Below are 451287 nucleotides of genomic sequence, written 5' to 3'. Positions count from 1 at the left end.
GGCGTCTTCCATCGCGCCAAGCTGCACCGGTGCCCACGACGGCGCCACGAAGACATCGCGCGGCTCGAACTGGAACTGCGCATCGCCGATGCGAACCGTGCCGCGGCCTTCCACCACGCTGTAGACCGTGGCGTCGGTGCTGCGGTAGGTCTTGCCCTGGAAGCCGGCGGGCAGGTACTGCATGAAGGTGGCGATGGTCGGCATCGGCCAGCCGCCGGTGGCCGGGTTGACGTAGCGCAGCTTCACGCCGTCCCATGCGTCGAGTTCGCCGTTGCGGTAGAGCTTGTCGAGCGCTTCGCGCGAACGGTCGTACGGATAGCTGAAGACCGGCGAGGTCGGGTCGGTGACCTTGTGGCGCACCGGCACCATGTTCTGGCCGAAGCGCGCAAAGCTGTCGCCTTCGGCGCGCGTGACGGGCTGCTGGGACTCGGGGTAGTTCTCGGCAAAGCCAGCGTCGAACTGCTGTACCAGCGGAATGTCGAGGCCATCGAGCCACACTACGGGCTCGCCGCCGTCTTCCAGGCTCGGATTGCCGTGGTCGTGCCAGGTCCAGGACGGCGTGATGATGAAATCGCCCGGGTGCATGGTGGTGCGCTCGCCGTTCACGGCGGTCCAGGCGCCCTTGCCTTCGACGATGAAGCGCAGCGCGGACTGCGTATGCCGGTGGCTCGGCGCAATCTCGCCCGGCAGGATCAGCTGCAGGCCGGCGTAGAGCGTCGACGTGATGCTCGATTTGCCCGGCAGGCCCGGGTTCTCCAGGATCAGCACGCGGCGCACGGCCTCTTCGGCGCTGATGACCTCGCCGGCCTGCATGACCAGCGGGCGCAGCGCGTCGTACTTCCAGAGGGCGGGGACGATTTGCGGGCGCGGCTGCGGCGGCACCAGGCTGTGCAGCGATTCCCACAGCGGCGTCATATGGCTGCGGCCGATGTCCGCGTAATAGGCGGCGCGAGCGGGATCAGGCGAATGGTCGGACATGCTGTCTCCGTGGCTTTTTATGGTTTCCGACGGTATCGCCGGGCTGGTGTTTGGAGTTATACGTCCGGCGATATAAGATTTGAAATGAAAAATTCCTCTTGTCTATACGTTTCATCGTATAGCTGAACCTGACAATCCGACATGGACTGGACCCAGCGCCTGCGCCTGCGCAACCTGCAGATGCTCCTCAGCCTGGCCGAGACTGGCAACATGAGCCAGTCGGCAGCGCTGCTCAACACCACCCAGCCGGGGCTTTCCAAGTGGCTCAAGGACCTGGAGGACGACATTGGCCTGCCGTTGTTCGAGCGCCAGGCGCGCGGGCTGCAGCCGACGCCGTATGGCGAGTCGCTGATCGAGCACGCGCGCCGCATTGCCGCGCAGCTCGACACCGCGCGCGATGACCTGGCGGCGATGCGCGAAGGCGGCAGCGGCCTGGTGGTGGTCGGCACATCGGGGGCTTCGGCGGCCGATACGGTGCCGTTGGCTGTGCTGCGCCTGCTGCAGCGCATGCCGCGCGCGCAGGTGCGGGTCGTCGAGACCACCATGGACCGGCTGATGAACCAGCTTGCGCACAGCGAGCTGGATATCGTGGTCGGCCGGTCCGCGCCCGAGCTGCAGGATGCGCAGACGCTTGGCGAATCGCTCTACCTCGAGCCGATCCATTTCGTGGCGCGCCCGCGCCACCCGCTGGCCACGCAGGACGCCGTGACGTGGGAGGCGCTGCAGGGGTACCGCTGGGTCGTGTGGCCGCGCGGTACGCCGATCCGCAACGCGCTGGAGGCCGCACTCGCCAGCGCCGGCCGGCCGTTGCCGGCGGACAGCGTGGAATCGAATTCCACCGTGCTCAATCTCACGCTGCTGAACAACAGCGACATGATTGGGCTGGCGTCGCATCGCACTGCGCGCCGGCTCGAAGCGCTTGGCGCGTTGCGCATCGTGCCGCTGCGGCTGGCGGGTTTCGGTTCGGTGTCGATGTATTGGCGGGAGGACTCGATCAAGCGCTCGGCCGTCGCGGCCATGCTGGACTGCCTGCGGCGCGCGGCCGACCGCGAGGTGCCGGAAGCCGTCGATGCCACGCCTTGAGGGACCGGGTTCTGGCGCCTACATTGGATGCTCACGCCGATGCTGCGGCGTGCCGCACATCCACCATGGAGGCGCGACATGGAATTCCTGAATTCCGGCAAGGTCCTGCCCGCGGGACTGCCATTTTCCGAAGCCGTCCGCGTCGGGAGCATGCTTTACCTGTCTGGCCAGATGGGCATTGTCCCCGGCAGTACGCGGCTGGTTCCGGGCGGCATGCGCGAAGAAGCGAAACAGGCCCTGATGAACATACGCACCACGCTGGAAGCGCATGGTGCAACGATGCGCGATGTGGCCAAGTGCACCATCATGCTGGCGGACATCGGAGAGTGGCAGGTGTTCAACGACGTCTACAAGGAATTTTTCGAAGCCCCTTATCCTGTCCGCAGCGCGCTCGGCGCGAGCGGGCTCGCGTTGGGAGCCCGCGTCGAGGTCGAGTGTGTGGCCGTGGTTGGGGGTGGCTAGCCGCAAGATCATACCCGTACGAAATTCCCCGAACGCTTCGCGGCTCACCACTCGCGCGTTGCGAAGACTTCAATATTCGCCCGTTAGGGCAAGCGACGCGTTTTTGGTCACTTTTTGTCGCACGGACAAAAAGTGACCCGCAGGCTACGCCTGCGAAACAGCAGCGCATGCCAAGGACGATCCCGTCCCGCATCCCTTGCGCCCCATTCCGCACCACCCCAGAAACGGGTAAACCTCCCCTCCCAAAGAAGGGCCTAAACCTTCCCCGCATCCCGACCGTTAGCCGCCGGCATAACACGAAGTCAATGAACCAGGCCCACCGCGACCCGCTCCTCCAGGCGGCATCGCAAAAGCCCCAGCCGGAGCCCGCGATCGTCATCGCGGGTGACCGGCTACGCGAACGGGTGAAAGGCGTCGCACGCTGGCAGTTGGCCACCGTGCGAGCAGGATCGGCATGACTCAATCGCAGCGTCCGACGGACAAAAAGGGGAGGGGCAATCGTGAATTTCAGGGATCTTTCGATCAAGACCCGGCTGCTGGCCGGCTTTGGCACTTTGGCCTGCATCGTGCTGGTGGTATCCGGATATTCGCTTCATGCGCTTGGAGAAGCCACCGACGGTTTCACCCAGTACCTGCAAGGTCTCAATGCACGTTCGGAACTGGCCGCCGAGGTGCGCGCCGCGGTCGACCGCCGTGCCATTGCCGCGCGCAACATGGTCCTCGCGACGTCCCCGGCAGAGATCGACAAGGAAAAGGCCGAAGCCCTGCACGCGCATGACGATGTGCAGAGCCGCCTGGCCCGCCTGAACCAGATGGTGCAGGACAAGAGCGCAAGTGACGAAGCGCGTCAGCGCGTGGCGGACGTGGTCCGTATCGAAGCCCAGTATGGGCCGGTGGCGACGGCCATCGTCACGCTGGCCGCCCAGAAGAGCACCGAGGAAGCCATCGCCCGCATCAACACCCAATGCCGGCCGCTGCTCGCGTCGCTGCTGCATGCCGTCGACGCCTATGACGATCTCACGCATCACCGCCAGCGCGATATGGAAACGAAGCTTGCGGCCGACTATGTCGAGCGCCGCAACCTGCTGATCGCAATTGCGCTGGCGGCGGTGGCGCTGGCGTGGACCGGTGGCCTGTTGCTCACGCGCGCGATCACGCGGCCGATCGGCCAGGCGGTCGAAGTGGCTCGTACCGTAGCCAGCGGCAACCTCGGCGCACGCATCGACGTGACGAGCGACAACGAGACCGGGCGCCTGCTCGCGGCGCTGCGCGACATGAACGAACGGCTCACCGAAACCGTCACGCGCGTGCGCTCGGGCAGCGCCAGCATTGCCGGCGCCACGCGCGAAATCGCGCAAGGCAATGCCGACCTGAGCAGCCGCACGGAAGAGCAGGCCGCTTCGCTGGAGCAAACCGCGGCCAGCATGGAAGAACTCACCGAAGCCGTCCGCCAGAACACCGAGAACGCACGCCAGGCCACCGAACTGGCGCGCAATGCCGCCAACGTGGCGCAGCAGGGCAGCAGCACCGTCGGCCGCGTGGTGCAGACCATGCAGGGCATCAGCGCCAGCTCCACCAAGATCGCCGAGATCACGGGCATCATCGAGAGCATTGCGTTCCAGACCAATATCCTGGCGCTCAATGCCGCCGTGGAAGCGGCGCGCGCGGGCGAGCAGGGCCGCGGCTTTGCCGTCGTGGCCAGCGAAGTGCGGGCGCTGGCGCAGCGCTCGTCCGGCGCGGCCAAGGAGATCAAGGAACTGATCGAGACTTCCGGCAAGCAGGTCGCCAGCGGCGCGGAACTGGCCGGCGAGGCGGGCCAGACCATGGCGTCGGTCACGCAGGCCGTGGCGCAGGTCACGGCCATCGTCGAGGAGATCGCCACGGCGTCGTCGGAACAGGGGCGCGGCATCGAGCAGGTGAACCAGGCGGTCGTCCAGATCGACCAGGTGACCCAGCACAATGCCTCGCTCGTCAGCGAGGCGGCATCCGCGTCGCGTTCGCTGGAAGATCAGGGCCGCGAACTCATCGAGCTGGTGTCGTTCTTCAAGCTGCCGGGAGAGTCGCATGCCAGGTATGAGCCGGCGGGTATCGCGGCGCCGGCGCGGCAGCGCGCCATCATGGCCTGACCCATGGCACGCCGTGCGACGCACCGCTGCCCTCGCGTTGCAGCCCTGCGTCCTTCTCTCCTTGCTTCTGGTTGCTGCTCTGGTCATCTACGCGGCAGGCAGTGTGGCTATGCGCTTTAGCGAAGAACTTTTTTTGTCTCATCGCCGATACCCGGTAAAGGCCGGGTATCGGCCAGAAGCAGCGACTCCATCGCTTAATTGTGCTTGCAGGACGGCGGCTGTCGCAGAGCGCGAGCGGCAATCGGTGTCGACATCATGATTGACGTGCGAGTTTCACCGTACAGGTTGATCCGTTCAATCAGCCGTTCAAGATCGGCCAAACTTACCGCGACCACCCTGAGGACATAGGAATCCGCGCCTGTGACGTGTTGACATTCCACCGCTTCGGGGATGGACTCGAGCAACCTCAGGAACTTCGCCTTTGCAGGTTGCGGCACAGTAATGCCAATCAGGGCGCTTACCGCGTAGCCAGCCGCTACCGGGTTGATCTTGGCGGAGTAGCCTTCGATCACCCCTGTTTCTTCCAGGCGTTTGACGCGCTCCGTGACCGCTGGCACTGAGAGGTGGACCTGACGCCCCAGCTCGGTATAGCTCATGCGTCCGTTGTGCTGTAGCAAGGCAAGCAGCTTCCAATCCAGTTCGTCCATGATTCCGTAGGATTTAAGGTCAGACCTCGATTGTTCCTTAAAATCCATCTTCGCGCATAAACCCAGACGACCTACGATGCCACATCCACATTAACCAACTGGTCGACGGTCATGTTGTTCATTAAGTCTTTGGTGATCGGTTTTTGCATTGCCGCGCCTGTAGGCCCCGTCGGGATGTTATGCATCCAGCGCAGTTTCACGCGTGGCTTTCGTTCCGGCTTCGCAACCGGTGTCGGCGCAGCATGCGCGGATGGCATCTACGGGTTGCTGGGCGCGCTCGGGATCGCTGGCGTGGCCTTGGCGTTCCCGATGCTCAGCGTGGCGCTCAAAATCGGCGGTGGCCTGTTTCTCGTTTGGCTTGCTTGGGGCATGTGTAAGGAATCACCCGCTGCCCCAGTGCTTTCTCAACGTGCGCCGCATTCAACTGTTGCTCGCGATTTCCTGACTACGTTTGCCCTTACGCTGTCCAGTCCCATGACCGTTCTGTCGTTTATCGGGATCTTTGCCGCGCTCGGGCCACTAGCAGGCTCTCACGACGTCCCGGCTTGGGCTGGAGTAACGCGGATGGTCGGTGGGGTATTTGTCGGCTCCGCCGTCTGGTGGCTTTGCCTAAGCACTGCGGCGGCCACGTTACGAAAAGCGTTGTCTGCTTCGGTGATGCGCGGCTTCTCACGCATATCGGGCAGCGTGGTAGCCGTATTCGGTTGCGTCCAGATGGTCTCTGGCGTGTCTGGCCTGTTCTAGTCCGGGCTCGCTTCACGCGGTGCCCTAATCGGCAAGGCGGTGCCAAACGTTTGTCTGGTGGGACCCCCAACCGTACGAGCATCCCTACAAGCCGTTCAATCCCGTTACCACCTATGCGCTTGCCGCGGCCCGGCACATGCATGAGTACGGCACCACGCGCACGCAACTCGCCGAGGTCGCCGTGGCGGCGCGCAAATGGGCGCAGCTCGACCCCGATGCCTTTGCGTGCGTTTCTTCGCCGGAAACCGCACGCCTGAGCCCTTGGCGCAGAAGCCAAGGTCTTCCAGGAAAAGAATGGGATTGATCGTGAAGGCGTCGTGCAGCTCGACGACGTCGATGTCCTTCGGCGTCAACCCTGCCTGCGAGAACGGCTTCGCCCCGGAGTCGGATCGCCCTAGCGCGCGAACTGGGCCAGCACCGTGCTGATCGCCGCCAGTCCCGACTCGATCATGTGCTGCATATAGCTGCCCATCTGCGGCATCACCAGCGACAGCACCAGCAGGCCGCCGGAAAGCGTGACCGGAAAGCCCACCGCGAAGATCGACAGCTGCGGCGAGGCGCGGTTGAGAATGCCCATGGCCAGGTTCAGGGTCAGCAGCGCGGCAATCATCGGCAGCGCCAGCAGCAGCCCGGAGGAAAACACCATGCCACCGGCGCGCGCCACGGCGTGCCAGCCTTCGGCAGCCAGCGGCGTGGCGCCGATGGGCAATCCCTGGAAGCTGTCGACCAGCGTGCCCAGCATGAGCAGGTGCCCGTCCAGCGCCAGGAACAGCAGCATCGCGATGATGTTCAGGAAGCGCGACAGCACCATGGCCTGCCCCCCCGCGGCGCGATCGAAGAACGACGCGAAGCCCAGGCCCATCTGCAGCCCGATGATTTCACCGGCAACCTGCACCACGGCAAACACCAGCCGCATGGTGAAGCCCGTGGCCAGCCCGATGCCGACCTCGTTGAGGATGATGACCAGGCCTTCCCACGAATAGACCGGCACGACCGGCAGATTGGGCAGCGTTGGCGAGACCGCCATCGCGATGAGGGCGGCCAGGCCGATCTTGACGCGGCCGGGAATGGTGGATTCCCCGAACAGCGGCGCCGTGCCGATCAGCGCGAGCAGCCGGAACAGCGGCCACAGGAAGGCCGCGATCCAGCCATAGAGCTGCGCGTTGGTAACTTCGATCACGGCAGGACGCTGGTCGCGGCAGAGAGGAAGGGCGGGGGCGGCTGCGGGGTCAGTGCGCCAGGGCAGGAATGCCCTGGAGGACTTCGCGCATGTAATCGACCATGGTGTTGATCATCCACGGGCCGGCCAGGACCAGCGTGGCGAACAGCGCCACCAGCTTCGGGATGAAGGTCAGGGTCATTTCGTTGATCTGCGTGGCGGCCTGGAACAGGCTCACCACCAGCCCGGCGGCAAGCGCCACCAGCAGCGGCGGAGCCGCCAGCATCAGCGTCATCTTCATCGCGTGGGTCGCGATGGTCATTACGGTTTCCGGAGTCATGGCCAGGGGTCAGTCAATGCGGGGTCAGTTCATGAAGCTCTGTGCCAGCGAGCCCAGCAGCAGTTGCCAGCCGTCCACCAGCACGAACAGCATCAGCTTGAATGGCAGCGAGATGGTGGCCGGCGGCACCATCATCATGCCCATTGCCATCAGCACGCTGGCGACCACCAGGTCGATGATCAGGAACGGGATGAAGATGGTGAAGCCGATCTGGAACGCGGTCTTGAGTTCGCTGGTGACGAACGCCGGCACCAGGATGCTCATCGGCACCTCTTCGGGACCCTGCATTTCCGGCACCTTCGCCATCTGCGCGAACATGGCCAGGTCCTTCTCGCGGGTTTGCTTGAGCATGAAGCCCTTGAGCGGATCGGCCGCCCTGGCGATCGCGGTTTCCAGGCTGATCTTGTTCTCGGAGAGCGGCTTGTACGCGTCGTTGTAGACGCGGTCCAGCACCGGCCCCATCACGAAGAAGGTCAGGAACAGCGACAGGCCCACCAGCACCTGGTTGGGCGGCGACGATGCGGTGCCAAGCGCGTTGCGCAGCAACCCCAGCACGATGATGATGCGCGTGAAGCCCGTCATCATCAGCATGGCCGCCGGCAGGAAGCTCAGCGAAGTCAGCAGGACCAGGGTCTGGATCGACAGCGACCAGATCTGGCCGCCGCCGGGACCGGGCTTGCTGGTCACGCCGGGCAGCGCCTGTGCGAGCACGGGGGCCGGTATGGCGGCGAGCGCCAGCGCGGCCAGCAGCAGCGCGCCGCCCGCGGCCAGCGCGTGAGGATGCCGAACTTGCTGAAGTTTCGTCTTGCGTCGCAACGTGGCGGCGCGCTGGGTGTTCATGGCTTGAAGTTTTCCTGCATCGAGCGCAGCAGCTTTTCGGCAAAGCTGCCGCCGGAAATCTGGCCGCCGGGCCCGGACGTGGCCGATGGCGTGGCCTGTCCTGCCGGCATGCTGTGCAACGTGCGGATTTCGCCCGCGCTCACGCCGAGTACCAGCCAGGTGTCGCCGACCTCGACCAGCACCAGCCGCTGGCGGGCGCCGAGCATGGTGCTGCCGATCACCTTCATCATGCCCTGCGGTCCGTGGCGGACCAGGCCCGCGCGGCGCGCCGCCCAGGCCAGCCCGAGGATCAGCGCGATGACACCGAAGAGGCCGAGCCCGGCCTGCGCGAGGCTGCCGGCGCTGCTGATGGCGGGGGCACCGCCTTCGGCGGCGCTTGCCAGGCCAGGCACGCCGATCGCCGCAAGCGGCAGGACGGCGCGCCGCAGGCGGGCGACGGCGTTCATTTGTTGAGCTTGCGGATGCGTTCGGACGGCGTGATGATGTCCGTCAGGCGGATGCCGAACTTGTCGTTCACCACCACCACCTCGCCCTGCGCGATCAGGTAGCCGTTGACCAGCACGTCCATCGGCTCGCCGGCCAGCCCGTCCAGTTCCACCACCGAGCCCTGCGCAAGCTGCAGCAGGTTCTTGATGGGCACCTTGGTGCGGCCAAGCTCCACCGTGAGCTGCACCGGGATATCGAGGATCATCTCGATATCGTTGTGGAAGCCGCTCGGCGCTTCCTTGGCCAGCGGCTGGAAGACGGTGGCGGCGGCCGGGGTGGCGGCCGGGCTGGTGGCCGCTACGGGGGCTTCGGCCGCAGTGGCGCTGGTCTGTTCAGCCAGGGCGCTGGCCCAGTCGTCCATCGGATCGACCGGCTTGTCCTCGATGCCGTCAGTCATGATCGGTTTCCTTGTTGGAATCGCTGTCTTGGTGATTGATCATTCGCTCTACCCGCAGCGCGTACTGGCCATTCATCGTGCCGAAGCCGCATTGCATGACGGGCACGCCGTTCACCTTGCCGAACACGTGCTCCGGCAGGTCGATCGGCAGCACGTCGCCGGCGCGCAGCGCCAGGACTTCTGCCACGGTGCTCTGCACGTGGGTGAACTCGGCCACGACTTCCACATCGGCGGCGCGCAGTTGCGTTGACAACTGCGCCAGCCAGCTCTTGTCGACCTCCTTCTCGTCCTGCAGCGGATTCATCAGCAGGTCCTTGAGCGGCTCGATCATGGCGTAAGGCAGGCAGACGTGCAGCTGCCCGCCCACGGCACCGAGTTCGATGTGGAAGGCGGTGGTGATCACGGCCTCGTTGGCCGTGGCGACGTTTGCAAACTTGGTGTGCATTTCCGAGCGGACATATTCGGTCTCGATCGGATACACGGTGCGCCAGGCATTGCCGTAGCTGCTCAGCGTCATCTCCAGCATGCGCTGGATAATGCGTTGTTCGGTCTGGGTGAAGTCGCGGCCTTCCACGCGGGTGTGGAAGCGGCCGTCGCCGCCGAACAGGTTGTCGACCACCAGGAATACCAGGTTGGGGTCGTACACGAACAGGGCCGTGCCGCGCAGCGGCTTCATGTGGACCAGGTTCAGGTTGGTCGGCATCGGCAGGTTGCGCGCGAAATCGCCGAACTTCTCGATGCGCACGCTGCCCACGGTAATGTCCGCGCCGCGGCGGATGAAGTTGAACAGCGCGGTGCGCAGCGAGCGCGCAAAGCGCTCGTTGATGATCTCGAGCGTGTGCAGGCGTCCGCGGATGACGCGTTCCTGCGTGGCAAGGTTGTACGGCCGAACCCCGCCTTCGTCGGCGGCGACGGGCTCGCTGGCCTTGGGCGTGTCGGCTTCGCCGGAAACGCCCTTGAGCAGCTCGTCTACCTCGTCCTGCGAGAGGAACTTGTCATAGGCCATCTGGTTTCCTGCCCCTTATGCTGCGGTGTAAATCGAACGGTCCATGTCCGCCTCAGCCTGCATGGCGACCTGCCTGCAGGCGGGCGCGTGGCTGTGCTGGAATCCGGATGGCAGTCTCATATCGGGTTGGCGATTGGGGCAGGGCAAGCGCTTACTGCACCACGAACGAGGTGAACAACACGTCCAGCACGCGCTGCGGCGGCAGTCCGGCCGCGAACGGCTGGCTGATCGCATTGCGGATGTCGTCGGCCAGCTTGCGCTTGCCTTCCACGGTCGAGAGCTCTGCCGGCTGCCGTGCGGACAGCAGCAGCAGGATGCGGCTGCGGGCTTCGGGCAGGTACTGCGTCATGCGCGCCTGCGTGTCGGCATCGGCCACCTTCAGCGACAGGCCGGTATGCAGGAAGCGGTCGCCTTCTTCGCCCTTGAGGTTGACGGTGAAGGCGTCCAGCGGCACGAAGATGGGCGGCGGAATCACGGGCGCGGCCGGCGCGGCGGCTGCCGCCGGTTGCCGGTTGCCCAGGATGCTGCCCAGCACGAAGCCTCCGGCGCCCAGAACCAGGACCAGCACGCCGCCGCCAATCAGCAGCATGCGGCCGCGCTTGCTTGCGTTGCCGCCAATCTGGGAAGGAGAAGCCGTGTTCGCCATGAGAAGCCTGTATCGGAATGCCTGCCATTCTTGCGGAATCGCAGGCCAGCAAAGGGCCGAAAAAAAGGGGGAATCCCTTTCAGCTTGGCCGTTTGAGCGGAAAGGGAGCAGGCATGGCTGCGCCAGCGGGCGTGCGAAGCGCGCCTGCTGCCTGGTTAACGCGTGTTGGTTGCCGAACTTGAGTTGCCGCTGCGGGGAGGCGGCCTTGTCACTTGTCGCCGTTCCCGGGCGCCGGCGTCGCCGGACTGGCGCGATCGCCAATCCCTACTACACTAGTCGGGTAGTCACACATGCAGGCGTGTGCAGATCATTCATTCGTAACTCATTGTTGTAGAAGGATTTTTATATTTTCACTCTTATATAAGATATAAGACATTTGACCGAACGGATGCTTCAGACTACAATCGCGACGTCACAGAATTTCTACAACCAATTACTCAGCAGGTTCCCATGCTTGAAAACTATCGCGCCCATGTCGCCGAACGCGCTGCGCTCGGCATCCCCCCGCTGCCCCTGACCGCCAAGCAGACGGCCGAGCTGATCGAGCTGCTGAAGAACCCGCCCGCCGGTGAAGAGCAGACGCTGGTTGACCTGATTACGAACCGCGTGCCGGCCGGCGTGGATGACGCCGCCAAGGTCAAGGCCTCGTACCTGGCCGCCGTGGCGCTGGGCAAGGAACAGTGCGCCCTGATCAGCCGCGCCAAGGCGACCGAGTTGCTGGGCACGATGCTGGGCGGCTACAACATCTCGCCGCTGATCGAACTGCTGGACGACGCCGAAGTCGGCACCGTCGCGGCCGACGCGCTGAAGAAGACCCTGCTGATGTTCGACGCCTTCCATGACGTGAAGGAAAAGGCGGACAAGGGCAACGCCAATGCCAAGGCCGTGCTGCAAAGCTGGGCCGACGCCGAGTGGTTCACGAGCCGCCCGGAAGTGCCGCAAAGCCTGACCATCACCGTGTTCAAGGTGCCGGGCGAAACCAACACCGACGACCTGTCGCCGGCCCCGGATGCCACTACCCGCCCGGACATCCCGATGCACGCGCTGGCCATGCTGAAGAACAAGCGCGAAGGCGCTGCGTTCCAGCCGGAGGAAGACGGCAAGCGCGGCCCGGTCAAGTTCATCCAGTCGCTGGCCGAGAAGGGCCACCTGGTCGCCTACGTCGGCGACGTGGTGGGTACCGGTTCTTCGCGCAAGTCCGCCACCAACTCGGTGCTGTGGTTCACCGGTGAAGACATCCCCTTCATCCCGAACAAGCGCTTCGGTGGCGTATGCCTGGGCAGCAAGATTGCCCCGATCTTCTACAACACCATGGAAGATGCCGGCGCGCTGCCGATCGAGCTGGACGTGTCGAAGATGGAAATGGGCGACGTGGTCGAACTGCGCCCGTACGAAGGCAAGGCCCTGAAGAACGGCGAAGTGATCGCCGAGTTCAAGGTCAAGTCCGACGTGCTGTTCGACGAAGTGCGCGCCGGCGGCCGTATTCCGCTGATCGTCGGCCGTGGCCTGACCGCCAAGGCGCGTGAAGCGCTGGGCCTGGCCCCGTCGACGCTGTTCCGCCTGCCGCAGAACCCGGCCGACACTGGCAAGGGCTTCACGCTGGCCCAGAAGATGGTCGGCCGCGCCTGTGGCCTGCCGGAAGGCAAGGGCATCCGCCCGGGTACCTACTGCGAACCTAAGATGACCTCGGTGGGCTCGCAGGACACCACCGGCCCGATGACCCGCGACGAGCTGAAGGACCTGGCTTGCCTGGGCTTCTCGGCCGACCTGGTGATGCAGTCGTTCTGCCACACCGCCGCCTATCCGAAGCCGGTCGACGTGAAGACCCACCACACGCTGCCGGAATTCATCAGCACCCGTGGCGGCATTTCGCTGCGCCCGGGCGATGGCGTGATCCACTCGTGGCTGAACCGCATGCTGCTGCCCGACACCGTCGGCACCGGCGGCGACTCGCACACCCGCTTCCCGATCGGCATCAGCTTCCCGGCCGGTTCGGGCCTGGTCGCCTTTGCCGCCGCCACCGGCGTGATGCCGCTGGACATGCCGGAATCGGTGCTGGTCCGCTTCAAGGGCAAGATGCAGCCGGGCGTGACCCTGCGTGACCTGGTCAACGCGATTCCGCTGTACGCCATCAAGCAAGGCCTGCTGACGGTGGCCAAGCAAGGCAAGCAGAACATCTTCTCGGGCCGCGTGCTGGAAATCGAAGGCCTGCCCGACCTGAAGGTCGAGCAAGCGTTCGAGCTGTCGGATGCCTCCGCCGAGCGTTCGGCCGCCGGTTGCACGGTGCGCCTGAACAAGGAACCGATCATCGAATACATCAACAGCAACATCACGCTGCTGAAGTGGATGATCGCCCAGGGCTACCAGGATCCGCGCAGCCTGCAGCGCCGCATCGAAGCCATGCAAGCCTGGCTGGCCAAGCCGGAACTGCTGGCTCCGGATGCCGACGCGGAATACGCCGCCGTGATCGAGATCGACCTGGCCGACGTGCACGAGCCGATCGTGGCCTGCCCGAACGACCCGGACGACGTGAAGACGCTGTCGGAAGTTGCCGGCGCCAAGATCGACGAAGTGTTCATCGGTTCGTGCATGACCAACATCGGCCACTTCCGTGCGGCGTCCAAGCTGCTGGAAGGCAAGCGCGACATCCCGGTCAAGCTGTGGGTCGCTCCGCCGACCAAGATGGACCAGAAGCAGCTGACCGAGGAAGGCCACTACGGCGTGTTCGGCACGGCTGGCGCGCGTACCGAAATGCCGGGCTGCTCGCTGTGCATGGGCAACCAGGCACAGGTGCGCGAAGGCGCGACGGTGATGTCGACCTCGACCCGCAACTTCCCGAACCGCCTGGGCAAGAACACCAACGTGTACCTGGGCTCGGCAGAACTGGCCGCGATCTGCTCGCGTCTGGGCAAGATCCCGTCGAAGGAAGAGTACATGGCCGATATTGGCGTCATCAACCAGAATGGCGACAAGATCTACAAGTACATGAACTTCGACCAGATCGAGGACTTCAAGGAAGTTGCCGACGGCGTGAACCTGTAAGGTTCGGCCGCGCCGGTCACCGCGCATTGGTCCGTGGGATAGTTGACGTTTGATAGTTGCTGTGCGGAAGTTTGGTAAGTCCATGTTTATGAAGAGGTTATGCCGCTGAATAAGACGAGGGATTGAGCCGGATTACCGCCGCGGACCCGACCTCCAGGCGCCTAAATCACTGGTATGTGCGCAAAAAAGCCCCGAGTCTTCTCGGGGCTTTTTTCGTTCAGCGGGCGCTTTTTGGAATTCGAGTCGCGGCATGGGCGCGCCGAGCCTCGAAGCTGTACGAGCATAACTATGAAGCCGTCAGCGCGCTGATCGCCCTGGTGCTGTACACGGTGGCCTACATGGCCGAGGACATTCGCAGCGGCATCCGCTCGATTGCCAAGGAGCAGTTGGAAGCCAGCCGCGCGCTGGGCTTCAGCTTCCTGGCTGCGATGCGGCTGGTCGTGCTGCCGCAGTCCTTGCGCATTACCGTGCCGCCGCTGGTGAGCCAGACGCTGAATCTCTGGAAGAACTCGAGCATCGCCATGGTGATCGGCGTGGCGGAACTGATGTACCAGGCGCAGCAGGTCGAGAGTGCCACCTTCCGGGGCTTCGAATCGTTCGCGTTCGCCACGCTGGCGTACGTCACCATCTCCATGGCGATCACCTTGTTCTCTGCGTGGTACCAGCACCGGTATCCGGTCAGGAGCGCCTAACCATGCTTGATGTCATCCAGACGTTTGGCGTCTACTTTCTCGTCGGTCAGTATCCGAATGGTCCGCTTGGCGGCCTGGCGCTGACGTTGCTGCTGGCCTCGGCCGGACTGGTGCTGGCCTTGCCCGTTGGGATCGTGCTGGGGTTGTGCCGTGTGAGTCCGTTCGGCACCCTGCGCTGGCCTGCCACCGTCCTGGTCTACATCGTGCGGGGGACGCCTCTGCTGATGGTGGTGTTCTGGGCGTACTTCCTGCTGCCGGCAGTGACGGGGCATCGCACGGCCCAATTCACCACCATGCTGACCGCGCTGGTGATCTTCGATGGCGCCTATCTGGCCGAGATCGTGCGCGCGGGGATTCAGGGGCTGCCGCGGGGCCAGATGGAGAGTGCGCGCTCCCTCGGCTTGTCCTATATCCAGGCAATGACTCTGGTCATTCTTCCGCAGGCGTTGCGCAACATGCTGCCGTCGCTGGTGAACCAGCTCGTTTCGACGATCAAGGAGACGTCGCTGGGCTACATCATCAGCCTGCCGGAAGCCTCGTTCATTTCGGGGCAGATCAGTACGCAGATGCTCACCCACGCGGCCCAGGTCTACCTGCTGCTGGCCCTCAGCTACTTCGTCATGTGCTTTGGACTGACCCGTTTTGCCTATCTGCTCGAGCGCCGGCTCGCTTCGCGTGCCCCGATGAAGGTGTGAATCATGATTACCATTGAAAATGTCAGCAAGTGGTACGGCGACTATCAGGCGCTGGTGGATGTCAACGAAACGGTCGCGAAAGGCGAAGTCGTGGTCGTGTGCGGGCCTTCTGGCTCCGGCAAGTCGACGCTGATCCGCACGCTGAACCGTCTGGAAGCCATCCAGAAGGGGCGCATCGTCGTGAACGGCCATGACGTTCACGCACGCAAAGTGGACGTCAACGTGCTGCGCAGTGGCATCGGCTTCGTGTTCCAGCAGTTCAACCTGTTTCCGCACCTGACGGTGCTGGATAACTGTACGCTCGCACCGGTGCGGCTCAGGCAGATGCCGCGACAGGAGGCAAAGGAGTTCGCGATGAGTCTGCTGGAGCGAGTCGGGCTGCCGCACAAGGCGGACGCCTACCCGGGGCAGTTGTCGGGCGGCCAGCAGCAGCGCGTGGCGATCGCCCGGGCCCTCGCCATGAAGCCGCCTGTCATGCTGTTCGACGAACCGACCTCTGCACTGGACCCGGAGATGGTCAATGAAGTGCTGCAGGTGATGAAGGGGCTGGCACGCGATGGGATGACCATGGTTTGTGTCACGCATGAAATGGGATTCGCGCGCGAAGTGGCGGACCGCGTGATCTTCATGGACCAGGGCAAGGTGCTTGAACGCGCCAGGCCCGAGCGATTCTTCCACAAGCCGGAGCATCCGCGGGCGCAGCGCTTCCTGTCCGACATCCGTTCCCCCTGGGAGTCCGCTGTCGCCGCTTGACGGAGCGGATGCTGGTCCCTGCTCTTGAGCCGGGCAGGGAGAGTCGCCTGAGTCAGCTAGATATCCCGGCAGCTAGCCCGCAAGGAAGCTGTCACCTTGAAGGCACGGCGGGTGTCGCACCGGCGTTGGCATAAACGGGTGTCGTACTGTGCGAGCATGACGCAGCGCTGTAAGGCGGGACTCAATCCTAGAGACGTTCCCAAGTCGTCGAGCCCGCCCATGCCTATTCTCAGGCTTCAGCAGGTTGAGCCTGCACACTCGCGCAGCTCCGCTCACCTTCACTTGCGCGGTCGACTGTTCTCGAATCATTGAGATGTGTTGTGACCGCGCCCCAGAGTCGGCCGTGACTTCCGAGGTCTTCGTCGAAGTCGTTGGTCGTTCCGACGAATTTATATAGTCTGGGCTCATACTAGCCGGGAGTTGTCATGATTCGAATGGATTTACTGGATGACATCGACCGTCATTTGATTTCTTTGCTGCAGATGGACGCGCGTGCGCCCGTGTCGGAGATTTCACGCCGCCTTGATCTTGCGAGGACAACGGTAATTGCCAGAATCGAGCGGTTGGAAAAGAGCGGTGTAATTGCTGGCTACACCATCAAGCTTGGCCAGGATGTGGTCGACCCAAGCCTGCATGCCTATGTAGGAATCACGCTGCAACCAAAGGCTGGGCGCGATGTTGTGAAGCGATTCGCCCGTATGCCTGAAGTGCACATGCTGTGCGCAGTAAGTGGGGAGTTTGACTACGTCGCCTGGTTGCGCGTTACTACGCCAGATCAACTCGATCGCATCCTTGATGAAATAGGCGAGATGGATGGTGTCATCAAGACGACTACATCCATTGTTCTGGCCAGAAAGATCGATCGCGGAGACATGCCAGACGCGGCGTGAGTGCAGGCACGAAGATAATTAGAATATGGACGCTGCAAATTGACTTATTCGATCATCAAATTGTCCGCAATGGCGCTACTTTGTGACGAATTGCCAATTTATTCTGACTTGCAGTATCCCTAGAATGGACTCACTTCAGTTCATTCTTCAGGGAAGAAAAAATGCAGGCAGTTCTGTTGGGTTCGGGTCATATTGGTCAGACTATCGCGCGGCTCCTGTCGAACAGTGGCGACTACGCCGTGACGGTCGCGGATCGTGATGCATCTGCGCTGAAGTCGGTGGGGCACCTCAACGTTGAGCGCGTTGTCGTCGATTCCAACGATCAAGGTGCACTGGAGAAGCTGCTGGCGCCGGCGGATCTGGTGATCAATGCCCTTCCTTACCACATGGCGACAAAGGCGGCTCGCGCTGCCAGGAACGCCGAAACAAATTACTTCGATCTTACAGAAGATGTACAGGCCACCAAGGCCATCTCGCAACTTGCAGAAGGTGCAAACGTTGCATTCATGCCCCAATGCGGACTCGCTCCGGGGTTCATCGGAATCGCTGCGAACTCGCTGGCTCGATCGTTCGATGTCGTCCACGACGTGAAGATGAGGGTGGGTGCGCTGCCCGAGTTTCCGACGAACGAACTCAAGTACAACCTGACCTGGAGCGTCGACGGCCTCGTGAATGAGTACTGCCATCCCTGTGAGGCATTGCGCGAAGGGGAGCGAATCTCTGTCGAGCCCTTGGAGGGCATCGAGCATTTCTCGCTGGATGGCGTCGAGTACGAGGCTTTCAACACTTCGGGAGGCCTTGGCACGCTTTGCGAGACGCTCGAAGGCAAGATCCGCAATCTTGACTACAAATCGGTTCGCTATCCCGGTCACCAGCAGCGTATGAAGTTTTTGCTGCAAGACCTTGGGTTAAAGCGCGACCAGGAGTTGCTGAAGTCGATCCTGCGCAAGAGCGTTCCGACGACGATGCAGGACGTGGTGCTGGTTTTCGTGACGGTAAGCGGTCTGCGCGACGGCAAGCTTGTGCAGGAGGTCTTCTCGCGCAAGATCTTCGCAACCCACGAGAATGGTCTCTACGAGAGTGCGATCCAGAGTACAACCGCTTTGGGCGTTTGTACCGCAGTTGATCTCTTCCGTCAGGGGAAGCTCCCCGGCAAGGGCTTCATTCGCCAGGAAGCCATTAGCCTTCACGATTTCCTGGACAACCGGTTCGGTAAAGTCTACGCGTCGGCCGAGTGAAGGACGCACAAGGAGCTGAGGAGAGGCAGAATGAACATCGACGCTAAGCAGATTCTCAAGGACAACGGCCTGGAAGCCATCTCCAGGCAAAACGGCTCCATGAAGGTGCATTCCCCCATTGACGGCCGATTGCTGGCCGGCCTGGACGTTGCGACCGCAGGCGATGCCGATGCTGTGATCGCGGACAGCGTCCGGGCGTTCGAGGTGTGGCGCAAGGTTCCGGCGCCTCGGCGCGGGGAACTTGTCCGGCTGTTAGGTGAGGAATTGCGTGCACGCAAGGACGCGCTGGGTCGGCTGGTAAGCCTCGAGACAGGCAAGATCCTGCAGGAAGGGCTCGGGGAAGTACAGGAAATGATCGATATCTGCGACTTCGCCGTTGGATTGTCGCGGCAACTGTACGGCTTGACGATCGCTTCCGAACGACCGAGTCACCGGATGATGGAGACCTGGCATCCGGTGGGGCCCTGTCTCGTGGTGACGGCATTCAACTTTCCGGTTGCTGTATGGGCATGGAATGCCGCACTGGCACTTGTTTGCGGTAATGCTGTCATCTGGAAGCCATCGGAAAAGACGCCATTGTCTGCCGCTGCTGTCCAGGTGATCTTCGACAAAGTCTGTGCAAAGTTCGGGGCAGCGCCGACACACCTCAGCCAGTTGGTTCAAGGCGGACGCGAGCTTGGCGATCGGTTGGTCCGCGATCCGCGCATTCCGCTGATCAGTGCCACCGGCAGCACGCGCATGGGGCGGGAAATTGCCACGGTCGCTTCCGAGCGATTCGCGCGGACGATCCTGGAACTGGGTGGCAACAATGCCGGCATCGTCTGCCCGTCGGCGGATCTCAGCCTGGTCGTGCGAGCCGTCGCGTTCGCCGCCATGGGCACCGCCGGTCAGCGATGCACGACTTTGCGTCGGCTGATCGTGCATGCGTCGATTTATGACAAGGTAGTCGACGAAGTGAAGAAGGTCTATCGGCAGGTGCGTATTGGGAATCCGCTCGATTCTGCATCAATGATCGGACCGCTGATTGACAAGCAGGCATATTCTGCGATGAACAAGGCATTGGCTGCGGCAGTCGAGGATGGTGGAAAAGTCTTCGGCGGGGAGCGCGTCTTCGGCGAAATCACTGATGCGTACTACGTTCAGCCGACCATTGTCGAGATGCCCAGGCAAACCGACATTGTCCACCATGAGACTTTCGCACCGATCCTGTATGTGCTGCGGTATGAAACGCTCGATGAAGCGATCGCTCTGAACAACGCCGTGCCTCAAGGACTGTCGTCCAGCATTTTCACCTCGGACATGCGCGAGATGGAGGAGTTTCTCTCCGCCTCCGGCAGCGATTGCGGTATCGCGAATGTGAACATCGGCCCCAGCGGCGCGGAGATCGGTGGAGCGTTCGGTGGTGAGAAGGAGACAGGCGGCGGGCGAGAGTCCGGAAGTGATTCGTGGAAGGCCTATATGCGCCGTGCGACGAACACGATCAACTTTGGGAAGGATCTCCCGCTTGCCCAGGGCATTGAGTTCGGAATCTGACCTGGCAATACCCGGACGGTGTCAGGAACTTGCTCAGTCGTGGATGAACGCTACTCCCCCTAGATTGACCGAAACTGCTATTTCTCCGGCGAGACAGCGATGACAAAATGAGAGGGGATTCGCAGAAAATCATTTCCAATCTCGCGCGATTTTTGGAACGACATACTACGGCGCTGCGACTCGTCGGCCTATCTTGGAAGGATATTTTAGCGGGCCCCGCGTAGCATTTCCCGTCATTCTCAAGGAGGGCGGGATAAATGAGCGCGGACACTTTGCGGTACTTCGATTACGCCGCGACGACCCCGGCGGACCCAAGGGTCATCGATGCAATGTTTGGCTGCCTGGGGGCCGCCGGCGTGTTCGGAAACCCAGCGTCGAGCACTCATGCTGCCGGGCAGAAGGCAAGAGAGTTGGTCGAACAGGCTCGCGCCCAGGTTGCTGGTCTCATTGGCGCAGAGCCGTCCGAGATCATCTGGACGTCCGGCGCGACCGAGTCAAATAACCTGGCTCTCAAGGGCTTCTTCGACGGTGAGCAGAGGCGCCGTCATCTGGTAACCAGCAAGCTCGAGCACAAGGCCATTCTGGACACGGCATCGCACCTCGAGCGCCTGGGGGTCTCCGTTACGTACCTTTTGCCGGGGCAGTCTGGCGAGATTTCACCCTCCGCGGTCGACGCTGCTATGCGCCAGGACACCGGCATCGTTTCGTTGATGATGGTAAATAACGAGATTGGAACCCTCACCGACATCGCGGAGATCTCGCGCGTCGTGCACGCCGCCGGCGCTCTGCTCCACGTGGACGCAGCGCAGGCAGTGGGCAAAACCGATATCGACGTGAAAGCGATGGGAATTGACCTGTTGTCGATGTCGGCGCACAAGGTATATGGCCCCAAAGGCATCGGCGCACTCTATGTGAATCGCGAAGTGGCGCCTCGTATTGCTTGCCAGATGCACGGTGGCGGACATGAACAGGGTCTGCGTTCTGGCACCCTTGCAACCCACCAGATCGTTGGCATGGGGACGGCTTGTAAACTGGCGCGCGCTGAAATGGCGTCAGACAACCAGCGCATTGCACAATTGAGCGAGCGCCTGCTGGACGGCATCCGCGCGTTGCGCGTCGTCACGCAGAACGCCAGTGGGGCTAAGCGAATTCCGCACACACTCAGCCTGACCGTGGGATTGCCCAACTTCTTCACGTTCATGCTCACCGACAATCTTGCGATCTCTTCCACGTCTGCCTGCAATTCGGCTGCTGGCAACCCCTCTCACGTGCTGACTTCCATCGGCCTTGATGAGGAAGCTGCGGAACGCACGGTCCGAGTGAGCCTCGGTCGCTTCACGACTCAGGCCGATGTTGATTTCGCAATTGACTACTTCGGCAGCGCCATCGTGCGGTGTCAGGAAACGGGGACGGGCCTTCAGCGAATGCAGATAAGGCGTCTTTCCGATGACGTGAGCGTGGCGACGCAGTTGACTGGAGCCGACGTAATGGCGGCGCACACCAACGGATTCCGTTCCATCGTCTGCAACCGGCCCGATGGCGAGTCTGCCTGCCAGAGTCCGTTCGCGGAGATCGCCGAGGTCGCGTGCGCGCTGGGCATGGTCGCGCATTACCTGCCTGTGGAATCGGGTCGTGTAACTGACGAGCAGGCTGCAATTTTTGGCTCGTTGTTGGCAAGCTTGCCGAAGCCGGTACTCGCATACTGCCGGACGGGAACTCGGTCGGCGATGCTGTGGAACTCGGCACGCATCGATCAAAGCTGATAGTTCGTCGGAACTAACGCAATGCGTGACATGGCTCGGGTCCGAGCGGCCTTCCTGATGGCTGGCGCTGGTGTGCCGACGACTTCGCTTGGCCTGAAGGTGGCCCATCTGCTGCCGCAACGTGCGCTGCTGACGTGAAGGGAAACCAGTCTGCGCCTCTGTCGGCCATCACCACTGATGGTAATGGAGCGTATCCTTTTGTAACGGTATCGCTTCGCAAGGCCGGATGAAAATGCCTCGGCCCAAAGTTTCATGGACAAGCGGCCGGCGCGCGTTCTGTTTCATCCTTGATAACAGCGACGGGGGATATTGGAAGGCCGGTCCGCTTCTCAAGCTAATGTCCTGAGCCTTCTGCGCGAGGATTCCCTCTGTTGGAGACCTTTGATGTCAAACTGGTCCAGACTTCGATTGGTTTTTTGAATGCCACGAATCAATGCCTTGCCGTTGAAATGCGTTTCACTTTCTTAACAATATCAGTCTTCGGGAATCATTGAACTTACACGGCGTCCTACGGATATTTCGGATCACTCTAAATCTTAGTATCGATACGCCGAATTCGTCCGGCTAGAAGACGCTCGGGTCCGCTCGGGTGTTGTGATGACGGGCAGACGTCGGTGGGGGGCGGATGTCATGGTGTCAGCAGGTCTAGGCCGGCAAGCGCGACTACACCGCTTAACGCGATGCTGCTGGCTGATTCACCAAGGAGCAGAATGGCTCCGGAAAGCCAGCAGGCAAGTGTGAAACCAATGGCTTTTTTCATCGTATTACCTGTCCGGTGCGATCAAATATAGGAGCCGCTCCGGTTCGACGTAACGCAGCCCAATTTGGTTGAGCGTCGCACTAGAGCGGTGACCCCGGTCTCGACCGCCGCCTTGGCATCCGAGCGCTCGGAACATTGCTGTTCAGTCTCGGGATGACTTTGGCATAGGTCAGTGGTCGCCAGAGCAGATTGCGGGTTGGCTTAAGCACGTGTATGCGGTCAATAAGGACTATCAGGTGTCGCACGAGACCATCTTTCGGAGCCTCTACATACAGGCCACCGGCTGAACGATTAAACCGTTGCATCGACCGGTCGAATCCGCAATAGCTTTCGACGTTACCCAACATCCGGCTCGACGGAGCGACAGTCACGCACTGCGCAACTCGGTCGGCCCAACGTGGAGCGCTTTGCCGAGGACTCAATGGACATCTCCGCCCGACCATTCAGGGTGTAGTGACCAGCCAGACCCTGCTCAAGCCTGCTTCGGACAAGCGGTCGACGACCTTCGCCGCCTGAAGGGAGTCCTTGCCGCGCACCAGCACGGCAATATCGACGGGCGTGTCGTAGGCCACGTGGGTGGTCCACACCTGATTCACCGCCCGGTCGATGGCCGTTCGTCCGCAACAGCCCACGCGTACGGTGATGATGCGATCGTGCAAAGCCGACTCCGCGCTTTCGGCCTGGCGCTCGGTCGCATATAGACCGGCATGGGTCATCGCCTTCGGATTCGTTGGCACTGCCTTCGGATCGGCATTCAAGGGCTGGTCCTCGTTGTCCAGCAAGGGCGACACGATCTCCGAGGTCGGTGGCGCGGAAGGCTGTCTGCCATGCACAGCCGACGATGCGACAAGGGCTGCGCCGACGATCGCCGTCAGGCAGAGTCGGATGCGTGATGGATAGCAATATGGAAGAGTCATGATGCAGAACTCCTTGATACTTACACTCAGGCACTTGAGGCGCGCAAAGGCCCAGGATGTCGAGTCCCTCTAGTCCATGAAGACCTACATCACGAGGTAGGCGAGCCAAGCCGCGAGTGCCCATAGCACAAGTCCGACGCTGACGTGCGCCCTAATGAGCGTCCAGTAGAAAAGCCATCCGGCAAGGTAGCCAATCGAACCGCCGATTGCACCCAGGATAGCGACCACCACGAACGAGGGATGGCTCTCGAGTTGAAAGGCGCAAAGAACGCCAAGGGCAGCAACAAGAGTCGCGCCAGTCTTCGCCGCAGCCTTTGAGGCCTCCCGGCGCGAGGACCACGCAATGTTCATTCGCCCCAGGAGGTGCGACGCCAGTGACCGGGGGCGCATGATCACATAATTCACTGGCTCCGGCCCATCGGTTTGAATATTGACGAATGCGTTGCACGGCAGGATGTGCTGGGCACCTTCCGCCAGATTGACAAAATAGGGTGGCGCGGCGCCCGGCAGCCAGTCGAGTGACCCGTCCTGATATTCCACGCGCATGGGACCGTCCTTCACCACGAGAATACTTCCGCGCTGCAGGCTCAACGCGTGGATCTGTCCCCGATAACATCGCCCCTCGGTAGCGTTCATCGTCGGTTCTCTCGTTCTCCTTGCCCCTGCAGAACGTGCCATTTCGACTAGACTTTCGACTAGAGAGCGGGTGACCATTGCGGCTCCTTCGAGTAGATTGAGTGCAATCCGCCTTCGCGCTAGGCGCGTCACCCTGCAATACAATAGCGGCCTGAAACCATCGTAGATTGTTCGCTGACACCCTTAAATAACCTGGATAGGTGACCGCGTGAGCCCCGCCCAGCCAGTGCCGACGTCACCTCTCCCGTCCGCTTCTGACAGACTGCCTGACGACGCGATGTTCGCACTCTGGGATGAACTCGCGGACTTCGCGGTCGGCGACGGCGATGCCGCCATTGCGCACCTGCTGTCGCGGCTCTGTGCCATCTTCGGCGCGCAGAACGCCCTCTGGTCGGTGGTCGTTCGACTGCCGAGTCCTGATTCGAGGGACCCATTGAATGGCTGGCGTCCGCGCATCGTCAAGCTTCTCAATCCCCTCGCGCAGGTTGCCATATCCGTCCAAGAGCAATTCGACGCGTTGTGGTCGAAGTCCCTGGACATTTCACAGGTCCTCGCCATGGCCGGCGATGAGGCGTTCCGCATCAGGCTGCTCTTTGAGGCGCTTCCGGCCAAGTGGTTCGATGGCCCGCATTACCGGCGTCATTACCTGGCCGTCGGCCATGCAGACAGCATGTCAATGCGTTGCTCCCTTAACGAAGATGTCCGCGTGCACATTTTTCTCTTCCGCAGCCCGGAAGCGCCGCGATTCGCATCCACCGACAAGGTGCCTTTCGGCCTTGCCTTGCGTGGGCTCCGCTGGCTCTACCGACAACAGGTTCTCAGCCACGGACTGCTAATCGCAAAGGCACCGCTTACGGCGACGGAACGCAAGGTGCTGCTGGAGCTTCTGGACGGGAGAGCCGAAAAGGTCATTGCGGCACTCTTGGGACAGAGCCCAAATACAACGCATATCCACGTCAAATCGATCTATGCCAAGTTCGGGGTGCATAACAGGGCCGAACTGACATCCCTTTGGCTTGGGCGCTTGCCCGATTAGCCGATGCGCACCTGAACTTCCACGAGGGGCGCGCGACCCGGTTACTTCATGTTCGCAGCTATCTCGCCGGACAAAAAAGGGCCAACCCGTTTTGGGTCGGCCCTTTGCATGGGGGGTGACTGGTACCAGAACTGTTTCATGGCTTTATCCTTACCCGCCGCTTTCGGCCGCTGCCGCTCGCTGCCACCAGGGCCGTCCACAGATCGCGATCGTAAGTAACCGGAAGGCGATGGGCGTCGCCTCTTTTGCGTTTGATATGCCGGTTTGTTCATCCCCGTGCTCGATTAGTGGCTACTTGTGAACGCCTGCACATCGAAGGCCTTCTTGACGGGATTCGGTCTAGAGCCGCGCTACGAATCAACAACTGACACCCTCAATCCTGCGACTCGCATCGGTTGCTCTCGAGGGGCAGATGAGTGGGGACTTGGTCAACGCTGGCAGTGGGGGCACACGGGGCTTTTTCCCGCTGCCGATCCAGGCCGATGCGCTGTGTGCGGCGATGCATCGCGCGATGAGGGTGGTGGAGGCGGGCTGACCGCTGCCGAATCGGCTAAGCGCCCCGCACAAGGAGCGCTTTGCATGCTGGCGGCGTTGCACGCGCAACGCCGCAGCGGGCTGCGCTCAGGCCGTCACGTCGATGTTCTGGCCAAGGTGGGGAGGGTTGCTGGCCACCGGTGCTGCGCCGGTGGCGGCCTGCAGCAGGCCGGTGACGCTCTGGGCCTGCAGATCCAGCGATTTGCGCAGCATCAGCAGCGACACCGGATCTGTGCCCGGGTCCGCCGCGCTGGCAGCGCTGACGAGGGAGATACTCATGTTGGTCGGTTCCTGAAAAGGATTGAACGGATGCGGGCGGCCGGCATGCAAGGCTCCAGGATTCCCGCCTACTGGTTGTCGTCCGCAACCGTCCACGACTTGAGGACCGCGCATGCCGTGCGCCGGTTCCCGTCTGGACCGGCAACGCGCGTGGCGGCGAGACGGGCGGCGTCGGGGGCAATGAATTGGCATGGACATGGGTCTCGGACTCGTTCATGCGGATTCGGGTGACCACGAACCATATTGCTGGCCCACGGCGCCGCCGAGTCCGGTGGCTCGCGCTGCGCTATCATGCGGAGCTACCCGCGAGGGCGAATTCCAAGCATGCCCCATGCATCACGCTGCACCGCGCCTTGTCCTGGCGCTGACCTTTTTGGTCCTTTCCCATTCCGCCTTCGCCGCTGACGTCCAGGCCGGCAAGGAAGTGTTCTCGACCCGGTGCGCGTCCTGCCATAGCGTGGGCCCCTCCGCACGCGGCGGCTTTGGCCCGCAACTCAATGGGATCGTTGGCCGGCGCGCTGGAAGCACCGCTGACTATCGCTATTCGCCCGCCATGACCGCATCCGGCCTGGTGTGGACGGCCGACACCCTGCGCGCCTTCGTCAAATCGCCTGGTAAGGTCGTGCCGGGCACGCGCATGCGTTTCTGGGGCATGGGCAATGACCAGCAAATCGACGATCTGCTGGCCTATCTCCAGACCTATCGTTAGCCATCCGCCTGGCGCTACGGCGCTGACAACAGCGCTTCCGCCGTCATCCCCGGCAGGTTCTCCACGCGCAGCGTCTGCGGCATGGTCAGCGGAATGCCTGCGGCGCGCAGCCGCTTGAGGATCTCGAACAGCAGGTCGCTCTTGGTGCCGCCCGCAATGCGCGGGTTCGACACGTAGCCGGTCACGCTCAGCGTAATGCCGTTGGGCGCGAGCTGGCTGAACGTGACCGACGGCACGGGGTGGTCCAGGATGGATTCGTTGTCCAGGTAGGCATCCAGCAGCAGATCGCGCACCGCTTCCGGGTCGATGTTCAGCGGGAAGGTCAGCTGCAGCGTGGCCACGCCCTGCGTGCTGTTGCTCATTGTCACGTTGCGTACGTTCTGCGAGATCAGCTGCGAATTGGGCACGATCACGGTCGAGCGGTCGCCAAGCTGGATCTCGGTGGCGCGCACGTTGATGCGGCGGATGTCGCCTTCCACGCCGGCGATGCTGACCATGTCGCCGACCTTTACCGGGCGCTCGGTCAGCAGGATCAGGCCGGACACGAAGTTCTTGACGATCTCCTGCAGGCCGAAGCCGATCCCCACCGACAGCGCGCTGACGATCCACGCCAGGTTTTCCCACTTCACGCCGAGCAGCGACAACGTCAGCAGCACGATGAGCACGTAGCCGACGTTGCTGAACAGCGTGACCAGCGACGCGCGCAGGCCCGGCTCCATGACCATGCGCGGCAGCAGTTCCGCATCGAGCCAGCGCCGCACCGAGCGCAGCAGCCAGATGCCGACCGACAGCGCGATCACCGCATTGACGATGCGCTCGGGCATGATGTTGTAGCTGCGCAGCTTGTCGCCGCCGAGCACGGTCAGCAGGCTGTCGAGCAGTTCGGCCGGCGTGGTGCCGAAGCCGCCGGTCAGCAGCGCGATGACGGCAATGATCGTGAGCACGCTCGTGCCCAGGCCCGACAGCAGCGTCGACGTCTGTTCCAGCCGGCTGTCGTCCACGCCGAACAGTTGCCGGATCACGCGGCCGCTGGCGTGCTGCGGCGAAAGCAGGCTTTCGCAGGTATCGCGCGTGAGCTGCGTGAGCAGGTACAGCGTGCACAGCACGATGTCGAACCACACCAGCTCGTAGGTCACGAAGCGGGCAAAGCTGACGTAGCCTGCCAGCAGCGCGATGAGCGCGACAATGACCGCGAGCGTGACCCCGGCGTGGATCATGCCCGCCAGCGTGGCCCGCGCCTCGGCGCGCTCGCCGGCGGCGGCCAGGCCGCTGCGCACGCGGTTGGCGCGCAGCAGCGCGGCGCCGATCGTGAACACCACCACCAGCGACACCAGCCCGCGGCCCAGCAGCGTGAACGGCACGCTGGTGTCGGCGATATGGTTCAACAGCTCGAGCGTGCCGGCCACCAGCAACAGCCCGGCCAGCGCGCGCGGGAACGGCTTGAGCGCGAGCGCGACCGGGTCCGCCAGCGCCGGCAGCCGCCACGACGGGTGGCGCGTGCACAGCAGCGCGCGGCCGAGCCCCGCGATCAGCGCGCTGGTCAGCATGAGCCTGGCCAGCGCGTTGAGCAGGTCCTGCAGGTCCGGCGGCGGCTCGTAATGTTGCGTGAAAGCGATATAGACGCACTGGACCGCCAGCGCCGTCGTGGCCACGGTGGTGAGTGCCGTGGCCAGCGCCAGCGCGCTGCGCCGCAACCGGTTTTCTGGCAGGCAGTTCAGGCAGAACCACGCGGCGGCGCGTTCGGTCAGGCGCCGGCCCAGCGTCCAGATGGCGAGCGCCAGCACCAGCAGCAAGGCCGTGGCCGCGCGGTGCTCCGGTTCCCAGCCGGTCTGCAGCAGGGGCACGACTTCGTCCCGGAACGCCGCCATGCGCGCGCTGTCGTCGTCGGACGGCTTGAACAGCGGCGCCCAGAACTCGGGGTTCAGGATGCTGTCCGAGCGCAGCGCGAGCTGGTCCTTCATCCGGCCGCGCTGCAGCTTGGCGAGCTGGGCGTTCAGGTTCTCGATATTTTCCTTGCCCTCGGTCGCCTGCTTGAGCGCGTTGTCGAGCTGGACCTTGCGCGTATTCAGCTCGGCGCGCTGCCTGGCCACCGCAGTCGTCTCGGGCGTGGTGCCGGGCGCGGGCGGCGGCCCCAGCACGTCGAGTTGGGCCTGCAGCTGCGCGCGCTGCGGTGTCAGCGTGGCCGTGAGCTTGTCGACGTCAGCGGCGAGCTGGTGCAGCGACTCGTCCATATCGCCGAGCCGCGTATTGCCGTTGACGCTCGAGGCGGACTGCTTGATGCGGTCCTGCTCGGTCTGCAGCCGCTTGAGTTCGGCCATGGCTTCGGCGTGCGTCAGGGCCGGCGGCTGGTCCGCTTCGGGCACGGAGGCCGGCTCGGTGGCCATGGCCGCCGGCATCAGGTGGAACAGTGCTGTCAGCACAAGGCTCAGGGCGAGCCAGGATAGTCTGCGCATTGGCGAGTCACGTTGGGACGTGGCCGCCCGGAAGTCTCTGCGCAGGCTCGGGCAAGTCCCTGCTCGCCGAAATGATGCCGAAATGGCGGGGAACGAATGCCTGAGGATGCGGAAGGGTCCGGGGGCGCGGAAGATGAACACAGGAAGCAACGCCACATGATGGGCAAGCCGCTTCCACGAAATTGACCGGCGTAGCAGGGCAGACGCCGCATGGTTGCCGTCGGGCCTGTCTGGCGCGCGGCAAGCCGGCTGGAGCAGGGCGCCCAGCTGGCAGGAGATCTGGACGCCGAGCGGAGATTATACGAAAGCGTTCAGATCACACGGGCCCATATGCGCCGCCCGGTTGAGAGAATCATGTAATTGTCCGTTACGAGGGGAAGCGCCCGTTACAACGCTAACAACTGGAGGCCCTCGCCGAAACACCTGAGCGCGGGTTTCTTGTGCATGATGGCATCACGACATCAGTACCCGAACAGGAGTCAACCATGCGCCCCGCAATCCGTATCGCTTCCGCTGCCGCCGTGTCACTGGCCTTGCTGGCCGCCGGACCGGTGTCGGCGCATGACCGCTATCGCCATGGCGGCGGCTCGCAGGCCGGGGTGGCGCTGGCCGTTGGCGCGCTGGTCGGCCTGGCATTCGGTGCGGCGGTCGCGTCCGCGCCGGTCGTGGCCGCGCCGGTCGCCTATGCCCCCGCACCCGTCGCCTACGCGCCGGCACCGGTCGCCTATGCGCCGCCGGCCCGCTATGCCGCGCCGGCCGTGCCCCCGGGCTATTGCTATCGCGGCGACGTTGGCGACTACGTGCCGTGCGCCCCGCAAGCCCGCGGCTACTATGAGGCGCCGGTGAGCTATGGCTACTGACGTCACGCGATCGCGAAGCCCGTATCGAAGGTCGTGCGTGCATCGAGCCGCTGCCTGAGCAGGCCGGCCTTCAGGTAGAAATCGGCGGTGCGCTGCTGCTCGGCAATCAGTGCATCGTCGATCTTCTGCCACTGCGTGTGCCGGCGTTCGAACTGCAGGCGCGCGGCCTCCGGCGAAATACCGATGATGCGCGCCAGCGTCGCCGAGAATTCCGGCACATGCTGATAGGACCATGCCTGCGCGCGCACCACGCGTTGCAGGAAATCGGCAAGCACGGCCGCGACGGGCCGCCAGCGCGGCGTCGGTGGCGGCAAGGTAGCTCAGGCCCGACCAGAGCCCGCGCCCGCTGACTAGCACGCGCGCATGCCCGCTGGTCTCCGCCATGGCGGTATAGGGTTCCCAGGTGGCCCAGGCATCGACGGAACCGCTGGTCAGGGCGAGTTTGGCATCGGCTGGCGGCAGGAAGCGGATGCTGGCGTCTTCCGGCCGCAGCCCGGCGGATTCCAGCGCCCTGAGCGCGACGAAATGGCCGATCGAGCCACGGTTGGTGCCAATGCTCTTGCCCTTCAGGTCCGCCGCGCTTTTGAGCGGCGAACCGGGGCGCACCAGGATGGCCGTGCCATACGGGTCGGAGCGGTTGGCGCCGATCAGGCGGATGCGCGTGCCGGCGGCCAGCGCGAAGATTGCCGGCGCATCGCCGATCGGGCCGCAGTCCACCGCGCCCGCATTGAGCGCTTCCGCCAGCGGCGCGGCGGCAGGGAACTCGGTCCACTGGATCTCGTAGGACAGTCCGCGCAGCGCATCGGCGGATTCGAGCAGCGCGCGCAGGCCGCCTTTCTGGTCGCCGGCCTTCAGCAAAGGGCGGTCCTGGGCGCGGGCCGAGCCGGCGCCGTCGAATGCGGCAATGCGCAGGGTGGCGATGGCGGCGGTGGCGGCCGTGCCGTAGCGAAGCAATTGTCGTCGGGATGCAGTCATCGGTCTTGCGTGCCTTGAGGATCATCGGGCTGGAGCCAGCCCGTTCAGCACGCAACCGTAACCCGATCGCGCCTCTGCGCTAACGAATATCTGCGCGCTTCCTTATGCGGACGGTGTCCCGGCCGCGAGGCCCGTTGCGTTGTCCCGTACCTGCGCCCTAGGCGCTGAAGCCGCCGTCGATATTCAGGTTCGCCCCCGTGACGAAGCCTGCTTCCGGGCTGGCAACGTAAGCCACCATGCCCGCGATCTCGTCCGGATCGGCGTGACGCTGCAATGCCATCAGGCCATGCAGCGCGCCGGCGAAGTCGGTGTGCTCGGGGTTCATGTCGGTATTGGTCGGGCCGGGCTGCACGTTGTTCACGGTGATGCCCCGGGGGCCAAGATCACGCGCCATGCCCTGCACCAGGCCCTTCAGCGCGGCCTTGCTCATGGCATACGCGCTGCCCCCGGCGAACGGCATCCGGTCCGCATTGGTGCTGCCGATATTGATGATGCGGCCGCCTTCGCCCATGTGGGGCAGGGCTGCCCTGGCCGCCACGAACACCGCGCGCACGTTCACGGCGAGCGTCTTGTCGAAGTCCTCCAGGGAGAAGCCTTCGACCGGCCCCAGCAGCAGCACGCCGGCGTTGTTGACCAGGATATCGATCTTGCCGAAGTGGCTTGCCGCATCGTCGATCGCGCGCGACAGCGAGGCCGCGTCCGCTGCATCCGCATGGAAGGCCTTCGCGCGTCCGCCGGCCGCCTGGACCAATTCGGCCAGCGCTTGCGCGCCAGCGCCCGAGCTTTGGTAGGTGAAGGCCACGGCCGCGCCTTCGCGCGCCAGGCGGCGCACGACTGCGGCGCCAATGCCGCGTGCGCCGCCGGTAACGAATGCAACCTTGCCGGAAAGTGGGGTGCTCATGATGTTCGCTCCTGAAACGATGAAGGGGTTGGTGCAGCGAAGTATGGGCAGCGCATTCCCTTACCGGTAGGCGTGAATGGGGATCATGTTTTTCAACCACTGGTATAAGCTGGTTGGCATGGAAGCCCTCAACCTGCTTGAATCGTTTGTCCAGAGTGCGGAGACCGGCAGTTTTTCGGCTGCGGCCCGTCGGCTGGGGCTCACACCGGCCGCCGTCAGCAAGAACGTGGCGCGGCTGGAGCGGCACCTCGGGCTGCGCCTGTTCCACCGCAGCACGCGGCGGCTGACGCTGACCACCGGCGGCGAGCAGTTCTTCACGCAGGTGTCCGACCCCTACTCGGCGCTGCGCGATGCGTTTGCCGGCGCGGCAGAGGACGCCGGCAAGCCCGCTGGCGTGCTCAAGGTCAGCATGGCGCTGGCGTTCGGGCGCGAGTACCTGGTGCCGCTGCTCGGAGAATTCCTGGCGCTGTATCCCGCCATCGTGCCGGACTGGCACTTCGAGAACCGGCCGACCGACCTGATCCGCGACGGCTTCGATGCCGCCATTGGCGGCGGCATCGAGCTGACCGAGGGCGTGGTCGCGCGGGAACTGGCGAATACCCACGTGGTGGCGGTGGCATCGCCGGCGTACATGAAGGGGCGCGTGCTGCCGCGGCATCCGTCCGACCTGGCCGGGTTCGATGGCATCGTGCGGCGCTCGGGCGCCACCGGGCGGCTGCGCGCATGGACCTTGCGCAACCAGCTCGGCGAACAGGCGCCAGCCGGTCACCGCGCGCGGCTGATCTTCGATGATCCGGAGGCCATGGCCCACGCGGCGATGCATGGGCTGGGCATTGCGCTGCTGCCCATGCCGCACGCCGCGCCGCGTCTGGAAAGCGGCGCGCTGATGCGGCTGCTGCCCGGCTGGTATGCCGACAATGGGCCGATCTCGCTCTACTACCCGAGCCGCACGCTGCTGCCGCCCCGCACGCGGGTGTTCATCGAGTTCGTGGTGGACGCATTTCGCACCAAGGGCCTGGCGAGGCGCTTCGACGGGCGCTGAACGAAGACAGGCAGCGCGCACGCGCGTGCTACAGTCGCCGCGGAATGTTGCGAGCCTGAGCGTGCCCGAATGAAGACCCTGCTGATCGTCTACCACACCATGACCGGCGGCACCGGACAGATGGCCCGGGCCGCTGCGGATGCCGCCAGCCGGCAGGCGGGCGTCACGGTCGTCCTGCGGCGAGCCACCGATGCAGGACCGGACGATGTGCTGGCCGCCGACGGCTACCTGTTCGCGACGCCCGAGAACCTGGCCGCGATGTCCGGCCTGATGAAGGATTTCTTCGACCGCTGCTACTACGCCGCGCTCGACCGCATCAACGGCCGGCCTTACGCGGCCATGATCTGCGCGGGCAGCGACGGACAGAATGCCTTGCGCCAGCTTGAGCGCATCGCGACCGGCTGGCGCCTGAAGAGCGTGGCGCCGGGTTTGATCGTCTGCACGCATGCACAGACGCCCGAGCGCATCCTCGCGCCCAAGGCGATCGACGCCGACGCGCTGGAGCGCTGCGCCGAGATGGGCGCCGGCCTGGCGGCCGGTCTTGCGCTAGGGGTCTTCTGAGCGCCGGAGCGCGAGCCTGTTCGCGCGTTGCGATGGAGTAAGCTGGCGCAACTTTCACCCCCGGAGGCAACCATGCAGCTGTACGCGCACCCGTTTTCCTCGTACTGCCAGAAGGTCCTGATCGCGCTGTACGAGAACGACATTCCGTTCGAATGGCGCATGCTGTCGCCGGACCACGCCGACGTACTGGCCGAGCACGCCAGGCTCTGGCCGCTGCAGCGCATGCCCTTGCTGGTCGATGGCGGGCGCAGCGTGATGGAGTCGAGCATCATCATCGAATACCTCGACACCCATCATCGCGGTCCCGTGCGCTGGATTCCGCAGGATCCGGACGCCGCGCTCGACGTCCGCATGATGGACCGCTTCTTCGACTACTACGTGATGACGCCGATGCAGCGCATCGTGCTCGACTACATCCGCGCGCCGGCGCAGCGCAGTGCCGTGACGGTGGCCGATGCCAGGAAGCTGCTCGACTCCGCCTACACGTGGCTGGACAAGACACTCGATGGACGCGAATGGGCCGCGGCCGGCGCGTTCAGTCTGGCCGATTGCGCCGCGGCGCCGTCACTGTTCTATGCCGACTGGGTCCATCCGATCGACCCCGCACTGGCCAATGTGCGCGCCTACCGCAGCCGCTTGCTGGCACGCCCCGCATTTGCCCGCGCGGTGGACGAGGCGCGGCCTTACCGCAAGCTGTTTCCGCCGGGCGCGCCCGACCGGGACTGACGCGTGTCCGGATTGAGCGGCCCGCAATCGGCTTGACCACGCCGCGCGTCACGGTTGCGCAAAGCGGTCCGTGGCGCGGAGCAGCTGGTCCAGGATGCCGGGCTCGGTCCACGCATGCCCGGCGCCCTCGATCAGGTGGAAGTCGGCGTCCGGCCAGGCCTGATGCAGGGCAAAGGCATAGCGCGCGGGGCAGGGCATGTCGTAGCGCCCATGCACGATCACGCCGGGGATGCCCGCCAGGCGGTGCGCGTCGCGCAACAACTGGCCATCGTCCAGCCACGCGCGGTGCGTGAAGTAGTGGTTCTCGAGCCGCGCGAAGGCCAGCGCGAAATGCGCGTCGTCATGCTTGGCGCTGTTGCCGGAATCGGGCAGCAGCGTGATGGTCTCGCCTTCCCAGACGCTCCACGCGCGTGCCGCTTCCAGTTGCTTTTCCCGGTCGTCGCCGGTCAGCAGCTTGCGATAGGCCGCCATCATATTGCCGCGCTCCGCGCCGGGGACCGGGGCCTGGAAGCGCGCCCACTTTTCCGGAAACATCTCGGACACGCCAAACTGGTAGTACCAGTCCAGCTCGGCCTGCGACACGGTATAGACGCCGCGCAGCACCAGCTCGCTCACATGTTGCGGATGCTTCTGCGCGTAGGCGAGAGCCAACGTGGAACCCCAGGACCCGCCGAACACGAGCCAGCGCTCGACGCCCGCGAGTTCGCGCAGGCGTTCGATATCGTCGACGAGATGCCATGTGGTATTCGCTTCGAGTCCCGCATGCGGCGTTGAGCGGCCACATCCGCGCTGGTCGAACAGCAGGACATCGTAGCGGGCGGGGTCGAACAGCCGGCGATGGTCGGCGCTGATGCCGCCCCCGGGGCCCCCGTGCAGGAACACAGCAGGCTTGGCCCCGGGCGTGCCGACGCGCTCGTAGTAGATGACATGGCCGTCGCCGACGTCGAGCGTGCCAGTGGCATAGGGTTCGATGGGAGGATAAAGCGTGCGCAGGCTCGACATGATTGGACTCCGTATGCGTAGTGGCAGAGTGTAGCGCTGGACGGGGAAGCGCCAGCGCCAGCGGCGTCGAGCGTTCGAAGCGCGCCGTCGAGGGTCGGTGCCGGCCACGCACAACCAGCGCAGCAACAACCACCCGGCGCTTAGTACATCGGGAGATTAAAAAAATGCCGATGAACCCTTGACACCCTGCACGTCACCCGTTGTACAATCCGGCCTCCTCTCAACGAGGAAGCGTTGTTCCCCGATAGCTCAGTCGGTAGAGCGCCGGACTGTTAATCCGTAGGTCCCTGGTTCGAGCCCAGGTCGGGGAGCCAAGCAACGCGGGAGTAGCTCAGTTGGTAGAGCGCAACCTTGCCAAGGTTGAGGTCGCGAGTTCGAGACTCGTCTCCCGCTCCAGTGCCCAGCACCGGACGTCGCCCATGTGGCTCAGTGGTAGAGCACTCCCTTGGTAAGGGAGAGGTCGGCAGTTCGATCCTGCCCATGGGCACCACTCCGTTTTTCCGCCCTCTCGTTTCGCACGCCGCGTCGCCCTCTTTTCGGCCTTCTGCCGGATTCCCGTTTTCTTCCCCTGATTTTTCTCTAACGCTTCGGTGAAGTTGCCGACTGTGCCGGCGCGCATTTCCAGAGCGAGCGGGCCGGTATTGGTTATTGGTTATTGGTTATTGGTTATTGGTTATTGGTGTGGTTGCGCGACAGCTCGATCGGGTCGATGCGGCAGCTGGAATCCTGCTTCCTGTACGACGCCACCGCGCCAAGCTACGCGAGCGGCAGGGGCGGTTTATCATCGGGCTTTAAGCGCTGCCGCTATGCGGCGCCGCCCGTCGCCAGGAGATTACGTGTCCGATCTGTCCGCATTCCCCATCACCCGCAAATGGCCAGCGCAGCATCCTGACCGCATCCAGCTCTATTCGCTGCCCACGCCGAACGGCGTGAAAGTGTCGACCATGCTGGAGGAAAGCGGGCTGCCCTACGAGCCGCACCTGGTGCGCTTCGACCACAACGACCAGTTGTCGCCGGAGTTTCTTTCGCTCAATCCCAACAACAAGATTCCGGCCATCATCGATCCCGACGGGCCGGGCGGCAAGCCGTTGCCGTTGTGGGAATCGGGCGCCATCCTGCTGTACCTGGCCGACAAGTCCGGCAAGCTCATGCCAGCCGATGCCGCCGGCCGGTACGAGACCATCCAGTGGGTGATGTTCCAGATGGGCGGCATCGGCCCGATGTTCGGCCAGGTAGGCTTCTTCAACCGCTTTGCCGGCAAGGATTACGAGGACAAGCGCCCGCGCGACCGCTACGTGGCCGAAAGCCGCCGATTGCTCAACGTGCTGAACCAGCGGCTGGCCGACCGGCCCTGGATCATGGGCCAGGACTACACCATTGCCGATATCGCCACCTTCCCATGGGTGCGCAACCTGCTCGGTTTCTACGAGGCCGGCGACCTGGTCGGCATCGCGGATTTTCCGCACGTGACGCGCGCGCTCGAAGCCTTCGTGGCCCGCCCGGCCGTGATCAAGGGACTCGATACGCCGCATCGCGGTTGATGGCGCAGCCGATGCACGCGCTGCGGCCGCGCGCGTGTCGGGCAATCTCCTACAGCGCGCTTCGCCCGCACTGACAGAGATGGTCCTGGTGCGCACCTATAGTCAAGGCAAGGCCTGCTTTGTCCGGAGGTGCCATCATGCCGCAGCCGCGCCACCCCGTCTTGCATTCACGTGCGAGCGCCATTGCGGCGCTGGCGCTTGCCGTGGGCCTGGCCGGCTGCGGTGAATCGGCGAAGCTGCCTTCGGAAGCCGGCTTCGGTCCCACGCCGCAATTGCCGGCACCGGACAAGGCCCTGCTTCCGACCATCCATATCGCACCGCCGAAAGGCTGGGCCGATGGCGCCAGGCCGACGGCCGCCGAAGGCCTGTCCGTGGTGGCCTTCGCCGGCAAGCTCGACCACCCGCGCTGGGTCTACGTGCTGCCCAACGGCGACGTGCTGGTCGCCGAAACCAACGCACCGCCCAAGCCCGACGACTACAAGGGCATTCGCGGCTGGATCATGAAGAAGGTTCAGGCACGCGCGGGCGCGGGCACGCCAAGCGCCAACCGCATCACGCTGCTGCGCGACACCAACGGCGACGGCGTGGCCGACGTGCGTACGGTGTTCCTGAAGGACCTGCACTCGCCCTTCGGCATGGTGCTGGTGGGCAACGACTTCTACGTGGCCGATACCGATGCCGTGCTGCGCTTTCCGTACCAGCCGGGGCAGACCAGCATCACGGCGCCCGGGCAGAAGTTGCTGGACCTGCCCGACGGTCCGATCAACCATCACTGGACCAAGAACATCATTGCCAGCCCTGATGGCAGCAAGCTGTATGTGACCGTGGGTTCGAACAGCAACGCGGGCGAGAATGGCATCGACAAGGAAGCGGGACGCGCGGCCATCTGGGAGGTCGACCGCGCGAGCGGGCAGCATCGCGTGTTCGCGAGCGGCCTGCGCAATCCCAATGGCATGGCATGGGAGCCGACGACCGGCGCGCTCTGGACCTCGGTCAACGAGCGCGACGAGATCGGCAGTGACCTGGTGCCGGACTACATCACCTCGGTCCGCGACGGTGGCTTCTATGGCTGGCCCTACAGCTACTACGGCCAGCATGTCGATGCGCGCGTCAAGCCCGCGGCGCCGGACATGGTCGCCAAGGCCATCGTGCCGGACTACGCGGTAGGCGCCCACACGGCGTCGCTGGGCATGACCGCGGCGACCGGCAGCAGCCTGCCGGCGCGGTTCCAGCACGGCATGTTCGTGAGCCAGCACGGCTCGTGGAACCGCAAGCCGCTCGCCGGCTACAAGGTGATCTTCGTACCGTTCGACAACGGCCGTCCCAACGGCGCGCCGTTCGACGTGCTGAGCGGCTTCCTCGACGCGAGCGGCGATGCTCAGGGCCGCCCGGTCGGTGTCGCCATCGACAAGCGCGGCGGCCTGCTGGTTGCGGACGATGTCGGCAACACCGTGTGGCGCGTAAGTGGAGCGCACTGACGCTCCTTTCGGAAGCGCCATCGCCGCCGCTGTGGCCATCCCGCATGGGATGGCTTGCAAGCCCGGACTGGCCACCGCGCCCGTGGTGACTATACTTCGCTTGTCTGGCGACGACGCGCCCGGAGGGCACGCGTCGCCTGAACGGGCGGCAGTCCAGCGCCCCGCAGCGATTTTTCGCCAAGGGAGGGTGCAATGGATCACACGGGGGAGAGTTTCCGTGATTTCGAGCTGGCCGGCTGGGAAGATCCCGGCGTGGTCAGCCGCTACCACGAGCAGCTCACGGTCGTCACCACGCAATCGGTCGACGCATTGCTGGACAGTGCCCAGGTCGCCGGCGGGCAGCGCGTGCTGGACGTCGCCAGCGGCGCGGGCTACGTGGCGGCGGCGGCGTCGCGTCGCGGCGCCGACACGGTCGGCATTGATTTCTCGGCCGCCCAGGTGGAGCTGGCGCGCCAGACCCATCCGGGCCTGCATTTCGAGCAGGCCGATGCCCAGGACCTGCCGTTCGATGGCGGCAGCTTCGATGCCGTGGTCAATGGCTTCGGCATGTGCCACCTGACCGATCCCGACCAGGCCCTGCGCGAAGCCTTTCGCGTGCTGCGTCCCGGCGGGCGCATCGGCTTCACGGTGTGGGATACGCCGGAGCGCGCCATCGGCTTCGGCGCGGTGTACGCCGCGATCCGGGCCTATGGTTCGATGGACGTGGGCCTGCCGGCCGGTCCCAACTTCTTCCAGTTCAGCGATCCGTCGCAATGCATCGGTGCCTTGCAGGCCGCCGGCTTTACGGGCGCGGCGTGCCGCCAGGTGCCGCAGCAGTGGCGCTTCTCCACGCCGGACCAGCTTTTTGACGCCCTGGCGCAAGGCACGGTGCGCGCCGCGGCCACTTTGCGCGCGCAAAGCCCGAAGGCGCGCGACGAGATCCGCGCCGTGCTGCGCGGCACGGTGGCCACTTACATGAAAGGCAATGACTTTGTCGTGCCCATGCCAGCGGTGCTTGCCTGGGCGGTCAAGCCTGTGCAGGCCGGTGCGTAGCCCTTAGCGCGATCCCATACCGATGGTTGGCCTGCGGCCAACACCGCAAACGGCGCCTGTTGGCGCCGTTCGTTCTTTCGACTCAGGCAAGTGGCGCAATGCAGGCCGCGCGGGCGGTCCGGTGCGTGGCATGGTCATTGCGGATTGAGCGTCGAGCGCGGTCTCCGTGCTCGATGGCCCAACCGGAGCGATGGCTCCCCCCCTGGAGAACCGTGATGACGACCCCTTCCGAAGCCCGAGGCGAGCCGCCGGGCGCCCGTACCGTACTGCGCCGGGCAAGGCGCGCCATGATCCTGCTGCGCGTGCTGGGGCTTTGCGCCAACAGCGTGGCGCTGGCACAGGGCACGTTGCCCACGCCATCGGCCGTCACGCCGGAACAGAAGTTTCCGCAGGGGTACCTGGAGTCCGTGGCCACCGGCTACGACAACGGACAGGCCTTGCATCCGGTCGAAGGCATGTCGCCGGCGCGTCCGGCGCGCGCCGCCATGACGCGCGTCGAGGTGCCCGCGGCGGCGCCATCGCCATTGCCGATCGGTCAGGCGCGCGCGATGCCGGCGGCCATGCCTGCGCCTGCCTTGCCAACAAGGTAAGCGGCGCCCGGGACGCGCTGGGAGCATGGTAAGGTTGGCCACGCCGCGGAGCGGCGCATCCCCTTCCAACTGTCCGGCCCGCTTCGCTTCGCATGGATATCGAACTTGCCCGCACTTTCCTCCAGGTGGTAAGGACCGGCAGCCTGCTTGCGGCCGCCGACAAGCTGCACGTGACGCAGACCGCCGTCACTGCGCGCATCAAGAGCCTGGAATCGCAACTCAACAGCAGGCTGTTCGACCGCAACAAGGCCGGTGCCAGGCTGACCGCCGATGGCCAGCGCTTCCTGGGCTATGCCAGCCAGCTCGTGCAGACGTGGGAAGCGGCGTGCCGTGACCTGCCGCTGCCGGCCGGGCTGGGCAGCATGCTGACGTTCGGCGCGGAGATCAGCCTGGGCAATCCGCTGGTGCTGCTGTGGGCCACGCGCCTGCGGGAGCAGATGCCCGACCATGCGGTGCGCGCCGAAGTGGGCGATGGCATGGAACTGCAGCGCAAGCTGCAGTCGGGCACGCTGGACGCCGCGCTGGTCTACCAGCCCGAGTACGCCGCCGGCATGCACGTGGAACAGCTGATGGAGGAAAAGCTGATTTTGATCCGTTCCACGCAGCGCGCCGGATCCTATGTGTATGTCGACTGGGGGCCGGAATTCCGCCGGCAGCACGACAGCGCGCTGCCCGGCTACGCCAGGTCGTCGCTGTACTTCAACCTCGGTCCGCTGGCGCTGCAGTACATCCTGCAGGTCGGCGGCAGCGGGTACTTCCGGACGCGCGTCGTGCAGAGCTACCTGGACAACCGCTTGCTCGAACGCGTGGAGGACGCGTCGGAATTTTCGTACCCGGTGTTCCTGGTCCACGCCGAATCAGCGGGACACCAGGCCCTGGATGACGCGGTCCGGATCCTCCACGATATCGTGCGTGAAGAATCGGACTGGTCGCAGCGCTGGGATTTTCCTCTGTCTTGAAAGCGGCCGGAGCGCTCAGGCGCGCACCGGTGCCAGGCGTAGAGCAGGGTGTGCGGCCGGCAGGATGCGCAGCCGGCGCATCCGGCGCATCCGGCGGATACGTCGGCCACCACCCCGGCGCCCGTCTGTCGCCGCGCCGAGCCCGGCGTAGCGGCCATGCTGCTGGGCGCGTTCGAATACGGGTTCCGGCACGGCCATCCCGATCAGGTAGGTCACGGTTGCGCCAAGCGCCATCAGGGCGAGTGCCCCGGCAATCCACAAAGCCACTTCCATTTCCCGCTCCAGGTCGATGTTTTGTATGCATTCAGTATCGGCGTCGGCGACTGGATTGAGTAATGAAAGTTATCTCCGTTTCATATCAATAAGGTTGCATTGAATGCTGTTGTCTCATGGGCACGCGGCGCTGAACAAAAGGCGGGAATCCGGCGGTGCTCTCCGTGCGCTATGACCGGCGCGTGGTGATTGGCCTGTCCTCAGGCCTGGAACCGGCCTTCCCACCCGCGGCGGTGCAGGGCCTGGAGCATGCGCGGCCTGCCGATCTTGCCGATGCGCAGATCAGTCCTTCCGGCCTGGGCATCCATTTCCCGCGGCTCGATGCCGACCTGTACTTGCCGGCCCTGCTTGAGGGATTTCTTGGCTCGCGGCGGTGGATGGCGGCGGAAATGGGCCGGCGCGGCGGCGCCAGTGCCAGCGCCGAAAAGGCGGCCGCCGCCCGGCGCAATGGCCGGTTGGGCGGCCGTCCGCGCAAGGTGGCCGCGCAAGCCTAGCGGTCTTCGGCATCGGTCCGCGCCAGCGCCCCGGCGCTCGAAAAATCATCCTTTCCGACGAACCTGACGCCGGCCGCAAGGCCGACACTGGTTCGATTCCGTCAGCAGAAAATCGAGAAAGGAGACACCCCCATGCAACGCCTCATCTTCGACGCCGAACATGAGAGCTTCCGCGAGTCCGCGCGCCGTTTCTACCAGCGCGAAGTCGGTCCGCACGGCGAGCGCTGGCGCGAGCAGGGCTGCGTGGACCGCGACGTGTTCCGCAAGGCCGGCGAACAGGGCTACCTGCTGATGTGGGCGGACGAGCAATACGGTGGCGCGGGGGTGGAGGATTTCCGTTACGAGCAGATCCTGATCGAAGAGAACGCGCGCCATGGCGACACGGGCTTCTTCGGCACCCTGCATTCGCGGCTGGTGGCACCCTATGTCGGGCGCATCGGCAACGAGGAGCAGCGCCAGCGCTTCCTGCCGGGTGCAGCGCGCGGAGAGAAGATCTTCGCCATTGCCATGACCGAGCCCCAGACCGGGTCGGATCTGGCCGGCATCCGTACCCGTGCGGAGGACAAGGGCGACCACTGGCTGCTCAATGGCGCCAAGACCTATATCTCGAACGGCCAGCTTGCCGACTACGTTGTGGTGGTGGCGCGCACCGACCCGGAACGCAGTCACGGGCTGGGCCTGTTCATCGTCGAGCGCGACATGCCCGGCTTCGAGCGCGGGCGCAAGCTGCGCAAAATGGGTCTGCATTCGCAGGACACCTCCGAGCTGTTCTTCGACAACGTCAAGGTGCCGAAGGCCAACGTGCTGGGCGAGCCCGACAAGGGCTTCCGCTATCTCACACGCCACCTGGCCGAGGAGCGGCTGATCGGTGCCTGTGGCTACATGGCGTCGGCGCAGGTGGCGTTCGACATCACGCTGGATTACGTGAAGGAGCGCAAGGCGTTTGGCCGGGCCATCGGCACGTTCCAGGATTCGCGCTTCCGGCTGGCGACGCTGCGTGCCCAGCTCGACGCCCTGCAGACCTTTGTCGACCAGTGCGTGCTGCAGCACAATGCCGGAACGCTCACCGTCGAGACCGCGGCGTCGGCCAAACTGCTGACTTCCGAGTTGCAAGGGCGCGTCGTGGACGAGGGCGTGCAATTCCATGGCGGCGCCGGCTACATGGAGGAGTACCGTATCTGCCGCATGTACACCGACGCGCGCATCTCGCGGATCTATGCGGGCAGCAGCGAAATCATGAAGGAAATCATCGGCAGAAGCCTCGGCCTGGACGAGCGGGTCAAGGGATGAGGCATCACTGGAGTGAATGCACCCAAGTGGTGCATTCGCATGGGTAGTGGGGTTTTCCCTTTATTTGGTGTTTTCGCCGCAGTTAGTGCTTTTTTTCTCAGGATGAAAGCGCTTTGTAATCCGATTCGGGTTGAATGCGGGGCTGGGATCGTGTGCGGTACCGGAGACAGCGGAAAAACACGCTGCCGGGACGTGCCAGGTGACGAAATATCGTCAGTTCGGTGCACCAATTGGCGGGCACGGTCGTTTACCTTTGACTGTTGTCGAACGAGCCAGACCGAATCGTGCCTTTTCCTGTTTCAAGAGCTGCTGCCGCCGCCATCCTGGCGGCCGTGGCCGGCCTGACGGCCCCGCTGGCCCAGGCTGCCAGCCAGCCGCTTCCGCCCGACGGGCCCTGCATGCCGCCGCCGCCGAAGGCCAGCCTGACGCTGGCCCAGGCGCGCCAGGACGCGTTGCGATGCAATCGCGACATCATCGCGGCGCGCCGCGGCGAGGAAGCCAGCCAGGCGGACATCCAGATTGCGTCGCAGCGGCCGAATCCCGTGCTGAGCGTGGGCGTGCAGAATATCAACCCGCACGCCGGTGTCGGCTCGGGCAACCTGCGCAGCAAGACCGTCGATTCGACCTTCCGCATCGACCAGTTGGTCGAGACCGCCAACAAGGGTAACTTGCGCAAGGACGCCGCGCAGAAGGCCAGCGTGGCGGCCGGCGAGGCGCTGCAGGCCGTGGTCGCACAGCAGACCGGGGCGGTCGAGCAGGCGTTCTACGATGCCGTGGTCAGCCAGGAACGTGTCCAGGTGCTGACTGAGACGGTGGCGCTCTATACCCGCACGCAACAGGCCAATGAGACCCGGCTGAAAGCCGGTGATGTCTCGCGTGCCGACGTGACCAAGCTCCAGCTCGACAACCTGCGCGCGCAGAATGACATGCGGCAGGCCATGGCCGACCATATGCGCGACAAGGCGCTACTGGCCCAGGCCATGGGGGTGCCGGGCACGCTGGCCGATAACCGCCTGGTGCCGGACTGGCCATCGCTCGACGAGCCGACGCCGCCGGTCGATCCGGAAATCGCGCAGCGCCGCCCCGACGTGACCGCGGCCGAGGCACGGCTGGCCGCCGCCGCCTCGGCGCGCGACCTGGCCCGCGCCGGACGCGTGCCCGACGTGACCGTGGGCGCGCAATACGAGCACTACCCGATTTCCGAGACCAACACGAACGGCAGCGGCAACAGCTACGGCATCTTTGTCTCGATTCCGCTTTTCGTGCGCCACAGCAACGGTGGCGAGGCCCGCCGCGCCGAGGTTGACTACTACGCCGCGCTAGATGACCGCAACCGCGTGCTGCTCGAAGCGCAGAACGAGGTCGAGCGCCTGCGCAACCAGCTCGAAGCCTCGCGCCTGTCGCTCAGGCAGATGCGTGAATCGGTCGTGCCCGCCGCCGAATCGGTCGCGGGAAGCGCCGAGTTTGCCTATACCAAGGGCGCAACCGGCGTGCTCGACCTGCTCGATGCGCGCCGCGCGCTGCGCCAGACCAGGCTCGACGCCACCAATGCACAGGGCGACTACGCCAAGGCCTTGTCGGCATACCGCACGGCGTTGCAGTCCACCACCACTCCCGTCAGCTCCATCCCGAATTCCCAGGTCCGTACCGATGCGCCGCGTCCCTAATCTGCTGTCCGAAGTGTTTCGAGTTTCCCGCGCCGGCATGCCCGCGCGCGTGGCCGCCTTGTCCCTGTGCGCGCTGGCGCTTGCCGCCTGCGGCAAGGAAGAAGCGCCGAAGCCCGATGACGAGCCCAAGGTGAGCGGCGAGACCGTCCAGTTCCCCGCCGGCGTGAAGGCGCTGCCGGGCATCGCGGGCGAAGCCGCCCGCACCGGCGGCCAGCGCATGCTGACCCTGCCGGGCCGCCTGGTGTGGAACGAGGACAAGACCGTGCGCGTGTCGACGCCGTTTGCCGGCCGCGTGACGGAAATCCTGGTGCAGCCGGGTACCACGGTGAAGGCCGGCCAGCCGCTGGCCAACCTGACCTCGACGGACTTCGGCGTGGCGCAGGCCGATGCGCGCAAGGCCGCCGCCGACAATTCGGTTGCGGCCAAGGCGCTCGCGCGCCAGCGCGAACTGTATGACGCCGGCGTGATCGCCCAGAAGGACCTGGAACAGGCCCAGGGCGATGCCGCGCGCTCGGCCGCCGACCTGCAGCGCACCCAGGCCGCCTTGCGCCAGTACGGCGGCGGGGCCGGCGACGGTGCCAACCGCTTTGCCTTGCGCAGCCCGATCGACGGTCTGGTGGTGGAACGCAACATCAACCCCGGCATGGAGCTGCGTCCCGACCAGCCGCCTGCTGCGCCGCTGTTCCTGGTGACCGACCCGACCACGCTGTGGGCACAGGTCGATGCCGGCGAGGCCGACCTGGGCCTGTTCAAGCCCGGCGTGACCGTCCAGCTGCTCTCGGCCGCCTATCCGGGCGAGACGTTCCCGGGCACCGTGGTGAAGATTGCCGACTACGTGGACCCGACTTCGCGCAGCATCAAGGTGCGCCTGGCCGTGCCCAACGCCGACCGCCGTCTCAAGGCCGAGATGTTCGTGACGGCGCGGCTGCAGGCCGCTTCGTTCCAGGGCATCGCCGTGCCGTCCAAGGCCGTGTTCCTGGCCGATAACCATAACTATGTGTTCGTGCGCACGGCGCCCAACACCTTCGTGCGCCGCCCGGTGAAGCTGGGCGTGTCGCTGCCTGGCGTGACCGAGGTGACCGACGGCATCAAGGACGGCGAAACCGTGGTGACCGAGGGCAACCTGTACCTGCAGGACATCCTGCGCGACGCCACCGCCGTCAACAAGGCGCGCGCTGCGGCCAAGCAATAAGGACGGCCGCCAGATGATTTCGCGTATCGTCAATTTTGCCCTGCACCAGAAGCTGTTCGTCTGGCTGGGCCTGCTGATCTTCGTGGGCGGCGGCCTGGCCGCGTTCAAGAACCTGCCGATCGAGGCATTCCCGGATGTCTCCGACATCCAGGTCAATATCATCACGCTCTACCCGGGCCGCGCCGCGGAAGAAGTGGAGCGCCAGGTGACCATCCCGATCGAAACCGCCATGGCGGGCACGCCCAACTCGGTGCGCGTGTTCTCGCACACGCAGTTCGGCCTGTCGTTCATGATGGTGACCTTCAACGACAAGGCCACCGACGTGACCGCGCGCCAGCAGATCCTGGAGCGCCTGCGCGGCGTGGACCTGCCGGACGGCGTGCACCCCGACCTGGCGCCGCTGTCGACGGCGATCGGCGAGATCTACCGCTTCCGCCTCACCGGCAAGGGCTATACGGCGCAGGAACTGCGCACGCTGCAGGACTGGGTGGTCGAGAAGAACATGCGCCAGGTGCCCGGCGTGGCCGACGTGGTCACCATCGGCGGCACCACCAAGCAGTATGAGGTGAACCCGAACCTGGCGCGCATGCGCGACGCCAAGATCTCGCTGTCGCAGCTGTTTACGGCGCTGCAGCGCGCCAACTCCAACGCCGGCGGCGGTGCCGTGGCGCATGGCCGCCAGCAGTTCCTGCTGCGCTCGCTGGGCAGCTTCCGGACCTCGGCGGACATCGCCAACGTGGTGGTGGCCGAGAACAATGGCACGCCGATCCTGGTCAAGGACATCGCGGAAGTGAAGATCGGTTCGGCGCCCCCGCAGGGCCTGATGGGCCAGGACGACGAGAACGACATCGTCTCGGGCATCGTGGTGATGCGCAAGGGCGAGAACCCCTCGCTGGTGCTCGACGCGCTCAAGAAGAAGATCGACCTGCTCGACGACCAGATCCTGCCCAAGGGCGTGAAGATCGTGCCGTACTACGATCGCTCCACGCTGATCGACAAGACGCTGCACACGGTGTTCGGCAACCTGGTCGAGGGCGCGCTGCTGGTGATGGCGGTGCTCTACCTGTTCCTGGCCAACGTGCGCGCGGCCGCCATCGTGGCGCTGGTGATTCCGCTGGCGCTGCTGTCGACGTTCATCGGGCTGACCTGGGTCGGTATTCCGGCCAACCTGCTGTCTTTGGGCGCGATGGACTTCGGTATCATCGTCGACGGCGCGGTGATCGTGGTCGAGAACATCTTCAAGCGCCTGGGCGAGCTCAAGGAACAGCAGATCCAGGACAGCAAGGCGCGGCTCTACGCGATCCTGCAGGCCACCACCGAAGTGGGCCGGCCGACCGTGTTCTCGATGGTGATCATCATCGCCGCGCACATCCCGATCTTCACGCTGCAGCGGCACGAAGGGAAAATCTTCGCGCCGATGGCCTATACCGTGACGGGCGCGCTGATCGGCTCGCTGATCATCTCGCTCACGCTGGTGCCGCTGCTGTGCCACCTGCTGCTGAAGAAGAACATCGCGCACGACGACAACTTCGTGGTGCGCCATTGCAAACGGCTGTACGAGCCGATGCTGGCCTGGGCGCTCGACCACAAGAAGATGGTGATCGGCGTGGCGCTGGGCCTGCTGGTGGCGACCGTGGGCGTGGGCAAGTTCCTGGGCAGCGAATTCCTGCCCGAACTCGACGAAGGCTCGATGTGGGTCAGCTTCGACCTGCCGGCCTCGGTCTCGATCGACGAGGCCCGCGATCAGGCGCAGAAGCTGCGCAACGTGATCCGCAAGACGCCGGAAGTCAACACCACGATTTCCAAGGTCGGCCGCCCCGACGACGGCACCGATCCGAAGCTGATCAACACCGTGGAAATCCTGGTCGACCTGAAAAACGACAAGCAATGGCGCGCCGGCTACGACAAGCGCAAGATCATCGAGGAGATCAACCACAACCTGCGCCAGCTGCCCGGCATCGAGCCCAACTTCTCGCAGCCGGTGCGTGACAACATCCTGGAATCGATCTCGCAGATCAAGGGCCAGATCGTCATCAAGGTGCAGAGCGACAGCCTGGAGCACAACAAGCAGGTCGCCGACCAGATCCTGGCCAACGTGCAGTCGGTCAAGGGCGTGATGCGGGCCTTTATCGACCGTGACGGCGAGCTGCCGCAGTACGTGCTCGAGTTCGACCGCGCCCAGGCCGCGCGCTACGGCATCAACGTGGCCGATGTGCAGGACCTGATGGAAACCGCGCTGGCCGGCAAGGCCGCCACCGAGCTGTGGGAAGGTGAAAAGCACTTCAGCGTGGCCGTGCGCCTGAAGCCGTCCGAGCGCGAGCTGCCGAACCTGCCGAACATCTTCATGCAGACCGCCGATGGCGCGCAGGTGCCGCTGTCGCAACTGGTGACGTTCCGGGCCGCTTCGGGCGCCATGAACATCAGCCGCGAAAACGGCCAGCGCACGACCTCGATCGGCATCTTCATCCACGACCGCGACATGGGCAGCGTGGTGAAGGACATGCAGGCGCTGGTGGCGAAGAACGTGAAGGCGGACGACGTCAAGATCAGCTGGTCGGGCGAGTTCGAGAACCAGGAACGCGCCATGGCACGGCTGTCGATCGTGGTGCCGCTGTCGGTGCTGGTGATCTTCCTGCTGCTGTTCAATGCGTTCAAGTCGTTCAAGAGCGCCACGCTGATCATCTCGAACATCCCGTTCGCGCTGATCGGCGGCGTGTTCGCGCTGTTCCTGACGGGCATTCCGCTGTCGGTGTCGGCGGCCATCGGTTTCATCGCGCTGTTCGGGCAGGCCGTGCTGAATGGGGTGGTGATGGTGACGTACTTCAACCAGCTGCGCGATGAAGGCATGCCGGTGCGCCAGGCCGTGCTGACCGGCTCCATGGACCGGCTGCGCACGGTGCTGATGACGGCGCTGCTGGCCATGCTGGGCCTGTTCCCGATGGCGATCTCGCGCGCCATCGGCTCGGAAACCCAGCGCCCGCTCGCCATCGTCATCATCGGCGGCCTGATCACCGCCACCATGCTGACGCTGATCGTGCTGCCCACGCTGTACGAGTGGATGGTCGGCCGCAACTGGCCGGACGAGGAAGACGAGGAGCCGAACAACCGGCTGACCGATTCGCTGTCCTCCTGATGTCAGAAAGCCCGTCCTCCCAGGACGGGCTTTTTGCTTACAGGTCATGGCAATGCGATGCCGCGCCGCCGAAGTCCCTGTCCCGATCGCCTACAGCTCCCGCGCGCGGCCGTTCTCCTGTCGGAATCCTCTGACGTCCCTTTCGGAACTGCACTTCTGCAGGACCAGCGCCCCAAAACCTACGCTGAACACATGCAGCAGGTGGCCGGAGGTAAACGGCTGTCGGCTGCGACGGCAATCCCGCCAATCATTCACGTGGAAGGAGCCCGACATGATGAAGAAATGGCTGTCAGCTGCAGTGTGTTCGATGACGCTTGCCGTCCCGGCAGGCTATGTCCTGGCCCAGACCCATCCAGCCGGGTCGAAGGCCGACTACGACACGGCCGTCAAGCAGGCCGACGACAATTACAAGGCAGCCAAGGGCAAGTGCGACGGCATGAGCGGCAACGCCAAGGACGTGTGCAAGGCCGAGGCCAAGCGCGACCATGACGTGGCCAAGGCCGATGCCGAGGCCAGGCGCGACGGTACCGAAAAGGCCCATGTCAAAGCCATGAAGACCAAGGCCGACCGCGACTACGACGTTGCCAAGGAAATGTGCGACGACAAGTCCGGCAACGACAAGGACGTGTGCAAGAAGGACGCCAAGACCGCCCACGAGAAGGCCCTGGGTGAAGCCAAGGTAGACAAGGCCGCCGCGACCGGTACGCGTACCGACGTCGCCGAGGCCCGCCGCGATGCCCGCAAGGACACCACGGATGCCGCTTACAAGGCCGACAAGGAACGTTGCGACGCCATGACCGGTGACAGCAAGGACAAGTGCGTGGCCGATGTGAAGGCCAAGTACGGCCGCTGACCACCAAAGAAACATCGACGCCAGCACCCGCCGCCACCATCGCGGAATGACCACACAAGGAGCACCAGATGAACTGGGATCAGATCGAAGGCAAGTGGGACCAGGCCAAGGGCAAGATCAAGGAAAAGTGGGGTAAGCTCACGGATGACGACATCACGCAGATCAACGGCAAGCGCGACCAGCTAGCCGGCCGTATCCAGGAGCGCTATGGCTACACCAAGGAGCGTGCCGAAGAAGAGATGAAGAGCTGGGAAAACGACGCGCGCTGGTAGGCGTCGGCCCTTCTGACCGGTGCGGCGGCCGGATGCGAACGCGTCCGGCCGCCGCGCTGCATTTTGGGAACCCCCGGGTGGTAGGGGATGCGTTAAGCGCAAGTTAGCTCTGAATGCAATCAAATGATGCACGCCGCAAGCGTGCCCGACTTAACATGTCACGTTGCTTCGGGGACACCCCCTCATCGCGCCACGCATGTACGCCGTCCTGCCCGCCTTTGTCTCGTCCATCTTTCTCGGTTACGGCCTCTATGTGCTGGTGACCAAGGGCGTCACGCGCGTGTCGGCGTCGTTCTTCCTGTTGTGCGTGACCACCTTTGCCTGGCAGGGGACCTGGGTGTTCCTGTTCCAGGCCGAGCATCCCGACGTGGCCACGGTGCTCGCGCGGCTTGGCTACCTGTTCATCCTGTTCCTGCCGACCACCTATTACCACTTTATCGCCGAGGTGACGGAGCGGCGCCAGGAGCGGCCAATCCTGCTCGCGTCCTATGGCATGAGCCTGTTGCTGGCCATGCTGCTGCTGTCCAGCGACCAGGTGGTGGCGGGCTACTACACGTACTTCTTCGGTGATTACCCGAAGGCCGGGCCGCTGCATCCGCTGCATTTGGTGCAGACCGTAATGGTGGCGGTGCGCAGTGCCTGGATCCTGGTCGAAGCGCGTCGGAGCGCGACCGCGGAACGCCGCAAGCGCTACAACCTGTGCCTCGTGGCGGTGGTGCTCTACTCGCTGGCCGCCGTGGACTACGCAGCGAACTACGGCTATGCCTTCTATCCGCCTGGCGTGGTGTTCGTGGCGCTGAGCCTTGGCATTCTCGCAGTCAGCGTGGTGCGCTACGACCTGATGCATCCGTATTCGCTGGCCGCCACGGTGGCCCATGAAGTGCGAACGCCGCTCGCTTCCATCCGCATGCAGGCCCAGGAGATGGCGCGGACGTGGCCCGAGGTGCTGCAGGGCTACCGGCTCGCCGTGGAACACGGGCTGTGCGAAGACCGCATGCGTCCGGGGCAACTCGATCGGGTGTCCAGCCTGGTGGGCGCGATCACGCGCGAGGTGGATGGCACCAGCACGGTCATCGACATGGCACTGGCCTCGGTCACGCTCGAGCGCCTGGACCGCAGCACCTTCGCGCCCCACGGCATCGGCGACTGCGTGCGCGCCGCGCTCGAGCGCTATCCGTTCCAGGGCGAAGACCGCGCCTGCGTGCAGGTGCGCGGCATCGACGATGCCTGGCGCTTCGTGGGCTCGGACACGCTGCTGGTGTACGTCCTGTTCAACCTGCTGAAGAATGCGCTGCATGCCATCCGCGCGCGCGGCGACGGCCATATCGACATTGTCGGCTCCGCCGAAGGGCCCTTCCACGTGGTGCGCTTCCGCGACACCGGCTCCGGCATTCCGGCCAACGTCCTGCCGCGCATCTTCGATCCGTTCTTCTCCACCAAGGCGCATGGCAGCGGCGCCGGCCTGGGCCTGGCCTTCTGCCGTCGCGCGATCGAGTCGTTTGGCGGGCGCATCGAGTGCGAGTCAGTGGCCGGTTCGCACACCACCTTCACGCTGCGGCTGCCGCGCTTCACCCCCATGGCGGACGGGCGCCTGCGCGCCAGCGCCGCCGGCTGATCCCAACCGGCGGCGCCGGGCCCGCGTTGCAGCCATGGCCGTGCTGGCCGCGGCGGCAACGGATCCCTCAGCGGGTCTTAGCTGGCCAGTGCCGGCAGGACCAGTTCATATTCCTTGACGCGCTCGATGATGCCGTGCGGGAAGCGGCTGATCCGCTTGTCCTTGTCGGCAAATACGATCTGTTGGTACCCCAGTGAAACCGGCTTGCCGCCGACGCAGAAGCGGAACAGCAGGTAGGCCGAGCACTGCTTGACCTGGAACGTGTTCAGGTAGCAGTCCACGCGCTGGAACGGGAACGTCTCCTCGACATACTCCTGGTGCGCGCGCTTGGTTACGAAGACGCCGCCGGTGGCCAGCAGGTTGTCGTGGATGCATTCGTGGAACCAGCGTTCGCGGCAGATGCCCTGCCATTCGAAGTAGCGGGCGAAATACGTGTTCATGAAGGCATTGGAATCCTTGAGATAGATATCGATGGCATGGTGGAACGTCTTCTGCGGGGGTGTCTCCAGCAGGTCCTGCGTCAGCATGGCAGTACCGCGGTTCAGCACTTGGGGGATCACGTCTCGCATCAACATGGATTGACTCCGGAAATGACTGCAGAGCGGCAGTCGCGCCTGTCCCGGGGAAGGTCGGGGCATAACGCATTCTGGCCGCTTGCCGCATGGAGTTGGCGCGAGGATGTGGTGGCTTTTGCACTGGCACGACAACGGCCAGGTGCGAGGACGTGGCCGTCCGTTGGATGCGGGATCGATGGTGTGGTGCGCGCGGGAAGACCGTCCGCACGCACCTTCGAGATTTCCCGGGCTTAAGCCGGTGGCGCGCGCACGGGCAGCAGCGGAAGGACGTTGCGTCCTTCGCTCGTCACGCTAGCTGGGGAAAAGGATTGCGACGCCGACCTTGTGGGTCTCGGCCGGTCCCTGGACCGGGACTTCGGGCTGCAGGGCAGCCCCGGGAAATTGCTCCGCGATGATTGGCGGAATGCCCGGACCCTCGTTCTCCGCGTCCCAGACCAGGACGGCGCCGGCCTTCCTGAGGTCTTCCGGAGTGACCCACGGATTGAAGCGATAGCCGCCGTGCACGAACAGGGCCGTCGGGCGGTCGTCGGAATAGAACGCCGCATTGCCCGCGTACCAGGTGTCGCCAATCACATACCGGAGCGGTTTTCCCGTTTCGGCGAACCAGCGCTCGGTCACTTCGGCGCCGAGCTGCCGCCCGGGAAAATGCGTGCGGTTCTCCTTGCCGGCAAGGGCTGGCCGGCCGAGCTGATCCAGCGCGAACAGCAACGCGGGAAGCAGCAGGACCACGATCCAGGCGCGGCCAAAGGTACGCAGCTGCGCCGTGGTCAACACCGGGCGGATCGAGGTGGCAATCAGCAACCCCACGAAGCACAGCAGGGGGGCCGCCCACATGACGCGGGGCGGCCTTTGCGTGATGGCCGACAGGCTAATGGAAAAGAGGATCGGTCCCAGGGCCAGCGCGACAAGATAGGCCCGGTCGAACTGCTTCGCGTCCGATGGCGGGGTCGCCGGCGTGGCGTCCCTGGCCCGCCAGCGCCACAGCATCAGCGCAAGAAGCAGCATCGGGATGAGCGCCGCCAGTTGCGCGCCGATGAATGAAGCGAGCTTGACCAGGTAGGTGCCCGTGCCGACCTCCGGGGCTCGCCGGGCCACATACTCGATCGAGATGAAACCGCTATCGACGATCCAGGCCATGTGCGGAAGAAAGGTCAGCAGCGCGGTCAATACCAGCACCCAGGGACCTGGTTCGGCAAGGCGATGGCGGGCCTGCGGGTGCGCGAGCACAAACATCGCCATGGGGACGAGATACGCCCCCATCGAATAGCGTGCCCAGAGTCCCAGGCCAGCGACGAGCCCGCACAGGAACCAGTCGCGCAGGCGGTTATCGGTCAGGGCGCGATGCAATAGCCAGCCAAACAGGGCGCCGAACGGCATCTGCAGGACAATGTCGTTGAACTCCGGCGTCGGGAAGTTGAAGTAATAGACCCCTTCCAGCAACAGGACACCGACGAGCGCTTCGCGCTTGGTCGTGATGCGGCGCCCCAACTGCCACACGGCGACGAATACCGTTCCGACGCAGAGTTGCGCGGCAAGATAACAGGCCCACAGATTCTTGCCCGGCCAAACGCTCAGGGCTTCGGTGACCCACGGCCAGAGCGGGGGATCTTTCTCGTACCCGAGTTGCCATTCATGTCCCCACGCCAGCGCCTCGATGATGTCGAGTGACGCATTCTTCAGCAGCAGGCTCGGCAATAGTGTCCAGAGAACGACATGGCAAAGCACGGCCAGTGCGAGGACCCGGCTGGCGCCGAGTTCCTGCAAGGTTTGTGACCATGTCTGGAAAACACCGGAATAAACGGCGGGCTGCGCCGCAGCGGCTTCCGCGGTCGCATACGTTGAAAATTCTTCCACTTTGACTCGGGAATCCCGCGCGGAACGAGAAACGCAGGAAAATTAGAAACTCATGATTACTCGAAAAACCGGGTCGCGCAGCGCATTGGCTTGACGAACGGGATATCGACTATCGCCTGATCGGCCAGCGATTATCCCAAAGTATTACGGATGATTACAAAATATGAATGTGCGAGTTGACACATTAATGACCCACTGCTAGCCGGCAGAAAAATGATGCTTGAAAATCACAAATAAGCAGTGGCGCCGGATGATTGGTTGGACTGGTTGGCGGTAAACCCTAGTAGTCTAGGTTTATAGACCTTTATAGAGTTCGGCATGTTGTCCGGGACGCAGTGGTCCCCACGGACGGTCATTGAAACGGGCACGTCAGCCTGCCAGCCATGTCGGATAACCCATCGACCGAACTTCTTTCCCGTAGCCGCCAGCCGGTCTACCTGCAGCTCGCCACCATCTTTCGTCGCCAGATCGAAAGTGGGGCATGGGGGCCCGGCGCGCAGATCCCGTCGCTGGAGGCGCTGTGCCGCGAGTACGGCGTGGCGCGCATGACCATGCACCAGGCCCTGTCGATGCTCGATGAGGAAGGGCTGCTTGAGCGTTCTCGTGGCCGCGGCACCTTCGTCAAGGCGGGTCGGCGGCCACAGCGGCGTGTCTCGCTCTCCACCAGCTGGGACGAGGCCGTCGCGATCGGCGATGCCATCGATACCGAGGCGCTGGTGGAATCCGGCGGCAACGTGGCCCTGCCCGCCGACCTGGGCCTGCCCTGCAGTGGCAGGCATGCCGCCGAATACCATTTCCTGCGTCGCCTGCATCGCGTGGAAGGGCGGCCCTTTGCCGTCTGCCAGGTCTACATCGAGGCCGAGGTGTTTGCGCGCGAGCCGGAGGCGTTCCGGCAGGGCGCCTCGGTGCAGGTGCTGGACCGGTTTCCCGGCCTGCAGGTCAGCGCCGCGCGCCAGCGCCTGACCATCGTCGCGGCCGGGGCGGAATCCGCGGTCGCGCTGGACCTCGCCGTGGGCGCGCCGGTCGCAGAACTGCGCCGCTATGCCTGCGTCGATGACGTGGTCGTCTACTACGCCCGCATTGAATTCCCGACCGAATTCGTTTGCCTCGATTTCGACCTGCTGGCCGCTTCCGGGCGGCAGCCTGATGCTAACCCGTCCTGAATCACGGAACCCGATCCATGGAAACCTCCCAAGCAATGAACGGCGCTGAAAGCCTGGTCAAGACCCTGCTGGCCAGCGGCGTCGACACCTGCTTCGCCAACCCCGGCACGAGCGAGATGCACTTCGTGGCGGCGCTCGACCGGATTCCCGGCATGCGCTGCGTACTCGGATTGTTCGAAGGTGTCGTCACCGGTGCCGCCGACGGCTACGCACGCATGGCCGACAAACCGGCCGCCACGCTGCTGCATTGCGGGCCGGGGCTGGCCAATGGCCTGGCCAACCTGCACAACGCGCGCCGCGCGCAGACGCCGGTGGTCAACATCATCGGCGACCAGGCGACGTATCATCGGCCGCTCGATGCACCGCTCACCGCCGACACCGAGGGCTGGGCCCGTCCGGTTTCGGTGTGGACGCGCACGGCCACGCGCGCCGCGTCGGTCGGCGCTGATGCCGCGGCGGCGGTGCAGGCCGCATGCGCCGCGCCGGGCGGCGTCGCCAGCCTGATCCTCCCGTCTGACGTGTGCTGGGATGCCGGCGGAGAAGTGGCCGTACCGCTGCCGCCGTTGTCCGTGCCGAAGGTCGCGCCCGATGCCGTGCAGAACGCCGCGCGCGTGCTGCGTTCCGGGCAGCCGACGCTGATCGTGGTGGCGGGCAGCGCGCTGCGCGAGGCGCCGCTCGCCGACGCGCATCGCATTGCCGCGGCCACGCAGGCCCGGCTGATCACGCCCATGTCGAACGCGCGCGTGTCGCGCGGACGCGGGCGGCTGGCGGTGGATCGCATTCCCTATTCCGGCGACGTGGCCCGTGACCGGCTGGCCGGCATCCGCAACGTGATCCTGGTTGGTGCGCAGGCGCCCGTGACGTTCTTCGCCTATCCGGGCAAGTCGCCGCGTCCGTACCCGGAAGATGCGATCGTGCACGTGCTGGCACGGCCGGAAGAGGATCTCGCGGATGCGCTGGTCCGGCTTGCCGACGAGGTCGGCGCAAGGAACGCGGCGTTGCCGGAATCGATGCCCGTGGCGCCGACGGAGATTGCACGCGGCGCGGTCACGTCGGAAGCCGTGGCGAAGACGCTGACGGCGCTGCTGCCCGAGCAGGCCATCGTCGTGGAGGAGAGCGTCAGCTTCGGACGGGCCTTCTATCCGGGCACCGTGAATGCCGCGCCCCATGACTGGCTGCAGCTCACGGGCGGCGCCATCGGCGCGGGCTTGCCGCTTGCCACCGGCGCCGCCGTGGCCGCGCCGGGCCGCCGTGTCGTCGCCTTGCAGGCCGATGGCTCCGGCATGTACACGTTGCAGTCGCTGTGGACCATGGCACGCGAGCAGCTTGACGTCACGGTTGTGCTGCTGGCCAACCGCAAGTACGCGATCCTGCTCGGCGAACTGGCCGGTGTCGGTGCCAACCCGGGCAAGACCGCGCTCGACATGCTCGACATTGGCAACCCCGACCTGAACTGGGTGCAGATGGCCAACGGCATGGGCGTGGAGGGTGCGCGCGCGCACGACATGGAGACCTTCGCCGACCTGTTCCGCATGGCCAACCAGCGCAAGGGTCCGTTCCTGATCGAGCTGGTCATCTGAGCGCCGGCCTGCCGGACGGGGGGATTTCCGCATTCGGGAATCCTGCCTTTGGCAGATGCGAATTGCTGCACCGCGCATAGTGCGGCAATCTGGCAGCGGTGCCATGGAAGCCCCATGGCGGCATCATTTGTGAAGGAGACACCATGCCCCAACAAGGAGCGGCAGCGGGTCCGGACAAGGTCTACGCGGACATGCTCGCGGCCGGCCGATTCCGCATCCAGCACTGCCAGGACTGCAAGAAGCACGTATTTTTCCCGCGCAACATCTGCCCGCACTGCGGCGGTGACGCGCTTGACTGGAGCGATCCGAAAGGTACCGGCACGGTCTACTCCACCAGCGTGATCCGCCGCAAGCCTGAAGCCGGCGGCGACTACAACATCGTGCTGGTCGACCTGGACGAAGGCGTGCGCATGATGAGCCGGGTTGAGGGCATCGCCCCGACCTCGGTGCGCATCGGCATGCGCGTCAAGGCGCGCGTGGCGCCTGGCAAGGCAGAAGGCGAGCCCGCTCTCGTCGTGTTCGATCCGGTGGAGAGCTAAGCAAAATGAGTCTGTCTTCTCTGCGCGGCAGCGTCGCCATCGTCGGCGTCGGCCAGGCCGGCATGGGCGAAGCCCATGGCAAGACTGAAATGGAAATCCTGGTGGAAGCCGCCAAGGCAGCCGTGAAGGATGCCGGCATGTCGATGCGCGACATCGACGGCATCGCCACCGCCAGCGTCGGCGCCACCATGTGGGTGATGCCGGTGGCCGAGTACCTCGGCATCAAACCGAAGTTCCTCGACAGCACCATGATCGGCGGCTCGAGCTTTGTCTCGCACATGCTGCCCGCCATGATGGCGCTCGAAGCCGGCCTGTGCGATGCGGTGCTGGTCTGCTACGGCAGCAACCAGCGCACTTCGACCGTGGGCCGCGCCGGCATCGGCAAGGTGCGCGCGGTGCTCGATCCGCAGCCGTACGAAAACCCGTACCAGCCGCTGAGCCCGATCACGTCGTACGCACTGGCCGCTGCGCGCCACATGCATCAGTACGGCACCACGCGCGAACACCTTGCCGAAGTGGCCGTGGCCGCGCGCAAGTGGGCGCAGCTCAACCCGGAAGCGCAGATGCGCGATCCGCTCAGCATCGACGACGTGCTCAATGCGCGCATGGTGTCGGACCCGCTGTCGGTGCGCGATTGCTGCCTGGTGACGGATGGTGCCGGCGCCTACGTGATGGTCCGCGCCGACCGTGCCAAGGACATGGCCAAGCCGCCGGTCTACGTGCTCGGCAACGCCACCGCGACGTGGCACCGCCAGATCTCGTGCATGCCTGACGTCACCGTCACGGCGGCCAAGGAATCCGGCGAGCGCGCGTTCGCCATGGCCGGCCTCAAGCCGTCGGATGTCGACGTGGCCGAACTGTATGACGCGTTTACCATCAATACGCTGCTGTTCCTGGAAGACCTTGGCTTCTGCGCGAAGGGCGAGGGTGGTCAGTTCGTCAGCGGCGGCGGCATTGCGCCTGGCGGCCGCTTGCCGGTGAACACCAACGGTGGCGGTCTGTCATGCGTGCATCCGGGTATGTACGGCATGTTTATCACGATCGAAGCCGTGCGCCAGCTCCGTGGCGAATGCGGTGACCGCCAGGTCAAGAACGCCGAAGTCGCCGTGGTCCATGGCAACGGCGGTACGCTGTCCAGCCAGGCCACGGCGGTCCTGGGGACGGCTGCAACGGTGTAAAGCGATCTGGGTTTGAAGGGAAGTGGGGAGGCGGCGGTGGAACTGAGGGGTTGGTTCCACCGCCGTTTTCTTTTGGCGGGGGCTGGCGTGATTGGCAGGATGCTGTTGTGTCGCCGGCGTAGCCGATGGGGAGTCTGTGGTTATGACTGGGGTCGCTGCTCTTGGCAGGCGCTGCTGTTTCGCCGGCTACGCCGGCGAAACAGCAGCGCCTGCCAAGCACGATAACCCAGTCATCACCAAAGAACCTCGACGCCGGCAAAACCGAAGAGCAAACAGCCCTTAAGTTGCCAGCCCGGTCACGCTGCCCGTGGTCTCGGTCATGCCATAGGTCTGCACGAATCCGCAGCCGAACACTTCCATGCCTTCGCGCAGCAAGTGGGCCGGCATCGGCGCGGAGCCGTAGACCAGGTAGCGCAGGCGCGAGTAGTCCACCTGCCGCGCACGCGGGTCGCGCAACAGGATCTGGATCGCCGACGGCACCAGGAACAGCTTGCTGATGCGGTCGTTGGCGATAAAGTCCAGCACGCGGCGCGAATCGAAATCCGCACGACAATGCCTTTTGCGCCCGCCAGCAGTCCGCGCAATCCCCATCCGGTGCCGCCGATATGGGCGACCGGCATCGCCACGAGCGAAACATCGTCAGGGACCCAGCGCAGCCACGCAATGTTGTCTCGCTCGGCAATGATCGCGCTGACACTAAAGACGGCTGTTAAGCTTGTCAACACTGGAAAAACACGGACACACAGATTCCGGCCACGATGAAACAAGCCCTTACGCCCCTGGAAGGACAGGAAGGTTTTGCGGTGCCGCGCTACTCGCGCGGCAGGAAGACGACGGAACGGTTGCTCGAAGCCGGCCGCCGCCTGTTGCGCGACCGCACGCTGGAGCAGGTGCCGATCCAGGACATCTGTGGCCATGCCGGCGTGACCACGGGCGCGTTCTACAGCCGCTTCGATGGCAAGGAGAGTTACTTCCGCGCCTTGCAGACCTTGCTGGTCGCGCAGTTGCGCGAAGGGATGGAGCAGCGTGTCGCGTTGTTCGATGCCGGCCAGATGACGCTGCGCGAGGTGGTGGAATCGCTCGCGCGCAACAACCGCATGTGGGCGTACCGCAACGAGGGCGTGCTGCGCGCGTCGCTGATCGAGCGGGCCATTACCGGCGAAGACCCGCTCAAGCGCATGAACCAGGACTATGTGGAACTGGTGGTGCCGCGCCTGGCGCGGCTGCATCCCGCGGGCGCCTCGCCCGAACTCGAAACGCGCATCCGCTTTGCCTACCAGGCCATGGTGGGAACGCTGGTCTATACGCTGGTCAACCGGTCCGGTACGTACCGGTTGTCAGACCGCAGGCTCGAGGCGGAGATGGCGCGGGCGTTTTATCTCTACATCACGCAGGAGCTTGGGTAAATGCGTGGTCCCGAAAGAGCCAAGGAGAAATGCCATGAGTGATGTCACAGCGGACCGCAGCGTATCCCGGTCCAGCGATTGCCCGGCGTGCCCCGGCAACCCCGTGATGGAGCGCATCGCGACGCGCAAGGCAGAGGTCGGCGAACTGGCCATCCATCGCGCACTGCCCAGCCGCCAGCGCCGCATGGTCGGCGCCTGGTGTTTCCTCGACCATGCCGGCCCGATCGTGTTCGGGCCCGGCGATGGCCTGCGCGTGGGTCCGCATCCGCATATCGGCCTGCAGACATTCACGTGGATGATCGAAGGCGAGGTCATGCACCGGGACAGCCTGGGCTCCGAGCAGGTCATCCGGCCGGGTCAGGTCAACCTGATGACGGCCGCGCACGGCATCTCCCACGCAGAGGACTCCGTCACGCCGCAGGGCGGCGGCTTGCATGCGGCGCAGCTGTGGATTGCCCTGCCCGAAGACCGGCGCCATGGCAAGCCGGCGTTCAGGAACTATCCGGAACTGCCGGTTACCGCGCACGGCGGGTTCCGTGTCACGGTGCTGGTCGGGACGGCTTTCGGCGAAACATCGCCGGTCGAGGTGCATTCCCCGCTGACCGGGCTTGACCTCACGGCCGATGGGGCGGCCCAGGCATCGTTGCCGCTTGACGCAGGGTTCGAGCACGCCGTGCTCGTCCTGAGCGGGGAGGCGCGGATCGAAGGCGAGCCGCTGGCGGTCGATACGCTGCTCTACCTGGGCACCGGGCGGGCGCAGCTCGACGTGCAATGCTCGGGGCCGGTGCGCCTGCTGGTGATCGGCGGCGCGCCGTTCGCGGAGGACATCCTGGTGTGGTGGAACTTCGTCGCGCGCAACCAGGCGGAAATCGAAGCGGCCGCGCGGGACTGGAACAACGGTGATCCACGCTTCGGCAAGGTCACGGGAAGCCCGTCGCCGCGATTGGCGGCGCCGGACCTGACCGGCGTGCAGATCAGGCAGCCGGGGCGCTAGCGCGCGGGGTCCCGGCTGGGGGGGCTCACACCCCCCAGAGGATATCGGCGTGCTCGCGTTGCGCGACCCGCATCATGTCGAGCAGCGGGTAGGCGCGTTGCGACAGCATGATGCGCTTGCGGCCGTCCCGGTCGGCATGGCCGGCCGCGCCGTCGTCGGGGGCATGAAGCGCCTTGTCTTCCGAGATCGCAGCTTCGAGCCTGCAGATGGTCTCGGGCAGTTCCTCGGCCGCGATGACGCCGCGCTCGCCGATGCGCTTGCCCAGGATGCCGAGCAGGTATTGCGCCAGGTCGCGCAGCATCGAGATATCCGGCGCCGCCTTCGAATGAAGGGTCACTAGCATGTCAGTTCCTCCTTGATCAGATGCGATGCGGCGCTCGTTTCGCCGAGCCCCCATGTCATCCACAACGTCTCACCGCCCCGGTGCGTGGACACGCTGCCTGCAAGGTTCCGTACGCAGCGGCCGACGCGACGGCATCAGCCATCGCCGCCCTCCGGCTCGCCCTGGTCGATCGCCACCAGCACGCTGCAGGAAACCTTGTCCAGCAGCAGGCCGTTGCCATTGCCGGCCCACCATCGCTTGAGCGCGCCGCAGCGGCTGTGCCCCACCACGATCAGGTCGACGTGCAAGGTATTGGCCATGCGGGCGATCTGGTCGATCGGGATGCCGGTCGCAAAATGCCCGGTGGTCTCGATGCCGCATGCCCGCAGCCGGTCGACACCTTCGCGCAGGATTCTCCGGGCGGATTGTTCCTCGACCATCTGCGCGTCGCCTGCCAAGGCATCGAACCCCTGGATCCAGTAAGCGTGCTCGAGCACCGCCAGCAGGTGGGCCTCCGCGCCAAGCTGCCGCGCCAGATCGGCGCCGTAGCGAAGCGCCCGCCGGCCATCGCGTGATCCGTCATAGCAAAGCAGGATGCGTGAAAACAATGGCATCGCCGTTCCCCTTGATGGCCGTCAGCCTGCATGCCCCCCGCCACAGCGCCGACGCGTTCCTTCATGGTTGAATATATATCATGTTGTGATGTATTTTTCCGGCTGCGTTCGTGAAGCCTTGCAGGACGGAGATCGGTTCGGCAAAGCTGGACCGTAGTCACGACAGTATCCGGCAAGAACGGCGGCGGTGTCGGCGGCCGGGACTTGCCGCTGTCCTTTTCTTGATCATTTGCTGGCTGCTGAATGCAGCGCGAACCACTTTGCGGACACACGCGCCTCCAACACTGTCGGCAAACTCCTTATTCATCCAACTCATATATATGAGCTAGTTGACATGGACGAGAGCCTCTCCTAAGATGAATCCCACAAACCACCCCACAACCCAGGAGACAACAAAATGATTCATGTCGTGCTGCATGACGCCAAGGACACCGTCGCGGTGGCTGTGGTGGAAGGCATCCAGGCGGGTACCCGGCTGAATGCGTGGATCATGGATGAGGACAAGGTCGTCACGGTGACGGCGCTCCAGCCGATTCCCATCGGCCACAAGGTGGCGTTGTGCGACATGGCTCCCAACGACACCGTCTTCAAGTACGGCGTCGACATCGGCAAGGTGGTGGCCCCGATCAAGGCCGGCGAGCACGCCCACGTCCATAACATCAAGACCAAGCGCTGGTAAGCCGCCGCGCCGCCGTCCCGCATCCACCACTATCCATTCCAAATCCGAGGGCCACGCCATGTCCGTGATCGACCAAAACACCACCTTCTGGGGCTACCGCCGCGACAATGGTCGCGTGGGTGTGCGCAACCACGTCATCATCCTGCCGCTGGATGACCTCTCCAATGCCGCCGCCGAGGCCGTGGCCGTCGCAATCAAGGGCACCATGGCGATTCCGCACCCGTACGGCCGACTGCAGTTCGGGCCGGACCTGGACCTGCACTTCCGCACGCTGATCGGCGCGGGCAGCAACCCGAACGTCGCCGCGGTGGTGGTGATCGGCATCGAGGACGGCTGGACCAAGCGCGTGGTTGATGGCATCGCCAAGACCGGCAAGCCGGTGGTTGGCTTCGGCATCGAGGGGCACGGCGACCACGACACCATCATGCGTGCTTCCAAGGCAGCGAAGGAGTTCGTACAGTACGCCACCGCGCTGCATCGCGTGGAATGCCCGATCGGCGACCTGTGGGTGTCGACCAAGTGCGGCGAGTCGGATACCACGTCCGGCTGCGGCGCCAATCCGACCGTGGGCAATGCGTTCGACAAGCTGCATCCGCTGGGCACCACGCTGGTGTTCGGCGAGACCTCGGAGCTGACCGGCGGCGAACATATCGTCGCGGCGCGCTGCGCCAATGACGACGTGCGCCACCAGTTCATGGCGATGTTCGAGCGCTACCAGGGCATGATCGACCGCTGGAAGACCTCGGACCTGTCCGAGTCCCAGCCGACCAAGGGCAATATCGCCGGCGGCCTGACCACCATCGAAGAGAAGGCGCTCGGCAATATCCAGAAGATCGGCAAGAAATGCACGGTCGACGGCGTGCTCGACAAGGCCGAGGAGCCGACCCATCCGGGCCTGTGGTTTATGGATTCGTCGTCCGCGGCGGCCGAGATGGTGACGCTGTGCGCCGCCGCGGGATACGTCGTCCATTTCTTCCCGACGGGCCAGGGCAACGTGATCGGCAACCCGATTGTCCCGGTAATCAAGCTCTGCGCGAACCCGCGCACGGTGCGGCTGATGAGCGAGCACATGGACGTCGACTGCTCGGGCCTGCTGCAGCGCGAACAGACGCTGGACCAGACCGGCGACAAGCTGCTCGAATGCATGCTGGCAACCGTCAATGGCCGCTGGACGGCAGCCGAGGCGCTCGGCCACCGCGAGTTCGTGCTGACCCGCATCCACGAGTCCGCATGATGAGGCGCATCTGCATCAGCGAGTTCATGGACCCGGCCGCGGTGCAGGCGCTCACGCCCGGCTTCGACGTGCGCTACGAGCCGGGCTGGGTGGACCAGCGCGGCGCCTTGCTCGACGCGCTGTCCGGGGCCGATGCGCTGATCGTGCGCAACCGCACCCAGGTCGACGCGGCGCTGCTCGAGCGCGCGCCCGCGCTGCGCGTGGTCGGGCGGCTCGGCGTGGGGCTCGACAATATCGATGTCGCGGCGTGCCGCGACCGCGGCATCCGCGTGATTCCGGCCTCGGGCGCCAACGCGCGCTCCGTGGCCGAATACGTCGTGACCACGGCCGCGATGCTGCTGCGCGGCGCCTATGCCAGCAGCGCGGAACTGGCCGATGGCAGGTGGCCCCGTGCGCGCCTGTCGGAGGGGCGCGAAGCATTGGGCAAGACGCTGGGCCTGGTCGGCTTCGGCGATATCGGCCGGCAGGCCGCCGCGCTCGCGCAGGCGTTCGGCATGCAGGTGGTGGCGCATGATCCGATGCTGTCCGCTGACGATCCGGCCTGGTCCGCTACCGGCGTGGAAGGCGTTGCGCTGGATGTGCTGCTGGCGCGCTCCGATGCCGTGAGCCTGCATGTCCCGCTGGTGGCCGCAACGCGGCACCTGATGAATGCGCCGCGCATTGCCGCCATGAAGCCCGGGGCGGTGCTTATCAACACGGCGCGCGGCGGTGTCGTGGACGAGGCCGCACTGGCCCGCGCGCTGCGCGACGGACACCTGGGCGGTGCCGCGCTCGACGTGTTCGAAGCCGAGCCGCTGCCCGCGCAAAGCGTGCTGGCGGGCGTGCCCAGCCTGGTGCTGACCCCGCATATCGGCGGCGTCACGCGCGAGGCCAATGCGCGCGTGTCGATGATGATCGCCGCGCAGGTGCGGCAAACGCTGGAGACCCTGTCATGAGCCGAGTCCCGATGGGGCAGCTGGAAGCGCTGGCGCGGGCCGCCTTGCGCCGGGCTGGAGCGAGCGCCTTGCAGGCGCAGGCGACGGCGGCGGCGCTGGTGCGGGCCGATGCCATGGGCCTGGCCTCGCACGGCGTTTCGCGCGTGCCGATGTACGTCGGGCATCTGCGCCATGACCGTGTCGACGGGCAGGCGGTGCCAGTGGTGCGCAGTGTCCGTACCAGCGCGGCGCTGGTCGATGCCGGGAGCGGGTTTGCCTTTCCGGCCTGCGAGCTGGCGATCGCCGAGGCCATGCGCCGCGCGCGCGACACCGGCGTGGGCGTCGCCGCCGTCGCCAACAGCCATCACTTCGGCGCCGCCGGGTTGCCGCTCGATACCGTGGCCCGCGCCGGCATGGTGGGCATCGCCATGGGCAATTCGCCGGCGGCGATGCCGGCCTGGGGTGGCAAGCGAGCGCTGTTCGGCACCAATCCGATTGCGGCAGCGTTTCCGCGGCCGGGCCGGCAGCCGGTCCTGATCGACCTGTCGCTGTCCGAAGTCGCGCGCGGCAAGATCATGGTCGCGGCCAAGCAGGGCAAGCCGATTCCGCTCGGCTGGGCGCTCGACGAAGATGGGCAGCCGACCACCGATGCCCAGGCGGCGCTGCGCGGCTCGATGCTGCCTGCGGGCGGCGTCAAGGGCGCCATGCTGGCGCTGATGGTGGAGCTGCTGGTGACTACGCTCGCCGGCGCGCAGTTTGGCGCGGAAGCGGATTCGTTCTTCGCCGATGCCGGCAACCGGCCGCGCATCGGGCAACTGTTCCTCGTGCTTGATCCGGGCGCTTTCGCCGGCTCGGATGTCTATGGGGAACGGGTCGAGGCGCTGCTGCACGCGATGCTGGGCGATGAGGGCACGCGGTTGCCCGGCGCGCGGCGTTACACGCTGCAGTCGGAAGCGCAGGAACATGGCATTGAAATACCGGAAGCACAGCTTGCCGAACTGCTGTCGCTCGCCGGCGAGGAGGTGAAAGCGTAGGCCATTCCCCATCGACAACGGACCCGCCAGGAAGCGGGCCGGCGACCCCAAACGGAGACACACCATGCATCGAGGCTCGATTCGCCCGGCGTTCAGGCTGGCTGCCCGCGCGCTTGTAGCGTTGTCCGCAGTATCGACGTTCGCGTGGCTGGCGCCCTCGCCAGCGGCGGCACAGGGAAGCGTTTCGGTCCCATCCGCCAATGACTATCCGAACAAGCCGATTCGCTATGTGGTGCCGTTCTCGGCCGGCGGGCTGACGGACATCATGGCGCGGCTGGTTGGCCAGCAGTTGTCGGAGGAGTGGAAGAAGCCGATCGTGGTCGACAACAAGCCCGGCGGCAATGCCAATATCGGCGCCGACCAGGTCGCCAAGTCGCCGGCGGATGGCTACACCTGGCTGGCTGTCACGCTGACGCATGCTTCCAACGCGACCCTGTTCCCGAAGCTGCCGTTCAGCATGCAGAAGGACCTTGTGCCGGTGGTGCGCATTGCGTCGTCGCCGATGTTGGTGGTGGTGCCGGCGAATTCGCCGGTCAAGTCCATGAAGGACCTTGCCGCCGCCGCGCAGAAGGCCAGGCTCAATGCCGGTTCAAGCGGCAACGGCACGCCGCCGCACCTGACGCTGGCCTTGTTCGAAAGCCAGACCCGCTCCAGTTTTACCCATGTTCCGTACAAGGGCGGCGCGCCGTCGATGACCGACCTTATCGGTGGCCAGCTCGACGTGGTGTTTTCCAATTTCCCGGAATCCATCGCCTATGTGAAGGGCGGCAAGCTGCGCGCGCTGGCGGTCACGACGCGTGAGCGGCATCCGCAACTGCCCGATGTCCCGACCGTGGCCGAAGCCGGGTTCCCGGAACTCATCGTCGAGAACTGGACAGGGCTGATGATGCCGGCGGGCACCCCGCGGCCTATCGTCGAGAAGGTCGCCACTTCGGTCGGGCGCCTGCTGCAGACCGATGCCATGCGCGAGCGCATCGTGGCCGCGGGCTTCACGCCGGCGCCGCAGAGCCCGCCGTTCAACGAGTACTTCAATACCGAGGTCACGCGCTGGGCGAAGCTGATCGAGGAGAAGCAGATCCGGGTCGAATAGGCGCGGGCGGCGGCGCCGGGCAGCGGCTTGATATCATCCGGCCTTGTTCTATCGGAATTGCATGGCGCGGCCGTCCGGGCCGCCCGGCACGCTTATCTCAGGGGATCCTAACGTGGGCGCGAGATTTGACGCAGGCAGCGCCATCGGCGGTGTCCTGTACAAGGATGTGAAGCAGGCAATACTCGCCGCACTGGCGGAAGGCGAGTGGAAGCCGGGCGAGGTCATTCCGTCCGAACGCAAGCTGATCGAGCGCTTCGGCGTGTCGATCGGCACGCTGCGCAAGGCGATCGACGAACTGGTGGCCGAGAACATCATGATCCGCCACCAGGGCCGCGGGACCTTCGTGGCCACGCATCGGCAGGAAGACCATTTCTTCCGCTTCTTCCGCATCGTCCGGCAGGACGGGCATCGCGAATTTCCCACCGTCCAGCTCGCCAGGTTCCGCCGGGCCAAGGCGGACAAGGAAGAGGCCACCGCGCTCGGGCTGGCAGTCGGCGCAGCCGTGTTCCGCTTCACCAACGTGCTGTCGCTCGAAGGCGAGCCCGTCATGATCGACGCCATCACGGTGCCGGAAGAACGGTTCAAGACGCTGACGGAAAAGCAGCTGCGCGAGCGGCCGAACACGCTCTACAACTTCTACCAGGATGCCTTCGGCATCAACATCATCCGCACCGAGGAACGCATGCGTTCCGCGCTGGCGGATGAAGACGACGAGGCTTTGCTCGGCGTGCCGGTCGGTACTTCGCTGCTGAAGATCCTGAGGGTGGCCTCGTCGTATCACGACGAGCGCATCGAATATCGGGTTTCGCGCGTCGATACCAGCAGCCACGAGTTCGTGCTGTCGCAGCCCTGAAATGCCGCGCGGCGAACGCGCACCGGAATGTCCGGTACCCGTTCGCCGCGCGAGACGGTGCTCCTGGCGATTCGCAGGAGCGCCGCCGGTCAGGCGACGCTGGCCTCAGGCCGCGGTTTCCATCACTTCGCCGAAGCGCTGCAGGTGATAGTCGCTGTCGCCAAGCAGCTGGTCGAGCATGGTCAGGCGCTTGAAGTAATCGCCCACGGCCAGCTCGTCGGTCATGCCCATGCCGCCATGCAGCTGCACCGCTTGCTGGCCGACATAGCGGCCGGCACGCGCCAGCATGACCTTGGCCGCGGACAGCATGCGGCGGCGGCGGGCCGGATCGGTTTCGTCCATCGCCTGGACGGCCACATAGGCCATCGACAGGGCCAGCTCCTTCTGCACCAGCATGTCGGCCATGCGGTGCTGCAGCGCCTGGAACGCAGCCAGCGGCTTGCCGAACTGCTGGCGCGTGCCCAGGTACTCGCCGGTGATCTCGATCAGCTTTTCCATCGCGCCGGCGCCTTCGGCGCACAGCGCGGCCACGCCGTGCTCCATGCCGAGGCCCAAAGCTGCCAGGCCGTCGGCCGGCTGGCCCACCAGCGCATCGGCGCCCACGGTGACGTTCTGCAGCGACAGGTCGGCGGCGCGCAGGCCGTCAATGGTCGGGTAGCTGGTCACGGTGAGGCCGGCGCTGTCACGCGGCACCAGGAACAGGGCAACTTCGTTGCTGCCGGCAACGCGCGCGGTCAGCAGATAGGCGTCCGCCGAGGCGCCGTGCCAGACCAGGCTCTTGGTGCCGTTCAGCACGTAGCCGGCGCCGCTGCGTTCGGCGCTGGCGCGCGCGGTCTCGGGACGGTAGCGCGTGGTCGGCTCAAGATAGGCCAGCGTGACGATGCGCTCGCCGCTGGCGATGGCGGGCAGCCATGCTTGCTTCTGCTGCGGGCTGCCGTAGGCCGACAGGATCGCCGCCGACATCACGCCGCTCGGCGTGACCGGCTCCAGCACCAGGCCGCGGCCCAGTTCGCGCTGCACCATGAGCTGGCTCGCGGCGCCTTCGCCAAAGCCGCCGAAGTCGGCCGGCACGGTCAGGCCCAGCACGCCCATTTCGGCCAGCTTGTTCCACAGGTTGCGGTCCAGCGCCTCGCCGGCACGCGAGCTCTTGCGGCGCGCGTCGAAGGTGTATTCGGTATCGATGAAGCGGCGCAGGCTGTCCGCCAGCATCTGCTGCTCTTCGCTGTAGGTGAAGTCCATGTCTGCTATCCCTTCAGAAACCCAGGATCATCTTGGAGATGATGTTCTTCTGCACTTCGGTGGCGCCGCCGTAGATCGAGGTCTTGCGCATGTCGTAGTAGGTCGACGACGCCGAAGCGGCCCAGTCCGGAGCCGAGCCCGGCTGTTCGGCGCCCGGTTCGAGCCAGTCCGGCGAATACGGCCACGCATTGGGGCCGGCCACTTCCATCATCAGCATGGCCAGGTCCTGCTGGATTTCCGAGCCGCGGATCTTGACGATCGAGGCCTCGGGGCCGGGCTGGCCGCCCGATTGCGTGGCCACGCGCAGCAGCAGCATTTCCAGCGCCATGATGTCCATTTCGATGCGCGCGATCTTGTCGCGCATGCGCACGTCCTCGATCAGCGGGCGGCCGGCGCCGTCGGTGGCCTGGCTCGCGTAGTGCTTGAGCTGGCGCAGTTCGCGGTGGCAGTGGCCGATGCCGGCAATGCCGGTGCGCTCATGGCCGAGCAGGTACTTGGCGTAGGTCCAGGCCTTGTTCTCTTCGCCGAGCAGGTTTTCGACAGGCACTTCCACGTCTTCGAACCAGGTCTCGTTGACGTCGTGGCCGCCGTCGAGCGTCTTGATCGGACGCACCGTCACGCCGGGCGACTTCATGTCGATCAGCAGCATCGAGATGCCTTCCTGTGCCTTGGCTTCCGGGTCGGTGCGCACCAGGCAGAAGATCCAGTCGGCGAAGTGGGCCATGGTGGTCCACGTCTTCTGGCCGTTGACGATGTACTTGTCGCCCTTGCGCACGGCGCGGGTCTTGAGCGAGGCCAGGTCCGACCCGGAGCCCGGCTCCGAATAGCCCTGGCACCAGAAGTCATCGACGTTGGGGATGCGCGGCAGGAAGTATTCCTTGTGCGCCTGGCTGGCGTACTTCATCAGCACCGGGCCGATCATGGTCAGGCCGAACGGCAGCATGCGCGGGGCGCCGGCGCGCAGGGTCTCGATCTCGAAGATCAGGCGCTGCAGCGCGCTCCAGCCGGTGCCGCCCCATTCCTTGGGCCAGGTCGGCGCGCCCCATCCGTGCGCGTTCAGGATGCGGTGCCAGCGGACGTAGTCGTCCTTCTCGACGCGCTGGTGGTTCAGCACCTTGTTGCGGATGTCCTCCGGCAGATTGGCCTGGACGAACGCCCGGACTTCCTCGCGGAAGGCCTGTTCCTCAGCGGTAAAACGCAAATCCATCTGAATGTCCCCTGTGGTACGCGGGCCGCATGGCGTATGCGCAGCGGCCCTTCACTGTGCCGGCCGATTGTATGAGGGGCTTGCCATTCGGTTCTTCATCAATGGCAAAGGTGACCTTCGTACCGGCGGAACCGTTGTGGGCTGGGGGCGTCGCCGCGCCGAAGACGGCCTTAGCGAATTCCAAATGGTTTAGCCGGGATACATGGCGCAAACTTCCTCACCTGCAACAAGTGCGTTCCCGTGCATTCTTCGACGCATCCGCCGTATCCGCCGTAACCATCCCGACCGAGCAGCGAGCATCATGTCTTCCTTCCGCCCCGAGTTCATCCACGACCTTCCCCGCCACTGGGCCACGCAGACACCGCAGGCGCCGTGCCTGCACGAGAGCGGCAACGTCATCAGTTACGGCGACCTGTGGCGCCGCATCGAGAGCACGCGGGACTGGCTGGCCGCGCGGGGCGTGGGCGAGGGCGACCGCGTGATCGTGGTCGGCGAGAACTGCAACGAGATGATCGTCACGATGTTCGCCTGCAGCACGCTGCATGCGTGGCCGATCCAGATCAACGCACGACTGTCGGCGCGCGAGATCGACAATATCCGCGACCATGCGCAGCCGGTGCTGGTACTGTTCACGGGGCATGTGTCCGATGTCGCCGCCGCGCACGGCAGGCGGCTCGACGCCAGGGCGGCGGATTGCCCGGTGTTTGCCGACGGCATGACCGTGGTGAGCGCCGCGGCCACGCCGGAGCGCGTGCCGGCCGAACAGGCGCGCAAGGTGGCCACGCTGATCTATACCTCCGGTACCACCGGTGCGCCGAAGGGCGTGATGGTGCCGCACGAAGGCCTCACGCACTTCGCCCGCATTTCCGCGACCTCCCGCAACATGGGGCCGGCCGACGTCGCCTACGGCGCGCTGCCGATGTCGCACATCTTCGGCATTGCCACGGTGCTGCTGGCCACGCTCTATGGCGGCGCGAGCCTGTTCGTGCGCCCCCGCTTCGATGCGGACGAGGTCTTCGCGGCGCTCGACGCGCCGGGGATCACCATCCTGCAGGGCGTGCCCACCATGTTCACGCGCATCATGGCGGTGGCGCAGCAACGCGAGCGCAAGGCTTATCCGCGCCTGCGCTATCTCTACACCGGCGGCGCGCCGCTGGATCCGACCCTGAAGGGCGACGTCGAGGCGTACTTCGGCCAGCCGCTGCACCATGGCTACGGCATCACCGAATACGCCGGATCGCTCTTTATCACGCGCATGGAAGCGCCGCGCGCCGATTGCTCGGCCGGTTACATCGTCGAAGGCGTGGAGATCAACATCACCGATGGCGAAGGCAATGCGCTGCCGGCTGGCGAGCGCGGGCAGATCCGCGTGCGCGGCCCGGGCGTGATGCTTGGCTACTATCGCAATCCGGAGCAGTCGGCCGAGGCGCTGCTGCCCGGCGGCTGGCTCAATACGGGCGATCTCGGTTACCTCGACACTGACGGCGCGCTGTTCATCTCGGGCCGCTCCAAGGACCTGATCATCCGTTCGGGCTTCAACGTGTACCCGATCGAAGTGGAGTCCGTGATCAACGCGTTCCCGGGCGTGCGCCAGTCGGCCGTGGTCGGCCGCAACACCAGCGACGGCAATGAAGAGGTGGTGGCTTTCATCGAGATGCAGGACGGCGTCGAACCCGATCGCGCCAGGCTCGACGCCTACCTGCGCGACAGCCTGGCACCGTACAAGCGCCCCGCCGAAGTGCGCGTGATCGATGTGATTCCCACAACGGCCAGCGGCAAACTGCTCAAGCAACCGCTGCGCGCGCTGCTTGGCTGATTGCCGGCGCGTTTTCTACTCTCCGCTGGCCGCTCATGTCCGGCGGGGAACACAAAGCAAATCCTGGAGGAGACAAGATGAAACGTTGGATGACCGTTGCCGCGATGATGGCAACGCTGCTGCACGGTGCAGCCTGGGCGGCCGATGCCTATCCGTCGCGCCCGATCAAGCTGCTGGTCGGTTATGCGCCGGGTGGCCCCGTCGACACGGCCGCGCGCATCTATGCCGACCAGCTCGGCCGCGCGCTGCGCCAGCCGGTGGTGGTGGACAACCGCGCCGGCGCGAGTGGCGCCATTGCCGCCGACCTGACCGCCAAGTCGGCGCCGGACGGCTACACGCTCTACTTCGTCGCCAGCCCGACCATGACCATGACGCCGCTGATCCAGCGCTCGGTCAACTTCAATCCGCTCAAGGACTTCACCTACATCGGCCTGATCACGGACTACACCAATGTGCTGCTCGTGAACAAGGACTTCCCGGCGAAGAACGTCGGTGAACTGGTCGACTATGCGCGCAAGCATCCGGACGACGTGACGTTTGGCTCGGCTGGCGTTGGCGCGTCCAACCACCTGTCGGCGGAACTGCTTGCGCAGATGAGCCACGTGAAGATGCTGCATGTTCCGTACAAGGGCAACTCGCCGGCCATGGCCGACGTGATGAGCGGCAAGGTGACGTTCATGTTCGACATCACCGGTACGGCGATCGGCCATATCAACGGTGGCAAGGTGCGGGCCCTGGCGGTGACATCGAAGACGCGCAACCCGGCATTGCCGAACGTGCCGACGATGATCGAATCGGGCCTCAAGGACTATGACCTGACCGGCTGGTATGCGCTGATCGGCCCGCAGAAGCTGCCGGCCGATGTGGTGGACAAACTGATCAAGGCGCAGAAGGCGATCGGTGATGACCCGGCCTTCAGGCAGCGCATGATTGCCGGGGGGTATGACCTCAACATCTCCGGGCCCAAGCCGCTGGCGGATCGAATCCAGCGTGAGCTGACGCTGTGGGGTGGGGTGGTCAAGACGGCGAAGATCCAGGCCGACTGAGTACTACCGGAAGCGGATGCCGATCCGCTTATGACAGACTGCTGAAGCGCCGCCCGTTGGGCGGCGCTTTGCATTTCGGGCGCGGCGGTTGTTCTCCCTGCATCCGCAGACTCGCCAAGGAAAAACGGCAAGTCCGGAGACTTGCCGTTTTTCCTTGGCCATGGCGCATGCGCGCGAACAGGCCTCACGCCATCCTGCTGTCAACCTTCGATTTCCGCCCATCCCTGCATGGCCTGGCCGCCGGCATCATCACCAGTCCAGAGGATCAGCTTGCCGGCCTGTGCCGGATCCGCCGTGCCGCCAACGGTAATCATGTCCTGGTCGAACAGTGGCGCCAGCCCGCGAAAACCGAAGCGCCGCACGCGCGCCTGCGGCTGTTCGCGCGCCACCAGGTCCAGCATCAGCATGGCCTGCATGGGCCCGTGCACCACCAGGCCCGGATAGCCTTCGACTTCGCGCGTGTAGTCGCGATCGTAGTGGATCCGGTGGCCGTTGAACGTCAGCGCGGAATAACGGAACAGCATCACCGGGTCGGCGCGCAGCGTGCGCTGCCATTGCGCCGTGTGTTCCAGCCTGGGCCGAGGCGGCTGAGGTTTGCCGACTTCCGGCATGGCACGGTAGACGATGTCATGGCGTTCGCGCACCGCGACCTGGCCATTGACCGTCAGTTCGTGGTCGACCGCCACGAACCAAAGTTCTCCGGTGCGGCCGGATTTGTGCTGGACATCCTTGATGGCCGAGGTGCGCGTCACCGTATCGCCGACATGGATCGGACGCTCGAACGACAGCTCGCTGCCCGCCCACATGCGGCGTGGCAGCGGCACGGGCGGCATGAAGCCGCCGAGGGTCGGGTGGCCGTCGGCGCCGATATCGCGCTGCGGCGCGCGCGGCAGGAAATAGAGCCAGTGCCACAGCGGCGGCAGCGGCCCGCGCACCACGGCTTCCGGGTCCAGGTCAAAGGTGGCGGCAAGGCCGGTCACCGGTTCCGGCGTCAGCGTTTCGGTACGCGATTCGCTGCGGCCGATCCAGGTGCGCAGGTGCTCGAGTTGTGAGTTCTGGGTCATGACAAAGCCTTTGTGTTCAGAGCGCCGACGGTTGCGCCAGCGCGATCAGCCGGCGAGCCTGCTCGATGACGGGGCGATCCACCATCTTGCCATCAACCTGCACGGCATGGCTGCCGCTGGCGGTCGCTTCCAGCACGCGCCGCGCCCAGTCGAGCTGTTCGGGCGAGGGCAGGAAGCCCGCGCGGACCGCGCCGAGCTGGGCCGGGTGGATGCAAAGCTTGCCGCCAAAGCCGAGCGCGCGCGCATAGGCGACATCGTCGGCCAGTACGGACTCGTCCTTCAGCGCCGTGGTGACGCCGTCAACCGGAGGCGGCAGCCCTGCCACGCGCGACGCCAGCACGATGCGCGCACGCGCATGCGCCAGCGCGTCGCGCGTGTGGCTGCAGCCGAGATCGACGGCATAGTCGAGCGAGCCGAAAGCCAGCCGCGCGACACCGTTGGCCGTCGCCACGGCATCCAACTGATGCAGGCCCAGCGCGGTCTCGATGATGGCGATCAGTTCGGCTTCCGGGTTGATGCCGTGCAGGACTTCCATGATCGCCGCGAGGGCGGCCGGATCTTCCGCCTTGGGCACCATCAGCGCCGCCAGCGGGGTTCCTTTGGGCAGCGCGCGCAGCCATTCCATGTCGGCGGCAAAGCCGGGAGCGGCACTGTCGTTGATGCGCACGCAGGCATTGGTGGCGGGGCCTGTAGCCAGCCAGGCCGCGATGGCCTGGCGCGCCGCCGGCTTGGCGTCCGGATGCACGGCGTCCTCGAGATCGAGGACCATCACATCCGGCTTCGCCGCGGCGGCCTTGTCAAAGCGTTCGGGCCGGTCGCCCGGCACGAACAGGTAGGTCACGGCAGTGGACATGTTCGGAGCCTCAGCGCGCGGCAGGCAGCCAGTCGTTCACGTTCGGCGCGCTTTCCAGTGCCCAGACGCGTGCGATGATCGCACGCATCTCGGCCTCGGTCGCGCCATGGCGGAACGCACCGAGCTGCAGGGCCTTGGCTTCGAGTTCGGGGCGCGACAGCGTGTTGTCGGGATCGCCCTTGGGCACGTCGACGCGCGCGGCCAGCGTGCGGCCGTCGGTCGTGCGTACCGTCACGCGGCCGATCCACTGGCGCGGATAAGCGGCGTTGATTTCCTCGTCGAGCTCCATCTCCACCTTGCCGCGGAAGTCGGTCACCTTTGCGTCCTGCAGCGAGTAATCCTCGAACTCGGGCAGGCCCGCGTGTCCATGCACGGCAACCAGGCCCAGCACGGTGCCCATCGAGAACTTGGCCTGGTGGATGGTGGTCGGGTTGACCACGGGGCCGAGCACGTCGATGGCGCCCTGGTGCACGTGCGTGGTGACGCCGGCGATCTGGCCGGCGGCAACGCCTTCGCGCTGCATCAGCACCTTGAGCGCATCGGCGGCCGGATGCGTGTGGCGGCACGAGGCGAAGAACTTGAACGAGGTCTCGGCGGTGGCCCAGCGCGTGCCCAGGCCATCGGTCAGCCAGGCCGGGTTGGCGTCGCTCGACATGCCAGCGGCCATGCCCTGGGCGCCTTCGAGAATCTGCTTCGCACCGGTGAAGCCGGCGCGTGCCAGCCACGCGGACTGCAGCCCGTCGGCGGCGGCCTTCGCGGTGTGCAGCTGCTTGGAGTCGGCGGCGTCGCGCAGGAATTCCCACAGGCCGGCGGCTTGGGTGCCGGCCGAACCCAGCGCCTGGTTGATGCCTTCGGCGTCAAGGTTGTACAGCTTGGCGACTGCCGCGGCGGCAGCCAGCGTGCCGACCGTGCCGGTGGTGTGGAAGATCCGGTAGTGCGACCGGCCCATGAATTCGCCGATGCGGATGCCGGCTTCGTAACCGGCGATGGAGGCCAGCAGCACCTCGGCGCCGGTCTTGCCTTCGGCCTGCGCGGCGGCGACCACGGCCGGAAACACCACGGCGGCCGGGTGCAGCACCGAGCCGTTGTGCACGTCATCCTGCTCGACCACGTGCGACGAAGCGCCGTTGATCAGCGCGGCAAAGTACGGCGAGGTGCGGCGGCGGTCGACGAAGACTTCTGCGTCGCCCGTAGACGGGCCCATAGCCGCCGCGAATTCCTGGATCTTGCGCACGGCGGGGGCGTCCTTGCCGGCAATGGCCGAGGCGATCCAGTCCAGGAACAGGTCCTTGGTGCGCTCGATCACAGGTGCCGGCACGTCGGCCAGCGTGAAACGGGCCAGGAATTCGCAAAGCTGGCGGGTCGGATAGGAGTGGTCTGCGGGTTGGCTCATGCCGTCTCCGGAGATAGTTGGCTGCGCTCGGCCGCTTGCGGCCTTGCGGGGATCAGGGTCCTCTCCCGATGCGGGAGAGGACGGGGGGGGGAACGGACGTTGCTCGAACGTCCTCAGACAGTCTTCTTGCTCACCAGTGCGTCGATGTCGCCATCGCCATAGCCCAGTTCAGCCAGGATGCTGCGGCTGTGCGCACCCAGTGCCGGCACGTCGCCCATGACGGGCTCCACGCCGGACAGGTTGGCCGGCGGCAGCAGCGCGTCGATCGGGCCGGCCGGCGTGGCGACTTCGCGCCAGCGCTGTCGCGCCTGGAGCTGCGGATGGTTCCACACGCCTTCGATGTCGTTCATCGGGGCATTGGCGATCTGCGCCTGGTCCAGCAGCGCCTCGGCCTGCGCCACCGTCAGCGACGCAAAGCGTGCTTCAATGAGCGCGGTGAGTTCGGGGCGGTTGCTGACGCGGGCGGTATTGCTGGAAAAGCGTGCGTCCTGCGCGAGTTCACGGTTGCCGAGCACGATCTCGCAGAAATTGGCGAATTCGCGCTCGTTCTGCACGCTGAAAATCACGCTGCCATTGGCGGTGCGATGAATGCCATACGGCGCAATGGTCGGGTGCGACGCGCCAACGCGCGCCGGCGGCTTGCCGCCGTAGTGACCGAAATAGAGAACCTGGTTCATCCACTCGGCCATGGCCTCGAGCATGGTCACCTGCACGCGCAGTCCCTTGCCGGTGCGCCCGCGTTGCAGCAGCGCCGACAGGATGCCGCTGTAGGCGTACATGCCAGCTGAAATGTCGGCGATCGAAACACCGGCGCGCGACGGCTCGTCCGGGCCGCCGGTCAGGCCCACGAGGCCGGCGGCGGCCTGGATCAGCAGGTCATAGGCCTTCTTGTCGCGATAGGGGCCGGAGTCGCCATAGCCCGAGATGTCGCAGACGATCAGCTTCTCGTACTTGCCGTGCAGCGTGTCGAAATCCAGCCCCATGCGGGCGGCGGCGCCGGGCGCGAGGTTCTGCACCAGCACGTCGGCATCGGCCAGCAGGCGGTGCAGGATGGACTGCGCCTCTTCATCCTTCAGGTCCAGGGTCAGGCTTTCCTTGCCCCGGTTGAGCCAGACGAAGTACGAAGCCTGTCCGTGCACGGACTTGTCGTACCCGCGCGCGAAGTCGCCCACGCCGGGGCGTTCGATCTTGATGACGCGGGCCCCGAGGTCCGCGAGCTGGCGCGTGGCGAACGGCGCGGCCACCGCGTGTTCCAGCGACACCACGCGGATGCCGTCGAGCGGGCGAATGCCGTTGGGCGTAGATGCAGTCATGCGCGGCCTCAGAACGAACGCGGCAGTTCGAGCACGTGCTCGGCCACGTAGGACAGGATCAGGTTGGTGGAGATCGGCGCGACCTGGTACAGGCGTGTCTCGCGGAACTTGCGCTCGATGTCGTATTCCGCCGCGAAGCCGAAGCCGCCGTGCGTCTGCAGGCAGACGTTGGCGGCTTCCCACGACGCATCGGCAGCGAGCAGCTTGGACATATTGGCTTCCTTGCCGCACGGCTTGCCGGCGTCGAACAGCGCGGCGGCCTTGTAGCGCATCAGGCTGGCTGCCTCCACGTTGACGTAGGAGCGCGCGATCGGGAACTGGATGCCCTGGTTCTGGCCGATCGGACGGTCGAACACGACGCGCTCGCGTGCGTAGTTGCTGGCGCGCTCGACGAACCAGTAGCCGTCGCCGATGCACTCGGCCGCGATCAGGATACGCTCGGCGTTCATGCCGTCGAGGATGTACTTCAGGCCCTTGCCTTCCTCGCCGATCAGGTTCTCGGCCGGCACTTCCAGGTTGTCGAAGAACAGCTCGTTGGTCTCGTGGTTGACCATGTTGCGGATCGGGCGGACCGTCAGGCCCTTGCCGATGGCTTCGCGCAGGTCGACGACGAACACGGACAGCCCTTCGGACTTGCGCTTGACCTGGTCCAGCGGCGTGGTGCGTGCCAGCAGCAGCATCAGGTCCGAGTGCTGCACGCGCGAAATCCACACTTTCGAACCGTTGACGACGTACTTGTCGCCCTTGCGCACGGCGGTGGTCTTGAGCTTGGTGGTGTCGGTGCCGGTGGTCGGCTCGGTCACGGCCATCGACTGCATGCGCAGCTCGCCCGAGGCAATGCCCGGCAGCCAGCGCTTCTTCTGCTCTTCGGAGCCATGGCGCAGCAGGCAGCCCATCACATACATCTGGCCGTGGCAGGCGCCGGAATTGCCGCCGTTGCGGTTGATTTCTTCCATGATGACGGAGGCCGCCGTCAGCGACAGGCCGGAACCGCCATAGGCCTCGGGAATCAGGGCAGACAGCCAGCCCGCCTGGGTCAGCGCCTGGACGAATTCCTCGGGAAAGCCGTTCTGTTCTTCAACGCGCTGCCAGTAGGCCGAATCGAAACCCGCGCAAAGGCTGCGCACGGCTTCGCGGATTTCCGGGAAAAGCTGGTCTTGATCCTGATCTGCAAACATGGGGGTGGGCCCGGTCGATTTGAATGGGGCCATTATTCCCGAGGGCCCATGGGCACGAAATTCGGATTTGCGAAAGAGCGGCTTAGGTGCGGCTTAGGTGCGGCGCATCGGCGACACGCACGGGAAGCAAGACGCCCGGCGAACCGGGCGTCTTTTCAAGCGAGTAACAAAGTAACGGCGGGCAGCACATCAGTGCATGAACAGCCAGATCAGGATCAGCACGAGAGCCGGTACGCCGAGAAGCCAGGCAATGATATAGGGCATGTTGGTTCTCCTTCCTTTTTTCCACGCTTCCACGATAGAAGGAGCGGCGGCTGCGCCGTGTCCGGACCAATCCGTTTGCACTGTAGGACGGCGCCGCATCGCGCACGGGACAGGCGCGTTCGCCACGCCATCACCAATATTGATGATGATCCGGCACCGACGATCGGCCACAATGCACGAGCGGGCACATTGGCGACGACGAGCGTCACATGCGATCCGCGAAAAAGCAGGGGAAGCGAAAACGGACCACGTCCTCGCCCGGCGCAAGGGGCCGACCGATGTCGGCGAGACGGGACGATGTCCGCGAGGGGCGCAGACGGTGGCCCGGTGGCACTTGACGTGCCGCCGGGCAAGGCCGCTCGGAGGTGCACCCGTGATTGCCACCCAGATCGCGCTCCATCTGCGCGCCAGCGCACGCTTGGTGCGCCAGTTCAAGCCTATGCTCTGGCAGAGGTCCGTCGTCGGGACCCACTGCAGTCAGGGGGCAAGGCATGAAAGCCATCATCAGCGACGAAGCGGCGCTGGCCGTGTTCGTGGGACCGCGGTTCGCGTACTACCGCAACAAGTGGCAGCTCGCCGGGTCGCGCAACGGCATGTCGTGGAACTGGGCGGCGTTCGTCTTCGGACCGTTCTGGATGGCCTACCGTCGCATGTACTGGCAGGTCGGCGTCTACGCCATCGTCCTCTGCGCCGAACCAGTGCTGCATGCACTGTTCCAGATCCGCATGCCGGTCGTGCTGTCGCGGCCGCTGCTTTATGCCATGGCGCTGCTGCTCGGCTTCTATGGCAACCAGCTTTACCGCTGGCACGCGGAATCGACGGTTCAACGGCTGCGCGAATACCACTGGTCGCCGGAACTGGTCAACGACTCGCTGGCGCGTTGTGGCCGCACCAGCTGGTCCGGCGTGGCTATCATGGCCGTGCTGATCGCGGTCATGGTCATCTCGCTGCGGCCGCTCGCCGGGCTGGCGGCCTGACCCCGCGGGGAACGGCCATGTATTGCCACCCCTATACGGGCTCGCGGGCGGCGTCGACCAGGTACTGGATCAGGGTTTCGGCGAACTGCGGCAGTTCGCGCCCCGGGCGGCGGCACAGGCGCAATTCGCGGCGCGCCCACTCGTCCTCCAGCGAAATGAAGCGCAGCACCTTGCGGCTGGCGTAGCGGCGCGCGCAACTGTTGGGCACGATGGCGATACCGGCGCCGGCCTCGACCATGCGGCAGACGGCGTCGAAGCTGCCGACCTGGATGCGCAGGCTGATGCGCTTGCCCATGCCCCTGGCGATCCGGTCCAGGAACGACTGGATTGCGCTGAACTGGTTCAGGCCGACAAAGCGGCAGGTGTCGAGCAGGTCGGCGAAGTGCAGCCGCTTGAACTGCGGCAGCGGATGGTTGACCGGCGCAATCACGATCAGCTCATCGCTGCACAGGTGCATCACATCGAGGTCCTCGGTGGCGACTTCACCCGCCACGATGCCCAGGTCCGCCGCGCCGGCACTGACCGCGGAGACGATTTCCTGCGACAAGTGCTCTTCCAGCTCCACGTCTACGTCAGGGTTTTCACTTAGAAAACGCGACAAGCCGGTCGCCAGGAAGGAGTTGGTAGCGGTCGTATTGGCGAGCAGGCGAACCTTGCCCTTGACGCCCTTGGCATAGGGTCGCAGGTCGGAGTGCAGGCACTCCAGCTCGCGAAACACCTCGCGCGCATGGCGCAGCAGGGCATCGCCGGCGGGGGTCAGCCTGACGCCCTTTACCTGGCGAATCAGCAACTGGGTCTGGAACGCCTCTTCCAGCTGCTTGATACGCGTGCTGGCCGCCGGCAGGGAGAGGAAGCTGCGCTCGGCGGCGCGGGTCAGGTTCTCCGTTTCACCGACGTTGAGGAAAAGGCGCAGGTCGGTCAGGTCGTAATGCATGGGGTTCCGTCAGGCCAAAGGCCACTTTTGCAAATCGTGAATTCCAATGTTTCAGCCGACAATTTATCGTATCCGGCGTGGCAATAACATCTGGACATGATTGTCCGCGCCTTGGCATGGCCGTCGCGGACAAGCCGTTATTGTCGCCAGAAACGCGGTCCGGTGACCGGGAAAGTATTCAGAGGAGCAACGCAATGAGCGGTTTGATGGCAGGCAAGGTAGCGCTGGTAACGGGCGCAGGTGGTGGTATCGGGCGCGGGATCGCGCTGGCGATGGCAGCCGCCGGCGCCAAGGTCGTGGTCAACGACCTTGGGGTCTCGATGTCCGGCGAAGGCGGCGATGCCGGCCCCGCACAGCGCGTGGTGGATGAAATCCGTGCGGCCGGCGGCGAAGCCGTGGCCAATACCGACAGCGTATCGACCTGGAACGGCGCCAATGCCATCGTCCAGTGCGCACTCGACAATTTCGGCCGTATCGATGCCGTGGTCAACAACGCCGGTAACCTGCGCGACCGCATGTTCTTCAAGATGAACGAAGAGGAATGGCGTTCGGTGATCGACGTGCACCTGCACGGCACCTTCTTCGTGAGCCGCGCCGCGGCCAACTACTTCAAGGACCAGGAAGGCGGCGCATTCGTGCACATGACCTCGACCTCGGGCCTGATCGGCAACCTGGGCCAGGCCAACTACTCGGCGGCCAAGCTGGGCATCGCCGCGCTGTCGAAGTCGATCGCGCTCGACATGCAGCGTTTCAACGTGCGCTCGAACTGCATTGCGCCGTTTGCGTGGAGCCGCATGACCAGCTCGATCCCCGCCGAAACGCCGGAGGAAAAGGCCCGCGTGGCCAAGCTGCAGAAGATGGAAGCCGGCAAGATCGGCCCCGTCGCGGTCTACCTGGCCAGCCCCTCGGCGGCCGAGGTCAACGGCCAGATCTTCGCGGTGCGCGCCAACGAAATCATCCTGATGAGCCAGCCGCGCCCGGTGCGCTCGGTGCACATGAGCGAAGGCTGGACGCCGGAATCGATCGGCGAGATCGCCATGCCGGCCATGCGCAACAGCTTCTTCAAGCTCGAGCGCTCGCCCGACGTGATCAGCTGGGACCCGATCTGAGATGGCGGCCGCCATGCAGGGCGCGCTGGCCGGCGTCCGGGTGCTCGACCTGTCGCGCATCCTGGCAGGGCCGTGGTGCGCGCAGAACCTGGCGGACCTTGGCGCCGAAGTCATCAAGGTGGAACGTCCCCGGGTCGGCGACGACACGCGCTCGTGGGGCCCGCCGTGGCTGCCGGAGGCTGACGGACAGCCGTCGCGCGATGCCACCTACTTTGCCGGCGCCAATCGCGGCAAGCAGTCGCTGACGCTGGATATCGCCAGCCCGGAAGGGCAGGCGGTAGTGCGGGACCTGGCGGCCAAGTCGCAGATCGTCCTGGAGAACTACAAGGTCGGCGACCTGAAGCGCTACGGGCTCGACTACGAGAGCCTGAAGGCGATCAACCCGGCGCTGGTCTACTGCTCGATCACGGGCTATGGCCAGACCGGGCCGAGCGCGCACAAGCCTGGCTACGACTTCATCTTCCAGGGCATCGGCGGATTGATGAGCGTGACCGGCGAGCGCGACGACCTGCCTGGCGGCGGACCGCAGAAGGTCGGCGTGGCGGTGGTGGACATGCTGACCGGCATGTACGCGACCGTGGCCGTGCTGGCTGCGCTGCGGCATGCCGAGCGCACCGGCGAGGGCCAGCATATCGACATGGCGCTGCTCGATGCGGTGGTGGCGGTGGGCGCGACGCCGATCATCGCCCAGCGCATCACCGGCCAAGCCATGCCGCGCTACGGCAATGCCCACGCCAACATGGTGCCGTACCACGTGTTCGCCACGGCGGACGGCTACATGATCGTCGCGGCCGGCAATGACGGCCAGTGGCAGGCGTATTGCCGCGGCATCGAGCGTCCGGACCTGGCCGCCGACGAGCGCTTTGCCAGCGGCCCCGGACGCATCATCCACCGCGAGGTGCTGGTGCCGATGCTGGAGGACCATATGCGCACCCGCGCCACCGCGCACTGGGTGGAGGCACTGGAAGCGCAGGGCATTCCGTGCGGGCCGATCAACGACTATGCGCAGGTGCTGGAAGACCCGCAGGTCCGCCATCGCGAACTGCAGGTCGATCTGGTGCGCAAGGATGGCGCCATCTGCCCGACCGTCAAGAGCCCGCTGCGGCTTTCGGCGACGCCGGTGCGGTACGACGCGCCGCCGCCGCGCCTCGGCGAACATACCGAGCGGATCCTGGGCGAGGTGCTGGGCTTGTCGGCGCAGCGGATTGCCGCGCTGCGGGAGCAGGGCGTGGTCTGAGCACGCGCGGCAGGCGTCCCGCAGCAAAAGGCCGGCGATGACGTTGTCATCGCCGGCTTTTTTTCTACCCCGTTGTCAGGCTTCGGCGCTTGCCAGTTGCATGCCGCGCTGGCGGTATTCGCCCGGTGCCACGCCGGTCCATTTCTTGAAGGCGCGATGGAAGGTGCTCGGCTCCGAGAAGCCCAGCCGCAGCGCAACTTGCTGCAGCGTCAGGCCGGAACGCTCGAGCATGCCGATCGCCACATCGCGCCGCAGGCTGTCCTTGATGTTCTGGTAGCCGTGCCCTTCGTCGCGCAGGCGGCGGCGCAGGGTTTGCGGGGTCAGGCGCAGCATCTGCGCCATCTGCTCGAGCGAAGGCAGTTCGTCGTCCAGGTGCGAACGCAGGTGAAGCCGGATGCGTTCGGCCAGGCAGCTGTTGTCGCGGTAGCGCACCAGCAGTTTGTGCGGGGCTTCGCGCAGGAACTCGTCCAGGCCGGTGGTGTCCTGCATCACCGGCAGCCGCAGCCACGCCGCATCGAAGTGCAGCGCCGTGCAGGGCTGGCTGTATCGGACCGATGTATTGAAGACGCGCTCGGTGTCGGTCTGCCCGGTTGGGGGCCGCGCGCTCAGGTCGACGCGGGACAGTGGCACGCGCCGCGCCACCAGCCAGTTGATCAGGCCATAGGCGTGGAATACGAACGTCGACTCGGCAAATACCTGGCATGGCGATGCCGGCGCATGCGCGTGCAGGCGCACGGAAACCGTCTTGCCGTCGTCGGAGCGATGCAATCTGGGCGTGAAGTCGCCGATATGCAGCCGGTACTGGCGCAAGCCGGCCTGGATGGCCTCTTCCAGCGTTGTGCAATGGACCATCGCCTTGGCGGCCTGGGCGAAGACGCCTGGCGGCACGGGGCGGCTCAGCAGGCCCCACAGCTCGTCGCGCGTGATGCGGCGCAGCGAGCGGATCAGCGCGGCGTACTGGTCCTGGGTGACGCGCGCGGCGGGCGACGCCAGCAGGGCGGGCGAGATGGCCGCGCGGCGCAGCAGGGCCTCTATGTCGCAGCCGAGCCGGTGTGCGCCTAGCAGGATCTGCTGGACGTGGTGGATGGCGATGGTATGGCGGGCCGGCGCGGGCGCCGCGGCCGGTGCCGCCATGACGGCGCCGGTGACGCCGGCCAGCACCGGACCCGGCGCGGCGATGCTGCGCGGCATGCCCGGCACGGAATGCCGGTGAGCGGGCGTGGCAACGATGTGCATGAGTCTCCTCGTCGTTCTGGGGCGGTGCCCGACTTTGCCCACTGCTATGGCGGCATGTCGGCACGGGTCAGACCTTATCGCGGCCGGGTGGCGCCGCACAATCGGGATTTGCCAAAGCCTGCCTTCCATCTGAGCAGTTCGGCCAATCATTTTGGGTCGTCTGGTCATTGTCCGGACCACCCCTGATCGCGCACTCTTTCGCTGTGGAAAAGTCCGCGCCGAACGGACCGCCACCGGCACGCGGACAGGGCCGGATCGCCGGATGCAAGGCTGGCGACAAAAGAGGGGGGCAGCCCCCCTGACCCTGCAACAAAAAAATACACAGGAGACAACCACATGCAGGCAGATCGTCGTAGTGCATTGCAGCGTCTGGGCGCAGGGGCGCTGGCCCTGGGCGGGCTCGTCACCGGCTTGCTGGGTGCCGGCACGGCCATGGCGCAAGGCGCGTTCCCATCGAAAACCGTCCGACTAGTGGTGCCGTATCCGGCCGGTGGCGCGACCGACGTGCTGGCGCGCGCGATTGCAGACGGCCTGGGCAAGACCTGGAAGCGCCCGGTGGTCGTCGAGAACCGCCCCGGCGCCAGCAGCATGATCGGCTCCGAAGTGGTGGCCCGCGCCGAACCGGACGGCTATACCGCGCTGCTGACCATTACGACGCTCGTGCAGGCGCCGAGCCTCTATGCGAAGGCGCCGTTCGATCCCATCAAGGATTTTGTCGCGGTGTCCGAGCTGGGCACCACGAACCTGGTGTTCGCCATCAACAGCGCCGTGCCGGCCACGAGCCTGAAGGAGTTTGTCGCGCTGGTGCGCGCCAAGCCGAAGCAGTACTCCTACGGCTCGTACGGCACCGGCTCGAGCGGTCACCTTTACGGCGAGATCTTCAACGAGAGCGCCAGGCTCGACATGATCCACGTCTCCTACAAGGGCGAGGCGCCGGAACTGAACGACCTGCTCGGCGGCCAGGTGCCTTCGGCGGTGATCTCCGTGATGGGGGCCAAGCCGCACTCGGCTTCGGGGCGCCTGCGCGCGCTGGCCGTGACCGGTCCCTCGCGCGCGCCGCAGCTGCCTGACGTGCCCACGTTCAAGGAAGCCGGCATCGCCGGCATGGATTCGATGGGCTGGTTTGGCCTGCTGCTGCCGGCCGCCACGCCGCGCGCGATCGTGGAGAAGTTTTCCGCCGACGTCAACAAGGTGCTGGCCGATCCCGCCGTGCGTACCCGCATGAACGACATGGGCGTGATCCTGACCGGCAGCACCCCCGATGCCTTTGCCCAGACCGTGCAGACCGACTATGCGCGCTGGGGCAAGGTGATCCGTACCCACAACATTCGTCTTGACTGAGCATTGCCCGACATGAAGTCCGCCAGTACCACCCAGCCTTACCGTTCCCCCGCCTGGCCCGCCGGCTTGCCGGGCTCGCTGCACGTGCCGCGCACCAGCCTGTTCTACAACCTGGAAGTGGCCGCGCGCCGCTATCCCGACAAGACCGCGATCCAGTATTTCGGCACCGCGATTACCTACCCGGCGCTGCTGGACGAGGTCGAGCGCATGGCCGGCTACCTGCAGCACACCTGCGGCATCGCGCCCGGGGACCGGGTGGTGCTGTTCAGCCAGAACTGCCCGCAGTACATCGCGGCCTACTACGCCATCCTGCGCGCCGAGGCCGTGGTGGTGCCGGCCAACCCGATGTGGCTGGAAGCCGAGCTCGAACACGTGGTCAGCGACAGCGGCGCCGTGGCCGCCTTCTGCGGCAGCGAGCTGTACGACCGCGTCGCGCCGCTGCACGGCAAGGCGCTGCGCGACGTGATCGTCCATCACTACGCAGGCATGCTGCACGACGACGGTGGCCTGCTGGTCCCGGCCTGGCTGCGCGAGCCGGCGCCCGCGCTGCCAGCGGCACCGGGCGGCGCGATGCCGGTGGAATGGGATGCCGCGCGCAATGCCGGCCAGCGTCCGCGCCCGCACGAGGCCGGCTACGACACGCTTTGCATGCTGGCCTACACCTCGGGCACGACCGGCAATCCCAAGGGCTGCATGCATACCCACGGCACCATGATGACTTCCGCGGTGGGGTCGCAGGTGTGGCGCAGCAGCTCGCCGGAAGCCGTGGTGCTGGCCGTGGCGCCGATGTTCCACCTGCTCGGCATGCAGAACTGCATGCATTCGCCGATCTACCTGGGCGCGACCGTGGTGCTGATGCCGCGCTGGGACCGCGCCCTGGCGGCCGACCTGATCGAGCGCTATCGCGCCTCGGTATGGGGAGCGCCGCCGGCCATGCTGGTGGACTTCTTCGCGCAGCCGGGCGTGGAGCAGCGCGACCTGTCAAGCCTGGCGTTCCTGGGCGGCGGCGGGGCCGCCATGCCCGATGCGGTGGCCAACATGCTGCAGGAGCGCTTTGGCCTGCCGTACGTGGAAGCCTACGGCATGACCGAGACCGCGTCGTTCCTGCTGTCCAACCCGCGCCAGAAGCCCAAGCGCGAATGCCTGGGCATTGCCACCTTTGGCGTGGATGCCCGCGTGGTGGACCCCGACACGCTGGCCGAACTGCCGCAGGGCGAGATCGGCGAGATCGTCGCCCACGGCGCCCAGGTGATGCAGGGCTACTGGAACAACCCGCAGGCCAACGAAGAGTCGTTCATCGAGATCGACGGCAAGCGCTTCCTGCGCACGGGCGACCTGGGCTTCATGGATGAAGAGGGCTACTTCTTCATGCGCGACCGCCTCAAGCGCATGATCAACGCGTCCGGCTTCAAGGTCTGGCCGGCCGAGGTGGAGAACCTGCTCTACGGCCACCCGGCCATCCACGAGGCCTGCGTGATCGCGGCGCGCGACGACCATCGCGGCGAGACGGTCAAGGCCGTGGTGGCGCTGCGCCCCGAGTCGCGCGGCACGCCCGAGGCCGAGCCGGAACGCATCATGGGCTGGTGTCGGGAGCGCCTGGCGGCCTACAAGGTGCCGCGCATCGTCGAGTTCGTCGACGCGCTGCCCAAGTCGGCCACCGGCAAGATCCAGTGGCGCGCCTTGCAGGAAGACGCCATGCGGCCGGCGGACCCGGCGCAAGCCAGGGCGCAAAGCCGGTAAGGCCCGCGGACAGACAGAGTTTTGGAGAGAGACAGCATCATGCACAACAGCAGACGAACCTGGCTGGCGCAAGCCGGCACCCTGGCCGGCGCCGCCATGCTCGGCAGCGTGGGCCACGCACTGGCCCAGCCCAACTACCCGAGCAAGCCGATCCGCCTGGTCGTGCCGTATCCGGCCGGCGGCGGCACCGACACCGTGGGCCGCATGATCGGCCAGCGGCTGGCCGAGGCCTGGGGCCAGGCGGTCGTGGTCGACAACAAGCCGGGCGCCAGCGGCATGCTCGGCAACGATATCGTGGCCAAGGCCTCGCCCGATGGCTATACGGTGCTGCTGGCCATCACCGCGCTGATCCAGTCGCCGAGCCTCTACAAGCGCACGCCTTACGATGTGAGCAAGGACTTCACGCCGGTCTCGCTGATCGCCAAGTCGTCCGACCTGTTCGTGGTGCCCAACCGCGTGCCCGCCAACACGCTGCGTGAATTCATCGCGCTGGCCAAGGCCGGCAAGCTCAGCTATGGCTCGTACGGCAACGGCACCTCGTCGCACCTGCACGGGGAGCTGTTCAGCCAGCAGGCCGGCATCGACCTGACGCACATCCCGTACAAGGGCGCGGCGCCGCTGGTCAACGACCTGCTCGGCGGCCAGGTGGATTCGGCCTTCGTCGATGTGACTTCGGCGTATCCGTACCTCACCAGCGGCAAGTTCAAGATTCTGGGCATCACCGGCACCCAGCGCTTCAAGGCGATCCCCAGCGTGCCGACGTTTGCCGAACAGGGCTTGCATGGCTTCGAACCGAGCGGCTGGTTCGCGATCTTCCTGCCGGCCAACACGCCGAAGGAAGTGACCACGCGCCTGGCGACCGAAGTCGCGCGCATCGTCAAGCTGCCGGAAATCAGCCAGAAGCTGGCCGGCATGGGGCTGCAGCCGGTGGGTTCCGCCCCGCAGGAACTGGCGGGCGTGGTCTCGGGCGACATGCCGAAGTGGGCCAAGATCGTGCGCGACGCGCATATCCAGCTGGACTGATCGCCGCACAGGGCGCGGAACCGCAAGCCTTCCCAGGAGTCATCGATGGAAACGATTCGCTATGCCGTGGAAGACGGCATTGCCACCCTCACGCTGGACTACCCGGCCCGCAAGAATGCGCTTAACGGCGTCATGCGCCGGGAGATCGGGGATGTGATCCACCAGTTGCGCCAGGACACCAGCGTGCGCGCGCTGATCCTGACCGGTGCCGGCACCGACTTCTGCTCGGGCGGCGATATCAGCTCCATGCAGGGCGAGTTCACGGCCGCGCAGGGCCGCCAGCGGCTGAACAACATCCACCCGTGGCTCGAGGCGCTGATCCAGCTCGAGATCCCGGTGATCGCCGCGGTGGACGGGGCCGCCTTCGGCGCCGGCTTCAGCCTGGCGCTGGCCGCCGACATCATCCTCGCGACGCCCCGCGCGCGCTTCGCGCTGCCATTCCTGCGCCTGGGCCTGATTCCCGACTGTGGTGTGTTCTACACATTGCCGCGCATGATCGGACTCCAGCGCGCCAAGGCGCTGATGTTCTCGATGCGCGAACTCGATGCCGAGGCCGCGCAGGAGCAAGGCATCGTCATGGAGATCGTGCCGGCCGACAGCCTGCAGGAGCGCGCGCGGGCGATGGCCCGCGCGTTCACCGAGGCATCGCCGGTGGCCGTGGCGCTGACCAAGAAGGCGCTCAATGCCTCGCTGAACCAGGACCTGCACAGCATGCTGGCCATGGAAGCGGACGGACAGGGCATTGCGTTTGCGACGGAATACCGCCAGGAAGCCGCCAGCCGGTTCCTGTCCAAGCAGGCGCCGCGCTATCGCTGGCCTGACTGATCTCGGGCGCCCGGGCATGCTGCATTGCCGCATGCCCGGGCGCCTTCAACACGAATTACGCCTCTATCTATATAGGCATGGCAGCTGGCATGACCGGCTGTCTTTCTTCCTCCTCTGGCATTTCGAAGTCGATACACATCATGGGATCTCCCGAACTGAACGCCGCCGCCTCGTCCGAGGCACCCTGGATGACCGAAGACCTGGTCCTGTTCCGTGACACGGTGCGGCGCTTTGTCGAGCGCGAGCTGGCGCCGAACGAGGCGCGCTGGGCTGAACAGGGCTACATCGATCGCGACGTCTGGCGCCGCGCCGGCCAGATCGGCCTGCTGTGCGCGAGCATTCCCGAGGAATTCGGCGGCGGTGGCGGCAACTTCGCCCACGAGGCCGTCATCACGCAGGAAATGGCGCGTGGTATCTGCACCAGCCTGGGCAACAACGTGCACAGCGGCATCGTGGCGCACTACATCCTGAACTACGGCACCCAGGCGCAGAAGGAGAAATGGCTGCCGCAGATGGCCAGCGGCGAAATGGTGGCGGCCATCGCCATGTCGGAACCGGGCGCCGGCTCCGACCTGAAATCGATCCGCACCCGCGCGGTGCGCGAAAAGACAGCCAGCGGCGACTGCTATCGCATCAGCGGCGCCAAGACCTTTATTACCAACGGGTATCACGCCGACCTGGTGTGCCTGGTGGCCAAGACCGATCCGGAAGCCGGTTCGCGCGGGGTATCGCTGATCATGGTGGAAACCCGGGACCTGCCCGGCTTCCGCCGCGGCCGCATCCTGGAGAAGATCGGCCAGAAGGGCCAGGACACGGCCGAGCTGTTCTTCGACGACGTGCTGGTGCCGTGCGACAACCTGCTGGGCGCTCAGGAAGGCCAGGGCTTCTACCAGCTCATGCAGCAGTTGCCGCAGGAACGGATGATCATCGCCCTGGGCTCCGTGGCGAGCATGCAGCGCGCGATCGAGCTGACCACCGGTTACGTGCGCGAGCGCAAGGTGTTCGGGCAGCCACTGCTGGACCTGCAGAACACGCGCTTCAAGCTGGCCGAGTGCAAGACCAACGCGACCATTGCCGCGACCTTCGTCAACGACTGCATGGCGAAGCTGATGGAGGGCAAGCTCGACGCCGCGACCGCGGCCATGGCCAAGTGGTGGTGCACGCAGCGCAACTGCGAAATCATCGACGAGTGCCTGCAGTTGCACGGCGGCTACGGCTACATGCTGGAGTATCCGATCGCGCGAATGTATGCCAATGCGCGTGTCGGCAAGATCTATGGCGGCTCGAACGAAATCATGAAAGAACTGGTGGCCCGCACGCTCTGAGCGTTGTCATCAGCAGTCCGCGAGTGCTGATGCACGTCGCGGAAACCGCAACAGAAAGGCCGGCGAAAGCGCCGGCTTTTCTGTTTTATCGTTACAAAACCTGCTGTGCAGATTGGGGCGGAAAGGTGTAAGGTTTGTCACAGCATAGTCAATGGCCCGTCGCGCGCGGAGAGGGGCAGTGGTTCAAATGTGGTGTTTGCAGGGCGGAAACGCCGTTGCGCACAGGCAAGCGAATCGTCAACTCAAGCTCCACCATCGCCGTTATTTGACTATGATGAAGTAAAGACTTCGCAACATGACCACGTCGCCAAGCCGGGGTGGTGTATCGCGAAAGCTGGCGCGAAGCCTCAGGGGAGTAGCAGTGCTTTCGCCTCGGACGGGGACTCTGACGGGAGTGAGGTATGGACATTTTCGGCCATTACGCCACGCGTTTCGAAGCTCGCAAGGAAGAGGAATTCAGCATCCAGGAGTACCTGGATATCTGCAAGAAGGATCCGACCGCCTATGCGACTGCGGCTGAGCGCATGCTCGCCGCGATCGGTCAGCCGGAGTTGGTGGATACCCACCACGATCCGCGCCTGTCACGGCTGTTCTTCAACAAGGTGATCCGGATTTATCCGGCTTTCCGCGACTTCTACGGCATGGAGGACACGATCGAGCAGATCGTTGCCTTCTTCAAGCATGCCGCGCAAGGGCTGGAGGAGCGCAAGCAGATCCTGTATCTGCTCGGGCCTCCCGGTGGCGGCAAGTCCTCGCTGGCAGAGAAGCTGAAGGCGTTGATGGAGGAGGTGCCCATCTATGCGCTGAAGGGTTCGCCTATCCATGAATCTCCGCTCGGCCTGTTCTCGCCGGAGGAAGACGGCAAGATTCTGGAAGAGGACTATGGCATCCCGATCCGGTACCTGAACACCATTCCATCGCCCTGGGCGGTGAAGCGCCTGCACGAGTTCAATGGCGACATCACGCAGTTCCGCGTGGTCAAGCTGCGCCCGTCGGTGCTGTCCCAGATCGCGATCTCCAAGACGGAGCCTGGCGACGAAAACAACCAGGACATCTCCTCGCTCGTCGGCAAGGTGGATATCCGCAAGCTCGAGGATTTTCCGCAGGACGACCCGGATGCCTATTCGTATTCCGGCGGCCTGTGCCTGGCCAACCGCGGCCTGCTCGAGTTCGTCGAGATGTTCAAGGCGCCGATCAAGGTCCTGCACCCGATGCTGACCGCCACGCAGGAAGGCAACTACAAGGGCACGGAGGGCTTTGGCGCGATACCGTTCGACGGCGTGATCCTCGCGCACTCGAACGAGGCCGAATGGCAGACCTTCAAGCAGGACAAGAACAACGAGGCTTTCCTCGACCGGATCTATATCGTCAAGGTGCCGTACTGCCTGCGCGTGTCCGAAGAGGTGAAGATCTACGACAAGCTGCTGCGCAGCAGTTCGCTGTCGGCGGCGCCGAATGCGCCCAGCACGCTGAAGATGATGGCGCAGTTCGCGGTGCTCACGCGCATCAAGGAGCCCGAGAATTCCAACATCTTCTCGAAGATGCGCGTCTATGACGGCGAAAGCCTGAAGGACGTTGATCCGAAGGCGAAGTCGTACCAGGAATATCGCGACTACGCTGGCGTGGATGAAGGCATGAATGGCCTGTCGACGCGCTTCGCGTTCAAAGTACTGTCCAAGGTCTTCAATTTCGACAACACCGAGGTCGCGGCCAATCCGGTCCACTTGCTGTACGTGCTCGAACAGCAGATCGAGCGCGAACAGTTCCCGCCGGAACAGGAAGCGAAGCTGCTCTCCTATATCAAGGAGTACCTGACCACGCCGTATGTGGAGTTCATCGGCAAGGAGATCCAGACCGCGTACCTGGAGTCGTATTCCGAGTATGGCCAGAACATCTTCGACCGCTACGTGGTGTTCGCCGACCTGTGGATCCAGGACCAGGAGTACCGCGATCCGAATACCGGTGAAATCCTTGACCGCAACGCGCTGAACGACGAGCTCGAGAAGGTCGAGAAGCCCGCGGGCATCTCGAACCCGAAGGACTTCCGCAACGAGATCGTCAATTTCGTGCTGCGCGCCCGGGCCAACAACGGTGGCAAGAATCCGGTCTGGACCAGCTACGAGAAACTCAGGATGGTGATCGAGAAGCGCATGTTCTCGACCACCGAGGATCTCCTGCCGGTCATCTCGTTCAATGCCAAGTCTTCGCGCGAAGACCAGGACAAGCACGAGAATTTCGTCAACCGCATGACGGAGAAGGGGTATACGCCGAAACAAGTCCGACTTTTGGTGGAGTGGTATCTGCGCGTAAGAAAATCATCCTAACGGCGCCTGAACCAGGCCTCTCTTCGAGGGCAAATACATGGCCACGGTCATCGACAGGCGTGAGAACGGCGGCAACAAAAGTGCCGTCAACAAGCAGCGCTTTATCAAGCGCTACCGCGAGCAGATACGCCAGGCGGTTGCAAAGGCGGTGTCCGGCCGGAAGATCATGGACATCGAGCAGAGCGGGCAGGTGTCCATTCCGGTCAAGGACATCTCCGAGCCGATCTTTCACCACGGCCCGGGCGGGCGGCGCGAATGGATCCATCCCGGCAACAAGAAGTTCGTCCGGGGCGATTCATTCGACCGCCAGCAACAGGGCGGCGGCGGGACCGGCTCGCGCGCCAGCGACAGCGGCGAGGGCGAGGATGATTTCGTCTTCACGCTGTCGCGCGAGGATTTCCTGAATTTCTTCTTCGAGGACATGGCGCTGCCGGACCTGGCCAAGCGCCACCTCGCCAAGATCGCCGAGGTCCGCAAGGTGCGGGCCGGCTTCTCCATCGACGGCACCCCTTCCAACCTGTCGATCCTGCGCACCATGCGCAGCTCGCTCGGCCGGCGCATTGCGCTGTCCAGCCCATACCAGAAGCGCCTGCGCGAACTGGAGAAGGAATACAGCGAGGCGCTGGAGAAGGAAGGGCCCTACAGCGAAGCCGCGCTCGAAATGATGAAGGAGATGCGGCACCTGCGCGCCTGCATCGACCGCGTGCCGTTCATCGAGAAGCTCGATCTGCGCTACAACAACCGCGTGCTCAAGAAGCGGCCCCAGGCGCAGGCGGTGATGTTCTGCCTGATGGACGTGTCGGGGTCGATGGACGAGAGCAGGAAGGATCTCGCCAAGCGCTTCTTCATGCTGCTGTACCTGTTCCTGAAGCGCAATTACGAGCGCATCGATGTCGTGTTCATCCGCCATCACACCGTGGCCAAGGAAGTGGAAGAGGAGGATTTCTTCCATTCACGCGAGTCCGGTGGTACGGTGGTGTCCAGTGCGCTGAAGCTGATGGTCGAGGTGATCCACGACCGTTACCCGCCGAGCCAGTGGAACATCTACTGCGCGCAGGCGTCCGACGGCGACAACTGGGCCGGGGACTCCGAACTGTGCGGCCGGCTGCTACGCGAGGCGATCCTGCCGCTGGTGCAATATTTCGCCTACGTGGAAGTGGCGTCCGAAGAACCGCAGAATCTCTGGGAAGAGTACCTGACGGTCAAGAGCCAGTTCGAGCACTTCGCGATGCAGCGGATCATCAGCGCGGACGAGATCTACCCCGTGCTGCACGACCTGTTCCAGAAGCGCGCGGCCTGACGGGCGGTACGTTGGCGGTACGTTCGCGGCCCGCCGGTTCAGGCGGGCCGGCAGGACCTTTGCAACGCGGCGCGGCGGCGCCGTCCCGGCAGCATCTGCCGGCGCGGACGGCTGTGCCAGACGGAGGTGAAGATGGCTTATCTCTCAACGGGTTCGGACTGGACCTTCGAGCTGATCAACCGCTATGACCGCGAGATCGCGCGCATTGCCGGCGAGTTCGGACTGGACTCCTATCCCAACCAGATCGAGATCATCACGGCCGAGCAGATGCTGGATGCCTATGCGTCGGCAGGGCTGCCAGTGGGGTACAGCCACTGGTCATATGGCAAGCATTTCCTGGCCTCGGAGCGCAGCTACCAGCGCGGCCACATGGGCCTGGCCTATGAGATCGTCATCAACTCCAACCCTTGCATTGCCTACCTGATGGAGGAGAACACGCTGCCGATGCAGGCGCTCACCATCGCGCATGCCTGCTACGGGCACAACTCCTTCTTCAAGGGCAACTACCTGTTCCGCACCTGGACCAATGCGGACGCTATCATCGACTACCTGTTGTTCGCCAAGAACTACGTGCTGGAGTGCGAGCAGCGCTATGGCGAGCAGGAAGTGGAGATGCTGCTCGATTCCTGCCACGCGTTGCAGAACTACGGCGTGGACCGCTACAAGCGGCCCAAGAAACTGTCGATCAACGAAGAGCAGGCGCGTCAGACCGAGCGCGCGAACTACCTGCAGATGCAGGTCAATGACCTGTGGCGCACGCTGCCCAAGCATCGTCCCCACGCGCTCGCGGATGAAGATGCGGCGGAACCCGAATCCTCGTTCCCGCCCGAGCCGCAGGAGAACCTGCTGTACTTCATCGAGAAGAATGCGCCCAGGCTGGCGCCGTGGCAGCGCGAGATCGTGCGCATCGTGCGCAAGATCGCGCAGTACTTCTATCCGCAGCGACAGACCAAGGTGATGAACGAAGGCTGGGCCACGTTCTGGCACTACACCATCATCCACCAGCTCTACGAGGAAAAACTGGTCAACGACGCCTTCATGCTGGAACTGCTGCAGGCCCACACCAACGTGATCTACCAGCCGCCGTACAACAGCCCGTATTACAGCGGCCTGAACCCGTACACGCTGGGCTTCCTGATGTTCCAGGACCTGCGCCGCATGTGCGAGCACCCGGACGAAGAGGACCGCCGCTGGGCGCCGGAGATCGCCGGATCGGACTGGCGCACGACGCTGGACTTCGCCATGCGCAACTTCAAGGACGAAAGCTTCCTGCTGCAGTTCCTGTCGCCGCGCGTGATTCGCGAACTGAAGCTGTTCTCGGTGCTGGACGATGACCGCGAGAACAAGCTGCGCGTGACGGCCATCCATAACGACGAAGGCTACCGCATGATCCGGCAGCTGCTGGCGTCGCAGTACGACCTGTCCGGCATGGAGCCCAATATCCAGGTTACCAATGTCGATGTGGGCGGCGACCGCTCGCTCACGTTGCGCCACCAGCAGAGCGACCGCCGGCCGCTGTCGCATAACTTCGACGAAGTGATCCGCCACGTGACGCGCCTGTGGGGCTTCAATGTGCGGCTCGAAGTGGCGTATGAGGACGGGCGGCGCGAACTCAAGTACGAGTGCAAGCCGGAACGCCGTCACAAGAAGGTGCCGGGAGGCGGGCTGAGCCTGGCCGCCTGAGGCGGCGCTTTCACTGCGATGCGGCGGCCCCGGACCGGGCCGCCGTTTCATTTCCTGGCGTGCCTCAGGCCGTCGCCTCGTACCACTCGCGCGCCAACTCCACCGCGCCGCGCGATGGTTCCGCGCAGACCAGTTCGCCCAGCACGCGGCTCCACCATCGCTCCGATCCGTCGGCCACGCGCCATGCATGCAGGCGCCGCGTGTACAGCTGCAGGTCGAACTCCTCGGTAATGCCGATGGCGCCATGCACGGCGTGGGCGATGGCCGCGACCGGCGTGACCGCGTCGCTGGCGCGCAGCTTGCCGATGGCGGCGCGTACCGGGTCGGGACGGCTGCCGGTGCTGTCGCAGGCGATCTGCGCGGCCACGCGCGAGGCGGCGACATGCTCGGCCATCTCGCTGATCTGGTGCTGGATCGCCTGGAACTTGCCGATCGCGCGCCCGAACTGCAGGCGGTCGTTGGCGTACTGCAGCGTCATGTCCATGACCTGGGACAGCGCGCCGGCCATCTGCGCGGCATGCAGGCAGGCGCCGATGGTGCGCAGCATGCCGGCGGGCAGCGCGAAAGCCGTCTCTGCCTTGCCGTCGAAGCGCGGCAGCCGCATGGTCTGGTCGGCGTGAGCGCCAGTCGGCTCGGCGCCGGCAGCGGCGGCCGGCAGCAGCACGCAGCGGGTACCGGACTGCGCCAGGAACCAGCCTGCGTGACGCGCATCGGCCACCAGCGTGGCGAGGCTGCCATCGTCGAGGCTGGCCAGCGCGATCGGTTCGGCGGGCACGGTCACGCCATGGGCCTGCAGCAACCCTCGCGCAAACAGCGTCTGCGCGAGCGGCAAGGGCATGGCGTGGCGGCCCAGCACGTACAGCACGGGCGCCAGGTCGGACAGGGACAGGCCGGCACCGCCTGCCGATTCGGGCAGCAGGCAGTCGGCAAAGCCGCTGTCGAGCAGCGCCTGCCAGAGCGGCGCGGGGTCGGCGCCTTGTTCGATGGCGCGCACGGTCGCGGGCTGGCATTGATCGCGCAGCAGGTCGGCGAGCGCGTCGGAATAGGTGTTATGCATGGCGATGGATTCAGTGTTGGACGCGTGCGGGGCCTCGGCGCATCAGCGCAGCCCCAGGCCGCGCGCAATCATGCCGCGCAGGATTTCGCGGGTGCCGCCGCGCAGCGAATAGGACGGGGCGATCTGCGTGACGTAGACCAGCGTGCGGTACAGCGCGCCATCGGCGGCCAGCGCCGGTTCGTCGCCCAGCGCGGCTTCGACGAGCGCCGGGATCGATTGTTCGAAGGTCGTGCCCAGGTCCTTCACCAGCGCGGCTTCGACCACCGGGCTTTCCCCCGCGGCCAGGCGCGCGGTCACGGCCAGCGACATGGCACGCAGCACCGCCAGGTGGCCGACCAGCCGGCCGGCGGTGACGGTGTCGCGCCGCGCTTCGGGCAGGCGCCGCAGCGCCGCCAGCCAGGTGTCGAGCAGTACCACGCTCGAATAGAGCCGCTCGGGGCCGCTGCGCTCGAATGCCAGCTCGGCGTTCACCTGTTCCCAGCCGCTGCCTTCCTGGCCAATCAGGGCGTCCGGCGCGAGCGCCACGTCCTCGAAGCTCACCTCCGAGAAATGCGCGTCGCCGGTCAGGTCCTGGATCGGGCGCACGGTGACGCCGGGCGCGGAGAGATCGACGATGACCTGCGACAGCCCGGCCTGCCGGTCCTGCGGCGTGCCCGAGGTGCGCACCAGCGCCAGCATGTAGTGGCAGCGGTTGGCGTTGGTCGTCCAGATCTTGCGCCCGTTCAGGCGCCAGCTGCCATCCGGCTGCCGGACCGCGCGCGTGGCCACGCTGGCCAGGTCGGAGCCCGAGTTCGGTTCGCTCATGCCGATGCAGAAGAAGGCGTCGCCACGGCAGATGGCGGGGAGGTACCTGGCCTTCTGGGCCTCGGTGCCATAGCGCAGGATCAGCGGGCCGCTCTGGCGGTCGGCGATCCAGTGCGCGGACACGGGCGCGCCGGCGGCCAGCAGTTCTTCCACCAGCACGAAGCGCGAAAACGGGTCCAGCCCGGCGCCGCCGCAGGTGGCCGGCAGCGTGATGCCGACCCAGCCGCGCGCGGCCAGCGCGCGGCTGAAGGCGGCGTCGAAGCCCATCCACGAGCGTGCCCGCACATCAGGCGGCAGCGCCGGCATGTGTTCGGCCAGGAAGGCCCGGACCTGCTCGCGGAACGCCGTGGCGTGCGGCGGCAGGCTGGTGAGCTGGAAGGTGGAAAGCAATGCGGTCACGTTGAATATCCGGTTGCGTGAAGGCGTGGGGCCAGGACGAAGCCCGGGGTCAGTCGGGCGTGGCGCGCCGCGGTTTCAGTCAGGATGTCCGGCCAGCAGCCGGCGCGCCGTGTACGTCATGACTTTCTCGTTGCGCTGGTTGAAGACCTCGATGGCCGAGTCCACCACCGCGCGGTTGCCGCGCGATGTCGGCCGGATGCCCGTCACCGTGACGGTGGCCCATACCGTGTCGCCGACCACCACCGGGGCAAGGATCTGCTGCGTGAGTTCCAGCATCGCCAGGCCGGTGCCCTGGATCATGGTTTGCAGGATGAAGCCTTCGATCAGCGTGTAGGTCAGCGCGCCGGGGACCGGCCGGCCGCGGATCGCGCCGGCGTCGTAGCCGTCCTCGATAAAGATCGCCTCGACCATGCCGGTGACCGAGATGAAATTGACGAGGTCGGTCTCGGTCACGGTGCGGCGGAAGGTGCGGAAGGCCTGGCCTTCCTTCAGGTCCTGCCAGTAGAAGCCCTGGCCCAGGCGGGGCAGGTGGCTTTGCATCATGCGGTCTCCTTGGCGTTGTCAGACTGGACCGGCGGCTGCGGGGCGCAGTACGCGGCACCCGTGGCGCTGAGCCCGTCGATGTCCTGCTGCGTCATCCCGGCCCGCGCAAGCAGCTGCGCGGTGTGCTCGCCGAGGCGTGGCGGCACGCCGATCGGTGCGCGTGCTCCATCAAAGCGTACCGGTGCTCCCGGAAAGCGCAAGGCGCCCATGGCGGGATCTTCGACCGGTTCGAAGAAGCCCGTCGCGCGCAGGTGCGGATCGTCGGGCAGGTCGTCGAGTTCGTTGACCCGGGCCACGGGAATCTGCAGCGCTTCGCAGACTTCCAGCCAGTGCGCGGTGCTATGTCCGCGCACGATCTCGCCGGTGATCTCGTACAGCGTTTCGATGTGCGCGGTGCGCGCCGAGATATCGGTGAAGCGCGCGTCCGCGGCCAGTTCGGGGCGGCCGGCGGCGCGGAAGAAGTCGCGCCAGTGGGCATCGGTGTACGGCATCATGCAGACATGGCCGTCGGCGCTCTGGTAGGGCCGGCGCAGCGGCGCCAGCACGCGCGGGTAGCCGGTGCCGCCGCGCGGCGGTTCGAAATGCCGGCCGTAGAAATGCTCCACCAGGTTGAAGGCCACCATGGATTCGAACATCGGCACCTCGACCATGGCGCCCTTGCCGCTGCCATTGCCATTGGAGCGCGCCCGGCCGGCCAGCGCCGCGCACACCGACAGCGCCGCCACCAGGCCGCTGGTCTTGTCCGCCGCGATGGTCGGGAAATAGCGGCTGCTGCCGGTCTGCGCCGCCATCAGCGCGGCGTTGCCGGACAGGCCCTGGATGATGTCGTCGTAGGCCGGGCGGCCGCCATACGGGCCATCCTCTGCGAATCCGAGCAGGCTGACGTAGACCAGTTGCGGGTGGCGCGCCCTCACGTCGTCCGGCAACAGGCCCAGCGCGGCCAGCTTTTGCGGGCGCATGCTGTGCATCAGCACGTCGGCGCCGGACAGCAGGCGGTCCAGCGCCGCCTGCGCCGCCGGCTGCTTCAGGTCCAGCACGACGCTCTTCTTGCTGCGGTTCACGCCCAGGAAAATCGCGGCCATGCCGGATTCGGCGGCGGGGCCGGTGCGGCGCGTGGAATCGCCCTCGGGCGGTTCGACCTTGATGACCTCGGCGCCAAAGTCGGCCAGCCACTGGCTGGCATAAGGGCCCATCACGACCGTGGAAAGGTCGATCACGCGGATGCCGGCTAAGGGCAGCATGCGTCTGTCTCCGGATCTGGTTCTGTGGGGCACAGCGTAGATCAGCGACAGGTATCTGGTCTAATATTACTTTTTTAGAAATTGATATTCACAGGATATCGAAATGGATCTGCGCCAGCTCCAGCAGTTCGTTGCCCTGGCCGAGACGGGCAACTTCCACCGGGCCGCCGAGCGCCTGCACATGGCGCAGCCGCCGCTGTCGATTTCGATCCGCAAGCTGGAGGAGCAGCTCGGCACCGCGCTGTTCGTGCGCACCCCGCGCGGGGTCCGGCTGACGCAGGCGGGCGAGGCGGCGCTGCAGGACGCGCGCCGCGCGCTGTTCCACGCCAGCCAGGCACGTGCGGCGGCCATGGCGGCCGCGCAGGGCGAGCGGGGCGCCTTGCGCATCGGTTTCATCGGCTCCGCCACCTATGCGTTGCTGCCGAAGCTGATTCCGGCGTTCCGCGCCGCGCATCCGGGGATCGAGCTGGTGCTGCAGGAATCCACCACGGCGGCCATCCTGGACCAGCTCGAAAACCATCGGCTCGACGCCGGGCTGGTGCGGTTTCCGATCCTGAGCAGCGGCGGCTACACCCTCACGCCGCTTGAAACCGATGTGTTCGTCGCCGCGGTGCCGGCGGACAGCCCGCATGCCAGCGAGGCCTCCATTCCGCTGAAGGCACTGGCCGCCGAGCCGTTCATCATGCATCCGGCCGCGGCGGTACCCAACCTGCATGCGGTCGCCATGATGCTGTGCCAGCAGGCCGGTTTCGTGCCGCGCGTCACGCAGGAAGCGGTGCAGGTGCAGACCATCGTCAGCCTGGTGGAAAGCGGCCTGGGGGTGGCGCTGGTGCCCGGCGTGACAACGCGCTATGCGAACCGCGGGGTGAAGTTCCTGCCGATCTCGAGTCCGCGGCCGGCGGGGCGCATTGGCATTGCGCTGGCCGCGCGGGCGGATGACGCGGACCGGCAGGTGCAGAGGTTTCTTGCCGCGGCGTTGGCGGCGGTGGAGGGGGAGGGCTGAGGTCAGCCCCGGGAATGGGCTCTCACCCGTTCTTGACCTGCCTCGCCCTGGGCCGCGCCACCGGACAAGCTGCCGTCCGCATCAGGTTCACGCCAGGCAGCAAATGCAGCAGCCGCACCAGCTCGGACTGCCGGTGCGTGCCGGTCTTGCGCAGCGTATCGCGGATATGCACGCGCACGGTATGGGGCGACAGGAACTCCCGCTCGGCGATTTCATTGAGCGTTTCGCCGGCAGCGAGCCGGATGGCAATGATGCTTTCCTTGCGCGACAGCCCGAACAGCGACGTCAAGACCGCGGCATCGAGCACCGAGCGCGATTCCGAGTTGCCGAGCAGCATCATCGCCGCGGGCAGCTGCCATGGGCCTTCCACCGGCTGGCGCGAGACCAGCGGCACCACGATGATCGGTACCGGTTGCCCGCCGGAGGTGATGTGCATCCATGAGCCCGCGGCGGCGTCGGCACTGCGGCCCCGCACGGCGCCGTCGAGCAGCCGCTGCAGCACGTCCTGCAGCGCGGCATCGCGCGCACGCAGCACGCCGCGTTCCAGCGCAAGGTTGCTGTCGGCCTGCACCAGCGATTCGGCCCAGCTGTTGGCGTAGCGCACGCGCATGTCCGCCTGCAGCACCATGACGCCGAAATCGAGCGTGTCGAGTCCGGCCAGCCCGAGCGAGGCCAGTCCGCTCAGTTCGAAGTTGCGCTGCTGCATGCGCGCCGCGCGGACCCAGTGCGGCATGACATGGGCCAGGCGGCGTTCGCGCACGCTGCCATGCAGGTGGCTGTGCTCCGAGGTGGTGCCGCTCATGAGCACGCAGATCTCGCTGGTGTCGATAAGCCGGAAACCCTGTTCGAGTCCGCCAGCGTCACCGGAGACGGCCAGGTCGGCAGCCCCGCCATCCGCCATCGCCAGTGCGGCGCCGGCCCCGGCGGATGCGAGGGCGGCTGGGACGATAGCCGGATGGCCGCCGCTTGCCGGTGGCGCAACGACGCCTTCAGGCAGGTTGACGCCATGGGTGAAACAACCGTGCGGCGTCACGCCGAGCCGGGCGTGGCCGGCAAACTTGTCCCAGATCAGGTAGCGCGGGCTGCCTGTGGCTGTGTAGCGAGAAAAAAGGTCCAGGGCAGCGGGCATTGCCGCCACGTCCATTGCGGACTCGTAGATAGAGTCGACCAGACGATGAAACTCATCGTCGAGACTCGGGTGTTCGCCCATATTTTTCCCCCGGTGGCAAACGCCTTGACTGACGCCATTTTCTAATGGCTGCTCTCTTGTGTTCCCTTGCGCCAAGTGCCTGCCCGGGTGTCTGTCGCGCCCTGTGGCAACGGTGCCGTGGCTTCCGGCCCCGTATGCAGGATGCTCCTCAGGCATGACCGTGCCCGAGTGCCGGCCATGATGCCAAACAATCGTGTCGGTTTTATCCACCCTTTGGGGGGCTATGGTCCCCAAAGCGGGAACCACCGGACGATCGGCATATGTCGACGCCTGCATAACGCAGGGATGTTAATGCGCGAGATGGGATTCGTGAGGGATTTTTGACGCGCGAAAGGGACGGGCGTTTCGCAAAAGCGACAAGCACACCTTTCTTGCATGACGCATACATCTCATTTAGACGCCGGCATGATGGCTTCGACACTTGCGGCCCCGGCAGGCCCCCCTGCGAGCTGGATGGTCAGGCTTGGGGAGGCCATGCAGATGCCATTGGCATCGAATTGCCGCTTCAGCAGCGCGTTGAACGCGCGCGTGATCTCGGCCTGCATCAGCGGGCGGGTCTTGACCTGGGCCATCACCACCGGGCCGCTCGGGTCGAAGCGATCCAGGCCCAGGATCTCCAGGCCGGACAGGAGCTTGTGCGCATAGCGCGGATCGCGCGCGATCTGGGCGCCGGTGGCGCGGATCAGGTCGAGGGCCCGGTCCAGGTCGCTCTGGTAGGCGATGCCGATACTGAACACGGCGTAGCCGTAGCCGCGCGACAGGTTCTTGACCGCCTTGATCTGGCTGTATGGCAGCGTATGCAGGGCGCCCTTGCCATCGCGCAGCTTGACGGTCCGGATGGTCATGCCTTCGACCACGCCGGCATGGTCGGGCAGCTCGATCGAGTCGCCAATGGCGATCGAATCCTCGATCACGATAAAGAGCCCGGTGATCAGGTCCTGCACCAGGCTCTGCGCGCCGAAGCCGATCGCCAGCCCCACCACGCCGGCACCCGCGAGCAGCGGCGTGACATTGACCCCCAGGTTGGCAAGGACCACGATCATCGCGATCACCAGCAGCGTGACCAGCGACGCATTGCGCACCAGCGGGAGAATGGTCTTGGCCCGCATGCTCGGCTGCGCGGCGCGCCCGTAGGCCGGAGACAACGCCTGGGTAATGGCGGTGTCGATCAGCAGCCAGACCAGCCACGCCAGCAGCACCGTTGCCGTGACGCTCAGCATGGATTCCGCGATATGCCGGCCCGCCGGCGACGCTTGCGCCAGGTGCAGCACCGATGTGCCCCAGATGCGCGCGCCCAGCTCGATCACGGTGACCCAGATCACCACGCGTACCAGCGCCATGGCAAAGCGCCCGAAGCGTTCCAGGTAGGCCGAGCGCCGCCGGTCGCGGATACGTGGCGCGCGCACGCTGGCCTTGGGCGAGCGGCCGGCAACCAGCGTCAGCAGCAGCGCGAACACCAGCAGCGCCACCGAGGCCACCGTGCGGCGCAGGAAGACGTCGGCATGGCCGGTGGCCAGCACGGTGCCGATCACCGAGGCCACCACCACTGCCAGAACCGGCAGGTGCCAGGCCTGGCCGGCCAGCCGCAGCAGGTCCGCCAGGGCCGGATGCGACTGCCGGAATTCGAGCGGCCGCTGCGCGATCACCTGGCCGACCTGGCGCCGGAAGCGCAGCGCGAACACGCCGATCAGGATTGCCGCGGCGACATTGGCCGCCGTCGACAGCAAGGCGCACAGGTTAGCGCCGAGCACGGCCGTAATGCGGCTGTCGGTGGCGCTGTTGCCGAGTGCGGCGAGGGCGCCGGTGCAGAACAGCAGCAAGGGTGAGCGCGTCAGCAGCTGGTGCACCGCCAGCCGGCGGTGCGCGGTGCGGAACAGCGCGAAGATGACCTGGCAGACCGCGGCCGCGATGGCCCCGGCGACGATGGCATGGGCCGCCATCACGGCGGCCACGCTCGCCGGCGATTGCGAGAAATTGCGGTAGGCGAGCAGCACCGTGAGCCCGAATGCCGCGACCCAGGGCCCGATGCGCCGCAACATATAGATGCCGACATCGATCCACGACGGCACCTCGGGCAGCCCGCTGCGCGGCTTGCGTACCAGCGTGACCTTGCCGTCGGCCTGCTTTCTGCGCCGCAGCCGGATGCGGTGGCCGATCTCCCACAGGACCCATCCGCACAGCGCCCAGCCGCCGATCACTACGGCGAACTCGCGCAGCGACTCGAGCCCGGCGCGCGTACCGTTGTGCGTCACGGACGCCCGCCATTCCTCGGCCGCGAACTGCGCGCGCCAGCGCCAGTAGTGCCAGGGGCCGTGGTCCTTGCGCAGGTGCGTATCGAATTCATCGAGCGCCTGCGCCACGGCGCCGATCAGGCCCGGTGACGAGGCCGGCGCGACGGGCGCCGACGCCGCCGCGTTCAGGCCGCTGCGCAATGATCGCAACTGTTCCAGCAGCGCTTTGCGTTGCGTGTCGTCCTGCAGGGTGCCGATGACCTGGTCGAGCGATTGGGCCAGCGGGACGCTGGCCGGCGCGGCCCTGGCATCGCTCTGCTGGATCGCGGCAACGAGCGGGTTTGCCGGCGCCGCATTGGCGGGCCGGTGAAACAGCGGCGAAAGCAGCAGCGCGGCCAGCAGCAGCCAGGCATGTCGGCGCAGGTACCAGCGGAGGTCGGGGAGATGAGGGCGCATGGGATCGGTCAAGCCTTCCATGCGCGACACTGTAGCGCATTGGTCCCATCCCGGTCCGCGACGCCGGGTCCCGGAGGCTGTGTTGCGACGCCGCGAAAGGCAATGAAAGTGGCGTATCGGTGCATTCGTCGCTTCCGACGATGCGTGTCAGGGCCCGATCCACGAATCTCGAACCCGCTCCGGCGCCCCGCGGTGCCGGCTCTTGACACCCGTATCGGGCCCGTCGCGCGTGCGGCAATGACCCGGCAAAAACCAGACGGAAGGAACACGGTAATGGAACTCAATGCATCGGTATCGGCCATCGTGACCGGCGGCGCCTCGGGCCTGGGCGCGGCGACGGCCCGTGCGCTGGCGGCGCAGGGCGTGCGCGTGGCGCTGTTCGACCTCAATGCCGAGAAGGGCGAAGCGCTGGCGCGTGAACTGGGCGGGGTGTTCTGCCAGGTCAACGTGACCTCGGAAGCCGAAGTCGAGGCCGGCTTCGCCAAGGCGCGCGCCGCCATCGGGCAGGAACGCATCCTGGTCAATTGCGCCGGCACCGGCAATGCGATCAAGACCGCGTCGCGCTCGAAGGAAGACCCGTCGCAGATCAAGTTCTTCCCGACCGATGCGTTCGAGCGCATTGTCCAGATCAACCTGATCGGCACCTTCCGCTGCATCGCGCGCTCGGCCGCCGGCATGCTGACGCTGGACCACGCCGCCAGCGGCGATCGCGGCGTGATCATCAGCACGGCATCGGTGGCGGCGCAGGACGGCCAGATCGGCCAGGCTTCCTATTCGGCATCGAAGGCCGGCGTGGTCGGGATGACGCTGCCGATCGCGCGCGACCTCTCCGGTGAAGGCATCCGCGTCAACACCATCCTGCCGGGCATCTTCAATACGCCGCTGCTGCAAGGCGCCCCCGAGAACGTCAAGGCCGCGCTGGGCGCGTCCGTGCCGTTCCCCAAGCGCCTGGGCCAGCCGGAGGAGTTTGCCTCGCTCGCCGTCGAGATGTGCCGCAACGGCTATTTCAACGGCGAGTCCGTGCGCCTGGACGGCGCCATCCGCATGGCACCGCGCTGATCCGGCGCACCAGCGTGTTGCTGCCCTCTCCCGCAGCCGGGAGAGGGGAGCAAACAGTCGGCATTCCGGCGTGTCAGTCATTACACGCATAAAGAGGGAGACGCCCATGGATTTCAGCTATCTGGCCACGCTGCCTCAGGCCGTGCGCCACTTTGCCGGCCTCAGGCCTGGCGCGGTCGCTTACTCGTTCGAAGGCCGGCAGACCACCTATGCCGAGTTCGAGCGCAATACCAGCCGCGTCGCGCAGGCATTGCTCGCGGCGGGCGTGCGTGCCGGCGACCATATTGGCTACGTCGGCAAGAATTCCGACCACTACTTCGAAGCCTGGCTCGGCGCCGCCAAGATGGGCGCGATCATTACGCCGGCGAGCTGGCGGCTGGCACCGCCCGAGGTGGAATTCATCATCGGCCACTGCGACGCCGTGCTGCTGCTGGTCGGGCCCGAGTCCGCGGCGATGGTGCAGGGCTTGCTGCCGTCCCTGCCGATGGTGCGCCAGGTGGTCGCGATGGAAGCCGGCGGCAACCCGGACTGGCCGGTCTATGCGGACTGGCGCGACGCGCAGCCTGCCACGTTGCCGGACCACCAGCCCGGCGCCCATGACGTCGTGCTGCAGCTCTATACATCGGGCACGACCGGGCGCCCCAAGGGTGCCATGCTGACTCACCGCAACCTGACCATCGGCACCGAGGTCAGCGAGCGCGAATCGATTCCCTGGTCGCACTGGACCGCGGACGATATCTCGCTGGTGGCGATGCCGGTGGCGCATATCGGCGGCTCGGGCTGGGGCCTGCGCAACCTGCTGTCGGGCGCCAAGGGCGTGGTGGCGCGGGAGTTCGATCCGCGCGCGGTGCTCGACTTCATCGAGCACGAGCGCATCAGCAAGCTGTTCATGGTGCCGGCGGCGATGCAGATCGTGCTGCGCGACCCGCGTGCGCGCGCGATGGACTATTCGCGCCTGAAGTACCTGCTGTACGGCGCGGCGCCGATTCCGGCGGCGTTGCTGCGCGAGGGCATCGAGGTCTTTGGCTGCGGCTTCGTGCAGCAGTACGGCATGACCGAAACCACGGGCACGATCGTGGCGCTGCCGCCGGAAGACCACACCACGGAGCAGGTGCCGCGCATGCGCGCGGCCGGCAAGCCGCTGCCCGGCGTGGAGCTCAAGGTGGTGGACTACGAAGGGCGCGAACTGGCGCCAGGCGAAGTGGGCGAGGTGGTGATCCGCTCCGCGCACAATATGTCCGGCTACTGGAAGCAGCCCGAGGAAACCGCTCGCACGATCGACGCCGATGGCTGGCTGCGCACGGGCGATGCCGGCTACCTCGACGCCGAGGGCTATCTCCACATCCACGACCGCGTGAAGGACATGATCATCAGCGGTGGCGAGAACGTGTATCCCGCCGAGGTGGAGAGCGCCATCTACGGTCACCCGATCGTGGCGGACGTGGCCGTGATCGGCGTGCCCGACGAGAAGTGGGGCGAGGCGGTCAAGGCCATCATCGTGCTCAAGCCGGGGCAGGGCGCGGACCTCGACAGCATCATCAGCTGGACCCGGCAGCGGCTGGCCGGCTTCAAGGTGCCGAAGAGCATCGACTTCGTCGAAGCCCTGCCGCGCAACCCGTCCGGCAAGCTGCTGCGCCGCAAGCTGCGCGAGCCTTATTGGGAAGGCATGGGGCGGCAGGTCAACTGACGATCGGCCTGCACCAGCAAGAAGGGCCCGGTTCCGCGAGGAACCGGGCCCTTCGATGTTCTGCGCGCGCGATCGCGGTGCGCGTCAGTCGGCCTGGATATTGAACTCCTTGACGATCTTCGTATAGCGCGCCGTGTCGGCAGTCAGCAACTGCTGCAGCACCGCAGGCTCGCCGCCCTTCGGGGTGACGGCGATGGTGGCCATGCGCGCCACGACGTCGGGCATCTTCAGGATCTCGTTGATGTGCCCGTTGAGCGTGCGCACGAGTTCCGGCGACATGCCCTTCGGCCCCAGCAGCGCCTGCCAGGCGCCGATCTCCACGTCCTTGTAGCCCTGCTCGGCCAGCGTCGGGACATTGGGGGCGAACGGCGAACGCTTCGGGTCGGCCACCCCGATCGGGACCAGGCTGCCGTTGCCGACATACTGGGCCACCGCGCCGTAGGTGACGAAAGTCACCGGCACCTGCCCGCCGAGCACGTCGACGATGGCCGGCGCCAGGCCGCGGTACGGCACCTGGTTGATCTTCACGCCGGCGGACTTGTTGAACAGCTCGCCCATGATGTGCATCGGCGAGCCATTGCCCGGCGTGGCATAGGTTTCCACCTTGCCTGCCTTGGCCCGCGCGACCAGGTCGCTGACCTTGGTGATGCCGGTGCCCTTGTTCACCACCACGAACAGCGACTGCGTGCCGATCTGCGAGATCGGCGTGAAATCGCGCTGCACGTCGTAGCTGGCGCCCGTGCCCGGTTTGAGCACCAGCGGCGCGATGGCAACAGTGTTCGGTGCCAGCAGCAGCGTGTAGCCGTCCGGGTTGGCGCGCGACACGTAGGCGCTGCCGATGGTGCCGGCCGCACCGGTGCGGTTCTCGACCACGATCGATTGCTTCAGGCGCGGCGCCAGCTTCTCGGCGAACAGGCGGGCCAGCACGTCGACGTCGCCGCCGGCCGGGTAGGCGACCACGATCGTGATCGGCTTGTTGGGATAGGCGCCCTGGGCCAGGGCGGTGCCCCCGGCGAACAGGGCGGCGGTGCCGGCAGCGATGGCGGTGGCAATGACTTTGCGGCGTGCAGACTTCATGGGGAACCTCTGAAAACTGGGATCCGGCGCATCGGGCATGCGCTCGGACGATGGCAAGTGAATGCTTCAGGTCAGCCGTGCGGCGCGCTGGCGCAGGGGCCAGCGCGCCGCACGGACTGTGTCGTGCCAACGCGGTGCTTAGAAGATGTGCTTGATGCCCAGCATGGTGCCGAACTGGTTGGCGCCCGGCTTCGGGTTGGAGCCCGGCGAGCCGCCGCTGACGGACGCGGCCAGCTGGCCGCCGTTGTCGATAAAGCCGGCGGTCGCATACACCGAGGTGCGCTTGCTGAACGAATACGTGCCGCGCACCGCGTACAGCCAGGCCTTGTTGTCGCTGCCGTGGTAGTTCAGGTAGTAGACCTGGCCGGCCAGGTTGACCGCGGGCGTGATGTCATAGGACGCGCCCGCGTAGTACAGGTCGCTGATGCGGGTTGCGCTGCCTTCGTTGTCGCGGCGCAGCCAGCCGGCGCCGAGCTTGGTGCGCGACAGGATCATGTAGCCGCCCACCGACAGGCGGTCGTCGGTCAGGTTGCTGTTGGTCAGGCCGGCGAACGCGCCGGGGCCGCCGCGCTGCGAGTCATACGCGGTATGCACGCCCCACCAGTTGGTCGCGTACTGGACCATGGCGGACCACTCGCGGCAGGCCTTCTTGTCGGCCGGGTTCTCGCCGGCGCAGTTGGTACCGCCCGGGCTCGGGCCGGCATTGACTGCGTCACGGCCAAAGCTGTACGTCGCGCCAACCGTCAAGCCGCCAAAGGTGCCCTTGTACGAGACGGAGTTATCGGCGCGCGTGTTGGGCAGGTAGCTGTCCAGCGAACCCGAGCCGTAGACGTTGGGGCCGAGGATATCGCTGTCGAGCGTGGCCCAGAACAGCATGGTGTACTGGCGGCCGAACGAAAGCTGGCCATACTGGTTCGACAGTCCGACCAGCGCCTGGCGGCCGAACAGGCGGCCGCCCTGGTTGGCGCTGCCCGTGTCGGGCGCGAAGCCCGATTCCAGCACGAAGAGGCTCTTCAGGCCGCCGCCGAGATCCTCGGTGCCACGCAGGCCCCAGCGCGAGGGGACGGTCGCGGTGTTGTTGGGCACGCGCGTCAGGCCATAGCCATTGGCGCCGACATTGTTCACGTATTCGACGCCGGTATCGACCACGCCGTACAGGGTGACCGACTGGGCCGAGGCCAGCAGGGGGGAGGCTGCAAGCAGGCCTGCTGCAGCGATTCGTGCAAGTTTCATCTACCGTTTCCTTCCTTGTTCCGTCTTCTAATCGTTCTGGCTCGTCTGTCCTGGGGCGGATGCTGCAAATCTCTAAAAAATGAATTTCTAGGCGCTTTAACGTTTCGTATATAAAACATCAAACAACATAAGAAACGTTGAACGAAATATAGCCGGGCTTTTTCGTGATAGTGAGGAGGGTTATCCCTACTGAGGCCTGTGTGCGACGCAACCGCCAGGCCGACGGCGGCACACGAGCGTGGTCGAGCGTGAGGTGAATGACGGCAGGGATGCCGACCGGCTGCGTTTACAGCAGTACTGCGTTCGGACCAGCAAGGCACGCCAGTAAAGCCTTTTCGGACCGCGTCTTGCCATAGCCACCGGCGAAAGCGCAGTCGCAACGCAAGCACCGGACCGGCCCGGTCACATTGGATCGGATCAAAGACCTGTCGTTAACCCTGATCCTCATGCGGCAACCCAGCTTCTATAGTCATAAGGTTTCATTCGCAAACGTTGGTTTTATATATGGAACAAAATGACCGTGAAGATTCATGCTCCCGGGTCCAGGGCATGCTGGACGCACTAGACAGCGGGTTTGCGGAGCGCGTTGCGCCGGTCGGGGATGGCGCTCAGGTCGCCTATCGGAGCGGCGGCAGCACCGGACCGGTGATCGTGCTGCTGCATGGCATCAGTTCGGGGGCGGCCTCATGGCTGCCCTGCGCCAGCCTGCTGGCCGCGCACGCGCGTGTGCTCGCGTGGGATGCCCCGGGCTATGGCGGTTCGTCGCCGCTGGCGCAGTCGGCGCCGAAGGCCTCGGACTATGCGGCGCGCCTGCGGGAATGGCTGCGGGCGCTGAACGTGCGCCCGGACCTGATCGTTGGTCATTCGCTGGGAGCACTGATGGCGGCGGCCTATGTGGCCGGCGCGGATGACGCCGGCCTGCCCGGGCAATTGATGCTGCTGAGCGTGGCGCAGGGCTACGGCGCACCGGGCAAGGAAGACAAGGCGCGCGAAGTCGCGCGGCAGCGCCTGGAGGCGCTCGCGTCGCTGGGCGTGGAAGGTCTCGCCGAGCGCGGACCCGCGCGGCTGCTGAGCGGAACCGCAGACGACGGCGCGCAGGCGTGGGTGCGATGGAACATGCGGCGTCTGCGTCCGGATGGCTACCGGCAGGCGGTGGCCATGCTGTGCGGGGACGATATCGATGCCTACCTGGCACGGCGTCCGACATCCGTGCCTGTGCAGATTGGCTGCGGCAGCCGGGACATCGTCACCACGCCGGTGGCCTGCGGCATGCTGGCGGAGCGCTTCGGCCTGCCATTCGCGCCGGTGCCCGATGCCGGGCACGCCTGCTACATCGACCAGGCCTGCGCCACAGCCCGCCTTATCCGCGGCGCGCTGCCAGCGGCTGTCCGCTAGTCCACCCTGGCCGGGGCCACCGCCCCGGCAGCACTTTCCGCATTTCGCGGGTTAACCCCAGTCTATTTTTGAACGATCGTTGTCTATAGTCGTACCTGTGTTCAATATCTAAACCAGTGTTTCATTAGTAAAACAAAACGCGGCGTGACCTGAACCAGGCGGCAGTGTGATGAAACCGGTCCCCATGCAGGCAGAAATGGAGCAAAGCGCAATGGATAGTCTCTCGTACAACCCCAACCTGGTCCCCTGGGAGCGTCCGGCTCCGAACAACGTCGCGGGCAAAGGCCACATCGAGCAGCCGGGCAAGGTGGCCAACATCGTCTGGCAGACCCGCGCCGACGCGCCTTCCGCCTACGAGAACGCACTGGGCGACGCGCTGGAAGCCGCGTTCGAAGGCGGCGCGCAATCGCCCGCCGACATCGTGCGCGCCTTCAATGCCACCAACTTCCTGTGCCTGGACGGACAGGCCTGGACCGAAGCGCGCTTCCTGGCCGAAATGCGCCGGCTGGGCGCCTGACCGCCGCCAGCCCGACTGACAAGCCCAGAGCCCGAGAGACAAAGATGGAATCGAACAAGCAAGCCCGCGCCGAAGCCCGCCTGAACAGCGGCCTGCGCAACTACTGGTACCCGGTCACCGCCTCGTGGGCCGTGACGCATGCCCCGATCGGCATCACGCGCCTGAGCCAGAACATCGTGCTGTGGCGCGACAACGCCGGCCAGGTCCACGCGCTGGAAGATCGCTGCCCGCACCGTGGCGCCCGCCTGTCGATGGGCTGGAACCTGGGCGACCGCGTCGCCTGCTGGTACCACGGCGTGGAAGTCGGCGGCGACGGCCAGGTCAAGAGCGTGCCGGCCGTGGACAGCTGCCCGCTGGAAGGCCGCACCTGCGTGCGCAGCTACCCGGTGCAGGAACAGGCCGGCGCGATTTTCCTGTGGTTCGGCGACCAGGCCCCGCAAGAGGGCGAGGGCAGCCCCGACGTGCTGCGCCTGCCCGAAGAGCTGGTCAGCGACGAACACAGCAACTTCCTGTGCGTGGCGCACTGGGACTGCAACTACCGCTACGCCATCGACAACGTCATGGACCCGATGCACGGCGCCTACCTGCACGCCGTGTCGCACTCGATGGCCTGCGGCGAGAAGTCGGCCACGATGCAGATCCGCGAAACCGACCACGGCCTGATCTTCGAGAAGGTCGGCCAGCGCGGCGTGAACTTCGACTGGGTCGAATTCGGCGAGACCGGCACGCTGTGGCTGCGCCTGGCGATTCCGTACCGCGACAAGGTCGGCCCTGGCGGCCCGTTCGGCATCGTCGGCATGGCCACGCCGGTCGACGAGGACCACTGCATGGTGTTCTTCTGGCGTACCCGCCACGTGCAGGGCTGGCAGCGCGATGTCTGGCGCTTCCTGTACCGCAACCGCCTGGAGCAGCTGCACTGGGACGTGCTGGAGCAGGACCGCGTGGTGCTCGAATCGATGGCGCCGCAGGCGCGCGACCACGAAATGCTGTACCAGCACGATGCCGGCATCACGCGTGTGCGCCGGCTGCTGAAGCGCCGCGCCGACCAGGAGATCGCCGACGAGCCGGTCGCCATGCTGAAACCCGCGGGGGTGGCCAGCCATGGCTGATACGCAGAACAGCAAGCTGCTGGCCGGGCGCAAGGTGCTGGTCACCGGCGCGGCGCGCGGACTGGGACTGGCCTTCGCCAAGTCGCTGGCCGAAGCCGGTGCCGCCGTGGCCATGGCCGACATCCTGGCCGAACGCCTGCAGCAGGAAGCCGAAGCGCTGCGCGCACGTGGCCTCAAGGTCGTGGCGGTGCCGGTGGACCTGTCCGACCCGGCATCGATCCAGGCTTGTGCCGACGCCGCCGTCAAGGGCCTGGGCGGCCTGGACGGCCTGGTCAACAACGCCGCCGTGACCGATTCAGGTGGCCGTGATGCCAGCGCCATCGACATCGCCACCTGGGACCACGTGATGAACGTCAACGTGCGCGGCACCTGGCTGATGACCACAGCCTGCCTGCCCGCGCTGAAGGCCAGCGGCCGCGGCGCGGTCATCAACCTGGCCTCCGACACGCCGCTGTGGGGCGCCCCCAACCTGCTGGCCTATGTGGCGAGCAAGAGCGCCATCATCGGCATGACCCGCTCGCTGGCGCGCGAACTGGGCCGCGACCAGATCACCGTCAACGCGGTGGCGCCGGGCCTGACGCTGGTGGAAGCCACCGAATACGTGCCCCAGCACCGGCACGACCTGTATCGCGAGCAGCGCGCCATCCAGCGCGAGCAACTGCCCGACGATGTCTGCGGCGCGGTGCTGTTCGCGCTGTCCGATCTTGCCCGCTTCGTGACCGGCCAGACGCTGGCGGTCAACGGCGGCTTTGTCATGCACTGATCCACCGATCCACCGATCAACTGAAACCGAAGGAATCCAGATGAGCGACCTGTCTCAACCAGCAAACATCAAGCGTTCGTGGGAACAACCGGAAGACGCTTCGTTCGACCAGTGGATGGAAAGCCGCGTGGCGCGCTTCTCCACGCGCAAGTACGACTGGGACGCGCTGAAGTTCCAGGCCGACTATGACCCGAAGTACCGCCGCGCGCAGATGCGCTACCTGGGCACCGGCGGCACCGGCGTGGCCGCCGACACCAACACCGTGCCGTCGGAGCACTTCACGTTCTCGACCATGATCATCCCGGCCGGCCATGAAGGCCCGATGCACATCCACACCGACGTGGAAGAGGTGTTCTTCGTCATGCGCGGCAAGATCAAGCTGGTCCTGGAAAAGGACGGCGAGCGCTTCGAGACCATCCTGACCGACCGCGACCTGGTCTCGGTGCCGCCCGGCGTGTACCGCGAGGAAATCAACATCGGCGATGAAGACGCGCTGATGTGCGTGATGCTGGGCGCCCAGAAGCCCATCACGCCGACGTACCCGCCCGAGCACCCGCTGTCGAAGATCAAGCGCTGATGCGCGCGCCCGCCCGCACGCCGCGCCATCAACAGGTACCCAGGCCATGACCGCCCTGCAATCCGCCGCCGCCACGCAAAACGCCGCCGAGTTCCCGGACAAGTACATCGTCCCGGGCCTCGAGCGCGGTCTGCGCCTGCTTGGCGAGTTCAACAGCAAGGACCGCGCGATCTCGGCGGCCGAGCTGGCGCGGCGCCTGCAGGTGCCGCGCTCGACGGTGTTCCGCCTGCTGACCACGCTGGAGATGCTCGGCTTTGTCGAGCGTGCCGACGGCGGCCGGGACTTCCGCCTGGGCATGGCCGTACTGCGGCTGGGCTTCGAATACCTGGCGTCGCTGGAGCTGACCGAACTGGGCCGCCCGCTGCTGGAGCGCCTGCGCGACGAGATCGGCTATCCGTCCAACCTGGTGGTGCGCGACGGCCGCTCGATCGTGTACGTGGCCAAGGCGGTCTCGCCGCGCCCGTTCGCGAGCACGGTGAATGTCGGCACGCGGCTGCCCGCGCATGCCACGGTGCTGGGCCGTGTGCTGCTCGAAGACCTGTCGCTCGACGAGCTGCGCGCGCTCTACCCGGAGCCGCGGCTCGAAGCGTTCTCCGAGCGCACGCCGGCCAGCGTGGAAGCGCTGTACGAACTGGTGCAGCACGACCGCGAGCGCGGCTATGTGCTGCACGAGGGCTTCTTCGAATCGAGCATCTCCACCATCGCCGCGCCGGTGCGCGACCGCACCCGCAAGGTGGTGGCGGCGTTGGGCGCGACCATCCCGGCCGCGCACATCGATCCGGCGCAGCTGGACTCGATGGTGGAAAAAGTCAGGGCAACCGCGGGCGAGCTGTCGCGCCTGCTGGACTACCGGCCGTCGCCGAAAGGCACGGGCGGCAAGGTCGTGAATCTGTATCGGGAGTGAGGACAATGTCCATGATTGAACTCGACGGCAAGGTTGCCGTCGTCACAGGCGGGTCCTCCGGCATCGGGCTGGCGACCGTCGAACTGCTGCTTGAAGCGGGGGCCGCTGTCGCCATCTGCGGCCGCGACGAAAGCCGCCTGCGCAGTGCCGAAGCGAAGCTGCGCGAGACGTTTCCCGGCTGCCGGCTCTACGCCGCCACCTGCGACGTGCTCAAGCCCGAACAGGTCGCAGCGTTTGCCGCCAGGGTGCAAAGCACGCTCGGCAACGTCGACATGCTGGTCAACAACGCCGGCCAGGGCCGCGTCTCGACCTTCGCGAACACGGAAGATGCCGCGTGGATGGAAGAACTGCAGCTCAAGTTCTTCTCCGTGATCCACCCGACGCGCGCATTCCTGCCGCAGCTCGAACAATCGGGGCAGGGCGCCGTGGTCTGCGTCAACTCGCTGCTCGCGCAGCAGCCCGAGCCGCACATGGTCGCCACGTCGGCCGCGCGTGCCGGCGTGCTGAACCTGGTGCGCTCGATGGCCACCGAATTCGCGCCCAAGGGCGTGCGCGTCAACGGCATCCTGATCGGGCTGGTTGAATCCGGCCAGTGGCGCCGCCGCTTCGATGCGCGCCCCGAAGAAGACAAGCACCTGGACTGGGCCGCGTGGACCGCGCGCCTGGCCCAGCAGAAACATATTCCCCTCGGCCGCCTGGGCCTGCCTGTCGAGGCAGCCCGCGCCATCCTGTTCCTTGCCTCGCCGTTGTCTTCGTACACCACGGGCAGCCATATCGATATCTCCGGAGGACACTCCCGTCATGCCTAATCAACACCAGTACGAACAACAGCAAGTCACCGTGGGCTGCGCCATCACGGCGTTCCTCGAACAGTGCGGCGTCAAGGCAGCCTTTGGCGTGATCTCGATCCACAACATGCCGATCCTCGACGCCATGGGCGAGCGCGGCAACATCCGCTTCGTGCCGGCACGCGGCGAAGCGGGCGGCACCAATATGGCCGACGCCTGCGCCCGTACCACGGGTGGCCTGGGCGTGTGCCTGACCAGCACCGGCACCGCCGCCGGCAACGCCGCGGGCGCCATGGTTGAAGCCCTGACCGCCGGCACGCCGATGCTGCACATCACCGGCCAGATCGAAACGCCGTACCTGGACCAGAGCCTTGCCTACATCCACGAGGCCCCGGACCAGCTGACCATGCTGAAGGCCGTGTCGAAGGCCGCCTTCCGCGTGCGCAGCGCCGACACCGCGATCAGCACCATCAAGCTGGCCGTGCAGACCGCGCTGACGGCGCCGACCGGCCCGGTCAGCGTGGAGATTCCCATCGACATCCAGGCGGCGCTGATCGACATGCCGGCCGACCTCAAGCCGCTGCCGGTGCCGCAGCACCAGCCGTCGGCGCACGCGCTCGACGCACTGGCCGAGCGCCTGGCCAAGGCCAGGCGCCCGATGCTGTGGCTCGGTGGTGGCGCGCGCCACGCCAGCAAGCAGGTCAAGCGCCTGCTCGACCTGGGCTTCGGCGTGGTCACCAGCACGCAAGGCCGCGGCATCGTCGCGGAAGACGATCCGCGTTCGCTCGGCGCGTACAACCTGCACAAGCCGGTGGAGCAGTTCTATCAAAGCTGCGACGCGATGCTGGTGGTCGGCTCGCGCCTGCGCGGCAATGAAACGCTGAAGTACGAACTGAAGCTGCCGCGTCCGCTGCTGCGCATCGATGCCGATCCGGCCTCCGAAGGCCGCTGCTACCAGAGCGACTACTTTGTCAGCGGCGACGCCGCGCTGGCGCTGGACGCCCTGGCCGATCGCCTGGAGGGCCGCATGCAGATCGATCCGGCCTTCGCCGGTGACCTGCGCCGCGCCCACGACACCGCGGTGAACGCGCTGATCGACGGTCTGGGCCCGTACTCGGTCCTGGTGCAGGCGCTGCAGCAGGCCGTGGGCCGCAACTTCAACTGGGTGCGCGACGTGACCGTGTCGAACAGCACCTGGGGCAACCGTCACCTGCAGATTTTCGACTCGCGTGCCGGCGTGCATGCACTGGGCGGCGGCATCGGCCAGGGCCTGGCGATGGGGATTGGCGCAGCCGTCGGTGCGGCGGCCACGGCTTCGGGCAAGAAGACCTTCACGCTGGCTGGCGATGGCGGCTTCATCCTGAACCTGGGCGAGCTGGCCACGGCCGTGCAAGAGCGCGCCGACATGGTTATCGTGCTGATGAACGACAAGGGCTATGGCGTGATCAAGAATATCCAGGACGCGCAGTACGGCGGCCGCCGCCACTATGTCGACCTGCATACGCCCGACTATGCGCAGCTGTGCCAGTCGCTGTCGCTGCGTCACCGCCGCGTCAGCAGCCTGGATGAAGTGGGTGCGGCGCTGCAGGAAGCGACGGCCGAGACAGGTCCGTTCATGCTGGAGATCGACATGCTGTCGATCGGCAGCTTCAAGACCGTGTTCGCCGGCCCGCCGGTGAACAAGCAGGCGCCGATGGCTGCGCCCGCCACGACCGCCTGAAGGGAGATGTCCATGCTGCATGTGTCCATGGTGGGATGCGGCGCGATCGGCCGCGGCGTGCTGGAACTGCTGAAGGCGGATCCGGAGGTTGCGTTCGACGTGGTGATCGTGCCGGAAGGCCAGATGGCCGACGCCCGCGACGCGCTGGCGGCGCTGGCGCCCAACGTCCGCGTGGCGACGCGGCTGGCCGACGGTGAGCAGCGCCCCGACCTGCTGGTCGAATGCGCGGGCCACCAGGCTCTGGAAGAGCACATCATCCCGGCGCTGGAGCGTGGCATCCCGTGCATGGTGGTGTCGGTCGGCGCGCTGTCGGAGCCGGGGCTGGTCGAGCGGCTGGAAGCTGCAGCCCGTCGTGGCAATACGCAGGTGCAGCTGCTGTCCGGCGCGATCGGCGCGATCGACGCGCTGGCGGCGGCCCGCGTGGGCGGCCTCGACGAGGTTATCTATACCGGCCGCAAGCCTGCGCGCGCGTGGACCGGCACGCCGGCCGCCGAGTTGTTCGATCTTGATGCGCTGACAGAGACCACGGTGATCTTCGAAGGCACCGCGCGTGACGCGGCCCGGCTGTATCCGAAGAACGCCAACGTGGCGGCCACGGTATCGCTGGCCGGCCTCGGACTGGATCGCACGTCGGTGCGTCTCCTGGCTGATCCGAATGCGGTAGAGAACGTGCATCACGTGGAAGCGCGCGGCGCCTTCGGCGGCTTCGAACTGACCATGCGCGGCAAGCCGCTCGCGGCCAATCCCAAGACTTCGGCGCTGACGGTGTTCAGCGTGGTGCGCGCGCTGGGCAACCGGGCGCACGCGGTATCGATCTGACCAGCACCAGCCGGCCCCCACAGACCAAGCAGGCAACGACAATGAAGACGCAAGAAGTACTCCCCATCTGTATCGCAGGCGAATGGCGCCTGGGGACCGGCGACCGCTACGCGACCCGCTATCCGGCCACCGGTGAAGTGGTGGCCGAACTCAACGCCGCCAGCCTGGCGGATGTCGAAGAAGCGGTGCAGGGCGCTCAGCGCGCATTCGAGACCAGCGGCTGGGCACGCCGCAAGCCGCATGAGCGTGCCGCCGTGCTGTACCGCGTGGCCGAACTGATCCGTGCGCAGGCCGAGCCGCTGGCGCAGCGCCAGCGCCTGGACAACGGCAAGCCCATCAGCGAAACCCGCGCCCTGGTCGCCAGCGCCGCCAGCACCTTCCAGTTTTTCGCCGCCGCCTGCGAAACGCTGGAAGAGACCATCACGCCGCAGCGCGGCGACTGCCTGACCATGAGCGTGTACGAGCCCATGGGCGTGGTGGCCGCCATCACCCCGTGGAATTCGCCGATCGCCAGCGAAGCGCAGAAGATGGCGCCCGCGCTGGCCGCCGGCAACGCCGTGGTGGTCAAGCCCGCCGAAGTGACGCCGCTGATGGCGCTGGAACTCGCGCGCATCTGCGAGGAAGCCGGCGTGCCCAAGGGCCTGGTCAGCGTGCTGCCGGGCAAGGGCTCCGTCATCGGCGACGCCATCACCAAGCATCCGCTGGTGCGCCGCGTGTCGTTCACGGGCGGCACCACCACCGGCAAGCACATCGCGCATATCGCCGCCGACAAGATGATGCCGGTGTCGCTCGAACTGGGCGGCAAGTCGCCGACCATGGTGTTCGACGACGCCGACCTGGACCACGCGGTGAATGGCGTGCTCTACGGCATTTTCAGTTCGTCGGGCGAATCGTGCATCGCGGGATCGCGCCTGTTCGTGGCGCGCTCGCAATACGAGCCCTTTATCGAGCGCCTGGCTGCCGGCGCCGCGCATCTGCGCGTGGGCGACCCGGCCGATGAACGCACCCAGATGGGTCCGCTGATCACCGACCGCCACCGTGATTCGATCGAATCCTATGTCGCCATGGGCGTGCAGGACGGCGGCCAACTCCGCACCGGCGGTCTGCGCCCGGACGTGGCCGGCTTGCCCAACGGCTACTTCTATACGCCGACCATCATCGAAGGCCTGGACAACCAGGCGCGCATCGCCCAGGAAGAGATTTTCGGGCCGGTGCTGGTGGCCATTCCGTTCGATGACGAGGACGACCTGATCGAGCAGGCCAACGACAGCGTCTATGCGCTCGCGGCCGGCATCTGGACGCGCGACTACAAGCGCGCCTGGCGCGTGGCACGTGCCGTGCAAGCCGGCAATGTGTGGATCAACACCTACAAGCAGTTTTCCATCTCCGCGCCGTTCGGCGGCTGGCGCGACAGCGGCCTCGGGCGCGAGAAGGGCAGGCTGGGCATCCTGCAGTACATGGAGCAGAAGAGTGTGTACTGGGGCCTGAACGAACAACCGCTGCCGTGGGCCAACTGAGCCCGGCACGCAGGAGAGAACCATGATCAAGGTATTGGGAATCGACGAGATCGTCTACGGCGCGGATGACTTCGACGCCTGCCGCGGCTTTTTCGGCGACTGGGGCCTGACCATCAAGCGCGACGACGCGCAGGGCCTCGATTTCGAAACGCTCAACGGCTGCCGCGTGCTGGTGCGCCGTATCGACGACGCCACGCTGCCGCCCGCCATCGAGGCCGGCCCGACGCTGCGCGAAGTGGTGTGGGGCGTGGACAACGAAGCGTCGCTGGCGGGCATCCGTGACCGCATCGGCAACGAGCCGACGTTCGTGTCGCTGGATAACGGCGCACGCATCGGCTGTACCGATCCTAACGGCCTCGCCGTGCGCTTCCAGGTCACGCGCAAGCATGAGGTGCAGGTCGAATGCGCGCTGATGAACACGTGGAACGACAAGCCGCGCCTGAACCAGCGCAGCCCGATTTATGAACGCGCCATCCCCATCGAAGTGGGACACGTCGTGTTCTTCGTGAAGGATGTGAAGGCCACCGAGCGCTTCTACGTCGAGAAGTTCGGCTTCGTGCCGTCCGACCGCTACCCGGACCGCGGCGCGTTCCTGCGCTGCGCGGCCGAAGGCGGCCACCATGACCTGTTCCTGCTGCAGTTGCCCGAACCGAAGGCTGGCATCAACCATGTTGCCTTCACCGTGCGCGACCTGCACGAAGTCTTTGGCGGCGGCATGCACATGTCGCGCAAGGGCTGGGACACGCAGCTCGGCCCGGGCCGCCATCCGATCTCGTCGGCCTATTTCTGGTACTTCAAGAATCCGGCCGGCGGCCTGATCGAGTACTACGCCGATGAAGACCAGCTCGACGAACACTGGGAACCGCGCGCGTTCGAGCCGGGCCCGACCATGTTCGCCGAATGGGCGATCGAAGGCGGCATCGACGGCAACACGCGCCGCCAGAAGAACGCCGGCGGCCCGGCAGGCAAGTTCCTGACCGAGAAGCGCTGAACGCGAACGTTAGAGCATACGAAGGAAGAGACATGAGTGCCCACAAGACCCTGACGATGCGAGTCCAGGCCATGCGCTACGAAGCGCGCGGCATTGTCAGCCTCGAGCTGCAAGATCCCGACGGGGCCGCGTTGCCCGAATACGGTCCGGGCGCCCATATCGACCTGCACCTCGGCAATGGACTGGTGCGCAGCTACTCGCTGTGCGGCGCGCCGGAAGTGCGTGACCGCTACACCGTAGGCGTGCTGCTCGATCGCAACAGCCGTGGCGGTTCGCGCTTTGTGCACGAGCAGCTGCGCGTGGGCGCGACGCTGACGATCGGCGCGCCGCGCAACAACTTCGAACTCGATGAAAGCGCCGCGCATACGGTGCTGGTGGCCGGCGGCATCGGCGTCACGCCGATCGTCTGCATGGCGCGCCGGCTGGCCGAGCTGGGCCGACCGTTCACGCTGGTGTACTGCGCGCGCACGCGTGCCGAGGCGGCCTTCGTCGAATCGCTGTCGGCCTATGGCGACGCCGTGCGTTTCCACTTCGACGATGAAGCGGGCGCACCGCCGGACCTGAAGGCGATGCTGGCCGGGCAGGATGCGCAGACGCATCTCTACTGCTGCGGCCCTGGCCCGATGCTCAATGCGTTCGAAGCCGCGTGCGAGGCGCATGGCTATCCGAACGTCCATATCGAGCGCTTTGCCGCCGATCCGTCGACCGAGGCGGTGCAGGAAGGCGAGTACGTGGTCCAGCTGTCGCGCACGGGTTCGCTGGTCAAGGTGCCGTCGGGCAAGTCCCTGCTGGATGCCTTGCTCGATGCCGGCCTCGATGTCGAGCACAGCTGCCGCGAAGGCGTGTGCGGATCTTGCGAGACCGCCGTGCTGGAAGGCTGTCCCGACCACCGCGACAGCGTGCTCAGCAACAGCGAGCGCGCGTCCAACAAGACCATGATGGTCTGCGTGTCCGGCTGCAAGGGCAGCCGGCTGGTGCTGGACCTGTAGGTCCGCATCCGACGGCGGGGCCTGCGGGTCTCGCTGGCGCTTCACCGTGCGCCTGTGAGCGCAAACGAAGCCCTTCGTGTCGTGGCGCGAGGGCTGACGGCCCCCGAAAGCATTAGAAGAGAAGCACCGTGTTGATACAGAGACAAGACACCGCGTCCCCCGGCGCGCAGATGGCGGCCAGCGCCAGTATCGTGACCGCGGCCGAAGGCGCCGCCGGCATCGCCGACAGCCGCAGCGCCAGCGCAGTGGGCGACACAGGCGGAATCACACGGGGCAACATCATCGCCCGTATCGAGCGCATGCCGGGCAATGCCATGCATATCCGCGCGCGTTTGCTGATCGGCCTGGCGACGTTCTTCGACGGCTTCGATGTCATCGCCATCGCCGCCACGCTGCCGCTGCTGATCGCCAAGTGGTCGCTCACGCCGGGCCAGATCGGCTTCCTGATCGCGGCGCCGTCGGTGGGCCAGCTGGTCGGCGCGCTGGTGTTCCCGGCGCTGGCGGAACGCTTCGGCCGGTTGCGCTCGATCGGCTGGAGCGCGGGCATCATCGGCCTGATGAGCATTGCGTGCGGCTTCGCGCCGTCGTTCGAAATCTTCGCGTTGCTGCGCATCGTGCAGGGGCTCGGCCTTGGCGGCGAACTGCCCGTGGCCGCCACCTACATCAACGAAGTCACGCGCGCGCATGGCCGCGGCCGTTTCGTGCTGCTCTACGAGGTGGTGTTCCCGATCGGGCTGATGGTTTCCAACGGCGTGGGCGCCTGGCTGGTGCCGCACTACGGCTGGGAGGTGATGTACTTCCTCGGCGGCGTGCCGCTGGTGCTGTTCTTCATCCTGCGCCGCGTGATTCCCGAATCGCCGCGCTGGCTGGCGGAGAAGGGCCGCATGGCCGACGCCGACAGCGCGCTGCGCGCGTTCGAAGCGCGTGCCCGTACGCCGCTGCCGCCGCCCGGTGATACCAGTGCCTTTGACAATATGGCGCACCATCCGCGCCGCCGTGTTCGTGACCTGGTCAGCAAGGCCTATATCGGCCGCACGCTGGCGGTGTGGATGCTGTGGGCGACCTGCGGGTTCATCCAGTATGGGTTGTCGACCTGGCTGCCCACCATCTACAAGACCGTGTACCACGCGCCGCTGCAACTCGCGTTGAACCTTGCTGCGGGTGCCTCGGTGCTGGGTGTGATCGGCTCGCTGGTGTGCGCGATGATTGTCGACAAGGTTGGCCGCAAGCCCGTGATCAACGTGTCGTTCCTGCTGTGCGCGTTGTCGCTGGTGCTGGCCGGCGTGTTCCATGCTTCGTCGGTCTATGTCGTGGCCACCCTCTGTGCGTTCTCGATGGGCTTTCTCGCTTGCGGTTTCATCACGGCGTACGTCTATACGCCGGAGCTGTACCCGACCAGCGTGCGCGCCATGGGGTGCGGGCTTGGCGGTGCGTGGCTGAAGCTGGCAGCCATCTTCGCGCCCTCGCTCATCGCCGGCACCATCGGCAGCGGCGATCTCAGCAGCGCCTTCCTTGCGCTGGCCGCGGTGCCGTTCCTGGCGGCGATTACCGTTCACTTCCTTGGCATCGAGACCAAGGGGCAGGTGCTGGAAGAACTGGAGGTTTGAGTTGCAGGGCGATTAGCCGGCTGTGCTCGACCTGTACGTGCCGGGCGGTCCCGGCCGGGCAGGGCGGTATACTCCCGGCTTTCGCCACGACCACACGAAATACCCATGAGCGCCTTGCCCGCCTGCCCGAAATGCCATTCCGAGTTCACCTATGAGGACGGCAGTCTGTATATATGCCCGGAATGCGCGCATGAATGGTCGGCGCAGGCATCGACGGCAACCGAAGCGGAAGTCAGGATTTATCGCGATTCAGCGGGCAATGTCTTGCAGGATGGCGATACCGTCACGGTCATCAAGGATCTCAAGCTGAAGGGATCGGCCGGCGTGATCAAGATGGGCACCAAGGTAAAGGGCATCCGGCTGGTCGACGGCGACCACGATATCGATTGCAAGATCGATGGCTTTGGCGCAATGAGCCTGAAATCGGTGTTCGTCCGGAAGGTGTGACGAGATCGGCGGGTAACAGTGGGTTACCCAGCCGTCCCGGTTGCGCCAATGGCGCTCACGCCTCGTATCACAGGCCTTGGCGGTCTCTCAAGACAGCTTCTCCCGTCCGGGGATTCGTCAGGGTGACATTCTCAAGCGCCTTGATTCGCCACGCCCCGGCCTGCTGCGTCAGCACGGCAAGGACCAGCGTGTCGACGGCGTGCGGGCCCGCCGGATGCGCGGCACCCGCCGCGAGTCGGCTCCAGAAGTGGACGACTGCCGCGTCATCGTGGAGGGCGACCACGTCGATCAGCTCGTTCCGGAGCGTGGAATCGCTGTAGATGGTCGCGTGAATCGGCGCATGCATCCCGACAATTGCTGCGACGCCGCGCACGTAGTGCCCGAACCGGTTCACGAACGTTGCGTCATCATGGAACAGGGCGCCAAGGGCGTCCATGTCATGGCTGTTCCAGGCGGCCTGGAATGCGAGGGGTGCGATTTCGGGTTGTCTCATCTGCAGATGCCTGGTTCATTTGGCTCGCTTTAGCACGACCTCGCCGGAGCCGCCTCCGGAGGCGGCAGGCGTGGTCCACCTGAGTTGATCTCCCGAAAGAACAAAGGGCCTGCGCTGCTCGACCCCATTCCAGTTCGGGAATGTGCTCGCATCGATGTGAAAGGTGATGGTCTTGTCGGCTTCGTTGATGACGTAGGTGCCAAAGTGGGCGATGGAACCTTGTCCCATGGCGCGATACTCGTCCGCACTGCCTTTCATTCGATCGTTGGAACCATACTTGGGCAAGTCGCTGCGTGAATTCACCAGCGCGTAGTGGCCATGACCGTCAAAGATCACAAGACCCTGGGGATTGGGCCCGTACATTGGCGTGCGGCTGCCGTCGGGGCGGACCGTGTCGACCGAGACATAGGTCCATGCGCCGGCCAGTTGCTGATCCAGTGACGGTTGGCCCAATGCAAGGGCCGATTGAAGCAGAAGGGCCAGAAGCGCCAATCGTGGAATGGTGGCGAGGATGTGGGTGTATTCCATGGACCTCCTCCTGTCGCAAAGTGGGCTATAGCGGCAAATAGCGAACCGCTGATTACGCCCACCTTTTCCCCAGCGCTTCCAGTCCAGCCTTTTGCAGATCCTCCGGGCTCATCACAATGCGGAACTTGCAGTTGGCCTGGAAGTTGAGAAAGAAAGGCTCCGCAAAGGCAGGAACTTCGGATGGGTTTTCGACGTTGATCACGAAGACACCGCAGCGCATTCCCTCTTGCTCGGTAAAGAACACCGCTTCCGGCTTGATCGCTTCCAGGATACGCCCGATGATCTCGCCCACCTTCCCGCTTCTGACGAGGGAGTTGAAGGGCTCATGAGGGAATTCGACTGTGAGTAGCATCTTCATGATTCACCTTCCTCATTTATCGTTGGCTGCGCAGCGGCCGGACTTTTGCCTCAGGCACTCGAACTGGCTCAGCGGTCCATTGAGCACGGCGGGTGGGAAGATCGATGCCGTGAGTGGCGGGGGCGTCGATACTACAAGATAGCACCGGCCACTGGGAAAGCCAGTCGTCGGCCCATCCCGCTAGGTCCGCGTTGGGCCGTGGCCGACCCGACACCGCTGTTCGGGCATGGCTGCGGCGAGCGACCGCTACGGGTCTGATAGGGGACGTTCGTTTCCCGGAACTCTGCCAAGATACCGGGCACGGAATTCGCTGATGCCGCCATCGTACTGCTGGTGGTTTCCTGCTGGCCTGGCGGAAAGATGGTTCACGGTAGCTGGCCTGGTAAGGCCCCGCGCATTTAAACGACCGTCGGACATTGGAATAACATGCATCAGTCTTTTGAAAGTGCTTCACTGAATTTGCGGAACGATCCCGATCTTCTCGGCCAGCATCCGTTCGTACACGCCAAAGTGGAGATCCACTTCGGTCTGGCTGACCACCGTGACGTCCAGGCTGATCTGGTCCGCTTTCAACCCGAGCACGGTGGCGAGCGCCACTTCCAGATGTGGCGCCGCAGCCGAGTCTTTTGGAAACGTCGTGCCGATATTGATGGAATAGGAATTTGAACGGTCAGCGACGACCTCCAACAGTCGCGCTGCAGCACTCATATTGTGCTCGATGGCAATGCGCGACAGCTCTGCGATGGTCCGCATCTTTTCAGTCGGAAAACCACGCACGCAGCGCAGCCGGACGCGATGGGGACCTAACGTTGTCCAATCGGTATCGAACTCCATGATGACCTCTGCTCACGTAATAGGCCGAGATATGGCGGGTCGACCAGGGCGCCCGGTGAGACGTCCTGGTCGATACCATGTCTGCTTACGTCACATTGATCGCAATGCGCCGCGGTCGCGCTTCCTCACGACGCGGGATGGTCAGCTTCAGCACCCCGTCTTGCAACTGAGCGCTGATCTGTGTGCCATCCAGATCCGGACTCAGTGAAAAGGAACGCGCGAAGTGAGGCTGGCTGATTTCCGCGTACTGCACGCGCAGTCCGGAAGGCATTGGCACGACCGCTTCCGCAGCAATATGGAGGTTGCTGTCGTGGACGCTTACCTCCAGCTTGTCACGACTCACTCCCGGCAGATCCGCCCACAAGGTCACGCCGTTTCTGTCTTCCACGATGTCTACTGCGGGCACGAGGGTCACTGTCCGCGCGGCTTTGTCCTCTTGACGTTGAGCCAACGCACTGTCGTTGCGTTCGGCGACTTGGGTGGTATCGTTCATGGCGGTCTCCTTCCCACTATTGCACGGTGATGGCACGCGGCTTCGACGCCTCACGTTTGCCCACGCTTACGGAAAGACAGCCATTGGCATATCGCGCCTGTACCTTGTCGGGATCGGCGCCGTCGGGCAATTCGATCACCCTTCGGAACGCACCAACAAAGCGTTCCTGCGCGTACCGTCGCGAATCGGGCACGTTATCGGACCAAACGGAATGCCGCTCGCCGCTGATCGTCAGCAGCCCTCTGTCGATAGAGACCTCAAAGTCCTCCTGCTTGACGCCGGGTGCGAACGCGACGATCTCGATGGAGTCGTCCGTCGCTCCGATATTTATCGCAGGAAAGGCGCCGAAACGCCCGGCGCGGATGCTGGAGGGAAACCCCCCGAACAGCCCCGACATCTGCCTTTGCAAGCGATCGAGGTCACCGAAGAGGTCGGTTCCAAAGAATGCGTCAGTCATGGTCGTATCCTCCTATCGTTGCCAGCGAGGAGGAAGGGGCATTACGCGCTCCCATTCACCTGCCCCATTGCCGGCAAACAAACAGAAACACGCAGCGCGAAGTCGCGACTGCCTGAGCGGAAATAAAAATAGCAAGAGAAAAAGGCAATTTCAAGAGCTGCATAAGGCACCTTCATGCCCCTGGGCCGAGGAGCTCGAGACGACCCGCTAGCTCCTTGATTGGCGCTTGACGTCGCACTTGCGCAACTACCGCTACCAGCAAAGTTCGACCGTCGCCTCAGCCAATGCGCTGCCGGTAGAATTGGCCAATTGCCTCCGTGAAGCTTCCACGCCGCCATGTCATCCGCCCGAACTTCCGCCGCGCGTGCGTGGGCCCACGTCGCCGCGAGATCTGCGGGCCACCCGCTCGATCCGGGTTGGCGCGTAACGCTGAACTTCCACCCTGATCGGATGTTTCGCGGGCGGCCGCTGCTGGCGGTGATGGCCGAAGATGGCGTGTATCGATCCCAGTTCGAAACTGGCACGAGCAATGGTGGGCTGACCGCCTACCCCGGTGGCGATCGGTGGCAATGGGAAAGCCGGATCTTCGGGCAAGCCTATGACACAGCGCCACCTTCCGAGCGGCCATGCTATGGCGCGCTGAATCTGGGTCATGCAGCCGGCGCAGCGCCACGCTTTGGTTCGGCGCATCTGCGGCTTGCTTCCGGCGTGCTGGCTCGCACGACGTTTTGCCACCCGGACAGTGTCTACGAGCCGAGCCACTTCGGCGTGGTCGACCGTTTCGCCCTTGTCGAACGTCTGGCTGCCGTGGCGGAGCAGGGCGATCCGCTTGACCATTACATCGAGGCTCATGTTCATGGCGGGGTGCAAATCGCGCGCGACGTGGAGGCCATCGTACTCGACCCATCATTCCGGCATACGGGCGTCGAGGCGCTTGCCCATGCATTGCCCTGCCGTGTCGAATGGCACGCCGGCTTTCGCGCAGGAGCAGATTTGCTGCGCCGACAGCACGAGTACCGCGGCCAAGCCGTCGCCGAACTTGCTGCGACCCTGGCAGACACACACCTGTTGACGCCGGCGCGGATTGGCGAGGCCGTGCGCGTCGGCCAGCACGATCCGCAGATGCTCAAACAGGTGTGGCACTGCCTGGCCCGTTTTGGCAACTGCAATCACCGCTGAGCCACGTTCGCCGTTGTTCGCACGGCCGCGCGACCGGTGAACAGTGCGGTACCGCGACGCGAATCGAGGCCTCCGCAATAGAAGCCGCTTGCCTCGGCGCAGTCCTCACCTCCCCGTCCAACTGAGCGTTCCTCCTCGACCGGTCCGCGTGGGTCAGAGGGCGACCCAAAACAGTAGTTCGCACTACGTTCTTCGAATGGCCGAAGTTCGGTGCGTGAGCGGCCTGTCGCTCTGCGGGTCGCTTTGTAGATGTAATCGAGTCTGAGGCGGCTTGGTCGAATTGAAACGGTGCGGGAGGGTCGGAAGCGCTGTTCGTCTCCCCAGTCCTTCGCACTTCAGACGTCTCGTTCATTGGACAACCCTCCTGGGACATCCACTGCCACGCGAGGCGGCTGCAACACTGTAGGGCAGACGAATCTTAGGAACTGGTAAACTCGGCGGCTTCTGGATGGCTATAACCCAAATATGCCTGCCGCTGTCTCCCCCACAGATCACCGTCCCCGCGTCGCCGCCGAACGCCGCGCGCGCATGCGCAGAAGGCTTCTGGAAAGCGCGATGATCGTATTCGCGCAGAAGGGTCTCGGGGCCAGCGTCATTCCGGAAGTGGTCGCCGCGGCGGAGGTCTCGAAAGGCTCCTTCTACAATTATTTCCGCACCAACGAGGAATTGCTGGTGGGGGTCAGCGAGGCATTGAGCAACGAGATGCTTGTGCTGATCGAAAGCGCCGTGGGTGGTATCGAAGACCCGGCGCTGCGCGTTGCCAGCGGCGTCCGATCGTACCTGCATCTGGTGCGGTCCTATCCTGTCGTTGCCCGCTTTCTTTGCAGCGCCGGCCTCAGCCTGGCAGGCAAGGGCAGTGCCATGTTCGACTACCTGCCACCGGACCTCAAGGAAGGCCAGAAGCGGGGTTCTTTCAGCCCCATGCCGATCGACGCGGCGGTCGATCTGGTCGCGGGTACCTGCCTCATTGCCGTGCATCGGATGACCAACAGTCGCACGGCGAAGCGGTATCCGGAAACCATTGTCGAAGCCATGCTGCGTGGACTCGGCATCGGCGCGGCCATGGCGCACGCCTTGACGGAAGCACCCATCCCGAAGCTGACGGCCCCGCCCGAATCGATGCTGGCCAAGACGCAGGCACGAGCCGAGTCCGCACACGGTGACTCCGCGTAACCCGCGGATACGGTTGGGGTCGTCCAGCGCCCAGTTCATCCTGCCACGATACCGAGGGTAGCGGCCAGGGCGCCGACAAGCTGAGCCTCGTCGGCATCGGGCAGCGTCCTCGCGATCTCGTCGGCGCTATGCGCGTCGATCCCCAGCGCTCGCAGCGCCATGGCGGCAGCTTGCTCCGAATAATCTTCCCGGCTGTCCGTTTCCTGCATCCGCTGGATCGTGCCCAGCACAGCCCCCACGACGATGTTGAGCGCGATGGCCATCGGCATGCGCGTGAAGCGCCCTTGCCGGAAGCCTTCCTCGATGTCGGTGCGCACGAACTCCAGCACATTCGGTCCGTGTTCGCCCGGCCATCCCACATGCGCGAGAAAGTCGGCGACCGCTGAGTAGTGCAAGGCAAGCCGCGACGCGAGCCGAATGCCGCGCGCGACCAGCCGAGCCGGATCGTCAATGCCGCGCACCAGCGGATCGACGGTGCGTACGATCTGGTTGGCGATCTCGGTCGCCAGTTCCCGGATCAGGGCATCTGGCGACGGGAAGTACTTGTAGAACGTTCCCCGGGACACGCCCGCCTCACGAATCACGTCGTCGACCGACATGGCGGCGTGGCCCTTGCTCGCGACCAGCTTCAGCGCACTGTTCAGAAGCCGCCAACGCATGCGCTCGCGACGCTCCGCGCCGACACGCTGGCGGTGGTTTGCCATTTGCGGCAGCGGACTTGCCATACCAGACCGATCATTCGGGTGATTTTCCCATTGCTCCGCCTCGGCCTTCAGCGAGATAGCCGGTTTTGTCATGATGTAATTATCGTCATTATGAAAAAATGTTAAGTGCCATGTCGCCCGTCCTGCTACGCGACGGGTGACGCATGACTGACATGGGCCGCCGGCCGTGTCGGCAGGGTAATTGCCGCGTGTCGGCAAATTACGTCGGCCATCCCCGCACTTCCGCTGTGCCCACCGCACCATTGCTCATCATTCCGCCTTCCGCCGGCGCCGGCGTGTTTCTGACCTTTACATAATACACTAAACGTCATCCTGACAAATCGTAAAAGATGATATATAGTTCGATCCGTCGATACCGAGGCCCCCGTCCCGGAGCGAGTGAACTATCGCGTCATGCGAGCTGGACTGCATGCGGCTCGACGCACTTTTGGCGGATTGGCGCCCGGCGGCCAGGACCGCACAACGGCCGCCCTGCAGCGGATCTGAAAGGAAGGCAGAAATTGACCCGAAATCGTAAAACCCTAGCCCTTACATTGATCGCGGTCTGCGCGGTCGCCGCCTGTTCCCGGGCTGAGCCCCCTCAGCATGAGGAAGTGCGTCCGGTGCGCACGATCATTGCCGGCCAGACCCCTGGTACTGTCGGCGCAAGCTATTCAGGTGAAATTCGCGCCCGGTACGAGAGCCGGCTGAGCTTCCGTACCGGGGGCAAGATCGTCGCGCGGCTGGTCGACGTGGGTGCCCATGTCAAGCGCGGACAGGTATTGCTGCGGCTGGATCCGACGCAGGAGGCCTTGCAGGTGACAGCCGCCGCCGCCGATGTCGATGCGGCGCGCAGCCGCGTCGCGCAGGCACGTGTGGACGTAAAGCGGATCGAGCAACTACTGGCGCGCAATTTCGCGTCGCAAGCGGAGCTGGACCAGCAGCGGCTCGCGCTGGACCAGTCCGAAGCGCAATTGCGCTCCGCACTGGCGCGCCAGAAGCTGAATGCCAACCAGGAGGGATTCACCACGCTCGTGGCGGATCGCGATGGTGTCGTCAGCGCCATCGGCGCGGAGGCCGGCCAGGTCGTGTCGCCTGGGCAGTCCGTCGTCACAGTGGCCGCGGACGGTGAGCGCGAGGTGGCGATCAGCATTCCCGAGTCCCGCGTCGAGGAACTGCGCAAGGCCAAGTCCCTGCAGGTCTCCGTCTGGGCCCATCCGGACAAGGCCTGGACCGGCACGCTGCGTGAGCTCGCCCCGGATACCGATAGCGTGACGCGCACCTATTCCGCGCGCATTTCGATTCAGGATCCCGACGAGACGCTGCTGCGCCTCGGCATGACGGCGTCAGTGTTCGCGCCCGACGTGGACGGAAACCGCGCGATCCGGCTGCCCCTGACCGCGATCGTGGACCGCGACGGCAGCCGCCAGGTGTGGATCGTGCCCCCCAAGAGTTCGCGTGTCCAGGCGCGGGATGTGCGGCTTGGCAGCGCGCAGAAGGACACCGTGCTGGTAACCGCCGGCCTGTTCGGAGGGGAAACCGTGGTGACGGCGGGCGTCCATATGCTCAAGGCCGGCCAACGCGTCAAAGTCATCGAGGCCACCAACGCTACCGCTTCCGCGACCCAGGCAGGGAGCGAAAAATGAAAGGCATCAATCTCTCCGAATGGGCACTCAAGCACCAGCAGATGATCGCATTCCTGCTGTTGCTCCTGTCGGTGACCGGTATCCTGGCATACAGCAGCCTGGGCCAGAAGGAGGACCCTGAGTTCACCATCAAGACCATGGTGGTGCAGGCGTACTGGCCCGGCAGTTCGGCGCAGCAAATGGCCGACCAGGTCACCGACAAGATCGAGCGCAAGCTGCAGGAAGTTGCCGAGATCGATTACACGTCCAGCTATGTGAAGCCGGGCGAGACCCAGATCAAAGTCAACTTGCGCGAAAACGTGCCGCCCAAAGCGGTTCCTGACGTCTGGTATCAGGTACGCAAGAAGCTGGGCGATATCCGCCAGACACTGCCCCAGGGCACGCAAGGCCCTTTCTTTAACGACGAGTTTGGCGATACCTTCGGCAACATGTATGCGTTGACCGGGGACGGCTTCAGCTATGAGGACCTGCGCCGCTTTGCCGACGCCGCGCGCAACGAGTTTCTGCGCGTGTCCGATGTCAACAAGGTGGATCTGATTGGCAAGCAGGAAGAGAAGATCTACGTGGAGATGTCCACCGCCAAACTGGCGTCGCTGGGCCTGGATCCCGCCCTCATCGCCTCAACGCTGGCCCAGACCAACGCAGTGACCGCTGCGGGCACGGTACAGAGCACGAGCGAGCAGGTGCGCCTGACAGTGGGCGGAGAGTTTGATTCGGTCGAGAACATCCGCGCGATTGGCATCCATGCCGGCGGCAGGACGTTCCGGCTTGGCGACATTGCCGATGTCCACCGAGGCTTTATCGAGCCGGCAGCACAACGCATGCGTTTCAACGGCTCCGAGACGATGGGCCTGGCGGTGAGCATGCGCAAGGGTGGCGATGTGATCCACCTCGGCCAGCAACTGGACGAAACCGTGCGGCGCATCCGCGCCGAACTGCCGGTCGGCGTGGAGATTCATGCCGTCAGCGACCAGCCACGCGTGGTCGAGCACTCGGTCTTCGAGTTCAAGAAGAGCCTGGCAGAGGCGGTAGTGATCGTGCTGGCCGTCAGCTTCTTTTCGCTGGGCGTGCGAAGCGGGCTGGTGGTTGCAATGAGCATCCCGCTGGTGCTGGCCATGACCTTTCTCGCGATGTATGTGCTTGGCATTGACCTGCAGCGGATTTCGCTTGGCGCGCTGATCATTGCGCTGGGCCTGTTGGTCGACGATGCGATCATCGCCGTCGAGATGATGGCCCTGAAGCTTGAACAGGGCTGGGATAAGTTTCGCGCGGCCACCTATGCTTACACGGCGACCGCATTCCCAATGTTGACAGGCACGCTGATCACTGCAGCAGGCTTTCTGCCGGTCGGCTTCGCCAAGTCAGGAACCGGTGAGTACGTCTTTTCGCTGTTTCAGGTGGTGGGCATCTCGTTGTTGCTGTCGTGGGTGGTGGCGGTTCTGTTCACGCCATATATCGGCTTCAAGCTGCTCAAGCAGGAAGCGCACGCTTCCCATGACGAAGACGCGGTGTACCAGCGCGGGTTCTACGTCAAGTTCCGGCATTTCATCAACTTCTGCCTGGTCCAGCGTCGCTGGGTGATCGCCATTACGTTCGCGGTATTCGCCGGCTCGCTGGCGCTGTTCAAGTTCATACCACAGCAGTTCTTCCCGGCATCGGACCGGCCCGAGCTGATCGTGGATCTGTGGATGCCCAAGGCTTCGACGTTTGACGCCAGCGAGCGCGAAGTCCGTGACCTGGAGCGTCTGCTCAAGCGCGACACGGACATCGAAGCGGTCACGAGTTTCGTCGGCAATGGCGCGCCCCGGTTCTACCTGCCGCTGGATGTACAGACGCCCAATCTGAACCTGGGCGAGCTGATGATCATGACCAAGGGCGGCGAGGCACGCGAGCGTGTCATGGCAAAGATCGACAAGCTGTTCGACGAGCGCTTTGCAAACGTGCGCGGCCGGGTGCTGCGGCTTGAGAACGGTCCGCCCGTCGGTTATCCCGTCCAGTTCCGCGTCTACGGCAGCGACAACGCCAAGGTCCGGGAGATCGGCGAGCGCGTGGCAGCCATCATGCGTGACAACCCGAATCTGCGCCGCGTCAATGCCGACTGGGGCGAACGGGTCAAGCGCATGCAGGTCGATGTCGACCAGGACAAGGCACGCGTGCTCGGGGTCAGTTCCGGCCAGATCAAGGAGGCACTGCAAGCTTCCCTGTCCGGCACGCCGGTCACCCAGTACCGCGAAGGGGACCAGGGACTGGACGTGGTCGCTCGCCTTGTTGAAGCGGAACGCACCGACCTGAACAACCTCAAGGACGCAAAGATCTATCTGCGCGACGGCAAGTTCGTGCCGGTTTCGCAGGTCGCGCGGCTTTCGCTGGAGAGCGAGGACAGCGAGCTCTGGCGGCGCAACCGCATCCCGACGCTGACCGTGCGCGCCGACGTCTCGGGTGCGCAGGCGCCGGACGTTACGCGGGCGGTGATGCCGAAGATCGAGGCGCTGACCAAGGGTCTGCCGATGGGTTATGGCATCGACGTTGGTGGCGCGACCGAATCGAGTGCCAAGGCGCAAAAGTCCGTCTTTGCGGTGATGCCCGTGACCGTCATCGTCGTGCTCCTGCTCCTGATGATTCAACTGCAGGACATGAAGAAGATGGGGCTGGTGCTGCTGACCGCGCCACTGGGCCTGATCGGCGTGAGCGCGATCATGGCGGCCTTCCACATCCCTTTCGGCTTCGTGGCGATGCTGGGGGTGATTGCGCTGGCGGGCATGATCATCCGCAACTCAGTGTTTCTCGTGGTGCAGATCGACCAGGACGTGGCAGCGGGCGTGCCGCTGTGGACGGCCATCGTTGAATCCGCCGTACGTCGACTGCGGCCGATCGTTCTCACCGCGCTGGCCGCCATCCTTGGCATGGTGCCGTTGACCCACTCGGTGTTCTGGGGCCCGATGGCATGGGCAATCATGGGTGGCCTGGCCGTTGCAACGCTGCTGACACTGGTGTTCCTGCCCGCACTGTACGCCGCCTGTTACCGCGCCCAACGTACTGACACGCACTGACAGGCATTCAAGACAAAGAGTTATCCCAATGATGATCAATTCAAACACCGCCCGACGGGCGGCGCAGGCGGCGTTCGCCCTGCTTTTGGCGGCCGGTGCCGGACAGGCCGGCGCAATGGACCTGATTGAGGCCTATTCGCAGGCGCTACGTAACGATCCGGCAACGCTGGCCGCCGATGAAGCGCTGACCGCGGGCCGCGAAAAGGCGGTACAGGGTAACGCATTGCTGCGTCCGCGCATCGACCTGCAGGCTGGCGTGTCGCGGATCAACAACCGCTCCACCGCTGAACTCCCGCCACCGCTGTCTGGTCTGGCGCCATCCAACACCAACGGTACGGTGCGGCAAGCTTCAGTACAACTCGTGCAACCGCTCTACGACAAGGCCGCGGGCGCCACCCGGCGCCAATGGCGCGAGCAGTCCGAACTCGCGAAAACGCAGTTCGATCACTCCCGCGAAGATCTCGCACTGCGGGTGGCAGATGCCTATTTCGGGGTCATCGTCGCCGAAGAAACGCTGCGCGTCGTGGAGGCCGAGAAACGCGCGTTGGGCCAGCAGCGTGACCGTGCCAAAGCGCGCTTCGACGTGGGGCAGGGCAAGATTACGGACCTCCAGGAGGCACAGGCGCGGCTCGACGGCGTCGAAGCGCGGGAAGTGTCGGCCAGGTCGTCGCTTGAACTGCGGCGCACGCGCTATCGCGAGACGATCGGCGTCGCACCCGAGCGTCTGTCGGCGCTGGCGCCGACCTTTGCCGCGCAGCCTCCGCTGCCCGACGATCTGACTGCCTGGCAGACGAAGGGAGAGGATCGCAACACCCTGGTCAAGACCAGGCAGTCCGAGCTTGAGATTGCCGGGGCGGAGATCGACAAGTTCCGGCTTGCAAGCCGGCCCACGCTGAACCTGGTGGCCGGCTATGGCACCGAGGACCAGAACGGCAACCTGTCGCCACTGGTGGCGCGACAGGGCAACCGCACGGCGCTGGTCGGACTCCAGCTCAATATTCCGATCTACGCGGGCGGTGGCATCGACTCGCGAGAGCGGGAGGCTGCCGCCAGGCGGCGCCAGGCCGAGCAGGAACTTGCCGCCGCGCGACGCGACGTGCGATTGCAGGTGCAGGACGGATTCCTCGCGGTCAAGACGGGGGTGTCTCGCATCGCCGCGCTCGATCAGGCGCTTGTCTCTGCGCGCAGCGCGCTCGAGTCGACCACGCTCGGACGCGACGTGGGGACGCGTACGCAACTCGATGTCCTGGACGCGCAGCAGCGCATGTACAGGGCGGAGCTGGACTTGATCCAGGCACGCGTCGACTATCTGATGGGTCGCCTGCGGCTGGAAGCCGCAGCCGGCGAATTGAATGAGGACAGCCTGCGCGGGTTGGGCGCATGGCTGGCGTCGTAATGCGCGCAGACAACGTGAACGTCGCTTGCGCCGCGACGACATCGAATCCCGCGGGTGCGCTGGCACAGAAAGCCGCCGGCATGGCCCGGCGCCTGACGTTATTGTTCGCAGCCGCCGCTTTGGCGGCGTGCTCGACCGCGCGGCCGTGGATCAACGAGCCGATTTCGGCGGATTCCCCGCTTCCGTCGACGACCCCGGTCCAGGTGCCGGAACCGTCGCGGCCGCCGAGCATCATCGCAGCCGTTACGCTGTCCGGCGGCGGTGCGCGTGCAGCGGCGTTCGGCCTCGGCGTTCTGGAGGAAATGAAAGCCACACGTTTCGAGTGGGAAGGGCGCAGCACGACGCTGCTGGATGAGGTCGGCCTTGTCAGCGGCGTGTCCGGCGGCAGTGTACTGGCTACCTATTTCGCCGCGTTTGGCGACGAGACCCTGACACGTTTCGAGCCTGAATTCCTGCTGGCGGACTTCCAGGGCGGCCTCGTCAGCCATGTGTTGGCGCCCGGCACGCTGTACAGGATGACCTCGCCATGGTTCGGCCGCACCAATGTCCTGCAGGAAAAGCTTGACGCGCTTTACCGGGGCAAGACCTTCGGCGACCTGCGCGGCCGAAGCCGGGGGCCGCATCTGCTCGTAACCGCGACCGACCTTACCACCGGCGCGGCGTTCGAGTTCACCCCCGAGCAGTTTGCCCTGATCTGCTCAGACCTGAGCAGCGTGCCCCTGTCATTCGCAGTCGCCGCGTCGTCATCGGTTCCGATTCTGCTCAGTCCGGTGACGCTGCACAACTATGCCGGCGCCTGTCCCCAGGCGGCCCAACTCGCGGATACGGTACGCAGCGACCGCAATTTGCAGGCGAGGATGCTGCATGCCAATGCACAAAGCTATCTCGATGCTGAAAACAGGCCGTACCTGCATCTTGTGGACGGAGGCTTGGTGGACAACCTCGGCGTGCGTGGCCTGCTGGACCGTACTGCTGCGCGCGGCTCGCTCGACGCGAGTTTCGGAAACCTTCCTGCTGGCTCCGTACACAAGATCGTACTGATCAGCGTGAATTCAGAACGGGACACCGCCGAGCGCATTGACCGTAGCGACCGGGTGCCCGTGACGCCCCAGGTGCTGGATGCTTTGATTTTCGGCGCCGGCTCCCGCGCAACCGGTGAAACCATCGCGGCCATGGATGACAACGCCCGCCGCTGGGCCAAGGAGTTGACCGAAGTGCGGGGCACGAAAGATAGCCCGTTTGCACCGGACGCAGAAATTCATGTGATCAGTGTCAGCCTGCGCGACGTGAAGGACTCGGGAGTCCGTCAGGCACTGCTTCAAGTACCCACGGCGCTGACGATCCTGCCGGGACAAGCGCATCAACTGGTGAAAGCGGGCCGCGAGGCGCTGCGCGATTCGGCCGAGTTCCAGAGGCTCACAGAAGGTCTGGCGCGGGCGGACGCCAGGCCGAGCCTGCATGCCGGCCATGGCGAATGATGCAATCGGCGCTAGCGGTGCAAGGCGGCGTTGGCCGCCAAACGAAGGAGTTTGCTATGCATTTGCGGCCTGCGGGAGTCCGGTCGCGACAGTATCCAGTCGGGAGAGCACCATACGGCGCGCCCAGATTCACTCAGGCGGCGCGCCCGCAAATCCCACATCCCGATCTCTACTTTCATATTGACTTAGAAGTCAGGATGACGATAATGTCATAAAAAGAACGGGCGTCGCTGCAGAGCGTGCCCGGCCACTTCAAGGAGACGACATGACCCGCCAGCCTCGCAGCGTGCTGCGCACGCCCCCGGCATTTCCAGAAAGTGCACTGCCTCCCTCGGTCCAGAAACTCCCACGGCCAGAAGCCGTGGTGAGAGCCCAGGCGCTTGCTTTTCTCATCTTTGAAAAACATGATTTGCGTGCTGCGGAGACCTTCCTGACGGATTTCGGCATGTGTAGCGTGTCGCGCACGGACAAGCAGTTGCTGATGCGCGGCGCTGGGCCGCAGCCATGCCTGCTGTTGATACAGAAAGGCAAGCGCTCGCGTTATGTCGGCGCCGCGTTTACCGTTCGCAGCGAGGCCGACCTGGTTCGTCTTGAGGCCGAGGCGAATGCCCGCCGACTGCCGCCCGGCGCCATTCCGGGAGGCGGCGCTGGCGTCGAGTTGACCGACCCGGCGGGGAATCTTCTATGGCTGGTCACGGGTCAGCAACCGCTCAATCGGCTGCCATTGCGGGAGCCGACACACGTTCTCACCAATGATCCCGCCCAGCTCCGCAGGGTGAACGCTATGGTGCGGCCGCCGCTGGAGCCCGCAGCCGTGGTGAAGCTCGGCCACGTCGTGCTGCAGACCGTTGACTTTGCCGGCATGGCGCACTGGTACATGCGGCATCTCGGCCTGATCCCGACCGATGTTCAGTATCTAGAGGACGGGTCGCCGAACCTCTGCTTCTTTCGCCTGGATCTGGGAAGCACGCCCGCGGACCATCACTCCTTCGTGCTCGCGGGAGGCATTGAGGAAAAGTATGAGCACAGTGCGTACGAGGTGCTCGACCTCGATGCGCTCGGACAGGGCCACAACGTGCTGCGTGCGAACGGCCACCGGCATATGTGGGGCATCGGACGGCACGTCCTCGGAAGCCAACTCTTCGATTACTGGTTCGATCCGGACGGCATGGAATTCGAGCACTACACCGACGGCGATGTCTTCACCGCGGACCATGAAACACATTACGTCCCCCTCGACATGGCCGGCATCTGGGCCTGGGGCGACGACGTGCCGGCAAGCATGGGCGTCAAGCGCAATTTCGACACGGTGCTCCGTGTGGCTGGATTGCTGCGGACCGGACGGCTGTCCCTGGAGCGCCTGAAATTGCTTGGCCGCGCCATGAGCCCTGCCAGACCCTGGCTGTGAATGCGCTATCGCGGTCCTGCAAGAACCCACACATCAAGGAGAACAAATGGCTGTCAAGGTCGTCCGATATATCCATGCCGGCGAGCCGCACTGGGGCGTGGTCCACGACCGCCGCATCGCACCGTTGCGCTGCGATGGCGCGAGTACTGCCGACTTCGTCACCAATGGCCTGGAGGCCGCCTGGCGCAGCACCGCGGGCGAGGCAACGCTTGCGCTCGATGGCGTCACGCTGCTGCCGCCAGTCACGCCAGACCGGCAGTTCCTGTGCCAGGGCATTAACTACGCCAGTCATGTACGCGAGTCTGGCATGGACCCCGGCAAGATCGGCTTCAACACGCTGTTCACCAAGGCTCCATCCTGTCTTGCCGCGGCTGACGCCGACGTGGTGCGGCCGGGGCATGTGCACCTGCTCGACTACGAGATCGAGCTTGGTCTGGTTGTCCGCAAGCCGCTGGCCGGCGCACTGCGTGTCGGGCCGGACGAGCTTCACGAGTTTCTGGCGGGTGTAACGATTGTCAATGACGTTTCCGCACGCGACGTCCAGTTGCCGCAGGCTCAGTTCTACAAAGGAAAGAGTTATCGCAGCTTTGGTCCCGTGGGTCCCTTCCTGGTACTGCTGAACGCAGAAGAGTGGGCGCGCTGGCCTGAACTGCGCATGCGGCTCCACGTGAACGGGCAGCCCCGGCAGGACACTTACTGCGGCGACATGATATTCAAACCGCACCAGACACTGACGGAACTGTCGGCCTTGCATGATCTGCTGCCCGGCGACCTCATCGCTACCGGCACGCCGGCAGGCTGCGCGGCCCGCGCGCCGGGAAAGCTCGCGATGTGGATGTTCCGCCATGTACTGTCCGAGCGTACGAAGTGGAAGCTTTTCATCAAGAAGGGCCGCTCGAACCCCGCCTACCTGCAGCCGGGCGACATCATGACCGCTTCGATACGCACCGACGATGGTGCAATCGAGCTGGGCGAGCAGCGCAATCGCGTGGTGTCGGCATGAACGCCCCATACGGCGAACCAACTGCCGCGGCGGCCGCGATCGATGGATTTGGCGAGGACTTCGCGCTCGAGGTTCGTCCAAAGCCTTACCCGAAACCGCGCAATGGCGAGATCGTGGTGAGAGTCGAGGCAGCGGCGGTGAATCCTATCGATGTGCGCCGACGCAGCGGCTACGGCAGGAGAATTTTCTCGTTATTGGGGGCAACGCGCCTGCCGCTGGTTCTCGGAAACGATTTTGCCGGGACTGTTTGTGCCGTGGGGGCTGGCGTGAGAGGCTTGCGCGAAGGCGACCCTGTGTTCGGGGCCAAGCCGCCGTCAAGCGAAGGGACGCATGCCACGCACGTAACCGTCCGGCCTGACCACGTTGCGCACAGCCCTCGATCGATTCCCGCTGAAGCCCTCGCCACGTTGCCCTACAACTTCCAAACCGTGGCCAGAGCATTCGCGGACGCTGGCATTTCGCGTGATACCGTGAACGGACGGGCCGTACTTGTGCATGGGGCGACTGGCGGCCTCGGACAAATTGCTGTCAAGTTGCTTTACCTGCTGGGAGCCGATGTCACTGCGGTCGGCTCAAAGGACGGGCTACAGGCCTGTTTGGATGCTGGTGCCACCGAAGTGGTTGACCGCCGTGCGCAATCGCCCGCCAGTTTGCCGCGGCACTTTGCTGCCACGCTGAACTTCGCCAACTGGGACGAGGAAGCAGAGCTGCTGCACCTGCTCTCGTCTGACGCGGTGGGCCATGCCACAACGGTCCATCCGTTGCTTGGCAATTTCGACAGGCTGGGCCTCGTCGGGGGAGGCGTTGCTTCGATGGCTGGCAAACGGGCCAAACGCGCCCTGGTTCCGCATGGCGCACGGTATGGGTGGACGACGTTCCGCTCGAGCAACGCTGTATTGAAATCGCTCATCACATGCGCAACGTCCCTTGGCCCGCTTTGCGTAAAAACCTTCCCGCTTTCGCAGGCTGAACAGGCATACCAGCACGTCACCCGGCGCGAGCCCGGGCGCGCCGTCCTGCTGCCACAGCAATCCTGACAAAACAGACCATCAATCAAGGAGACAAGCATGCCCGATACGACGGTGGGCGGGACCTTGGCCGGCGAAATCCGGACCCAGGCCGATATCGACGCCTTTGAGCGCACACCGTGGGAAGACAAGGTTCCCGCGCAGAACACATACGAACTCCTGTGCCGCGCCTGCGATCGCTACGCAGCGCGGACAGCGCTTCGCTTCGTGATGAACGGCGAGCCGCACGCGCAGGAGTTTGCTGTCGACTACGCCACGCTCAAGGCGCGCGTGACGCAGGCGGCCAATGCCTTCCACCGTAGTGGCATTTCCCCGGGCATTGCCGTGAGCCTGCTACTTCCGAACCTGCCGCAGACGCATTTCGCCTTGCTTGGCGCCCAGGCTGCAGGTATTGCCAGCCCCATCAACCCCATGCTCGAGGTGGACCATATTGTGGCCATCGTCGAGGAGACCGGGGCCCGGGCGCTGGTCGCCTGCGCACCGATGGAAGACAGCACCCTATGGGATAAGGCCGTCGCGGTGGTTGACCGCTGCCCTGCGGTGCAGACCCTATTCGTCGTCAGCGCCACGCCTTACGTTGGCGACGACGAGCGCAAGCGCCTGGAAACGGCCTTCCAGGCTGCGTCTCGGCCGGCTCGCGTGGAAGTGAGGGTGGTCAGCTTCGAAGACGCGTTGGCCGCGGAGCCTCCAGACATGCTGTTGTCCCAGCGACGCATTTTTCCGAGCGACATCTGTTCGTACTTCCACACCGGGGGCACTACCGGCCTGCCCAAAGTCGCCACGCACGCGCATCTCAACGAGGCGTTCGTTGCCGCCATGCTGGGCGTTCTCACCCCGTCTCCCAACACAATCCTGTGCGGTCTCCCGCTGTTCCACGTGAACGGCGCGATGGTCACCGGCCTGGCCGCCTTCCATCGTGGCTGGGAGGTCGTCATGCTGACCGCGGCCGGCTATCGTGGTCACGGCGTGATGCCGAATTTCTGGAAGCTGGTCGAACGATTCAAGGCGAACAGCTTCAGTGGTGTGCCGACGATCTATAGCGCGCTCGCCGACCTGCCTCGCGATGGTGCCGATATTTCCTCGCTTCGCTTCGCATTCTGCGGTGCGGCGTCGTTGCCGGCCGAAGTGGCAAGGCGCTTTGAAGCAGCCGCCGGCATCCCGTTGTACGAGGGCTACGGGATGACAGAAGGCGCCTGCGTTTCAGCGCTGAATCCGCCTCTGGGCCAGCGCCGACTTGGCAGCGTTGGGTTGCGCCTGCCTCACCAGGCCATCGGAGTATGGAAGACTGGCAGCACGGACCTTGCCAGTGAGCCGGCCGCGCCGGGGGAAACGGGTGTTATTGGTATTCACGGCCCCAATGTGTTCCCGGGCTACTTGCGGGAGCACGATAACCGCGACATCTGGCTAAAGCCCGGCTGGCTCAACACTGGCGATCTCGGTTATCTGGACAGGGATGGTTACCTGCACCTGACGGGCCGTGCCAAGGAGCTGATCATTCGAGGCGGCCACAATATCGACCCGGCAATGATCGAGGAAGCGCTCCTGCAGCATCCGGCGGTGGCGATGGTTGCAGCCGTCAGCCAGCCGGATGTGCACGCCGGTGAATTGCCTGTCGCCTATGTCACGCTCAAGCCGGGGCACGTTCTCACGGCCGACGAGCTGCTGGCCGCGGCGCGCACGCTAGTACCGGAGCGCGCTGCTGTCCCTGCACGCATCGAAATTCTGCAGACGCTGCCGCTGACTCCCATTGGCAAGGTGGCACGCGCGGCGTTGCGCATGCGCGCGGTCGAGGAAGTCTTCCGCGAACAACTGGAGCAGGCCGGTGTACCCGCCAGCGTACGTGTCGGGTCGGATATCAGGCAAGGTACCGTCGCATTCGTTCAATGCGCCGCTGCCGACGCAGCGCGGGTGCGGGATCTCCTGGCAGGTCGGTTTCCATACCCGCTCGACTTCACTCATCCGGCGTGACCCGAGGCTCGATCCAGCGATGAAAAAGATTGTCCTTCGAACTATCTTGTTCGCCTTGCCACGGGTCCTGAACCTGACCGCGTGGAAGCACGCGGACTTCCGCCGGCGCCTGAAGCAGAAAAACTGTACCGCCTTCATTGGGCTGCTCGATGGCAGTATTGGGGTCACCCTCGAAATCAAGGGTGGAAAGCTGCGGTCGCGGAATGCGAAGAGCGCCGACGCCGACGTCAGCCTGCTGTTCAGGGACTTGCCGACGGCACTGAAATTCCTGATGCCCAACCCGGATCAGGGCGATATTATCCACGCCGCGAAAAACTTCAAGGTCATCACGAAAGGGCCAGACCCCCTGGTGGTCTGGTTCATGCAAACGCTGAACCTCAGCCAGACGGTTGGCGTCGAGATGGGTACGGCAATGGCCGACGGCATGCGACGGTTTGCCACCTGCACGAACGGCGGGCCGCTGTTCGTCTACGTAAAAGCGGGACGCATCGTGCGCGTGACCCCCATCGAGTTCGACATCGACGATGCGCACGGCTGGGAGCTCCAGGCGCGCGGGAAAACCTTTCGACCGCAACGCCGCGCGCTGGTGGCGCCTCACGCCATGACGCTGAAGTCCGTCGTCTATTCGGACAAGCGCATTCTTCATCCGATGAAGCGCGTCGATTACGATCCCGATGGCGACCGCAATCCGCAGAACCGAGGGAAATCGGGTTACGTGCGCATCTCCTGGGATGAGGCCCTGGACATAGTGGCCAAGGAGATCAACCGGCAGAAACGCGTCCACGGTCCTGGTGCCATCACGTTTCCGATGTCGTCCCACCATCAGTGGGGCAACGTCGGCTATTACCTCAGCGCCTTGACGCGCTTCGCCAACCTGATCGGTTTCACCCGGGTCGCCGCCAATCCCGACAGTTGGGAGGGCTGGTACTGGGGGGCGATGCATCATTTTGGAAATTCCATGCGGATCGGCGTCCCGGCGGGCTATGGCGGAGTCGAGGATTGCCTCAAGGAAGCAGACTTGATTGTGTTCTGGTCCTGCGATCCCGAAAGCACCAATGGTGCCTATGCCGGTTTCGAGGGCACGCAACGGCGCCTGTGGGCCAAGGAACTCGGCATCGAGTTCATACATATCGACCCGCACAATAATCCGACGGCTCAGTTGCTCGGGGGTCGCTGGATTCCGGTTCGGCCGCAAACCGACGCCGCGCTGGCCACCGCGATCATGTACGTATGGGCAGTCGAAGGCTTGTACGACCAAGATTACGTCGCGGCCCGCACGACGGGCTTCGAAGCGTGGCAGGCCTATCTGCTCGGGCAAACCGACGGCATCCCGAAGACGCCGGAGTGGCAAGAAGCTGAAACGGGAGTGCCGCCAGGGACGTGCGCGCACTCGCGCGAAAGTGGGGCAACAGGAAGGTCTATCTGGCGGCCGGCATGACAGGCGCGGGGTTCGGCGGCGCTGGGCGCGGCGCCACCGGACAACAGTGGGCACGCTGCATGATCATGATGATGGCGATGCAGGGTTGGGGCAAGCCGGGGGTCAATTTCGGATGCCTTCAGCTCGGCACCCCAGTGGACCTTCACTTCTACTTTCCGGGATACGCGGATGGCGGGATTTCCGGTGACCTGATGTGGACGGGCAATGCCGTCAGCAACTATCAGCGGATGCCGCACATCCTGACGATGAACCCGGTCAAGCAAATGGTTCCGCGGCAACAGCTTCCCGACGCGATCATCAACGGGCACGCCAGCGGCTATCTGTGGGACGGCATTTCGCAGGAGGCGCAATTCGCGCCGTTCACCTATCCGATGCCGGGCTATTCGCCGATTCACATGATCTACCGGTATGGAGGCTCGGCATTCAGCACCGTCACCAAGTCCGGGCGATGGATCGATGCCTATCGGCATCCCAGCATCGAGTTTGTCGTCAATCAATCGATCTGGATGGAGGGCGAGGCCCGGTTCGCGGACATCATTCTTCCGGCCTGCAGCTCGCTGGAGCGCTGGGACATCGGCGAATGGTCGAATTCGGGGGGGTACGCACATCACGGGATTGCCGGCGTCAATCATCGTGTTGTAACGCTGCAGCACAAGTGCATTGAGCCACTCGGTGAGTCGCGGTCTGACTACGACATATTCACCGCGATTCTGGAGCGGCTGGGTCTGGGCGCCTTGTTTACCGAAGGCGGCTCAGAACTTGACTGGGTCAAGCGCGTTTTCGATGGCTCCGATCTGCCGAACCACATTTCGTGGAAAGCGTTCTGCCGCAAGGGTTACTACGTTGTCCCACCCGAACGGCCGGATTTCAGCCAGCCGGTGGATATGCGCTGGTTCGCGGAAGGCCGCCAGAAGGATCTCCCCGAGCCGCACCCGCTGCCAAGCCAGTTTGCGGAGGGATTCGGCAAGGGCGTGCAAACGCCCAGTGGCAAGATCGAATTCATTCCCGAGATTCTCAGGCGCCATACGGCGGACAATCCCGATCGGCCGGCGCTCAACCGCTACATCCCATCATGGGAAGGTCTAGGGACTGCCACGCTGGCGGGCAAGTATCCGCTACAGATGATCGCCACGCACTCGCGCTATAGCTTCCACACGTCGAGCGATGGCAAGAACAGCGCCGTGAATCACGTGCCAGACCACCGTGCCCGTATCGCCGGCCATGACTTCTGGCTCGTGCGCATCAATGCCGTCGATGCGAAGGAACGCGGGATCGCGCACCGTGATCTGGTCAAGGTCTATAACGACCGCGGCGCGGTGATCTGTGCGGCCGATATCTCGCCGTTGATGGTTCCAGGGGTGGTGAAGTCGCATGAGGCCAGCGCCGCGTTCCAGATGGTCGACATCGGAGGCGAAACGGTCGAGATCGGCGGATGCATGAACATCCTCACGCCCGACCGCCCTCAGACGCGGGGCACGAGCAGCATGAGCCCAAATTCATGCCTGGTCCAGATTGAAAAATGGCAGGGCGCCGAGCAATTCAAGCTCAGCCGCGCGGATACGGAGATTGCTCATGGATAAGTGGAATCTCATCATCAACGTCGGCCGCTGCGAGAATTGCTATAACTGCGTCATTGCGGAGAAGGACGAACACGTCGGTAACGACTTTCCCGGATATGCGGCACCCGCCTCCGTATCCGGTGACAGCACGATCCGCATTCTGCGCCGCGTCGAGGGGCAGGCACCAATGGTCCAAACGACCTACCTGCCGGTCATGTGCAATCACTGCGACAACGCGCCTTGCATGAAGGTCGGTGGCGACGCGATCAACAAGCGCAAGGATGGCATCGTCATCATCGACCCTGTCAAAGCCAAGGGCCGCCGGGACATCGTCCGGTCGTGCCCTTACAAGGCCATTGTCTGGAACGAGGAGTTGCAGGTCCCTCAGACCTGGATTTTCGATGCCCATTTGCTCGACAGCGGCTGGCAGCGCCCGCGCTGCCAGCAAGCATGCCCCACCGATGTTTTCGAGGCGGTGAAGCTCGACGACAACGCCATGGCCCAGAAGGCTCGCACCGAGGGATTGAAGGTACTGCTGCCTAAGCTGGGCGCCAGGCCGCGAGTCTATTACGGCGGGCTGGAGCGCTGGGAAGCGTGCTTCATCGGCGGCAGCGTCAGCGTCGAGGTATCTGGCCAGGTCGAATGCGTTGCGCGCGCCCAGGTGTCGCTTTATCAGGGCGAGGAGAAGATTGCCGTTACGGAAAGCGACGATTTTGGCGACTTCCGTTTTGGTGGTCTGCCCGCAGAAAGCGGCGGCTATCGTGTTGAAGTCCATCACAGCGCGGGAATGGCGCACAGGGACTGCGAACTCCACGAAAGCGTTTATCTCGGCGAGATCGTGCTGGTCCCTACCCATCGGACACGGAAGAGCGACCTCTCTGAATGCATCCCGCAGAGCTGACCGCACGGTTCAGATAGCGCGCCCACTACGGGAACAGCAGCGGGGCCGTGCCTGGCATTCCATCCGCGAACCGCATCCGGCGCTCGCCCTTGATGCGGTTCGATGGTGTGCGGCTGAGCGATGTGGGCGCACTTGCATTCAATACCACCGCTACAACAACGAGGAGACATTGCAGCATGAAAGAGCGCCTTCTTACCTGTGCAGCATTCGGACTTTTTTCCGGCGCTGCCTACGCACAGTCCAGTGTTACGCTGTACGGCGTCGTTGACACGAATCTCGAATACGTCAATAGAGTTGGATCTGTTCCATTACCCACGAATCTCTACAACCCCGGCGCGGGGCACAGCGTCACCCGCATGAACAGTGGTGGTCTTGCGGGGTCCCGTTGGGGCTTACGTGGCGAAGAGGAGCTGGTGGCGGGGATGAAGTCGCTTTTCGTCCTGGAAAGCGGCATACAGGCCGATACAGGGACTTTGGAACTGAACAACACACTGTTCGACCGACAGGCGTACGTTGGCTTGCGCAGCGACAAGTTTGGCCAACTGACATTCGGCCGGCAGTACACATCGCTCTTTCTCGGGCTGGCCAATTTCATGCCTGCCGCCTATTCGGTTCAGTATGAGCCGATCGGTGTGATAGCCGGTCCAAACTTCCGCGAGAACAATACCGTTCAGTACGCAGCCGTAGTAGGGCCGGTGACAGCAATTGCGCATTGGTCCTTTGGTGTCGGGATGACCTTGCCACCTATCAGTCCGTTCGCTCAGCAAGTGACGGTCGGAGGCAATGGCGAGGTTCCGGGTCACGCCAGGAAGGACACGGGGTATGGCGCGGCACTGATCTATACGCCCGGCGCATTCGGCTTCACCATCGACTACGATCAATACAACCCGTCGATCGCCCAAGGGAGCGGTACCAGCCGGCGGGTAGCGGCCGCAGCGAGCTACACATTCGATGCCAAGGCCAAGGTCATGGGTGGGTATCGCTGGGGACAGAGCAGGGATCAGAACAGCCTTACAGTCTTGCGCGATGACTACTACTGGGTGGGTGGGAATTATCAGGTGACCCCAGCCGTCGAGCTGACGCTTGAATATGATTATCAGATTGTCCGGAATCTGTACGGAAGCGCTACGGTGGCGAACCCATGGCAACTGTTCTTTATGGCGAAATATAGTCTGAGCAAGAGGACCGCTTTGTATGTGTCCACGGCCTATGCGCGGAACGCCGGATCGATGCTCGAATCAGCGGCGTCTGGCTATGGCGCGAGCCTCTTGCTCAATAATACTTACGCGCCTGCGAACGGGCAGACGTCCATGATCGGCGTTGCGGCAGGTGTTCGCCATATCTTTTAATCGCGCTCAGTAGTTACATGCGCGCCTTCTGCGGCGAACCGCTTGGCGGTGGCCAGTCCGATGCCGCTCGTGCCACCGGTTACGAGTGCGATCTTCTTTTCGAGTCTGCGGGTCATGGTGATGCTGCGCGTGACCAACTCGGAAGCGCTGCTCCCCATGCTACCGGCGGGGCAGGGCGTTGCAGAATTGCCGGAATTCATGGCGGGCGAATATCTGGCCGACGGACGGCTAGAGGCGATCCTGCCTGGCTGGAGCCTGACACGCGGCGGCGTGTACTTTGTCACGCCATCGGCACGAGCCCGGCCCCGCCAAGGTCACTGCGCTCGCCGATTTCTTTGCAAAGGACCTCTCTTCGCCCCCATGGTCGCGGCCGCCGGTTGATGGATCGGGCGCTCCACAGCGGGGGAAATAGCGATGGAAAGACTCTTGCCGTCAGGGATTCTGCCCTCGTCTGGAAGGCTGTGAGAGGCCGTGGCGCGTGTGAGCAGGCGTTGAACAATCCTTAACGATTTGAGCCGGCCGAGGGCGAGGGCGCCGGCCGGCGCTACCCGACCCTTCTCGCCCGTTTGGCACGTGATGCCAATGGCCGTAACGACCTACGTAGCGGCCATCGACACTCCGCGAAGTACGTTTCTCCAGACCCAACCTCATTCCGGGCGAATATTGCCCTGTTTAATGACTGTCGCCCATTTTGCGCGCTCCGCATCAAGGAACTTTCGAAATTCTTCTGGCTTATCACCAGAAGCCTCCGCGCCGATTGCCGCGAGCCGTTCCTTGATGGCGGGTTGTGCCAAGACTTCGATTGTTGCCTTGTTGATCTTGTCTATGACTTCCGCAGAGGTGCCAGCAGGCGCGAACAAGCCATTCCACTCATACACCTGGTAGCCGGGAAGTCCGGATTCCGAGATGGTTGGTACATTGGGCAACGTGGTGGAGCGCTTTGCGCCTGTTGTCGCCAGCACCTTCAACTTCTTGCCTGAGACCAGTGGGTAAGACGCTGCCATGTTGCTGAACATCATGTCCACCTGGCCACCCATCAAGTCACTCAACGCTGGTGCGCCCCCTTTGTAGGGAACGTGAAGCATATTCAGTCCGGACTGCTGACGGAACAGCTCTGCGGCCAGATGCTGTGCGGTGCCGGAGCCCGCGGACGCATAGGTCAGCTTTCCAGGCGTAGCCTTTGCGCGCGCCACGATATCCTTGGGCGAGTTGAACGGAGAGTTTGGAGGAACCACTAGAAGGTTTGGCACTAGTACCACCAGGGAGATGGGGGCAAAGTCCTTCGCGGTATCGTAGGGAAGCTTCGGTTGCAGACTAGGGTTGACCGAGTGAGCCGTAGCATCCAGTAGCAGGGTGTAGCCGTCCGGCGCAGCCTTGGCGACCGCGCCGGCACCGATCACACCGCTTGCACCGGGGCGGTTGTCTACGACAATGGTCTGACCCAGCTTGGTACCCAGAGGGGCAGCTACGATGCGGGCGACCGTGTCGGCCGCGCCGCCTGCGGGATATGGAACGACGAGACGGATTGGATGATCGGGATAGGCGGCGCTCGCACACGCGGTGGCGCACAGCAGTGTGAGGCCGGCAATGGCGCCGGTAACGGACTTGAACATTGTCTCGTCTCCAGAGAGTTGTAGTTGTGTACTAGACCGTCGCGATCGGAGTCGCCGGCGAACCTACTGCGCCGGGAAGGCGCAGAGGTGGGGCGGTCAGCAGGAAGCGGCTACGATTGTTCTCGCGCAGCCAATATGCCAATGGTGTCAAATGCCACAGCTCGCCGAGGTGAATGCCATTCTTGAACAGGCAATGTTCATGCAGCGGCAGTCGTGGCCCGCGAATGGGGGAAGGCGTCAGCGGTTTCGGCACAACCAGCTCCACGGCGGGGTTGTCTGCCAGCAGGCATGCCAGGCGCGAGTCGGTGATCCAATTGAGCAGCTTCGCGTCGTAGCCATCCAGTCCGGTGCCGGAGTCGTGGAGTACCTTGAGATCGGGCGACTTGTTCATCGATAACAATGTGTCGGCGAACCCGGTATGGAGGCAGACCATATCGCCCGACTCGACTGTTACGTTATCTGCTTCCAGAATGCGCATGAGCCGGTCGTAGCCGACAGCCTGTCGTTTACGCCCAATGTGGCGCTCGATGTCGATCATGACGCCGCGGCCTTGGGCACCGTGCTCAGCAAGGACGGCGATACTCAACGCTCCGGCTTCCGGGTTCTCGTATCTTGCCCATGCCTCGGACGCTTGAGTCTCGACACCGGCTCTGATTTCCTCGCCTGCCCGAAAGCCGTTGTAGAAGACAGCTTCGTCGCTGCCGTCACCGTCGGCATCGAAATGACTGCCTACGTGTGCAAGGCTGTCCCACTGCGTTGAATACTGCAGGCTCATGAGGACAACATCGTCATTGACCACGTCCGTCAGATCGGGATCCTCGGAACGGTACGACCAGCAGAAACCCTGCTGCCCGGCGCTCTTTCCATCCCGAAGGACGGCGAAGCGCCGCGGTGGCTGCCGACGCACGTTCATGGTTTGGCCGCCGGGGTAATCGAGGGGAAGCGAAAGGCAGAACGTAATGCCCTCGCGCACCTCTGCGACGCCTTGCAGTACCTTGGCGCGATCCACCAGGTTCATGCGCCCACGCTGATCGTTCGCTCCAAACTCTCCCCAATTGCTGCCGTCCGGCTTACGCTGCCACCGCCTGGCTGCTTCACTCATGTCGGCTCCTTATCGCAGCTTCGCAAGTTCGGCCAGCACGTTCGTCGCGGCGGCTACACCCATGTTGACGAAGGCATCGCTAGTTACGCCGCCGATATGCGGGCTGATGATGAACTTGCTGTTTCTGAAGAAGGGATGATCGGCGGGCGGCGGCTCTTGCTGCAACGAATCCAGGCCTGCTGCGGCTACTTTGCCGCCATCAACCGCTGCCAGAAGCGCGCTTTCTTCAACGAGTCCACCGCGCGCGGTATTGACGACGATAACGCCATCCTTACACTTGGCCAGGTTATCCGCGTTGAGGAGTCCTCGATTCTCGGTGGTCAGTGGACAATGGAACGATATGACGTCCGAATCTCGCCAGATCGTGTCGAGGCTGACCTGCTCGATGTTCGCCGGCTGATTGGTGGCATAAGGGTCATATCCAATGACCTTCATGTCCATGGCATTCGCCATCCGGGCGAAACGTCGGCCGATCGCCCCCAGGCCTACCAGACCGAGCGTGCGCCCCTTCAGTTCGAGGCTTTGATGCGTCGATTTGTCCCAATGGCCGTTACGTGTGCGCTGGTCTAGGATCACGACCGATTTTGCGCAGGCTAGCATTAGCGCCAGCGCTTGTTCGGCCACTGCTGCCGCATTTGCGCCTGTCGCGGCCACGACTTTGACGCCACGCGCCTTCGCAGCTTCCTGGTCGATGTTGTCGATGCCACTTCCGTGCTTTGACAGGACGCGAATCGACGGCGCTGCGTCGAGCGCCATGGCGCCGACCTTGCTTGTGCGGACGATGATCGCCACAGGCGCGTAACGCCGGCATAGTTCTGCGGTCTCTTCTTCGGTTGCCGCTTTTCCTGCATAGACCAGTTCGAAGTCTGACAGCAGCGCGACTGCCTGTGGCGCAATGTTCGCCGCGGTCACAACGATTACGGGCTTGTCCGGCGCACTCACAGCGTTTCCCCAGCCTTCAGGACACCGGCGGCACGCAGGGCATCATCCAGCCAGGATGGTCGCAGTGCTTCGCCAGACTTGATACCTTCGATGCGTTTACGCTCCGCCGCTACCTTCTTTGCAGCCTCCTCAATCAGAGCCGGCGCCTTTTCGCGCTCGATGACGACCACGCCGTCTGCATCGCCAATGACGAGGTCGCCCGGGCGCACCGTAACGCCGCCACATTGAATCGGATGATTCACGCGGCCGGGTACGAATTTGGTAGGCCCGTTGGGATTCAGTCCTACAGAGTACATCGGGAAGCCAGTCTCGATGATCTCTTCGGCATCACGCGCAGCGGCGTCCAGGACAACGGCCGCGACACCGAGTGCAATGCACTGATTCACCATGATTGCGCCCATCAGCGCGCTGCTTTGGTCGCCTTTGCCATCGACGAGAATGACGTCGCCTGGTTGAGCCAGCGCCATGGCGGCGTGAATCATAAGGTTATCGCCAGGGCGAACTTCCACGGTGACAGCCGGACCGCAGAACTTGCTTTTTTGGCTCAGTGGTGCGATCCGCCCGTGCAGGCCGCCGCGGCGACCCGCTACATCGGCGAAGATCGAAGACGCGTACTCGGAAGCCTGCTTGACGATGTCCGAGGAGACGCGTTCGAAATCACGGATGACATCAGGGAGTTGTTGGGTTGCCGACATAGTTGCTCCTAAAATCTGCGAGTGAATCCAGCCGCACAGTTGGCATGCCAACTGACGGATTGTGAAACCGCGAAAGTGGAATCCGGCGCGCGGTCGCGCGCCGAGGCGTTAATCGATGGTCGCGCCCGAGTCTCTGACCACAACTCGCCAGCGAGCAAGATCCTTTTGCAATAAGCCTGCAAATGCTGAGGTACTACCGCCCAAGACCTGTCCGCCTTCCGCCTCGATCTTGGAACGAACGGCCGGGACCTGGAGTACTCGATTCAATTCAGCGTTGAGTCTTGCGACGACGGGTGCCGGGGTGCCGGCGGGTGCAAGCAGGCCGAACCATGTGTCCGCGTCAAATTGCTTCACTCCGGCTTCCGCTACGGTGGGCGTGTTAGGCAATTGCGGCGAACGCTTAGCAGAGGTCACAGCGATTCCGCGCAACTTGCCCGTCTTGATTTGGCCCATGACCGTAGGGACGGAGCCAATATAGATTTCCACCTGGCCACTCAAAACGTCGGTGAGAGCCTGCGATGCACCCTTGTATGGAATGTGCTGCATCTTCACACCGGCCTGCTTCTGCAGGAGTTCCATGGCGAGGTGTGCGACCGTACCATTGCCCGGCGTGCCGAACGTTACCGTGCCTGGCTTGGCTTTCGCAGCGGCAAGCACGTCAGTCAGGTTCTTGTATGGTGAACTGTTGTTGGCAACAATCGCGAGAGGTGCGGAGGCAATCAAGCCGATGGGCGTCAGATCTTTTGCAGGGTCATATGGCAGCTTCTTGTACAACGACGGATTGATGGCAAGATTGCTGGTCTGGCCGAATACCAGCGTGTAGCCGTCAGGCGATGCTTTTGCCGCAGCCTCGACGCCGAGGTTGCCGCCAGCACCTGGCTTGTTGTCGATGATGATGGTCCACTTCAGATCCCGGCTCAGTTGTTGGCCAATTTCACGCGAGAAGGTATCCGGCGCGCCGCCCGGTGGGAAGGGAACGATCAGGCGAATGGGCTTGGTCGGATAGGTGTCCGCGGCATGCGCAGCAACGCCTGACAATGCAGCAATGGTGCAGGCCGCCAGAACGCGAAGGATCGTCTTCAAGGGTGTCTCCAATAGAAGCCTTGTATTTGTGCCTTGACTATAGATTGCTGTTCCGTGCTATACAATTGCGTTGTCCATAGCGGAACATGTGCCATGAAACGGAATGCTCGGCCTGACCATGCGCCTGAAGGTGCGGATAAAGACACAATCATTGCTGTCACCCGTGCTTTGCAGATTCTCGAGGCATTTTCTGCCGATGACGCTTCGTTGAGCTTGTCGGAGTTGAGCCGACGGGTCGGGATGGGCAAATCGACCGTGCTGCGCACGGCGCGGACGCTTGCGCAAAGCGAGTATCTGGCCCAACGCGAAGATGGCCAATGGCGCCTCGGAGCGGCCGCGGGATGGCTGGGCGCGCGCTATCAGGCTGCGTTTCGAGTGAATGAAACCGTGGAGCCTGTGCTCAGGCGAATTAGCTACGAAACACGTGAAAGCGCAGCCTTTTATGTCCGGGAGGGAGACACTCGGGCCTGCCTGGTGCGAGTCGAAGGACCGGGCGCGGTGCGGCACCACGTGCGCGTCGGGGAAAGGCTTTCTCTCACCGGAGCGCCGGGCAGAGTGTTGCGGGCATTCGCAGGCGAAAGCGGCGAGCCATACGAGGCCATTCGCAAAGATGGTTATTTCATTTCAATGGGCGAAAGGGAGCCTGAAGTTTCGAGCCTGGCTGTCCCGGTGTTCGGAATCAATTGGACTTTGGCCGGGGCTCTTTGCATCTCAGGGCCCATTAGTCGGCTGACGCGAGATAAGTTGGCGGAGTATGTGGATCTGATGCTGGCAGCGGGAAAGGAAGTGTCCTATGCAATTTCCGGCTCCCGGGATCAGAGTGTCCGCCCTACGACATGGCATCCCTGATTTCGAGACGGCGATTTTGAGCCAATGCTCTGACTACCTTATGAGAGCCAAGTGTCTTGGGGCCGGATGAATGATTGATCGTATGGGACGCTACGGAAAAGGCACTTGCTGAGGCGGTCAGCGACCGATGTTTGGCGCACTCTGGTCGTTAAGTTTCGAATTGCAGGTGACAGGAGTGGCCGGGTAGGGCCGTCGATCCTCCATTCAGAGGCCGGGCCAAGCTCGATCGGCAGTTCGCGACCCAGAGCGCCCACTCGTGCCGCTCAAGGCCGGACATTTGACGGGAGCGACAATGTCCGGTTATGTGCAAGAATGACACGTCTGTTCAAACTCGACTGATCCATGAATGCGAGTCTCCGCGCCACTATAACCATTCGACGGCTTACACCTGTCGAATGGCCGCAAGCCTTCCCTGTTATCGCTCGGTTGCGCAAACTGGACGAAGCTGAATTTCTCAGACGAGTCCTCCGGCAATCGTATTCCGGGTACGAATTGATTGGAGCTTTCAGAGACGGCGAACTTATTGGCGTCTTGGGCATGCGACCAGTCCACACGTTGGCACGCGGGTCGTATCTGCACGTGGATGATCTAATCGTCGTTGCGGAAGCACGAGGAAGCGGGGTAGGGCACGCCTTGATGGAGTACGCTGAAGCTGACGCACGCGTACGCGACATGAGTGCCGTATTTCTCGACGCGAGACCAGAAGCCGTTTCGTTCTATGAGAGTCGAAATTTCGAGTTGCATCCTGCACCGTCGATGAAGAAAATTCTCTAATCACGCGGCCGCGCGCACGATGGAACCGGAGCCGACCCTAAGCAGTCCGTCAACAATGCCGTGACGGTGCGGCCGAGCTTTGTCGAATAGCGGGCATTCGTCGCCGAGGCGATTTCTAGATGTCCTCGATGGTCTGCCCCGGAACCTCGCGGAGCAGGTTGCCAGCCCATAGCACGGGCGGCTCGTCAGGGCGCGTACCCGTCAAGGGAGAATATTTTCAGAGCGCGCAAAAAAACATTCACTTCTCTTTTCAGTGACGTTGCGGGAGTATTTTCGGCACGCAGCAACGCCGGCACAAGCTCGTTTAGGGCGCCCTCACACACATTGGAACAGGGTAAGGAATGACTAACGGCGGGCGTGCAGGCACAGCAGGCAGATGCAAACGTGACGATGTCACGCGACACGCTGAACGGCATTATCCTGGGCCAGACCAAGATGGCAGATGCGGTGAAGAACGGAAGCGCGAAGGTCACGGGCAACCAGGCCAAGCTGGACGAACTGGTCAGCTACCTCGATACGTTCGAGTTCTGGTTCAACATCGTGACGCCGTAGACCGGCTGACCCGGCGCAGGTGTCGTCACGATGTCCGCGCCGGGACTGGTTCAGGTCAGGTCTTCTCTGAGCAAGATGCCGGTGGGAGATCTCGAAACATGAATTACCAAGGAAGCTCCATGACGAGAACTGTGATTGCGATCATGCTTGCGTGCGGCGCTTGGCATGCAAGCGCGGCTGATTTCAATGTCGACGTAGGGAATGCGCGCATCCAGGCGCCCGGTGTGAACATCACGTTCGGCAGTCGGGATAGCAGGGGCTACTACTGGGATGGCGGGGAGTACCGCGATCCGGACTACTGGCGCAAACACAACGGCCCCAAAGGCGAGAAGTACTACACCGGTCGCGGAAAGGGGAATGGCGGTTGTCCGCCAGGGCAGGCCAAGAAGGGAAAATGCTAGCCGCGTGCAGGGTTGCATCTCTGTCGCTATGAATACGGCCGCAGACGCGGTTGCCCTTTTCGCACAGGGTATTGAATCGGCACCATAAGGGCGATGATGCGGTTGGCTCGGCGACACAGTTGGCCACCGGTGATTAGACCAGTGAGCTTCGAGCGGGCGACCGAGACGGATGTCACCTCAGGATCTCCTGTGACTCAGTGATGCAGCAGCGGATAGGCCACCAGGCCGATCAAGGCCGCTCCTGCAACAATCAGGGGCTCGGGCAGCTTCTTGAACTTCAGCAGCAGGGCCACGGTAACCAGCGCGAGCAGCGCGGTAGGGATATCGACGATCGAACGTTTGGCCAGCACGATGACCGCGCCGGTAATGGCGCCGATGGCGGCAGCGGTAACGCCATCCACGAAGGCCAGAATGGCGGGCAGCTTGCCGTACTTCTTGAAGTACGGCGCAGGCAGGACAGTGAAGAGGTAGCAGGGCAGGAAAGTCGCGGCGGCCGCCACACAAGCCCCTGACAGACCTGCCACGAGATAGCCGATGAAGCCGACCGTGATGACGACCGGCCCGGGTGTGATCATGGCCACCGCCACGGCGTCCACAAACTGCTTGTCGTTCAGCCAGTGGTGTTCGGTGACGACACCGCCGTACAGGAAGGGCACGATGGCAAGTCCCGAACCGAAGACGAATGCGCCGGCCTTGGCAAAGAACACACCAATCTGCGACAAGAGCGGCCAGTCCACCGCACTCATCATGCCGCTGGCTGGCGGCAATGGCGTTGCCGCCAGCGCATTGAGCTTGCCTTGACGCAGCCACTTGGGCGGAGCGCGCCAGAACCAGGCCAGAACACCGGCCGCGACGAACAGCCAGGCCACCTCCGATTCGGTAATGACCGTGACTGCGACGAGAACCAGGTAAATAAACCACAGCAGCTTGTCCTTGCCCACGCTTTTCTTGGTCAGCTTGTGAGCGCTGATCGCGATGATGCCGATCACTGCCGCGCCCACGCCATAGAACACTGACTGCATCCAGGTCAGGCCGCCGAAGCGAACGTAGGCCCAGCCGAGCGCCACCACCATCAGGAACGATGGCAGCACGAAAGCGATGCCAACCAGCGTGGCGCCCAAAATTCGGAAGTGGACATAGCCGAGGTAGATCGCCAACTGGGCCGCCAGCGGGCCCGGTGCCAATTGCGCCAGCGCGAGGCCTTCCTTGTACTCGGCATCGGTGATCCACTGCCGCGCGTCCACCAGGTCCCGGTGCATATAGCCGGCGAGCGCAACCGGACCGCCGAAGCCCAAAGTGCCGAGTCGCAGGAAGTACATCACCATTTGCCGCAAGGTGTATCCAGGGCGTCCTTGCGGTGAATGGACCGGGGAGGCATCAGGGGTGGGGCGAATTCATCTTGTGTCGTCTGAAGGGGAATCTGAAGTGGCCGGATGGGTAACGACCTAGCGCTTGCGCGGGCTTGAGAAATGGCTGTACAGCGAGTCGAGGACACGGCCGACCTCGTCCAGCAATGCATCGTCGTCGGGAAAGCGCTCGCGCGCGCCAGCCAGCATCGCCTCGAAGCCACTGGCTTCCGCAACCGGCGTGCCGCCGATGTCCAGCACATGAATCATCTGGCCAAGGCGCGACAGGCCTTTGTCCTCGTCGAGCCCGAAGCTGGCCTGCAAGACTTCAAAGGAAACACGGTCACCAACATGCGTGAAGGTGGCGCCGTCGAAGTCGAACCCCAGCACGTCATCCGGGCATTGGCGAATGTCCTCGAGCCAGACGAAGGTGGCATGGGGATCAATGAAGCGCCGGATCAGCCAGGCGCAGGCGACCCGGTCTACCCAAAGGTGCCGCCGGGTCGCCCAGCGCCGTCCCTGATACTGGGTGGGGTCGCGCCGCGGAATACTGCCCGCCACGCCATGCGGCTCACCCGGGACAGCAAGATGTCGATGGCCGCATTGAAATCGCGCCATTGCGCTTCGGCGCGGGCGGAAGACTCGCTGGGGAAAAAATCGATCTTGCGGATTGCGTCGAACCCCCGGCCGTGCCGGCGAGCCATGCGCAGCAGTTCCGCCTCGTCCGCGCGACTCAGCGCCGCGCGGGCGCCGGAAAGCTCTGCCATCCAGGCTGCGTATTCGGCAGTCCGGTCGAACAGTGCGCGATACTCGGCTTCTTGCTGTTCGTCGTCGGCTTGAACGGACAGCATCCAGACTTTGCCGTCCTCGCTGGCCGCGTCCTCGGCCAGCGCTTGTAGCTGGGCTCGCTGGCCTGGCAGGTTGGGCAGCAAATAGGCCCCATCGCGAACGACGCGCTGCCCAACGACTTGATGCCGCGCCACAGCCGCATGCGCGGCGTGGCGGCAGAGGTCGGCAGACTGACGACGAGTAGTAGCCAGCCGGCTTCGGGAATGGATGAAAAAGCAGTCATGGGCTCAGCTTAGCTGGGCGTAACGGCTCCTTCAACGTTGTAGAGGTCCCTACAAAATCCCGTGCCTTGATGGACACATTACCGCCGCCGCATTGACTTTGGTCGTGCTCTGCGCCGGGTCGCTGAGGATCCGGAACAGCATGCGGTACAGGAACTGTAGGGCTTGTCCGCACTTATCCGGACGTGCATTGTCGCCTTACTCACTAGTGCAAAGTGATGTTCGGCGACAGACGATAGTGTCTTTAAGGTGCCAGGCCGGCCAGCCCGCGATGCGTATGCCTGAACCGCTCGCGCGCCTCGGCCGAGGGCCGGAAATCCACTTCAAGCGGAGAGATCGTGATGTATCCGGCCAGGAACGCCGGGGTTTCGGCGATGTGCGCGAGGGCATTCGGTTCGCTGTCCGGCGCGCCGACGCCGATCGATACCGTGCCGTCCGGGTTGCGCTGGTACGCCGTGGTGAACGAGTCCACCGTGCCCGCCACGGTCATTCGCACGCCCGCCGGCTGCTGCCTGCCGATCACGGGATAGTTGATGTTCAGCGGCTGCGCCACCGGCAGCAGCGGCTGGCCCGGCGCGCGTCCAGTTTCGAGGCTGGCGATCACGCGCACGAGGAACGCGCCGGCCTTCGGGAACGCGGCCAGCGTGGCGGGGAAGCCCGTTCGCGCTTCGGCGAAGTCGACGCCTACGCTCAGCGCGATGGCGGGCACGCCGCGCCGTGCCGCGAACAGCGCGTTCATCACCGTCCCCGAGTGCGGGATGGAGTCCGACAGGTTCTCGCCGAAATTGGCGCCGGAAACGACCAGGTCGGGCACGAAGCGCTGCTCCGGCCCGACGATCTTCAGCCCCATCGCCGTGGCGTCCACGGGCGAGCCGCTGCCAATGTAGTTCGGGTTGGAGGCATTGAGCGGGCTACCCGCGGCATAGCCGGGCTTGACGCGGTGCACGCAGAAGGTATCGGCGCTGGCGGCAAGCGGTGCCACGACCAGCCGGGTGCTGCCGTCGGGTACGGCGTACGCGGCACCGGAGCCGCTCTGGTTGCCGGCCGGGCCAACCGTGATGACGCGATGTCCGGCATCCTGCAAGGCCTTGCGCACCGCGCTGATGCCGGGCGCCGCGCAGCCGTCGTCATTGGTCAGCAGCACATTGAGCGCGTGCGCGGGGCCGGCAGCGGCGGCCAGTGCCGCGGCGGCGATGGACAGCAGAGGCGTGGAAAGTCTGGGCATGGAAGGGGTCTCCTGTTCTTCTTCGTCTCGATACGTGGAACGTCTGTGCCCGGCGCTGCATGGCCGCGGGGCAGCGGGCCTTGCCGCGCCTACGACACCAGCAGGCCGCGTGCGCGCGCCAGCGTGATGGCCGTGTCTTCGATCATGTCCTCCTGGCCGCCCACCAGCCGCTGGCGGCCCAACTCGACCAGGATCTCGCGCGCGGGAATGCGGTACTTCGCCTCGGCGCGCTTTGCGAACAGCAGGAAGGATGAATACACGCCGGCATAGCCGAGCGTGAGCGCGTCGCGGTCGATGCGGATCGGGTGGTCCATGATCGGCACGACCAGGTCCTCGGCCACGTCGGCAATGCGGAACACGTCGACGCCGGTCTCGATGCCCATGCGCTCGCAGACTGCCACCAGGACTTCCATCGGCGTGTTGCCGGCACCGGCGCCCAGCCCTGCCGCCGCGGCGTCGATGCGGTTCGCGCCGCATGCAATCGCGGCCAGCGAATTGGCCACGCCCATGGCGAGGTTATGGTGGCCATGGAAGCCCAGCTCGGTCTCGGGCTTCAGCGCCTGGCGCACGGCGGTCAGCTTTTCCGTGACGTCGTGCGGCAGCATATGGCCGGCCGAGTCGGTGATGTAGAGGCAGTTGGCGCCGTAGCTTTCCATCAGCAGCGCCTGCTGTACCAGCGTCTGGGCCGGCGCCATATGGGCCATCATCAGGAAGCCGACGGTGTCCATGCCGAGCTTGCGCGCCATGCCGATATGCTGCTCCGACACGTCCGCCTCGGTGCAGTGGGTGGCGACGCGGATGGTATGCACGCCGATTTCATGCGCCATGCGCAGGTGGTCGACAGTGCCGATGCCCGGCAGCAGCAACGCCGAGACGCGCGCCTGCTTCAGTTCGCCCAGCACCGCGCGCAGGTAGTCCTCATCGCTGTGCGCGGGAAAGCCGTAGTTGACCGAGGCGCCGCCAAGGCCGTCGCCGTGAGTCACCTCGATCAGCGGCACGCCGGCGGCGTCCAGGCCGCGGGCGATGCCCTTCATCTGTTCCAGCGAGATCTGGTGGCGCTTCGGGTGCATGCCGTCGCGCAGGGTCATGTCGTGCAGGGTGATGCGTTGGCCCATGGCGTGGCTCCTCAGGCGGTGGTGGTTTCAGGGCTGCCGGCCAGCATTGCGACGGCAATGCACTCGGCGGTGCGGGCCGCGGAGGCGGTCATGATGTCGAGGTTGCCTGCGTACTTTGGCAGGTAATCGCCCAGCCCCTCCACCTCCAGGAAGATCGACACGCGCTTGCCGTCGAACACCGGGCCGTTCTTCAGCGTGTAGCCCGGCACGTACTTGCGCACTTCGGCAATCATGTCGTGCACCGACGCGGTGATGGCGGCCACGGCGGGCGCATCGTCGGTCAGGCAGTGGATGGTGTCGCGCATGATCAGCGGCGGCTCGGCCGGGTTGATCACGATGATGGCCTTGCCCTGGCGCGCGCCGCCCACGGCCTCGATCGCGCCCGCGGTGGTGCGCGTGAATTCGTCGATATTGCGGCGCGTGCCAGGCCCGACCGATCGCGACGACACCGTGGCAACGATCTCGCCATAGGCCACCGGCTGCACGCGCGACACGGCATACACCATCGGGATGGTGGCCTGGCCGCCGCACGTGACCATGTTGACGTTCATCTCGTTGCTGCCGATATGCGCGTCGAGGTTGACGGGCGGCACGCAGAACGGACCGATCGCGGCGGGCGTCAGGTCGATGACGCGCACGCCGCGCGCGGTCAGCTTTGCCGAGTGTTCGGCATGGACGTAGGCGGAGGTGGCGTCGAAGGCGATGCGGATATCGTCGGCCTCAAGATGCGGCAGCAGCCCGTCGATGCCATCGCTGCTGGTCTTCAGGCCGAGCTCGCGGGCGCGCGCGAGGCCTTCGGATGTGGCATCGACGCCGACCATCCACACGGGTTCCAGGACTTCGCTGCGGCGCAGCTTGTAAAGCAGGTCGGTGCCGATATTGCCAGGCCCGATCAGGGCGCATCGGATCTTGTTCATGGTGTCTCGCGTCGCAAGTAGAGAGAATCAGAAGGTCAGCAGAACACGGCGCTGCAGGCGCCGATGCCGCTGATCCGCATGGACAGCTTGTCGCCGGCCTGCACGGGGATCAGCGCCGCCAGCGAACCCGACAGGATGGTCTCGCCTGCCAACAGCGGGATGCCGAAGCTGCCTAGCGTGTTGGCGAGCCACGCCACCGCGTCGGCGGGATGGCCCAGCGCGGCGCTGCCCAGGCCCGTGGCCACGCATTCGCCGTTCTTTTCCAGCACCATCTCGCACGAAGCCAGGTCCAGCGCCTGCGGGCTGACGCGCTCGTCGCCGAGCACGTAGACGCCGCACGAAGCGTTGTCGGCCACGGTGTCCTCGATGCGGATGTTCCAGTCGCGGATGCGCGAGTCGACGATCTCGAAGCACGCTGCCACCGACTCGGTCGCATCGAGCACGTCGTCGCGGGCCACGCCGGGGCCGCGCAGGTCGCGCCGCAGGAAGAAGGCGATCTCGCCTTCGGCGCGCGGCTGGATCAGCGTGTCCGCGGGGATGGGCTGGCCCGCGGCGTAGTGCATGCTTTGCAGCAGGATGCCGAAATCGGGCTGGTGCACGTCCAGCATCTTCTGCACCACCTCGCTGGTCACGCCGATCTTCTTGCCGGTGACGCGGTCGCCGGCCGCCAGCCGGTGCGCGACAAAGCCCTGCTGGATGCGATAGGCGTCGCGCACATCCAGCGTCAGGCCGCGGCCGCTCAGGGGCGGTACGGGCGTGCGCGCGACGAGTGCCTGGTGGAGTTCGTTGCTAAGCGTGGAGATCAGGTCGGCATTCATGGCTGGAAAAATCGGATAGTGGTGCCGCGGCGACGCGCCGCGGCACCATGGGTGATGCGTCCGTCAGAACGAGTACTTGGCGTTGAAGGCCACGTAGTCGCGGTCGGCCAGCGGGCGGTTGACAATGCTCGCCCCGCCGATGAACGCGGCGTAGGTCAGGCCGAGCTCCAGGTTGTTCAGGTACTTGAAGGTCACGCCCACGCTGGCGCGCTTGTCGCCATAGCCCATCAGCGTGCCGAAGGCGCCGGCCACCGCGGACCTGCCGCTGAACTGCTGCGCATAGGTGAGCGGCACCGTCATGTCCCAGCCATCGAACACGTTGTTGTAGGTCAGCGACCAGCCGACCTGAAACGCCGCCGAGTTGCGCGTGTTGGTCAGCTGGCTGAAGCCCATCACCGAATCCACGCCCAGCACGTGCAGGTAGGCGATTTCACCGACCAGCGACTGCGAGTTGGCCAGGAAGGTCGGGCCGATCGAGTAGATCGCCGATAACTGTCCCTGCAGCGCCCGGCCGGGCGACGCGGTGGGCGAGCCGGCCACGTTCACCAGCATCGGGATGCCGTCCTTGTAGCTGATTTCACCGGCGATATTGGCACCGAGCACTTGCGTGGAGAAGCTGGCGCCGGTCAGGTTGATGCCGCTGAAGTACTTCTGCTGGTACTGCAGCGAAGGGAACAGCGAGGTCACGACACTCGGGTTCTTGTCGTGATAGCGCAGCTGGTACAGGCCGATCTCGGTGTCTTCGAACACGCGGAAGCGCGTGCCGATACCCCATTGCCCCCAGTCCGACGGACTGATGTCCGGGCCGCGCGGAATACGGAAGCCGGGCCCGATGATGAACTCCGCGCCCGGGCCGACCACGTCGCTGGTGCTGAAGTAGCTGCCCGGTGCGAAGAGCTGGTTCGGCTTGTAGGTGAACTGGTAATAGCCCATCACGCTGAACGACGGCGTGACCTGCAGCTGCAGCGATGCCTGCGGCACCGGCAACAGGATGTCCTTGACCTCCGCGCCTGGCACGAAGGCCTTGGTGGCATCGGCGGGCCCTTGCGCGCCGGCGATGTTGGCGAAGTACAGGCTCTCGCCCATGCCACCACCTGGTTGCCCAGCTTGAAGCTCAGCTGCGTATCGCCGATCGGCGTGGTGCCATAGACATAGGCGTCGAGCAGCTGGGCGCGCTGCTCGTGATAGTCGCGCGCCGAGCTCGTGAACTCGTTGAACGGGCCGCTGTGGTTGACAGTGAAGGGCGCGTTGTTCGAGTTGGTGCCGCTGTAGGCCCAGTCGTAGAACACGCTGCCACGCACCAGTGCACCGAAGGCATCGTGCTTGACATGCGCCTCGCCCAGCAGCGACACGCGGTTCGCGGTCATGTCGCCGCGCTTGAAGTTGCGGTCGCCGTCGTCGCCGTTGATATTGGCCGGGCTTAGCAGCGTGTTGCTCTGGTTGCCGGTGCGGACCGCCGCGCCATAGGACGCGGTCACGCTGTAGTCCAGCGTGGTGTCGTGGCCGAGGTCGATCGTCTCGCCGGCGTGGGCGGACGGCGCGAGCAGCGTTGCCAGTGCCGCCGCGGCAGCGATCGGCCGTAGCGGGCCGCGGCGTTTCACTGTGCCGGTTCGTGATTGGTGCATGGTGGTCTCCCCTTGGTTTCTGTGGTGGTTCATGGCCTGGCACTTCGAATGGCGCTCATCTGGCCGCAAGCGTAGAGGGGGGAGCCACGTACAAATCGGCAGAATGGACTAGGCGGTTTCCCTACAGGCCGAGGTTCAGCCGCGATTGACCGAGGCCGTGTCGAGAAAGGCCGGACGTTCGCCGCCGCCATCGAGCACGAGGTTGGCGCCGGAGACGTACGAGGCCTGTGGCGAGGCCAGGAACAGGCACGCGCTGGCGATATCGTCAGGCTGTGCGAGTCGGCCCAGCGGCACCGTGGCGGCTGTCGCGCGCAGCGCCTCGGGTCGCCGTAGTGCTGCTGCTGCGAGGTTTCGGTCAGCACCAGCCCCGGACTGACCGCAACCACGCGCACCTTGGGTGCCCATTCCACCGCGAGCGAGCGCACCGCATTGAGGATGCCGGCCTTGGCGGCACCATAGGCCGCCGTGCCCGGCGACGGGCGCAGCGCGCTGATGCTGCCGACGAACAGCTGCGTGCCGCCGCGGGCCTGCTGCTGCATGCGGGCATTGGCGCGCTGCGCGAGTTGCAGGGGTGCCACCAGGTTGAGCCGGATCACCGACTCCAGCAGCCGTGGCGAGGCATCGGCCACCAGCGCGTAGGGCGAGCCGCCGGCGTTGTGCACCACCACATCGAGCGTGGCGCTGTGCTGCGCAATCCGCGCGAGCATGGCGTCGGCTTGCTCGATGTCGCGGATATCGGCCGCGATGAAGTGAGCGCGGCGACCCTCCGCGTGCGGCAGCTCGCCGTCGTGCGCGGGCGCGGTGCGTCCGCAGACGAAGACCTGCGCGCCCGCGCGCAGGAAGGCTTCGCTGATGGCGCGGCCAATGCCGCGCATGCCGCCGGTGACCAGCACGGTCTGCCCGGTGTAGTCGAATCCTGTCATGGGTCCCCCCTGGTGCATGGAGCGCCCATCGTAGGAGAAGTGGCCGTGCCGTTCTTAGTCCGAATGAACGATGCCCCGGTGGCTGGCGCTGCGCAATATCCCAGCCAACCACACCGGAGACGCTCTCATGTCCGCTACGTCACAGCAAACGCCATCCTCCCTGCATCCGAACCTGCCGGTCGGGCGCTTCATCACCACGTCGGCGGGCCTGCGGCTGCACTGCCTCGACACGGGCAGCGGAGAGCCGGTGGTCTTTATCCACGGCAGCGGGCCGGGGCGAGCGGGCACAGCAACTTCCGCCATAACGCGCCGGCATTCGCGCAGGCGGGCTTCCGCACGGTGGTGGTGGACCTGCCGGGCTATGGGCAGTCGTCCAAGCCGGATGATGTCGAATACACACTGGACTTCTTTGTCGCCGCGCTGCGCGAGCAGTTGCTGGCACTTGAGCTGCCGCGCTGCGTGCTCGTCGGCAATTCGCTGGGCGGTGCCATCGCGCTGCAGTACGCGCTGGACTTCCCCGAGCATGTCAGCCGCCTGGTGATGATGGCGCCGGGGGGCGTGGAAGAACGCGAGACCTATTTCCAGATGGCGGGCATCCAGCGCATGGTGTCGCTGTTCACCGGCGGCCACATGAACCCCGACACCATGCGCCAGTTGCTGCAACTGCTGGTGCACGACGCCAGCCTGGTCACCGACGCGCGCTGGTGGACGAGCGCATGGCGGTGTGCCGCGAGCAGCCGCGCGAGGTGCTGGCCACCATGAGAGTGCCCAACCTGACGGCGCGTCTGGGCGAGATCCGCTGCCCGGTGCTCGGCTTCTGGGGCACGGAGGACCAGTTCAATCCAGCCGCCGGCGCGATGAATTCCTGAGCGGCTGCGCCGATGCCCGCTTCGTCATGATCAACCGTTGCGGCCACTGGGTGATGGTCGAGCACGCGGCCTATTTCAATCGCGAGTGCCTCGGCTTCCTGGCCGAAACGGCACAGGGCGGCGCGGCATAATTGGTGCCCGCAGGCAACCAGCAAGACCGCAGGAGATATCATGGAACACCCGTACAACCTGTTCGACCTGCGCGGCAAGGTGGCCGCGATCACCGGTGCCGCGCGCGGCATCGGCGCGGAGACGGCGCGTGTACTGGCAGCGGCCGGTGCGAAGGTCGCCGTGCTCGATGTGCTGGAGGCGGATGGCAAGGCCACTGCTGAAGCGATCCGCGGCGCGGGCGGCGAGGCCGCGTTCTGGACGCTCGACGTTACCAGCGAAAGCGAGGTCGCACGCGTGCTCGACGAGGTCGCGGCCCGTTTCGGCGGGCTCGGTATCCTGGTCAACAACGCCGGTATCGAAGGACCGAACACGCCCACCCACGAAGTCACGCTGGAGCAATGGCAGCAGGTGATGGCGGTGAACGTGACCGGCACCTTCCTGTGTACCAAGCACGCGATCGCGCACATGGAGCGCGCCGGCGGCGGCGCCATTGTCAACGTCTCGTCGATGTACGGCATCGCCGGCGGCGCGGACGTGCCGCCTTACCACGCGTCCAAGGCCGCAGTGCGGATGATGGCCAAGACCGATGCCATGCTTTACGCGGCCAGGGGCATCCGCTCGAACTCGATCCATCCCGGCTATATCCGCACGCCGATGCTCGAACACGTGGCACAGGCATCGGGGCAGGGCGAAGCACTGTTCGATTACCTCGGCGGCCTGACACCGATCGGCAAGGTGGGCCAGCCGCGCGACATCGCGGCAGGCATCCTCTATCTGGTGTCCGACGCCGGACGCTACGTGACCGGCGCCGAGCTGGTGATCGACGGTGGCTACACCGCACGCTGAACGACAAGGAGAATCCCATGCCCGATAGCGCCGCGATGAAAGCCACGCTGCTCGCCTATGTCGAGCGCTTCAATGCCGGCGACGCCGACGGCGTCGCCGCGCTCTACGCCGACGATGCCACGGTGGAGGACCCGGTCGGCGCGCAGCCGATCGCTGGCAAGCCGGCCATCCTGGCCTTCTACCAGCACGCCACTTCGGTTAACGCGCGGCTGGAGGTAGTGGCGTCGCCGCGCGGCTCGCGCGGCGACGCCGCCGCGCTGACCTTCGCGGTCCACGCGCGTCTCGAAGGCCGGCCGGCGCGCATCGACGTGACCGACATCATGACGTTCGCCGCGGACGGGCGCATCCAGAGCATGCGCGCCCACTGGGGGCCGGACGACGTGCATTTCCTGTAACGCGCCGCGAGCCCGCCGATGGTCCGGCGAACCCGCGACGATGCCGTGGCCACGCGCGCGCGCATCCTGGACAGCGCACAGCAGCTGATGCACCAGCGCGGGCTGCACTGCGTCACGCTGGAGGACGTGGCCCGCGCCATCGGCATGACGCGCGGCGCGGTCTATGCCCACTTCCGCTCGCGCGCTGCGTTGCTGGGCGCGCTGCTGTCGTGTGCCGAAGCCGATTTCGCCGCGCGGCTCGCGCCGCTGGCCGATGGGCCCCGGCCCCAGCCTGGCGCGCTGGAGCCGGCACTGGCCGCCTTGCTCGATGGCGACGCCATCGCGCGCCATGTCAGCCTGCTGGTGGCCCTGTTGCAACACAAATGCGGCACCGCGTGCGAGCTGTGCCCGCTGCGCGACCGCGTGCGAACAGGCATCGACACGCTGCGCGGCACCCTCGCGGATCTGCTGCCCGACCCCGCGCTGGCCGGGCTGCTGGTCGCGCACCTGTGGGGCCTGCTGAGCGCGCAAGCCTTGCGGCTGACGCCAGGCGGCGTGTCCGGCGCGGCGCCGGTGCTGGCCACGCTATATCTGCAACCGGGTATGCAACCCGGTGCGGCTTTCCCGGCTCGCCTTCGGGACACTCCTTAGTCCGCTCGGACGAAGTCCAGGGGGCAGGCGGCACCTACGATGCTGTCATGGACCCTGAAGCCCGGAAAGGGTTGGAGGAGGCGGCGATGAAGCGGCTCGGAATTCGTTGGATAGGTGGCCTGACAGCGGTGGTGGCAGGCGCGGGCGTGGCCTGGGTTTTTATCGCGGGTGGCGGGGCCGCCCATGCGGACGACCTGGACGAGGGCCCTGCCGCAAGCATTGCGTTGGCCGGCGTGGTTGCCGAGGATTGTGACGATGCCTGCGCGCGCAGCCGCGGTGCCGCAGCCTTGCTGGTATTGAGCCAGCGGCCGCCGCAATGATCGGCGGCGGCCCCGGGAGTCCCGGCGTTCAGCGTTGGCCGCCCCGCCGCTCGATATGGAGCGCCTCGGCGCGCGCCTTGACGTCCAGCGCTACCTGGTCGAAGCCCTGCTTTACCCAGCCACCGTGCTCGCGCATGATGGTGTCCGCGTTCAGGCCGAGGAACAGGTCGGTGGTGAAATAGCGCGTGCGATTCTGGTCGATCGCCTCGACATACTGGTCGCGGCGCGCGGCGTCCTTGTTGTCGTCGGTGGGGCGCTGTTCCCAAGAGAGCAGCCGTTCGGCCTCCCAGGCGACCAGGAACTCGTTGACCGGGATGACCTGCTGGGTGCCCGGAATGCGCACCTGCATGCAGACCAGGTCGCCGAGGCGTCCGCTGGTCTCCAGTCCCGGGCAGAACGTGTTCCACGCGGCGTAGCGTGGAAAGTCAGTCAGCACTTCCCATACCAGCGATGCCGGCGCATCGATCTCGACGGTGATCGAAGTCACCAGGTTTTCCGCCTTGGCCATTGTCAGCTCCTTTCCTGTCAGTCATTTTGGGAGTCTTAACACTAGGGCCCCGGGCGGTGCCCGCGCATACTCCGAACGGACGAGTCCGGGCGGACGAAGTCGGTGGCATGGTGATGAGGCACAGTGACAGCATGCTCAGCGAGTCTCCAGCTGCTGTGAGCTTGGTGCCGGCCGGTGGTGAGGGTCGGCATTTTTTTGGGTTCTTCTTCCATCGCCGATTGATCTGCATCCCCATTCTTGCGAGACCGCACCATGTCTGCCGAATTCTCTGTCACACGCCCATGTCGCGTCCGGGATGTACCGCATTGGGATATTGAAACGGATGTCATCGTTGTCGGCTTTGGCGCGGCTGGCGCGTGCGCGGCCATCGAAGCCGCGCAGGCCGGCGCGGCTGTCACGCTGTTTGAGCTCGCCTCTGGCAGCGGCGGCACCAGTGCCTTGTCCGGAGGCGAGATCTACCTGGGCGGCGGCGGGGGCACACCCGCGCAGCGGCAAGCCGGTTTTGTCGACAACACCGAGGACTTGTACCGCTACCTGCTGATGGCAGGCGGTCCCGATGCCGACCAGGACAAGGTGCGCCTCTATGCCGAAGGCAGCCGGGCACACCATGACTGGCTGGTCGAGCAGGGGCTGGTCTACAAGAACACCTACCTGCCCGAGCGGATGATGGAGCCCGAGACAGACGATTGTCTCATCTGGTCTGGCAGCGAGGAGGCGTGGCCGTTTTCCGCCAGCGCGAAGCCTTGTCCGCGCGGACATACCCCGCAATGGGTCGGCTGGGGTGGCGGACGCATGCTGATGGATGTGCTGGCCGCGCGGGTCGTCAAGCTGGGCGTCGACGTGCGCTGTGACAGCCGCGTGCTCGCGTTGATCGCCGACGAGGCGGACGCCGTTCAGGGCGTGGTCGTGCGGATCGACGGCCGGCTGCACTTCGCGCGCGCGCGCAAGGGCGTGGTCCTGTGCGCCGGCGGATTCGTGATGAACCGCGATATGGTTCGGCGCCACGCGCCTGGCCTGCTGCGCGCGAACGAGCCGATCGGCAGCCCGGGCGACGATGGCTCGGGCATCCTGATGGGCATGAGCGTGGGCGGCGCCGCGATCCACATGGACCAGGCGTTCGTCAGCCTGCCCTTCTACGCGCCCGAATCGCTCATCAAGGGCGTGTTCGTCAACGAACGCGGCCAGCGCTTCATCAATGAGGACTGCTACCACGGCCGGATTGGCCACCATATCATGCAGCAGCTCGGCGAGCGGATCTATCTGCTGCTCGACAGCGCGACTTACCAGCCGCCAGCGGAGTTCACGCGCATCGGTATCGCGGCCGCCGGTGAGACCTGGGAGGAGGTCGAACATGACCTTGGCCTGCCGCAGGGAACATTGAGTGCCACGGTGTCGGTCTACAACCGGCATGCCGCGGAAGGCGTCGACCCGTTGTTCCACAAGGCAGCGAAGTGGCTGCAGCCGCTGATCGAGCCGCCTTTTGTCGCGCTGGATTGCCGCGTCGACTACGCGTTCTATCCGCATTTCACCCTGGGAGGATTGGACACGTTGCCAAGCGGACAGGTGCTTAGCGAGAAGCGGACGCCGGTTCGCGGTCTTTATGCGGCTGGCCGCACCGCCTGTGGTTTGCCGCGCTGGGGTGGGGGCTATAGCTCCGGCATGTCGCTGGCGGATGCCACCTTCTTCGGCCGGCAAGCGGGCAGGCATGCCGCCGGCTCGGAACCCGGCTCCCTGTTTCCGGTTTGACGCATCAATGCCAGGCATCGTTCGGTCAAGGAAGAGCTCGAGCGTCAGGCGGCCGGCGCCCTGATGACGTACTGGCTGGTAGGCACGACGTCGATCTTGTCAAAATCGATGAAGCGATTGCAGCTTTCCATCATGCTGTCGATGTTTTGCTTGAGCCTGGAGTCATCTCCGACAGCGTCGAAGAAGGCGTGTGGATCGGTCATGGCAGCCGCTGGGAAGCATTCCTCGACAATTGCATCGATGACGGGGGCACCAAGGCTCAGAGGGCGCACCACCACGTTCTGCACGTAGAGGAAATTGTCCTGCGTGTCGATGGCGACCTGGGTATGACGCTGATGCCAGATGTCGAGCCAGGCTTCAGGAGAGAGCCGTGGCGGCCGGCGGAGAAAGGCCAGTTGGGAGAATCCGGCCGTGCGCTGGCCCGGCCCGGCAGGAAAGCGGGTATTGCGGATGGGCTGCGACTCGGTCACGAGGTAGGCTGCCATGCGGTCCACGGCCGACTCGATCAGCTCATCGAACGGCCGCCGGAAGTGCTGGATGGCACTGTCCATCCAGACACTGATCAGGCCGTCCATCTGGGGGCGGGTGTTGACCTGACGCAGGCCGTCAGCAGCTTGCACGGCTGCATCGGCCAGATTGACCTGAACGCCGCGCGCACCGAGCGCCAGCAGTTTGTCTGCGATCTCGCCACGCAGACGCCTGTCGAGCGCTTCGGCGTCGCCATTGTTGCTGGCCTTGCCGCGCCAGATTACGTATAGAACTTTTTCCATGTTGTTTGTGCGTAAGGAGCTGGGGAAGAAGCGTGCTGCGGGCCAGGGACAACGGCCGCGTCACGCCGGTATCACTGCGCAGCGGCAAAGCAGTTGGCCGTCACGCGAAACTGTTCGGGGATCGGCGAAGTCACAGCCTCGAAGACGCGGTCGTACCCGGTGGAGAGAATCTGCCAATGGCCATCGCGCTTGACATACTCGTCGCGGTAATAGGCGGTGCCACGAAGCAGCCAGCCTTGCTCTTGCGAGATCACATAGTCTTCGAGATACCAGATTCCCCTGGCCTTGCCGGCGCCCAGCAGCTCGATCTCGGGATGGTGTCCCTGATGCATCGTGAGCAGCGGCGGGTTGTCGAGGAGTTCGCGCAGTCCGGCGACGAACTCGGTGCGACCGTTGAAGCGATACTTCCCGCTGTCCAGCCACGTGGTGCAATCCTCCGCAAGGCAGCTTGCGAGTAGCGGCCAGTCATGGCAGTCGACAGCGCGGAAGTAGCGGTACTTCAACTGTCGGATGGCTTCGATTTCAAGCAGGTCCTGTATGGCATTGTCCATTGCATCTCCTTGCAATCATGGCGTGGAGATGCATGTTGCTGGCAGGCATGCATGCATTCATCGTCCATACGGACCATGCACAATGAGCAGGCGTTGATCCGCGCAACGCACGCTTCGCCGTACCCTGGTTCAGGCGATTGATGCGCCCTGGCCGCCGGGAAACGCTGTCCCGAAGTGTTGTTACGGCGTCGCGCGGTGGTAGGCAGGCTAGGGACTCCAGGGCCGGTCAATGCGCTGGCCTGGTTTGCGACAGGGATGATGTGGACGTCATTGCGCGTGATGGCGGTGCTTGCGCTCGGCTTCGATGGGAAGCCGAAGCGGCCATCCCCGCTCAGACCTGCTTGCGGTACACGACAAAGCCGGATTTCTCGGCGACGGTGTCATAGAGGCGCATGGCGGTCGTGTTCGATTCATGTGTCTGCCAGTACACCCTCTCCACGCGCTGTGCCTTGGCACGCTTGCAGACCTGGTCGATCAGGCAGCGCGCGACGCCCTTTCCCCTTGCTGCCTCGGCGGTGAAAAGATCCTGTAGATAGCAGTTCGGGTTCAGCTGAATCGTACTTCGATGGAGTAGATAGTGCGCCAGCCCAACCAGCTCGCCGGCTTGTTCCGCAACCAACGCGTGCATTGGCTCGTACGCGTCGAAGAAGCGTGACCAGGTTGTAAGCGTGATTTCAGCCGGTAGCGCTGTAACACCGTGCCGGCCGTAGAACGCGTTATACCCGTCCCAGAGGGCTTTCCAGGCAGGAAAGTCGTCCGGCTCGATCGCGCGGATCTTCACCAGGTTGGTGGCTGGGTCGTCTGATTGCATTATTCTCCTTTCCGACTGTCTGCAGAAGGTGAGGCTGCAGTCATCAGCTTACCCGGACTGAGATTGAAACCTGCCGAAAGGCAGCTCTGGCGATCGGCACTTCTCGACCCCCGTCGCGACCCGGGCACAAGGAAAGCACAGCGCGCGGGTCTTGCCATTCCTGCCACCATCATTTCCCTTCCCGCATCGACGGCGTGAAGGTGATTCCCACCAGCAATCCTTCCGGCCCGATGAAGCGACTGGCCACGCCGGTGCTGGAGCGTGAGGTCTGATTGGCTCGCGGCAGGGCTCGGGTAGTCTCGCCCATGCGATATACATCTCCTCTTATCGCATGGCTTTGGCCCATCGTTGCGATGGGTTTTTTTTGGTTTTTTGACGGAATGCGGGGAGGGGGTAATGAGGGGGTTGTCGTGCTTGGCAGGCGCTGGTGTTTCGTCTGGCATAGGCGTTGGGGGTGGCTTTGGTTCGTGATTGGGTTATCGTGCTTGGCAGGCGCGGCTGTTTCGCCGGCGTAGCCGGCGAGTCACTTTTTGTCCGAGCGACAAAAAGTAACCAAAAAACGCGTTTACTTGTCCTGGCGGACGAATATTGATCGTAGTGTGCGAAGAATTTCGTACGGGTATTCGCTTCAGAGTCTGCCCGGCTGCCTGCCGCGTGGAGCACGTCCGTATGCAGGCTCTCCAGCAATGATTGAACGAGCCCCGAAACTGTCCGTGGCCCGACACTGCCACCGTTATCGCATCATCGCCTTCGGCTGCTGCGCGGCTCAGTAGTTGGCAGGCGGACGACATCAACGACACAGAGGCTGGTGCTTCCGCTTCTTCCCTTCTCTTCTCTTCTCTTCCCTCGGTTTTCACAGAGTGCGCGCAGCGCAGCCGTAGGCGTCCTACCGATGGCGCGGTTAGCAGGAGCCACCAAGTAATCCGGGGTCGCTCATCTGACGTATCTATCCTGATTATCTACGCGGCAGGCAGTGTGGCTATGCCCTGTACCGTCTTCACCACCACGGGCCGTTCGTCGACCCCGAAAACGCGTTTTTGGTTACTTTTGTCGCGAGACAAAAGTGACTCGCCGGCTACGCCGGCGAAACAGCAGCGCCTGCCAGGAGCGACAACTCCCGCTCAATCAAAACCCCGCCGGCTGCGCCGGCGAAAAAGCAGCGCCTGCCAAGAGCAACAAATCCCGCTCAATCAAAACCCAACCGGCTACGCGCGCGAAACAGCAGCGCCCGCCAAGCACGACAACCCCCACCCTCCCCATTACCCATTTTCCCTTCGCGGAACTGCCGCGCAAGATCGGGCATGTGCGCTCGCCCTACTCCCTAGTCCGTTCGGATTACGTTCCCAGAATTCCGTGCATTAAGCTCACGCCCGTCGCCGGAATGAGGGAAGCCGGCTCCTATAATCCCCGACGACATAAACGCCCGCAGAGCACGCGTACCGGCACCAGGGCCTGCCCCGGGGCCGAATGAGAAAGATAGAGACAAAAGGAAATTCTGATGGAGGTGACCCGGAATCCGGGGTCAGTCGGCCCCTTCGCGCAGCTGGAGCTGTCGCCTTCCGATTTCAGTGCAATCCTCGGACAGATCTACCAGGGCCCGATGGAGAAGGTGCCGTGGGGAAAGGCGCTCGAGCTGATACGCAAGCAACTCCGCGCGAACTATGTCACGCTGATCTTGCGCTCGCCGGCCGCGGACCGTTCGGGGCTGATGGTCAATGCGTCCGAGCACGGTACTACGCAGCCCGGCGAAGCTTCCTACAACAGCTATTTCTACTCTCTCGACCCCTTCGTCGGGTTGCCGCCCAATCGCGTGGTCACCATCGACGAGCACCTCGGCCAGGCCGCGTGGTGTAGCAGCGAGCTGTACCGGCAGTTCCTGCATCCTCTCGGCGTGCGCTTTGTACTCGGCGCGGACCTGCGCACGGACGATGGTGTGGAGTGTCGACTCCGCGTCTCCCGCAATATGGATGCACCGGATTTCAGTCCGTCCGAGAAGGCGCTCTGCATGGCATTGCTGCCGCATCTGAAGCGCGCCGTGGATCTGCACTCGCGAATGGATATGGTCGAGTCCGAGCGCAATGTCTGCGCCGGCGCCATCGATCGAATGCTGGTCGGCATGGTCATGATTGATGAGTCGGGCACGATCATCAAGACCAACGCGGCGGCGGACGAGATTCTGGCTGCCAGGGACGGCATGCGTGTCGCCGCGGGAACGCTGGAAGTGAGCTACGGGCAGGAGAACCGGAAATTCCAGCGCCTGCTGCGTCAGGCCATGCTGGTGCACCGGGGCGCGGCTACGGTGGCGACGGATGCGATGTCGGTCACGCGCCCATCCGGCAAGGCCCGGCTGGGCCTGCTGATCCGCACCATACCATTGAGTGAATGGTCGGAGGACAACCGGCGCCGGCCCGCGTGCGTGGTCTTTATCCGCGATCCCGAGCGCAAGTCGCAGGCCTCGCGTGACATGGTGCGACAGTTGTTCGATTTCACGCCGGCCGAAACAGAGCTCGCCTTGCAGCTCGCCAACGGGCTGACGCTCGATGAGTCCGCGGAAGAACTCGGGATCAGCAAGAACACGGCACGCGCGCATCTGCGGGCAATCTTCTCGAAGACGGGTGTCACGCGGCAGGCAAAGCTGGTGCGGATGCTGCTGGGCAGCGTGATATCACTCGGCTGAACCGGCCTGCAGATCACGGCATGAAGCATGCCGGGCCCGGAATCTCGCGAATGGGGGCGTCCTTAGTCCCATCAGACGATGGCGCCTGCCAATGCCGATGGAACCATGAATGCCGGCCAGGCACATGCCAACACACCACCACACAAGACACCAACAAGGAGACCGCAGAGCCGCGCGGACACCACGCCGGCACTGCTGCGTCCCCTGTCCGCGGCATCACGCCGCATCCATATGCGGGGAGAAAGTCATGACAACACTGGATGAATCCACTACGCCGGTCGCCGCGCCACTGCGGCTCGCCAACCCTGAAGCCTTCGCCTGGCAGGCATGCTGTGATGCGGTCATCGTCGGCTTCGGGGCGGCCGGTGCCTGTGCGGCGCTCGAAGCCGCGGCTGGCGGGCGCAAGGTGATCGTTGCGGAGCGCTTCGAAGGCGGCGGTGCCAGCATCAAGAGCGGCGGCGTGGTCTATGCCGGCGGCGGCACGCCTTACCAGGCCGAGGCCGGCTATCACGACACGCCCCAGGCGATGGCGGACTATCTGCGCCAGGAGGTCGGCGACGTAGTCAGCGAATCGACGCTGCAGTCATTCTGTGCGCGCAGCCGGGACATGATCGGCTGGCTGGAGGGACTTGGTGCCGGGTTTTCTGCGGCCATGCCGCCACGCAAGACGTCGTACCCGGCACAGCCCTATTACCTTTATTACTCGGGCAACGAGGCCGTGCCGGCCTATGCGCGCTTCGCGGAGCCCGCGCCACGCGGACATCGCACCAAGGGACGTGGCATGTCCGGGCGCGCGCTTTACGGCGTGCTGCAGCGTGCGGTGCAGGGCAGCGCGAACGTAACCGTGCTGCGCCACACGGCGGCGCGCAGGCTGATTACAGATGCCAGTGGCGCGGTGATCGGCGTCGAGTTGTGGCAGGTGCCGCCCGGGCGGCTGCAGCGCAGGCATGCGCGCCTGGCACGCTGGGCGGAGCAGGTGCACAACATGTCGCCGGCGCTGGCCGATGCGCTGCGCGCGCGGCTGCTGCGGCTGGAATTGCGTCATGCCCGTCCTTACGCGGTGCGGGCCGACGCGGTGGTGCTGGCCAGCGGGGGCTTTATCTTCAACCAGCAGATGGTCGCGCAACATGCGGGCAAGTACCGGTCGAACTGGCGCCTCGGCGCCACCGGTTGCGATGGCAGCGGCATCCGGCTTGGCCTGTCGGCCGGAGGCGAGGCACGGCACCTGGAGCGCGTATCGGCATGGCGCTTCATCAATCCGCCCTTCGACTGGGCGCGCGGCTGCGTGGTTGACGCGCGCGGCGTGCGCATCGGCAACGAAGAGGTCTACGGTGCCACGCTCGGACATGCCATGTGCGAGCACCACGACGGCCGGGCCTGGCTGATCCTGAACCGCAAGCTGGCACGCGCGGCCTTGCGTGAATGCCTGAGCGGGAAGCTGTGGGCCTTCCAGGCCGTGCCGGCTGCGCTGCTGATGCTGGCCGGCGGCCATCGTGCGTCTTCGGTGGACACGCTCGCGGATCGCCTCGGCATGCCGCGCGCCGCGCTGCAGGCAACGCTTGCGGACTATAGCGCGGCCGCGCGCGGCGAGCGGCCCGACCCGGCAGGCAAGTCCTCCGCCATGTGCGCGCCGCTTGACGAGGGCCCTTGGCTTGCCATCGATATCTCCGCGCACAGCCGCGTGTTCCCGTGCTCGTCGATCACGCTGGGCGGGCTGCGCGTCGACGAAGCGTGCGGACAGGTGCTGTCGGCAACGGGCGCGCCGGTCAGCGGGCTGTATGCCGTAGGCCGTACGGCGGTGGGGCTGGCGTCAAACCATTACGTGAGCGGCCTGTCGCTGGCCGACTGCATCTGGTCCGGGCGCAACGCAGGCCGGCACATTGCCGCCTGTCAGCGTACGCAACTTCCGCAGGCCGTTCCGGCATGAGCCGGCGCACTGGATGAGAGCTGGTCCCTCCGGCCGGCGCGCTTCGCGGCGTCGGCTGGAAGGAGGAATGGCTGCGCGAGGAAGCCGCTGCGGGCAAACGAGGAAGCTGGCCCGTGGTTTTGCGCCATGCCGGTTCGCACGGTCAGGCGCATGGCCACGGGGCGGACCACTGCGCTTCAGCGCTGCGAGGGGATGTTGCCACCGTCGACAACGAGTTCGGTACCGGTGACATAGCTGGCCTCGTCGGACAGCAGGAAACGGACCACGCGCCCGATTTCCGCGGGCGTGCCGAGGCGGCCGAGCTGGATGCGACGCTCGAAGCTGCCCGGGGGCAGGGCGTCGATGGCGGGCTGGAGCATCGGGGTGTGGATCTGTCCCGGAGACACCGCATTGATGCGGATGCCGTCGCGGCCAAGACTGTCGGCAAGCGAGCGCACCAGCGAGAGCAGGCCGCCCTTGGAGGCGGAGTAGGCCGGGATCAGCGCGTTGCCCAACGTGGCATTGATCGACGCGATGCCGACCACCGCGGCGCCGGCTTGCGCGCGCAGGTCAGGCAGCATGGCCTGCACCAGCAGCGCCATGGCGCGCAGGTTGACGTCGAGCACGGCGTCCCAGCGCGCCTGGGTCAGGCCGTCGATTCCGCTCTGGTCGACAACGCCGGCCGCATGCACCATGCCGCCCAGCGGTGGCAGGGCCGCACGGGTGCGTGCGAGCGCATCGCCGATGCCATCGGCGGCCCGCAGGTCGATGCCGATACCGAAGGTCGGCACGTCATAGCGTTCGGCAAGCGCGGTGGCGACCGCGCGCGCCTTTTCCTCCTGGATATCCCAGACGGCCACGGGCCGGCCGACAGCGGCCAGGGCCGCCGCGCAAGCCTCGCCGATGCCGGAGGCGCCGCCGGTTACCACGACCGCGCTGGCCGGAGTGTTGAGGGTCACGCGCAAGTCATTCGCGTTGTCAGGCTGGATGGTCACTTGGTATGTCTCCCGTCATGGTTGGTCTACAGCTGCGACAGACGCCGCTGATGTGCGCATTGTTTCGGGTGGCGCCGGAAGCAACATAGTCCAAATGGATTAAAACGGGCACATCGGGGGGCAATTTTTGGTTCCTCGCGGGAATGCGGGGAATGGGGAGTGATTGGGGGTTGTCGTTCTTGGCAGGCGCGGCTGTTTCGCCGGCGTAGCCGGCGAGTCACTTTTGTCTCGCGACAAAAGTAACCAAAAACGCGTTTTCGTGGTCGACGAACGGCCCGTGGTGGTGAAGACGGTACAGGGCCTAGCCAGACTGCCTGCCGCGTAGATGATCAGGATAGACACGTCAGATGAGCGAACCCGGATTACTTGGTGGCCCCTCCTAACCGCGCCATCGGTCGGACGCCTGCGGCTGCGCTGCGCGCGGCTCGGCTGAAAACAATAAGGGCACGGGAGGGGACGGGAAGCACCGCGCCTGCGCACTGATGCCCCGCGCATACCAACCAGGACGCGCGCGCAGCGCAGCCGTAGGCGTCCCACCACTGACGCTGTTGGAACGCTGTACCGGAGCCCTACATGGGGATCGTACAAAAGCCGGTTATCGCAGGCACTGGTTCTGACTCACCAGGCGTAGCAGGTTCGAACGAGCAACCATGCTGCCTGAGACCAAGGCGGCTTGAACCACTGCCGCCGTGGAATTGATGCCAGCGGCTAGCGACGCGTTTTTTGGTTACTTTTTGTCGTTCGGACAAAAAAAGACTCGCCGGCTGCGCCGGCGAAACAGCGGCGCCTGCCAAGGACGACAACCCATTAACGAACCAGAGCTCCGCCGCCCGCTTCGCCAGCCAAACCGCAGCGCCTGCCAAGCACGCTAACCCCATCATTCCCATTCCCCGCAATCCGGCAAAGAACCATTTCTTCAACCCTGGCGGCGTGCCGGCCCCCCGTGCACGTCGCCGCCGCCTCAGCCGAGCGGAATGATGCTGTGCAGTACGGTCTGCACCAGCGCCGCCTGCCGCGTCACACCAGTCTTGGCGAACACGGCACGCAGGTGCGCACGCGCGGTATTGCGGCGGATGTCGAGTTCCTGCGCGGCTTCGTCGAGCGACAGGCCCTGGGTCAGCAGCAGGACGAGCGACGCCTCTGCCCGGGTGAACTCGAACATATTGCGCAGCAGATCGGTCGACGCCAGGGCCTTTTGGTCAGGGTCGCGGATCAATACCGCCACGGCCGGCTGGCGCGGCTGCTGGGACCACGTTTGCGCGGCGATGGGACGCACCAGCAGTCCCAGCTTGGCGCGGCCGCCCTTGCGCGGCACCGAGAGCCCGATCGGTATGCCAGGCTGCACCGAGTCGCGCAATGCCGTGGCCTGGCGGACCAATGCCTGCAGCTTGCGGTTCTCCTGTGGCGAGTCGACTGTCAGCTGGCCGTTGCAGACCACAAGGCCGTCCTTCTCCGCGAGCAGTTCGTCAGCCATGCCGTTGGTGGTGAGGATCTGGCCGGCATCGTCCAGGACCACCGAGCCGATCAGCAGCCGGTCGACGGTGCCGGCGTACAGGCGCCGTTCGGATTCGGTCGTATTGAGGTTGGCGTGGATCCGCACCGCGCGCTGCAGGTGCGGCACGATGCGCTGGCAAAGTGCCTTGTCGGCATCGGAGAAGTCCTCGCTTCCGTGCGGGCGGCACACCCGCAGGCGACACTCCTCTCCCTGCTCGGCGCGGATGTCCACCCCCATGATCCGCAGCACGTCGTAGGGCTTGTTGAAGAAGCGATAGATCTCGCTCTCCAGCCACCTCGCCTCGCCGATCAGTTCATAAACAGTCAGGACCCGCCCGGTGGGCAGGTTGACGAACGGATCGATCGCGTAGAAATGCTGCGCATAGGCGCCGGTGCCCACGGTGGTATCGACCGCACTCGAAGTAATCATCTGGCCGGGTGAGGTACTCGAGGGCGGGCGCAACACCAGTGTCACGTAGTTGGCGTCCAGCAGGTGTCGCAGGGCGTCAAGCAAGGACTGCCACGGGATCTCGAGCAGCGGGCCGTCGTACACCAGGCCGATCAGATCGCTGATCTCGTCCATGTCGAGCTCGGACTGGCCGGGACGCCGGGCGTCGATCCAGGAGGGGCGTGTCATCGGTCTTGTCTCAATTCTGCCGTGCAATGGCCGCTTCGGCGTCGCACCGAACCGGTCATTCGGTGCCACCGCCCTGCGGTCGGCCGGAAATAATAGCGGCTTGTCCGTGCGATTCGCAGTGGGTATTTCCCCGGACGCGGGTCCCGGCGGATGCCCGTCATGTGACGAAATATCGTCCCAACAGACTAGCTTTGGGCCGTGCCGTGCCATGTCGCTCGCAAATGCGCCGAATCTAGTCCGTCAGGACCATGCCCCCGGGCCGGCCCTGTCAAAACAATACGGCCGTGTGCAAACAGTCATCACGGAGCAGACATGGACGCGCAGCAAACCTCGCAGACAACCCCGCCGGGCAGCCGCTTTGCCCGCGGCTGGCATTGCCTCGGGCCAGCCTCTGACTACAAGGACGGCAAGCCCCACCGGCTGGATATCTTCGGCACGCGCCTGGTGGCGTTCACCGGGGAGGACGGGCGTATCCGGATCCTCGACGCGTGGTGCCCGCACATGGGCGCGGACCTGGCCCTGGGTGAAGTGAAGGGCAATGCCATCGTATGCCGCTTTCATGGCTGGCGCTGGAATGGCGAAGGTGCCTGCGAGCACGTGCCGTGCGCAAAGCGCATTCCGCCCAAGGCACGCACACGTGCGTGGATGGCCTGCGAGCAGAACCACCTGCTGTTCATCTGGCATGACCCCGAGGGCGCGCCGCCGCCGCCCGAGGTCGCGGTACCGCGCATCAATGCCTGCTTCAGCGGTGAGTGGACCGGCTGGACCATCCGCAAGATGGTGATCGGCAACCATTGCCGCGAGCTGGTCGACAACCTCGCGGACGTCGCCCATTTCGGGCCGGTGCACGGCTCGCCCGCCGTCTATTTCTGCAACACGTTTGACCGCCACATCGGCTACCAGATGTTCCGCGGCGAAGAGAGCGAACTGCTTGGCAGCGGCCTGGTCGCGGACAGTGCGTACTTCGGGCCGGCCTACCACGTGACGCGCATGACCGCGGAGGTGGACGGCGGGACCATCGACACCATCCTGCTCAATTGCCATGTGCCGATCGACGCGCAGAGCTTCGAGCTGCGCTACGGCGTCATGGTCAGGAAAGTGCCGGGGCAATCGGAGGAGCAGAACCAGCAGATGGCGCAGGCCTACGTGGAACAGGCGCAGGCCTCCTTCTTCCAGGACGTGGAGATCTGGCACAACAAGATCCGCGTGGACCGCCCCGTGCTCAGCGACGCCGACGGTCCGGTCTATCAGCTGCGCGAGTGGTACCGCCAGTTCTACACCGACGTTGCCGACCTGCCTGCCGACCTGGACCGCAAGAAGGTCTTCGAGCGGCGCGACGGTACCTGGCGCACGCTTGACGAGGTGCCGGCCGAGGCCGTGAGCAAGCTGCACCTGATCTGATCAAGGAGAGGTCACAAGGAGAAATCATGCGACTGGAAGGAAAGGTGGCGCTGGTCACCGGCGCCGGGTCCGGCATGGGGCGCGCCATGGCCGAGCGCTTTGCAGCCGAGGGCGCCGCGGTGGTGGTCGTCGATCGCGATGCGGGCGCCGCGCAGGCAACCCTTGAGCGGATCGGCAACGCGCACGGCATGGCGCGCGGCTGCGACGTCGCGGACAGCGCGGCGGTCGCGGCGCTGCATGACGAGGTCGCGCGGCGCTGGGGGCGGCTCGACATTCTCGTCAACAACGCAGGCATCGGGCAGGTGCCCGGAGACGGCTTCGAGCACTACCAGGCGCGCGCGGCCGAGCGCGGACGGCAACTGGCGGCCGGCGAAACGCCCACGGTCCATACCGACATGATCGTCGACCTCAACGATGCCGGCTGGCAGCGCGTGGTGGACGTGAATCTCAATGGCACGTTCTATTGCTCGCGCGAGGCAGTACGGCTGATGACGCGCGCGGGCGGTGGCGGCGCCATTGTCAATATCGCCAGTGTCTCGGCGCTGAGCGGAGAAGGCCCGCTCAGCTACTGCGCGTCGAAGGCGGCCGTGCTCGGTCTTACCCGATGCCTGGCGCGCGACCTGGGCCCGCGAGGCATCCGCGTCAATGCGATCTGCCCCGGTCCCACCCGCACGCCGATGATGCAGTCGATCAGCGAGGAATGGGCGCGCAGCCTGGAGCGCGCGATCCCCCTGGGCCGCATGGCCGAGCCAGAGGAGATTGCGGCGGCGGCACTGTTCCTGGTGAGCGGCGACGGCATGCAGATGACCGGCCAGACGCTGTCCGTCAGCGGCGGCATGGCCATGATTTAACGGTGCGGGCAAGAGGGCAACGCAATCGGATCGCGCAATCGGATCGTTGTCCTGCCCGCGGATAAGGATGAAGGGGGAGAACAGTATGCAAGTGAAGGGTCGTTTGCAGGACAAGGTAGCGCTGATCAGCGGGGCAGGCACGGGAATCGGCGCCGCCACGGCAGCGCGTTTTGCGGCCGAAGGGGCGAAGGTGATGCTGTGCGGAAGGCGCGAGGCGCCGCTGCGCGCGGTGGCCGAGGAGATTCGTTCGCGCGGCGGCGAGGCCGAGTGGGTTCAGGCCGATGTGACCAGCGAAGCGGACGTGGAGCGGGCGGTGGCACAGACCGTCGCCCGCTTCGGCGGCCTGCATGTGATGGTCAACAACGCAGTCAACTACACCTGGGGCGTGCTCGACGAGGTCAGCACCGAAGCCTGGCGGCAGTGCCTGAGCGGAAGCCTCGACGTGGCCTTCTTTGGCACGCGCGCGGCGCTGCGCGTGATGAAGGCGGCAGGGGGTGGCGCCATCGTCAACCTCGGTTCCGTGGTGGGCCTGCTCGGCAGTCCGGGGCTGTCGGCCTATGGCGCTGCCAAGGCCGGCGTGCTCAATTTCAGCCGCGCCGTGGCGCTCGAGGGCGCGGCCCACAACGTACGCGTCAACGTGGTGATTCCCGGCGTGGTCTGGAGCGAGGGCACGCGCGAGGCACTTGCCAGCGAGGAAATGGCCCGCGGCACCGCGCGCTCCGTGCCGCTGGGACGCGTGGGCGAGCCGCAGGAAGTCGCTGGCGCCATCCTGTTCCTGGCCTCGGACGAGGCATCGTATATCACCGGGCAGAGCCTGGTCGTAGATGGCGGCAAGACCTGCCGGCTGGATGTGGGCGCTACCGACTACGTGTCGCAGACGTCGACCGAGCGCCGTGCCGAGCCGCAGGCAAGCTGAACGTATCCGCCGACTGACCAGGGAGAGGCAAGTGACAACTGACATGGCGCCGGATTCGGCGCAAACGCAATCGCTGCAGGCCCGGCTCGACCGGCTGGAGTCGATCGAGGAGATCCGCATGTTGCCGGCCAAGTACGCGCTGGCGCTCGACATGCGCGACCTCGATGCCTGGACCAGCCTGTTCCCGGAGGACGTGGCGGTGGGCAAGGACCAGGTGGGCCGCGAGCATCTGCGGCGCTGGATTGACGACACGTTGCGCAATCAGTTCACCGTGACGTCGCACCACATCGGCGGGCACATCATCGAGTTCCAGGATGCCGATCATGCGAGCGGCGTGGTGTACTCGAAGAACGAGCATGAGACCGGCCCCGAATGGGTCATCATGCAGATGCTCTACTGGGACGACTACGAGCGCATTGGCGGGCGCTGGTATTTCCGTCGCCGCCTGCCGTGCTATCTCTACGCCAGCGACCTGAACAAGCCACCCATCGGCGACAGGAAGATGCGCTGGCCGGGCCGTGAACCCTATGAAGGCTCCTGGCATGCGCTGTGGCCGTCGTGGAAGGCCTTCTGGAATGCCAAGCCGGGCGAGCTCTTGCCCGGCGTCTCGGAGCCGGTGCCGCTGGATCAGTTTCTTGCGGCGATGCGCCGCGGATCCTCGCTACCGAAAGTCCGCACGCGCTGACGCGATGCCGACACCAGAAGAGGAGTTCCAGAGATGAACGCCAGCCTGTTCGAGCCCCTGCGGCTCGGCGATATTGCACTCTCCAACCGCATCGTGATGGCGCCGATGACGCGCAGCCGCGCCGGCGCGGGCGACTTGCCCACCGGGCTGCACCAGACGTACTACGCGCAGCGCGCGGGCGCAGGATTGATTGTCGCGGAAGGCACCTACCCGAGCCGGCACGGCAAGGGGTATTGCCGTACGCCGGGGATCGAGACCGCCGCGCAGATCGGCGCCTGGCGCGAGGTGACCATCGCCGCGCGCAGCCAGGGCGCGGCAATGGTGCTGCAACTGATGCACGTGGGGCGCGTCGCAAGCCGCCATAACAAGGCGGCGGACGCGCAGACGGTGGCGCCTTCGGCCATCCGTGCGCGCGGCACCCTTTATGCCGACGGCCACGGCCTGGTCGAGATGGAGACGCCGCGCGCGCTGGCCGGGCACGAAATCGCGGCCGTGATCGACGAATACCGCCAGGCAGCCGTCAATGCAATGGCTGCCGGGTTTGACGGCGTCGAACTGCATTGCAGCAGCGGCTACCTGCCGATGCAGTTCCTGCTCGCTTGCGCCAACCGGCGCAGCGACGGCTACGGCGGTTCGCTGACCGCCCGCCTGCGCTTTGTCGTGGAAACGATCGAAGCCATGGGAGGCGCGATCGGCCCGGGCCGTGTTGGCCTGCGCATCTGTCCCGGCAACCCGTACAACGACATGCACGATGACGACCCGGTGGCCACGTATGGCGCGCTGCTCGATGCCGTGGCACCGCTCGGGCTGGCCTACCTGCACGTGAGCCGCTCGCCCGAGCGCGCACTGGATGCCTTCGCGCTGGCGCGCCGGCATTTCGGTGGCGCGCTCATCGTCAATGATGGCTTCGACGGCGCGAGCGCCGCGCGTGCCGTGGCCGACGGCACCGGCGAGGCCGTGTCGTTCGCGCGCCATTTCATCGCCAACCCGGACCTGCCCGCGCGCCTGCGGCATGGCGCACCGCTGGCCGCATTCGACCGCACGCTGCTGTACACGCCCGGTGCGCGCGGCTACACGGACTACCCGGTTGCAGGACTTGCGACGCGCGGGCAGACCGATCACCAGGGAGGCTTGCAAGCATGAGCGATTGCCCGCCACTGTTTTCCACCGCTTCGACGGTACCGGCGATTTCGGCAATATCGACCATTCCTGAAGCCGTCGCGCACACGGCGCGGCTGTACGGGGATGCGGTGGCCATCGAGGAAGACGGCCAGCTGATGCGCTACGCCGCGTTGCACGAGGCCGCGCGCGTCGCAGGGCGGGCGCTGATGGCGCTCGGCCTGGAGCCCGGCGAGCGCGTCGCCGTCTGGGCGCCCAACCTCCACGAGTGGATTGTCGCCGCGCTCGGCATTCACATGGCCGGCGGCGTCCTGGTGCCGCTCAATACCCGGTTCAAGGGCGGCGAGGCGGCCGACATACTCGCGCGAAGCGGTGCGCGCGTGCTGTTCAGCATCGGCGATTTTCTCGGCGTCGACTATCCGGGAATGCTGCACGGGCATGCACTGCCTGCCTTGCGGCATCATGTCATTCTGCGCGGCGAGCGCGAAGGCTGTCTGTCGTGGGAGGCCTTTCTCGCGCGCGCCGGGGACACGCCCGCGGAACTGCTTGACTTGCGTCTGGCCGCGCTGACACCTGACAGTCCCTCCGACCTGCTCTACACGTCCGGTACCACGGGCAAGCCCAAGGGGGTGATCAGCACGCACGGGCAGAATCTGCGGGCCTTCTCCGAGTGGTCGGCCATCGTCGGCCTGCGCACAGGCGACCGTTACCTGATCATCAATCCGTTTTTCCATGCGTTCGGCTACAAGGCCGGCTGGCTCGCGGCCGTGATCCGCGGCGCAACCATCCTGCCATTGGCGCAGTTCGATGCGGAAACGGTGCTGGCATGCGTCGAACGTCACCGTGTCAGTTTCCTGCCGGGCTCGCCGACGCTCTACCTGAGCCTGCTTGCCCATCCACGGCTGCGCGCATACGACCTGTCGTCGCTGCGCGTGGCTGTCACCGGAGCGGCATCGATCGCGCCCGAACTGATCCGGCGCATGCGCAAGGTGCTCGGATTCGACGTCGTGCTGACCGCATACGGACTGACCGAGTGCTGCGGCCTGGCCACCGTCTGCCGGCTGGGCGACGCCCTGCAGACCATCGCCAATACCAGCGGGCGTCCGCTTGCCGGCGTGGAGATCCGTTGCGTGAACGCGCAAGGCAACGACGTGGTTGCCGGGGAGCAGGGCGAAGTGTGGATCCGCGGCTACAACGTCATGCGCGGCTACTTCGATGACGAGGCCGCGTCACGCGAGGCCGTCGACGACGCGGGCTGGCTGCACACCGGCGACATCGGCAAGCTGGACGCCGCCGGAAACCTGTCGATCACCGGCCGGCTCAAGGACATGTTCATCGTCGGCGGCTTCAACTGCTATCCGGCGGAAATCGAGCACCTGATCGGCACGCATCCGGCGGTGGCGCAGGTCGCGGTCGTCGGTGTGCCCGATGCGCGCATGGGGGAGGTCGGCAGCGCCTTCGTGGTACTGCGCGAAGGCGAGAGTCTGAGCGGCGAGGCCTTGCTGGAATGGTGCCGGCCGCGCCTGGCCAACTACAAGGTGCCGCGCTCCGTGGCGTTTCTGGCGGCGCTGCCGACCAACGCCGCGGGCAAGGTGGTCAAGCACGAACTGAGGGCGGTTCAGGCGATGGCCGGCGCCTGAGCTGGGAGCCGACTACCTGAAGATGAATCCGCGAACGATGGCGGGTGGATGCCGTTCGGCATCCCCTGTTCCTCACCCCATCCCGACCACGCTGGAAAGCAGCATCTTCACCAGCACCGCCTGCCGCGTCGCCCCGGTCTTGGCAAAGATCCCCCTCAGGTGCGCGCGCACCGTATTCTTCTTCACGCCCAGCCGGGCCGCGGCTTCATCCAGCGTCAGCCCGTCGACCATCAGTAAAGCCAGTTCGATCTCGGTTGGCGTCAGCTGGTACAGCTTGCGCAGGCTGGCGTGGGTATTGCGCGGCGAGCCGGCCGGATCGCGGATGAATACCGCCACCGCGGGCCGCAGCGCCTTGTCTTCGCTGCGGTAGCTGAGCGGGATCGGCCGCACCAGCACACTCAGCGGGGTGGCCGCGCCGGGCCGGTTCAGGGTCGTGACTTCACTGCGATGCGCGGCGGCCGCGTGGGCCTGCGCCGCGCCTTCCACGATCTTGCGGAACTTGCGGTTCTCCACCGGACAATGCGCTTGCAGGCTGTTGTCGGTCAGGTAAAGACCGTCGCGCGCCTGCAGCAGCCGCGCCGCGACGTCGTTGCTGCGGATCACCTTGCCGTGTTCATCCAGGATCACGGTGCCGACCAGCAGGCGGTCCACGGCTTCGGCGTACAGGGCGCGCTCGGACTGCAGCACGTCGAGCGCGGCATGCAGGTCCACCGCGCGCTTCAGGTGCGGCAGCAGGCCGTGCAGCAGCGGCTTCTCGGCTTCGCCGAAGTCCTTTCCGGCGCCACCGCGGCTGATGAACAGCGCGCATTCCACGCCATCCGGCGTGACCAGGTTGGCCGCCAGGATATAGCGCAGGCCGAGCGGCTGAAGGTACTGCGTATAGAACGGGTGCGCCAGCCAGCCCGCTTCGCCGAACAGTTCGTCGGCGCTGAAGAGGCGGTCCGGATGCAGGTCGAGGAAGGGGCACAGCGCGTAGTACTGCTCGCTGTACGAGGGCTCCCCCGGCAGGTGCGGGCCGATGCCGGAGGCGTTGACGATCAGGCCGGGCCGGTCGCTGGCGGGGTGGCGCAGCACCAGCGTGACGAAGACGGCGTCCAGGCGCTGGCGCATGCTTTCGAGGAAGCCCGCCCAGGGCACGGCCTCGGTCGGGCCCTGGTAGAGCTGGGCGAGCAGGGCGCTGAGTTCGGTGGCCGGCAGGGAGTCTGGCAGCATGATGACGGTCGCTCGATGCAGGGCAACAGGAAAGGCGGGCATCCCGCCCCTCCCATCGTACTGACCGAGGCAACCGCCTCATCGTCCATTCAGCCTAGGGTTTCTCCCGCAGCCAGGCCACGATCCGCTCCGCTGCCTGTTCCGCCGTATCGGCCGTGGTGTCGATGCGCAGTTCGGGCCGCTCGGGCGGCTCGTAAGGCGAATCGATGCCGGTGAAGTTCTTCAGCTCACCACGGCGCGCCTTGCGGTACAGGCCCTTGGGGTCGCGTTGCTCGGCCACCGAGAGCGGTGTGTCGATGAACACTTCGACAAACTCGCCGTCGCCAGCCAGCGTGCGCGCCATCTCGCGTTCGGAGCGGAAGGGCGAGATGAACGACACCAGCACGACCAGCCCGGCGTCCAGCATCAGCCTTGCCACTTCCGCCACGCGCCGGATGTTCTCGACGCGGTCCGCCTCGGAGAAGCCCAGGTCCTTGTTCAGCCCATGGCGCACGTTGTCGCCGTCGAGCAGGTAGGTGTGGTGCCCCAGCGCATGCAGGCGCTTTTCCACCAGGTTGGCAATGGTGGACTTGCCCGCGCCTGACAGCCCGGTGAACCAGACGATGCGCGGCGACTGGTGCTTGAGCGCGGCGTGAGCGTGGCGATCCACGTCGATCGCCTGCCAGTGCACGTTCTGCGCCCGGCGCAGCGCAAAGTGCAGCATGCCGGCGCCGACCGTGTTGTTGCTGAGGCGGTCGATGATGATGAAACCGCCCAGCTCGCGGCTGCGTGCGTAGGGGTCGAAAGCGACGGGCTGGTCCAGGTGCAAGTTGCACACGCCGATCTCGTTCAGTTCCAGCGTGCGCGCGGCCAGGTGTTCGAGCGTGTTGACGTTGACCTTGTACTTGGGCTGCCCCACGGTCACGCCCACGGTGCGCGTGCCGAGCTTGAGCAGGTAGGGGCGCCCCGGCAGCATGGCATCCTCGTTCATCCAGACCAGCGTGGCCTCGAACTGGTCGGCCACCGCGGGCGGGTCTTCCGCGCAGGCCAGCACGTCGCCGCGGCTGACGTCGATCTCGTCGGCCAGCGTCAGCGTCACCGCCTGGCCGCGCATGGCGTGCTCGCAGTCGCCGTCGGCGCCGACGATACCCGTTACGTGGCTCTCGCGGCCGGAAGGCAGCGCGCGCACGCGGTCGCCTCGGCGGATCTCGCCGGCGCTGACCGTGCCGGCAAAGCCGCGGAAATCCAGGTTCGGGCGGTTGACCCATTGCACCGGCAGCCGGAACGATTCGTCCTGCGCGGGCACGTGGTCGATCGGCACGCTCTCCAGGTGATCCATCAGCGTCGGGCCCTGGTACCACGGCGTATTCGCGCTCGGCTCGGTGATGTTGTCGCCGCGCAGCGCCGACATCGGGATGCAGACGATATCGGTGAGCCCGATCTGCTTCGCGAACTCGCGGTACTCCTTCTCGATGCGCGTGTGGACTTCGCGCGAATAGTCCACCATGTCGAGCTTGTTGACCGCCAGCACCACGCGCCGGATGCCCAGCGTGGCGACCAGGTAGCTGTGGCGGCGCGTCTGCGTCTGCACGCCGCGGCGCGCGTCCACCAGCAGGATGGCCAGGTCGGCGGTGGAGGCACCGGTGACCATATTGCGCGTGTATTGTTCATGCCCGGGCGTATCGGCCACGATGAACTTGCGCTTGTCGGTGGCAAAGAAGCGGTACGCCACGTCGATGGTGATGCCCTGTTCGCGCTCGGCGGCCAGGCCGTCCACCAGCAGCGCGAAGTCCAGGTTCTCGCCCTGCGTGCCCACCTTCTTCGAGTCCGCCTCGAGCTGCGCAAGTTGGTCCTCGAACAGCATCTTCGATTCATACAGCAGCCGGCCGATCAGCGTGCTCTTGCCGTCGTCGACGCTGCCGCAGGTGATGAAGCGCAGCAGGCTCTTGCTCTGCTGGGCGCGCAGGTAGTGGGCGATATCGGCGATAACGCCCGATGCGCCGCCGGGTTGCACCTTGGCGGGCGCGTTGTCGATCAGGGTGTCCATCAGAAGTATCCCTCCTGCTTCTTCTTCTCCATCGAGCCGGCCGAGTCGCTGTCGATCAGCCGTCCCTGGCGCTCCGAGGTGGTCGCCAGCAGCATTTCCTGGATGATGCCGCCGAGCGTGTCGGCCTCGCTCTCGAACGCACCGGTGAGCGGGTAGCAGCCCAGCGTGCGGAAGCGGACCTTGCGCATCTGCGGCGTTTCGCCGGGGCGCAGCGGCAGGCGCTCGTCATCGACCATGATCAGCGTGCCGTCGCGCTCGACCACCGGCCGCTCCTTGGCGTAGTACAGCGGCACGATCGGGATGTCGTTGAGGTAGATGTATTGCCAGATATCGAGCTCGGTCCAGTTCGACAGCGGGAATACGCGCAGGCTTTCGCCCTTGCGCTTGCGGGTGTTGTACTGGCGCCAGAGTTCGGGGCGCTGCATCTTCGGGTCCCAGCGGTGCTGGGCGGTGCGCACCGAAAACACGCGCTCCTTGGCGCGCGACTTTTCCTCGTCGCGGCGCGCGCCGCCGAAGGCGGCGTCAAAGCCGTAGTGGTCCAGCGCCTGCTTGAGGCCCTGCGTTTTCCACACGTCGGTATGAACGGCCGAGCCGTGCTCGTGCGGGCTGATATTGCGCTCCAGCCCTTCCGGATTGATGTGCACGCGCAGGTCCAGGCCGAGCCGGTCGACGGTCTGGTCGCGGAAAGCGATCATCTCGCCGAACTTCCACGTGGTATCGACGTGCAGCAGCGGGAACGGCGGGCGCGCGGGGTGGAAGGCCTTCATTGCAAGGTGCAGCATCACGGAGCTGTCCTTGCCGATGGAATAGAGCATGACGGGGTTTTCGCATTCCGCCACCACCTCCCGCATGATGTGGATGCTCTCCGCCTCCAGTTGCTCCAGGTGGGTCAACATCGGGTTCTCCTCTTGGTTGCGCCGGCCCCGTGCAGGGATCTTGCCGAGGCCTGGCATGGACACAAGGTAGCGAGCCGGAGCCCCGCGCCACTTCGTCCGGGCGGACTAGGAAATGGCGGAGTGCGGCGCGCATTTCCTAGTCCGCCCGGACGAGGAGAAGCCTGGCCTGCACTGGGTATCGTTGCTTCGCTGATGAACGAAGACGAACCACGGGAGCACGCAGATGGCGACCTCCGCCGAAGAACAACTGCTGAGCGGCCAGACCTGGGCCGAGTTTTGCGAGGTGCTCAAGCGTAGCGGGCAGCAGATCCTGCGCGCGGAGGCACCCACTGACGCGCTCACGCGCGCCGAGGGCTTCCGCTACCTGAGCCGCTTGCTGCGCATTGCGCTGGAGATGCACGTCGAGTTCGCCGATCCGGCGTTTCCCGGTTTCTTCTCGCCATCGCATGAAACCGCCAAGATCGGCGCGGACAACCCGGACAACCTGTACCGTTATGCGCGCCTGGACGGCAGCGCCGCCTACCGCATCCGCGGCCGGCGCGGCACGGTCGCCTACCTGAGCTTCGGCACCCAGAAGGGCGGCTACGAGACCGACGGGCACATGGTCCAGACCGGCTTTATCGACAGCAGCAAGCTGGTGGTGGAAGCGGACGGCAGTTTCGAGATCATCCTCAGCGCGCAGCCGCAGGCGGGAAACTGGGTGCGCATGGAGCCGGCCACCAATGCGCTGGTGGTGCGCCAGACCTTCCTCGACCGCAAGGCGGAAACGCCGGCCGAACTGCGGATCGAGCGCATCGACGGCAACGGCAAGCCGCCCGTGCTCAGTGCGGAGCGCCTGCACGGCGGCCTGCTGCGCGCGGCGGGCTTTGTCGAGGGCACCGCCCGCATCTTCGCGGACTGGGCACAGGGCTACGGCGGCCATGTCAACGCCTTGCCGCCCGCGGACCAGGCGGTGTGCCAGGCGGCCGGCGGCGATCCCAACATCTACTACTACCACTCCAGCTGGCAGCTGGCCGACGACGAGGCACTGGTGGTCGAGGTCGACCGGGTGCCGGCGTGCGAGTTCTGGAACTTCCAGATCAACAACTACTGGATGGAGTCGCTCGACTACCGCTACCACGACATCTGCATCAACAAGCACGGTGCGCGGCTCGACGCCAACGGCGGCGTCACCGTGATCCTGAGCGCGCGCGATCCGGGCCTGCCCAACTGGCTGGAGACCGCGGGCCATGGCAACGGCACCATGTGCTGGCGCTGGGTCGGGGCGGCGCAGCCGGTGCATCCGCGCGCGCGCGTGGTCAAGCTTGAATCGCTCAGGGAGGAGAACGCATGAACACCATCGCATCCGACGACACTTTCGTGCTTGATGTAGAACGTCTGCTGGCACAGGCCAGCGAGCAGGCCGGTGGACTGACCGACTTTGGCCCCGGCAATTACCGCGAAGCGCTGGAGGTGCTGGCCGATTCGCTCGCACGCGAGGCCGGGCTGACGCCGCAAGGCGCGCAGATGCTGCAGGGCAAGCTGCAGGCGCAACTGGTGAACCGGCTGGTGATCCAGGACTATTGCCGGCGCTATCCGGAGATCCTGCAGGAGCGCGTGGACGATCCGCTCGTGATCGTCGGCCTGCCGCGCACCGGCACCACGCTGCTGCAGCGCATGCTGGCGACGGACGCGCGGTTCTGTTCCGCCGCCTGGTGGGAAACGCGCTACCCGGCGCCGCTGCCCGGCGAGGACGCGCGCGACGCCAGCCGGCGCATCGCGCTGGCGCAAGACGAGGTCGCGCAGATGATCCGCTTCATCCCGGACATTCTCGCCATCCATCCGCTGGACGCAATGGCGGCCGACGAGGAATTCATGCTGATGGAGCATTCCTTCCTGTGCGCGATGGATTCCTATGCCAACGTGCCGGCGTATACCGCCTGGCTCGCGCGCCAGGATCGCACCGAAGTCTATGCCTACCTGAAGACCATGCTGCAGTTCCTGCAATGGCAGAAGCGGCAGCGCGGCGAGGCGCCGGCGCAGCGCTGGGTGCTGAAGACACCGCAGCACCTGCACACGCTTGAAATCCTGTTCCGGGTATTCCCGGGCGCGCAGGTCGTGCTGACCCACCGCGATCCAACGCAGACGATTCCGTCGATGGCCAGCATGGCCCATACGCTGTGGAAGATGTATGCCGACGCGCCCGATGCGGTCGCCGTGGGGCAGCAGTGGAGCGAGCAGATGAGGCGAGGGACCGAGCACGCCATGGCCGTGCGTGACAGCCTGCCGGCCGAGCGCTTCCTCGATGTGCGATTTGAGGATACGGTGAGCGATCCCTTTGGCGTGGCGCGGGCGGTTTATCGCTTTGCGGGCATGCCGCTGACCGAAGCTGCGCGCGCGGGAATGTGGGCATGGATGGAAGGCAATCCGCGCAATCAGCGGGCGGCGCACAGCTATACACCGGAGCAGTTTGGGCTGAGCCACGCGCAGTTGGAGCGCGACTTCGCGGGCTATCGGGCGAGGCATGTCTTGAGGAGCAATTGAGGAGTCGAGGATTTTTTGTGCTTGGCGGGCGCTTGCTGTTCTTGGGTGGGATTTGGTTATCGCTCTTGGCAGGCGTGGCAAAAACGCGTTTTCGTGGTTGACGAACGGCTCGCTGGGGTGAAGACGGTACAGCGCATAGCCAGACTGCCTGCCGCGTAGATGATCAGGATAGATGCGTCGGATGAGGGAACCCGGATTACGTGGTGGCTCCTGCTAACCATGCCCTCGGTTGGACGCCTACGGCTGCGCTGCGCGCGGCTCGGCTGAAATCAATAAGGGCGAATAAGGACAATATGCGAAGCACAGCACCAGCGACATTGATGCCCCGCGCACACCGACCAGGATGCGCGCGCAGCGCAGCCGTAGGCGTCCCACCTCTGACCCTGTTGGAACGCTGTACCCGAGCCCTACATGGGGATCGTACAAAAGCCGCTTATCGCAGGCACTGGTTCTGAATCACTAGGCGCCTGAGACCAAGGCAGCTTGAACCACTGCTGCCGTGGAATGGACTGCCAGCGGCTAGCGACGCGTTTTTTGGTTACTTTTTGTCGCTCGGACAAAAAGAACTCGCCGGCTACGCCGGCGAAACGCTTGCCAAGCACGACAACCCTACCTCGCAGCACCCAAAAGACCCAAAACCTTGAAGGAGACAACCCCATGCTACTGAAAGACAAAATCGTCATCGTATCCGGCATCGGCCCCGGACTGGGCATCAAGCTCGCAGTGGAAGCCGCGCGCGAAGGTGCCCGCGCCGTGGCCATCGCCGCTCGCACCGCGGCGAGGCTGGACGAAGCCCAGGCCCGCATCGACGCACTGGGCGCCGACTGCGAAGTGCTCAAGGTCGTGACCGATATCACCGACCGCGTCCAGTCCCGCCACCTGGCCACCGAGACCATGCGCCGCTTCGGCCGCATCGACGCACTGGTCAACAGCGCCTACCAGCACGGCAATTTCCCCGAGCCGGTGGAAGCCGCCGACCTCGACGTCTGGCGCCAGGTGTTCGACACCAATGTGTTCGGCACCATGACGCTGACGCAGGAGGTGGCAGCGCTGATGAAGCCGCAGGGCGGCGGCGCCATCGTGATGATCAACACCCAGGCCACGCGCAAGCCGATGCCCGGCGAGTCGGGCTACGCAGCCTCCAAGGGCGCGCTGGCGGTGGCGGTCAAGTACCTGGCGCGCGAACTCGGTCCGCACGGCATCCGCGCCAACAGCGTCTTCATGGGCTGGATGTGGGGCGCGCCGGTGCAGGGCTACGTGCGCCATGCCGCGGCCGAGCAAGGCGTCAGCGAGGACGCTATCATCGCACCGGTGGCTTCACAGATCGCACTGGGCCGCATGCCGACAGACGACGACTGCGCGCGCGCAGCGCTGTTCCTGGTGTCGGACTACGCCCGGGCGATCACCGGAGCCTCGCTGGATGCCAACGGCGGCGATTTCATGCCCTGACCCGCGACCCCTGAGCCCCCGAGCCATAGCCATGACCCGCTACATTGCCTTCAACGGCGACGCCGACGGCCTGTGCGCCCTGCAGCAGCTGCGCCTGGCGAACCCGGGCGACGCGACCCTGGTCACCGGTGTCAAGCGCGATATCCGGCTGCTGGAGCGCATCGGCGCCGCGCCGGGCGACGCCGTGACCGCGCTGGATATCTCGCTCGACCAGAACCGCGACGGCCTGTTGCGGCTGCTCGCGGCCGGTGCAAGCGTGGAGTACTTCGACCACCACCATGCCGGCGAGCTGCCGGCGCATGCCGGCCTGCGCGCCCATATCGACGAGGGGCCGGAGGTCTGCACCTCCATCCTGGTCGACCGCTACCTCGGCGGGCGCCACCGGCGCTGGGCGATCACCGCCGCGTTCGGCGACAACCTGGCTCCCGTGGCCCGCGCGCTGGCGGCGCAGGCCGGGCTGGATGCGGACCAGACCGCCGTGCTGGAGCACCTGGGTACCTGCCTGAACTACAACGCCTATGGCGAGTGCCTGGCGGATCTGCATTTCGATCCCGCCGAGCTGGCGCGCCACATGCTGCCGTTCGAGGATCCGCTCGCATTCGCGGCGCAATGCGGGGCCTATGCGGCGTTGTGCCACGGCTACGAGGAGGACATGGCGCACGCGCGGCGGCTGTCTCCCGCGCACGAGGTGCCCGGTGCCGCGCTGCTGGTGCTGCCCGACGCGCCCTGGGCGCGGCGCGCGATCGGCGTGCTGGCCAATGAGCTGGTGCGCGGGCGCCCCGGCGACGCGATCGGCCTGCTGTCGCCGAAATCCGGCGGCGGCTTCGCCGTCAGCGTGCGGGTGCCGGCGCACAGCGCTACCGGCGCGGCCGATTTCTGCCGCGGCTTCGAGACCGGCGGCGGCCGGCGCCTGGCCGGTGGCATCAACCACCTGGCCGACGCCGAGGTGGACCGCTTCACCCGCAGTTTCGCCGATTGTTTCGGCGGGCTCGCCGTTGTCAGCCCGGCGGGACAAACTCCGTAACCTCCAGCTCGAATCCGGTGACGGCGCGGTACGGCACCGGATGGCTGAGCAGGCGCAGCTTCTGCACGCCCACATCGCGCAGGATCTGCGCCCCGACTCCCAGCGCGCGTTGCGCGAACGCCGGCGCGGGTGCGGCCGAGGGTGGCGCGGCCAGCCGGTCCAGCCGCTGCTGCGGCGACTCGCGTTCGTCCAGCAGCACCAGCACGCCGCAGCCCTCGGCGCCGATGCGCGCGAGCGAACGTTCCAGGTTCCAGGCAGGGTGGGCCGGCGTGCCGAAGCCGAGCACGTCCCGCTGCATTTCCACGGTCTGCACGCGCGTGAGCACGGGCTCGCACGGGTCGGGCTTGCCCAGTACCAGCGCGAGATGGAGCGCGTCGACCGGCGCGTCGTGGTAGGCATGCACGGTGAAGCGGCCGTAGGGCGTGTCGAGTTCGCGCGATTGCGTGCGGTGCAGCGCGCCCTCGGTCAGCAGGCGGTGGTGGACCAGTCCGCTGACCGACACCACCGGCAGGCCATGGCGCCGGGCGTAGGCAAGCAGGCCGGGGCCGCGCAGCAGTTCGCCGTCATCATCGAGCAGCATGGCATAGGCGCCGGCCGCGACGCGCCCGGCCAGCCTCGGCAGGTCGGAGCAGGCCTCGGCGAAGCCCGCGCGGCGCAGCACGCCGTCCGGCTGCGCCACTACCGGGAAGATGTGCCCCGGCTGGACCAGGTCCCGCGGCTGCGCATGCGCAGCCGCCGCAACGCGCAGCGTCAGGGCCCGGTCCGCGGCGGAAATGCCGGTGCTGACGCCAGTGGCCGCCTCGATCGACACCGTGTAGCGTTCGCGCTGGCGCTGGTTGGCCGCCATCGGCGGCAGTTGCAGCCGCTGGCGGCGCGCTTCGGTGATGGCCATGCACACCAGGCCGCGCGCCTCGGCGGCCATGAAGTTGACGTCGGCCTCGGTGGCGCGCTCGGCCGCGACCAGTACGCAGCCGGTGGCTTCCCCGGTTTCGTCCTCGATCACGAGCACGCGCTGGCCCGCGGCGAGTGCCGCGAGCACGTCGGCCATCGGGGGCAGTGCGCTGGGCGTGCTCATGCTGCCTCCTGCTGGCTGGCGCCGCTGTTGTCACCCCAGGCCTGTCGCAGCGCCGCCGCCGCCGCATCGAGCGCCTCGCTGGCGGCGTCGATCGCGCCCTGCATGCTCATGAAGCCATGGAACTGCCCGGGCCAGCGCCGCACCGTGGCGTTGCCGCCGGCGCGCTGCAAGGCCTCGCCATAGGCTTCGCCCTGGTCGCGCAGCGGATCGAATTCCGCGGTGATGATGGTGGCAGCCGGCAGGCCGTGCAGGTCGCGCTGGTGCAGCGGGCTGGCGCGCACGTCGGTGGCATCCGCGCGATGGGCCAGGTACTGGGCGCGGTACCAGTCCAGTTCCGCCGCGCTGAGGAAGTAGCCCTCGCTGCATGCGCGGTAGCCGGCGCTGCCGGTGGCGGCGTCGGTGCAGTCCAGGTAGGGGTAGAGCAACAGCTGGTGGCGCAACGCGATGGCGCTGCCGCGCAGCTGCTGGCATGCCACGGCCGCCAGGTTGCCGCCGGCGCTGTCGCCGGCCACGGCAATCCGGGCCGGGTCGGCGCCCAGTTGCGCCGCATGCGCTGCGGCCCAGCGCACGGCCGCGACGGCGTCTTCGGCGGCGGCCGGAAAGCGTGCCTCGGGTGCCAGGCGGTAGTCCACCGACAGCACCAGCGCACCGCCGCGGCGCGCCAGGGTGCGGCAGATATTGTCGTGCGAATCGAGCCCGCAAAGGACAAAGCCGCCGCCGTGAAAATAGACCAGCAGCGGCAGCCCCGCGCTGTCGTCGGGCCGGTAAAGGCGCGCCGGCAGCGGCCCGTCGGCGCCCTCGATGGTGAGGTCCTGCTGCGCGGCGATGGCGTCACCGGGGGCGAAGCCCGGCATGGCCGCCAGCGCGGCGCGGTAGTCGGCGGCGCGCAGCGTCGTGAAATCGGGGCGGGGCATGGCGGCCATGGCGTCAAGCATGGCGCGGGCCTGGGGGTCGAGCGGCATGGTGTCTCCTCGAATGTTGTGTGGATATCTGGTTCAGAGCGCGAACGCCGGCGGCGTGCCCGCGGCAATGCCTTGTGCGCGTGCCTGGGCCGCGTGTACTGCCTGCTCGTGCGGCAGGATCCAGAACTTGCCGGCGGCCACGCCATCGAGGATCACGCGCGCGGCCTCGTCCGGGGTCAGGCCGGCGGCAATGCCGCTGCGCAGTGCGCCGTTCATCTGGTTCACCTCCTGCGGTCCCGCGCCGTTCAGGTCCCCGGCAATGCCGGTGGCCACCGGGCCGGGGCAGACCACCGAGACCTGGATCGGCAGGCCCGCCGCCTGCAGTTCCATCGCCAGTCCTTCGCTCAGTGCCACCACGCCCTGCTTGGACAGCGTGTAGGGCGCGAGCCACGGGCCGACGGCCAGGCCGGCCATCGACGCCACGTTGACGATGTGTCCCGCGCCTTGCGCCGCCATGCGCGGCACGAAGCAGCGCAGCGCGTGCAGCACGCTCCACAGGTTGACGCGCAGCACGCGCTCGAACACCTCGGGCGCCAGCTCCCAGCAGCGGCCGGTGGCGAGCACGCCGGCGTTGTTGATGAGCAGGTCGATGCGGCCCAGGCGCAGGAAGCTCTCAGTGCACAAGTGCTCGATCTGCAGCGCGTCGGACACATCCGTGGGAATGGCGATCACGGTCGCCCCGTTGCCGGCAAGCGCCGCGCGCGTCGCTTCGAGCGCATCGGCGTCGATATCCGCCAGCGCCAGCGCATACCCCTGCGCCGCAAGGGCATGTGCCAGCGCGCGGCCGATGCCGCCGCCGGCTCCGGTGATCACTGCGGCCTGCAGCCGCGGGTTTGCCGCCATGGTGGTCGTTCTCCGTGAAAAGACGGCGGCGCGGATCGCCGCCCATGGCTGTCTTTTAGCGGCAGCCCGCCCGCGCGGCATCGTCTGTTTGGGTAGTGCGTGGCGGCTCTGTGGGCTGGCTGGGGGTTTGCCCCTGGCCGGGTAAGCCGGGGTCTGTCCTTAGTCTGTTTGGAGTATGTGCTCGCGCCGCCGTGGCGTGAGGATTTGCCTTGTCCCGCAGGACTAGTCCGGCCCGCATGCGATGCCGTTCTGGACTAGGGCAAACCATGAAGGCAAGGGGCAAGCCGCGACGCCTTGCCGTCCCTATGAATTCGCGGCAAAAAAAGGGCCAGAGAGCCCGCAGCGGGCCAGCCGCGCGGCATGTCCGACGCGCTGCGCGCGCCACAATGGAGACAGAGGAAATGCTGATGGAGGTTAGCCAGAACCAGGCGGCCGCACACCTGTTTGCGCAAACCACGGTGTCGCTGTCGGAATTCAGCGCCTTGCTGGGCGATATCTACCAGGGCCCGATGGAGCAGGTGCCGTGGGGCAAGGCGCTGGAGCACATCCGACGCCAGCTCGACGCCAACTATGCCACGCTGATCCTGCGTTCGCCGGCCACGGACCGGCCCGGTCTGATGGTCAATGTGTCCGAGCACGGGGGCTCGACGCTCGCGGGCGAGACCTCCTACAACAACTACTACTACGCGCTCGATCCGTTCATCGGCCTGCCGTCGGACCGCGTGGTGACGATCGACGAGCACCTTGGTCCGGGCGTCTGGTGCCAGAGCGAGATCTACCAGCAGTTCCTCAAGGACATCGGTATCCGCTACATCCTGGGTGCCGACCTGCGCACCGATGACGGGATCGAATGCCGCTTCCGCGTTTGCCGCAATATTGACAGCACGAACTTCTCTGCCGCGGACAAGGCGCTGTGCACCGCGCTGCTGCCGCACCTGAAGCGCGCGGTGGACCTGCACTCGCGCATAGACGTGGTGGAATCGGAGCGCACGGTCTATGCCAGCGCCATCGACCGCATGCTGGTCGGCATGGTGATCCTGGATGAGTCCGGCACCATCATCAAGACCAATGCGGCCGCGGACGAGATCCTTGGCGCCAGGGACGGCATCCGCGCTTCCAAGGGCGGGCTCGACGTGGAATACGGGCAGGAGAACCGCAAGTTCCAGCGGCTGCTGCGCCAGGCGACGATGGGCCACCTCGGCACCACGCCGGCGCTGATGGAAGCGATGTCGATCACGCGCCCGTCGGGCAACGCCAGGCTGGGCGTGCTGATCCGCACGATTCCGCTCAGCGAGTGGTCGGAGGACAACCGCAAGCGTCCGGCATGCGTGGTGTTCATCCGTGATCCGGAGCGGCGCTCGCAGGCGTCGCACGACGTGGTGCGGCAGCTGTTTGATTTCACGCCAGCGGAGACGCAGCTGGCGCTGCAGCTTGCCAATGGTCTTACGCTCGATGAAGCCGCTGATGAACTCGGTATCAGCAAGAACACGGCACGCGCGCACTTGCGTGCGATCTTTTCCAAGACTGGGGTGACTCGTCAGGCTACGTTGGTGAGGATGCTGTTGAGTAGTGTGATTTCGTTGGGGTGAAGGTTGGTTCTTGGGGGGATTTGGTTGGCGTGCTTGGCAGGCGCTGCTGTTTCGCCGGCGCGGCCGGCAGGGTTTTGATTGAGCGGAAGTTATCGCTCTTGGCAGGCGCTGCTGTTTCGCCGGCGCAGCCGGCGAGTCACTTTTGTCTCGCGACAAAAGTAACCAAAAACGCGTTTACGTGGTCGACGAACGGCTCGCTGGGGTGAAGACGGTACAGGGCATAGCCGGACTGCCTGCCGCGTAGATGATCAGGATAGACACGTCAGATGAGCGAACCCGGATTACTTGGTGGCTCCTCCTAACCAGGCCATCGGTCGGACGCCTACGGCTGCGCTGCGCGCGGCTCCGCTGAAAACAGTAAGGACAATATGGGGAAGTGGCGGAAGGGGAAGGGCCGGGAGAGACGGGAAGCACCGCACCAGCGACGTTGATGCCCCGCGCATACCGAACATGACACGCGCACAGCGCAGCCGTAGGCGTCCCACCACTGACGCTATTGGGACGCTGTACCCGAGTCTGGTCGGGGATCGTTGAAAAGCCGGGTAACGTCAGCCACTGTCCCTGACTCACCGCGCGTAGCCGCGTGGAACGGCTGACCACCGTGACAGGCGTCCAAAGCCGTTTGAACCACTGCCGCCGTGAAATTGATGCCAGCGGCCAGCGACGCGTTTTTCTGCCTACTCTTTTGTCGCTCGGACAAAGGAGTAGGTCGCCGGCTGCGCCGGCGAAACAGCGCCACCTGCCAGGCCCCACACACCAATCAACACTTCCCACTGAGCACCAGCGCAAAACCCTCCGGGGTCTCCAGCACCGCGCGTGTCTCATGCGGGCCCTGCGCCGCAGGCAGCGTCACAGTAGCACCGGCGCCCACCAGCCGCGCGATCGCGGCGCCGATCTCCTGTCCTTCCTCGATCCTGAACGCCAGCGCCGGCTGGTCCACCAGCCTCTCTTCGCCGGCCACGAGCGCCAGCGTCAACGCGCCCGCGTCGAGCGCGCAATAGCGGTCGCCATCGCGGAATTTCACGGGCAGGCCGAGTGCTTCCGTGAAGAACGGCAGCGCGGTGTCGATGTCCGCAACGGGGTAGAGCAAAAGTCTGGCTTGCATGGTCTCCTTGTCCCTTCGATGAACGGGCGGGTTGCCCGTGGCCAATGATAGGGATGCGCCATCGAGTGCTCATAATCCAATCAGACGATGTTGCAACGCCTTGCGCCGACCAAACTGCAAGCACACAGGCCGCTTCCGGCCCGAGGCGCGGCACCCGGCGGCGTCCCGGCGGCGGTCCTGGACCATCAATAGAAGGAAGGGGACTGCAATGCGTTTTTCGCTGATCTATGAAGCACAGACCGTCGATGCCTCGCGCGCCGGCGACCACAAGGTGTTCGATGAAATCATGGAACAAGTGGTGCTGGCCGAGGACATGGGCTTCGACGTGGTCTGGGCGGTCGAGCACACCGCGCTCACCAACTACGCGCACATGAGCGCACCGGAGACATTCCTGGCCTTCGTCGCCGGGCGCACGCAGCGCATCGGCATCGGCCATGGCGTGGTATGCCTGCCGCCCGCGATGAACCATCCGGTCAAGGTGGCCGAGCGCATCGCCACGCTCGACATCCTCTCCGGCGGCCGCGTGCACTTCGGCGTGGGCAAGGGCGGTACCCAGCAGGAGGCCGGCACCTTCGGCTACGACCTGAACACCCTGCACCCGATGATCGACGAGTCGATGTACCTGATCCCGAAGATCCTGACGCAGGACGAGATCGAGCACGACGGCGAGTTCATCAAGATCCCGCGCCGCCCGATCCATCCGAAGCCGCGCCAGGACCCGCATCCGCTGATGTACCTGGCCTGCACCAATGCCGAGACGCTGCAACGCGCCGGTGCGCGCGGCATGGGCGCCCTGGTGCTCGGCTTTGGCGGCCCGGAGGATGTCGCCAAGAAGAATGAAATCTACCGCAGCGCGTGGGAGAGCCGCAAGGCCGAGGACCAGGTCGGCTTCCGCCCGCATCAGCACCTGGCGGCACTGTGCCCGACCATCGTGCTCGACGATGGCCTGGCCGCGCGCAAGATCGGCATCAAGGGGCAGCGCTATTTCATGGAGTCGCTGTCGTACTGGTACGCCGGCGGCGAGCGCCCCGACCCGTCGAAGTGGGACGACGAGCACGTCACCGCCACCGACGCGCAGGGCAAGGCCGTCATCAACACCAAGTTCGCCTCCGAGAAGGTCTCGGTGGACTTCAGCGACCCGTCGATGATGATGCTGAACCCGAACCACGCCTACGGCACCGTGGAGGACTGCATCGGCTACGTGCAGCGCCTGATCGACGCCGGCGCCGACGAGATCCTGTTCATCTGCCAGATGGGCACGGTGCCGCAATGGGCGCAGCTCGAAACCATCCGCAATATCGGCGAGCACGTGATCCCGCACTTCCGCAAGCAGGGCCGCAAGCTGAGCGCGGTGGCCTGATCGCGAAGCGCTGGCTTCGCCAGGGCTTGGCTTGCGCCCCTCTCCCGCTTGCGGGAGAGGGGCCGGGGGGGAGGGCAGGCGCATGCACGAAGCGCTGCATGAATAGCTAGTCCCATCAGACGATGGCACCTCGCCCGCCCGATGCAAACATCAACGCCAGCCACAAAACAAAGCTAAAGGAGACCCGCGGTGCCTCAACACAACGACCCCAAGGACCTGGCCGCACGCCTGATCGCGCGCGCCGAACAGATGATTCCCGCGCTGGCCGGCCGCGCCGAACAGGCCGAAGCCGAGGGGCGCATCCCCGCCGAGACCATCGCCGAGATGCAGGCCGCGGGCTTCTTCAAGGTGCTGCAGCCGCGCCGCTACGGCGGCTACGAGCTCGATCCGCAGACCTTCTTCCGCATCCAGATGGCGCTGGCCAAGGGCTGCATGTCCACCGCCTGGGTCTACGGCGTGGTCGGCGTGCACAACTGGCAGCTCGCGCTGTTCGACGAACGCGCGCAGAAGGAGGTGTGGGGCAACGACCCCGCCACGTTGATCGCCTCGACCTATATGCCGGTTGGCAAGGTCACGCCAGTCGAAGGCGGCTACCGCTTCTCCGGCCACTGGAAGTTCTCCAGCGGCAGCGAACTGTGCGACTGGATCTTCCTGGGCGGCCTGGTGCCGCCGGCCGAGCCGGGCGGCGCCTATGACTACCGCACCTTCCTGCTGCCGCGCTCCGACTACAAGATCGTGCGCAACTGGGACGTGCTGGGGCTGCGCGCGACCGGCAGCCACGACATCGTGGTCGATGACGTGTTCGTGCCGGACTACCGCACCCATCGTGCCGTCGATGGCGCCATGGGCACCAGCCCGGGCCTGGCGATCAACGACGTGCCGCTGTACCGCCTGCCGTTCGCGCAGATTTTCGTGCGCGCGGTGTGCACCGCCTGCATCGGCGCGCTGGAAGGCACGCTTGACGATTTCATCGGCTATGCGGACGGCCGCGTCAGCAGCAACGGCGGCAGCAAGACCGCGGAGGACGGTGGCGCGCAAATGGCCTGCGCCAACGCACAGGTGGCCATCGACGAGATGCGCACTGTCCTGGAACGCAACTTCAACGAACTGCTTGCCGTCGCGCGTGACGGCGGACAGGTGCAGACGCCGCGCCGCCTGCATTTCCGCTACCAGTCGTCGCAGGTGGCCGAACGCTGCGCGCAGCTCGCCAACGGCCTGCTGCGCTATGCCGGCGGCAACGGTATCTACCGCTCGAACCCGATGGTGCGCCGCTTCCTGGACCTGCACGCCGCGCGCGCCCACTACGCCAACAACCTGGACCGCTTCGGCCAGAACCTGGGCGGCGTGATGATGGGCCGCGCCAACACCGACTTCTTCATCTGAAGCCGGCCGACGGCAAGGGAGCACATCATGACTCAGAGCACAGCGCGCATGCAGCCGAAGGAGTTTGACGTGGTAGTGGTCGGCTCGGGTGCGGGCGGCATGCTGGCCGCCTGCCGGGCCGCCGACCGCGGGCTGTCGGTAGTGGTACTGGAAAAGAGCAGCCAGTACGGCGGCACCTCGGCGGTGTCGGGCGGCGGCATCTGGATTCCGCTCAACCACCATATCGCGCCGGCCGGTGGCCAGGACGACTATGCCAAGGCGCTGGAGTACGTGCTCGCGTGCACCGGCGAGCATGGCGACGCCCAGCGCATCCGCGCCTATCTCGAGCACGCGCCGCGCATGCTGCAATACCTGGAGCAGCAGGCCGGCGTGCGCTATTACACGCTGCCGCGCTACGCGGACTACTTCCAGAAGGAACCGGGCGCGATGCCGGGCTACCGCGCACTGGATCCGATGCCGTTCGACGGCGCGCGGCTGCGCGAGGAATTCGACCGTTTGCGCCCGCCGTCGCCTGGCACGCTGGTCGGCGGCCGCGTAGCCGTGACCTCGCGCGAGGCGCACGCGCTGCTGTGCCGCTCGCCCGGCTGGTTCGGCCTGGCGGTGCGCCAGTTCGCCCGCTACTGGCTCGATTTCGGCTGGCGCCGCAAGACCCGGCGCGACCGCCGGCTCACGCTCGGCAACAGCCTGACCGGCGGGCTGCGGCGGGCCATGATGGATCGCGCGATCCCGCTGTGGCTCGATACCGCGCTGCAGGACCTGATCGTGGAAAACGGCATGGTGCGCGGCGTGCGCGCGCTGCAGGACGGGCGCGTGGTGGAGATCCGCGCGTCACGTGGCGTGATCCTCGCCGCCGGCGGCTTCGAGCGTAACCAGGCCATGCGCGAGCAATACCTGCCGCAGCCGACCCGGACCGACTGGAGCGCCACGCCGCCGAACAATACCGGCGACGCCATCCGAGCGGGACAGGCTGCCGGTGCCGGCGTGGCGCTGATGTCCCATGTCTGGGGCGCGCCTACGGTCCATGTGCAGGGCGAGGAGAAGCAGCGCGCGCTCTTCATCGAGCGCGCCATGCCCGGTTGCCTGGTGGTGAACGGAAACGGCCGGCGCTTCGTCAACGAGGCCGCGCCGTACTCCGAATTCGTGCCCGCCATGTACCGCGATCATGAAAAGACCGGCTGCAGCGTGCCGGCCTGGATGGTGTTCGACGCCACGTTCCGGCACAAGTACCCGTGCGGCCCGATCCTGCCGGGCTCGGTCATGCCGGACCGCAGCATTCCGGCCAATATGTCCGGCATCCTGGTGCGCGCCGATTCGCTGGCCGAACTGGCACGGCAGATCGGCGTCGATGCCGACGGGCTTGCGGACAGCGTTGCGCGCATGAACCGCTACGCCGCCACGGGCGTCGACGAGGAATTCGGCAAGGGCGACAACGTATTCGACACCTACTACAGCGACCCGGCGGTGCAACCGAACCCGTGCCTGGCGCCGATCGGCAAGGCGCCGTTCTATGCCGTGCGGCTCGATGCCGGCGATATCGGCACCAAAGGCGGGCTGGTGACCGATGCCAGCGCGCGCGTGCTGCGCGAGGACGGCAGCGCTATCACGGGTCTGTTCGCCATCGGCAATACCAGTGCCTCGATGATGGGCACCAGCTATCCCGGCGCGGGCGCCACCCTGGGCCCCGCCATGACCTTCGGCTTTATCGCTGCCGACCTGCTCTCGCAGCGGGCCCCGCAGCCGGCCGCCGAGCACCACGCTCAAACCGTACAGGAGGCCTCATGAGCGCCAATCCCGAAACCAGCGCCGCGCTGCGCGACGACATGCTGATGGCGATGCGCCGCATGGCGCGCTCGGTGGCGGTCATCAGCTGCCGCGAGGGCGAGCGCCGCTATTCGATGTCCGTGACCGCGGTCGATTCGCTGTCGGCGGATCCGCCTTCGCTGCTGATCTGCATCAACCGCAACTCGTCGATCTATCCGCCGCTCGATGCCGGCGCGGATTTCTGCATCAACCTGCTCGCGGCCGACCATCGCGACATCGCGGTGGACTGCAGCGGCCGCCTCAAGGGCGAGGAGCGCTTCACCAGCGGCGAGTGGGAAGACGACGTGCTCGGCGTGCCGTGCCTGCGCAACGCCCAGGCCAACCTGGTGTGCAGCCAGGACGGCCGCTTTGACTACGGCACGCACGCGGTCTTTATCGGGCGGTTGCGCGAGGTGCGGCTGGCGGGCGAGGTGTCGCCGCTGGTCTACGTCGACGGCGCCTACACCACGTCCGCGCCGCTGAGCGCGCTGTGCCCGGCCTGAACCGGCAGCGCAGGACCATGAGTGCCGGTTCCGCCATGCCGGCCGCCACCTGACACAACAGCCTGCCGCCGGGCGGCAGGCACACACCAACGAGGAGATTTCCCATGAGCCGACGTACTGAAGGCAAGATCGCAATCGTCACCGGCGCCGCCAGCGGCGTCGGCAAGGAAGACGCACTGCTGCTGGCGCGCGAAGGCGCGCGCGTGGTGCTGACCGACCTCAACGAGGAAGCCGGCCACGCGCTGGCCCGCGAGATCGGCGAGACCGCGCTGTTCGTGCCGCACGACATTGCCAGCGAAGCCGGCTGGCAGCAGGTGATGGCGCGCACCGAGCAGCGCTTCGGCGCACCGAACGTGCTGGTCAACAATGCCGCCATCCTGATGCTCGGCACGGTCGAGGACACCACGCTGGAGCAATGGCAGCGCGTGATGCGCATCAACGCCGACGGCTACTTTCTTGGCTGCAAGTACGGCGTCGCCGCGATGAAGGCGGCCGGCGGCAGCATCGTCAATATGTCGTCGGTGGCGGCGCTGGGCGGCATGGGCGCGTTCTGCGCCTACAGCGCCAGCAAGGGCGCGGTGGCCGCGCTGACGCGCGCGGTGGCGGGCCACTGCAAGCAGAGCGGCTACAAGGTGCGCTGCAACTCGATCCATCCGGACGGCATCCTCACGCCGATGACCGCGGCCTTCCTGCCCGGCGGCGCAGCGGCCCTGTCGGAGGATATCGGTGGCGCCGAGCCGATGCAGCGCATGTGCCATCCGCGCGACGTGGCCAACCTGGTGCTGTTCCTGGCCTCGGACGAATCGCGCTTCATCAACGGTGCGGAACTGCGCATCGATAACGCGCAGACCATCATGGGCGTGGCCTGACCCCGCCCCGAGCCGAACAAGGACATCATGGCGCCAGTACCATTCCACCGGCTGCAGATCGCCGAAGTCGTCACGGAAACGGACCAGGCGCATTCGCTGGTATTCGCGTTGCCTGACGGCCTGCGCGATACCTTTGCCTACCGTCCCGGGCAGTTCCTGACGCTGCGCGTGCCGGTCGACGGCAAGCCGCTGCAGCGCTGCTATTCGCTGTCGAGCACGCCGGAGGTGGACCACGCCCTGCGCGTGACGATCAAGCGCGTGCAGGGCGGGCGCGTGTCCAACTGGATCTGCGATCATCTTGGCGCGGGCGACACGGTCGAGGTGATGGCGCCGGCCGGCGTCTTCACGCCGCCCACGCTGCACGGCGATTTCCTGTTGCTGGCCGGCGGCAGCGGCATCACGCCGGTGCTGTCGATCGCCAAGGCGGCGCTGCGCCACGGGCGCGGCGCGGTGACGCTGGTCTATGCCAACCGCGACGAGCGCTCCATCATCTTCGCGGACACCCTCGCGGCGCTGGCACGCAGCCACCCGGGCCGGCTGCGCGTGATCCACTGGCTGGACAGCGTGCAGGGGCCGCCGACGCAGCGCCAGCTCGAAGAACTGGTGCGGCCATGGAGCCTGGCCGAGTGCTTTGTGTGCGGTCCCGGTCCGTTCATGGACGCGGCCCAGGCAGCGCTGCAGGAACTTGGCGTGCCGCGCGGCAAGCTCCACGTGGAGCGCTTCCTGTCGCTGCCCGATGCACCGGTGGCAACACCGGCCGCGCAACCGGCCGTGACGGATACGGCCAACCCTGCGCCCGCGATGCGCGGCGCCGCGCTCACCGTGCTGCTCGACGGCGATACGCACCAGGTCAACGTGGCGCCGGACGAAACCGTGCTCGACGCGCTGCAGCGCGCCGGCGTGGCCGCGCCCAATTCCTGCCGCGCCGGCCTGTGCGGCGCCTGCATGTGCCAGGTGACGCAGGGCGACGTGACGCTCGGCGAAAACCATGTGCTCGACCGTGCCGACCTGGAGGCGGGCTGGACCCTGGCCTGCCAGGCGCGCGCGGCGAGCGACGAGATCCACCTGAAGTTCCCGGACTGACATGACTGCCTCCGACACCATTGATGCCATTGCGGACCCGGCCGGCCTCGACGCCGCCGGGCAAGAGGACCTTGCCGCGACCATTCCCGAACTGGTGCGGCGCGCGGCGCAGCGCCACGGCGAACGCACCGCCATCCAGGAAGACGGGCTGCGCATGAGCTACGCCGGGCTGGATGCGTGCCGGATACAGGCGGGGCGGGCGCTGATGGCGCTCGGCGTGCAGCCGGGCGACCGGGTCGCGGTGTGGGCGCCGAATTTCTCGGAATGGATCATCGCGGCGCTGGCCACGCACAGCGTGGGCGCGGCGCTGGTGCCGCTCAATACGCGCATGAAAGGCATGGAGGCGGCGGCCGTGCTAGAGGACAGCGGCGCGCGCCTGCTGTTCTGCGTCGACGATTTCCTCGGCGAGCGTTATCCGCAGATGCTGGCGCCGCACCGGCCGGCCACGCTGGAGCGCCTGGTGATCCTGCGGCCGGGGCGGGACACGGCGCTGGGCGACGGCGAGCTGGCGTGGGATGACTTCCTCCAGCTGGCGCAGCAGGTGGACACGGCCGCATTCGCGCAGCGCGAGGCCGGCGTGCGCGGCGACACGCTCATGGACATCATGTTCACCTCCGGCACCACCGGGAGGCCCAAGGGCGTGATGACCGCGCACGCCCAGAACCTGCGCGCCATCGATGGCTGGGCCGCGATCACGGGTGTGCGCGCCGGTGACCGCTACCTGATCGTCAACCCGTTCTTCCATACCTTCGGCTACAAGGCCGGCTGGCTCGCGGCGCTGTCGCGCGGGGCCACCGTGCTGCCGCACCTGGTCTTCGACGCCGAGGCCGTGATGACGCGCGTGGAGAACGAACGCATCACGGTGCTGCCGGGGCCGCCGACGCTGTACCAGACGCTGCTGAATGCGCCGCGCCTGCGCGAGTTCGACTTGTCGTCGTTGCGCGTTGCCGTGACCGGCGCCTCGGCGATCGCGCCGGTGCTGATTCAGCGCATGCGTGACGAACTCGGTTTCGACACGGTCATCACCGGTTACGGCCTGACCGAGTCGTGCGGCTTTGCCACGCTGACCCGTGCGGGCGACGATGCCGAGACGGTTGCCGGTACGTCGGGGCGCGCCATGCCGGGGGTCGAACTGCGTTGCGTCGATGCGCAGGGCCAACCGGTCGCTACGGGTGAGGCGGGCGAGGTGCTGGTGCGTGGCTACAACGTGATGCAAGGCTACTTCGGTCTGCCCGAAGCCACCGTGGAAGCTATCGATGCCGATGGCTGGCTGCATACGGGCGACGTCGGCTCGCTCGATGCGCGTGGCTACCTGCGCATCACGGATCGCATCAAGGACATGTTCATCGTGGGTGGCTTCAACTGCTACCCGGCGGAAGTGGAAAAGCTGCTGGTGGCCCATCCGGCGGTGGCCCAGGTCGCGGTCGTCGGCATGCCGCATGATCGGCTGGGCGAAGTCGGACGTGCGTATGTGGTGCTGCGCCACGGCGCGCGGCTGGATGCCGAGACCCTGATCGTCTGGGCGCGCCGGCACATGGCCAACTACAAGGTGCCGCGCGAGGTGCAGTTCGTGACATCGCTGCCGGTGAGCGCGGCTGGCAAAGTCTTGAAGTATCAGTTGCGGGAAGCCTGATGAGCGAGGGATTGGATATGAACGAAATTGCCAGTATTGCTGACCGCCTTGCGCGGCTGGAAGCCGCGGATGCGATCCGGGCGCTCAAGCTGCGCTACCTGCGCGCGTGCGATGACAAGGACACCGAAGCCATGCGGGGCTGCTTCGTGCCGGACAACGCGCATATCCACTATGACCGGATCGGGAGCTTTGCCGGGCGGGATGCGCTGGTGCAGTGCTTTGCGGAGCTGGCGTGCCGGCCTACTCTGAGGGAAATGCATTTTGCGGGGCAGGCGGATATACGGGTAATGGATGCGGATACGGCGCAGGGGAGCTGGGATCTGGCGTACCTTGCGCTGGATGATGCCAATGGCTCGCGTACGTTCCTGACCGGACGCTATGCGGATGAGTATGTGCGGGTCGACGGGGTGTGGCTGATCCGGTCGACGGTGTTTGCGACGGGGTTGTTGTCGCAAGGGGAGTGATTTCGGGGGATGTGATTGGTTTGCTGGCGTCGCTGGCAGGGAGTTTGTGGTGATTGGGTTATCGTGCTTGGCAGGCGCCGCTGTTTCGCCGGCGTAGCCGGCGAGTCACTTTTTGTCCGAGCGACAAAAAGTAACCAAAAAACGCGTCGCTTGTCCTAGCGGACGAATATTGATCGTAGTGTGCGAAGAATTTCGTACGGGTATGAGCTTCAGAGTCTGCCCGGCTGCCTGCCGCGTGGAGCGCGTCCGTATGCAGGCTCTCCGGCAATGATTGAACGAGCCCCGAAACTGTCCGTGGCCCGACACTGCCCGGGTTATCGCATCATCGCCTTCGGCTGCTGCGCGGCTCACTAGTTGGCAGGCGGACGACATCAACGGCGCCGAGGCTGGTGCTTCCGTTTCTTCCCTTCTCTTCCCTTGGCTTTCACTGAGTGCGCGCAGCGCAGCCGTAGGCGTCCTACCGATGGCGCGGTTAGCAGGAGCCACCAAGTAATCCGGGTTCGCTCATCTGACGTGTCTATCCTGATCATCTACGCGGCAGGCAGTGTGGCTATGCCCTGTACCGTCTTTACCACCACGGGCCGTTCGTCGACCACGAAAACGCGTTTTTGGTTACTTTTGTCGCGAGACAAAAGTGACTCGCCGGCTACGCCGGCGAAACAGCCTCGCCTGCCAAGAGCGATAACTCCCACTCAATCAAAACCCTGCCGGCCACGCCGGCGAACCAGCAGCGCCCGCCAAGAGCAAAAACTCCCACTCAATCAAAACCCTGCCGGCCACGCCGGCGAACCAGCAGCGCCCGCCAAGAGCAAAAACTCCCACTCAATCAAAACCCTGCCGGCCACGCCAGCGAACCAGCAGCGCCTGCCAGGAGCAAAAAACTCAGCCCACTCCGGCAAGCCCCTCCAATCCCCCTCTACTCCACAATCGCCGGATGCACCCCCGGCGGCCCCCCCAATGCCTGCCGGTACGAAGGCGGCTGCACCCCCTCCGCATCAACAATCCCATACCCCATCGCCGCTTCCGCCACGATCAGCACCTGGCCCGACTTTTCCATCAGGCCAGGATCGCGATACAGCGCGTCAATGACCTTCCCGGTGAACTCCGGAGTCTCCGCCACCGGCGCAAACGACGCGTACTTGTCCGGATGCTGCTCCCACACCCGCAGCGTGCGCGCGGTGCGCAGCGGCCCCATCCACAACGAAACCGCCGCAACCCCATGTGGACGCAGGTCAACCGCCATGTCATGCGCGAATTTGTCTATCCCCGCCTTCTGCGCACCATAAGCCGGCCCGTGCATATAGCAATTGGCACCGAAGGAAGACGTAAAGACAATCAACCCCCGCCCGCGCGCTGCCATCATCGGCGCTGCATGCCAGCTCGCCACGTAGCCTGAACGCAAGCCTACGTCCAGAATCCCGGTCATCTCCAGCGGCTTCTGCCAGAACGGCCCCGGCATGATGAGTTCGTCATGCAGAAAGGTGGCGTTGTTGACGAGGATGTCGATCTGCCCCGCCTCCTCGCGCACGCGCGCAAACAGCTGTGCCACCTGCGCATCGTTCCGATGGTCGCACGCGACCGCGATGCCGCGGCCGCCCAGCGCATCGATCTCGCGTGCCGTGGCGTGGATGGTGCCGGGCAGCGACGCGCTGCCTTCCTGCTCGGTGCGCCCGGTCACGTACACCGTGGCGCCGGCCGCGCCAAGCGCCAGCGCGATGCCCTTGCCGGCCCCGCGCGATCCGCCCGTGACGACCGCGACGATGGCCTGTTCCGCCTGCTTCATGTCTGTCTCCTGTATCAGTGATGAGCGGGCGACATTCGGACTGCCCGCGCTCGCTAAAGCTTGGGGCGGCCGTCGCCCGGGTACATCCTTCGTTCGGACTAAGCGGTACCACGGGCGGCTACTCCACGCGGACGATGGCCGCCGGCGCGGCAAGGCTGACGATGTCTGCCATCCCAACGGCCGGCCAGGCGCTCAGCAATGGCGCCGCCGGTCATAACCAAGGAGTGAGCCTGGCCATGTCCGAACTGGAACACAAGCAAGCCATTCACGCGCTGACCTGCCGCTATGCGCAGGCGGTGGACCGGCGCGATTTCCCAAGCCTGGCGGAACTGTTTACGCCCGATGCCCGGCTGACCGGGCCGGGCTTCCGCCTGGACGGACCGCAGGCGATTGCCGGCGGCATGTCGGCAATCGGCCAGTACAGCGCCACGCAGCACCACGTGCACCAGCAACTGGTGACGCTCGATGGCGATACCGCGACCGGCGAGACTTACTGCGTCGCCAACCACCTGTATGAGCAGGACGGCGTGCAGCGCAAGCTCGACTGGGGCATCCGCTACCAGGACCGTTTCGAGCGGTCGCTGGGGCAGTGGCGCATCGCATCGCGCGAACTGGTGGTGGACTGGACGCAGGACCTGCCGCTGCGGGGGGCATGATGACGAACGCTCGTGTACTGGAAGGCAAGACAGCCCTCGTCACCGGCGGTGCCGGTGGCATCGGCGCGGCCAGCGCGCTGGCGCTTCTGCGCGATGGCGCGGCGGTGGTGCTGATGGGCCGGCGCCGCGAAGCGCTGGAAGCGGCACGGCGCGACCTGCTCGCGCAAGTGTCCGGCGCCACGATCGCCATCAGCGCCGGCGACGCTTGCCGCGAGGACGACGTGCAGGCTGCGCTCCGCCAGGCGTGGGCGCTCGAGCGCCGCCTCGACATCGTCGTGGCGACCGTCGGCGGCGGCGGCTTTCGTCCCATGCTGATGCATGACTCGGCGTCACTGATGGCGGAGCTGGAGCTCAATATCGCCAGCGCGTTCCTGGCCGTGCGCCACGCCTCGCCGCTGATGGCGCCGCATGGCGGCTCGATCGTCTGCATCTCGTCGAACGCGGCGCGCATGACCTGCCGCTGGCTGTCGGTGTACTGCGCCGCCAAGGCGGGCCTCGAAGCCTTCGTGCGCGGCGCGGCCGAGGAACTGGCCGGATGCGGCATCCGCGTCAATGCGGTGCGCCCCGGGCTGACCCGCTCCGGAGCCACCGGGCCGATGTTCGACAATCCGGCCATCCTCGACAAGTTCGTCGCCCAGATGCCCCTTGGCCGCGCCGGCGAGCCGGACGATATCGCCAGTGCCGTGCGCTACCTGGCCGGGCCGGAATCGGGCTGGGTCACCGGCCAGAGCCTCGCCGTCGATGGCGGCAGCGAGCTGCGCGGCAATCCCATCCTCGATGAAACCGTAGCGGCGATGTATGGCGAAGCGGCACTGCGCGCGGTGCTGGCCGGCACGATTCCCGACGCGGCGTGAAGCAGGCTATCCAAGGAGAGAAACGATGAATCAGGTCAATGGCAAGGTCGCGCTGATCACCGGCGCGGCCAGTGGGGTGGGGCGCGCCGATGCGCTACTGCTGGCGGCGGAAGGCGCGCGCGTGGTACTCGGCGATGTCGACGAGGACGCCGGGCGCGCGCTCGCGCGCGAGATCGGCGATGCGGCACTGTTCGTCCGCCACGACATCGCCAGTGAAGATGACTGGCGCCAGGCGCTGGCCGCCACGCTGGACCGCTTCGGCCGGCTCGACGTGCTGGTCAACAATGCGGCCATCTGTCCGCTGGGATCGGTCGAGGAGACCTCGCTCGACTGCTGGCGGCAGGTCTTGCGCGTCAATGCCGACGGCTATTTCCTCGGCTGCAAGTTTGGCGTGCAGGCGATGAAGGGCAATCCGGGCGGCGGCTCCATCATCGTGATGTCGTCGGTGGCGGCGCTGGGCGGCTTGCCGATGATGTGCGCGTACAGCGGCGCGAAAGGTGCCGTGACAGCGCTCACGCGCAGCGTGGCCGTGCACTGCAAGCGCAATGGCTACCGCATCCGCTGCAATTCCATCCACCCCGATGGCATCTGGACGCCGATGACGCAGGCACTGGTGCCCGACCTGGACCCGGTGGCGCTGGGTATCGGCACGGACCCGATGGCGCGCATGTGCGAGCCGGAGGATGTGGCCAACCTGGTGCTGTTCCTGGCATCGGATGCGTCGCGCTTCATCAATGGCGCGGAACTGCGCATCGATAACGCGCAGTTGATCTCCGGGCTGTAAGGCCGGGTGCGGCGGCCCGCTTGCGCGGACCGCCGCTGTGCCCGCTTACTGGTACTGCGCCACGATCTCGCTCACCGTGCGCAGGATGTCGCGGCGGCGATAGCCGAGCAGGGCGGTCTCGGCCGCGTCCGGCTCGTAGTAGAGCGTGTTGCCACGGCCGAAGCAGATCGCCGAATCAGGCAGCAAAGGATGCTCCTGGTCGATGACCGGCGGCACCGGACGGCCCGCATCCCGAAAGAACGCGCCGAAGTAGTCCTGGAAGCTCAGGTTCTCGTCGCCGACGAGATAGGCCTTGCCGTTCTCGCCGCGCAACAAGGCACCTTCGATCGCCTCCGACAGCGACATGGCCGAGATGAAATTGACGCCGCCCGGCGGCGCGAAGTCCGGCATCGGCGCAAAGCCGCCCCTGGCGTAGTCGGTATAAGCCTTGAACATCGGGACCGTCAGGCCCGGCACCGTGCCCACGATGAACGGGGCATTGACGCTGCTGACGCGGAACGCATCCGTCGCCAGCGCCCGCACGCCTTCGTCGGCCAGCTTGCGCGAGCGGATGTACGGGTTGTCCTCGACCAGGCGCGGTGCCGCCTGCGGATAGAAGCTGCCGACATGCACTGCGACGCGGATGCCGGCATCGCGCGCGGCGCGGAAGAAGCGCGGCACGCCTTCGACGTTGGCGCGCTCCCAGTGTGCGGCTTCGTCGCCGCCGGGCGGCACGTGGCGCACATCGTTGCCGGCGGCGAATACCAGTGCATCGAAGGCACCGAGCTGCGCCGCGGGGAGGTCATTGGCGATGTAGTCGCAGCGCAGGAAGTCCAGTTCGCCCAGCGGGGTGCCGGACGCGGGGCGGTTGCGGCCGGCGACGGTGACTTCGTGTCCGCGGCTGCGCAGGTGCAGGGCCGCGTGGCCCCCGATCATGCCGGCGCCGCCGACGATCAGAATCTTCATGCTTGTCTCCTTGGTGGGATGGTGTGGCCGCGTGGCGGCCATCAGAGGTTCATGCCGTTGCCGCCGATGACCGGCATGTTGGTCCACGCGCCCTTGGGGTCGCGGTACCAGCCTGCGGCGGCCAGCGCGCCGCCGTTGACATGCAGCGCCGTGCCGGTGATCCACGCGGCGCGCGGGCTGGCCAGGAACAGGATGCCGTCGGCAATGTCCCGTGCCGTGCCGAAGCGGCCCAGCGGGATCCAGCGCGGGATATGGTGCTGATGCTCCGCTGCGACCATCTGCGACACGGGAACTTGCGGGGTTTCGGTGGTCTCGGGGGCGATCAGGTTGACGCGGATGCCCGCCGGCGCCAGCTCCAGCGCCAGGCTCTGCGTGAAGCCGGTAATGGCGGCCTTGAAGGCACCGTAGACGCTGCAGTAAGGAATGCCGCGGAACGCTTCGATCGACGACACGCTGACGATGCTGCCGTCCGCACTGCGTCGCAGCAGCGGCAGCATGGCGCGCGTGACGGTGAAGACGTGGCCGAGGTTGGCGGCGTAGAGACTGGCGATCTCGTCGTCGGTGTAGTGCTCGAACGGCTTGGCGATGCGCAGGAAATCGCCGACGTTGTTGACCAGCACGTCGAGCCGCCCGAAGCGCTGCTCGATCTGCGTGGCGGCATTGCGTATGGTGCCGGCATCGGCGGCGTCGCCCTGTACCACCAGCACGTCGGCGCCGGCCTTGCCCAGCAGCGTGTGGGCATGGTCGGCGCGCTGCGCGTCGATCTCGATGATCGCCACGCGCGCGCCCTGATCCAGAAAGGCTTGCGCGGTGGCGAGCCCGATGCCGGCGCCGCCGCCAGTGACCAGCACGGTCTTGTCGGTGAAATCCATCTCGGTTGCTCTCCTTCGGTTGCACTGCGGGAATGCGGGCATTTGATCCGCGGAGGCTGGGACGGACATCGTCCGATTGCAGGTCAGGGAAAACACCGAGGACCGTCCATGGTCGGGCAGCGTCCCTATAATCTGCGCTGCCCCCAGGTGCCGCAGAGCGCCGGCGGGTACACACGTGGTGTGGAATCAGGAGACAAAGTATGTTGATGGCGACCGTTGGGGCGCAGGAAATGGCGTCGCCCTTGCTTGCGCAGTCGGGCTTGAGCGTCACGCAATTCGGCGCGCTGCTGGCCGCGGTCTATGAAGGGCCGATGGAACCCGTGCCCTGGGGGCACGCGCTTGAAATGCTGCGCAAGCAACTTGACGCCAGCTATGTGAGCTTTATCCTGCGCTCGCCCGCCAGTGACCGCAGCGGCCTGGCGGTGCATGCTTCGGAGCACGGTACCTCGCTGGAGGCGGAGGCGTCGTACAACAGCTACTACTACGCGATCGATCCCTTTATCAACCTGCCCACCGACCGGGCGGTGACGGTAGACGAGGCGCTGGGAGCCGGCAACTGGTGCCGCAGCGAGATCTACCGCCAGTTCCTGCAGCCGCTCGGCGTCCGCTACCTGCTGGGCGCGGATATCCGCACCGACGATGGCGTGGAGTGCCGCCTGCGCATCTGCCGCCAGGTCGACGCAGAGGATTTCTCCGAAGTCGACAAGGCGACCTGCGGGGCCATCCTGCCGCACCTGAAGCGCGCGATCCGGCTGCATTCCCGGCTCGATGTGGTCGAATCGGAGCGCTCGCTCTATGCGGGCGCGATCGACCGCATGCTGGTGGGCATGGTGATCCTCGACGCCGCGGGCAAGATACTCAAGAAGAATGCGGAGGCCGACGAGATCCTGGCGGATAACGACGGCATCCGCCTGAACGGGAACACCTTCGAGATTGCCTACGCTCAGGAAAGCCGCAAGTTCCAGTACCTGCTGCGCCGCGCGCAACTGGGACACCACGGCACCGAACCGGCGCTGGCGGAAGCCATGTCGATCACCCGACCGTCGGGGCGCGGCAAGCTAGGCGTGCTGATCCGCACCATTCCGCTGAGCGAATGGTCGGAGGAGAACCGGCACCGGCCCGCCTGCGCGGTCTTTATCCGCGATCCCGAGCGCAAGTCGCGCGCCTCGCACGAGGTGGTGCGCAAGCTGTTCGACCTCACGCCCGCCGAAACCGCGCTGGCACTGGTGCTTGCCGACGGCATGACGCTCGACGAAGCCGCCGAGGCACTTGGCACCAGCAAGAACACGGCACGTGCCCACCTGCGCTCGATCTTCTCCAAGACGGGAGTGACGCGGCAGGCCACGCTGGTGCGCATGCTGCTGAGCAGTGTCGTGACGCTCGGCTGAACGCCGCCGCGCGGTACCACGGCAGACCGATCGGCGGATGAGCGCTGCCGTCCGCGCGCCCGGCAGGCGAGGAGCATTGCATGCGTCCGCCTCGTCACGGAACCCCCGCCGATCGGCGATACACGCTTCCCGGCCGCGCCAGGCGAGCGCGCGCCCGGCATTGCGCGACTGGCCTTCCTGAGGCGGCCGCCCCACCCCAGCGCAACGTCCAGACCATGATAGGGGGCCGCCAGCGCCTCATCGACGTCGACAGGATCCTCGCGGTTCCGGCCAGCCGGTACCTCGTCCGCCGCGCCAGCGCCTGAATCCGGCACCGGATCGGCTAGTCCCACTGGACGATGTGCCGGGTAGCCGTGCACGGAAGAATAGGTCTCATCAGCCAGCAGTGGCAACGAACCTGAGGAGACCCGCATGTTGGATATCCGTGCGCTTGGCTACATCGTGGTCGAGTCCACCGACCTGGGGCAATGGCGGCAGTATGCGGAGCAGGTGCTCGGCATGACCTGCTCCGGCGCCCCCGGCGGTGCCCTGTACGTGAAGATGGACGAGCGCGACTACCGCTACCTGTTGGTGCCGGGCGCGCGCGACCGCTACCTGGCATCCGGGTGGGAACTGGCCGACGAGCTGGCCTACCGGCACGCGCTCGAGACGCTGCGCCAGGCCAGCGTGGAAGTCGTGCATGCCAGCGCCGCGGAAGTGGCGCAGCGCCGCGTGCAGGCCATGGCATGGTTCACCGATCCGTCGGGCAACCGCCACGAGATCTCCTGGGGCATGCGTTCGGACTTCCTGCGCTTTGTCTCGCCGGTCGGCGTGCCCCGCTTCATCACCGATCCGATGGGCGCGGGCCATGCCGTGCTGCCGGCACCGGCATTCGACGAGACCTACGCCTTCCTGCGTGACGTGATGGGTTTCGGCCTGTCCGACATCTTCCGCGTGCGCTTTACCAGCGATCCCAACGAGCCGGAAAAGCGCATCCATTTCATGCACTGCGCCAACGGCCGCCACCATAGCCTGGCGATCTTCGAGATGCCTTCCGAGGCCGGCTGCATCCACGTGATGGCCGAAGTGCCGGACATGGCCGAGGTAGGCCGTGCGCTCGATCGCGTGCAGCAGCACGGCGTGAAGCTGTCCGCCACGCTGGGCCAGCACTGCAACGACCGCATGACCTCGTTCTACATGAAGACCCCCGGGGGCTTCGACCTCGAATACGGCCATGGCGGCCTGGTGGTGGACTGGGGCCACCACGCCGCCTACGAAGCCACGCGCGTGAGCCTGTGGGGACACGACTTCAGCATCGGATACCGCTAAAGAGCGCCAAACACCGCTACAACGCCATGACCAAGACTATCGACAAGACCATGAGCGCGGCCGACGTGGTCGGCCAGCTCCACGATGGCATGACCATCGGTATCGGCGGCTGGGGCCCGCGCCGCAAGCCGATGGCGCTGGTGCGCGAGATCCTGCGCTCGCCGCTGAAAGACCTGACCGTGGTCGGCTACGGCGGCCCCGAAGTGGGCATGCTGTGCGCGGCCGGCAAGGTGCGCCGTCTGGTATTCGGCTTCGTCTCGCTCGACGTGATTCCGCTCGAGCCCTACTTCCGCCAGGCGCGCGAGCGCGGCCTGCTGGAGGTAACCGAACTCGATGAAGGCATGCTGCAACTCGGCCTGCGCGCGGCTGCCGCGCGCCTGCCGTTCCTGCCGACGCGCTCCGCGCTGGGCACCGACGTGCTGGCGAAGAACCCGCAGCTGAAAACGGTGCGCTCGCCCTATGCCGACGGCGAGGTGCTGGTGGCGATGCCCGCCATCGCGCTCGACGCCGCGCTGCTGCATGTGAACGAGAGCGACGTGCTTGGCAATACCCGCATCGACGGCCCCGATCCGTTCTTCGACGAATGGTTCGCGCGCGCTGCGCAGCGCTGCTACGTGAGCTGCGAAACGCTGCACCCCCGCCTCGAGGAAGTAGACCTGGCACACGCTCGCAACAACCCGTTCGAACGCTCGCTGGTGACGGGCGTGGTGCACGCGCCCGCCGGTGCCCATCCCACTTCCTGCGCGCCCGCGTATGGCTGGGACCTGCCCGCGCTGAAGGCGTACTGCGCCAGTGCCGAGGCCGACGACGGTTTCCGCAAGTATCGCGATGAGGTCGTGGGCGCCAGCGAGGCGGCCTACCTGGAGCGCATCGGTGGCCTCGGCCACGTGCATGACCTGCCGCTGCCCGTCCTTTGAACCGCCGTTTGAACCCGCCAACCCAAGGAGCGACCGTGAGCGCCACTTATGAATTCACCCGCGCGGAGCTGATGATCGCCGCCGCCGCCCGCGCCTGGACCGACGACGGCGAAGTGCTGGCCACCGGTATCGGCACCGGCCCGCGCATCGCCGCCGGCCTGGCGCGGCTTGCGCACAACCCGGGCCTGCTGATGACCGACGGCGAAGCCTACCTGGTCGAGACGCCGGTGCCGCTGGGCCCGCGCGAGCCCGGCTACAAGGTACGCGCCAGCGGCTGGATGGGCTATTCGCGCGTGTTCGACTGCCTGTGGGGCGGCCGCCGCCACGCGCTGGTGATGCCGACCCAGATCGACCGCTTCGGCCAGGCCAATATCTCGTGCCTGGGCGGCACGCATGCGCAGCCCAAGACCCAGCTGCTGGGCGCGCGCGGCTTTCCCGGCAACAGCATCAACCACGCCAATTCCTTCTTCGTGCCCGGGCACAGCACGCGCGCGTTCGTCGGCGGCGAAGTCGACATGGTCTGCAGCGCCGGCTACAACCCGGCGCGCCAGATCGAAGGCATGCGCAGCTTCGTCGACCTGCGCGTGATCGTCACCGACCTGTGCGTGATGGACTTCGGCGGACCTGACCATGCCATCCGCGTGCGCTCGCTGCACCCGGGCGTGAGCCTCGAGCAGGTGCAGGCGGCCACCGGCTTTGCGCTGGCCAATGCCGCCGGCGAAGCCTTGCCGCAAACCGCGCCGCCGACGGCCGAGGAACTGCGGCTGATCGCTCTGCTCGATCCGCACAACCTGCGCGCCACGATCGTGCGCGGCAACCCTTCCGGACGCGCCTGAGACCGACATGACAACGCCAGCCATCGAACCCACCGAAGCCGTTGCCCTGGGGCCCAACGCCGAGGTGCTCTACAGCGTCGCGGACGGCATCGCCACCGTGACCATGAACCGGCCGCAGTACCACAACGCGCAGAACTCGAAGATGACGTATGCGCTGGACGAGGCCTACCGGCGCGCTGCCGCCGACGACGCGGTCAAGGTGATCGTGCTGCGCGGCGCCGGCAAGCATTTCTCGGCCGGGCACGACATCGGCACGCCGGGGCGCGACATCAACGAATCGTTCGAGCGTGCCTCGCTCTGGTATGACCACGTCAACAAGCCCGGCGGCGAGTTCCTTTATGCACGCGAGCAGGAGGTCTACCTGGGCATGTGCCGGCGCTGGCGCGAACTGCCCAAGCCCACGATCGCGATGGTGCACGGCGCATGCGTTGCCGGCGGGCTGATGCTGGCCTGGGTGTGCGACCTGATCGTGGCCTCGGACGATGCCTTCTTCGCCGATCCCGTGGTGCGCATGGGTATTCCCGGCGTGGAGTACTTCGCGCATCCATACGAGCTGCACCCGCGCATCGCCAAGGAATTCCTGTTCCTGGGCGAGCGCATGGGCGCCGAGCGCGCCGAGCGCATGGGCATGGTCAACCGCGTGGTGCCGCGTGAAGCGCTGGAGGAGTCGGTCTACGGCATGGCAGCCAAGGTCGCGCAGATGCCGCGGCTGGGCCTGACGCTGACCAAGCAGGCGATCAACCATGTGGAAGACCTGCAAGGCAAGCGCACGGCGATGGACGCGGTGTTTGCCTGGCACCACTTCGCCCATGCGCACAACGAACTGGTCAGCGGCGACAAGCTCGGCGGCTATGACGCGCGTGCTATGGCGGCCTCGCAACGCACCGGCGGCGAGGACAAGGCATGAGTAACACGAGCCTGCACACCGTGCTGTGCGACCTGCTGGGCTGCCGCTATCCCATCGTCCAGACGGCGATGGGCTGGGTGGCGGACGCGAAGCTGGTCGCGGCCAGCGCCAACGCCGGAGCGTTCGGCTTCCTGGCCGGCGCAACGATCCCGCCCGGCGAGGTCGAGCGCGAGATCCTGCGGGTCCGCGCGCTCAGCGACCGGCCGTTTGGCATCAACTTCCACATGTTCCAGACCAACGCGGACGAAGTCATCGAGATGGCGATCCGTCACCGGCTGCGCGCGGTCAGCTACGGCCGTGGGCCGGACGCGAAGATGGTCGGCCGGCTCAAGGCGGCGGGCATCGTTTGCATGCCGACGGTCGGCGCAGCGAAGCACGCGGCCAAGGCGGTCGAACTGGGCGCGGATGTGGTTACGGTGCAAGGCGGCGAGGGCGGCGGGCATACCGGCGGCACGCCGACGACCTTGCTGCTGCCACAGGTGCTGGACAGCGTCAGCGTCCCCGTGGTGGCGGCTGGCGGTTTCTACGACGGCCGCGGGCTGGCCGCGGCGCTGGCCTACGGCGCGGCCGGCGTGGCCATGGGCACGCGTTTCCTGATGTCGGCCGAGTCGCCGGTGCCGGCACAGACGCTGGAGCGCTACGTCAAGGTGCGCGACCCGGGCCAGATCCGCGTGTCGCTGGCCATCGACGGGCTGCCGCAGCGGATGATCGACAACCCCTTGCTGCTTGAACTGGAGAAGGCAGGTCCCTTGCGGCGCACCTGGCTGGCGCTCGCGGCCGCGCGCAAATGGCAGGCGCGCACCGGTATGCGCAGCGCGCAGATGCTGGCCACCGCCTGGCGCGCCATGCGCGAGCAGGACTACAGCGCCGCGCAGACGCTGATGGCGGCCAACGCGCCGGTGCTGATCCAGCGCGCGATGGTGGAGGGCTGCCCGGACGAGGGCGTGCTGCCGAGCGGCCAGGCAGCCGCCGCCATCGGCGCGATCGAATCGTGCGAGCAGATCGTTGCCGGCATTGCCGCGCAGGCGCAGGCACGGCTTGCGGTGCTGGCGGGGGCGGGGCTGGCTGCAGCAGCCTGATCCACAGACAGAGGACACCAATACATGAACCACAAGACTGCGCCTTTCCGCATCGACACCGCCGACGGCATTGCCGAACTGGTGATCGACCATCCGCCCGTCAACGCGCTCGACAACGCCGGCTGGCACGCGCTGGCCGCCGCCATCGACCGCCTCGGCGCCGACCCCGCCGTGCGCGTGATCGTGCTGCGCGGCGAAGGCCGTGGCTTTTGCGCGGGCGTCGACATCAAGGAGCTGTCGGCGCACCCGGAGCGCATCGTTGACGTCAACGCCGGCAACTACGCCACCTTCCGCGCTGTGCACCGCAATCCCAAGCCGGTCATCGTGGCCGTGCACGGCTTCGTGCTGGGCGGCGGCATCGGCATCTGCGGCGCGGCCGACATCATCGTGGCGTCGGAGTGCGCGCGCTTTGGCGTGCCCGAGATCGACCGTGGAGCGATGGGCGGCGGCGCGCACCTGCAGCGCATGTTCGGCGTGCAGAAGGTCAGGGCGATGTACTTCACCGGCGAGATGATCGATGCCGCCGAGGCCTACCGCCTTGGCGCGGTCGAGCGAGTGGTGTCCCGCGCTGGGCTGCGCGACGCCGCCATGACCCTGGCCCGCCAGATTGCGGCCAAGAGCCCGGCCATGCTGCAGCTGGCCAAGGAAGCGCTCAACGGCGTGGAAGACGGCAACCTCGAGGACAAGTACCGCTGGGAGCAGGGCTTCACGCTGCAGGCCTATATGAGCGCGGACTCCGGCGAGGCGCGCGCCGCCTTCGTCGAAGGCCGCGAAGCTGCGTTCGCGGGTTCTGCACAAGGGGCGCGCAATGCAGCTTGAATACACCGACGCCCAGGGCGCGTTCCGCGCCGAGGTGCGCGACTGGATGGCCGCGCACGTGCCGCGCACGCCGCTGGCCAGCTTCGATACCGAGGAGGGCTTTGCCCAGCACCGCGCGTGGGAAGCCACGCTCAACCAGGGACGCTGGAGCATGGTCACGTGGCCGGCCGAACTGGGCGGCCGCGGGTGCGACCTGATCGAGTGGCTGATCTTCGAGGAAGAGTACTGGCGCGCCGGCGCGCCGATGCGCGTCAACCAGAACGGCATCTTCCTGCTCGGGCCCACGCTGATGGAGTTCGGCACCGAGGCGCAGAAGGCGCGCTTCCTGCCGCGCATGGCCTCGGGCGAGCATATCTGGGCGCAGGGCTGGTCCGAGCCGAACGCCGGCTCCGACATGGCCGCGATCCGCTGCAGCGCGATCCGCGATGGCGATGACTATGTGATCAACGGCCAGAAGATCTGGTCGACGCGCGCGGTGTGGGCGGACTGGCTGTTCGGGCTGTTCCGCACCGATCCGACCTCGACGCGCCACCACGGGCTCACCTTCGTGCTGGTGCCGCTGAATACGCCGGGCATCACCGTGCGCCCGATCCGCCAGCTCAACGGGCAGACCGGCTTTGCCGAGATCTTCTTCGACGACGTGCGCGTGCCGGTGGAGAACCGCCTGGCCGCCGAAGGTGCGGGCTGGCAGGTGGCGATGGCGACGGCCGGCTTCGAGCGCGGCCTGATGCTGCGTTCGCCTGCGCGCTTCCAGGAAACCGCGCGTGCGCTGGTCAAGCTGTACCAGGCCAACCGCGAGGCGGCGGACCGCGACCCCTCGCTGCGCGACGCGGTGTTGCGCGCATGGATGGACGCCGAGGCCTACACGCTGTCCACCTACGCCACCGCCAGCCGGCTGGTGCGCGGCGGCCATATCGGCGCGGAGTCGAGCACGAACAAGGTGTTCTGGTCCGAACTGGACATCCATATGCACGACACCGCGCTGGCCATCCTCGGGCAGGCGGCGGAAGTCGCGCCCGCTGGCCAGCCGCCTGGTTCGCTCGGGCACTGGCTGGACGGGTTCCTGTTCTCGCAGGCCGGGCCGATCTATGCAGGCACCAACGAGATCCAGCGCAATATCGTCGCCGAGCGCCTGCTCGGCATGCCGCGCGCATAGCAAAGCATCAGGGCACCCGGGGGAAACACGATGGATTTCACACTGACTGAAGACCAGGAACAGTTCGCCGAGGCGATCCGGCGCTTCCTGATGACAGAGATGACGCCGGAACTGACGCGCGAACTCTGGAACACCGACACGGGCCGCTCCGATGCGCTGTGGCGCCAGCTTGCCGACCAGGGACTGGCCGGCCTGATGGTGCCGCAGGAGCAGGGCGGACTGGCGCTGGGAGAGGTGGAGTGGGCGCCGCTGGCGCAGGCATGCGGCTATTTCGCACTGCCCGAGCCCTTGCTCGACACCGCGCTGGTGGCGGCCGGGCTGCTGCGCGATGCCCTGGCCGTCGCTCCACATGCGTCGGCGCGCGAGCGCTGCGCGACGTTGCTTGAGCGCATTGCCTCGGGCGATGCCCGCGTGGCGGTCGCGCATCCGCAGGAGCGGCTGGTGGCCGACGCCCATGTCGCCGACGCCATCCTGTGCGCTCACGAAGGCGCTGTCCACCTGCTGCGGCAGGACCAGGTCACGCTGACGGCGCGTACCGCGCTCGATCCTTCGCGCCGGCTGTTCGAGCTGGCGTGGACGCCGACCGCGGAGACGGAACTGATCCCCGCCGGCACCGGCCTGTGGGACATGGCGCTGAACCGCGGTGCGCTCGGCGTGGCCGCGCAGCAGCTGGGGCTGACGCAGCGCATGCTCGACCTGGCGATCGACTACAGCGCGCAGCGCAAGCAGTTCGGCAAAGCCATCGGCGGCTACCAGGCAGTCAAGCATTTGCTGGCCGACGTGGCGATCCAGCTTGAGTTCGCCAAGCCGGTGCTGCTGCGCGCCGCGGCCGCGCTCGCGCATGGCCTGCCCGATGCGGGCTTGCACGTTTCACATGCCCGCGTAGCGGCTGCGCGCTGTGCGTGGACCGCGGCGCGCCAGGCTATCCAGGTGCATGGCGCGATGGGCTACACCTGGGAACTGGACCTGCAGATCTTCACCAAGCGGGCCTGGGCGCTGGCGGGAAGCTGGGGCGACCGCGCTTTCCACAAGGCACGCGTGGGCGCGCACATCCTGGATGGCGCATACGACATCGGCGCCGGAGCGACCTTCGCCTGAATCCAAAGAGAGCAATGAACATGAAAGACGCCTATATCGTTGATGCCCTGCGCACGCCCACCGGGCGCCGCAAGGGCGGACTGTCGCACATGCACGGGGCCGACCTGGGCGGCTTCGTGCTGGCCGAGCTGGTGCGCCGCAACGGCATTCCGGCAGAGGATTACGACGACGTGGTGTTCGGCTGCGTCGACACCATCGGGCCGTTGGCTGGCAATATCGCGCGCAGCGCATGGCTGGCCGCTGGATTGCCGCTGACCGTGCCGGGCGTGACCGTGGACCGCCAGTGCGGCTCCTCACAACAGGCCGTGCATTTTGCTGCGCAGGCGGTGATGAGCGGCACGCAGGACGTGGTGATCGCCGGCGGCGTGCAGACCATGACGCAGATCCCGATCTCGTCGGCCATGCTGGCCGGGCAGGCACTGGGCTTTGCCGACCCGTTCTCGGGCAGCAAGGGCTGGCAGGCGCGCTTCGGCGATGCGCCGGTATCGCAGTTCCACGCCGCGCAGCGCATTGCCGACCACTGGAAGCTGTCGCGCGAGGCCATGGAAGCCTATGCGCTGGAAAGCCACCAGCGCGCGGCCGCGGCGATCGAAGGCGGCCGCTTCACGCGCGAGATCGTGCCGTGCGAAGGCGTGACGAAGGACGAGACGCCGCGCCCCGATACCACGCTGGCGAAGATGGCCACGCTGGAACCGCTGATGCCGGGCAGTGCGCTGACGGCGGCGGTGTCCAGCCAGACCGCCGATGCGGCTGCCGCGCTGCTGATCGTCTCGGAGGATGCGCTCAAGCGCTACCAGCTCACGCCGCGCGCGCGCATCGCGCATATGAGCGTGCTGGGCGACGACCCGCTGTGGATGCTGACCGCGCCGATTCCGGCGACGAAGCGCGCGCTGGAACGCAGCGGCCTGCGCCTGTCGGACATCGACGTGGTCGAGATCAACGAGGCCTTTGCCTCGGTGGCGATGGCGTGGCTGGCCGAGACCGGCTACGCGCCCGAGCGCACCAACCCCAACGGCGGCGCCATCGCGCTGGGCCACCCGCTCGGCGCCACCGGCGCGCGCCTGATGACCACGCTGCTGCACGAACTGGAACGCACCGGTGGCCGCTATGGCCTGCAGACCATGTGCGAAGGCGGCGGCCTGGCCAACGTCACCATCATCGAACGGCTGTAAGGAGAGCGCCATGGGAATCTGCGACGGACGCACCGTCATCATCACCGGCGCCGGCGGCGGGCTGGGCCGTGCCTATGCGCTGGCATTCGGCGCCGAGGGCGCCAATGTCGTCGTCAACGACATCCGGCGCGAAGCGGCCGAGGCGGTCTGCGCGGAAGTCCGCGCGGCCGGCGGCACCGCGCTGGCCAGCGATGACGACATCACGCAACTGGCCACCGCGCAGCGCATCGTCGATGCCGCGGTCGAAGCCTTCGGCGAGGTACACGTGCTGGTCAACAACGCCGGCATCTGCCGCGACCGCATGTTCCTCAGCCTCACCGAGGCCGACTGGGACGATGTGATGCGCGTCCACCTGCGCGGCCACTTCTGCCTGGCCAACCTGCTGGCCAAACGGTGGCGCGACGCGGCCAAGGCCGGGCGCGCCGTCGACGCGCGCATTATCAACACCAGTTCGGGCGCCGGCCTGCAAGGCTCGGTCGGGCAGTCCAACTACGCCACGGCCAAGGCGGGCATTGCGGCGCTGACGCTGGTGCAGGCAGCGGAACTGGGCCGCTACGGCATTACCGCCAACGCGCTGGCGCCGGCCGCGCGCACCGGCATGACCGAGCAGGTCTTCGCCGACATGATGAAGGCGCCGGAGGGCGGCTTCGACTACTACGATCCGGCCAACGTCGCGCCGCTGGTGGTGTGGCTGGGCAGTGCGGACTCGGCGCAGGTCACCGGGCGCATGTTCGAGGCGGCCGGCGGCATGGTGTCCATGGCCGACGGCTGGCGCACCGGGCCGAAGGCCGACAAGGGCGCACGCTGGCAGCCGGCGGAAGTCGGCGCGGCGGTGGCCGGACTGCTGGCGCAGGCGCAGCCGCCCCAGCCGGTCTACGGAACCTGAGCGCGACGGCCATGGATTTCTCCATTTCTGTCGAACAGCAGATGGTCCGCGACAGCGCGCGCGACTACCTCGCCACGCATAGCGATTCGGCGGCGGTGCGGCGCGTGACCGAGGCCGGGCCGGCACACGACGACGCGCTGTGGCGCGCAATCGCGGGCGAACTCGGCTGGTGCGGCATCGCGCTCCCGGAAGCCGTGGGCGGTGCTGGCCTGGGCGCGCCCGGGCTGGTGCTGCTGCAGGAGCAACTGGGCCAGCGCCTGGCCTGCGTGCCGTTCTGGTCCACGGCCTGCGTCGCGGCGCCGTGGCTGCAGGGCAGCGTCGCGCACAGCGCGCCATGGCTGGAACGGCTGGCGGTTGGCGAGTGCCGTGCCGCCGCCGTGCTGCCGGGCGACGGCGGATGGCACTACGACGGGGTTGCCATCACTGCGCAGGCAAGCGCGGACGGATTCGCACTGGGCGGCGGCGCCGCGCAGGTCGCCGACGCCGCTGGCGCCGACTGGCTGCTGGTGCCGGCCCGGCTTGAAGACGGCACACCCGCGCTGTTCCTGCTGGAACCTGGCGCGCTGGCGGAAGATGCGCGATTCGCACTGGCCGCGCTCGACACGCTCGACCGTACGCGCCCGCTGGCCTCGATGCGGCTGGACGGCCTGGCCGTACCGGCAAGTGCCTGCCTGGCACGTGGCGACGCCGCGGCGCAAGGCCTGGCGCAGGCGTGGTGGCACGGCAAGCTGATGCTGGCGGCCGAGCAGCTCGGCGCGGCCCAGCAGTGCCTGGACCTGACCGTTGCCTATGCGTCGGAGCGCATCCAGTTCGGCCGCGCCATCGCCTCGTTCCAGGCGGTCAAGCACCGCTGCGCGCAGATGATGGTGCTGGTCGAGGCGGCGCGCTCGGCAGTGTATGGCGCGGCGCAGGCATGGGAAGCCGCTGACATGGCGGATGCCCGGATTGAAATCGCCGCCGCCGCCGTCGCCGCCGACGAAGCGCTGCGCTTCGGCGCGCAGGAGGCCATCCAGCTGCATGGCGGCGTCGGCTTCACCTGGGAATACGACCCCCAGCTCTATTTCAAGCGGGCGCAGGCCGCCAGCCACTGGCTGGGCGGTGCGGGTGCCGCGCTCGCCTACCTGGCCGATTTCGTCGATACGCCGATAGCGGCTCGCAAGACTGGAGGACAGCATGACCTCGCATGAAGAGTCGGCATTCCGCGCCGAGGTGGCCCAATGGATGGCCGCCAACCTGGCCGGTGAATTCGCCTGCCTGAAACACCGCGGCGGTCCCGGCGATGAAGATGCCTTCCCCGAGCTGCGCAAGGCGTGGGAACGGCGCCTGGCCGAAGGCGGCTGGACCGGCCTGGGGTGGCCGCGCGCGCATGGCGGACGTGATCTGCCGGTGATGCAGCAGGTGATCTTCCACGAGGAATACGCGCGCGCCGGCGGCCCGGGCCGCATGGGCCATATCGGCGAGGGCCTGATCGGTCCGACGCTGATCGCCTTCGGCACCGAGGACCAGAAGGCGCGCCTGCTGCCCGGCATCCGCAACGGCACCACGTTCTGGTGCCAGGGCTATTCGGAACCCGGCGCGGGCTCGGACCTGGCCAATGTGCGCACGCGCGCGGTACGCGATGCCGCCAGCGGCGACTGGCTGGTCAGCGGCCAGAAGGTGTGGACGTCCCTCGCACACGATTCGGACTGGATCTTCGTGCTGGCGCGCTGCGAGCCTGGCTCGCGCGGCAGCAAGGGCCTGGTCTTCCTGATGCTGCCGCTGGACCAGCCCGGCATCGAGATCCGCCCGATCCGGCAGATGGGCGGTGGCGCCGAGTTCAACGAGGTGTTCTTCGACGGCGCGCGCGCCGCGGGCGCCGACGTGCTGGGCGAGCCCGGCGACGGGTGGCGCATCGCCATGGCGCTGCTGGGCTTCGAACGCGGCATTTCCACGCTGGGCCAGCAGATGCAGTTCACGCATGAGCTGGAGTGGGTGGCGCAGACCGCGCGCGACAACGGCAGCAGCCGCGACGCACTGGTGCGCCAGCGCATCGCGCGCGCCTGGGCCGGACTGCGCGTGATGCGCGCCAACGCGCTGCGCATGCTGGCGGGCGCCGCGCAGGCGGGCCAGGACGGTGGCACCGCGTTGCAGCGCGAGGCGCTGATCTACAAGTACTACTGGTCCAACTGGCACCGCGACCTGGGCCAGCTCGCGCTGGACGTGCTGGGCCCGCTGGCCAATGTGCTGGATGCCAGCGACGCGCGCCGCACGCGCCTGCAGCAGATGGCGCTGTTCTCGCGCGCCGACACCATCTACGCCGGCACCAACGAAATCCAGCTCAACATCATCGCCGAACGCGGCCTCGGCATGCCGCGCGAAGCCAGAGGGCAGTCATGACACAGAACTACGAAGCACCGGCCGCGCCGGCCTATGTGCCCGGCCACCAATTGCTCGCGGGCAAGAGCGTCCTGATCACCGCGGCGGCGGGCGCCGGCATCGGCTTTGCCGCCGCGCGCCGCTGTGCGGAAGAGGGGTGCCGCGCGCTGATGATCTCCGACGTCCATCCCAAACGACTGGACGAAGCGGTAGCGCGGCTGCGCGAGGAAACGGGACTGCAGGCAGTCTACGGCCAGCTCTGCGATGTCTCGGACGAAGCGCAGGTGCGCGCACTTGTGGCTGCCGCGGAAGAGGCGCTTGGCGGCACCGACGTGCTGATCAACAACGCCGGGCTGGGCGGCTCGCGGCGCCTAGTTGATATGGACGATGCCGAGTGGTCGCGCGTCATCGATATTTCCCTCACCGGCACCTTCCGCATGACGCGCGCGATGTTGCCGCACATGCAGGCGCGCCGGCGCGGGGCCATCGTCAACAACGCTTCGGTGCTCGGCTGGCGTGCGCAGAAGGAGCAGTCGCACTACGCCGCGGCCAAGGCCGGCGTGATGGCGCTGACGCGCTGCAGCGCGATGGAGGCCGCCGAGTTTGGCGTGCGCATCAATGCGGTGGCGCCCAGCATCGCGCTGCACGACTTCCTGAAGAAGTCGGCGCCGGCAGATTTGCTGCGTCAACTGAGCGAGCGCGAGGCGTTCGGGCGCGCGGCGGAAGTGTGGGAGGTGGCCAATGTGATGGTGTTTCTGGCTAGTGAGTATGCGTCGTACATGACCGGGGAGGTGTTGCCGGTGAGTAGTCAGAGGGCTTGAGGAAACAGCAATGCCAACAATCTTTCGCTCCGCCGCGGACATCCACGCTGCCGTCGGCCAGCGCCTCGGCGAGAGCGCCTGGACCCGCATCACCCAGGACCAGGTCAACCAGTTCGCCGATGCCACCGGCGACCACCAGTGGCTCCATGTCGACCCGGAGCGCGCCGCGCAAGGCCCCTACGGCGGCTGCATTGCCCACGGCTACCTGACGCTGGCCCTGGTCAACCAGTTCCTGCCGGAACTGGTCACCGTCGAAGGCATGAAGTTCGGCGTCAACTACGGCTGCGACAAGGTCCGCTTCCCGGCGGCAGTGCGCGTCGGCGCGCGCGTGCGCGGCGTGGGCGAACTGGTGCGGGCCGAGACCCTGCCGGGCGGCGTGCAATCGGTGGTGCGCATGACGGTGGAGATCGAAGGCGAGGCCAAGCCCGCCTGCGTGGCCGAGACGATCAGCCGCTACTACTTCTGACCAGAGGGAATCGAACATGAATGAAGCAGTCATTGTCGCCGTCGCGCGCACCCCCATCGGCAAGGCCTTCCGCGGCGCGTTCAACGATACCGAAACGCCGTTGCTGGGCGGGCACGTGGTGCGCGCCGTGGTGGAGCGCGCAGGCGTGGACCCGGCCGAGATCGACGACGTGCTGATCGGCGCCGCCGCGCAGCAGGGCACGCAGGGCTACAACCTGGGCCGCCTGTGCGCGGTCGCGGCAGGTCTGCCCGACAGCGTGCCGGGCATGACCATGGACCGCATGTGCGGCTCGGGCCTGATGACGATCGCCGCAGGTGCTCGTGCGATCCAGTGCGGCGAGGCCGACATCATCGTCGCCGGCGGCGCGGAATCGATCTCGCTGACGCAGAACAAGCACAAGAACAGTTTCCGCGCCCAGTCCGAAGCGGTGCTGGCGCGGCAGCCGGCCGCGTATATGGCCATGATCGAGACCGCCGAGGTGGTGGCGCGCCGCTACGGCATCAGCCGTGCCGAGCAGGACGCCTACGCCTGGCGCAGCCAGCAGCGCACGGCCGAGGCGCAGCGGCGCGGCGCGTTCGACGACGAGATCGTGCCGCTGGAAACGCGCCGCGCGCTGTTCGACAAGACCGGGGCACAGACCGGCCACGAGAGCGTGACGCTGGCACAGGACGAATGCAACCGGCCCGATACCACGGCGGCCAGCCTGGCGGCGCTCAAGCCGGTCTGGAGCGGCGGGCAGGCGGTGGCCGAGGGCGAGCACATCACCGCGGGCAATGCCTCGCAGTTGTCCGACGGCGCCGCCGCGGTGCTGCTGATGAGCGCCGACGAAGCGCGCCGCCGCGGCCTGCGTCCGCTGGGCCGCTATCGCGGCATGGCGGTGGCCGGCTGTGCGCCGGACGAAATGGGCATCGGCCCCGTGTTCGCGGTGCCGAAGCTGCTGGCGCGCTACGGCATGACGGTGGCGGACGTCGGGCTGTGGGAGCTGAACGAGGCCTTTGCCTCCCAGGTGCTGTACTGCCAGCAGAAGCTGGGCATCCCGGATGCGCGGCTGAACGTGAACGGCGGCGCGATCTCGGTCGGGCACCCGTTCGGGATGTCGGGCGCCCGTATGACCGCGCACGCGCTGATCGAGGGCCAGCGCCGCGGCGTGCGGCAGGCGGTGGTGACGATGTGCATTGGCGGCGGCATGGGTGCTGCCGCGCTGTTCGACGTCCTGTAAGTAGAACCGGCGGGAAAGCGGCGGCGTTCCAACTTCAAATCGCTGCCGAAAGCAGCGCCCGGCACGGACGGCCCGCCACGAGGCCGCCTGCCACCACTCCAAACGGAGGAGACATCATGAAACGACTGATCGGCATCGCCATGTCGCTGGCCGTGCTGGCCACCGCGGTGTGGGCCTTCGCGCCGCGTCCGCTGCCGCCGTTCCCGGCCACCGCGCTGCGCCCCGACGGCCTGCAGATCAACGGCATCGCCCGCGCCGGCGAACGCCTGGTCGCAGTCGGCGAGCGCGGCAACATCCTGCTCAGCGATGACCAGGGCCGCTACTGGCGACAGGCCGCGGTGGACAAGCCGCAAGGCGCCACGCTGACGCAAGTCGCCTTTGCCGACGGCCGCCAGGGCATCGCGGTCGGCCACAGCGGCCTGATCCTGCGCACCGAAGACGGTGGCGCGCACTGGCAGCAAGTCGCCTTCGACGAACAATCGTCCGACCCGCTGCTTGGCGCACTGGCACAGGCCAGCGGCCCATGGTTCGCAGTGGGCAGCTTCGGCCGGTTCCTGGTCTCGCACGACCAGGGCAGGCATTGGGAAGCCGCCGCCGACAAGGTTATGCAGGACCGCCACCTCAACGCCATCGCCGCTGACCGGCAGGGGCGCCTGATGCTGGTCGGCGAAGCCGGCCTGGTGTTGCGCTCGACCGATGGCGGCAGCCACTGGGAGCCGCTCAAGACCCCCTACGACGGGTCGCTGTACGGCGTGCTGCCGCTGCGCGACGGTGCCTGGCTGGCCTTCGGCATGCGCGGCAACGCGCTGCGCAGCGAGGACTTCGGCACCAGCTGGCAGGCCGCGGAAACCGGCCTCAGGACTTCGTTCTTCGGTGGCGCCGAACTGGCCGATGGCCGCATCGTACTGGCCGGGCAGGGCGGCATGCTGGTGATGTCCGCCGATGGCGGGCGCCACTTCGCGGCGCTGCCGGCCGGCAGCCCGCAGACCCTGGCCGCGCTGGTCCCGACCCGCAAGGACACGCTGGCACTCGGCGGCAATGGCGGCCTGGCCGGCGCCACGCTCGCCGCCAATCACTGAACCCGCCCGACCGGACGCGAGAACGATCATGACCCGCCCCCATTCCCCCGGCCGCCTGGGCCGCTTTGTCGACGCCTGCGCCAGCGTGCTGTTGCGCCAGCGCCGCCTGCTGATGTTGCTATGCCTGGCCGTGACCGTGGCGCTTGGCTTCTCCGCCACGCGCCTGCGGCTCGATCCCGGCTTCAACAAGATGATCCCGCTGCAGCACCCGTACATGCAGGTGTTCACCAAGTACGCGAGCACCTTCTCCGGTGCCAATACCGTGCTGGTGAGCCTGCGCTGGAAGGGCGACGGCGATATCTACAACGCCGCCTTCATGGACAAGCTGCGCCACGCCACCGATGAAGTGTTCTTCATCCCCGGCGTGGACCGCTCGCGCGTGTTCTCGCTGTTCACGCCGAACGTGCGCTACACCGAGGTGACCGAAGCGGGCTTTCGCGGCGACGTAGTGGTGCCGGGGCGTTTCTCCGGTGCGCCGGACGAACTCGACAAGGTCCGCCGCAATGTGGCGCGTTCCGGCCAGATCGGCCGGCTGGTCAGCAACGACCTGAAGTCCGCGCTGATCCGCGCGGAGCTGCGCGAGACCGACCCGGCCACCGGCAAGACCATCGACTACGGCTCGGTGGCGCGCCAGCTCGAGAAGATCCGCGCGCAGTTCAGCGGCACCGATGTCGAAGTCAACGTGGTCGGCTTCGCCAAGCTGGTGGGCGATGTCGAGGACGGGATCGCGGGCGTGATGGGCTTCTTCGCACTGGCCTTTGCCGTCACGGCGCTGCTGCTGTGGCTGTACACGCGTTCGCTGCGCATCACGGTGCTGGCATTGGCGGTGGCGCTGCTGCCGGTGTGCTGGCTGTTGGGCCTGCTGCCGCTGCTGGGCTACGGCATCGATCCGATGTCGATCCTGGTGCCGTTCCTGATCTTCTCGATCGGGGTCTCGCATGCGGTGCAGATGACCAACGCCTGGAAGCAGGAGGTGGTGCAGGGGCTCACTGCACTGGATAGCGCCGGCGCGGCCTTCCGCAAGCTGTTCATTCCAGGCACGGTGGCGTTGCTGACCAATGCGCTGGGCTTCATGGTCATCATGCGCATCGAGATCGATATCGTGCGCGAGCTCGGCATCACCGCCTGCCTGGGCGTGCTGCTGATGATCGTGACCAACAAGGTGTTCCTGCCGATCCTGCTGTCGTACACGCGGCTGGAGCCGTCGGCGCTGGCACGCGCGCAGGTGCAGCGTGCCCAGGCCGGCGGCGGGCTGTGGCGCAGGTTCGGCGCACTGGCGCGTCCGGCGCCCGCACTCGGGGTGTTCGTGGCGGCGCTGGCGCTGCTGGCCGTCGGTGCGATCGAGTCGCGCGGCCTGAAGATCGGCGATGTCGGCACCGGTGCGCCGGAGCTGCGTGCGGATTCCCGCTATAACCGCGACAGCGCGAATATCGTGAGTCAGTACAACATCGGCTCGGATGCGTTGACCGTGGTGGCGGAGCCGACCGGCTTCGACGACGGCTGCCTGCACTACCCGGTGATGAGCGCGGTGGAACGCTTCGAGATGCATATGCGCGGCGTGTCCGGCGTGCAGTCGGTGATCAGCGTGTCGTCGCTGGCCAAGGTGGTGATCGGCGCCTACAACGAGGGCAATCCGCGCTGGGAAGCGCTGCCGCGCAGCAGCGACGGCCTGAGCCAGGGCGCCAAGGCCTATGACCCGGACAACGGCATGAACACGTCCAACTGCCAGGCCATCCAGGTGCTGATCTACACCGCCAACCATGAAGGCGCGACGATTGCGCACATCATCCGGGAGATCCGCCGCTTCAACGCCACCGACAAGACGCCCAACGTGGCGTTCCGCCTGGCCGGCGGCAATATCGGCGTGATGGCGGCCACCAACGAAGCGGTGGAAGAGGCCGAGGTGGCGATGCTGCTGGCGATCTTCGGCGCGATCACGCTGCTGTGCCTGCTGACGTTCCGCTCCTGGCGCGCGGTGCTATGCATCATCGTGCCGCTGACCCTGGTGTCGGTGCTGTGCAATGCGCTGATGGCGCGGCTCGGCATCGGCCTGAAGGTTTCGACCTTGCCAGTCATCACGCTGGGCGTGGGCGTGGGCGTCGACTATGGCATCTACCTGTACGAGCGCATCCAGCACCAGATCCGCGAAGAAGGGCAGTCCTTGCCGCAGGCCTTCGCCGAGGCCATGCGCCAGCGCGGCTCGGCGGCGCTGTTCACGGCGCTGACAATGTGCATCGGCGTGGGCACCTGGGCCTTTGCCGCGCTCAAGTTCCAGGCCGACATGGGCATCCTGCTGGCCTTCATGTTCCTGGTGAACCTGTTCGGCGCGGTATCCTTGCTGCCGGCGCTGGCGGCGTGGCTGGGGGTGGAGGACGAGGAGCGTGCGCGCGCCGCGGCCAGCACTGCCGCGGTGGCCGCAAGCGGCCAGACAGCAGCGCCGGCGCACGCGCTGAAATCGGACGCGACCTGAGCCACGAAACCGACACCGGAGAGACAAGATGCGCGATACCCAGGCATCCGCCGCAGCGGCCTTCACGCCGCTGCGCATCGGCCCGCTCACGCTGCGCAACCGCTTCATCAAGGCGGGCGCGAACGAAGGCATGACGCCACACGGCCTGCCCACGCAGGCGCTGGTCCGGCATCACCGCGATCTTGCCGCGGGCGGCGTGGGCATGACCACGGTCGCCTACGCGGCCGTGGCCGACGACGGGCTGACTTTCCCGCACCAGATCAGCATGCGCGCGGAGCAAGTGCCGCACCTGCGCGTGCTGACCGACGCTGTGCATCGCGAAGGCGCGGCGGCCTGCCTGCAGATCACCCACGCGGGCTCCTTCACGACCATGCGCCACGGCGGCAGCCGCGCGCCGGGCAGCGCATCGTCCGGCCTCAATGCCTTCGGCATGATGCACGGCGTGTATTTCCAGCGCGCCATGCGCGAGGCCGACATGGCGCGGGTCGCCTGTCAGTTCGCCGAGGCGGCGCGGCTGGCGCGCGAGGCCGGTTTCGATGCGGTCGAGATCCACATGGGACATGGCTACCTGCTCAACCAGTTCCTGTCGCCGCTGAGCAACCGGCGGCGCGATCCGTTCGGCGGCAGCGTGGAGAACAGGACACGCTTCCCTGCGGCGGTGCTGCGGCTGGTGAAGGATGCCGTCGGTGCCGGCCTGGCGGTGTGCTGCAAGCTCAGCGTCAGCGACTGCGTGCCGGGTGGCAACCAGCCCGGGGACTCCGCCGCGACCGCGCGCATCCTCGAGGCGGAGGGGGCCGATCTGCTGACGCTCAGTGGCGGGCGCAACGTGGAAAGCCCGTGGGCGCTGTTCGGCAGCCCGATGCCGACGGCGCAGATGAAGGCCGCGGCGCCCACCGCGCTGGCCCGCCTCGGCATCACCATGCTTGAGAAGCGCACGCCGCGCGACCTGGCCTTCCGCGAACTGTATTTCCTCGAAGCATCGCGCGTGGTGAGGCAGGCGGTGCGCATGCCGCTCGCATACGTTGGCGGCGTCAAGTCGATCGGCAATGTGGCGCAGATCATGGAAGAGGGCTTCGACGGCATCGCGCTGGCACGTGCGCTGATCCATGATCCCGCGCTGGTGGCCAACTGGCATCGCGGCACGGTGCAGCGCTCGGCCTGCGACAGCTGCAATGGCTGCGTGGCCCGTATCTACGACCCCGCCGGTGTCAGCTGCGTGCATGGTCCCGGCAACGACCCGGCGCTGGCGCGGATGGTCGCAATGCAGTAGTCCGATGGGACGATGAGCCGCCGCCCGGACGCTCTTATCTTGAAGTTCCCACGGGATATCAAGGAGACACCATGAGCACGAACGGCATCAGCGGCTACAAGATCGAATCACGCCCGCCCGCGGAGCGCTACGCGCGCGGCTGGCACTGCCTCGGGCTTGCCGACGCCTACCGCGACGGAAAGCCGCACACGCTGGACATCTTCGGCCGCCGCCTGGCCGCGTTCGCCGACTCGACCGGCGCCATCCGCGTGATCGACGGCCACTGCCCGCACATGGGCGCCGACCTCAGCACCGGCACCGTGCAGGGCGACAACCTGGTGTGCCCGTTCCACGGCTGGCAGTGGGGCGGCGACGGGGGCTGCAAGTCCATCCCCTACTGCAAGCGTGTGCCGCCCAAGGCGCGCGTCGGCGCCTGGGAGACCTGCGAGCAGAACAAGTTGCTGTTCATCTGGAACGATCCGGAGGGCCGCCCGGCGCCGCCGGAAGTGGCCATCCCGCGCATCGACGCCTGCTATTCGCCGGAGTGGTCGGACTGGGCCATCGACGAGATGGTGATTGGCACCAACTGCCGCGAGCTGGTCGACAACATCTCCGACATGGCGCATTTTGGCGTGGTACATGGCTCGCCCGTCGACTACTTCGCCAACCTGTTCGAAGACCACAAGGCCACGCAACTGATGATCGGGCGCAGCGCGCGCCTGTCCGGCGACGCGCGGCTGACCGCGCTGTCCACGTATTTCGGGCCGGCTTACCACATCACCGAGATGACCGGCCAGATGGGCGACCAGCAGATCCACTCGATCCTGCTCAACTGCCATGTGCCGATCGACCTGAACAGTTTCGTGCTGCGCTATGGCGTGCTGGTGAAGAAGATCCCGGGGCTGTCCGAGGAACAGAACCGCGCCATGGCGCAAGCCTATGTGGAGCAGGCGCGCGCTGCGTTCTACGAGGACGTGGCGATCTGGGACCGCAAGATCCGCATCGACAACCCGTTGCTGTGCGAAGGCGACGGGCCGATGTACCAGATGCGGGACTGGTACCAGCAGTTCTACACGGACGTGGAACAGGTGCGCGCGTCCAGCGTGGCGCGGCGCGTGGTCGAGATGAACCTGGCCAACATCGAGCAGCCGGTGCTGCGGCACGTGTTCGAGGGTTGACCATGAGGACCGTGGTGGTTACCGGCGCCGCGTCCGGCATGGGCGCGGCGGTGCGCCAGCGCATGCTGGCCGACGGCTGCCGGGTGATCGGCGTGGACCTGCGCGACGCGGACATCCTTGCCGACCTGTCCACCGGGCAGGGGCGCGCTGGCGCCATCGATGCCGTGCTGTCGTGCGCGGGCGGCCGCATCGACCAGTTGGTGTGCTGCGCCGGGCTGGGCCCGCATGTCGACCCCGCCACGCTGGTGGCGTCGGTCAACTACTTCGGCGTGGTGGCCTTGCTCGACGGTTTGTTCGAGGCGCTATGCCAGGGCTCGGACCCGGGCGCGGTGGTGGTGTCGTCGAATTCGGCCACGCTGCAATCGTGGGAGGGCAGTCCGCTGCGCGATGCCTATCTTGCCGGCGACGAGGACGGCGTGCTGGCCATGGTGGCAGCCGCCGCGCAGGCCGAAGCCACGCGCGACCAGGCCGGCTTCATCGCCTACGCGAGCTCCAAGCATGCGGTCACGGCCGCCGCGCGGCAACGCGCCGCGGCGTGGGGCCGGGCGGGGGTGCGCCTCAATGTGGTTGCGCCGGGCGCGGTGGAAACGCCGCTGTTGCAGGCGGGGCTGAACGATCCGCGCTACGGCAACGCCATCCGCGACTTCGTGTCGCCGCTGGGCCGCCGTGCCCGGCCCGAAGAGGTGGCCGCGCTGATTGCCTTCCTGTGCGGGCCGGATGCTGCCTACCTGCACGGCAACGTGGTGTTCATCGACGGCGGACTCGATGCCGCGCAGCGGCCGCTGATGTTCTGAAGCGCACGCTGGAACCCGTCCTCCTGTCTGACGGAACCTTACGAGTCCCGCCGCGTATCGACGCGCGGCGGGGCATAGTCTGCGCAGACGTTGAGGGAATGCCGTTCAGCTCAGGCTCAGGATTTCGCGAGCCTGGGCCGCGGTCGCGACAGGGCGGGCATACGCTCGCAAAGCTCGGCAACCTGGCGCACGAGCGCGGCATTGGACGGGGCGAGCCTGTTCTTGTCCATGCGCACATTGTCCTCTAGCCCGGTGCGGCAGTGCCCCCGAGTTTGAGAGACCAGCGAGCCATCGTCATCTCATTGCCGGCCGTGAGCGGCCACCGGTGGACACCTGCGTGATCATGCCCGGCGCGTGCTTGCGAATGCCTTCCAGCACCAGTGCGAAACGATCTGGATTTGACGTAGGGGTTTCGTCATCGTTGCGTACGTGGAGATGAACCAGGGTCGCGCCGGCTTCGAATGCCGCCTGGCACGCCGCACGCCGCACGCCGCACGCGGAGCGGAAGGTCGGCTGTGGGCTGGTGCGCTGCCTGCGCGCGCGGCGGCCCGCGGTCACGATGACGCGGACCGGCGGTGTGAGGCTTCAGCAAAAAAGCCCTTGCCGTGCGGCAAGGGCGGGTGTGGGAAGAACGGCCGGGCGAAGGGTCCGCCCGGCCCGGCGGTGTGCCGCGATCAGGTGCCCGATCCGCGCGCTGCGTCCGGCGAGAAGAGCGCCTCGCTGAATTCCGGGCTGCTGTTGAGCTTTGCCATCGGGCCCTCGTTGGTCAGGCGGTCGGCCAGGTAGGCGCCGGAGATCAGGTCGTGGTAGAACACCGTGGCGGCAGAGAAGCGGCGCGCATCATAGGCGTAGACCAGGGCCTGCAGGTTGGTGCGCCACAACTGGCCGCGGCCATCGTAATTGTCGGCGGCCACCGACTGCCAGGTGTCTTCGTCGAGATACAGCACACGCTTCGCATACTGGTGGCGGAAGCCCGGCTTCAGCGTTGCCTCCAGGACCCATACGCGATGCAGCTCGTAGCGCATGACGTCCGGGTTGGCGTGGCCATTCGTCAGCAGGTCCTTGTACTTGACCGAAGCGCTCATCAGCTTGTAGCTGTGGTACGGGACGTAGATCTCCTTCTTGCCGACGATCTTCCAGTTGTAGCGTTCGCCCGATCCGTTGAACAGGCGGTCGTCATCCACCGTGCGGAAGCCGCCGGGGCCCTGGGGCTGGTCAAAGCCGAACTCCGGCGCCTGGCGTACCCGGCGTGTGCCCGGGTTGTAGATCCACGTGCGGTTGGTGTCCGAACCTTCCTGGTCCCAGACGGTGTACCCCACGATCACCTGGCCGCGGTCACGCAAGGGCAGATCGGTTGCCGTGCGGAAGAAGGTGCGTTCGTTGAGGGGGTTCTTCGGGTCAAATTTGCCGTTGTTGCGCGGTGAAAAAATGCTGTACGAGACCCGGCCCCATGCGATCGATCCGTTCGGATAGACCACGGCCTGGTCGTACTGGGCCTTCTCGGTGCCGATGGCCGCGGAGAATCGCTGGTTCCACAGCAGTTCCATGGCCGTCTTCGGAATCGGGTACGGCACCTGCGGTCCGGCATCCTTCAGGCCATTCGCATCGGGCGTCATGCTGACGGTAGTCGCGTAGGTGCGGATGTCCTTGTACGCGGCGTCCTCGTAGCGAAAGTCGCGATGGCTGGGGTACACCGGCATCTTGAAGGTCTCGGGGTACTTCTTGAACAGCGCCTTCTCGCCTTCGCTCAGGCGCTCGGCATACTGCGCCATGTTTTGCGCGGTGATGACGAACAGCGGCTTCTCGTCGGCATACGGATCGGGATAGCGGTCGCCACGCTGGTATTTGACGTGAGGCGGAGTGCCCTGCCACTTGCCCGACCAGGCCGGGATGTCGCCGTCCTTGCTGCCGGCACGCTCCGCGCCCATGGGGGTAAGGGTGCTGTCAAGCTGCTTGAGTTCTTCCGGGGTGGCCGCTGCCCACGATGCCGCGGCCAGTGCCATGCTGGTGATCAGCACGCTGCCGCGCAACAGGTGTTTTGTTGGGGATGTCATTGAAGTCTCGCTCCTTGTAAGGGATTGCCCGGCGGCGCCCGCGCCGGTACGGAAGCCGTCGGCATTTTCCCGACGGCGGCCGCAGGACCGATTTGATGGGCTCTACGGCGCATTGTCGCGGGACCGGGCACGCGGGGCGTGTGTCGGTGAAGACAGGGTAGAGAGCGGGGGCTGATGGTGAATCGTTGGAATGGACTAGAGGGTTTCCCTAGCCTAGGGTGGGGCGTTCTTGGCACGCGCCGCGGTTTCGCTGGTGTAGCCATCGATGAAGGTCAGCCTTGGCCGAGATCGGTGCGCCTCTGTTTCATTGCAACACCTCCACTGCTTACGCAGCGTCTAGTGTTGCATCGACGAGTTGAATCCACGAACCATATGGGGCGATGGACATACGGGTGGACCTCACCTAGCGACTCCGAAACTTCAATGAAATCTGGGTCTGATGCGTTACTGCCGCCGGCGGCGACCGTCTCCAAGGCCTCAACGAGAACGCTGTAATCTCTCGGGTGCCACAGAATTGCAAGAGAAGCCGAGTTGCCATCAAGGGACGTCGCCGTTATGACTACACCTTGCTTCTCGATCTTGCAGCTTTCAAAGGTCGCGGCAAAGTCATCCCGTACCACCAAGACTCTCCTTCCGGGAAAAGTCGCCCTTAACTGTGCCACTTTCTCAGTCAATGCTTCATACATATCGTGGTTGTACATTGACGCCCCCGAGCCGTTACCGCGAATCCGAGGCGTTCAAATGCGCCCCAAGCTTATCGTTGCAAAAAGCTACTGTAGGGCGCAACCTGGGGTTCGAATTGATCTAGCCCAAACCGAAATAGGGCTGCGAGCGCTTCGTGCCGCTCATCTCGCCACGGCGGAGGGGAGATCAGCACACTGTGGGCGCCGCTCGAATGAAATGCCCGCAGCGAGCGGCTCCAGGAAGCTGCCGGAAAGGATCGACGCCTCCTTATCTTCGCAACGAAGTGCAGATAACCACCCCCTCGATCTTCGACGACTGTTCAATAATTTTGAATGACTGTGACAGCGATACGTCATTCTCTCCGGGGTGACGGTCGCTATAGTTCTGCACATGGATGGCGAAACAAGAACCAGCAAGCCAATCAGAGCGCCGGATGCGCGGTCCGGCAACACCTCAAACTTATTGAATTACCCTTTTATATACCGGAGAACATCATGTCGAACGCCAAACTGCAAGTCCTGACCCCGCGCAACAGCCAGCTCATCATCATCGACCATCAGCCCCAGATGGCCTTCGGCGTGCAGTCGATGGACCGCCAGACCATGAAGAACAACGTCGTGGGCCTGGCCAAGGCAGCAAAAATCTTCGACGTGCCGACCACTATCACCACGGTGGAAAGCGATTCGTTCTCTGGCTACACCTACCCCGAACTGCTCGACGTGTTCCCAGGCAAGCAAACGCTGGAGCGCAGCTCGATGAACTCGTGGGACGACCAGAAGGTGCGCGACGCGCTGGCCGCCAACGGCAGCAAGAAGATTATCGTCGCTGGTCTGTGGACCGAGGTCTGCAATACCACGTTCGCCCTGAGCGCGATGCTCGAAGGCGACTACGAGATTTACATGGTGGCCGACGCTTCTGGCGGCACGACGAAGGAAGCACACGACTACGCGATGCAGCGCATGATCCAGGCCGGCGTGGTGCCGGTGACGTGGCAGCAGGTCATGCTGGAGTGGCAACGCGACTGGAAGAACCGCGAAACGTACGACGAGGTCATGGCCGTGGCCAAGGAGCACTCGGGCGCGTACGGCATGGGCGTTGACTACGCCTACACGATGGTGCACAAGGCCGCCCAGCGCACGCAGACGCCGCACCAATCGATTGCTCCCGTGCATGCGCCGGTGACTGAGTACTGATATCCAAGGTCGGTGGCGCGGCATTGAGAGCCGGGCCACCCCGAATACGCGCACTGGAAGGGCGGCAACCGCTATGGCACGCGATCACAAACTCAGTCGCAAGGTGGAAATGGCCGCGGTCGCCTTCGCGACGGGATTTTCGGCTCACGGGCACACCTCTTCGTCCCTCGGGGTAGTGGCTGGAACGCTGGCGGTTTGCGCCCTGGTCGCACGCAGCGCGTTCAACAAGTGCTCGCCGAAGGCGGACCTGGTGTTGCTGCCCCAGACATGATCAACGTCGCGGTGCGCGTTTAGCTGGGGGCGGCATCACTTGCATGGTCGAGTATTTCGACGCCGGCACCGGGACGCGCTCAAGAGCGTTCCCACGGCAAGCCTAATCCGGTGTTCCCGGACGGGACCATATTGGCCTTCCGGGCGGGAAACATTCCGATGCGCTCCGATGAATGGTTCACGGCGACACAAGTCATCGACATTTTTTCCGCTTTCCTGAACCGCACTTCGCTGCCGGCGTTAGTTCGGTGGAGACCAGCTCCAGGCTTCCGAAATACCAAACTTCTGGTGGGGCGAGCCCCCTGATCGCATACGCTTGAACTGCAAATGTATCCATCGTTAAACCAAGAACAGCGCGTTCTATGTGACCGGTTCAATGCCAAGTTCACCGAATGCGGGTGCCAGCGCGGACGTAGCCGGAGAAGTCAACCTTTCTGCATTACCCATTAAGCGACCGGGAAGAGGGCGTCGATCTTTCGCAATCGGTACTAGTGTGACCGGCAGGGAAAAGTGTCCCTTATCCCTGCCCCTTCAGCAATTTCTTCAACCCCAGATAGACCGCCCGACGCTCCTCCGGCTCCAACTGCCGGATTACGTCCGCCTGCCCGCGCCGGGCCAGCGGCATCACCTCGTCATGCAGGGCAATCCCGGCTTCCGTCACGCTGCAGATCAGCTTCTTGCGCGGCGTGTTCCCTTCCGTCTCCAGCAACACAAGCCCCCGTTCCTCCAATAGCCGCAGCGTGCGGCTGACCAGTGCCTTGTCCGACGTGGACTGCACCACCAGTTCCGCGAAGGGCAGCCGCCGCGCGTAGGCCAGCAGCGCCAGGATGCGCCATTCCGGCACGGTCAGCCCGAACTGTTCGGCATAGGGCTGGGTCACCGTGCTCCTCAGCCGGGTGATGAGCTGGCTCAGCATGGTGGTCAGGAAGTTGTCCACCGTCAGGCCGCTGCCGGCTTCGTCCAGGTCCGTCCAGGGGCTGTCGTCCGTGCGGGGCGCCGGCTGAACTTGCTGGCCTGTTGCAGGCCCGGTTTTTCGGGTCATCGAGTTTTTCCAGTTGAGATGGATTGGACGCATGTGCCGCGCGGGCGGGCTGCAAGCGGCGCGGAGGGCGCCTGATTGTCTCACGGGCGAACGCTTTGCCCGCTTGTGCGCACATTGCGCCTTAGCTTTCGAAAAATGTAAACGTTTTTATGTCAATAGGTGGTTAACGTAAGTTGAGTAGTCAATAAACCCGACCTACGATAGGTGGTTCCTGTAGTGAACATGCGTTTTACTAATAAAACATCCGTAGAGATGTTTCCCATCGAGCCACCCCCTGTCTTCGCGTTGAGCACAACCGACCAGATTCCCGCCGCGGAGCGCCCCCACAGGAGCTGTTGATGAAACGAGACCGCCGACTTTTCCTTGCCGCCACTGCCTTGGCGACACTGGCGCTTGCCGCGGGCAGCGCGGCCGCCGCCGCAGCCTATCCGACCAAGACCGTGACCATGGTGGTCGCCTATCCGCCGGGCGGCGATACCGACGCCATGGCGCGACTGTATGCAGACAAGTTGTCCGCGCGCCTCAAGCAACCGGTGATCGTGGAGAACCGGCCCGGCGCGGCGGGTGTAGTGGGAACCTCGTTCGTGAGCCGCGCGCCGGCCGACGGGTACACGCTGCTCTATACGCCGAACCCGTTCACGCTAGCGCCAATGGTGCTCAAGCTGGCCCCGGCGGCCAGTTATGACCCGCTGCACGGCTTCACGCCCGTGATCCAGACCGCGGTGCAGGCGGTGCTGCTGGTCGCCAATCCGGCCGCCGGCGTCAAGACGGTGCCGGAGATGATCGCCGCCGCGAAGGCCGGCAAGAACTTTACCTATGGCAGCCCGGGTGCGGGCTCGCCGATGCACATTGCCGGCGAGATGCTGAACCGCGCCGCCGGCGTGAAGATCCAGCACGTGCCGTACAAGGGCGTGGCGCCGGCCGTCAACGACGTGGTGGCCGGTCACGTGAACTTCGCCTACGTCACGCTGGGCCCGGTCGCGCAGTACATCAACACGGGCAAGCTGATCGCGCTGGCCATTACCGATGCCAAGCGCTCGGCGCTGCTGCCGAACGTGCCGACGCTCGCCGAGCTCGGCTACAAGGACGTGGTGGTCGGCGCATGGCATGGCGTGATGGCGCCCAAGGGCACGCCGCCCGAGGTGGTGAAGGTCCTCAACGCGCAGCTCAACGACGTGATCAAGCTGCCGGACGTCGCGGAAAAGATGGCGACCTTCGGCGCGCTGCCGGTGGGCGGTGCGCCCGCGGCGCTCGAGAAGGTCAACGTGTCGGACTATGAGCGGCTGGGCAAGGTCATCCGCGACATGGGCATTTCGGCGGAATGACGCAGCACGCAGCAGAACCATGCAACGCAAGACGCAGGAGGCCGGCATGAGCCAGTCCATCGTGGGAGCATCCACGCCGCAGGTGACCGCGCGGGAGAAGGTCATGGGACGCGCGCAGTATGCCGGCGACATCAAGCTGCCCGGCATGCTGCACGCCAGGGTGCTGCGCAGCCCGCACCCGCACGCGCGCATCGTCAGCATCGATACCTCGGCGGCGAAGGCGCAGCCGGGCGTCAAGCTGGTGGTGAGCGGGCGCGATACCCCGACGCGCCTGTGGGGGCCGCACCGCAAGGAGCAGCGCATCCTGGCCGTGGGCGTGGTGCGCCATGTCGGCGAGGAAGTCGCGGCCGTGGTCGCGGTCAGCGAGGAAATCGCCCGCGATGCGCTGGACCTGATCCGCGTCGAGTACGAGCCGTTGCCGGCGCTGCTGAGCCCCGAAGCCGCGCTGGCCGCTGGCGCGCCGGAGATCCATGCCGGCACGCGCAATATCGGCCATGAGATGCACATCGAGCGCGGCGACGTGGAAGCCGGCTTCGCCGAGGCGGCCGCGGTGTACGAGGCCACCTACGACATGCACTCTCAGTACCCGGGCTACCTGGAGCCGATGGCATCCGTGGCGACGCAGGACGGCAACGGGCGACTGACCGTGTATGCGTCGACGCAGTCGGTATTCCTCGCGCGCAGCCGCCTGGCCGAGGCGCTCGATCGCCCGGCGTCGACCATCCGCGTGGTGCAGGCCACCACGGGCGGCGGCTTCGGCGCCAAGATCGTAGAGGAAAACAACAGCCTGATTTGCGCATTTCTGGCAACGAAGCTTGATCGTCCAGTACGGATGGTCAACAATCGTCTCGAAGATTTCCAGGGCGCGCGTGCGAGCGTGCCGGCGAGGGTGTGGCTGCGCATGGGCTTGTCGGCCGACGGCCTGATCGTGGCCAAGGACGTGCGGATCATTGCCGAGTGCGGCGCCTTTTCAGGGCTGGCAGGCGATGTCATGCATGTCAGCGCTATGCGCAGCGACAACATGCACCGCGTCACCAACGTGCGCTCCCATGCCGTGCTGGCCTATACCAACAACCCGCCGCGCGGCGCCTTCCGCGGCTTCGGCGGGCAGCAGATGCAGTTCCCGCTGAACTGCCACCTGACCGTGCTGGCCGAGATGATCGGCATGGATCCGATCGAGGTGCACAAGCGCAATGCCATCGGCCGTGGCGAGACCAGCGTGCATGGCTGGCAGATCGGCAGCACCGGCATGCAGGAATGCCTGGAGACGACGCGCAAGGCCATTGGCTGGGACGCCAAGCGCGACGCGCCGCGCGGCACCGGCACGCGTCGGCGCGGCGTGGGCATTGCGGCGGCGATGCACGTCAGCGGCAACCGCACGCTGGGCAACTGGGACGGCTCGACCATCCTGCTCAAGCTCAATGAAGATGGCCGCGTGATGCTGCAGACCAGCGAATGCGACATGGGGCAGGGCGCCAACACCATGCTCAGCCAGCTCTGCGCACAGGAGATGGGGATTCCGCTGTCGCACGTGACCGTGATGGCGCCGGATACGGATACCTCGCCGTTCTGCCTCGGATCCCTGGCGTCGCGCGTGACCATCATCTCGGGCAACGCGGTGCTGCGCGCCGCGCGTGAAGCAAAGCAGAAGGTGATGGCGCTGGCGGCGGAGAAGTTCGGCGTGGATGCGGAAAGCCTGCTGTATGCCGATGGCCGCGTCGGCGTGCCGGGTCAGCCGGACAAGTCCGCCACGCTCGCCGAGATCGCGCGGCTGCATATCTTCCGCCACGACGGCGAGGGCATCCACGTGCGCGCCACCTACGACGCGCCGACTGTCATGCACGACGCCAACTACTACGGCAACGTCGCGCCCGCCTATTCGTTCGCGGCGCAGGCGGTGGAGGTCGAGGTCGATACCTGCACGGGCCGCGTGACCGTGATCGACAGCTTTGTCGCCGACGACTGCGGCAAGGCGATCAACCCGCTCGCGGTGCATGGACAGACCCACGGCGCCACGGTGCAGGCAATCGGCTGGACGCTCTACGAGGAACTTCGCTACGAAGACGGCCGCCTGCAGAACGGCAACTTTGCCGACTACACCATGGCTACGGCCGATGCGCTGCCGATGCTGCGCACGGATCTCGTGGAGTCCAACGATCCCAATGGCCCGTTCGGCGCCAAGGGCGCGAGCGAAACGGCGATCCTGCCCGGCGCGGCGGCCATCGCCAACGCGGTGCATCACGCCATCGGCATACGCATCCACTCGCTGCCGATCACGCCCGAGAAGGTGCTGGCCGCGCTGCGCGAGCGCAATGAGACGGAGAAGGAGAGGGAGGCCACCCATGCGTGATTTCGAATTCCTGGAACCGGCGACGGTCAGTGAAGCCAGCCGCATGCTGGTTGACCTTGGCGACAACTGCCGCGCTTACGCGGGTGGCACTGCGCTGATGCTGGGCATGCGCCAGCGCATGCTGACGCCGAGCCACGTGGTTTATCTCGGCAACCTGGACGCGCTGCGCGGCATCACGTTCGATCCGCGCCAGGGCCTGCGCATCGGCGCACTGACCTTGCATGCCGAGGTGGCGCGTTCGCCCATCGTGCAGGCGCACTACCCGATGCTCGCCAGCATGGCCGCGCGCGTGGCCAATCCGCAGGTGCGCAACCAGGGCACCATCGGCGGCAATCTTTGCTATGCCGATCCGGCCACCGATCCGCCAGGTTGCCTGATGGCGCTTGGGGCGCAGCTCGTGCTGAGCGGGACCGCTGGCGAGCGCGTGCTGGCGATCGAGGATTTCCTCGTTGACTACTACGTCACGGCACTGATGCCGGGCGAGATCGTCACCGGGATCCGCTTGCCCGCACCGGCAGCGGGCGCGGACGGGCGCTTCGCGCGCTTCCTGCGCACGGCGGCAGAACACCGGCCGCTCGCCAGCGTGGCGCTGTCGGTGCGGCGCGAAGGCGATGTCTGCGTGGAAGCCCGGCTGGCCGTCGGTGCTTCCACGCCGATCCCGGCTCGCCTGCATCGCGCCGAGGCGCTGCTGGCCGGCAAGGCCGTGACCGCGGATCTCGCCGCCGAGGCCGCGGACATCGTAGCCGCCGATATCAACGCGGTTGCGGATATGCGCGGTTCGGAGGACTTCCGCCGCCACATCGTGCGCACCGTCGCACGCCGCACCATCGCCGAGTTGTTCGGCGTCGCTGCGGACTGAGGAGTTGCCATGAGCAAGATCACCATCGATGTCACCGTCAACGGTGAAGAACACACCGTCGAAGTCCCGGCGCGGCGCATGCTGTCCGACCTGCTGCGCGACGACCTGAACCTGACCGGCACCAAGCGCGGTTGCGAGACCGGCATCTGCGGCGCCTGCACGGTGCTGGTCGACGGCGAGGCCGTCAAGTCCTGCCTGATGCTGGCCGCGCAGGTGCGCGGGCGACACGTCATGACCGTGGAAGGACTGGCCGCCGACGGCGAACTGCACCCGCTGCAGCAGTGCTTCATGGAATGCGGCGGGCTGCAGTGCGGCTACTGCACGCCGGGCTTCCTGATGACGTCGTGCGCGCTGCTGGCCAACAACCCCAACCCAACGGAAGAGGAAGTCCGCCGCGGCCTGAACGGCAACCTGTGCCGCTGCACGGGCTACGTCGGCATCGTCGAATCCATCCTGTCCGCCGCGGAGAAAATGCGTGGAAATTGAAAAGACCCTGGTCACCACGGCGCCGCCGGCGCGCGTGTGGGAACTGCTGCTCGACCCGAACGTGATGGGCGCCTGCGTGCCCGGCATGGAATCGATCGAGGTCATCAGCGATGTCGAGTACATCGCGCACATGGCGGTGAAGATCGCCTTCATCAATGCGCGCTTCCGCCTGCATACGAAGATCGTGGAGACGCGCGCGCCGCACTACCTGCGCACCGAGGGCACCGGCGAGGATGCGTCCGTTGCCAGTTCCCTGCGCCAGTCGAGCGAGATCTTCCTGACGGAGCAGGAGGATGGCTCGACGCAGTTGCGCATCACGGTCCAGGTCGATGTGCTGGGCCGCCTCGGGACCTTTGGCCTGAGCGTGATGAAGACCAAGGCCGACCGCATGTGGGACGAGTTCGGGGCCAACCTGCTGGCGCGCCTGTCGCGGCAAGGGGCGCAAGCGGTGTCGACCGCGGCACCCGCCGCGGTCGCTGCGCAGCAGCCCGCCACCATGCCGGCGGTCGCCGTGCCGGCGCCGCTCGCTGCCCACAACGGCAATGCCGCCAGTGCGCCGGCCGTGAGTGGCAATGGCGGCGGGCTCCTCGCGCGGCTGTTCGGCCGTGCGCCGGTGCAGCGCGGGCCGCACTCGGACATCTGCGTGGAACTGCGCCGCCGTGACGAAACCATCGTGGTGCGCTGGCCGGCCCAGTATGGGGAGCAGTGCGCTGGCTGGTTGCGCGACTACCTGAAATAAGCGCGGGGTTTGTCGGCGTGATGGGTACCCTACGGGGCTCAGGCGTGATATATGGGACAGCTACGGATGCGCGGAGTGGCGGGAGGCCGCTCCCGCCGCACCTCGCACTGCATCAAGATCGCCATCATTCGCCATAGCAGAGACAAACCATGACCACCGAATCGCCGCCCGATGACGCCCAGGACAAGTACATCGTGCCGGGGCTGGAGCGCGGCTTGCGGTTGCTGGGAGAGTTCAGCAGCCGCGAGCGCACGCTGTCGGCCGCGGAACTGGCGCGGCGCCTGAAGGTGCCGCGCTCGACCGTTTTCCGCCTGCTGGCCACGCTGGAAATGATGGGCTTTGTCGAGCGCACCGATGGCGGCCGCGAATTCCGGCTCGGCATGGCGGTGCTGCGCCTGGGCTTTGACTACCTGGCGTCGCTGGAACTGACCGAGCTGGGCCGCCCGCTGCTGGACCGTCTGCGCGACGAAATCCATTACCCGTGCAACCTCGTGGTGCGCGACGGGCGCTCCATCGTTTATGTGGCCAAGTCCGTGGCGCCGCGTCCGTTTGCCAGTACGGTGAACGTGGGCACGCGGTTGCCGGCGCATGCCACGGTGCTCGGGCGCGTGCTGCTCGAAGACCTGTCGCTCGACGAGCTGCGCGCCCTGTATCCCGAATCGCGGCTGGAGGTGTTCTCGGAAAGCACGCCGCGCACGGTGGAGGAACTCTACGACATGGTGCAGCGCGACCGCGAACGCGGCTATGTGCTGCATGAGGGCTTCTTCGAGGCCAGTATCTCGACCATTGCAGCGCCCGTGCGCGACCGTACCAGCAAGGTGGTGGCGGCGCTGGGCGCGACGATTCCGGCATCGCGCATCGATCCGGAGCAACTCGACAACATGGTGGAAAGGGTCAGGGGAGCCGGCGCCGAACTGTCGCGGCTGCTCGACTATCGTCCGCCCGAACCGCCCCGGCCGTTTGGCCTGGGCTGAAACCATCTACCGATGCAGCGAAGTCATTTCTGTCAGGCCGTCGAGCAGGCCGTGGTCCCAGGCCGGCGCCGCTGGCTCGCCGCCATGTCGGCGGGTTTGCTCGTAGCGGCCGGCCTGGCGGCGCAGAACGCCGGGGCCGCCTGCGCCACCGTGCGCATCGTCGTGCCGTTTCCGGCCGGCGGACCGGCCGACCAGTTGGCGCGCACGCTTTCGCACGGGCTGCAGCAGCGGCATGCGAACGTTCCGTACATCGTCGACAACAAGCCCGGCGCCAACGGCAATATCGGCATCGACGCCGTGCGCCGTGCCGCGGGCGATGGCTGCACGCTGCTGGTCGTGCCGGCCGGCAACCTGACCATCAATCCGACGCTGTTCCCCGCGCTGCCGTACCAGGTGGAGCGCGATTTCCGGCCGGTATCGCTGCTGGCCAGTTCGCCCAACGTGCTGGCCGTGCATCCGTCGGTCAAGGCGAACTCCGTGCAGGAGCTGATCCGGCTCGCGCGGCAGTCGGCGCAAGCCGGGACGCCGCTTGGCTATGCCAGTCCCGGGGTTGGCAGCGGCCTGCACCTGGCCGGCGAACTGTTCCGGCACAAGGCCGAGGTGACGCTGCTGCACGTCCCTTACAAGGGCACGACGCAGGCCCTCAATGATGTGGTGGGTGGCCAGGTGCCGCTGCTGCTGGGCACGTGGCCGACGCTGGCGCCGTTTATCCAGTCGGGCAAGCTGCGCGCGCTGGCAGTGACGCAGTCTAAACGGTCCCCGGCGGCACCGGGCGTGCCGTCGCTGGCCGAGCAGGGGGTGACCGGCATCGACGTCAGTTCCTGGTACGCGTTGCTGGTGCCGCGCGCCACGCCGGCGGCAGCCGCCGACGGGCTGGCCGCCGAAGTGCGGTCGTTGCTGGGCAGCGCTGACGTAAGGAAGGAACTTCAGCGCCAGGGCATGGAGCCTCTGGCCAGCACGCCGGAAGCGCTCGCTGCCCGCATCCGCGAGGAAACGGCCGCCTGGGCGAAGCTGATCCACGAATACGGCATCAAGCCCGAATAACGGCGGGCCGTGCTACCGCGTCCGGCTGCTTCCGGTGCGCTCGCCGAGCAGGGCGGACAGGTCGCGTGCCGCGGTCTTGACCTCACGCTCCACGCGTTCGCGCAATGTGCCGTCGGCCTCGAAGCGCTGCTGCGGACCGGCCACGCTGATGGCGGCAATCACCTCGCCACTCGCGTCGCGCACGGGTGCGGCGCAGGAATCGATGCCGGGTTCAAAGGCGGAGAAGCTCCACGCGCAGCCGCGTTCGCGGTCGGCGCCCAGGATCTCGCCCAGGCGTGCATGCGTGGACGGGCTCTGGCCCGTCACGGTCGGCAGCGGGTCGTCTCCGAGCAAGGCGCGCAATGCCTCTGGCGGCAGATCCGCGATCAGCATGCGGCCGGGCGTGGTCAGGTGCGCGGCCACGCGGCTGCCAACCTGGATATTGCTGACCAGCGAGGTATTGGGCATGTCGCGCAGCAGGTAGAGCGCATGGCCGCCATCGCGCACGACCAGGTAGGCCGAGAGCTGCAGCGAAGCGCTCAGGCGCGCCAGCACGCGCCGGGCAAACGTCGTCAGGTCATTGGCCGCCAGCACGCGCGCGGACAGCTTCAGGAAGCCGAAGCCGATCTCGTGCCCGCCCTGGGGCAGGCGTTCGAGCATGCCTTCATGTTCGAGCGTGGCGAGCAGCCGCATCACCGTGACGCGGTTCACGTCGATGCGCCGGCCGACCTCGCTGAGGTTGGCGGTCGAGCCGCCTTCGGCAATGAAGCGCAACAGCCGCAGGCCGCGGATGACGGGGGAGACCAGTTGCGGGCTGGCGTCGTCGGTATCGGCAATGTCGTCGGTTTCGGGGCTTGGTGGCTTGGGCATGGTTATCGGGAAAGGCAAACGGCCGCGCAGGCGCGGCCGTGAAAACTGCTGGCATTGCTGGAACCGCCTGTCGGTCTGCTCCCTCTCCCGCAAGCGGGAGAGGGAGCAGACCGTCGGCAAGTCGCGCATATCGCTAATCGCTAATCGCTAATCGCTTATCCCAGCGCAACGTTCCAGGCGTCGTAATCGTACACCCAGTCGGCATTGCCACCCTCCTTGAGCCAGGCATTGCTGCGCGAGCCGATCTGGATGCGGCTGGTGCGCGCATGGCGCGCGCGCTGATAGCGCGCCAGCGCGGCCGGCACGGCGGCATAGCCGTCGCCCGCGGCGTCGGCCAGGCAGCGCGCCAGCACTACGCCGTCCTCGATCGCCATGCCCGCGCCTTGCGCCATGAACGGCATCATCGGGTGGCACGCATCGCCCATCAGCGTGACGTGGCCGTCCGACCACGACGGCAGCGGATCGCGCACGTACAGGGCGGAGATCAGCACGTCATCGCAGGCGTCCAGCAAGGCGCGCGCTTCGGGGTGGAAATCCGCGTAGGCGCTGCGCAGGTCTTCCACGCGGCCCGGCGTGGTCCAGGACTCATGGCGCCAACTTTCCTGCGCCACGGTGGCAAAGATAAAGATGTCGCGCCCGCGGTTGAGCGGGAAGGTGACGATCTGCGAGGCCGGATCCGTGCCCCACCACTTGGTGAAGGCGTTGAGGTTGGGCACGCCAGCCAGGCGCTCGGCCGGCACCACGGCGCGGTACGCCACGACGCCGGTGAAGATTGGGCTTTCCGGGCCGAACAGGGCGGTGCGCACCATCGAATGGATGCCGTCCGCGCCGACCAGCACGTCGACCTTGTCTTCGCTGCCATCGGCAAAGCGCACGGTGATGTCGCCGCCATTGCGATCGATCGCCACAGCCTTGTGGCCGAGCCGCACATGGGCGGCCGGTAGCGCGCTTTCCAACGCGCTCATCAGGTCGGCGCGGTGCATGGTCAGTTGCGGCGCGCCATAGCGCTGCTCGGCCTCGTCGGACATGGGCAGGCGCGAGGTTTCCTCGCCCGTGTCCCAGGTACGGCTGATGCGGTGGGTCGGGCGCGCGGCGGTTTCGCGCAATGCGTCGCCGACGCCAAGCCCGTCAAGCGCGCGCACGGCGTTAGGGGTCAGGTTGATGTCGGCGCCAACCCGCGCGAAGCGGGGGGCCTGTTCATACACGGTCACATCCATGCCGAGCTTGCGCAAAGCAATCGCCGCTGCAAGGCCGCCGATGCCGGCGCCGTTGATGCCGATCTTCAATGAATTCATGTGGTCTGCCTCTTGTCTGCCAGTGATGGGGGCGCCAGCGCGGATTACGCGAAATCCGCAGCTGCCGGCATATGTTCATAAATGAACGTATTGTTCATAAAAGTTTATGCGCGAAAAATGCCGCGCGTCAAGCCATACATGGAACAAGGAGACAAGGAGGCCTGCGGTAGACGGGAAACGGGGGCTTGCAAAGACAAAGGCCCGCTTCGGCGGGCCTTCTGTCCGTGGCAGGGCTCGGGTGGCGCTAGAGCCCGAGCATCAGCTTGGCAATGATATTGCGCTGGATCTCGTTGGATCCGCCGTAGATCGAGGCCTTGCGGTAATTGAAATAGCGCGGCGCCAGCGCGGCGGCATACTCGGGCCCGACGCGGGGCGGGGCCTCCCGGCCCTGGATCTCGGCCCAGGTGTCCTGCACGAAGGGCAGCGCCGCCGGACCGGCTGCTTCCACGGCCAGTTCGCTGATGGCCTGCATGGCCTCCGTCCCCAGCAGCTTGAGCATGCTGGACGCCGCGCCGATCGATTTGCCCGATTCCACGCCGCTGAACAGCTTCAGTTCCACCGCCTGCAGTCCGGCCGCCCGCAGGTGAAGCTGGGCCAGCTTGCGGCGGAAGCCAGCGTCTGCGAGCAGCGGTCGGCCATCATCGCCGGGCTGGTCGGCGGCGATCGCGGCGACTTTTGCCAGTTGCTTGCCCAGGGTCGGGCCATAGGTGCCGCCGCGCTCGAACTCGAGCAGGTACTTGGCGTATGTCCAGCCCATGCCTTCTTCGCCAATGCGGTTCTCGACCGGCACGCGGACGTTATCGAAGAACACCTGGTTGACTTCCTGCTGCCCGGGCATCGGGCCATCCAGCGTGGGTAGCGGAGCAACCGTGATACCCGGCGTGCGCATGTCGACCAGCACGAACGAAATGCCCTCCTGGCGCCGCGCGTCGCGGCTGGTGCGCACCAGGCAGAACATCCAGTCGGCCCATTGCGCATGCGTGGTCCAGATCTTGGAGCCGTTGAGCACGTAGTGGGCGCCTTCGCTGTCGGTGGCAAGGTCCGCGCGCATCTGCAGCGACGCCAGGTCGGAGCCGGAATTGGGCTCGGAGTAGCCCTGGCACCACCACACATCGGACTTCAGGATGGGTGGCAGGAAGCGCGCCTTCTGCGCTTCGGTGCCGTATTTCATGATGACTGGCGCGACCATTTTCAGGCCCATCGGCGACACCGGCGGGCAGCCGGCCGCGGCCAGCTCCGACTGGAAGATGTGGCGCTGCGTCGGCGTCCAGCCCGGGCCGCCGTAAGCCTCGGGCCAGTTGGGCGCGGCCCAGCCGCGCGCGTGCAGCGCCTTTTGCCAGCGCACCTGGCCGGCCTTGTCCAGGTAGCCGTTCTTGGTTTGCGCCATCATGGCGCGCAATTCGGGATCGAATGCCTCGCCAATCCAGGCGCGCACTTCGTCGCGGAACTGCAGGTCTTGCTTGGAGAATTCGAGATGCATCGGCGGGCCTCGCTGAAGGACGGAAGGATGCTTGGGGTTGGGTAGCGCAGCCTCAGGCTGCAGCGGGATAGAGCAGGTCGGCGTAGCGGCCCAGGTGGTGCTCGGCCGAACCGAACTGCAGGTCGATGGCCGTCACGCGCTTGAAGTAGTGCCCCACCGCCAGCTCGTCGGTCACGCCCATGCCGCCATGGATCTGCACCGCGGCCTGGCCGATGAAGCGGCCGGCCTGCCCGGCCTGCGCCTTCGCCGCGCAGGCTGCCAGCGCGCGCTCGCGCCACTGCGCCGTGGCCTGCATGGCCGCGACCTGGGTCAGCGCCACGGACTGTTCGAGCTGCATCGCCATGTCGGCCATGCGGTGCTGCAGCACCTGGAAGCTGCCGATGGCGACGCCGAACTGCTTGCGCTGGCGGGCATAGTCGATCGTGTCCGCCAGCATGCGGGCCATCGCGCCATTGGCTTCCGCGCTCAGCGCCATGAGCGCGGCGTCGCTCAGCTGCTCGATCAGCGGCAGCGCCTTGCCTTCGGTGCCGAGCAGGTGACTGAATGGCACCCGGACCTGGTCGAACCGCACGTCGGCGGCGCGGTTGCCGTCGATGGTCGGGTACTCGCGCAGCGTCACGCCCGGCGTATCGCGCGGCACCCAGAACAGGCTGATGCCATCGGTGTCGCGCCGTGCGCCACCGGTGCGGGCACTGACGACGAAGTGCGTGGCGAACGGTGCGCCAACCACGGCGGACTTGTGGCCGTCGAGTACGTAGCCGGCGCTGTCGGCGACCGCGCGGGCCTGCACGTCGTGCCGGCAGTAGCGGCTGGCCGGCTCGGCGTGAGCCCAGCCCACCAGGGTTTCTCCGCCGATGATGGCTGGCACCCATTGTTCCGCCAGTGCCTTGCTGCCTTGCAGCAGGGCACCGCCGCCCAGCACGACGGTGGACAGGTACGGTTCGAGCACCAGGTGGCGGCCGAATTGTTCCAGGACGATCAAGTGTTCGGCCGCGCCGCCGCCCAGGCCGCCCAGCGCCTCGGGAAATCCGGCGCCAAGGATGCCTAGCTCGCGCGCGAACTCGCGCCAGCAGTCGGGGCGCCACCCGGCGTCCGTGCGGACGGCGGCGCGCCGTGCTTCGAAGTCATAGTGATCGGCCAGGTAGCGCGCGAGCGTGTCGCGCAGCATTGATTGTTCTTCGCTGAACTGGAAATCCACCGCGGCTCCTTTCGGCAAGGGATGGGCTCGGAATGGGAAGGGGAGTTGCCATGAGGCAATGACATGCTGCGACGGCCATCTTCGGCGCAAGCTTGTCGCGTGCGCATCGTCGCATCGGACGAAGCCCCGGGGGCCTGCTCTTGCCGCACTGCGGCATGGCGGGCCCCGTCCCGTTCGTCGTTTCCGACGATGCCCGAGTCTGGCCCGGCTCATGAGAATGCATCCAGCACAACCGCCGGAGACGCGGCGGCACCCATTCGAATTCCAGGAGACCACCATGCACCCGTATGTCCACGCGCAGCGCACCCCAGACAAGCCGGCCGTCATCATGGACAACGGCACCGTGGTGACGTACCGCGAGCTGGACGAGCGCTCCAACCAGGTGGCCCGTCTCTATCGCGACCACGGCCTGCAACCGGGCGACCGGGTGGCCTTCCTGATCGAAAACCATCCGCGGCTGTTCGAGCTGTGCTGGGGGGCCCAGCGCAGCGGCATCACCTTCATCTGCCTGAGCACGCGCCTGAACGTGGCGGATGCCGCCTACATCATCCGCGACAGCGGCGCGCAGATGCTGATCACTTCGCACGCGCAAGCGGAAGTGGCCGCCGCGTTGGCGGAACAGGTCCCGGGCCTGAAGGGCTATCTGATGCTGAACGGCACCTTGCCGGGCTACACATCGTACGAAACCACGCTGGCACAGTATCCGGCACAACGCATCGAGGACGAAACCACGGGCGGCGACATGTTGTATTCCTCGGGCACCACCGGGCGTCCGAAGGGCGTCTACGCGCCACCGGGCAGCCAGAACATCGACACCCCGACGTCGCTGACCACGCTCACAGAGAAGCTGTATGGCTTCGGGCCCGGCATGCATTACCTGTCGCCGGCGCCGCTGTACCATGCCGCGCCGCTGCGCTACAACATGTCGGTGCAGGCGCTGGGCGGCACCTCGGTGGTGATGGAGCATTTCGATGCGGAACAGTTCCTGCGGCTCGTGCAGGAGCATGGCATCACGCATACGCAGGTGGTGCCGACCATGTTCTCGCGCATGCTGAAGCTGCCGGCGGACACGCGTGGCGCCTATGACGTGTCGTCGCTGCGCGTGGCCATCCACGCTGCGGCGCCGTGTCCGGTGCAGGTCAAGGAGCAGATGATCGAATGGTGGGGGCCGGTCGTGTGGGAGTACTACGCTGGCACCGAGGGCAATGGCGTGACGGTGGTCAGCTCGCCCGAATGGCTGCAGCGCAAGGGCACGGTCGGTCGCGCCATGATCGGCAAGCTGCGCATCTGCGATGCGGACGGCTCGCTGATGCCGGCGGGGCAGCCCGGCACCATCTATTTCGCCGAGGGACGCCAGTTCGTGTACCACAACGATCCGGCCAAGACCGAGGAGTCGCGCCATCCCGAACACGCGGGCTGGAGCACCATCGGCGATATCGGCTACGTGGACGAGGACGGCTACCTCTACCTGACCGACCGCAAGGCCAACATGATTATCTCCGGCGGCGTGAACATCTATCCGCAGGAGGCCGAGAACCTGCTGATGACCCATCCGAAGGTCATGGACGTGGCCGTGATCGGCGTGCCGAACGAAGATTTCGGCGAAGAAGTCAAGGCCGTGGTGCAGCCCGCCAGCATGGCGGAGGCAGGGCCGGAACTGGCCGCCGAGTTGATCGCGTTCTGCCGCGAGAACCTCTCCGGCATCAAGTGTCCGCGCACCGTGGACTTCGCAGCCGAACTGCCGCGCCTGCCGACCGGCAAGCTGCTCAAGCGGGTGCTGCGCGACCGCTACTGGGCCGGCCACGGCAACAAGCTGGTTTGAGGCAGACCGGCACCGCGATGGCCTGCCGCGGCCTCGCTTGCCGACGCCCGGGTCGGTTTACGCCATAATTCCCTGTTCATTCCCAGGCACGGCCGCGCCATCACACCGGCCGGCCTGCAGTACACAGGGCGAGGCTGAACCCGGATGCGGAGCACAAACTAGCCAATGGCGAGCAAAGAGGAGACTGCCCCGCGCCCGGCGCCGGGCACGGGCACTGGCACCCTGGTCGCGAAACTGCGGCCGCCCCTGCTGACCCCTTACCAGGTAGAGCGATCGGCCATCTGCGACACCGTCTGCGCGGCCGGCTTCGTGCGGCTCGTGCTGGTGCGCGCGCCGGCAGGCTTCGGCAAGACCACGGCCATGCTGCAATGCCGGGCGCGGCTGGAATCGACCGGCGTGCCGACGGTCTGGCTGACGCTGGACCGTGCCGACAATGACGCCACGCGTTTCATCGGTTCGCTCGAGGTGGCGCTGTCGCAGGTGCTCGAAGGCGGAGCGAAGCGTCCCGCCGATCATGCCGGCGTGGATGCCGGCGAGCAGGCGCTCGCGCTGATGGACCGCGTGGCGCGGCATCCTGGCGCCTTCACGCTGTTCCTGGACGACTTCGAAGCGCTCCAGAACCCGGCCGTGGTCGGGCTGGTCTGGCAACTCGTCGAAAGCCTGCCGCCGGGCGCGCGCGTCGTGGTTGGCACGCGCTGGGTGCCCGAGACCGGCCTTGGCCGCCTGCGCGCGCGCGGCGAACTGCTCGAGATCGAACCCGCGCAACTGCGCTTCAGCGCCGTGGAAACCGAATCGTTCCTGCGCCAGGCGCGTGGCCTGAAGCTGGAGCAGGCCGCCATCAGCGTGCTTCACCGGCGTACCGAAGGGTGGCCCACGGCGCTGTGGCTGGCTTCGGTATCCATGGAGCGGCGCGCGCAGCCCGAGACCTTTATCGCGGGTTTCTCGGGCTCGAACGCGGCCATTGCCGATTACCTCGTCGAGGACGTCTTTCACCACCTGCCCGAGCCGGTGCGCGATTTCCTGTTGCGCACGTCGATCCTCGACCAGTTGTGCGGACCGCTGTGCGACGCGTTGTACCAGGCCGGCCCGCAACCTCCGGCGTCCGTCGAAGGGGAAGCGCCGGCCGGCAACAGCGCGGACATCCTGGCCTGGCTCGAGCGTGCCAACCTGTTCCTGCTGCCGCTGGAAAGCGAGCGCTATGGCGAGCGCGGCACGGCCGAGCAGCCCCAGCAGTGGTATCGCTATCACAGCCTGTTTTCCGGCTTCCTGCGCGGACAGCTCGCGCAGACGCTGCCGCAGGCCGTGCCCGGACTGCACATGGCGGCGTCGCGCTGGTATGAAGGCCAGGGACGTCCGGTGCCGGCCATCGAGCATGCGTTTGCCGCCGGCGCAGTGGCCCATGCGCTGCAGCTGCTGGACAGCGCCGCGGGCGAACTGCTGGCGCAGGGCCGCATGCGGCTGCTGACGCGCTGGCTGGAGGTAGTGCCGCCCGACGAACTGGCGCGCTGGCCGAAGCTGCAGATCGCGCGCGCGTGGGCGGTGTCGTTCACGCGCGGGCCGGCGCAGGCCATTGCCTTGCTGCAGGCCGCATCCACCGAAGGGGCGGCCGGTGAACTGCTGGCGCATGTGCGCGCGTTGCGCCACATGCTGCTCAATATGATGGATCGCTTCGACGACGCCCGTGCCTTTGCGCGCAATGAGCTGCCGCCGCTGCCGATGGGCTACGCGTTTCCCGATGCCATCCTCGCCACGTCGATGGGTCGGCTGGCGGCGGTCAGTGGCGACTACGCCGAGGCGCGCCGTCTCCTGGCCGTCGCGCGCCAGGTTGTGCGCGGGTCGGACAGCAACTTCAACAAGATCTTCTCGGAGTCGGTGGAAGGACTGATCGACCTGCGCCAGGGGCGGTTGCAGCAGGCGCTGGGACGCTTCCGCATTGCCGCGCGCACCATGCTGCCGAACCGGTTCGGGCCGACCAACGGCAACGCCATGGCCTGCATCCTGCTGGCCGAAGGACTCTATGAGAGTGGCGATTCCGACCGCGCCGGCCGGCTGCTCAATGTCTATCTGCCGCTGTCGCGAGACCTGGGCCTGCCGGACCAGATCATTACCGGACACCTGGTGCTGGCGCGCATTGCGTTCGAGCGCGGCGAAGCCGACCAGGCCCATGAATGGCTGGCCGCGCTGGAGCACCTCGGGCACCATCGTGGCCTGACGCGCCTGGTCATGGCCGCGATGCTCGAACGCGCGCGGCTGGCCTTGCGCCAGGGCAACCGGCACGCCGCCGAAGAAGCCTTGCAGCGGGCGGCGGACCCCGCGCTGTGGCGTACGCGCCCGGGCGTCAGCTCCTTTGCCAGCGATGTCGAAGACATCACCGTCGGCCGCTTGCGGCTGGCCTTGCATGTCGAGCCGACTGCGCAGGTGCGCGAGGCGCTGGAGCGCGAACTGGCGGCGGCGGTGTCCAACCAGCTGATGCGGCGCGCGCTGAAGCTGCGCATCCTGCTGGCGCAGGCGTACCAGCGCACGGGGGACGGCGCGCAGGCGCTCGTGGCCATGGGCGAAGCGTTGCGCTTTGGCGCGGCGGAAGGCTTTGTCCGTATTTTTGCCGACGAGGGTGACGAAGTGCGCCGCCTCCTGGCGCAGGCCTGTTCGAGACAAGGCGCAAACTTGCCGTCGGCCTATGTGGAAAAGCTGCTTGAAGCGTGTGGCATGGGCCCGGACGCGGCCCCGGCGAACCAGCCCGCGCCGGCGCCACTGGTGGAACCGCTGACGCCGAAGGAGCAAAAGGTCCTGCAACTGCTGGCCGAAGGTTTTTCCAACGTCGCCATGGCGCAGCGGCTGTTCGTGTCGGAAACCACCGTGCGCACGCACCTGCGCAATATCAGCGCCAAGCTGCACGCCAGCAACCGCACGCAGGCAGTGGCCATCGCCAGGCAGCTCGGGCTGCTGTGAAAAAAGGCGCGCCGGACCGGCGCGCCTTGCTACCTGCTCAGATACCCATGAACTCGGTGAACGCCTCCAGCGGCGCGCGTGGCGTGCGCAACTGGTTGGCGGGCGCTTCAGGATCTTCGTAGCCGATCGCCATGCCCGAGAAAAGCATCCGCTCGGGCGGCAGCGACAGGAAGTTGCCGAGGGTCTGCGGATAGATTGCCCAGCATTCCTGTGCGCAGCTGTCCAGGCCTTCCTCTCGCAGCAACAGCATCACCGTCTGCAAGTACATCCCCAGGTCGGACCATTGCGGCGGCCCCATGCGCCGGTCGACGCTGCAGAACAGCGCCAGCGGCGCACCGAAGAAGGCAAAGTTGTTGGCGAACTGCGCCAGGCGCCCGCGCTTGTCTTCGCGCGGGATATCCAGGCAGCGGTAAAGCGCCTCGCCCACTTCGAAGCGGCGGTCGCGGTAGGGCGAGGCCAGCTCGCGCGGATAGATGTCGTACTCGCGGTCTTCGCCGCCGGGCGCTTCCGCCACGCGCTGGCGCATGATGCCTTTCAGCCGATCCATCTCCTCGCCGCCCACCACGTGGAGGTGCCACGGCTGCAGGTTGCCGCCCGATGGCGCGCGTGCCGCGGTGTTCAGCACGCGGCGGATGGTATCGGGATCAACGGGCTTCGGCAGGAAACCACGCACGGATTTGCGGCTGTCGACCGCCTGGCTGACTTTCATCCTGGCTGCTCCTCAGGCGAACGGCGGCTCGCCGCCCCATTCGAAGAAGTCCGGCATGTCTGCCGAAACGCGATCGGGGAAGGCGGCGGGGCGCTTTTCCAGGAACGCGCTGACGCCTTCCTTGACGTCGGCCGAACGGCCGCGCGACTGGATCGCCCGGCTGTCGAGCTTGTGCGCCTCCATCGGGTGGCTGGCGCCGGCCATGCGCCAGATCAGTTGACGCGAGATGGCCACGGACACCGGCGCTGCGTTATCGGCGATCTCCCTCGCAATGGCGCGTGCGGCAGGCAACAGGTCGTCGGGCGCATGGAGCGAACGCACCAGGCCGCGCTCGAACGCTTCCTGCGCCGAGAACACGCGGCCGGTGTAGCACCACTCGAGTGCCGTCGAGATGCCGACCACGCGCGACAGGAACCACGAAGACGCGGCTTCCGGCGTAATGCCGCGCCGCGCGAACACGAAGCCGAACTTGGCATCGGTGGAGGCCAGCCGGATGTCCATCGGCAACTGCATGGTCACGCCAACGCCGACTGCCGCGCCGTTCACCGCGCCGATGACCGGCTTGAGGCTGCGGAAGATGCGCAGCGACACGCGGCCGCCGCCGTCGCGGTGGGCGGTGTCGGGCTTCGCGCCATAGCGCTTCTCGAAATCGAAGGTGGAGCTGCCGCCCGACAGGTCCGCGCCCGCGCAGAACGCGCGGCCGGCGCCGGTGACGATGACGGCGCGCACGTTGTCGTCGGCATCGGTGGCGTCAAAGGCGGCGATCAGGTCCTGCATCATCTGGCCCGTAAAGGCGTTGAGCTGGTCGGGCCGGTGCAGGGTGATGGTCGCTACGCCGTCTTCCACGGCGTAGCGCAGGGTCTCGAAGGTCGGGATGGGTTGGGTCATGGCAGTCAGGCGGCGTGGGTAGGTCTGGCCCACACTAGTGCAGAATGCGTCTCCCGCAATCGTCGTTTTCGACGAAGCTAAGGCGCGCCGGGGCACCTTAGACTGGCCCAGCGTGGCGCGGCCTGCCCAGGTAGCAGGCCGCGCGGCTCCAAACCAAGGACAACCATGAAGACACGTATCACCGAAATGCTGGGCATCCGCTACCCGATCATCCAGGGCGGCATGCAATGGGTGGGTTATGCCGAGATGGCCGCTGCCGTCTCCAATGCCGGCGGCCTGGGCATCCTGACCGCGCTGACGCAGCCGACGCCCGAGGCGCTGGGCGAGGAAATCCGCCGCTGCCGCGACATGACCGATCGTCCCTTCGGTGTCAACCTCACGCTGCTGCCGTCGATCAACCCGCCGCCGTATGCGCGTTATCTCGACGTCATCATCGAAAGCGGCGTGAAGGTGCTGGAAACGGCCGGTAACAACCCGAAGGAACACATTGCGCGCGCCAAGGCCGCTGGCCTGAAGGTGATCCACAAGTGCGTGGCAATCCGCCATGCGCTGTCGGCCGAGCGCCTCGGTGTCGATGCGGTGTCGATCGACGGCTTCGAATGCGCGGGCCATCCCGGCGAAGACGACGTGCCGGGCATGGTGCTGATTCCGCTGGCGGCGCGCCGGTTGCAGATTCCCGTGATCGCGTCGGGCGGCATCGCCGATGGCCGTGGCATGGCGGCGGCCCTGGTGCTGGGCGCCGAAGGCGTGAACATGGGCACGCGCTTCTGTGCCACGCGTGAAGCGCCCATCCACGACAACATCAAGCAGGCATTGGTTGCGGCCAGCGAGCGCGATACCAACCTGATCTTCCGGACCATGCATAACACCGCACGCGTGCTGAAGAACGCCGTATCCGACGAGGTGGTCAGCATCGAACGCCGTCCGGGCGGCGCAGAGTTCGAAGAGGTGCGGCATCTGGTGACCGGCCAGCGTGGCAAGGCGGCGCTGGTGGCGGGCGAACCCGATGGCGGCATCGTCAGCGCGGGCCAGTGCGTGGGCCTGATCGACGATGTGCCGAGCTGCGAAGAGCTGGTTGCACGGATGGTGGCGGAGTGCCGCGAGCAGCTCGGTGTCGCCTCGCGTTATTTCGGCTGAAACCATGGCGGAAGGGGACATTGCCGCCATGGCAACCAATGACAATGCGGCGGCAGGTGCCGCCGCGGAGGCAGTGCCCGAGGGTTTCGTGGCGTTGCGCGAGCTGGACGGCTACATGGGCCACTTCGGCCAGTTGTATGTCGATCTGCCGCGCCGCACCTTGGCCGTGCGCGTCGGCAAGCATCATCTGAACAATCTCGGCATTCCGCACGGCGGCATGCTGGCCACGCTGGCCGATACCGCAATCGGCATGATGATGCAGATCGAGACCGAGCGAAAGAACGCCGCCGTCACGGTCAACCTGAGCCTGGATTATCTCGACGCCGCGCGTGTCGGCGACTGGCTCGAGGCGCGCGTGGAGTTCGACAAGCTCGGTTCGCGCCTGCGCTATGGCACGTGCCGCGTGATGAGCGGGGAACGCTGCCTGCTGCGTGCCACCGCCATTTTTGCGGTGCTCGCGCCACGGACCTGAGCAGGGGCGCGCGGTTCGTCGCTTCCGACGACGCGCGCACCGGATCACGCCAGCACAATTCGAGCATCGAGGTTATACGGCTGGTCATTGTGCCGGCACCGTTCAAGGAGATCACATGGCAGAGGCATATATCGTTGGTGCGGTACGTACCGCGGGTGGGCGCAAGGGCGGCAGGCTCGCAGGCTGGCATCCGGCCGACCTGGCGGCGGAGGTGCTCAACGCGCTGCTCGACCGCACCGGTGCCGATCCCGCGCTGATCGAAGACGTCATCATGGGCTGCGTAAGCCAGGTCGGCGAGCAGGCCGGCAACGTGGCGCGCAACGCCATCCTGGCCTCGCGCCTGCCGGAGAGCGTGCCGGGCACCTCGGTCGACCGCCAGTGCGGTTCGTCGCAGCAGGCGCTGCACTTCGCCGCGCAGGCGGTGATGTCGGGCGCGATGGACATCGTCATTGCCGCGGGCGTGGAAAGCATGACGCGCGTGCCGATGGGCCTGTCGTCGCAGCTGCCGGCCAAGAACGGCTTCGGCGTGCCGAAGAGCCCGAACATCGAGCAGCGTTACCCGGGTGTGCAGTTCAGCCAGTTCACCGGCGCGGAAATGATTGCGCGCAACTACGGCTTTTCGCGCGAGGACCTGGACTGTTACGCACTGCTGAGCCACCAGCGTGCTGCCGCCGCGACGCGTGCGGGCCGCTTCAATGCCGAAATCGTGCCGGTGGAAGTTCGCCTGGCCGATGGCACCCGCAACGGCGAGATGCATACCGCCGACGAAGGCATTCGCGCGGATTCCACGCTGGAATCGATCGGTAGCGTCAAGCTGATCGCCGAAGGCGGCCGCGTGACCGCGGCTACGGCCAGCCAGATCTGCGATGGCGCGGCGGGCCTGATGGTGGTCAACGAAGCCGGCCTGAAGAAGCTCGGCGTAAAGCCGCTGGCCCGCGTGCACCACATGACCGTGATCGGCCATGACCCGGTGATCATGCTGGAAGCGCCGCTGCCTGCGACGCAGCATGCGCTCAAGAAGGCCGGCATGAGCATCAACGACATCGACCTGTACGAAGTGAACGAGGCGTTCGCGCCGGTGCCGCTCGCGTGGCTCAAGGCTGTCGGTGCCGATCCGGAACGTCTGAACATCCATGGTGGTGCCATCGCCCTGGGCCACCCGCTGGGCGGCTCGGGCGCCAAGCTGATGACCACGCTGATCCATTCGCTGCATACGCATGGCAAGCGCTACGGCCTGCAGACCATGTGCGAAGGCGGCGGGCTGGCCAACGTCACCATTATCGAGCGTCTGTAAGCGCTGCGCCGGGCAACCGGTATCCGCGCGGGTCGGCGGAGGACAAGGGGTAAAGGGAGCAGGACCGGCGGCGCGGGCATGTCAAAGTGCCTGCGCCAGTCGCCGGAGCGGCAGTTGCCAGAGCATATGGCATCGCCACTGTTCCGACTGGCGTCGCAACGACGCTGGCAGAAAAGAGTAAAGGGAGAAGGACCGGCGGCGCGGGCATGTCAAAGTGCCCGCGCCACTCGCCGGAACCAGGCTCCAATCCCAGCCCGGATGCTCCGGGACTTCATCCGGCAGGACCTGTTGACGGCGCTACGCGCAGCGATCTCAGGCGAACGTCTGCGCGCTGCGGCGGTCCGGCAATTCCAGATGCGGCACGCTGTTGAAGCTCAGCAAGCGGCGCGTGTCGCGGCCGACAATGATTTCGCAGAATGCGGTATTGCGGAACTGAAGGTTCAGCTCGATGGCCGTTTGCGCGGGCGCGCCCAGCAGGTCCGCGGCGGCCCGGCCAATGGCGCCGCCTGAACTGACCACCAGGATGGCATCTTCACGCGAGGTGCCTTCGCATGCCTGCGTCAGCGCGCCATTGATGCGCGCACCGAACTCGGCCCAGGATTCCGGCATGTCGGCCAGCGTGTCCTGGGTCCAGGCCTGATAGGCCGCCCTGAACGTGCGCCAGTAGTCATGGTAGTCGCCGTTCTGGTGGGCGCGGTGGTCGGCGCCGCCGGTATAGGCGCGATACAGCGCCTCGCCGTCGTACTCGTTCAGGCCCGGATGCGATGCCATCGAGGATCCCGCCATGCCCATCGCCGACAGGATTTCAGAGGCCGTGTCCTGCTGGCGCACCAGCGTGCCGGCCACGATGCGCTTGAGGCTGAGGCCCCGATCCCGGAAGTACTCGCCGAGCCAGCGCGCCTGCTGCCGGCCGGTTGCGGAAAGGCAGTCGTAGTTGGCCGCGCCGAACGAGGCCTGTCCGTGCCGGACGAGGAAGAGGGTTGCCATGGAGAACCTCGATATTCGATTTGCTGGCGCTCCGCGAAAGCGCGGCGCACCGGCAGGAAGGGCTGGATGCGCGGACGGGCCAGCCAGTGTGTAGGCGTGATTCTAGGGAGCTGGCATGCGCCTTCCAAGCAAGGCGCATGGAAATTCATAGCGGCTATCGCCGGCCTGCATTACCTGCGGCCGGGATCACGCGGGCACCTGCAATCAGGGAGTCAGGCCGGCGCGACTTCCACGCCCAGGTAGCCGGTCAGCATGCGAGTCATCTCGACCGGCAGCCGTTCGTCATCCAGGTGGAACGGCCCCGAGTCGTTGAGTACCGCGTTGACGAGCATGCTGAATACGGCTTGCATGGCAAAGCGCACTCGCTGCTCGGCCTCGGCCGCTGGCAAGGACAGGCGGGGCACAAGCAGCAACACCATGCGCTCGACTACCGCGTCGCCGCTCTGGCGATGGGGCAGCCATTCCTCCGGGCGAGTCGATGCATGCCGCAGCGAAGCTCGGATGACACCACGGTTGGCAATGACGCCGAGCACCAGGAAGCGCATGGCCTTCTCGAGCACCGTGTGCGTCGGGATGTCCTCCCAGCGTTGCTGGCTCAGGTAGCGTTGGACAGACTCGGCGGTCTCCTCGATCACCAGGGCGCGCAGGGCTTCGAAGTAGGCCATCTTGTCGCGGAAGCGGCCGTAAAAGGCACCCACCGACACCTGGCACGCCGCCGCGATCTGGGCCACGGACACCGCTGCAAAGTCCCGCTGCGCGAGCAGTTCGCGTCCAGCGCCGAGTAGTGCCTGCTCGGTTTCGCGCGCGCGGCGCTGGCGCGGGGGCTGCAGGATCGAGGGGGTCTCCACGCGCGGAAAGGCGGAAGAGGGGAAGGTGCCTCCTGGTGTCATGTCTCGCATAATTTTATTTAGATAATTCGAATTATGGTTCGGTTTTAACCATACGGGCAGGGTGGCCAGGACGTCAAGCTTCTTCTTGCATTTCGGCCTCGCGCGTCACTTGCTTTCCCTGCGCCGACGAGCCGCCGCGCGCTGGTTGTCAGCGAAAGCGTGGCTCGAGATCCTCGCGCATCCAGGCCAGGAATGCGCGGGTGCGGGCCGGCAGCAGGCGCGCGTGCGGATAGATCAGCGAGAGCGGCCAGGCGGGCAGTTCAAAACGCTCGAGCACGATGCGCAACTGCCCTTGCCGGACCAGGTCGTCGACCTGGTAGGACAGGAAATGGCCAAGGCCCGCGCCAGCCGCGCACGCGGCCACCGCGGGCGCCGTCTGGTTGAATTCCAGATTGCCCGCGACCGGCACCTGGAATTCCTTGCCTTGCTGCTGGAAGGTCCACCAATGTGCGCTGGAGCCGGTCACGCGAATGCACGCGACCTGGGCCAGTTCATCCGGATGTTGGGGCACGCCATGGCGGCGCAGTACTGCGGGCGTGGCCACGACCACCCGGCGGATGTGGCCGACGGTCTGCGCGACCAGCGTGGAATCGGCCAGCGGACCGATGCGCACGCCGACATCGAGGTCCTCTTCCAGCAGGTTGACGACGCGGTCCGTGAATGACATCCGGCATTGCACCTTCGGGTAGCGCTGCGCAAAGCGGGTCACGGCGGGTGCCACATACATCTGGCCGAACAGCATCGGCGCTGTCAAATGGAGGTGACCGGTCGGCTCCACGTGGCGCTCGGTCAGTCCGGTTTCCACCTCGTCGATGGTGGCAAGGATGCGCCGGCAACTGTCGAGATAGCGCCGGCCCTCGTCGGTGAGCGACAGGCGGCGCGTGGTGCGGTTCAGGAGGCGTACCTGCAGCGCCGACTCCAGCGCGGCCAGCGTCCGCACTACCGCGGGCAGCGAGGAATCCAGCGACGCGGCGGCGGCGGTCAGGCTGCCGTCGTCGACGATGCGCACGAAAGTCTGCATGGCTCTCAGCTTGTCCATGACGGCACACTACTCCGATTATCGGAGTAGTCAAATACGATTGTTCGTCTTTATTGCACGCCTGCAGGTTCCCACAATAACCCCATCTACCCAGCCAATGGAGCCTGGCATGTCAAATCCGACCGTCCCATTTCCCCCGCCCTCAACGCAGCTGGTCCTGTATCGGTCCCCGCTGTCGGGCCACGCGCATCGCGCGGAACTGATGCTTTCGTTACTGGGCTTGCCATATCGGCTGGTGGACGTCGACCTGCGCGGCGGCGAGCACAAGCGAGAGGCGTTCCTGCGCCTCAATCCGTTCGGTCAGGTGCCGGTGCTCGATGATGGCGGCACGATCGTCAGTGACTCGAATGCGATCCTCGTCTACCTGGCCACGCGCTATGACAATGGCAACTGGCTTCCGCATGATCCGGCCGGGGCCGCGGCGGTGCAGCGCTGGCTGTCGGTTGCCGCTGGCGAGATTGCATCCGGCCCTGCCGCTGCGCGCCTTTCGGTGCTGTTTGGGGTTGCGCTACCGGTCGAGGAGGCACGCGCCCGCGCCACCCGCCTGTTCGCGCTGATGGAGCCGATCCTGGCCCATCAGCCATTCCTGGCGGCCAGTCACGCCACGCTCGCGGACGTGGCGGCATACAGCTATATCGCGCGGGCGGAGGAGGGCGGCGTCGCCCTGTCGCCCTACCCGGCGCTCAATGCCTGGCTGCGGCGCATCGAGACGCTGCCGGGATTTGTCCCGATGCAGGTGTCGCGCGTCGGGCTCGCCGCCTGACCACGAGCAAGCGCACCGCCCGAAAAGTCTTCGACGACCCAGGAGTCCATCATGGAACTGTCCCTACGCCCTGACCAATCACCTTTCCATGCCGGCGAGATTGCCGCCCAGGAGCGGACAGGCGTGCGCGAGCAGATGGCCTCTGCCGGGCGGCGCATGATCCGTGCCGAGATGCCAGAACAGCACCGGACGTTCTTCAGCCAGCTGCCCTTCGTGGTTGCCGGCGCGATCGATGACGGTGGGCTGCCGTGGGCGACGCTGCTGATCGGGCAGCCTGGGTTCGCCTATTCGCCGGATCCGGGCCATCTGCGCATCGATGCCTTGCCCATGGCCGGCGATCCCCTCGCGCAACGGCTGGAGGAAGGGGAAAGCATCGGATTGCTCGGCATCGAGCTGCCGACGCGGCGCCGCAATCGCCTGAACGGCACGATTGTCGAGCGCGATGATCGTGGCCTGTCCGTGGCCGTCGAGCAGAGCTTTGGCAATTGCCCGCGCTATATCCAGTTGCGCGACCTCGGCCCCGCACAGCATGCGGAGCCGCCGGCAGTTGCGTGGCAGGGCGGGGAACTGGACGCGGCGTCGATTGCGCTGTTGAGCCGTGCGGATACGCTGTTCATTGCCAGTCACTATCAGGCGAAGCCAGGCGAGGGTGACGGGGCCGCCCACGGCGAGGGCGTCGATGCGTCTCACCGCGGCGGCAGGCCTGGGTTTATTCGGGTGGACGACGCGCGCACGCTGACCTTCCCCGATTTCAATGGCAACAACCTTTTCAATACCATTGGCAACGTGCTGGTCAATCCGCGTGCCGGGATCCTCGTGCCGGACTTTGGCAACGGTACCCTGCTGCATATCAGCGGCGACGCCGAAGTGATCTGGGATGGCGCTGAGTTACAGGGCCTTACCGGTGCGGAGCGGCTGGTGCGACTACATGTGGCCGCCGTCGTGCTTCGCGAGCATGTGCTGCCATGGCGCTGGCAGCTTCGTGAGTACTCGCCCTGGCTGGCAAACACCGGAACCTGGAAGGAAGCGGCCGCCCTCGGATCATGATGGGCGGGCGGCAAGGTCCGGGTCCGGGGGATGCCTGTGAAAGGCCACATGAATGTCATAAAAACGTCACAATGGCGGCTGGCCATGGCCTGTGGCGGCTGCTGCCGCAAGGGATCGCGCCATGGCTCATACAAGGAGAAACAAGACATGAAGATGTCGAAGAACGAGCCGCAATCCCGTCCGGACCGCTTCCGGCGCGCGCTGCTGGCCTTGGCGGTGGCACCGCTTGCCATCGCCGCGGGGACCGCGCAAGCGGCGTGGCCCGAAAAGCCGATCCGGCTGGTGGTGGCGTTCCCGCCGGGAGGTCCGGTCGATACCCACGCGCGCCTGCTGGCGGAGAAGCTGCAGCCGCTGCTTGGCCAGTCGATCGTGCTCGACTACAAGGCCGGCGCCGCGGGCAATATCGGCTCCGACAACGTCGCCAAATCAGCCCCGGACGGCTACACGCTGCTGCTGGCCAATACCGGGCAGATGGCCATCAACAATTCGCTGTATCCGAAGCTGCCGTACGGCATGCCGAAGGATTTCGCGCCGGTGGCGCGTACCGCGCTGATCCCGCTGGTGATGGTGGTGAACAACAACGTGCCGGCCCGCAACCTCAAGGAGTTCATCGCCTATGCCAAGGCCAACCCGGGCAAGCTGAATTTTGCGTCGGGCGGCAACGGCGGCATCTCCCACCTGATGCCCGAGTTGTTCAAGCAGGCCTCTGGCACGTTCATCGTGCACATCCCTTATAAGGGCAGCGCGCCGGCATTGACCGACGTGATGGGCGGCCAGGCGCAGATGATGGCCGATTCGATTCCGCTGTTCACGCAATACATCAAGGCAGGCAAGGTGCGCGCGCTGGGCGTGACGTCGAAGCAGCGCTCGCCGGCGTTGCCCGATGTGCCGACTCTGGAGGAGGGCGGCCTGAAGGGATTCGAGGTGGTCGGCTTCTACGGCATGCTGGCGCCGGCGGGCACGCCAAAGGACATCGTGGCACGCCTGTCGAACGCTTTGCACACGGTGCTGACCGACCCGGATACCAAGTCCAAGCTGGAGCTGCAGGGCGCCGAACCCGCCTGGCAGTCGCCGGAGGCGTTCACCGCCACCATCTTGGCCGAACAGAAGCGCTGGGGGCAGGCTGTGAAGGTGTCGGGCGCGAGGATCGACTGAGACGCTCGGTCGCAGAAAGCTGAACGGGCGCCAGTTCTTATTGGCGGGTGCGGTGCTTCAGCGCGGCGCAGTTTCCGACGAGCGTGGTGACGCAGCAAGCGTCGCCCCGCCAGTCTCCCCACATGACGGCGTCGTCGGGCCCCGCCACCAGCCAGCGTTCACAGCGGCCAGGCCGGGGGGTATCCACGCCAGCGTCGCGAGTCTCTGTAGACTGTGGCTTGGCGGGCGGCTGCACAATGTCTTGCCAGACGTAAGCCGTACCGCCAGGCACCGCCTGCACGGTCTGCGGCGGCCCCCACTGTGCCTTGGCCTCATCGATCGGTACGCCCTTCCAGGAATCGAGCAGGTTGCGCATCGTGTCGCTTTCGATGCTGGCGCAAGCGCCAGCCAGGATCATGGCCAATGCGGCGGCGGCCGCGGGTGCAGTGCGAAGGATCGCGGCCCTGGACGCGCGCTGGGCGAGAAGAAGGAAACTTGAGGCCGGCATGGGCGACTCCGCGGCTGCAATCAGGGCGCCAGGCCCCTCAGCAAAGGCTAGCGGAGCCGATTCGGCCGTTGCAAGCGCGCTATGCGCGCTGGGGCACGGAGGCCCGGAACTTTGGCGCGTCAGTCGTCGAACAGGCCCGGCGTGGGCGCGTGCCTGGCCGACGGCTTTCGGGATGCCAGCTGGCGCAACGCTGTCGGGCGGGCATGATCGTCATGCGCGGGAGACTCGTAAAAGGTCAACTCGAAGCTGCGTGTAGACACTAGTTGCACGACATTGGGCACCCACTGCTGCAGGCGCGAAGCCAGGATCTGGTAGGTATCGAGTTCGAAACGCGCTGGCGCGGCAAGCAGCGCCGCGGCGTCTTCCCGGCTTCGCGCCGAGCCGAGGTAGCACCAGTCCTCCACGACATGCCACCAGGTTTGCGCTCCCGAAACTTCAGGCCAGGCAACGGGGCCGCTGAAGGGCCAGGGTTTGAGCTCCGATCCAGCCAGGGCCGTGGCGATTCTCGCGCGGTGACGGCGGTAGTCTTCTGCGCCGACGCAGGCGCCCTCACATCGGCGAATCTGGCGTGCGAAGCAGGGGCTGCCCGCGCGGGTCGTCTTCTCCAGCGAAAGCGTTGCCTGGCAGAGGCGATGCTCGTCTGCCAGCCGGCGCAGCCAGCCGTGCGCTGCGCCACGGCTGGGGAATGCGCCGTACAGGTGGCCGCGTCGACTGAAATCCGTATCGATATCCGAGCGCAGGCGTGGCACGGGCAATTCAGGGGGGAGTTCCCACGTGTACAGCCGGGTGTTCCGGCGCAGCAACTGGTTGTGGACGGGCTGCATGGACCTTACGAGGCTCGCTTCGAGCAGCAGGGCGCCGATCTCTCCGCCGGTCTCGCGCCATTCCACGCGCCGGACGAGCCGGGCCAGGCGCATGTCGGTGGCGACGCGGTAATCGCCCGAAAAATGCGCGCCGATGCGTTGCCTCAGATGGACGCTCTTGCCTATATAGAGCGGCGCATCGTTGTCGCCATAGAACAGATAGACACCCGCGGTATCGGGCACCTCATCCAGCGCCGTCTCTTCGAGGCCGGCGGGCAGGCTCGCGCGCCGGATCAGCGCTTTTGTGGCGGCAGCGACGAGTTCGACGGAATAGAGCGTATGGATCTTCTGCCAGAACTGCCAGAGCAGTTCGGCATCGGCCAGCGCCCGATGGCGTGCGCGGGGCTCCAGGCCGAAGCGGGCGACGATCGCATCCAGCCCGTGCTTGGCCGCCGACGGGAACAGAGAGCGCGAGAGCCTGACCGTGCACAGGACATCGGCACGGAACGTCAGTCCGGCGCGCCGGAACTCATTCTTCAGGAACCCGTAGTCGAAGCGCGCGTTGTGAGCGACGAAAAGGCGGCCTTGCAGACGCTCGGCTAGGGTCTCGGCGATCGAAGCGAAAGTGGGCTGGCCACGGACCATCTCGTCCGTGATGCCGGTCAGGCGCTGGATGAATGGGGGAATGGTGGTGCCGGGGTCCAGCAATGTGTCCCATTCCAGAATCCCGTCCGGGCCGACTTCGACCACGCCGATTTCTGTGATCCGGTCGTGCTGGGCATCGGCGCCGGTGGTTTCCAGATCCACGAAGACGATCGGTCGCGACAGTGCCGCCGCGAGAGACTGTGCATCGGCGTACGTCGCTTCCGCCGCCGGTGTATCTGTGAGAAGGGGAGAAATGTCCTGCATGAACGGATTCTAAGGGGCCCGGCGACGGGCGTCAGGGCGTTCTCAAAAAACGCTTGCCAAGCGCGTAGTGCTGCCGTATTATTCGGCCCCTCGCAACACAACGCGGCGCTGCAAAGCAGACGCAGCAAGGGTTGCGGGGTTGATCGGGTGGTTCGGTGGCGCGAAGTTGGCGCGACGAACGGAGCAAAAAAGATTGCTGACCTGGTTGACGAAACGAAGAAAGTGCTACATAATCTTGTTTCTCTGCTGCAGACAACGCAGCGCGCTGAACGGCAAAGCCGGCAGCGAAGTTCTTTAACAACCAAACAACCGATAAGTGTGGGCGCTGGGTAGCGGACGCACGAAGTCTTCGGACTTCGGAGCTTCACAAGTTATACAGTGCTCGCACAGCAAAACGTGACTGGATTTTCGGATCTGGTCAGTCAGTTTTCTGAGAGTGAGCGACCGCTCGAAAGAGCGAGGACCTTCGGGTCCACACAGAGATTGAACTGAAGAGTTTGATCCTGGCTCAGATTGAACGCTGGCGGCATGCCTTACACATGCAAGTCGAACGGCAGCACGGGCTTCGGCCTGGTGGCGAGTGGCGAACGGGTGAGTAATACATCGGAACGTGCCCTGTCGTGGGGGATAACTAGTCGAAAGATTAGCTAATACCGCATACGACCTGAGGGTGAAAGCGGGGGACCGCAAGGCCTCGCGCGATAGGAGCGGCCGATGTCTGATTAGCTAGTTGGTGGGGTAAAGGCCTACCAAGGCGACGATCAGTAGCTGGTCTGAGAGGACGATCAGCCACACTGGGACTGAGACACGGCCCAGACTCCTACGGGAGGCAGCAGTGGGGAATTTTGGACAATGGGGGCAACCCTGATCCAGCAATGCCGCGTGTGTGAAGAAGGCCTTCGGGTTGTAAAGCACTTTTGTCCGGAAAGAAAACCTCTGCCCTAATACGGCGGGGGGATGACGGTACCGGAAGAATAAGCACCGGCTAACTACGTGCCAGCAGCCGCGGTAATACGTAGGGTGCGAGCGTTAATCGGAATTACTGGGCGTAAAGCGTGCGCAGGCGGTTTGATAAGACAGGCGTGAAATCCCCGAGCTTAACTTGGGAATGGCGCTTGTGACTGTCAGGCTAGAGTATGTCAGAGGGGGGTAGAATTCCACGTGTAGCAGTGAAATGCGTAGAGATGTGGAGGAATACCGATGGCGAAGGCAGCCCCCTGGGACGTCACTGACGCTCATGCACGAAAGCGTGGGGAGCAAACAGGATTAGATACCCTGGTAGTCCACGCCCTAAACGATGTCAACTAGTTGTTGGGGATTCATTTCTTCAGTAACGTAGCTAACGCGTGAAGTTGACCGCCTGGGGAGTACGGTCGCAAGATTAAAACTCAAAGGAATTGACGGGGACCCGCACAAGCGGTGGATGATGTGGATTAATTCGATGCAACGCGAAAAACCTTACCTACCCTTGACATGCCACTAACGAAGCAGAGATGCATTAGGTGCCCGAAAGGGAAAGTGGACACAGGTGCTGCATGGCTGTCGTCAGCTCGTGTCGTGAGATGTTGGGTTAAGTCCCGCAACGAGCGCAACCCTTGTCTCTAGTTGCTACGAAAGGGCACTCTAGAGAGACTGCCGGTGACAAACCGGAGGAAGGTGGGGATGACGTCAAGTCCTCATGGCCCTTATGGGTAGGGCTTCACACGTCATACAATGGTGCGTACAGAGGGTTGCCAACCCGCGAGGGGGAGCTAATCCCAGAAAACGCATCGTAGTCCGGATCGTAGTCTGCAACTCGACTACGTGAAGCTGGAATCGCTAGTAATCGCGGATCAGCATGCCGCGGTGAATACGTTCCCGGGTCTTGTACACACCGCCCGTCACACCATGGGAGTGGGTTTTGCCAGAAGTAGTTAGCCTAACCGCAAGGAGGGCGATTACCACGGCAGGGTTCATGACTGGGGTGAAGTCGTAACAAGGTAGCCGTATCGGAAGGTGCGGCTGGATCACCTCCTTTCCAGAGGCGCGCGTTCTGCGTGCTCAGTGTCCACACTTATCGGTTTGTTTGCTGTTACAGCCAAGGGTCTGTAGCTCAGGTGGTTAGAGCACCGTCTTGATAAGGCGGGGGTCGTAGGTTCAAGTCCTACCAGACCCACCAAGTTATCCGAGGGGGGATTAGCTCAGCTGGGAGAGCACCTGCTTTGCAAGCAGGGGGTCGTCGGTTCGATCCCGTCATCCTCCACCATCGCTCTGACGAGTGAGTTGCGGAAAACCTGGAATTGGTTGTCAAAGGAAAGCATTTATTGAGTGCTTCCCTTTGGCATTGCCAAGCGATCGCGGGTCTGCCCTGCGAATCGGCTGTTCTTTAACAATATGGGATGTAGTAAAGGTGTCGCGCGAGCGTTGATGAGACGCTGCAGTAACCAACGCGATACCGGGTTGTGATTGTATCAACCAAAATGTATTTAAGTGATCGAAAGATGACTTGGAATACGGCACAAATGCGAGAACTCACCTGTAGCGACTGTCTCACTGAGACACACTCGTTATAGGGTCAAGCGAACAAGTGCATGTGGTGGATGCCTTGGCGATCACAGGCGATGAAGGACGCGGTAGCCTGCGAAAAGCTTCGGGGAGCTGGCAAACAAGCTTTGATCCGGAGATGTCCGAATGGGGAAACCCGGCCCGCATGGGTCATCCCTGGCTGAATACATAGGCCAGGGAAGCGAACGCGGCGAACTGAAACATCTAAGTAGCTGCAGGAACAGAAATCAACCGAGATTCCCAGAGTAGTGGCGAACGAAATGGGAAGAGCCTTGTACTCTTTAGCAGTGTTGTTAGCAGAACGGGATGGAAAGCCCGGCCATAGCAGGTGATAGCCCTGTATGCGAAAACAGCGTTGTGGAACTAGGTGTACGACAAGTAGGGCGGGACACGTGAAATCCTGTCTGAAGATGGGGGGACCATCCTCCAAGGCTAAATACTCGTGATCGACCGATAGTGAACCAGTACCGTGAGGGAAAGGCGAAAAGAACCCCGGGAGGGGAGTGAAATAGATCCTGAAACCGCATGCATACAAACAGTCGGAGCCTGGAAACGGGTGACGGCGTACCTTTTGTATAATGGGTCAGCGACTTACATTCAGTGGCAAGCTTAACCGATTAGGGCAGGCGTAGCGAAAGCGAGTCCGAACAGGGCGTTCAGTCGCTGGGTGTAGACCCGAAACCAGATGATCTATCCATGGCCAGGTTGAAGGTGCGGTAACACGTACTGGAGGACCGAACCCACTAACGTTGAAAAGTTAGGGGATGAGCTGTGGATAGGGGTGAAAGGCTAAACAAATCTGGAAATAGCTGGTTCTCTCCGAAAACTATTTAGGTAGTGCCTCGTGTCTCACCTTCGGGGGTAGAGCACTGTCATGGTTGGGGGGTCTATTGCTGATTACCCCGCCATAGCAAACTCCGAATACCGAAGAGTGCAATCACGGGAGACAGACATCGGGTGCTAACGTCCGGTGTCAAGAGGGAAACAACCCAGACCGCCAGCTAAGGTCCCCAAATATAGCTAAGTGGGAAACGAAGTGGGAAGGCTAAAACAGTCAGGAGGTTGGCTTAGAAGCAGCCACCCTTTAAAGAAAGCGTAATAGCTCACTGATCGAGTCGTCCTGCGCGGAAGATGTAACGGGGCTAAGCTATATACCGAAGCTGCGGACGCACAGCAATGTGCGTGGTAGGAGAGCGTTCCGTAAGCCTGTGAAGGTGTCTTGTAAAGGATGCTGGAGGTATCGGAAGTGCGAATGCTGACATGAGTAGCGATAAAGGGGGTGAAAGGCCCCCTCGCCGTAAGCCCAAGGTTTCCTACGCAACGTTCATCGGCGTAGGGTGAGTCGGCCCCTAAGGCGAGGCAGAGATGCGTAGCTGATGGGAAGCAGGTTAATATTCCTGCACCGTCGTATGATGCGATGGGGGGACGGATCGCGGAAGGTTGTCCGGGTGTTGGAAGTCCCGGTCCCTGTAGTGGAGAAGGCGCTTAGGCAAATCCGGGCGCGTAATTCAAGGCTATGGGGCGAGCGGCCTAGTGCTGCGAAGCAATTGGAAGTGGTTCCAAGAAAAGCCTCTAAGCTTCAGTCATACGAGACCGTACCGCAAACCGACACAGGTGGGCGAGATGAGTATTCTAAGGCGCTTGAGAGAACTCGGGAGAAGGAACTCGGCAAATTGGTACCGTAACTTCGGGATAAGGTACGCCCTGGTAGCTTGACTGGCCTGCGCCAGAAGGGTGAAGGGGTTGCAATAAAATGGTGGCTGCGACTGTTTAATAAAAACACAGCACTCTGCAAACACGAAAGTGGACGTATAGGGTGTGACGCCTGCCCGGTGCCGGAAGATTAAATGATGGGGTGCAAGCTCTTGATTGAAGTCCCGGTAAACGGCGGCCGTAACTATAACGGTCCTAAGGTAGCGAAATTCCTTGTCGGGTAAGTTCCGACCTGCACGAATGGCGTAACGATGGCCACACTGTCTCCTCCCGAGACTCAGCGAAGTTGAAGTGTTTGTGATGATGCAATCTCCCCGCGGCTAGACGGAAAGACCCCATGAACCTTTACTGTAGCTTTGCATTGGACTTTGAACCGATCTGTGTAGGATAGGTGGGAGGCTTTGAAGCGTGGACGCTAGTCTACGTGGAGCCGTCCTTGAAATACCACCCTGGTTTGTTTGAGGTTCTAACCTTGGCCCGTGAATCCGGGTCGGGGACAGTGCATGGTAGGCAGTTTGACTGGGGCGGTCTCCTCCCAAAGTGTAACGGAGGAGTTCGAAGGTACGCTTGGTACGGTCGGACATCGTACCTAAAGTGCAATGGCAAAAGCGTGCTTAACTGCGAGACCGACAAGTCGAGCAGGTGCGAAAGCAGGACATAGTGATCCGGTGGTTCTGAATGGAAGGGCCATCGCTCAACGGATAAAAGGTACTCTGGGGATAACAGGCTGATACCGCCCAAGAGTTCATATCGACGGCGGTGTTTGGCACCTCGATGTCGGCTCATCTCATCCTGGGGCTGTAGCCGGTCCCAAGGGTATGGCTGTTCGCCATTTAAAGAGGTACGTGAGCTGGGTTTAAAACGTCGTGAGACAGTTTGGTCCCTATCTGCCGTGGGCGTTGGAATCTTGACGGGGGCTGCTCCTAGTACGAGAGGACCGGAGTGGACGTACCGCTGGTGTACCTGTTGTCTCGCCAGAGGCATCGCAGGGTAGCTATGTACGGAAGAGATAACCGCTGAAAGCATCTAAGCGGGAAACTCGCCTGAAGATGAGGATTCCCTGGCGGCTTGACCGCCTTGAAGGGTCGTTCGAGACCAGGACGTTGATAGGCTGGGTGTGGAAGCGCAGTAATGCGTTAAGCTAACCAGTACTAATTGCCCGTAAGGCTTGATCCTATAACCAGTGTGTTTTAGCCTGGTGAGAGAATCGCCTGTGCCGTGCGTTGACAAGCACAACCCAAGACTACAGAACTACATCCCGAATTGGTGAGGTTGACCGCGTCAGCCTCACAACCCCTTATGCCTGGTGACCATAGCGAGTTGGAACCACCCCTTCCCATCCCGAACAGGTCCGTGAAACGACTCCGCGCCGATGATAGTGCGGATTACCCGTGTGAAAGTAGGTCATCGCCAGGCTCTTACAATGCAAAACCCCTCGACAGCATGTGCTGCGAGGGGTTTTTGCTTTGGGTTTCGCGTTCGTGAAGCCTCCGCGAAGACAGGCTGCATTTTCGCCAGCCCGTTCTAAAGTTCATTCCACTGTTGCGACCGAGCGGTTCCTCCTCAGTTGTTCCCGAGCACATGCAATGCGCGATGCGCTGCAACTTACCGAAACGCTACCCCAGCACCGGAGTGGAAAAAGAGCCAGCCGCGACCGGCTTCACGGGTAACCGGCCCGACCGGGCGTAATCAGTCTCCGGAAAACTTTCCGAACCCGCCCTATAATGATTGATATTACAACGATTGATCGAGCAACAACATGACGCCAAAGGCACAGCCACGGCATGGCAGCGGCCAGGTCCTCCCGTTTCGCGAGTCGCTGCTCGCCATGCTGGGGGTAGCCTTCGTGTCGATGCTGGTGGCGCTGGACCAGACCGTGGTTGGCACCGCGCTGCCAACGGTCGTTGCCGAGTTGCAGGGCTTCGAGTATTACGCCTGGGTGGCGACGTCATACCTGCTGTTTTCCGTCATCACCGTGCCGATTTTCGGCCGGCTGGGTGACTACTACGGCCGCAAGCCTTTCGTGCTGGCATCCATCGTGGTGTTCTCGGTGGCCTCCGCCCTGTGCGGCATGGCGACGAGCATGCCGTTCCTGGTGGCGGCGCGCGGGTTGCAGGGGATCGGGGGAGGCATGCTGGTGGGTACCGCCTTCGCGTGCATTCCGGATCTGTTTCCGGATTCGCACGTCCGGCTGCGCTGGCAGGTGCTGATGAGCGCGGCGTTCGGCGTGGCCAATGCCGTCGGACCTTCGCTGGGCGGCATCCTGACCGAGTTGTATGGCTGGCGCGCCGTCTTCTATGTGAATCTGCCGGTGGGGGCGCTGAGCCTGTGGTTCGTATGGCGCTACCTGCCGCATCTGCGCCAGCAATCGCACAATGGGCCGATCCGGGTCGACTGGCTCGGCGCCTTGCTGATCGGCGTGGGGCTGGGCGGCATGCAGATGAGTGTCGAACTGCTGCCGCAGCGCGGCGTCGACTGGCTGACCGCCGGGCTGCTGGTCGTGGCGGTGGCGGCGCTGATCGGGCTGTGGCAATGGGAGCGCCGCTGCGCCAATCCGATCCTGCCGCTGGACATGTTCCGGCACCCGGGCGTAGCACCGCTGTTTCAACTTGCGGTGCTGGTCGGCTTCGCCATGTTCGCGCTGCTGATCTACGCGCCACTGCTGCTCCAGGGCGGGTTCGGATACTCGCCGCGCGAAGCGGGGTTGCTGGTGACGCCGCTGGTGGTTTGCATCACGGTCGGCAGCATCGTGAACGGGCGCATCATCACGCGCATTCGCCATCCGAATGCCATGCTGTTTGCCGGCTTCGGCATGCTGGCCGCCGCATGCCTGGCGCTGTCACTGGCCACGCGCAGCATGTCACATCCGTTGCTGCTGACGATCATGTTGCTGGCGGGGTTCGGACTCGGCTTCATCATGCCGAACCTGACGGTATTCGCTCAGCAGACGGTGGGCCGGGAACACCTGGGCATTGCCACGGCGATGCTGCAGTCGCTGCGGATGGTCGGCGGCATGGTCGGTACCGCGATGGTTGGCACGATGGTGACGCGTTCCTATACCGCTGGCGTGGAACATTCGCTGGCGACCGGTAATGCACTGGACTGGCTCAGCCGCATGTCGGATCCGCAGGTACTGATCGACAAGGCCGCGCAGGCCGGGTTGCTGACCGAACTGCAGCAGGCGGGGCACAATGGCGCCTTGCTGCTGGAGCAGGCGCGTGTTTCGCTTGTAACGGCAATCCACCTGGGGCTTGTCATTGCCGCAGTCGCCGCGCTGGTTGGCCTGTGGCGCGCACGGCGCGTGCCGCCGGTCAGGCTGGTGCGCGCCGGCCAGCAACCGGCCATGGCGGCCGACTGAAACGGCCGCCGGACGGCAAGCAGCACGCCGCAGCCTAGGAAACGGGAGAATGGATGGAACTTGAGCGACAAAGTCTTGCGGTGCTACAGCAATTCGGGCGGACCTACCGCGCCTATGCGTCGGCGTTCGAGCAGCGTATCGGGCTGCCGTTGCCGCGCTGGCGCATCCTGTTTGCGCTGCAGACGCAGGAGGATGCGATCGCGCAGAAAGCATTGGCCGAGCGCGTAGGCATGGACCCGGGCGCACTGACCCGGCAGCTCAAGGCGATGGAGGAGCTGGGCTGGGTGCTGCGCAATACTTCCGAGCGCGACAACCGCGTCACGCATGTCACGTTGTCCGTGGCGGGCAGGGCCATGGTGGAAGACAAGATGCCCCGCCGATCGGCCTTTCTACAGGACGTGCTCGAGAACGTCCCCGAGTCGACCATGCTCGAACTGTCGAGAGGCCTGGCCCAGCTGGAGGCCGGCATCGCCGGTGCAGTCGCCCGCGCGACGGAACTGGCGGACGCAGACTGAAGGCATCGCGCGACGGATCTTGCTAAGTCGGCAGCAAGATGCCCTGGCGCGCCGCGCACTCGAATAGCTCGCGATCATTGCTGGCCCCGAGCTTTTGCATCGCGCAATTCTTCTGGCGGCTGATGGTCTTGACGCTGCGGCACAGGATGATAGCGATCTCGCTGACCGAGCGCCCGCTCAGATAGAGCCGGATGACTTCGGTCTCGCGCACCGACAGGCGTTGCGCAACCTGCTGGCCGGGTTCGTGAGGACTGTCCAGGCTGGTCTGCGACAGGATATCGAGCGCCGACTTGCCAGTGTAGTGAAAGCCTCGCTGGATGCGGGCGACGACGGTGATCAGTTCGGAAAGCGGTGCGTCCTTCAGCATGAGCCCCTGCACGCGTGCATTGAGAATCGAACGCAGGATCAAAGGGTTGGTGATCATGGTGAGCACAATCACGCTGACCGAGGGGTAGTGCCGCCGCAGCGTGGAGATCAGCCGGATGCCATCCGAGTCCTTGTGGCCCGGCATGTGATAGTCGGTGATCACGATGTCCGGGCGCAGGGTCTCGACGCTGGTCAGTAGTTCTGTGGCGCTGTTGACCATGCCGCAGATCACCCAGCCCGGCTGCGTCTGCAATTGGTCGCGGACGGCAGCGCAGACGACCGGGTGGTCGTCGGCCAGCAGGATTCTCAGTGTCATGGCGCGGTCCTTGTCGTGGAGATGGCAGCTGTGCTGCGCCCCAAAAAATCGCCGCACGCCATGGCGGCGCGCGGCGCGAAGGACGCATCAACATCTGCGCACGTGCCAGGTCTCGAGCCAAACGGGAGGCGGCCGCGACACGGCTAGTGCGAGGCCAGAATACTGGCCCGGCAGCCGCGGCGGACTGAGAAAGTTCGCAAAATTTTGCAGACAAACGTTGCGATGCCGTCGGCGGGATGGCACCGCGATGCGCGTGTGGCCGGGTACGGGCGGATAGCAGCGGTGCGCGCGAAACGGCTCGCACGCGAACGGTGTTTGCGCTACCGCAAACGGATGCGTGCCGGACGCCGCCGGCTGTCCTGCCCGGTCGCCGCTCAGGCCGCCGCGGCGTGCCGTGGCGACTCCTGCCGGCTCTTGCGCCGGCCGTCGATGGCCTTGAGCGGATCGCGCAGCACGGCATTGCCCACGTCCATGATGTCGCGCAGCGCGCTCTTGTCGTGGGCGCGTTCAGGGGCCCAGAAATGCAGCGCGGCCCATTCCGGGAAGCTGCTCGGCGGGGCCAGCAGGCGCGTCTTGCGATCACGCGTGACCAGCGGCACGTTGAAATCGAGCACGGGGCAGATACCGCCGGCCGAATGCAGCAGCGTGATCTGCGTATGCCAGGACGGCACGACGGTTTCACGATGTCCCGGAGTGCTGGCCTGGCGTGCGAGGAAGCTGCGCAACGGACTGCCGGCTTCGCAGTCTTCCTGCAGCAGGATCCAGTCGCTTTCCGTATCGTCCGCGCTGCCGGCGCGCATCGCACTGACCAGCCGGCGCGGCGTGGCCAGGATGTTATGCGGCAGGACCTTTTCCGGGTTATGCCCGCCGTCGACTACGAAGGCGCAGTCGAGCTCGCCGTTGTCCAGGCTCTCGGACAGCGTGGCGTCGGCGATCACGGGCCTGGTCACGAAGCTGTCATGCGGAAACTGCTCGCACAGCGTGGTCAGGATCTCGGTGATCACGGGGTCGCCAATGGACGAGGAAAACCCGATCGACAGGCGCCGGCCGTGGCGGCTTTTTGCCGGGGCCAGTTCGTTCGGCCGTACCAGCACACTCCATTTGGCCAGGATCTGCCTGGCGGTCTGTTCCAGGCGCAGCGCGTGGGGCGTTGGCTCCAGCGTGCCGTTGCGCTTGACGAAGAGCGGGTCGCCTGTGATCTCGCGCAACCGTGCAAGGCTGTAGGCGACCGTCGGAACGCGGCCTTGCGTGCAGGCAGCTACCGCGCTGAGGTCACGGTACTCCATCACCAAAACAAAGACGTGCAACAACTTCGTGCTGACATGGCGCATTCTGACTTCTCCCGATCCATGGATTCTGTTTTCGTTTTTCTTTTATTTTCTGGCACGACAATGTGACAGCATGGCGCGGCCATAGCCTGTCGCGCCGCGAACCTAGCGAACGGGTTCGCGAGCGGAAAAAGGGATTTCCGTGGCTGTGGGAACAGGAACCGGCAAGCGCTGGTTGTGGCGGATCAGGCTACCAAGAAGCATGACACAACTCCTAAATGTGCGACTCGCGTCGACAAATGGCGCAGTGACTCCTCAATCCTTCAGGCCCTTGCTTGCCGACAGTTCTGGATGCGTCACCGGGCGTGTGAGTGCCGGTGTAGAACTGGCGCGCCGCCCGTCTGTCCGCGTTCCGTGGAGCGCTGTCTGCGGGCGTACGAAATTTAGTTGATGCCGAGGAATCTTAATACAACAACTGGAAAGTTCCTAGGAAGTAACTGACATTCCGATATGCAACGCTCACATTTCAGGAGCGCTTGTCCGGACATAAGAACAAGGCGCAAAGCGGCCGAAAACCGCCACGCATAAGGGGACAGCGCTTTGATTGGGCTCGCTCCATCGGCCGATGGTCAGCGCAACGACCGTGCCGGATTCGGGCGAAAATTCGGCGATCGCGACATACGGCCATGCTGGATTCCAAATTGGAAAAACCAAAGCAGGCGGCCAAGGCAGGCGCATTCCGCTGACGACAATCATCCGTGCATCCTGTGACGCGTCAGTGCAGGCGACGTTTGCAGATACTGCCCTCGCACGAAAGCCGGCCAGCACAATTTTCTTAACTCGCCCAGCAAAGACGTTGAATTGCCTTTTGGCTCGGCAGTGGGCTAACGTACGGGGCAGGGTCGGGCTCGGTTACCGGCACGCATAAGACTGTTGCGTAGCGGGAGAGAATCGGTGAACAGACGGTATTCGGAAGAGCAGATCCGCAGCTATCTGGCCGAGGCCGCCAGCGGCGTGCCGGTGCGCGAGTTGTGCGCGCGGTACGGCTTCAGCGATGCGTCCTTTTATGGCTGGCGCGCCCGCTATGGGCAGCCCGGACAGGGCGATGCACGCGAAGGGCGTAAACTGCGCGAGTTGCAGGAGGAGAACACCCGGCTCAAGAGCATGCTGGCGGATGCGCTGCTCAAGCTCGAGCTCCTGCGCAACCGGGCGGGCCGCAGCGGTAGCGGGAAGGAACGTTGACCGCAGCCCCGCTACCCCGCTAACCCAGCGCTGATCCCATGCGGATCGAGCAGGCGTGTTGCCTCATCCCATTCGGGCAGGGCGCTGTCCCGGAGTCACAGTTTGAAGAAGTTGATTGGTTGCAAGGTATCGATGGTGGCCTGTGCAGGGCTGCTTGCCGTACAGGCCTGGGCGGCGTCGGATGCGTCGCTCCCGGCGCCGATGGTCGCGCCGCCTCCGCCCCGCATGCTGGATCCCGCCACGGCAACCGTGGACGCCACCGACGGCACCTTGTCGGTATCGCAGCGCCAGCGCTGCCAGTCGCTGCTGGATCAGATCAACGCGCTTCCCTCGGGGCCACAGTGGTCGACCGGCAACTCGTCGGTCACCACGGCTGACGGGCGCACGTATCCGACGCTGGAGCGACAGGCGGACCGCAAGCGTCTGGAAGAGGCATACCGCCAGGAATGCGCGCAGCAGCAACGGTGACGACAGCGCGGGCTGCACCAGCCGGTACAAAGGGCAGGACCGCCAGGCCGCAATAGCGGCCATGGCGGGACGCGGTCGTTCGACTGCATTTTTTGTGGAGAGCGAACAAGCACCGCTTACGTCATATCCTGGCCTGATGTCTTGGGCTGATGCTGATTGGCCGAAGCTTCTCGCCGGACGGGGGGAGGCGCGTGGCGGATCGCTGACAGACCGCGATGACCCGCCTCGTGGACTGAGTCAGAACGGGTGCGGGTCGTCGCCGGCCGCGGCATGTGCCATGGCGGCCCGAGTCTGCCGCGGCATCGGTTCCAGGTCCGCATAGACTGCGGCCAGGCCGTCGCGGTCGATCAGCTTCAAGCGCCGCTGCCGGACCGAGATCAGTCCCACCGACGCAAAACGCGACAACAGGCGCGACACCGTTTCCAGCGTCAGCCCGAGCAGGCTGGCGATGTCCGATCGCGACATCGCCAGCGTAAGCGGGCCGTCGGCGCCGCCGCGGCGGCGGTGCTCGGTGTCCAGGTCGAGCAGCAGCATGGCGAGCCGCTGGGCAGCTTTCATCGAGCCGACCGCGACCAGCAGGACGCGCTCGCGTTCGGACTGACGACGCATCACGGCCAGCACGGAATCCCGGAAGGCAGGGTCGGCCATGTGCGTGCGCAGCGCCTCGATCGACACGACACAGCACAGGGTGTCCTGCAAGGCGATGGCGCTGACGCTGTAGACCGGCGCCTCGTTCGGCTCCAGGCCCAGCACATCGCCTGACATTGAGAATCCCGTGACCTGCCGCCATCCCAGGGGCGATTCATAAACCTGCTTGGCACTGCCTTCCCGCAACGGAAACAATGCAGCCACTGGGCGGCCCTGGCGATAGAAGGCATCGCCGGCGGCTACCGTGACGTGAGCGGGCTGCAAGGGCTTCTGCGCACCCGGCGACCGATCGGCCGTCGAGGCATCACGGCAGACATGGCGAAAGAGGCAGAGCGAGCATGAGGGCGAGTCGGGCATGGGCATGGATGCCTGAGGCGACGGCCTAGTATAAATGCGCGGCAACGCCTGCTATCTCCCCGCGATCTGTATTCTTTCGTGGTTCTGCTTGAAACTTTTCGATTGGTGGGGAGCCGCGGCCGCACGTCAAGTGGGCGCCGTCTGACGATGCGGAAAAGCCACGCTGCGTGCGGTCTTGGCTGGCCCCATGTGCTATGCTGCATCGCAACAATACGCAGAACGTCCGGGGGAGATGCATTGCACGCAACCAGGAGTTCTCATGGCCAAGAGCCTTGCCATGGACTGGCAGGCGCAATTCCGGCGATTCAGCCGGGCGCAGGCCCAGACCGAAGCACAAGTCAAAGCGTGGCTGGAACGCGTTGAATCGTTGAGCCATCTGGCGCCGCGGCGCCGTATCCGGACACCGCATGGCGCTCCACTTTCGCCACGGCATCCGGCGCCGCAGTTGCCGGGCAGCTGGGAATCCCACCGCCTGAGCCTGGCACCACTGGCCGGCGAGCTGGTGCCGCGGTTGTCCTATCACCTGTATGTGCCGGCCAGCGCCAGGCACCGCTTCCGCGGCCCCTTGCCCCTGGTGGTCATGCTGCACGGCTGCCGCCAGACTCCCGACGAACTCGCCGCCGGCACGCGCATGAACGCGCTGGCCGAGCGTGAGGGCTTCATCGTGGCGTATCCCCAGCAGCCGCTGCGGCGCCAGCTGCAGCGCTGCTGGCAATGGTTTGACCTGGCCGACGGCGAGGGAGGTCGTGAAGCGCAGGCCGTCGCGGCGCTGATCGAGACGCTCTCGCGGCGCCTCGATGTGCGCGAGGACCAGATCTTCGTCGCCGGGATGTCGGCCGGCGCCGCCATGGCCGCAGTGGTGGCCTTGCGCTACCCGCAACTGGTCGCGGCGGTAGGCCTGCACTCCGGGGTCGTGGTCGGTGAAGCGGACAACCCGCACGCCGGTCTGAGGGCCATGCGCCACGGGTCGACCGCCGACCCGGCATGGCTGCTCGACGCCGCGGGGGCCACGGCGGGCGGCCCCGAACTGCCGGCGATCGTGGTGCACGGCCTCGACGACGATGCGGTCCATCCGGTCAATGGCCGCCTGCTGGCGCGGCAGTTCCTGGCCTACAACGGCCTGGAAGACCGTCCGGGCGGCATTTCCGAGGCGCAGGCGCGCCTGCCGGCCGGACATTTCCATGAGGCGCGCTTCGGGCGCTGGAGCCGCGATCTGGTCACGCTGGTGGAAGTGGAGGGGCTGGGCCACGCGTGGAGCGGCGGAGACGGCGACTACAGCTATCACAGCGCCGTTGGCCCCGATGCCAGCGCGATGATGTGGGACTTCTTCCGCGGACACCGGCGCTAGCGCGCGTACACCCATGAAAAAAGGAGGGCGCAAGGCCCTCCTTCCTCTCATCCAGGCACGGGCCGGTATCAGCTGCGCGCCGGATCCTTGACGAACAGTGCCGTTGCCATGCCGATGGCGCATACCGCGACCACGTAGTGCGCGGGCGCGAGCGGATCGTTCTTGAGCATCAGCGTGACGACCATCGGCGTCAGGCCGCCAAAGATCGCATAGGACAGGTTGTACGAGAACGACAGGCCCGAAAAGCGCACCTGCGCCGGGAAGGCATTGACCAGCACGAACGGCACCGCGCCGATGGTGCCGACCAGGAAGCCCGCCAGCGCGTACAGCGGCACCAGCAAGTCGGGCCGGGTATGGACGGTGGTGTAGAGCGCGTAGGCGCTGGCGGCCAGCAGCAGGCCGCCGAAGAACAACGTGCGGCGTGCGCCGAACCGGTCGGCGAGCGCGCCCGAAACCACGCAGCCGACCGTCAGGCACAGCGTGGCCACGCTGTTGGCGACCAGGGCCGTGCGCGCGTCGAAGCCATAAAGCTTCTGCAGGAACGTGGGGGTCATCAGGATCACGACCACGATGCCCGCGGACAGCATCCACGTCAGCAGCATCGACACCGCGATGGCGCCGCGGTGATCGCGCACCACCGACTTCAGCGGCATTTCCGCCGCCAGCGCCTTGCGCTTCTGCAGTTCGGCGAAGACCGGCGTTTCATGCAGCCAGCGGCGCAGGTACATCGACGCGATGCCGAATACGCCGCCGATCAGGAACGGCACGCGCCAGCCCCAGTCAGCCAGCTCCGCCGGCGTGAATACCGAATTGATGCCGGTGGCCACCAGCGAGCCGAGCAGGATCCCGGCGGTCAGCCCGCACGTGAGCGTGCCGCACGCATAGCCCACGTGGCGCGCGGGGACGTGTTCCGACACAAAGACCCAGGCGCCGGGCACTTCCCCGCCCACGGCGGCGCCCTGCAGGATGCGCAGCACCAGCAGCAGTACCGGGGCCATCAGGCCGATGGTGTGGTAGGTCGGCATCAGGCCCATCAGCAGCGTGGGCACCGACATCAGCAGGATCGACAGCGTGAACATCTTCTTGCGGCCCAGCAGGTCGCCGAAGTGCGCCATGATGATGCCTCCCAGCGGACGGGCCAGGTAGCCCGCGGCGAAGATGCCGAAGGTCTGCAACTGCCGCAGCCAGTCGGGTACCGACGGCGGGAAGAACAACTGCCCGATCACCGTCGCGAAAAACACGAAGATGATGAAGTCGTAGAACTCGAGGGCGCCGCCCAGTGCGGCGAGGGAGAGGGTTTTGTAATCCTGCCCGGTCAGTCGTCGCGCGGGCCGGGCCTGCGTGCCTGCGATCGGGGCGGTACTGCTGGTGGTAGACATGAATGGACTCGCATGGATGGCATCTCATGCGAAGCGCACAACACGGGTCGCGTGGAGGGTGTGGCCGGAGGGGTACAGCGCGGGAGAGGCAGGCACTACGTGGCGGGTAAGCCGCAGGCTTGCGACGAGACGCTTCGCAAAGGCGTAAAGATATCAGATCAGCCCTTGTCGTGTTGACAAGACAAAAGACGATTGCTTTGCTTTGCGTCTAAGCATTGCCATAATGTCAAAAAAAAGTGAAATCCGGGGCACAAAGTGCTGTGCGTCACTCGGGGCGGGGTTGGATTCATCGGGAATGACATGGAAATCAAGAATTCCATCCAGTTCGCCACGGCTACGCCGCGGCGACGGCTGGCCGTGCGCGCGGCCGGCGGCGTGCTGGCCGCGTTGGCCGTGTTTGGCCTCGCGGGCTACTTTGGCGGTCCGCCGCTGATCAAGTCGCTGATTGAAAAAAACGCCACCGAGGCGCTCGGCCGCAAGGTGACGCTGGGGGCGGCGCATGTGCGTCCGTTCGAACTGGCGGCGACGCTGAACGACCTCACTATCTATGAGCGCGACGGCAAGACCCCCGCCGTGACACTGGGCGAGGTGGAAGCCGACACCTCGCTGGCCTCGGCCTGGCACCTCGCGCCGGTGGTGGACTCGCTGCATATCGATCGCCTGGCCGTACATGTGACCCGCGAGGCCGACGGCCGCCTGAGCTTTGCCGATATCCAGGACAAGCTCGCCGCCCAGCCGCCGAAGCCGCCCGATGCCAAGCCGGCCCGCTTCTCGGTCAACAACATTGCCGTCACGGGCAGTTCGGTGGCTTATGAGGACAAGGTGGCCGGCTCTGCCGTGAAGGTCGACAACCTGACGCTGACGCTGCCCTTCCTGTCGAACCTGCCGCACGACGTGGAGATCGTCACGCGGCCCACGCTCAGCGCGCAGATCAACGGCACGCCGCTGGCCCTCGATGGCACCGTGCTGCCTTTTGCCGATTCGCGCGAGACGCACCTGAACGTCAACCTCGACGGGCTCGATGTGGCGCGCTTCATGCCGTTCGCGCCCAGGCTCAAGGATGCGCGTGTCAAGCACGGACTGCTCGACACGCGCTTGACTGTGGGCTTCCGCCAGCAGAAGGACAAGCAGGACATCTTCGTCTCAGGCACCGCAGCCCTGCGCGAGCTGGACGTGCGCACGGCCGCCGGCGCGCCGCTGGTCAGCAATGGCAAGCTGGCGCTCGATATCGACCGCGTGGAACCGCTGGCACAACGCGCCCATCTGCGCAGCGTCGATATTGAAGGGCTTGACGTGGCCGCCGTGCGGCGCGCGGACGGTTCGCTGAACCTGGTCACGGCCTTCGTGCCGCAAGCCGCGCCTGAAGCCAAGGCCGCGCCGGCATCGGCGCCGACGGCGGCAGCAAAGCCGCAAGAGGCGGGGTGGCGCTACGCCGTCGACCGCGTCACGCTCAAGCAAGCCCGCTTCGGCTTCGAAGACGCGCTGGCGCCGTCCGGCCCGGGCAAGCTGGCGTTGGGCCCCATCGATGCCGAGGTGAATGGCCTGGCCAGTGCCGACGCCGACAAGGCGACCAGGCTGCAGGCCACCATCACAGTGGCCGATGGCCAGACCATCACGCATGTGGGCGAACTGTCGTTGCGGCAGCGAACGCTGGCCGGCACGCTCGAAACTTCGGGGCTGCAGCCGCAGGGATTTGCGTCCTGGTGGCCGCACGCGCTCCAGGCCCAGTTCGGCAAGACCGCGGTCAACGCGGAGCTTCATTACCGGATGTCGTGGGCGCAGCCCGTGTTCCAGTTCGTGCTCGAAAAGTCGCGGCTGGAACTGGCGCCGCTGCATGTGGCGACACGCGAGCCGGTGGTCATGCCGGCGGCCGTGGCAGCGTCGGGCCAGCCCGCGGCGCGCCAGGCGCGTGCGGAACGCGTCGAGCGCCGCAACCGCCGTGCGCGCGCGACCGACACCGAGGGCGCAAACCTGCCCTTGATGCAGGCCGACAAAGTGGTGCTGGACGATATCGGCCTGGACCTGGCCAAACAGACCTTCGAGGCGGGGCAGTTGGCGATCACCAAGCCGCAGATTGCCGCGACGCGCGACCATCGCGGCCAACTGCTGGAAATGGCACGCATATGGGCCAGCGAATCGGCACGCCAGACCGAAGCCCAGCGCAAGCAGCCGCCCGCGCCGGCCGCGAACAGCGCGGCACCGGCGGCCGGCGGTGGCTGGAAGGTGCGGCTCGGCAAGGTCGGGCTCGACGGCGGCTCGGCGCGCCTGGCCGACTACGCGCCCGCGGAGCTGAACCGCGGCCGGCCAGTCATCCACCAGTACCGCAATATCGGCCTGACCACGGGGGCCATCGCCTGGCCGCTGACCCCGGCGGCGCTGCCGGTCAAGCTGCATGCGGAGTCGGGCAAGCGCGGCGTGATCAATATGGAAGGCAACGTGCTGCCGGCCGCCCCGGCCAGCCAGTTGCAGCTCGACCTGCGCGAGATCGACCTGGCACCGGTGCAGCCCTACGTGGGCGATCGCCTCAATGCGGCGCTGCGCAGCGGCACGCTGACCGTCAAGGGCCGGCTGGCCGTCAGTGCGCCGCCGGGCAAGCCGATTGCCGCCGGCTTTGCCGGCAACGCGCAGGTGGCCAATGTGCGCACCGTGGACCGAGTCACCGGCGACGACTTCCTGCGCTGGCGCTCGCTGGCGGTGTCGGGCATCGATTTCGCCATGGACGACAGCAAGGGCCCGATGCGCGTGGCGCTGAACAATATCGCGCTGTCGGACTTCTATGCCCGCGTGATCCTGAACGCCAATGGCCGCCTGAACCTGCAGGACGTGATGGCGGGCGGCGCGGCCAAGGGCGAGGCGCCGCCGGCCACGAGCCTGACGCAGGCGAACCCGGCATCGGCACCGGCGGCATCCGCGCCCGCCCCGGCGCCCCCTGCGGCACCCGCGCAGGCGGCCGCAGGCCCGAAGCCGCAGGTACGTATCGGCGGCGTATCGGTTGACAAGGGCAACATCAATTTCTCGGACTTCTTCGTCAAGCCGAATTACAGCGCCAACCTGACCGGCATGAAGGGCTCGGTGTCCAAGGTGGCGTCCGGCGACCCGACACCGGCCGACCTCGTGCTCAATGGCCGGCTCGATGACGATGCGCCGGTCAGCATCAGCGGCAAGATCAATCCGCTCGGCGAGCAGCTCTTCCTGGACATCGCCGCCAAGGCCTCGGGCGTGGAACTGACGCGCCTGACGCCGTATGCGGCCAAGTACGCTGGCTATCCGATCACCAAGGGCAAGCTGACCGTCGACGTGGCCTACAAGATCGACCAGGGCAAGCTCGACGCCAGCAACCACCTGTACCTCGACCAGCTCACCTTTGGCGACAAGGTCGACAGCCCGGACGCGACCAAGCTGCCCGTGCTGCTGGCGGTGTCCCTGCTCAAGGACCGCCACGGCGTGATCGACATCAACCTGCCCGTGTCAGGCTCGCTGTCGGATCCTGAGTTCAGCGTCGGCGGCGTGATCGTGCGCGTGATCCTTAACCTGCTGGCAAAGGCGATCACGTCGCCGTTCGCGCTGATCGGCTCGGCGTTTGGCGGCGGCAGCGGCGAGGAACTCGGCTACGTGGAATTCACGCCCGGCACCGCGACGCTTGCGCCCGCGGCCAGGGACAAGATTGCCACGGTGGCCAAGGCCCTCAACGACCGTCCGTCGCTGAAGCTGGAAATCAGCGGCCGCATCGACCCGGCCACCGACGAGGCGGGCGCCCGCCGCGCCTGGCTGGACGCCCGCGTGGCCGAGCAGAAGCGGCGCGACCTGCGCAAGAGCGCGCAGGAAGGCGACGAAGCCGGCGACAGCGAAGCGGGCGAGCAAGGCGCCGACGTCAAGGTGTCGAAGCAGGAGTACCCGAAGTATCTCGAAGAGGTCTACAAGCGCACCTCGATGAAGAAGCCGCGCAATTTCGTCGGCTTTGCCAAGTCGCTGCCGCCCGAGGAAATGGAGAAGCTGCTGATGGCCAATGCCACGGTATCGGATACCGATCTCAGGCACCTTGCGGACCAGCGCGCGCTGGTCGTCAAGCAGGCGCTGGAGCGCGACGGCAAGGTGCCGGAAGACCGGCTGTTCCTGACCGCGCCGCATCTGAGCGCCGAGGGCATCAAGGACAAGGGCACGCCGAACCGGGTGGATTTCTCGATCCGCCAGTAATCGCATCGCTGGCCGGCGCCGACAGGTGCCGGCATCCCCTCGAACTCGCCGCTCGTAAAAACCGCGTATCATTCGGCCCGGAAAATGTATCGGGCCGCGTGCGGCCGCGCTTAGGAGAAAGTTTTGCAGCAGGATCAGCTTGAAGCAGCAGTGGCCTACAAGACCTGGGTTTGCGTGATCTGCGGCTGGGTGTACGACGAAGAACTGGGCTGTCCGGAAGACGGCCTGGCGGCCGGCACCCGCTGGGAAGAGGTACCCGATGACTGGCGCTGCCCGGAATGCGACGTGGGCAAGGCCGAATTCGCCATGATCGAACTGTGACGTTGCCGGCCCGCGCCGCATGCGCCGGCCACGCGGATGGCCGCTGCGGCTAATGCCTGGCCGCGTGCTTGCAGAGGCCGGCGCGTTGCCGCGCGCAGCGCCGATAGCGCATTCGGTAGGGGTGGCTGCACCGCCACACTGCAACCAGGACAGTCAAGCACAGCAGTACCGCCATTACGGCGGCCATCAGGCCGATCGACATGCGCGGCCCTCCTCTCTCTCGACAAATAGCCGAGCCTGGCGGCTCAGATCAGCAGCGGCAACGCCTCCAGTACCAGCACAGCCACCAGCGCGCCGATGAGTGCGCCCATGGTGCGGCAACTGATACGCAGGAACCTGGCGGTCACCGGGATCGAGCCCATGGCGATCACGCCTACCAGCGCCATCGGGATCAGGAATACAAGATCGTGCGCCTGAAAATGCCACATCATGGCGGTCTCCTGTCTCTCTGCCTTACGACTCCAGTATAGGCAGTGTGTGGCGAATAGACGGCCGCTTGCATCGGGATTGACCCGTATGCGCAACGGCAGTCCTGCTGAGATACGCCGCCGCGCAACGCATACCGCGTACCGTTCATGCCACCTGCGGGCATGCCGCACGAGCGGAGCGCGGACGCTGGCATCTTTTTCGCCCTGCCGGGTCTAACTCTGCGACCCGCGTGTCCTATCCTGTGCAAATACGCGGGCCTGTCCCGCGAATACAGAGAGGCGGAGGTGGCTATGGAACTTCACATGCATTCGCACCATTACGTGCGGCGCTCGCCGGACTGGACCGCAGCCGCGGTATCGGGGCTGGCGGCCGGCGCGTTGCTGCTGGTGCTGGAACTGTTCTGGTCCACGATGGTGTCGGGCGTGAATCCGTGGGGCACCACGCGCATGATCGCCGCGATCCTGATGGGCCGGGACGTATTGCAGACCTCGCTGTTCAGCGTGGGCACCGTGGCGGCGGCACTGCTGATCCACTTCGTGCTGGGCGCGGTGCTGGGGATGGTCCTGGCCATCATCATCGCGCCGTTCCAGCTGGATTCGAGCGTTCGCATGATCCTGCTCGCTGGCGCCGTCTTTGGCGCGGTGGTCTACGTGTTCGACTTCCATGTCATGACGCGCGTCTTCACGTGGTTCGCGGACGCGCGCGGCTGGTACACGCTGGTGGGCCACATGATCTTCGGCATGGTGGCCGCGGTGTGCTACTGGAAGCTCGAAAGCAAGGACGTATCGCATTGAGCGCCGGATGCGGCAGCGCATGGCGGCGGATGTGCGCCGCACTGCAGCGTCGCTGATTTAGCCGCGTGCTTTTGCCACTACACGGGCGGCGCGCGACCACAACGGTGGATGGGAGATGATGTCCCATCCGCCGTTTTTTCCATGCGCGCAGCGCTTGTGCGAGACCGCACGGTGGCTTGTGCGATGCGCAAATCGTGGCGCCCGTGTTGCCTTGCAGTGACCTGATGGCATGCACTAGTCTTATCTCAACCCTGCGTGACTTCCGCATCCCTCGTACGTGCGAGGAGGAGGGTGGATATGGCGATGGCCATCGCACTCGTAGTCATCGTCGTCGCTTCGGTGCTCTTTCATTTCCTGAGCCCGTGGTGGGCGACCCCGCTGGCGTCCAACTGGAAGCAGATGGACGACACGCTTACCATTACCCTGGTCATCACGGGCATCTTCTTCATCGTCATCAACCTGTTCGTCGGCTACATCGTCTGGCGCTTCCGTCATGGTGCGCCGCGGCAGAACGGGCACAACGGGCATCGCGCCAGCTACCATCCCGAGAGCCGCAAGCTGGAACTCTGGCTTACCGTCGGTACCGCGCTCGGCGTCATGGCGCTGCTCGCCCCGGGGCTGTTCGTGTACGCAGACTACGTGCGCCCGCCGCGCGACGCGATGGTGCTGGAAGTCATCGGCCAGCAGTGGCAATGGGCCTTTCGCTTTCCGGGCAAGAGCGGCCAGCTTGGCACCTCCGACCCGCGTTTCATCAGCGGCACCAATCCGCTGGGCCTCAATCCCGACGATCCGCGCGGGCAGGACAACGTCGTCATCAGCGGCCCGGAAGTGCACCTGCCACTGAACCGGCCCATCAAGGTGCTGCTGCGCTCGCGCGATGTGCTGCACGACTTCTACGTGCCGCCGTTTCGCGCTCGCATGAACATGGTGCCGGGCATGGTGACCTCGTTCTGGTTCACGCCGACGCAGGCGGGGCGCTTTGAAATCCTGTGCGCGCAGCTCTGCGGCGTGGGCCACTACAACATGCGCGGCATGGTGGTGGTGGAGGACCAGGCCGCCTTCGACTCATGGCTGGCGAAGCAGCCAACCTTTGCGATGACGCTCGCCAAGGCGGCAGCGCCATCGCCGCCGGCGCCGGCCGGGGTGGCCAGCGGCGCCGACGCGGCACTGGCGGCAAAAGGCCACGCGCTGGCACAGAGCAAGGGATGCGCGGGATGCCACAGCATTGACGGCAACCCTGGCGTGGGACCGACGTGGAAGGGCCTGTATGGGCGCACCGAAACATTCTCCGACGGCAGCACCGCGCCGGTCGACGATGCGTTCCTGAAAGAGGAAATCACCGATCCGCAAGCTCGCCTGGTCAAGGGGTTCGGCCCGGTCATGCCCAAGATAGCGCTGACCGAAGAGGAGTTAAGCGCCGTGATGGCCTATATCCGCGCGCAGGGCAGCGGCGCCGGCACGGGCGCTGCACCGCCGGAGTCGGCGTCGGCCGGAGCACCGACGGGGGCCACCGCGGCGGCCGAGACCAGCTCGCAGGCGGCATCGTCGGCATCCGGCACGTACACGACATCGAATGCCGCCGTGGTGCCGCCGACCGCCTCGCCCAGGGCGACGAAGTGAGGAGAAACGCATGGCTTACGCCGATGATGCCGGCCACCACGGACCGCAGAGCTTCTGGACCCGCTACGTCTGGAGCCAGGACCACAAGGTGATCGCCGTGCAGTACACCATCACGGCCATCGTGGTGGGGCTGGTGGGCGTGGCGCTGTCCAACCTGATGCGCATGCAGCTCGGGTTCCCCGGCAAGTTCGATTTCATCGACGCCAACCGCTACTACCAGTTCGTCACCATGCACGGCATGATCATGGTGATCTACCTGCTGACCGCGCTGTTCCTCGGCGGCTTTGGCAACTACCTGATCCCGTTGATGGTGGGCGCGCGCGACATGGTGTTCCCGTTCCTCAACATGCTCAGCTACTGGGTCTACCTGCTGTCGGTGCTCGTGCTGCTGGCCAGCTTCTTCGTGCCGGGTGGCCCGACCGGCGCCGGCTGGACGCTGTATCCGCCGCAGGCGATCCTGCCCGGCACGCCCGGCTATGAGTGGGGCATCATCCTGATGCTGGTGTCGCTGGCGATCTTTATCGTAGCGGCCACCATGGGCGGGCTGAACTACGTCACCACGGTGCTGCAGGCGCGCACCGAAGGCATGACGCTGCTGCGCATGCCGCTGTCGGTGTGGGGCATCTTCATGGCGACCATCCTGGCGCTGCTGGCGTTTCCGGCGCTGTTCGTCTCGGCCGTGATGATGCTGCTCGACCGGACGCTCGGCACCAGCTTCTTCATGCCGGCGATGGTGTCGATGGGCCAGCAGCTCAACTACAAGGGCGGCAGCCCGCTGCTGTTCCAGCACCTGTTCTGGTTCTTCGGCCATCCGGAGGTGTATATCGTCGCGCTGCCGGCCTTCGGCATCGTCTCGGACCTGGTCAGCGTGCATGCGCGCAAGAGCATCTTCGGATATCGCACCATGGTGTGGGCCATCCTGGCGATCGGCGTGCTGTCGGTAGTGGTGTGGGCCCACCACATGTTCGTGAGCGGCATGAACCCGTACTTCGGCTTCTTCTTCGCCACCACCACGCTGATCATCGCCATTCCCACGGCCATCAAGGTCTACAACTGGGTGCTCACGCTGTGGCGAGCCGATATCCATTTCACGGTGCCGATGCTGTTCGCCATCGCGTTCATCAGCACCTTCGTCATCGGCGGGCTGACGGGGCTGTTCCTTGGCAATGTGAGCGTGGACATCCCGCTGTCGAACACCTATTTCGTGGTCGCGCATTTCCACATGGTGATGGGCGTGTCGCCGATCCTGGTGGTGTTCGGCGGCATCTACCACTGGTATCCCAAGGTGACGGGGCGCATGCTGGACGATACCCTCGGCCGCGTGCATTTCTGGGTCACCTTCATCGGCACCTACGCCATCTTTTTCCCGATGCACTACCTGGGCGTGCTGGGCATGCCGCGGCGCTACTACGCGTACGAGAACTACGCGTTCATCCCGGAATCCGCGCACGTGATGAACATGTACATCTCGATCGCGGCCTTCATCGTGGCGGCGGCGCAGCTGTTGTTCGTGTTCAACCTTGCCTGGAGCGTCTGGCACGGGCGCAAGGCGGACGGCAACCCGTGGCGCGCCGCGTCGCTGGAATGGCAGACGCCGCAGACGCCGCCCGCGCATGGCAACTGGGGGCCGCACCTGCCGGTGGCCTATCGCTGGGCCTATGCCTACAGCGTGCCGGGCGCGAAAGAGGACTTCATCGCGCAGAATGCGCCGCCCGAGGCCGGCGGCGCCGAGCCTGAACCGCACCCCAGACGTGGAGCCGTGGCATGAATGCCGATGCGGTCTACAAAGTCAGCCGCGACGACTTCGGCGGCAATCCGTCGGGCGGCGGCCACACCCGCGACGAGCACGCCCGCCGTGCGCCCGCGAGCATCGGGCTGTGGATCTTCATGGGCGTGGTCACGGTGCTGTTCGCGCTGTTCCTGACCGCCTATGCCATGCGCATGGACAGCCCTGACTGGCAGCGCATTGCGCTGCCGTGGCAGGTATGGCTGTCCACCGCGCTGCTTGCGGCAGGCAGCGTGGCCATGCAGGCGGCCGTGCGACTGGCGCGCGCGAGCCGCATGGCCGGGGCGCGGCAGGCGCTGCTTCTGGGCGGCGTGGGCGCGGCGGCGTTTGTCGCGTCGCAGCTATGGGCCTGGGAGGCGCTGCAGGCCGCCCATGTCGGTCCCGCGAGCAACCCGGCGGGCAGCTTCTTTTACCTGCTGACGGCCATGCACGGGCTGCACGTGCTCGGCGGCCTCGCGGGCTGGGCCTACGCGTCCGGATTCCGGGGCAGCGGTGAAGGCGCCGTGCTGCGCATGGTGCTGTGCGCCCGGTACTGGCATTTCCTGCTCGCCGTGTGGGTGGTCCTGCTGGCCGCGCTGGGCTGGCTCACACCGGAGATCGTGCGCTACGTCTGCGGCACCGCGTAGCGCGGAGGAGAGTCCCATGTCTTCGAACGTCTCATCGGAGCCCGCCGCGCCGGGGGCCGTAGCCTCGGGCCTGCGTGGCCTGGTGGCGGACTGGTCGTCCGACCAGCGCGCCTTCAAGGTGTCGTGGGGCAAGGCGATGATGTGGATCTTCCTGCTGTCCGACACCTTCGTTTTCAGCTGCTTCCTGACGGGCTACATGACGGTGCGCATGGCGACTACGGTGCCCTGGCCCAATCCCAGCGAAGTCTTCGGCCTTCGTATCGGTGGCCACGACGTGCCGCTGCTCCTGATCGCGATCATGACGTTCGTGCTCATCACCAGCAGCGGCACCATGGCGATGGCGGTCAACTTCGCCTACCGGCGCCAGCGGCGCCAGTGCGCGCTGCTGATGCTGGCGACCGCATTGCTCGGCGCAGCTTTTGTCAGCATGCAAGCCTTCGAGTGGACCAAGCTGATTGTCCAGGAAGGTGTGCGTCCCTGGGGCAACCCGATGGGCGCGGCCCAGTTCGGATCGACCTTCTTCATGATCACGGGCTTTCATGGCTTTCACGTGACCTGTGGCGTGATCTACCTGCTGATCGTGGCGACCAAGGTCTTGCGGGGCCGCTACGAAGTCTCGGGAAACTACCAGGTCGTGGAGATCGCGGGCCTGTACTGGCACTTCGTGGACCTGGTCTGGGTCTTCATCTTTGCATTGTTCTACCTCTGGTGAGGCTTGCCATGGCTTCGACTCCCACTCCCGCCTCTCCTGCCTCTCCCGGCGCTGCGCACGGCCCCGACGACGCCGCCCACACTGGCCAGCAACATCCGATCAGCCTCTACCTGAAGATCTGGCTGCTGCTGTTCGTGCTGTCCACGCTGTCGTACATGGTGGACTACGTGGGCTTCACCGGCTACCTGCGCTGGACCCTGATCCTGCTGCTGATGGTGATGAAAGCTGGGCTGATCGTCGCCGTCTTCATGCACATGGCCTGGGAACGCATGGCGCTGATCTGCGCGATCCTGGTGCCGCCGCTGTGCCTGCTGATCCTTGTAGGGCTGATGGCGGAAGAGGCAAACTACACGTTCCTGACGCGCGGTATCTTCTTCCATTGATCCTCCTCGCACGCATGCATCCTGCCACCGAAGCCATCCTGCGTTTCAACCAGGGCCGCGACCCCGAGCGCTTCACGCGCAAGCTGGCCGCCATCGCCGCCGACCCGTTCGCCTTCTTTCGCGGCACCAATCACCTGTACGTGGCATCGCTGGGCCATGCGGACGCGCTGCTCGACGCGCCGACCACCTACGTCTGCGGCGACCTGCACCTGGAGAATTTCGGCAGCTTCAAAGGTGACAACGGCCTGGTCTACTTCGACCTGAACGACTTCGACGACGCGCTGGTCGCGCCGCTGACCGTGGACGTGATCCGCGTGCTGTCCAGCGTGCTGGTGGCGGCCGGCCAGATCGGCCTCTCGGACGAGGACGCGGAGCGCGCCTGCGAGGCGATGCTGTCCGAGTATGCGGCGGTATTGGAGGGTGGCAAGCCGCGCTGGCTGGAGCGCGCCACGGCGACCGGCATGGTGGCCACGCTGCTGCGGCGGGTCAAGCGCCGCCGCCGCGGCGAACTGGTCGCGGAGCGCGCCGAGACGCGCAAGGGGCAGCAGCGGCTGATCTGCGACGGCCGGCACGCCTTGCCCGCCGACACCAGGGACCGCAAGCGGGCCTTGCAGGTGTTGGACGCCTACTCCGGCCAGGCGCACGGCCACCGCTTCCGCGCCGAAGACGTGGCGCGGCGCGTGGCCGGCATCGGCAGCCTGGGGCTGGAACGCTACGTGGTGCTGGCGCGCGACGAACGCGCCGGCGGCATGCCGCGCCTGATCGACATCAAGCGCGCGGCGCCGTCCGCCTGGCAGGACCTGCCCAACCGCGCGCAACCGCGCTGGAGCAGCGATGCCGGGCGCGTGGCCGCCACCCAGACGATCATGCAGGCGGCATCGCCCGCGCTGCTATCGTCGGTGGACAAGGGCAAGGCGTCGTATCTGGTGAAAAGCCTGCAGCCGACCGCGGACCGGGTCAACCTGGCGCACTGCGATAGTTTCTCGTCGCTGCGCGAAGTGCTCGCGACCATGGCGCATGCCGCGGCGTGGGCGCACCTGCGCGGCTGCGGACACCACGCGGCCGACCGTATCGAGCAACTGCAGGAATTTGCGGCCGGCACGCGCTGGCGCAAAGGGGCGCTGCGGCTGGCACGGCATGGCCATGCCGTGTCGCTGGCCCAGTGGAAGGCCTACGCGGAGGACTACCGCAAGGCCAGGGGCAGCGCCGTCGGCGAATCCGCCAACGGCGCCCGATAAGCCATCCAGGCAGGCCGTACAGAAGGACGGGGACTCAGACCTGCGTGATGAACTTGGTCACGAGGTAGCCATCGAAGGTCTCCATGCCGCCTTCGCTGCCGATGCCGGAGTCCTTGATGCCGCCGAACGGCGTTTCGGACAGCGCCATGCCGAAATGGTTGATGTTGACCATGCCGGCCTCCAGGCCGTTGGAGACCTCGGTCGCGGTCTTCAGCGAGTTGGTGAAGACATACGACGCCAGGCCGAACGGCAGGCTGTTGGCGCGGCGCAGCACCTCGGCCGTGTCCTTGAAGCGCGTCACCGGCGCCACCGGGCCGAACGGCTCGTCGACCATCAGCCTGGCGTCGTCCGGCAGGTCCGTCACCACGGTTGGGGCGAAGTAGTAGCCCTTGTCGCCGAGGCGCGAGCCGCCGGCCACGACCTTGCCGCCACGCTGGCTGGCATCGTCCAGGAACTGTTCCATCGAGAGCACGCGGCGCTCATGCGCCAGCGGGCCCATCTGCGTGCCTTCTTCAAGCCCGTCGCCAACCTTGATCGAGCCGATCACCTCCGTAAAGCGGGCCAGGAACTTGTCATAGGCCTTTTCCTGCACGTAGAAACGGGTCGGCGAGACGCACACCTGGCCCGCGTTGCGCAGCTTGAACCGCGCCAGCATCTCGGCGGCCGGCTCGATATCGGCGTCGTCGAACACCAGCACCGGCGAATGCCCGCCGAGTTCCATGGTTACGCGCTTCATGTGCGCGCCGGCCAGCGCGGCCAGCTGCTTGCCTACCGGCACGGAACCCGTGAACGAGATCTTGCGCACGATCGGCGATTCGATCAGGTAGGTCGAGACCTCGCCTGGCACACCCCACACGATGTTCAGCACGCCCGGGGGCAGGCCGGCATCGTGGAACAGCTGCGCCAGCGCGACCACGGCGCTGGGCGAGTCTTCCGGCCCCTTCAGGATCAGCGTGCAACCCGCGCCCACCGCCGCCACGATCTTGCGGATGGCCTGGTTGAACGGGAAATTCCACGGCGTGAAGGCCGCGCACACGCCGATCGGCTCGCGCACCACGATCTGGCGCACATTGGGCTGGCGCGGCGGAATCACGCGGCCGTAGATGCGGCGGCATTCCTCGGCGTGCCAGTCGGCATGTTCGGCGCAGACCAGCACTTCGCCGACCGCCTCGGCCAGCGGCTTGCCCTGGTCCAGCGTGATATTGCGGCCGATGTCCTTGGCGCGCTCGCGGGCCAGTTCGCCCACGCGGCGCAGGATCTTCGAGCGTTCCAGCGGCGAAGTCTTCTTCCAGCTCTCAAAGGCGCGCTGGGCCGCGGCCAGGGCGCGGTCCAGGTCGGCGCGGCTGGCGTGCGGCAGCTTGCCCAGGACTTCCTGGGTGGCGGGATTGAGCACATCCTGCTCGCGCCGGTCGCCGCCCTTGACGAATTCCCCGTCGATATAGAGGGCAAGATCCTGGTACATGCGTGTTCTCCTGGTGGTCGTGTGGGACATTCCGGCGGTGCGTGGGTGCGCTGCCAAGTCCGCTAGCTTAACGTGTCGGCGCCGATCGTGCTGGCGATCCGGCCGACTCCCTGGGCGGGGAAGTACTAGCGCGTCCATGCGCAAAGCGGCCGCGATGGGGCCGCATCTTCACTACACTTTACGAAAAAGGCCGCACGGGTTCCCTAGTGCCCCCGGCCGCATACCAGGAGCCACGCCATGGATGGAAACTCGGGCAAGCGTGCCAGCGGTGAACGGAAACCCATCGCGCTGGCGCTCCAGGGCGGGGGCATGCACGGGGCCTTTACATGGGGCGTCATCGACCGGCTGCTCGAGGACGGCAGGCTGGAGATCGAAGGCATCAGCGCCACCAGCGCCGGCGCCATGAACGCCGCCGTGCTGGCCTGCGGGATGCTCAAGGGCGGACCCGACGGGGCGCGCCAGGCGCTGCATGATTTCTGGCTCGCCATCGCGCGCTCGGCCGAACGCTACAGCCCGTTCCGCTGGGTGCCGTGGATGAAGGGCGGGCACAGCTTCGGCCTGGACAACTCGCCGCTGTATGCCATGGCCGACATGGTGCTGCGCCTGATGTCGCCGTACCAGTTCAATCCGCACAACATGAACCCGCTGCGCGACGTCCTGGCCAGCCAGGTGGATTTCGAGGCATTGCGCCGGGAAGGCCCGTGCCATCTGTTCCTGTGCGCCACCAACGTGGAAACCGGCAAGATCCGCATTTTCTCCGGGGCGGACTTGTCGATCGACGCCGTGCTGGCCTCCGCCTGCCTGCCGACGCTGTTCCAGTCGGTGGTCATTGACGGCCAGCATTACTGGGACGGCGGCTATGTCGGCAATCCGGCCATCTTCCCGCTGATCTACCAATGCAAGACCAACGATGTCGTGATCGTCCACATCAACCCGATCGTGCGCCCGGGCGTGCCCAGGACGGCTGCCGACATCCTCAACCGCGTCAACGAGGTCAGCTTCAACTCGTCGCTGATGCGCGAGATGCGCGCCATTGCCTTCGTGACCTCGCTGATCCAGCAAGGCAAGGTCGACCGGGCCGAGATGAAGGAGATGCGCATCCATTCGGTCCGCAACGACGAGACCATGGCCGCGCTCGGCGTGTCGAGCAAGTACAACGCGGACTGGAAGTTCCTTTGCTACCTGCGCGACAAGGGCCGCGACCATGCCGGCACCTGGCTGGAGCGCACCTATGACCTGGTCGGGCAGCGATCCAGCGTGGATATCAGCGGCGAATTCCTCTGAGCGCGCCGCAACACGTCCGTCAGCACGCCAGTCCGTCAGCCGGGCACCGGCTGAGCCAGCCGCAGCGCCAGGTTGTGCCTGGCGCGCGCTTCATAGCGGTCGTGGAACAGGTCGGTCAGGTAGAGGCGTGGGCGGGCCAGCAGGCGGCCCAGATACTTGCGTTCGGCCGCATCGTAGGCCAGGTCGTCCAGGTCGGCGCGCTCGGCGCGCAGCAGCGTCCCGTTGCGGCGGAACCGTGCCCCGTGGCTGCCCAGCGTCGCCAGGTCGATGTCGACCGCATAGCAAGCGGCCAGCCCGTCGGGAACGCCGGTGTGCGTGGTGTCCAGGATCATGGCCGCAATTGCGTCGGCGCCCGCAATCCGTCCGTCGGCGCAGCGCAGGAACCAGTCGGCGCTGCGCGCCTCGTTGTCGCGCGCGCCCGGCACGTAGATGACATCGTGGCACCAGAGCGCGAGTTCCACGGCGTCGGCATCGGGAACCTGCGCGCAGGCCCAGTCCAGGTCGCGCAGGCAGCGGCGCACGTGGTACAGCGTGTGGTAGTAGCGGCCCGGCCCCGAGTAATGCCCGCACAGTTGCGCATAGGTGTCGTGCGCGCGCTGGCCGCCGCAGCGCGACCACAGGGACTCGAAGCGGGCCTGGAACCGGTTCATGGGCTTCCTTCGCGGCGGCGCCGGTTCAGCCGACCTCGTCGAGCAAGGCCTTGGCCTGTTGCAGGTCGGGCGTTTCGAAGCCTTCGCGGAAGGCGCCATAGACGCCAGCCAGTACCTGGCGCGCGGCATCGGGCTTGTCCTCTTGTTGCCACAGCCGCGCGAGGCTCAGCGCGGCGCGCAACTCGAGCGACCTGGCGCCCTGCTCGTGCGCAATGGCGACGGCCTTGCGGAAGCAGGCTTCGGCCTCTTCCCGTGCCAGCCAGCCATGGTCGGACCCGGCCAGGAGCAGTTCGCCCTTCAGGCGCAGCAGCGTGGACGCGTCCAGCCGTTCGCCGGTGTGCTCGGCAAGCGGCATGGCTTCGTCGAGCAGCGCCAGGCCGGCGCGGTATTCACCCGCCATGCCGTGCGCATCGGCGAGCAGCCCCAGCAGGCTCGGCCTTGCCAGCGATGCGCCGGTCGCGGCATAGGCGTCGAGACCCTGCCGCATCTGCGCGATGCCCGCCTGGTGATCGCCACGCTCGGCCACGGCCCAGCCCTGCAGCACCGTGCCCCAGGCCAGGTAGATCGGAAAGCCTTGTTCGCCGGAGATGGCGATGGCGGCTTCGGCAAACTCGCCGACCTTCTGCACTTCACGCCGGCACAGGTGCACCTCCGCCGCGAAGACCAGGCACAGCGCCAGATTGAAGGCGTCGGGACGCTGGCGGGCCAGCGCCAGCGCTTCGAGCGAGCGCACCCGCGCCCGGTCCGGCAGGCCCTGGTACCAGAGGATCCAGCCCAGCGTGGCCATGGCGTGAACGGTGGGGTCGCGACCGTAGCCAAGCAGGAAATCATAGGACGACTGGTCGGCTGGCTGCACCGCCAGCACTTGCTCCATGTGGTCGCGGGCGACGCTGATCTGGCCCAGGCGGAACGTGGTGGACCCCTGCACGCGATGGCCCTCGGCGAGCTGGTCGGGTTTGTGCGAGCGCTCGGCCATGCCAAGCAGCCGCTCGCCGAGCGGCAGCGACACGTTGTATTGCGCGCGCAGCTGGTAGAACGCCCATAGCCCGAGCTGCGCGGAAAAGACCTGCGCCGTGGGTTCGCCCCCTTTGCCCCCTTTGCCCGCTTCGCCTTGTTCGCCCTGTTCGCACAGCGCGAGCGCTTGCCGGTAGTTGGCTTCCACTTCGTCGGCAGCCTGGCCGCGCGTGGCGATCAGCGCGGGCCCCAGCGTCAGCAGCAGGGACAGCTCCTGCCGCACGCGTTCAGGCGTGTCGGGCAGCCGCTTGAGCAGCGCAAGGGCCTGCTTCAGGTGGCCGATCGCCTCGGGCAGGGCGGAGCGTTGCACGGCTTGCTCGCCCGCGCCTTGCAGGTACTCGATCGCTTTCGGCACGTTGCCGCTGAGGCTGTAGTGGTGGGCCAGCTCGCCGCAGTAGTCCTTCAGCCGGCCCTGGAACAGCGACTCGATCGCCAGCGCGGTACGTTCATGCAGTGCGCTGCGCCGCTCGGTCAGCAGGCTGTGGCCGGCGACCTCCTGGGTCAGCGCGTGCTTGAAAGCGTACTCCACGTCGGGAAAAGCCGGCTGCTCGTAGATGAAGTCGGCGGCCTGCAGCGCGGCCAGCAGCGGGCGCAGCGCCTCGTCGTCCTGCTGCGTGACGCGGCGGATGAGCCCCAGCGGGAATTCCTTGCCGATCACCGCCAGCGTCTGCAGCAGGTCCTTCTGCGCCACGGGCAGCCGGTCGATACGCGCGGCCAGCACGCCTTGCACGGTAGTCGGAATGTGCAGCAGGGCCGGCGCCTGTTCGATGCGGAAGTCGCCGGGCAGCCCCAGCAGCACACCTTCCTCGCTCAGCGTCTGGACCACTTCCTCCATGAAGAACGGGTTGCCTTCGGTCTTGTCGAGGATCAGCCGTTTCAGCGGGACCAGGCTGCGATCGTCGCCCAGCAGCGCGGTGAGCAGGCCCTGGGCCTCGGCCGGGCCCAGCGGCTCCAGATGGAGCTGCGTGTAGGCGCCGCGCGCATGCCAGTCGTGCGCATACTCGGGCCGGTAGTTCACCTGCAGCAGGATGCTCGCCGCGGGCACATGGTCGACCAGGATGTCGAGAAAGCCTTCGGTCTCGCTGTCGAGCCACTGCAGGTCCTCGAAGATCAGCGCGAGCGGCTGGTTCTGGCTCTCGCGCACCAGCAACTGGGCAATGGCTTCGAAAGTACGCTGGCGCCGGATCGTGGCGTCCATGGTCGGCAGCGCCGAATCCGGGTCGCTGCTGCCGAGCAGGTAAAGCAGGTAGGGCAGATGCACCTCCAGCGAGCGATCCAGCGTCAGCAGCCTGCCGGTGACCTTTTCGCGGCAGCCGCGGTCGTTGTCCTGCGCGGTGACCTGGAAGTAGTTCTTCAGCAGCTCGATCAGCGGCAGGTAGGCAAAGGCCTTGCCGTGCGATACCGAGAAGGTCTCCAGCACCAGGCAGCCCTGCCGCGACCTGGCCTTGAATTCGTGGAACAGGCGGGACTTGCCCACGCCGGCCTCGCCGACCACGCCGACGATCTGCCCGTTGCCGGCCCTGGCCCGCTCCAGCGCCGCGTGCAGTTGCTCCAGTTCGGTCTGGCGGCCGACGAAGCGGGCCAGCCCGCGGTGCGCCGCGACCTGCAGGCGCGTGCGCAGCGCCCCGAGGCCGAGCACCTCGTAGACGGCCAGCGGATCGCGCACGCCCTTGACATGCGTGGTGCCGAGCGGCTTGAACTCAAAGTAGCCTTCGGTGAGCTTGTGGGTCGACTCGCTGATCAGGATCGACGCCGGCGTCGCCACGCCTTCCATGCGCGAGGCGATGTGGATGGTGTGCCCGACCGGGTCATAGTCCGTGTGCAGGTCGTCCTTGCGGATCGAGCGCACCAGGACCTCGCCGGTGTGGATGCCGACGCGGATCTGCAACGGAATGCCCAGTTCCAGGCGGACGCGGTCGCTGTGGCGGCGCATCGCCTCCTGCATGCGCAGTGCCGCGTACAGCGCGCGCAGCGCGTGGTCTTCGTGCGCGATGGGCGCGCCGAACAGGGCCAGGATGCCGTCGCCCAGGAACTTGGCGACATAGCCTTCGTAATGGTGCACGGCCTCCATCATCAGCGTGGCGACCGGGTCGATCAGGCGCCGCGCTTCCTCGGGGTCCAGGTCCTGCGTCAGCGCGGTCGAGCCGGCCATGTCGGCGAACAGCGCGGTGATGGTCTTGCGCTCGCCCTCGGCATCGCCGCGTGCCTCCATGGCCGCGCGTTCGGCAAGGATGCGCTGGGCCAGGTGCGGTGGCGTGTACTGGACAGGCGGGGTGGCCGGCGCCGGCACGGACGGCCGCCCGGCCGGAGCACCGGCCAGCGAGGCGCCGCAGCCGCGGCAGAACTTCGTCATCGGGCCGGCGGGCTCGCCGCATTGGGGACAGGCCCGTGCCAGCACGGCGCCGCACTCCTCGCAGAAGTTGGCCTTTGCGAGGTTCTCGAACCCGCAATTTGTGCAGCGCATATCGCCTCCTGCGCGCCGTGGCCCGGCGCATTCCGGCGCATTCCGGCTCCGATCCATTAGACGCGCGATCCGGGCCGTTGGCAAGGCGGCAACGCGCGGCGTCGGGATCGCGTATGCTGGCAGGCTGACCGCCTCGAGCCGGGATGACGCATGGACGCGACGCATGGACGCGCGACACAAGGACGACATGAAGCCTGACGCCAGACTGACCACCGGCCCCATCGGCCGCACGCTGCTGCTGTTTTCGCTGCCGGTGCTCGGCAGCAACATCCTCCAGTCGCTCAATGCCTCGATCAACTCCGTCTGGGTCGGGCGCTACCTCGGCGAGGCGGCACTGACCGCGACGTCCAACGCCAACATCATCCTGTTCTTCCTGCTCGGCGTGGTGTTCGGCATCAGCATGGCCAACACCATCATGATCGGGCAGGCCGTCGGCGGGCGCGACCTGGACGAGGCGCGCAAGATCGTCGGCACCAGCACCACGTTCTTCGTGCTGCTGTCCGTGGCGGCGTCGGTGTTCGGCTACATCTTTACGCCGGACATCCTGGCGGCCATGCAGACGCCGCACGACGCCGCGCCGCTGGCAGTGACGTACCTGCGCATCATCTTCATCGCGCTGCCGTTCATGTACTTCTACAACTTCGTGATGATGACGCTGCGCGGCGCCGGCGATTCGCGCACGCCGTTCTACTTCATGCTGTTGTCCGCGGTGCTCGACGTGGTGCTCAACCCGGTGCTGATCTTCGGCATCGGCCCGCTGCCCGCGCTCGGCATTGCGGGCTCGGCGCTGGCCACGCTGATCGCGCAGCTCACGAGCCTGGCCGCGATGATCGCGCTGCTCTACCGCCGCCGACATTTCCTGCTGCTGCATCGCGAGCAGCTGGGGCTGCTGCGGCCGGACCCGGCCATCATCCGCTCGCTGGTGGCCAAGGGCCTGCCGATGGGCCTGCAGATGGTGGTGATCTCGTCGTCGGCAATCGTGATGATGTCGCTGGTGAATGCATACGGTTCGCAGACCACTGCGGCCTACGGCGTGGCATCGCAGCTCTGGACCTACGTGCAGATGCCGGCGCTGGCGGTCGGTGCGAGCGTGTCGTCCATGGTGGCGCAAAACGTCGGTGCGGGGCTCTGGCACCGCGTCACGCGCATCACGCGCATGGGCATGCTGTTCAACCTGGCGATGACCGGCGCGCTGGTCGGGCTGGTCTACCTGTTCGACCGCAATTCGCTGGGGCTTTTCCTCGGCACCGACAACGTGGCCATCGGCATCGCGCGGCAGATCAACGTCGTGGTGCTGTGGTCGTTCATCCTGTTCGGATTCACCATCGTGATCTTCGGCACGGTGCGTGCCACCGGCGCCGTGATGGCGCCGCTGGTCATCCTGTTCCTGTCGATGTGGGTGATCCGCCTTCCGTTCGCGTGGGCGCTGGGCAAGAGCTGGGGCGCGGACGCCATCTGGTGGAGTTTTCCGCTGGGATCGGTGGTGTCGGTCGTGCTGGCGGTGGGCTACTACCGCTTCGGCAACTGGCGTACCAGCCATATGCTGCCGGTGTCGGCCCATGCACCCAAAGCGGTGGGGCAGGCCCCCGACACCAGCATGGGCACGCCCTGCGAAGACGCGGGCCAGGTATCCGATGCGGATGAAGCGCCGCCCCGTACCGTCGAAACCGTGCGTTGAAAGGCAATCGAAAGATCGGCATGGCATCGTTGCGCCCGTTGCCGACTTTGCGGTAACGGGCGCGTTCGTCCGCGTGCGCCAGAATGCCTTCCTCAAACCGCGTCGATGCCGCATGGCAATGGCGCGCGTCCCGCCGTCGTAGTTCTCCCTTTCCACGCCGTCCAGCCTGGCGCTAATACATCATGTCGTGATGCATTGGGGCGCATGCACATTCGCATGGACACGCCTGTCTGATGCGTGGCGCATTGGTGAATACCCCTAATTGAAGACAACTGAAAGGCGGCTGAAAGATCGCCTCTTTAAGGTTCCGGTCACCGTCGGGGCATGCGCTTGCATGCAGCAATTCGCGCAGCAGAGCCAGCGCGCGACACCGGCAGCATTCGTGAACTTTGAGGAGAATCGTTTTGCGCATACGTAGCCAAAAGGACTTTGCCTCCGGCCTGATGTTTATTCTGGTCGGTCTGGGCTTTTCCTGGGTCGCACGCGGCTATTCCATGGGAACCGCCGCGAAAATGGGCCCCGGATACTTTCCGTTCCTGCTCGGGTTGGTGCTCGCCGTGCTCGGCGCGCTGGTGCTGATCTCGTCGCTGTCGAGCAACGGCGAGCAAGACCATCTCGCACGCTGGGACCTGAAGACCCTGCTGTGGATCCTCGGTTCCGTGGTGCTGTTCGGCCTGTTGCTGAAGCCGCTCGGCATGGTGCTGTCCGTGTTCGTGCTGGTGTTGGTGTCGTCGATGGCCAGCCACGAGTTCAGCTGGAAGGGCGCCTTGCTCAACAGCGTCGTGCTGGTGCTGATCAGCCTGGGCGCGTTCGTGTACGGCATCAACCTGCAGATGCCGGTGTGGCCTGCATTCATCACCGGTTAAGGGGAGCGCCGAGATGGAATTGATTGAACACCTTTCACTGGGATTCTCGACGGCGCTGTCGCTGCAGAATCTCGCCTACGCGTTCCTGGGCTGCGTGCTCGGTACGCTGATCGGCGTGCTGCCGGGCCTGGGGCCGCTTGCCACCATCGCCATGCTGCTGCCGGTGACCTACACGCTGCCGCCGGTGGCCGCGCTGATCATGCTGGCCGGTATTTACTACGGCGCCCAGTACGGCGGTTCGACCACCGCCATCCTGGTGAACCTGCCCGGTGAATCGTCGTCGGTGGTAACCACCATCGACGGCTACCAGATGGCGCGGCGAGGACGCGCGGGTGTGGCGTTGGCGACTTCGGGCCTGGGCTCGTTCTTCGCCGGCTGCGTGGCCACGCTGATCCTGGCCGCGTTTGCCACGCCGCTGTCGGAACTGGCATTCAAGTTCGGTCCCGCCGAGTACTTCTCGCTGATGGTGCTGGGCCTGATCGGTGCCGTGGTGCTGGCGTCGGGTTCGCTGCCGAAGGCCGTGGCCATGATCGTGCTGGGCCTGCTGATGGGCCTGATCGGTACCGACGTGAACTCGGGCGCTGCGCGCTTTTCGTTCGACGTGCCGGAACTGACCGACGGCATCGACTTCGTCGCGCTGGCCATGGGCATGTTCGGTTTCGCGGAAATCATCGCGAACCTGGAGCAGAAGGAATCGCGCGAAACCTTCACCGACGCGGTCACCAATCTCTGGCCGACCAAGGAAGACTTCAAGCGCATGGCGCCTGCCGTGCTGCGCGGCACGATGCTCGGTTCGGCGCTGGGCATCCTGCCGGGCGGTGGTGCGGCACTGGCTTCGTTCGCGGCGTACTCGCTGGAGAAGAAGACCTCGAAGTACTCGCATGAGTTCGGCAAGGGCGCCATCGAAGGCGTGGCGGGTCCGGAATCGGCCAACAACGCCGCGGCACAGACCTCGTTCATCCCGCTGCTGACGCTGGGCATTCCGCCCAACGCGGTGATGGCGCTGATGGTGGGTGCGATGACCATCCACAACATCCAGCCCGGCCCGCAGGTCATGACCAGCAACCCGGCGCTGTTCTGGGGCCTGATCGCCTCGATGTGGATCGGCAACCTGATGCTGATCATCCTGAACCTGCCGATGATCGGTATCTGGGTGAAGCTGCTGACCGTGCCGTACCGCTTCCTGTACCCGGCGATCCTGGTGTTCTGCGGCATTGGCGTGTACTCGGTCAACAACCAGACCTTCGACGTCTTCATGGCGGCTGGCTTCGGCGTGCTCGGCTACCTGTTCCTGAAGCTCAAGTGCGAACCGGCGCCGCTGCTGCTCGGCTTCGTGCTGGGACCGATGATGGAAGAGAACTTCCGCCGTTCGCTGCTGCTCTCGCGTGGTGACTTCAGCGTGTTCGTGACCCGTCCGCTGTCGATGGGCCTGCTGATCGCCGCTGCGGCGCTGGTCGCGGTGGTGGCCCTGCCGTCGATCAAGGCCAAGCGCGAAGAAGCGTTCCAGGAAGAGTAGCCCCGGCGCTCCGGAACCACGCCGTCTCGCTGCGGCGTGCATCAAGCAAGTATTCGGGGTGCCTTCGTGCACCCCGTATTTTCTTGCGGCGCAGCCTGCGCTGCGCGAAGTTCGCAGAAGTAGAGAGTGCCCGACTGCGGCAGCAGTCATGGGCCGCGCAAGATGAACAGGAACTCCGCTCCGGCCCTTCACCGGATCCCAGCATTCCGGTGTCGTGGGGTGGGAGCTTCGCCCGCGCTCATGAAACCGTTTTCCCTTGACCGGGTCCTTTCCCGGATTTTCATCCTCAAGCTCGTCCACGCAAGTCCTTCGACCGTGATGAACCTGGTCGACCGGCTGCGCGAGTACGGCATCGAACTGAACATCCGCTCGCTGCGCCCGATCCTGCGCAGCCTGATGATCGCGCGTGCGATCACGGCCGAACTGGTCGAGGGCAGCGGCCGGGTGTACTGCATCACCGACAGCGGCCGCGACGAACTGGATCGCTACCTGTCCCATCTCGATATCCTCAAGCGGGATGGCGGTGCCGACGGCTGAGACAGCTACGTCCACACGAGAAAAATGGGCCCGCTTTCGCGGGCCCATTGCATTGCAGCCTGGCGTTGAAGAATTACTGGCTCGGTTGGGTCACCAGTTCCAGGCCAGCCTGCGATTCGTCATCGCCGCGCGCGACCAGCACCTTGATGCGGTTCGGCAGCGTAGCCTTGATGCCGTCCACCGGAAGCGTGGTGATCAGCCAGTCGGCATTGTTGGCCAGCGTCAGCGTGCCCGAATCGAAGATCACGGTCTTGCTGCCAGCCGTGGTGATGCGCAGCCGGTAGGTGCCGCCGTTCAGGCTGATCGAGTCCTGGCCCGATGCAGGTACCGCGGACTTGAATGCCACGGCGGAGAACGTCGGGCCGACGGAGTTCAGGTCAACCGCCGGCACGGTCACGTAGATGTCCACGTTCTGCGCGTTGAACGATGCGTTCAGTGCCCTGACACGCGCCTTGTCCGAGAACAGGCCCACTTCGAACGGATCATCGATCTGTATCACGTCCGCCGCGCTTTCGCTGCCTGGCATGGCAACTGCCGTGTACTTGTGGCCCGTATGGGTGTTGATGGTCGTATGCCCCAACTCGGTATTGGTACCGGCCACGTTGAACGCAAACAGCTGGTTGCCTTCGTCGACCGTGCGATAGGTCGACACGAACTTGTAGGGCTCGTTCAGCAGATTGGTTTTCACGCCGTTCTGCAAGATGTCGACGTTCGGGCCGCCCGGTATGGCATGAATCAGGCGGACCGTCGGCTTGCTGAGGCCGACGCGGGCGGCAATGCCGTCGTCACCGCCTCCGCCGCAGGCAGACAGGACTGCCGCACTTGCGATCGCGAGGCCAAGGATAAGACTGGTTTTTCTTGAGCGGAACATAAAATCACCTCTCTCCGTTGCGTTGGTTTGGGGCGAGTGCCAGGAACGGCCGCGGCGTTGCGGCGGCTGCATAGGGCAGGGGATGCCCTTCAGGCCGTTGACGCCGTTTCGCGAGTCAGGTGGCCTTATTGCAACGATAGAAAGGAACTTTCAGCGGAGGCAGCCGCAGGTATCCGAAACCGGTGTCGGAGGATTCCCACAGGAGAAGGGGATGGGACGGTATGCGAGGCGCTGTCGTGACTGGCGGCGCACGACACCGTATCCCGAATTGGGGCTAGCTTTTGGGCCAGGCCATCACCACCTGGTTCCTGCCATTTCTCTTGGCCTCGTACAGCCCCGCATCGGCCACTTCGACCAGCCGGCTACTGGGCTGGTTCTCTTCCGGCACCAGCACCGCCGCGCCGATGCTGACAGTCAGGCTGCCGCCCGCGCCCAGCCCGTTGTGGGCGATGCCGAGCGCTTCAACCGCACGCCGCGCTTTTTCCGCGAGCAGCCGCGCGCCGCCGGGCGAAGTCGAAGGGAGAATCATCGAGAACTCTTCACCGCCGAAGCGCGCGGGCAGGTCCGTGGGCCGCGAGCAGTTGTCGCGCAGTACGGCGGCGACGCGCCGCAAGACCTCATCGCCGGCGACGTGCCCGTACGTATCGTTGTAGGCCTTGAACGCATCGACGTCGATCATCAGCAGGGCGAGCTGGCTCTTGTCACGCTGGGCCCGCTTCCACTCGGCGTTCAGGTATTCGTCGAAATAGCGTCGATTGGACAATCCCGTGAGGCCGTCCGAGTTGGTGAGCCGCTGCAGTTCAAGGTTGGTCTCGAGCAGTTGCTGCTGGCTTTGCCGCAGCGCGCGGTAGGCCTCGTCGCGCTGCTGCAGGTTCAGGTACGAGCGCGAGTGATAGCGGATGCGCGCGATCAGCTCGATGCTGTCCGGCAGTTTCACCAGGTAATCGTTGGCGCCCGCGGCGAAGGCCGCGCTCTTCGTCGCCGCCTCTTCCTTGGTGGACAGCACGATGATCGGGATATCGCGCGTGGCGGCGTAGTCGCGATAGCGGCGCACCAGCGTCAGGCCATCCACGCCGGGCATGACCAGGTCCTGCAGGATCACGGTGGGGCGGGTGCGCTCGGCCACGGCCACGGCGTCGTCCGGCGTCGCGCAGTAGTGGAAATCGATGTCGGGCTCGGAGGCCAGGGCGCGGCGGACAGCTTCGCCGATCATGGCCTGGTCGTCCACCAGCAGCACCATGACGGGATAGGTGTGCGCTGGGGTAGTGTCGGTGATGGCGTGGTTCTCGAGTTCTTGCATGCTGGCTTCCCGGATGGCTCGACCCCAAAATGTTCCTGGATGAGGCATCGGCGATCTTGTGTCGTCTTCTCTGTTGTCTTCGCTACAGTGCCCGGCTCGGTGCCGGCCACAGGTGGCTGCAGGCCTGCACCAGGCGCGGCGCAACGGCCGCGAGCGGCAGGATCTCGCTGGCGGCGCCGATGGCCGCCGCCGCCTTGGGCATGCCGTAGACGGCGCTGGTGGCCTGGTCCTGCGCAATCGTCAGGCAACCCTGGTCGCGCATGGCCTTCAACCCGCTGGCGCCGTCGCGGCCCATGCCGGTGAGCAGCACGCCAATGGCTTGTCCGCGCCAATGCTCCACCACGCTTTCAAAGAACACGTCGATGGAGGGGCGGTAGAGATAATCGCTGGGCTGCTCGGTATAGGCCATGCGGTTTGACCCTAGCAGCCGCAGATGGTTGTTGGTGCCGGCGATCAGGACCGTGCCGGCCTGCGGCACTTCGCCGGCGACGGCTACGCGCACCGGCAGCGCGCACTGTCCATCGAGCCATTCCGCCATGCCGGGTGCGAAGGCTTCGTCGACATGCTGCACGGCCACGACGGCCGCGCAGAAATCCGCGGGCAGGGCGGACAGCAGCGTGGCCAGCGCCGCCGGGCCGCCGGCCGAGGCGCCGATCGCAACCAGGCGCGACGCTGCCGGCCGGCCTGTTACTTCGGCCACGGCTGGACGCGGTGCCACCCGTCCCGTCACCAGCCGCCCGACATTGCGCATCTTGCGCAGCAGCGGGCCGGCGGTCAGCCTGGCATCGGATTCGGTCAGCGTGGGTGTGTCCACGGCATCGATGGCGCCATGCCCCATGGCGTCGAACACCTGGTTGGCGTTGCGGCCCAGGTCCGTGGTAACCACCACGATCGGGCACGGCGTGGCCGCCATGATGCGGCGCGTGGCCTCCACGCCGTCCATGACCGGCATCAGCAGGTCCATCAGGATCAGGTCGGGCGGGTGCGAAGCCGCGAGCTGGATCGCCTGTTCGCCGTCCCCGGCGACCCATGCAATCTCGAAGGCGGGATCGAGCGCGATGGCGCGGCGCAGCGCGGCCACGGCCAGCGCCGAATCATTGACGATGCCGACTTTCATGAAGTTGCCTCGCCGATCAGGTCGTGCACCGCATCGAGCAGCGCAGCGTCATGGAAACTGCCTTTTGCCAGATAGTAATCCGCGCCGGCCTCCAGGCCGCGCTGGCGATCCTGCTCGCGGTCCTTGTACGACACCACCATCACCGGCAACTGCTGCAGGCGCGGCTCCTTGCGGATCAGCGTGACCAGTTCGATCCCGTCCATGCGCGGCATGTCGATATCGGTGATGACCAGGTCGAAGGGCTCGGCGCGCAGCACGTTCCAGCCGTCCATGCCATCCACGGCGACCACCACGTCGTAGCCGCGCCCGGCCAGCAGCTTGCGCTCCAGCTCGCGCACGGTGAGGGAGTCGTCGACCACCAGCACGCGCTTGCGCCGCGCCTGCGTGGCGGCCATACCTGCCTGGCGTACAGGCTCGATGCGTCCGTCGCTGACGAGCTTCTCGACCGAGCGCAGCAGGTCATCCACGTCGAAGATCAGGACCGGCGTGCCGTCATCGGTCAGGGCGCCCGCGGCAATATCCTTGATCTTGCCCAGCGCCGGCGCGAGCGGCTGCACCACCAGCAGGCGTTCGCCCAGCATGCGGTCGACGGCAATGCCGTACACGCGGTCCTGTTCGCCGAGGATGACGACGGGAATCTCGTCGCCGTCGAGCGCGCGTTCCGGGCGCTGCAGGACCTGCGCGGCACTGACCAGCCCGACTGCGCGGCCCGCGTGCCGGAAATGCTGGTGGCTCTCGGTCTGCGCCACGTCCTGCCGGGCCACCGTGGCGGCGCGCAGGACGTGGCCCAGCGGGAACGCATAGGCTTCGCCGGCTACTTCCACCAGCAGCGCGCGCACCACCGACAGCGTCAGCGGCAGCTCCAGGTGGAACTGCAGGCCGCCCCCGGGCGGCTGCGCCAGGCGCAGGCTGCCGCGCACGCGGCGCACCATTTCCTGCACTGCATCCAGGCCGACGCCGCGGCCCGAGACTTCGGACACGGTCTCGCGCAGGCTGAAGCCCGGCAGCAGCAGGAACTCGAGCAGCTCGGCCTGCGACAGCCGCGCGGCGGTGTCCTCGCTCGCCAGGCGCCGCCGCACGATCGCGTGGCGCAGCAATTCGAGATCCACGCCCGCGCCGTCGTCGCCGATCTCGATCACGAGCCGGCCGGCATTGTGCCGCGCCTGCAGCAGGATGCGTCCTTCGGCGGGCTTGCCGGCGGCCACGCGCACCGCGGACGGCTCGATGCCGTGATCCACGGCATTGCGCAGCAAGTGCGCCAGCGGCGCATCCAGGGCCTCGAGGATGTCGCGGTCCACCTGCGTGCCGGCGCCGACCAGTTCCAGGTGCGCAGCCTTGCCGAGCGAGCGCGCAAGATCGCGCACCATGCGCGCGTAACCTGCCAACCCGTCGGACAGCGGGCGCATGCGGCAGGCCAGCGCGGTGTCGTAGAGACGCCGCGCCAGCCGCGCAGTGCGGTGCTCGTACTGGTCCAGCTCTTCCTGCCGCTGCGACAGGTCTTGCGCGCCGTCTGCCAGCAGTTGCCGCGCATCGGACAGGGCGGCCATGGCGCTGGCGTCGGCGCCGCTGCCCGCGAGCGCGCCGCTCAGTGTGTCCAGGGCCTGCAGCGCGCGCGCCTGTTGCCGGCGCGCCTGCAGCATGGCCCGGCCGAACGGGCGCAGCCAGTGCGATTCCACCATGGCCTCTCCCGACAGCGCCAGCAACTGGTCGAGCGACTCGGCGCCGACGCGCAGCATGCGCTCGTGCGATTCCGGGGCGGCTCCCGGTGGCACGGCTGGCTGGGGCGGCGCGGCGGGGCTGGGCTCGGCGTCGGCCGACGCAACTGGCGGCTCCGCCGCAACCGGTGCTGACGCGCCTTCTCCGCCCGGCAACGCCTGCAAGCGTTGCACCACGGCGAGGATCTCGGCGCGGCCCTGGCGGTCGGCCCAGGCCGGGTCGCCATCAGGCGGCTGGCCGATCCGCTGCAGCAGGTCGGTGCCTTGCAGCAGCGCATCGATATGCGCGGCGCTCAGCGCCATGCCGGCTTGTGCGGCCACCAGGCAATCTTCCATGGCATGCGCCAGGTGCACTCCGCCATCGAGCCCGACAATGCGCGCCGCGCCCTTGATGGAATGCGCCGCGCGCATGCAGGCGTCTAGCTGGCTGGCGGCGGCGGGGTCGCGTTCCAGCGCGAGCAGGCCCGCATTGAGCACCTCGGCCTGGGATTCGGCTTCGAGCGCGAACAGTTCGAGCAGCGAAGCGTCGCGCAACTGGTCGGGGTTCATGCCAGGCTCCGGGTCAGTGCCTGGCGCACCAGCGCGGCATCCAGCAGGCCGACGCTGCGGCCGTGGTCTTCAAACAAGGCCTGGCTGTAGCGCGTGGAGGCCCGCGCCAGCGTGGCCGGCAGCGGCCGCAGCGCACTGCCGGGCACGCGGCGCACGCCGCTGACTTCGGCCACCGGCAGGGCGATGGCGCCGCGGCCCTGGCCGAGCACCAGGAAACGCTGTCCGTGCCGCGCGTTCGCCTGGGCATCGGGTGCCTCGTCCATGCCGAACAACCGGGCCAGCGACAGGCAGGCCAGCAGGCTGCCGCGCACGCTGGCCAGCCCCAGCACCGCGGCGTCGCGGCGATGCGGGAGCGAGTGCACGGGGCACGGCGCGGTGACTTCGCCAATGGCCTCGGTGGGCAGGGCCAGCCATTCCTCGCCGACGCGGAACACCAGGCAGGACAGGCCGGTGCCGGACGACGCCGCATCCGGTTCGCGGTCGGCCGGTGCGTCGGGCAACCGGGTCATGGCATGTGAATCGAGCAGGACCGTGGCCGCGCGGGAATAGGTCGGACAGTTGCGGCAATGGACGTGCGTGGCCAGCAGCGCGCAGCTGCCGTCGCCCCGCACGCCGATGCGGCGCCAGCAGTCGTCTACAGGCGTACTGTCGACAGGTGTGTTGGCGGAAAGAGTCAGGTCGTCAGCCATGGCTAGCCGGTACGGGTATGGCGCTGGGCGCGCTGGCGCAGGCGCGCGGCGCCGGCGTGGTCGCCCTCGGCTTCGAGCCGCGCGGCCAGGTGATAGAGGGCCTCCTGGTGGCCCGGGTCGAGATAGATTGCGCGGCGATAGGCGTCGCGCGCGCTCGGCGTGCGGCCGGCGGCGTCATGGAGCACGCCCAGCAGGCAACAGGCATCCGCGCTCGGGCCCTGGCTGGCGATCAGCGCTTCGCAGGCCGCGGTGGCGGCGTCCAGTTCGCCGCGATCGGCAAGCGCCGAGATGCTGGCGAGCGCATCGGCCGGCTCGGCGGCGCGAGGCGGTGCGGGCTTGCGCAGCGCCGGCGTGGGGCGCGCATGAAGCCTGGCCGGCCTCGGCGGCATGCGGGCAGGCGCCGGCGCCAGCGCGGTGCTGCGCTGGATCGGGCGCACGCTCCGTGCTTCCTCCGTGGGGGACTTGCGGAACGCGAAGGCGAGCGGCACGCCGGCGGACTGCAGCCCTTGCGCGCTGAGCAGGCTGGCTTCGGCCGGGCCCACGAAGATCATGCCGTCGCTCGCGGTCAGCCGGGCCAGGGTCTGGACGGTACGCCGCTGCACGTCGGCATCGAAATAGATCAGCAGGTTGCGGCAGAAGACGAAGTCGTAGGGCGCCTCGCCGGCCAGCAGGTCGGGGTCGACAATGTTGCCCAGGCGCGGCTGCACCAGTTCGCGCACCCGCGCGTCCAGTGCGAAGCCGCCCGGGCAGGGCTTGAAGTAGCGGTCGCGGAAATCGAGCGCGGCGCCGCGGAAGGCATTGCCGCCGTAGAGGCCGGCACGTGCGCGCGCCAGGGCGCGGGCGCTGATATCCAGCGCGTCGATGCGGAAACGCGCGGGCGCAATGCCGGCGTCGAGCAGGGCCATGGCGATGGAATAGGGCTCTTCGCCGCTCGCGCAGGGCAGGCTCAGCACACGAATCTGCCGCGTGGGGTCGCCGAACACGCGCTCGGCCGCAAAGCGCCCAAGCGCCACCAGGGCCTCCCGGTGCCGGAAGAACCAGGTCTCGGGGACCACCACGGCTTCAATCAGCGCCTGGAACTCGTCGGGGTGGCTGTGCAGCAGGTTCCAGTAGGCCGCCACATCATGCGCCTGCAACGCGGCCTGGCGCTCGCGCAGCGCGCGTTCGAGCGCGCCGGGGCCGATCGAGCGCGCATCCAGCCCGATGCGCGCCTTCAGCAAGGCCTCGATATGGGTGGCCGTGCTCATGGCAGGCACGCGTCCCGCGCCGCGTCGAACAGCATGGCGTGGACATCGTCGGGCAGCAGCGCGTGGACCCGCACCCATTGCACCAGGCCGCGCTGTTCATCGGCGCGCACCGGCCCCAGGTAGCGTGCCGTGCCGGTGTCGATGCCCGTTTCGATGAACGATTCCGGCGCGCAGCGCAGCGTCTCGGTGGCCTGCTCCAGGCGCAGCCCGAGCAGGCGCGGCGCATCGCCTTCGCCTTCGCGGCGGCGGTAATGGACCAGCACCGTGCGCGTGCTGGTGCGCTGCGCCGACGCCACGCCCGTGGCCAGCGCGCACAGGTCGATCACAGGCACCGCCTGCCCGCGCCGCGACAGCACGCCGGCCACCCAGGCAGGGCTGCCGGGAATCTGCTTGAGCGCGGTCAGCGGCAGCACCTCGGCGACCTCGGTGGCATCGATCGCATAGTGGTCATGGCCAAGCCGGAACAGCAGGAACAATTTCATCGGCGCGTGGCCTCCCGCCCCACGGCGCTATACCTTGAAGCGTGAAACGCCGCTGCGCAGCTCGTTGGCCACCAGCGTCAGCTCGTCGATGGCCTGGCCCGACTGGCGCAGCGACTCGACCGTCTGCTGCGCGGCTTCGGACAATTGCATCAGCGCCTGGTTGATCTGCTCGGCGCCTCCGGCCTGCGCCTGCATGCCTTCGTTGACCATCTGCACGCGCGGCGCGAGCGACTGCACCTGCCCGATGATCTGCGACAGCTGGTCGCCGACCTGGGTCACGTCGGACATGCCGCGGCGCACTTCTTCCGAGAACTTGTCCATGCCCATCACGCCGGCGGCCACGGCGGACTGGATCTCGCGCACCATCTGCTCGATGTCGTAGGTGGCGACGGCGGTCTGGTCGGCCAGGCGGCGGATCTCTGTGGCCACCACCGAGAAGCCGCGGCCGTATTCGCCGGCCTTTTCGGCCTCGATCGCGGCATTGAGCGACAGCAGGTTGGTCTGGTCCGCCACCTTGGCGATGGTGGTGACCACCTGGTTGATATTGCCGGCCCGTTCATTGAGCGTGGCGAGCTTGGCATTGACCGAGCCGGCCGCGTCCATCACGTGCTGCATGGTGGCTTCCATGCGCGACAGGCCGACCTGGCCGGTCCCGGCGAGCCCGGCGGTCTGCTCGGCCGCGTTCGAGACCTCGTTGATGGTGCGGACCAGGTCGCGCGCCGTGGCGGAAATCTCGCGCGAGGTGGCGCCGATCTGCGTCGTGGTCGCGGCGGTTTCCGTGGCGGTGGCCTGTTGCTGTCGCGCGGTCGCGGCAATCTCGTTGACCGAGGTGGTGACCTGGATCGCGGAGCGCTGGGCCTGGCCGACCAGCGAAGTCAGCTCGCCCGTCATCTGGTTGAAGCCTTCCTCGACGTCCTGGAATTCGTCGCCGCGCTTCAGTGCCATGCGCAGGCGCAGGTCGCCGCCGCGGATGCCGGCCAGCAGGCCGACGATCGAGCGCATCGGCACGGTGATGGCGCGCAGCAGCAGGTAGCCACAGATGACCGCCACCGCCAGCGCGACCAGCAGCGCCACCTCGATGCCGACCTTGGCCGAGTTGACGGCCGCATTGATGCCGTGCGCGGAACGCTCGTTCACGGCATTGTTGTCGTCCACCATGGCCTGCGCGAGCTTGCGCACATCCTGCCAGGCCTGGTGGGCATCGCCGCGCAGCAGCGCTTCGGTGGAATCGACGCCTTTCCCGCTGGTCGCTTGCAACAGCGGCAGCGCCACCTGCTCATACCTGGCCTTGGCCGTCTTGTACTGGTTGAAGGTGGCGCGGTCGTTGTCGCGGGTGATGGTGGTCTCGTACTGTTGTTCGAGCCGCTCCAGCCGCGCGCGGACGTCGGCCACTTGCTGCCGGTACTCCTGGCGCTGGCTGTCGCCGGTGGCCTTGATGGTTTCCCAGCCCAGCACATAGATCTCGCCCCAGGCGCCGCGGATGCTGGTGCTGTATTGGAGGCCCGGCAGGGCGTCCTTGAGCATCAGGTTGGTTTCCCGCTCGATCGACGAGAGCCGGTTGTAGGCCACAACCCCCATCAGTGCCATGACCAGCAGGATGAAGGTAAAGCTTGCCAGGATGCGCTTGCGGATGGTCCAGTGGTTCAAGGCTTGGTTCCCGTATTCCGTGTTCTTCTTCAGGGCAGCCGCGGCGCCCGGCCGGCAGTGCGGCAATGCGCGGTAGGGTACTGTAACCCCGGGGCGGTTTCAACGCCGCGCGACTGGCAGGAGCCGGGCGTTGCTAAGCCGCATTGGCGCGCACGCCGGAATTCCCGAAGCGCTTGCTTTTTTCATGGTTTTCGTCACACTTCCCTGAATTGCAGATCTGGTAACAATGTCGATAATTGCAAAAGAGGCAGGGATGGTGGCCAAGTCGGGGGCGAAAGCGGCTGGCGCTTCGCCAGACGGGGAGACCGATCCGCTGACCGGGGTCGGGAATCGGGGGGGATTCTTAAAGCGGCTGGAGGCACGCCTGCAAAGCGAGGCGGTGCCCCGCTGCGCATTGCTGTTGATCGGCATTGATGATTTCCGCGCCTTCAATGACATGCACGGCCATGCCGAGGGCGACCTGATCCTGCAAGGCGTGGCACGCCGGCTGCGCGACGCATCGCCGCGCGATGCCGTGATCGCCCGCGTCGGCAGCGACGAGTTCTCGGTGCTGCTGCCTTCCATTTCGGATCCGACCCTGGTTCGTCACGTCTGCGCTGCAATCCTTTCCATGCTGTCCTCGCCGCACGAATACAGCGGGCGCCGCCATCACGTGCTTGCCAGCGTGGGCGCGTGCGTGCTGCCGGCCGCCGGCGATCTAGCCTCCGACGCGCTCGCGGCCGCCAGCCTGGCGCTGGCCCGTGCCAAGCACGATGGCGGGCGCACCATCCGCTTCTTCAAGCCGCAGATGCGCCAGGACGTGACCACGCGGCTGTCGCTGGTGCAGGCGCTGCACGAGGCTTACGCGCAGCGTCAGTTCGAGCTTCACTACCAGCCCCAGGTCGACTTGCGCGACGGCCGCATCATGGGCGCCGAGGCGCTGCTGCGCTGGCGCCATCCGACGCGCGGCCTGCTCGCGCCGGCAAGCTTCATCGATGCGCTGGCGGCCAGCAGCGTGGCCAGCGACGTGGGCATGTGGCTGCTGCAGACTGCCTGCGCGCAGGCGCGGGCGTGGGCGCTGACCTTGCCCCAGGCGCCGCGCGTGGCCATCAACCTGTTCGCCGCGCAACTGGCCGAAAGCCGGCTGGTGACCGAGGTGCGCCATGTCTTGCGCGCGCTGGAACTGCCGCCGTCCAGCCTGGAAATCGAGATCACCGAGACCATCGCGCTGCAGCAGGGCGACGAGGTGTCCGACCAGCTCCAGGCGCTGCGCCGCGACGGCGTGACCCTGACCTGCGACGACTTCGGTACGGGTTACGCCTCGCTGAGCTTCCTCAAGTCGTTCCCGGTGGACCGTCTGAAGATCGACCAGTCCTTCGTGCGCAACGTGACGCAGGATCCGGTGGATGCCGCCATCGTCCGCTCCGTCATCAACGTCGGGCAGAGCCTGCAGATCGGCGTGGTGGCGGAGGGCGTCGAAACGGTCGAACAGCGAGACTTCCTGCTGGCCAATGGCTGCTGGGAGGCGCAAGGCTATCTGTACAGCCGGCCCGTCCCCGCGGAGCGGCTTACGGAGCACTTGCGCGAGCAGTCAGGGAACTGACACCGGAACCGCGCGCGCCCGTTGTTGCCAGGGCGCTGGCGGTACTGGGAGACGGCGAGAGTCAAGGAGTTGTTTCCACCTTTGACGGCCGCTTGCACTGCCGCCTTCATCCGTACCGCCGGTTCCGGCCTCCATCGTGCTTCGCCGGCACGCATCCTCCCAGCGTGTCGCGGCCAGAGGAAATAACCGCTTACAAAGTCTTGTCCGCGCCGGACTCCCGGGGACGTTGCTCCATGTATGGTGACATCAGGACGGCCGCCGGCCGCCGTGGGCCTTGCGCCGTGGGCCTTGTTCTCCCAGCTTCTCGAATCCATGTATCGCTCACCTGCGCCTGACCGAAATTCCGCCATTGGCCCTCGCCGCCTGAAGGCCAGCGTCACAACCTGGCTGCCCATGCTGGCCGTGACGGCCGGCCTGGCCCTGACCTTCGCGCCATGGCCGGGTCATGCCCAGCCTTCGCCGCTTGGCGAGCCAGGAGCGGTGGTCGAGCAGACCGATCCGCCATCGCGCGTCGCTACCCTGACCGAGGCGGCGGGCAACCTCAGCTTTGCCCCGGCCGGCTCTGACGAGTGGGCCGCGGCCGGCCTGAACCGGCCGATCACCACCGGCGACCGCCTGTGGGTCGACAACGGCGGCCGTGCCGAGATGCATGCCGGCGCCGTGACCGTCCGCCTGGGCAGCGCGACGGCCGTCAGCGTGCTTAACCTGGACGACAACGCCACGCAGGTCAAGCTCACGCAGGGTACGCTGCAGTTGCGGGTGCGCGCGTTGCCGCAGGACCAGCCGGTGGAAGTCGACACGCCCAACCTGGCCTTCGTGCCGCGCGAGCCGGGCGACTACCGGCTGGACGTGTCGCCCGATGGCAGTGTCACCACCGTGACCATGCGCCATGGCCGCGCCGTGATCTATGGCGACAGCCGCTCGCTGGAGATGAACCGCGGCGAGCGCATGAGTTTTGGCGGGACCGACCTGGCCGATGCCGGCCCGGGCAACCTGCCGCCCGAGGACGATTTCGACCGCTGGACCGCCGCCCGCGATGCGCGCGAAGACGCGTCGCCCTCGGCCCGCTACGTGCCGCGCGACATGCCCGGCTATGCCGCGCTGGACGGCTACGGCGACTGGCAGGAAGACGCCGGTTACGGCGCGGTATGGTTTCCGCGCGCGGTGGATACGGGGTGGGCGCCATACAGCACCGGCCACTGGGCCTGGGTCGCGCCGTGGGGCTGGACCTGGATCGACGATGCGCCGTGGGGGTTTGCGCCGTTCCACTATGGGCGCTGGGCCTATATCGGCAGCCGCTGGGGCTGGGTGCCGGGACCGCGCGTGCCGCGGCCGTGTTACGCGCCGGCGCTGGTCGGCTTTGTGGGCGCCGGCCCCAACTGGAGCGTGCGCGTGGGCGGCGGCCCGGGCGTGGCCTGGTATCCGCTTGGCCCGCGCGACGCCTACCGGCCCGTGTACCGCGCGAGCCCGGCCTATGTCACGCGGATCAACCGCGTGAACGTCAATTACCTGTCCAACGACTACCGCTTCCGCGGCGAGCAGCGCCCGAACCGTGATGTACCGGGCGCGATCCGCGGCATGCCGGCGCGCAATTTCGTCGAAGGCCGGCCGGTACCGCGCAATCTGCGCGGCAATGAATGGCGCAACTTGCCGCAGGGCGAGGCCCGCGGCGCGCCGCCGGTAGCGCCGGTCAAGGGCAGCCTGCTCGGCGCGGCGCCGGTCCGCCAGCTTCCGCCACAGGCGCGCCAGGGGTTCGAGCGCCAGGCGATTGCGGCGCGCCCGCCCGGACAACCCGCGCATGACGAACTGGCCCGGCGCTTCGCCCGCGAAGGCGGCGTGGTGTCGGGCGCTGGCCCCGTATGGCGCGGCGGCGACACGCGGCCACGCGGCAGGGACGCGCAGCAAGTCGCGCCGAACGTGCGCATGAGCCAGGCTGCCGTGGCCGCGCGGCCCGCCATACCGCCGCAGCGCCACGACGACGATGCCGGGCGGCGCCCGCCGGCCGGTGCCGAACGCGGCGCCCCGGCGATGGGCGGCGATCCCTGGCGTGGCAATGGCCGCGGTTTCACCACGCGGCCCGACCAGGTGCAGGGGCTGGTCCAGATGCCCGACGCCCAGCGCCAGGGGCAGGAACTCCAGCGCCAGCAGCAACAGGTGATGCAGCGCCAGCAGATGGAACAGCAACGCCAGCAACAGGAGCAGCAACGGCAGGGCGCCGACCTGCGCCGGCAGCAGCAACAGGCGCAGGAGCGCCAGCAATGGGAGCAGCAGCGCCAGGGCCATGAAGCGCAAGACCAGGCGCAGGCGATGCAGCGTCAGCAGCAACAAGCCATGCAGCGCCAGCAGATGGACACGCAGCGACAGCAGGCCGATCAGCAGCGGCAGCAACAGGCCGTGCAGCGCCAGCAGATGGAGCAACAGCGGCAGTTGCAGGAGCAGCAGCGCCAGCAGTCAGAGCAGCGCCACATGATGGAGTCGCAGCGCCAGCAGGCGGAGCAGCAACGGCAGATGGCCGAGCAGCAGCGCCAGCAGCAGGCGGCCCAGCGCCAGCAGATGGAACAGCAGCGCCAGATGCAGGAGCAACAGCGCCACCAGCAGGAGCAGCAGCGGCAGATGGCCGACCAGCAGCGCCAGCAGCAGGCCATGCAGCGCCAGCAGATGGAGCAGCAGCGCCAGATGCAGGAGCAGCAGCGGCGGGCACAGGACCAGCAACGCGCCGCGCAGGAACAACAGCGCGCCGCCCAGGAGCAGCAGCGCGCGATGCAGCAACAGCAGCGTGCCATGCAGGAGCAGCAGCGCCAGCAGCAGGATCAGCAGCGGCAGATGCAGGAACGCCAGCGGCAGCAGCAACAGCAGCAGCAACAGCAGCAACAGCAGCAGATGGAACAGCAGCGCCAGCAGCAGCGCGCTCAACATGACCGCGGGCATCAGGAAGCCCGCAACGACGGCCGCTAGCAGAACGGCGACAGCACAAGGCAATGCGGGCCGTCAGGGGTGCAGCCTGACGGCCCGCATCGTTATGTCAACGTCTTACTTCGCCAGTTCCGACAGGCGCACCGGCGAGATCTTGCCGTTCTGCACCCAGCCCACCACGGTATCGGCGACCGAACCGCCCTTGGCGTCGATGCCTTCCACCTCGTTCGGGTTGGCGTCCTTCGGCAGCGCCTTGACGGCTTCCGGCATCTTCGCGCGGATCGCAACGGCATCGCTGGTGGTGCCGGCCAGCTTCATCGCGCCGGCCAGCGCGTACACCATGGTGTAGTTCAGCGACATCTCGGTGGTGGCATCGCGTCCGTCATGCAGCTTCTTGTACTTGGCATTGAACGTCTGCGCGGCCGGGCGGCCGTCGTTGACCAGCGGCAGCACGCCGATCGAGCCTTCCAGCATGGCCAGGCCGTTGGTGACCTTGGCCATCTCGTCCATCTTGGCCTGGTCCATGATGATGAAGCCGCCCTTGAAGCCTAGTTCGCGGGCCTGCTTGACCACCAGTGCGGTCGGCTCGGACGGCCCGCCGACGAACATCACGTCCGGCTTGTCGGTGATGGCACGCGACACGCCGCTGTAGAAGTCGGTGGCCTTGGTATAGGACATCGGGTTGTTGCCGACGACCTTGCCGCCCGCGCCTTCCCAGGCCGGGACAAAGGCCTGCACCCACGCCTTGGCGTAGTCGTGGTCGGCCGGCGCCAGCGCCACGTTCTTGCCGTAGCGCTTCATCTGCGCCTTGACGAAGGGCTCGATGTAGCCGGTGTAGGCGGGCGGGATGCGGATGGTCAGCTTGTTGCCGGCGTCGGTGATGCGCGGCACGCTCGAATAGGCCATGACCAGGAACTTCTCCTGCTCGTTGAAGGCCTGCAGCGCGAAGATGCCGCCCGAATGCGGCACGAACACGGCGGGGGTCTTGTGCTGCTGCACCAGGCGGCGCGCGTTGATGGCGGCTTCGGCGGGCGAATACTTGTCATCGAGCGCCACGACTTCGAGCTTCACCTTCTTGCCCTTGACCTCCAGGCCCGAGGCGTTGATCTCGTCCACGGCCATCTGCACGCCGGACAGCACGTTCTTGCCATACAGCGCCGCGCCGCCTGATAGCGGCCCGGTGTAGCCGATCTTGACGACTTCCTGGGCCAGTGCTGCGCCGGAGGCCAGCATGGCGGCGACGGCGGTGGCGGCCAGCGGGAAAATGCGGCGGATGATGTTGCTCTGCATGTCTGTCTCCTTGATGGATTCTTACTGCGCTTGTCCGGGTTGATAGAACCGCGGCTTGCTAGCCGCCGATGTATGCCTTGCGAATGCCTTCATCCTTCAGCAGCGAATCGCGGTCGCCCTCCATCACGATGCGGCCGCTTTCGATCACATACGCGCGATGTGCAATCCCCAGCGCCGCGTACGCGTTCTGTTCCGCCAGCAGCACCGTGGTGCCCGCGCGGTTGATGCGCTGGATGATCTCGAACATCTGCTTGACCACCAGCGGCGCCAGGCCCAGCGAAGGCTCGTCGAGCAGCAGCGCGCGCGGACGGCTCATCAGCGCGCGGCCCAATGCCACCATCTGCTGCTGGCCGCCTGACAGCGAACCCGCGGGGTCGTCCTTCTTTTGCCGCAGGATCGGGAACATCTCGTACACCTCTTCGAGCGTCTTGCGGATACCGGCCGAATCGCGCCGGTGCACGTAGGCGCCGAGCGTCAGGTTCTTCTCGACGCTCATGGCCGGAAACAGCTTGCGGCCTTCCGGGCAATGCACGAGTCCGGCCTGCACGATCTGCGACGGCTTCATGCCCGAGAGCTCGCGGCCGTCGAAGCGCATGCTGCCGCCGCTGATGCGGTGGATCGCGCTCATCGCCAGGAAGATGGAACTCTTGCCCGCACCGTTGGCGCCGAGCAGCACCACCAGTTCGCCGGCGCCGGCATGCAGCGTGATGTTGTCCAGGGCTCGGAAGCTGCCGTACGACAGCGAGACGCGTTCAAGCTGCAACATGGTCGGCTCCCAGGTAGGCCTCGATGACATGCGGATCCTGCTGGATCTGCGCCGGCGTGCCTTCGGCGATCTTCTCGCCGTAGTTCAGCACCATGATCTTGTCGGCCAGGCGCATGATCATGTCCATCTTGTGTTCGATCAGGCAGACCGTCTTGCCGTGGCGGACCATCTTGCGGATCAGTTCCGCCAGGCCCACGGTTTCCTCCGGGTTGACGCCGCCGGCGGGCTCGTCGAGCAGCAGCAGTTCGGGGTCGGTGGCCAGCGCCAGCGCAAAGGCCACACGCTTGCGCGCTTCCTGCGTGATATCGGCGGCGATCTCGTGCGCCAGATGCGCGAGGCCGACGAAGTCGAGCGCGGCTTCGGCCTTGTCGCGGCACAGGCGCTCTTCTTCACGCAGGCGGCGCGTGTTGAACAGCACATCGCCAAGGCCCGAGCGCGTGCGCAGGCGGTGGCCCACGATCAGGTTGTCCAGCACCGTGGCGCGGTCGAACAGCGCCGTGGCCTGGAACGTGCGCGCCACGCCGAGCCGCGCGATCTGGTCGGCGCGCAGGCCGGCCACATCCTGCCCCTTGAACAGGACCTGCCCGGAACTCGGCGCGTGCGTGCCGGCGATCAGGTTGAAGAACGTGGTCTTGCCGGCGCCGTTGGGGCCGATGATGGCGTTGATATGGCCCTGCTCGAAGGTCACGGAAACATCGTTGACCGCGGTCAGGCCGCCAAATTTCTTGGTCAGGTTGCGGATCTCAAGCACGGTCGGCTCCGGCGGTGGTGGCTACGGGTGCGGCGGCGGGGGATGCGGCAGGCCGGCGGTTGCCGCGGCGCGCGGCGGCAGCCTTGCGCGCCTGCTTTTTCAGCCAGGAGCCGACGATGCCGTCCGGGAAGAAGATGATCAGCAGGATCAGCACCGGGCCGAACACCAGCATGCGGTAGTCCTGCAGGAACTGCAGCGTCTGCGTGACCCACGGCACCAGCAGCGCGCCCAGCAGCGGCCCGAACAGCGTGCCGGTGCCGCCGACCAGCATCGCCATCACCATGTCGAAGGTCAGGTCGGTGCGCGCGATATCGGGGCCGAGGAAGCGCACCTGGCCCGCATAGAGCGCGCCCGCGAAACCGGCATAGCCGACCGACAGCACGAAGGACAGCACCTTGGCGCGCATCAGGTCGATGCCCAGCGCCTCGGCCAGCGCGTCGCTGTTGCGCACGGCCATGAAGCTGCGGCCCAGCAGCGAGGTGACGATGCGATGCATCAGGTAAGTGCCGATCACCAGGAAGGCCAGCACCAGGTAGTACTGCGCCGGCACGCTGTCGAACGTGACCGGGCCGATCGCCGCCGGCACCGGAATGCCGATCAGGCCCACGGTGCCATGCGTCAGGCTTTCCCACTTCTCGATCAGCAGGTAGATGATGTAGCCGATGCACATCGTGAAGATCGAGAAGTAATGGCCTTTCAGCCGCAGCGATACCAGGCCCACCACATAGCCGATCGCCATGCTGACCACGCCGGACAGCGCGAACGCCAGCCAGAACGGCACCTGGTGGTCGACCGTCAGGATGCCCAGCGTGTAGGCGCCGATGGCCATGAAGCCGCCGTGCGCGAGGTTGAGCTGGCCGGTGTAGCCGGTGATGAGGTTCAGCCCCAGCGTGGCGATGGCGTAGATGAACGCCAGCGTCATCACGGTCAGGTAGTAGCTGTTGGGCGTGATCAGCGGGAACGCAATCGCCAGCGCCAGCAGCAGGATCCAGCCGGTCTTTCCTTGCAGTGCTTTCATCGTCGTAGTCCTCAGGCCGCCTTGCCGGCGAACAGGCCTTGCGGCCGGATCGACAGGATCACCACCAGCAGCACGAAGGCGATGATGTCCTTGTAGTCGGTCGAAACATAGAAGCCGCCGAAGCTCTCGGCCATGCCGATGATGAGCCCGCCGGCAATGGCGCCCGGGATGCTGCCCATGCCGCCCAGGATGATGATGACGAAGGCCTTGGTGATGACCAGGTTGCCCATGCTCGGGTAGACCAGGTTGATCGGCGCGTAGAGCGTGGCGGCGATGGCGGCGAGCGCGCCCGAGATGGCGAACACCAGCAGCGTCACGCGCGTGGCGTCGATGCCGACCAGCGCGGCGCCTTCGCGGTTCTGCGCCATGGCCATGATGGTGGCGCCGGTCATGGTCCGCGTGAGGAACAGGTGCAGCAGCACCATCAGCGCGAACGCCGCGGCGATGATCAGCAGGCGCTGAAGCGGCGCGGTCAGGCCGAACAGTTCAACGACCTGACCGTAAGGCGTCGGCATGCGGTGGAAATCCGCGCCCCACAGCGCCTGCGCGCCGGCTTCGAGGAACAGCAGGATGCCGATGGCCGCGATCATGTCGTGCAGCTCGGGCGCATTGCGCAGCGGATGGAACACCAGCCGGTCGGCCAGCATGGACAGCATCGCCACCACCACGGCCGCGCCGAGCATCGCCAGCCAGTAGTTCAGGCCGAGCGTGGTCATCAGGTAGTACGAGACGTAGGCGCCGGCCATGTAGAAAGCGCCGTGCGCGAAATTCGGCACGTGCAGGATGCCGTAGACCAGCGTCAGGCCAAGCGCCACCAGGCTGTACACGCCGCCCAGCGTCAGGCCGTTCAGGATCTGTTGAAGGAACAATGCCACAGGCTCACCTCGTGAAGTTCACGAAACAGGGCACGCGCCGGCCGCAAGCGGGCGCGTGGGTTCATGGCGGCAGCCCGTGGGCTGCCGCGCATGTGAAAGAGGGGATCAGTCGAGGATCCGGGCCGCGGCGAGCGGTGCCGGGGCCGGGTGGGCGCCTTGCGCCAGTCGGGGGTGGTGCTCGCGGACAGATGCGTACTGCGGGTGTTGCATGGTTGTCTCCTATGCGATGCGGTCTGCGCTGTTGCGCCGCGGTGTGCCGGTCGTTGCCGGCAACGCCGTTGCGTGGAAGTGACAATTCCCGCACGGTCGTTCGTTTTCAACGACTTTTGCATGGGGTCGAAGGGGAGTCAAGGAAACTGGCCCAGTATTCCGCACAGCGAAATAGCTGCGCGCCACGGGACTCGCTGAGAGCGCACGGTCTAGAGGAAATCCCTGACAGGCTCGCCCGGTGCGCGATGCGCGGGCCACCTTGGTCGGCGGACCGGGCCATCCATGGCACCTATGACCCCTATGTATTCGCTACATAGCCGGCTTGAGCGAGGCGCGAACTGGTATCTAGTGAAGCTGGACAACATCCGGCTTTGCATGAAGCGCTCCACCTCCATCCCGGCCCCGCCGCCCGATGCCGCCCACGTCATGCCCGCCATGCCTTGCGGTGCGGCGGAGCCCGCTGAAGACCGCAACTTCGTCACCGCGCTGGCGCGCGGCATGGAGTTGCTGCGCGCGTTCGGGCCGCATGACGACTACCTGGGCAACGCCGAGTTGTCGCGCCGCACGGGAATCCCGCGGCCTTCGGTGTCGCGCCTGACCTATACGCTGGCCTCGCTCGGCTACCTCGCCTATATCGAGTCGACGGAGAAGTACCGGCTGGGGCAGGGCGCGATGGTGCTGGGGCATCGCTATATTTCCGGCGCGGGCATCCGCGACATCGCGCAGCCGCTGATGCAGTCGCTTTCGTTCGCGACCGACTGCACCGTTGCGCTGGCCATGCCCGACCGCCACGCTATGGTCTACCTCGAATCGTGCCAGCCGCGCGGCGCGCTGGTGATCCGGCTCGCGCCCGGCGCGCGCCTGCCGATGGCTACCTCGGCGATGGGACGCGCATGGCTGGCGGGGCTCGACCAAGCGCACCGCGAAGCCGCGCTGGCCGAACTGGAGCGCCACTATGGCGCGCGCTGGGCGCCGGTGCGCGGCAAGATCGAACGTTCGCTGCGCGACCACGCGCGGCGCGGTTTCTGCGTGGCCCATGCCGAGTGGGACCGTACCGTCAGCGGTGCCGCTGCGCCGCTGCGGCTCGAAGGCAGCGGCGAGGTGCTGGCGCTGAATATCGGTGGCGCCGCGGCGCGGCTGTCACCCGAAATCCTGGAAGGCAACCTGGGCCCGCGCATCCGCGACCTGGCCCAGACGCTGCAGGCGCGGTTGTGGCAGGCCGGTGCCGGGCAGCAAGGATCGACACGACCCGCGCCGGCAACACCCGACGCGCGTGAAGCCAACTGAAAGACAACACAGACACGAGGAGACACACGCATGCAAGTCAAAGACAAGACCGTCGTCGTGACGGGCGGTGCCACGGGCATCGGCCGTGCGCTGGCCCTGGCCTTCGCGCAGGCCGGGGCGCGCGGCGTGGCCATCGCCGATCTGAACGCCGCCGGCGCTGCCTCGGTGGCCGCCGAAGTGCAGGCGGCCGCCCCCGACTGCAAGGTATTCGGGCAGGCGGTGGATGTCGCCGATGCCAGCGCCGTGCAGGCGCTGACGGACGAGGCGACGCGCCGCTTCGGCCAGGTCGATGTGTTCTGCTCCAACGCCGGCATCATCCTGCGCAAGGGGCTCGACGCCAGCGCCGGGGAATGGCAGCGCATCTGGGACATCAACGTCATGGCGCACATCCACGCGGCCAAGGCGGTGCTGCCGCAGATGCTCGAGCGCGGTGACGGCTACTTCGTCAATACCGTGTCGGCCGCGGGGCTGCTGTCGCAGATCGGTTCGGCGCCGTACGCGGTGACCAAGCATGCGGCCATCGGCTTCGCGGAATGGCTGTCGATCACTTACGGCGACCGCGGCATCAAGGTGAGCTGCATCTGCCCGCAGGGCGTGCAGACCAACATGCTGTTCGGCGAGAACGGCGAGCGCAAGGGCTTCCTGCAGGAGGGATCGGTCACGGCCGAGCATGTGGCCGATGCCACGCTCGCAGGCATGGCCGACGAGCGCTTCCTGATCCTGCCGCACCCCGAGGTACTGGAATACTATCGCCGCAAGGGACAGGACTACGACCGCTGGCTGCGCGGCATGCGCCGCCTGCACGAGAAGGTCATGCAGGAGTTCGGCGGTAGCGCCGTGTAGTCCCGGATTCTTCCACAGAACAGCCGGCGCCCACGCAGGCGCCGGACCGCCAGGAGACAACCGATGCGAGTCAGTTCCGTTGCCGTGGCCGCGCTCGCCGCTGCCGCTGTGTTCAGTGCCCCCGCCGCGCAGGCGCAGGCGTATCCGAACAAGCCGATCCGGATGGTGGTCGGGTTTCCCAGCGGCGGCGCGCCCGACACGCTGGCGCGCATCGTTTCCGAGAAGATCTCGCCTGCGTGGGGGCAGCCGGTCGTGGTGGACAACAAGCCCGGTGCCGGCGGCAATATCGGCGCCGAGGCCGTGGCCCATGCGCCGGCCGACGGCTACACGCTGGCGATGGGCACCGTGGGCACGCACTCGATCAACGGCGCGCTCTACAGCAAGATGCCATATGACATGGTCAAGGATTTCGCGCCCGTGATCCTCGTTGCCACGACCCCCAATGTGCTGGTCGTGCATCCGGACGTGCCGGCGAAGAACGTGGCCGAACTGATCGCGATGGCCAAGGCGAAGCCGGGAGGCCTGACCTTCGGTACGCCTGGCGTCGGGACCTCGCTGCACGTGGCCGGAGAGATGTTCAACGCGATGGCAGGCGTGAAAATCACGCACGTGCCCTACAAGGGGCGGGCCATGGCGATCCCCGACCTGCTCGGCGGCCACATCACGATGATGTTCGACAACCTGCCGTCGGCGCTGCCCGTGGTGAAGGAAGGCAAGCTGCGCGCGCTCGGCGTCACCAGCGCCAAGCGCTCGCCCTCGGCGCCGGACATTCCCACGCTGGCCGAGCAAGGCCTTCCCGGCTTCGAGGCGGACTCCTGGTTCGCGATTTTCGCGCCAGTGAATACGCCCAAGGATGTGGTTGCGAAGCTCAATGCGGAACTGAACCGGATCTATTCGCTTCCCGACGTGCAGGCAAAGCTCCGGACGCTCGGTCTGGAGCCGGTGCTTGGTACGCCCGAGCGGCTGGCGAGCTACCAGCGGGCGGAGATCGCCAAGTGGGCGAGGGTGGTGAAGGAGTCGGGGGCGAAGGCGGAGTGAGGGGTTAAGACGTTCGGGGGGCTTTGGCAATGACGGTCCAACCGCCCTCCGATCGTGCAATGACCAAAGACGTCAGGCGTCGGGTTCCGGGGTGGCCTGGGTGTGCTGGGCGGTGTCGGCATCGCGTAGCCGGCTCAGGCTGATCGCCGCGCCGAGCGTAGCCATGGCCACCGCCACATAGAGCGCGAAGCGCGCGCCACCGGTCTCGTCCAGGCTGAACAGCAGGGCCACCACGGCGGTGCCGGTGGTCTGCCCGAGCAGGCGCGTGGTGGCTTGCGCTCCGCTCGCGCCGCCGCTGCGTTCGGGCGGCGTGGCGCCGATCATGGCGCGATTGTTGGGCGACTGGAACAGGCCGAAGCCAAGCCCGCATATCGCCATGCGCCAGACGATATCGAGGCTGCTGGCATCGCGGCCGAGCCATGCCAGGCCAAGCAGGCCGGCCGCAAGCAGCGCCAGCCCGAGGCCCGCCAGGATGCTGGCGGGATAGCGGTCCGAGAGGCGGCCCGACAGCGCCGCCATCAGCGCCACCGTCAATGGCCAGGGCGTGATCAGCAGCCCCGTTTCGTGCAGCGAGCGGCCCAACTGGTACTCGAAATAGAACGGCAGCGCCACGAACGCCAGCATCTGCGTCATGAATGAGCAGAACGACGTGCCGACCGCCAGCGTGAAGGCCCGGCTGGCAAACAGGTCCACGGGCACGAGCGGCGCCTGGCGGCCGTGCTGGCGGCGCACCAGGATCCAGCCCAGCACGATGGTGAGGCCTACCGCGGCGGCACCGGCGTAGCGCAGGCCGCCATGGCCGAGACCATCGACGCCGAGGATAAACAGGCCGAACACCAGCGCGGACAGCACGGCGCTCGGGTAGTCGAAATCGCGCGGCTGCGGCGCCGTTGCCGGCAGCGCGCTGCGGCTGAGCGCCAGCGCGAAGATCGCCACGGGCACGTTCACGGCGAATAGCCACTGCCAGCTCGCCAGCGACAGAATCAGGGCCCCGAGCGACGGGCCCACCGCCGTGGTCACGCCGACCACCAGCGCATTGAGCCCGATGCCGCGGCCCAGCCGCGTCGGCGGATAGATGAAGCGCACCAGCGCCGTATTCACGCTCATGATGCCGGCCCCGCCCAGGCCCTGCAGCACGCGCGCCGCGACCAGCATGGGCAGGCTGACTGCCAGCGCGCACAGCAGCGATCCAACCAGGAAAGTGGCCAGCCCGGCGCGGTACACACGCTTGTATCCCAGGATGTCACCCAGCGACGACAGCGGCAGCAGGCACACCGTGACCGTGAGCTGATAGGCGTTCACCACCCAGATTGTGTTCGAAGGCTCGGACTGCAGCTGGCGCGCGATCGACGGCAGCGCGATATTGGCAATGGAGCCGTCCAGCACGGCCATGATCAGCCCGCAGAAGACGGTGAGGATGGCCCAGGTGCGCTGCGGCTGGGGGAGGCCTTGATGTAACGGCATGGGGAAGACAATGGCGGCAAGGACGCGCCCGCGAGGCCGGGTGCGGCGCCCTCATTATCGGCGCGCCGGTCGTTGCCCGCAAATCGGCGGATTGTGGTAGAAGTCGCGCCGCCGGAATCAGGCGCTGTCGGGCGCGGCGGCTGCGGGGCCGTCGCTGGCGTAGCGCAGCGCCAGCGCCTGCAAGGCCTCGCCGGCTTCTGCAATGGCCGGACTCCAGTGGCGGGAGCCAAGGCAGAGCTGCTCGACGGCGCGGCAACGGGCATGCAGCGCGGTCTGCAGGACGATCCTGAAACCGCTCGCGGCGCGGTGCGTCCAGGCCTGGAGTGCGTGCAGGTCCCTGGCGGCCAGGATCTGCGCAAGCTCGGGCAAGTCGGTTTGCAACTGCTCGCGCAGCAGGCGCGTATAGCGTTCCTGGTCGGCACAGGCGTCCGGCAGCTTGCGCGCGTGCAGTTCGCGCAGGGCTTGCAGCGCGTCGCCCAGCTCTCGCAATGACGCGGGTTTGGTGATGTAGCCGCTGAAACCGCGCTGCTGCCAGTCCTCGGCCTGCTCCTGCTGGGCAAGCGCGCTGAACGCGAGCACCGGCAGGTCGGGATGCAGGGCGCGCAGGGCATCCAGCAGGGCGTAGCCGTTCATCAGCGGCATATGGATGTCGGTCAGGACGGCATCCACATGGGTCGACTCCGCGACCGCCAGCGCCTGCTTGCCGTTGTCGGTGATGATGGGACGGCAGCCCAGGGCGCGGAGCTGCTCGGCGATCACCGTCTGGTTCAGCGGATTGTCCTCGGCAACGAGGATGTCCAGCCCGGTGATGTCTGGCAAGGGGCGCCACGCCGGCGCGGCGGGCTGGCCGGGGTCACCCGCGGCGGGTGACGGCGCGGAGCCATCCTGCGGGCCCGCGGCAGCGGATGCCACGCTGGCGAGCAGGGCGTCGTGGCTGAAGCTCGTTACCTCGAAGATGCCGGGCGCGCTTTGCCGGGGCCGATGGGGACCGTCCGGCGTCAGCCAGACCACGGGCGCGGCACTGAGCGCCCGCAGCGCAGCGAAGGCCTCCGGATGGTATTCCTCCGTGGCGACGATGACTTGCGGATGGTGGCTCTCCAGGTGCTCGCGCGCGGCGGCCGGCGATGCCAGCAAGTGGGTTCGCCAGCCCGCCGTCGCCAGCCAGGCTTCCAGGCATTCGCCGGTCTTCGCGTCAGGGCATAGCACCATCACGCTGCCGCGCCGTGCGGGCACGGCATCCGGGCGGTTGGCCGTCGCCGCGTCGTCGCCGGCGGCCGGCAAGGGCACGGCAATGGTGAAGGCGCTGCCCACGTCCTGCACGCTCTGCACGCCGATGCTGCCGCCCATGAGTTCGCACAGCCGCGCGCAGATCGAAAGGCCCAGGCCGGTGCCGCCGTGGCCGCTGGTGGCGACGGCATCGCCTTGCACGAACGGCTGGAAGACGCGTTCGGCCAGTGCGGGCGGCATGCCGATTCCCGAATCGCTGACGCGGCAGGTCAGCATGGGGCGGCCGAGCGCGTCCGGGCCGTAACTGCCACTGAGCGTGATGCGGCCGCTTGTGGTGAACTTGAAGGCGTTGTTCAGCAGGTTATTGACGACCTGCGTCAGGCGCATGCGGTCCCCGCACACTTCGCGATCCAGTTGCGGTTCCAGTTGCAGGCTGAACCGGATGCCGCGCTCGGTGGCCATCGGCGCGTATGTCAGCGCCAGGCTTTCCAGTGCATCGGCCAGCCGGAAGGGCTTGCTGAGCAGTTGTAGCTTGCCGGCATCGATCTTCGAGAAATCGAGGATGTCGTTGACGATGCGCCGCAGCCCTTCCGCGGCGGTGCCCAGCGCCTGCAGCCGCGGCGCGTGGCTTTCGAGGCCGGGGCTGCGCGCGAGCAGTTCCAGGTTGCCGATCAGGGCATTGAGCGGCGTGCGAATCTCGTGGCTCATGGCGGCGAAGAAGCGCGAGCGCGCGCGCATCATGGCCTCGGTAGCTTGCTGTGCGGAACGCAGTTCCTGTTCCAGCGCGCGCGCCGCCTCCGAATGGGTCCGCCGCAACAGCTGGCGGCCCCAGTAGCGCGCAATCAGGACGATGGCGCCGATCAGCAGCAGCCCGACGCCGAGGATCACCGCCAGTCCCGGGGCAAGCGCAGGCATCAGCAAGCCATACGGCACGAAGCACACCAGCGTGCCGAACGCCGGCTTCAGCGGCTGGACCATCAGCACGCCCCGGCGCGTGTAGTGCGACAGGTTGCGCGGTTGTCGTCGCGCTTGAGATATGGCGTCGCGGATCACCGGCGCCTGGACCGGCAAGGCCGGCGCGGCGACGTCGATGGCCTCGTCGGCCGCGTTGAGCAGGGCCAGCAGCGCGGTGTCTGCGGTGCGGTCGAGTTGCGCCAGGAAGTCCCCGACCGGCACGCACGTCGCGATCAGGACGGTCGGTCTATCGCCCGAATAGGTCGCTGCGATGCTCAGCATGGCCATCGTACCGGTGAGCGGATCCCGGATCGGGCCGGCCCAGACCTGCGCGTCGCCATGCGGCACTGCATGGCCGGTGCGGTCCAGAAGGGCCTGCGTGATGGCGTCGCGCAGGGCGTCGATCAGCGCGGGCCGGATCGGCGTCGTGGCTTGCGCGGCAGGGCGCCGGCGCGCGAGGACGGCGGCGCTGTCGTCCTCCAGCGACAGGACATAGACCGGCTGGTCCAGGCCGAAGGCCTGCTGCGTGGCCAGCGTATCGAGCGCAATCTGCTGCAGGCGTGCAAGCTGCGCCGGCAGCGAAGGTCCCCAGGCATGCCGCGTGGCGGCCGTTGCGAGAAGGTAGTAGTCGTGTCCGGCGAGCGGATCGGCGACGCGGGCAACGCCGGTCGCGCGGACCGACGCCATCGCGGCCGCGTCCGCCATCTGCGCGGGACCTGGTTCACGGTAGCGGCGCACACTCAGGATGCTGCGCTTCACGAAGGCCGCCTCGCTTTCCAGGCGCTCAGAGAGGGTGGCGGCATAACGGCTAACCTGGTTTTGCTGACGGCTCAGGTGCTTGTCTGTTTCCAGCGCCGCCAGCACGATGCCGGTGAATACCACCAGCGCGATCAGCACGGCAATGGTCGCCGAGTAAAGACGCTGCTGCCGGCGAGCCTTGTCGGCGAGCGTGTCGAAGGCGCTCTCCAGCGACACGCGGGTACTGTCCAGAAGCTGCTGCATGGGCGCTCAGATCAGACCGTTCTCGTAGGCGAAACGGATCAGGTCGGTATTGGTGTGCGCGCCGAGCTTGCGCATGGCGACCGTCTTCTGGCTGGAGATGGTGCTGACCGAACGCCCGAGCTTGGCGGCGATGACGTTGAGCTGCATGCCCTGCGCATAGAGCCTGATCACTTCCAGTTCACGCATCGTGAGATCGGTGGCGGGTGCGTCCGTCATGGCCGCGTTGTCGAGGATCGCGCGTATGGACGGCGAGTAGTAGCAGATGTCGCTGCTCATGACATGGACGCACGCGCGCAAGGTTTCATCGAGTTCGTCTTCCTTGCTGACAAAGGCGCGCGCCCCCAGCCTGATGGCTCGCCGGATGATCGCCGCATTCGACTGCGCGCTGACCACGACGACGCGCGTGCCGCGATGGCACCGCGCCAGCCGATGGAGCAGGTTGAAGCCGTCCAGCGTGGCATTGCCGTGGCCCATGCAGAAGTCGGTGATCGCGATGTCGGCCGGTTGCCTGTCGAGCGCCTGCACCAGTTCCGAGCCGCTCGCGCAGGCGCAGGCGACCTCGAAGCGTGCGGATCGCTGCAGGCAATCACGCAGCGCGGTGACGACCAGCGGGTGGTCGTCGGCAACGGCGACGCGTATGAGCGGTTCGTTCATGGCAGGCCTCCGGCGCCTGCGCGCGGATCATGGCGGCGCGCGCGGTTCCTGGCAAGGGGGAGGGCGGAGCTGGGGTAAGGGGTGCTGCGTTGCGGCCGGCGCAACGCCGGCCGATGCCTACAGTCAGGAAACATTTGACGATGACCTCGTAATTGTGGACGCCAACCGGCAATGGCCGATTGAGACGAGCTATTGCATCCCTACAATCCCCGAGATTCTGGCTATCTTATATGCGCCGTTGAATCGTATTTCGGCTAGTTTATTTCGCGCTTTAAGGGTCGCCTGATGCTGGCGTGCACGAATGCTGAGGCAGCGCAATCCTCAGGTGGCGTGGCAGGCGCCGGCGCGGCGTCGGCCTTGCCACCTTGCCGCCTGCGCCTAGAATGAATTCGGCAACACGAAGGATGCCTGCCGGCACGTGTGTGCCGCCCGGCGGTGCGTGCCCCGTGCGGCGGCCATTCGGTGCAGCATGCGCCCACGCCGTTCGTGGCGAAGACCGGGCGCAAGCGCTGAACCCCCGGAACAACAACTCACAGTGGGTCGATGCATGCCACCGGCATGCCAGCCATTTTTTGCGTCGCGCCTCCTGCGTGATGCACGCTCCCGCTGCGCGCATGCGGCGATCTCATGACCTGACGGAGGATGCCATGGCTACGAGACCGTTTTCCGATTTTTCCCCGGAGGAACAGCAACAGTTCGCGCAGGTATGCAGGCAGATGGGCATGGTCCCGGACGACTTCGACATCACCGACGAAAGGAATGGCGATGCGCTGCGCCGCATCAGCGTGCGCCGGCTGAGCACGGACGCTGGCAGTGCCTATGAAGCGGGCGCGGGTGGCGAATGGGTCGAGGAATTCGAGAGCGATCTCGAATGCGGCCTGTTTGGCCGGGTGACCGTGTAGCGGATAGGGGAACGCGCCGGCGCTCAGGCGGCGGCGCCCGCCGCCTTGCGGTCGAGATCGCGGTGATACATGGTGTGGCGGTACAGGCCATAGCAGCTGGTCGCCGTGAAGCCGAGCTGCTGCACGAACAGGCCATAGGTGCCCGTCACCAGCGCAAAGACGCTCCAGACCAGGTTCGAGCACAGGTACGCGATCCATCCCCAGCGCGACGCGCGGTTGTGCAAGGCCACCAGCAGCGACCCGCTCATGGCCAGGGCGCAGCCTGACCATTCAAGTCCGTTGAGCAGATTGGGAACGATTTGCGGGGCGAAATCCATGTCGCGTGTCTCCTGATTTTGTGTTCATTTTTTGCATACAATCTGCCGCGAACTTTAGCGGGGAACGCAGGCGTGTGCAAGTGTTTTCAGGTTTGCATGGAAGGTTGGAATCTGCGGCGCAAGGCCCGTATTGGCCGCAGGACCGTCAATTCGCGAACAAACTTGGACGAAGCTGGAACTCAGGACCGGCCGCGATCGGCGGCGCGTGCCACCACCGAGGCACCGGCGCTCAGTTCCTTGAGCAGCGCAAGCGATGCCTGGCCGGCGGTGCGGAACGGGTCCAGCTCCGCGCGCGCGGAGAATTTGAGCAGGGTGGCGGTGTTGATGCGGGCGGCGTTGACATGGCCCATGGCCCAGCCGGTGAAATCGCGCTGGCAGATGTCTTCGAAGTGCAGCAGCACGATGTCATGGTGGCGCGGATCGCGCGTGATCGCCTGGAACAAGCGGGACACCTCCTGGCGTTCGCCCTCCAGCGCTTGCAGGAAGACGCCATTGCCATGGCACAGCACGCCGGTGATGCCATGGCGCGGGTTGCGTTCCAGGGCGGTGGCCAGGATGGCGTCGAGCATGGCGGCGTCGATTGCCTGGCGGGCGCGGCTGGCATAGAGCAGGCGGACGAGCATGCGGCGGCTCCGGATGGTGGCGCTATTTGCCGTTGCGGTTGAGCAGCGCGAGGAACTCCCGGCGCAGGCTGCCGTCCTTCAGGAAGGAGCCGCGCATCACGCTGTTGGTCATCTTGGCGTCGGTATCGCGCACCCCGCGCCAGTGCATGCAGAAATGCTCGGCCTCCATCACGATGGCCAGGCCGTCCGGGTTCATCTTTTCCTGCAGCAGGTCGGCCACCTGCGCCACGGCTTCTTCCTGGATCTGCGGCCGGCACATGATCCACTCGGCCAGGCGCGCGTACTTGGACAGGCCGATCAGGTTGGAATGCTGGTTCGGCATCACGCCGACCCACAGCTTGCCGATGATCGGGCACAGGTGGTGCGAACAGGCGCTGCGCACGCGGATCGGCCCGACGATCATCAGTTCGCTGAGCTGCTCCACATTCGGAAACTCGGTGACCGGGGGCGGCTTGGCGTAGCGCCCCGCGAAGATTTCCTTCAGGTACATCTTGGCGACGCGGCGCGCGGTTTCGCGCGTGTTGTGGTCCTCGTCCACGTCGATCACCAGCGCGCGCAGGACCTCTTCCAGGCGTGCCTGCACTTCTTCCTGGAGCGCATCGAGCTCGCCCGGCTCGATATATCGGGCAATGTTGTCGTTGGCGTGGAAGCGTTCCCGCGCGGCCAGCAGGCGTGCGCGGATGCGGTCCGATGTGGCGGACGACAAGCCGGACTCGCCGCGCGCCGGAGTGGCTTCGCCGGGTACCTTCTTCGCGCCGTGATGCGCCGCGTCCTTGTCTGTCATGGAGAGCCGCTTCAGTGTAGAAAAAGGGCGGATGGTGCTGCCCGCCCCGGGCCGGCCGGCGTGGTGCGCCGTGCTTCACTATATGGCAGATGTCCGGCCCCCACAACCTGCGGCAAGGGCGGCAAGCGATGCCCGGTGCACACCGCGCAAGGCCTCCGTGAATTGTTGATGACAACGCTAAAGTGCGGCACGCAAGCCGCCGACAAACCCACATAATTTCCGAACCGCGCCGCCTGACCGGCAGCGGTTCTTCCCCCGACGGGGTATCTTCCAGGGACCACCGAGTGATCTTGCCGATTGCGTTTCCTTGCAGCAGCCTGATGTTGCTTCATGTCGCCACGGTGCCGCTGCCCCAGCCGACAATGGAAGCCGGGGTGGTGGAGCATCACAGCCGCGCCGTGCGCGTCAGCGCGCCGCGCCGGCGCTGGGAAGGGGCGCTGTCCCGGCGCGCAAACCTGGTCCAGTTCGGTCCCCACGACTGAAGCCGCGCCAGGCAGCCCGGGGCGCTCAGCGCGCCAGCGCAAGCACGGCCAGCGTCGGCACCATGGCTGCCGGCATGACAATGGCGCCGAGCCGCAGGAACTGGCTGGCACTGACCATATGGCCGTCGCGGCGCAGGGCGGTCAGCCAGAGCAGCGTGGCCAGGGAGCCGGTCGCCGACAGGTTCGGCCCGAGATCGATGCCCACCAGCACCGCGCCGGTCACGGCATTGGACGCATGACCGGCCGCCAGGGCCGACGAGGCGATCAGCCCGGCCGGGAGGTTGTTGGCGACATTGCCCACCAGCGCCACGGCACCGCCGATCCCCATGAGTCCGCCGAGGCTGTCGCGCTGCGACGCCGCCTGGATGACCCCGGCGAGCCAGTGGATGACGCCGGTATGCTCCAGCGCCGCCACCATCACGAACAGGCCAGCCACCATCGGCAGCACACCCCACGAGATTTCCCGCAAGGCCGGCCCAAGCAGGTCGCGCCGTGTCGCGCACACCATCAGCAGCGTGGCCGCCCCGGCCGCGCACGTGGGCCAGCCCAGGTCGCTGCCGCGCAGCGAGGCCACCAGCAGCGCCACCCCGGTCAGCACGATGCCAAGCGCCGTCAGCCATGCCTGCAGGCTCAGCGGCGGCACCGGCACGTCGGCGTCGATCCGTTCGGCCAGCGCCGTGCGCTGCGTCCAGTACAGCGCCGCCAGCGTGGCCGCCACGGCCACCAGCGATGGCAGGGCAAAGTGGGTCAGCCAGCCGGCCAGCGGCGGCATGCGCGTGCCGAAGATCACGAGGTTGGCCGGATTGGAGATCGGCAGCACGAAGCTGGCCGCGTTGGCGATAAAGGCGCAGGCGAACAGGTGCGGCAGCGGGTTCCTGACTCTGGCCGCGCGCGTGGCGGCCAGCACCGCCGGTGTCAGCACCACGGCGGTGGCGTCGTTGGACATGAACGCGGTGACCAGCGTGCCGAAGCCGTAGACCAGCAGGAACAGCCTGCGCGACGAGCCGCGCGCGCGCCGCACGGCCACTGCGGCCACGTGGTCGAACAGTCCGGTCTTGCGCGCCAGTTCGGAGATCACCATCATGCCGGCCAGGAACAGGTAGACATCCAGGCCACGCGCGACGGCGGCCCATGCGTCGGGCACGGCCAGCAAGCCGCTCAGGCAAAGGATCACGGCGCCCGCAACGGCCCAGAAGGCCTCGGGCAGGCGCAGCGGGCGCATCAGCACGCCAGCCGTAGTGAGGGCGGCGATCGACCAGATCCATACCGCGCTGACGCTAGACATTGTGGTTCTTGTTGTTGGAGGGTTGGAAGGGGCGGGGACTAAAGGCTCGTCCGGTCGTCGCCGCGCGTGGCGGGCTGGCCGGGCAGGCCCACGGCTTCGCTGTTCACCGGGGCGGCGGAAGCATCCTGTGCCGGATCGGACGCGATTGGCGGCGCGGGGAAGCCGAGCGAGGCGATCCCCTTGCCTTCGGCATATTCGGCGTACATCCAGTCTCCCGTGCTGCGCACCACGCCGGACGGGGGCGTGGCGTCGGCCAGCGGGATGCCTGCGAGCCGGCCTTCCATATACGACGCCCACATCGGCAACGCGGTGGTGGCACCGAACTCGTGGGCGCCCAGGCTGTGGCTGTCGTCAAAGCCCATCCATGCCACCGTGACCACGTTGCCGGCGTAGCCGGCGAACCAGCCGTCGGCGGCATCGTTGGTTGTACCGGTCTTGCCCGCGATGTCCCCGCGGCGCAGGTAGCGGCGCACGCCGGCGCCGGTGCCGTCGTCCACCACGCTGCGCAGCAGGCTGTCCATCACGAAGGCATTGCGCTCGCTGATGACGCGCGGCGGCTGCGCTTCGGTATCCGCGGCGAACAGCACCTTGCCGTCACTGTCGGTAATGCGAGAGATCAGATACGGCTCGACCCGATGGCCGTGGTTGGCGAATACCGAATAGGCGGCTGCGAGCCGCAATGGCGATGTCGTGCCCGCGCCCAGCGCAAGCGGCAGGAAGCGCGGCAGCCGCCTGGGCGAAAAGCCGAAGCGGCTGGCGAACTCCACCGCGTACGGAATGCCGATGGCCTGCAGCGTGCGGATGGCCGGCAGGTTGCGCGAGTCCGCCAGCGCCTGGCGCACCGTGACCGCGCCGAGGAAGCGGCCGTCGTCATTGGACGGCTGCCAGCGCGAGCCGTTGTCAAGCGGCGCGTCATTGATGAGCGTGCCCGGCGACATGCCGCGCTCCAGCGCCGCCGCATAGATGAACGGCTTGAAGGTCGAGCCCGGCTGGCGCAGCGCCTGGGTCGCATGGTTGAAGCGGTTCGCGCCGAAATCGGCGCCGCCGACCAGGGCCTCGATCGCCCCGGTGTCGCCTTCCAGGGAAACCAGCGCTGCCTGCGGGGCGCTGTCCGGACCGGCGATGCGATGCCGCTGCCCGTAGCCGTCCAGCCCGCGCCGCACGGCGTCGTAGGCCATGGTCTGCCGCACCGACGATACCGTGGTGTAGACATTGAGGCCGCGCGTGTACGCTTCGTCGCCGAACCGTTCGCGTGCAAGCTGGCGCGCGAGTTCGGCGACATATTCGGCGTGTCCGGCGAACTGGCCGGCGCTGTCGGGGGCAATTTCCAGTCGGGCGGAGCGCGCTTCGCGGTACTGGTCCTGGCTGATCATGCCCAACGCCAGCATTCGTCCGAGCACGTATTCCTGCCGGCGCTTGGCGCGCGTGAAGTTCGCGACCGGGTTCATGGTGGACGGCGCCTTGGGCAGCCCAGCCAGCATGGCGGTCTCGGCCAGCGAAAGCCCGTCCAGCGGCTTGCCGAAATAGGCGTGGGCCGCGCTGCCGAAGCCGTAGGCATGCTCGCCCAGGTAGACCTGGTTCATGTACACCTCCAGGATGCGGTCCTTGGAGAGCGTACGATCGATCTTCCAGGCGAGCAGGATTTCGTACCACTTGCGCGAAAGCGTCTTCTCGCGCGACAGGTAGAAATTGCGAGCCACCTGCATGGTGATGGTGGAGGCGCCCTGCGCATAGCCGCGACCCAGGTTGGCCAGCGCGGCGCGGAAGATGCCGGGGATATCGATGCCGTCGTGCTCGTAGAACTGGTCGTCCTCGGCGGCCAGCAGCGCCTGCGTCATCTGGCGCGGCATCTTTTCGAACGGGATGAATTCGCGATGCTCGCTGCCGAATTCGCCGATCTGCACGTTGTCGCTGGTGAAGATCCGCAGCGGCACGTCCGGGCGGTACTCGCGCAGGGCATCGACGGGAGGGAGTTGCCGCAGGCTGACCACCGCGGCGAAACCGGCGAGCAGCACGCCGGCTGCAGCCAGCGCCAACGCGGCGCCACCTGCCTTGACTGCGAATTTTTTCATGCGCGCATTCTAGCGGAACCGGGCAAGCGGAAGCGGCACTCCGGTCTCGTCGTGGTCCGGCGGCGGTGCGCGCGGGGTATCCGGGAGCGTGGCATGCTGCACCTGGCGCGCAAATTCGCACAGCGTCAGCCAGGTTTCCTCGCGCTCGACAATCGTGAAGTGATCCGTGCCAGGCATGGTCTGCAGCATCACCGGCCCCGGCCACGCGGCCACCAGGCGCTCGGAGCAGGCATGCGGCACCACGTCATCGGCCTCCGCGAGCAGCACCTTGGTGCTCTGGACCACTTTCTTGCAATGTGAAATGGAATCGAAATGGTGGCGCATCAATTGCCGCAGCGGCACGAGCGGAAAGCGCTGGCGCACCAGTTCCAGCATCGAGTCATAGGGCGTGATCAGCTGCAGACTTTCGAAGTCCTGCAGGTCGGCGAGCTGGATGGCGACGCCAGTGCCCAGGCTGCGGCCCACGACGTGCGCCCGCGTGCCGGGAAAGACGCGGCGCAGGTGCAGCAGGAACTGGCTGGCATCGGCGACCGCGGCGGCTTCGGAGGGCTGGCCGTCGGAATGTCCGAGGCCGCGATAGTCGAATGTCGCGAAGCCCATGCCGGCCGGCAGCCAGCGGGCGAATTGCAGGGTGTCGAGCACATCCTCGCCGCGGCCCGGCAGGTAGAACAGGAGATCCCGCACCGTGTCGCCCGGTGCATGGTAGATGTAGCCGCGCAGCACGCCGCCCGGCACCAGGTGCGAATAGCCGACGATGCCGTCAGGCAGGTCGCGTGGCGGACGGCGGCGCGCGTCGAACAGCAGGCGCGCCTGGTTGACCGTGAGATAGGTCCAGTAGCAGGCAAAGCCGCCCGCGGTCACCAGGGTGGCGGCCAGCGCGCGGCGCATGAGGGATGACATATCGGGGTCCGGAATCCGTGGCGCTCGGGGGCACGGCGCACCGGGCCCCCCAGGTGGAGCCTAACCGATTTTTGCGCAAGTCGAGGCGCGTTCCGCTGCCAGCCCGTTCAGTTCTTGTACGATACGGCTCATAACGCCGCGCCACCACAGAGCGCCGGCAGGAGCCCAAGGCATGAGTGAACAGAAGCACGAACAATTGCGCGCCGAGGAGGCGCAGGCCATGCAGCGTGTGGTCGATGCGACCCGTCAGGTGCAGGTCGCCTTTGCCGCCCTGCAGTCCCAGTATCCCCCGGAAGGCAGCGGCAAGCCGTCCAAGATGGCGCTGCAGACGTTCGACGCCGCGCTGCAGGCGCTGGAAGACGCCCAGGCGACCTTCGATGAAATCCTGAACGACCTGCTTGACGAGGCGCGGTAGACGCGCGCCGTGAAGGCGCAATCCCCCGGGGCAGCGTCGTTATCGCGGACTCCCGCCGAAGGTCGCATGCGTGACTGGGAGGCGGGCCTGGTCCGCCAGGCGCTGGAGCGCCATCGCGGCAACATCAGCCTGGTAGCGCGCGAGCTGGGGGTGTCGCGCAATACGATTTACCGGCGCCTGCGCGACGCATCGTGGCGCGGGACTACGGGGCAGTACCGCGGAGCGCTCCTACAGCGCGGGCTGCAAGGCCAGCAGCGCGGCCTCTTCGTCGCTGAACAGTTCCGAGCGCGTCAGGAAACGCTGGCCGGTTCCGCTCTCCAGCGAGAACATGCCGCCCGCACCGGCCACGACATCGATCACCAGCCGCGTGTGCTGCCAGTACTCGAACTGCGCGCGCGTCATGTAGAACGGCACGCCACCGATCTCGCCGAGGCGGACGTCGGCATCGCCGACGATCAGGTCGCCGGCGGCGAAGCACATCGGCGCACTGCCGTCGCAGCAGCCGCCGGACTGGTGGAACATCAGCGGACCATGCCGCGCGCGCAGCGCGCCGATCAGCGCCAGTGCGGCCGGCGTGGCGACGACGCGTGGCACGGGACTGCCGGGATCAGCGTGGGCTTGCGGCATGGTCGCTCCCTCAGCGCGAGAAATCGAGCACCACGCGGCCCTCGACCTTGCCGTCACGCAGGCGGCCGAGCACATCGTTGACGTCTTCGAGTCTTGCGGTCGACACCGTGGCCTTCACGTCGCCGTGCGCGGCGAAGTCGAGCGATTCCTGCAGGTCGCTGCGCGTGCCGACGATCGAACCGCGGATGGTGATGCCCTTGAGCACGACGTCAAAGATCGGCGTGTCGAAATCGCCCGGCGGCAGCCCGTTGAGCGCGATGGTGCCGCCGCGCCGCACCATGCCGATCGCTTGCGAGAACGCCTTGGGCGAGACCGCGGTGACCAGCACGCCATGCGCGCCGCCGATTTCCTTCTGCAGCCACGCGGCCGGGTCCGTGTCGCGCGCATTGACCGCCACCTCGGCGCCGAGCCGCCGCGCCAGGTCGAGCTTGGCGTCGTCGATGTCGACCGCGGCCACGCGCAGGCCCATGGCCCGCGCATACTGCACGGCCACATGGCCGAGCCCGCCGATGCCGGAGATCACCACCCACTGGCCCGGACGCGTGTCGGTGACCTTCAGGCCCTTGTACACGGTGACGCCGGCGCACAGGATCGGCGCGATCTCGACAAAGCCGACCTTGTCGGGCAGCAGGCCCACGTAGTTGGGATCGGCCACCACATACTCGCCATAGCCGCCGTTGACCGAGTAGCCGGTATTCTGCTGTTTCTCGCACAAGGTTTCCCAGCCCTGCAGGCAGTGCTCGCAATAGCCACAGGCGCTGTACAGCCATGGAATGCCGACGCGGTCGCCTTCCTTCACGCGGCTGACGCCGCTGCCCACGGCGGACACGTAGCCCACGCCTTCATGGCCGGGGATAAAGGGCAGGGTGGGTTTGACCGGCCAGTCGCCGTCGGCGGCGTGGAGGTCGGTATGGCAGACACCGGAGGCCTCGATCTTTACCTGGACCTGACCGGGGCCGGGTTGCGGCACGGGCACTTCATCGATCGTGAGTGGGGCGCCAAAGGCGCGCACCACCGCAGCTTTCATCATCGCTGGCATATCGACTCCTGGTTGGATGCGGTGCCCGCAGAGGCGGGCACCGACGCGATCATGGCACGCGTCCGGCGGACCGGGAATTCAATTTTTCCGCCAAAACGCGATGCCTTGCCCATCGTCAGAAGAAGCCGAGGGCGTTCGGGCTGTAGCTGACCAGCAGGTTCTTGGTCTGCTGGTAGTGGTCGAGCATCATGCGGTGGTTCTCGCGGCCAATGCCGGACTGCTTGTATCCACCGAATGCGGCATGCGCGGGATAGGCGTGATAGCAGTTGGTCCACACGCGGCCGGCCTGGATGCCGCGGCCCATGCGGAACGCGCGCGCGCCATCGCGCGTCCAGACGCCCGCGCCGAGACCATAGAGCGTGTCGTTGGCAATGGCCAGCGCTTCCTCTTCGTCCTTGAAGGTGGTGACCGATACCACCGGCCCGAAGATTTCTTCCTGGAAGATGCGCATCTTGTTGTGGCCCCTGAACACGGTGGGCTTCACGTAGTAGCCGCCTGCCAGGTCGCCATCAAGCTGGTTGCGTTCGCCGCCCGCCAGGCATTGCGCGCCTTCCTTGCGGCCCAGGTCGATGTAGGACAGGATCTTTTCTAGCTGCTCGGCCGACGCCTGCGCGCCGATCATGGTGCCCTTGTCGAGCGGATGCCCCTGCCGGATTGCCGCCACGCGCTTGAGCGCGCGTTCCATGAAGCGGTCGTAGATCGATTCCTGGATCAGCGCGCGCGAAGGGCACGTGCACACCTCGCCCTGGTTCAGCGCGAACATGGCAAAGCCTTCGAGCGCCTTGTCGAAGTAGGCGTCGTCGGCGGCCAGCACATCCTCGAAGAAGATGTTGGGCGACTTGCCGCCCAGCTCCAGCGTGACCGGGATCAGGTTCTGCGACGCGTATTGCATGATCAGCCGGCCCGTGGTGGTCTCGCCGGTGAACGCGACCTTGCTGATGCGCGGGCTCGATGCCAGCGGCTTGCCCGCTTCCAGGCCAAAGCCGTTGATGACGTTGAGTACGCCCGGGGGCAGCAGGTCGCCGATCACCTCCATCAGCACGAGGATGGACGCAGGCGTCTGCTCGGCGGGCTTGAGCACCACGCAGTTGCCCGCGGCCAGTGCCGGCGCGAGCTTCCACGTGGCCATCAGCAGCGGGAAGTTCCACGGGATGATCTGCCCGACCACGCCGAGCGGTTCGTGGAAATGGTAGGCGGTGGTCTCGGCGTCGATCTCGGAGATGCCGCCTTCCTGCGCGCGAATGCAGCCGGCGAAGTAGCGGAAATGGTCGACCGCCAGCGGCAGGTCCGCCGCGGTGGTCTCGCGCACCGGCTTGCCGTTGTCGATGGTTTCGGCCACGGCCAGCAGCGTCAGGTTGGCCTCGATGCGGTCGGCGATGCGGTTCAGGATATTGGCGCGCTCGGTGGTCGAGGTGCGGCCCCAGGCCGCCCTGGCGGCGTGCGCGGCGTCGAGCGCGGCATCGACATCTTCCTGCTTCGAGCGCGGCACGCGCGTGAACGGCTTGCCGGTGATCGGCGTGATGGCCTCGAAGTACTCGCCGCCTGCCGGTGGAACCCACGACCCGCCGATGTAGTTTTCGTACTGCTGCTTATAAGGGTTGCTGACGCCCAGCTGGGCGATCTCGGCCATGTTCATGTCTCGCTCCGTCTTGTGAAGTCGTTGGTCGGCACGGCGATGCGCCGCGCGCGAGGCAGATATCGCAAGAGGTGTGCCGGAGCCAGGTCAGATGGCCAAAACGCCGTGGATTCAGGGTTCCGGAGGTTTCAGGCGCCGATGCCGAGGCGCCGGCTGTGCCAGTGTGGCGGGGCGGCTGTTCCGCGCTGGCACAGCTGTTCCAAAACGGAACAGTCGTCGTCCCGTGGCTGCCTCAGCGCGGCTGGAACACGATGATGGCCATGCCGAGAAAAGCAACACCGACGCCGGCCAGGTCCCACGCGCTGGGCCGCAGACCATCGACCAGCCATAGCCAGAGCACGGCCACGCCGATATAGACGCCGCCGTAGGCCGCATACACGCGCCCGGACGCATCGGGATGCAGGGACAGCAGCCATGCGAACAATGCCAGCGACAGCGCGCCCGGCAGCAATACCCAGGCGCTCGCGCCCTGGCGCAGCCACAGGTAGGGCAGGTAGCAGCCAAGGATTTCGGCCACGGCGGTGAGCAGGTAGAGCGTGATGGTTTTCATGCGGCAGCGTGGTCTCGGCTCAGGTGCCGCACTGGGTAGTCGCGGGACTGGAACTCGATGATCAATCGCGCAGTATACGGGCACGCATGTCCCCGTCTGGCCGTCGGCTGGCCTATGCTTGGATCGAAGATTCTTCGACTGATCAGGAGATGGCGATGTCCCTGCGCTTGCCGCGTGCCGTACTGGCTGCCGGCATTCTGGCCATGTCGGTCACCACAGTGTGTGCCCAGGGCACAGTGCCGCCACGCGTCCAGAGCTATCCGGTGCCGGCCGGCGCGCATCCGCACGACGTTGCGCCTGCGCCTGATGGCGCGGTGTGGTACACGGCCCAGAGCACGGGCGAGCTTGGGCGGCTGGACCCGGCAACGGGCAAGACCATCCATATTGCCCTCGGCGAAGCGTCCGCGCCGCATGGCGTGATCATTGGGCCCGATGGCGCTGCATGGGTCACGGATGGCGGTCAGAATTCGATTCTCCGGGTCGATCCCGGGAACCATGGCGTCAAGCGTTACCCGCTTCCGTCGGGACAGGCCAATGCCAACCTGAACACCGCGGTGTTCGATGCGCGGGGACATCTGTGGTTCACCGGGCAGAGCGGGGTTTATGGCGAGCTCGATCCGGCCAGCGGCCGCATGCGCATGTTCGACGCGCCCCGCGGGCAGGGTCCGTACGGCATCGCCGTCACGCCGCGGGGCGATATCTACTTTGCTTCGCTGGCCGGTGACTACATTGCCCGCATCGATACGGCCTCCGGTGCCGCGCACGTCGTTATGCCGCCTTCGCCACGGTCCGGGCCACGCCGCATCTGGTCGGACTCGAAGGGCGTGCTATGGGTCAGCGAATGGACCGCGGGCAAGCTTGGCGCCTACGATCCCGGCACGGGGCGCTGGCGGGAATGGACGCTGCCTGGCGCCAGCCCCCATGCCTATGCGATGTATGTGGATGAGCAGGACAAGGTATGGCTCAGCGACTGGGGCAAGAACGCCGTCCTGCGCTTCGACCCGCAGACTGGCCGGTTCGAGACCTTCGCCAGTCCGAGGCCGGATGCCAATGTGCGCCAGATGCTCGGGCGTCCGGGCGAGGCCTGGGCGGCGGAATCCGGCACGGACCATCTGGTCGTGTACCGCTTTGGCGCGGGTGGGCCGAGATGAGTGGGTGGTCGGAGCGTCAGCGGCGGGCCGTCTCAGAACTCGACCGTGGCGGACAGCAGCACCGTGCGCGTGCGCAAGCTCACCGGCGCCGCCGGTCGCCTCCATACGAATCCACAATGATCATCGTGCGATCCAGCACGCCCTGGTCGTCGAAGTAGGCGCTGAAGTGCGCAGGCTGGTAGCCGCTTGCATAGAGCCGGTACGACCATGCCTCCCGCTTCATCAGCGGGTAGTACTGGACTGGCTCGCGCGGCATGCCGAAGCGTTCCGCAATGTCGCGCTTGGTCCAAACGCCTGGCCTGGCTTCGTAGATTTCTTTCTCGGTCAGCATCTGGCGGAAGTTGACGAGCCTGCCGTTGCCATCAAAATCGGCGGCGTAGACCTCGAATCCCAGCGGCTGGTGCGAATAGATCCAGCGCACGCTGCCGTCGGCGAGCTTGTAGACCTCCGTGGGTTCGCCGAATGTCTCGCGCACGGAGCTTTCGGGGCTACCGACCATTTTCTGCGCGGTCTGGATCGGTTGCAGGGACGCACAGGCGGACAGCGCGACCGCGGCGCCAGCCACCCAACTGGCTAAGCGATAAGCCATGGACATTCTCCAATGCCGAATGGTGATGTTTTTTTCGGCTGATACCCGATTCAAGCATAGTTCCCTACATTCCGGACCCCGCTCCCGCACTGCCGTTGCCGCCTGCACCGCCACCAGTCCCCCCTGCGCCCGGCGCCGGCTGGAATCCGGGCGCGCTTCCCGACGATGCACCGCCGGTCATGCCCGGCCCCGCGCCGGATGTTGCGCCGGGTTCGTCCCCCTCTCCGCCGCAAGCGGCGAGGGCCAATACGGCAAGCAATGCCGCGAGACATGGACTCGACATCACGTGCTCCCAATGTCGCATCGGTGAAAAAAGCCTGGCATTGCCAGGAGTTGCGGATTCGTCTGACTAAACGCGTGGCAGCCCGTGTTTATTCCATTCCGGGTTGCCGTAAACGACGAAAGGCCGCGGTTGCGACCTTGTCCGTGAACCCGGTGGGATGGCGTCCCATAAAACAAGATACCCCGCACATGGCGGGGTATCAGTTCGTGACCCGGCTTCCCGGGAGGGGGCAGGCTTACTGCGGCCCGAGCTTGCGGATCAGCGCGTCGAGCTGCGCCATTTCCTCTTCGTTCAGGTCCGTCAGCGGCGCGCGCACCGGACCTGCGTCGTGGCCGACCAGGCGGGCGCCGGCCTTGACGATGCTCACCGCATAGCCCTGGCGGCGATTGCGGATGTCCAGGTAGGGCAAGAAGAAATCGTCGATCAGGCGTCCGATGGTGGCATGGTCATCGGCTGCAACAGCGCGGTAGAAGTCCATCGCGGTGCGCGGGATGAAGTTGAACACGGCCGACGAGTACACCGGCACGCCCAGCGCCTTGTAGGCCGCGGCATAGACTTCCGCGGTCGGCAGGCCGCCCAGGTAAGCCAGCCGGTCGCCCAGCTTGCGGCGCACGCGCACCATGGCTTCGATCTCGCCGACGCCGTCCTTGAAGCCGATCAGGTTGGGGCAGCGGTCCACCACGCGTTCCAGCAGGTCGGCGCCGATGCGCGAGTTGGCGCGGTTGTAGACGATCACGCCGATGTTGACCGCCTTGCAGACTTCTTCGATGTGGTTGGCAATGCCTTCCTCGCTCGCTTCGGTCAGGTAGTGGGGCATCAGCAGCACACCCTTGGCGCCCAGGCGCTGCGCTTCCTGCGCATAGGCGATGGCCATGCGGGTCGGGCCGCCGGCGCCGGCCAGGATGGGTACCTTGCCCTGGCAGGTTTCCACCGCGGTGCGGATCACATTGGAGTAGTCGTCCGGCGTCAGCGAAAAGAACTCGCCAGTGCCGCCCGCGGCGAACAGCGCCGAGGCACCGTAGGGTGCCAGCCATTCCAGGCGCTTCACGTAGGTCTCGGGGCGGAAGTTGCCTTGCGCGTCGAAGTCGGTGACTGGGAAGGACAGCAGGCCTTCGGAAATGATCTGCTTTAGTTCTTGCGGTGTCGTCATGTCTCTCATCCTGGGCCGAGGCCGGCAATTTGATGATGGATAGGGCAGGGCGGTGTTCCGCAGTCCTGCTGTGGCGTTATCAATGTACGTCATCGTACAACTAGCGATCGAAGAAGACAAGAGCAAACGTCACGATGTTGGGGAAAACCCCGTGCATGGACATGCGGCAACCTACCTGCGCGGCCATGAGGATTGCCCGGGAACCCTATGTCTTGTAAGGAAAGGGAAAGGCGGTAATACAAGATATCCGGCGGTTTCAGGGTAAACGCGCACTACGATCGACGGATCATCTCCTTATAATCCTAGTCATATGACGACATATCTCAGTTGGCCTTTGACGGGTTTGCTGGCATATGGCCACAGGAGACCCGATGAACGCAAGCCCTACCCCCACTGCCACGACGGCCGCTGCCGGCAGTGCAGCCGCCGCGCGCCGCACCAATGTCCGCTACTGGATCCTGGCGATGATCTTCATCGTCACCACGGTCAACTATGCCGACCGTGCCACGCTGTCGATCACCGGGCCCGCGATGCGCGAGGCCTTCGGCTTCAGTGCCGTGCAGATGGGCTATATTTTTTCCGCCTTCAGCTGGGCCTATGTCATGGCGCAGATCCCCGGCGGCTGGCTGCTTGACCGCTTTGGCGCGCGCCGCATCTATGCGGTCAGCATCTGCCTGTGGTCGATCTTCACGCTGCTGCAGGCCTGGGTGGGCGTGTTCGCCTCGATGGGCGCGGTGATGACGGCGCTGTTCATGCTGCGCTTTGCCGTGGGCCTGGCCGAGTCGCCGGCGTTCCCGGCCAATGCCAAGGTCGTGGCGAGCTGGTTCCCCACTGCCGAGCGCGGCACGGCGTCCGCCATCTTCAACGCCGCCCAGTATTTCGCGGCGGTGGTGTTCACGCCGCTGATGGCATGGGTAACGCACAGCTGGGGCTGGCACCATGTCTATATGTGGATGGGCGTGTTCGGCATGGCGCTGGCCGTGCTGTGGCTCAAGGTCATGCGCAGCCCGGCCGATCATCCGGCGGTCAATCGCGCGGAACTCGAGCATATCGAGCAGGGCGGCGGCCTGATCCACATGAATGAAGGGGCAGGGCGCGCCACCGGCAAGGCCGCAGTGCCGGCGGGCTGGTTCTATGCGCGCCAGTTGCTGGGCAACCGCATGCTGGCGGGGGTGTACCTGGGCCAGTACTGCATCAACGTGCTCACGTACTTCTTCCTGACCTGGTTCCCCGTGTACCTGGTGCAGGCGCGCGGCATGTCCATCCTCAAGGCGGGCTTCGTGGCGTCGCTGCCGGCGATCTGCGGTTTCCTCGGCGGCGTGCTGGGCGGCATGATTTCGGACGCACTGCTGCGCCGCGGCCATTCGCTGACCATTGCCCGCAAGGTGCCCATCGTGGCCGGCATGCTGCTGTCGGTCAGCATGATTGCCTGCAACTATGTCGATGCCGAGTGGCTGGTGGTCGGCTTCATGGCGCTGGCCTTCTTCGGCAAGGGCATCGGCGCGCTGGGCTGGGCCGTGGTGGCGGATACCGCGCCCAAGGAAGTCATCGGCCTGGCGGGCAGCATCTTCAATACGTTCGGCAATATCGCCGGCATCGTCACGCCGATCGCGATCGGCTATATCCTGAGCGTCACCGGCTCGTTCAACGGCGCGCTGGTGTTCGTCGGGGTCCATGCACTGGTCACGGTGCTGAGCTACCTGGTGATCGTCAAGGACATTCGCCGCGTGGAACTCAGGCACCCGCAATAACCGCAGGAAACACAGCATGTCCGAACATGATTCGCGCGCCCCGGCCGCCCAGCCGGTCCAGGCGCCGCTCTATATACGCATCCATCCGGCAGACAATGTGGCCATCGTCGCCAACGACGGCGGCCTGCCGGCCGGCGCCGAGTTCCCGTGCGGGCTGGTCCTGCAAGAGGCCGTGCCCCAAGGGCACAAGGTCGCGCTGTCGGACCTGAAGCAGGGCGATGCGGTAATGCGCTACAACGTGGTGATCGGCTACGCACTGAAGGACCTGCCGCGCGGCAGCTGGGTCAACGAGCGCGTCATCGAAATGCCTGTGGCGCCCGGCCTCACGGACCTGCCGGTCGGCACGCGCCTCCCGGCGCCGCTGCCGCCGCTGGAAGGCTATACCTTCGAGGGCTTCCGCAACCCCGATGGTTCGGTCGGCACGCGCAATATCCTGGCCATCACCACGACCGTGCAGTGTGTGTCGGGCGTGGTCGAGCATGCTGTGCGGCGTATCCGCGAAGAGCTGCTGCCGCGCTATCCCAATGTCGATGACGTGATCGGGCTGGAGCACACCTACGGCTGCGGCGTGGCCATCGACGCGCCCGATGCCGTCATCCCGATCCGCACGCTGCGCAATATCGCGCTCAATCCGAATTTCGGCGGCACCGCGATGATGGTCAGCCTCGGCTGCGAGAAGCTCCAGCCGGACCGCCTGATGCCGGCGGGCACCATCCCGATCCAGACCGGCGCGGGCGAAGTGCAGGTCGGCGTGGTGTGCCTGCAGGACGAGCAGCACGTCGGCTTTGCCTCGATGATCGCGTCGATCATGACGATGGCCGAGACGCACCTGGAGCGCCTGAATGCGCGCCGGCGCGAAACGTGTCCGGTGTCCGAGCTGGTGGTCGGCGTGCAGTGCGGCGGCAGCGATGCGTTCTCCGGCGTGACGGCCAATCCGGCGGTGGGGTTTGCCACGGACCTGCTGGTGCGTGCCGGCGCCAGCGTGATGTTCTCCGAGGTCACCGAAGTGCGCGACGGCATCGACCAGCTCACCGCTCGCGCCGCCACGCCGGAAGTGGCCGAGGCGATGATCCGCGAGATGGCCTGGTATGACAGCTACCTCGAACGCGGCCGCGTGGACCGCAGCGCCAACACCACGCCGGGCAACAAGAAGGGTGGCCTGTCGAACATCGTGGAAAAGGCGATGGGCTCGATCATCAAGTCGGGCAGCGCACCGATCACCGGCGTGCTGTCGCCCGGCGAGAAGCTGAAGCAGAAGGGGCTGATCTACGCGGCCACCCCCGCGAGCGATTTCATCTGCGGCACGCTGCAGCTGGCCGCCGGCATGAACCTGCACGTGTTCACGACCGGCCGCGGCACGCCTTATGGCCTGGCCGAAGTGCCTGTCATCAAAGTCGCCACGCGCAGCGACCTGGCGCGGCGCTGGCACGACCTGATGGACGTGAATGCGGGCCGCATCGCCACCGGCGAAGCCACCATCGAGGATGTGGGCTGGGAGCTGTTCCGCCTGATGATCGACGTGGCCAGCGGCCGCAAAAAGACGTGGGCGGAGCACCACAAGTTGTATAACTCGCTGGCGTTGTTTAATCCGGCGCCGGTGACCTGACCCGGGGCGCCGGCCGGGCGATACGCCGCCCCCTCGGACGTCCTCCCACATGGCTTCACGGGCAGCGTCAGCATCACCGAGGAGACCGGCCCGGGCGCGCCATACGATAAGTAGTCGGCCTTGGTGGGATGGTCGTTCGCCAGCGGCGACACAATCCGGTTCAATGTAACGCCGATCCTTGGCTTCGTTACCGGTGGCGCCCACGGTCCAATTGCCGGGTTCGAGGGAAGCGTCACCATCGGCAAGTTCCGACTACTACGTCGAGGGCGAATACCTGACTGGGACGGGCGAGACGTCGGCGTATACCTTCAAGGATGCCTTTCACGATCGGTTCGTGGCTCGGTCCTCGACGGGTTTCCTTGCCCTCGCGACGGCGTGGGAAATCCGGTCCCTAACGACGCCGATCGCCTGCTTGAGTGCATAGACATCCTGGAAGTAGCGCTGCGGCAGCTGTATCTGGCTGGCGTGCGCATCGATGTTCTCGATCTCTTCGCGCCATTGCGCGACCTGTTCCGCGGTCGGCTTTTCGTTTCTCCAGATTTCATCTTCCAGCGCCTTGATCTCGTGGTACCAGACTACGAGCCGGTTCTTGTACCGCGCCTCGATCATGCGCGGCAATGCTTGCAGCAAGCCGAGCAGCAAAGCCATGAAGGGCAGCAGGATCAGCAGGCGCCGTTCGATGAAGCTGGCAAGCCAGAAAGGCAGGTAGCGCTGCAGGAAGGGGCGTCCGGACTTGAAGTAGCGCGTGCTTTCGTCCGAAATCGGAAACTCGCTCGTATTCAGGTTGGGAAACGTACCCAGCCGCGTGAAGTAGTCCTCGCCGCCATGCACGGACCGAGCGGCCTCCAGCAGCAGGTAGACCAGGGCGGGGTGCAGCGTGTCCTTCGAGACCAGCAGGGCCGTGGCGGCCAGCAGCGTGACGTCCGCCTGCGGAAGATCCTTGGCGATGCTGGTCGATGCGCGCGGGAACGTGAGCTTGGAGAGAGCGGGGAATCTCTGCACCAGGGCGTCGGCCTGGGCGAAGTTCATCAGCTTCAGGTCGCTATTCAGCAGCTTCTGCTGCATCTCGGCATCCGGCCTGCCGATGAAGAAGGCGGCGTCGAGTTCGCCATTGCGCAGGCTTTGATAGGCCTGGCCGGCGTCCATTTCCAGCAGCGTGCTGTTGCTCGTGTTCACATCACTATGGTTAAGCAATACGCGCGAGACATTCAGCAGGCCGCTGCCGGGCACGCCGATCGAGATCCGCTTGCCACTGAGCTGTGCGAGCCGGTCGATCGTGGCCTTGCCACGATAGAACACCCAGATCGGCTCGTAGGATACGGCGGCGATGGTCTGCAAGTGGTCGGTTTCCTGCGGGGTAGTGGTGCCCGACTGGATAAAGCCGACGTCGTATTCGCTGTTGGGATCGGTCAGCCTGGAAAAATTTTCGACCGACCCGGCCGAACTGCGGATATCCAGCGTGATGCCATCACGTTTGAGCAGTGGGGCATAGCGATCCGCGAATCCGCGGTAGATGCCCTTGTCCGCACCGGTCGTGATCACGACGGTGCGCTGGATGGCGGGTTCAACGACGACCGCCACGCCCCAGCTCAGTGCGGCGACCAGCACGATGGCGGCGGTGACGACAAGGCGCCGGCGCATCGGTGTCATGGGCGCCTTCTGGCTGCGTCGGAGCGCTGGGTTGGGCCTGGGCATTGCTTGGCTCTCTTGTCAGGTTTGCTTCTGTGTCGCAAGGCGTGGGGCGCCATACGATATCAGATTGTCCTGTCTGAGGCCGGCGGCGGCGTGAGGGGAGGCCTCGCGTCCTGCTCCGTCTCGATATTCAGCGCCGAGATCGTCTGCTCGCGGCGCGCCAGCGCGCGTAGCGATCGTTTGCTTACGCGCAATTGCCATTTCATGGGTGACGACGACCATCGTTATGCCCGAGCGTCTGCATCACGACCATGCCGGCCTCGAGGCGGATCTCGCGGACCTTCGCGGCACGGTCCAGCAGCTGTTTGCGCATGCCGATGCCGGCGCGCCTATGTCATGAGCGGATCGATTGCGCGCGCCTGGCGCGCGGTAGCGCAGGCCTGCGTCGCTGCACTGTCCTGCAACGGCGACGGCAATGGCGGCTGCGCGCCGGGGCGCCGCAGCGGGCTGTCCGGCATGTTGATCAGGTAGTGCGCCTCGCGCCGCAGTTGCGCGGCGAAGCTCGCCACCACCGGCGGCATCGGGGAATCGGCACGGTAGGCCAGGCAGACGGTGTGGCTCGGTAGCGGGTCTTCGATCGGCAGGACAGCCAGCCCATTCGTGCCGGCCAGCCGGCCCTGCATGAGCTGGCGCGCCACCATGCACAGCAGCCTGCGGTCCTGCAGCAGGGCCTGGATGATGCCGAAGGTGTCGCAGCGCACGGCCACGTGCGGCAACGGCAGGTCCTGCGCGCGGAAGGCGTCCATGATGGCCGCCCCGGGGCCGTGCATGCGGCAGGTGGTCAGTATCCACTCGGAACCGACCAGTTCACGCAACGTGCGCGCATGGCGCAACGGGTGGTCCCGGTGCGCGACCACGACGGAGTCGTTGTTGTAGAGCGGCTCGCAGATGAAGTCATGCTCGATGCCTTCGTCGGGAATGGGGCTCACCGCCACGTCGATCAGGCCCGCGCGCAGATCCTGCAAATGCACCGCATAGCGGCCGCTGTCGATGTTCACCTGGACTTCCGGATGCTGGCGGCGGAAACGGTTCAATGCGGCGGGCAGCAGCAGGTGCGCAGGACCGCCGGTGACGCCGATGCGCACCGTGCCGGTCCGCGCTCCGAGCATCTGCGTCATCTCTTCCGTGGCCCGACGCGCCTCGGCGGCTATCAGCCGCGCTCGGCGCAGGAAGGCCTCGCCATAGTGCGACAGCACGACCCCGCGCGTCGTCCGGGTGAGCAACGGCACGTGCAGTTCCTCTTCCAGCTGGCGAATGCTCTTGGTCAGCGCCGGCGCCGACACGTCGCGCGACCGCGCGGCGGCGCGGATGCTGCCGCCTTCCGCCACCGCGATGAAATCCTGGATCTGGCTGAGTCGCATGCGGGCAATCCGGTTTCGAATCGGTGTCGGCTGTACCTTATGGCGTACCCGTAAATGGGGCAAGGTCATGGCCTATATTTCCAATATGTGGAAATAGATTCCACTTTTTGACACTGGGCGGCGCGCTGTCCAGACTGGTTAAAGAGGAAACGCCATGAACCTGCCCGTCGAACAATTCATTGCCGAGCGCCGCCGCGAGGATCCGTCCTTCGGGGGCTTGCTGGCCAAGGGTTTTGCCTTGCTGCGCTGCTTCATCGACGAGCCGCGCCCGCTTGGCAATGGCGAACTCGCGCAGCGCCTGCAACTGCCGCGCGCCACGGTGTCGCGCATTTGCCGCACGCTGTTCGAGCTTGGCTATCTTGATTGGGATCCCAAGCTCGACAAGTACTTCGTCAGCGCGCAGGTGCTGGCGCTCGGCTACCCCTACCTGACCGGGCTACCCGTGCGCCACGTGGCCCGACCGCTGATGCAGGAACTGGCCGACCGCATCGAGGGCGCCGTGTCGATGGGCGTGGCGCACCGGCTCGACGTGACCTACCTGCAGTCCTGCACCCACAACGAAGGCACGCCGGCCCGCCCCGGCACCGGCGCCGTGCGCTCGGTGCTCAGTACGGCAATGGGCCGCGCCTACCTGTGCACCTTGTCAAAGGCGGAGTTCGAAACGCTGATGATGGCCGCGAGCGAGGAGCGGCCCGACGAATACGCGGCCTTCTACGACACGCTGTGCCACAACGTCGCCCACTACCCGAAGCGCGGTTTCGCGATCAATGAAGGGGATGCGGGGATCGGCGTGCACGGCGTGGGCGTCTACTCGCGCATCCGCTACCTGAACCGTCCGCTGCTGTTCAACTGTGCCGTACCCGGCTCGCAGGTGAAGCGCGGGATGATGGAAAAGAAAGTGGCGCCCCTGCTGAGGGAGATGGTCCGATCCATCGAGGCCGCCAGCGGCCTGCACCCATAGCAGCCGCCCCCTGGCCACAAGACCTGGAGACTTCCGTATGGTTGACCTGAATTCCCTGCTGTACCCGCGTTCGATCGCGGTGGTCGGTGCGTCCACCCAGCCGGACAAGGTGGGTGGCATGCCGATCCGGCTGCTGCGCGAACTCGGCTATGCGGGACGCATCTTTCCGGTCAACCCGTCCGCGGCCGAAGTGCAGGGCCTGCGGGCGTATGGCTCGCTGTCCGATATCGGCGAGGCGGTGGACCTGGCCATCGTCGCGGTGCCGGCGGTTGCCAGCGAGGATGTCATGGCGCAGCTTGCCGGCAACGGCGCGCGCGCCGCGGTGGTCTTCACCTCGGGCTTCGCCGAGGCAGGCGAAGCCGGCGTGCAGAGGCAGGCCCGGCTCGCAAGCCGCGCGCGCGAGGCCGGCGTCACGCTGCTCGGTCCCAACTGCCTGGGCGCAATGAACCTGCGCGAGCGCATGTTCGCCACGTTTTCGCCGATCGCGCTGAGCGGCACGCCGCCGGTCGGCGAAGTCGGCCTGGTGAGCCAGAGCGGCGCGTTCGGCGCCTATGCGTATGCGCTCGCGCGCGAAGCGGGCCTGGGCCTGAGCCACTGGGTCACGACCGGCAACGAGGCCGGGCTGCAGGTGGCCGATGTGATCGCCTGGCTGGCCGATGATCCGAATACGCGCGTGATCCTGGCCTACATCGAAGGCTGCCGCGACGGCACGCGCCTGCGCCAGGCACTTGCCGCCGCGCGTGCGGCCGGCAAGCCCGTCGTGATCACCAAGGTCGGCACCACCGCGGCCGGCGCGCGCTCCGCGCAATCGCACACGGCCAGCCTGACCGGCGAAGACGCGGTGTACCAGGCGGTGTTCGACGCCTACGGCGTGCACCGCGCGCATACGCTGGAAGAGTTCTTCCGGCTTGGCTATGTGCTGTCGCGCGGCCGGCGGCCGTCATCGTGGCAGCGCCCGGACGGGTGCGAGGCCGCTGCCGCCACGCCGCTGGCGATCGTCACCGTGTCGGGCGGCGTGGGCATCATGATGGCCGACCGCGCCGAACAGCTGGGCCTGCCGCTGCCCCCGATGCCGGACGCGGCGGCAGCGGCCCTGTGTACCGCCATCCCGTTCGCGAGCACGGCCAACCCGATCGACGTAACGGGGCAGGTGGTGGCGCAACCGCGTGTCTTCATGGACGCCATGGCCAGCGTGGCACGCAGCGGGGCCTATGGTTGCGTGACCGCATTCCTGGCCGGTGGCGCCAATGCCCCGCGGCTGTGGCCGGAGCTGCAGCAGACCATCGGCGCGCTCGCCGAAGACCCTGAGGCGGCGCCACTGCTGATGGCGGGCATCGTCGACGACGACAAGCGCGCGTGGCTGGAAGCCCGCGGCTGCCTGGTCTTCCGCGAGCCAGGCCATGCGGTGGAGGCGGTGGCCACGCTGGCGCGTGCAGCGGCCATGGAACGGGAACGCGGCGCGGCCGATCAGCCTCCGCAACCCGCATCGCACGCCGGTCTGCTGCGCGATGTCCCGCCCACGGCTACGGCGCTGTCCGAGTACGAGGCCATGCAGCTGCTTGCTGGTGCCGGGGTACCGGTGGCCCCGCATGACCTGGCGCGCGATGCTGAAGAAGCCGTGCGCATTGCCGCACGCCTGGGCTACCCCGTGGTGGTGAAGCTGTGTTCGCGCGACATCCTGCACAAGAGCGATGTGGGCGGCGTGGCACTGAATCTCGCCGATGCGCAGGCCGTGCGCGACGCCTTCGGCCGCATGGTGCAGGCCGTCGCCGGCGTGCGCACGAACAGCGGCGCGCCGGTCCCGTTCGAAGGCGTGCTGGTGGCGCGCATGGTGCGCGGCTGGGGCGAGGTGATGGTGGGTGTGCGGCGCGATCCGGTGTTCGGGCTGGTCGCGCTGGCGGGCATCGGCGGCACGGCCGTCGAGATCTTTCGCCAGACCGCCTGCGGCCTGGCCCCGCTGTCGCCTGCGCAAGCGCGCGACATGCTGCGCCAGAGCAAGGCCGCTGCGCTATGCGAAGGACACCGGGGCCATCCGCAAATCGTCCTGGATACCGCTGCACAGGTACTGGCCAGTGTGTCGCGGCTTGCTGCGCAACTGGGCGACCGGCTCGATACGATCGAGATCAATCCGTTCATTGTCACGGCGCAGGGCCTCGTAGCCGCCGACGCTGTCGTGACGCTTCGCCAGTCCGGTCCCCCCGCTCCATAGACACACAGGGAGCGCATTGCAACACGATACGGTGGCAAGGATGCCCGCACAGACGGGCGCCTGCTCCGCGGCAGTACCTCAAGACATCAAAGGAGACAAGCATGCATTTGCAGACGCACTTGCCGGCACGGCGCATGGTGCTGCGCGGACTGGGCGCGCTCGCCGTGACCGCAATCTGCGGGGGAGCACCCGGCGCGCATGCGGGCCCCTATCCCGACAAGCCGATCCGGCTGGTCGTGCCGTTTCCCCCGGGAGGCGGGACCGACGTGGTGGGCCGGCTGCTGGCGGCGGGACTGTCGAAGGAACTCGGGCAGACCGTGGTGGTGGAGAACGTGGCGGGTGCCACCGGCACCATCGGCTCGGCGCAGGTCGCGCGTTCCGCGCCGGATGGCTACACGCTGGTACTCGGTATCTCCGCCACGCATGCGATTGCGCCGGCCATCTTCCCGAAGCTGCCGTATGACCCGTTGCGCGATTTCGTGCCGGTCAGCCGGTTGTTCTACGGCGGCAATGTGCTGATCGCCGGCCCCGGCTTCACCGGCCGCGATCTGCCCGCGCTGATCGCGGCGGCGAAGCGCCCGGGCGCGGACCTGACCTATGGCTCGTGGGGCACGGGCTCGGGCGGCCACCTGGCTGGCGAGAGCCTCAACGTACTGAGCGGCATCCACCTGCGCCACATCCCGTACAAGGGCGTCAACCCGATGCTGACCGATGTGATCGGCGGCACGCTGCCCGTGGCCATGTCCGACCTTGCCGGCACGCTGCCGCTGATCCGCGGCGGGAAGGTGAGGGCGCTGGCCGTCACCGGCTCCGAGCGCTCGCCCGCGTTGCCGGAGGTGCCGACCTTTACCGAAGCCGGCGTCGCGTTCGGCGTCGATAGCTGGTTCGCCTTGTTCGCCCCGGCACGCACGCCGTCCGGCATCGTCGACAAGCTGGAGCGCGCTACGGTAGCCGCCATGGCCAATCCCGCCATCAGGGCGCAGGCCGATGCACTGGGCATGCGCTACGCACCGCAGCCACGCAGCGCCTTTGCCGCGCAGATGCGCAGCGATGTGACGGCCTGGGCGGCGCTGGTCAAGTCGAGCGGTGCCGCGCAGGAATGAAACGCTGCCCGCGCCAGCACGCACCCGTCCCCGATTCACATTAACCGAGTCCCGCATGAACCATCCCGCGCCACAGTTCTTCTCCACCCCCGTCTATGGCTCCAGCCAGGAGGCGCTGGTCGCCGCGGCGGCCTTGCCGGTCGTGATCTACGGCTATCCGCTGATCGAGACCTTGCGCACCTGCCGCGTGCAGACCGCCGTCAGCGCAGCAACCGGCTACGGCCGCGCGCCGGTCAACACGCTGTCCGCCAGCGCGCGCCAGTGGACGCATGAAGACCGCGACGTCGTCACGCCTGCCAATGACCTGCTTTATTTCTGCGGCTGGATCAACCTGGCCGACGGCCCGGTCACGCTGCGCGTGCCGCCGCTGCCGGAACGCGACCGGTACTACGTGGTGGAACTGCTGGACGCCTGGACCAACAATTTCGAGAACCTGGGCCCGCGCAATGTGCCGGCCGAAGGCGCCACCGTCACGCTGGTCGGGCCCGGCCAGACGGCAACAGGCAGCCATGTCGTGGCCTGTCCGACTTCGCTGGTCTGGCTGCTGGGCCGCGTGCTGGTGCAGGGCCCCGGCGACCTCGCTGCCGCCCATGCCTTCGAGTGCGGCTTTGCGCTCGACGCGCCGGGCAAGGCGTTGCCCCAATGCGTGCGCGCCTGGAGCGAGACCGGCAATGAGGCGCTCGATTTCTTCCAGAACCTGTTCAACGCGCTGCGCGAGATCCCGCCTGCCGAACGGGAGCAGGGCGTGCTGACGCTGCTGCGCAAGGCAGGCCTGAGAGCAGAGGACGAGGTGGACCTCGCCGCGCTACGCGCTGAGGTCCGTGCGGGCCTGGAAAACGCGTACCGCCAGGCCATGCAGCTGATCGAGGCGCATACGCGCAGCCAGGGGCGCAAGAGCTGGGGCTACAGCCTGAAGCTCGGCGTCTATGGCGATGACTGGCTGCAGCGCGCCTGCACCGCCATGAAAGGCCTCGGCGCGCTGCGGGCCGACGAGGCGATCTACGCGATGGCCGACTTCGACGCGGTCGGTGAGCGATTGCACGGGGAACACACATACGCGTTGCGCTTTGCGCCCGGCATGCTGCCGCCCGCGCAGGCCTTCTGGTCGGTCTCGCTGTACGGCGAGGACCGCTTCTTCAGCGCCAACGAGATCGGCCGCTACGCGGTGGGCGATCGCACACCCGGCCTGCGCATGGAGCCCGACGGCAGCCTGGTCATTCCCATCTCGCACAAGCGCCCGGGGCATGCCGACAACTGGCTGCCGGCGCCTGCGGGTCCGTTCTACCTGATCCTGCGTCTCTATCACCCGGCACCGGCCTTCATCGAAGGCCAGTACCGCATCCCGGCCGTACGCCGCATTTCCTGATGAGCGGAGGGGGAAGATGAACACTGACACGAAATCGCGGATATCGCGCCGGGCCATGCTGGCACGCGCACGGGACCTGTTGCTTCTGGGCGCTGCGCCGGCACTGGCGCCGTGGGCTGCGCTGGCGCAGGGATACCCGGCGCGCACGGTGCGGCTGATCTCCCCATACGGCCCCGGCGGGTCCAACGATACCTCGGCCCGGCTGCTGGCCGAAGCGTTGAGCCGCAAGTACGGCCAGCAGTTCGTGGTCGAGAACAAGCCGGGCGCCGGCACCCGCGTGGCCAACGAGACGCTGGCGCGCGCCGCGCCAGACGGCTACACGCTGCTGTGGGCGGCGGCGCCGTTCGCCATCAACACGGCGGCCGGCCTGCCGCAGCAATACGACATCCACAAGGATTTCACCGCGGTGGGCCCGCGTGTGATCGGCCCCATCTTCCTGATCGTCAAGGCGGATTCGCCGCTGCGCTCGGTCGCGGACTTCGTGCGGATGGCGCGCGCAAAACCCGGCGGCGCTACCTTTGCGTCGCCCGGCGCGGGCTCGGGGCCGCACCTGACGGCCGAGCTGTTCGCGGCCCAGGCGAAATTCAAGGCGCTGAGCGTTCACTACCGCGGCGACACGACCGCCTACACCGAACTGCTGGCCGGCCGCGTGGATGCCACGCTGACCGCAATCACATCTGCGCTCCCGTTTATCAAGGCGGGCCAGTTGCGGGTGCTGGCGGTGGCATCGGAACAGCGCACGCCGGTCTATCCGGATGCGCCCACCTTTGCCGAACAGGGCTTTGCGGGTGTGGTCGGTTCTGGCTGGTTCGGCCTGATGGCGCCGGCGCGCACGCCCGCCGCCATCGTTCAGCAGCTCAACCGCGATGCCAGCGCCGTGCTGGCCGACAGCGACGTGCGCAACAAGCTGGCCGCGCTCGGCTTGCAAGCCGAGCCGGGCGACAGTGCCACGTTTGCGCGCTTCATCGATGCGGAGGTGAGCAAGTGGAGCGCCGTCATCAAGAGCAGCGGCGTGGTGCTGGAATAGGATAGCCGCGCCCCTGGGCGCGGGCTGCGCGGCGTGGCTCAGTGAAGGCCAAAGGTATCGGTCGCGCCGGTCTCCAGCATGTCCGCGGCGGTGCCGTACAGGCTGCGCGAGACATAGCTCCTGACCTGGCCGGCACGCTGGCGCAGCCATGCGGCCTTGAGCCGGCGCGCTTCGGCCAGCGTGGGCGCATCGCCCGGGGCCAGCGCCAGCACGTCGATCACGTGCAGTGCGAGCTGGGTGGCGCCCCGTGCCGCGAGTGACTGCGCATGGCGGATCAGCGCGCCGTGGTCGGCCACGGCCGCGGCAATCTCCGCTGCGCATTCCTGCGGCGCAGCCGGGTGCAGCGTGGTCGCATTGCGGTCCCACCAGCCGTTCTCCGAGCGATAGATGTCGCGTGCGATATAGCTCGGGTCGCCATACGTGGGCCGCATCCACGGCGTGTCGAACAGTTCCGGCGGCGGCTTGAGCGCGGCGAGCATCTGGCGCTCGTTGCAGCCGTCGTTCATCAGCCGGACTACCTCGGCGCGCAGCCAGCGCAGCGCGCGCGCCGTGTGGGTCAGCACGCGCTCGCATTCGTCCACACCGCGCAGCGTCGGTCCGAATTCGCGCACGACGGTGCGCGGCTGCAGCGCGGCCATGCGTTCCAGCGTCTCGGCCCAGCGCACGGTGTCGCGCAGCGTGCGGAACGGCGTGCCGATGTTGGGAATGGAATCGATGACAGCCGGGCCGCCGTACAGCAGCCGGCGTCCCGGCAGCCATACCGCGACGGCATCGTCGGTCTCGGACGGTGCCCACAGGATCTCCGCGCGGGCATCGCCGTGGCCCAGGGTCAGGCCGTCCGCAAAGGTCTCGGTTGGCGCGGTGTGGCCCAGTTTGCCCGCCAGGGCGCCGGCGGACCGGCGGAACTGGATCTCCGCCATGCGCTCCTGCATGCGGCTGGTTTCCCGGTAGCGCGCCTGGCGTGCCAGCACGTTCACGTGGGCCAGCAAGCGCGGTGCTGTTTCGCCGCGCGCCGCGGCGTGGTCCAGCCACTGCCGCACGCCGGCGTTGTAGCCCATATGGCCGTGGCTGTAGCAGATCGCCAGCAGCGGCAGGCTGGTCTGCGTGCGCAGCGCGTCAATCATGCCGGCGGTGACGCGGCCGCCCGGGCCGCTGTCGACCACCAGCAGGCCACCACCGACATCCGCAACAAAGCTCTGCCCCTGGCCGTGCAGCAGCCAGACACCATCGTCGACGGCTTCGATGCCGGTGCCGGTCACCAGTGCGACGGCCTTTTCCTCGAGATCCTGCATGCGTGACTCCTTAGCGAAAACTGGGTTTGCGGCACCCCTCGTGCCTTGCTGTGGCGGTTTCCTCCAGCGGTAATTTCAGTCGAGGCGACGGCGCATGGCGATTGGGGAAACTCCGCTCCGCACCTGGCCGCCGCTCGCCACCCCAGCGCTGGCGGGGGATGGCAGCCGTTCACCGCGTCGCGGTGTGAACCGCTGGTTGGCAGCCGGCGTTGCACGGCAGTTCCCAGCCGGCGCCCGCTGCGCTATGCCAGCAGCAAGGGCCGGAGCGCCGTGGGGTGCTAACTGCAGGTTTGCGCCAGCGCGAACCTGACAGCTGCCCGGATCCGTGTGCATGCCGCATGATCCTTTCGCATCATCGCAACGCCGGCCGCGCCGGCATGGAGTGGATCGGATGGCAAGCCGTCAAGACCTGCCGCTGGCAGGAATTCGGGTAGCGGAGTTCGGGCAGTTCATCGCGGCGCCAGGCGCCGCCATGATGCTGGCCGACCTCGGGGCGGACGTGGTCAAGGTGGAAGCGCTGCGCGGCGACAGTGCGCGGCGCTTCGACGGCACCAGCGCGCAGAGCCCGATGTTCATGGCGTACAACCGCGGCAAGCGCGGCATCGCGCTGGACCTGCGCAGCCGCGGCGGCGTGGAAACGGCGCGGCGGCTCGCGCTGGCCAGCGACGTGGTGCTGCACAACACGCGCCACGGCGTGATGGAAGCGCTGGGGCTGGATGCCGCCACGCTGCGCGCCGCCAGGCCGGAACTGATCCATGCGTCCATCAGCGGCTTCGGCACGCGCGGGCCGTCGCGCTCGCGGCCCGGGCTCGACATTGCCGCGCAAGCCGAAAGCGGCATGATGTCCGTGACCGGCGAAGCGGGCGGACAGCCGTTGAAAGCCGGCTTTGCGCTGATCGACGCAGCCACGGCGCTGGCCGCCGGCAACGCCATTCTCGCCGCGCTGTTCCGCCGCCTGCGCACCGGCATGGGCGAAACCATCGAGACATCGCTGCTGCAGGTTGGCGTGCAACTGCAGGCGCAGCTCTGGGCGGAGTACCAGTGTTCCGGCGCGCTGCCAGTACGTAGCGGCAACAGCCAGCCCAAGGCTGCGCCTGCGGCCGATGTCATCGCGGTAGCCGACGGCCATGTGGTGCTGTCCGCGTATCTGGACGAGCACTGGGCACGGCTGTGCGAAGCGATCGGCAGTCCCGCGCTCGTGCACGATCCGCGCTTCGCCAGCAATGCGTTGCGCGTGCAGAACCGCGCGGCGCTGCTGGCGGTGCTGCACGATGCGCTGCGCCACCTGAGCGGCGACGCCGCGCGCGCCTTGCTCGAACGCCACCAGGTGGTCGTCGGCGTGGTGCGCGATTACCACCAGGTCGGCGCCAGCGCCGACGTGCGTGCCAGCGGCATCCTGCGCAGGGTTGGCAACGGCGAGGGTGGCTGGCTCGAACTGCCGGGGTTGCCGTTCACGATGGCGAGCCTGCCGGAGGACGACATTCGCGTTGTGCCGAAGCTGGGCCAGCACACCGCCGAAGTGCTGACCGAGCTTGGCTACGATGCCGTCGAGGTCGACGCGCTGGTGCGCGCCGGCGCCATCGGCATCGGCAGCGCGCAAGGAGAGCTCGCATGAGCGCAACCGAAACCCCGGCGCCGGTGCTGCTGGAGCGCCATGCCGGCTGGACCGAGATCGTGCTGAATCGGCCCGCGCGCCGCAATGCCGTGGATGGCGCGCTGGCGTGCGCATTGGCTGCGGCGATCGACAGTGTCAATGCCGACGCGTCCACCCGTGCGGTCGTGCTGCGCGGTGCCGATGGCGCATTCTGCTCGGGCCTCGACCTGCCGGCGCTGCAGGCCGAGCCGGACGGGATGGCGAAGTTCGCGCAGGTCTGGGAGCGCGTCCACCTGTCGCTGCTGCAAAGCCGCAAGGCATGGATCGTGGCGCTTGAGCGCCATGCGATCAACGGCGGCGCGGCGCTGGCACTGGCCGCCGACCTGATGGTCTGCGGCGCCGGCGCCTTCCTGCAGATCGGCGAGATCCGCCTTGGCATGGCCGCGCCGCGCAATGCGGCATGGCTCGCGCTGCGGCACGCCGAAGCGGTGGCGGCGCGGTTGTGCCTGCTGGGCGACAGGGTGCCCGCTGCGGAGTTGTTGCGGCTCGGCATCGCAACGGAAGTCACCGCCGACGCGCAGGTACTGGACCGCGCGTGCGGCATGGCAGCGACCATTGCCGCATTCCCGGCGGACGGCGTGGCTGCGATCAAGCGCGGCATGCGCGCCGCCAGCACGCGCATGGCGCTGCCGCAGTGGCTCGGCGCGTGCCGCGATACCCATGACTGAAGCGAGATCCCGCATGAGCGATTCCACCATCCATGACAGCGAAGCCGCGCTGCACGAGTTCCGTCGTGAAGTGCGCGCCTTTGTCGTCCAGGCATTGCCGCACGCCGTGCGCGAGAAGGTGCGCCTGGGCCTGGAAGTCGGCAAGGACGAGATGATCGACTGGCAGCGCCGGCTGGCAGAACGCGGCTGGCTTGCACCGCACTGGCCGCGCGACTGGCACGGACTGGGCTGGAGCGCCGAGCGGCGCGCCGTGTTCCAGGAGGAACTGGTGCTCGCCCACGCGCCCGAGACCGGCGGTATCTCCATCGAGATGATCGGGCCGATACTGATCCGCTATGGCACGCCAGCGCAGCAGCAGTATTTCCTGCCGCGCATCCTCAGCCTGGAGCACTGGTGGTGCCAGGGGTATTCGGAGCCCAACGCCGGCTCCGACCTCGCCTCGCTGAAGACGCATGCGGTGCGCAAGACGCGCGCGGACGGCACCGAGGTCTATGTCGTCAACGGCAGCAAGATCTGGACGTCCTATGCGCAGTACGCGGACTGGATCTTCTGCCTGGTGCGTACCGACAGCGCGGCGCGCGCACAGCAGGGCATCAGCTTCCTGCTGATCGACATGCGCAGCCCCGGCATCAGCGTGCGCCCGCTGGTCGGCATCCACGGCTGGCACCTCTTCAACCAGGTGTTCTTCGACGATGTCGAAGTGCCGGCCGACAACCGCGTCGGCGACGAGAACGCGGGCTGGTCGATTGCCAAGTCGCTGCTCGAACATGAGCGCCTGAACCTCGCCCGCGTGGCCGAGAACCGGCGCCGCCTGGCCAAGGTACGTGCCATCGCCGCGGAGCTCGAAGAGGGTGGGCAGCCATTGACGGAGCGGCCGTGGTTTGCGCGCCGGTTCCGCGAACTGGACGTGCGGCTCGAAGCGCTGGCCGCGACCGTGCTGCGCTTGCGCCGGCGCGCTCGCGCGGGTGAACGGCTCGGGCCCGAGACCGGCATGCTCAAGCTGCTCGGCAGCCGCCTGATCCAGGACATCGAGAACCTGGCGGTCGACGCGCTGGGCCCGGACACGCTGCCCTACGACCGTGCCGCGCATTTCGAACCGGCGGCGCCACGCCCAGGGCAATCCGCGTATGCGGCAGCCGCTTCGGCCAGGCGTTTCGTGACGCGCGGCTACACCATTGCCGGCGGCTCCAGCGAGATCCAGCACGAATTGCTGGCCAGGCAGGTGCTCGGGCTATAGCCCCCCGGCCACCCTCAGTTTGCGAAAGGAAAGGACCATGAGCGATTCCCACGACCACGATCACGACCCCGACGACCGCCGCATGCTGCAGGAAAGTGTGCAGCGCTACGTCGAACGTGACTACGGCTTTGAACAGCGGCGCGCGGCGCTGGCCGAGCCCGGTGGATTCTCGCGCCGGCACTGGCAGGCGTTTGCCGGCTTCGGCTGGCTCGCGCTGGGCCTGCCCGAAACCTGCGGCGGATTTGGCGATGCCGCGGACCAGGCGGCGCTGGCGGAGGCGCTTGGCAGCGCGCAACCCGCCGAGCCGTGGCTGGCCAATGCCGCGTTGTGCGGGCCGCTGCTGGCCGGGTGCTTCGACCCCGCCCATGCCGCCACCGCCGCGGCGATGGCGGACGGACGCACCATGCTGGCGCTGGCCGCGTGGGAGCCGCAGGGACGCTATGACGCGTTCGACGTCGACACATCCGCGCGGCCGCACGGCGCTGGCGACCGCCCGGCGGGCTGGACGCTGGATGGCCGCAAAACGCTGGTCCTTGCCGGCGGCAGCGCGGACATCCTGCTGGTACTGGCGCGCACCAGCGGCCAGCGCCGCGAGCGCGACGGCCTGACGCTGTTCGCCGTGCCGGCCGGCTCGCGTGGCGTCGCCATCGAGCCACTGCCGACCTATGACGGCCGACAGACCGCTCATGTCACGCTCAGTCGCGTGAGCGTTGACGACAGCGCGCGCATCGGCGCCGTGGGCGGCGCGTGGCCGGCGGTGGACGCGGCGATCGATCGCGCCACCACCATGGCCTGCGCCGAAGCCGTGGGCACCATGGCGCGTGCGTTCGCGCTGACACGCGATTACCTGGCCACGCGCGAACAGTTCGGGCGGCCATTGACCGCCAACCAGGTGATCCGCCACCGGCTGGTGGACTTGTACGTCAGTGTCGAGCAGGCGCGCTGCATCACCGAAGCCGCCGCTGCGGCACTGGAGGACAGTCCGCCCGCGCGGATGCGCGCGGTCTCGCTGGCCAAGGCCTTCGTCTCGGTTGCCGGACGCGCACTCGGCGAAGACGCGGTGCAGTTGCACGGCGCGGTTGGCATGACCGACGAGATGGAAATCGGTCATTGCTACAAGCGGCTGGCCGCGCTGGCCAACCTGTTCGGCGATGCCGACTGGCACTACGAACGGCTTTCGGCCCTCGATCACGCGACCCAGGCGCTTGCCGCCTGAGTCGCTTTGCCTGGGCGCTGCGCGCCCTCTGACGACACGCCGGCAATGCACCGGCTTGGGCGGCCAATGCGCCGCAGTGGAGACCCCATCATGTTCAGCCATCACACCGGTACCCGCTGGGCCGGCGCGGCGCTCGCCGTGCCGCTGGCCCTGGCCAGCGCCGCCGCCGCGCACGCCGAGGCCCCGTATCCCAACCGCCCGATCCGCATGGTCCTGCCATCGGGCGCGGGCACCGTGACGGACCAGACCGCGCGGCTGATTGCCGAGCGCCTGAGCACCGCGCTCAGGCAACCCGTGGTGATCGACAACCGCCCCGGCGCCAACGGCATCATCGCCAGCGAGACCGTGGCGCGTGCCGCGCCCGACGGCTACACGTTGCTGTTCACGTACTCGGCAACGCTGACGGTGAATCCGTGGACCACCCTGGCACTGCCGTATGACCCGCTCAAGGACTTCACGCCGATCGCGCGTCCCAGCGCGCCCGGCGGCAACCTGCTGGCGGTCAGCGCCAGCGTGCCGGCGCGCAACCTGCAGGAGTTCCTGGCCTACGTGAAGGCCAGCAAGACCGAACTCGCGTACTGCTCATGGGGCGTGGGCTCGGGCGGCCATCTGGCGATGGAGTACCTGAAGGCCAAAACCGGCGTCCGGCTGCGCCATATCCCGTACAAGACCGCCACCCAATGCAGCAACGACCTGGCCGCCGGCCACGTGACCATCGGCATCACGGATTCGATCTCCTCCATCCCGCTCCTGAAGTCCGGCCGTATCCGTGGCATCGCGGTCTCGGGCCCGGAGCGGCTGTTGCCTACGCCTGACGTACCGACCATGACGGAGCAGGGCGTGCCGTTCCAGCAGGCGAGCTGGGTGGCGCTGTTCGGGCCCAGGGGCCTGCCGGCGCCGATCGTGACGCGGCTCAACGCCGAGGTCAACCGCATCCTGCAGTCGCCGCAAGACCGTGCACGCTTTACCGCGATGAACCTGAAGCCGGCCACGCCGACGAGCGCGGCGGAACTGGCCACGCTGCTCAGCGCCGACCTGGCCGCATGGGGCGAGGTGGTGAAAGTGGCCGGACTGGAGGCGCAGTGAGCGCACCGCAAGACAAACCAGCAACGAGAACGGGAGAGATCGAGCGTGAAGGCCAGACAGTGGGTGGCAATCGGGATGGGGATGGCGGGCGCGGCGCTGGCCGCCGGCACTGCGGCGGCGGGCACGATGCAGCTGTTCGGCGTGGTGGATGCCTCGATCGAATACGCGAAGGGATCGGAAAGCGTGGTGCGCATGCGTGAAGGCCAGCAGGCTGCGTCGCGCTGGGGCATCCGCGGGATCGAAGACCTGGGTGGCGGGCTGAAGGCGAACTTCCTGGTCGAATCGGGCTTCAATATCGACACCGGTACCGAGTTCTTCGGCAACAACCGGCTGTTCGGGCGGCAGGCCTACATGGGCCTGTCGGATGGCTGGGGCGAGTTCCGGCTCGGCCGCCAGTACACGCCGTCGTTCTATGCCCTGCTGCGGCTTGACCCGTTCCTGCTCAATGGCGCGGTGTCGCCGTTCAACCTGCTCAGCGCCACGGCATCGCAGGGCACCGGGCAGGTTGCCTACGGCGCGCGCTTCGACAACGGGGTGCAGTACTTCTCGCCGAACTGGGGCGGCTTTTCCTTCACGGCCGCCGTGGCGCCGGGCGAGGTGCCCGGCGCATCGCGCTCGGGCCTGAACTTCGGCATGAACGCGACTTACGAGGCAGGGAACGCCTATGCGTTCTACAGCTACCAGGGCATGTACACGGGCGCCAACGTGCCGGTCGATCCGTCGCTGACGTCGAACCATTTCGTCGGCGGCTCCTACAGGTTCGCGCCGGTCGAGGTCGGCTTGCTGTTCAACGCGGCCAGCAGCAACCGGCCCGATACGCGTTCGGCACGGCACTATGGCGTGACGCTGAGCTGGACGGTGACGCAGCAGGACACGTTCAAGGCTGCGGCAGTCAAGCGGCAGATCCTTGGCGGCGGACAATGGCCGCTGGCGGTGACGCTGGGCTGGGACCATGACCTGAGCAAGCGCACCACGGCTTACCTGCGTGCGGTGCTTGTGCACAACAGTCCCGGCGGCAGCGTCACCAACAACAGCATCGCGATCGATCCGGGCAGCGGGGACGATGCCCGGTCCGTGAGCGTCGGCTTCCGCCACCGGTTCTGAAGACCGTCAGTCCCGCACGGGCTGGCCGTCCTTCAGGCGCCACAGAGCTAGCGGATTGCCGTCCTGCAGCGCGGCGGGAAGCAGTTCCGCCGGCACGTTCTGGTAGCACACCGGCCGCAGGAAGCGATCGATTGCCGTGGTGCCGACCGAAGTCGTGCGCGTGTCCGACGTGGCCGGGAAGGGGCCGCCGTGGACCATGGCATACGACACTTCCACGCCGGTCGGATAGCCGTTGAACAGTACGCGGCCGACCTTGCGCTCCAGCACCGGCAGCAGTTGCGCGGCCAGCGCGTAGTCGCCGCGGTCGGCCTGGACGGTGGCGGTCAGCTGGCCTTCCAGCTCGCGCGTGACGGCAAGCATTTCGCCGATATCGCGGCAGGCCACCAGTACGGTGGACGGGCCGAACACCTCGGCATGCATGCGCGGATCGGCGACAAAGCGCTGCGCCGTGGTCTCGAACACCGCCGCGCGGGCCTGGTTCGGCCCCGTGCTGGCCTGGCCGCTGGCGGTACGCGCGAGGCCATCGATGGCCGACAGCTTGCCGATGCCTTGTTCGAACGCGCGCTGGATGCCCGGCGTCAGCATGGTGCCGGCCGGCTTGGCCGTCACGGCGGTGCCGGCCGTGGCGCGGAACGTATCGAGCGCCGGGCTTTCCAGCGCCAGCAGCAGGCCGGGGTTGGTGCAGAACTGGCCCACGCCGAGCACCAGCGAATCGGCCAGGTCGCGCGCGATGGCTTCACCACGTGCCGCCAGTGCCGCGGGCAGCAGGAAGACCGGGTTGATGCTGCTCATTTCCGCGTAGACCGGGATCGGCTGGGCGCGGTTGCTGGCAACCTGCATCAGCGCCAGGCCGCCGGCGCGCGAGCCGGTGAAGCCCACGGCCTGGATGGCCGGGTGGGCCACCAGTTCGGTACCCACGGTGTGGCCGGCGCCGGTCAGCAGCGAGAACACGCCTTCCGGCAGGCCGGCATCGGCCACGGCCTGCCGGATCGCGCGGCCGACCAGTTCGGAGGTGCCCGGATGCGCGGGATGCGCCTTGGCTATCACCGGGCAGCCAGCCGCCAGGGCCGATGCGGTGTCGCCGCCGGCCACGGAGAAGGCCAGCGGGAAGTTGCTGGCCCCGAACACGGCCACCGGCCCGATGGCGATCTTCTGCATGCGCAGGTCGGGCCGCGGCGGCGTGCGCTCGGGCAGCGCGCTGTCGAGCGTGGCGTCCTGCCAGCGGCCGGCGCGCAGCACCGTGGCGAACAGGCGCAGCTGGCCTGTGGTGCGGCCGCGCTCGCCTTGCAGGCGCGCGATCGGCAACGCGCTCTCGGCATGGGCGCGTTCGATCAGCGCGTCGCCAAGGGCTTCGATCTGGGTAGCAATCGCTTCGAGAAAGCTCGCGCGTTGCTCGGGCGAGGTGGCGCGAAAGGTATCGAACGCCGCTTCGGCCAGCTCGCAGGCACGCGCCACATCGGCGCTGCGGGAGCCGTGGAAGACCGGTTCCAGGGTCTCGCCGGTCGCCGGGTTGATGGCGTGGAAGGGTTCGTCGGTGCCGCGCACGGCGCTCGCGCCGATCAGCATTTCGCCGGTGATGGTCATGTCTGGATTTCCTGCAAAGGGAAGAGGGGGCGGAGGCCGCGGTCACACAGGCCGATCCGGTCCCGGTGTGACGCCGCGAGGTGTCATCTCGTAAGACATCATATGACATGAGATGGCTGGCCGCAACCCGTGCGGCCAGCCGCCGGCTCAGGCGGCGGCGGAAGCCTTGCGCAGCCGCTCGCGGCTGTTGGTCAGGTGCATGCGCATGGCGGCCTTGGCAGCTTCCGGATCGTGGCGCTCGATGGCGTCGTAGATATTTTCGTGCTCGATATGCACACGCTCCAGGTACTGGGCGCGTTCCTGGCTGTTCACCTGCAGGCGGCTGCGCGGGATCAGCATGGTGCCCAGGTGGCCCATGATGTCCGTGAAATAGCGGTTGCCGGTGGCGCGGGCAATGGACAGGTGGAAGTCGAAATCCGCGCTGACGGCATCGCTGCCCTCGGTGGCGCCGCGCGTCATGGCGTCGAGCGCGCGTCGCATGGCGGCAAGCTGCTCGTCGCTGCGGCGCGTGGCGGCCAGGCCGGCAGCCTCGGCCTCCAGGCTGACGCGGAATTCGAGCATGGCCAGCACGTCCATGGCGGTGCCCATGGTCGCCAGGTCGATGCGAAACGGAGAGGCCGTCTCGGCCGGACGTGCCAGCACGAAGGTGCCGATGCCATGGCGCGTTTCCACGAGCCCGCTGGCCTGCAGGCGCGACAACGCTTCACGTACCACGGTGCGGCTCACGCCGAAGCTCGTCATGACCTCGGATTCGGTCGGCAGCTTGTCGCCGGGCTTGAGCTGCCCCTCGCGGATGCGCTCGGTGAGGCCGCTCACCACTTCCTCGGCCAGCGTACGGCCGCGGCGGCGCTGGGGGGCGGGAGTCGAGATCTGGGCGTCGGACATGGGCGTGGGCAGGCGTAGGGAAATTGCGGCCTTGACCGGGCCGGAATGTGGTCATTATACTCGGTCATAAGTTATACGACGACTGATAACGGACTGCGGCCGAAAGGATCCGTAGTCCGGGATCTGCCGATACAGGGATGCCGCAGCCGACGCCGCTGCGCCACCGAAAGCCAATCAGATTCCGGAGACAGCCCGCATGAACGCATCGCAAGCCGCCATCCACGGCAACCAGGCCGCAACGCCGGTGGTGACTGAACTAACCGTAGTGCCGGTTGCCGGCCACGACAGCATGTTGATGAACCTGTCGGGCGCGCATGGCCCGTACTTCACCCGCAACATCGTGATCCTCAAGGACAGCGCCGGCAACACCGGGGTCGGCGAGGTGCCGGGCGGCGAGGGCATCCGCCAGACGCTCGAGGACGCTCGCCCGCTGGTGGTGGGGCAGGGCATCGGCCAGTATCAGGCGATCCTCAACCAGGTCCGCTCCACGTTCGCCAGCCGCGACGCGGGCGGCCGCGGCTTGCAGACGTTCGACCTGCGCATCACGATCCACGCCGTGACCGCACTCGAAGCCGCACTGCTCGACCTGCTGGGCAAGCATCTGCAGGTGCCGGTGGCCGCGCTGCTGGGCGAAGGCCAGCAACGCGATGCCGTTGAGATGCTGGGCTACCTGTTCTACGTAGGCGACCGCAAGAAGACCTCGCTCGACTACCGCACCGAGCCCGACGCCGGCAACGCATGGTTCCGCGTGCGCAACGAAGTCGCGATGGACGCCAAGGGCGTGGTGCGCCTGGCCGAGGCCGCCTACGAACGCTATGGCTTCAACGACTTCAAGCTCAAGGGCGGCGTGCTCCGCGGCGACGAGGAGATGGAAGCGATCATCGCCCTGCACGAGCGCTTCCCGAAGGCGCGCGTGACGCTCGATCCGAACGGCGGCTGGCTGCTGAAGGACGCCATCCGCCTGTGCCGCGACAAGCACGGCATCCTGGCCTACGCGGAAGACCCGTGCGGCGCCGAAGACGGCTACTCCGGGCGCGAGATCATGGCCGAGTTCCGCGCCGCGACGGGGCTGCCAACCGCCACCAACATGATCGCCACCGACTGGCGCCAGATGGGCCACGCGGTGCGGCTGCAGTCGGTGGACATCCCGCTGGCCGACCCGCACTTCTGGACCATGCAGGGCTCGGTTCGCGTGGCGCAGATGTGTGCCGAGTGGGGTCTGACCTGGGGGTCGCATTCGAACAACCACTTCGATATCTCGCTGGCGATGTTCACCCACGTGGCCGCTGCCGCGCCAGGCCGCATCACCGCGATCGACACGCACTGGATCTGGCAGGACGGCGAGAACCTGACGCGCGACCCGCTCAGGATCGAAGGCGGCATGGTGCAGGTGCCCAAGACGCCGGGGCTTGGCGTGGAGCTCGACATGGACGCGCTGGCTCGTGCCCATGCGCTCTACCAGGAAAAGGGACTGGGGGCGCGCGACGACGCCATCGCCATGCAGTTCCTGATCCCGGGCTGGAAGTTCAACAACAAGGCGCCCTGCATGGTCCGCTGAGAACGCCGCCGTCGCGATCCAATACTGCAGCACCAAACCAATTCCAAAGGAGACAACAATGATCCATCTTTCCACGCTGCTGCGCCGCTGTGCGGGCGCGGGCATGGCTGCAGCGGCCCTGGCCGCCGTGACCGTGGCAAGCGGTGCGGCCATGGCGGCCAGTCCGGCCTGGCCGCAAAAGCCGGTATCGGTGGTGGTGCCATTCCCGGCCGGCGGCTCGACCGACACCATCGCGCGCATGCTTGCTCCGCCGCTCAACGAGAAGCTGGGCCAGCCTTTCGTCATCGATAACCGTCCCGGCGCCACGGGCGCGATCGGTGCCACGTTCGTCAAGCGCGCGCAGGCGGACGGCTACACCATGCTGGTGGCGTCGATCGGCGTGTTCGCGGTGAATCCGTTCCTGCAGAAGAACCTGGGCTACGATCCGGCCAGGGATTTCGACCTGCTTACCGTGGCGGTGCGGGCGCCCAACGTGCTGGTCGCCACGCCGAATTTCCCGGCGAAGAATTTGCAGGAACTGGTCAGCTACATGAAGAAGAACCCGGGCAAGGTCGCCTTCGCGACCTCGGGCGCGGGTTCGTCCGACCACCTGACCGCCGCGCTGTTCTGGCAGAAGAGCGGCACCGAGGGTCTGCACGTTCCGTACAAGGGCGGCGCGCCGGCAATCTCGGACCTGCTGGCCGGACAGGTCGACGTGTCGTTCCAGAACATCAACGCCGTGCTGCAGCATATCCGCACCGGCAAGTTGCGCGCGCTGGCGGTGACGTCGGACAAGCGTGCCGCGGTGCTGCCCAATGTGCCGACCATGGCCGAAGGCGGCGTGAAGGACGTCGAGGTCTATTCGTGGCAGGGTATTGCCGCACCGCGCGGGCTGTCGCCCGAGGTGAAGAGCCGCCTGCATGGCGCGCTGGTCGGCGCGCTCAACGAGCCGAAGATGCGCGAAAAGCTGGCCGAAAGCGGCTTCGAGGTGGTGGCCAATACGCCGGAGCAGTTCGCGCAGTTCGAGAACCAGGAACTCAAGCGCTGGAAGACGGTGATCGAGCAGGGCAAGATCACGATGGACTGAGCTGGGCCAACAACCGCGTGATCGTGCTTGGCGGGGAACTGCAGGGCGCACAGACGTGGCGGCGCCTTGCCATGCCGTTTAATCGCAGTCCCGTTTGGGGGGGATTTTCGGGTCGCATGCGTAACGGTCAAGCAGTTTTGACTGTCGGGAAATCGCTTCACGGTGGTAAAGTGTTGCCCCGTTAATACATTCATCGCATTTCGTCAATGTATTAACAATTGCGTTGGCCGGGGTAGTTCCACGAATCGCGCAATTCTTACGGCACGCAAGCCGGGCACGCATCCGGCGCGGCCGATCTTTCCAGCACAGCAGAGACATCCCGTGAATTCTCCCTCCCTCGACGCATTCCTGGCCGGCGTAGCCCGGCGCGACCCCGGCCAGCCCGAATTCCTGCAGGCCGTGAAAGAAGTCATGATGACGCTTTGGCCGTTTGTCGAGCGTCACCCGCGCTATGCCGACCAGGCGCTGCTCGAGCGCCTGGTCGAACCCGAGCGCGTGATCCAGTTCCGCGTGGCGTGGACCGACGACCAGAACCGCGTGCAGGTCAACCGCGCGTTCCGCGTGCAGCACAGCTCGGCCATCGGCCCGTTCAAGGGCGGCATGCGCTTTCACCCGACGGTGAACCTGTCGGTGCTGAAGTTCCTGGGCTTCGAGCAGACCTTCAAGAACGCGCTGACCACGCTGCCGATGGGCGGCGGCAAGGGCGGTTCCGACTTCGACCCGAAGGGCAAGTCGGACGCCGAGGTGATGCGCTTCTGCCAGGCCCTGGTCACCGAGCTGTTCCGCCACCTGGGTCCGGACACTGACATCCCTGCCGGCGACATCGGCGTGGGTGCGCGCGAAGTCGGCTTCATGGCCGGCATGATGAAGAAGCTGTCGAACCAGTCCGCCTGCGTGTTCACGGGCAAGGGCCTGGCGTACGGCGGCAGCCTGATGCGTCCGGAAGCCACCGGCTACGGCACGGTGTACTTCGCGCAGGAAATGCTTCACCGCCGCGGCATGGGCTTCGACGGCCTGCGCGTGCTGATTTCCGGCTCGGGCAACGTTGCGCAGTACGGCGCTGAAAAGGCTATCGAACTGGGTGCCAAGGTGCTGACGCTGTCGGACTCCGGCGGCGTGCTGCATTACCCGCAGGGCATGACCGCTGGACAGCTTGCCGAAGTCATGGCGTTCAAGAACGAAGAGCGCGGCCGTCTCTCTGACTTTGCCGCGCGCCATGGCCTGACGTTCGAGGCAGGCCGCACGCCGTGGCACGTGCCCGCCGACGTGGCGCTGCCGTGCGCGACGCAGAACGAACTCGATGGCAACGACGCCGAGGCCCTGCTCGGCAATGGCGTCATCTGCGTGGCCGAAGGCGCCAACATGCCTTCCACGCTGGAAGCCGTGGACCGCTTCGTTGACGCGAAGATCCTCTACGCGCCGGGCAAGGCCAGCAACGCCGGTGGCGTGGCCACGTCGGGACTGGAGATGTCGCAGAACGCCATGCGGCTGTCGTGGCACCACGCGGAGGTCGACGAGAAGCTGCACGCGATCATGAAGGATATCCACCAGAACTGCATTCACCATGGCCAGAAGGACGGAGGCTATGTGAACTACGTCGAAGGCGCGAATATCGCGGGCTTTGTGAAGGTTGCGGATGCAATGCTGGCGCAAGGGGTGATTTGATCTTGTCGTTCCTGGAGGGCCGCCAAGCACGACAAGCCAATCATCCCAAAAATCCAATCTCCCTCTGCCGTGGGGGATAACCCCACTCACCAACCCCCGCATCTTCAAGCTATCATCCCGCTCGACAGGCCCTCGCCTGTCAAAAAACAAGCGGCGCCGGATCAACCTCCGGCGTCGTGCGACATCGCAGGAGAGACCGGCTCGCCGCTTGGCGGGTCCGGCGCCGACGGAGCAACCGCCCCGGAAACTCTCAGGCACCGAGGACTGTGGCGTCGCAAGTACAGATCTGGAGAGAGGCGCTTCGCGCCCACCGAAGGGGACGGCATGGTCGTTGGCCATGCCGAAGCTCTCAGGTACCACGGACAGATGGGGCAGGGGACCGGCAACGGTCAAATTCATCCTTGCTTCAGGACAATCTGTCATGTCTCACATGCTCGTCATCGGCGCCGGCATTACCGGCGTCACGACCGCCTATACCCTCGCGAAACAGGGCTATCGCGTCACCGTGCTGGACCGTCACCACTATCCGGCGATGGAAACGTCATTCGCCAATGGCGGCCAGCTTTCCGCCTGCAACGCGGAGGTCTGGAACAATGCCGGCACGCTGCTCAAGGGCTTCAAATGGATGATGCGGCGCGACGCGCCGCTGCTGCTCAATCCGCGTCCGTCGTGGCACAAGTACTCGTGGCTCGGTGAATTCGTCGGCAACCTCCGCAACTACCGCGCGAATACCATCGAGACCACGCGCCTGGCCATCGCCGCGCGCCAGCACCTGTTCGACATGGCGGAGCGCGAGCAGATCGATTTCAATCTGGAGCGCCGCGGCATCCTGCACTTCTATCACGACCGCCCCAGCTTCGAGGCCGCGGGCCGTACCAACCAGATGCTGGTGGAAGGCGGCCTGGAGCGCTACGCCGTCACGCCGGAAGAGATCCGTTCGATCGAGCCGACCCTGCAGGGCCATTACTACGGCGGCTACTACACGCCGTCCGATTCCACCGGCGACATCCACAAGTTCACGCGCGGCCTGGCGCGCGCATGCGAGCGGCTTGGCGTGACGTTCCTGCACGGCGTCGACGTGAAGGCCGTGGACCTGCGCCCGGACGGCGTCACGATGCGCGTGGGCGCATCGGAAGCCGCCATCGCTTCGGGGCAGGATGGCGGCGAACACGAAATCAAGGGAACCGCCGTAGTGGTCTGCGCCGGCGTGGGCAGCCGCCATATCGCCGCGATGCTGGGTGACCGCCTCAACGTCTATCCGGTCAAGGGCTATTCGATCACCGTGCATCTCGATGACGCGCGCAGCGTGAAGAACGCGCCGTATGTGAGCCTGCTCGACGAGAGCGCCAAGATCGTGACCAGCCGGCTGGGCGTGGACCGTTTCCGCGTCGCCGGCACCGCCGAATTCAACGGCGACAACCGCGATATCCGGGCGGACCGCATCGCACCGCTGGTGTCATGGGTGCGGCGCAATTTCGATATCGAGACTTCGCGGGCGGTGCCATGGGCGGGCCTGCGGCCGATGATGCCCGACATGATGCCGCGGGTCGCGCGCGGTCGCGCCACGCGCGTGTTCTACAACACGGGACACGGACATCTGGGCTGGACGCTTTCTGCCGCCACGGCCGCGATGATCAGTCACACCATCGCCGCCAGCCACCCGGTTCACTGACTTCGCTCAGTCCTCCGCCGCCCCGGCCGGCGCCATGCGGCCGGCCGCGCGGTGCGCCACCAGCTTCTTGTAGAACGCCGCGCGGCTGATGCCGATGGCCGCGGCCGCGCGCGGCGCGTTGCCGCGGCTGGCAGCCAGCGCCTGTGTCAGGAATGCGGCCTCGTACTGCGCCATGGCATCGGCGTAGCCCTGCGGCGCCGGCGGCAGCAACGGCGCTGGCGTATCCGTCACCACCGGCTGCGTGGCGGGCGCTTGAGCCGGTGCCGTGACCGCGCGCCGGCCAAGCAGCGGCGCCAGCATCGATGCATCGACCTCGCCGCCGTCGTGCATCATCACCAGCCGTTCCAGCGTGTTGCGCAGTTCGCGGACATTGCCCGGCCAGTCGTGCTCGCCCATCAGCGCGAGCGCGGAGTCGGACAGCACCGGCGCATCGCGTTCGGTGCGCCGGCAGATTTCTTCCAGGATCGCGTAGGCCAGCGGCAGCAGGTCCGCCTGGCGCAGGCGCAGCGGCGGCAGGCAGATCGGCACGACATTGAGGCGGTAGTAGAGATCCGCCCGGAACTTGCCCGCCTCCACCAGCGCGGGCAGGTCGGCCGACGTCGCGGCAATGATGCGCACGTCCGAGCGGATGATGCGGTTCGAGCCGATCGGCTCGATCTCCTTGTCCTGCAGCGCGCGCAGCAGCTTGCCCTGCAGCGAGAGCGGCATGTCGCCGATCTCGTCGAGGAACAGCGTGCCGCCATCGGCCAGCTCGAACTTGCCGACACGTCCCTTGCGCTCCGCGCCGGTATAGGCGCCGGGCGCGGCGCCGAAGAATTCAACTTCCAGCAGCGCGTCCGGAATCGCCGCGACGTTGACGGTGACCAGCGGCCGGTCGGCGCGCAGCGACCCGGCATGAATGGCGTGGGCCAGCAGTTCCTTGCCCGTACCGGTTTCTCCAAGCAGCAAAACCGGCGCATCGACCTGCGCCGCGCGGCGTGCCAGGCGCTTGAGCTCCAGCGTGGCGGGCGAATTGCCGACGAAGCTCGCGAAGGTGTACTTGGCGCGGCGCGTCTGCTCCAGCGTGCGTCGCGTGGCGGCCAGTTCGTCGCGGGCGCGGGTGTAGTGCGACAGCAGCGGCGTCAGGGCCTTGAGTTCGTCGAACAGGGCAAAGCCCACGGCGCCCACGGTATTGCCGTCGTCGTCCTTGATCGGCAGGCGCATCACGATCATCGGCTCGCGCGCGGCCTCCATGATGTCGAGCAGGATCGGCTTGCCGGTGGCCACCACCTCGCGCAGCAGGCTGTTGGGAATGACCCGCTCGCAGTCGAGCCCGATCGCGTCCCGCGGATCGGCAAAGCCGAAACGCGCCGCATAACGCTTGTTGATCCACACCACGCGGCCCTGCACATCGACCACGATCGTACCTTCGCTGAAATTCTCGAACGTGCGGAACAGCGATTCCATCGCGCGGCGCGCCACGGAATCGTAGTTGCCCAGGACGTTGTCTCCGGCTTCGCTGAGTGTTTCCATTTGTTCTTCTCGATTTGGAGACGAAATAGTCTCACAGTGGAGTCTTTTCTCGTCAGTTATTTTTGAGCTATCTCGAAATCAAGACGGGTGAATATCTGATTGTCACGCAAATGATCTAAAAGATGATGTTGATCCACTTTTTGTCCTGGCATGTTCCCTGCGATGTCACCCCGTCCCGGATGCGCGGACCCGTGCCGCGTTGCCTGCCACAGATGTAAGTGACTGGGCGCCTTCGGGTGCCGGGGCCTATATTTCCCCAGACCAAGAACAAACTCGCGGAGACTTCATGTCCTTTGTGATCGTCGTTGCTGCTTTAGCCTTCCTGATGCTTGCCGCCTACCGCGGCTACAGCGTCATCCTGTTTGCCCCGCTGGCGGCGCTAGGCGCCGTGCTGCTGACCGAGCCGTCGGCGGTGGCGCCGGCCTTTACCGGCATCTTCATGGAGAAGATGGTCGGCTTCGTGAAGCTGTACTTCCCCGTGTTCCTGCTCGGCGCCGTGTTCGGCAAGGTAATCGAGCTGTCCGGCTACTCGCGCTCGATCGTCGCGGCCGCCATCCGCTACATCGGCAGCTCGCGCGCGAATGCGGTGATCGTCGCGGTCTGCGCGCTGCTGACCTATGGCGGCGTGTCGCTGTTCGTGGTCGTGTTCGCGGTCTATCCGTTCGCGGCCGAGCTGTACCGGCAGAGCAATATCCCGAAGCGGCTGATGCCGGGCGCGATCGCGCTGGGCGCGTTCTCGTTCACGATGGATTCGCTACCCGGTACGCCGCAGATCCAGAACATCATCCCGACCACTTTCTTCAAGACCACCGCGTGGGCGGCGCCGGTGCTGGGCGTGGCCGGTGCGCTGTTCATCATCGTGGTGGGCCTGAGCTACCTCGAATGGCGCCGCCGCGCCGCGATGGCCAAGGGCGAGGGCTATGGCACGTCGCTGCTGAACGAGCCGGAACCGGTGGAAACGGCACAGTTGCCCAACCCGCTGCTGGCGCTGGCGCCGCTGGTGCTGGTGGGCGTGGCCAATTTCGTGCTGACGCGCATGATCCCGCAGTGGTACGGCGCGACCAGTTCGCTGGAGCTGCCGGGGCTGGCCAAGCCAGTGAGCATCACGACCGCCTCCGTGGTCGCGATCTGGGCCGTGGAAGGCGCGTTGCTGCTGGGCATCCTGCTGGTGGTGGTGACCGCGTTCGGCACCGTGCGCCAGCGCTTTGCCGAAGGCAGCAAGATGGCCGTGGGCGGCGCGCTGCTGGCGGCCATGAACACCGCATCGGAATACGGCTTCGGCGGCGTGATCGCGGCGCTGCCGGGCTTCCTGGTGGTGGGCGACGCGCTGCGCGCGATTCCGAATCCGCTGGTCAACGCGGCGGTGTCGGTGAGTGCGTTGGCCGGCATCACCGGTTCGGCGTCGGGCGGCATGAGCATTGCGTTGGCGGCCATGGGCGACACCTTCATCCAGGGCGCGCAGGCAGCGGGCATTCCGCTGGAGGTGCTGCACCGCGTGGTGTCGATGGCCAGCGGCGGCATGGATACGTTGCCGCACAACGGCGCGGTAATCACGCTGCTGGCCGTGACCGGCCTCACGCACCGCGAGTCCTACCGCGACATCTTCGCCGTCACCATGATCAAGACGCTGGCGGTGTTTTTCGTCATCCTGGTCTACTACACGACCGGACTGGTCTGACCGTTTCCTGTCTCTACCGAATTCGCATTGCCATGACTACCCTGAACGGAAAGACCGCGCTCGTGACCGGTTCCACGAGCGGCATTGGACTGGGCATTGCCCAGGCGCTGGCAGAGGCCGGCGCCAATATCGTGCTCAACGGGTTTGGTGACGTGGATGCCGCGCTCAATGCTATCCGCGCCACGGGCCGCGAGGCGGCGCACCACCCGGCCGACATGCGCAAGCCCGATGAAATCGGCGCGATGATCGCCATGGCCAATGAACGCTTCGGCGGCGTGGACATTCTTGTGAACAACGCCGGCATCCAGCATGTATCGCCGGTCGAAAGCTTCGACGCACAGAAGTGGGACGACATCATCGCCATTAACCTGAGTTCCGGCTTTCACACTACGCGGCATGTGCTGCCCGGCATGCGGGCGCGCAATTGGGGGAGGATCATCAATATTGCTTCGGTGCACGGGCTGGTTGGATCGGCTGGTAAATCCGCCTATGTGGCCGCCAAGCATGGGCTGGTGGGACTGACCAAGGTAACGGCGCTGGAGACGGCCGGCACCGGCGTGACCTGCAATGCCATCTGCCCGGGGTTTGTGCTGACACCGCTGGTGCAGAAGCAGATCGATGATCTCGCTGCGCGGGAAGGGCTTTCGCCTGATGCCGCCCGCATTCGGCTGCTCGGCGAGAAGCAACCCTCGGGGCAGTTCGTTACACCGGAGCAGCTTGGCGGGCTGGCGCTGATGCTGTGTTCGCCGATGGCGGCCGAAGTGCGCGGGGCGACGTGGGTGGCCGATGGGGGTTGGACGGCGCAGTAGGGGTTCCGGCCATTGGCGGATGGGTGCATGCCGGACACCCCGGCACCCATCCGAATTTCAAGCCATCTTCCCAATCGTCTTCCGAAACCGGTTCAACGACATCGCAAACAACACCGTCCCGATCACCAGCAACGCCAGGAACGGCTTCCATACCACATCCAGCCCTGCGCCGCGAAACAGAATCGCCTGCCCGAGCGCCACGAAATGCGTGGTCGGCGCCGCCAGCATGATGTCCTGCACGATCTGCGGCATGCTCTCGCGCGGCGTGTTGCCGCCCGAGAGCATCTGCAGCGGTAGCAACACCAGCACCATCAGCATCCCGAACTGCGGCATGTTGCGCGCCACCGTCGCCAGGAAGATGCCCATTGCCGTGGTGGCGAACAGGTGCAGCGCCACGCCCGCCATGAACAGCGGCAGCGAGCCCTCGATGGGCACATGCAGCGCGCCGCGCACCACGAACACCAGCGACAGCATGGCCGCCGCCATCACCACCATGCCCATCGACCACACCTTGGCCAGCATGATCTCGGTCGGCGTCACCGGCATGACCAGCAAATGCTCGATGGTGCCGTGCTCGCGCTCGCGGATCAGCGCGGCGCCGGTCAGGATGATCGACAGCATCGTGACGTTGTTGATGATCTGCGTGAGCCCGCCGAACCATGACTGCGTCAGGTTCGGGTTGAAGCGCGCGCGCAGTGCAAGGTCCACCGGCGGGGGCGCGGCACCACGGTATCGCTGCACGAACTCGTTCACTTCTTCCGTGAAGATGCGCTGGATGTAGCCACTGCCGCTGAACGCCTGCGTCATGCGCGTGGCGTCCACGTTCAGCTGCACGGCGGGCGAACGGCCGGCCAGCACGTCGCGCTGGAAATTGGGCGGGATGTCCAGCGTGAACGTGTAGTCCCCGGCGTCCATGCCCTTGTCCATCTGCGCGGGCGAGATCAGCAGCGGCGGCGCGAACTGGGGCGGATAGAACGCGGAGACGATGCGCTCGGCCAGCGGCGAGGCGTCTTCATTGACCACCGCGACAGGCGCCATGTGCAGCGTCTCGGGCACGGCGGTGGCACCGGTGTAGACCGACACGCTGAACACATAGATGATCAGCACCAGCATGGTCGGGTCGCGCACCAGGCTCCACAGTTCCTTGATGCCGAGGCGGTAGATGTTGGCCAGGTGCCGCATGGTCAGCGCTCCTGCTTCTTCAGCAACGCCGCGGTGGCGGCGAAGATCACCGGCACCGCCACGAGCATCGGCCAGAACGATGCGAGCAGGTCGTGCAGCCCCAGCGCCTTGTTGAATACGCCGCGGCTGATGGTGAGCATGTGCGTGGCCGGGTAGGCCAGGCCGGCCAGCCGCGCGCTCCCCTCCAGCGACGAAACTGGCACCAGCATGCCGCAGAACTGCACGGCCGGAATCATGGTGCCGATGATGGCGAAGAACATCGCGGCAATCTGGCTGCGCGTGAAGGTCGACGCCAGCATGCCGATGCCGGTCGCGCAGAATGCATAGATCAGCGCGGCCAATGCCAGGGCCGGGAAGCTGCCCTTGACGGGCACGCCGAAGACGGTAACGGCCAGCAAGGCCATGAGCAGGAAATTGAACATGGCCAGCGCCACGTAGGGCAATTGCTTGCCCAGCAGGAATTCCGTGCGCGTGACGGGCGTCACATACAGGTTGGTGATCGAACCGAGTTCCTTTTCCCGTACCACGGCCAGCGCGGTCAGCATGGCCGGCAGCATCAGCAATAGCAGCGGGATCACCGCGGGCACCATCGCGGGCAGGCTCTTCACGTCGGGGTTGTAACGGAAACGCGTTTCGAGCGTGGCAGTGCTCACTGCGTCCTGCCCGTAGCGGTGGCGCATCTGGTCAAGCAGCCAGCCCTGGTGCATGCCCTGCACATAACCCTGCACGGTCTCCGCGCGCGATGGCATCGAGCCATCGATCCATACGCCAACCTGCGCCCGCGCCCCGCGCTGCACGTCGCGCGCGAAGCCGGGCGGAATCTCGACGGCCAGCGCCAGTTCGCCGCTGCGCAGGCGCCGGTCCATGTCGGCGTAATCGGTGATCGGCGCACGCTCGATGAAATAGCGAGAGCCCGACAAGTTCAACGCATAGTCCTGGCTCAGCACGGTCTGGTCATGGTCGAGCACGGCAAAGCGCAAGTCCTCCACGTCCATGCCGATGCCGTAGCCCATCGCGAACAGCAGGACCAGCGAGCCGACCAGGGCCAGCGTGGCGCGCACCGGGTCGCGGCGCAGTTCGAGCGCCTCGCGCCACATGTAGGTGAAGGCGCGCTGCGGGCTGAAACGCTGGCGCTGCGGGACGGGTGCGGGAGCGGTCAGCGGCGCGGCCTCGGCTGGCGCTTCCGCAGGTGCAGGCGCACTCGCGTCGGTCAGGTAGGCGATGAAGGCTTGTTCCAGCGTCGCGGCGTTGCGCCGGCGCACCAGGTCCGCCGGCGTGTCGCTGACCAGCACGCGGCCCGCATGCATCAGCGAGATGCGGTCGCAGCGCTCGGCCTCGTTCATGAAGTGCGTGGAGATGAAGATGGTCACGCGCTCATGGCGCGACAGGCCGATCAGCAGCCGCCAGAAGCTGTCGCGGGCCACGGGGTCCACGCCGGAGGTGGGCTCGTCCAGGATCAGCAGTTCGGGCTGGTGCACCATCGCCACGGCCAGCGACAGGCGCTGGCGGATGCCCAGCGGCAGGTTGGCGGGCAAGGTGTCGAGCACGTTGGCAAGCGCGAAGCGCTCCACCATTTCAGCGACGCGCGCGGGAATTTCCGCGGCGGGCACGGCGAACAGCCGCGCATGCAGTTCCAGGTTCTGTCGCACGGTCAGCTCGCCATACAACGAGAACGCCTGCGACATATAGCCAACGCGTTTGCGGGTGTCGATGTCCTTCGGGTCGATCTCGTGGCCGAACAGCCAAGCCTTGCCCACGCTGGCCGGCAGCAGGCCGGTCAGCATCTTCATCGTGGTGGACTTGCCGCAGCCGTTGGAGCCCAGGAAGCCGAAGATCTCGCCACGGCGGATACGGAAGCTGACCTTGTCGACGGCGACGAAATCGCCGAAGCGCATGGTGAGATCCCTGGCTTCGATGGCGATATCGGCTTCGTCGCCGGCCTCCAGCGGTGTGATGATGACTTCGGTGTGGCCGCGCCGTCGCGATTCGGGCAGCAGGGCAATGAACGCGGCTTCGAGCGATGTGGTGCCGGTGCGCGCGAGCAGTTCGGCGGGCGTGCCGGTATCGAGCACCTTGCCGGCATCCATGGCCACCAGCCAGTCGAAGCGCTGCGCCTCGTCCATGTACGCGGTGGCTACGATCACGCTCATGGCCGCACGCGTGGCGCGGATTCGGGCGATCAGGTCCCAGAATTGCGCACGCGCGAGCGGGTCCACGCCGGTGGTCGGCTCGTCGAGGATCAGCAGGTCCGGGTCGTGGATCAGCGCGCAGCATAGCCCGAGCTTCTGCTTCATGCCGCCGGACAGCTTGCCGGCCGGGCGGCCCAGGAACGGGTGCTGGCCCGTGCTGCGCGTCAGGTCGTCGATGCGGCGACGGCGCTCGGCGTCGTCATGCCCGAACAGGCGGCCGAAGAAATGCAGGTTTTCTTCCACCGAAAGCGTCGGGTACAGGTTCTTGCCGAGCCCTTGCGGCATGTAGGCGATGCGCGGGCATACGGCGTCGCGATGCTTGCCGCTGCGCATGTCGCCGCCGAAGGTTTCCACCTCGCCTTCCTGTACGGCGCGGGCGCCGGACAGCAGCGACAGCAGGCTGGACTTGCCCACGCCGTCGGGGCCGATCAGGCCGATCATGCGGCCCGCCGGAACATCGAGGTCGATGCCGTCCAGCGCTACGGTCGAACCGTACTTCAGGCTGACGCCGGCAATCCGGGCAATCCGGGGCAGGGCCGCGTCCATGGTTACTGCGGCACCTTCACCGCCAGGTTGGCCGGCCACTCGGCCTTCGGATCGAGCTTGACCCAGGCCACGCCGGGCACGCCGGTCTTGACCTGCTTGAGGTGCTTCTTGAGCAGTTCACGGTCGATCTGGGCCTTGACGCGGAACATCAGCTTCTCGCGCTCGCTGGCCGTCTCGACGGTCTTGGGGGTGAACTGCGCGGTGCTGGCCACGAACGAGACCGTGGCGGGGATCACATAGCCGGGCGCGGCGTCGAGCAGGATGCGCGCCTCGGCGCCCAGCGGCACGCGACCGGCCACGGTCGCGGGCAGGAAGAAGGTCATGTACACATCGGACAGGTCGACCAGGTTCAGCACCTTGCCGCCCGCGCCAAGCACTTCGCCGGGCTGGGCGATGCGGTACTGCACGCGCGCGTCGCGCGGCGAGGTGAGCTGGCTGTCGGTGATGTCCGCCTCGATGCGCGCCACCGTGGCCTTGGCCGCGATGATGGTCGAACGCGTGCCGACGAGCTGCGCGCGCGCGGCTTCGATGGCGGCCTGCGCCGCCGCCACCTGGGCCTTCGACGCCGCCACGGCAGCCTGCGCGCTGCGCACGCGCGCGCGGTCGTCGTCGAGTTCCTGGATCGACGAGGCGCCTTCGCGCGACAGCGTGCTGGAACGCGCCAGGCGTCGCTGAGCCGCGTCCAGTTCGCTTTCGCGCTGCGACACCACGGCCTGGGCCGCGACCTTGTCGCTTTCGCGCACCGCCACCTGCGCCGCTGCGCTGGCGGCGGTATTCACCGCCTGCTGTTCCTGCGCGCGCGCTTCATCGCGCTGCGCTTCGAGCACCTTGACCTGCATGCGCGCGAGGGGAGCTCCGGCGGCGACGAAATCGCCCTCGTTGACGAGGATGCTGTCGATGCGTCCGGCGAGCTTGGTCGCCACGTCGATCTGCGTGGCTTCGATGCGGCCGTTGCCGCTGGCGAATCCCGGTCCCGGGCCGGTATCGCGCATGGCATTCCAGCCATACACGCCTGCCGCGACGGCCAGCGCCACGGCGGCGACGGGAATCAGCTTGCTGCCAGAAAGTTTCATGATGGCTTGTTCGAGGGGGCGGACACGGCTGGCGCGTCAGCCACGTTGTTGTCGCTGGTCTGCGTACCGCCGCCCAGCGCGGTGTAAAGCGCTACGCGGCTCGTCAGCAGCGCGCGGCGCGTCTGTACCAGCAGCTGTTGCGCGCCCAGCAGGTCGCGCTGGGCATCGAGCACCTCCAGGTAGGGCGTGGCACCGTTGTCGTAGCGCAGCCTGGCCAGCCGCTCGCGCTCGGACTGGAGCGTCAGCGTGGCCTGCAGGTCGGTGACCTGCTCGGCAAGGCGTTCGCGCGCGGACAGCGCATCCGAGACGTCGCGGAATGCGGCCTGGATGCTCTTCTCGTACTGGACGATGGCCTCGTCGCGCCGCACCTCGGCCAGCTTCAGGTTGCTGCGGTTGCGCCCGCCATCGAAGATCGGCAAGGACAGCGATGGGCCGAAGCTCCAGGCGCGGCTGGGGCCGGTGAACAGATCGTTCAGTTCCACGCTGGCCGTACCGAAGCTGCCGGTCAGCGTGATGCGCGGGAAAAACGCGGCCCGCGCGGCGCCGATATTCGCATTGGCCGCGGCGAGCTGGTGTTCGGCGGCGATGATATCGGGGCGGTTGGTCAGCAGTTCGGAGGGCAGGCCCGGTGCCATGTCGCGCAGCACGATGCTGTCGTCGAAGCGGCCAATCATCGGCGGCAGGGCCACCGGCGCGCCGACCAGCACGGCCAGCGCATTGGCCTGCGCCGCGCGTTCCTGCCGTAGCTGCGAACCGAGCGCGCTGGCCTGGCGCCACAGTGCTTCCACTTGCGTCAGGTCGAACTTCGAGGTCGAGCCCATTTCATAGCGCCGCCGGAATATGCGCAGCGATTCCGCGCGCGACGCAATGGTCTGGTCCGTGAGCGCGATGCGCTCGTCCAGTTCGCGCAGCACCAGATAGCCGTTGGCCACCTGGCCGATCAGGCTGACCGTGGCCGCTTCGCGTGCGGCGTCGCTGGCCAGGTAGTTCTCCAGCGCGGCGTCCTTCAGGCTGCGCACGCGGCCCCAGAAGTCGAGTTCCCACGCATTCATGCCGATGCCGGCCTCGAAATCATTGACGGTCAGCGGACGGCCGGTCGGACTGAAGGCGCCCGGCGTGCCAGAGCGCGTGGCGCTGGCGCTCACGCCGATGCTCGGAAACTGCTCCGAGCGCTGGATGCCGTATAGCGCCTGGGCTTCCTCCACGCGCAGCACCGCCGCGCGCAGGTCGCGGCTGTTGGCCAGGGACTGGTCGATCAGCGCCTGCAGCGCGGGGTCGGAAAAAAAATCGCGCCAGGCGGTCGCCGCGGCAGGCGAGGGCTGCGCGGCGCCGGCTTCGGCCCCCGCATAGGTGGCGGGGACCGGTGCCACCGGCCGCTCCAGTGGCGGCGCCATCGACACACAGGCGGACAAGGCCATGGACAGGACGGCTACCGTGACGGCAGCCCGCCCTGGCGGGTAATTTCGGTGTGGCAGTGACTGCCGGGGAGCGGGAGGGGGGGCGGATCGTCTGGGAAGATCTGCACCCATCGCTCAGTCTCGGAGCGACGGGTCCTGTGGCCGGCGGCGTGTCTGGATCGGGACGCGCCGCGGCGCGCGCTTGGGCAGCCGCCGTTGTGCGCGGGTCAGGACGAGGGAGACGATGGCGGGGATGGCAAGGAAGGCGACTGCATACACAAGGACTGGGGCGCTCATTTGCACGTTCCGGTAATTAACTACAACATTACTGTAACGATCTTGTTGCTTCTCCCTCTTGATAAAAATCAAGGCGCACCGGACCGGAAGCGCGGTGTGCCTTGTTGCTCGATGTCTGCACGCCGGCCGGGCGGCATGGTGGGCGGCCTTAGCCGGCGGATACCGCCGGCTAAGGCCGTCGCGAAGGGGCCGCGCTCAGGTCGACTTCGGCTTGAGCAGGCTACCGGCTTCCTGCATGTTCTGCTGCGCGCGGTTGCCGATCACGGCCATGGCGTCGGCCTGCGACTTGCGGGCCATCTCGGCCAGTTCGCGCATGTTTTCCAGCGCCTGATGCAGGGCCTGCTGCACGAACTCGTTCTGGCGGCTCATGGCTTCGGCAGGATTGCCGCCGGTGTTCATCTGCTGCGCGGCCGACTGGATCTGCTGCATGGCCTGGCCGAAGATCTCGGCCTGCTTCTGCATCATCGCCTGCATGCCTTCATAAGCGAGCTTGTTGGCCTCGCCAAGGGCCTCGATGTCCTTGCGCCGTGCTTCCATCACGGCGCCCATGTCCATGCCGGGAAGCTGGAACTGCTCGAGCATCCTGGTGAAATCCGCGAAGGGGTTGGGAGGGGTATTCATTCGGTCACTCCTTGTCATCGGGGGGAAATCGGAGGTGGTTCATGCGGCCTGTCTGTGATTACTCTAGGTGGTGGAGGGGGCGGCCCGCAAGGAGAGGGAAGGGGCCGCACCGGCCATTCGCGTGGTCATCACGCACACCGCTCCGTCGCCGGGTATTCGAGAAAACCCTAAAGTTTGGGCCCGCCGCTGCCGTTCCCGTCCATAGCCCGCCATGACATGGCGGGTCACGAGAGCGAAAGGCGGCGTTCGAGCGCCCGCACTTCGCCTTATCGAGGTCCAGAAGTCCAGATCAGGTAGAAGCGAACAATGAAGAATTTCGGAATCGGGGTACGCCTTGGCGTAGGTTTTGGCGTGGTGCTGGTGCTTTGCGCGTTGATGTCAGCCTTTGGCATCCTGCGCCTGCAGCAGGTGGCGGAGCGCACGCATGACATGATGCAGCAGCCGCTGACCAAGGAGCGGCTGGTCAGCGACTGGTACCGCCTGATGCATACCAGCGTGCGCCGCACCACGGCGGTGGCCAAGAGCGCCGATCCGTCGCTCGGCGCGTTCTTCGCCAAGGAAACCAAGGCATCGCTCGAAGGCATCGCGGCGCTGCGCGACAAGATGCAGCCGATGCTGACGTCCGAGGCCGAGAAGGCCGCGTTCCGGAAGATCCTGGAAGTGCGCGAGCCGTACAACGTCTCGCGCGACAAGATCACCAAACTCAAGCAGGACGGCGATACCGAGGGCGCCAACGAGGTGCTGGAGAAAGAGTTCGTGCCGGCAGGCGATGCCTACCTGGCCGAAATCCAGAAGCTGCTCGACATCCAGCGCACCAGCATCGACGCCACGGCTGCCGAGATCAACACGATCTACGTCAACGCCCGCAACAGCCTGGTCATACTGGCCGTGCTGGTGCTGGCCATCGGCGTCGCGTTTGCGGTGTGGCTCACGCGCGGCATCATCGGGCCGCTGGGACATGCAGTCGATATCGCGCGCACGGTGGCGTCGGGCGACCTGACCAGCCGCATCCGCGTGGACAGCCAGGACGAGACCGGTCAGCTGCTCAACGCGCTGGGCGAGATGAACACCAATATCCTGCGCATCGTGCGCGATGTGCGCACCGGCACCGAGGCCATCGCCTCGGGCACCAGCCAGATCGCGGTGGGCAACACGGACCTGTCGCAGCGTACCGAAGAGCAGGCGTCCTCGCTGCAGCAGACCGCGGCCAGCATGGAAGAACTGACCAGCATCGTGCGCCAGAACGCGGACAACGCCAGGCAGGCCAGCTCGCTGGCGGTGAACGCCTCGGAGATCGCGGCCAAGGGCGGCGACGTGGCCGACAAGGTGGCCGAGACCATGGAAGAGATCAACGGCGCGTCGAGGAAGGTGGTAGACATTATCGCGGTGATCGAGGGCATCGCGTTCCAGACCAATATCCTGGCGCTGAACGCCGCGGTGGAAGCCGCGCGCGCCGGCGAGCAGGGTCGCGGCTTTGCCGTGGTGGCGGGCGAGGTGCGCAGCCTGGCCCAGCGCAGCGCCACCGCCGCCAAGGAGATCAAGTCGCTGATCGGCGATTCGGTGGATCGCGTGGAGAAGGGCTCGGCGCTGGTGGCGCAGTCGGGCCAGACCATGCTGGAGATCGTCGAGGCGGTCAAGCGCGTGACCGACATCATGGGCGAGATCAGCGCCGCGTCGGCCGAACAGAGCGCCGGCATCGAGCAGGTCAACCAGGCCGTGACGCAGATGGATTCGGTCACGCAGCAGAACGCCGCGCTGGTCGAACAGGCCGCGGCCGCCGCGGGCTCGCTGGAAGAGCAGGCACAGCGGCTGAAGCAGGCGGTGGCTACGTTCCGTATTGCTGCCTGATGTAGCAGGGCTGTTTGCTCGCTTCTCCCGCTTGCGGGAGAAGCCCGGGGAGAGGGCGGCGTTAGGGCACCTTCCGTAGTGCCTTGCTTGGTGGTCGCTTCTGTCCTTTCTGGCGCCACTTCCCGCAAATGGAATAGAGAAACGAACTACGACGTTCACTTCGCCTTCAAAAACTCCCCCACCTCCAGCACCACCAGCTCGTTATCATCCGCACGATTCGGCTCACGGCTGCTGGAGAACGGCAGGTTATTGTCATTGCCCACGACGATGTGGGTGGCATCCACGACATCCACGTTCTCGATCGTGAAGAACGGGAAGGCCAGCACGCCATCCGTCAGCGGCTTGCGCGCCAGGTGGTTCGGGTCGGCCATGCGCAGCAGGTCGATATAGCCGATCTTGCGCACTGGCGCGCCAGCGTTGGCGTCGGTCAGTTCGATCTTGTAGACGCGCTTGAACTTCGCCACGTCGTCGAAGCAGTCGGTGCGCTTCTGACCCGCGGGGCAGGCCTTGTCGGGCGTGCCTTCGCCGTTGTCGCGCTCGATGACCAGGCCGGTGGTAGCGTCGATCATGTTGAAGTCGCCGATCGCATGATGGCCGGCTTCCAGCACGTATTTCCAGTGGCGTCCGGTCCAGGCGCGTTGCTTCACGTCGAATTCCAGCACGCGCAGATAGGGCTTGCCGTCTTCGGTTTCATAGCCGCGGCTGGCTTCGTTCCACAGCGCGCCTTCAAGCAGCGCGTACAGCTTGCTGCCATCCGGCGATGACGCCATGCCTTCGAAGCCCTTCGAGCGGCGTACCTCGAACTTCACCGCGCCGTCGGGCGCGCCCGGCGTAGTCATGGCCGGATGGTCGGGGGAACGTACGACCTTGCCATCCACCTGCGTATCGAACACCGCCTGCACCTTGCCGTTCAGGTCGGCCTGGATCAGGAACGGGCCGAACTCGTCGCCGATCCAGAGCGAGCCGCCGGCGAACTGGAAGCTTTCGGTGTCGAAATCCGAACCGGTCAGGTAGCGTGCCCTGGTGCCCTCATGCACGATGCGGAACGGCACCTTCTTGTCCGGGTCGTGCAGGAACACGGTCTTCAGGCGCTGAAACCTGCCGCTCGCGAAATCGACCTTGTAGTGGTTCAGGTACAGCATGAAGTCCGGCGAGTTGGCCTTGGCACCCGCGCCGTTGTCGGTCAGCACCCAGAAGGTGCCGTCGGCCATGCGCTTGATGCCGGAGTGGCCCTGCGCAGGCTGGCCGCGGAACGGCAGCGACACGCCGGTCGGCCGGCCGTTCGACTTGCCCTCTACGGTGCCGGGGGCATCGGCGCGCTGTGCGGTGGTGAACTTGCCGCTGAGCTGCAGGTCGGCCGGCGCGTCTTTCGGCACAGGCAGGTAGCTCTGGGCTGGCAGCACCGCATGGCCGGCGAGCGTGGCAGGGTAGGCGGTCTGCGCCTGCAGCGACGGCGACAGCGCAAGGCAGGCCAACATGATGGCGCTGGCCAGGATGGTTTGACGGAACATCAGGCGGGCTCCTTGCCGGATTTGTCGTTCAGCGCGGCACCCGCCGCACTGGCAAAAGCGCCCATTCTGGCCGTCGAATTTGACAAATTTGTGATGCCGCCGCCTCTGGTATCCGACCGTTCTGCTTCTATTTCCCGCCGTAGCGGCCCACCACGCTGGCGCCGCCGCGCGCATGCCCCTTCAGTGCTGCCATGAGTTCGTCACGCGTCAGGCCCGCGGGCAGCGCGCCTGGCTTCAGATCGGTCGCGACCACCGTCACGATGTAATGGTGCGGGACATCGCCAGGGGGCGGGCAAGGTCCCCGGTATGTGGCCTCGCCGGCAATGTTCTTGCCGACGGTGATGCCCGGGCCATCTTTCTGCCCCTCGCCCTGCTGGAGGTGGCCGCGGTCCGCCGCGATGTTGTAGGCGACCCAGTGCGAGACCCCCAGGCCCATCGCGCCATCGGGGTCGAACATGAAGATCGCCACGGAGCGCGTGCCTGGCGGCAATCCGGACCACGCGATCGGGGGCGATACGCCCTGGCCGCCGCAGTCTGGCTGGCCGCCACCATGCGCCGCGGGAATGGCAGCGTTCTCGGAAAATGCGCTCGACGACACGGTCATCGGTGCGGCGCTGACGATCGATGCGCAGGCCAGGCCGAGTGCCGCCGAGGCGGATAACAGTAATGGCTTTGCTTTCATGGAAGGGTCCTGTTCGAGGTTGACGGGTCAAGCTGGACGACTGCCCCTGATTCCACGGTAGGTCGGTTTCGAAGGGATGCCCAGCCTCCGGCATCCCGGCCAGGGCCAGCACGCCTGTGAAGGATCGCGCCAGGCACTGTGCGCAAGGCCGCCGCTAGCGGACGGACTCGGCATGGCTGCCCGCGCCAAAGCGCTTGCGCAACGCGCGGTTCGCGTTGACGAGGTGGCCTTCGGAGACTTCGACCACACCGCGCAAGTAATCTTCGCTGGCATCGAGCAGGGCCGCGTACATGTCGCGGCACAAATTTCGCGCCGTGCGGCCCGGCCAGTCCGCGGGAAGCATTGGCTCGGGCAGGTTGGGGTCGCGCAACAGCACGCGGCGGTATTCGTGCAGCAGCAGGGTGCGCACGAAAAACGCATCGGCCGGCAACATGCCGTGTGCGTCGGCCAGCACCGGCGAGAAGCGGCGCAGCAGCGCCTGCCACGCGGAGGCCACGTCGCCGAGCTTGAAAGTCTGGTGCATCAGCGTCTGCAGCGGGCGGATCGAGAATGCCTCCAGACTGGTCGCTTCCATGATCGCCACGAAATCCTGCGCCTGCGCGGCGCGGAGGATCTCGCCCAGCGAGCCCGCGTCGGCATTCGGGTGCGCATACACGCCCGGGGCGATCGCGCCGAAGCCCTCCCACAGCAGTTCGCGCTTGAGCCGCTGGCGGATCGTCGCGCGCGCGTCGCCACGCACCAGCGCCAGCGTCCAGCGGCCGTCCCAGTCGGGCGCGTCGCCGGCATAGATGCGCTTGCCGGCATGAACGCAGCGCTGCAAGCCGGCCTCCGACAAGCCGTAGTAGCTGCGTCGCCCGATCCGCGTGGCATCGAGCCAGTCATCGGCCGCCAGCCGGAACGTGGCGGTGCGCACCAGCCGGTCATTGATGCCGAACGGCGCGGCGAGGCGGATCAGGCTGCCCAGCCATAGCGCCTGCGGCCGTGGCGCCACTACATCGCCGAACAGTGTCACCAGCATGGAATTGGCCCCGAGCTTGAGGCCACGCGCAAGCCGCACGACCTGCGGGGAAACAGGGTCCATCTCCGATCGGGGGGCCATGCCTGCACCTTAAAGTGATACACAAGCGTCGATTGTTTGAATCAAATTGTATCACTATGATCCACTGCAACCGAATGATTTGACGCAGGTCAAGACCCTACAGATCGGAGTACGGCATGTACGCACAGTTGGTGGAAACCGGGGCAACCAGGCTCCGCGCGATGGAAGAGATGGACCCGCAGGAACGCGAGTTCCAGGCGCGCGTGGACGCCGGCATCAAGATCGAAGCCAAGGACTGGATGCCCGAGGCTTACCGCAAGACCCTGATCCGCCAGATCTCGCAGCACGCGCATTCCGAGATCGTCGGCCAGCTGCCGGAAGGCAACTGGGTCACGCGTGCCCCGACGCTCGAACGCAAGGCCGTGCTGCTGGCCAAGATCCAGGACGAAGCCGGCCACGGCCTCTACCTGTACAGCGCCGCCGAAACGCTGGGCGTGTCGCGCGACGCGTTGCTGGGCGACCTGCACTCCGGCAAGGCCAAGTATTCGAGCATCTTCAACTACCCGACGCTGAGCTGGGCGGATATCGGCGCCATCGGCTGGCTGGTCGATGGCTCGGCCATCATCAACCAGGTGCCGCTGTGCCGCTGCTCGTTCGGGCCCTATGCGCGTGCCATGGTGCGCGTGTGCAAGGAAGAGTCGTTCCACCAGCGCCAGGGCTACGACATCCTGCTCAAGCTGTGCCAGGGCACGGCGGAGCAGAAGCAGATGGCGCAGGACGCGCTGAACCGCTGGTGGTGGCCGGCGCTGATGATGTTCGGCCCATCCGATGCCGATTCGCCCAACAGCGCGCAATCGATGCAATGGCGCATCAAGCTGTTCTCCAACGACGAGCTGCGCCAGAAGATGGTGGACCAGACCGTGCCGCAGGCCGAGCACCTCGGCCTGACCGTTCCCGATCCGGACCTGAAGTGGAACGAGGAGCGCGGCCACTACGATTTCGGCGCCATCGACTGGGACGAGTTCTACAACGTGGTGCGCGGCAATGGCCCGTGCAACCGCGACCGCCTGCGCACCCGCGTCAAGGCCTGGGACGACGGCGCCTGGTTCCGTGAAGCGCTGGTGGCCCACGCCGACAAGCAAGCGCGCGCCGCCGCCTGAGCATTCCGGCGCCACGGCGCCGGCCAACCCCGCAAACCTGACAGGAGAGTTGCCATGAAAGAGTGGCCGCTTTGGGAGATATTTATCCGCAGCCAGCACGGCCTGGCCCACAAGCATGTGGGCAGCCTGCACGCGCCGGACGGCGAAATGGCGATCAACCATGCGCGTGACGTCTACACGCGCCGCAACGAGGGCGTGAGCGTCTGGGTGGTGAAGGCCGCCGACGTGGTCGCCAGCAGCCCTGGCGACAAGGGCCCGCTGTTCGAGCCCGCCAACAGCAAGGTCTACCGTCACCCCACCTTCTTCCCGATGCCGGAAGAGGTCAAGCACATCTGATTCCAGGCGCGAGGACGCATCCACCATGGACCCACACAAGTTCGAATACCTGCAGCGCCTGGGCGATACCACGCTGGTGCTCGGCCAGCGCCTGTCGGAATGGTGCGGCCGCGGCCCCGCGCTGGAAGAAGACATCGCGCTCACCAATGTGGCGCTGGACCTGATCGGGCAGACCCGCCTGTGGCTCGGCTACGCGGCCGAAGTGGAAGGCGAGGGCCGCAGCGCCGACCAGCTTGCCTACCTGCGCGACGCCCACCAGTTCCGCAACCTGCTGCTGGTCGAGCAGCCCAACGGCAGCTACGCCGATACGCTGGCGCGGCAGTTCCTGTTCGATACGTGGCACTACTTCGTGCTGGAGCGGCTGCAGTATTCGACCGATGCACGTATTGCCGAGATCGCCGCCAAGTCGCTGAAAGAGGTGACCTACCACGTGCGCCGCAGCGCCGACCTGGTGGTGCGCCTGGGCGATGGCACGGAAGAAAGCCATCGCCGCATGCAGAATGCCATCGATGACTTGTGGATGTTCACCGGCGAACTGTTCGAGTCCGATGCCGTGGATTCAGCACTGGTCGCGCAGGGCGTTGCGGTGGACCCGGCCACGCTGGTCGAGCCGTGGCTGCGCCACGTGAGCGAGGTGCTGGAAGACGCTACGTTGCGCCTCCCGGCCGGCGGATGGTCGCAGTCCGGTGGTCGCCACGGCCGCCATACCGAACACCTCGGCTACCTGCTGGCCGAGATGCAGTTCCTGCAGCGCGCCTATCCCGGCGCGCAGTGGTGAGCGCCATGTCCGCGCAAGTGCTGGAACGCGCCAGCGTGGCGCAGGTCTGGGCCTGGCTTGAGCAGGTGCCGGACCCCGAGATCCCGGTGATCTCCGTGGTGGATCTGGGCATCGTCCGCGACGTGGCCTGGATCGACGAGACCTGCATTATCACCATCACGCCGACCTACTCGGGCTGCCCGGCCATGACCGTGATCCGAGACGATATCGAACGCGTGTTGGCCGCGCAGGGCGTTGGCCACGTTCGCGTGCAGACGCGCCTGGCGCCGGCCTGGACCACCGACTGGATGAGCGCGCGCGGCAAGGCCAGCCTGTCCGGCTACGGCATCGCGCCGCCCGCCCAGCAGGTGGTCGACATCAGCGGCATCAGCCGCAAGGCGTCGCCGGCACTGGTGGTCGCGTGCCCGCACTGTGGCTCTCGCCATACCCGCCTGGTCAGCCAGTTCGGCTCGACCGCCTGCAAGGCCCTGTACCGCTGCGGCGACTGCAAGGAATCGTTCGACTACTTCAAGGCGCATTGAGCCGCATCGAGCCAGGAGCCCGAAATGAGCAAATTCCATGAACTGACCGTCGCCAGCGTGACGCGCGAAACGCGCGATGCCGTGGCGGTGACCTTCGCCGTCCCTGACGATCTGGCCGATACCTACCGCTACGTGCAGGGCCAGCACCTGACGCTGCGCGCCGGCATCGGCGGCGAGGACGTGCGCCGCTCGTACTCGATCTGCTCCGCGGTGCAGGACCGGCGCCTGCGCGTGGCCATCAAGCGCGTGGAGGGCGGCATGTTCTCGAACTGGGCCAACGATGCGCTGCAACCCGGCATGACGCTCGACGTCATGCCGCCATCCGGGCATTTCCACGTGCCGCTGTCAGAAACGCACAGCAAGCACTACGTTGCCTTTGCCGCGGGCAGCGGCATCACGCCGATGCTGTCGATCATCAAGACCACGCTGATGACCGAGCCGGACAGCCGCTTCACGCTGTTCTACGGCAACCGGGCATCATCCTCGGTGCTGTTCAAGGAAGAACTCGAAGACCTGAAGGACAGCTACCTGGAGCGCTTCAACCTGGCTTTCGTGCTGAGCCGCGAGCAACTCGACATCGACCTGTTCAACGGCCGCATCGACGGCGACAAGGTGCGCGCGCTGCTGCGCCACTGGGTGCGCCCCCAGGACATCGACGTGGCCTTCATCTGCGGCCCGCACGCGATGATGGAAGAGGTCTCGCAGGCGCTGCAGGAAAGCGGCGTGGACAAGGGACGCATCAAGCGCGAGCTGTTCGCCACCAGTATTCCGGCGGCGCGCCCGGCGGCCCATGCGCACAAGCAGGTCGGCCAGCAGCAGTGCGAAGTCACCGTGATCCAGGACGGCCGCACGCGCCAGTTCACCCTGGAGAAGAACAAGGAGACCATCCTCGACGCCGCGCTGGCGCAAGGCATAGAGCTGCCGTACTCATGCAAGGGCGGCGTCTGCTCGACCTGCCGCTGCAAGCGCATCGAGGGCGAGGTCGACATGGACGTCAACTTCGCGCTCGAAGACTACGAAGTCGCGCGCGGCTTCATCCTGAGCTGCCAGAGCTACGCCGTCACCGACAAGCTGGTCATCGATTTCGACCAGGAAACCTGAAGCGTTTCCAGTCCCCACTCAAGCCATTCAAGAACCTGTTTTCCGGAGCAAGCCGTGTCCCATCCGTTTTTCACGCGTCACCAGGCCCTGCTGGACCAAGCCACCCAGGCGATCGCCGAGCGCGGCTACTGGAGCCCGTTCTCCGAATCGCCCAGCCCCAAGGCCTATGGCGAGACCGCCAACGCTGACGGCAAGGCCGCCTTTGAAGCGCGCCTGAACAAGCCGTTTGCGCTGACGCAGCCGGGCACCGTCGGACAGGCTGGCAAGGAAGTCTCTCCCTACGGATCGGAACTCGGCGTCACCTATCCGAAGCCCGATCTCGACCAGCTTTTCGCCGGCATGGCCGAAGGCATGCCCGCCTGGCGCAAGGCCGGACCCGAGGTCTGGGTCGGCGTGTCGCTGGAGATCCTGCACCGCCTGAACCGCCGCAGTTTCGAGATCGCCTATGCGGTCATGCACACCACCGGCCAGGCCTTCATGATGGCGTTCCAGGCCGGCGGCCCGCACGCGCAGGACCGCGGCCTGGAAGCCGTGGCCTATGCATGGAACGAGATGCGCCGCATTCCCAAGCGCGCCGTCTGGGAAAAACCGCAAGGCAAGAACGACCCGCTGCGCATGGTGAAGCAGTACACCGTGGTGCCGCGCGGCGTGGGCCTGGTGATCGGCTGCTGCACGTTCCCGACCTGGAACGGCTATCCCGGCCTGTTCGCGAGCCTGGCTACCGGCAATGCCGTGGTGGTCAAGCCGCATCCGGGCGCGATCCTGCCGCTGGCGATCACTGTGGAAGTGGCGCGTGAAGTCCTGCAGGAAGCAGGCTTCGATCCGAACCTCGTCACGCTGGTGGCCAACGACCCGACCGAGCGCATGGCGTCGACCCTGGCGCTGCGCCCGGAAGTCCGCCTGATCGACTTCACCGGCAGCACCGCCAACGGCGACTGGCTGGAGCGCAATGCGCATCAGGCGCAGGTGTACACCGAGAAGGCCGGCGTGAACCAGGTCGTCATCGACTCGACCAGCGACTTCAAGGGCATGGTGCGCAATATCGCGTTCTCGCTGGCGCTTTACTCGGGCCAGATGTGCACGGCCCCGCAGAACATCTATGTGCCGAAGGATGGCATCGATACGCCGGAAGGGCGCCTGAGCTTCGATCAGGTTGCCAGCGCCATCGGCGATGCCGTGGGCAAGCTCACGGGCGACGCCGCCAGGGCGGTGGAACTGCTGGGCGCGATCCAGAATGACGGCGTGGTGCAACGTATCGAGGCGTCGCGCACGCTGGGCGAAATCGTCATCGACAGCCGCGCGCTGCAGCATCCGGAGTTCCCTGGCGCGCGCATCCATACGCCGCTGGTGCTGAAGGTCGATGCGAGCGATGAAGGCAAGATCATGCAAGAACTGTTCGGCCCGATCTCCTTCGTAGTCGCCACCAACGACACCGCGCACAGCATTGCCGTGGCGCGCCGCGGCGCGAAGGAGCATGGCGCGCTGACGCTGTCCGCGTACACCACCGACGATAGCGTGGCCGATGCCATCCGCGACGCGGCCGAAGATGCCGGCGTGGCGCTGTCGCTCAACCTGACCGGCGGCGTGTTCGTCAACCAGTCGGCGGCGTTCAGCGATTTCCACGCCACCGGCGCCAACCCGGCCGCCAACGCGTCGCTGTCCGACGCGGCGTTCGTGGCCAACCGCTTCCGCGTGGTGCAGAGCCGCTCGCATATCTGATCCCCTGCACGAATTACCGTAGTTCCCCGCGCCTGCCCCCATGCATGCGGCGCCACGATAACGATGGAGTAGACAATGGTTCAACGCACCTCCCACCCCGACGAGCTGGAGCCGATCGAGCGCGCCAGCCGCGATGAATTGCAGGCGCTGCAACTGGAACGGCTGAAATGGAGCGTGCGCCATGCCTATGACAACGTGCCGCACTACCGCAAGGCGTTCGACGCAGCGGGCGTGCATCCGGACGACCTGAAGCAGCTGTCGGACCTGTCGAAGTTCCCATTTCTGGGCAAGCAGGATTTGCGCGACAACTACCCGTTCGGCATGTTTGCCGTGCCGCGCGAAAAGGTGGCGCGCGTGCATGCCTCCAGCGGGACGACGGGCAAGCCGACCGTGGTGGGCTACACCGCGCGCGACATCGACACCTGGGCCAGCGTGGTGGCGCGCTCCATCCGCGCCGCGGGTGGCCGTGCGGGTGACCTGGTCCACGTGAGCTACGGCTACGGCCTGTTCACGGGCGGCCTGGGGGCGCACTACGGCGCCGAGAAGGCCGGCTGCACGGTGATCCCGATGTCGGGCGGACAGACCGAGAAACAGGTACAGCTGATCCGCGAGTTCCAACCGAACATCATCATGGTCACGCCGTCGTACATGCTGAACCTGATCGAGGAGATGATGCGACAGGGCATGGACCCGGCCGAAAGCTCGCTGAAGATCGGCATCTTCGGCGCCGAGCCGTGGACCGATGCGATGCGCGCGGAGATCGAGGCGCGCGCCGGCATCGATGCGGTGGATATCTACGGCCTGTCCGAAGTCATGGGTCCGGGCGTGGCGTGCGAATGCATCGAAAGCAAGGACGGCCCGGTCATCTGGGAAGACCATTTCTACGCGGAGATCATCGATCCGGTGACCGGTGAAGTGCTGCCCGACGGCGAGGAGGGCGAGCTGGTGTTCACCTCGCTGACCAAGGAAGCGCTGCCGGTCATCCGTTACCGCACGCGCGACCTGACGCGCCTGCTGCCGCCGACGTCGCGCTCGATGCGCCGCATCGGCAAGATCACTGGGCGTTCGGACGACATGCTGATCATCCGTGGCGTGAACGTGTTCCCGTCGCAGATCGAGGAACTGATCCTGAAGGCGCCGGCACTGGCGCCGCAATACCAGCTCGTGGTCACGCGCGACGGGCACCTCGACAAGCTTGAAGTGCGCGTCGAAGCGCGCCCGCAGGCCGGCGGCCTCGGCAGCGATGACCGCGCGACGCTGGAGCGAGAACTCAAGGACCAGATCAAGACCTACGTGGGCGTCACCACGCGCGTGCAGGTGTTGGAGGCCGAGGGCATTGAACGCACCAGTACCGGCAAGGCGCGCCGCGTGCTGGACATGCGGCCGAAGGCCACGCACGAACAGCCGGTCGGAGCGATCTGACAGCCCAACGACCGATAACGCATACCGATGGTTCGCTCCCTCGCCCGCTTGCGGGAGAGGGAGCAAACCTTCGAGAGCAATCAAGCAGCAGTTCTGACAAGACGATGGCGCCCGCCAAGAGGCGCCACGCCGACCCTCGCGCCAAAGGAGACCAAATGGACGCGCAACGACTGGAGACCCTCCAGCAACACCCCGACTTTATCAAGTTGGCCAGCAGGCGGGCACGCCTGGGCTGGATGCTCACGGTGGTGATGCTGGCCATCTACTTCGGATTCATCCTGCTGCTCGCCTTTGCGCCGGCGGCGCTCGGCACCCCGTTTGGCGGCGGCGTCATGACGCTCGGCATCCCGGTCGGCGTGGGCATCATCGTCGCGGCCATCGTGCTCACCGCGGTCTATGTCCGCAAGGCCAACACCGAACTCGACCCGATCAACGAGCGCCTGCGCAAGGAGTGCGAAGCATGAAGCCGATTCTCCGCAATCTGTCCATGGTCGCCATGGGCCTGGCCAGCAGCGCAGCGCTGGCCGCTCCCGCCATCCAGGGCGAAGTCACGCGCCGGCCACTGAACTGGAGCGCCATCGCGATGTTCACGCTGTTCGTGCTGTTCACGCTCGGCATCACGCGCTGGGCGGCGCGCCGCACGCGTTCGGCATCGGACTTCTATGCTGCCGGTGGTGGCCTGACCGGCTTCCAGAACGGCCTGGCGATCGCCGGCGACATGGTCTCGGCCGCATCGTTTCTCGGCATCTCGGCGATGATGTTCGACAAGGGCTACGACGGGCTGATCTATGCGCTCGGCGTGGTCGCCGGCTGGCCGATCATCCTGTTCATCGTTGCCGAGCGGCTGCGCAACCTGGGCCGCTATACCTTCGCCGACGTGGTGTCCTACCGGCTGTCGCAGAAGCCCGTGCGCATCACGGCCGCATTCGGCACGCTGACCGTCGTGATCATGTATCTGGTCGCGCAGATGGTCGGCGCCGGCAAGCTGATCGAACTGCTGTTCGGCACCAGCTATGAATCGGCCGTGGTCATCGTCGGCGTGCTGATGGTGCTGTACGTGCTGTTCGGCGGCATGCTGGCGACCACATGGGTCCAGATCATCAAGGCCGTGCTGCTGCTGGGCGGGGTCACGTTCATGGCGGTCATGGTGCTGTCCCATTTCGGCTACAGCCCGGAAGCGATGTTCGCGGGGGCCGCGAAGGTGCATGAGAAGGGCCTGGCCATCCTGTCGCCGGGCGGCCTGGTGTCCAACCCGATCGATGCCATTTCGCTTGGCGTCGGCATGATGTTCGGTACGGCAGGCCTGCCACACATCCTGATGCGCTTCTTCACCGTGGCGGATGCGCGGGAAGCGCGCAAGTCCGTCCTGTATGCGACCGGCTTCATCGGCTACTTCTACGTGCTGATCCTGGTAGTCGGCTTTGGTGCCATCGTCATGGTCGGTGGCGATCCGGCGTACCGCGATGCGGCGGGCAAGCTGATTGGCGGCAGCAACATGGTGGCGGTGCATCTCGCCCATGCCATTGGCGGAGACTGGTTCCTCGGCTTTATCTCGGCGGTGGCGTTCGCAACCATTCTCGCCGTGGTGGCAGGCCTGGCGCTGTCCGGTGCGTCGGCGGTGTCGCACGACCTGTACGCCAACGTGTTCCGGCAAGGGCGCGCCAACGAGAAGGACGAGATCCGTGTCTCGAAGGCGGCCACCGTCGTGATCGGGCTGCTGGCGATGGTGCTGGGCGTGCTGTTCGAGAAGCAGAACATCGCGTTCCTGTCCGGGCTGGTGCTGGCCATTGCCGCATCGGTCAACTTCCCGGTGCTGTTCCTGTCGATGTTCTGGAAAGGACTGACTACCAAGGGCGCAGTGGCGGGGAGTCTCGCAGGGCTGGGGTCTGCGGTGGCACTGCTGGTGCTCGGGCCTACGGTGTGGGTGGGCCTGCTGCACCATGACAAGCCGGTCTTCCCATATGCCAACCCTGCGTTGTTTTCCATGACGCTGGCATTTGCCTGCGCATGGCTGGTGTCGGTGCTGGACAAGTCGGCGCAGGCTGCGGCGGAACGCCGTCGCTTCGGGGCGCAGTTCGTGCGGTCGATGACGGGGATTGGCGCGGCGGGGGCGTCACAGCATTAAGCGGGAAGGGGCGTACACACGTGCCGGCAACGCGCTGGCATGAACTGCAAAGTGGATGACGCGCTTTGCATGGCCGGGAATTGCTGCACGCCTTAGTCTTGTCACCGGAGACTGGCCGCGGCGAGTCAGGGCGGCGGCTGATTTGCCTGTGCCCACGGCGCGGCAAACCGATGCTTCACAAGGAGGACGCCCCATGACCTACTCGATTTCCCGTGCCGACCTGGACACCATCACCGATTCGGAGCTGGCTCGCAGCACCACGAAACTCCTGCCGCAGTGGACGGATATCCCCGCGGAATTCCGTGATGGCAACGTCTACACGCGGATGGCGGAAGCGCGGCTGCTCGACTATCCGATGCCGGACGTTTCGATTTCATTCCTTCCCGGCTTTCGGGATGACGGAGCTTGCAAGGCGATTGACCGCTGCCTCGACGCGCACCTGAAAGCCTTTGCGCCGCGGCACGAGCACCGGATTGCCGGTGTCGGCTACATGCTGTCGAAGATCTGCACGATCACGGCCGCCTGATTGCCGAAGGCAGTGCGAGCGGCCGCTGTGCCTGTGCCGCGCCGGTCCACACCAGCGCCGTCATCGCCATGGCGATGCCTCGCAAGGTCTTGCTTTGCGTGAGCTTCATATTGGTGTTCTGATTTTCTGTCTTCTGGTTTTATGCGCTGCCGCGCAGGCGGCAGGACGAGCGCATTCCCACGAGGGCTGGCGGGCGCCCGTGCGGCAACGAAGGTATTCGGGCGGGGAGCTGCCTGATGGCGTCGGGTCGACGCCCCAGGCGGTGTCAGTCGAGGTTCAGGTTGATCCTGGACACCAGTTTCTGCCAGCGATCGATGTCGCTGTTCACCAGCTTCTGGAATTCGGCCGGGGTGCTGGTCGTGGCCGCGAAGCCGAGCTGCGCGAGCGATGCCTTGATCTCCGGCTTGGCCACGGCGCGGGCGATCTCCGCGTTCAGCTTCTGCACGACTTCGGGCGGCGTGTTCGCGGGCGCGAGGATGCCGAACCACTGGTCCACGTCATAGCCGGCCACGCCAAGTTCGCTGACCGTGGGCACGTCGGGCAGTAGCGGCGAGCGCACCTTTGACGTGACGGCGAGCGCGCGCAGCTTGTTGCTCTTGAGGTAGGGAACGGTGTTGGGCAGCGTGTTGATGCTGACTTGCGCCTGTCCGCCCAGCACATCGGCGATCGCAGGCGCGCAGCCCTTGTAGGGCACGTGCAGCATGTCGATTTTCGACGACATCTTGAGCAGCTCGCCAGCCAGGTGCTGCGGCGTGCCGTTGCCGCATGATGCATAGCTTGGCGGCGTGGCGCTCTTGCCGGCGGCCAGCAGGTCCTTGAAGGTGTGGATGCCGGAATTCTGCGGGACGGAGATAACCGACGGGACCGACGCAAAGGTGATGACCGCGCTGAAGTCGTTCTTCGGGTCGAACTGCAGCTTCTTGAAGACACCGGGGTTGATGGCAAAGCTGCTGTTGACGATCAGCAGCGTATAGCCATCGGCCGGGCTCTTGGCGACGAACTCGGCGCCGATGTTGCCGCTGGCGCCGGGCCGGTTGTCGACCACAACGGGTTGTCCCAGGGTTTTGCTGAGGTCGTTGCCGATCAGCCGCGCCAGCGCATCCGTGCCGCCGCCGGCCGGGAATGTGACGACCATGCGGATCGGCTTCTGCGGAAACGTGCTGGCGATATTGGCTTCGGCCCGCCCGGGCAGGGTGCCCAGGCTGCCCGCGACAAACAGCAGCGATGCCAGACTACGGACGACGGATAGGGGTCTCATTGGTATGTATGCCTCGTCGGCTAGGGTGGGGGAAAGGGAAGGCCAGGTCAATCGGGATCAACGCGCACTGCGCCCGGGCATTCGCCGGCAGGCCGCGTCAGGGCGACGGCCGCGGCGAGCGCTTCGGCGCTCTCTGCATGGATGCGGTACAGCGGTTCGCCCGCCGCGACGGACTCGCCGATCGTGCACAGCAGGTCGATGCCCGCGCCCGCGCGACGCGGCGCGCCCGCCGCCCGCGCAATGCCCGAGATCTGCCAGCCGTTGATGGCGCCGACACGGCCGGATGCCGGGGCGATGGCGAGATGGGTATGCGAACCCGGCGCCACGGGATCGGGGCGGATGCCCTGCGCGGCGGCAATCCGGTCGAACGCGGCCCTGGCATTGCCGTCGTCGAGCAGCGCGGTGGCAATGCGCAGGCCTTGCGCCGGCGACTCCACCCGCGGATCGAAGGCGATGATCTCGCCCGCGAAGCGCAAGGCCTTTTCGCGCAGGTCGGCGGGGGCGTCGGGGTGGTTATCGAGGACCAGCCGGACGTCGCGGACTTCCAGCGCAGGGCCGATGCCGCGGCCGATCGGCCGGGTGCCGTCCGTGACGCACGCGCGGACGTGCAGGCCCAGCCCCTTGCCGACTTCATCGAACAGCGACGCGAGCGCCTCGGCGTCGGCGCGCGTGGACAGCTTGGTCTGGGGACCATAGGGAATATCGACGATCACGTGGGTGGCGCCGGCGGTGGCCTTCTTCGACAGGATGGACGCCACGGCCCAGCGGCGCGAATCGAGCCCGAGCGGGCGTGTGATGGCGTTCATGACGTCGTCGATGACCGAATGGTTCATGCGGCCGTTCCAAGCGATGCACGCGCGCGCTTCGGCCACGCAGCGGCGCACGTCGTCATGGGTCAGGTCCACGCGCGCGATGGTCTCCATGGCATCGGCCGTGCCGGCCGCCGACGTGATCGCGCGCGAGGAAGTCTTCGGCATCGCCAGCCCGTAGGCGGCGACGATCGGGACCACGATCAGCGTGATGCGGCTGCCCGGGACGCCGCCCATGGAATGCTTGTCCACGACGATCGGCTCGTCCCATTCGATGCGCGGGGTGAAGCGGGTGCGCGCGCGGGCCAGCGCGACCACCTCGGCGTCGTCGAGCGAGCGCGTGGCGGCGGTCAGGAAGGCCGTGAGTTCCTGCTCGGTGTAGCGGCCCGCAATGGCATCGCGCAGGATGGCTTCGTAGGCGCCTTCATCCAGTGGCCGGCCGTCCAGCTTCGCGGCCAGGTGGCGCCGGCTTGCAGGATGCGCGGCGGCATCGGCATGGAGGCCGTGCTTCAGGGCATCGGTGAAACGCGCCACGCCGAGATCCAGCGTGCTGTCGTTCGAGACCGTGACGCACCGGACGCCATCGGGCATCGGCGGCGCCTGGCGCGACACGCGACGCAGCACGTCATCGCCAGATTCGCGCCCGCGCGCGGCGATCCGCTGCGCCAGCACCTCGTGCGGCGCGGTCACGTTGACCACGACGAAGCGGGGCAGCTGCCGCGCCAGCATGGCGATCACGCCGCGCGAGCCGTTGGCGACGACGTGTTTGCCGGCCTCCAGCAGTCCCACCAGCCACTGCGGCAGCCCGTAGCGCAGCCCGTGCGCGTTCCAGGTCACCAGGAACTCGCCGTTGCGTTCGCGTTCGGTGAACTCGTCCTCGGCCACGCCTTCATGGTCTTCACCGGGCGATCCGCTCGGACGCGTGATGACGCGCCGCGCAAACACGTACTCGCTGTGGTCGAGCGCGGCGCGCGCACCATCGATGAGGGAATCCTTGCCTGCGCCGCTGGGGCCCACTACAAGGAAGAACGTGCCGGTCTCTTTCATGATTACCTTAGACGTCGAAGATATTTTCGTATGCTAGCACCGGACCGGAGGCTGTCAAGATAAGTTCGATGTCTAAGTTATTGCAAGCAACGGGCCAGCTCCCGCAAACCGAGTGTGTACGCGGTATTTGCGGCCTTCTAGGGGAAAACACCGGGATCTGTGATGCGCGGTGGCAGTGCGGCATGCATCGCCGTCGCGCACGCTGCACTGATGTAGTGATTGCTGAACGGCGGGAACGCGATGAAGCCGCGCGCGAACCGGGCGGACGATGGCGGGAAGCGCTATCATGTGCACCGTCCCGCTCCTGGCGCTTGCGGCAGGGGCGGCTCGCAGCGCTTCCCTATGTCACCGCTATGGCCACGAAAAAGCAGGAATCCCCGGTCACGATCACGCCGCCCGATGAAGTCGACGAAGAGCGCCTTGCGCACCTGGTCAAGGACGCTGCGCGCGCCTATATCCGCTCGTTGCAGCTGCGGCTAGCCCAGCATTCCGTGTCGTATGGACACTGGACGATCCTGCGGATCCTGTGGCGCCATGACGGCATGTCGCAGCGCGAACTGAGCGAGCGCGCGGGCGTCACCGAGCCCACCACCTTCTCGGCCGTCAAGGCGCTGGAAGCGCTCGGTTATGTGGAGCGCATGCACCTGCCGGGGAACAAGAAGAAGGTGCACGTGTTTCTCAGCAAGGCGGGCCGCGCGCTGCGGCGCAAGCTGGAACCGCTGGCCGAGGAAGTCAATGCGATCAGCGTCGATGGCGTGACGGAAGAGGATGTGCTGACCACGCGCCGCGTGCTGATCTCGATTGCCGAGAAGCTGGTGGCCGACGAAGCGGCGCTGGCGGAAAGCGGCCGCAGGATGCCTTCGACGCAGGAAGTGGGGCGGCTGCTGTCGGATCTCTGAGGCCGCCATGCAAAAAGTCCCTCGCCGGACCGGGCCGGCAAGGGAAGAAGTGCCCTCGGGTAGACGAGGAGCGGATTCAGGCGATATTGAGGACCAGCAAGCGGACAGTCAGGCGTCGTCGAGACCGATATCGACGGCCGGCGCCGATTGCGTGATCTTGCTGGTCGAGATGTAATCGACGCCGGTTTCCGCCACCGCGCGAATCGTTTCCAGGCGGATGCCGCCCGAAGCCTCGACCTTGGTCCGGCCGTTGACGATCTGCACGGCTTCCTTCATGTCGGGCAACGACATGTTGTCGAGCATGATCACATCCACCCCCGCATCCAGTGCCTCGCGCACCTGCTCGAGACGATCGCACTCGACCTCGAGCTTGGTCAGTACCGGGAGCTTGCGGCGCACGCGCTCGACAGCGGCGGCAATGCTGCCGCACACGGCGATATGGTTGTCCTTGACCATCACGCCGTTGTCCAGGCTCAGGCGGTGGTTCAGCCCGCCGCCACACGTAACGGCGTGCTTTTCCAGCGCGCGCAGGCCCGGCGTGGTCTTGCGGCTATCGATCAGGCGTGCCTTGGTGTGCGCGATTTCCTCGACATACCGTGACGTCAGGTTGGCGATGCCGCACAGCCGCTGCATGATATTGAGCGCCGTGCGCTCGGCGGTCAGCACGCTGCGCGCATTGCCGCTGACATTCATCAGCACCGCGCCCTTGCCGACCTTGTCGCCATCGGCCACGCGCACGTCGATGGAAAGGGTCGGGTCATAGCGGGCGAAGATGCGCGCGGCCACGTCGATGCCCGCGATGATCATCGGCTCGCGCGCATTCATGCAGAACGTGCCTGTCTCGCCTGGCTCGATCATGGTCTGGACCGTCAGGTCGCAGATGCCGATGTCCTCGGTCAGCCAGAGATCGATCAGCTTGTCAGTGGAGAAAATGTCGTACATGTGGCGCTCCTGAGTGGTCGGTTGTCGTACCCGATTTATCTTAGATATCGAAGTACATGGCGCAATCCTAGCACTTGTACGTCTCCTGTCAACAAAATTCGATGTCTAATATTATTGGACGAGGCACCATTGGCCGCGCCCGGACATGCCGGGCAAGCGGGGTGGCCAGTGGGAAAGCGGTGGTTCTGCGGGAGGGGAATGGAAGGAGGAGGTATTGCCGGCGTCAGTTCGAGCCGGCGGTCGAGCGCAGTGGCGGCGGCTGCGGGGGTGCCGCAGCCGCAATGCAACGGATGCCGCCGCCGTCAGCCGGCGTTGTCGGCCTGTGCCTTGTGCCTGGCCGCCATCTTGTCCTGCTGTCCGGGCGGCACGCCCTCGTAGTGGCTGAACTGGATGGTGTAGCTGCCATGACCGCCGGTCAGGCTGTTCAGGCGCGACTGGTAGTCGTTGAGTTCCGACAGTGGCACCTTGCCGGCCACGATCACCGTGTTGGCGGCGCCCGTGCGCGTGCCATGCACCTGGCCACGCTTGGAGGAGAGGTCTCCGATCACGTCGCCCATGGCGCTGTCCGGCATCATGACCTCGATGTCGACCACCGGTTCCAGCACGCTGGGCCGGGCCTTGAGCACGGCGTCGATAAACGCCTTGCGTCCGGCGGCGGCAAATGCCACTTCCTTGGAATCCACGGGGTGGCTCTTGCCGTCGAGCACGGTCACGCGCACATCCTGCATCGGAAAGCCGGCCAGCGGGCCGCAGTCCAGCGCCTGGCGAATGCCCTTTTCCACGGCCGGAATGAACTGTCCGGGAATGGCGCCGCCCTTGACCGCGTCGACGAACTCGAAGCCTTCGCCGCGCGGCAGCGGGTCTACGCGCAGCATCACCTCGCCGAACTGGCCGGCGCCGCCGGTCTGCTTCTTGTGGCGATGATGGCCTTCTGCCGAGCCGCCGATGGTCTCGCGATACGCGATGCGCGGCGGCCGCGTGACCACCTCCAGCTTGTACTGTTCGGTCAGCCGCTCCAGCACGCAGCGCAGGTGGAATTCGCCCAGTCCCAGCAGCACGGTCTCGTTGGTGCCGGCCGGATGCTCGATGCGCAGGCATGGGTCTTCGGCGGCCAGCTTGTGCAGCACTTCGGCCATGCGCTGTTCATTGCCGCGGCGTGCGGGCTCGATCGCCAGGCCATAGATCGGCGTCGGGAACTCCAGCGGGATCAGGTGGATGTTGCCGTCTTCGGTGGCGTCATGCAGCACCGCGTCGAAGCCGATCTCGTCGACCTTGGCCACCGCGCAGATATCGCCCGGTCCGGCGTGCGGCACTTCCTCGTGTTCCTTGCCCTGCAGCAGCAGCAGGTGCGCCACCTTGAACGGCTGGCGCGCATCGCCGATATAGAGCTGGCTGTCGCGCGTGACCGTGCCCTGGTGGATGCGGAACACGGCCATCTTGCCGACGTAGGGATCCATCACGATCTTGAAGACGTGCGCCAGCACGTGCTTGTCGGGCACCGGTTCGGCACGCACTTCCTGCTTGCGCTCGGCGCCGTCGCTGCCTTCGCCGACGCTGCGGTAGAACATCGGCGGGTTGCCTTCGGTCGGGTTCGGCAGCAGCCGCACGAAGGCGTCCAGCAACTCGGGCACGCCAGCGCCGGTGGCCGCGGAGGTGAAGCAGATCGGCACCAGGTGGCCTTCGCGCAGCGCGCGCTCGAACGGCGCGTGCAGTTGCTCGGGCTGGATGGCCTCGCCTTGTTCCAGGTAAAGCTCCATCAGCTCGGGATCGATCTCGATCACCTGGTCCACCAGCGCGTCGTGCGCGGCCGGCACGCTCAGGAAGTCGGATTCCCCGGCGGGGTTGAAGAAGCAGTCCACAACCTCGCTGCCGCCCGCGGCCGGCAGGTTGATCGGCAGGCATTCCTTGCCGAACGCTTCCTGGATGTCGGCCAGCAGCGCGGGCAGGTCGACCTTCTCGCCGTCGATGCCGTTGATGATGATCATCCGGCACAGCTTGCGCGCCTGCGCCCAGGCCATGGCGCGCCGCGTGGTCATCTCGATGCCGGTCTGGGCATTGATGACGATGGCCGCGGTTTCCACCGCGGGCAAGGCGCTGATGGCCTGACCGGAAAAATCGGGGTAGCCCGGAGTGTCGAGCAGGTAGATGCGGGTGTTGCGGAAGTCGACGTGCAGGACTGCGGAGGTGAGTGAGTGATGGAACTTGCGTTCGAGCGGATCGAAATCGCTGACCGTGGAGCCCCGCTCGACACTGCCGGGGGCATGCAGGGCGCCTCCCCGGTGCAGCAGCGCTTCGGCCAGCGAGGTCTTGCCGCACCCTGCATGGCCGAGCAGGGCGATGGTACGAATTGCGTCGGGACTATAGTGCATGGCAGCTCTCGTCCGGCAATGGCAGTCAGGCCATTATTGGCGAAAATTGCTGGAAGCACCATATGCGCGCGGCCGGCGAACGGGTGGCAACAGACAAAGGTGTTTCTCGTCCGTCACACGGGATCGGGACCAGCCGGACGCTGCGTTGCAGCATATCCCGCCGGTCCGGCCGTTGCGGCACCGCTCAGATGACTTCGTCCTTCAGGTGATACCAGTGGTACAGGAAGCGCTGCCCCATGCGGCGGAACGGTGCAAACGCCTGGGACTCCACCATCTCGCGCACGTTCGGGAACGGCAGCGCCGAGCCGAAGATCGGCAGCGGCGGCAGCGACGCCCCTTTCCCGGCGATCAGCGCCGCCAGCCGCTTGCCGGCCTGCGCGGAATACATCACGCCATTGCCGCCATAGCCCATCGCGTAATAGATCGACTGCGCGGGATCCGGCTGCGTGATGCGGGGCATCATGTCGTGGCTCACATCTACCCAGCCCCACCACGAGTAGTCGATCTGGATACCGCGCAGCGCCGGGAACTTGCGGTACATGTCGTTGATCAGCTTCTGGCGGTACTGGTCCTGCGGTGCATCGCTGCCGGTGATCGCGCTGCGGCTGCCGATCTGCAGGCGGCCATCGGGCATCAGGCGGTAGTAGTGGCGCAGGATACGGGTGTCGGTGATGACCTGGGTCGTGCGGAAATTGCACGCCGCGATCTCGTCCGGCGTCAGCACGCGCGTGACGATGGAGTTCGACAGGATCGGGAACAGCCGGTTCTTCAGCTGCGGATGCAGTGACTGCGAGGTGTAGCCGCCCGTGGCGACGCCCACCGCACGGGCGCGCACGATGCCGCCGGGCGTGCGCAGGTAATGCACGCCATTGCGGGTTTCCCAGCCGGTCACCGGACTCGACGGATGCACCTTGACGCCCAGCGCGCGCGCGCGGCGCAGGTAGCCGAAGGCCAGCTTGCCGGCATGGATGCCGATGCCCTCGGGTTCATGCATCGCGCCCGCGGCTTCCTTGTCGTCGACATACTCGCGCCGCACGGTGTCGGCGTCGAAAATGCGCGCGTCGTACTTGAAGACCTCGCGCAGGATCTTCGCTTCCTTCTCCAGCGCGGGCATGGCCTTGTCGCGATGGGCGATATACAGGTGGCCACCGGGCTGCGGATCGCAGTCGATGTCGCGGATCAGGTCCTTGAAGGTCTGCATGCCGGCGCAGACTTCTTCATGCAGTTGCAATGCCGTGTCAAGGCCGTAGCGCTGGATCCACTGCGAGCGCTTGAGGCGGCCCGAGGCGCATTGCGCCTGGCCGCCGTTGCGCGTGCTGCAACCCCAGCTCACGCGGTTGGCTTCGAGCACGACCGCCTTGATGCCGTGTTCCTGCGCCAGGAAGATGGCGCTGGTCAGCCCGGTGAAGCCAGAGCCGATGATGGCGACGTCCACGTCGATATCGTGCGTGATCGGGCCATCGTCGGCAGGCGGCTCGCCGGCGGTGCCGATCCAGTAGGTCGGCGCGTATTCGCGGCCCTGGCCCGGCGTGGGCGTGTGCAGCGGATCGTAGGCCGGGTCGTACGGCCGCGACGGCGCGGTGGCATTGCCGCCGGTGTTGTCGCCGCTATTGTCGCCGGTGAGGATGTTGCGGGTGGCTACAGCTTCCATGGCGCGTCTCCGGTGCTCAGGCAGCGTTGCTGACCGGCGGGCGATCCTTGCGGTAGGCGTTCTTCACGGCGATCTTGCCGTCGCGGAACGTGAATACGTCGACCATGCGTGCCTCGATGCGCATGCCGTCGGCACGGGTGCCGCGGAAGGTCGATTCGCTTACGCCGCGGTCGCCGGAGACGAAGTGTTCGCCCTCCGTCCACGAGGCGTCGGGAAAGGTCTGCCAGGCCAGCACGAAGCCGTCGCGCACGGCATCGCGGCCGATAAAGCTGCGCCCGAGCACTTCGCCGCCGGCCACGCCGTGGAAGGCGCAGTCGTCGGCCATGAAGCCCATCAGCGCGTCGATGTCGTGCCGGTTCCAGGCGTCGTTGAAGGCTTGCAGGAGGTCGGTGCCGACCGGGTTGTTGCTGGGCTTGTTCATTTGCGTCTCCTTGGTATCGCGTGACGATGCGGCGGCGGGGGGCAGCGCATCGGCCATGACTTGAGGATAGGGAGAGCGCGCGTTGCGCTGTAGGACCAGTTGGCGGGAATCGCTTGGGCCAGCGGTTGCCGGACAACGGAGGGCGCGAGGCAGCGCAGGCGGCGGCACGGAAATGCAGAAAGGGCGACTGCCCGGCGCAACGGCCGGGCGGTCGCCCTTTTTCCCGACGCCAGGCGGATCAGGCGGCCGATGCGCCCCGCGCGGGGAGGCTGGCGTGCAATTCGCGCGCCACGCTGGCCAGCACCCGGATACCGGGCTCGATGCGTTCGGGTGCGATCGACGAATAGCCGAGCCGGAAGCCATTGCGCGGCGCCGGTTCGCCCATGAAGAACACGCTGCCCGGCTCGATCAGCACGCCTTGCAACTCGGCCAGGCGCGCCAGCGCATCGGCATCGAGCCATGACGGCCCTTCGATCCAGCACGACGCGCCGCCGGCAATGGGCACCGGGCGGAACTCGGGCATGTGGGCGGCCAGCGCCGACAGCACCGTTTCGGCACGTGCCCGGTGCGCGGCGGACAGGCGGCGCAGGTGCGCGTCATAGTGCCCCAGCGACAGGAACAGCGAGAACGCGCGCTGGATGTAGGCGGACGGGTGCCGCAGCATCAGCCGCCGCACGCCGCGCAGTTCGGCAATCAGCTCGGCGGGACCGACGATGTATCCGATGCGCAGCCCCGGCGCCAGGCTCTTGGACAGGCTGCCGACGTAGATCACGCGGTTGTTGCGGTCCAGGCTCTTCAACGTGGGCGTGGGGTCGCCTTCGAAGCGGCTCTCGCTTTCGTAATCGTCCTCGATCAGCACGAAGTCCGCGTCTTCCGCCTGCCGCAGCAGCGCCTGCCGACGCGCCAGCGGCATGGTGACCGTGGTGGGGCACTGGTGGCTGGGGGTGACGTAGACGTAGTCGCAGGCGCGCAGCGCATCGGACGGGATGACGCCTTCGGCATCGATGGGCAGCGGGATCAGCTTCGAGGTATGGCGGCCGAAGATATTGCGCGCGTCGGGATAGCCTGGCTCTTCGATGCCCACTGGGGTATCGGCGCTGGCCAACAGGTCGGACAGCAGGTAGAGGGCCTGCTGCGCGCCCACGGTGATCACGATCTCGTCGGCGCCGGCCCACACGCCGCGGCGTGGCAGCACGCGCGTGCGGATCTGCTGCACCAGCGATTCGTCGTCGCGCACGATCATGTCCTGCGCCCACTCGTGGATATCGAGCACGCTCAGCGCCTTCAGACAGCACTCGCGCCAGTCGGCGGTGGGGAACAGCACCGGATCGTACTGGCCGTAGATGAACGGGTACGGGTAATCGCGCCAGTTATGGCGCTTGACGATATTGCGCTGGTGAGTCGGGCGGAAGACGAAGCGGCGATCCCAGTCGGGCCGCGCGCTGCCATGGGTGTCGGGGGCAGGCGCGCCGCGCAGCGACGCGACGCCGCTCACGCGCGCGCCAAGGATTTCAGGGTTGACGAAATAGCCGCTGCGTTCGCGCGAGATCAGATAGCCTTCGTCCACGAGCTGCTGGTAGGCCAGTACCACGGTATTGCGCGCCACGCGCAGCTGCGCGGACATCTCGCGGCTGCTCGGCAGCGGAATGCCCAGCGGGAGCTGTTCGTCCAGGATCGCGGAGACCAGCATCTGGCGGATCTTGCCTTGCAGGCTCAGGCCGGAGTGGGCGTGTTGCTGGAAGAGCTGGTCCCACATGGGAGGGGTCAGCTTGTTGGTCATAAGGGCACGTCTTGTTTGTGGATTGCCAACCGCCCAAAAAAGGGCAAAGGCGCGGAGGACAGAGTATCCCATCCCCGCGCCCATGCCCATCTCCACTTCAGGCCCGGTCAAAACTCATGCAGGTCCGGCCGGGGCATTTCGGCTAGGGGGGCGACCTGCGGGACGCCTCGACGAAACAGGTGACGCACGATATAGGCAGACACCAGCAGCCCAAGGCTGGCCACACCCAACGCCAGCGGCGTGCGCTGATCGGGAATGAACGCCATGGCCACCACGATCGCCAGCATGCCGAAGATCGCAAACCAGGTCAGGTACGGGTAGCACCACATCCGCACCTTGAGCAGGTGGGGTGCTTCACGCTCCAGGCGGGCACGCAGCCGCAGTTGCGATACCGCGATCAGGATGTAGACGAAGATGGCAACCGTGCCGTACGAGTTGACCAGGAAGGCAAAGACCTTGTCCGGCGAGACATACGACATGATCACCGCCCCGTAGCCGAACAGCGTGGCGACCAGGATGGCGCGCGTGGGCACGCCGTTGCGGCTAACGCGGGCCAGGGCGCGCGGTGCATCGCCGCGGCGCGTCAGCGCGAACAGCATGCGCGACGACGCGTACAGCCCCGAGTTCAGCGCCGACAGCACGGCGGTCAGCACGATCGCGTTCATGATCTGCGCGGCGGCCGGAATCCCCATGACGTTGAGCGCGCTGACGTACGGCGTGGCGATGCCGGTGGCATTCCACGGTACCAGGCACACCACCAGCAGCACGGAACCGACGTAGAACACCAGCACGCGCGTGATGACGGAGTTGGTCGCCTTTGCCACGGCCTTCTGCGGCTCCGCGGTTTCGGCCGCGGCGATGGTGACGATCTCCGCGCCGAAGTAGAAGCCCGTCGCCGCGACGGCGCCGGTCAGCACCGGCACGATGCCATTCGGCATGAAGCCGCCGTTTGCGGTCAGGTTGGCCACGTTCATGCCATGGGCGCCGGGCGCCAGGCCGAGCACATACACGCCCGCCACGAACAGGAACACCATGATCGCGGCCACCTTGATCGACGCGAACCAGAACTCGAACTCGCCAAAGGACTTGACCGAGATCAGGTTGGTCAGCGTGAGCATGATCAGCAGCACCAGGCTGATGGTCCAGTTGGGCACGTCGGGCAGCCAGTAGCGCACCAGGTCGGCGCCGGCCACGGCTTCGAGCGCCACGACGATGACCCAGAAGTACCAGTACATCCACCCGGTCAGGAAGCTGGCCAGGCTGCCGACGGCGGGGCGGTCGCTCCAGGCCTCGCGGGCGTATTCGTAGAACGAGCCGCCGCCGGGCATGGCGCAGGCCAGTTCGCCAAGCATGCGCATCACCAGCACCACGAGCAGGCCGGTGATCAGGAAGGAAAGGACCGCGGCGGGACCGGCGGATTTGATGACGACGCCACTGCCAACGAAGAGGCCGGCGCCGATGACGCCGCCCAGGGCGATCATGGTCATGTGCCGCTGCTTGAGGCCGTGCGATAGCCCGGAAGAGGGCTGCGGTGTTTGGGTCATGTTGTGTCTCCTGTACTGCTGACTGCTTGTCTGTCAGCCGCCACGGCGTCTTTCTGTCTGTAATAGTCGGCGCTGCGCGTTCTCGCAGGCCTATTACCGTGGTCGGTCACCCCATTTGGTGCGCAAGGGCGGTGTAAATCATCTGTGCATGGATTTGTATCTCCGGGTTTACCTTGTAAAACGGAACATATTGTTCCGATAAATGTTTTCGTACTCGGAATGTAGGTCCTCTGACGTGGAAGGTCAACCGGAAATTTCAAGAATTGATATGATTTGTATCTGAAACTGAAACTTGACTATGATGGGAGCCAGGCATGAACGATATGCGTCTTGCCAAGAGCGACAGCAAGCCTGACGGCGACACGCCGGCGCTGCGTCTCTTTGGCCTGCTGGAAGTCATTGCCACCAAGGATCACGCCTTCAACCTGCAGGCGCTGGTGGAAGAAACCGGACTGCCCAAGCCCACGCTGCACCGCATGCTGCAGCAGCTGGAGGCGGCCGGCATGGTCCAGCGCAACGGCGACGGCCGCCACTATGGCACTGGGCTGCGCCTGCGGCGGCTGGCGGAAAACCTGCTGCTGAACAACACCTCGCACGGCGCGCGCCATATGGTGCTGCGCAAGCTGGTGGAAGAGGTGGGCGAGAGTTGCAACCTGACCGCGTTTTCGAGCGGCGAGGTGTTGTACCTGGACCGCGTGGAGACGGCGGCGCCGTTGCGGTTCTACCTGCACCCCGGCTCGCGCGTGCCGGCGCACTGCTCGGCCACGGGCAAGCTGTTCCTGGCGCAACTGGCGCCGGCGCAGCGGCAGCGCCTGCTGGCGCACGCGGAGCTGGAACGCTACACGGCCAACACGCTGACCGACCACGCGGCGCTGGAAGCGGAAATCGAACGCGTGAAGCGCGACGGCTACGCGATGGATGATGAGGAATTCCTGCCCGGCCTGCTGTGCATCGGCGTGCTGGTGCCGGCGGCGGACGGCGGGAAATCGAACCTGGGGCTGGCGCTGCAGGCCCCGGTGATGCGCCTGGCGCACGAGAAGGCATTGCAGATGCTGCCCGCCCTGCGGCGGGCGGCCAGCGCGCTGGCGGCCATCGAAGCCGAAAGCGGCACGGAATGGGGCGGCGCGGACGAGGACGAGTAGGGCAAGCGGGCGACGCCGGCTCCCGGCCTGTCCTGTTGTCCGCGCAAGCCAGGACAAGCAAGGCAAGAGAAGAGGAGCACGACGTGACGCAGAAGGAGTTTGGCCGGCCGGACCGCATGGTCCCGGTGCGCAGCCTGTTCGGCATCGATTCCGGCCTGATGGTGCCGGCGTTCAGCGAACGCGATGACCATGTGCCGGAGATCGACCCGGCCTACCGCTTCCAGCCCGAGGTGACGCTGGCCATCCTGTCGGGCTTTATGCGCGACCGGCGCGTGATGGTGCAGGGGCTGCATGGCACCGGCAAATCGACCCATATCGAGCAGGTGGCCGCGCGCCTGAACTGGCCGTGCGTGCGCGTGAACCTGGATGGTCACATCAGCCGGCTCGACCTGGTGGGCAAGGACGCCATCGTCATCCGCGATGGCCAGCAGGTCACCGCTTTCCAGGAGGGCATCGTGCCGTGGGCGCTGCAGCGGCCCGTGGCGCTGATCTTCGACGAATACGACGCGGGCCGGCCCGACGTGATGTTCGTGATCCAGCGCATCCTGGAACGCGACGGCAAGTTTACGCTGCTGGACCAGAACCGCGTCATCCATCCCCATCCGTCGTTCCGCCTGTTCGCGACATCGAATACGGTGGGCCTTGGCAACCTCAATGGCCTGTATCACGGCACCCAGTTGCTCAACCATGCGCAGATCGACCGCTGGAACGTGGTGGCCACGCTCGACTACCTGCCGCATGTGGAAGAGGCCGGCATCGTGCTGGCGCGCGTGCCGGAGCTGGACCATCCCGACGGCCGGGCGCAGGTCGATGCCATGGTGGCACTGGCGTCGCTGACGCGCCGCGGGTTTGCCGCGGGCGATGTCTCCGCGCTGATGTCGCCGCGCACGGTGATCAGCTGGGCCGAGAACTGCCTGATCTTCCGCGATCCGGCGCTGGCCTTTCGCCTGACCTTCCTGAACAAGTGCGACGAGGCCGAGCGTCCCGTGGTGGCCGAGTACTACCAGCGCTGCTTCGGCGCGCTGCCCGGCGAAGCGGCGGGACAGCCGGCCCAGTCGGAGCCGGCGCAATGAGTGCGGCGGCGGGCGCGCAGCGGCTGCGCCGTCGCCAGCGCCAGGATGCGTTGTCCGGTGCTGCCGTGCGCGCGCTCACCGGCGACGCCGCGCTGCACTTTCGCGATGGCCGGCTCTGGCGTGCGATGCGGCCCGTGCCGCAGCATGCGCCGCACCTGCGTACCGATCCGGACACCGACAGCGCGGCCTGCCTGCGCGGCGCCGCGGATGGCGCCGCGCTGCGCCTCGCGCATTCCGATTCCGCGCTGCACCGCAGCCATTGTCCGGCTGACCCGGTCGAGCGGCTGCTGTTCGAACTGCTGGAGCAACTGCGCTGCGAGACCTGCGTGCCGCGCGGCATGGTCGGCATGGCCGCCAACCTGCGCCATCGCTTCCAGGCCTGGTCGCGCGCATTTCATCGCTCGGGCCTGACCGAGGGCCAGCTCGGCATCTTGCTCTATACCGTGGCGCAAATCGCCTGGTCGCGCCTGAGCGGCGAGCCGGTGCTCGATGAAACCGAAGACCTGATCGAGGCCACGCGCGCGGCCATCGTGCCCGTGCTGGGCACCTCGCTGGCGGGACTGAAGGTGTATCGCCATGACCAGGCTGCGTTTGCCGTGCATGCGCTGGCACTGGCTCGCGCGGTCGCGCAGATGATCCGCAGCGAAGCGCCGCATGTGGGCGAGGACGACGACAACGCCGCATCCGCAGCGCGTGCCGGGTTTGCGCTATGGCTCGATTTCGAAGAGGAGCGCGTGGAGGAATTCGCCGTCGCCGACAGCGGCCACAGCCGCGTGCTGGCCGAGGCCCGCGACGGCTACCGCGTCTTTACCACCCGCTACGACCGCGAGGTGCCTGCCGCGACGCTGGTGCGGCGCGCGTTGCTCGACGAGTACCGCACGCAGCTCGACGCCCGCATCGCGCGCGCGGGTGTGAACGTGGCGCGCCTGGCCCGCCGGCTGCGTGCCGCCCTGGCGCAACCGCGCGTGGACGGCTGGTCTTTTGGCGAGGAGAGTGGCCGTATCGATGGCCGCCGGCTGTCGCAGTTGGTCAGCTCGCCGGCCGAGCGCCGCCTGTTCCGCCAGGAGGCGTACCGGAGCCATGCCGATTGCGTGGTGGGTTTCCTGGTCGACTGCTCAGGATCGATGAAAGCGCGCGCCGAGCCGCTGACCCTGCTGCTCGACCTGCTGGCCCGCGCGCTTGACGAGGCGGGCGTCGCCACGGAAGTGCTCGGCTTCACGACGGGCGCCTGGAACGGCGGGCGTGCCCGGGCCGACTGGCTGGCGCGCGGCCGCCCCGCGCATCCGGGCCGCCTCAATGAAACCTGCCACATGGTGTTCAAGGACGCCGCGCGCAGCTGGCGCCGCGCCCGCACCGACATCACCGCCTTGCTCAAGCCCGACCTGTTCCGCGAGGGCATCGACGGCGAAGCCGTGGAGTGGGCCTGCGCGCGCCTGCATGCCACCGGCAAGGCACGCCGCATCCTGCTGGTGGTGTCGGACGGCAGCCCGATGGATACGGCCACCGGCCAGGCCAACGACGCCTGCTACCTCGACAACCACCTGAAGGCAGTGGTCGGGCGGCACGCGGCGCTGCGCGACGTCGAGGTACTCGGGCTTGGCGTCGGGCTCGACCTCAGTCCCTATTACCGGCATGCGCTGGCACTGGACCTGTCGCAGCCGGTGGATACGGCGATCCTCGACGAAGTGGCGGACCTGCTCGCGGCGCGGCGCCGGTAGCTCAGGCGCTCGGCGAACACTCGCCCTGCGGGGCGGCGCTGTCCGCTGCCGCACGGGCCGCGGTGCGAGGTTGCCACGACACGGCGATATCGCCGCGGATAAACGTCTGGCAGGCCAGCCGGTGGCCGCTTGCCAGTTCCGCTTCGGTCAGCAGCTTCTTTTCCTTCGGCTTGATGGCATCCGTATGCTCGTGGCCGGTTTCGATGCGGCACTTGCAGGTCCCGCACAGCCCGCCGCCGCACTTGAAGGGAATGCCGCCCTGTTCGCGCAGCGATACGCGCAGCAGGTTGCTGTCCGGCGGTGCGCTGACCGTCTTGCCCTGGTTGGTGAGGAAGGTGATCTGGATCATGGCGATGAGGTGTGGCGCGGCAAATGAGGGGAATCAGGACAGTCCGCCCGTGGCGACGGGCGTGGGCACCAGCGTGATGTCCATGGTGCCGAAGCGGGCCAGCTCGCGCAGCGCGGCGCGGGCGGCCTCCAGCGTGGCGTACTTGTCGAGGAACTTGGTCGAGACCAGGTTGACGATGCCGGGCGGCGTTTCCTCCAGCACGCGGACCTTGGTGTCGGCGGCGAGTTCGGCAATGACGAAGCGCGCCGTGCGCTTGCCGTAGAACAGGTAGTCGTAGGCCTCGACCGCCGTCATGCCGTCGGCGGGCTCGGTGCGGAACTGGCCGGGGCGGCTCGTGAGCAGGACGAACATGTCAGGCGTCCACGCTGTCGGTCGCCACGGCGGCCACCGTGGTCGTGGCCACGGTGCCGCTGGCAGCCGGGGCCGCAGCGGGCAGGTCGTCCTGGGCCAGTTCGATGTCGTGCTCGATCCACAGCTGGCAGGCCAGGCGATAGCCCTGTTCCAGCCGCTCGCCGAGCTGCTTCTTTTCTTTCCAGTTGGGCGGCGGCAGGTGCTCGGCCCCGGCGATCACGCGGCAGGCGCACTTGGAGCACTTGCCCATGCCGCACTCGTAGCGCAGGTTTGGATAGGGGAACTGGCGGATGCCCGCGCGGACCACCAGGTTGGTCTGCGGCTTGACCTCATCGGTGAAGGTCTGGCCCTGCTTGTGGAAGGTAACGGTCGGCATGGTACGGAGCGTGCTGGCCGGAAGCTGCCGCGAGGGCGGCGTCCGCCCGGATTCAGGAACGTAAGGGAAGCTTCAGTGCGGTGTTGCCTGGGTCTGCTACGACCACAACAACATCGCGGCCACGGTCGAGCAGGCCAGCCCGATCAGGACCGGCATCAGCAGCGCGCGCACCGCTTCGAGCACCGGCACCCGGGCAAAGCCGGCCACCGCGATCAGCGACGACCACGCCACCAGCGTGCCGCCGCCGGTCCACACGGCGCCCATCTGGCCGACTGCGGCGAGCGTGGCGGGATCGAATCCGACCACCGGGCCGAGCGCACCGGCCAGGGTTCCGGTCAGCGGCAGGCCCGCAAAGCCCGAGCCATCGATGCCGGTGATCATGCCGACCAGCAGCACGCCGAACGCGACCAGCACGTGGTTGTCCGGGATGGTGTGCTGGTAGGCCTGGATCAGCTCGAACAGCAGGCTTGGCGCCTTGCCGGGCGGCAGGCCGAGGATTTGCGCGGCGGTTTCGCCGGCACCGACGAAGAAGAAGCCCGCGATCGGCAGCACCGAGCCCATCGCCTTGAAGGCAAAGACGAAGCCGTCAGTAATGTGTTCCGGACACACGTCGAGCATGCGGCGCGGGCCTTCGGCGGCAAGCGTCGCGAACATCATCAGCACCGCCGCCACGCCGCCTACCAGCGCGGCCGCGTCGCCGCCCTTGAGATCCTGCACGCTGGTGCCGAGCTTGGGCATCACCATGATGACCACCACCGCGAGGAAGGCGAGGGGCGTCACGATCGCAAAGCACTTCGACCATTTCACGCGGCGCAGGGCCACCATCGACAGGCTGGCCTCGATGTTGCTGTCGGTGGCCAGCGGCTCGGCATGGGCCGTGCCGCGCGCAATCTCCGCCTTGTCGAACGTGCCGCCGCCATCGGCCGGCGCCGCGGTGCCGCCCGCACGTGCCTGCCAGCGGTCGAGCAGGGCGCCGCTGGCCGGCACGATGTGCTTGCGCATCGACAGGTAGCCCAGGCACAGCGCGATGCCGCCGGTGATGATCGACAGCGCCAGCGCACGATCGGCCACCACGGCGGCGCTCACCGCCGCGCCGGCGGCCTTGGCGCTGATGCCGGGCGCCACGCCGATCACGTAGTCCGACGACAGTGCCATGCCCTGGCCGGCGATGGCGATGGCCATCGCACCCGCCAGCGGCGGCAGCCCCGCCGCGATGGCCGCCGGCAACAGGATGGCCGACACCAGCGGCACCGCCGGCGTGGGCCAGAAAAACAGCGAGATGACATAGGTGATGCCCGCCAGGATGAAGAAGGCCGAATGCCCGTTCTTCATCACCATGCGGAAGGGCTCGACCATGCGGATGTCCGAGCGCAGCGTCTTGAGCGCATTGAGCAGCGCCGTCATGAATGCAATCACCAGGAAGATGTTGAACAACTCCCGGGCGGCAACCAGGCTGGCGGAAAACACGCCACCCAGGGCCGAGATCGGGCTTCCTGTCAGGGCAAAGACAACGAGGGCGGTGCCGATGATGGACGGCACCACGACATTGGCGCGCAGGATCATCGTCAGCACGATGACTGCTACCCCTGCCAGATAGATCCAGTGCGCGGCACCGATCACGACTTGTTGTGACATGAAAACTCCCTGGGGGCGGAGGGGTTGTGGGGGCGATTTCCCGGCGAAGCAGAAAATCACGTTGGTATACTATATTCCAAAAGAGGTAGCAGCCAAGCAGATTTTCATCGGGATTTACGCGTAGCCATGTCGGCAAATGTCGCCTTGCTGCCGCAGGAACCCCATGGTTGTGGCTTCCACCCCGCTGGTGACGGCGAATTTGCAGTTTGCCTGAATATTGTCAGATATGTAGACTGTATACCGTTTTGCGAGGGTTTGGCTCTCAAGCGCTTCCAGGTCATTTCTCTAATCCCCCAACAGCGGAGTTTCCATGCAGCACATTACAGACGCGATGATTGACGCCCATGTCAGCGCCGAAGACGCCCGGCAGGTCATGGAAGCGGCTTTCGCCAGCTTCGGCCGAGGCGATGCGGCGATGCAGGAGCGCATACGCACCGAGGCGGGCGGCGTCAAGCTGTCCACCCTGGGCGCGGTGATCCCGCAACAGGGCGTGGCCGGCGCCAAGGTCTACACGACCATCAACGGCCAGTTCTCGTTCGTCATCCTGATCTTTTCGACCGAGGACGGCAGGCCGCTCGCCTCGTTCGATGCCGGCGCCATCACGCGCCTGCGCACGGCCGCGTGCACCACGCTCGCCGCGCAACGGCTGGCGCGGCCGGGCGCACACACGCTGGCCCTGTTCGGCGCCGGCACGCAGGGCATGCAACACGCGCGCCAGCTCAGCGCGACGCTGGGGCTGGAACGCATCCTGTTGTCGGACCCGCATGCCGATGCCGGCATGCCCGCGCGGCTGGCGGAACTGTGTGGCATCCCGGTGGCGCTGGCCGAGCCGGATGCCGCCGTGGCGGAGGCCGACATCGTCGTCACCGCCTCGCGTGCGACCACGCCGCTGTTCCCCGGCGCGTCGCTGCGGCCCGGGGCCTTCGTGGCTGCCATAGGCTCCAGCTTGCCGCATACGCGCGAACTGGACGACACCGCGCTGCGCCGCGCCGCCGCCGTGGTGGTCGAGTGGCTCCCGCAGTCGACCCGCGAGGCCGGCGACATCGTGCTGGCCGATCCCCAGGCGCTGCCGGCGGAAAAGCTCGTCGAGCTGGGCGATGTCGTGCTCGGCAAGGTGTCGGCGCGGCAGCGGGACGACGACATCGTCATCTACAAGTCGGTCGGTGTCGGCCTGGAAGACGTGGCGCTGGCCGGCTTTGCGTGGTCGCGCATGGCTGGTGCAGCGGAGCTTCGCGCGGCCTGAGTCCTCTTCGGCTCGCCTTTGCGCCGGGTAAACCCCGTCGTGATTTGTCAACGAAGCACTTGCTGCCTCAAGCTATCTGTATATAGTATACAACCATGCCGACGTGATCGATCCCCAAGCGATCCAGGCATCCCCACCCACCGAATCGCCTTGCATCCGCCAACCAGGAGCCCCGTCATGGCCGAACTGATGAACCGCGAAGTATTCCGAGCCGCCCTTGAAGAAGCCATCAAGGGCAAGAGCGCCAACAAGGCGCCGTTCAGCGTGGCCTGGGCCAGCGGCAAGCTGAGCCGCGCCCACCTCGCACGCTGGGCCGAGAACCACTACCACTACGTCGGTCCGTTCGCGGATTACCTGGGCTACATCTATGCCCGCACGCCGGACCGCTACACCGAGGCCAAGGACTTCCTGCTCGCCAACATGTACGAAGAGGAGATTGGTGGCGACCGCCATACCGACCTGCTGATCCGCTTTGCCGAAGCCTGCGGCACCACCCGCGAGCGCGTGATCGATCCGGACAACATGTCGCCGACCACCCGCGGCCTGCAGGCCTGGTGCTATGCGGTGGCCATGCGCGAGGACCCGATCGTTGCGGTGGCCGGGCTGGTGGTTGGGCTTGAATCGCAGGTGCCGTCGATCTACCGCAAGCAGACCCCGACGCTGCGCGACAAATACCAGTTCACCGACGAGGAGGTCGAGTTCTTCGACCTGCATATCGTCTCGGACGAGATCCACGGCGAGCGCGGCTACCAGATCGTGCTCGAGCACGCCAACACGCCCGAGCTGCAGCAGCGCTGCCTGAAGATCTGTGAAATCGGCGCCCAGATGCGCTTGCTGTACACGACGGCGCTCTACCACGACTACGTCGCGCAAGAACTGCCGCTGCCCGAACTCGAGATGGCTGCCTGAGCCGCGCCGCGCAAACCGGACCGACGATGAACGTATTCCTCAACCATATCGACGGTGAATGGACGGCCTGCCAGTCGGGCCGGACCTTCGACAACGTCAACCCGGCCGACACCGGCGATCTCGTGGGCCGCTTCCAGGCATCGTCGGCGGTGGACGCGCGGGCGGCCGTCGCGGCTGCGGCCGCGGCCTTCAACGGCTGGAAGAAGACCCCGGTCGGCAAGCGCGCTGCGGTCCTGAACCGCGGCGCCGACCATCTCGAAGCCAACGCCGACAGCATCGCGGCCGAGCTGACCCGCGAAGAGGGCAAGGCCCTGGCGCTGGCGCGCGACGAAGTCCTGCGCTCGGCCCAGACGCTGCGCTTCTACGCCGTGGAAGGGCAGACCTTCACCGGCGAAGTGTTTCCCAACGATGACCCCGAGCAGCTGGTCTACAGCCAGCGCGAGCCGCTCGGCGTGGTAACGGTGATCGCGCCGTGGAACTTCCCGGTGTCGATCCCGGCCCGCAAGATCGCGCCTGCACTCGTGACCGGCAATACGGTCGTGTTCAAGCCGTCGTCCGAGGCGCCGCTGTCGGGCTACCGGCTGGCCGAGGCGCTGATCAAGGCGGGGCTGCCCAAGGGCGTGCTGAACTTCATCACCGGCAGCGCGGCCGAGATCGGCGCGGCCATTACCGAGGCGCAGCCCGTGCGCGCGATCTCGTTCACCGGCTCGTCGCGCGCCGGCGAGCAGATCCATCGCGCGGTGCCGCTGACGACCCGCACGCAGATGGAGCTCGGCGGCAAGAATCCGCTCATCGTGATGGAGGATGCCGACCTCGACCGCGCGGTCGACCTGACCATCAAGGGCGGCTTCTCGCTGTCCGGGCAGGCATGCACCGGCACCAGCCGCGTGCTGGTGGCCGACTCCATCAGGGCCGCGTACACCGAGCGGCTGCTGGCCAGGGTGGCGACCCTCAAGGTCGGCAGCGGCATGACGGCCGGCATGGACCTGGGCCCGCTGGCTTCGCAGAAGCAGCTCGAAAGCGTGCTGCGCTACATCGACATCGGCAAGTCCGAGGCGACCTTGCTGTGCGGCGGCCAACGGCTGACCGGCGGCGCGTTCGACCACGGCTTCTATGTCGCGCCGACCGTGTTCACGGACGTGACGCAGTCGATGCGGATCGCGCGCGAAGAGATCTTCGGGCCGGTGATCGCCATCCTCGGCTTCAGTGACTACGCCGATGCCATCGCCAAGGCGAATGACACCGAGTACGGGCTGGCAGCGGCCATCGTCACCAGCAACCCGCGCTATATCCACCACTTCGCCACCGACATCGAGGCCGGCACGGTCAAGGTCAACCGCACCACCACCGGCAACCTGGTCAACGCGCCGTTCGGCGGGCTCAAGCGCTCGAGCACGTCGACGTTCCGCGAGTCGGGCCGCACGGGGCTGGAGTTCTATACGCAGATCAAGACGGTCTACCGGGGCGCCTGAGCCCGCCGTCGCAAGGAGTCAGACATGAAGAAAGCCATCAAGCTGGAACTGCGCGAGGCGCGCCACATGATCGCCGCGGCCATCCGCCGCTCGGAGGAAATCGGCGTGCTCGAGTCGATCTGCGTGGTCGACGAGGGCGGCTATCCGCTCGTGCTGGAGCGCATGGACGGCGCCCGCATCACCGGGCCGCAGATCGCCTGGAACAAGGCCTTCACGGCCGCCGGGCATAAGCGCTCCACCCATCTGTTCACCACGCCGCCCAACGGGCCGGCGCTGCCGGGCAACGAGGCGTTCGGCATCCAGTGGAGCTTCGAAGGCAAGTTCGCCGCGTTCGTGGGCGGCTTCCCGATCGTGGTCAACGACGAGGTGATCGGCGGCATCGGCCTGTCCGGCGGCAACGGCGAGCAGGACACGCAGGCCGGCGTCGCGGCGCTGCAGGCGCTGGCCGAGCTGCTGGCACCGCAGGAACTGAAGGTGCTGGTGCAGGCCGATATCAAGAAGTAAGCGCAATAAGCAAGCGCATTCCGGCGCCACGCCACCCATCACCCTTGCGCGGAGGTTCCATGTCGTACCGCATACAGATCGCCGAGACGCAGCAGGTCTTCTTTGTCGAACGTGGCGAAACGCTGCTGCAGGCCGCCGGGCGTGCGAGCATTGCCTTGCCGCACGACTGCCAGCTCGGGGGGTGCGGCACCTGCCGCATCCGGCTGCTCGACGGGCAGGTGCGCTATGACGAGGAGCCGTTCGGCCTGGCGCAGGACGAGGCCGCTGCCGGCTACGCGCTGGCCTGCCAGGCGCAGCCGCTGGGCGACCTGGTCATCAGCACCGCGCGCGAAGAGGAGGCCTGTGCAGAGCCGGCCCGGCACCGTGCGGTGGTGCGCGGCGTGCGGCCGTTGTCGGCAGACGTGCTGCATGTCGAGCTGGAGTTGCCGGAGGCCGGCGCGCTCGACTATCGCCCGGGCCAGTACCTGAAGCTGGTCACCGGCGATGGGCTCGCGCGCAGCTTTTCGATGGCCTCGGTGCCGAGCGCGGGGCGGGTCGACCTGCATGTCCGCCGCATCCCGGGCGGCACCTTCACCGATGGCGTGCTGCCGCGGCTGAAGGCCGGTGACGGCCTGGATGTCGAACTGCCGCTCGGCTCCTTTTTCTATCGGGCCCGGGATTACCGGCCCTTGCTGATGGTGGCCACCGGCACTGGGCTGGCGCCGATCAAGGCGATCCTCGAATCGCTGATGGACGATCCCGACTGCCCGCCCGTGTCGCTGTACTGGGGCATGCGCCAGCCAGATGACCTGTACCTGCACGCCGACATCCCGGCCTGGGGCGAGCGGCTGTACGACTTCCAGTACGTGCCGGTGCTGTCCCGCGCCGGCGATGGCTGGCAGGGACGGCGCGGCTACGTGCACGACGCGGCGCTGGCCGACCTGGGCGATCTCAGCGAGCATGCCATCTACCTGTGCGGATCGCCGAACATGATCCGTGACGCGCGCGCCGCATTCCTCGCGCGCGGTGCCAACCCGGACCATCTCTACGCGGACAGTTTCACGTTCCAGCACGATTGATAAGACATGGCGGTATACAGCCGGAGGCTTGGTATACAATGGCGGCCAAACCGTCCGTTTCCACTTCCGCCAATCCATGGCCAATACATCGCCCACTGCCTCGACTGCTCAGACTGCCGAGCCGCTCAGCCTAGGTGCCAGCCATTCGCCACTGTTCGCGCTTGTCACCGACAAGCTGCGTGAAGGCATCCTGAACGGCCAGTACGCGCCGGGCGAACGGCTGGTGGAAAACCGGCTGTCGGCCGAACTGGGCGTGTCGCGCATTCCGGTGCGCGAGGCCTTGCGCGCCCTGGCCAGCGAAGGGCTGGTGCTGATCGAGCCGCGCCGCGGCGCGTCGGTCGCGAGCCTGTCGCCGGTGATCGCGCGCGAGATGGTGGAAGTCCGTGCCACGCTCGAAGGCCTCAACGCCAAGCTGGCGGCGCAGCGCCGCGACCCGGCACTGATTGCCGAACTCGAGGCGGTGTTGCGCAACGGCATGGATGCCGCCGCGCAGGGCCGCACGGAAGAGTTGCTCGCGCTCAACAGCCGTTTCCACGAAGTGCTCGGCACCATCGCGGCCAACAGCGTGCTGCAGGAAATGATGCGCTCGCTGCGCGAACGCACCGCCGTGCTGTTCGGGCCGGCAAACGTGGTGCGCGCGCGCCAGAACTGGGACGAGCACGCCCAGATCCTGCAGGCCGTCATCGCTGGGGATGCCGATCTCGCCGCCTTGCTGGCGGCACGCCATGTCCATAGTGCCGCCAAGGCGGCCGAACTGCCGCTCGAAGGGCAGGGCGGGGCCCACAGCCAGGCCGCCTGAGGCGCGTCCTCCGCCAGCGGCCACCGCTCTCGCCGTCTTCCGCGATACATTTTCCGTCCCTCCCTCCCTCCCTCCCGCCCGCGGCGCGCAAAAGCCGGCGCATGCCGCCAACGTTGCCGGTCCGTTCGGGACCCGGAGATCCGACTATATTGAATTGCGCCTCCGCGTCCTGATGGGTGCAGTCCCATTGCCAGGGCGGTTTTGCATGCCCGGTAACAGATGCATTGCGCACCGCGTTATGGCGCACCGCACCAATTTTGTGTATACTGTAGTCAATTAGATTCAATTGGGATTTACCATGAAGTCGCCCGAGCAACGTTATCTATCGCAACCCGTCGGTCAGCAACTGCTGCGTTACTACGCGGCGCGCGACGCGGTCCGGCATGCGACGCCGCTGGTGCCTTTGCATCTTCGCGATATCGGCCGTTTTTTCCGCGCGCTGGTCGGGCACTCGCCCCGCCACAATCACTGCTGATCGGGTCACCCTGGGCTGATCGAGTCGGCTGCCCCAGTCGCTGCGGAGCAGCCGCTAACCTCTCCGGCAGGTGTTCTTCCTGCCGACTTCCTTCCCCTCGTAGATATCCTGCTCGCTGACGACGCGACACGGAAGTGTCACGCTCGTCCATAATCTCTTGCTGTTGCGGCGATATTGAATATAGTATACCGAAACACAAATAGCAGTCCCTCCGTAGTCTCTCCCAACGCCCCCACCGTGCATCGCCCGCACGGATAACGACACAGGAGTCGACGTGAACCTGCCTCACCGGAGCCCCGCCGGCCCTGCGCCGTTGTGGAAGATGGCGCAATGGCTAGCCGCCGGGGAAGTCTCGGCGGTGGAACTGGTGGACGCCTGCGAGGCCGCCTGGCATGCGTGGCATGGGACCATCAACGCGCTGGTGCTGACGGATTTCGACGCTGCCCGCGCCGCCGCGCAGGAAAGCGACCGACGCCGCCGCGCCGGCGAGGTTCGGGGCGTTCTCGACGGCATTCCGTTCTCGATCAAGGAATCGTTCGACGTTGCCGGCTGGCCGACTACCTGTGGCAACCCGGCCTTGCGCGGCCATGTGGCGCGGCGCGATGCCGTGGTCGTACAGCGCCTGCGCGACGCCGGCGCCGTGCTGCTCGGCAAGACCAACGTCCCGCTCGGCCTGCGCGACTGGCAGAGCTACAACGACATCTACGGCACCACACGCAACCCGCATGATCCGTCGCGCACGCCGGGCGGCTCATCGGGCGGCAGCGCGGCGGCGGTGTGCGCGGGGTTGTCGGCCTTCGATGTCGGGTCGGATATCGGCTCCTCGCTGCGCAATCCGGCCCACTACTGCGGAGTATTTTCTCTCAAGCCCAGCCATGGCCTGGTGCCGCTGGATGGCCACGGCACGGGCCCGGCGCGCTTTGGCGAGCAGGACATCAACGTGGCTGGTCCGCTGGCCCGCAGTGCGCATGACCTCGATCCCGTGTTGCGCGCCATCGCAGGCCCGCACGGCGATCTGGCGTCCGCATACCGGCTTGTACTGCCCACCTGTGCGCACCGCCGGCTGGCCGATTTCCGCATTGCCGTGCTGCCCACCCATCCGCAGGCAGATGCCGACGGCGAGGTCGCCGCGCAGATCACGCAGCTTGGCCACTGGCTGGCGCGGGAGGGCGCGCGCGTGGACTGGCACGCCCGGCCGGATTTCGATGCCGCCGAGTTGTGGCATGCCTATGTGACGCTGCTGCGCGCGACCACCGCGGTCCACATGGATGACGCGGCCTATGCCGATGCGCTTCGCCATGCCGCCGATATTCCCGTGGGCGAGGCTTCCTACGCGGCGCTCCAATACACGGGCGCGACGCTGAGCCATCGCGACTGGCTGCGCCTGCAGGCGGCGCGCGAACGTTTCGCGGCCGCGTGGCGCCGCTTCTTCACCGACCATGACGTGCTGCTGTGCCCGGCCGCGACAACGACCGCGTTCGCGCTCGATGAAGCGGGCGAACCATGGACCCGCACGCTCACCGTCAACGGCGATGCGCAGCCCATGACCACGCAACTGTTCTGGGCCGGCCATTCCGGGTTGTGCGGACTGCCTTCCGCGGTTGCGCCGATCGGGCCGGGGCCGAGCGGCTTGCCGGTCGGCGTGCAGATCGTCGCCAGCCGCTACCAGGATCTCACCGCCTTGCGTTTCGCGGCCCTGCTCGAAGAGGCTGGCTACGCTTTCCGGCCCCCGCCGCAGCCCTCCATGCTGCAGGCGAACCCCCACCACTAAAGCAGACCTACACCACAGGGAGCGATCATGTTTGACTGGTTCCGCGATTTGTCGCGCATGGAGCGCAAGGGCTTCTATGGCGCTTTCCTCGGGCATGCGGTCGACGTGTTCGACTTCATGATCTATTCGTTCCTCATCTCCACGCTGCTGGGTCAGTGGGGCATGAGCAAGTCGACCGCCGGCGCCATTGTCACGTGGACGCTGGTGTCGTCGCTGGTGGGCGCCATCGGGGCCGGCATCCTGGCCGACCGCTATGGCCGCGTGCGGGTGCTGCGCTGGACCATCATCGTGTTCGCCATTGCCTGCTTCCTGTGCGGGCTGGCGCAGTCGCCGGAGCAGCTGATGCTGTTCCGCATGATTCAGGGACTGGGCTTCGGCGGCGAGTCGTCGCTGTGCATGGTGCTGGTGACGGAGATGATCCGCAACCCGGCGCACCGGGGCAAATACTCGGGCTTCACCGCCAGCAGCTATTCCTTTGGCTGGGGCGCGGCGGCCATCGTCTACGCGCTCACCTTCAGCGTGCTGCCGGCGGAGACCGCCTGGCGCGTCTGCTTCTTCCTCGGCATCCTGCCGGCACTGGTGGTGATCTACCTGCGCCGCAATCTCGAGGAGCCCGAGGTCTTCCTGAAGACCCGCGCCGCCGGCCGGCAGCAGACGGCACTGGGCGGGCTGGGCCGGCTGTTCCGCGGGCCGCTGCTGTCCAGGACGGTGCTGTGCAGCCTGCTGTCGGGCGGGATGCTGGGCGCGTACTATGCCATCGCCACCTGGCTGCCGACCTTCCTCAAGACCGAGCGCGGCCTGTCGGTATTCGGCACCAGTTCCTACCTGGCCGTGACGATTGTCGGGTCCCTGATCGGCTATGTTGCGGGCGCCTATGCCACCGACCGCTGGGGCCGGCGGCTGACCTACATCGTGTTCGCGGCAGGGGCCTTCGTGGCGGCGCTGGTCTACATGGTGATCCCGGTGTCGAACACGTCGATGCTGTTCCTCGGCTTCCCGCTAGGGATCCTGATGCAGGGCGTGTTCGCGGGCATCGGCGCGACGATCTCGGAGTCCTTTCCCAACGATATCCGCGCGACGGGTTACGGCGTGTCATACAACGCCGGGCGCGTGATCGGCTCGCTGTTCCCGCTGTCGGTGGGATGGCTCAGTTCAGGCCGCACTTCGTTGCCGATCGCGATCGCGATTGTCGCCGGCGTGGGCTATGCGATGGTGGTGGTGGCTGCGATGCTGTTGCCTGAAACCACCGGCATGGACCTCGGGCAGGCCGGTGGCGGCGAGGAACCCGAAGCGGCGCCGCTGGCGCAGCCCGCGGGGAGCGCGGCCTGAAGCCGTGCGTGCGAGGGATGGTGAGCGGTGCTCAGCCAAACTGGCTGACGAGCGCCGGCACCATCAGGCTCGCGCCGATGCCCATCAGCACGCCGAACGCGATGCGCCGCGTGGTGGTCGCGGAGAACGGCGGCGGAAAGCGGCGTCCCAGCAGCGTGGCGAGCACCACCACCGGCACGCCGATCGCGGCTTGCAGCCACACCTGCGCGTCGAGCTGGCCTTGCCACGCCGAGAAGAGGGTGCGCACGCTGGAGGTCACGGTAAAGACCAGGATCAGCGCGCAGCGGATCTCCACCGGCTTCATGGGCTGGCGGTAGAACTGGAAAATCAGCGGCGGGCCGGACACGCCGAACATGCCGCTCAGCAGGCCGCCGAAGATGCCGCTGACAAGAAAACTGCCATCGCCCGAGCGCCGCGCCAGCGGCTCGGGCCGCAGCGCCGAACTCAGGCCGCCATACAGGATCACCGCGCCCAGCAGTATCTGGAGCAGCGTGGCCGCGGTGCTGCTGAGGTAGTCGAGCAGCATCACGCCTGCGACCACCGACGGAAGGATACCGATGGCCGCGGCAAGCACCGCGCGCCGGTCGATATGCTGCATCTTGCCGGGCAGCGCGCATGCGCTGTTGGCCAGTGTCACCAGGCTGACCACGGCCGCGACCGTCGCCACCGGAGCCAGGCCCAGTCCGCTCGTGGCGCCCATCACGATCATGCCCAGGCCAAAGCCTGTCACGGTCTGAAAATACGTTCCCGCGCCGAGCAGCGCCTGCAGGCCCAGCACGGGTATCAACCATTCCGGCTTCATGCTGCGGCCTGCTCTCCGGAAGTTGCCTGCTGCGCCGAAGCGGCCTGCGCCTGCACCACCGTGACAGCGATGACATGGAAGACATCTTCCTCGCTGCAACCGCGCGACAGATCGTTGGCGGGCTTCCTGAGCCCCTGCAGCATCGGGCCGATGGCCTTGGCGCCGCCGAGGCGCTCGGCGAGCTTGTAGCCGATATTGCCGGCTTCAAGATTGGGGAAGACCAGCACATTGGCGTGGCCGCCCACTTGCGAATGTGGAATCTTGCGCTCGGCAATCTCCGCGACGATCGCGGCGTCGAGCTGGACATCGCCATCGATGGCCAGGCCGGGGCGCTGCGCGCGCACGCGCTCCGTGGCCGCGACTACCTTGTCGACGGCCGCGTGCTTCGCGCTGCCGCAGGTCGAGAACGACAGCATCGCCACGCGCGGCTCCTCGTTCAGCAGCGAACGTGCGCTGTCGGAGGCGGCGATGGCGATCTCCGACAGTTCCTCGGCATCGGGGTTCACCACCAGTCCGCAGTCGGAGAAGATCAGTCCGCCCTTGAGCGCGTGGAACGGCTCGCACAGCATCATCAGGAAAAAGCTCGACACCAGGCGGAAGCCGGGCGCCAGACCGATCAGCTGGATCGCCTGGCGCACCACGTCGGCGGTAGTGTGGACCGCGCCGGCCACCGAACCATCGGCATGGCCCTGCCGCACCATCAGGTTGGCGAAGCAAAGCGGATCGAGCACCGCCTGCCGGGCCTGGTCCAGCGTCATGCCCTTCTTTTGGCGCATGGCATAGAGCGCCTGCGCGAAGGAGGGCGCCAGTGCCGAAGCGGCCGGGTCGACGATGTTCATCCCGTCCAGGACGATCCCATGCTCTTGCGCGGCGGCGCTGATCCGCTCCGGGTTGCCCACCAGGATGACCTGCGCGATGCCCTCGCGCGTGGCCCGCCCGGCGGCCTGCAGGATGCGCGGGTCTTCGGCCTCGCACAGGACGATGCGGCGGGGCGCGGCGCGCGCGCGGTCGATGATGCGGAGGATGGGCTTCATGGCGGGTTTGGCTCGGTAGGACTGAAAAAAGGGCCAGCGCTTCACGCTATGCCCTTGGTGTTCTTCCCTCTCCCGCTAGCGGGAGAGGGCGCACCCGAGCGCCAGCGAACGGGTGCAGCTTCGATCAGACGTAGTCCTTGTACTTGTCCAGGTAGCGCACCGGCTTGGCCAGCGCATCGCGGCGGAACGGGTCGCCGAGTTCACGCGTGCACAGGACTTCGATGATCGTGGTCTTGCCATGATTCATCTGCAGGTCGATGGCGCGCTTGAGCGCGGGGCCCACGTCTTCCAGGCGGTCCACCACGATGCCTTCGGCGCCCATTGCCTTGGCGATTTCGGCAAAGCTCTGGTTGTCGAGCTCGCCCGCGACGAAGCGGCGGTTGTAGAAGTCCACCTGGTTCTTCTTCTCGGCACCCCATTGGCGGTTGTGGAAGACCACGGCCGTCACCGGGATGTTGTGGCGCACGCAAGTCATGGTTTCCATCAGGCTCATGCCCCAGGCGCCGTCACCGGCATACGAGACGGCCGGGCGGTGCGGCGCGGCAACCTTCGCTCCAATGATGGTCGGGAACGCGTAGCCGCAGTTGCCCCAGCTCATCGCCGCGAAGAAGCTGCGCGGCTTCTCGAAGCGCAGGTAGCTGTTGGCCACCGAGTTGATATTGCCGATGTCGGTGGACACCATCACGTCTTCCGGCATGGCCTTTTCCAGCTCGCGCAGGACCTGGCGCGGGTGCAGGTAAGTGCCGCCGTTGAAGGTGCGCTCGTTCTTCTGCTCCTCGATCATGTCCAGGCTGTACGGGTCGCGCTCATGCGTCCATTCGTCCAGTTCCTTTTCCCATGCGGCCTTTTCGCTGGCGATTTCCGTGGCGCGGGCGTCGCGGGTGCTGTCGCAGGCGAGCGTGCGGCCGGCCAGGCGCTGCGACAGCGCGATGGCGGCGGCCTTGGCGTCGCCGCAGATGCCGACGGAGATCTTCTTCACCAGGCCCAGCATCTTGTGGTCGGCATCGATCTGGATGATCTTGGCGTTCTTCGGCCAGTAGTCCATGCCGTGCTGCGGCAGCGTGCCGAACGGCCCCAGGCGCGAGCCCAGCGCGATCACCACGTCGGCGCGCGAGATCAGCTTCATCGCAGCCTTCGAGCCCTGGTAGCCCAGCGGGCCGCACCACAGCGGGTGGCTGGCGGGGAAGGAGTCGTTGTGCAGGTAGCTGTTGACCACCGGTGCGCCCAGGCGCTCGGCCAGTGCCTTGCATTCCTCGATGGCATCGGCCATCACCACGCCGCCGCCCGAGATGATCACCGGGAACTTGGCCTGCGCCAGCAGTTCGGCCGCTTCGTTCAGGCTCTGCTCGCCGCCGGGACCGCGATCGAGGTTCTGCGGCTTCGGAATCTCGGCGGTGATCTTGCCGTAGAAGTGGTCGCGCGGAATGTTCAGCTGCGTCGGGCCCATCTCGGCCTTGGCGCGGTCAAAGCAGCGCGCGGTGAACTCGGCCATGCGGGCCGGGTTGGTGACGTGGCCCTGGTACTTGGTGAACTCCTGGAACATCGGCAGCTGGTTGGCCTCCTGGAAGCCGCCCAGGCCAATGCCCATGGTGCCGGCTTCGGGCGTGACGATCACCACGGGGCTGTGCGCCCAGTACGCAGCGGCAATCGACGTCACACAGTTCGAGATGCCAGGACCATTCTGGCCGATCACCACGCCGTGGCGACCCGACACCCGGGCAAAACCGTCGGCCATGTGGCCCGCACCCTGTTCATGCACCACCGGGATCAGGCGGATGCCGGCCGGGGCGAAGATGTCCATCGCATCCATGAAGGCGGAGCCCATGATGCCGAACATATCGGTGACGCCGTTGGCCACCATGGTTTCCACAAACGCTTCGGACGGCGTCATGGTCTGGGGGCCGGCCGGCACCTGGGTCTCGGTGGCCGAGCCACCAGAAACTGCGGGGTGCGAGGTCGTGTCGAGGTCGCGCATGGGTGTCTCCTGTGTGACTTAATAAAGTGGAACTATTCGTTCCGGAAAATTGTTGTTGGGGGAAATGTAGGCGCTGGATCGTCACTGGTCAATAGAAAGTTTTATTTTTTGGAATTTACCGAGCAAAAAAACGAGACGAGTTCATCAAAAAGTGTCTTATGAGTATCAAAATGCCGATATCTCCAACGGCGGGGTCGTTCCGGAACCGGAATGTCCGGACAAAGCCCGTTCCCTCCCGGCCTTCCTATATACTTTCAGTGTGCTAACAAACCGGTGAGTGATATGGCTCCAAGAACAAAGCGCGGTGCAGCCGTGGATGACAGTGCGGCGGTGCCGGCGATCGGGGCGGAGAGTGACCCTGCCAAGGACCTGTTATGGGCGCGGCCGGGTTTCCTGGTGCGGCGCCTGCACCAGATCCACGTCGCGATGTTCTTCGAGGAATGCAAGTCGCCCAACATCACGCCGGTGCAGTACGCGATCCTGACGGTGTTGTCGGTGTTGCCCGGACTGGACCAGACCTCGCTGGGCCAGGAGGTGGGGCTGGACCGCACGACCACGGCGGACGTAGTCCGGCGGCTGGAGGAGCGCGGTCTGGTCGAGCGCCGCGACAATCCGGCGGATCGCCGCACGCGCCATGTCTACCTGACCAAGGAGGGCAAGAGCGTGGTGACGGCACTGCGCGCCGACATGGCGCGCGCGCAGGAGCGCATGCTGGCGCCGCTGAAGCCGGCGCAGCGCGAAGTGTTCATGGAACTGCTGGCCACGCTGGTGGAGGCGAACAACCAGTACAGCCGGACGGTGTTGAGGAGTATGTAGGGCGACGGCGGGGTGGCAGCAAAACGACAAGGCGGGCGCCAGGCCCGCCTTGTATTTCTGGGGAGATGCCTCAGACGGGATACACCAGATCGTTCGCGATGATCGTCGTGTCGTAGATCACCTGGCGTTCGCGCAGCAACAACCGGCCTCCCGTACGCTCGAAGCGATCGTGGTAGGTGCCGGCCATATGCATGGTGGTCGGCCCCTCCACCAGCGTCTGCAGCAGCAGGAAATTGGCCTGCGCGATGATGTCGCCATCCGCCGTCTCGTCGATCACGCGCGTGTTGGTCACGAGGTGCAGGTTGTAGCGCGGCGCGAACATCTGCGTATTGGCAATGGCCGCGGCGCGGTCCCGCATCATGCCGATACCCTCGGCATAAACAAGACCGACCGGCAGATTCAGTTCGGCATTTTCGCGTGCTGTGATGCGGTAGAGCGCATCGTCGGTGAAGAACCGCGGCCACTGCTCGACCAGCCCGGCGTCGAGCACCGCGCAGTATTCCGCATGGAAGTTTTCGATCTCCAGGCGCAGTTCGATGGCGCGCGCGGTGCCCAGCGTGCTTTCGCGATAGACGGCGTAGTGCATCGGTTTCATCGTTCAGAACCCCATCACGCTGCGGTAGTACTGGTACATGGCGCGGATCGCCGATTCCGAGATCAGCGAATTCGACGTGCCCACGTGGTTGGCATCGAGCTTGAGCACATTGACGTCGGTGGTCGAGCGGCGCACGCCTTCCTGCACGAACTTCATGGCCTCGTTGTCTTCCAGGCCGAGGAAGCCGGCCGGCCCCATCAGGTTGCCCTGGCGCAGGCGGTGCTGGGTCATTTCCTCGGTGTCGTCCTCATAGCCGAACATGGTCCACAGCATCAGCATGCTGTCGGGGCCGTTGGGAACGATGTGGCGCACGCCCAGCGTATTCATCTCGCGCTGCACGATCAGGTTCGGCCAGATGGTCTGCATGGTGACGGACCAGGGGGAGTCGAATTCCTTCACGTACTCCAGGAAGCGCTCGTCCTCCAGGCGCATGCCTTCGTGGTACGAGCGCATTTCCTTCTTGTTCTCGTCGCTGACGGCCGCGTACTTGTCTTCCTTCTTGGCCGACGCCATGGTGCCGTGGCGGCCATGCACGGGGTCGGCGATCATGGCCGATTCATTGCCCGCCACCAGCAGGCCGAACACCACCAGGAACGAATGCAGCAGCGTAGCGTGGTACGGGTCCTTCAGGTTCTCGTGGTACATCTTCCAGTTGCACGGCAGCTCGTTCTTGTAATAGCCGAGCACCTTGAGCGGCTTGCCGTTGAATACCACGTCGAAGTCCTTGAGGATCTCCGGCGTCATGTATGCCTCCAGGCTTTCCATGTCCTCCGCGTACGAGGCAAAGATCACGCCGTTGCGCGTGGCCACGTTCAGCTTCACCAGCCCGTGGTCTTCATTGCGGAAGTCCTTCGGCATGCCGCCCGCGCGATTCACGCCGCGCTTGAACGGCACGCCCTGCAGGTTGCCCTTGAGGTCATAGGACCACTGGTGATAGGGGCAGACGAATTCCTTGGTGTTGCCCTGGCTGTGGCGGCAGAACTCCGCGCCGCGATGGGCGCAGCGGTTCTCGAAGACATTGATCGAACCATCTTCCGCGCGCGACACCACCACGGGCGTGGCGCCGACGTAGGAGCGCTTGAAGTCGCCCGATTTCGGGATCTCCGCTTCCAGCGCAACATAATTCCACGAGCGGCCGCGGAAGATCTTGTCGAGCTCGAGATCGTAGACCGGCTGGCTCGTGTACACCCAGTCCGGGATAAAGTGCAGGCCGTCTTCGGGCCAGCGGCAGTCGGCCAGGCCGGTGTCCTTGCGTCCCAGCTTGTGCTGGATCACCGCTTGCGTCTGGTACATGGGGCGTTCCTTTCAGTGTGAGGTGAGGCTGGCGGTGCGGCCTGGTGCTTGCACCTGCACGTCGCGCACGAGCTGGCGCAGCGGCAGGCCGGCATCGCACAGGCGGGCCATGTGTTCTTCGACGGGCACGCCGAACAGTGCGCGCAACTGGCGCAGGTCGCCGCCGGCGTTGACGGCGATTGCGTGGCGCAAGCGGCCGTCCAGCGTGCCAAGCAGCATGAACTTCGGGTTTGCCGCGTCGCCGCGCGGGCGTTCGCGCCACGTATAGCGGATGCCGGCGTGGGCGGCGCCAAGCATCTGCACATTGCAGCCGAACTGGTCGGTCCAGAACCACGGCGTGGCTGCGGGCGCGGCCTGCAGGCCGAGCATCGACGTGGCGGCAATGCGGGCCTGTTCGTTTGCGGACTGCCAGGATTCCATGCGCATCTCCGTGCCGAACAATGGCTGGAACTGGCTCGCGCAATCGCCGGCGGCGTAGATGTTCGGTGCGCTGGTGCGACCCTGTTCGTCGATGCGGATGCCGCCATTGCCCGCATGCAGCGCCAGCCCGGCGCTGATGGCAAGGTCGGTGTTCGGCGTCAGGCCAATGGCTACGACGAGCGCCGGCACCCGCCAGGTGGTGGCATCGGCCAGCCGTACCCGCACGCCTTGTGGCTGCGGTTCGATTGCGGCGATCTGGCAGCCAAGCCTGAGGTCCACGCCGCGTGCGCGGATGCGCTGCGCGAGCCAGTCTCCCAGCTCCGCCGGGACGGCGCGGCCTAGCAGCCGGTCGGCGCTTTCCAGCACCGTGACCTTGAGGCCGAGGTCCACCGCGGTCGACGCCGTTTCCAGGCCGAGGAAGCCGCCGCCGATCACCAGGATCTCGTCGGCGCGCTGCATGGCCTCGCGCAGGGCACCAGCGTCGTCCAGCGTGCGCAGGTAGTGCACACCGGGCGTGCCGGGCGGCAGCGCCGGCAGCGTGCGCGCGCTGCCGCCGGTGGCGAGCAGGCAGGTGCCGAAGCGGATCTCGCTACCGTCCGCGCAGGCGGCGACGCCGCGCGCGGGGTCGATCGCGGTCACCGTGGTGTCGAGACGCAGGTCGATATCGCCTTCGGCGTAAAAGCCCGCGGGATGCACGCCGATCTGGCCTTGCTGGCTGGCATCGGCCAGCACCGCCTTGGACAGCGGCGGCCGTTCGTACGGCGCGTGCCGTTCGCCGCCGACCATGACGATGCGCTCCGCGTGACCGAGCTTGCGCAACTCGGCCGCTGCCATTGCGCCGGCCTGCCCGGCACCGACGATCAGGATGGAAGCTTGCGGGGACATGCGCGGGTCCGTCACAGCTCGACCCAGACCCGGCTGTCTTCGAACTTGACCGGGTAGGTGCGGATATCGGTGGCGGCCGGCGCGCACATGGCCTTGCCGGTACGGATGTCGAAGCGGGCCTGGTGCAGCGGGCATTCGATGCAGCCGTCTTCCAGGTAGCCGTCGGACAGCAGGGCGTACTGGTGCGTGCAGACGTTGTCGGTGACGAAGTACTCGTCGTCGCTGCGAAAAACAGCCAGCTGGCGCTCGCCCAGTGTGAGCGGCATCACTTCATCGTTCTGCAGCGTGCCGGCGTCGTTGATTTCAATCCATGCCATGAAGCTCTCCGTTGCTGATCTGTCAGTACACTGACTATAACGATCAGTGTACTGATGTTGTTTGAACGAACTATCCTCGTTAACCCTGTCCGGAACCGGCGGCACCGGGCCGTGCCGCACCGGTCACCGCGGCGACGGGCCGCGATACAGGGCGAACGCGCCAGCGCGCCTCGATCTCGCCCATGATGCCGCGGCGGAACGTGAGCACGCAGACCACGAAGATCAGCCCCGTGACCATGCTGACGGACTCGCCGAGCGCGTCGAACCAGGAGATGCCCGTCAGCGCGGCCAGGGCCGTGCCGGCATCGCCGAGCTTGTTCTCCAGCGCGACGATCACGAGTGCGCCCAGGATCGGTCCGGACAGCGTGCCCATGCCGCCCACCAGCGTCATCAGGATCACCGAGCCCGACATCATCCAGTGCACATCGGTCAGCGTGGCAAAGCCGAGCACCAGCGTCTTGAGCGCGCCGGCCAGCCCCGCGAGCGCGGACGAAAGCACGAAGGCCAGCAGCTTGAAGCGGTCCGCGTCATAACCGAGCGAGACCGCGCGCGGCTCGTTCTCCTTGATGGCGCGCAGGATCTGCCCGAATGGCGAGTGGACGATGCGCATGATGCCCAGGAACGCTGCCGCGGTGATGGCCAGCACCAGGTAGTACATGGTCATGTCGGATTCCAGCGAGACCATGCCGAACAGGCTGCCGCGCGGCACCGCCTGCAAGCCGTCCTCGCCGCCGGTGACCGGCGCCTGCAGGCAGAAGAAATAGAACATCTGCGCCAGCGCCAGCGTGATCATGGCGAAGTAGATGCCCTGCCTGCGGATCGCCAGCGCGCCGAATGCCAGGCCCAGCAACGCGCCGAATGCCGTGCCGGACAGCAGGCCGATTTCCGGCGTGACGTGGAGCGCCTTCATTGCATAGCCGCATGCATAGGCCGCACCGCCGAAGAACGCGGCATGGCCGAACGACAGCAGGCCGGTGAAGCCGAGCAGCAGGTTGAAGGCGCAGGCGAACAGCGCGAAGCACAGCAGCTTCATCACCAGCACCGGATATGCTCCCAGGAACGGGGCCGCCGTCAGGACTACCAGTAGCAGCCCGTAAGCGTACGTAGCGCGGTTGTCGCGTGCCGTCATCATGCTTCCTTTCCAAAGAGGCCGGCCGGGCGCACCAGCAGCACGCAGACCATGGCCACGAACACGACCGTGGCCGAGGCCTCGGGGTAGAACACCTTGGTCACGCCCTCGAACACGCCGAGGCCAAGGCCGGTGAAGATCGATCCCAGGATCGAGCCCATGCCGCCGATCACCACCACGGCGAACACCGTGATGATCAGGTTCTGGCCCATCAGTGGCGAAACCTGCATCACCGGCGCCGCGAGCACGCCCGCCAGTGCTGCCAGGCCCACGCCGAACGCGTAGGCCAGCGTGACCAGCAGTGGCACGTTGATGCCGAATGCTTCGACGATGCGCGGGTTTTCGGTGCCGGCCCGAAGGTAGGCGCCAAGCCGGGTCTTCTCGATCACGTACCACGTGGCAAAGCAGACGCCCAGCGAAGCCACCACCACCCAGGCGCGGTAGTTCGGCAGCACCATGAAGCCCAGCCCCGTCACGCCGGTGAGCGCGTCAGGCGTTGGATAGGGCAGGCCCGAGA

Annotated in this window: 390 protein-coding genes, 5 tRNA genes, 3 rRNA genes, 13 pseudogenes and 1 riboswitch (2 of these 412 only partly in view); of the genes and pseudogenes, 242 read left to right on the top strand and 169 right to left on the bottom strand. The window is 66.2% G+C overall.

Annotation, left to right across the window (positions count from 1 at the left end; translation table 11 throughout):
• Window positions 1-978, bottom strand: partial view of a gentisate 1,2-dioxygenase gene (gene gtdA / locus ACIGJC_RS26155; protein ID WP_483712327.1) — the 5' portion only. Its footprint begins 69 nt before the window's first position; only the first 978 of its 1047 coding nucleotides appear in the window; its start codon is at window positions 976-978; its stop codon lies beyond the left edge, outside the window.
• A gap of 141 nt (window positions 979-1119) precedes the next feature.
• Here gtdA and ACIGJC_RS26150 point away from each other — a divergent pair, with 141 nt between their 5' ends.
• The 3 genes from ACIGJC_RS26150 to ACIGJC_RS26140 all read left to right on the top strand — a co-directional run bounded on the left by ACIGJC_RS26150 (window position 1120) and on the right by ACIGJC_RS26140 (window position 4649).
• Window positions 1120-2061, top strand: coding sequence for a LysR family transcriptional regulator (locus ACIGJC_RS26150; protein ID WP_483712326.1), 942 nt, complete (start codon window positions 1120-1122; stop codon window positions 2059-2061).
• 78 nt (window positions 2062-2139) lie between these two features.
• Window positions 2140-2523: a RidA family protein gene (locus ACIGJC_RS26145; protein ID WP_483712324.1), complete on the top strand. Its 384-nt coding sequence runs from the start codon at window positions 2140-2142 to the stop codon at window positions 2521-2523.
• Between the two features lie 500 nt (window positions 2524-3023).
• The gene (locus ACIGJC_RS26140; RefSeq protein WP_483712323.1) at window positions 3024-4649 is read left to right on the top strand and encodes a methyl-accepting chemotaxis protein; all 1626 of its coding nucleotides are present in this window, start codon (window positions 3024-3026) and stop codon (window positions 4647-4649) included.
• A gap of 194 nt (window positions 4650-4843) precedes the next feature.
• On the opposite strand, the gene ACIGJC_RS26135 is transcribed toward ACIGJC_RS26140, so the two are convergent.
• Window positions 4844-5296, bottom strand: a complete 453-nt coding sequence (locus ACIGJC_RS26135) for an Lrp/AsnC family transcriptional regulator (protein ID WP_483712322.1) — start codon at window positions 5294-5296, stop codon at window positions 4844-4846.
• Between the two features lie 111 nt (window positions 5297-5407).
• Here ACIGJC_RS26135 and ACIGJC_RS26130 point away from each other — a divergent pair, with 111 nt between their 5' ends.
• Together ACIGJC_RS26130 and ACIGJC_RS26125 are read left to right on the top strand one after the other, a co-directional pair.
• A complete protein-coding gene (locus ACIGJC_RS26130) occupies window positions 5408-6040 on the top strand; it encodes a LysE family translocator (RefSeq protein WP_483712321.1) in 633 nt (210 codons plus the stop codon).
• Window positions 6041-6101: 61 nt separating this feature from the next.
• Window positions 6102-6263, top strand: a pseudogene (locus ACIGJC_RS26125) (thiolase); the annotation flags it as partial.
• A 19-nt stretch (window positions 6264-6282) separates the two neighbouring features.
• On the opposite strand, the pseudogene ACIGJC_RS26120 reads toward ACIGJC_RS26125, so the two are convergent.
• From ACIGJC_RS26120 to fliL, 8 genes and pseudogenes are all read right to left on the bottom strand, one after another.
• A pseudogene (locus tag ACIGJC_RS26120) lies at window positions 6283-6426 on the bottom strand (thiolase C-terminal domain-containing protein); the annotation flags it as partial.
• A gap of 8 nt (window positions 6427-6434) precedes the next feature.
• Entirely contained in the window at window positions 6435-7220 is a 786-nt protein-coding gene (gene fliR / locus ACIGJC_RS26115; RefSeq protein ID WP_483712320.1) for a flagellar biosynthetic protein FliR, read from the bottom strand.
• 49 nt (window positions 7221-7269) lie between these two features.
• The gene (gene fliQ, locus ACIGJC_RS26110; RefSeq protein ID WP_211947569.1) at window positions 7270-7539 is read right to left on the bottom strand and encodes a flagellar biosynthesis protein FliQ; all 270 of its coding nucleotides are present in this window, start codon (window positions 7537-7539) and stop codon (window positions 7270-7272) included.
• 24 nt (window positions 7540-7563) lie between these two features.
• A complete protein-coding gene (gene fliP / locus ACIGJC_RS26105) occupies window positions 7564-8379 on the bottom strand; it encodes a flagellar type III secretion system pore protein FliP (RefSeq protein WP_483712318.1) in 816 nt (271 codons plus the stop codon).
• Window positions 8376-8825, bottom strand: a complete 450-nt coding sequence (gene fliO / locus ACIGJC_RS26100) for a flagellar biosynthetic protein FliO (protein ID WP_483712316.1) — start codon at window positions 8823-8825, stop codon at window positions 8376-8378. Before fliO ends, fliP begins: the two co-directional genes overlap by 4 nt.
• Entirely contained in the window at window positions 8822-9262 is a 441-nt protein-coding gene (gene fliN, locus ACIGJC_RS26095) for a flagellar motor switch protein FliN (RefSeq protein ID WP_483712314.1), read from the bottom strand. Before fliN ends, fliO begins: the two co-directional genes overlap by 4 nt.
• The gene (gene fliM / locus ACIGJC_RS26090) at window positions 9255-10268 is read right to left on the bottom strand and encodes a flagellar motor switch protein FliM (protein WP_483712312.1); all 1014 of its coding nucleotides are present in this window, start codon (window positions 10266-10268) and stop codon (window positions 9255-9257) included. Before fliM ends, fliN begins: the two co-directional genes overlap by 8 nt.
• A gap of 151 nt (window positions 10269-10419) precedes the next feature.
• Entirely contained in the window at window positions 10420-10914 is a 495-nt protein-coding gene (fliL, locus tag ACIGJC_RS26085; protein WP_483712310.1) for a flagellar basal body-associated protein FliL, read from the bottom strand.
• A gap of 450 nt (window positions 10915-11364) precedes the next feature.
• On the opposite strand from fliL, the gene acnB reads away from it, so the two are divergent.
• The 8 genes from acnB (at window position 11365) to ACIGJC_RS26045 (ending at window position 21520) form a co-directional block, all read left to right on the top strand.
• Window positions 11365-13956 (top strand): bifunctional aconitate hydratase 2/2-methylisocitrate dehydratase, encoded by a 2592-nt coding sequence (gene acnB, locus ACIGJC_RS26080; RefSeq protein WP_483712308.1) that lies wholly within the window; start codon window positions 11365-11367, stop codon window positions 13954-13956.
• A 122-nt stretch (window positions 13957-14078) separates the two neighbouring features.
• Window positions 14079-14648, top strand: coding sequence for an amino acid ABC transporter permease (locus ACIGJC_RS26075; protein ID WP_483712306.1), 570 nt, complete (start codon window positions 14079-14081; stop codon window positions 14646-14648).
• A 2-nt stretch (window positions 14649-14650) separates the two neighbouring features.
• On the top strand, window positions 14651-15343 hold the full coding sequence (locus ACIGJC_RS26070; RefSeq protein WP_483712304.1) for an amino acid ABC transporter permease: 693 nt from the start codon (window positions 14651-14653) through the stop codon (window positions 15341-15343).
• Window positions 15344-15346: 3 nt separating this feature from the next.
• Window positions 15347-16096, top strand: coding sequence for an amino acid ABC transporter ATP-binding protein (locus tag ACIGJC_RS26065; RefSeq protein WP_483712303.1), 750 nt, complete (start codon window positions 15347-15349; stop codon window positions 16094-16096).
• A 425-nt stretch (window positions 16097-16521) separates the two neighbouring features.
• Window positions 16522-16986 carry an Lrp/AsnC family transcriptional regulator gene (locus tag ACIGJC_RS26060; RefSeq protein WP_483712301.1) on the top strand — a complete coding sequence of 155 codons (465 nt, stop codon included), beginning with the start codon at window positions 16522-16524 and terminating at the stop codon, window positions 16984-16986.
• A gap of 161 nt (window positions 16987-17147) precedes the next feature.
• Window positions 17148-18224 (top strand): saccharopine dehydrogenase family protein, encoded by a 1077-nt coding sequence (locus ACIGJC_RS26055; RefSeq protein ID WP_483712299.1) that lies wholly within the window; start codon window positions 17148-17150, stop codon window positions 18222-18224.
• Between the two features lie 30 nt (window positions 18225-18254).
• Window positions 18255-19757: an L-piperidine-6-carboxylate dehydrogenase gene (amaB, locus tag ACIGJC_RS26050; RefSeq protein WP_483712298.1), complete on the top strand. Its 1503-nt coding sequence runs from the start codon at window positions 18255-18257 to the stop codon at window positions 19755-19757.
• Window positions 19758-20014: 257 nt separating this feature from the next.
• Window positions 20015-21520: an aminotransferase class V-fold PLP-dependent enzyme gene (locus ACIGJC_RS26045; protein WP_483712296.1), complete on the top strand. Its 1506-nt coding sequence runs from the start codon at window positions 20015-20017 to the stop codon at window positions 21518-21520.
• A 628-nt stretch (window positions 21521-22148) separates the two neighbouring features.
• On the opposite strand, the gene ACIGJC_RS26040 is transcribed toward ACIGJC_RS26045, so the two are convergent.
• Entirely contained in the window at window positions 22149-22280 is a 132-nt protein-coding gene (locus ACIGJC_RS26040; RefSeq protein WP_483712294.1) for a hypothetical protein, read from the bottom strand.
• Window positions 22281-22450: 170 nt separating this feature from the next.
• Between ACIGJC_RS26040 and ACIGJC_RS26035 the strand changes: the two are divergent.
• Window positions 22451-22564 (top strand): annotated as a pseudogene (locus ACIGJC_RS26035) (IS30 family transposase); the annotation flags it as partial.
• A 159-nt stretch (window positions 22565-22723) separates the two neighbouring features.
• On the opposite strand, the gene ACIGJC_RS26030 reads toward ACIGJC_RS26035, so the two are convergent.
• Window positions 22724-23071, bottom strand: a complete 348-nt coding sequence (locus ACIGJC_RS26030; RefSeq protein ID WP_483712292.1) for a hypothetical protein — start codon at window positions 23069-23071, stop codon at window positions 22724-22726.
• A gap of 210 nt (window positions 23072-23281) precedes the next feature.
• A complete protein-coding gene (locus tag ACIGJC_RS26025) occupies window positions 23282-23833 on the bottom strand; it encodes a hypothetical protein (protein WP_483712291.1) in 552 nt (183 codons plus the stop codon).
• Between the two features lie 277 nt (window positions 23834-24110).
• Between ACIGJC_RS26025 and ACIGJC_RS26020 the strand changes: the two genes are divergently transcribed.
• Window positions 24111-24869 (top strand): helix-turn-helix transcriptional regulator, encoded by a 759-nt coding sequence (locus tag ACIGJC_RS26020; RefSeq protein WP_483712290.1) that lies wholly within the window; start codon window positions 24111-24113, stop codon window positions 24867-24869.
• Between the two features lie 621 nt (window positions 24870-25490).
• Here ACIGJC_RS26020 and ACIGJC_RS26015 read toward each other — a convergent pair.
• The gene (locus tag ACIGJC_RS26015; protein WP_483712288.1) at window positions 25491-25682 is read right to left on the bottom strand and encodes a YjfB family protein; all 192 of its coding nucleotides are present in this window, start codon (window positions 25680-25682) and stop codon (window positions 25491-25493) included.
• 331 nt (window positions 25683-26013) lie between these two features.
• Between ACIGJC_RS26015 and ACIGJC_RS26010 the strand changes: the two genes are divergently transcribed.
• On the top strand, window positions 26014-26391 hold the full coding sequence (locus tag ACIGJC_RS26010; RefSeq protein WP_483712287.1) for a c-type cytochrome: 378 nt from the start codon (window positions 26014-26016) through the stop codon (window positions 26389-26391).
• Between the two features lie 14 nt (window positions 26392-26405).
• On the opposite strand, the gene ACIGJC_RS26005 is transcribed toward ACIGJC_RS26010, so the two are convergent.
• The gene (locus ACIGJC_RS26005) at window positions 26406-28844 is read right to left on the bottom strand and encodes a DUF3772 domain-containing protein (protein WP_483712286.1); all 2439 of its coding nucleotides are present in this window, start codon (window positions 28842-28844) and stop codon (window positions 26406-26408) included.
• 485 nt (window positions 28845-29329) lie between these two features.
• On the opposite strand from ACIGJC_RS26005, the gene ACIGJC_RS26000 reads away from it, so the two are divergent.
• Window positions 29330-29704 carry a mechanosensitive ion channel protein MscS gene (locus tag ACIGJC_RS26000; protein ID WP_483712285.1) on the top strand — a complete coding sequence of 125 codons (375 nt, stop codon included), beginning with the start codon at window positions 29330-29332 and terminating at the stop codon, window positions 29702-29704.
• Between the two features lie 2 nt (window positions 29705-29706).
• Here ACIGJC_RS26000 and ACIGJC_RS25995 read toward each other — a convergent pair whose 3' ends face one another.
• The 3 genes and pseudogenes from ACIGJC_RS25995 to ACIGJC_RS25985 all read right to left on the bottom strand — a co-directional run bounded on the left by ACIGJC_RS25995 (window position 29707) and on the right by ACIGJC_RS25985 (window position 31580).
• Window positions 29707-30018, bottom strand: coding sequence for a hypothetical protein (locus ACIGJC_RS25995; RefSeq protein WP_483712283.1), 312 nt, complete (start codon window positions 30016-30018; stop codon window positions 29707-29709).
• Window positions 29978-30679: pseudogene (locus ACIGJC_RS25990) on the bottom strand (ABC transporter substrate-binding protein); the annotation flags it as partial. The gene ACIGJC_RS25995 and the pseudogene ACIGJC_RS25990, both read right to left, overlap by 41 nt.
• Before the next feature lie 157 nt (window positions 30680-30836).
• Entirely contained in the window at window positions 30837-31580 is a 744-nt protein-coding gene (locus ACIGJC_RS25985) for an SDR family oxidoreductase (protein WP_483712282.1), read from the bottom strand.
• Window positions 31581-31698: 118 nt separating this feature from the next.
• On the opposite strand from ACIGJC_RS25985, the gene ACIGJC_RS25980 reads away from it, so the two are divergent.
• The 3 genes from ACIGJC_RS25980 (at window position 31699) to ACIGJC_RS25970 (ending at window position 33909) form a co-directional block, all read left to right on the top strand.
• Window positions 31699-32622 (top strand): LysR family transcriptional regulator, encoded by a 924-nt coding sequence (locus tag ACIGJC_RS25980; RefSeq protein ID WP_483714397.1) that lies wholly within the window; start codon window positions 31699-31701, stop codon window positions 32620-32622.
• A gap of 69 nt (window positions 32623-32691) precedes the next feature.
• On the top strand, window positions 32692-33183 hold the full coding sequence (locus ACIGJC_RS25975; RefSeq protein ID WP_483712281.1) for a flavodoxin family protein: 492 nt from the start codon (window positions 32692-32694) through the stop codon (window positions 33181-33183).
• A gap of 72 nt (window positions 33184-33255) precedes the next feature.
• Window positions 33256-33909, top strand: a complete 654-nt coding sequence (locus tag ACIGJC_RS25970; RefSeq protein ID WP_483712280.1) for a glutathione S-transferase family protein — start codon at window positions 33256-33258, stop codon at window positions 33907-33909.
• 48 nt (window positions 33910-33957) lie between these two features.
• Here ACIGJC_RS25970 and pip read toward each other — a convergent pair whose 3' ends face one another.
• On the bottom strand, window positions 33958-34911 hold the full coding sequence (gene pip / locus ACIGJC_RS25965; protein WP_483712279.1) for a prolyl aminopeptidase: 954 nt from the start codon (window positions 34909-34911) through the stop codon (window positions 33958-33960).
• A gap of 238 nt (window positions 34912-35149) precedes the next feature.
• On the opposite strand from pip, the gene ACIGJC_RS25960 reads away from it, so the two are divergent.
• From ACIGJC_RS25960 to ACIGJC_RS25925, 8 genes are all read left to right on the top strand, one after another.
• Window positions 35150-35225: transfer RNA gene (locus ACIGJC_RS25960), tRNA-Asn, on the top strand.
• Window positions 35226-35231: 6 nt separating this feature from the next.
• A tRNA-Gly gene (locus tag ACIGJC_RS25955) sits at window positions 35232-35307 on the top strand.
• 19 nt (window positions 35308-35326) lie between these two features.
• A tRNA-Thr gene (locus tag ACIGJC_RS25950) sits at window positions 35327-35401 on the top strand.
• Window positions 35402-35747: 346 nt separating this feature from the next.
• Window positions 35748-36452, top strand: a complete 705-nt coding sequence (locus tag ACIGJC_RS25945) for a glutathione S-transferase N-terminal domain-containing protein (protein WP_483712278.1) — start codon at window positions 35748-35750, stop codon at window positions 36450-36452.
• A 137-nt stretch (window positions 36453-36589) separates the two neighbouring features.
• Window positions 36590-37930, top strand: coding sequence for a PQQ-dependent sugar dehydrogenase (locus tag ACIGJC_RS25940; RefSeq protein ID WP_483712277.1), 1341 nt, complete (start codon window positions 36590-36592; stop codon window positions 37928-37930).
• Window positions 37931-38122: 192 nt separating this feature from the next.
• Window positions 38123-38962 carry a class I SAM-dependent methyltransferase gene (locus ACIGJC_RS25935; RefSeq protein ID WP_483712276.1) on the top strand — a complete coding sequence of 280 codons (840 nt, stop codon included), beginning with the start codon at window positions 38123-38125 and terminating at the stop codon, window positions 38960-38962.
• A gap of 215 nt (window positions 38963-39177) precedes the next feature.
• Window positions 39178-39552 carry a hypothetical protein gene (locus ACIGJC_RS25930; protein ID WP_483712275.1) on the top strand — a complete coding sequence of 125 codons (375 nt, stop codon included), beginning with the start codon at window positions 39178-39180 and terminating at the stop codon, window positions 39550-39552.
• Window positions 39553-39644: 92 nt separating this feature from the next.
• On the top strand, window positions 39645-40511 hold the full coding sequence (locus ACIGJC_RS25925; protein WP_483712274.1) for a LysR family transcriptional regulator: 867 nt from the start codon (window positions 39645-39647) through the stop codon (window positions 40509-40511).
• Between the two features lie 15 nt (window positions 40512-40526).
• On the opposite strand, the gene ACIGJC_RS25920 is transcribed toward ACIGJC_RS25925, so the two are convergent.
• Window positions 40527-40784 (bottom strand): hypothetical protein, encoded by a 258-nt coding sequence (locus ACIGJC_RS25920; RefSeq protein ID WP_483712273.1) that lies wholly within the window; start codon window positions 40782-40784, stop codon window positions 40527-40529.
• A 155-nt stretch (window positions 40785-40939) separates the two neighbouring features.
• Here ACIGJC_RS25920 and ACIGJC_RS25915 point away from each other — a divergent pair, with 155 nt between their 5' ends.
• The 8 genes from ACIGJC_RS25915 to ACIGJC_RS25880 all read left to right on the top strand — a co-directional run bounded on the left by ACIGJC_RS25915 (window position 40940) and on the right by ACIGJC_RS25880 (window position 51300).
• On the top strand, window positions 40940-41278 hold the full coding sequence (locus ACIGJC_RS25915) for a DUF2442 domain-containing protein (RefSeq protein WP_483712272.1): 339 nt from the start codon (window positions 40940-40942) through the stop codon (window positions 41276-41278).
• A gap of 132 nt (window positions 41279-41410) precedes the next feature.
• A complete protein-coding gene (locus ACIGJC_RS25910; RefSeq protein ID WP_483712271.1) occupies window positions 41411-42568 on the top strand; it encodes an acyl-CoA dehydrogenase family protein in 1158 nt (385 codons plus the stop codon).
• A gap of 398 nt (window positions 42569-42966) precedes the next feature.
• Complete coding sequence (locus ACIGJC_RS25905; protein ID WP_483714396.1) at window positions 42967-44235, top strand: TolC family protein; 1269 nt, start codon at window positions 42967-42969, stop codon at window positions 44233-44235.
• The gene (locus ACIGJC_RS25900) at window positions 44219-45427 is read left to right on the top strand and encodes an efflux RND transporter periplasmic adaptor subunit (RefSeq protein ID WP_483712269.1); all 1209 of its coding nucleotides are present in this window, start codon (window positions 44219-44221) and stop codon (window positions 45425-45427) included. Before ACIGJC_RS25905 ends, ACIGJC_RS25900 begins: the two co-directional genes overlap by 17 nt.
• A gap of 13 nt (window positions 45428-45440) precedes the next feature.
• Window positions 45441-48560: an efflux RND transporter permease subunit gene (locus ACIGJC_RS25895; RefSeq protein WP_483712268.1), complete on the top strand. Its 3120-nt coding sequence runs from the start codon at window positions 45441-45443 to the stop codon at window positions 48558-48560.
• Window positions 48561-48831: 271 nt separating this feature from the next.
• Complete coding sequence (locus ACIGJC_RS25890) at window positions 48832-49413, top strand: hypothetical protein (protein WP_483712267.1); 582 nt, start codon at window positions 48832-48834, stop codon at window positions 49411-49413.
• 68 nt (window positions 49414-49481) lie between these two features.
• Entirely contained in the window at window positions 49482-49685 is a 204-nt protein-coding gene (locus ACIGJC_RS25885; RefSeq protein WP_483712265.1) for a CsbD family protein, read from the top strand.
• Window positions 49686-49881: 196 nt separating this feature from the next.
• Entirely contained in the window at window positions 49882-51300 is a 1419-nt protein-coding gene (locus ACIGJC_RS25880) for a sensor histidine kinase (protein ID WP_483712264.1), read from the top strand.
• A gap of 77 nt (window positions 51301-51377) precedes the next feature.
• On the opposite strand, the gene ACIGJC_RS25875 is transcribed toward ACIGJC_RS25880, so the two are convergent.
• Together ACIGJC_RS25875 and ACIGJC_RS25870 are read right to left on the bottom strand one after the other, a co-directional pair.
• The gene (locus ACIGJC_RS25875; RefSeq protein ID WP_211947521.1) at window positions 51378-51875 is read right to left on the bottom strand and encodes an acyl-CoA thioesterase; all 498 of its coding nucleotides are present in this window, start codon (window positions 51873-51875) and stop codon (window positions 51378-51380) included.
• Window positions 51876-52166: 291 nt separating this feature from the next.
• On the bottom strand, window positions 52167-53729 hold the full coding sequence (locus tag ACIGJC_RS25870; RefSeq protein ID WP_483712263.1) for a glycosyltransferase family 39 protein: 1563 nt from the start codon (window positions 53727-53729) through the stop codon (window positions 52167-52169).
• 383 nt (window positions 53730-54112) lie between these two features.
• Here ACIGJC_RS25870 and ACIGJC_RS25865 point away from each other — a divergent pair, with 383 nt between their 5' ends.
• The 4 genes from ACIGJC_RS25865 to ACIGJC_RS25850 all read left to right on the top strand — a co-directional run bounded on the left by ACIGJC_RS25865 (window position 54113) and on the right by ACIGJC_RS25850 (window position 58189).
• The gene (locus ACIGJC_RS25865; RefSeq protein ID WP_483712262.1) at window positions 54113-54892 is read left to right on the top strand and encodes a GntR family transcriptional regulator; all 780 of its coding nucleotides are present in this window, start codon (window positions 54113-54115) and stop codon (window positions 54890-54892) included.
• Between the two features lie 35 nt (window positions 54893-54927).
• Window positions 54928-56472 (top strand): acetolactate synthase large subunit, encoded by a 1545-nt coding sequence (locus ACIGJC_RS25860; RefSeq protein WP_483714395.1) that lies wholly within the window; start codon window positions 54928-54930, stop codon window positions 56470-56472.
• Between the two features lie 143 nt (window positions 56473-56615).
• Entirely contained in the window at window positions 56616-57011 is a 396-nt protein-coding gene (locus tag ACIGJC_RS25855) for a Zn-ribbon domain-containing OB-fold protein (RefSeq protein WP_483712261.1), read from the top strand.
• Between the two features lie 5 nt (window positions 57012-57016).
• On the top strand, window positions 57017-58189 hold the full coding sequence (locus tag ACIGJC_RS25850; protein WP_483712259.1) for a thiolase: 1173 nt from the start codon (window positions 57017-57019) through the stop codon (window positions 58187-58189).
• Between the two features lie 288 nt (window positions 58190-58477).
• Here ACIGJC_RS25850 and ACIGJC_RS25845 read toward each other — a convergent pair.
• A pseudogene (locus tag ACIGJC_RS25845) lies at window positions 58478-58869 on the bottom strand (AMP-binding protein); the annotation flags it as partial.
• Window positions 58870-58947: 78 nt separating this feature from the next.
• On the opposite strand from ACIGJC_RS25845, the gene ACIGJC_RS25840 reads away from it, so the two are divergent.
• Complete coding sequence (locus ACIGJC_RS25840; protein ID WP_483712257.1) at window positions 58948-59595, top strand: TetR/AcrR family transcriptional regulator; 648 nt, start codon at window positions 58948-58950, stop codon at window positions 59593-59595.
• Between the two features lie 34 nt (window positions 59596-59629).
• On the top strand, window positions 59630-60589 hold the full coding sequence (locus ACIGJC_RS25835) for a pirin family protein (RefSeq protein ID WP_483712255.1): 960 nt from the start codon (window positions 59630-59632) through the stop codon (window positions 60587-60589).
• Between the two features lie 25 nt (window positions 60590-60614).
• On the opposite strand, the gene ACIGJC_RS25830 is transcribed toward ACIGJC_RS25835, so the two are convergent.
• Window positions 60615-60932 (bottom strand): DUF1840 domain-containing protein, encoded by a 318-nt coding sequence (locus tag ACIGJC_RS25830; RefSeq protein ID WP_483712254.1) that lies wholly within the window; start codon window positions 60930-60932, stop codon window positions 60615-60617.
• A 134-nt stretch (window positions 60933-61066) separates the two neighbouring features.
• Window positions 61067-61525 (bottom strand): universal stress protein, encoded by a 459-nt coding sequence (locus ACIGJC_RS25825; RefSeq protein ID WP_483712252.1) that lies wholly within the window; start codon window positions 61523-61525, stop codon window positions 61067-61069.
• A gap of 397 nt (window positions 61526-61922) precedes the next feature.
• Here ACIGJC_RS25825 and ACIGJC_RS25820 point away from each other — a divergent pair, with 397 nt between their 5' ends.
• From ACIGJC_RS25820 to ACIGJC_RS25795, 6 genes are all read left to right on the top strand, one after another.
• The gene (locus ACIGJC_RS25820) at window positions 61923-62204 is read left to right on the top strand and encodes a UxaA family hydrolase (RefSeq protein ID WP_483712250.1); all 282 of its coding nucleotides are present in this window, start codon (window positions 61923-61925) and stop codon (window positions 62202-62204) included.
• A 58-nt stretch (window positions 62205-62262) separates the two neighbouring features.
• Window positions 62263-63438, top strand: a complete 1176-nt coding sequence (locus ACIGJC_RS25815; RefSeq protein WP_483712249.1) for a UxaA family hydrolase — start codon at window positions 62263-62265, stop codon at window positions 63436-63438.
• Window positions 63438-64373, top strand: a complete 936-nt coding sequence (locus ACIGJC_RS25810) for a hydroxyacid dehydrogenase (RefSeq protein ID WP_483714394.1) — start codon at window positions 63438-63440, stop codon at window positions 64371-64373. Before ACIGJC_RS25815 ends, ACIGJC_RS25810 begins: the two co-directional genes overlap by 1 nt.
• Window positions 64370-65386 carry an Ldh family oxidoreductase gene (locus tag ACIGJC_RS25805; RefSeq protein WP_483712247.1) on the top strand — a complete coding sequence of 339 codons (1017 nt, stop codon included), beginning with the start codon at window positions 64370-64372 and terminating at the stop codon, window positions 65384-65386. The genes ACIGJC_RS25810 and ACIGJC_RS25805 overlap by 4 nt, the downstream gene beginning before the upstream one ends.
• 64 nt (window positions 65387-65450) lie before the next feature.
• Complete coding sequence (locus ACIGJC_RS25800; protein ID WP_483712246.1) at window positions 65451-66476, top strand: Bug family tripartite tricarboxylate transporter substrate binding protein; 1026 nt, start codon at window positions 65451-65453, stop codon at window positions 66474-66476.
• Between the two features lie 112 nt (window positions 66477-66588).
• The gene (locus ACIGJC_RS25795) at window positions 66589-67329 is read left to right on the top strand and encodes a GntR family transcriptional regulator (protein WP_483712244.1); all 741 of its coding nucleotides are present in this window, start codon (window positions 66589-66591) and stop codon (window positions 67327-67329) included.
• A 105-nt stretch (window positions 67330-67434) separates the two neighbouring features.
• Here ACIGJC_RS25795 and ACIGJC_RS25790 read toward each other — a convergent pair whose 3' ends face one another.
• From ACIGJC_RS25790 to ACIGJC_RS25780, 3 genes are all read right to left on the bottom strand, one after another.
• Window positions 67435-68568 (bottom strand): acyl-CoA dehydrogenase family protein, encoded by a 1134-nt coding sequence (locus tag ACIGJC_RS25790; protein WP_483712242.1) that lies wholly within the window; start codon window positions 68566-68568, stop codon window positions 67435-67437.
• A gap of 13 nt (window positions 68569-68581) precedes the next feature.
• Window positions 68582-69775: an acyl-CoA dehydrogenase family protein gene (locus ACIGJC_RS25785; RefSeq protein WP_483712241.1), complete on the bottom strand. Its 1194-nt coding sequence runs from the start codon at window positions 69773-69775 to the stop codon at window positions 68582-68584.
• A gap of 189 nt (window positions 69776-69964) precedes the next feature.
• Window positions 69965-70174 (bottom strand): 2Fe-2S iron-sulfur cluster-binding protein, encoded by a 210-nt coding sequence (locus tag ACIGJC_RS25780; protein WP_483712240.1) that lies wholly within the window; start codon window positions 70172-70174, stop codon window positions 69965-69967.
• Here ACIGJC_RS25780 and ACIGJC_RS25775 point away from each other — a divergent pair.
• Entirely contained in the window at window positions 70077-71591 is a 1515-nt protein-coding gene (locus ACIGJC_RS25775) for a class I adenylate-forming enzyme family protein (protein ID WP_483712239.1), read from the top strand. The two genes, ACIGJC_RS25780 and ACIGJC_RS25775, sit on opposite strands and share 98 nt — an antisense overlap.
• Window positions 71592-71668: 77 nt before the next feature.
• The gene (locus ACIGJC_RS25770; protein ID WP_483712237.1) at window positions 71669-72637 is read left to right on the top strand and encodes a Bug family tripartite tricarboxylate transporter substrate binding protein; all 969 of its coding nucleotides are present in this window, start codon (window positions 71669-71671) and stop codon (window positions 72635-72637) included.
• Between the two features lie 200 nt (window positions 72638-72837).
• Here ACIGJC_RS25770 and ACIGJC_RS25765 read toward each other — a convergent pair whose 3' ends face one another.
• From ACIGJC_RS25765 to ACIGJC_RS25745, 5 genes are all read right to left on the bottom strand, one after another.
• Window positions 72838-73701 (bottom strand): HTD2 family dehydratase, encoded by an 864-nt coding sequence (locus ACIGJC_RS25765; protein ID WP_483712236.1) that lies wholly within the window; start codon window positions 73699-73701, stop codon window positions 72838-72840.
• A gap of 16 nt (window positions 73702-73717) precedes the next feature.
• Window positions 73718-74554, bottom strand: coding sequence for an HpcH/HpaI aldolase/citrate lyase family protein (locus ACIGJC_RS25760; protein WP_483712234.1), 837 nt, complete (start codon window positions 74552-74554; stop codon window positions 73718-73720).
• Between the two features lie 10 nt (window positions 74555-74564).
• Window positions 74565-75947 carry an MmgE/PrpD family protein gene (locus tag ACIGJC_RS25755; RefSeq protein ID WP_483712232.1) on the bottom strand — a complete coding sequence of 461 codons (1383 nt, stop codon included), beginning with the start codon at window positions 75945-75947 and terminating at the stop codon, window positions 74565-74567.
• 113 nt (window positions 75948-76060) lie between these two features.
• Window positions 76061-77260 (bottom strand): CaiB/BaiF CoA transferase family protein, encoded by a 1200-nt coding sequence (locus ACIGJC_RS25750; RefSeq protein WP_483712231.1) that lies wholly within the window; start codon window positions 77258-77260, stop codon window positions 76061-76063.
• An 8-nt stretch (window positions 77261-77268) separates the two neighbouring features.
• Entirely contained in the window at window positions 77269-78438 is a 1170-nt protein-coding gene (locus tag ACIGJC_RS25745) for an acyl-CoA dehydrogenase family protein (RefSeq protein WP_483712229.1), read from the bottom strand.
• 755 nt (window positions 78439-79193) lie between these two features.
• On the opposite strand from ACIGJC_RS25745, the gene ACIGJC_RS25740 reads away from it, so the two are divergent.
• Window positions 79194-79679, top strand: a complete 486-nt coding sequence (locus ACIGJC_RS25740) for a DUF2628 domain-containing protein (protein WP_483712228.1) — start codon at window positions 79194-79196, stop codon at window positions 79677-79679.
• 31 nt (window positions 79680-79710) lie between these two features.
• Here the strand turns inward: ACIGJC_RS25740 and ACIGJC_RS25735 are convergent, their stop codons facing one another.
• Window positions 79711-80613 (bottom strand): LysR family transcriptional regulator, encoded by a 903-nt coding sequence (locus tag ACIGJC_RS25735; protein ID WP_483712226.1) that lies wholly within the window; start codon window positions 80611-80613, stop codon window positions 79711-79713.
• 194 nt (window positions 80614-80807) lie between these two features.
• Here ACIGJC_RS25735 and ACIGJC_RS25730 point away from each other — a divergent pair, with 194 nt between their 5' ends.
• Together ACIGJC_RS25730 and ACIGJC_RS25725 are read left to right on the top strand one after the other, a co-directional pair.
• Window positions 80808-81722: an SDR family NAD(P)-dependent oxidoreductase gene (locus tag ACIGJC_RS25730; RefSeq protein WP_483712225.1), complete on the top strand. Its 915-nt coding sequence runs from the start codon at window positions 80808-80810 to the stop codon at window positions 81720-81722.
• A 1-nt stretch (window position 81723) separates the two neighbouring features.
• Entirely contained in the window at window positions 81724-82959 is a 1236-nt protein-coding gene (locus ACIGJC_RS25725; protein WP_483712224.1) for a CaiB/BaiF CoA transferase family protein, read from the top strand.
• Between the two features lie 75 nt (window positions 82960-83034).
• Here the strand turns inward: ACIGJC_RS25725 and ACIGJC_RS25720 are convergent, their stop codons facing one another.
• Window positions 83035-84195 carry an AraC family transcriptional regulator gene (locus ACIGJC_RS25720; RefSeq protein ID WP_483712222.1) on the bottom strand — a complete coding sequence of 387 codons (1161 nt, stop codon included), beginning with the start codon at window positions 84193-84195 and terminating at the stop codon, window positions 83035-83037.
• A 336-nt stretch (window positions 84196-84531) separates the two neighbouring features.
• On the opposite strand from ACIGJC_RS25720, the gene ACIGJC_RS25715 reads away from it, so the two are divergent.
• The 8 genes from ACIGJC_RS25715 to ACIGJC_RS25680 all read left to right on the top strand — a co-directional run bounded on the left by ACIGJC_RS25715 (window position 84532) and on the right by ACIGJC_RS25680 (window position 95756).
• A complete protein-coding gene (locus ACIGJC_RS25715) occupies window positions 84532-85536 on the top strand; it encodes a tripartite tricarboxylate transporter substrate binding protein (protein WP_483712220.1) in 1005 nt (334 codons plus the stop codon).
• A 12-nt stretch (window positions 85537-85548) separates the two neighbouring features.
• Window positions 85549-87276 carry a long-chain fatty acid--CoA ligase gene (locus ACIGJC_RS25710; RefSeq protein WP_483712218.1) on the top strand — a complete coding sequence of 576 codons (1728 nt, stop codon included), beginning with the start codon at window positions 85549-85551 and terminating at the stop codon, window positions 87274-87276.
• Between the two features lie 39 nt (window positions 87277-87315).
• Entirely contained in the window at window positions 87316-88299 is a 984-nt protein-coding gene (locus tag ACIGJC_RS25705; protein WP_483712216.1) for a Bug family tripartite tricarboxylate transporter substrate binding protein, read from the top strand.
• A 45-nt stretch (window positions 88300-88344) separates the two neighbouring features.
• On the top strand, window positions 88345-89124 hold the full coding sequence (locus tag ACIGJC_RS25700) for an enoyl-CoA hydratase/isomerase family protein (protein ID WP_483712215.1): 780 nt from the start codon (window positions 88345-88347) through the stop codon (window positions 89122-89124).
• 140 nt (window positions 89125-89264) lie between these two features.
• Window positions 89265-90449 (top strand): acyl-CoA dehydrogenase family protein, encoded by a 1185-nt coding sequence (locus ACIGJC_RS25695; RefSeq protein WP_483712214.1) that lies wholly within the window; start codon window positions 89265-89267, stop codon window positions 90447-90449.
• A 401-nt stretch (window positions 90450-90850) separates the two neighbouring features.
• Complete coding sequence (locus ACIGJC_RS25690; RefSeq protein ID WP_483712213.1) at window positions 90851-92773, top strand: PrkA family serine protein kinase; 1923 nt, start codon at window positions 90851-90853, stop codon at window positions 92771-92773.
• A 37-nt stretch (window positions 92774-92810) separates the two neighbouring features.
• Complete coding sequence (locus ACIGJC_RS25685; protein WP_483712211.1) at window positions 92811-94073, top strand: YeaH/YhbH family protein; 1263 nt, start codon at window positions 92811-92813, stop codon at window positions 94071-94073.
• A gap of 132 nt (window positions 94074-94205) precedes the next feature.
• Complete coding sequence (locus ACIGJC_RS25680; protein WP_483712210.1) at window positions 94206-95756, top strand: SpoVR family protein; 1551 nt, start codon at window positions 94206-94208, stop codon at window positions 95754-95756.
• A gap of 64 nt (window positions 95757-95820) precedes the next feature.
• Here the strand turns inward: ACIGJC_RS25680 and ACIGJC_RS25675 are convergent, their stop codons facing one another.
• The 4 genes from ACIGJC_RS25675 to ACIGJC_RS25660 form a co-directional block, all read right to left on the bottom strand.
• Window positions 95821-96813: an acyl-CoA dehydrogenase family protein gene (locus ACIGJC_RS25675; protein ID WP_483712209.1), complete on the bottom strand. Its 993-nt coding sequence runs from the start codon at window positions 96811-96813 to the stop codon at window positions 95821-95823.
• 42 nt (window positions 96814-96855) lie between these two features.
• The gene (locus ACIGJC_RS25670) at window positions 96856-98016 is read right to left on the bottom strand and encodes an acyl-CoA dehydrogenase family protein (RefSeq protein ID WP_483712207.1); all 1161 of its coding nucleotides are present in this window, start codon (window positions 98014-98016) and stop codon (window positions 96856-96858) included.
• A gap of 75 nt (window positions 98017-98091) precedes the next feature.
• A complete protein-coding gene (locus ACIGJC_RS25665; protein WP_483712206.1) occupies window positions 98092-98559 on the bottom strand; it encodes a MaoC family dehydratase in 468 nt (155 codons plus the stop codon).
• A complete protein-coding gene (locus ACIGJC_RS25660; protein WP_483712205.1) occupies window positions 98556-99800 on the bottom strand; it encodes a CaiB/BaiF CoA transferase family protein in 1245 nt (414 codons plus the stop codon). The genes ACIGJC_RS25665 and ACIGJC_RS25660 overlap by 4 nt, the downstream gene beginning before the upstream one ends.
• A gap of 103 nt (window positions 99801-99903) precedes the next feature.
• On the opposite strand from ACIGJC_RS25660, the gene ACIGJC_RS25655 reads away from it, so the two are divergent.
• Window positions 99904-100803 (top strand): LysR substrate-binding domain-containing protein, encoded by a 900-nt coding sequence (locus tag ACIGJC_RS25655; RefSeq protein ID WP_483712203.1) that lies wholly within the window; start codon window positions 99904-99906, stop codon window positions 100801-100803.
• A gap of 22 nt (window positions 100804-100825) precedes the next feature.
• Here the strand turns inward: ACIGJC_RS25655 and ACIGJC_RS25650 are convergent, their stop codons facing one another.
• Window positions 100826-102013 (bottom strand): helix-turn-helix transcriptional regulator, encoded by a 1188-nt coding sequence (locus ACIGJC_RS25650; RefSeq protein WP_483712202.1) that lies wholly within the window; start codon window positions 102011-102013, stop codon window positions 100826-100828.
• A 389-nt stretch (window positions 102014-102402) separates the two neighbouring features.
• A complete protein-coding gene (locus ACIGJC_RS25645; protein ID WP_483712200.1) occupies window positions 102403-104700 on the bottom strand; it encodes a mechanosensitive ion channel family protein in 2298 nt (765 codons plus the stop codon).
• 273 nt (window positions 104701-104973) lie between these two features.
• Between ACIGJC_RS25645 and ACIGJC_RS25640 the strand changes: the two genes are divergently transcribed.
• Window positions 104974-105759 carry an SDR family NAD(P)-dependent oxidoreductase gene (locus ACIGJC_RS25640; RefSeq protein ID WP_483712198.1) on the top strand — a complete coding sequence of 262 codons (786 nt, stop codon included), beginning with the start codon at window positions 104974-104976 and terminating at the stop codon, window positions 105757-105759.
• A 106-nt stretch (window positions 105760-105865) separates the two neighbouring features.
• Entirely contained in the window at window positions 105866-107446 is a 1581-nt protein-coding gene (locus tag ACIGJC_RS25635; RefSeq protein ID WP_483712196.1) for a fatty acid--CoA ligase, read from the top strand.
• A gap of 84 nt (window positions 107447-107530) precedes the next feature.
• Here the strand turns inward: ACIGJC_RS25635 and ACIGJC_RS25630 are convergent, their stop codons facing one another.
• Together ACIGJC_RS25630 and ACIGJC_RS25625 are read right to left on the bottom strand one after the other, a co-directional pair.
• Window positions 107531-108523, bottom strand: a complete 993-nt coding sequence (locus ACIGJC_RS25630; RefSeq protein ID WP_483712195.1) for a Bug family tripartite tricarboxylate transporter substrate binding protein — start codon at window positions 108521-108523, stop codon at window positions 107531-107533.
• 138 nt (window positions 108524-108661) lie between these two features.
• Window positions 108662-109756: a porin gene (locus ACIGJC_RS25625; protein ID WP_483712194.1), complete on the bottom strand. Its 1095-nt coding sequence runs from the start codon at window positions 109754-109756 to the stop codon at window positions 108662-108664.
• A 504-nt stretch (window positions 109757-110260) separates the two neighbouring features.
• Between ACIGJC_RS25625 and ACIGJC_RS25620 the strand changes: the two genes are divergently transcribed.
• The 14 genes from ACIGJC_RS25620 (at window position 110261) to ACIGJC_RS25555 (ending at window position 123899) form a co-directional block, all read left to right on the top strand.
• Window positions 110261-111151 carry an alpha/beta fold hydrolase gene (locus ACIGJC_RS25620; protein WP_483712193.1) on the top strand — a complete coding sequence of 297 codons (891 nt, stop codon included), beginning with the start codon at window positions 110261-110263 and terminating at the stop codon, window positions 111149-111151.
• A 211-nt stretch (window positions 111152-111362) separates the two neighbouring features.
• Complete coding sequence (locus tag ACIGJC_RS25615) at window positions 111363-111668, top strand: recombinase-like helix-turn-helix domain-containing protein (protein WP_483712192.1); 306 nt, start codon at window positions 111363-111365, stop codon at window positions 111666-111668.
• A gap of 44 nt (window positions 111669-111712) precedes the next feature.
• Window positions 111713-112777 (top strand): aromatic ring-hydroxylating dioxygenase subunit alpha, encoded by a 1065-nt coding sequence (locus ACIGJC_RS25610; RefSeq protein WP_483712191.1) that lies wholly within the window; start codon window positions 111713-111715, stop codon window positions 112775-112777.
• Window positions 112770-113540, top strand: a complete 771-nt coding sequence (locus ACIGJC_RS25605; protein ID WP_483712190.1) for an SDR family oxidoreductase — start codon at window positions 112770-112772, stop codon at window positions 113538-113540. The genes ACIGJC_RS25610 and ACIGJC_RS25605 overlap by 8 nt, the downstream gene beginning before the upstream one ends.
• 40 nt (window positions 113541-113580) lie before the next feature.
• Window positions 113581-114117 (top strand): cupin domain-containing protein, encoded by a 537-nt coding sequence (locus ACIGJC_RS25600; RefSeq protein ID WP_483712189.1) that lies wholly within the window; start codon window positions 113581-113583, stop codon window positions 114115-114117.
• Between the two features lie 46 nt (window positions 114118-114163).
• The gene (locus ACIGJC_RS25595) at window positions 114164-115021 is read left to right on the top strand and encodes an IclR family transcriptional regulator (RefSeq protein ID WP_483712187.1); all 858 of its coding nucleotides are present in this window, start codon (window positions 114164-114166) and stop codon (window positions 115019-115021) included.
• A gap of 5 nt (window positions 115022-115026) precedes the next feature.
• The gene (locus ACIGJC_RS25590) at window positions 115027-115830 is read left to right on the top strand and encodes an SDR family oxidoreductase (protein WP_483712186.1); all 804 of its coding nucleotides are present in this window, start codon (window positions 115027-115029) and stop codon (window positions 115828-115830) included.
• A complete protein-coding gene (locus ACIGJC_RS25585; RefSeq protein WP_483712184.1) occupies window positions 115823-117529 on the top strand; it encodes a thiamine pyrophosphate-binding protein in 1707 nt (568 codons plus the stop codon). Before ACIGJC_RS25590 ends, ACIGJC_RS25585 begins: the two co-directional genes overlap by 8 nt.
• A gap of 12 nt (window positions 117530-117541) precedes the next feature.
• Window positions 117542-118348 carry an aspartate dehydrogenase gene (locus ACIGJC_RS25580; RefSeq protein ID WP_483712183.1) on the top strand — a complete coding sequence of 269 codons (807 nt, stop codon included), beginning with the start codon at window positions 117542-117544 and terminating at the stop codon, window positions 118346-118348.
• Between the two features lie 41 nt (window positions 118349-118389).
• Complete coding sequence (locus ACIGJC_RS25575) at window positions 118390-119865, top strand: aldehyde dehydrogenase (protein ID WP_483712182.1); 1476 nt, start codon at window positions 118390-118392, stop codon at window positions 119863-119865.
• Window positions 119866-119887: 22 nt separating this feature from the next.
• Window positions 119888-120856, top strand: coding sequence for a VOC family protein (locus ACIGJC_RS25570; RefSeq protein ID WP_483712180.1), 969 nt, complete (start codon window positions 119888-119890; stop codon window positions 120854-120856).
• A gap of 32 nt (window positions 120857-120888) precedes the next feature.
• Window positions 120889-121845 carry a PDR/VanB family oxidoreductase gene (locus ACIGJC_RS25565; RefSeq protein WP_483712179.1) on the top strand — a complete coding sequence of 319 codons (957 nt, stop codon included), beginning with the start codon at window positions 120889-120891 and terminating at the stop codon, window positions 121843-121845.
• 170 nt (window positions 121846-122015) lie between these two features.
• Window positions 122016-123452 carry an MFS transporter gene (locus tag ACIGJC_RS25560; protein WP_483714393.1) on the top strand — a complete coding sequence of 479 codons (1437 nt, stop codon included), beginning with the start codon at window positions 122016-122018 and terminating at the stop codon, window positions 123450-123452.
• 105 nt (window positions 123453-123557) lie between these two features.
• The gene (locus ACIGJC_RS25555) at window positions 123558-123899 is read left to right on the top strand and encodes a zinc ribbon domain-containing protein YjdM (RefSeq protein WP_483712178.1); all 342 of its coding nucleotides are present in this window, start codon (window positions 123558-123560) and stop codon (window positions 123897-123899) included.
• A gap of 67 nt (window positions 123900-123966) precedes the next feature.
• On the opposite strand, the gene ACIGJC_RS25550 is transcribed toward ACIGJC_RS25555, so the two are convergent.
• From ACIGJC_RS25550 to ACIGJC_RS25525, 6 genes are all read right to left on the bottom strand, one after another.
• A complete protein-coding gene (locus ACIGJC_RS25550; RefSeq protein ID WP_483712177.1) occupies window positions 123967-124392 on the bottom strand; it encodes a YybH family protein in 426 nt (141 codons plus the stop codon).
• A gap of 15 nt (window positions 124393-124407) precedes the next feature.
• Window positions 124408-124920 carry a lipocalin-like domain-containing protein gene (locus ACIGJC_RS25545; protein WP_483712175.1) on the bottom strand — a complete coding sequence of 171 codons (513 nt, stop codon included), beginning with the start codon at window positions 124918-124920 and terminating at the stop codon, window positions 124408-124410.
• A 52-nt stretch (window positions 124921-124972) separates the two neighbouring features.
• Window positions 124973-125278, bottom strand: coding sequence for a panthothenate synthetase (locus ACIGJC_RS25540; protein WP_483712174.1), 306 nt, complete (start codon window positions 125276-125278; stop codon window positions 124973-124975).
• A 450-nt stretch (window positions 125279-125728) separates the two neighbouring features.
• The gene (locus ACIGJC_RS25535; protein ID WP_483712173.1) at window positions 125729-126112 is read right to left on the bottom strand and encodes a hypothetical protein; all 384 of its coding nucleotides are present in this window, start codon (window positions 126110-126112) and stop codon (window positions 125729-125731) included.
• A gap of 85 nt (window positions 126113-126197) precedes the next feature.
• Window positions 126198-126605: an Hsp20/alpha crystallin family protein gene (locus ACIGJC_RS25530; protein WP_483712172.1), complete on the bottom strand. Its 408-nt coding sequence runs from the start codon at window positions 126603-126605 to the stop codon at window positions 126198-126200.
• Window positions 126606-126621: 16 nt separating this feature from the next.
• Window positions 126622-127062 carry an Hsp20/alpha crystallin family protein gene (locus ACIGJC_RS25525; RefSeq protein WP_483712171.1) on the bottom strand — a complete coding sequence of 147 codons (441 nt, stop codon included), beginning with the start codon at window positions 127060-127062 and terminating at the stop codon, window positions 126622-126624.
• 336 nt (window positions 127063-127398) lie between these two features.
• Here ACIGJC_RS25525 and ACIGJC_RS25520 point away from each other — a divergent pair, with 336 nt between their 5' ends.
• Both ACIGJC_RS25520 and ACIGJC_RS25515 read left to right on the top strand, forming a co-directional pair.
• Complete coding sequence (locus ACIGJC_RS25520; protein ID WP_483712170.1) at window positions 127399-128241, top strand: DUF3626 domain-containing protein; 843 nt, start codon at window positions 127399-127401, stop codon at window positions 128239-128241.
• Window positions 128242-128796: 555 nt separating this feature from the next.
• Window positions 128797-129414 carry a TetR/AcrR family transcriptional regulator gene (locus ACIGJC_RS25515; protein WP_483712169.1) on the top strand — a complete coding sequence of 206 codons (618 nt, stop codon included), beginning with the start codon at window positions 128797-128799 and terminating at the stop codon, window positions 129412-129414.
• Between the two features lie 35 nt (window positions 129415-129449).
• Here ACIGJC_RS25515 and ACIGJC_RS25510 read toward each other — a convergent pair whose 3' ends face one another.
• A complete protein-coding gene (locus ACIGJC_RS25510) occupies window positions 129450-130211 on the bottom strand; it encodes a TetR/AcrR family transcriptional regulator (RefSeq protein WP_483712168.1) in 762 nt (253 codons plus the stop codon).
• Window positions 130212-130741: 530 nt separating this feature from the next.
• Between ACIGJC_RS25510 and ACIGJC_RS25505 the strand changes: the two genes are divergently transcribed.
• From ACIGJC_RS25505 to ACIGJC_RS25455, 11 genes and pseudogenes are all read left to right on the top strand, one after another.
• Complete coding sequence (locus ACIGJC_RS25505) at window positions 130742-131764, top strand: efflux RND transporter periplasmic adaptor subunit (RefSeq protein ID WP_483712167.1); 1023 nt, start codon at window positions 130742-130744, stop codon at window positions 131762-131764.
• Complete coding sequence (locus ACIGJC_RS25500; RefSeq protein WP_483712166.1) at window positions 131761-134814, top strand: efflux RND transporter permease subunit; 3054 nt, start codon at window positions 131761-131763, stop codon at window positions 134812-134814. Before ACIGJC_RS25505 ends, ACIGJC_RS25500 begins: the two co-directional genes overlap by 4 nt.
• A 28-nt stretch (window positions 134815-134842) precedes the next feature.
• Window positions 134843-136210, top strand: a complete 1368-nt coding sequence (locus tag ACIGJC_RS25495) for a TolC family outer membrane protein (RefSeq protein ID WP_483712165.1) — start codon at window positions 134843-134845, stop codon at window positions 136208-136210.
• Window positions 136210-137688 (top strand): patatin-like phospholipase family protein, encoded by a 1479-nt coding sequence (locus ACIGJC_RS25490; RefSeq protein ID WP_483712164.1) that lies wholly within the window; start codon window positions 136210-136212, stop codon window positions 137686-137688. The genes ACIGJC_RS25495 and ACIGJC_RS25490 overlap by 1 nt, the downstream gene beginning before the upstream one ends.
• Window positions 137689-137953: 265 nt before the next feature.
• The gene (locus ACIGJC_RS25485) at window positions 137954-139096 is read left to right on the top strand and encodes a VOC family protein (RefSeq protein WP_483712163.1); all 1143 of its coding nucleotides are present in this window, start codon (window positions 137954-137956) and stop codon (window positions 139094-139096) included.
• A 46-nt stretch (window positions 139097-139142) separates the two neighbouring features.
• Window positions 139143-140099, top strand: coding sequence for a fumarylacetoacetate hydrolase family protein (locus ACIGJC_RS25480; protein ID WP_483712162.1), 957 nt, complete (start codon window positions 139143-139145; stop codon window positions 140097-140099).
• On the top strand, window positions 140096-141136 hold the full coding sequence (locus ACIGJC_RS25475) for an alcohol dehydrogenase catalytic domain-containing protein (protein ID WP_483712161.1): 1041 nt from the start codon (window positions 140096-140098) through the stop codon (window positions 141134-141136). The genes ACIGJC_RS25480 and ACIGJC_RS25475 overlap by 4 nt, the downstream gene beginning before the upstream one ends.
• Before the next feature lie 30 nt (window positions 141137-141166).
• Window positions 141167-143095 (top strand): acyl-CoA synthetase, encoded by a 1929-nt coding sequence (locus ACIGJC_RS25470; protein ID WP_483712160.1) that lies wholly within the window; start codon window positions 141167-141169, stop codon window positions 143093-143095.
• Window positions 143096-143114: 19 nt separating this feature from the next.
• A pseudogene (locus tag ACIGJC_RS25465) lies at window positions 143115-146113 on the top strand (molybdopterin-dependent oxidoreductase).
• Window positions 146106-146993: a 4Fe-4S dicluster domain-containing protein gene (locus ACIGJC_RS25460; RefSeq protein WP_483712159.1), complete on the top strand. Its 888-nt coding sequence runs from the start codon at window positions 146106-146108 to the stop codon at window positions 146991-146993. The pseudogene ACIGJC_RS25465 and the gene ACIGJC_RS25460 overlap by 8 nt, the downstream one beginning before the upstream one ends.
• Window positions 146994-147169: 176 nt before the next feature.
• Window positions 147170-148342 carry a porin gene (locus tag ACIGJC_RS25455; protein WP_483712158.1) on the top strand — a complete coding sequence of 391 codons (1173 nt, stop codon included), beginning with the start codon at window positions 147170-147172 and terminating at the stop codon, window positions 148340-148342.
• A gap of 14 nt (window positions 148343-148356) precedes the next feature.
• On the opposite strand, the pseudogene ACIGJC_RS25450 reads toward ACIGJC_RS25455, so the two are convergent.
• Window positions 148357-148458: pseudogene (locus ACIGJC_RS25450) on the bottom strand (SDR family NAD(P)-dependent oxidoreductase); the annotation flags it as partial.
• 7 nt (window positions 148459-148465) lie between these two features.
• Here ACIGJC_RS25450 and ACIGJC_RS25445 point away from each other — a divergent pair.
• Window positions 148466-148754, top strand: a pseudogene (locus tag ACIGJC_RS25445) (LysR substrate-binding domain-containing protein); the annotation flags it as partial.
• Between the two features lie 235 nt (window positions 148755-148989).
• Here ACIGJC_RS25445 and ACIGJC_RS25440 read toward each other — a convergent pair.
• From ACIGJC_RS25440 to ACIGJC_RS25420, 5 genes are all read right to left on the bottom strand, one after another.
• Entirely contained in the window at window positions 148990-149955 is a 966-nt protein-coding gene (locus ACIGJC_RS25440) for a tripartite tricarboxylate transporter substrate binding protein (RefSeq protein ID WP_483712157.1), read from the bottom strand.
• Between the two features lie 31 nt (window positions 149956-149986).
• A complete protein-coding gene (locus ACIGJC_RS25435; RefSeq protein WP_483712156.1) occupies window positions 149987-151057 on the bottom strand; it encodes a cyclase family protein in 1071 nt (356 codons plus the stop codon).
• Window positions 151058-151066: 9 nt separating this feature from the next.
• Entirely contained in the window at window positions 151067-151999 is a 933-nt protein-coding gene (locus ACIGJC_RS25430; RefSeq protein WP_483712155.1) for an NAD(P)-dependent oxidoreductase, read from the bottom strand.
• Window positions 151996-152694 (bottom strand): RraA family protein, encoded by a 699-nt coding sequence (locus tag ACIGJC_RS25425; protein WP_276102716.1) that lies wholly within the window; start codon window positions 152692-152694, stop codon window positions 151996-151998. Before ACIGJC_RS25425 ends, ACIGJC_RS25430 begins: the two co-directional genes overlap by 4 nt.
• Before the next feature lie 108 nt (window positions 152695-152802).
• Window positions 152803-153768 (bottom strand): Bug family tripartite tricarboxylate transporter substrate binding protein, encoded by a 966-nt coding sequence (locus tag ACIGJC_RS25420; RefSeq protein WP_483714392.1) that lies wholly within the window; start codon window positions 153766-153768, stop codon window positions 152803-152805.
• A 102-nt stretch (window positions 153769-153870) separates the two neighbouring features.
• Between ACIGJC_RS25420 and ACIGJC_RS25415 the strand changes: the two genes are divergently transcribed.
• The 4 genes from ACIGJC_RS25415 (at window position 153871) to ACIGJC_RS25400 (ending at window position 156353) form a co-directional block, all read left to right on the top strand.
• Window positions 153871-154626, top strand: coding sequence for an IclR family transcriptional regulator (locus tag ACIGJC_RS25415; RefSeq protein WP_483712154.1), 756 nt, complete (start codon window positions 153871-153873; stop codon window positions 154624-154626).
• A gap of 342 nt (window positions 154627-154968) precedes the next feature.
• Entirely contained in the window at window positions 154969-155400 is a 432-nt protein-coding gene (locus tag ACIGJC_RS25410; RefSeq protein ID WP_483712153.1) for a GNAT family N-acetyltransferase, read from the top strand.
• 390 nt (window positions 155401-155790) lie between these two features.
• Window positions 155791-155952 carry an alkyl sulfatase C-terminal domain-containing protein gene (locus ACIGJC_RS25405; RefSeq protein WP_483714390.1) on the top strand — a complete coding sequence of 54 codons (162 nt, stop codon included), beginning with the start codon at window positions 155791-155793 and terminating at the stop codon, window positions 155950-155952.
• A gap of 98 nt (window positions 155953-156050) precedes the next feature.
• Window positions 156051-156353, top strand: a complete 303-nt coding sequence (locus ACIGJC_RS25400; RefSeq protein ID WP_483712152.1) for a DUF2502 domain-containing protein — start codon at window positions 156051-156053, stop codon at window positions 156351-156353.
• Between the two features lie 194 nt (window positions 156354-156547).
• Here ACIGJC_RS25400 and ACIGJC_RS25395 read toward each other — a convergent pair whose 3' ends face one another.
• The 8 genes and pseudogenes from ACIGJC_RS25395 to ACIGJC_RS25360 form a co-directional block, all read right to left on the bottom strand.
• Entirely contained in the window at window positions 156548-157672 is a 1125-nt protein-coding gene (locus tag ACIGJC_RS25395) for a chromate transporter (protein ID WP_483712151.1), read from the bottom strand.
• 126 nt (window positions 157673-157798) lie between these two features.
• A pseudogene (locus tag ACIGJC_RS25390) lies at window positions 157799-158771 on the bottom strand (chromate resistance protein ChrB domain-containing protein).
• A gap of 242 nt (window positions 158772-159013) precedes the next feature.
• Complete coding sequence (surE, locus tag ACIGJC_RS25385; RefSeq protein WP_483712150.1) at window positions 159014-159994, bottom strand: 5'/3'-nucleotidase SurE; 981 nt, start codon at window positions 159992-159994, stop codon at window positions 159014-159016.
• A gap of 89 nt (window positions 159995-160083) precedes the next feature.
• Window positions 160084-161109: a 4-hydroxy-2-oxovalerate aldolase gene (gene dmpG, locus ACIGJC_RS25380; protein WP_483712149.1), complete on the bottom strand. Its 1026-nt coding sequence runs from the start codon at window positions 161107-161109 to the stop codon at window positions 160084-160086.
• Window positions 161110-161120: 11 nt separating this feature from the next.
• Window positions 161121-162026 carry an acetaldehyde dehydrogenase (acetylating) gene (locus ACIGJC_RS25375; protein ID WP_483712148.1) on the bottom strand — a complete coding sequence of 302 codons (906 nt, stop codon included), beginning with the start codon at window positions 162024-162026 and terminating at the stop codon, window positions 161121-161123.
• Window positions 162027-162061: 35 nt separating this feature from the next.
• Window positions 162062-162844 carry a 2-oxopent-4-enoate hydratase gene (gene dmpE / locus ACIGJC_RS25370; RefSeq protein ID WP_483712147.1) on the bottom strand — a complete coding sequence of 261 codons (783 nt, stop codon included), beginning with the start codon at window positions 162842-162844 and terminating at the stop codon, window positions 162062-162064.
• Window positions 162845-162907: 63 nt separating this feature from the next.
• A pseudogene (locus ACIGJC_RS25365) lies at window positions 162908-164469 on the bottom strand (DUF1302 domain-containing protein).
• 135 nt (window positions 164470-164604) lie between these two features.
• Window positions 164605-165392: pseudogene (locus ACIGJC_RS25360) on the bottom strand (SDR family oxidoreductase).
• 127 nt (window positions 165393-165519) lie between these two features.
• On the opposite strand from ACIGJC_RS25360, the pseudogene ACIGJC_RS25355 reads away from it, so the two are divergent.
• The 5 genes and pseudogenes from ACIGJC_RS25355 to ACIGJC_RS25335 all read left to right on the top strand — a co-directional run bounded on the left by ACIGJC_RS25355 (window position 165520) and on the right by ACIGJC_RS25335 (window position 168563).
• Window positions 165520-166392, top strand: a pseudogene (locus ACIGJC_RS25355) (alpha/beta fold hydrolase).
• A 40-nt stretch (window positions 166393-166432) separates the two neighbouring features.
• Window positions 166433-167218, top strand: a complete 786-nt coding sequence (locus ACIGJC_RS25350) for an SDR family NAD(P)-dependent oxidoreductase (RefSeq protein WP_483712146.1) — start codon at window positions 166433-166435, stop codon at window positions 167216-167218.
• 17 nt (window positions 167219-167235) lie between these two features.
• Window positions 167236-167613 carry a nuclear transport factor 2 family protein gene (locus tag ACIGJC_RS25345; protein ID WP_483712145.1) on the top strand — a complete coding sequence of 126 codons (378 nt, stop codon included), beginning with the start codon at window positions 167236-167238 and terminating at the stop codon, window positions 167611-167613.
• An 18-nt stretch (window positions 167614-167631) separates the two neighbouring features.
• Window positions 167632-168243: a TetR family transcriptional regulator gene (locus tag ACIGJC_RS25340; RefSeq protein WP_483712144.1), complete on the top strand. Its 612-nt coding sequence runs from the start codon at window positions 167632-167634 to the stop codon at window positions 168241-168243.
• A 47-nt stretch (window positions 168244-168290) separates the two neighbouring features.
• Window positions 168291-168563, top strand: a complete 273-nt coding sequence (locus tag ACIGJC_RS25335; protein ID WP_483712143.1) for a hypothetical protein — start codon at window positions 168291-168293, stop codon at window positions 168561-168563.
• Between the two features lie 28 nt (window positions 168564-168591).
• On the opposite strand, the gene ACIGJC_RS25330 is transcribed toward ACIGJC_RS25335, so the two are convergent.
• A complete protein-coding gene (locus tag ACIGJC_RS25330; RefSeq protein WP_483712142.1) occupies window positions 168592-169071 on the bottom strand; it encodes an SRPBCC domain-containing protein in 480 nt (159 codons plus the stop codon).
• Window positions 169072-169323: 252 nt separating this feature from the next.
• On the opposite strand from ACIGJC_RS25330, the gene ACIGJC_RS25325 reads away from it, so the two are divergent.
• The gene (locus ACIGJC_RS25325) at window positions 169324-170817 is read left to right on the top strand and encodes an FAD-dependent oxidoreductase (RefSeq protein WP_483712141.1); all 1494 of its coding nucleotides are present in this window, start codon (window positions 169324-169326) and stop codon (window positions 170815-170817) included.
• A gap of 44 nt (window positions 170818-170861) precedes the next feature.
• On the opposite strand, the gene ACIGJC_RS25320 is transcribed toward ACIGJC_RS25325, so the two are convergent.
• The 4 genes from ACIGJC_RS25320 to ACIGJC_RS25305 all read right to left on the bottom strand — a co-directional run bounded on the left by ACIGJC_RS25320 (window position 170862) and on the right by ACIGJC_RS25305 (window position 173256).
• On the bottom strand, window positions 170862-171587 hold the full coding sequence (locus tag ACIGJC_RS25320; protein ID WP_483712140.1) for an EthD domain-containing protein: 726 nt from the start codon (window positions 171585-171587) through the stop codon (window positions 170862-170864).
• A gap of 71 nt (window positions 171588-171658) precedes the next feature.
• A complete protein-coding gene (locus tag ACIGJC_RS25315; RefSeq protein ID WP_483712139.1) occupies window positions 171659-172138 on the bottom strand; it encodes a nuclear transport factor 2 family protein in 480 nt (159 codons plus the stop codon).
• Between the two features lie 331 nt (window positions 172139-172469).
• Window positions 172470-172949, bottom strand: coding sequence for an N-acetyltransferase family protein (locus ACIGJC_RS25310; protein WP_483712138.1), 480 nt, complete (start codon window positions 172947-172949; stop codon window positions 172470-172472).
• Window positions 172950-173118: 169 nt separating this feature from the next.
• The gene (locus tag ACIGJC_RS25305) at window positions 173119-173256 is read right to left on the bottom strand and encodes a hypothetical protein (RefSeq protein ID WP_483712137.1); all 138 of its coding nucleotides are present in this window, start codon (window positions 173254-173256) and stop codon (window positions 173119-173121) included.
• 1185 nt (window positions 173257-174441) lie between these two features.
• Between ACIGJC_RS25305 and ACIGJC_RS25300 the strand changes: the two genes are divergently transcribed.
• Both ACIGJC_RS25300 and ACIGJC_RS25295 read left to right on the top strand, forming a co-directional pair.
• Window positions 174442-175626, top strand: coding sequence for a helix-turn-helix transcriptional regulator (locus ACIGJC_RS25300; RefSeq protein ID WP_483714389.1), 1185 nt, complete (start codon window positions 174442-174444; stop codon window positions 175624-175626).
• 247 nt (window positions 175627-175873) lie between these two features.
• Window positions 175874-177553, top strand: a complete 1680-nt coding sequence (locus ACIGJC_RS25295) for an FAD-binding protein (protein WP_483712136.1) — start codon at window positions 175874-175876, stop codon at window positions 177551-177553.
• Window positions 177554-177729: 176 nt separating this feature from the next.
• On the opposite strand, the gene ACIGJC_RS25290 is transcribed toward ACIGJC_RS25295, so the two are convergent.
• Window positions 177730-178527 (bottom strand): SDR family NAD(P)-dependent oxidoreductase, encoded by a 798-nt coding sequence (locus ACIGJC_RS25290; protein ID WP_483712135.1) that lies wholly within the window; start codon window positions 178525-178527, stop codon window positions 177730-177732.
• A gap of 961 nt (window positions 178528-179488) precedes the next feature.
• Window positions 179489-180658 carry a helix-turn-helix transcriptional regulator gene (locus ACIGJC_RS25285; protein ID WP_483712134.1) on the bottom strand — a complete coding sequence of 390 codons (1170 nt, stop codon included), beginning with the start codon at window positions 180656-180658 and terminating at the stop codon, window positions 179489-179491.
• Between the two features lie 312 nt (window positions 180659-180970).
• On the opposite strand from ACIGJC_RS25285, the gene ACIGJC_RS25280 reads away from it, so the two are divergent.
• From ACIGJC_RS25280 to ACIGJC_RS25255, 6 genes are all read left to right on the top strand, one after another.
• A complete protein-coding gene (locus tag ACIGJC_RS25280; protein ID WP_483712133.1) occupies window positions 180971-182059 on the top strand; it encodes a 3-ketosteroid-9-alpha-monooxygenase, oxygenase component in 1089 nt (362 codons plus the stop codon).
• A 26-nt stretch (window positions 182060-182085) separates the two neighbouring features.
• Window positions 182086-182910 (top strand): SDR family NAD(P)-dependent oxidoreductase, encoded by an 825-nt coding sequence (locus ACIGJC_RS25275; RefSeq protein ID WP_483712132.1) that lies wholly within the window; start codon window positions 182086-182088, stop codon window positions 182908-182910.
• 85 nt (window positions 182911-182995) lie between these two features.
• Window positions 182996-183826 (top strand): SDR family NAD(P)-dependent oxidoreductase, encoded by an 831-nt coding sequence (locus ACIGJC_RS25270; RefSeq protein ID WP_483712131.1) that lies wholly within the window; start codon window positions 182996-182998, stop codon window positions 183824-183826.
• A gap of 31 nt (window positions 183827-183857) precedes the next feature.
• Window positions 183858-184511, top strand: a complete 654-nt coding sequence (locus ACIGJC_RS25265; RefSeq protein ID WP_483712130.1) for a nuclear transport factor 2 family protein — start codon at window positions 183858-183860, stop codon at window positions 184509-184511.
• Window positions 184512-184544: 33 nt separating this feature from the next.
• Entirely contained in the window at window positions 184545-185654 is a 1110-nt protein-coding gene (locus ACIGJC_RS25260) for an alkene reductase (protein ID WP_483712129.1), read from the top strand.
• Window positions 185651-187270, top strand: a complete 1620-nt coding sequence (locus ACIGJC_RS25255; protein WP_483712128.1) for a FadD3 family acyl-CoA ligase — start codon at window positions 185651-185653, stop codon at window positions 187268-187270. The genes ACIGJC_RS25260 and ACIGJC_RS25255 overlap by 4 nt, the downstream gene beginning before the upstream one ends.
• Window positions 187271-187342: 72 nt before the next feature.
• Here the strand turns inward: ACIGJC_RS25255 and ACIGJC_RS25250 are convergent, their stop codons facing one another.
• From ACIGJC_RS25250 to cysD, 3 genes are all read right to left on the bottom strand, one after another.
• Complete coding sequence (locus ACIGJC_RS25250; RefSeq protein ID WP_483712127.1) at window positions 187343-188482, bottom strand: helix-turn-helix transcriptional regulator; 1140 nt, start codon at window positions 188480-188482, stop codon at window positions 187343-187345.
• A gap of 94 nt (window positions 188483-188576) precedes the next feature.
• The gene (gene cysN, locus ACIGJC_RS25245) at window positions 188577-190508 is read right to left on the bottom strand and encodes a sulfate adenylyltransferase subunit CysN (protein ID WP_483712126.1); all 1932 of its coding nucleotides are present in this window, start codon (window positions 190506-190508) and stop codon (window positions 188577-188579) included.
• Window positions 190508-191404: a sulfate adenylyltransferase subunit CysD gene (gene cysD, locus ACIGJC_RS25240; RefSeq protein WP_483712125.1), complete on the bottom strand. Its 897-nt coding sequence runs from the start codon at window positions 191402-191404 to the stop codon at window positions 190508-190510. Before cysD ends, cysN begins: the two co-directional genes overlap by 1 nt.
• 223 nt (window positions 191405-191627) lie before the next feature.
• Here cysD and ACIGJC_RS25235 point away from each other — a divergent pair, with 223 nt between their 5' ends.
• The 4 genes from ACIGJC_RS25235 to ACIGJC_RS25220 all read left to right on the top strand — a co-directional run bounded on the left by ACIGJC_RS25235 (window position 191628) and on the right by ACIGJC_RS25220 (window position 196400).
• Window positions 191628-192737 carry a DUF1214 domain-containing protein gene (locus ACIGJC_RS25235; RefSeq protein ID WP_483712124.1) on the top strand — a complete coding sequence of 370 codons (1110 nt, stop codon included), beginning with the start codon at window positions 191628-191630 and terminating at the stop codon, window positions 192735-192737.
• The gene (locus ACIGJC_RS25230; RefSeq protein ID WP_483712123.1) at window positions 192734-193927 is read left to right on the top strand and encodes a sulfotransferase family protein; all 1194 of its coding nucleotides are present in this window, start codon (window positions 192734-192736) and stop codon (window positions 193925-193927) included. The genes ACIGJC_RS25235 and ACIGJC_RS25230 overlap by 4 nt, the downstream gene beginning before the upstream one ends.
• A 657-nt stretch (window positions 193928-194584) precedes the next feature.
• A complete protein-coding gene (locus ACIGJC_RS25225) occupies window positions 194585-195376 on the top strand; it encodes an SDR family oxidoreductase (protein ID WP_483712122.1) in 792 nt (263 codons plus the stop codon).
• 31 nt (window positions 195377-195407) lie between these two features.
• Window positions 195408-196400 (top strand): acetyltransferase, encoded by a 993-nt coding sequence (locus ACIGJC_RS25220; protein ID WP_483712121.1) that lies wholly within the window; start codon window positions 195408-195410, stop codon window positions 196398-196400.
• On the opposite strand, the gene ACIGJC_RS25215 is transcribed toward ACIGJC_RS25220, so the two are convergent.
• Genes ACIGJC_RS25215 through ACIGJC_RS25205 form a run of 3 tightly spaced genes read right to left on the bottom strand, consistent with a single transcriptional unit; the run spans window position 196375 to window position 199280 of the window.
• Entirely contained in the window at window positions 196375-197475 is a 1101-nt protein-coding gene (locus tag ACIGJC_RS25215) for a 3,4-dihydroxy-2-butanone-4-phosphate synthase (protein ID WP_483712120.1), read from the bottom strand. The genes ACIGJC_RS25220 and ACIGJC_RS25215 overlap by 26 nt on opposite strands.
• Entirely contained in the window at window positions 197472-198437 is a 966-nt protein-coding gene (locus tag ACIGJC_RS25210; RefSeq protein ID WP_483712119.1) for an alpha/beta hydrolase, read from the bottom strand. The genes ACIGJC_RS25215 and ACIGJC_RS25210 overlap by 4 nt, the downstream gene beginning before the upstream one ends.
• Window positions 198438-198470: 33 nt before the next feature.
• Window positions 198471-199280, bottom strand: coding sequence for an SDR family NAD(P)-dependent oxidoreductase (locus ACIGJC_RS25205; RefSeq protein WP_483712118.1), 810 nt, complete (start codon window positions 199278-199280; stop codon window positions 198471-198473).
• 401 nt (window positions 199281-199681) lie between these two features.
• On the opposite strand from ACIGJC_RS25205, the gene ACIGJC_RS25200 reads away from it, so the two are divergent.
• Entirely contained in the window at window positions 199682-200869 is a 1188-nt protein-coding gene (locus tag ACIGJC_RS25200) for a helix-turn-helix transcriptional regulator (protein ID WP_483712117.1), read from the top strand.
• 760 nt (window positions 200870-201629) lie between these two features.
• Here ACIGJC_RS25200 and ACIGJC_RS25195 read toward each other — a convergent pair.
• The gene (locus ACIGJC_RS25195; RefSeq protein WP_483712116.1) at window positions 201630-201974 is read right to left on the bottom strand and encodes a VOC family protein; all 345 of its coding nucleotides are present in this window, start codon (window positions 201972-201974) and stop codon (window positions 201630-201632) included.
• A gap of 208 nt (window positions 201975-202182) precedes the next feature.
• Here ACIGJC_RS25195 and ACIGJC_RS25190 point away from each other — a divergent pair, with 208 nt between their 5' ends.
• The 8 genes from ACIGJC_RS25190 (at window position 202183) to ACIGJC_RS25155 (ending at window position 211069) form a co-directional block, all read left to right on the top strand.
• Entirely contained in the window at window positions 202183-203334 is a 1152-nt protein-coding gene (locus tag ACIGJC_RS25190; protein ID WP_483712115.1) for an LLM class flavin-dependent oxidoreductase, read from the top strand.
• 249 nt (window positions 203335-203583) lie between these two features.
• Window positions 203584-204717: a flavin-dependent monooxygenase gene (locus ACIGJC_RS25185; RefSeq protein WP_483714388.1), complete on the top strand. Its 1134-nt coding sequence runs from the start codon at window positions 203584-203586 to the stop codon at window positions 204715-204717.
• 27 nt (window positions 204718-204744) lie between these two features.
• A complete protein-coding gene (locus ACIGJC_RS25180; RefSeq protein ID WP_483712114.1) occupies window positions 204745-206499 on the top strand; it encodes an FAD-dependent oxidoreductase in 1755 nt (584 codons plus the stop codon).
• A complete protein-coding gene (locus ACIGJC_RS25175) occupies window positions 206496-207020 on the top strand; it encodes a flavin reductase family protein (RefSeq protein WP_483712113.1) in 525 nt (174 codons plus the stop codon). The genes ACIGJC_RS25180 and ACIGJC_RS25175 overlap by 4 nt, the downstream gene beginning before the upstream one ends.
• 104 nt (window positions 207021-207124) lie before the next feature.
• Window positions 207125-207889 (top strand): SDR family oxidoreductase, encoded by a 765-nt coding sequence (locus ACIGJC_RS25170; protein ID WP_483712112.1) that lies wholly within the window; start codon window positions 207125-207127, stop codon window positions 207887-207889.
• 27 nt (window positions 207890-207916) lie between these two features.
• Window positions 207917-208972, top strand: a complete 1056-nt coding sequence (locus ACIGJC_RS25165; RefSeq protein WP_483712111.1) for a 2Fe-2S iron-sulfur cluster-binding protein — start codon at window positions 207917-207919, stop codon at window positions 208970-208972.
• 1 nt (window position 208973) lies between these two features.
• Window positions 208974-210605: a FadD3 family acyl-CoA ligase gene (locus ACIGJC_RS25160; protein WP_483712110.1), complete on the top strand. Its 1632-nt coding sequence runs from the start codon at window positions 208974-208976 to the stop codon at window positions 210603-210605.
• 17 nt (window positions 210606-210622) lie between these two features.
• Window positions 210623-211069: a nuclear transport factor 2 family protein gene (locus ACIGJC_RS25155; protein ID WP_483712109.1), complete on the top strand. Its 447-nt coding sequence runs from the start codon at window positions 210623-210625 to the stop codon at window positions 211067-211069.
• A gap of 916 nt (window positions 211070-211985) precedes the next feature.
• Here ACIGJC_RS25155 and ACIGJC_RS25150 read toward each other — a convergent pair.
• On the bottom strand, window positions 211986-212852 hold the full coding sequence (locus ACIGJC_RS25150) for an SDR family NAD(P)-dependent oxidoreductase (protein WP_483712108.1): 867 nt from the start codon (window positions 212850-212852) through the stop codon (window positions 211986-211988).
• Window positions 212853-213088: 236 nt separating this feature from the next.
• Here ACIGJC_RS25150 and ACIGJC_RS25145 point away from each other — a divergent pair, with 236 nt between their 5' ends.
• From ACIGJC_RS25145 to ACIGJC_RS25135, 3 genes are read left to right on the top strand one after another with little or no spacing between them, the layout of a single operon-like run.
• On the top strand, window positions 213089-213508 hold the full coding sequence (locus ACIGJC_RS25145; RefSeq protein WP_483712107.1) for a nuclear transport factor 2 family protein: 420 nt from the start codon (window positions 213089-213091) through the stop codon (window positions 213506-213508).
• The gene (locus ACIGJC_RS25140; protein WP_483712106.1) at window positions 213505-214362 is read left to right on the top strand and encodes an SDR family NAD(P)-dependent oxidoreductase; all 858 of its coding nucleotides are present in this window, start codon (window positions 213505-213507) and stop codon (window positions 214360-214362) included. Before ACIGJC_RS25145 ends, ACIGJC_RS25140 begins: the two co-directional genes overlap by 4 nt.
• 25 nt (window positions 214363-214387) lie before the next feature.
• The gene (locus ACIGJC_RS25135) at window positions 214388-215146 is read left to right on the top strand and encodes an SDR family oxidoreductase (RefSeq protein WP_483712105.1); all 759 of its coding nucleotides are present in this window, start codon (window positions 214388-214390) and stop codon (window positions 215144-215146) included.
• 45 nt (window positions 215147-215191) lie between these two features.
• Here the strand turns inward: ACIGJC_RS25135 and ACIGJC_RS25130 are convergent, their stop codons facing one another.
• Entirely contained in the window at window positions 215192-216091 is a 900-nt protein-coding gene (locus ACIGJC_RS25130; protein WP_483712104.1) for an NAD-dependent epimerase/dehydratase family protein, read from the bottom strand.
• A gap of 41 nt (window positions 216092-216132) precedes the next feature.
• Window positions 216133-216963, bottom strand: a complete 831-nt coding sequence (locus ACIGJC_RS25125) for an SDR family NAD(P)-dependent oxidoreductase (RefSeq protein WP_483712103.1) — start codon at window positions 216961-216963, stop codon at window positions 216133-216135.
• Window positions 216964-217163: 200 nt separating this feature from the next.
• Here ACIGJC_RS25125 and ACIGJC_RS25120 point away from each other — a divergent pair, with 200 nt between their 5' ends.
• The 21 genes from ACIGJC_RS25120 to ACIGJC_RS25020 all read left to right on the top strand — a co-directional run bounded on the left by ACIGJC_RS25120 (window position 217164) and on the right by ACIGJC_RS25020 (window position 240160).
• Window positions 217164-218351 (top strand): helix-turn-helix transcriptional regulator, encoded by a 1188-nt coding sequence (locus tag ACIGJC_RS25120; protein WP_483712102.1) that lies wholly within the window; start codon window positions 217164-217166, stop codon window positions 218349-218351.
• A gap of 411 nt (window positions 218352-218762) precedes the next feature.
• A complete protein-coding gene (locus ACIGJC_RS25115; RefSeq protein ID WP_483712101.1) occupies window positions 218763-219659 on the top strand; it encodes a VOC family protein in 897 nt (298 codons plus the stop codon).
• A 26-nt stretch (window positions 219660-219685) separates the two neighbouring features.
• Window positions 219686-220576 carry a CoA transferase subunit A gene (locus ACIGJC_RS25110; RefSeq protein WP_483712100.1) on the top strand — a complete coding sequence of 297 codons (891 nt, stop codon included), beginning with the start codon at window positions 219686-219688 and terminating at the stop codon, window positions 220574-220576.
• Between the two features lie 35 nt (window positions 220577-220611).
• Window positions 220612-221412 carry a CoA-transferase subunit beta gene (locus ACIGJC_RS25105; protein WP_483712099.1) on the top strand — a complete coding sequence of 267 codons (801 nt, stop codon included), beginning with the start codon at window positions 220612-220614 and terminating at the stop codon, window positions 221410-221412.
• A gap of 7 nt (window positions 221413-221419) precedes the next feature.
• Window positions 221420-222319, top strand: a complete 900-nt coding sequence (locus tag ACIGJC_RS25100; RefSeq protein WP_483712098.1) for an enoyl-CoA hydratase — start codon at window positions 221420-221422, stop codon at window positions 222317-222319.
• Window positions 222316-223398 (top strand): NAD(P)H-dependent flavin oxidoreductase, encoded by a 1083-nt coding sequence (locus ACIGJC_RS25095; protein ID WP_483712097.1) that lies wholly within the window; start codon window positions 222316-222318, stop codon window positions 223396-223398. Before ACIGJC_RS25100 ends, ACIGJC_RS25095 begins: the two co-directional genes overlap by 4 nt.
• A gap of 24 nt (window positions 223399-223422) precedes the next feature.
• Window positions 223423-224217, top strand: coding sequence for an enoyl-CoA hydratase family protein (locus tag ACIGJC_RS25090; protein WP_483712096.1), 795 nt, complete (start codon window positions 223423-223425; stop codon window positions 224215-224217).
• Complete coding sequence (locus tag ACIGJC_RS25085; RefSeq protein ID WP_483712095.1) at window positions 224207-225373, top strand: acyl-CoA dehydrogenase family protein; 1167 nt, start codon at window positions 224207-224209, stop codon at window positions 225371-225373. Before ACIGJC_RS25090 ends, ACIGJC_RS25085 begins: the two co-directional genes overlap by 11 nt.
• Before the next feature lie 30 nt (window positions 225374-225403).
• On the top strand, window positions 225404-226471 hold the full coding sequence (locus ACIGJC_RS25080; RefSeq protein ID WP_483712094.1) for an acyl-CoA dehydrogenase family protein: 1068 nt from the start codon (window positions 225404-225406) through the stop codon (window positions 226469-226471).
• A gap of 20 nt (window positions 226472-226491) precedes the next feature.
• On the top strand, window positions 226492-227643 hold the full coding sequence (locus tag ACIGJC_RS25075; protein ID WP_483712093.1) for an acetyl-CoA C-acetyltransferase: 1152 nt from the start codon (window positions 226492-226494) through the stop codon (window positions 227641-227643).
• 10 nt (window positions 227644-227653) lie between these two features.
• Entirely contained in the window at window positions 227654-228529 is an 876-nt protein-coding gene (locus ACIGJC_RS25070) for an SDR family oxidoreductase (RefSeq protein ID WP_483712092.1), read from the top strand.
• Between the two features lie 11 nt (window positions 228530-228540).
• The gene (locus ACIGJC_RS25065) at window positions 228541-229716 is read left to right on the top strand and encodes an acyl-CoA dehydrogenase family protein (protein WP_483712091.1); all 1176 of its coding nucleotides are present in this window, start codon (window positions 228541-228543) and stop codon (window positions 229714-229716) included.
• Window positions 229703-230905: an acyl-CoA dehydrogenase family protein gene (locus ACIGJC_RS25060; protein WP_483712090.1), complete on the top strand. Its 1203-nt coding sequence runs from the start codon at window positions 229703-229705 to the stop codon at window positions 230903-230905. Before ACIGJC_RS25065 ends, ACIGJC_RS25060 begins: the two co-directional genes overlap by 14 nt.
• Window positions 230902-231705 (top strand): SDR family oxidoreductase, encoded by an 804-nt coding sequence (locus ACIGJC_RS25055; RefSeq protein WP_483712089.1) that lies wholly within the window; start codon window positions 230902-230904, stop codon window positions 231703-231705. The genes ACIGJC_RS25060 and ACIGJC_RS25055 overlap by 4 nt, the downstream gene beginning before the upstream one ends.
• A 10-nt stretch (window positions 231706-231715) precedes the next feature.
• Window positions 231716-232171 carry a MaoC family dehydratase gene (locus tag ACIGJC_RS25050; RefSeq protein WP_483712088.1) on the top strand — a complete coding sequence of 152 codons (456 nt, stop codon included), beginning with the start codon at window positions 231716-231718 and terminating at the stop codon, window positions 232169-232171.
• Between the two features lie 16 nt (window positions 232172-232187).
• A complete protein-coding gene (locus ACIGJC_RS25045; RefSeq protein WP_483712087.1) occupies window positions 232188-233390 on the top strand; it encodes an acetyl-CoA C-acyltransferase in 1203 nt (400 codons plus the stop codon).
• Window positions 233391-233506: 116 nt separating this feature from the next.
• Complete coding sequence (locus ACIGJC_RS25040; protein WP_483712086.1) at window positions 233507-234469, top strand: WD40/YVTN/BNR-like repeat-containing protein; 963 nt, start codon at window positions 233507-233509, stop codon at window positions 234467-234469.
• Between the two features lie 28 nt (window positions 234470-234497).
• Entirely contained in the window at window positions 234498-236939 is a 2442-nt protein-coding gene (locus ACIGJC_RS25035; protein ID WP_483712085.1) for an efflux RND transporter permease subunit, read from the top strand.
• Window positions 236940-236967: 28 nt separating this feature from the next.
• Complete coding sequence (locus ACIGJC_RS25030) at window positions 236968-238209, top strand: NADH:flavin oxidoreductase (protein ID WP_483712084.1); 1242 nt, start codon at window positions 236968-236970, stop codon at window positions 238207-238209.
• A 71-nt stretch (window positions 238210-238280) separates the two neighbouring features.
• Window positions 238281-239366, top strand: a complete 1086-nt coding sequence (locus ACIGJC_RS25025) for a 3-ketosteroid-9-alpha-monooxygenase, oxygenase component (protein WP_483712083.1) — start codon at window positions 238281-238283, stop codon at window positions 239364-239366.
• 2 nt (window positions 239367-239368) lie between these two features.
• Window positions 239369-240160, top strand: coding sequence for an SDR family oxidoreductase (locus ACIGJC_RS25020; protein WP_483712082.1), 792 nt, complete (start codon window positions 239369-239371; stop codon window positions 240158-240160).
• Between the two features lie 116 nt (window positions 240161-240276).
• Here ACIGJC_RS25020 and ACIGJC_RS25015 read toward each other — a convergent pair whose 3' ends face one another.
• The 3 genes from ACIGJC_RS25015 to ACIGJC_RS25005 all read right to left on the bottom strand — a co-directional run bounded on the left by ACIGJC_RS25015 (window position 240277) and on the right by ACIGJC_RS25005 (window position 242214).
• Window positions 240277-240390: a hypothetical protein gene (locus ACIGJC_RS25015; protein ID WP_483712081.1), complete on the bottom strand. Its 114-nt coding sequence runs from the start codon at window positions 240388-240390 to the stop codon at window positions 240277-240279.
• Between the two features lie 64 nt (window positions 240391-240454).
• The gene (locus tag ACIGJC_RS25010; protein WP_483714386.1) at window positions 240455-240649 is read right to left on the bottom strand and encodes a 3-keto-5-aminohexanoate cleavage protein; all 195 of its coding nucleotides are present in this window, start codon (window positions 240647-240649) and stop codon (window positions 240455-240457) included.
• Between the two features lie 185 nt (window positions 240650-240834).
• Entirely contained in the window at window positions 240835-242214 is a 1380-nt protein-coding gene (locus tag ACIGJC_RS25005; RefSeq protein WP_483712080.1) for a DUF1329 domain-containing protein, read from the bottom strand.
• A gap of 1178 nt (window positions 242215-243392) precedes the next feature.
• Here ACIGJC_RS25005 and ACIGJC_RS25000 point away from each other — a divergent pair.
• A complete protein-coding gene (locus tag ACIGJC_RS25000; RefSeq protein ID WP_483712079.1) occupies window positions 243393-244091 on the top strand; it encodes a hydrolase in 699 nt (232 codons plus the stop codon).
• Window positions 244092-244164: 73 nt separating this feature from the next.
• Entirely contained in the window at window positions 244165-244362 is a 198-nt protein-coding gene (locus ACIGJC_RS24995; protein WP_483712078.1) for a hypothetical protein, read from the top strand.
• Window positions 244363-244878: 516 nt separating this feature from the next.
• Here the strand turns inward: ACIGJC_RS24995 and ACIGJC_RS24990 are convergent.
• Window positions 244879-245403: a MarR family winged helix-turn-helix transcriptional regulator gene (locus ACIGJC_RS24990; protein ID WP_483712077.1), complete on the bottom strand. Its 525-nt coding sequence runs from the start codon at window positions 245401-245403 to the stop codon at window positions 244879-244881.
• 338 nt (window positions 245404-245741) lie between these two features.
• Between ACIGJC_RS24990 and ACIGJC_RS24985 the strand changes: the two genes are divergently transcribed.
• From ACIGJC_RS24985 to ACIGJC_RS24955, 7 genes are all read left to right on the top strand, one after another.
• Window positions 245742-246728, top strand: a complete 987-nt coding sequence (locus tag ACIGJC_RS24985; protein WP_483712076.1) for a Bug family tripartite tricarboxylate transporter substrate binding protein — start codon at window positions 245742-245744, stop codon at window positions 246726-246728.
• Window positions 246729-246747: 19 nt separating this feature from the next.
• On the top strand, window positions 246748-249078 hold the full coding sequence (locus tag ACIGJC_RS24980) for a xanthine dehydrogenase family protein molybdopterin-binding subunit (RefSeq protein ID WP_483712075.1): 2331 nt from the start codon (window positions 246748-246750) through the stop codon (window positions 249076-249078).
• Window positions 249071-249937 carry an FAD binding domain-containing protein gene (locus tag ACIGJC_RS24975; RefSeq protein WP_483712074.1) on the top strand — a complete coding sequence of 289 codons (867 nt, stop codon included), beginning with the start codon at window positions 249071-249073 and terminating at the stop codon, window positions 249935-249937. The genes ACIGJC_RS24980 and ACIGJC_RS24975 overlap by 8 nt, the downstream gene beginning before the upstream one ends.
• A 9-nt stretch (window positions 249938-249946) precedes the next feature.
• Window positions 249947-250423, top strand: coding sequence for a (2Fe-2S)-binding protein (locus ACIGJC_RS24970; RefSeq protein WP_483712073.1), 477 nt, complete (start codon window positions 249947-249949; stop codon window positions 250421-250423).
• The gene (locus tag ACIGJC_RS24965) at window positions 250413-251162 is read left to right on the top strand and encodes an SRPBCC family protein (protein WP_483712072.1); all 750 of its coding nucleotides are present in this window, start codon (window positions 250413-250415) and stop codon (window positions 251160-251162) included. Before ACIGJC_RS24970 ends, ACIGJC_RS24965 begins: the two co-directional genes overlap by 11 nt.
• A gap of 149 nt (window positions 251163-251311) precedes the next feature.
• Window positions 251312-252136: an IclR family transcriptional regulator gene (locus ACIGJC_RS24960; protein ID WP_483712071.1), complete on the top strand. Its 825-nt coding sequence runs from the start codon at window positions 251312-251314 to the stop codon at window positions 252134-252136.
• A 12-nt stretch (window positions 252137-252148) separates the two neighbouring features.
• Entirely contained in the window at window positions 252149-253180 is a 1032-nt protein-coding gene (locus ACIGJC_RS24955) for a Bug family tripartite tricarboxylate transporter substrate binding protein (protein ID WP_483712070.1), read from the top strand.
• A gap of 12 nt (window positions 253181-253192) precedes the next feature.
• On the opposite strand, the gene ACIGJC_RS24950 is transcribed toward ACIGJC_RS24955, so the two are convergent.
• The 4 genes from ACIGJC_RS24950 to ACIGJC_RS24935 all read right to left on the bottom strand — a co-directional run bounded on the left by ACIGJC_RS24950 (window position 253193) and on the right by ACIGJC_RS24935 (window position 258002).
• Window positions 253193-254029: an IclR family transcriptional regulator gene (locus tag ACIGJC_RS24950; RefSeq protein ID WP_483712069.1), complete on the bottom strand. Its 837-nt coding sequence runs from the start codon at window positions 254027-254029 to the stop codon at window positions 253193-253195.
• A gap of 155 nt (window positions 254030-254184) precedes the next feature.
• On the bottom strand, window positions 254185-255324 hold the full coding sequence (locus ACIGJC_RS24945) for an FAD-dependent monooxygenase (protein WP_483712068.1): 1140 nt from the start codon (window positions 255322-255324) through the stop codon (window positions 254185-254187).
• Between the two features lie 244 nt (window positions 255325-255568).
• The gene (locus tag ACIGJC_RS24940) at window positions 255569-256804 is read right to left on the bottom strand and encodes an acyl-CoA dehydrogenase family protein (RefSeq protein ID WP_483712067.1); all 1236 of its coding nucleotides are present in this window, start codon (window positions 256802-256804) and stop codon (window positions 255569-255571) included.
• Between the two features lie 52 nt (window positions 256805-256856).
• Window positions 256857-258002: an acyl-CoA dehydrogenase family protein gene (locus ACIGJC_RS24935; protein ID WP_483712066.1), complete on the bottom strand. Its 1146-nt coding sequence runs from the start codon at window positions 258000-258002 to the stop codon at window positions 256857-256859.
• Between the two features lie 277 nt (window positions 258003-258279).
• Here ACIGJC_RS24935 and ACIGJC_RS24930 point away from each other — a divergent pair, with 277 nt between their 5' ends.
• Window positions 258280-259824: an AMP-binding protein gene (locus tag ACIGJC_RS24930; protein WP_483712065.1), complete on the top strand. Its 1545-nt coding sequence runs from the start codon at window positions 258280-258282 to the stop codon at window positions 259822-259824.
• A 165-nt stretch (window positions 259825-259989) separates the two neighbouring features.
• Window positions 259990-262773, top strand: coding sequence for a winged helix-turn-helix domain-containing protein (locus tag ACIGJC_RS24925; protein ID WP_483712064.1), 2784 nt, complete (start codon window positions 259990-259992; stop codon window positions 262771-262773).
• 37 nt (window positions 262774-262810) lie between these two features.
• On the opposite strand, the gene ACIGJC_RS24920 is transcribed toward ACIGJC_RS24925, so the two are convergent.
• A complete protein-coding gene (locus ACIGJC_RS24920) occupies window positions 262811-263482 on the bottom strand; it encodes a nitroreductase (protein ID WP_483712063.1) in 672 nt (223 codons plus the stop codon).
• A gap of 12 nt (window positions 263483-263494) precedes the next feature.
• Window positions 263495-264370: a crotonase/enoyl-CoA hydratase family protein gene (locus tag ACIGJC_RS24915; protein ID WP_483712062.1), complete on the bottom strand. Its 876-nt coding sequence runs from the start codon at window positions 264368-264370 to the stop codon at window positions 263495-263497.
• 165 nt (window positions 264371-264535) lie between these two features.
• Here ACIGJC_RS24915 and ACIGJC_RS24910 point away from each other — a divergent pair, with 165 nt between their 5' ends.
• From ACIGJC_RS24910 to ACIGJC_RS24900, 3 genes are all read left to right on the top strand, one after another.
• Complete coding sequence (locus tag ACIGJC_RS24910) at window positions 264536-265507, top strand: NAD(P)H-dependent flavin oxidoreductase (RefSeq protein WP_483712061.1); 972 nt, start codon at window positions 264536-264538, stop codon at window positions 265505-265507.
• 4 nt (window positions 265508-265511) lie between these two features.
• Window positions 265512-265979, top strand: coding sequence for a PaaI family thioesterase (locus ACIGJC_RS24905; protein WP_483712060.1), 468 nt, complete (start codon window positions 265512-265514; stop codon window positions 265977-265979).
• 115 nt (window positions 265980-266094) lie between these two features.
• Entirely contained in the window at window positions 266095-267273 is a 1179-nt protein-coding gene (locus ACIGJC_RS24900) for an acetyl-CoA C-acetyltransferase (RefSeq protein ID WP_483712059.1), read from the top strand.
• A gap of 312 nt (window positions 267274-267585) precedes the next feature.
• Here the strand turns inward: ACIGJC_RS24900 and ACIGJC_RS24895 are convergent, their stop codons facing one another.
• From ACIGJC_RS24895 to ACIGJC_RS24885, 3 genes are all read right to left on the bottom strand, one after another.
• On the bottom strand, window positions 267586-268260 hold the full coding sequence (locus ACIGJC_RS24895) for a histidine phosphatase family protein (RefSeq protein ID WP_483712058.1): 675 nt from the start codon (window positions 268258-268260) through the stop codon (window positions 267586-267588).
• Between the two features lie 212 nt (window positions 268261-268472).
• Window positions 268473-269159, bottom strand: coding sequence for a TetR/AcrR family transcriptional regulator (locus tag ACIGJC_RS24890; protein WP_483712057.1), 687 nt, complete (start codon window positions 269157-269159; stop codon window positions 268473-268475).
• A gap of 139 nt (window positions 269160-269298) precedes the next feature.
• Window positions 269299-270189: a LysR family transcriptional regulator gene (locus tag ACIGJC_RS24885; protein WP_483712056.1), complete on the bottom strand. Its 891-nt coding sequence runs from the start codon at window positions 270187-270189 to the stop codon at window positions 269299-269301.
• A gap of 109 nt (window positions 270190-270298) precedes the next feature.
• On the opposite strand from ACIGJC_RS24885, the gene ACIGJC_RS24880 reads away from it, so the two are divergent.
• The 3 genes from ACIGJC_RS24880 (at window position 270299) to ACIGJC_RS24870 (ending at window position 273154) form a co-directional block, all read left to right on the top strand.
• A complete protein-coding gene (locus ACIGJC_RS24880; RefSeq protein ID WP_483712055.1) occupies window positions 270299-270952 on the top strand; it encodes a glutathione S-transferase family protein in 654 nt (217 codons plus the stop codon).
• A gap of 51 nt (window positions 270953-271003) precedes the next feature.
• A complete protein-coding gene (locus ACIGJC_RS24875; RefSeq protein ID WP_483712054.1) occupies window positions 271004-271999 on the top strand; it encodes a flavin-nucleotide-binding protein in 996 nt (331 codons plus the stop codon).
• A gap of 147 nt (window positions 272000-272146) precedes the next feature.
• The gene (locus ACIGJC_RS24870) at window positions 272147-273154 is read left to right on the top strand and encodes a Bug family tripartite tricarboxylate transporter substrate binding protein (RefSeq protein WP_483712053.1); all 1008 of its coding nucleotides are present in this window, start codon (window positions 272147-272149) and stop codon (window positions 273152-273154) included.
• A 37-nt stretch (window positions 273155-273191) separates the two neighbouring features.
• On the opposite strand, the gene ACIGJC_RS24865 is transcribed toward ACIGJC_RS24870, so the two are convergent.
• On the bottom strand, window positions 273192-273641 hold the full coding sequence (locus ACIGJC_RS24865) for a hypothetical protein (protein WP_483712052.1): 450 nt from the start codon (window positions 273639-273641) through the stop codon (window positions 273192-273194).
• 119 nt (window positions 273642-273760) lie between these two features.
• Window positions 273761-275353 (bottom strand): exonuclease domain-containing protein, encoded by a 1593-nt coding sequence (locus tag ACIGJC_RS24860; RefSeq protein ID WP_483712051.1) that lies wholly within the window; start codon window positions 275351-275353, stop codon window positions 273761-273763.
• A 485-nt stretch (window positions 275354-275838) separates the two neighbouring features.
• Between ACIGJC_RS24860 and ACIGJC_RS24855 the strand changes: the two genes are divergently transcribed.
• The 7 genes from ACIGJC_RS24855 (at window position 275839) to ACIGJC_RS24825 (ending at window position 283483) form a co-directional block, all read left to right on the top strand.
• Window positions 275839-277370 (top strand): 16S ribosomal RNA (locus ACIGJC_RS24855).
• Between the two features lie 64 nt (window positions 277371-277434).
• Window positions 277435-277511 (top strand) — tRNA-Ile (locus ACIGJC_RS24850).
• 11 nt (window positions 277512-277522) lie between these two features.
• Window positions 277523-277598: transfer RNA gene (locus ACIGJC_RS24845), tRNA-Ala, on the top strand.
• Window positions 277599-277905: 307 nt separating this feature from the next.
• Window positions 277906-280786 (top strand): 23S ribosomal RNA (locus tag ACIGJC_RS24840).
• A 126-nt stretch (window positions 280787-280912) separates the two neighbouring features.
• A 5S ribosomal RNA gene (rrf, locus tag ACIGJC_RS24835) occupies window positions 280913-281026 on the top strand.
• Together the 16S, 23S and 5S rRNA genes with 2 tRNA genes alongside form the textbook arrangement of a ribosomal RNA operon.
• Before the next feature lie 343 nt (window positions 281027-281369).
• Window positions 281370-282968 carry an MFS transporter gene (locus ACIGJC_RS24830; protein ID WP_483712050.1) on the top strand — a complete coding sequence of 533 codons (1599 nt, stop codon included), beginning with the start codon at window positions 281370-281372 and terminating at the stop codon, window positions 282966-282968.
• Window positions 282969-283021: 53 nt separating this feature from the next.
• The gene (locus ACIGJC_RS24825; protein WP_483712049.1) at window positions 283022-283483 is read left to right on the top strand and encodes a MarR family winged helix-turn-helix transcriptional regulator; all 462 of its coding nucleotides are present in this window, start codon (window positions 283022-283024) and stop codon (window positions 283481-283483) included.
• Window positions 283484-283505: 22 nt separating this feature from the next.
• Here the strand turns inward: ACIGJC_RS24825 and ACIGJC_RS24820 are convergent, their stop codons facing one another.
• The 3 genes from ACIGJC_RS24820 to ACIGJC_RS24810 all read right to left on the bottom strand — a co-directional run bounded on the left by ACIGJC_RS24820 (window position 283506) and on the right by ACIGJC_RS24810 (window position 286189).
• Window positions 283506-284165, bottom strand: a complete 660-nt coding sequence (locus ACIGJC_RS24820; protein WP_483712048.1) for a response regulator — start codon at window positions 284163-284165, stop codon at window positions 283506-283508.
• Between the two features lie 374 nt (window positions 284166-284539).
• Window positions 284540-285496: a LysR substrate-binding domain-containing protein gene (locus ACIGJC_RS24815; protein ID WP_483712047.1), complete on the bottom strand. Its 957-nt coding sequence runs from the start codon at window positions 285494-285496 to the stop codon at window positions 284540-284542.
• 456 nt (window positions 285497-285952) lie between these two features.
• Window positions 285953-286189, bottom strand: a complete 237-nt coding sequence (locus ACIGJC_RS24810; RefSeq protein ID WP_483712046.1) for a hypothetical protein — start codon at window positions 286187-286189, stop codon at window positions 285953-285955.
• 198 nt (window positions 286190-286387) lie between these two features.
• On the opposite strand from ACIGJC_RS24810, the gene ACIGJC_RS24805 reads away from it, so the two are divergent.
• Window positions 286388-286675 carry a transposase gene (locus ACIGJC_RS24805; RefSeq protein ID WP_483712045.1) on the top strand — a complete coding sequence of 96 codons (288 nt, stop codon included), beginning with the start codon at window positions 286388-286390 and terminating at the stop codon, window positions 286673-286675.
• 132 nt (window positions 286676-286807) lie between these two features.
• Window positions 286808-287143 (top strand): hypothetical protein, encoded by a 336-nt coding sequence (locus tag ACIGJC_RS24800; protein ID WP_483714385.1) that lies wholly within the window; start codon window positions 286808-286810, stop codon window positions 287141-287143.
• Window positions 287144-287380: 237 nt separating this feature from the next.
• Here the strand turns inward: ACIGJC_RS24800 and ACIGJC_RS24795 are convergent, their stop codons facing one another.
• Window positions 287381-288148, bottom strand: a complete 768-nt coding sequence (locus ACIGJC_RS24795) for a Crp/Fnr family transcriptional regulator (RefSeq protein WP_483712044.1) — start codon at window positions 288146-288148, stop codon at window positions 287381-287383.
• A gap of 259 nt (window positions 288149-288407) precedes the next feature.
• Here ACIGJC_RS24795 and ACIGJC_RS24790 point away from each other — a divergent pair, with 259 nt between their 5' ends.
• The gene (locus ACIGJC_RS24790) at window positions 288408-289496 is read left to right on the top strand and encodes an extracellular catalytic domain type 1 short-chain-length polyhydroxyalkanoate depolymerase (protein WP_483712043.1); all 1089 of its coding nucleotides are present in this window, start codon (window positions 288408-288410) and stop codon (window positions 289494-289496) included.
• A 68-nt stretch (window positions 289497-289564) separates the two neighbouring features.
• Here the strand turns inward: ACIGJC_RS24790 and ACIGJC_RS24785 are convergent, their stop codons facing one another.
• Window positions 289565-290875: an MFS transporter gene (locus ACIGJC_RS24785; RefSeq protein WP_483712042.1), complete on the bottom strand. Its 1311-nt coding sequence runs from the start codon at window positions 290873-290875 to the stop codon at window positions 289565-289567.
• A 300-nt stretch (window positions 290876-291175) separates the two neighbouring features.
• Between ACIGJC_RS24785 and ACIGJC_RS24780 the strand changes: the two genes are divergently transcribed.
• Together ACIGJC_RS24780 and ACIGJC_RS24775 are read left to right on the top strand one after the other, a co-directional pair.
• The gene (locus ACIGJC_RS24780) at window positions 291176-295069 is read left to right on the top strand and encodes a DUF748 domain-containing protein (RefSeq protein WP_483712041.1); all 3894 of its coding nucleotides are present in this window, start codon (window positions 291176-291178) and stop codon (window positions 295067-295069) included.
• A 123-nt stretch (window positions 295070-295192) separates the two neighbouring features.
• A complete protein-coding gene (locus tag ACIGJC_RS24775; protein ID WP_483712040.1) occupies window positions 295193-295390 on the top strand; it encodes a rubredoxin in 198 nt (65 codons plus the stop codon).
• Window positions 295391-295635: 245 nt separating this feature from the next.
• Here the strand turns inward: ACIGJC_RS24775 and ACIGJC_RS24770 are convergent, their stop codons facing one another.
• Window positions 295636-295818, bottom strand: a complete 183-nt coding sequence (locus tag ACIGJC_RS24770) for a hypothetical protein (RefSeq protein ID WP_211958527.1) — start codon at window positions 295816-295818, stop codon at window positions 295636-295638.
• Window positions 295819-296109: 291 nt separating this feature from the next.
• Here ACIGJC_RS24770 and ACIGJC_RS24765 point away from each other — a divergent pair, with 291 nt between their 5' ends.
• The 7 genes from ACIGJC_RS24765 (at window position 296110) to ACIGJC_RS24735 (ending at window position 302978) form a co-directional block, all read left to right on the top strand.
• Window positions 296110-296613: a hypothetical protein gene (locus ACIGJC_RS24765; RefSeq protein WP_483712039.1), complete on the top strand. Its 504-nt coding sequence runs from the start codon at window positions 296110-296112 to the stop codon at window positions 296611-296613.
• Window positions 296614-296910: 297 nt separating this feature from the next.
• Complete coding sequence (locus ACIGJC_RS24760; protein WP_483712038.1) at window positions 296911-298233, top strand: cytochrome c oxidase subunit II; 1323 nt, start codon at window positions 296911-296913, stop codon at window positions 298231-298233.
• 10 nt (window positions 298234-298243) lie between these two features.
• Window positions 298244-300001 carry a cytochrome c oxidase subunit I gene (gene ctaD, locus ACIGJC_RS24755; RefSeq protein ID WP_483712037.1) on the top strand — a complete coding sequence of 586 codons (1758 nt, stop codon included), beginning with the start codon at window positions 298244-298246 and terminating at the stop codon, window positions 299999-300001.
• The gene (locus tag ACIGJC_RS24750) at window positions 299998-300645 is read left to right on the top strand and encodes a bb3-type cytochrome oxidase subunit III (RefSeq protein WP_483712036.1); all 648 of its coding nucleotides are present in this window, start codon (window positions 299998-300000) and stop codon (window positions 300643-300645) included. Before ctaD ends, ACIGJC_RS24750 begins: the two co-directional genes overlap by 4 nt.
• A 16-nt stretch (window positions 300646-300661) precedes the next feature.
• The gene (locus ACIGJC_RS24745; protein ID WP_483712035.1) at window positions 300662-301357 is read left to right on the top strand and encodes a heme-copper oxidase subunit III family protein; all 696 of its coding nucleotides are present in this window, start codon (window positions 300662-300664) and stop codon (window positions 301355-301357) included.
• 8 nt (window positions 301358-301365) lie between these two features.
• A complete protein-coding gene (locus ACIGJC_RS24740; RefSeq protein WP_483712034.1) occupies window positions 301366-301740 on the top strand; it encodes a cytochrome C oxidase subunit IV family protein in 375 nt (124 codons plus the stop codon).
• 14 nt (window positions 301741-301754) lie between these two features.
• Window positions 301755-302978 carry a DUF2252 family protein gene (locus tag ACIGJC_RS24735; protein WP_483712033.1) on the top strand — a complete coding sequence of 408 codons (1224 nt, stop codon included), beginning with the start codon at window positions 301755-301757 and terminating at the stop codon, window positions 302976-302978.
• 34 nt (window positions 302979-303012) lie between these two features.
• Here the strand turns inward: ACIGJC_RS24735 and ACIGJC_RS24730 are convergent, their stop codons facing one another.
• A complete protein-coding gene (locus tag ACIGJC_RS24730) occupies window positions 303013-304440 on the bottom strand; it encodes an NAD-dependent succinate-semialdehyde dehydrogenase (RefSeq protein WP_483712032.1) in 1428 nt (475 codons plus the stop codon).
• Between the two features lie 237 nt (window positions 304441-304677).
• Here ACIGJC_RS24730 and ACIGJC_RS24725 point away from each other — a divergent pair, with 237 nt between their 5' ends.
• Window positions 304678-305724: a patatin-like phospholipase family protein gene (locus ACIGJC_RS24725; protein WP_483712031.1), complete on the top strand. Its 1047-nt coding sequence runs from the start codon at window positions 304678-304680 to the stop codon at window positions 305722-305724.
• A gap of 35 nt (window positions 305725-305759) precedes the next feature.
• Here the strand turns inward: ACIGJC_RS24725 and ACIGJC_RS24720 are convergent, their stop codons facing one another.
• The gene (locus ACIGJC_RS24720; RefSeq protein ID WP_483712030.1) at window positions 305760-306374 is read right to left on the bottom strand and encodes an HD domain-containing protein; all 615 of its coding nucleotides are present in this window, start codon (window positions 306372-306374) and stop codon (window positions 305760-305762) included.
• A gap of 25 nt (window positions 306375-306399) precedes the next feature.
• The gene (locus tag ACIGJC_RS24715) at window positions 306400-309852 is read right to left on the bottom strand and encodes an adenylate/guanylate cyclase domain-containing protein (protein WP_483712029.1); all 3453 of its coding nucleotides are present in this window, start codon (window positions 309850-309852) and stop codon (window positions 306400-306402) included.
• A 187-nt stretch (window positions 309853-310039) separates the two neighbouring features.
• Here ACIGJC_RS24715 and ACIGJC_RS24710 point away from each other — a divergent pair, with 187 nt between their 5' ends.
• The 4 genes from ACIGJC_RS24710 to ACIGJC_RS24695 all read left to right on the top strand — a co-directional run bounded on the left by ACIGJC_RS24710 (window position 310040) and on the right by ACIGJC_RS24695 (window position 314449).
• Complete coding sequence (locus tag ACIGJC_RS24710) at window positions 310040-311530, top strand: MATE family efflux transporter (protein ID WP_483714384.1); 1491 nt, start codon at window positions 310040-310042, stop codon at window positions 311528-311530.
• 404 nt (window positions 311531-311934) lie between these two features.
• Window positions 311935-312396 carry a tripartite tricarboxylate transporter TctB family protein gene (locus tag ACIGJC_RS24705; RefSeq protein WP_483712028.1) on the top strand — a complete coding sequence of 154 codons (462 nt, stop codon included), beginning with the start codon at window positions 311935-311937 and terminating at the stop codon, window positions 312394-312396.
• Window positions 312397-312409: 13 nt separating this feature from the next.
• A complete protein-coding gene (locus tag ACIGJC_RS24700; RefSeq protein ID WP_483712027.1) occupies window positions 312410-313912 on the top strand; it encodes a tripartite tricarboxylate transporter permease in 1503 nt (500 codons plus the stop codon).
• A 240-nt stretch (window positions 313913-314152) separates the two neighbouring features.
• Window positions 314153-314449, top strand: a complete 297-nt coding sequence (locus ACIGJC_RS24695; RefSeq protein WP_483712026.1) for a transcriptional regulator — start codon at window positions 314153-314155, stop codon at window positions 314447-314449.
• 73 nt (window positions 314450-314522) lie between these two features.
• On the opposite strand, the gene ACIGJC_RS24690 is transcribed toward ACIGJC_RS24695, so the two are convergent.
• From ACIGJC_RS24690 to ACIGJC_RS24655, 8 genes are all read right to left on the bottom strand, one after another.
• A complete protein-coding gene (locus ACIGJC_RS24690; protein WP_483712025.1) occupies window positions 314523-315320 on the bottom strand; it encodes a DUF4397 domain-containing protein in 798 nt (265 codons plus the stop codon).
• 274 nt (window positions 315321-315594) lie between these two features.
• On the bottom strand, window positions 315595-316620 hold the full coding sequence (locus tag ACIGJC_RS24685) for a diguanylate cyclase domain-containing protein (protein WP_483712024.1): 1026 nt from the start codon (window positions 316618-316620) through the stop codon (window positions 315595-315597).
• Window positions 316621-316702: 82 nt separating this feature from the next.
• Complete coding sequence (gene cheB / locus ACIGJC_RS24680) at window positions 316703-317737, bottom strand: chemotaxis-specific protein-glutamate methyltransferase CheB (RefSeq protein WP_483712023.1); 1035 nt, start codon at window positions 317735-317737, stop codon at window positions 316703-316705.
• Entirely contained in the window at window positions 317734-320001 is a 2268-nt protein-coding gene (locus tag ACIGJC_RS24675) for a response regulator (protein ID WP_483712022.1), read from the bottom strand. Before ACIGJC_RS24675 ends, cheB begins: the two co-directional genes overlap by 4 nt.
• Window positions 319998-320690, bottom strand: coding sequence for a chemotaxis protein CheW (locus tag ACIGJC_RS24670; protein ID WP_483712021.1), 693 nt, complete (start codon window positions 320688-320690; stop codon window positions 319998-320000). Before ACIGJC_RS24670 ends, ACIGJC_RS24675 begins: the two co-directional genes overlap by 4 nt.
• Window positions 320691-320692: 2 nt before the next feature.
• Window positions 320693-321937, bottom strand: a complete 1245-nt coding sequence (locus ACIGJC_RS24665) for a CheR family methyltransferase (protein ID WP_483712020.1) — start codon at window positions 321935-321937, stop codon at window positions 320693-320695.
• Entirely contained in the window at window positions 321934-322419 is a 486-nt protein-coding gene (locus tag ACIGJC_RS24660; RefSeq protein WP_483712019.1) for a chemotaxis protein CheW, read from the bottom strand. Before ACIGJC_RS24660 ends, ACIGJC_RS24665 begins: the two co-directional genes overlap by 4 nt.
• A 27-nt stretch (window positions 322420-322446) precedes the next feature.
• Window positions 322447-324006 carry a methyl-accepting chemotaxis protein gene (locus tag ACIGJC_RS24655; protein WP_483714383.1) on the bottom strand — a complete coding sequence of 520 codons (1560 nt, stop codon included), beginning with the start codon at window positions 324004-324006 and terminating at the stop codon, window positions 322447-322449.
• A 313-nt stretch (window positions 324007-324319) separates the two neighbouring features.
• Between ACIGJC_RS24655 and ACIGJC_RS24650 the strand changes: the two genes are divergently transcribed.
• Window positions 324320-325648: a putative bifunctional diguanylate cyclase/phosphodiesterase gene (locus ACIGJC_RS24650; RefSeq protein WP_483712018.1), complete on the top strand. Its 1329-nt coding sequence runs from the start codon at window positions 324320-324322 to the stop codon at window positions 325646-325648.
• Between the two features lie 312 nt (window positions 325649-325960).
• Window positions 325961-328603, top strand: coding sequence for a DUF6600 domain-containing protein (locus tag ACIGJC_RS24645; RefSeq protein ID WP_483712017.1), 2643 nt, complete (start codon window positions 325961-325963; stop codon window positions 328601-328603).
• A gap of 75 nt (window positions 328604-328678) precedes the next feature.
• Here the strand turns inward: ACIGJC_RS24645 and ACIGJC_RS24640 are convergent, their stop codons facing one another.
• The 5 genes from ACIGJC_RS24640 to ACIGJC_RS24620 are packed head-to-tail and all read right to left on the bottom strand — an operon-like array spanning window position 328679 to window position 333261.
• Window positions 328679-329851 (bottom strand): ABC transporter substrate-binding protein, encoded by a 1173-nt coding sequence (locus ACIGJC_RS24640; RefSeq protein WP_483712016.1) that lies wholly within the window; start codon window positions 329849-329851, stop codon window positions 328679-328681.
• 58 nt (window positions 329852-329909) lie between these two features.
• Window positions 329910-330617, bottom strand: a complete 708-nt coding sequence (locus tag ACIGJC_RS24635; RefSeq protein ID WP_483712015.1) for an ABC transporter ATP-binding protein — start codon at window positions 330615-330617, stop codon at window positions 329910-329912.
• Complete coding sequence (locus ACIGJC_RS24630) at window positions 330604-331368, bottom strand: ABC transporter ATP-binding protein (RefSeq protein ID WP_483712014.1); 765 nt, start codon at window positions 331366-331368, stop codon at window positions 330604-330606. Before ACIGJC_RS24630 ends, ACIGJC_RS24635 begins: the two co-directional genes overlap by 14 nt.
• Window positions 331361-332386, bottom strand: a complete 1026-nt coding sequence (locus tag ACIGJC_RS24625; RefSeq protein ID WP_483712013.1) for a branched-chain amino acid ABC transporter permease — start codon at window positions 332384-332386, stop codon at window positions 331361-331363. The genes ACIGJC_RS24630 and ACIGJC_RS24625 overlap by 8 nt, the downstream gene beginning before the upstream one ends.
• Window positions 332387-332397: 11 nt before the next feature.
• Complete coding sequence (locus ACIGJC_RS24620; RefSeq protein WP_483712012.1) at window positions 332398-333261, bottom strand: branched-chain amino acid ABC transporter permease; 864 nt, start codon at window positions 333259-333261, stop codon at window positions 332398-332400.
• Window positions 333262-333846: 585 nt separating this feature from the next.
• On the opposite strand from ACIGJC_RS24620, the gene ACIGJC_RS24615 reads away from it, so the two are divergent.
• The 3 genes from ACIGJC_RS24615 to ACIGJC_RS24605 all read left to right on the top strand — a co-directional run bounded on the left by ACIGJC_RS24615 (window position 333847) and on the right by ACIGJC_RS24605 (window position 336639).
• Complete coding sequence (locus ACIGJC_RS24615; protein WP_483712011.1) at window positions 333847-334758, top strand: IclR family transcriptional regulator; 912 nt, start codon at window positions 333847-333849, stop codon at window positions 334756-334758.
• A gap of 30 nt (window positions 334759-334788) precedes the next feature.
• Complete coding sequence (locus ACIGJC_RS24610) at window positions 334789-335601, top strand: SDR family oxidoreductase (protein ID WP_483712010.1); 813 nt, start codon at window positions 334789-334791, stop codon at window positions 335599-335601.
• Window positions 335602-335664: 63 nt separating this feature from the next.
• Window positions 335665-336639, top strand: coding sequence for a Bug family tripartite tricarboxylate transporter substrate binding protein (locus ACIGJC_RS24605; protein WP_483712009.1), 975 nt, complete (start codon window positions 335665-335667; stop codon window positions 336637-336639).
• A 72-nt stretch (window positions 336640-336711) separates the two neighbouring features.
• Here ACIGJC_RS24605 and ACIGJC_RS24600 read toward each other — a convergent pair whose 3' ends face one another.
• The 3 genes from ACIGJC_RS24600 to ACIGJC_RS24590 form a co-directional block, all read right to left on the bottom strand.
• Window positions 336712-338103: an MFS transporter gene (locus ACIGJC_RS24600; RefSeq protein ID WP_483712008.1), complete on the bottom strand. Its 1392-nt coding sequence runs from the start codon at window positions 338101-338103 to the stop codon at window positions 336712-336714.
• Window positions 338104-338220: 117 nt separating this feature from the next.
• On the bottom strand, window positions 338221-341286 hold the full coding sequence (locus ACIGJC_RS24595; RefSeq protein ID WP_483712007.1) for an ATP-binding protein: 3066 nt from the start codon (window positions 341284-341286) through the stop codon (window positions 338221-338223).
• 6 nt (window positions 341287-341292) lie between these two features.
• Entirely contained in the window at window positions 341293-341940 is a 648-nt protein-coding gene (locus ACIGJC_RS24590; protein ID WP_483712006.1) for a response regulator, read from the bottom strand.
• A gap of 647 nt (window positions 341941-342587) precedes the next feature.
• Between ACIGJC_RS24590 and ACIGJC_RS24585 the strand changes: the two genes are divergently transcribed.
• The gene (locus tag ACIGJC_RS24585; RefSeq protein ID WP_483712005.1) at window positions 342588-342842 is read left to right on the top strand and encodes a hypothetical protein; all 255 of its coding nucleotides are present in this window, start codon (window positions 342588-342590) and stop codon (window positions 342840-342842) included.
• A gap of 23 nt (window positions 342843-342865) precedes the next feature.
• Here ACIGJC_RS24585 and ACIGJC_RS24580 read toward each other — a convergent pair whose 3' ends face one another.
• The 3 genes from ACIGJC_RS24580 to folE form a co-directional block, all read right to left on the bottom strand.
• A complete protein-coding gene (locus ACIGJC_RS24580) occupies window positions 342866-343159 on the bottom strand; it encodes a nicotinamide mononucleotide transporter (RefSeq protein ID WP_483712004.1) in 294 nt (97 codons plus the stop codon).
• Window positions 343160-343338: 179 nt separating this feature from the next.
• Window positions 343339-343782, bottom strand: coding sequence for a BLUF domain-containing protein (locus ACIGJC_RS24575; RefSeq protein ID WP_483712003.1), 444 nt, complete (start codon window positions 343780-343782; stop codon window positions 343339-343341).
• Between the two features lie 22 nt (window positions 343783-343804).
• Window positions 343805-344566: a GTP cyclohydrolase I gene (gene folE, locus ACIGJC_RS24570; protein WP_483712002.1), complete on the bottom strand. Its 762-nt coding sequence runs from the start codon at window positions 344564-344566 to the stop codon at window positions 343805-343807.
• Between the two features lie 320 nt (window positions 344567-344886).
• On the opposite strand from folE, the gene ACIGJC_RS24565 reads away from it, so the two are divergent.
• Entirely contained in the window at window positions 344887-345048 is a 162-nt protein-coding gene (locus tag ACIGJC_RS24565) for a hypothetical protein (RefSeq protein ID WP_483712001.1), read from the top strand.
• Between the two features lie 25 nt (window positions 345049-345073).
• On the opposite strand, the gene ACIGJC_RS24560 is transcribed toward ACIGJC_RS24565, so the two are convergent.
• From ACIGJC_RS24560 to ACIGJC_RS24550, 3 genes are read right to left on the bottom strand one after another with little or no spacing between them, the layout of a single operon-like run.
• A complete protein-coding gene (locus ACIGJC_RS24560; RefSeq protein WP_483712000.1) occupies window positions 345074-346333 on the bottom strand; it encodes an arsenic transporter in 1260 nt (419 codons plus the stop codon).
• A gap of 38 nt (window positions 346334-346371) precedes the next feature.
• A complete protein-coding gene (locus tag ACIGJC_RS24555; protein ID WP_483711999.1) occupies window positions 346372-348405 on the bottom strand; it encodes a penicillin-binding protein 1A in 2034 nt (677 codons plus the stop codon).
• 9 nt (window positions 348406-348414) lie between these two features.
• Entirely contained in the window at window positions 348415-349305 is an 891-nt protein-coding gene (locus ACIGJC_RS24550; RefSeq protein ID WP_483711998.1) for an alpha/beta hydrolase, read from the bottom strand.
• A gap of 172 nt (window positions 349306-349477) precedes the next feature.
• Here ACIGJC_RS24550 and ACIGJC_RS24545 point away from each other — a divergent pair, with 172 nt between their 5' ends.
• Together ACIGJC_RS24545 and ACIGJC_RS24540 are read left to right on the top strand one after the other, a co-directional pair.
• Window positions 349478-349720 carry a hypothetical protein gene (locus tag ACIGJC_RS24545; RefSeq protein ID WP_483711997.1) on the top strand — a complete coding sequence of 81 codons (243 nt, stop codon included), beginning with the start codon at window positions 349478-349480 and terminating at the stop codon, window positions 349718-349720.
• Between the two features lie 66 nt (window positions 349721-349786).
• Window positions 349787-349849: pseudogene (locus ACIGJC_RS24540) on the top strand (hypothetical protein); the annotation flags it as partial.
• Window positions 349850-349948: 99 nt separating this feature from the next.
• Here ACIGJC_RS24540 and ACIGJC_RS24535 read toward each other — a convergent pair.
• From ACIGJC_RS24535 to ACIGJC_RS24520, 4 genes are all read right to left on the bottom strand, one after another.
• Window positions 349949-350347: a DUF779 domain-containing protein gene (locus ACIGJC_RS24535; protein WP_483711996.1), complete on the bottom strand. Its 399-nt coding sequence runs from the start codon at window positions 350345-350347 to the stop codon at window positions 349949-349951.
• A gap of 10 nt (window positions 350348-350357) precedes the next feature.
• Complete coding sequence (gene adhP, locus ACIGJC_RS24530; RefSeq protein WP_483711995.1) at window positions 350358-351386, bottom strand: alcohol dehydrogenase AdhP; 1029 nt, start codon at window positions 351384-351386, stop codon at window positions 350358-350360.
• A 115-nt stretch (window positions 351387-351501) separates the two neighbouring features.
• Window positions 351502-353022 (bottom strand): aldehyde dehydrogenase, encoded by a 1521-nt coding sequence (gene adh, locus ACIGJC_RS24525; RefSeq protein WP_483711994.1) that lies wholly within the window; start codon window positions 353020-353022, stop codon window positions 351502-351504.
• Window positions 353023-353254: 232 nt separating this feature from the next.
• Entirely contained in the window at window positions 353255-353572 is a 318-nt protein-coding gene (locus ACIGJC_RS24520) for a YnfA family protein (protein WP_483711993.1), read from the bottom strand.
• Window positions 353573-353727: 155 nt separating this feature from the next.
• On the opposite strand from ACIGJC_RS24520, the gene ACIGJC_RS24515 reads away from it, so the two are divergent.
• Window positions 353728-354723: a Vgb family protein gene (locus ACIGJC_RS24515; RefSeq protein WP_483711992.1), complete on the top strand. Its 996-nt coding sequence runs from the start codon at window positions 353728-353730 to the stop codon at window positions 354721-354723.
• A 79-nt stretch (window positions 354724-354802) separates the two neighbouring features.
• Here the strand turns inward: ACIGJC_RS24515 and ACIGJC_RS24510 are convergent, their stop codons facing one another.
• On the bottom strand, window positions 354803-355312 hold the full coding sequence (locus tag ACIGJC_RS24510; RefSeq protein WP_483711991.1) for a hypothetical protein: 510 nt from the start codon (window positions 355310-355312) through the stop codon (window positions 354803-354805).
• A gap of 518 nt (window positions 355313-355830) precedes the next feature.
• The gene (gene kdgD, locus ACIGJC_RS24505) at window positions 355831-356745 is read right to left on the bottom strand and encodes a 5-dehydro-4-deoxyglucarate dehydratase (protein WP_483711990.1); all 915 of its coding nucleotides are present in this window, start codon (window positions 356743-356745) and stop codon (window positions 355831-355833) included.
• A gap of 371 nt (window positions 356746-357116) precedes the next feature.
• On the opposite strand from kdgD, the gene ACIGJC_RS24500 reads away from it, so the two are divergent.
• Both ACIGJC_RS24500 and garD read left to right on the top strand, forming a co-directional pair.
• Window positions 357117-358496, top strand: coding sequence for an MFS transporter (locus ACIGJC_RS24500; RefSeq protein ID WP_483711989.1), 1380 nt, complete (start codon window positions 357117-357119; stop codon window positions 358494-358496).
• A 16-nt stretch (window positions 358497-358512) separates the two neighbouring features.
• Window positions 358513-360102: a galactarate dehydratase gene (garD, locus tag ACIGJC_RS24495; protein WP_483711988.1), complete on the top strand. Its 1590-nt coding sequence runs from the start codon at window positions 358513-358515 to the stop codon at window positions 360100-360102.
• A 321-nt stretch (window positions 360103-360423) separates the two neighbouring features.
• On the opposite strand, the gene ACIGJC_RS24490 is transcribed toward garD, so the two are convergent.
• The gene (locus tag ACIGJC_RS24490) at window positions 360424-361752 is read right to left on the bottom strand and encodes a TAXI family TRAP transporter solute-binding subunit (RefSeq protein WP_483711987.1); all 1329 of its coding nucleotides are present in this window, start codon (window positions 361750-361752) and stop codon (window positions 360424-360426) included.
• A gap of 371 nt (window positions 361753-362123) precedes the next feature.
• Window positions 362124-363155 carry a LysR family transcriptional regulator gene (locus ACIGJC_RS24485; protein ID WP_483711986.1) on the bottom strand — a complete coding sequence of 344 codons (1032 nt, stop codon included), beginning with the start codon at window positions 363153-363155 and terminating at the stop codon, window positions 362124-362126.
• Window positions 363156-363309: 154 nt separating this feature from the next.
• On the opposite strand from ACIGJC_RS24485, the gene ACIGJC_RS24480 reads away from it, so the two are divergent.
• The 5 genes from ACIGJC_RS24480 to ACIGJC_RS24460 all read left to right on the top strand — a co-directional run bounded on the left by ACIGJC_RS24480 (window position 363310) and on the right by ACIGJC_RS24460 (window position 369821).
• Window positions 363310-364116, top strand: a complete 807-nt coding sequence (locus ACIGJC_RS24480; protein ID WP_483711985.1) for an IclR family transcriptional regulator — start codon at window positions 363310-363312, stop codon at window positions 364114-364116.
• 37 nt (window positions 364117-364153) lie between these two features.
• Complete coding sequence (locus ACIGJC_RS24475; protein WP_483711984.1) at window positions 364154-366325, top strand: acetate--CoA ligase family protein; 2172 nt, start codon at window positions 364154-364156, stop codon at window positions 366323-366325.
• 101 nt (window positions 366326-366426) lie between these two features.
• A complete protein-coding gene (locus tag ACIGJC_RS24470; RefSeq protein WP_483711983.1) occupies window positions 366427-367428 on the top strand; it encodes a Bug family tripartite tricarboxylate transporter substrate binding protein in 1002 nt (333 codons plus the stop codon).
• A gap of 55 nt (window positions 367429-367483) precedes the next feature.
• The gene (locus ACIGJC_RS24465; protein WP_483711982.1) at window positions 367484-368794 is read left to right on the top strand and encodes a DUF1254 domain-containing protein; all 1311 of its coding nucleotides are present in this window, start codon (window positions 367484-367486) and stop codon (window positions 368792-368794) included.
• A gap of 16 nt (window positions 368795-368810) precedes the next feature.
• Window positions 368811-369821, top strand: a complete 1011-nt coding sequence (locus ACIGJC_RS24460) for a tripartite tricarboxylate transporter substrate binding protein (RefSeq protein WP_483711981.1) — start codon at window positions 368811-368813, stop codon at window positions 369819-369821.
• Window positions 369822-369859: 38 nt separating this feature from the next.
• Here the strand turns inward: ACIGJC_RS24460 and ACIGJC_RS24455 are convergent, their stop codons facing one another.
• Window positions 369860-371113: an alkyl sulfatase dimerization domain-containing protein gene (locus ACIGJC_RS24455; RefSeq protein WP_483711980.1), complete on the bottom strand. Its 1254-nt coding sequence runs from the start codon at window positions 371111-371113 to the stop codon at window positions 369860-369862.
• Between the two features lie 391 nt (window positions 371114-371504).
• Between ACIGJC_RS24455 and ACIGJC_RS24450 the strand changes: the two genes are divergently transcribed.
• The 6 genes from ACIGJC_RS24450 to ACIGJC_RS24425 all read left to right on the top strand — a co-directional run bounded on the left by ACIGJC_RS24450 (window position 371505) and on the right by ACIGJC_RS24425 (window position 378078).
• Window positions 371505-372728, top strand: coding sequence for a CaiB/BaiF CoA transferase family protein (locus ACIGJC_RS24450; protein ID WP_483711979.1), 1224 nt, complete (start codon window positions 371505-371507; stop codon window positions 372726-372728).
• Window positions 372725-373435 (top strand): enoyl-CoA hydratase/isomerase family protein, encoded by a 711-nt coding sequence (locus ACIGJC_RS24445; protein ID WP_483711978.1) that lies wholly within the window; start codon window positions 372725-372727, stop codon window positions 373433-373435. The genes ACIGJC_RS24450 and ACIGJC_RS24445 overlap by 4 nt, the downstream gene beginning before the upstream one ends.
• A 13-nt stretch (window positions 373436-373448) precedes the next feature.
• The gene (locus ACIGJC_RS24440; protein WP_483711977.1) at window positions 373449-374672 is read left to right on the top strand and encodes an acyl-CoA dehydrogenase family protein; all 1224 of its coding nucleotides are present in this window, start codon (window positions 373449-373451) and stop codon (window positions 374670-374672) included.
• Window positions 374673-374709: 37 nt separating this feature from the next.
• Window positions 374710-375888, top strand: coding sequence for an acyl-CoA dehydrogenase family protein (locus ACIGJC_RS24435; RefSeq protein WP_483711976.1), 1179 nt, complete (start codon window positions 374710-374712; stop codon window positions 375886-375888).
• 90 nt (window positions 375889-375978) lie between these two features.
• Window positions 375979-376974, top strand: coding sequence for a Bug family tripartite tricarboxylate transporter substrate binding protein (locus tag ACIGJC_RS24430; RefSeq protein WP_483711975.1), 996 nt, complete (start codon window positions 375979-375981; stop codon window positions 376972-376974).
• 81 nt (window positions 376975-377055) lie between these two features.
• On the top strand, window positions 377056-378078 hold the full coding sequence (locus tag ACIGJC_RS24425; RefSeq protein WP_483714382.1) for a porin: 1023 nt from the start codon (window positions 377056-377058) through the stop codon (window positions 378076-378078).
• A 6-nt stretch (window positions 378079-378084) separates the two neighbouring features.
• Here the strand turns inward: ACIGJC_RS24425 and ACIGJC_RS24420 are convergent, their stop codons facing one another.
• On the bottom strand, window positions 378085-379662 hold the full coding sequence (locus tag ACIGJC_RS24420) for an aldehyde dehydrogenase (NADP(+)) (protein WP_483711974.1): 1578 nt from the start codon (window positions 379660-379662) through the stop codon (window positions 378085-378087).
• A 147-nt stretch (window positions 379663-379809) separates the two neighbouring features.
• On the bottom strand, window positions 379810-380547 hold the full coding sequence (locus ACIGJC_RS24415; RefSeq protein ID WP_483711973.1) for a FadR/GntR family transcriptional regulator: 738 nt from the start codon (window positions 380545-380547) through the stop codon (window positions 379810-379812).
• A 196-nt stretch (window positions 380548-380743) separates the two neighbouring features.
• Here ACIGJC_RS24415 and gudD point away from each other — a divergent pair, with 196 nt between their 5' ends.
• The 4 genes from gudD to ACIGJC_RS24395 all read left to right on the top strand — a co-directional run bounded on the left by gudD (window position 380744) and on the right by ACIGJC_RS24395 (window position 386508).
• Window positions 380744-382105, top strand: coding sequence for a glucarate dehydratase (gudD, locus tag ACIGJC_RS24410; RefSeq protein ID WP_483711972.1), 1362 nt, complete (start codon window positions 380744-380746; stop codon window positions 382103-382105).
• A gap of 103 nt (window positions 382106-382208) precedes the next feature.
• Window positions 382209-383171 (top strand): Bug family tripartite tricarboxylate transporter substrate binding protein, encoded by a 963-nt coding sequence (locus tag ACIGJC_RS24405; RefSeq protein ID WP_483714381.1) that lies wholly within the window; start codon window positions 382209-382211, stop codon window positions 383169-383171.
• A 321-nt stretch (window positions 383172-383492) separates the two neighbouring features.
• A complete protein-coding gene (gene gdhA, locus ACIGJC_RS24400; RefSeq protein WP_483711971.1) occupies window positions 383493-384836 on the top strand; it encodes an NADP-specific glutamate dehydrogenase in 1344 nt (447 codons plus the stop codon).
• Window positions 384837-385013: 177 nt separating this feature from the next.
• Window positions 385014-385113, top strand: a riboswitch (glycine riboswitch).
• 144 nt (window positions 385114-385257) lie between these two features.
• Window positions 385258-386508 carry a D-amino acid dehydrogenase gene (locus ACIGJC_RS24395; protein ID WP_483711970.1) on the top strand — a complete coding sequence of 417 codons (1251 nt, stop codon included), beginning with the start codon at window positions 385258-385260 and terminating at the stop codon, window positions 386506-386508.
• Window positions 386509-386514: 6 nt separating this feature from the next.
• Here the strand turns inward: ACIGJC_RS24395 and ACIGJC_RS24390 are convergent, their stop codons facing one another.
• Window positions 386515-388020: a sigma-54 interaction domain-containing protein gene (locus ACIGJC_RS24390; protein WP_483711969.1), complete on the bottom strand. Its 1506-nt coding sequence runs from the start codon at window positions 388018-388020 to the stop codon at window positions 386515-386517.
• A 286-nt stretch (window positions 388021-388306) separates the two neighbouring features.
• Here ACIGJC_RS24390 and ACIGJC_RS24385 point away from each other — a divergent pair, with 286 nt between their 5' ends.
• Together ACIGJC_RS24385 and ACIGJC_RS24380 are read left to right on the top strand one after the other, a co-directional pair.
• The gene (locus tag ACIGJC_RS24385) at window positions 388307-389698 is read left to right on the top strand and encodes a GntP family permease (RefSeq protein WP_483711968.1); all 1392 of its coding nucleotides are present in this window, start codon (window positions 388307-388309) and stop codon (window positions 389696-389698) included.
• A gap of 32 nt (window positions 389699-389730) precedes the next feature.
• Window positions 389731-390507 carry a 3-hydroxybutyrate dehydrogenase gene (locus tag ACIGJC_RS24380; RefSeq protein WP_483711967.1) on the top strand — a complete coding sequence of 259 codons (777 nt, stop codon included), beginning with the start codon at window positions 389731-389733 and terminating at the stop codon, window positions 390505-390507.
• Between the two features lie 57 nt (window positions 390508-390564).
• Here the strand turns inward: ACIGJC_RS24380 and ACIGJC_RS24375 are convergent, their stop codons facing one another.
• The 5 genes from ACIGJC_RS24375 to ACIGJC_RS24355 form a co-directional block, all read right to left on the bottom strand.
• Window positions 390565-391689: an ABC transporter permease gene (locus ACIGJC_RS24375; protein WP_483711966.1), complete on the bottom strand. Its 1125-nt coding sequence runs from the start codon at window positions 391687-391689 to the stop codon at window positions 390565-390567.
• A 2-nt stretch (window positions 391690-391691) separates the two neighbouring features.
• Window positions 391692-394424: a ribosome-associated ATPase/putative transporter RbbA gene (rbbA, locus tag ACIGJC_RS24370; RefSeq protein ID WP_483711965.1), complete on the bottom strand. Its 2733-nt coding sequence runs from the start codon at window positions 394422-394424 to the stop codon at window positions 391692-391694.
• 2 nt (window positions 394425-394426) lie between these two features.
• Window positions 394427-395497 carry an HlyD family secretion protein gene (locus ACIGJC_RS24365; RefSeq protein WP_483711964.1) on the bottom strand — a complete coding sequence of 357 codons (1071 nt, stop codon included), beginning with the start codon at window positions 395495-395497 and terminating at the stop codon, window positions 394427-394429.
• A complete protein-coding gene (locus tag ACIGJC_RS24360) occupies window positions 395494-396915 on the bottom strand; it encodes an efflux transporter outer membrane subunit (RefSeq protein ID WP_483711963.1) in 1422 nt (473 codons plus the stop codon). Before ACIGJC_RS24360 ends, ACIGJC_RS24365 begins: the two co-directional genes overlap by 4 nt.
• A 471-nt stretch (window positions 396916-397386) precedes the next feature.
• Window positions 397387-397812 carry a phasin family protein gene (locus tag ACIGJC_RS24355; RefSeq protein ID WP_483711962.1) on the bottom strand — a complete coding sequence of 142 codons (426 nt, stop codon included), beginning with the start codon at window positions 397810-397812 and terminating at the stop codon, window positions 397387-397389.
• Window positions 397813-398118: 306 nt separating this feature from the next.
• On the opposite strand from ACIGJC_RS24355, the gene ACIGJC_RS24350 reads away from it, so the two are divergent.
• Window positions 398119-399660: a methyl-accepting chemotaxis protein gene (locus ACIGJC_RS24350; RefSeq protein WP_483711961.1), complete on the top strand. Its 1542-nt coding sequence runs from the start codon at window positions 398119-398121 to the stop codon at window positions 399658-399660.
• A gap of 155 nt (window positions 399661-399815) precedes the next feature.
• Here ACIGJC_RS24350 and ACIGJC_RS24345 read toward each other — a convergent pair whose 3' ends face one another.
• The 3 genes from ACIGJC_RS24345 to paaX all read right to left on the bottom strand — a co-directional run bounded on the left by ACIGJC_RS24345 (window position 399816) and on the right by paaX (window position 402952).
• Window positions 399816-401171, bottom strand: coding sequence for an esterase-like activity of phytase family protein (locus ACIGJC_RS24345; protein ID WP_483711960.1), 1356 nt, complete (start codon window positions 401169-401171; stop codon window positions 399816-399818).
• A 127-nt stretch (window positions 401172-401298) separates the two neighbouring features.
• Window positions 401299-401853, bottom strand: coding sequence for a YbhB/YbcL family Raf kinase inhibitor-like protein (locus ACIGJC_RS24340; RefSeq protein ID WP_483711959.1), 555 nt, complete (start codon window positions 401851-401853; stop codon window positions 401299-401301).
• Between the two features lie 154 nt (window positions 401854-402007).
• Window positions 402008-402952 carry a phenylacetic acid degradation operon negative regulatory protein PaaX gene (gene paaX / locus ACIGJC_RS24335; RefSeq protein ID WP_483711958.1) on the bottom strand — a complete coding sequence of 315 codons (945 nt, stop codon included), beginning with the start codon at window positions 402950-402952 and terminating at the stop codon, window positions 402008-402010.
• A 116-nt stretch (window positions 402953-403068) separates the two neighbouring features.
• Here paaX and paaA point away from each other — a divergent pair, with 116 nt between their 5' ends.
• The 10 genes from paaA to ACIGJC_RS24285 all read left to right on the top strand — a co-directional run bounded on the left by paaA (window position 403069) and on the right by ACIGJC_RS24285 (window position 412580).
• The gene (gene paaA / locus ACIGJC_RS24330) at window positions 403069-404052 is read left to right on the top strand and encodes a 1,2-phenylacetyl-CoA epoxidase subunit PaaA (RefSeq protein WP_483711957.1); all 984 of its coding nucleotides are present in this window, start codon (window positions 403069-403071) and stop codon (window positions 404050-404052) included.
• 54 nt (window positions 404053-404106) lie between these two features.
• Window positions 404107-404388 (top strand): 1,2-phenylacetyl-CoA epoxidase subunit PaaB, encoded by a 282-nt coding sequence (gene paaB / locus ACIGJC_RS24325; protein ID WP_011299861.1) that lies wholly within the window; start codon window positions 404107-404109, stop codon window positions 404386-404388.
• Between the two features lie 25 nt (window positions 404389-404413).
• Window positions 404414-405166, top strand: coding sequence for a 1,2-phenylacetyl-CoA epoxidase subunit PaaC (paaC, locus tag ACIGJC_RS24320; protein ID WP_483711956.1), 753 nt, complete (start codon window positions 404414-404416; stop codon window positions 405164-405166).
• Between the two features lie 5 nt (window positions 405167-405171).
• A complete protein-coding gene (gene paaD, locus ACIGJC_RS24315; RefSeq protein WP_483711955.1) occupies window positions 405172-405687 on the top strand; it encodes a 1,2-phenylacetyl-CoA epoxidase subunit PaaD in 516 nt (171 codons plus the stop codon).
• Window positions 405688-405711: 24 nt separating this feature from the next.
• Complete coding sequence (gene paaE, locus ACIGJC_RS24310) at window positions 405712-406788, top strand: 1,2-phenylacetyl-CoA epoxidase subunit PaaE (RefSeq protein WP_483711954.1); 1077 nt, start codon at window positions 405712-405714, stop codon at window positions 406786-406788.
• A 54-nt stretch (window positions 406789-406842) separates the two neighbouring features.
• Window positions 406843-408507, top strand: a complete 1665-nt coding sequence (paaN, locus tag ACIGJC_RS24305) for a phenylacetic acid degradation protein PaaN (RefSeq protein WP_483711953.1) — start codon at window positions 406843-406845, stop codon at window positions 408505-408507.
• A gap of 75 nt (window positions 408508-408582) precedes the next feature.
• Complete coding sequence (gene paaK / locus ACIGJC_RS24300; RefSeq protein ID WP_483711952.1) at window positions 408583-409929, top strand: phenylacetate--CoA ligase PaaK; 1347 nt, start codon at window positions 408583-408585, stop codon at window positions 409927-409929.
• Window positions 409930-410084: 155 nt separating this feature from the next.
• Complete coding sequence (locus ACIGJC_RS24295) at window positions 410085-410393, top strand: DUF485 domain-containing protein (RefSeq protein ID WP_483711951.1); 309 nt, start codon at window positions 410085-410087, stop codon at window positions 410391-410393.
• Entirely contained in the window at window positions 410390-412054 is a 1665-nt protein-coding gene (locus tag ACIGJC_RS24290; protein ID WP_483711950.1) for a cation/acetate symporter, read from the top strand. The genes ACIGJC_RS24295 and ACIGJC_RS24290 overlap by 4 nt, the downstream gene beginning before the upstream one ends.
• A gap of 193 nt (window positions 412055-412247) precedes the next feature.
• Window positions 412248-412580 carry a hypothetical protein gene (locus ACIGJC_RS24285; RefSeq protein WP_483711949.1) on the top strand — a complete coding sequence of 111 codons (333 nt, stop codon included), beginning with the start codon at window positions 412248-412250 and terminating at the stop codon, window positions 412578-412580.
• On the opposite strand, the gene ACIGJC_RS24280 is transcribed toward ACIGJC_RS24285, so the two are convergent.
• The 3 genes from ACIGJC_RS24280 to phnN all read right to left on the bottom strand — a co-directional run bounded on the left by ACIGJC_RS24280 (window position 412567) and on the right by phnN (window position 415694).
• Window positions 412567-412689 carry a hypothetical protein gene (locus ACIGJC_RS24280; RefSeq protein WP_483711948.1) on the bottom strand — a complete coding sequence of 41 codons (123 nt, stop codon included), beginning with the start codon at window positions 412687-412689 and terminating at the stop codon, window positions 412567-412569. The two genes, ACIGJC_RS24285 and ACIGJC_RS24280, sit on opposite strands and share 14 nt — an antisense overlap.
• Window positions 412690-412845: 156 nt before the next feature.
• Window positions 412846-413838, bottom strand: a complete 993-nt coding sequence (locus tag ACIGJC_RS24275) for a tripartite tricarboxylate transporter substrate binding protein (RefSeq protein WP_483711947.1) — start codon at window positions 413836-413838, stop codon at window positions 412846-412848.
• Between the two features lie 47 nt (window positions 413839-413885).
• The gene (gene phnN, locus ACIGJC_RS24270) at window positions 413886-415694 is read right to left on the bottom strand and encodes a phosphonate metabolism protein/1,5-bisphosphokinase (PRPP-forming) PhnN (RefSeq protein ID WP_483711946.1); all 1809 of its coding nucleotides are present in this window, start codon (window positions 415692-415694) and stop codon (window positions 413886-413888) included.
• A 353-nt stretch (window positions 415695-416047) separates the two neighbouring features.
• On the opposite strand from phnN, the gene ACIGJC_RS24265 reads away from it, so the two are divergent.
• On the top strand, window positions 416048-416593 hold the full coding sequence (locus tag ACIGJC_RS24265; protein ID WP_483711945.1) for a MarR family winged helix-turn-helix transcriptional regulator: 546 nt from the start codon (window positions 416048-416050) through the stop codon (window positions 416591-416593).
• A gap of 108 nt (window positions 416594-416701) precedes the next feature.
• On the opposite strand, the gene nadC is transcribed toward ACIGJC_RS24265, so the two are convergent.
• The 6 genes from nadC to ACIGJC_RS24235 all read right to left on the bottom strand — a co-directional run bounded on the left by nadC (window position 416702) and on the right by ACIGJC_RS24235 (window position 425300).
• The gene (nadC, locus tag ACIGJC_RS24260) at window positions 416702-417535 is read right to left on the bottom strand and encodes a carboxylating nicotinate-nucleotide diphosphorylase (RefSeq protein ID WP_483711944.1); all 834 of its coding nucleotides are present in this window, start codon (window positions 417533-417535) and stop codon (window positions 416702-416704) included.
• A gap of 302 nt (window positions 417536-417837) precedes the next feature.
• Window positions 417838-419904 carry an elongation factor G gene (gene fusA / locus ACIGJC_RS24255; protein ID WP_483711943.1) on the bottom strand — a complete coding sequence of 689 codons (2067 nt, stop codon included), beginning with the start codon at window positions 419902-419904 and terminating at the stop codon, window positions 417838-417840.
• A 184-nt stretch (window positions 419905-420088) separates the two neighbouring features.
• A complete protein-coding gene (locus ACIGJC_RS24250) occupies window positions 420089-421555 on the bottom strand; it encodes an NAD(P)/FAD-dependent oxidoreductase (protein WP_483711942.1) in 1467 nt (488 codons plus the stop codon).
• Between the two features lie 16 nt (window positions 421556-421571).
• The gene (locus tag ACIGJC_RS24245) at window positions 421572-421976 is read right to left on the bottom strand and encodes a nuclear transport factor 2 family protein (RefSeq protein ID WP_483711941.1); all 405 of its coding nucleotides are present in this window, start codon (window positions 421974-421976) and stop codon (window positions 421572-421574) included.
• Between the two features lie 238 nt (window positions 421977-422214).
• Window positions 422215-423756, bottom strand: a complete 1542-nt coding sequence (gene pdxR, locus ACIGJC_RS24240; RefSeq protein ID WP_483711940.1) for a MocR-like pyridoxine biosynthesis transcription factor PdxR — start codon at window positions 423754-423756, stop codon at window positions 422215-422217.
• Window positions 423757-423863: 107 nt separating this feature from the next.
• A complete protein-coding gene (locus ACIGJC_RS24235; RefSeq protein WP_483711939.1) occupies window positions 423864-425300 on the bottom strand; it encodes an amino acid permease in 1437 nt (478 codons plus the stop codon).
• Window positions 425301-425614: 314 nt separating this feature from the next.
• Between ACIGJC_RS24235 and ACIGJC_RS24230 the strand changes: the two genes are divergently transcribed.
• The 3 genes from ACIGJC_RS24230 to ACIGJC_RS24220 all read left to right on the top strand — a co-directional run bounded on the left by ACIGJC_RS24230 (window position 425615) and on the right by ACIGJC_RS24220 (window position 429233).
• Window positions 425615-426442: an IclR family transcriptional regulator gene (locus ACIGJC_RS24230; protein WP_483711938.1), complete on the top strand. Its 828-nt coding sequence runs from the start codon at window positions 425615-425617 to the stop codon at window positions 426440-426442.
• A 116-nt stretch (window positions 426443-426558) separates the two neighbouring features.
• Entirely contained in the window at window positions 426559-427515 is a 957-nt protein-coding gene (locus ACIGJC_RS24225; protein ID WP_483714379.1) for an AAA family ATPase, read from the top strand.
• Entirely contained in the window at window positions 427512-429233 is a 1722-nt protein-coding gene (locus ACIGJC_RS24220) for a cobaltochelatase CobT-related protein (protein WP_483711937.1), read from the top strand. The genes ACIGJC_RS24225 and ACIGJC_RS24220 overlap by 4 nt, the downstream gene beginning before the upstream one ends.
• A 1-nt stretch (window position 429234) precedes the next feature.
• Here the strand turns inward: ACIGJC_RS24220 and ACIGJC_RS24215 are convergent, their stop codons facing one another.
• The 4 genes from ACIGJC_RS24215 to ACIGJC_RS24200 all read right to left on the bottom strand — a co-directional run bounded on the left by ACIGJC_RS24215 (window position 429235) and on the right by ACIGJC_RS24200 (window position 431944).
• Complete coding sequence (locus tag ACIGJC_RS24215; protein ID WP_483711936.1) at window positions 429235-429582, bottom strand: 2Fe-2S iron-sulfur cluster-binding protein; 348 nt, start codon at window positions 429580-429582, stop codon at window positions 429235-429237.
• 33 nt (window positions 429583-429615) lie between these two features.
• On the bottom strand, window positions 429616-429933 hold the full coding sequence (locus ACIGJC_RS24210) for a ferredoxin (protein WP_483711935.1): 318 nt from the start codon (window positions 429931-429933) through the stop codon (window positions 429616-429618).
• A 1-nt stretch (window position 429934) separates the two neighbouring features.
• The gene (locus ACIGJC_RS24205; RefSeq protein ID WP_483711934.1) at window positions 429935-430309 is read right to left on the bottom strand and encodes a 2Fe-2S iron-sulfur cluster-binding protein; all 375 of its coding nucleotides are present in this window, start codon (window positions 430307-430309) and stop codon (window positions 429935-429937) included.
• A 96-nt stretch (window positions 430310-430405) separates the two neighbouring features.
• Window positions 430406-431944, bottom strand: coding sequence for a hypothetical protein (locus ACIGJC_RS24200; RefSeq protein ID WP_483711933.1), 1539 nt, complete (start codon window positions 431942-431944; stop codon window positions 430406-430408).
• Window positions 431945-432254: 310 nt separating this feature from the next.
• Between ACIGJC_RS24200 and ACIGJC_RS24195 the strand changes: the two genes are divergently transcribed.
• The 9 genes from ACIGJC_RS24195 to ACIGJC_RS24155 all read left to right on the top strand — a co-directional run bounded on the left by ACIGJC_RS24195 (window position 432255) and on the right by ACIGJC_RS24155 (window position 441504).
• Entirely contained in the window at window positions 432255-433187 is a 933-nt protein-coding gene (locus tag ACIGJC_RS24195; RefSeq protein ID WP_483711932.1) for an ornithine cyclodeaminase family protein, read from the top strand.
• A 177-nt stretch (window positions 433188-433364) separates the two neighbouring features.
• Complete coding sequence (locus tag ACIGJC_RS24190; protein WP_483711931.1) at window positions 433365-434096, top strand: iron-containing redox enzyme family protein; 732 nt, start codon at window positions 433365-433367, stop codon at window positions 434094-434096.
• Window positions 434097-434122: 26 nt separating this feature from the next.
• A complete protein-coding gene (locus ACIGJC_RS24185; protein ID WP_483711930.1) occupies window positions 434123-435568 on the top strand; it encodes an aldehyde dehydrogenase family protein in 1446 nt (481 codons plus the stop codon).
• A 24-nt stretch (window positions 435569-435592) separates the two neighbouring features.
• Window positions 435593-436072, top strand: a complete 480-nt coding sequence (locus ACIGJC_RS24180; protein ID WP_483711929.1) for a GlcG/HbpS family heme-binding protein — start codon at window positions 435593-435595, stop codon at window positions 436070-436072.
• 59 nt (window positions 436073-436131) lie between these two features.
• Complete coding sequence (locus tag ACIGJC_RS24175) at window positions 436132-437130, top strand: 2Fe-2S iron-sulfur cluster-binding protein (RefSeq protein WP_483711928.1); 999 nt, start codon at window positions 436132-436134, stop codon at window positions 437128-437130.
• 76 nt (window positions 437131-437206) lie between these two features.
• Window positions 437207-437929 (top strand): GntR family transcriptional regulator, encoded by a 723-nt coding sequence (locus ACIGJC_RS24170; RefSeq protein WP_483711927.1) that lies wholly within the window; start codon window positions 437207-437209, stop codon window positions 437927-437929.
• Window positions 437930-438227: 298 nt separating this feature from the next.
• On the top strand, window positions 438228-438404 hold the full coding sequence (locus ACIGJC_RS24165) for a hypothetical protein (protein WP_483711926.1): 177 nt from the start codon (window positions 438228-438230) through the stop codon (window positions 438402-438404).
• A 322-nt stretch (window positions 438405-438726) separates the two neighbouring features.
• Window positions 438727-440175: an amidase gene (locus ACIGJC_RS24160; protein ID WP_483714378.1), complete on the top strand. Its 1449-nt coding sequence runs from the start codon at window positions 438727-438729 to the stop codon at window positions 440173-440175.
• A 27-nt stretch (window positions 440176-440202) separates the two neighbouring features.
• Complete coding sequence (locus ACIGJC_RS24155; RefSeq protein WP_483711925.1) at window positions 440203-441504, top strand: MFS transporter; 1302 nt, start codon at window positions 440203-440205, stop codon at window positions 441502-441504.
• Window positions 441505-441535: 31 nt separating this feature from the next.
• Here ACIGJC_RS24155 and ACIGJC_RS24150 read toward each other — a convergent pair whose 3' ends face one another.
• The 3 genes from ACIGJC_RS24150 to xsc all read right to left on the bottom strand — a co-directional run bounded on the left by ACIGJC_RS24150 (window position 441536) and on the right by xsc (window position 445231).
• On the bottom strand, window positions 441536-442306 hold the full coding sequence (locus ACIGJC_RS24150) for a sulfite exporter TauE/SafE family protein (protein WP_483711924.1): 771 nt from the start codon (window positions 442304-442306) through the stop codon (window positions 441536-441538).
• The gene (gene pta / locus ACIGJC_RS24145) at window positions 442303-443340 is read right to left on the bottom strand and encodes a phosphate acetyltransferase (protein ID WP_483711923.1); all 1038 of its coding nucleotides are present in this window, start codon (window positions 443338-443340) and stop codon (window positions 442303-442305) included. The genes ACIGJC_RS24150 and pta overlap by 4 nt, the downstream gene beginning before the upstream one ends.
• 124 nt (window positions 443341-443464) lie before the next feature.
• Window positions 443465-445231: a sulfoacetaldehyde acetyltransferase gene (gene xsc / locus ACIGJC_RS24140; protein ID WP_483714377.1), complete on the bottom strand. Its 1767-nt coding sequence runs from the start codon at window positions 445229-445231 to the stop codon at window positions 443465-443467.
• 366 nt (window positions 445232-445597) lie between these two features.
• On the opposite strand from xsc, the gene ACIGJC_RS24135 reads away from it, so the two are divergent.
• On the top strand, window positions 445598-446131 hold the full coding sequence (locus tag ACIGJC_RS24135; RefSeq protein WP_483711922.1) for a MarR family winged helix-turn-helix transcriptional regulator: 534 nt from the start codon (window positions 445598-445600) through the stop codon (window positions 446129-446131).
• Window positions 446132-446201: 70 nt separating this feature from the next.
• On the opposite strand, the gene ACIGJC_RS24130 is transcribed toward ACIGJC_RS24135, so the two are convergent.
• The 6 genes from ACIGJC_RS24130 to ACIGJC_RS24105 form a co-directional block, all read right to left on the bottom strand.
• Window positions 446202-446717, bottom strand: coding sequence for an aromatic-ring-hydroxylating dioxygenase subunit beta (locus tag ACIGJC_RS24130; protein WP_483714375.1), 516 nt, complete (start codon window positions 446715-446717; stop codon window positions 446202-446204).
• Window positions 446718-446729: 12 nt separating this feature from the next.
• Window positions 446730-448019 carry a Rieske 2Fe-2S domain-containing protein gene (locus ACIGJC_RS24125; protein ID WP_483711921.1) on the bottom strand — a complete coding sequence of 430 codons (1290 nt, stop codon included), beginning with the start codon at window positions 448017-448019 and terminating at the stop codon, window positions 446730-446732.
• Between the two features lie 12 nt (window positions 448020-448031).
• Window positions 448032-449324 carry an NAD(P)/FAD-dependent oxidoreductase gene (locus ACIGJC_RS24120; protein ID WP_483711920.1) on the bottom strand — a complete coding sequence of 431 codons (1293 nt, stop codon included), beginning with the start codon at window positions 449322-449324 and terminating at the stop codon, window positions 448032-448034.
• A gap of 11 nt (window positions 449325-449335) precedes the next feature.
• Window positions 449336-449641 carry a non-heme iron oxygenase ferredoxin subunit gene (locus tag ACIGJC_RS24115; RefSeq protein WP_211950792.1) on the bottom strand — a complete coding sequence of 102 codons (306 nt, stop codon included), beginning with the start codon at window positions 449639-449641 and terminating at the stop codon, window positions 449336-449338.
• A 79-nt stretch (window positions 449642-449720) separates the two neighbouring features.
• Window positions 449721-450770 (bottom strand): branched-chain amino acid ABC transporter permease, encoded by a 1050-nt coding sequence (locus ACIGJC_RS24110; RefSeq protein WP_483714374.1) that lies wholly within the window; start codon window positions 450768-450770, stop codon window positions 449721-449723.
• On the bottom strand, window positions 450770-451287 hold the 3' portion of the coding sequence (locus ACIGJC_RS24105; RefSeq protein ID WP_483711919.1) for a branched-chain amino acid ABC transporter permease. It continues 367 nt past the right edge of the window; 518 of the gene's 885 nt are visible here — the last part of the coding sequence; the start codon falls outside the window, past its right edge; it ends in the stop codon at window positions 450770-450772. Before ACIGJC_RS24105 ends, ACIGJC_RS24110 begins: the two co-directional genes overlap by 1 nt.

It is taken from the genome of Cupriavidus sp. C3SS-1 (genome assembly GCF_057073755.1).
Note: the sequence above shows the minus strand (reverse complement) of the source record. Positions and strands in the feature narration are given on the sequence as shown.

What these genes read in the sequence shown, in the direction of transcription:
- ACIGJC_RS24950 (WP_483712069.1), bottom strand. Translation starts at nt 254,029, where the DNA reads ATGCCCAAGCCACCAAGCCCCGAAACCGACGACATTGCCGATACCGAC.
- ACIGJC_RS24590 (WP_483712006.1), bottom strand. Translation starts at nt 341,940, where the DNA reads ATGAACGAACCGCTCATACGCGTCGCCGTTGCCGACGACCACCCGCTG.
- ACIGJC_RS24445 (WP_483711978.1), top strand. Translation starts at nt 372,725, where the DNA reads ATGAGCGCAACCGAAACCCCGGCGCCGGTGCTGCTGGAGCGCCATGCC.
- ACIGJC_RS24235 (WP_483711939.1), bottom strand. Translation starts at nt 425,300, where the DNA reads ATGACCCAAACACCGCAGCCCTCTTCCGGGCTATCGCACGGCCTCAAG.
- ACIGJC_RS24545 (WP_483711997.1), top strand. Translation starts at nt 349,478, where the DNA reads ATGAGTGAACAGAAGCACGAACAATTGCGCGCCGAGGAGGCGCAGGCC.
- ACIGJC_RS24915 (WP_483712062.1), bottom strand. Translation starts at nt 264,370, where the DNA reads ATGACCCAACCCATCCCGACCTTCGAGACCCTGCGCTACGCCGTGGAA.
- ACIGJC_RS24905 (WP_483712060.1), top strand. Translation starts at nt 265,512, where the DNA reads ATGGCGGAAGGGGACATTGCCGCCATGGCAACCAATGACAATGCGGCG.
- ACIGJC_RS24675 (WP_483712022.1), bottom strand. Translation starts at nt 320,001, where the DNA reads ATGAACCCCGACCAGTTGCGCGACGCTTCGCTGCTCGAACTGTTCGCG.
- ACIGJC_RS25630 (WP_483712195.1), bottom strand. Translation starts at nt 108,523, where the DNA reads ATGAAGTCTGCACGCCGCAAAGTCATTGCCACCGCCATCGCTGCCGGC.
- ACIGJC_RS25415 (WP_483712154.1), top strand. Translation starts at nt 153,871, where the DNA reads ATGAAACGGAATGCTCGGCCTGACCATGCGCCTGAAGGTGCGGATAAA.
- ACIGJC_RS25520 (WP_483712170.1), top strand. Translation starts at nt 127,399, where the DNA reads ATGTCATCCGCCCGAACTTCCGCCGCGCGTGCGTGGGCCCACGTCGCC.
- ACIGJC_RS24195 (WP_483711932.1), top strand. Translation starts at nt 432,255, where the DNA reads ATGCAGCACATTACAGACGCGATGATTGACGCCCATGTCAGCGCCGAA.
- ACIGJC_RS24995 (WP_483712078.1), top strand. Translation starts at nt 244,165, where the DNA reads ATGGCACGCGATCACAAACTCAGTCGCAAGGTGGAAATGGCCGCGGTC.
- pta (WP_483711923.1), bottom strand. Translation starts at nt 443,340, where the DNA reads ATGAAGCCCATCCTCCGCATCATCGACCGCGCGCGCGCCGCGCCCCGC.
- ACIGJC_RS24175 (WP_483711928.1), top strand. Translation starts at nt 436,132, where the DNA reads ATGTCGTACCGCATACAGATCGCCGAGACGCAGCAGGTCTTCTTTGTC.
- ACIGJC_RS24430 (WP_483711975.1), top strand. Translation starts at nt 375,979, where the DNA reads ATGTTCAGCCATCACACCGGTACCCGCTGGGCCGGCGCGGCGCTCGCC.
- ACIGJC_RS24625 (WP_483712013.1), bottom strand. Translation starts at nt 332,386, where the DNA reads ATGAAAGCACTGCAAGGAAAGACCGGCTGGATCCTGCTGCTGGCGCTG.
- ACIGJC_RS25305 (WP_483712137.1), bottom strand. Translation starts at nt 173,256, where the DNA reads ATGGGCGAGACTACCCGAGCCCTGCCGCGAGCCAATCAGACCTCACGC.
- ACIGJC_RS24595 (WP_483712007.1), bottom strand. Translation starts at nt 341,286, where the DNA reads ATGCAGCAGCTTCTGGACAGTACCCGCGTGTCGCTGGAGAGCGCCTTC.
- ACIGJC_RS24810 (WP_483712046.1), bottom strand. Translation starts at nt 286,189, where the DNA reads ATGATTGTCGTCAGCGGAATGCGCCTGCCTTGGCCGCCTGCTTTGGTT.
- ACIGJC_RS25490 (WP_483712164.1), top strand. Translation starts at nt 136,210, where the DNA reads ATGCGCGCAGACAACGTGAACGTCGCTTGCGCCGCGACGACATCGAAT.
- paaD (WP_483711955.1), top strand. Translation starts at nt 405,172, where the DNA reads ATGTCCGCGCAAGTGCTGGAACGCGCCAGCGTGGCGCAGGTCTGGGCC.
- ACIGJC_RS24515 (WP_483711992.1), top strand. Translation starts at nt 353,728, where the DNA reads ATGTCCCTGCGCTTGCCGCGTGCCGTACTGGCTGCCGGCATTCTGGCC.
- nadC (WP_483711944.1), bottom strand. Translation starts at nt 417,535, where the DNA reads ATGTACGACATTTTCTCCACTGACAAGCTGATCGATCTCTGGCTGACC.
- ACIGJC_RS25080 (WP_483712094.1), top strand. Translation starts at nt 225,404, where the DNA reads ATGGATTTCACACTGACTGAAGACCAGGAACAGTTCGCCGAGGCGATC.
- ACIGJC_RS25255 (WP_483712128.1), top strand. Translation starts at nt 185,651, where the DNA reads ATGAGCGATTGCCCGCCACTGTTTTCCACCGCTTCGACGGTACCGGCG.
- ACIGJC_RS25760 (WP_483712234.1), bottom strand. Translation starts at nt 74,554, where the DNA reads ATGTCCACTGCCGTGACCTACCTGTTCGTGCCGGGCGACCGGCCCGAA.
- ACIGJC_RS24220 (WP_483711937.1), top strand. Translation starts at nt 427,512, where the DNA reads ATGAGTGCGGCGGCGGGCGCGCAGCGGCTGCGCCGTCGCCAGCGCCAG.
- ACIGJC_RS24480 (WP_483711985.1), top strand. Translation starts at nt 363,310, where the DNA reads ATGAACCTGCCCGTCGAACAATTCATTGCCGAGCGCCGCCGCGAGGAT.
- ACIGJC_RS25835 (WP_483712255.1), top strand. Translation starts at nt 59,630, where the DNA reads ATGAGTGATGTCACAGCGGACCGCAGCGTATCCCGGTCCAGCGATTGC.
- phnN (WP_483711946.1), bottom strand. Translation starts at nt 415,694, where the DNA reads ATGAAAGAGACCGGCACGTTCTTCCTTGTAGTGGGCCCCAGCGGCGCA.
- ACIGJC_RS25110 (WP_483712100.1), top strand. Translation starts at nt 219,686, where the DNA reads ATGACCAAGACTATCGACAAGACCATGAGCGCGGCCGACGTGGTCGGC.
- ACIGJC_RS25055 (WP_483712089.1), top strand. Translation starts at nt 230,902, where the DNA reads ATGACACAGAACTACGAAGCACCGGCCGCGCCGGCCTATGTGCCCGGC.
- ACIGJC_RS24535 (WP_483711996.1), bottom strand. Translation starts at nt 350,347, where the DNA reads ATGCCGCAAGCCCACGCTGATCCCGGCAGTCCCGTGCCACGCGTCGTC.
- ACIGJC_RS25315 (WP_483712139.1), bottom strand. Translation starts at nt 172,138, where the DNA reads ATGGACAATGCCATACAGGACCTGCTTGAAATCGAAGCCATCCGACAG.
- ACIGJC_RS24985 (WP_483712076.1), top strand. Translation starts at nt 245,742, where the DNA reads ATGAAACGAGACCGCCGACTTTTCCTTGCCGCCACTGCCTTGGCGACA.
- ACIGJC_RS24455 (WP_483711980.1), bottom strand. Translation starts at nt 371,113, where the DNA reads ATGCAGGATCTCGAGGAAAAGGCCGTCGCACTGGTGACCGGCACCGGC.
- ACIGJC_RS25330 (WP_483712142.1), bottom strand. Translation starts at nt 169,071, where the DNA reads ATGGCCAAGGCGGAAAACCTGGTGACTTCGATCACCGTCGAGATCGAT.
- ACIGJC_RS24615 (WP_483712011.1), top strand. Translation starts at nt 333,847, where the DNA reads ATGAAGCGCTCCACCTCCATCCCGGCCCCGCCGCCCGATGCCGCCCAC.
- ACIGJC_RS25650 (WP_483712202.1), bottom strand. Translation starts at nt 102,013, where the DNA reads ATGGGCGAACACCCGAGTCTCGACGATGAGTTTCATCGTCTGGTCGAC.
- ACIGJC_RS26020 (WP_483712290.1), top strand. Translation starts at nt 24,111, where the DNA reads ATGTTCGCACTCTGGGATGAACTCGCGGACTTCGCGGTCGGCGACGGC.
- ACIGJC_RS25205 (WP_483712118.1), bottom strand. Translation starts at nt 199,280, where the DNA reads ATGGCGGCAAACCCGCGGCTGCAGGCCGCAGTGATCACCGGAGCCGGC.
- ACIGJC_RS25040 (WP_483712086.1), top strand. Translation starts at nt 233,507, where the DNA reads ATGAAACGACTGATCGGCATCGCCATGTCGCTGGCCGTGCTGGCCACC.
- ACIGJC_RS24345 (WP_483711960.1), bottom strand. Translation starts at nt 401,171, where the DNA reads ATGTTCCGTCAAACCATCCTGGCCAGCGCCATCATGTTGGCCTGCCTT.
- ACIGJC_RS24485 (WP_483711986.1), bottom strand. Translation starts at nt 363,155, where the DNA reads ATGCGACTCAGCCAGATCCAGGATTTCATCGCGGTGGCGGAAGGCGGC.
- ACIGJC_RS24750 (WP_483712036.1), top strand. Translation starts at nt 299,998, where the DNA reads ATGAATGCCGATGCGGTCTACAAAGTCAGCCGCGACGACTTCGGCGGC.
- ACIGJC_RS25120 (WP_483712102.1), top strand. Translation starts at nt 217,164, where the DNA reads ATGTTGATGGCGACCGTTGGGGCGCAGGAAATGGCGTCGCCCTTGCTT.
- fliL (WP_483712310.1), bottom strand. Translation starts at nt 10,914, where the DNA reads ATGGCGAACACGGCTTCTCCTTCCCAGATTGGCGGCAACGCAAGCAAG.
- ACIGJC_RS25525 (WP_483712171.1), bottom strand. Translation starts at nt 127,062, where the DNA reads ATGACTGACGCATTCTTTGGAACCGACCTCTTCGGTGACCTCGATCGC.
- ACIGJC_RS24920 (WP_483712063.1), bottom strand. Translation starts at nt 263,482, where the DNA reads ATGAAAGTCAGCCAGGCGGTCGACAGCCGCAAATCCGTGCGTGGTTTC.
- ACIGJC_RS24900 (WP_483712059.1), top strand. Translation starts at nt 266,095, where the DNA reads ATGGCAGAGGCATATATCGTTGGTGCGGTACGTACCGCGGGTGGGCGC.
- ACIGJC_RS24715 (WP_483712029.1), bottom strand. Translation starts at nt 309,852, where the DNA reads ATGCGCTGCACAAATTGCGGGTTCGAGAACCTCGCAAAGGCCAACTTC.
- ACIGJC_RS25175 (WP_483712113.1), top strand. Translation starts at nt 206,496, where the DNA reads ATGAGCGCCAATCCCGAAACCAGCGCCGCGCTGCGCGACGACATGCTG.
- ACIGJC_RS24790 (WP_483712043.1), top strand. Translation starts at nt 288,408, where the DNA reads ATGGCCAAGAGCCTTGCCATGGACTGGCAGGCGCAATTCCGGCGATTC.
- ACIGJC_RS25035 (WP_483712085.1), top strand. Translation starts at nt 234,498, where the DNA reads ATGACCCGCCCCCATTCCCCCGGCCGCCTGGGCCGCTTTGTCGACGCC.
- ACIGJC_RS24580 (WP_483712004.1), bottom strand. Translation starts at nt 343,159, where the DNA reads ATGGATTTCGCCCCGCAAATCGTTCCCAATCTGCTCAACGGACTTGAA.
- ACIGJC_RS25720 (WP_483712222.1), bottom strand. Translation starts at nt 84,195, where the DNA reads ATGCACATCGTTGCCACGCCCGCTCACCGGCATTCCGTGCCGGGCATG.
- ACIGJC_RS24610 (WP_483712010.1), top strand. Translation starts at nt 334,789, where the DNA reads ATGCAAGTCAAAGACAAGACCGTCGTCGTGACGGGCGGTGCCACGGGC.
- ACIGJC_RS25800 (WP_483712246.1), top strand. Translation starts at nt 65,451, where the DNA reads ATGCATCGAGGCTCGATTCGCCCGGCGTTCAGGCTGGCTGCCCGCGCG.
- ACIGJC_RS25865 (WP_483712262.1), top strand. Translation starts at nt 54,113, where the DNA reads ATGTCGGATAACCCATCGACCGAACTTCTTTCCCGTAGCCGCCAGCCG.
- ACIGJC_RS24115 (WP_211950792.1), bottom strand. Translation starts at nt 449,641, where the DNA reads ATGGCATGGATTGAAATCAACGACGCCGGCACGCTGCAGAACGATGAA.
- ACIGJC_RS25230 (WP_483712123.1), top strand. Translation starts at nt 192,734, where the DNA reads ATGAACACCATCGCATCCGACGACACTTTCGTGCTTGATGTAGAACGT.
- ACIGJC_RS25340 (WP_483712144.1), top strand. Translation starts at nt 167,632, where the DNA reads ATGGTCCGGCGAACCCGCGACGATGCCGTGGCCACGCGCGCGCGCATC.
- ACIGJC_RS25425 (WP_276102716.1), bottom strand. Translation starts at nt 152,694, where the DNA reads ATGTCGGCAACCCAACAACTCCCTGATGTCATCCGTGATTTCGAACGC.
- ACIGJC_RS26130 (WP_483712321.1), top strand. Translation starts at nt 5,408, where the DNA reads ATGTTGTTCATTAAGTCTTTGGTGATCGGTTTTTGCATTGCCGCGCCT.
- ACIGJC_RS24785 (WP_483712042.1), bottom strand. Translation starts at nt 290,875, where the DNA reads ATGTCTACCACCAGCAGTACCGCCCCGATCGCAGGCACGCAGGCCCGG.
- ACIGJC_RS25550 (WP_483712177.1), bottom strand. Translation starts at nt 124,392, where the DNA reads ATGAGACAACCCGAAATCGCACCCCTCGCATTCCAGGCCGCCTGGAAC.
- ACIGJC_RS25690 (WP_483712213.1), top strand. Translation starts at nt 90,851, where the DNA reads ATGGACATTTTCGGCCATTACGCCACGCGTTTCGAAGCTCGCAAGGAA.
- ACIGJC_RS24210 (WP_483711935.1), bottom strand. Translation starts at nt 429,933, where the DNA reads ATGTTCGTCCTGCTCACGAGCCGCCCCGGCCAGTTCCGCACCGAGCCC.
- ACIGJC_RS24730 (WP_483712032.1), bottom strand. Translation starts at nt 304,440, where the DNA reads ATGTACCAGGATCTTGCCCTCTATATCGACGGGGAATTCGTCAAGGGC.
- ACIGJC_RS25455 (WP_483712158.1), top strand. Translation starts at nt 147,170, where the DNA reads ATGAAAGAGCGCCTTCTTACCTGTGCAGCATTCGGACTTTTTTCCGGC.
- ACIGJC_RS25075 (WP_483712093.1), top strand. Translation starts at nt 226,492, where the DNA reads ATGAAAGACGCCTATATCGTTGATGCCCTGCGCACGCCCACCGGGCGC.
- ACIGJC_RS25680 (WP_483712210.1), top strand. Translation starts at nt 94,206, where the DNA reads ATGGCTTATCTCTCAACGGGTTCGGACTGGACCTTCGAGCTGATCAAC.
- ACIGJC_RS24945 (WP_483712068.1), bottom strand. Translation starts at nt 255,324, where the DNA reads ATGAATTCATTGAAGATCGGCATCAACGGCGCCGGCATCGGCGGCCTT.
- ACIGJC_RS24585 (WP_483712005.1), top strand. Translation starts at nt 342,588, where the DNA reads ATGGCTACGAGACCGTTTTCCGATTTTTCCCCGGAGGAACAGCAACAG.
- ACIGJC_RS24825 (WP_483712049.1), top strand. Translation starts at nt 283,022, where the DNA reads ATGGAACTTGAGCGACAAAGTCTTGCGGTGCTACAGCAATTCGGGCGG.
- ACIGJC_RS24875 (WP_483712054.1), top strand. Translation starts at nt 271,004, where the DNA reads ATGGAACTGTCCCTACGCCCTGACCAATCACCTTTCCATGCCGGCGAG.
- ACIGJC_RS25920 (WP_483712273.1), bottom strand. Translation starts at nt 40,784, where the DNA reads ATGGAAGTGGCTTTGTGGATTGCCGGGGCACTCGCCCTGATGGCGCTT.
- paaK (WP_483711952.1), top strand. Translation starts at nt 408,583, where the DNA reads ATGGTTCAACGCACCTCCCACCCCGACGAGCTGGAGCCGATCGAGCGC.
- ACIGJC_RS24735 (WP_483712033.1), top strand. Translation starts at nt 301,755, where the DNA reads ATGCATCCTGCCACCGAAGCCATCCTGCGTTTCAACCAGGGCCGCGAC.
- ACIGJC_RS25405 (WP_483714390.1), top strand. Translation starts at nt 155,791, where the DNA reads ATGTCACGCGACACGCTGAACGGCATTATCCTGGGCCAGACCAAGATG.
- ACIGJC_RS24385 (WP_483711968.1), top strand. Translation starts at nt 388,307, where the DNA reads ATGTCCTTTGTGATCGTCGTTGCTGCTTTAGCCTTCCTGATGCTTGCC.
- ACIGJC_RS26150 (WP_483712326.1), top strand. Translation starts at nt 1,120, where the DNA reads ATGGACTGGACCCAGCGCCTGCGCCTGCGCAACCTGCAGATGCTCCTC.
- ACIGJC_RS25560 (WP_483714393.1), top strand. Translation starts at nt 122,016, where the DNA reads ATGGCGGCCAGCGCCAGTATCGTGACCGCGGCCGAAGGCGCCGCCGGC.
- ACIGJC_RS25325 (WP_483712141.1), top strand. Translation starts at nt 169,324, where the DNA reads ATGTCTGCCGAATTCTCTGTCACACGCCCATGTCGCGTCCGGGATGTA.
- ACIGJC_RS25615 (WP_483712192.1), top strand. Translation starts at nt 111,363, where the DNA reads ATGGATAGTCTCTCGTACAACCCCAACCTGGTCCCCTGGGAGCGTCCG.
- ACIGJC_RS25985 (WP_483712282.1), bottom strand. Translation starts at nt 31,580, where the DNA reads ATGAGCACCCCACTTTCCGGCAAGGTTGCATTCGTTACCGGCGGCGCA.
- ACIGJC_RS24125 (WP_483711921.1), bottom strand. Translation starts at nt 448,019, where the DNA reads ATGTACCAGACGCAAGCGGTGATCCAGCACAAGCTGGGACGCAAGGAC.
- ACIGJC_RS24215 (WP_483711936.1), bottom strand. Translation starts at nt 429,582, where the DNA reads ATGATCCAGATCACCTTCCTCACCAACCAGGGCAAGACGGTCAGCGCA.
- ACIGJC_RS24465 (WP_483711982.1), top strand. Translation starts at nt 367,484, where the DNA reads ATGAACCATCCCGCGCCACAGTTCTTCTCCACCCCCGTCTATGGCTCC.
- ACIGJC_RS25905 (WP_483714396.1), top strand. Translation starts at nt 42,967, where the DNA reads ATGCCGCCGCCGCCGAAGGCCAGCCTGACGCTGGCCCAGGCGCGCCAG.
- ACIGJC_RS25165 (WP_483712111.1), top strand. Translation starts at nt 207,917, where the DNA reads ATGGCGCCAGTACCATTCCACCGGCTGCAGATCGCCGAAGTCGTCACG.
- ACIGJC_RS24200 (WP_483711933.1), bottom strand. Translation starts at nt 431,944, where the DNA reads ATGTCACAACAAGTCGTGATCGGTGCCGCGCACTGGATCTATCTGGCA.
- ACIGJC_RS25480 (WP_483712162.1), top strand. Translation starts at nt 139,143, where the DNA reads ATGGCTGTCAAGGTCGTCCGATATATCCATGCCGGCGAGCCGCACTGG.
- ACIGJC_RS24510 (WP_483711991.1), bottom strand. Translation starts at nt 355,312, where the DNA reads ATGGCTTATCGCTTAGCCAGTTGGGTGGCTGGCGCCGCGGTCGCGCTG.
- ACIGJC_RS26000 (WP_483712285.1), top strand. Translation starts at nt 29,330, where the DNA reads ATGCGCCCCGCAATCCGTATCGCTTCCGCTGCCGCCGTGTCACTGGCC.
- ACIGJC_RS25160 (WP_483712110.1), top strand. Translation starts at nt 208,974, where the DNA reads ATGACTGCCTCCGACACCATTGATGCCATTGCGGACCCGGCCGGCCTC.
- ACIGJC_RS24475 (WP_483711984.1), top strand. Translation starts at nt 364,154, where the DNA reads ATGGTTGACCTGAATTCCCTGCTGTACCCGCGTTCGATCGCGGTGGTC.
- ACIGJC_RS25100 (WP_483712098.1), top strand. Translation starts at nt 221,420, where the DNA reads ATGACAACGCCAGCCATCGAACCCACCGAAGCCGTTGCCCTGGGGCCC.
- ACIGJC_RS24820 (WP_483712048.1), bottom strand. Translation starts at nt 284,165, where the DNA reads ATGACACTGAGAATCCTGCTGGCCGACGACCACCCGGTCGTCTGCGCT.
- ACIGJC_RS25515 (WP_483712169.1), top strand. Translation starts at nt 128,797, where the DNA reads ATGATCGTATTCGCGCAGAAGGGTCTCGGGGCCAGCGTCATTCCGGAA.
- ACIGJC_RS25335 (WP_483712143.1), top strand. Translation starts at nt 168,291, where the DNA reads ATGGACCCTGAAGCCCGGAAAGGGTTGGAGGAGGCGGCGATGAAGCGG.
- ACIGJC_RS25830 (WP_483712254.1), bottom strand. Translation starts at nt 60,932, where the DNA reads ATGCTAGTGACCCTTCATTCGAAGGCGGCGCCGGATATCTCGATGCTG.
- ACIGJC_RS25745 (WP_483712229.1), bottom strand. Translation starts at nt 78,438, where the DNA reads ATGTTTGCAGATCAGGATCAAGACCAGCTTTTCCCGGAAATCCGCGAA.
- ACIGJC_RS24760 (WP_483712038.1), top strand. Translation starts at nt 296,911, where the DNA reads ATGGCGATGGCCATCGCACTCGTAGTCATCGTCGTCGCTTCGGTGCTC.
- kdgD (WP_483711990.1), bottom strand. Translation starts at nt 356,745, where the DNA reads ATGACGACACCGCAAGAACTAAAGCAGATCATTTCCGAAGGCCTGCTG.
- ACIGJC_RS24575 (WP_483712003.1), bottom strand. Translation starts at nt 343,782, where the DNA reads ATGCTCGTCCGCCTGCTCTATGCCAGCCGCGCCCGCCAGGCAATCGAC.
- ACIGJC_RS24405 (WP_483714381.1), top strand. Translation starts at nt 382,209, where the DNA reads ATGGCTGCAGCGGCCCTGGCCGCCGTGACCGTGGCAAGCGGTGCGGCC.
- ACIGJC_RS24365 (WP_483711964.1), bottom strand. Translation starts at nt 395,497, where the DNA reads ATGAAACTTTCTGGCAGCAAGCTGATTCCCGTCGCCGCCGTGGCGCTG.
- ACIGJC_RS25770 (WP_483712237.1), top strand. Translation starts at nt 71,669, where the DNA reads ATGAAACGTTGGATGACCGTTGCCGCGATGATGGCAACGCTGCTGCAC.
- ACIGJC_RS25225 (WP_483712122.1), top strand. Translation starts at nt 194,585, where the DNA reads ATGCTACTGAAAGACAAAATCGTCATCGTATCCGGCATCGGCCCCGGA.
- ACIGJC_RS25755 (WP_483712232.1), bottom strand. Translation starts at nt 75,947, where the DNA reads ATGAGCCAACCCGCAGACCACTCCTATCCGACCCGCCAGCTTTGCGAA.
- ACIGJC_RS25935 (WP_483712276.1), top strand. Translation starts at nt 38,123, where the DNA reads ATGGATCACACGGGGGAGAGTTTCCGTGATTTCGAGCTGGCCGGCTGG.
- ACIGJC_RS24135 (WP_483711922.1), top strand. Translation starts at nt 445,598, where the DNA reads ATGGCTCCAAGAACAAAGCGCGGTGCAGCCGTGGATGACAGTGCGGCG.
- ACIGJC_RS25675 (WP_483712209.1), bottom strand. Translation starts at nt 96,813, where the DNA reads ATGCATAACACCTATTCCGACGCGCTCGCCGACCTGCTGCGCGATCAA.
- rbbA (WP_483711965.1), bottom strand. Translation starts at nt 394,424, where the DNA reads ATGGACGCGGCCCTGCCCCGGATTGCCCGGATTGCCGGCGTCAGCCTG.
- ACIGJC_RS25600 (WP_483712189.1), top strand. Translation starts at nt 113,581, where the DNA reads ATGAGCGACCTGTCTCAACCAGCAAACATCAAGCGTTCGTGGGAACAA.
- fliQ (WP_211947569.1), bottom strand. Translation starts at nt 7,539, where the DNA reads ATGACTCCGGAAACCGTAATGACCATCGCGACCCACGCGATGAAGATG.
- ACIGJC_RS25140 (WP_483712106.1), top strand. Translation starts at nt 213,505, where the DNA reads ATGATGACGAACGCTCGTGTACTGGAAGGCAAGACAGCCCTCGTCACC.
- ACIGJC_RS24230 (WP_483711938.1), top strand. Translation starts at nt 425,615, where the DNA reads ATGAACGATATGCGTCTTGCCAAGAGCGACAGCAAGCCTGACGGCGAC.
- ACIGJC_RS24375 (WP_483711966.1), bottom strand. Translation starts at nt 391,689, where the DNA reads ATGCGGCACCTGGCCAACATCTACCGCCTCGGCATCAAGGAACTGTGG.
- ACIGJC_RS25085 (WP_483712095.1), top strand. Translation starts at nt 224,207, where the DNA reads ATGCAGCTTGAATACACCGACGCCCAGGGCGCGTTCCGCGCCGAGGTG.
- ACIGJC_RS25500 (WP_483712166.1), top strand. Translation starts at nt 131,761, where the DNA reads ATGAAAGGCATCAATCTCTCCGAATGGGCACTCAAGCACCAGCAGATG.
- ACIGJC_RS25700 (WP_483712215.1), top strand. Translation starts at nt 88,345, where the DNA reads ATGGAAACGATTCGCTATGCCGTGGAAGACGGCATTGCCACCCTCACG.
- ACIGJC_RS25580 (WP_483712183.1), top strand. Translation starts at nt 117,542, where the DNA reads ATGCTGCATGTGTCCATGGTGGGATGCGGCGCGATCGGCCGCGGCGTG.
- ACIGJC_RS25250 (WP_483712127.1), bottom strand. Translation starts at nt 188,482, where the DNA reads ATGCTGCCAGACTCCCTGCCGGCCACCGAACTCAGCGCCCTGCTCGCC.
- fliN (WP_483712314.1), bottom strand. Translation starts at nt 9,262, where the DNA reads ATGACTGACGGCATCGAGGACAAGCCGGTCGATCCGATGGACGACTGG.
- ACIGJC_RS24275 (WP_483711947.1), bottom strand. Translation starts at nt 413,838, where the DNA reads ATGAGACCCCTATCCGTCGTCCGTAGTCTGGCATCGCTGCTGTTTGTC.
- ACIGJC_RS24360 (WP_483711963.1), bottom strand. Translation starts at nt 396,915, where the DNA reads ATGGCCTTGTCCGCCTGTGTGTCGATGGCGCCGCCACTGGAGCGGCCG.
- ACIGJC_RS25570 (WP_483712180.1), top strand. Translation starts at nt 119,888, where the DNA reads ATGATCAAGGTATTGGGAATCGACGAGATCGTCTACGGCGCGGATGAC.
- ACIGJC_RS26010 (WP_483712287.1), top strand. Translation starts at nt 26,014, where the DNA reads ATGCATCACGCTGCACCGCGCCTTGTCCTGGCGCTGACCTTTTTGGTC.
- ACIGJC_RS25925 (WP_483712274.1), top strand. Translation starts at nt 39,645, where the DNA reads ATGGATATCGAACTTGCCCGCACTTTCCTCCAGGTGGTAAGGACCGGC.
- pip (WP_483712279.1), bottom strand. Translation starts at nt 34,911, where the DNA reads ATGTCGAGCCTGCGCACGCTTTATCCTCCCATCGAACCCTATGCCACT.
- cysD (WP_483712125.1), bottom strand. Translation starts at nt 191,404, where the DNA reads ATGTTGACCCACCTGGAGCAACTGGAGGCGGAGAGCATCCACATCATG.
- ACIGJC_RS25725 (WP_483712224.1), top strand. Translation starts at nt 81,724, where the DNA reads ATGGCGGCCGCCATGCAGGGCGCGCTGGCCGGCGTCCGGGTGCTCGAC.
- ACIGJC_RS25150 (WP_483712108.1), bottom strand. Translation starts at nt 212,852, where the DNA reads ATGAAGCAGGCGGAACAGGCCATCGTCGCGGTCGTCACGGGCGGATCG.
- ACIGJC_RS25875 (WP_211947521.1), bottom strand. Translation starts at nt 51,875, where the DNA reads ATGTTGATGCGAGACGTGATCCCCCAAGTGCTGAACCGCGGTACTGCC.
- ACIGJC_RS24940 (WP_483712067.1), bottom strand. Translation starts at nt 256,804, where the DNA reads ATGCATCTCGAATTCTCCAAGCAAGACCTGCAGTTCCGCGACGAAGTG.
- ACIGJC_RS25625 (WP_483712194.1), bottom strand. Translation starts at nt 109,756, where the DNA reads ATGAAACTTGCACGAATCGCTGCAGCAGGCCTGCTTGCAGCCTCCCCC.
- ACIGJC_RS25195 (WP_483712116.1), bottom strand. Translation starts at nt 201,974, where the DNA reads ATGCAAGCCAGACTTTTGCTCTACCCCGTTGCGGACATCGACACCGCG.
- ACIGJC_RS25180 (WP_483712114.1), top strand. Translation starts at nt 204,745, where the DNA reads ATGACTCAGAGCACAGCGCGCATGCAGCCGAAGGAGTTTGACGTGGTA.
- ACIGJC_RS24290 (WP_483711950.1), top strand. Translation starts at nt 410,390, where the DNA reads ATGAAGCCGATTCTCCGCAATCTGTCCATGGTCGCCATGGGCCTGGCC.
- pdxR (WP_483711940.1), bottom strand. Translation starts at nt 423,756, where the DNA reads ATGACCAACAAGCTGACCCCTCCCATGTGGGACCAGCTCTTCCAGCAA.
- fliP (WP_483712318.1), bottom strand. Translation starts at nt 8,379, where the DNA reads ATGAACACCCAGCGCGCCGCCACGTTGCGACGCAAGACGAAACTTCAG.
- paaB (WP_011299861.1), top strand. Translation starts at nt 404,107, where the DNA reads ATGAAAGAGTGGCCGCTTTGGGAGATATTTATCCGCAGCCAGCACGGC.
- ACIGJC_RS25155 (WP_483712109.1), top strand. Translation starts at nt 210,623, where the DNA reads ATGAACGAAATTGCCAGTATTGCTGACCGCCTTGCGCGGCTGGAAGCC.
- ACIGJC_RS25235 (WP_483712124.1), top strand. Translation starts at nt 191,628, where the DNA reads ATGGCGACCTCCGCCGAAGAACAACTGCTGAGCGGCCAGACCTGGGCC.
- ACIGJC_RS25540 (WP_483712174.1), bottom strand. Translation starts at nt 125,278, where the DNA reads ATGAAGATGCTACTCACAGTCGAATTCCCTCATGAGCCCTTCAACTCC.
- paaE (WP_483711954.1), top strand. Translation starts at nt 405,712, where the DNA reads ATGAGCAAATTCCATGAACTGACCGTCGCCAGCGTGACGCGCGAAACG.
- ACIGJC_RS25765 (WP_483712236.1), bottom strand. Translation starts at nt 73,701, where the DNA reads ATGACCCAGAACTCACAACTCGAGCACCTGCGCACCTGGATCGGCCGC.
- ACIGJC_RS25440 (WP_483712157.1), bottom strand. Translation starts at nt 149,955, where the DNA reads ATGTTCAAGTCCGTTACCGGCGCCATTGCCGGCCTCACACTGCTGTGC.
- ACIGJC_RS24550 (WP_483711998.1), bottom strand. Translation starts at nt 349,305, where the DNA reads ATGTCATCCCTCATGCGCCGCGCGCTGGCCGCCACCCTGGTGACCGCG.
- surE (WP_483712150.1), bottom strand. Translation starts at nt 159,994, where the DNA reads ATGCCCAGACTTTCCACGCCTCTGCTGTCCATCGCCGCCGCGGCACTG.
- ACIGJC_RS25655 (WP_483712203.1), top strand. Translation starts at nt 99,904, where the DNA reads ATGGATCTGCGCCAGCTCCAGCAGTTCGTTGCCCTGGCCGAGACGGGC.
- ACIGJC_RS26015 (WP_483712288.1), bottom strand. Translation starts at nt 25,682, where the DNA reads ATGAGTATCTCCCTCGTCAGCGCTGCCAGCGCGGCGGACCCGGGCACA.
- ACIGJC_RS26060 (WP_483712301.1), top strand. Translation starts at nt 16,522, where the DNA reads ATGATTCGAATGGATTTACTGGATGACATCGACCGTCATTTGATTTCT.
- ACIGJC_RS24450 (WP_483711979.1), top strand. Translation starts at nt 371,505, where the DNA reads ATGGCAAGCCGTCAAGACCTGCCGCTGGCAGGAATTCGGGTAGCGGAG.
- ACIGJC_RS25940 (WP_483712277.1), top strand. Translation starts at nt 36,590, where the DNA reads ATGCCGCAGCCGCGCCACCCCGTCTTGCATTCACGTGCGAGCGCCATT.
- ACIGJC_RS24930 (WP_483712065.1), top strand. Translation starts at nt 258,280, where the DNA reads ATGCACCCGTATGTCCACGCGCAGCGCACCCCAGACAAGCCGGCCGTC.
- ACIGJC_RS25930 (WP_483712275.1), top strand. Translation starts at nt 39,178, where the DNA reads ATGACGACCCCTTCCGAAGCCCGAGGCGAGCCGCCGGGCGCCCGTACC.
- ACIGJC_RS25215 (WP_483712120.1), bottom strand. Translation starts at nt 197,475, where the DNA reads ATGAGCACGCCCAGCGCACTGCCCCCGATGGCCGACGTGCTCGCGGCA.
- ACIGJC_RS24640 (WP_483712016.1), bottom strand. Translation starts at nt 329,851, where the DNA reads ATGCAGAGCAACATCATCCGCCGCATTTTCCCGCTGGCCGCCACCGCC.
- ACIGJC_RS25375 (WP_483712148.1), bottom strand. Translation starts at nt 162,026, where the DNA reads ATGAACAAGATCCGATGCGCCCTGATCGGGCCTGGCAATATCGGCACC.
- ACIGJC_RS25185 (WP_483714388.1), top strand. Translation starts at nt 203,584, where the DNA reads ATGATTCCCGCGCTGGCCGGCCGCGCCGAACAGGCCGAAGCCGAGGGG.
- ACIGJC_RS25210 (WP_483712119.1), bottom strand. Translation starts at nt 198,437, where the DNA reads ATGCCGCTCGACCCCCAGGCCCGCGCCATGCTTGACGCCATGGCCGCC.
- ACIGJC_RS25750 (WP_483712231.1), bottom strand. Translation starts at nt 77,260, where the DNA reads ATGACTGCATCTACGCCCAACGGCATTCGCCCGCTCGACGGCATCCGC.
- ACIGJC_RS24130 (WP_483714375.1), bottom strand. Translation starts at nt 446,717, where the DNA reads ATGCACTACGCCGTCTATCGCGAAAGCACGCTGGGCACCGCGCGCGCC.
- ACIGJC_RS24520 (WP_483711993.1), bottom strand. Translation starts at nt 353,572, where the DNA reads ATGAAAACCATCACGCTCTACCTGCTCACCGCCGTGGCCGAAATCCTT.
- ACIGJC_RS25275 (WP_483712132.1), top strand. Translation starts at nt 182,086, where the DNA reads ATGCGACTGGAAGGAAAGGTGGCGCTGGTCACCGGCGCCGGGTCCGGC.
- ACIGJC_RS25740 (WP_483712228.1), top strand. Translation starts at nt 79,194, where the DNA reads ATGAAAGCCATCATCAGCGACGAAGCGGCGCTGGCCGTGTTCGTGGGA.
- ACIGJC_RS24695 (WP_483712026.1), top strand. Translation starts at nt 314,153, where the DNA reads ATGAAACCGTTTTCCCTTGACCGGGTCCTTTCCCGGATTTTCATCCTC.
- ACIGJC_RS24655 (WP_483714383.1), bottom strand. Translation starts at nt 324,006, where the DNA reads ATGGCACTGATGGGGGTTGTGGCCTACAACCGGCTCTCGTCGATCGAG.
- ACIGJC_RS24420 (WP_483711974.1), bottom strand. Translation starts at nt 379,662, where the DNA reads ATGACCATCACCGGCGAAATGCTGATCGGCGCGAGCGCCGTGCGCGGC.
- ACIGJC_RS24265 (WP_483711945.1), top strand. Translation starts at nt 416,048, where the DNA reads ATGGCCACGAAAAAGCAGGAATCCCCGGTCACGATCACGCCGCCCGAT.
- ACIGJC_RS25395 (WP_483712151.1), bottom strand. Translation starts at nt 157,672, where the DNA reads ATGTACTTCCTGCGACTCGGCACTTTGGGCTTCGGCGGTCCGGTTGCG.
- ACIGJC_RS25660 (WP_483712205.1), bottom strand. Translation starts at nt 99,800, where the DNA reads ATGCTGCCCTTAGCCGGCATCCGCGTGATCGACCTTTCCACGGTCGTG.
- ACIGJC_RS24165 (WP_483711926.1), top strand. Translation starts at nt 438,228, where the DNA reads ATGAAGTCGCCCGAGCAACGTTATCTATCGCAACCCGTCGGTCAGCAA.
- ACIGJC_RS25285 (WP_483712134.1), bottom strand. Translation starts at nt 180,658, where the DNA reads ATGACACGCCCCTCCTGGATCGACGCCCGGCGTCCCGGCCAGTCCGAG.
- ACIGJC_RS25640 (WP_483712198.1), top strand. Translation starts at nt 104,974, where the DNA reads ATGGAACTCAATGCATCGGTATCGGCCATCGTGACCGGCGGCGCCTCG.
- ACIGJC_RS24740 (WP_483712034.1), top strand. Translation starts at nt 301,366, where the DNA reads ATGGCTTCGACTCCCACTCCCGCCTCTCCTGCCTCTCCCGGCGCTGCG.
- ACIGJC_RS25530 (WP_483712172.1), bottom strand. Translation starts at nt 126,605, where the DNA reads ATGAACGATACCACCCAAGTCGCCGAACGCAACGACAGTGCGTTGGCT.
- ACIGJC_RS25975 (WP_483712281.1), top strand. Translation starts at nt 32,692, where the DNA reads ATGAAGACCCTGCTGATCGTCTACCACACCATGACCGGCGGCACCGGA.
- ACIGJC_RS25270 (WP_483712131.1), top strand. Translation starts at nt 182,996, where the DNA reads ATGCAAGTGAAGGGTCGTTTGCAGGACAAGGTAGCGCTGATCAGCGGG.
- fusA (WP_483711943.1), bottom strand. Translation starts at nt 419,904, where the DNA reads ATGCACTATAGTCCCGACGCAATTCGTACCATCGCCCTGCTCGGCCAT.
- ACIGJC_RS25045 (WP_483712087.1), top strand. Translation starts at nt 232,188, where the DNA reads ATGAATGAAGCAGTCATTGTCGCCGTCGCGCGCACCCCCATCGGCAAG.
- ACIGJC_RS25495 (WP_483712165.1), top strand. Translation starts at nt 134,843, where the DNA reads ATGATGATCAATTCAAACACCGCCCGACGGGCGGCGCAGGCGGCGTTC.
- ACIGJC_RS24880 (WP_483712055.1), top strand. Translation starts at nt 270,299, where the DNA reads ATGTCAAATCCGACCGTCCCATTTCCCCCGCCCTCAACGCAGCTGGTC.
- ctaD (WP_483712037.1), top strand. Translation starts at nt 298,244, where the DNA reads ATGGCTTACGCCGATGATGCCGGCCACCACGGACCGCAGAGCTTCTGG.
- ACIGJC_RS24650 (WP_483712018.1), top strand. Translation starts at nt 324,320, where the DNA reads ATGGTGGCCAAGTCGGGGGCGAAAGCGGCTGGCGCTTCGCCAGACGGG.
- ACIGJC_RS24150 (WP_483711924.1), bottom strand. Translation starts at nt 442,306, where the DNA reads ATGAAGCCGGAATGGTTGATACCCGTGCTGGGCCTGCAGGCGCTGCTC.
- ACIGJC_RS25200 (WP_483712117.1), top strand. Translation starts at nt 199,682, where the DNA reads ATGCTGATGGAGGTTAGCCAGAACCAGGCGGCCGCACACCTGTTTGCG.
- ACIGJC_RS25535 (WP_483712173.1), bottom strand. Translation starts at nt 126,112, where the DNA reads ATGGAGTTCGATACCGATTGGACAACGTTAGGTCCCCATCGCGTCCGG.
- ACIGJC_RS25790 (WP_483712242.1), bottom strand. Translation starts at nt 68,568, where the DNA reads ATGGACTTCACCTACAGCGAAGAGCAGCAGATGCTGGCGGACAGCCTG.
- ACIGJC_RS24800 (WP_483714385.1), top strand. Translation starts at nt 286,808, where the DNA reads ATGGTGGCCTGTGCAGGGCTGCTTGCCGTACAGGCCTGGGCGGCGTCG.
- ACIGJC_RS25510 (WP_483712168.1), bottom strand. Translation starts at nt 130,211, where the DNA reads ATGACAAAACCGGCTATCTCGCTGAAGGCCGAGGCGGAGCAATGGGAA.
- ACIGJC_RS25805 (WP_483712247.1), top strand. Translation starts at nt 64,370, where the DNA reads ATGAGCCGAGTCCCGATGGGGCAGCTGGAAGCGCTGGCGCGGGCCGCC.
- ACIGJC_RS24120 (WP_483711920.1), bottom strand. Translation starts at nt 449,324, where the DNA reads ATGTCCCCGCAAGCTTCCATCCTGATCGTCGGTGCCGGGCAGGCCGGC.
- ACIGJC_RS24685 (WP_483712024.1), bottom strand. Translation starts at nt 316,620, where the DNA reads ATGCAAGAACTCGAGAACCACGCCATCACCGACACTACCCCAGCGCAC.
- ACIGJC_RS25060 (WP_483712090.1), top strand. Translation starts at nt 229,703, where the DNA reads ATGACCTCGCATGAAGAGTCGGCATTCCGCGCCGAGGTGGCCCAATGG.
- ACIGJC_RS26005 (WP_483712286.1), bottom strand. Translation starts at nt 28,844, where the DNA reads ATGCGCAGACTATCCTGGCTCGCCCTGAGCCTTGTGCTGACAGCACTG.
- ACIGJC_RS24865 (WP_483712052.1), bottom strand. Translation starts at nt 273,641, where the DNA reads ATGCCGGCCTCAAGTTTCCTTCTTCTCGCCCAGCGCGCGTCCAGGGCC.
- ACIGJC_RS26055 (WP_483712299.1), top strand. Translation starts at nt 17,148, where the DNA reads ATGCAGGCAGTTCTGTTGGGTTCGGGTCATATTGGTCAGACTATCGCG.
- ACIGJC_RS24600 (WP_483712008.1), bottom strand. Translation starts at nt 338,103, where the DNA reads ATGCCGTTACATCAAGGCCTCCCCCAGCCGCAGCGCACCTGGGCCATC.
- ACIGJC_RS25280 (WP_483712133.1), top strand. Translation starts at nt 180,971, where the DNA reads ATGGACGCGCAGCAAACCTCGCAGACAACCCCGCCGGGCAGCCGCTTT.
- ACIGJC_RS24190 (WP_483711931.1), top strand. Translation starts at nt 433,365, where the DNA reads ATGGCCGAACTGATGAACCGCGAAGTATTCCGAGCCGCCCTTGAAGAA.
- ACIGJC_RS25260 (WP_483712129.1), top strand. Translation starts at nt 184,545, where the DNA reads ATGAACGCCAGCCTGTTCGAGCCCCTGCGGCTCGGCGATATTGCACTC.
- ACIGJC_RS24925 (WP_483712064.1), top strand. Translation starts at nt 259,990, where the DNA reads ATGGCGAGCAAAGAGGAGACTGCCCCGCGCCCGGCGCCGGGCACGGGC.
- ACIGJC_RS24955 (WP_483712070.1), top strand. Translation starts at nt 252,149, where the DNA reads ATGCAGCGAAGTCATTTCTGTCAGGCCGTCGAGCAGGCCGTGGTCCCA.
- ACIGJC_RS24990 (WP_483712077.1), bottom strand. Translation starts at nt 245,403, where the DNA reads ATGACCCGAAAAACCGGGCCTGCAACAGGCCAGCAAGTTCAGCCGGCG.
- ACIGJC_RS25785 (WP_483712241.1), bottom strand. Translation starts at nt 69,775, where the DNA reads ATGGATTTGCGTTTTACCGCTGAGGAACAGGCCTTCCGCGAGGAAGTC.
- ACIGJC_RS24355 (WP_483711962.1), bottom strand. Translation starts at nt 397,812, where the DNA reads ATGAATACCCCTCCCAACCCCTTCGCGGATTTCACCAGGATGCTCGAG.
- ACIGJC_RS25065 (WP_483712091.1), top strand. Translation starts at nt 228,541, where the DNA reads ATGGATTTCTCCATTTCTGTCGAACAGCAGATGGTCCGCGACAGCGCG.
- ACIGJC_RS26070 (WP_483712304.1), top strand. Translation starts at nt 14,651, where the DNA reads ATGCTTGATGTCATCCAGACGTTTGGCGTCTACTTTCTCGTCGGTCAG.
- folE (WP_483712002.1), bottom strand. Translation starts at nt 344,566, where the DNA reads ATGACAGACAAGGACGCGGCGCATCACGGCGCGAAGAAGGTACCCGGC.
- ACIGJC_RS25895 (WP_483712268.1), top strand. Translation starts at nt 45,441, where the DNA reads ATGATTTCGCGTATCGTCAATTTTGCCCTGCACCAGAAGCTGTTCGTC.
- paaC (WP_483711956.1), top strand. Translation starts at nt 404,414, where the DNA reads ATGGACCCACACAAGTTCGAATACCTGCAGCGCCTGGGCGATACCACG.
- ACIGJC_RS25565 (WP_483712179.1), top strand. Translation starts at nt 120,889, where the DNA reads ATGAGTGCCCACAAGACCCTGACGATGCGAGTCCAGGCCATGCGCTAC.
- ACIGJC_RS25715 (WP_483712220.1), top strand. Translation starts at nt 84,532, where the DNA reads ATGCAGGCAGATCGTCGTAGTGCATTGCAGCGTCTGGGCGCAGGGGCG.
- ACIGJC_RS24285 (WP_483711949.1), top strand. Translation starts at nt 412,248, where the DNA reads ATGACCTACTCGATTTCCCGTGCCGACCTGGACACCATCACCGATTCG.
- ACIGJC_RS25710 (WP_483712218.1), top strand. Translation starts at nt 85,549, where the DNA reads ATGAAGTCCGCCAGTACCACCCAGCCTTACCGTTCCCCCGCCTGGCCC.
- ACIGJC_RS24245 (WP_483711941.1), bottom strand. Translation starts at nt 421,976, where the DNA reads ATGAACAAGCCCAGCAACAACCCGGTCGGCACCGACCTCCTGCAAGCC.
- ACIGJC_RS25585 (WP_483712184.1), top strand. Translation starts at nt 115,823, where the DNA reads ATGCCTAATCAACACCAGTACGAACAACAGCAAGTCACCGTGGGCTGC.
- ACIGJC_RS24415 (WP_483711973.1), bottom strand. Translation starts at nt 380,547, where the DNA reads ATGTCCGACGCCCAGATCTCGACTCCCGCCCCCCAGCGCCGCCGCGGC.
- garD (WP_483711988.1), top strand. Translation starts at nt 358,513, where the DNA reads ATGTCCGAACATGATTCGCGCGCCCCGGCCGCCCAGCCGGTCCAGGCG.
- ACIGJC_RS24605 (WP_483712009.1), top strand. Translation starts at nt 335,665, where the DNA reads ATGCGAGTCAGTTCCGTTGCCGTGGCCGCGCTCGCCGCTGCCGCTGTG.
- ACIGJC_RS25705 (WP_483712216.1), top strand. Translation starts at nt 87,316, where the DNA reads ATGCACAACAGCAGACGAACCTGGCTGGCGCAAGCCGGCACCCTGGCC.
- ACIGJC_RS24280 (WP_483711948.1), bottom strand. Translation starts at nt 412,689, where the DNA reads ATGAAGCTCACGCAAAGCAAGACCTTGCGAGGCATCGCCATGGCGATG.
- ACIGJC_RS25015 (WP_483712081.1), bottom strand. Translation starts at nt 240,390, where the DNA reads ATGGACAAGAACAGGCTCGCCCCGTCCAATGCCGCGCTCGTGCGCCAG.
- ACIGJC_RS25475 (WP_483712161.1), top strand. Translation starts at nt 140,096, where the DNA reads ATGAACGCCCCATACGGCGAACCAACTGCCGCGGCGGCCGCGATCGAT.
- ACIGJC_RS24460 (WP_483711981.1), top strand. Translation starts at nt 368,811, where the DNA reads ATGAACACTGACACGAAATCGCGGATATCGCGCCGGGCCATGCTGGCA.
- ACIGJC_RS24425 (WP_483714382.1), top strand. Translation starts at nt 377,056, where the DNA reads ATGGCGGGCGCGGCGCTGGCCGCCGGCACTGCGGCGGCGGGCACGATG.
- ACIGJC_RS24440 (WP_483711977.1), top strand. Translation starts at nt 373,449, where the DNA reads ATGAGCGATTCCACCATCCATGACAGCGAAGCCGCGCTGCACGAGTTC.
- ACIGJC_RS26045 (WP_483712296.1), top strand. Translation starts at nt 20,015, where the DNA reads ATGAGCGCGGACACTTTGCGGTACTTCGATTACGCCGCGACGACCCCG.
- ACIGJC_RS24180 (WP_483711929.1), top strand. Translation starts at nt 435,593, where the DNA reads ATGAAGAAAGCCATCAAGCTGGAACTGCGCGAGGCGCGCCACATGATC.
- ACIGJC_RS25840 (WP_483712257.1), top strand. Translation starts at nt 58,948, where the DNA reads ATGAAACAAGCCCTTACGCCCCTGGAAGGACAGGAAGGTTTTGCGGTG.
- ACIGJC_RS24910 (WP_483712061.1), top strand. Translation starts at nt 264,536, where the DNA reads ATGAAGACACGTATCACCGAAATGCTGGGCATCCGCTACCCGATCATC.
- ACIGJC_RS25170 (WP_483712112.1), top strand. Translation starts at nt 207,125, where the DNA reads ATGAGCCGACGTACTGAAGGCAAGATCGCAATCGTCACCGGCGCCGCC.
- ACIGJC_RS25595 (WP_483712187.1), top strand. Translation starts at nt 114,164, where the DNA reads ATGACCGCCCTGCAATCCGCCGCCGCCACGCAAAACGCCGCCGAGTTC.
- ACIGJC_RS25900 (WP_483712269.1), top strand. Translation starts at nt 44,219, where the DNA reads ATGCGCCGCGTCCCTAATCTGCTGTCCGAAGTGTTTCGAGTTTCCCGC.
- ACIGJC_RS25090 (WP_483712096.1), top strand. Translation starts at nt 223,423, where the DNA reads ATGAACCACAAGACTGCGCCTTTCCGCATCGACACCGCCGACGGCATT.
- ACIGJC_RS24155 (WP_483711925.1), top strand. Translation starts at nt 440,203, where the DNA reads ATGTTTGACTGGTTCCGCGATTTGTCGCGCATGGAGCGCAAGGGCTTC.
- adh (WP_483711994.1), bottom strand. Translation starts at nt 353,022, where the DNA reads ATGAACATGGCCGAGATCGCCCAGCTGGGCGTCAGCAACCCTTATAAG.
- ACIGJC_RS26065 (WP_483712303.1), top strand. Translation starts at nt 15,347, where the DNA reads ATGATTACCATTGAAAATGTCAGCAAGTGGTACGGCGACTATCAGGCG.
- ACIGJC_RS25115 (WP_483712101.1), top strand. Translation starts at nt 218,763, where the DNA reads ATGTTGGATATCCGTGCGCTTGGCTACATCGTGGTCGAGTCCACCGAC.
- ACIGJC_RS24295 (WP_483711951.1), top strand. Translation starts at nt 410,085, where the DNA reads ATGGACGCGCAACGACTGGAGACCCTCCAGCAACACCCCGACTTTATC.
- ACIGJC_RS25545 (WP_483712175.1), bottom strand. Translation starts at nt 124,920, where the DNA reads ATGGAATACACCCACATCCTCGCCACCATTCCACGATTGGCGCTTCTG.
- ACIGJC_RS25780 (WP_483712240.1), bottom strand. Translation starts at nt 70,174, where the DNA reads ATGACGTTGCCGCTCTCGTGCAGGCACGGCGCCTGCGGTGTCTGCGTG.
- ACIGJC_RS25020 (WP_483712082.1), top strand. Translation starts at nt 239,369, where the DNA reads ATGAGGACCGTGGTGGTTACCGGCGCCGCGTCCGGCATGGGCGCGGCG.
- ACIGJC_RS24860 (WP_483712051.1), bottom strand. Translation starts at nt 275,353, where the DNA reads ATGCAGGACATTTCTCCCCTTCTCACAGATACACCGGCGGCGGAAGCG.
- ACIGJC_RS24500 (WP_483711989.1), top strand. Translation starts at nt 357,117, where the DNA reads ATGAACGCAAGCCCTACCCCCACTGCCACGACGGCCGCTGCCGGCAGT.
- cysN (WP_483712126.1), bottom strand. Translation starts at nt 190,508, where the DNA reads ATGGACACCCTGATCGACAACGCGCCCGCCAAGGTGCAACCCGGCGGC.
- ACIGJC_RS25605 (WP_483712190.1), top strand. Translation starts at nt 112,770, where the DNA reads ATGGCTGATACGCAGAACAGCAAGCTGCTGGCCGGGCGCAAGGTGCTG.
- ACIGJC_RS25000 (WP_483712079.1), top strand. Translation starts at nt 243,393, where the DNA reads ATGTCGAACGCCAAACTGCAAGTCCTGACCCCGCGCAACAGCCAGCTC.
- ACIGJC_RS24870 (WP_483712053.1), top strand. Translation starts at nt 272,147, where the DNA reads ATGAAGATGTCGAAGAACGAGCCGCAATCCCGTCCGGACCGCTTCCGG.
- ACIGJC_RS24380 (WP_483711967.1), top strand. Translation starts at nt 389,731, where the DNA reads ATGACTACCCTGAACGGAAAGACCGCGCTCGTGACCGGTTCCACGAGC.
- ACIGJC_RS25685 (WP_483712211.1), top strand. Translation starts at nt 92,811, where the DNA reads ATGGCCACGGTCATCGACAGGCGTGAGAACGGCGGCAACAAAAGTGCC.
- fliO (WP_483712316.1), bottom strand. Translation starts at nt 8,825, where the DNA reads ATGAACGCCGTCGCCCGCCTGCGGCGCGCCGTCCTGCCGCTTGCGGCG.
- ACIGJC_RS24350 (WP_483711961.1), top strand. Translation starts at nt 398,119, where the DNA reads ATGAAGAATTTCGGAATCGGGGTACGCCTTGGCGTAGGTTTTGGCGTG.
- ACIGJC_RS25190 (WP_483712115.1), top strand. Translation starts at nt 202,183, where the DNA reads ATGCGTTTTTCGCTGATCTATGAAGCACAGACCGTCGATGCCTCGCGC.
- ACIGJC_RS24830 (WP_483712050.1), top strand. Translation starts at nt 281,370, where the DNA reads ATGACGCCAAAGGCACAGCCACGGCATGGCAGCGGCCAGGTCCTCCCG.
- ACIGJC_RS25095 (WP_483712097.1), top strand. Translation starts at nt 222,316, where the DNA reads ATGAGTAACACGAGCCTGCACACCGTGCTGTGCGACCTGCTGGGCTGC.
- ACIGJC_RS25400 (WP_483712152.1), top strand. Translation starts at nt 156,051, where the DNA reads ATGAATTACCAAGGAAGCTCCATGACGAGAACTGTGATTGCGATCATG.
- acnB (WP_483712308.1), top strand. Translation starts at nt 11,365, where the DNA reads ATGCTTGAAAACTATCGCGCCCATGTCGCCGAACGCGCTGCGCTCGGC.
- ACIGJC_RS24225 (WP_483714379.1), top strand. Translation starts at nt 426,559, where the DNA reads ATGGTCCCGGTGCGCAGCCTGTTCGGCATCGATTCCGGCCTGATGGTG.
- ACIGJC_RS25125 (WP_483712103.1), bottom strand. Translation starts at nt 216,963, where the DNA reads ATGGATTTCACCGACAAGACCGTGCTGGTCACTGGCGGCGGCGCCGGC.
- gudD (WP_483711972.1), top strand. Translation starts at nt 380,744, where the DNA reads ATGAACGCATCGCAAGCCGCCATCCACGGCAACCAGGCCGCAACGCCG.
- amaB (WP_483712298.1), top strand. Translation starts at nt 18,255, where the DNA reads ATGAACATCGACGCTAAGCAGATTCTCAAGGACAACGGCCTGGAAGCC.
- ACIGJC_RS24690 (WP_483712025.1), bottom strand. Translation starts at nt 315,320, where the DNA reads ATGTTCCGCTCAAGAAAAACCAGTCTTATCCTTGGCCTCGCGATCGCA.
- paaA (WP_483711957.1), top strand. Translation starts at nt 403,069, where the DNA reads ATGTACGCACAGTTGGTGGAAACCGGGGCAACCAGGCTCCGCGCGATG.
- ACIGJC_RS24795 (WP_483712044.1), bottom strand. Translation starts at nt 288,148, where the DNA reads ATGCCCGACTCGCCCTCATGCTCGCTCTGCCTCTTTCGCCATGTCTGC.
- ACIGJC_RS25590 (WP_483712186.1), top strand. Translation starts at nt 115,027, where the DNA reads ATGTCCATGATTGAACTCGACGGCAAGGTTGCCGTCGTCACAGGCGGG.
- ACIGJC_RS24975 (WP_483712074.1), top strand. Translation starts at nt 249,071, where the DNA reads ATGCGTGATTTCGAATTCCTGGAACCGGCGACGGTCAGTGAAGCCAGC.
- ACIGJC_RS26040 (WP_483712294.1), bottom strand. Translation starts at nt 22,280, where the DNA reads ATGAAAAAAGCCATTGGTTTCACACTTGCCTGCTGGCTTTCCGGAGCC.
- fliM (WP_483712312.1), bottom strand. Translation starts at nt 10,268, where the DNA reads ATGGCCTATGACAAGTTCCTCTCGCAGGACGAGGTAGACGAGCTGCTC.
- ACIGJC_RS25890 (WP_483712267.1), top strand. Translation starts at nt 48,832, where the DNA reads ATGATGAAGAAATGGCTGTCAGCTGCAGTGTGTTCGATGACGCTTGCC.
- ACIGJC_RS24895 (WP_483712058.1), bottom strand. Translation starts at nt 268,260, where the DNA reads ATGGCAACCCTCTTCCTCGTCCGGCACGGACAGGCCTCGTTCGGCGCG.
- ACIGJC_RS24665 (WP_483712020.1), bottom strand. Translation starts at nt 321,937, where the DNA reads ATGAGCACGGCCACCCATATCGAGGCCTTGCTGAAGGCGCGCATCGGG.
- ACIGJC_RS25005 (WP_483712080.1), bottom strand. Translation starts at nt 242,214, where the DNA reads ATGACATCCCCAACAAAACACCTGTTGCGCGGCAGCGTGCTGATCACC.
- ACIGJC_RS25980 (WP_483714397.1), top strand. Translation starts at nt 31,699, where the DNA reads ATGGAAGCCCTCAACCTGCTTGAATCGTTTGTCCAGAGTGCGGAGACC.
- ACIGJC_RS24395 (WP_483711970.1), top strand. Translation starts at nt 385,258, where the DNA reads ATGTCTCACATGCTCGTCATCGGCGCCGGCATTACCGGCGTCACGACC.
- ACIGJC_RS24885 (WP_483712056.1), bottom strand. Translation starts at nt 270,189, where the DNA reads ATGGACAAGCTGAGAGCCATGCAGACTTTCGTGCGCATCGTCGACGAC.
- ACIGJC_RS26025 (WP_483712291.1), bottom strand. Translation starts at nt 23,833, where the DNA reads ATGAACGCTACCGAGGGGCGATGTTATCGGGGACAGATCCACGCGTTG.
- ACIGJC_RS24660 (WP_483712019.1), bottom strand. Translation starts at nt 322,419, where the DNA reads ATGAAATTGTTCCTGCTGTTCCGGCTTGGCCATGACCACTATGCGATC.
- ACIGJC_RS25145 (WP_483712107.1), top strand. Translation starts at nt 213,089, where the DNA reads ATGTCCGAACTGGAACACAAGCAAGCCATTCACGCGCTGACCTGCCGC.
- ACIGJC_RS24970 (WP_483712073.1), top strand. Translation starts at nt 249,947, where the DNA reads ATGAGCAAGATCACCATCGATGTCACCGTCAACGGTGAAGAACACACC.
- ACIGJC_RS24205 (WP_483711934.1), bottom strand. Translation starts at nt 430,309, where the DNA reads ATGCCGACCGTTACCTTCCACAAGCAGGGCCAGACCTTCACCGATGAG.
- ACIGJC_RS24770 (WP_211958527.1), bottom strand. Translation starts at nt 295,818, where the DNA reads ATGTGGCATTTTCAGGCGCACGATCTTGTATTCCTGATCCCGATGGCG.
- ACIGJC_RS24765 (WP_483712039.1), top strand. Translation starts at nt 296,110, where the DNA reads ATGGAACTTCACATGCATTCGCACCATTACGTGCGGCGCTCGCCGGAC.
- ACIGJC_RS25735 (WP_483712226.1), bottom strand. Translation starts at nt 80,613, where the DNA reads ATGCATTACGACCTGACCGACCTGCGCCTTTTCCTCAACGTCGGTGAA.
- ACIGJC_RS25345 (WP_483712145.1), top strand. Translation starts at nt 167,236, where the DNA reads ATGCCCGATAGCGCCGCGATGAAAGCCACGCTGCTCGCCTATGTCGAG.
- xsc (WP_483714377.1), bottom strand. Translation starts at nt 445,231, where the DNA reads ATGACGCCGTCCGAAGCGTTTGTGGAAACCATGGTGGCCAACGGCGTC.
- ACIGJC_RS25575 (WP_483712182.1), top strand. Translation starts at nt 118,390, where the DNA reads ATGAAGACGCAAGAAGTACTCCCCATCTGTATCGCAGGCGAATGGCGC.
- ACIGJC_RS24185 (WP_483711930.1), top strand. Translation starts at nt 434,123, where the DNA reads ATGAACGTATTCCTCAACCATATCGACGGTGAATGGACGGCCTGCCAG.
- ACIGJC_RS25815 (WP_483712249.1), top strand. Translation starts at nt 62,263, where the DNA reads ATGTCCGTGATCGACCAAAACACCACCTTCTGGGGCTACCGCCGCGAC.
- ACIGJC_RS25825 (WP_483712252.1), bottom strand. Translation starts at nt 61,525, where the DNA reads ATGCCATTGTTTTCACGCATCCTGCTTTGCTATGACGGATCACGCGAT.
- ACIGJC_RS24565 (WP_483712001.1), top strand. Translation starts at nt 344,887, where the DNA reads ATGTTGCTTCATGTCGCCACGGTGCCGCTGCCCCAGCCGACAATGGAA.
- ACIGJC_RS24815 (WP_483712047.1), bottom strand. Translation starts at nt 285,496, where the DNA reads ATGCGCCATGTCAGCACGAAGTTGTTGCACGTCTTTGTTTTGGTGATG.
- ACIGJC_RS24160 (WP_483714378.1), top strand. Translation starts at nt 438,727, where the DNA reads ATGGCGCAATGGCTAGCCGCCGGGGAAGTCTCGGCGGTGGAACTGGTG.
- ACIGJC_RS24170 (WP_483711927.1), top strand. Translation starts at nt 437,207, where the DNA reads ATGGCCAATACATCGCCCACTGCCTCGACTGCTCAGACTGCCGAGCCG.
- ACIGJC_RS25855 (WP_483712261.1), top strand. Translation starts at nt 56,616, where the DNA reads ATGCCCCAACAAGGAGCGGCAGCGGGTCCGGACAAGGTCTACGCGGAC.
- ACIGJC_RS24250 (WP_483711942.1), bottom strand. Translation starts at nt 421,555, where the DNA reads ATGGAAGCTGTAGCCACCCGCAACATCCTCACCGGCGACAATAGCGGC.
- ACIGJC_RS25320 (WP_483712140.1), bottom strand. Translation starts at nt 171,587, where the DNA reads ATGGAAAAAGTTCTATACGTAATCTGGCGCGGCAAGGCCAGCAACAAT.
- ACIGJC_RS24700 (WP_483712027.1), top strand. Translation starts at nt 312,410, where the DNA reads ATGGAATTGATTGAACACCTTTCACTGGGATTCTCGACGGCGCTGTCG.
- ACIGJC_RS25410 (WP_483712153.1), top strand. Translation starts at nt 154,969, where the DNA reads ATGAATGCGAGTCTCCGCGCCACTATAACCATTCGACGGCTTACACCT.
- ACIGJC_RS25730 (WP_483712225.1), top strand. Translation starts at nt 80,808, where the DNA reads ATGAGCGGTTTGATGGCAGGCAAGGTAGCGCTGGTAACGGGCGCAGGT.
- ACIGJC_RS25620 (WP_483712193.1), top strand. Translation starts at nt 110,261, where the DNA reads ATGGAACAAAATGACCGTGAAGATTCATGCTCCCGGGTCCAGGGCATG.
- ACIGJC_RS25130 (WP_483712104.1), bottom strand. Translation starts at nt 216,091, where the DNA reads ATGAAGATTCTGATCGTCGGCGGCGCCGGCATGATCGGGGGCCACGCG.
- ACIGJC_RS25030 (WP_483712084.1), top strand. Translation starts at nt 236,968, where the DNA reads ATGCGCGATACCCAGGCATCCGCCGCAGCGGCCTTCACGCCGCTGCGC.
- ACIGJC_RS24390 (WP_483711969.1), bottom strand. Translation starts at nt 388,020, where the DNA reads ATGGAAACACTCAGCGAAGCCGGAGACAACGTCCTGGGCAACTACGAT.
- ACIGJC_RS25025 (WP_483712083.1), top strand. Translation starts at nt 238,281, where the DNA reads ATGAGCACGAACGGCATCAGCGGCTACAAGATCGAATCACGCCCGCCC.
- dmpG (WP_483712149.1), bottom strand. Translation starts at nt 161,109, where the DNA reads ATGGGCCAACGCATCACCCTGCACGACATGACCCTGCGCGACGGCATG.
- ACIGJC_RS25470 (WP_483712160.1), top strand. Translation starts at nt 141,167, where the DNA reads ATGCCCGATACGACGGTGGGCGGGACCTTGGCCGGCGAAATCCGGACC.
- ACIGJC_RS24780 (WP_483712041.1), top strand. Translation starts at nt 291,176, where the DNA reads ATGGAAATCAAGAATTCCATCCAGTTCGCCACGGCTACGCCGCGGCGA.
- ACIGJC_RS25820 (WP_483712250.1), top strand. Translation starts at nt 61,923, where the DNA reads ATGATTCATGTCGTGCTGCATGACGCCAAGGACACCGTCGCGGTGGCT.
- ACIGJC_RS25295 (WP_483712136.1), top strand. Translation starts at nt 175,874, where the DNA reads ATGACAACACTGGATGAATCCACTACGCCGGTCGCCGCGCCACTGCGG.
- ACIGJC_RS25695 (WP_483712214.1), top strand. Translation starts at nt 89,265, where the DNA reads ATGGGATCTCCCGAACTGAACGCCGCCGCCTCGTCCGAGGCACCCTGG.
- ACIGJC_RS25645 (WP_483712200.1), bottom strand. Translation starts at nt 104,700, where the DNA reads ATGCGCCCTCATCTCCCCGACCTCCGCTGGTACCTGCGCCGACATGCC.
- dmpE (WP_483712147.1), bottom strand. Translation starts at nt 162,844, where the DNA reads ATGAATGCCGACCTGATCTCCACGCTTAGCAACGAACTCCACCAGGCA.
- ACIGJC_RS25610 (WP_483712191.1), top strand. Translation starts at nt 111,713, where the DNA reads ATGGAATCGAACAAGCAAGCCCGCGCCGAAGCCCGCCTGAACAGCGGC.
- paaX (WP_483711958.1), bottom strand. Translation starts at nt 402,952, where the DNA reads ATGGCCCCCCGATCGGAGATGGACCCTGTTTCCCCGCAGGTCGTGCGG.
- ACIGJC_RS25135 (WP_483712105.1), top strand. Translation starts at nt 214,388, where the DNA reads ATGAATCAGGTCAATGGCAAGGTCGCGCTGATCACCGGCGCGGCCAGT.
- ACIGJC_RS24340 (WP_483711959.1), bottom strand. Translation starts at nt 401,853, where the DNA reads ATGAAAGCAAAGCCATTACTGTTATCCGCCTCGGCGGCACTCGGCCTG.
- ACIGJC_RS25070 (WP_483712092.1), top strand. Translation starts at nt 227,654, where the DNA reads ATGGGAATCTGCGACGGACGCACCGTCATCATCACCGGCGCCGGCGGC.
- ACIGJC_RS24890 (WP_483712057.1), bottom strand. Translation starts at nt 269,159, where the DNA reads ATGCGAGACATGACACCAGGAGGCACCTTCCCCTCTTCCGCCTTTCCG.
- ACIGJC_RS25970 (WP_483712280.1), top strand. Translation starts at nt 33,256, where the DNA reads ATGCAGCTGTACGCGCACCCGTTTTCCTCGTACTGCCAGAAGGTCCTG.
- ACIGJC_RS25485 (WP_483712163.1), top strand. Translation starts at nt 137,954, where the DNA reads ATGACCCGCCAGCCTCGCAGCGTGCTGCGCACGCCCCCGGCATTTCCA.
- ACIGJC_RS24710 (WP_483714384.1), top strand. Translation starts at nt 310,040, where the DNA reads ATGAAGCCTGACGCCAGACTGACCACCGGCCCCATCGGCCGCACGCTG.
- adhP (WP_483711995.1), bottom strand. Translation starts at nt 351,386, where the DNA reads ATGCCAGCGATGATGAAAGCTGCGGTGGTGCGCGCCTTTGGCGCCCCA.
- ACIGJC_RS25635 (WP_483712196.1), top strand. Translation starts at nt 105,866, where the DNA reads ATGGATTTCAGCTATCTGGCCACGCTGCCTCAGGCCGTGCGCCACTTT.
- ACIGJC_RS25310 (WP_483712138.1), bottom strand. Translation starts at nt 172,949, where the DNA reads ATGCAATCAGACGACCCAGCCACCAACCTGGTGAAGATCCGCGCGATC.
- ACIGJC_RS25435 (WP_483712156.1), bottom strand. Translation starts at nt 151,057, where the DNA reads ATGAGTGAAGCAGCCAGGCGGTGGCAGCGTAAGCCGGACGGCAGCAAT.
- ACIGJC_RS24720 (WP_483712030.1), bottom strand. Translation starts at nt 306,374, where the DNA reads ATGAACCGGTTCCAGGCCCGCTTCGAGTCCCTGTGGTCGCGCTGCGGC.
- ACIGJC_RS25460 (WP_483712159.1), top strand. Translation starts at nt 146,106, where the DNA reads ATGGATAAGTGGAATCTCATCATCAACGTCGGCCGCTGCGAGAATTGC.
- ACIGJC_RS25860 (WP_483714395.1), top strand. Translation starts at nt 54,928, where the DNA reads ATGAACGGCGCTGAAAGCCTGGTCAAGACCCTGCTGGCCAGCGGCGTC.
- ACIGJC_RS24980 (WP_483712075.1), top strand. Translation starts at nt 246,748, where the DNA reads ATGCAACGCAAGACGCAGGAGGCCGGCATGAGCCAGTCCATCGTGGGA.
- ACIGJC_RS25910 (WP_483712271.1), top strand. Translation starts at nt 41,411, where the DNA reads ATGCAACGCCTCATCTTCGACGCCGAACATGAGAGCTTCCGCGAGTCC.
- ACIGJC_RS24435 (WP_483711976.1), top strand. Translation starts at nt 374,710, where the DNA reads ATGAGCGATTCCCACGACCACGATCACGACCCCGACGACCGCCGCATG.
- ACIGJC_RS26135 (WP_483712322.1), bottom strand. Translation starts at nt 5,296, where the DNA reads ATGGACGAACTGGATTGGAAGCTGCTTGCCTTGCTACAGCACAACGGA.
- ACIGJC_RS24725 (WP_483712031.1), top strand. Translation starts at nt 304,678, where the DNA reads ATGGATGGAAACTCGGGCAAGCGTGCCAGCGGTGAACGGAAACCCATC.
- ACIGJC_RS24645 (WP_483712017.1), top strand. Translation starts at nt 325,961, where the DNA reads ATGTATCGCTCACCTGCGCCTGACCGAAATTCCGCCATTGGCCCTCGC.
- ACIGJC_RS25885 (WP_483712265.1), top strand. Translation starts at nt 49,482, where the DNA reads ATGAACTGGGATCAGATCGAAGGCAAGTGGGACCAGGCCAAGGGCAAG.
- ACIGJC_RS25350 (WP_483712146.1), top strand. Translation starts at nt 166,433, where the DNA reads ATGGAACACCCGTACAACCTGTTCGACCTGCGCGGCAAGGTGGCCGCG.
- ACIGJC_RS24110 (WP_483714374.1), bottom strand. Translation starts at nt 450,770, where the DNA reads ATGACGGCACGCGACAACCGCGCTACGTACGCTTACGGGCTGCTACTG.
- ACIGJC_RS26145 (WP_483712324.1), top strand. Translation starts at nt 2,140, where the DNA reads ATGGAATTCCTGAATTCCGGCAAGGTCCTGCCCGCGGGACTGCCATTT.
- ACIGJC_RS24745 (WP_483712035.1), top strand. Translation starts at nt 300,662, where the DNA reads ATGTCTTCGAACGTCTCATCGGAGCCCGCCGCGCCGGGGGCCGTAGCC.
- ACIGJC_RS24555 (WP_483711999.1), bottom strand. Translation starts at nt 348,405, where the DNA reads ATGAAAAAATTCGCAGTCAAGGCAGGTGGCGCCGCGTTGGCGCTGGCT.
- ACIGJC_RS24560 (WP_483712000.1), bottom strand. Translation starts at nt 346,333, where the DNA reads ATGTCTAGCGTCAGCGCGGTATGGATCTGGTCGATCGCCGCCCTCACT.
- cheB (WP_483712023.1), bottom strand. Translation starts at nt 317,737, where the DNA reads ATGAAAGTCGGCATCGTCAATGATTCGGCGCTGGCCGTGGCCGCGCTG.
- ACIGJC_RS24635 (WP_483712015.1), bottom strand. Translation starts at nt 330,617, where the DNA reads ATGTTGCAGCTTGAACGCGTCTCGCTGTCGTACGGCAGCTTCCGAGCC.
- ACIGJC_RS25050 (WP_483712088.1), top strand. Translation starts at nt 231,716, where the DNA reads ATGCCAACAATCTTTCGCTCCGCCGCGGACATCCACGCTGCCGTCGGC.
- ACIGJC_RS24470 (WP_483711983.1), top strand. Translation starts at nt 366,427, where the DNA reads ATGCATTTGCAGACGCACTTGCCGGCACGGCGCATGGTGCTGCGCGGA.
- ACIGJC_RS25220 (WP_483712121.1), top strand. Translation starts at nt 195,408, where the DNA reads ATGACCCGCTACATTGCCTTCAACGGCGACGCCGACGGCCTGTGCGCC.
- ACIGJC_RS24960 (WP_483712071.1), top strand. Translation starts at nt 251,312, where the DNA reads ATGACCACCGAATCGCCGCCCGATGACGCCCAGGACAAGTACATCGTG.
- ACIGJC_RS24490 (WP_483711987.1), bottom strand. Translation starts at nt 361,752, where the DNA reads ATGACACCGATGCGCCGGCGCCTTGTCGTCACCGCCGCCATCGTGCTG.
- ACIGJC_RS25810 (WP_483714394.1), top strand. Translation starts at nt 63,438, where the DNA reads ATGAGGCGCATCTGCATCAGCGAGTTCATGGACCCGGCCGCGGTGCAG.
- ACIGJC_RS24670 (WP_483712021.1), bottom strand. Translation starts at nt 320,690, where the DNA reads ATGGCTGACGACCTGACTCTTTCCGCCAACACACCTGTCGACAGTACG.
- ACIGJC_RS25775 (WP_483712239.1), top strand. Translation starts at nt 70,077, where the DNA reads ATGTCTTCCTTCCGCCCCGAGTTCATCCACGACCTTCCCCGCCACTGG.
- ACIGJC_RS25665 (WP_483712206.1), bottom strand. Translation starts at nt 98,559, where the DNA reads ATGATGCAAAGCCACCTGCCCCGCCTGGGCCAGGGCTTCTACTGGCAG.
- ACIGJC_RS25880 (WP_483712264.1), top strand. Translation starts at nt 49,882, where the DNA reads ATGTACGCCGTCCTGCCCGCCTTTGTCTCGTCCATCTTTCTCGGTTAC.
- ACIGJC_RS25850 (WP_483712259.1), top strand. Translation starts at nt 57,017, where the DNA reads ATGAGTCTGTCTTCTCTGCGCGGCAGCGTCGCCATCGTCGGCGTCGGC.
- ACIGJC_RS25555 (WP_483712178.1), top strand. Translation starts at nt 123,558, where the DNA reads ATGAGCGCCTTGCCCGCCTGCCCGAAATGCCATTCCGAGTTCACCTAT.